This is a genomic window from Rhizobium cerradonense, assembly GCF_030182455.1.
GTDB lineage: Bacteria > Pseudomonadota > Alphaproteobacteria > Rhizobiales > Rhizobiaceae > Rhizobium.
Genome location: NZ_JAQJCK010000003.1, coordinates 169,316 through 624,157, shown reverse-complemented (window position 1 = coordinate 624,157; position 454,842 = coordinate 169,316). Strand labels below are relative to the sequence as shown.

Annotated in this window: 433 protein-coding genes, 6 tRNA genes and 1 pseudogene (2 of these 440 only partly in view); 216 read left to right on the top strand and 224 right to left on the bottom strand. The window is 59.9% G+C overall.

The annotated features are described in order from the left end of the window. A protein-coding gene (locus tag PH547_RS10600) for a LysR family transcriptional regulator (RefSeq protein WP_104822762.1) crosses the window boundary here: on the top strand, positions 1 to 204 show its final stretch. Its footprint begins 693 nt before the window's first position; the window shows 204 of its 897 coding nt (coding positions 694–897); its start codon lies off the left edge, out of view; it ends in the stop codon at positions 202 to 204. A gap of 91 nt (positions 205 to 295) precedes the next feature. On the opposite strand, the gene PH547_RS10595 is transcribed toward PH547_RS10600, so the two are convergent. Further along, positions 296 to 371: transfer RNA gene (locus PH547_RS10595), tRNA-Thr, on the bottom strand. Between the two features lie 166 nt (positions 372 to 537). On the opposite strand from PH547_RS10595, the gene PH547_RS10590 reads away from it, so the two are divergent. Next, positions 538 to 1,311 (top strand): NAD kinase, encoded by a 774-nt coding sequence (locus PH547_RS10590; protein WP_104822743.1) that lies wholly within the window; start codon positions 538 to 540, stop codon positions 1,309 to 1,311. Positions 1,312 to 1,399: 88 nt separating this feature from the next. On the opposite strand, the gene prfB is transcribed toward PH547_RS10590, so the two are convergent. The 3 genes from prfB to PH547_RS10575 all read right to left on the bottom strand — a co-directional run bounded on the left by prfB (position 1,400) and on the right by PH547_RS10575 (position 6,523). Continuing rightward, a protein-coding gene (prfB, locus tag PH547_RS10585; RefSeq protein WP_104822742.1) for a peptide chain release factor 2 occupies positions 1,400 to 2,531 on the bottom strand; the annotation gives its coding sequence in 2 pieces (ribosomal slippage) (positions 1,400 to 2,461 and positions 2,463 to 2,531; 1,131 coding nt in all). A gap of 126 nt (positions 2,532 to 2,657) precedes the next feature. Continuing rightward, positions 2,658 to 5,123 carry a penicillin-binding protein 1A gene (locus tag PH547_RS10580; RefSeq protein ID WP_104822741.1) on the bottom strand — a complete coding sequence of 822 codons (2,466 nt, stop codon included), beginning with the start codon at positions 5,121 to 5,123 and terminating at the stop codon, positions 2,658 to 2,660. 260 nt (positions 5,124 to 5,383) lie between these two features. After that, positions 5,384 to 6,523, bottom strand: a complete 1,140-nt coding sequence (locus PH547_RS10575; RefSeq protein WP_483315538.1) for an N-acetylmuramoyl-L-alanine amidase — start codon at positions 6,521 to 6,523, stop codon at positions 5,384 to 5,386. A 768-nt stretch (positions 6,524 to 7,291) separates the two neighbouring features. On the opposite strand from PH547_RS10575, the gene PH547_RS10570 reads away from it, so the two are divergent. Continuing rightward, the gene (locus PH547_RS10570) at positions 7,292 to 10,180 is read left to right on the top strand and encodes an Rne/Rng family ribonuclease (protein WP_285168195.1); all 2,889 of its coding nucleotides are present in this window, start codon (positions 7,292 to 7,294) and stop codon (positions 10,178 to 10,180) included. Between the two features lie 212 nt (positions 10,181 to 10,392). Here PH547_RS10570 and PH547_RS10565 read toward each other — a convergent pair whose 3' ends face one another. Then, positions 10,393 to 11,550 carry a pyridoxal phosphate-dependent aminotransferase gene (locus PH547_RS10565; protein WP_285168211.1) on the bottom strand — a complete coding sequence of 386 codons (1,158 nt, stop codon included), beginning with the start codon at positions 11,548 to 11,550 and terminating at the stop codon, positions 10,393 to 10,395. Between the two features lie 211 nt (positions 11,551 to 11,761). Between PH547_RS10565 and PH547_RS10560 the strand changes: the two genes are divergently transcribed. The 6 genes from PH547_RS10560 to PH547_RS10535 all read left to right on the top strand — a co-directional run bounded on the left by PH547_RS10560 (position 11,762) and on the right by PH547_RS10535 (position 16,699). After that, positions 11,762 to 12,529 carry a DsbA family protein gene (locus tag PH547_RS10560; protein ID WP_285168194.1) on the top strand — a complete coding sequence of 256 codons (768 nt, stop codon included), beginning with the start codon at positions 11,762 to 11,764 and terminating at the stop codon, positions 12,527 to 12,529. A gap of 226 nt (positions 12,530 to 12,755) precedes the next feature. Beyond that, positions 12,756 to 13,193 (top strand): type II 3-dehydroquinate dehydratase, encoded by a 438-nt coding sequence (gene aroQ, locus PH547_RS10555; protein WP_104822737.1) that lies wholly within the window; start codon positions 12,756 to 12,758, stop codon positions 13,191 to 13,193. Positions 13,194 to 13,216: 23 nt separating this feature from the next. Further along, entirely contained in the window at positions 13,217 to 13,687 is a 471-nt protein-coding gene (gene accB / locus PH547_RS10550) for an acetyl-CoA carboxylase biotin carboxyl carrier protein (RefSeq protein WP_104822736.1), read from the top strand. A 5-nt stretch (positions 13,688 to 13,692) separates the two neighbouring features. Further along, the gene (accC, locus tag PH547_RS10545; protein WP_199773538.1) at positions 13,693 to 15,045 is read left to right on the top strand and encodes an acetyl-CoA carboxylase biotin carboxylase subunit; all 1,353 of its coding nucleotides are present in this window, start codon (positions 13,693 to 13,695) and stop codon (positions 15,043 to 15,045) included. Positions 15,046 to 15,048: 3 nt separating this feature from the next. After that, positions 15,049 to 15,672, top strand: coding sequence for a leucyl/phenylalanyl-tRNA--protein transferase (gene aat, locus PH547_RS10540; RefSeq protein ID WP_104822735.1), 624 nt, complete (start codon positions 15,049 to 15,051; stop codon positions 15,670 to 15,672). A 70-nt stretch (positions 15,673 to 15,742) separates the two neighbouring features. Then, complete coding sequence (locus PH547_RS10535; protein WP_104822734.1) at positions 15,743 to 16,699, top strand: DUF2167 domain-containing protein; 957 nt, start codon at positions 15,743 to 15,745, stop codon at positions 16,697 to 16,699. A 163-nt stretch (positions 16,700 to 16,862) separates the two neighbouring features. Here PH547_RS10535 and PH547_RS10530 read toward each other — a convergent pair whose 3' ends face one another. Next, positions 16,863 to 17,030: a hypothetical protein gene (locus PH547_RS10530; RefSeq protein WP_158704431.1), complete on the bottom strand. Its 168-nt coding sequence runs from the start codon at positions 17,028 to 17,030 to the stop codon at positions 16,863 to 16,865. Between the two features lie 34 nt (positions 17,031 to 17,064). Between PH547_RS10530 and PH547_RS10525 the strand changes: the two genes are divergently transcribed. Then, positions 17,065 to 17,703, top strand: a complete 639-nt coding sequence (locus tag PH547_RS10525) for a DUF1062 domain-containing protein (protein WP_104822733.1) — start codon at positions 17,065 to 17,067, stop codon at positions 17,701 to 17,703. An 81-nt stretch (positions 17,704 to 17,784) separates the two neighbouring features. On the opposite strand, the gene PH547_RS10520 is transcribed toward PH547_RS10525, so the two are convergent. The 3 genes from PH547_RS10520 to PH547_RS10510 form a co-directional block, all read right to left on the bottom strand. Beyond that, entirely contained in the window at positions 17,785 to 18,225 is a 441-nt protein-coding gene (locus tag PH547_RS10520) for a DUF2155 domain-containing protein (RefSeq protein ID WP_104822732.1), read from the bottom strand. Between the two features lie 104 nt (positions 18,226 to 18,329). After that, positions 18,330 to 18,728: an NADH:ubiquinone oxidoreductase subunit NDUFA12 gene (locus PH547_RS10515; RefSeq protein WP_104822731.1), complete on the bottom strand. Its 399-nt coding sequence runs from the start codon at positions 18,726 to 18,728 to the stop codon at positions 18,330 to 18,332. A 105-nt stretch (positions 18,729 to 18,833) separates the two neighbouring features. Next, a complete protein-coding gene (locus PH547_RS10510) occupies positions 18,834 to 19,301 on the bottom strand; it encodes a GNAT family N-acetyltransferase (protein ID WP_104822730.1) in 468 nt (155 codons plus the stop codon). A gap of 53 nt (positions 19,302 to 19,354) precedes the next feature. Between PH547_RS10510 and PH547_RS10505 the strand changes: the two genes are divergently transcribed. Next, positions 19,355 to 20,014 (top strand): hypothetical protein, encoded by a 660-nt coding sequence (locus tag PH547_RS10505; protein ID WP_104822729.1) that lies wholly within the window; start codon positions 19,355 to 19,357, stop codon positions 20,012 to 20,014. Here the strand turns inward: PH547_RS10505 and PH547_RS10500 are convergent. From PH547_RS10500 to PH547_RS10490, 3 genes are all read right to left on the bottom strand, one after another. After that, positions 20,007 to 20,507 carry a GNAT family N-acetyltransferase gene (locus PH547_RS10500; protein ID WP_104822728.1) on the bottom strand — a complete coding sequence of 167 codons (501 nt, stop codon included), beginning with the start codon at positions 20,505 to 20,507 and terminating at the stop codon, positions 20,007 to 20,009. The two genes, PH547_RS10505 and PH547_RS10500, sit on opposite strands and share 8 nt — an antisense overlap. 6 nt (positions 20,508 to 20,513) lie before the next feature. Next, on the bottom strand, positions 20,514 to 22,019 hold the full coding sequence (gene gatB / locus PH547_RS10495; RefSeq protein WP_104822727.1) for an Asp-tRNA(Asn)/Glu-tRNA(Gln) amidotransferase subunit GatB: 1,506 nt from the start codon (positions 22,017 to 22,019) through the stop codon (positions 20,514 to 20,516). Positions 22,020 to 22,096: 77 nt separating this feature from the next. Next, positions 22,097 to 22,606, bottom strand: a complete 510-nt coding sequence (locus PH547_RS10490; protein WP_104822726.1) for a GNAT family N-acetyltransferase — start codon at positions 22,604 to 22,606, stop codon at positions 22,097 to 22,099. 299 nt (positions 22,607 to 22,905) lie between these two features. Here PH547_RS10490 and PH547_RS10485 point away from each other — a divergent pair, with 299 nt between their 5' ends. Then, on the top strand, positions 22,906 to 23,163 hold the full coding sequence (locus PH547_RS10485) for a YjhX family toxin (protein ID WP_104825060.1): 258 nt from the start codon (positions 22,906 to 22,908) through the stop codon (positions 23,161 to 23,163). A gap of 74 nt (positions 23,164 to 23,237) precedes the next feature. On the opposite strand, the gene gatA is transcribed toward PH547_RS10485, so the two are convergent. From gatA to PH547_RS10470, 3 genes are all read right to left on the bottom strand, one after another. Beyond that, positions 23,238 to 24,719, bottom strand: a complete 1,482-nt coding sequence (gene gatA / locus PH547_RS10480; protein WP_104822725.1) for an Asp-tRNA(Asn)/Glu-tRNA(Gln) amidotransferase subunit GatA — start codon at positions 24,717 to 24,719, stop codon at positions 23,238 to 23,240. Between the two features lie 56 nt (positions 24,720 to 24,775). Then, entirely contained in the window at positions 24,776 to 25,063 is a 288-nt protein-coding gene (gatC, locus tag PH547_RS10475) for an Asp-tRNA(Asn)/Glu-tRNA(Gln) amidotransferase subunit GatC (protein WP_104822724.1), read from the bottom strand. Positions 25,064 to 25,151: 88 nt separating this feature from the next. Further along, positions 25,152 to 25,856 (bottom strand): metal-dependent hydrolase, encoded by a 705-nt coding sequence (locus PH547_RS10470; protein WP_104822723.1) that lies wholly within the window; start codon positions 25,854 to 25,856, stop codon positions 25,152 to 25,154. A gap of 118 nt (positions 25,857 to 25,974) precedes the next feature. On the opposite strand from PH547_RS10470, the gene ruvX reads away from it, so the two are divergent. Then, complete coding sequence (ruvX, locus tag PH547_RS10465; RefSeq protein WP_104822722.1) at positions 25,975 to 26,469, top strand: Holliday junction resolvase RuvX; 495 nt, start codon at positions 25,975 to 25,977, stop codon at positions 26,467 to 26,469. Here the strand turns inward: ruvX and PH547_RS10460 are convergent. From PH547_RS10460 to PH547_RS10445, 4 genes are all read right to left on the bottom strand, one after another. Beyond that, complete coding sequence (locus PH547_RS10460) at positions 26,406 to 26,738, bottom strand: DUF6105 family protein (protein ID WP_104822721.1); 333 nt, start codon at positions 26,736 to 26,738, stop codon at positions 26,406 to 26,408. The genes ruvX and PH547_RS10460 overlap by 64 nt on opposite strands. Beyond that, the gene (locus tag PH547_RS10455) at positions 26,735 to 26,908 is read right to left on the bottom strand and encodes a hypothetical protein (protein ID WP_199773537.1); all 174 of its coding nucleotides are present in this window, start codon (positions 26,906 to 26,908) and stop codon (positions 26,735 to 26,737) included. The genes PH547_RS10460 and PH547_RS10455 overlap by 4 nt, the downstream gene beginning before the upstream one ends. A gap of 129 nt (positions 26,909 to 27,037) precedes the next feature. After that, positions 27,038 to 27,697 (bottom strand): TetR/AcrR family transcriptional regulator, encoded by a 660-nt coding sequence (locus PH547_RS10450; RefSeq protein WP_104822720.1) that lies wholly within the window; start codon positions 27,695 to 27,697, stop codon positions 27,038 to 27,040. 103 nt (positions 27,698 to 27,800) lie between these two features. Beyond that, entirely contained in the window at positions 27,801 to 28,418 is a 618-nt protein-coding gene (locus tag PH547_RS10445) for a GNAT family N-acetyltransferase (protein ID WP_104822719.1), read from the bottom strand. An 85-nt stretch (positions 28,419 to 28,503) separates the two neighbouring features. Between PH547_RS10445 and PH547_RS10440 the strand changes: the two genes are divergently transcribed. Continuing rightward, positions 28,504 to 28,704: a type II toxin-antitoxin system VapB family antitoxin gene (locus tag PH547_RS10440; RefSeq protein ID WP_104822718.1), complete on the top strand. Its 201-nt coding sequence runs from the start codon at positions 28,504 to 28,506 to the stop codon at positions 28,702 to 28,704. After that, a complete protein-coding gene (vapC, locus tag PH547_RS10435) occupies positions 28,701 to 29,099 on the top strand; it encodes a type II toxin-antitoxin system VapC family toxin (protein WP_104822717.1) in 399 nt (132 codons plus the stop codon). Before PH547_RS10440 ends, vapC begins: the two co-directional genes overlap by 4 nt. Positions 29,100 to 29,115: 16 nt before the next feature. Here vapC and PH547_RS10430 read toward each other — a convergent pair whose 3' ends face one another. Continuing rightward, positions 29,116 to 30,774 (bottom strand): acyl-CoA dehydrogenase family protein, encoded by a 1,659-nt coding sequence (locus tag PH547_RS10430; RefSeq protein ID WP_104825059.1) that lies wholly within the window; start codon positions 30,772 to 30,774, stop codon positions 29,116 to 29,118. A gap of 185 nt (positions 30,775 to 30,959) precedes the next feature. Between PH547_RS10430 and PH547_RS10425 the strand changes: the two genes are divergently transcribed. The 9 genes from PH547_RS10425 to rpmG all read left to right on the top strand — a co-directional run bounded on the left by PH547_RS10425 (position 30,960) and on the right by rpmG (position 42,547). Further along, positions 30,960 to 31,916, top strand: a complete 957-nt coding sequence (locus tag PH547_RS10425; protein WP_283050024.1) for an aspartate carbamoyltransferase catalytic subunit — start codon at positions 30,960 to 30,962, stop codon at positions 31,914 to 31,916. Beyond that, complete coding sequence (locus PH547_RS10420; protein ID WP_285168192.1) at positions 31,913 to 33,202, top strand: dihydroorotase; 1,290 nt, start codon at positions 31,913 to 31,915, stop codon at positions 33,200 to 33,202. The genes PH547_RS10425 and PH547_RS10420 overlap by 4 nt, the downstream gene beginning before the upstream one ends. Positions 33,203 to 33,234: 32 nt before the next feature. Continuing rightward, positions 33,235 to 33,852, top strand: coding sequence for a glycerol-3-phosphate 1-O-acyltransferase PlsY (gene plsY / locus PH547_RS10415; RefSeq protein WP_483315537.1), 618 nt, complete (start codon positions 33,235 to 33,237; stop codon positions 33,850 to 33,852). After that, positions 33,852 to 35,003 (top strand): DNA-processing protein DprA, encoded by a 1,152-nt coding sequence (gene dprA, locus PH547_RS10410; protein WP_285168190.1) that lies wholly within the window; start codon positions 33,852 to 33,854, stop codon positions 35,001 to 35,003. The genes plsY and dprA overlap by 1 nt, the downstream gene beginning before the upstream one ends. Before the next feature lie 240 nt (positions 35,004 to 35,243). Continuing rightward, the gene (topA, locus tag PH547_RS10405) at positions 35,244 to 37,931 is read left to right on the top strand and encodes a type I DNA topoisomerase (RefSeq protein ID WP_285168189.1); all 2,688 of its coding nucleotides are present in this window, start codon (positions 35,244 to 35,246) and stop codon (positions 37,929 to 37,931) included. After that, a complete protein-coding gene (gene rnr, locus PH547_RS10400) occupies positions 37,928 to 40,306 on the top strand; it encodes a ribonuclease R (RefSeq protein WP_285168188.1) in 2,379 nt (792 codons plus the stop codon). Before topA ends, rnr begins: the two co-directional genes overlap by 4 nt. 30 nt (positions 40,307 to 40,336) lie before the next feature. Continuing rightward, on the top strand, positions 40,337 to 40,792 hold the full coding sequence (locus PH547_RS10395; RefSeq protein WP_104822710.1) for a DUF983 domain-containing protein: 456 nt from the start codon (positions 40,337 to 40,339) through the stop codon (positions 40,790 to 40,792). A gap of 306 nt (positions 40,793 to 41,098) precedes the next feature. Next, the gene (locus PH547_RS10390; RefSeq protein WP_104822708.1) at positions 41,099 to 42,283 is read left to right on the top strand and encodes an MFS transporter; all 1,185 of its coding nucleotides are present in this window, start codon (positions 41,099 to 41,101) and stop codon (positions 42,281 to 42,283) included. Positions 42,284 to 42,379: 96 nt separating this feature from the next. Next, positions 42,380 to 42,547 (top strand): 50S ribosomal protein L33, encoded by a 168-nt coding sequence (rpmG, locus tag PH547_RS10385; RefSeq protein ID WP_003587245.1) that lies wholly within the window; start codon positions 42,380 to 42,382, stop codon positions 42,545 to 42,547. An 812-nt stretch (positions 42,548 to 43,359) separates the two neighbouring features. Here the strand turns inward: rpmG and PH547_RS10380 are convergent. Together PH547_RS10380 and PH547_RS10375 are read right to left on the bottom strand one after the other, a co-directional pair. Continuing rightward, complete coding sequence (locus tag PH547_RS10380; RefSeq protein WP_285168186.1) at positions 43,360 to 44,733, bottom strand: PleD family two-component system response regulator; 1,374 nt, start codon at positions 44,731 to 44,733, stop codon at positions 43,360 to 43,362. A gap of 15 nt (positions 44,734 to 44,748) precedes the next feature. Then, positions 44,749 to 45,120, bottom strand: a complete 372-nt coding sequence (locus PH547_RS10375; protein ID WP_007531841.1) for a response regulator — start codon at positions 45,118 to 45,120, stop codon at positions 44,749 to 44,751. Positions 45,121 to 45,251: 131 nt separating this feature from the next. On the opposite strand from PH547_RS10375, the gene PH547_RS10370 reads away from it, so the two are divergent. Next, entirely contained in the window at positions 45,252 to 45,560 is a 309-nt protein-coding gene (locus tag PH547_RS10370; protein WP_285168184.1) for a DUF3572 domain-containing protein, read from the top strand. 2 nt (positions 45,561 to 45,562) lie between these two features. After that, complete coding sequence (locus tag PH547_RS10365) at positions 45,563 to 46,210, top strand: hypothetical protein (protein ID WP_104822704.1); 648 nt, start codon at positions 45,563 to 45,565, stop codon at positions 46,208 to 46,210. A 17-nt stretch (positions 46,211 to 46,227) separates the two neighbouring features. Here PH547_RS10365 and PH547_RS10360 read toward each other — a convergent pair whose 3' ends face one another. Next, a complete protein-coding gene (locus PH547_RS10360; RefSeq protein WP_104822703.1) occupies positions 46,228 to 46,809 on the bottom strand; it encodes a GNAT family N-acetyltransferase in 582 nt (193 codons plus the stop codon). Between the two features lie 79 nt (positions 46,810 to 46,888). Between PH547_RS10360 and PH547_RS10355 the strand changes: the two genes are divergently transcribed. Further along, positions 46,889 to 48,178, top strand: coding sequence for a DNA polymerase IV (locus PH547_RS10355; RefSeq protein WP_283049995.1), 1,290 nt, complete (start codon positions 46,889 to 46,891; stop codon positions 48,176 to 48,178). Here the strand turns inward: PH547_RS10355 and PH547_RS10350 are convergent. Further along, positions 48,148 to 49,908 carry a GNAT family N-acetyltransferase gene (locus PH547_RS10350; RefSeq protein ID WP_285168183.1) on the bottom strand — a complete coding sequence of 587 codons (1,761 nt, stop codon included), beginning with the start codon at positions 49,906 to 49,908 and terminating at the stop codon, positions 48,148 to 48,150. The two genes, PH547_RS10355 and PH547_RS10350, sit on opposite strands and share 31 nt — an antisense overlap. Before the next feature lie 192 nt (positions 49,909 to 50,100). Here PH547_RS10350 and PH547_RS10345 point away from each other — a divergent pair, with 192 nt between their 5' ends. Continuing rightward, positions 50,101 to 51,366: a L,D-transpeptidase family protein gene (locus tag PH547_RS10345; protein ID WP_104822702.1), complete on the top strand. Its 1,266-nt coding sequence runs from the start codon at positions 50,101 to 50,103 to the stop codon at positions 51,364 to 51,366. Between the two features lie 97 nt (positions 51,367 to 51,463). Here the strand turns inward: PH547_RS10345 and dnaE are convergent, their stop codons facing one another. Beyond that, positions 51,464 to 54,961 (bottom strand): DNA polymerase III subunit alpha, encoded by a 3,498-nt coding sequence (gene dnaE, locus PH547_RS10340; RefSeq protein ID WP_199773567.1) that lies wholly within the window; start codon positions 54,959 to 54,961, stop codon positions 51,464 to 51,466. 356 nt (positions 54,962 to 55,317) lie between these two features. Here dnaE and PH547_RS10335 point away from each other — a divergent pair, with 356 nt between their 5' ends. Together PH547_RS10335 and PH547_RS10330 are read left to right on the top strand one after the other, a co-directional pair. Then, entirely contained in the window at positions 55,318 to 55,905 is a 588-nt protein-coding gene (locus tag PH547_RS10335) for a hypothetical protein (RefSeq protein ID WP_104822701.1), read from the top strand. Between the two features lie 84 nt (positions 55,906 to 55,989). Further along, positions 55,990 to 56,457 carry a DUF5680 domain-containing protein gene (locus PH547_RS10330; protein ID WP_104822700.1) on the top strand — a complete coding sequence of 156 codons (468 nt, stop codon included), beginning with the start codon at positions 55,990 to 55,992 and terminating at the stop codon, positions 56,455 to 56,457. 9 nt (positions 56,458 to 56,466) lie between these two features. Here the strand turns inward: PH547_RS10330 and PH547_RS10325 are convergent, their stop codons facing one another. The 26 genes and pseudogenes from PH547_RS10325 to PH547_RS10200 all read right to left on the bottom strand — a co-directional run bounded on the left by PH547_RS10325 (position 56,467) and on the right by PH547_RS10200 (position 80,692). Then, positions 56,467 to 57,150 (bottom strand): ABC transporter ATP-binding protein, encoded by a 684-nt coding sequence (locus PH547_RS10325; RefSeq protein WP_104825055.1) that lies wholly within the window; start codon positions 57,148 to 57,150, stop codon positions 56,467 to 56,469. A gap of 15 nt (positions 57,151 to 57,165) precedes the next feature. Then, positions 57,166 to 58,476 carry a lipoprotein-releasing ABC transporter permease subunit gene (locus tag PH547_RS10320; RefSeq protein ID WP_104822699.1) on the bottom strand — a complete coding sequence of 437 codons (1,311 nt, stop codon included), beginning with the start codon at positions 58,474 to 58,476 and terminating at the stop codon, positions 57,166 to 57,168. A gap of 22 nt (positions 58,477 to 58,498) precedes the next feature. Beyond that, complete coding sequence (proS, locus tag PH547_RS10315) at positions 58,499 to 59,821, bottom strand: proline--tRNA ligase (RefSeq protein ID WP_104822698.1); 1,323 nt, start codon at positions 59,819 to 59,821, stop codon at positions 58,499 to 58,501. A 639-nt stretch (positions 59,822 to 60,460) separates the two neighbouring features. Further along, the gene (locus tag PH547_RS10310; protein ID WP_104822697.1) at positions 60,461 to 60,739 is read right to left on the bottom strand and encodes a DUF1467 family protein; all 279 of its coding nucleotides are present in this window, start codon (positions 60,737 to 60,739) and stop codon (positions 60,461 to 60,463) included. 131 nt (positions 60,740 to 60,870) lie between these two features. Further along, on the bottom strand, positions 60,871 to 61,284 hold the full coding sequence (gene mce, locus PH547_RS10305) for a methylmalonyl-CoA epimerase (RefSeq protein ID WP_104822696.1): 414 nt from the start codon (positions 61,282 to 61,284) through the stop codon (positions 60,871 to 60,873). 35 nt (positions 61,285 to 61,319) lie between these two features. Continuing rightward, the gene (locus tag PH547_RS10300) at positions 61,320 to 62,993 is read right to left on the bottom strand and encodes a ribonuclease J (RefSeq protein WP_104822695.1); all 1,674 of its coding nucleotides are present in this window, start codon (positions 62,991 to 62,993) and stop codon (positions 61,320 to 61,322) included. 13 nt (positions 62,994 to 63,006) lie between these two features. Then, complete coding sequence (locus PH547_RS10295) at positions 63,007 to 63,774, bottom strand: biotin--[acetyl-CoA-carboxylase] ligase (protein ID WP_104822694.1); 768 nt, start codon at positions 63,772 to 63,774, stop codon at positions 63,007 to 63,009. Further along, positions 63,774 to 65,216: an NADH-quinone oxidoreductase subunit NuoN gene (nuoN, locus tag PH547_RS10290; protein WP_104822693.1), complete on the bottom strand. Its 1,443-nt coding sequence runs from the start codon at positions 65,214 to 65,216 to the stop codon at positions 63,774 to 63,776. The genes PH547_RS10295 and nuoN overlap by 1 nt, the downstream gene beginning before the upstream one ends. Positions 65,217 to 65,234: 18 nt before the next feature. Next, a complete protein-coding gene (locus PH547_RS10285; protein ID WP_260303814.1) occupies positions 65,235 to 66,746 on the bottom strand; it encodes an NADH-quinone oxidoreductase subunit M in 1,512 nt (503 codons plus the stop codon). Continuing rightward, on the bottom strand, positions 66,746 to 68,740 hold the full coding sequence (gene nuoL, locus PH547_RS10280; protein ID WP_104822691.1) for an NADH-quinone oxidoreductase subunit L: 1,995 nt from the start codon (positions 68,738 to 68,740) through the stop codon (positions 66,746 to 66,748). Before nuoL ends, PH547_RS10285 begins: the two co-directional genes overlap by 1 nt. A gap of 7 nt (positions 68,741 to 68,747) precedes the next feature. Continuing rightward, a complete protein-coding gene (nuoK, locus tag PH547_RS10275) occupies positions 68,748 to 69,056 on the bottom strand; it encodes an NADH-quinone oxidoreductase subunit NuoK (protein ID WP_004122490.1) in 309 nt (102 codons plus the stop codon). A 31-nt stretch (positions 69,057 to 69,087) separates the two neighbouring features. Beyond that, positions 69,088 to 69,702 (bottom strand): NADH-quinone oxidoreductase subunit J, encoded by a 615-nt coding sequence (locus PH547_RS10270; protein ID WP_104822690.1) that lies wholly within the window; start codon positions 69,700 to 69,702, stop codon positions 69,088 to 69,090. Between the two features lie 150 nt (positions 69,703 to 69,852). Beyond that, positions 69,853 to 70,344 (bottom strand): NADH-quinone oxidoreductase subunit NuoI, encoded by a 492-nt coding sequence (gene nuoI, locus PH547_RS10265; RefSeq protein ID WP_104822689.1) that lies wholly within the window; start codon positions 70,342 to 70,344, stop codon positions 69,853 to 69,855. Positions 70,345 to 70,384: 40 nt separating this feature from the next. Further along, positions 70,385 to 71,428, bottom strand: a complete 1,044-nt coding sequence (gene nuoH / locus PH547_RS10260; protein WP_104822688.1) for an NADH-quinone oxidoreductase subunit NuoH — start codon at positions 71,426 to 71,428, stop codon at positions 70,385 to 70,387. A 12-nt stretch (positions 71,429 to 71,440) separates the two neighbouring features. Continuing rightward, entirely contained in the window at positions 71,441 to 73,522 is a 2,082-nt protein-coding gene (gene nuoG, locus PH547_RS10255; RefSeq protein WP_104822687.1) for an NADH-quinone oxidoreductase subunit NuoG, read from the bottom strand. Between the two features lie 249 nt (positions 73,523 to 73,771). Continuing rightward, entirely contained in the window at positions 73,772 to 74,518 is a 747-nt protein-coding gene (locus tag PH547_RS10250; protein WP_483315536.1) for a 5' DNA nuclease, read from the bottom strand. Between the two features lie 5 nt (positions 74,519 to 74,523). Next, a complete protein-coding gene (gene nuoF, locus PH547_RS10245; RefSeq protein WP_028754009.1) occupies positions 74,524 to 75,828 on the bottom strand; it encodes an NADH-quinone oxidoreductase subunit NuoF in 1,305 nt (434 codons plus the stop codon). A gap of 55 nt (positions 75,829 to 75,883) precedes the next feature. After that, a pseudogene (nuoE, locus tag PH547_RS10240) lies at positions 75,884 to 76,663 on the bottom strand (NADH-quinone oxidoreductase subunit NuoE); the annotation flags it as partial. Positions 76,664 to 76,678: 15 nt separating this feature from the next. After that, positions 76,679 to 76,996 (bottom strand): hypothetical protein, encoded by a 318-nt coding sequence (locus tag PH547_RS10235; RefSeq protein WP_283049962.1) that lies wholly within the window; start codon positions 76,994 to 76,996, stop codon positions 76,679 to 76,681. Next, positions 76,996 to 78,186 (bottom strand): NADH-quinone oxidoreductase subunit D, encoded by a 1,191-nt coding sequence (locus tag PH547_RS10230; RefSeq protein WP_283049960.1) that lies wholly within the window; start codon positions 78,184 to 78,186, stop codon positions 76,996 to 76,998. Before PH547_RS10230 ends, PH547_RS10235 begins: the two co-directional genes overlap by 1 nt. Before the next feature lie 60 nt (positions 78,187 to 78,246). Continuing rightward, entirely contained in the window at positions 78,247 to 78,642 is a 396-nt protein-coding gene (locus tag PH547_RS10225; RefSeq protein WP_285168210.1) for a four helix bundle protein, read from the bottom strand. A 27-nt stretch (positions 78,643 to 78,669) separates the two neighbouring features. Continuing rightward, positions 78,670 to 79,272: an NADH-quinone oxidoreductase subunit C gene (locus tag PH547_RS10220; RefSeq protein ID WP_285168179.1), complete on the bottom strand. Its 603-nt coding sequence runs from the start codon at positions 79,270 to 79,272 to the stop codon at positions 78,670 to 78,672. Positions 79,273 to 79,290: 18 nt separating this feature from the next. Next, complete coding sequence (locus PH547_RS10215; protein WP_104822680.1) at positions 79,291 to 79,872, bottom strand: NuoB/complex I 20 kDa subunit family protein; 582 nt, start codon at positions 79,870 to 79,872, stop codon at positions 79,291 to 79,293. Then, positions 79,863 to 80,228, bottom strand: coding sequence for an NADH-quinone oxidoreductase subunit A (locus PH547_RS10210; RefSeq protein WP_028754004.1), 366 nt, complete (start codon positions 80,226 to 80,228; stop codon positions 79,863 to 79,865). Before PH547_RS10210 ends, PH547_RS10215 begins: the two co-directional genes overlap by 10 nt. Positions 80,229 to 80,488: 260 nt before the next feature. Further along, positions 80,489 to 80,565, bottom strand: a tRNA-Asp gene (locus PH547_RS10205). Between the two features lie 50 nt (positions 80,566 to 80,615). Then, positions 80,616 to 80,692 (bottom strand) — tRNA-Asp (locus PH547_RS10200). Positions 80,693 to 81,083: 391 nt separating this feature from the next. Between PH547_RS10200 and PH547_RS10195 the strand changes: the two genes are divergently transcribed. Beyond that, positions 81,084 to 81,159 (top strand) — tRNA-Val (locus PH547_RS10195). Between the two features lie 278 nt (positions 81,160 to 81,437). On the opposite strand, the gene PH547_RS10190 is transcribed toward PH547_RS10195, so the two are convergent. The 6 genes from PH547_RS10190 to PH547_RS10165 all read right to left on the bottom strand — a co-directional run bounded on the left by PH547_RS10190 (position 81,438) and on the right by PH547_RS10165 (position 95,759). Then, positions 81,438 to 82,781, bottom strand: a complete 1,344-nt coding sequence (locus PH547_RS10190) for a capsule biosynthesis protein (RefSeq protein ID WP_445944983.1) — start codon at positions 82,779 to 82,781, stop codon at positions 81,438 to 81,440. After that, positions 82,778 to 84,355 (bottom strand): LTA synthase family protein, encoded by a 1,578-nt coding sequence (locus tag PH547_RS10185; protein ID WP_245463942.1) that lies wholly within the window; start codon positions 84,353 to 84,355, stop codon positions 82,778 to 82,780. Before PH547_RS10185 ends, PH547_RS10190 begins: the two co-directional genes overlap by 4 nt. Positions 84,356 to 84,490: 135 nt before the next feature. Beyond that, on the bottom strand, positions 84,491 to 85,342 hold the full coding sequence (locus tag PH547_RS10180; RefSeq protein WP_104822677.1) for an SDR family oxidoreductase: 852 nt from the start codon (positions 85,340 to 85,342) through the stop codon (positions 84,491 to 84,493). 18 nt (positions 85,343 to 85,360) lie between these two features. Next, a complete protein-coding gene (locus PH547_RS10175; RefSeq protein ID WP_104822676.1) occupies positions 85,361 to 86,782 on the bottom strand; it encodes an aminotransferase class I/II-fold pyridoxal phosphate-dependent enzyme in 1,422 nt (473 codons plus the stop codon). Then, positions 86,779 to 94,236, bottom strand: coding sequence for a type I polyketide synthase (locus PH547_RS10170; protein WP_285168178.1), 7,458 nt, complete (start codon positions 94,234 to 94,236; stop codon positions 86,779 to 86,781). Before PH547_RS10170 ends, PH547_RS10175 begins: the two co-directional genes overlap by 4 nt. 344 nt (positions 94,237 to 94,580) lie before the next feature. Then, complete coding sequence (locus tag PH547_RS10165) at positions 94,581 to 95,759, bottom strand: polysaccharide biosynthesis/export family protein (protein WP_285168209.1); 1,179 nt, start codon at positions 95,757 to 95,759, stop codon at positions 94,581 to 94,583. Positions 95,760 to 96,406: 647 nt separating this feature from the next. Between PH547_RS10165 and PH547_RS10160 the strand changes: the two genes are divergently transcribed. The 7 genes from PH547_RS10160 (at position 96,407) to PH547_RS10130 (ending at position 105,089) form a co-directional block, all read left to right on the top strand. After that, positions 96,407 to 97,267 (top strand): class I SAM-dependent methyltransferase, encoded by an 861-nt coding sequence (locus PH547_RS10160; protein ID WP_285168177.1) that lies wholly within the window; start codon positions 96,407 to 96,409, stop codon positions 97,265 to 97,267. Between the two features lie 140 nt (positions 97,268 to 97,407). Continuing rightward, positions 97,408 to 98,493 (top strand): hypothetical protein, encoded by a 1,086-nt coding sequence (locus tag PH547_RS10155; RefSeq protein ID WP_285168176.1) that lies wholly within the window; start codon positions 97,408 to 97,410, stop codon positions 98,491 to 98,493. Beyond that, positions 98,474 to 99,772 (top strand): KpsE/RkpR family capsule polysaccharide export protein, encoded by a 1,299-nt coding sequence (locus tag PH547_RS10150; RefSeq protein WP_285168175.1) that lies wholly within the window; start codon positions 98,474 to 98,476, stop codon positions 99,770 to 99,772. The genes PH547_RS10155 and PH547_RS10150 overlap by 20 nt, the downstream gene beginning before the upstream one ends. Positions 99,773 to 99,782: 10 nt before the next feature. Continuing rightward, positions 99,783 to 100,436 carry an ABC transporter ATP-binding protein gene (locus tag PH547_RS10145; protein WP_104822673.1) on the top strand — a complete coding sequence of 218 codons (654 nt, stop codon included), beginning with the start codon at positions 99,783 to 99,785 and terminating at the stop codon, positions 100,434 to 100,436. Positions 100,437 to 100,465: 29 nt separating this feature from the next. After that, complete coding sequence (locus PH547_RS10140; protein ID WP_285168174.1) at positions 100,466 to 101,731, top strand: KpsE/RkpR family capsule polysaccharide export protein; 1,266 nt, start codon at positions 100,466 to 100,468, stop codon at positions 101,729 to 101,731. Continuing rightward, positions 101,728 to 102,849: a hypothetical protein gene (locus tag PH547_RS10135; protein WP_285168173.1), complete on the top strand. Its 1,122-nt coding sequence runs from the start codon at positions 101,728 to 101,730 to the stop codon at positions 102,847 to 102,849. Before PH547_RS10140 ends, PH547_RS10135 begins: the two co-directional genes overlap by 4 nt. Positions 102,850 to 102,902: 53 nt before the next feature. Further along, positions 102,903 to 105,089, top strand: coding sequence for a glycosyltransferase family 2 protein (locus PH547_RS10130; protein ID WP_285168172.1), 2,187 nt, complete (start codon positions 102,903 to 102,905; stop codon positions 105,087 to 105,089). 41 nt (positions 105,090 to 105,130) lie between these two features. Here the strand turns inward: PH547_RS10130 and PH547_RS10125 are convergent, their stop codons facing one another. The 3 genes from PH547_RS10125 to PH547_RS10115 form a co-directional block, all read right to left on the bottom strand. Beyond that, positions 105,131 to 105,526: a (R)-mandelonitrile lyase gene (locus tag PH547_RS10125; RefSeq protein WP_104822669.1), complete on the bottom strand. Its 396-nt coding sequence runs from the start codon at positions 105,524 to 105,526 to the stop codon at positions 105,131 to 105,133. Between the two features lie 107 nt (positions 105,527 to 105,633). Beyond that, positions 105,634 to 109,095: an ATP-binding protein gene (locus tag PH547_RS10120; protein WP_285168170.1), complete on the bottom strand. Its 3,462-nt coding sequence runs from the start codon at positions 109,093 to 109,095 to the stop codon at positions 105,634 to 105,636. 3 nt (positions 109,096 to 109,098) lie between these two features. After that, positions 109,099 to 110,334, bottom strand: coding sequence for a metallophosphoesterase family protein (locus PH547_RS10115; RefSeq protein ID WP_104822667.1), 1,236 nt, complete (start codon positions 110,332 to 110,334; stop codon positions 109,099 to 109,101). 219 nt (positions 110,335 to 110,553) lie between these two features. Here PH547_RS10115 and PH547_RS10110 point away from each other — a divergent pair, with 219 nt between their 5' ends. Next, positions 110,554 to 111,540 (top strand): aldo/keto reductase, encoded by a 987-nt coding sequence (locus PH547_RS10110; RefSeq protein ID WP_104822666.1) that lies wholly within the window; start codon positions 110,554 to 110,556, stop codon positions 111,538 to 111,540. Between the two features lie 209 nt (positions 111,541 to 111,749). Beyond that, positions 111,750 to 112,097 carry a hypothetical protein gene (locus PH547_RS10105; RefSeq protein WP_104822665.1) on the top strand — a complete coding sequence of 116 codons (348 nt, stop codon included), beginning with the start codon at positions 111,750 to 111,752 and terminating at the stop codon, positions 112,095 to 112,097. Between the two features lie 125 nt (positions 112,098 to 112,222). Here the strand turns inward: PH547_RS10105 and hupB are convergent, their stop codons facing one another. From hupB to clpP, 4 genes are all read right to left on the bottom strand, one after another. Then, the gene (gene hupB, locus PH547_RS10100) at positions 112,223 to 112,498 is read right to left on the bottom strand and encodes a DNA-binding protein HupB (RefSeq protein ID WP_104822664.1); all 276 of its coding nucleotides are present in this window, start codon (positions 112,496 to 112,498) and stop codon (positions 112,223 to 112,225) included. Positions 112,499 to 112,703: 205 nt separating this feature from the next. Then, a complete protein-coding gene (lon, locus tag PH547_RS10095; RefSeq protein WP_104822663.1) occupies positions 112,704 to 115,124 on the bottom strand; it encodes an endopeptidase La in 2,421 nt (806 codons plus the stop codon). 421 nt (positions 115,125 to 115,545) lie between these two features. Further along, a complete protein-coding gene (clpX, locus tag PH547_RS10090) occupies positions 115,546 to 116,823 on the bottom strand; it encodes an ATP-dependent Clp protease ATP-binding subunit ClpX (protein ID WP_028753990.1) in 1,278 nt (425 codons plus the stop codon). 302 nt (positions 116,824 to 117,125) lie between these two features. Beyond that, entirely contained in the window at positions 117,126 to 117,758 is a 633-nt protein-coding gene (gene clpP, locus PH547_RS10085) for an ATP-dependent Clp endopeptidase proteolytic subunit ClpP (RefSeq protein WP_104822662.1), read from the bottom strand. 409 nt (positions 117,759 to 118,167) lie between these two features. Between clpP and PH547_RS10080 the strand changes: the two genes are divergently transcribed. Both PH547_RS10080 and PH547_RS10075 read left to right on the top strand, forming a co-directional pair. Further along, positions 118,168 to 119,421 (top strand): GGDEF domain-containing protein, encoded by a 1,254-nt coding sequence (locus PH547_RS10080; protein WP_285168169.1) that lies wholly within the window; start codon positions 118,168 to 118,170, stop codon positions 119,419 to 119,421. 41 nt (positions 119,422 to 119,462) lie between these two features. Next, complete coding sequence (locus PH547_RS10075) at positions 119,463 to 120,707, top strand: cytochrome P450 (RefSeq protein ID WP_285168168.1); 1,245 nt, start codon at positions 119,463 to 119,465, stop codon at positions 120,705 to 120,707. A 171-nt stretch (positions 120,708 to 120,878) separates the two neighbouring features. Here PH547_RS10075 and pstB read toward each other — a convergent pair whose 3' ends face one another. From pstB to PH547_RS10040, 7 genes are all read right to left on the bottom strand, one after another. Beyond that, positions 120,879 to 121,637, bottom strand: a complete 759-nt coding sequence (gene pstB, locus PH547_RS10070; protein WP_199773566.1) for a phosphate ABC transporter ATP-binding protein PstB — start codon at positions 121,635 to 121,637, stop codon at positions 120,879 to 120,881. A 107-nt stretch (positions 121,638 to 121,744) separates the two neighbouring features. Beyond that, entirely contained in the window at positions 121,745 to 122,596 is an 852-nt protein-coding gene (gene pstA, locus PH547_RS10065; RefSeq protein ID WP_104822658.1) for a phosphate ABC transporter permease PstA, read from the bottom strand. Positions 122,597 to 122,607: 11 nt separating this feature from the next. Continuing rightward, positions 122,608 to 123,579, bottom strand: a complete 972-nt coding sequence (gene pstC, locus PH547_RS10060; protein WP_104822657.1) for a phosphate ABC transporter permease subunit PstC — start codon at positions 123,577 to 123,579, stop codon at positions 122,608 to 122,610. Positions 123,580 to 123,653: 74 nt separating this feature from the next. Further along, positions 123,654 to 124,625 carry a phosphate ABC transporter substrate-binding protein PstS gene (gene pstS, locus PH547_RS10055; protein ID WP_245463973.1) on the bottom strand — a complete coding sequence of 324 codons (972 nt, stop codon included), beginning with the start codon at positions 124,623 to 124,625 and terminating at the stop codon, positions 123,654 to 123,656. A gap of 326 nt (positions 124,626 to 124,951) precedes the next feature. After that, positions 124,952 to 125,296, bottom strand: a complete 345-nt coding sequence (locus tag PH547_RS10050; RefSeq protein WP_285168167.1) for a cupin domain-containing protein — start codon at positions 125,294 to 125,296, stop codon at positions 124,952 to 124,954. Positions 125,297 to 125,330: 34 nt separating this feature from the next. Continuing rightward, entirely contained in the window at positions 125,331 to 126,614 is a 1,284-nt protein-coding gene (locus tag PH547_RS10045) for an O-acetylhomoserine aminocarboxypropyltransferase (protein WP_285168166.1), read from the bottom strand. Between the two features lie 174 nt (positions 126,615 to 126,788). Beyond that, positions 126,789 to 127,217, bottom strand: a complete 429-nt coding sequence (locus tag PH547_RS10040; protein ID WP_028753980.1) for a CoA-binding protein — start codon at positions 127,215 to 127,217, stop codon at positions 126,789 to 126,791. A 111-nt stretch (positions 127,218 to 127,328) separates the two neighbouring features. Between PH547_RS10040 and PH547_RS10035 the strand changes: the two genes are divergently transcribed. The 7 genes from PH547_RS10035 to PH547_RS10005 all read left to right on the top strand — a co-directional run bounded on the left by PH547_RS10035 (position 127,329) and on the right by PH547_RS10005 (position 134,529). Further along, positions 127,329 to 127,658 carry a hypothetical protein gene (locus PH547_RS10035; protein ID WP_104822654.1) on the top strand — a complete coding sequence of 110 codons (330 nt, stop codon included), beginning with the start codon at positions 127,329 to 127,331 and terminating at the stop codon, positions 127,656 to 127,658. A gap of 464 nt (positions 127,659 to 128,122) precedes the next feature. Beyond that, on the top strand, positions 128,123 to 128,959 hold the full coding sequence (locus PH547_RS10030) for an EamA family transporter (protein ID WP_285168165.1): 837 nt from the start codon (positions 128,123 to 128,125) through the stop codon (positions 128,957 to 128,959). A gap of 238 nt (positions 128,960 to 129,197) precedes the next feature. After that, the gene (gene rplM / locus PH547_RS10025; protein WP_104822652.1) at positions 129,198 to 129,662 is read left to right on the top strand and encodes a 50S ribosomal protein L13; all 465 of its coding nucleotides are present in this window, start codon (positions 129,198 to 129,200) and stop codon (positions 129,660 to 129,662) included. A gap of 2 nt (positions 129,663 to 129,664) precedes the next feature. After that, on the top strand, positions 129,665 to 130,132 hold the full coding sequence (rpsI, locus tag PH547_RS10020; protein WP_028753976.1) for a 30S ribosomal protein S9: 468 nt from the start codon (positions 129,665 to 129,667) through the stop codon (positions 130,130 to 130,132). Between the two features lie 570 nt (positions 130,133 to 130,702). Continuing rightward, positions 130,703 to 131,656: an agmatinase gene (gene speB, locus PH547_RS10015; RefSeq protein WP_260303806.1), complete on the top strand. Its 954-nt coding sequence runs from the start codon at positions 130,703 to 130,705 to the stop codon at positions 131,654 to 131,656. An 83-nt stretch (positions 131,657 to 131,739) separates the two neighbouring features. Continuing rightward, entirely contained in the window at positions 131,740 to 132,672 is a 933-nt protein-coding gene (argC, locus tag PH547_RS10010; protein ID WP_260303805.1) for an N-acetyl-gamma-glutamyl-phosphate reductase, read from the top strand. A gap of 450 nt (positions 132,673 to 133,122) precedes the next feature. Beyond that, positions 133,123 to 134,529, top strand: coding sequence for a tlde1 domain-containing protein (locus PH547_RS10005; protein ID WP_260303804.1), 1,407 nt, complete (start codon positions 133,123 to 133,125; stop codon positions 134,527 to 134,529). Positions 134,530 to 134,562: 33 nt separating this feature from the next. On the opposite strand, the gene PH547_RS10000 is transcribed toward PH547_RS10005, so the two are convergent. Next, the gene (locus tag PH547_RS10000; protein ID WP_260303803.1) at positions 134,563 to 135,666 is read right to left on the bottom strand and encodes a COX15/CtaA family protein; all 1,104 of its coding nucleotides are present in this window, start codon (positions 135,664 to 135,666) and stop codon (positions 134,563 to 134,565) included. A gap of 112 nt (positions 135,667 to 135,778) precedes the next feature. Between PH547_RS10000 and PH547_RS09995 the strand changes: the two genes are divergently transcribed. Both PH547_RS09995 and PH547_RS09990 read left to right on the top strand, forming a co-directional pair. Further along, entirely contained in the window at positions 135,779 to 135,988 is a 210-nt protein-coding gene (locus tag PH547_RS09995) for a DUF2842 domain-containing protein (protein ID WP_028755205.1), read from the top strand. A gap of 160 nt (positions 135,989 to 136,148) precedes the next feature. Continuing rightward, on the top strand, positions 136,149 to 137,372 hold the full coding sequence (locus tag PH547_RS09990; RefSeq protein ID WP_445945002.1) for a GNAT family N-acetyltransferase: 1,224 nt from the start codon (positions 136,149 to 136,151) through the stop codon (positions 137,370 to 137,372). Here PH547_RS09990 and PH547_RS09985 read toward each other — a convergent pair whose 3' ends face one another. Beyond that, the gene (locus PH547_RS09985) at positions 137,373 to 139,592 is read right to left on the bottom strand and encodes a GumC family protein (RefSeq protein WP_260303801.1); all 2,220 of its coding nucleotides are present in this window, start codon (positions 139,590 to 139,592) and stop codon (positions 137,373 to 137,375) included. It lies immediately after the preceding gene. A 192-nt stretch (positions 139,593 to 139,784) separates the two neighbouring features. Between PH547_RS09985 and PH547_RS09980 the strand changes: the two genes are divergently transcribed. The 6 genes from PH547_RS09980 to PH547_RS09955 all read left to right on the top strand — a co-directional run bounded on the left by PH547_RS09980 (position 139,785) and on the right by PH547_RS09955 (position 146,003). Next, positions 139,785 to 140,360, top strand: a complete 576-nt coding sequence (locus PH547_RS09980; RefSeq protein WP_104822644.1) for a polysaccharide biosynthesis/export family protein — start codon at positions 139,785 to 139,787, stop codon at positions 140,358 to 140,360. An 11-nt stretch (positions 140,361 to 140,371) separates the two neighbouring features. After that, positions 140,372 to 141,517 (top strand): glycosyltransferase family 4 protein, encoded by a 1,146-nt coding sequence (locus tag PH547_RS09975; RefSeq protein ID WP_104822643.1) that lies wholly within the window; start codon positions 140,372 to 140,374, stop codon positions 141,515 to 141,517. A gap of 76 nt (positions 141,518 to 141,593) precedes the next feature. Then, complete coding sequence (locus PH547_RS09970) at positions 141,594 to 143,156, top strand: undecaprenyl-phosphate glucose phosphotransferase (protein WP_104822642.1); 1,563 nt, start codon at positions 141,594 to 141,596, stop codon at positions 143,154 to 143,156. Next, positions 143,153 to 144,415, top strand: a complete 1,263-nt coding sequence (locus PH547_RS09965; protein ID WP_285168164.1) for an O-antigen ligase family protein — start codon at positions 143,153 to 143,155, stop codon at positions 144,413 to 144,415. Before PH547_RS09970 ends, PH547_RS09965 begins: the two co-directional genes overlap by 4 nt. A gap of 2 nt (positions 144,416 to 144,417) precedes the next feature. After that, a complete protein-coding gene (locus PH547_RS09960) occupies positions 144,418 to 145,617 on the top strand; it encodes a glycosyltransferase (RefSeq protein ID WP_283051214.1) in 1,200 nt (399 codons plus the stop codon). Between the two features lie 95 nt (positions 145,618 to 145,712). Further along, positions 145,713 to 146,003 (top strand): helix-turn-helix domain-containing protein, encoded by a 291-nt coding sequence (locus PH547_RS09955; protein ID WP_283049924.1) that lies wholly within the window; start codon positions 145,713 to 145,715, stop codon positions 146,001 to 146,003. Positions 146,004 to 146,006: 3 nt separating this feature from the next. On the opposite strand, the gene PH547_RS09950 is transcribed toward PH547_RS09955, so the two are convergent. Together PH547_RS09950 and PH547_RS09945 are read right to left on the bottom strand one after the other, a co-directional pair. Continuing rightward, positions 146,007 to 147,026, bottom strand: coding sequence for an extracellular catalytic domain type 1 short-chain-length polyhydroxyalkanoate depolymerase (locus tag PH547_RS09950; RefSeq protein WP_245463939.1), 1,020 nt, complete (start codon positions 147,024 to 147,026; stop codon positions 146,007 to 146,009). 211 nt (positions 147,027 to 147,237) lie between these two features. Continuing rightward, on the bottom strand, positions 147,238 to 147,450 hold the full coding sequence (locus tag PH547_RS09945; protein WP_104822638.1) for a hypothetical protein: 213 nt from the start codon (positions 147,448 to 147,450) through the stop codon (positions 147,238 to 147,240). A 256-nt stretch (positions 147,451 to 147,706) separates the two neighbouring features. On the opposite strand from PH547_RS09945, the gene PH547_RS09940 reads away from it, so the two are divergent. Together PH547_RS09940 and PH547_RS09935 are read left to right on the top strand one after the other, a co-directional pair. Beyond that, a complete protein-coding gene (locus PH547_RS09940) occupies positions 147,707 to 148,099 on the top strand; it encodes a hypothetical protein (RefSeq protein WP_104822637.1) in 393 nt (130 codons plus the stop codon). 93 nt (positions 148,100 to 148,192) lie between these two features. Beyond that, positions 148,193 to 148,867 carry a thermonuclease family protein gene (locus PH547_RS09935; RefSeq protein ID WP_285168162.1) on the top strand — a complete coding sequence of 225 codons (675 nt, stop codon included), beginning with the start codon at positions 148,193 to 148,195 and terminating at the stop codon, positions 148,865 to 148,867. Positions 148,868 to 148,904: 37 nt separating this feature from the next. Here the strand turns inward: PH547_RS09935 and PH547_RS09930 are convergent. Both PH547_RS09930 and PH547_RS09925 read right to left on the bottom strand, forming a co-directional pair. Next, positions 148,905 to 148,981: transfer RNA gene (locus PH547_RS09930), tRNA-Pro, on the bottom strand. Between the two features lie 114 nt (positions 148,982 to 149,095). Continuing rightward, complete coding sequence (locus tag PH547_RS09925) at positions 149,096 to 149,479, bottom strand: BA14K family protein (protein ID WP_285168161.1); 384 nt, start codon at positions 149,477 to 149,479, stop codon at positions 149,096 to 149,098. Positions 149,480 to 149,648: 169 nt separating this feature from the next. Between PH547_RS09925 and PH547_RS09920 the strand changes: the two genes are divergently transcribed. After that, positions 149,649 to 149,909 carry a hypothetical protein gene (locus PH547_RS09920; RefSeq protein WP_104822634.1) on the top strand — a complete coding sequence of 87 codons (261 nt, stop codon included), beginning with the start codon at positions 149,649 to 149,651 and terminating at the stop codon, positions 149,907 to 149,909. 152 nt (positions 149,910 to 150,061) lie between these two features. Here PH547_RS09920 and PH547_RS09915 read toward each other — a convergent pair whose 3' ends face one another. Continuing rightward, the gene (locus PH547_RS09915) at positions 150,062 to 151,162 is read right to left on the bottom strand and encodes a porin (RefSeq protein WP_285168160.1); all 1,101 of its coding nucleotides are present in this window, start codon (positions 151,160 to 151,162) and stop codon (positions 150,062 to 150,064) included. Positions 151,163 to 151,542: 380 nt separating this feature from the next. Here PH547_RS09915 and PH547_RS09910 point away from each other — a divergent pair, with 380 nt between their 5' ends. Then, the gene (locus tag PH547_RS09910; protein ID WP_104822632.1) at positions 151,543 to 151,830 is read left to right on the top strand and encodes a hypothetical protein; all 288 of its coding nucleotides are present in this window, start codon (positions 151,543 to 151,545) and stop codon (positions 151,828 to 151,830) included. Positions 151,831 to 151,896: 66 nt separating this feature from the next. Here PH547_RS09910 and PH547_RS09905 read toward each other — a convergent pair whose 3' ends face one another. From PH547_RS09905 to PH547_RS09880, 6 genes are all read right to left on the bottom strand, one after another. Further along, positions 151,897 to 152,436, bottom strand: a complete 540-nt coding sequence (locus PH547_RS09905; RefSeq protein ID WP_104822631.1) for a MerR family transcriptional regulator — start codon at positions 152,434 to 152,436, stop codon at positions 151,897 to 151,899. Positions 152,437 to 152,663: 227 nt separating this feature from the next. After that, on the bottom strand, positions 152,664 to 153,002 hold the full coding sequence (locus PH547_RS09900) for an integration host factor subunit alpha (protein WP_104822630.1): 339 nt from the start codon (positions 153,000 to 153,002) through the stop codon (positions 152,664 to 152,666). A 107-nt stretch (positions 153,003 to 153,109) separates the two neighbouring features. Then, on the bottom strand, positions 153,110 to 154,081 hold the full coding sequence (locus PH547_RS09895) for a beta-ketoacyl-ACP synthase III (RefSeq protein ID WP_283049920.1): 972 nt from the start codon (positions 154,079 to 154,081) through the stop codon (positions 153,110 to 153,112). A 19-nt stretch (positions 154,082 to 154,100) separates the two neighbouring features. Continuing rightward, a complete protein-coding gene (gene plsX, locus PH547_RS09890) occupies positions 154,101 to 155,147 on the bottom strand; it encodes a phosphate acyltransferase PlsX (protein WP_104822628.1) in 1,047 nt (348 codons plus the stop codon). Between the two features lie 102 nt (positions 155,148 to 155,249). Continuing rightward, positions 155,250 to 155,807, bottom strand: coding sequence for a YceD family protein (locus tag PH547_RS09885; RefSeq protein WP_285168158.1), 558 nt, complete (start codon positions 155,805 to 155,807; stop codon positions 155,250 to 155,252). 9 nt (positions 155,808 to 155,816) lie between these two features. Beyond that, on the bottom strand, positions 155,817 to 156,431 hold the full coding sequence (locus tag PH547_RS09880) for a ubiquinol-cytochrome C chaperone family protein (RefSeq protein WP_199773535.1): 615 nt from the start codon (positions 156,429 to 156,431) through the stop codon (positions 155,817 to 155,819). Positions 156,432 to 156,654: 223 nt separating this feature from the next. Here PH547_RS09880 and PH547_RS09875 point away from each other — a divergent pair, with 223 nt between their 5' ends. Then, entirely contained in the window at positions 156,655 to 157,164 is a 510-nt protein-coding gene (locus PH547_RS09875; protein ID WP_104822625.1) for an outer membrane protein assembly factor BamE, read from the top strand. A gap of 72 nt (positions 157,165 to 157,236) precedes the next feature. Here PH547_RS09875 and PH547_RS09870 read toward each other — a convergent pair whose 3' ends face one another. The 3 genes from PH547_RS09870 to PH547_RS09860 all read right to left on the bottom strand — a co-directional run bounded on the left by PH547_RS09870 (position 157,237) and on the right by PH547_RS09860 (position 160,567). After that, the gene (locus PH547_RS09870) at positions 157,237 to 159,375 is read right to left on the bottom strand and encodes a sodium-translocating pyrophosphatase (protein WP_104822624.1); all 2,139 of its coding nucleotides are present in this window, start codon (positions 159,373 to 159,375) and stop codon (positions 157,237 to 157,239) included. 249 nt (positions 159,376 to 159,624) lie between these two features. Beyond that, positions 159,625 to 160,107 (bottom strand): transcription antitermination factor NusB, encoded by a 483-nt coding sequence (nusB, locus tag PH547_RS09865; RefSeq protein ID WP_104822623.1) that lies wholly within the window; start codon positions 160,105 to 160,107, stop codon positions 159,625 to 159,627. A gap of 4 nt (positions 160,108 to 160,111) precedes the next feature. After that, positions 160,112 to 160,567: a 6,7-dimethyl-8-ribityllumazine synthase gene (locus tag PH547_RS09860; RefSeq protein WP_104822622.1), complete on the bottom strand. Its 456-nt coding sequence runs from the start codon at positions 160,565 to 160,567 to the stop codon at positions 160,112 to 160,114. Positions 160,568 to 160,768: 201 nt separating this feature from the next. Here PH547_RS09860 and PH547_RS09855 point away from each other — a divergent pair, with 201 nt between their 5' ends. Together PH547_RS09855 and PH547_RS09850 are read left to right on the top strand one after the other, a co-directional pair. Continuing rightward, positions 160,769 to 161,272: a cupin domain-containing protein gene (locus PH547_RS09855; protein WP_104822621.1), complete on the top strand. Its 504-nt coding sequence runs from the start codon at positions 160,769 to 160,771 to the stop codon at positions 161,270 to 161,272. Positions 161,273 to 161,324: 52 nt separating this feature from the next. Beyond that, positions 161,325 to 161,846 carry a GNAT family N-acetyltransferase gene (locus PH547_RS09850; protein ID WP_199773565.1) on the top strand — a complete coding sequence of 174 codons (522 nt, stop codon included), beginning with the start codon at positions 161,325 to 161,327 and terminating at the stop codon, positions 161,844 to 161,846. Between the two features lie 44 nt (positions 161,847 to 161,890). On the opposite strand, the gene PH547_RS09845 is transcribed toward PH547_RS09850, so the two are convergent. The 7 genes from PH547_RS09845 to PH547_RS09815 form a co-directional block, all read right to left on the bottom strand. After that, positions 161,891 to 162,511 (bottom strand): riboflavin synthase, encoded by a 621-nt coding sequence (locus tag PH547_RS09845; RefSeq protein ID WP_104822619.1) that lies wholly within the window; start codon positions 162,509 to 162,511, stop codon positions 161,891 to 161,893. Beyond that, positions 162,511 to 163,620, bottom strand: coding sequence for a bifunctional diaminohydroxyphosphoribosylaminopyrimidine deaminase/5-amino-6-(5-phosphoribosylamino)uracil reductase RibD (gene ribD, locus PH547_RS09840; RefSeq protein WP_260303740.1), 1,110 nt, complete (start codon positions 163,618 to 163,620; stop codon positions 162,511 to 162,513). Before ribD ends, PH547_RS09845 begins: the two co-directional genes overlap by 1 nt. Before the next feature lie 2 nt (positions 163,621 to 163,622). Continuing rightward, positions 163,623 to 164,099 carry a transcriptional regulator NrdR gene (nrdR, locus tag PH547_RS09835; protein ID WP_028753312.1) on the bottom strand — a complete coding sequence of 159 codons (477 nt, stop codon included), beginning with the start codon at positions 164,097 to 164,099 and terminating at the stop codon, positions 163,623 to 163,625. A gap of 9 nt (positions 164,100 to 164,108) precedes the next feature. After that, positions 164,109 to 165,407, bottom strand: coding sequence for a serine hydroxymethyltransferase (gene glyA, locus PH547_RS09830; RefSeq protein WP_104822617.1), 1,299 nt, complete (start codon positions 165,405 to 165,407; stop codon positions 164,109 to 164,111). A 177-nt stretch (positions 165,408 to 165,584) separates the two neighbouring features. Then, on the bottom strand, positions 165,585 to 166,895 hold the full coding sequence (locus PH547_RS09825; protein ID WP_285168157.1) for a L,D-transpeptidase family protein: 1,311 nt from the start codon (positions 166,893 to 166,895) through the stop codon (positions 165,585 to 165,587). Between the two features lie 518 nt (positions 166,896 to 167,413). Next, positions 167,414 to 167,929: a transcriptional regulator LdtR gene (gene ldtR, locus PH547_RS09820; RefSeq protein ID WP_028753315.1), complete on the bottom strand. Its 516-nt coding sequence runs from the start codon at positions 167,927 to 167,929 to the stop codon at positions 167,414 to 167,416. Positions 167,930 to 168,060: 131 nt separating this feature from the next. Next, positions 168,061 to 168,498, bottom strand: coding sequence for a DUF6163 family protein (locus PH547_RS09815; protein ID WP_104822615.1), 438 nt, complete (start codon positions 168,496 to 168,498; stop codon positions 168,061 to 168,063). A 145-nt stretch (positions 168,499 to 168,643) separates the two neighbouring features. Here PH547_RS09815 and hemB point away from each other — a divergent pair, with 145 nt between their 5' ends. From hemB to PH547_RS09785, 6 genes are all read left to right on the top strand, one after another. Next, positions 168,644 to 169,657, top strand: coding sequence for a porphobilinogen synthase (hemB, locus tag PH547_RS09810; RefSeq protein ID WP_104822614.1), 1,014 nt, complete (start codon positions 168,644 to 168,646; stop codon positions 169,655 to 169,657). Positions 169,658 to 169,832: 175 nt separating this feature from the next. Then, positions 169,833 to 170,291: an RDD family protein gene (locus PH547_RS09805; protein ID WP_104822613.1), complete on the top strand. Its 459-nt coding sequence runs from the start codon at positions 169,833 to 169,835 to the stop codon at positions 170,289 to 170,291. Positions 170,292 to 170,477: 186 nt separating this feature from the next. Beyond that, positions 170,478 to 171,254, top strand: coding sequence for an arginyltransferase (locus tag PH547_RS09800; protein WP_104822612.1), 777 nt, complete (start codon positions 170,478 to 170,480; stop codon positions 171,252 to 171,254). After that, a complete protein-coding gene (locus PH547_RS09795; protein WP_104822611.1) occupies positions 171,255 to 172,136 on the top strand; it encodes a DMT family transporter in 882 nt (293 codons plus the stop codon). A 62-nt stretch (positions 172,137 to 172,198) separates the two neighbouring features. After that, positions 172,199 to 172,420, top strand: a complete 222-nt coding sequence (locus tag PH547_RS09790; RefSeq protein WP_104822610.1) for an AbrB/MazE/SpoVT family DNA-binding domain-containing protein — start codon at positions 172,199 to 172,201, stop codon at positions 172,418 to 172,420. Then, on the top strand, positions 172,420 to 172,809 hold the full coding sequence (locus tag PH547_RS09785; RefSeq protein WP_104822609.1) for a type II toxin-antitoxin system death-on-curing family toxin: 390 nt from the start codon (positions 172,420 to 172,422) through the stop codon (positions 172,807 to 172,809). Before PH547_RS09790 ends, PH547_RS09785 begins: the two co-directional genes overlap by 1 nt. Positions 172,810 to 172,904: 95 nt before the next feature. Here PH547_RS09785 and parC read toward each other — a convergent pair whose 3' ends face one another. Beyond that, the gene (gene parC, locus PH547_RS09780; RefSeq protein ID WP_104822608.1) at positions 172,905 to 175,160 is read right to left on the bottom strand and encodes a DNA topoisomerase IV subunit A; all 2,256 of its coding nucleotides are present in this window, start codon (positions 175,158 to 175,160) and stop codon (positions 172,905 to 172,907) included. 225 nt (positions 175,161 to 175,385) lie between these two features. Here parC and PH547_RS09775 point away from each other — a divergent pair, with 225 nt between their 5' ends. Then, complete coding sequence (locus PH547_RS09775; protein WP_104822607.1) at positions 175,386 to 176,573, top strand: hypothetical protein; 1,188 nt, start codon at positions 175,386 to 175,388, stop codon at positions 176,571 to 176,573. A gap of 66 nt (positions 176,574 to 176,639) precedes the next feature. Here the strand turns inward: PH547_RS09775 and PH547_RS09770 are convergent, their stop codons facing one another. Beyond that, the gene (locus PH547_RS09770) at positions 176,640 to 177,296 is read right to left on the bottom strand and encodes a TetR/AcrR family transcriptional regulator (protein ID WP_199773534.1); all 657 of its coding nucleotides are present in this window, start codon (positions 177,294 to 177,296) and stop codon (positions 176,640 to 176,642) included. A gap of 66 nt (positions 177,297 to 177,362) precedes the next feature. On the opposite strand from PH547_RS09770, the gene PH547_RS09765 reads away from it, so the two are divergent. Further along, positions 177,363 to 178,529 (top strand): serine hydrolase domain-containing protein, encoded by a 1,167-nt coding sequence (locus PH547_RS09765; RefSeq protein WP_285168155.1) that lies wholly within the window; start codon positions 177,363 to 177,365, stop codon positions 178,527 to 178,529. A 71-nt stretch (positions 178,530 to 178,600) separates the two neighbouring features. Here PH547_RS09765 and aspS read toward each other — a convergent pair whose 3' ends face one another. Continuing rightward, positions 178,601 to 180,391: an aspartate--tRNA ligase gene (aspS, locus tag PH547_RS09760; protein ID WP_285168154.1), complete on the bottom strand. Its 1,791-nt coding sequence runs from the start codon at positions 180,389 to 180,391 to the stop codon at positions 178,601 to 178,603. A 266-nt stretch (positions 180,392 to 180,657) separates the two neighbouring features. Between aspS and PH547_RS09755 the strand changes: the two genes are divergently transcribed. The 4 genes from PH547_RS09755 to PH547_RS09740 all read left to right on the top strand — a co-directional run bounded on the left by PH547_RS09755 (position 180,658) and on the right by PH547_RS09740 (position 186,159). Continuing rightward, on the top strand, positions 180,658 to 182,052 hold the full coding sequence (locus PH547_RS09755) for a multicopper oxidase family protein (RefSeq protein WP_104822604.1): 1,395 nt from the start codon (positions 180,658 to 180,660) through the stop codon (positions 182,050 to 182,052). 168 nt (positions 182,053 to 182,220) lie between these two features. Then, on the top strand, positions 182,221 to 183,366 hold the full coding sequence (gene rnd / locus PH547_RS09750; RefSeq protein WP_104822603.1) for a ribonuclease D: 1,146 nt from the start codon (positions 182,221 to 182,223) through the stop codon (positions 183,364 to 183,366). 206 nt (positions 183,367 to 183,572) lie between these two features. Continuing rightward, entirely contained in the window at positions 183,573 to 184,625 is a 1,053-nt protein-coding gene (locus PH547_RS09745) for an adenylate/guanylate cyclase domain-containing protein (RefSeq protein ID WP_104822602.1), read from the top strand. Positions 184,626 to 184,800: 175 nt separating this feature from the next. Next, positions 184,801 to 186,159: an esterase-like activity of phytase family protein gene (locus tag PH547_RS09740; protein ID WP_260303715.1), complete on the top strand. Its 1,359-nt coding sequence runs from the start codon at positions 184,801 to 184,803 to the stop codon at positions 186,157 to 186,159. A gap of 38 nt (positions 186,160 to 186,197) precedes the next feature. On the opposite strand, the gene ppx is transcribed toward PH547_RS09740, so the two are convergent. From ppx to PH547_RS09720, 4 genes are all read right to left on the bottom strand, one after another. Next, entirely contained in the window at positions 186,198 to 187,718 is a 1,521-nt protein-coding gene (gene ppx, locus PH547_RS09735; RefSeq protein ID WP_104822601.1) for an exopolyphosphatase, read from the bottom strand. Positions 187,719 to 187,728: 10 nt separating this feature from the next. Beyond that, complete coding sequence (locus PH547_RS09730) at positions 187,729 to 189,930, bottom strand: RNA degradosome polyphosphate kinase (protein ID WP_104822600.1); 2,202 nt, start codon at positions 189,928 to 189,930, stop codon at positions 187,729 to 187,731. A 77-nt stretch (positions 189,931 to 190,007) separates the two neighbouring features. Then, positions 190,008 to 190,721 carry a DnaA regulatory inactivator HdaA gene (gene hdaA / locus PH547_RS09725; RefSeq protein WP_104822599.1) on the bottom strand — a complete coding sequence of 238 codons (714 nt, stop codon included), beginning with the start codon at positions 190,719 to 190,721 and terminating at the stop codon, positions 190,008 to 190,010. Between the two features lies 1 nt (position 190,722). Next, entirely contained in the window at positions 190,723 to 191,853 is a 1,131-nt protein-coding gene (locus PH547_RS09720) for an AI-2E family transporter (RefSeq protein ID WP_104822598.1), read from the bottom strand. A 221-nt stretch (positions 191,854 to 192,074) separates the two neighbouring features. Here PH547_RS09720 and purM point away from each other — a divergent pair, with 221 nt between their 5' ends. Both purM and purN read left to right on the top strand, forming a co-directional pair. Then, positions 192,075 to 193,148 carry a phosphoribosylformylglycinamidine cyclo-ligase gene (purM, locus tag PH547_RS09715; RefSeq protein WP_285168153.1) on the top strand — a complete coding sequence of 358 codons (1,074 nt, stop codon included), beginning with the start codon at positions 192,075 to 192,077 and terminating at the stop codon, positions 193,146 to 193,148. Further along, on the top strand, positions 193,145 to 193,822 hold the full coding sequence (gene purN, locus PH547_RS09710; RefSeq protein ID WP_104822597.1) for a phosphoribosylglycinamide formyltransferase: 678 nt from the start codon (positions 193,145 to 193,147) through the stop codon (positions 193,820 to 193,822). Before purM ends, purN begins: the two co-directional genes overlap by 4 nt. An 11-nt stretch (positions 193,823 to 193,833) precedes the next feature. Here the strand turns inward: purN and PH547_RS09705 are convergent, their stop codons facing one another. The 3 genes from PH547_RS09705 to PH547_RS09695 form a co-directional block, all read right to left on the bottom strand. Beyond that, on the bottom strand, positions 193,834 to 195,003 hold the full coding sequence (locus PH547_RS09705) for an alpha-D-ribose 1-methylphosphonate 5-triphosphate diphosphatase (protein WP_104822596.1): 1,170 nt from the start codon (positions 195,001 to 195,003) through the stop codon (positions 193,834 to 193,836). A gap of 161 nt (positions 195,004 to 195,164) precedes the next feature. Continuing rightward, complete coding sequence (locus tag PH547_RS09700) at positions 195,165 to 195,758, bottom strand: NUDIX domain-containing protein (protein ID WP_104822595.1); 594 nt, start codon at positions 195,756 to 195,758, stop codon at positions 195,165 to 195,167. Further along, the gene (locus tag PH547_RS09695) at positions 195,755 to 197,896 is read right to left on the bottom strand and encodes a molybdopterin-containing oxidoreductase family protein (RefSeq protein WP_104822594.1); all 2,142 of its coding nucleotides are present in this window, start codon (positions 197,894 to 197,896) and stop codon (positions 195,755 to 195,757) included. The genes PH547_RS09700 and PH547_RS09695 overlap by 4 nt, the downstream gene beginning before the upstream one ends. 63 nt (positions 197,897 to 197,959) lie before the next feature. Here PH547_RS09695 and PH547_RS09690 point away from each other — a divergent pair, with 63 nt between their 5' ends. Together PH547_RS09690 and PH547_RS09685 are read left to right on the top strand one after the other, a co-directional pair. Next, positions 197,960 to 198,811, top strand: coding sequence for a 23S rRNA (adenine(2030)-N(6))-methyltransferase RlmJ (locus PH547_RS09690; RefSeq protein WP_104822593.1), 852 nt, complete (start codon positions 197,960 to 197,962; stop codon positions 198,809 to 198,811). A gap of 24 nt (positions 198,812 to 198,835) precedes the next feature. Continuing rightward, a complete protein-coding gene (locus tag PH547_RS09685; RefSeq protein WP_104822592.1) occupies positions 198,836 to 199,432 on the top strand; it encodes a glutathione S-transferase in 597 nt (198 codons plus the stop codon). Between the two features lie 11 nt (positions 199,433 to 199,443). Here PH547_RS09685 and PH547_RS09680 read toward each other — a convergent pair whose 3' ends face one another. Beyond that, a complete protein-coding gene (locus PH547_RS09680) occupies positions 199,444 to 200,346 on the bottom strand; it encodes a LysR family transcriptional regulator (RefSeq protein WP_104822591.1) in 903 nt (300 codons plus the stop codon). A gap of 124 nt (positions 200,347 to 200,470) precedes the next feature. Here PH547_RS09680 and PH547_RS09675 point away from each other — a divergent pair, with 124 nt between their 5' ends. After that, positions 200,471 to 201,313, top strand: a complete 843-nt coding sequence (locus PH547_RS09675; RefSeq protein WP_104822590.1) for an oxidoreductase — start codon at positions 200,471 to 200,473, stop codon at positions 201,311 to 201,313. 71 nt (positions 201,314 to 201,384) lie between these two features. Here PH547_RS09675 and PH547_RS09670 read toward each other — a convergent pair whose 3' ends face one another. Further along, positions 201,385 to 202,017 carry an outer membrane protein gene (locus tag PH547_RS09670; protein WP_104822589.1) on the bottom strand — a complete coding sequence of 211 codons (633 nt, stop codon included), beginning with the start codon at positions 202,015 to 202,017 and terminating at the stop codon, positions 201,385 to 201,387. Between the two features lie 360 nt (positions 202,018 to 202,377). On the opposite strand from PH547_RS09670, the gene PH547_RS09665 reads away from it, so the two are divergent. The 5 genes from PH547_RS09665 to PH547_RS09645 all read left to right on the top strand — a co-directional run bounded on the left by PH547_RS09665 (position 202,378) and on the right by PH547_RS09645 (position 206,713). Next, a complete protein-coding gene (locus PH547_RS09665; protein ID WP_104822588.1) occupies positions 202,378 to 203,145 on the top strand; it encodes an SDR family oxidoreductase in 768 nt (255 codons plus the stop codon). Then, entirely contained in the window at positions 203,142 to 205,184 is a 2,043-nt protein-coding gene (gene uvrC, locus PH547_RS09660; RefSeq protein ID WP_285168152.1) for an excinuclease ABC subunit UvrC, read from the top strand. Before PH547_RS09665 ends, uvrC begins: the two co-directional genes overlap by 4 nt. Positions 205,185 to 205,395: 211 nt before the next feature. Then, on the top strand, positions 205,396 to 205,983 hold the full coding sequence (gene pgsA / locus PH547_RS09655; protein ID WP_104822586.1) for a CDP-diacylglycerol--glycerol-3-phosphate 3-phosphatidyltransferase: 588 nt from the start codon (positions 205,396 to 205,398) through the stop codon (positions 205,981 to 205,983). Next, the gene (gene moaD / locus PH547_RS09650; protein WP_104825044.1) at positions 205,983 to 206,237 is read left to right on the top strand and encodes a molybdopterin converting factor subunit 1; all 255 of its coding nucleotides are present in this window, start codon (positions 205,983 to 205,985) and stop codon (positions 206,235 to 206,237) included. Before pgsA ends, moaD begins: the two co-directional genes overlap by 1 nt. 5 nt (positions 206,238 to 206,242) lie before the next feature. Further along, complete coding sequence (locus tag PH547_RS09645) at positions 206,243 to 206,713, top strand: molybdenum cofactor biosynthesis protein MoaE (RefSeq protein ID WP_104822585.1); 471 nt, start codon at positions 206,243 to 206,245, stop codon at positions 206,711 to 206,713. Positions 206,714 to 206,732: 19 nt separating this feature from the next. Here PH547_RS09645 and PH547_RS09640 read toward each other — a convergent pair whose 3' ends face one another. Further along, the gene (locus PH547_RS09640) at positions 206,733 to 207,629 is read right to left on the bottom strand and encodes a branched-chain amino acid ABC transporter permease (RefSeq protein WP_104822584.1); all 897 of its coding nucleotides are present in this window, start codon (positions 207,627 to 207,629) and stop codon (positions 206,733 to 206,735) included. Between the two features lie 64 nt (positions 207,630 to 207,693). Here PH547_RS09640 and PH547_RS09635 point away from each other — a divergent pair, with 64 nt between their 5' ends. Beyond that, complete coding sequence (locus PH547_RS09635) at positions 207,694 to 208,245, top strand: CGNR zinc finger domain-containing protein (RefSeq protein WP_104822583.1); 552 nt, start codon at positions 207,694 to 207,696, stop codon at positions 208,243 to 208,245. Beyond that, a complete protein-coding gene (locus PH547_RS09630) occupies positions 208,242 to 208,751 on the top strand; it encodes a hypothetical protein (protein ID WP_104822582.1) in 510 nt (169 codons plus the stop codon). Before PH547_RS09635 ends, PH547_RS09630 begins: the two co-directional genes overlap by 4 nt. Before the next feature lie 73 nt (positions 208,752 to 208,824). Here PH547_RS09630 and ndk read toward each other — a convergent pair whose 3' ends face one another. Then, positions 208,825 to 209,247, bottom strand: coding sequence for a nucleoside-diphosphate kinase (gene ndk / locus PH547_RS09625; RefSeq protein WP_104822581.1), 423 nt, complete (start codon positions 209,245 to 209,247; stop codon positions 208,825 to 208,827). A 227-nt stretch (positions 209,248 to 209,474) separates the two neighbouring features. On the opposite strand from ndk, the gene PH547_RS09620 reads away from it, so the two are divergent. The 6 genes from PH547_RS09620 (at position 209,475) to PH547_RS09595 (ending at position 217,107) form a co-directional block, all read left to right on the top strand. Continuing rightward, the gene (locus tag PH547_RS09620; protein WP_104822580.1) at positions 209,475 to 209,984 is read left to right on the top strand and encodes a DinB family protein; all 510 of its coding nucleotides are present in this window, start codon (positions 209,475 to 209,477) and stop codon (positions 209,982 to 209,984) included. A gap of 160 nt (positions 209,985 to 210,144) precedes the next feature. Further along, complete coding sequence (locus PH547_RS09615) at positions 210,145 to 210,651, top strand: hypothetical protein (protein WP_260303644.1); 507 nt, start codon at positions 210,145 to 210,147, stop codon at positions 210,649 to 210,651. A 47-nt stretch (positions 210,652 to 210,698) separates the two neighbouring features. Beyond that, positions 210,699 to 212,588, top strand: a complete 1,890-nt coding sequence (locus PH547_RS09610; RefSeq protein ID WP_104822578.1) for an ABC-F family ATP-binding cassette domain-containing protein — start codon at positions 210,699 to 210,701, stop codon at positions 212,586 to 212,588. Positions 212,589 to 212,782: 194 nt separating this feature from the next. Continuing rightward, positions 212,783 to 213,673, top strand: coding sequence for a polysaccharide deacetylase family protein (locus tag PH547_RS09605; protein WP_285168151.1), 891 nt, complete (start codon positions 212,783 to 212,785; stop codon positions 213,671 to 213,673). A 123-nt stretch (positions 213,674 to 213,796) separates the two neighbouring features. Beyond that, positions 213,797 to 215,857: a prolyl oligopeptidase family serine peptidase gene (locus PH547_RS09600; RefSeq protein WP_104825043.1), complete on the top strand. Its 2,061-nt coding sequence runs from the start codon at positions 213,797 to 213,799 to the stop codon at positions 215,855 to 215,857. Between the two features lie 143 nt (positions 215,858 to 216,000). Then, the gene (locus PH547_RS09595) at positions 216,001 to 217,107 is read left to right on the top strand and encodes a TRAP transporter substrate-binding protein (protein ID WP_104822576.1); all 1,107 of its coding nucleotides are present in this window, start codon (positions 216,001 to 216,003) and stop codon (positions 217,105 to 217,107) included. An 80-nt stretch (positions 217,108 to 217,187) separates the two neighbouring features. Here the strand turns inward: PH547_RS09595 and PH547_RS09590 are convergent, their stop codons facing one another. Together PH547_RS09590 and PH547_RS09585 are read right to left on the bottom strand one after the other, a co-directional pair. Further along, the gene (locus tag PH547_RS09590) at positions 217,188 to 218,957 is read right to left on the bottom strand and encodes a TRAP transporter large permease (protein WP_104822575.1); all 1,770 of its coding nucleotides are present in this window, start codon (positions 218,955 to 218,957) and stop codon (positions 217,188 to 217,190) included. Further along, the gene (locus tag PH547_RS09585; protein WP_104825042.1) at positions 218,957 to 219,532 is read right to left on the bottom strand and encodes a TRAP transporter small permease subunit; all 576 of its coding nucleotides are present in this window, start codon (positions 219,530 to 219,532) and stop codon (positions 218,957 to 218,959) included. Before PH547_RS09585 ends, PH547_RS09590 begins: the two co-directional genes overlap by 1 nt. Before the next feature lie 232 nt (positions 219,533 to 219,764). On the opposite strand from PH547_RS09585, the gene PH547_RS09580 reads away from it, so the two are divergent. Both PH547_RS09580 and PH547_RS09575 read left to right on the top strand, forming a co-directional pair. Beyond that, positions 219,765 to 220,688, top strand: coding sequence for a Gfo/Idh/MocA family protein (locus tag PH547_RS09580; protein WP_104822574.1), 924 nt, complete (start codon positions 219,765 to 219,767; stop codon positions 220,686 to 220,688). A gap of 71 nt (positions 220,689 to 220,759) precedes the next feature. Next, a complete protein-coding gene (locus PH547_RS09575; RefSeq protein WP_104822573.1) occupies positions 220,760 to 221,308 on the top strand; it encodes a GrpB family protein in 549 nt (182 codons plus the stop codon). A gap of 29 nt (positions 221,309 to 221,337) precedes the next feature. On the opposite strand, the gene PH547_RS09570 is transcribed toward PH547_RS09575, so the two are convergent. After that, positions 221,338 to 221,787: a DNA polymerase III subunit chi gene (locus tag PH547_RS09570; protein ID WP_285168148.1), complete on the bottom strand. Its 450-nt coding sequence runs from the start codon at positions 221,785 to 221,787 to the stop codon at positions 221,338 to 221,340. A 32-nt stretch (positions 221,788 to 221,819) separates the two neighbouring features. Then, the gene (locus tag PH547_RS09565; protein ID WP_104822571.1) at positions 221,820 to 223,316 is read right to left on the bottom strand and encodes a leucyl aminopeptidase; all 1,497 of its coding nucleotides are present in this window, start codon (positions 223,314 to 223,316) and stop codon (positions 221,820 to 221,822) included. Positions 223,317 to 223,630: 314 nt separating this feature from the next. On the opposite strand from PH547_RS09565, the gene PH547_RS09560 reads away from it, so the two are divergent. The 7 genes from PH547_RS09560 (at position 223,631) to rsmA (ending at position 232,058) form a co-directional block, all read left to right on the top strand. Then, positions 223,631 to 224,308, top strand: coding sequence for a phosphatase PAP2 family protein (locus tag PH547_RS09560; protein ID WP_285168208.1), 678 nt, complete (start codon positions 223,631 to 223,633; stop codon positions 224,306 to 224,308). A gap of 103 nt (positions 224,309 to 224,411) precedes the next feature. Further along, positions 224,412 to 225,587, top strand: a complete 1,176-nt coding sequence (locus PH547_RS09555; RefSeq protein ID WP_104822569.1) for an LptF/LptG family permease — start codon at positions 224,412 to 224,414, stop codon at positions 225,585 to 225,587. Continuing rightward, entirely contained in the window at positions 225,584 to 226,669 is a 1,086-nt protein-coding gene (gene lptG, locus PH547_RS09550; protein WP_104822568.1) for an LPS export ABC transporter permease LptG, read from the top strand. The genes PH547_RS09555 and lptG overlap by 4 nt, the downstream gene beginning before the upstream one ends. Continuing rightward, a complete protein-coding gene (locus tag PH547_RS09545; RefSeq protein WP_285168147.1) occupies positions 226,670 to 229,045 on the top strand; it encodes an LPS-assembly protein LptD in 2,376 nt (791 codons plus the stop codon). Positions 229,046 to 229,306: 261 nt separating this feature from the next. After that, complete coding sequence (locus PH547_RS09540; protein WP_245463971.1) at positions 229,307 to 230,197, top strand: SurA N-terminal domain-containing protein; 891 nt, start codon at positions 229,307 to 229,309, stop codon at positions 230,195 to 230,197. A gap of 8 nt (positions 230,198 to 230,205) precedes the next feature. Next, positions 230,206 to 231,231, top strand: a complete 1,026-nt coding sequence (gene pdxA / locus PH547_RS09535; RefSeq protein ID WP_285168146.1) for a 4-hydroxythreonine-4-phosphate dehydrogenase PdxA — start codon at positions 230,206 to 230,208, stop codon at positions 231,229 to 231,231. Beyond that, the gene (gene rsmA, locus PH547_RS09530) at positions 231,231 to 232,058 is read left to right on the top strand and encodes a 16S rRNA (adenine(1518)-N(6)/adenine(1519)-N(6))-dimethyltransferase RsmA (RefSeq protein ID WP_285168145.1); all 828 of its coding nucleotides are present in this window, start codon (positions 231,231 to 231,233) and stop codon (positions 232,056 to 232,058) included. The genes pdxA and rsmA overlap by 1 nt, the downstream gene beginning before the upstream one ends. Positions 232,059 to 232,065: 7 nt before the next feature. Here rsmA and gmk read toward each other — a convergent pair whose 3' ends face one another. The 7 genes from gmk to fabD form a co-directional block, all read right to left on the bottom strand. Further along, entirely contained in the window at positions 232,066 to 232,728 is a 663-nt protein-coding gene (gene gmk / locus PH547_RS09525; protein WP_104822563.1) for a guanylate kinase, read from the bottom strand. A gap of 3 nt (positions 232,729 to 232,731) precedes the next feature. Next, positions 232,732 to 233,619: a YicC/YloC family endoribonuclease gene (locus tag PH547_RS09520; RefSeq protein ID WP_285168144.1), complete on the bottom strand. Its 888-nt coding sequence runs from the start codon at positions 233,617 to 233,619 to the stop codon at positions 232,732 to 232,734. 102 nt (positions 233,620 to 233,721) lie between these two features. After that, positions 233,722 to 234,945: an endolytic transglycosylase MltG gene (gene mltG, locus PH547_RS09515; protein ID WP_483315535.1), complete on the bottom strand. Its 1,224-nt coding sequence runs from the start codon at positions 234,943 to 234,945 to the stop codon at positions 233,722 to 233,724. A gap of 217 nt (positions 234,946 to 235,162) precedes the next feature. After that, entirely contained in the window at positions 235,163 to 236,425 is a 1,263-nt protein-coding gene (gene fabF, locus PH547_RS09510; RefSeq protein WP_285168143.1) for a beta-ketoacyl-ACP synthase II, read from the bottom strand. Between the two features lie 114 nt (positions 236,426 to 236,539). Beyond that, positions 236,540 to 236,776 (bottom strand): acyl carrier protein, encoded by a 237-nt coding sequence (locus PH547_RS09505; protein WP_003547058.1) that lies wholly within the window; start codon positions 236,774 to 236,776, stop codon positions 236,540 to 236,542. Positions 236,777 to 237,071: 295 nt separating this feature from the next. Further along, the gene (fabG, locus tag PH547_RS09500; protein WP_283049836.1) at positions 237,072 to 237,809 is read right to left on the bottom strand and encodes a 3-oxoacyl-[acyl-carrier-protein] reductase; all 738 of its coding nucleotides are present in this window, start codon (positions 237,807 to 237,809) and stop codon (positions 237,072 to 237,074) included. A gap of 29 nt (positions 237,810 to 237,838) precedes the next feature. Then, on the bottom strand, positions 237,839 to 238,783 hold the full coding sequence (gene fabD / locus PH547_RS09495) for an ACP S-malonyltransferase (protein WP_283049834.1): 945 nt from the start codon (positions 238,781 to 238,783) through the stop codon (positions 237,839 to 237,841). Positions 238,784 to 238,976: 193 nt separating this feature from the next. On the opposite strand from fabD, the gene PH547_RS09490 reads away from it, so the two are divergent. From PH547_RS09490 to rplI, 9 genes are all read left to right on the top strand, one after another. Further along, a complete protein-coding gene (locus PH547_RS09490; protein ID WP_104822558.1) occupies positions 238,977 to 240,020 on the top strand; it encodes an aldo/keto reductase in 1,044 nt (347 codons plus the stop codon). A 251-nt stretch (positions 240,021 to 240,271) separates the two neighbouring features. After that, entirely contained in the window at positions 240,272 to 240,661 is a 390-nt protein-coding gene (locus tag PH547_RS09485) for a nuclear transport factor 2 family protein (RefSeq protein ID WP_285168136.1), read from the top strand. Between the two features lie 54 nt (positions 240,662 to 240,715). Next, positions 240,716 to 241,567, top strand: coding sequence for a helix-turn-helix domain-containing protein (locus PH547_RS09480; protein ID WP_104822556.1), 852 nt, complete (start codon positions 240,716 to 240,718; stop codon positions 241,565 to 241,567). A 202-nt stretch (positions 241,568 to 241,769) separates the two neighbouring features. After that, the gene (locus tag PH547_RS09475; protein ID WP_104822555.1) at positions 241,770 to 242,216 is read left to right on the top strand and encodes an SRPBCC family protein; all 447 of its coding nucleotides are present in this window, start codon (positions 241,770 to 241,772) and stop codon (positions 242,214 to 242,216) included. A gap of 119 nt (positions 242,217 to 242,335) precedes the next feature. After that, complete coding sequence (locus PH547_RS09470; RefSeq protein WP_104822554.1) at positions 242,336 to 243,394, top strand: adenylate/guanylate cyclase domain-containing protein; 1,059 nt, start codon at positions 242,336 to 242,338, stop codon at positions 243,392 to 243,394. 309 nt (positions 243,395 to 243,703) lie between these two features. Further along, the gene (rpsF, locus tag PH547_RS09465; RefSeq protein ID WP_028753379.1) at positions 243,704 to 244,150 is read left to right on the top strand and encodes a 30S ribosomal protein S6; all 447 of its coding nucleotides are present in this window, start codon (positions 243,704 to 243,706) and stop codon (positions 244,148 to 244,150) included. 12 nt (positions 244,151 to 244,162) lie between these two features. Further along, the gene (rpsR, locus tag PH547_RS09460) at positions 244,163 to 244,411 is read left to right on the top strand and encodes a 30S ribosomal protein S18 (protein WP_004122103.1); all 249 of its coding nucleotides are present in this window, start codon (positions 244,163 to 244,165) and stop codon (positions 244,409 to 244,411) included. Between the two features lie 166 nt (positions 244,412 to 244,577). Beyond that, positions 244,578 to 245,558 carry a DUF2232 domain-containing protein gene (locus tag PH547_RS09455; protein WP_104822553.1) on the top strand — a complete coding sequence of 327 codons (981 nt, stop codon included), beginning with the start codon at positions 244,578 to 244,580 and terminating at the stop codon, positions 245,556 to 245,558. A gap of 20 nt (positions 245,559 to 245,578) precedes the next feature. Beyond that, positions 245,579 to 246,157, top strand: coding sequence for a 50S ribosomal protein L9 (rplI, locus tag PH547_RS09450; RefSeq protein ID WP_104822552.1), 579 nt, complete (start codon positions 245,579 to 245,581; stop codon positions 246,155 to 246,157). 96 nt (positions 246,158 to 246,253) lie between these two features. On the opposite strand, the gene PH547_RS09445 is transcribed toward rplI, so the two are convergent. From PH547_RS09445 to PH547_RS09435, 3 genes are read right to left on the bottom strand one after another with little or no spacing between them, the layout of a single operon-like run. Beyond that, on the bottom strand, positions 246,254 to 247,318 hold the full coding sequence (locus PH547_RS09445; RefSeq protein ID WP_285168135.1) for an HlyD family secretion protein: 1,065 nt from the start codon (positions 247,316 to 247,318) through the stop codon (positions 246,254 to 246,256). A gap of 17 nt (positions 247,319 to 247,335) precedes the next feature. Beyond that, a complete protein-coding gene (locus PH547_RS09440; RefSeq protein WP_285168134.1) occupies positions 247,336 to 248,982 on the bottom strand; it encodes an MFS transporter in 1,647 nt (548 codons plus the stop codon). Positions 248,983 to 248,990: 8 nt separating this feature from the next. Then, on the bottom strand, positions 248,991 to 249,434 hold the full coding sequence (locus PH547_RS09435) for a MarR family winged helix-turn-helix transcriptional regulator (protein ID WP_104822549.1): 444 nt from the start codon (positions 249,432 to 249,434) through the stop codon (positions 248,991 to 248,993). A 343-nt stretch (positions 249,435 to 249,777) separates the two neighbouring features. Between PH547_RS09435 and PH547_RS09430 the strand changes: the two genes are divergently transcribed. Then, positions 249,778 to 251,274, top strand: a complete 1,497-nt coding sequence (locus PH547_RS09430; RefSeq protein ID WP_283049783.1) for a replicative DNA helicase — start codon at positions 249,778 to 249,780, stop codon at positions 251,272 to 251,274. Between the two features lie 107 nt (positions 251,275 to 251,381). Next, the gene (gene alr, locus PH547_RS09425) at positions 251,382 to 252,545 is read left to right on the top strand and encodes an alanine racemase (RefSeq protein WP_285168133.1); all 1,164 of its coding nucleotides are present in this window, start codon (positions 251,382 to 251,384) and stop codon (positions 252,543 to 252,545) included. Positions 252,546 to 252,562: 17 nt separating this feature from the next. On the opposite strand, the gene PH547_RS09420 is transcribed toward alr, so the two are convergent. Further along, complete coding sequence (locus PH547_RS09420) at positions 252,563 to 253,198, bottom strand: LysE family translocator (RefSeq protein ID WP_104822546.1); 636 nt, start codon at positions 253,196 to 253,198, stop codon at positions 252,563 to 252,565. A gap of 154 nt (positions 253,199 to 253,352) precedes the next feature. Between PH547_RS09420 and radA the strand changes: the two genes are divergently transcribed. The 11 genes from radA to rarD all read left to right on the top strand — a co-directional run bounded on the left by radA (position 253,353) and on the right by rarD (position 264,754). Continuing rightward, complete coding sequence (gene radA, locus PH547_RS09415) at positions 253,353 to 254,756, top strand: DNA repair protein RadA (RefSeq protein WP_104822545.1); 1,404 nt, start codon at positions 253,353 to 253,355, stop codon at positions 254,754 to 254,756. 94 nt (positions 254,757 to 254,850) lie between these two features. After that, entirely contained in the window at positions 254,851 to 255,465 is a 615-nt protein-coding gene (locus PH547_RS09410) for a CvpA family protein (RefSeq protein WP_104822544.1), read from the top strand. A 165-nt stretch (positions 255,466 to 255,630) separates the two neighbouring features. Further along, positions 255,631 to 257,115 (top strand): amidophosphoribosyltransferase, encoded by a 1,485-nt coding sequence (purF, locus tag PH547_RS09405; protein ID WP_104822543.1) that lies wholly within the window; start codon positions 255,631 to 255,633, stop codon positions 257,113 to 257,115. Between the two features lie 51 nt (positions 257,116 to 257,166). Continuing rightward, entirely contained in the window at positions 257,167 to 257,907 is a 741-nt protein-coding gene (locus tag PH547_RS09400) for an SDR family NAD(P)-dependent oxidoreductase (RefSeq protein ID WP_104822542.1), read from the top strand. Between the two features lie 348 nt (positions 257,908 to 258,255). Beyond that, the gene (cysS, locus tag PH547_RS09395) at positions 258,256 to 259,647 is read left to right on the top strand and encodes a cysteine--tRNA ligase (RefSeq protein WP_104822541.1); all 1,392 of its coding nucleotides are present in this window, start codon (positions 258,256 to 258,258) and stop codon (positions 259,645 to 259,647) included. Next, a complete protein-coding gene (locus PH547_RS09390; RefSeq protein WP_104822540.1) occupies positions 259,644 to 260,123 on the top strand; it encodes a GFA family protein in 480 nt (159 codons plus the stop codon). Before cysS ends, PH547_RS09390 begins: the two co-directional genes overlap by 4 nt. Further along, positions 260,120 to 260,611 (top strand): GFA family protein, encoded by a 492-nt coding sequence (locus PH547_RS09385; RefSeq protein WP_104822539.1) that lies wholly within the window; start codon positions 260,120 to 260,122, stop codon positions 260,609 to 260,611. The genes PH547_RS09390 and PH547_RS09385 overlap by 4 nt, the downstream gene beginning before the upstream one ends. Continuing rightward, positions 260,604 to 261,080: a GFA family protein gene (locus PH547_RS09380; RefSeq protein ID WP_104822538.1), complete on the top strand. Its 477-nt coding sequence runs from the start codon at positions 260,604 to 260,606 to the stop codon at positions 261,078 to 261,080. The genes PH547_RS09385 and PH547_RS09380 overlap by 8 nt, the downstream gene beginning before the upstream one ends. Then, positions 261,077 to 262,036 carry a prolyl aminopeptidase gene (gene pip, locus PH547_RS09375; protein ID WP_104822537.1) on the top strand — a complete coding sequence of 320 codons (960 nt, stop codon included), beginning with the start codon at positions 261,077 to 261,079 and terminating at the stop codon, positions 262,034 to 262,036. Before PH547_RS09380 ends, pip begins: the two co-directional genes overlap by 4 nt. Before the next feature lie 79 nt (positions 262,037 to 262,115). Continuing rightward, a complete protein-coding gene (cimA, locus tag PH547_RS09370) occupies positions 262,116 to 263,732 on the top strand; it encodes a citramalate synthase (RefSeq protein ID WP_104822536.1) in 1,617 nt (538 codons plus the stop codon). A gap of 110 nt (positions 263,733 to 263,842) precedes the next feature. Beyond that, the gene (rarD, locus tag PH547_RS09365) at positions 263,843 to 264,754 is read left to right on the top strand and encodes an EamA family transporter RarD (RefSeq protein ID WP_260303588.1); all 912 of its coding nucleotides are present in this window, start codon (positions 263,843 to 263,845) and stop codon (positions 264,752 to 264,754) included. 38 nt (positions 264,755 to 264,792) lie between these two features. On the opposite strand, the gene PH547_RS09360 is transcribed toward rarD, so the two are convergent. Both PH547_RS09360 and PH547_RS09355 read right to left on the bottom strand, forming a co-directional pair. Further along, on the bottom strand, positions 264,793 to 265,143 hold the full coding sequence (locus PH547_RS09360; protein ID WP_104822534.1) for a hypothetical protein: 351 nt from the start codon (positions 265,141 to 265,143) through the stop codon (positions 264,793 to 264,795). 83 nt (positions 265,144 to 265,226) lie between these two features. Further along, complete coding sequence (locus PH547_RS09355; protein WP_104825040.1) at positions 265,227 to 265,850, bottom strand: LOG family protein; 624 nt, start codon at positions 265,848 to 265,850, stop codon at positions 265,227 to 265,229. Positions 265,851 to 266,005: 155 nt separating this feature from the next. On the opposite strand from PH547_RS09355, the gene PH547_RS09350 reads away from it, so the two are divergent. The 6 genes from PH547_RS09350 to PH547_RS09325 all read left to right on the top strand — a co-directional run bounded on the left by PH547_RS09350 (position 266,006) and on the right by PH547_RS09325 (position 273,342). After that, positions 266,006 to 268,069 (top strand): LysM peptidoglycan-binding domain-containing protein, encoded by a 2,064-nt coding sequence (locus PH547_RS09350; protein WP_104822533.1) that lies wholly within the window; start codon positions 266,006 to 266,008, stop codon positions 268,067 to 268,069. 199 nt (positions 268,070 to 268,268) lie between these two features. Beyond that, a complete protein-coding gene (locus tag PH547_RS09345; protein ID WP_104822532.1) occupies positions 268,269 to 270,155 on the top strand; it encodes an ABCB family ABC transporter ATP-binding protein/permease in 1,887 nt (628 codons plus the stop codon). A 131-nt stretch (positions 270,156 to 270,286) separates the two neighbouring features. After that, the gene (locus PH547_RS09340) at positions 270,287 to 270,985 is read left to right on the top strand and encodes an acid phosphatase (RefSeq protein WP_104822531.1); all 699 of its coding nucleotides are present in this window, start codon (positions 270,287 to 270,289) and stop codon (positions 270,983 to 270,985) included. A 311-nt stretch (positions 270,986 to 271,296) separates the two neighbouring features. Next, entirely contained in the window at positions 271,297 to 271,995 is a 699-nt protein-coding gene (locus PH547_RS09335; RefSeq protein WP_104822530.1) for a phosphatidylserine decarboxylase, read from the top strand. Positions 271,996 to 272,015: 20 nt separating this feature from the next. Continuing rightward, entirely contained in the window at positions 272,016 to 272,876 is an 861-nt protein-coding gene (pssA, locus tag PH547_RS09330) for a CDP-diacylglycerol--serine O-phosphatidyltransferase (protein ID WP_104822529.1), read from the top strand. A gap of 325 nt (positions 272,877 to 273,201) precedes the next feature. After that, complete coding sequence (locus tag PH547_RS09325; RefSeq protein WP_199773532.1) at positions 273,202 to 273,342, top strand: hypothetical protein; 141 nt, start codon at positions 273,202 to 273,204, stop codon at positions 273,340 to 273,342. Positions 273,343 to 273,373: 31 nt separating this feature from the next. On the opposite strand, the gene PH547_RS09320 is transcribed toward PH547_RS09325, so the two are convergent. Both PH547_RS09320 and PH547_RS09315 read right to left on the bottom strand, forming a co-directional pair. Continuing rightward, positions 273,374 to 274,138 carry an SOS response-associated peptidase gene (locus PH547_RS09320; protein ID WP_104822528.1) on the bottom strand — a complete coding sequence of 255 codons (765 nt, stop codon included), beginning with the start codon at positions 274,136 to 274,138 and terminating at the stop codon, positions 273,374 to 273,376. A 43-nt stretch (positions 274,139 to 274,181) separates the two neighbouring features. Continuing rightward, positions 274,182 to 274,502 carry a YnfA family protein gene (locus PH547_RS09315; RefSeq protein ID WP_104822527.1) on the bottom strand — a complete coding sequence of 107 codons (321 nt, stop codon included), beginning with the start codon at positions 274,500 to 274,502 and terminating at the stop codon, positions 274,182 to 274,184. 133 nt (positions 274,503 to 274,635) lie between these two features. Here PH547_RS09315 and PH547_RS09310 point away from each other — a divergent pair, with 133 nt between their 5' ends. The 7 genes from PH547_RS09310 to PH547_RS09280 all read left to right on the top strand — a co-directional run bounded on the left by PH547_RS09310 (position 274,636) and on the right by PH547_RS09280 (position 278,797). Continuing rightward, the gene (locus PH547_RS09310) at positions 274,636 to 275,055 is read left to right on the top strand and encodes an NUDIX hydrolase (RefSeq protein WP_104825039.1); all 420 of its coding nucleotides are present in this window, start codon (positions 274,636 to 274,638) and stop codon (positions 275,053 to 275,055) included. 78 nt (positions 275,056 to 275,133) lie between these two features. Then, positions 275,134 to 275,595: a TIGR02301 family protein gene (locus tag PH547_RS09305; protein ID WP_445944982.1), complete on the top strand. Its 462-nt coding sequence runs from the start codon at positions 275,134 to 275,136 to the stop codon at positions 275,593 to 275,595. Positions 275,596 to 275,699: 104 nt separating this feature from the next. Beyond that, positions 275,700 to 275,957 (top strand): hypothetical protein, encoded by a 258-nt coding sequence (locus tag PH547_RS09300; RefSeq protein ID WP_028753410.1) that lies wholly within the window; start codon positions 275,700 to 275,702, stop codon positions 275,955 to 275,957. Positions 275,958 to 275,972: 15 nt separating this feature from the next. Further along, complete coding sequence (locus tag PH547_RS09295; protein WP_104822525.1) at positions 275,973 to 276,740, top strand: hypothetical protein; 768 nt, start codon at positions 275,973 to 275,975, stop codon at positions 276,738 to 276,740. A gap of 73 nt (positions 276,741 to 276,813) precedes the next feature. Further along, positions 276,814 to 277,653, top strand: coding sequence for a CAF17-like 4Fe-4S cluster assembly/insertion protein YgfZ (gene ygfZ, locus PH547_RS09290; RefSeq protein WP_104822524.1), 840 nt, complete (start codon positions 276,814 to 276,816; stop codon positions 277,651 to 277,653). Then, complete coding sequence (locus PH547_RS09285) at positions 277,650 to 278,267, top strand: YfbR-like 5'-deoxynucleotidase (RefSeq protein ID WP_104822523.1); 618 nt, start codon at positions 277,650 to 277,652, stop codon at positions 278,265 to 278,267. Before ygfZ ends, PH547_RS09285 begins: the two co-directional genes overlap by 4 nt. Next, entirely contained in the window at positions 278,264 to 278,797 is a 534-nt protein-coding gene (locus PH547_RS09280) for a tyrosine phosphatase family protein (RefSeq protein ID WP_104822522.1), read from the top strand. Before PH547_RS09285 ends, PH547_RS09280 begins: the two co-directional genes overlap by 4 nt. A 59-nt stretch (positions 278,798 to 278,856) precedes the next feature. Here PH547_RS09280 and PH547_RS09275 read toward each other — a convergent pair whose 3' ends face one another. The 3 genes from PH547_RS09275 to PH547_RS09265 form a co-directional block, all read right to left on the bottom strand. Further along, positions 278,857 to 279,273, bottom strand: a complete 417-nt coding sequence (locus tag PH547_RS09275) for a hypothetical protein (RefSeq protein WP_245463938.1) — start codon at positions 279,271 to 279,273, stop codon at positions 278,857 to 278,859. A 262-nt stretch (positions 279,274 to 279,535) separates the two neighbouring features. Then, entirely contained in the window at positions 279,536 to 280,042 is a 507-nt protein-coding gene (locus tag PH547_RS09270; RefSeq protein WP_104822520.1) for a superoxide dismutase family protein, read from the bottom strand. A 143-nt stretch (positions 280,043 to 280,185) separates the two neighbouring features. Further along, positions 280,186 to 280,518 carry a hypothetical protein gene (locus PH547_RS09265; protein WP_104822519.1) on the bottom strand — a complete coding sequence of 111 codons (333 nt, stop codon included), beginning with the start codon at positions 280,516 to 280,518 and terminating at the stop codon, positions 280,186 to 280,188. 301 nt (positions 280,519 to 280,819) lie between these two features. Between PH547_RS09265 and PH547_RS09260 the strand changes: the two genes are divergently transcribed. The 5 genes from PH547_RS09260 (at position 280,820) to PH547_RS09240 (ending at position 289,283) form a co-directional block, all read left to right on the top strand. Next, complete coding sequence (locus PH547_RS09260; protein WP_285168130.1) at positions 280,820 to 283,573, top strand: DUF2339 domain-containing protein; 2,754 nt, start codon at positions 280,820 to 280,822, stop codon at positions 283,571 to 283,573. Positions 283,574 to 283,646: 73 nt separating this feature from the next. Next, a complete protein-coding gene (locus tag PH547_RS09255; RefSeq protein ID WP_199773531.1) occupies positions 283,647 to 284,300 on the top strand; it encodes an HD domain-containing protein in 654 nt (217 codons plus the stop codon). A 9-nt stretch (positions 284,301 to 284,309) separates the two neighbouring features. Further along, entirely contained in the window at positions 284,310 to 285,158 is an 849-nt protein-coding gene (locus PH547_RS09250; RefSeq protein WP_104822517.1) for an MOSC domain-containing protein, read from the top strand. A gap of 125 nt (positions 285,159 to 285,283) precedes the next feature. Further along, a complete protein-coding gene (locus PH547_RS09245; RefSeq protein ID WP_104822516.1) occupies positions 285,284 to 288,529 on the top strand; it encodes an adenylate/guanylate cyclase domain-containing protein in 3,246 nt (1,081 codons plus the stop codon). Positions 288,530 to 288,602: 73 nt separating this feature from the next. Further along, positions 288,603 to 289,283 carry a peroxiredoxin-like family protein gene (locus PH547_RS09240; protein ID WP_104822515.1) on the top strand — a complete coding sequence of 227 codons (681 nt, stop codon included), beginning with the start codon at positions 288,603 to 288,605 and terminating at the stop codon, positions 289,281 to 289,283. 55 nt (positions 289,284 to 289,338) lie between these two features. Here the strand turns inward: PH547_RS09240 and recO are convergent, their stop codons facing one another. From recO to rpoZ, 11 genes are all read right to left on the bottom strand, one after another. Beyond that, positions 289,339 to 290,115 (bottom strand): DNA repair protein RecO, encoded by a 777-nt coding sequence (recO, locus tag PH547_RS09235; RefSeq protein ID WP_104822514.1) that lies wholly within the window; start codon positions 290,113 to 290,115, stop codon positions 289,339 to 289,341. Between the two features lie 58 nt (positions 290,116 to 290,173). Then, positions 290,174 to 290,707: a response regulator gene (locus tag PH547_RS09230; protein ID WP_350223732.1), complete on the bottom strand. Its 534-nt coding sequence runs from the start codon at positions 290,705 to 290,707 to the stop codon at positions 290,174 to 290,176. A gap of 200 nt (positions 290,708 to 290,907) precedes the next feature. Further along, positions 290,908 to 291,660 (bottom strand): Crp/Fnr family transcriptional regulator, encoded by a 753-nt coding sequence (locus tag PH547_RS09225; protein ID WP_285168127.1) that lies wholly within the window; start codon positions 291,658 to 291,660, stop codon positions 290,908 to 290,910. A gap of 82 nt (positions 291,661 to 291,742) precedes the next feature. Next, entirely contained in the window at positions 291,743 to 292,684 is a 942-nt protein-coding gene (era, locus tag PH547_RS09220) for a GTPase Era (RefSeq protein ID WP_283049726.1), read from the bottom strand. A 28-nt stretch (positions 292,685 to 292,712) separates the two neighbouring features. Beyond that, on the bottom strand, positions 292,713 to 293,432 hold the full coding sequence (gene rnc, locus PH547_RS09215) for a ribonuclease III (protein ID WP_285168126.1): 720 nt from the start codon (positions 293,430 to 293,432) through the stop codon (positions 292,713 to 292,715). After that, on the bottom strand, positions 293,429 to 294,175 hold the full coding sequence (gene lepB / locus PH547_RS09210) for a signal peptidase I (protein WP_104822510.1): 747 nt from the start codon (positions 294,173 to 294,175) through the stop codon (positions 293,429 to 293,431). Before lepB ends, rnc begins: the two co-directional genes overlap by 4 nt. Positions 294,176 to 294,290: 115 nt before the next feature. Continuing rightward, positions 294,291 to 294,695 (bottom strand): holo-ACP synthase, encoded by a 405-nt coding sequence (gene acpS, locus PH547_RS09205; RefSeq protein ID WP_104822509.1) that lies wholly within the window; start codon positions 294,693 to 294,695, stop codon positions 294,291 to 294,293. Positions 294,696 to 294,735: 40 nt separating this feature from the next. Further along, a complete protein-coding gene (locus PH547_RS09200; RefSeq protein WP_104822508.1) occupies positions 294,736 to 295,323 on the bottom strand; it encodes a DUF2062 domain-containing protein in 588 nt (195 codons plus the stop codon). A gap of 229 nt (positions 295,324 to 295,552) precedes the next feature. Continuing rightward, positions 295,553 to 295,702: a DUF3563 family protein gene (locus PH547_RS09195; RefSeq protein ID WP_104822507.1), complete on the bottom strand. Its 150-nt coding sequence runs from the start codon at positions 295,700 to 295,702 to the stop codon at positions 295,553 to 295,555. Between the two features lie 190 nt (positions 295,703 to 295,892). Continuing rightward, positions 295,893 to 298,118, bottom strand: coding sequence for a RelA/SpoT family protein (locus tag PH547_RS09190; RefSeq protein WP_104822506.1), 2,226 nt, complete (start codon positions 298,116 to 298,118; stop codon positions 295,893 to 295,895). Positions 298,119 to 298,217: 99 nt separating this feature from the next. After that, positions 298,218 to 298,622, bottom strand: coding sequence for a DNA-directed RNA polymerase subunit omega (gene rpoZ / locus PH547_RS09185; protein ID WP_104822505.1), 405 nt, complete (start codon positions 298,620 to 298,622; stop codon positions 298,218 to 298,220). Positions 298,623 to 298,933: 311 nt separating this feature from the next. On the opposite strand from rpoZ, the gene PH547_RS09180 reads away from it, so the two are divergent. Continuing rightward, positions 298,934 to 299,518, top strand: coding sequence for a LabA-like NYN domain-containing protein (locus PH547_RS09180; RefSeq protein ID WP_104822504.1), 585 nt, complete (start codon positions 298,934 to 298,936; stop codon positions 299,516 to 299,518). A gap of 253 nt (positions 299,519 to 299,771) precedes the next feature. Here the strand turns inward: PH547_RS09180 and smpB are convergent, their stop codons facing one another. Beyond that, a complete protein-coding gene (gene smpB / locus PH547_RS09175; RefSeq protein WP_028753433.1) occupies positions 299,772 to 300,251 on the bottom strand; it encodes an SsrA-binding protein SmpB in 480 nt (159 codons plus the stop codon). A 138-nt stretch (positions 300,252 to 300,389) separates the two neighbouring features. After that, complete coding sequence (dapA, locus tag PH547_RS09170; RefSeq protein WP_104822503.1) at positions 300,390 to 301,274, bottom strand: 4-hydroxy-tetrahydrodipicolinate synthase; 885 nt, start codon at positions 301,272 to 301,274, stop codon at positions 300,390 to 300,392. Between the two features lie 218 nt (positions 301,275 to 301,492). Here dapA and PH547_RS09165 point away from each other — a divergent pair, with 218 nt between their 5' ends. Together PH547_RS09165 and PH547_RS09160 are read left to right on the top strand one after the other, a co-directional pair. Further along, a complete protein-coding gene (locus PH547_RS09165; RefSeq protein WP_104822502.1) occupies positions 301,493 to 303,547 on the top strand; it encodes a lytic transglycosylase domain-containing protein in 2,055 nt (684 codons plus the stop codon). A gap of 84 nt (positions 303,548 to 303,631) precedes the next feature. Then, entirely contained in the window at positions 303,632 to 304,522 is an 891-nt protein-coding gene (locus tag PH547_RS09160) for an alpha/beta fold hydrolase (protein ID WP_104822501.1), read from the top strand. A 126-nt stretch (positions 304,523 to 304,648) separates the two neighbouring features. Here the strand turns inward: PH547_RS09160 and PH547_RS09155 are convergent, their stop codons facing one another. The 5 genes from PH547_RS09155 to PH547_RS09135 form a co-directional block, all read right to left on the bottom strand. After that, positions 304,649 to 305,743 (bottom strand): porin, encoded by a 1,095-nt coding sequence (locus PH547_RS09155; RefSeq protein WP_104822500.1) that lies wholly within the window; start codon positions 305,741 to 305,743, stop codon positions 304,649 to 304,651. Between the two features lie 476 nt (positions 305,744 to 306,219). Further along, positions 306,220 to 307,281 carry a porin gene (locus PH547_RS09150; RefSeq protein ID WP_285168124.1) on the bottom strand — a complete coding sequence of 354 codons (1,062 nt, stop codon included), beginning with the start codon at positions 307,279 to 307,281 and terminating at the stop codon, positions 306,220 to 306,222. Positions 307,282 to 307,899: 618 nt separating this feature from the next. Further along, positions 307,900 to 307,990: transfer RNA gene (locus tag PH547_RS09145), tRNA-Ser, on the bottom strand. Positions 307,991 to 308,118: 128 nt separating this feature from the next. Further along, positions 308,119 to 309,336: an NAD(P)/FAD-dependent oxidoreductase gene (locus PH547_RS09140; RefSeq protein ID WP_285168123.1), complete on the bottom strand. Its 1,218-nt coding sequence runs from the start codon at positions 309,334 to 309,336 to the stop codon at positions 308,119 to 308,121. 148 nt (positions 309,337 to 309,484) lie between these two features. Further along, positions 309,485 to 310,603 (bottom strand): Gfo/Idh/MocA family protein, encoded by a 1,119-nt coding sequence (locus PH547_RS09135; protein ID WP_285168122.1) that lies wholly within the window; start codon positions 310,601 to 310,603, stop codon positions 309,485 to 309,487. Positions 310,604 to 310,836: 233 nt separating this feature from the next. On the opposite strand from PH547_RS09135, the gene PH547_RS09130 reads away from it, so the two are divergent. The 5 genes from PH547_RS09130 to iolB all read left to right on the top strand — a co-directional run bounded on the left by PH547_RS09130 (position 310,837) and on the right by iolB (position 317,618). Further along, positions 310,837 to 311,712 carry a MurR/RpiR family transcriptional regulator gene (locus PH547_RS09130; protein ID WP_104822496.1) on the top strand — a complete coding sequence of 292 codons (876 nt, stop codon included), beginning with the start codon at positions 310,837 to 310,839 and terminating at the stop codon, positions 311,710 to 311,712. Between the two features lie 188 nt (positions 311,713 to 311,900). Further along, complete coding sequence (locus PH547_RS09125; protein ID WP_285168121.1) at positions 311,901 to 313,835, top strand: bifunctional 5-dehydro-2-deoxygluconokinase/5-dehydro-2-deoxyphosphogluconate aldolase; 1,935 nt, start codon at positions 311,901 to 311,903, stop codon at positions 313,833 to 313,835. 76 nt (positions 313,836 to 313,911) lie between these two features. Further along, positions 313,912 to 315,762, top strand: coding sequence for a 3D-(3,5/4)-trihydroxycyclohexane-1,2-dione acylhydrolase (decyclizing) (gene iolD / locus PH547_RS09120; protein ID WP_285168120.1), 1,851 nt, complete (start codon positions 313,912 to 313,914; stop codon positions 315,760 to 315,762). A 67-nt stretch (positions 315,763 to 315,829) separates the two neighbouring features. Further along, positions 315,830 to 316,747, top strand: coding sequence for a myo-inosose-2 dehydratase (gene iolE, locus PH547_RS09115; RefSeq protein ID WP_285168119.1), 918 nt, complete (start codon positions 315,830 to 315,832; stop codon positions 316,745 to 316,747). A gap of 73 nt (positions 316,748 to 316,820) precedes the next feature. Continuing rightward, on the top strand, positions 316,821 to 317,618 hold the full coding sequence (gene iolB, locus PH547_RS09110; protein WP_104822492.1) for a 5-deoxy-glucuronate isomerase: 798 nt from the start codon (positions 316,821 to 316,823) through the stop codon (positions 317,616 to 317,618). A 40-nt stretch (positions 317,619 to 317,658) separates the two neighbouring features. Here iolB and PH547_RS09105 read toward each other — a convergent pair whose 3' ends face one another. From PH547_RS09105 to PH547_RS09095, 3 genes are all read right to left on the bottom strand, one after another. Beyond that, positions 317,659 to 319,026, bottom strand: coding sequence for an MATE family efflux transporter (locus PH547_RS09105; protein WP_283049704.1), 1,368 nt, complete (start codon positions 319,024 to 319,026; stop codon positions 317,659 to 317,661). Positions 319,027 to 319,094: 68 nt separating this feature from the next. Beyond that, positions 319,095 to 319,532: a glyoxalase superfamily protein gene (locus tag PH547_RS09100; RefSeq protein WP_104822490.1), complete on the bottom strand. Its 438-nt coding sequence runs from the start codon at positions 319,530 to 319,532 to the stop codon at positions 319,095 to 319,097. A 241-nt stretch (positions 319,533 to 319,773) separates the two neighbouring features. Then, the gene (locus tag PH547_RS09095) at positions 319,774 to 320,220 is read right to left on the bottom strand and encodes a baeRF12 domain-containing protein (RefSeq protein WP_104822489.1); all 447 of its coding nucleotides are present in this window, start codon (positions 320,218 to 320,220) and stop codon (positions 319,774 to 319,776) included. Between the two features lie 228 nt (positions 320,221 to 320,448). On the opposite strand from PH547_RS09095, the gene PH547_RS09090 reads away from it, so the two are divergent. Continuing rightward, a complete protein-coding gene (locus PH547_RS09090) occupies positions 320,449 to 320,847 on the top strand; it encodes a pilus assembly protein PilZ (protein ID WP_104822488.1) in 399 nt (132 codons plus the stop codon). Between the two features lie 91 nt (positions 320,848 to 320,938). Further along, positions 320,939 to 322,051, top strand: coding sequence for a pyridoxal phosphate-dependent aminotransferase (locus PH547_RS09085; RefSeq protein ID WP_285168118.1), 1,113 nt, complete (start codon positions 320,939 to 320,941; stop codon positions 322,049 to 322,051). Between the two features lie 133 nt (positions 322,052 to 322,184). On the opposite strand, the gene PH547_RS09080 is transcribed toward PH547_RS09085, so the two are convergent. Next, the gene (locus PH547_RS09080; RefSeq protein ID WP_104822486.1) at positions 322,185 to 322,448 is read right to left on the bottom strand and encodes an SEL1-like repeat protein; all 264 of its coding nucleotides are present in this window, start codon (positions 322,446 to 322,448) and stop codon (positions 322,185 to 322,187) included. Positions 322,449 to 322,907: 459 nt separating this feature from the next. Between PH547_RS09080 and PH547_RS09075 the strand changes: the two genes are divergently transcribed. From PH547_RS09075 to PH547_RS09060, 4 genes are all read left to right on the top strand, one after another. Beyond that, positions 322,908 to 323,246, top strand: a complete 339-nt coding sequence (locus PH547_RS09075) for a DUF2147 domain-containing protein (protein ID WP_285168117.1) — start codon at positions 322,908 to 322,910, stop codon at positions 323,244 to 323,246. Positions 323,247 to 323,428: 182 nt separating this feature from the next. Next, complete coding sequence (locus PH547_RS09070; protein WP_181316024.1) at positions 323,429 to 323,605, top strand: hypothetical protein; 177 nt, start codon at positions 323,429 to 323,431, stop codon at positions 323,603 to 323,605. 118 nt (positions 323,606 to 323,723) lie between these two features. Further along, positions 323,724 to 325,229 carry an AMP nucleosidase gene (locus tag PH547_RS09065; protein ID WP_104822484.1) on the top strand — a complete coding sequence of 502 codons (1,506 nt, stop codon included), beginning with the start codon at positions 323,724 to 323,726 and terminating at the stop codon, positions 325,227 to 325,229. 51 nt (positions 325,230 to 325,280) lie between these two features. Next, positions 325,281 to 325,598, top strand: coding sequence for a hypothetical protein (locus tag PH547_RS09060; RefSeq protein WP_245463970.1), 318 nt, complete (start codon positions 325,281 to 325,283; stop codon positions 325,596 to 325,598). A 15-nt stretch (positions 325,599 to 325,613) separates the two neighbouring features. On the opposite strand, the gene PH547_RS09055 is transcribed toward PH547_RS09060, so the two are convergent. Then, positions 325,614 to 326,321, bottom strand: coding sequence for a helix-turn-helix transcriptional regulator (locus PH547_RS09055; protein WP_104822482.1), 708 nt, complete (start codon positions 326,319 to 326,321; stop codon positions 325,614 to 325,616). A 74-nt stretch (positions 326,322 to 326,395) separates the two neighbouring features. Between PH547_RS09055 and PH547_RS09050 the strand changes: the two genes are divergently transcribed. Beyond that, a complete protein-coding gene (locus PH547_RS09050; protein ID WP_104822481.1) occupies positions 326,396 to 326,794 on the top strand; it encodes a VOC family protein in 399 nt (132 codons plus the stop codon). A 78-nt stretch (positions 326,795 to 326,872) separates the two neighbouring features. Here the strand turns inward: PH547_RS09050 and PH547_RS09045 are convergent, their stop codons facing one another. After that, on the bottom strand, positions 326,873 to 327,103 hold the full coding sequence (locus tag PH547_RS09045; RefSeq protein WP_104825036.1) for a hypothetical protein: 231 nt from the start codon (positions 327,101 to 327,103) through the stop codon (positions 326,873 to 326,875). A gap of 155 nt (positions 327,104 to 327,258) precedes the next feature. On the opposite strand from PH547_RS09045, the gene PH547_RS09040 reads away from it, so the two are divergent. The 4 genes from PH547_RS09040 to PH547_RS09025 are packed head-to-tail and all read left to right on the top strand — an operon-like array spanning position 327,259 to position 329,646. Continuing rightward, on the top strand, positions 327,259 to 327,618 hold the full coding sequence (locus tag PH547_RS09040; protein WP_285168116.1) for a YciI family protein: 360 nt from the start codon (positions 327,259 to 327,261) through the stop codon (positions 327,616 to 327,618). Between the two features lie 10 nt (positions 327,619 to 327,628). Further along, entirely contained in the window at positions 327,629 to 327,991 is a 363-nt protein-coding gene (locus PH547_RS09035) for a YciI family protein (RefSeq protein ID WP_285168115.1), read from the top strand. Between the two features lie 23 nt (positions 327,992 to 328,014). Beyond that, a complete protein-coding gene (locus tag PH547_RS09030; protein WP_285168114.1) occupies positions 328,015 to 328,377 on the top strand; it encodes a YciI family protein in 363 nt (120 codons plus the stop codon). Between the two features lie 27 nt (positions 328,378 to 328,404). After that, on the top strand, positions 328,405 to 329,646 hold the full coding sequence (locus tag PH547_RS09025; RefSeq protein ID WP_283051206.1) for an RNA polymerase sigma factor: 1,242 nt from the start codon (positions 328,405 to 328,407) through the stop codon (positions 329,644 to 329,646). A 2-nt stretch (positions 329,647 to 329,648) separates the two neighbouring features. Here the strand turns inward: PH547_RS09025 and PH547_RS09020 are convergent, their stop codons facing one another. After that, positions 329,649 to 330,611 (bottom strand): lysylphosphatidylglycerol synthase domain-containing protein, encoded by a 963-nt coding sequence (locus PH547_RS09020; RefSeq protein ID WP_285168113.1) that lies wholly within the window; start codon positions 330,609 to 330,611, stop codon positions 329,649 to 329,651. A gap of 94 nt (positions 330,612 to 330,705) precedes the next feature. Between PH547_RS09020 and PH547_RS09015 the strand changes: the two genes are divergently transcribed. The 3 genes from PH547_RS09015 (at position 330,706) to PH547_RS09005 (ending at position 333,899) form a co-directional block, all read left to right on the top strand. After that, positions 330,706 to 331,725: a glycosyltransferase family 2 protein gene (locus tag PH547_RS09015; RefSeq protein WP_285168112.1), complete on the top strand. Its 1,020-nt coding sequence runs from the start codon at positions 330,706 to 330,708 to the stop codon at positions 331,723 to 331,725. Continuing rightward, complete coding sequence (locus PH547_RS09010) at positions 331,718 to 333,214, top strand: glycosyltransferase family 39 protein (RefSeq protein WP_285168111.1); 1,497 nt, start codon at positions 331,718 to 331,720, stop codon at positions 333,212 to 333,214. Before PH547_RS09015 ends, PH547_RS09010 begins: the two co-directional genes overlap by 8 nt. A 64-nt stretch (positions 333,215 to 333,278) precedes the next feature. Next, complete coding sequence (locus PH547_RS09005; protein ID WP_285168110.1) at positions 333,279 to 333,899, top strand: NUDIX hydrolase; 621 nt, start codon at positions 333,279 to 333,281, stop codon at positions 333,897 to 333,899. 101 nt (positions 333,900 to 334,000) lie between these two features. Here PH547_RS09005 and PH547_RS09000 read toward each other — a convergent pair whose 3' ends face one another. Then, positions 334,001 to 335,368 (bottom strand): aspartate aminotransferase family protein, encoded by a 1,368-nt coding sequence (locus PH547_RS09000; RefSeq protein ID WP_285168109.1) that lies wholly within the window; start codon positions 335,366 to 335,368, stop codon positions 334,001 to 334,003. Positions 335,369 to 335,450: 82 nt separating this feature from the next. On the opposite strand from PH547_RS09000, the gene PH547_RS08995 reads away from it, so the two are divergent. Then, complete coding sequence (locus PH547_RS08995; protein ID WP_285168107.1) at positions 335,451 to 336,791, top strand: glutamine synthetase family protein; 1,341 nt, start codon at positions 335,451 to 335,453, stop codon at positions 336,789 to 336,791. Between the two features lie 6 nt (positions 336,792 to 336,797). On the opposite strand, the gene PH547_RS08990 is transcribed toward PH547_RS08995, so the two are convergent. After that, complete coding sequence (locus PH547_RS08990; protein ID WP_104822472.1) at positions 336,798 to 337,745, bottom strand: diacylglycerol/lipid kinase family protein; 948 nt, start codon at positions 337,743 to 337,745, stop codon at positions 336,798 to 336,800. A 354-nt stretch (positions 337,746 to 338,099) separates the two neighbouring features. Here PH547_RS08990 and PH547_RS08985 point away from each other — a divergent pair, with 354 nt between their 5' ends. Both PH547_RS08985 and mgtE read left to right on the top strand, forming a co-directional pair. Further along, complete coding sequence (locus PH547_RS08985) at positions 338,100 to 339,350, top strand: MFS transporter (RefSeq protein ID WP_483315534.1); 1,251 nt, start codon at positions 338,100 to 338,102, stop codon at positions 339,348 to 339,350. A gap of 364 nt (positions 339,351 to 339,714) precedes the next feature. Beyond that, positions 339,715 to 341,088 carry a magnesium transporter gene (gene mgtE, locus PH547_RS08980; protein WP_104822470.1) on the top strand — a complete coding sequence of 458 codons (1,374 nt, stop codon included), beginning with the start codon at positions 339,715 to 339,717 and terminating at the stop codon, positions 341,086 to 341,088. 50 nt (positions 341,089 to 341,138) lie between these two features. Here mgtE and PH547_RS08975 read toward each other — a convergent pair whose 3' ends face one another. After that, positions 341,139 to 341,612 carry an Lrp/AsnC family transcriptional regulator gene (locus PH547_RS08975; RefSeq protein WP_104822469.1) on the bottom strand — a complete coding sequence of 158 codons (474 nt, stop codon included), beginning with the start codon at positions 341,610 to 341,612 and terminating at the stop codon, positions 341,139 to 341,141. 145 nt (positions 341,613 to 341,757) lie between these two features. Between PH547_RS08975 and PH547_RS08970 the strand changes: the two genes are divergently transcribed. The 3 genes from PH547_RS08970 (at position 341,758) to PH547_RS08960 (ending at position 343,322) form a co-directional block, all read left to right on the top strand. Beyond that, positions 341,758 to 342,660: a DMT family transporter gene (locus PH547_RS08970; RefSeq protein ID WP_104822468.1), complete on the top strand. Its 903-nt coding sequence runs from the start codon at positions 341,758 to 341,760 to the stop codon at positions 342,658 to 342,660. Positions 342,661 to 342,762: 102 nt separating this feature from the next. Continuing rightward, positions 342,763 to 342,960 carry a type II toxin-antitoxin system VapB family antitoxin gene (locus PH547_RS08965; protein ID WP_104822467.1) on the top strand — a complete coding sequence of 66 codons (198 nt, stop codon included), beginning with the start codon at positions 342,763 to 342,765 and terminating at the stop codon, positions 342,958 to 342,960. Continuing rightward, entirely contained in the window at positions 342,957 to 343,322 is a 366-nt protein-coding gene (locus tag PH547_RS08960) for a type II toxin-antitoxin system VapC family toxin (RefSeq protein ID WP_104822466.1), read from the top strand. Before PH547_RS08965 ends, PH547_RS08960 begins: the two co-directional genes overlap by 4 nt. Positions 343,323 to 343,337: 15 nt before the next feature. Here PH547_RS08960 and PH547_RS08955 read toward each other — a convergent pair whose 3' ends face one another. Then, on the bottom strand, positions 343,338 to 343,865 hold the full coding sequence (locus PH547_RS08955) for a GNAT family N-acetyltransferase (RefSeq protein ID WP_285168105.1): 528 nt from the start codon (positions 343,863 to 343,865) through the stop codon (positions 343,338 to 343,340). A 5-nt stretch (positions 343,866 to 343,870) separates the two neighbouring features. Continuing rightward, on the bottom strand, positions 343,871 to 345,535 hold the full coding sequence (locus PH547_RS08950; protein WP_104822465.1) for an electron transfer flavoprotein-ubiquinone oxidoreductase: 1,665 nt from the start codon (positions 345,533 to 345,535) through the stop codon (positions 343,871 to 343,873). A gap of 285 nt (positions 345,536 to 345,820) precedes the next feature. Between PH547_RS08950 and PH547_RS08945 the strand changes: the two genes are divergently transcribed. The 6 genes from PH547_RS08945 to PH547_RS08920 all read left to right on the top strand — a co-directional run bounded on the left by PH547_RS08945 (position 345,821) and on the right by PH547_RS08920 (position 354,211). After that, positions 345,821 to 346,609: an SDR family oxidoreductase gene (locus tag PH547_RS08945; protein ID WP_285168102.1), complete on the top strand. Its 789-nt coding sequence runs from the start codon at positions 345,821 to 345,823 to the stop codon at positions 346,607 to 346,609. Between the two features lie 431 nt (positions 346,610 to 347,040). After that, positions 347,041 to 348,285 carry an efflux RND transporter periplasmic adaptor subunit gene (locus PH547_RS08940; RefSeq protein ID WP_104822464.1) on the top strand — a complete coding sequence of 415 codons (1,245 nt, stop codon included), beginning with the start codon at positions 347,041 to 347,043 and terminating at the stop codon, positions 348,283 to 348,285. Next, on the top strand, positions 348,282 to 351,401 hold the full coding sequence (locus PH547_RS08935) for an efflux RND transporter permease subunit (RefSeq protein ID WP_285168099.1): 3,120 nt from the start codon (positions 348,282 to 348,284) through the stop codon (positions 351,399 to 351,401). Before PH547_RS08940 ends, PH547_RS08935 begins: the two co-directional genes overlap by 4 nt. Positions 351,402 to 351,641: 240 nt before the next feature. After that, positions 351,642 to 352,931 (top strand): Hsp70 family protein, encoded by a 1,290-nt coding sequence (locus PH547_RS08930; protein ID WP_285168097.1) that lies wholly within the window; start codon positions 351,642 to 351,644, stop codon positions 352,929 to 352,931. Between the two features lie 55 nt (positions 352,932 to 352,986). Beyond that, on the top strand, positions 352,987 to 353,877 hold the full coding sequence (locus PH547_RS08925) for a uracil-DNA glycosylase (protein ID WP_285168095.1): 891 nt from the start codon (positions 352,987 to 352,989) through the stop codon (positions 353,875 to 353,877). Positions 353,878 to 354,019: 142 nt separating this feature from the next. Further along, a complete protein-coding gene (locus tag PH547_RS08920) occupies positions 354,020 to 354,211 on the top strand; it encodes a hypothetical protein (RefSeq protein WP_285168093.1) in 192 nt (63 codons plus the stop codon). 396 nt (positions 354,212 to 354,607) lie between these two features. Here PH547_RS08920 and PH547_RS08915 read toward each other — a convergent pair whose 3' ends face one another. Continuing rightward, complete coding sequence (locus PH547_RS08915) at positions 354,608 to 355,483, bottom strand: hypothetical protein (protein WP_285168092.1); 876 nt, start codon at positions 355,481 to 355,483, stop codon at positions 354,608 to 354,610. Positions 355,484 to 355,822: 339 nt separating this feature from the next. On the opposite strand from PH547_RS08915, the gene PH547_RS08910 reads away from it, so the two are divergent. The 4 genes from PH547_RS08910 to PH547_RS08895 all read left to right on the top strand — a co-directional run bounded on the left by PH547_RS08910 (position 355,823) and on the right by PH547_RS08895 (position 363,729). Then, entirely contained in the window at positions 355,823 to 357,061 is a 1,239-nt protein-coding gene (locus tag PH547_RS08910; protein ID WP_285168206.1) for an MFS transporter, read from the top strand. Positions 357,062 to 357,252: 191 nt separating this feature from the next. Next, entirely contained in the window at positions 357,253 to 358,362 is a 1,110-nt protein-coding gene (locus tag PH547_RS08905) for a methyl-accepting chemotaxis protein (RefSeq protein WP_285168085.1), read from the top strand. Between the two features lie 173 nt (positions 358,363 to 358,535). Continuing rightward, complete coding sequence (pepN, locus tag PH547_RS08900) at positions 358,536 to 361,184, top strand: aminopeptidase N (protein WP_285168083.1); 2,649 nt, start codon at positions 358,536 to 358,538, stop codon at positions 361,182 to 361,184. Between the two features lie 229 nt (positions 361,185 to 361,413). After that, positions 361,414 to 363,729 carry a PAS domain-containing sensor histidine kinase gene (locus PH547_RS08895; RefSeq protein WP_104822457.1) on the top strand — a complete coding sequence of 772 codons (2,316 nt, stop codon included), beginning with the start codon at positions 361,414 to 361,416 and terminating at the stop codon, positions 363,727 to 363,729. Between the two features lie 104 nt (positions 363,730 to 363,833). Here PH547_RS08895 and PH547_RS08890 read toward each other — a convergent pair whose 3' ends face one another. The 13 genes from PH547_RS08890 to PH547_RS08830 form a co-directional block, all read right to left on the bottom strand. After that, positions 363,834 to 366,794 carry a bifunctional [glutamine synthetase] adenylyltransferase/[glutamine synthetase]-adenylyl-L-tyrosine phosphorylase gene (locus tag PH547_RS08890; RefSeq protein ID WP_285168081.1) on the bottom strand — a complete coding sequence of 987 codons (2,961 nt, stop codon included), beginning with the start codon at positions 366,792 to 366,794 and terminating at the stop codon, positions 363,834 to 363,836. Positions 366,795 to 366,932: 138 nt separating this feature from the next. Next, positions 366,933 to 368,348 (bottom strand): sensor histidine kinase, encoded by a 1,416-nt coding sequence (locus PH547_RS08885; protein ID WP_104822455.1) that lies wholly within the window; start codon positions 368,346 to 368,348, stop codon positions 366,933 to 366,935. Continuing rightward, entirely contained in the window at positions 368,345 to 369,103 is a 759-nt protein-coding gene (locus PH547_RS08880; RefSeq protein ID WP_104822454.1) for a response regulator transcription factor, read from the bottom strand. Before PH547_RS08880 ends, PH547_RS08885 begins: the two co-directional genes overlap by 4 nt. Before the next feature lie 139 nt (positions 369,104 to 369,242). After that, on the bottom strand, positions 369,243 to 370,796 hold the full coding sequence (locus tag PH547_RS08875) for a Do family serine endopeptidase (protein WP_104822453.1): 1,554 nt from the start codon (positions 370,794 to 370,796) through the stop codon (positions 369,243 to 369,245). A gap of 174 nt (positions 370,797 to 370,970) precedes the next feature. Beyond that, positions 370,971 to 371,417 (bottom strand): cytochrome c-type biogenesis protein, encoded by a 447-nt coding sequence (locus tag PH547_RS08870; RefSeq protein WP_104822452.1) that lies wholly within the window; start codon positions 371,415 to 371,417, stop codon positions 370,971 to 370,973. 53 nt (positions 371,418 to 371,470) lie between these two features. Beyond that, a complete protein-coding gene (locus tag PH547_RS08865; RefSeq protein WP_285168078.1) occupies positions 371,471 to 373,459 on the bottom strand; it encodes a heme lyase CcmF/NrfE family subunit in 1,989 nt (662 codons plus the stop codon). After that, positions 373,456 to 373,905 (bottom strand): cytochrome c maturation protein CcmE, encoded by a 450-nt coding sequence (gene ccmE / locus PH547_RS08860; RefSeq protein ID WP_104822450.1) that lies wholly within the window; start codon positions 373,903 to 373,905, stop codon positions 373,456 to 373,458. The genes PH547_RS08865 and ccmE overlap by 4 nt, the downstream gene beginning before the upstream one ends. Then, a complete protein-coding gene (gene ccmI / locus PH547_RS08855; RefSeq protein ID WP_285168075.1) occupies positions 373,902 to 375,053 on the bottom strand; it encodes a c-type cytochrome biogenesis protein CcmI in 1,152 nt (383 codons plus the stop codon). The genes ccmE and ccmI overlap by 4 nt, the downstream gene beginning before the upstream one ends. A gap of 95 nt (positions 375,054 to 375,148) precedes the next feature. Further along, positions 375,149 to 375,583: a hypothetical protein gene (locus PH547_RS08850; protein WP_285168073.1), complete on the bottom strand. Its 435-nt coding sequence runs from the start codon at positions 375,581 to 375,583 to the stop codon at positions 375,149 to 375,151. A gap of 91 nt (positions 375,584 to 375,674) precedes the next feature. Beyond that, entirely contained in the window at positions 375,675 to 377,072 is a 1,398-nt protein-coding gene (locus PH547_RS08845; protein WP_104822447.1) for a sensor histidine kinase, read from the bottom strand. Further along, complete coding sequence (locus tag PH547_RS08840; RefSeq protein ID WP_104822446.1) at positions 377,062 to 377,733, bottom strand: response regulator transcription factor; 672 nt, start codon at positions 377,731 to 377,733, stop codon at positions 377,062 to 377,064. The genes PH547_RS08845 and PH547_RS08840 overlap by 11 nt, the downstream gene beginning before the upstream one ends. 137 nt (positions 377,734 to 377,870) lie before the next feature. Next, positions 377,871 to 378,119: a hypothetical protein gene (locus PH547_RS08835; protein WP_104822445.1), complete on the bottom strand. Its 249-nt coding sequence runs from the start codon at positions 378,117 to 378,119 to the stop codon at positions 377,871 to 377,873. Positions 378,120 to 378,717: 598 nt separating this feature from the next. Then, complete coding sequence (locus PH547_RS08830) at positions 378,718 to 379,026, bottom strand: Dabb family protein (protein WP_104822444.1); 309 nt, start codon at positions 379,024 to 379,026, stop codon at positions 378,718 to 378,720. A gap of 159 nt (positions 379,027 to 379,185) precedes the next feature. Here PH547_RS08830 and PH547_RS08825 point away from each other — a divergent pair, with 159 nt between their 5' ends. Continuing rightward, on the top strand, positions 379,186 to 379,515 hold the full coding sequence (locus PH547_RS08825) for an MmcQ/YjbR family DNA-binding protein (protein ID WP_285168069.1): 330 nt from the start codon (positions 379,186 to 379,188) through the stop codon (positions 379,513 to 379,515). On the opposite strand, the gene PH547_RS08820 is transcribed toward PH547_RS08825, so the two are convergent. After that, positions 379,493 to 379,978, bottom strand: coding sequence for a YcgN family cysteine cluster protein (locus PH547_RS08820; RefSeq protein WP_104822443.1), 486 nt, complete (start codon positions 379,976 to 379,978; stop codon positions 379,493 to 379,495). The two genes, PH547_RS08825 and PH547_RS08820, sit on opposite strands and share 23 nt — an antisense overlap. 164 nt (positions 379,979 to 380,142) lie before the next feature. Here PH547_RS08820 and PH547_RS08815 point away from each other — a divergent pair, with 164 nt between their 5' ends. From PH547_RS08815 to PH547_RS08805, 3 genes are all read left to right on the top strand, one after another. Further along, a complete protein-coding gene (locus tag PH547_RS08815) occupies positions 380,143 to 382,338 on the top strand; it encodes a transglycosylase domain-containing protein (protein WP_285168067.1) in 2,196 nt (731 codons plus the stop codon). A 161-nt stretch (positions 382,339 to 382,499) separates the two neighbouring features. Continuing rightward, complete coding sequence (locus PH547_RS08810) at positions 382,500 to 383,087, top strand: DUF1214 domain-containing protein (RefSeq protein ID WP_104822441.1); 588 nt, start codon at positions 382,500 to 382,502, stop codon at positions 383,085 to 383,087. Then, entirely contained in the window at positions 383,080 to 383,628 is a 549-nt protein-coding gene (locus tag PH547_RS08805; RefSeq protein WP_260303426.1) for a DUF1254 domain-containing protein, read from the top strand. Before PH547_RS08810 ends, PH547_RS08805 begins: the two co-directional genes overlap by 8 nt. Positions 383,629 to 383,765: 137 nt before the next feature. Here PH547_RS08805 and PH547_RS08800 read toward each other — a convergent pair whose 3' ends face one another. Then, positions 383,766 to 383,933, bottom strand: coding sequence for a hypothetical protein (locus PH547_RS08800; protein ID WP_166656783.1), 168 nt, complete (start codon positions 383,931 to 383,933; stop codon positions 383,766 to 383,768). 537 nt (positions 383,934 to 384,470) lie between these two features. Between PH547_RS08800 and PH547_RS08795 the strand changes: the two genes are divergently transcribed. The 3 genes from PH547_RS08795 to PH547_RS08785 all read left to right on the top strand — a co-directional run bounded on the left by PH547_RS08795 (position 384,471) and on the right by PH547_RS08785 (position 386,739). Continuing rightward, a complete protein-coding gene (locus PH547_RS08795) occupies positions 384,471 to 384,677 on the top strand; it encodes a hypothetical protein (protein ID WP_104822439.1) in 207 nt (68 codons plus the stop codon). A 422-nt stretch (positions 384,678 to 385,099) separates the two neighbouring features. After that, positions 385,100 to 386,131, top strand: a complete 1,032-nt coding sequence (locus PH547_RS08790) for a DUF2336 domain-containing protein (protein WP_199773528.1) — start codon at positions 385,100 to 385,102, stop codon at positions 386,129 to 386,131. A gap of 113 nt (positions 386,132 to 386,244) precedes the next feature. Beyond that, complete coding sequence (locus PH547_RS08785) at positions 386,245 to 386,739, top strand: GFA family protein (RefSeq protein ID WP_260303424.1); 495 nt, start codon at positions 386,245 to 386,247, stop codon at positions 386,737 to 386,739. A gap of 22 nt (positions 386,740 to 386,761) precedes the next feature. On the opposite strand, the gene PH547_RS08780 is transcribed toward PH547_RS08785, so the two are convergent. From PH547_RS08780 to PH547_RS08770, 3 genes are read right to left on the bottom strand one after another with little or no spacing between them, the layout of a single operon-like run. Further along, positions 386,762 to 387,118: a DUF1491 family protein gene (locus PH547_RS08780; RefSeq protein WP_104822436.1), complete on the bottom strand. Its 357-nt coding sequence runs from the start codon at positions 387,116 to 387,118 to the stop codon at positions 386,762 to 386,764. 48 nt (positions 387,119 to 387,166) lie between these two features. Further along, complete coding sequence (locus PH547_RS08775; RefSeq protein ID WP_104822435.1) at positions 387,167 to 388,204, bottom strand: peptidoglycan-binding domain-containing protein; 1,038 nt, start codon at positions 388,202 to 388,204, stop codon at positions 387,167 to 387,169. Beyond that, the gene (locus tag PH547_RS08770) at positions 388,176 to 389,729 is read right to left on the bottom strand and encodes a sensor histidine kinase (RefSeq protein WP_104822434.1); all 1,554 of its coding nucleotides are present in this window, start codon (positions 389,727 to 389,729) and stop codon (positions 388,176 to 388,178) included. The genes PH547_RS08775 and PH547_RS08770 overlap by 29 nt, the downstream gene beginning before the upstream one ends. A 451-nt stretch (positions 389,730 to 390,180) precedes the next feature. On the opposite strand from PH547_RS08770, the gene PH547_RS08765 reads away from it, so the two are divergent. Next, on the top strand, positions 390,181 to 390,657 hold the full coding sequence (locus PH547_RS08765; protein WP_104825029.1) for a DUF5330 domain-containing protein: 477 nt from the start codon (positions 390,181 to 390,183) through the stop codon (positions 390,655 to 390,657). Positions 390,658 to 390,790: 133 nt separating this feature from the next. After that, positions 390,791 to 391,213, top strand: a complete 423-nt coding sequence (locus PH547_RS08760) for a SufE family protein (RefSeq protein WP_104822433.1) — start codon at positions 390,791 to 390,793, stop codon at positions 391,211 to 391,213. A gap of 75 nt (positions 391,214 to 391,288) precedes the next feature. Here the strand turns inward: PH547_RS08760 and PH547_RS08755 are convergent, their stop codons facing one another. The 8 genes from PH547_RS08755 to PH547_RS08720 all read right to left on the bottom strand — a co-directional run bounded on the left by PH547_RS08755 (position 391,289) and on the right by PH547_RS08720 (position 398,181). Then, on the bottom strand, positions 391,289 to 391,720 hold the full coding sequence (locus PH547_RS08755) for a Ros/MucR family transcriptional regulator (RefSeq protein ID WP_104822432.1): 432 nt from the start codon (positions 391,718 to 391,720) through the stop codon (positions 391,289 to 391,291). 525 nt (positions 391,721 to 392,245) lie between these two features. Then, positions 392,246 to 392,608, bottom strand: coding sequence for a monovalent cation/H(+) antiporter subunit G (gene mnhG / locus PH547_RS08750; RefSeq protein WP_104822431.1), 363 nt, complete (start codon positions 392,606 to 392,608; stop codon positions 392,246 to 392,248). Next, positions 392,608 to 392,976 carry a cation:proton antiporter gene (locus tag PH547_RS08745; RefSeq protein ID WP_104822430.1) on the bottom strand — a complete coding sequence of 123 codons (369 nt, stop codon included), beginning with the start codon at positions 392,974 to 392,976 and terminating at the stop codon, positions 392,608 to 392,610. Before PH547_RS08745 ends, mnhG begins: the two co-directional genes overlap by 1 nt. Further along, complete coding sequence (locus tag PH547_RS08740; protein WP_104822429.1) at positions 392,973 to 393,446, bottom strand: Na+/H+ antiporter subunit E; 474 nt, start codon at positions 393,444 to 393,446, stop codon at positions 392,973 to 392,975. Before PH547_RS08740 ends, PH547_RS08745 begins: the two co-directional genes overlap by 4 nt. After that, on the bottom strand, positions 393,443 to 395,008 hold the full coding sequence (locus PH547_RS08735; RefSeq protein ID WP_285168049.1) for a Na+/H+ antiporter subunit D: 1,566 nt from the start codon (positions 395,006 to 395,008) through the stop codon (positions 393,443 to 393,445). Before PH547_RS08735 ends, PH547_RS08740 begins: the two co-directional genes overlap by 4 nt. Before the next feature lie 4 nt (positions 395,009 to 395,012). Beyond that, complete coding sequence (locus tag PH547_RS08730; protein WP_285168047.1) at positions 395,013 to 395,390, bottom strand: Na+/H+ antiporter subunit C; 378 nt, start codon at positions 395,388 to 395,390, stop codon at positions 395,013 to 395,015. Next, positions 395,390 to 395,809, bottom strand: a complete 420-nt coding sequence (locus PH547_RS08725) for a Na(+)/H(+) antiporter subunit B (RefSeq protein WP_285168045.1) — start codon at positions 395,807 to 395,809, stop codon at positions 395,390 to 395,392. Before PH547_RS08725 ends, PH547_RS08730 begins: the two co-directional genes overlap by 1 nt. Then, on the bottom strand, positions 395,806 to 398,181 hold the full coding sequence (locus PH547_RS08720; protein ID WP_285168043.1) for a putative monovalent cation/H+ antiporter subunit A: 2,376 nt from the start codon (positions 398,179 to 398,181) through the stop codon (positions 395,806 to 395,808). The genes PH547_RS08725 and PH547_RS08720 overlap by 4 nt, the downstream gene beginning before the upstream one ends. 226 nt (positions 398,182 to 398,407) lie before the next feature. Between PH547_RS08720 and msrB the strand changes: the two genes are divergently transcribed. Further along, complete coding sequence (msrB, locus tag PH547_RS08715) at positions 398,408 to 398,821, top strand: peptide-methionine (R)-S-oxide reductase MsrB (protein ID WP_285168040.1); 414 nt, start codon at positions 398,408 to 398,410, stop codon at positions 398,819 to 398,821. 10 nt (positions 398,822 to 398,831) lie between these two features. On the opposite strand, the gene PH547_RS08710 is transcribed toward msrB, so the two are convergent. The 3 genes from PH547_RS08710 to PH547_RS08700 form a co-directional block, all read right to left on the bottom strand. Continuing rightward, the gene (locus PH547_RS08710; protein ID WP_285168038.1) at positions 398,832 to 399,914 is read right to left on the bottom strand and encodes an NAD(P)/FAD-dependent oxidoreductase; all 1,083 of its coding nucleotides are present in this window, start codon (positions 399,912 to 399,914) and stop codon (positions 398,832 to 398,834) included. A 136-nt stretch (positions 399,915 to 400,050) separates the two neighbouring features. Then, entirely contained in the window at positions 400,051 to 400,482 is a 432-nt protein-coding gene (locus tag PH547_RS08705) for a YybH family protein (RefSeq protein WP_285168036.1), read from the bottom strand. Positions 400,483 to 400,586: 104 nt separating this feature from the next. Then, a complete protein-coding gene (locus PH547_RS08700; RefSeq protein WP_285168034.1) occupies positions 400,587 to 401,093 on the bottom strand; it encodes a GNAT family N-acetyltransferase in 507 nt (168 codons plus the stop codon). Positions 401,094 to 401,298: 205 nt separating this feature from the next. On the opposite strand from PH547_RS08700, the gene PH547_RS08695 reads away from it, so the two are divergent. After that, on the top strand, positions 401,299 to 401,805 hold the full coding sequence (locus PH547_RS08695; RefSeq protein ID WP_285168032.1) for a hypothetical protein: 507 nt from the start codon (positions 401,299 to 401,301) through the stop codon (positions 401,803 to 401,805). Here the strand turns inward: PH547_RS08695 and trhA are convergent. Continuing rightward, positions 401,788 to 402,456, bottom strand: a complete 669-nt coding sequence (gene trhA / locus PH547_RS08690; RefSeq protein ID WP_104822420.1) for a PAQR family membrane homeostasis protein TrhA — start codon at positions 402,454 to 402,456, stop codon at positions 401,788 to 401,790. The genes PH547_RS08695 and trhA overlap by 18 nt on opposite strands. Positions 402,457 to 402,782: 326 nt before the next feature. Between trhA and PH547_RS08685 the strand changes: the two genes are divergently transcribed. Together PH547_RS08685 and PH547_RS08680 are read left to right on the top strand one after the other, a co-directional pair. Beyond that, positions 402,783 to 403,649: a VOC family protein gene (locus PH547_RS08685; protein WP_285168029.1), complete on the top strand. Its 867-nt coding sequence runs from the start codon at positions 402,783 to 402,785 to the stop codon at positions 403,647 to 403,649. A 103-nt stretch (positions 403,650 to 403,752) separates the two neighbouring features. Then, positions 403,753 to 404,922 carry an AI-2E family transporter gene (locus PH547_RS08680; RefSeq protein WP_104822418.1) on the top strand — a complete coding sequence of 390 codons (1,170 nt, stop codon included), beginning with the start codon at positions 403,753 to 403,755 and terminating at the stop codon, positions 404,920 to 404,922. A 35-nt stretch (positions 404,923 to 404,957) separates the two neighbouring features. On the opposite strand, the gene PH547_RS08675 is transcribed toward PH547_RS08680, so the two are convergent. Next, positions 404,958 to 405,749 carry a polysaccharide deacetylase family protein gene (locus PH547_RS08675; protein ID WP_285168205.1) on the bottom strand — a complete coding sequence of 264 codons (792 nt, stop codon included), beginning with the start codon at positions 405,747 to 405,749 and terminating at the stop codon, positions 404,958 to 404,960. Between the two features lie 272 nt (positions 405,750 to 406,021). On the opposite strand from PH547_RS08675, the gene PH547_RS08670 reads away from it, so the two are divergent. Then, complete coding sequence (locus tag PH547_RS08670; protein WP_104822417.1) at positions 406,022 to 406,933, top strand: DnaJ C-terminal domain-containing protein; 912 nt, start codon at positions 406,022 to 406,024, stop codon at positions 406,931 to 406,933. 3 nt (positions 406,934 to 406,936) lie between these two features. Then, the gene (locus PH547_RS08665; RefSeq protein ID WP_104822416.1) at positions 406,937 to 407,269 is read left to right on the top strand and encodes a chaperone modulator CbpM; all 333 of its coding nucleotides are present in this window, start codon (positions 406,937 to 406,939) and stop codon (positions 407,267 to 407,269) included. A 5-nt stretch (positions 407,270 to 407,274) separates the two neighbouring features. Here the strand turns inward: PH547_RS08665 and PH547_RS08660 are convergent, their stop codons facing one another. Next, on the bottom strand, positions 407,275 to 407,664 hold the full coding sequence (locus PH547_RS08660; protein WP_104825026.1) for a DUF930 domain-containing protein: 390 nt from the start codon (positions 407,662 to 407,664) through the stop codon (positions 407,275 to 407,277). Between the two features lie 282 nt (positions 407,665 to 407,946). On the opposite strand from PH547_RS08660, the gene PH547_RS08655 reads away from it, so the two are divergent. Then, a complete protein-coding gene (locus PH547_RS08655; RefSeq protein ID WP_285168026.1) occupies positions 407,947 to 410,040 on the top strand; it encodes a S9 family peptidase in 2,094 nt (697 codons plus the stop codon). Between the two features lie 19 nt (positions 410,041 to 410,059). Then, a complete protein-coding gene (locus tag PH547_RS08650; RefSeq protein WP_285168024.1) occupies positions 410,060 to 410,578 on the top strand; it encodes a DUF1697 domain-containing protein in 519 nt (172 codons plus the stop codon). Here the strand turns inward: PH547_RS08650 and PH547_RS08645 are convergent. Continuing rightward, the gene (locus PH547_RS08645) at positions 410,575 to 411,192 is read right to left on the bottom strand and encodes a TetR/AcrR family transcriptional regulator (protein ID WP_285168022.1); all 618 of its coding nucleotides are present in this window, start codon (positions 411,190 to 411,192) and stop codon (positions 410,575 to 410,577) included. The two genes, PH547_RS08650 and PH547_RS08645, sit on opposite strands and share 4 nt — an antisense overlap. A gap of 223 nt (positions 411,193 to 411,415) precedes the next feature. On the opposite strand from PH547_RS08645, the gene PH547_RS08640 reads away from it, so the two are divergent. Further along, on the top strand, positions 411,416 to 412,372 hold the full coding sequence (locus PH547_RS08640) for a homocysteine S-methyltransferase family protein (RefSeq protein ID WP_285168020.1): 957 nt from the start codon (positions 411,416 to 411,418) through the stop codon (positions 412,370 to 412,372). Between the two features lie 47 nt (positions 412,373 to 412,419). Here PH547_RS08640 and PH547_RS08635 read toward each other — a convergent pair whose 3' ends face one another. Continuing rightward, positions 412,420 to 412,734 carry a type II toxin-antitoxin system RelE/ParE family toxin gene (locus PH547_RS08635; protein ID WP_285168018.1) on the bottom strand — a complete coding sequence of 105 codons (315 nt, stop codon included), beginning with the start codon at positions 412,732 to 412,734 and terminating at the stop codon, positions 412,420 to 412,422. 3 nt (positions 412,735 to 412,737) lie between these two features. Then, positions 412,738 to 412,998, bottom strand: coding sequence for a ribbon-helix-helix domain-containing protein (locus PH547_RS08630; RefSeq protein ID WP_104822410.1), 261 nt, complete (start codon positions 412,996 to 412,998; stop codon positions 412,738 to 412,740). Positions 412,999 to 413,093: 95 nt separating this feature from the next. Here PH547_RS08630 and PH547_RS08625 point away from each other — a divergent pair, with 95 nt between their 5' ends. Both PH547_RS08625 and PH547_RS08620 read left to right on the top strand, forming a co-directional pair. After that, positions 413,094 to 414,602: a protein adenylyltransferase SelO gene (locus tag PH547_RS08625; RefSeq protein WP_260303419.1), complete on the top strand. Its 1,509-nt coding sequence runs from the start codon at positions 413,094 to 413,096 to the stop codon at positions 414,600 to 414,602. Positions 414,603 to 414,674: 72 nt separating this feature from the next. Further along, a complete protein-coding gene (locus tag PH547_RS08620) occupies positions 414,675 to 415,202 on the top strand; it encodes a hypothetical protein (protein WP_285168014.1) in 528 nt (175 codons plus the stop codon). Between the two features lie 90 nt (positions 415,203 to 415,292). On the opposite strand, the gene bla is transcribed toward PH547_RS08620, so the two are convergent. The 3 genes from bla to dmeR form a co-directional block, all read right to left on the bottom strand. Continuing rightward, positions 415,293 to 416,318: a class A beta-lactamase gene (bla, locus tag PH547_RS08615; RefSeq protein WP_283049595.1), complete on the bottom strand. Its 1,026-nt coding sequence runs from the start codon at positions 416,316 to 416,318 to the stop codon at positions 415,293 to 415,295. An 85-nt stretch (positions 416,319 to 416,403) separates the two neighbouring features. Continuing rightward, a complete protein-coding gene (dmeF, locus tag PH547_RS08610) occupies positions 416,404 to 417,381 on the bottom strand; it encodes a CDF family Co(II)/Ni(II) efflux transporter DmeF (RefSeq protein ID WP_285168008.1) in 978 nt (325 codons plus the stop codon). 37 nt (positions 417,382 to 417,418) lie between these two features. Continuing rightward, positions 417,419 to 417,691, bottom strand: coding sequence for a Ni(II)/Co(II)-sensing transcriptional repressor DmeR (gene dmeR, locus PH547_RS08605; protein WP_104822405.1), 273 nt, complete (start codon positions 417,689 to 417,691; stop codon positions 417,419 to 417,421). A gap of 373 nt (positions 417,692 to 418,064) precedes the next feature. On the opposite strand from dmeR, the gene PH547_RS08600 reads away from it, so the two are divergent. Beyond that, the gene (locus PH547_RS08600) at positions 418,065 to 418,553 is read left to right on the top strand and encodes a GNAT family N-acetyltransferase (RefSeq protein WP_104822404.1); all 489 of its coding nucleotides are present in this window, start codon (positions 418,065 to 418,067) and stop codon (positions 418,551 to 418,553) included. Positions 418,554 to 418,590: 37 nt separating this feature from the next. Here PH547_RS08600 and PH547_RS08595 read toward each other — a convergent pair whose 3' ends face one another. Then, the gene (locus PH547_RS08595; RefSeq protein WP_283051201.1) at positions 418,591 to 419,208 is read right to left on the bottom strand and encodes a C39 family peptidase; all 618 of its coding nucleotides are present in this window, start codon (positions 419,206 to 419,208) and stop codon (positions 418,591 to 418,593) included. 374 nt (positions 419,209 to 419,582) lie between these two features. Between PH547_RS08595 and PH547_RS08590 the strand changes: the two genes are divergently transcribed. Further along, positions 419,583 to 421,046, top strand: coding sequence for an AAA family ATPase (locus tag PH547_RS08590; protein ID WP_260303415.1), 1,464 nt, complete (start codon positions 419,583 to 419,585; stop codon positions 421,044 to 421,046). 50 nt (positions 421,047 to 421,096) lie between these two features. Here PH547_RS08590 and PH547_RS08585 read toward each other — a convergent pair whose 3' ends face one another. The 4 genes from PH547_RS08585 to PH547_RS08570 form a co-directional block, all read right to left on the bottom strand. Continuing rightward, positions 421,097 to 422,011, bottom strand: a complete 915-nt coding sequence (locus tag PH547_RS08585) for a cytochrome c (protein ID WP_285168003.1) — start codon at positions 422,009 to 422,011, stop codon at positions 421,097 to 421,099. Between the two features lie 109 nt (positions 422,012 to 422,120). Then, positions 422,121 to 422,564 carry a c-type cytochrome gene (locus tag PH547_RS08580; protein ID WP_104822401.1) on the bottom strand — a complete coding sequence of 148 codons (444 nt, stop codon included), beginning with the start codon at positions 422,562 to 422,564 and terminating at the stop codon, positions 422,121 to 422,123. A 9-nt stretch (positions 422,565 to 422,573) separates the two neighbouring features. Then, positions 422,574 to 422,726 (bottom strand): hypothetical protein, encoded by a 153-nt coding sequence (locus tag PH547_RS08575; protein ID WP_260303412.1) that lies wholly within the window; start codon positions 422,724 to 422,726, stop codon positions 422,574 to 422,576. Next, the gene (locus PH547_RS08570) at positions 422,723 to 423,358 is read right to left on the bottom strand and encodes a LysE family translocator (protein ID WP_104822400.1); all 636 of its coding nucleotides are present in this window, start codon (positions 423,356 to 423,358) and stop codon (positions 422,723 to 422,725) included. The genes PH547_RS08575 and PH547_RS08570 overlap by 4 nt, the downstream gene beginning before the upstream one ends. Before the next feature lie 127 nt (positions 423,359 to 423,485). Here PH547_RS08570 and PH547_RS08565 point away from each other — a divergent pair, with 127 nt between their 5' ends. Continuing rightward, complete coding sequence (locus tag PH547_RS08565) at positions 423,486 to 424,187, top strand: helix-turn-helix transcriptional regulator (RefSeq protein ID WP_285168000.1); 702 nt, start codon at positions 423,486 to 423,488, stop codon at positions 424,185 to 424,187. Between the two features lie 137 nt (positions 424,188 to 424,324). Here PH547_RS08565 and PH547_RS08560 read toward each other — a convergent pair whose 3' ends face one another. From PH547_RS08560 to PH547_RS08550, 3 genes are all read right to left on the bottom strand, one after another. After that, positions 424,325 to 424,831 (bottom strand): anthrone oxygenase family protein, encoded by a 507-nt coding sequence (locus PH547_RS08560; RefSeq protein WP_285167999.1) that lies wholly within the window; start codon positions 424,829 to 424,831, stop codon positions 424,325 to 424,327. 84 nt (positions 424,832 to 424,915) lie between these two features. Next, complete coding sequence (locus tag PH547_RS08555) at positions 424,916 to 425,770, bottom strand: metallophosphoesterase (RefSeq protein ID WP_285167997.1); 855 nt, start codon at positions 425,768 to 425,770, stop codon at positions 424,916 to 424,918. Positions 425,771 to 425,882: 112 nt separating this feature from the next. Beyond that, positions 425,883 to 426,485 (bottom strand): superoxide dismutase, encoded by a 603-nt coding sequence (locus PH547_RS08550; RefSeq protein WP_104822396.1) that lies wholly within the window; start codon positions 426,483 to 426,485, stop codon positions 425,883 to 425,885. Between the two features lie 163 nt (positions 426,486 to 426,648). On the opposite strand from PH547_RS08550, the gene PH547_RS08545 reads away from it, so the two are divergent. Together PH547_RS08545 and PH547_RS08540 are read left to right on the top strand one after the other, a co-directional pair. Then, positions 426,649 to 427,392 carry an aspartate/glutamate racemase family protein gene (locus PH547_RS08545; protein ID WP_285167996.1) on the top strand — a complete coding sequence of 248 codons (744 nt, stop codon included), beginning with the start codon at positions 426,649 to 426,651 and terminating at the stop codon, positions 427,390 to 427,392. Between the two features lie 166 nt (positions 427,393 to 427,558). Beyond that, positions 427,559 to 428,065, top strand: coding sequence for a hypothetical protein (locus PH547_RS08540; protein WP_285167995.1), 507 nt, complete (start codon positions 427,559 to 427,561; stop codon positions 428,063 to 428,065). 41 nt (positions 428,066 to 428,106) lie between these two features. Here PH547_RS08540 and PH547_RS08535 read toward each other — a convergent pair whose 3' ends face one another. Together PH547_RS08535 and PH547_RS08530 are read right to left on the bottom strand one after the other, a co-directional pair. After that, on the bottom strand, positions 428,107 to 428,451 hold the full coding sequence (locus PH547_RS08535; RefSeq protein WP_104822394.1) for a nuclear transport factor 2 family protein: 345 nt from the start codon (positions 428,449 to 428,451) through the stop codon (positions 428,107 to 428,109). Continuing rightward, positions 428,438 to 428,740, bottom strand: coding sequence for a hypothetical protein (locus PH547_RS08530; RefSeq protein WP_285167994.1), 303 nt, complete (start codon positions 428,738 to 428,740; stop codon positions 428,438 to 428,440). Before PH547_RS08530 ends, PH547_RS08535 begins: the two co-directional genes overlap by 14 nt. A gap of 56 nt (positions 428,741 to 428,796) precedes the next feature. Here PH547_RS08530 and PH547_RS08525 point away from each other — a divergent pair, with 56 nt between their 5' ends. Then, positions 428,797 to 430,038, top strand: a complete 1,242-nt coding sequence (locus tag PH547_RS08525) for an MFS transporter (protein WP_285167993.1) — start codon at positions 428,797 to 428,799, stop codon at positions 430,036 to 430,038. Here the strand turns inward: PH547_RS08525 and PH547_RS08520 are convergent. Both PH547_RS08520 and PH547_RS08515 read right to left on the bottom strand, forming a co-directional pair. Next, positions 430,035 to 430,286 carry a DUF1488 family protein gene (locus PH547_RS08520; RefSeq protein ID WP_104822392.1) on the bottom strand — a complete coding sequence of 84 codons (252 nt, stop codon included), beginning with the start codon at positions 430,284 to 430,286 and terminating at the stop codon, positions 430,035 to 430,037. The genes PH547_RS08525 and PH547_RS08520 overlap by 4 nt on opposite strands. A 362-nt stretch (positions 430,287 to 430,648) precedes the next feature. Continuing rightward, on the bottom strand, positions 430,649 to 431,536 hold the full coding sequence (locus tag PH547_RS08515; protein WP_104825023.1) for a branched-chain amino acid aminotransferase: 888 nt from the start codon (positions 431,534 to 431,536) through the stop codon (positions 430,649 to 430,651). Positions 431,537 to 431,744: 208 nt separating this feature from the next. Here PH547_RS08515 and PH547_RS08510 point away from each other — a divergent pair, with 208 nt between their 5' ends. The 4 genes from PH547_RS08510 (at position 431,745) to zwf (ending at position 436,595) form a co-directional block, all read left to right on the top strand. Next, entirely contained in the window at positions 431,745 to 432,785 is a 1,041-nt protein-coding gene (locus PH547_RS08510; RefSeq protein WP_285167991.1) for a zinc-dependent alcohol dehydrogenase family protein, read from the top strand. A gap of 106 nt (positions 432,786 to 432,891) precedes the next feature. Next, entirely contained in the window at positions 432,892 to 433,956 is a 1,065-nt protein-coding gene (locus PH547_RS08505) for a patatin-like phospholipase family protein (RefSeq protein WP_104822391.1), read from the top strand. 187 nt (positions 433,957 to 434,143) lie between these two features. Beyond that, positions 434,144 to 434,914 (top strand): trans-aconitate 2-methyltransferase, encoded by a 771-nt coding sequence (tam, locus tag PH547_RS08500; RefSeq protein ID WP_104822390.1) that lies wholly within the window; start codon positions 434,144 to 434,146, stop codon positions 434,912 to 434,914. Positions 434,915 to 435,095: 181 nt separating this feature from the next. Then, a complete protein-coding gene (zwf, locus tag PH547_RS08495) occupies positions 435,096 to 436,595 on the top strand; it encodes a glucose-6-phosphate dehydrogenase (protein WP_104822389.1) in 1,500 nt (499 codons plus the stop codon). A 27-nt stretch (positions 436,596 to 436,622) separates the two neighbouring features. Here the strand turns inward: zwf and PH547_RS08490 are convergent, their stop codons facing one another. Both PH547_RS08490 and PH547_RS08485 read right to left on the bottom strand, forming a co-directional pair. After that, positions 436,623 to 437,981 carry a metallophosphoesterase family protein gene (locus PH547_RS08490; protein WP_104822388.1) on the bottom strand — a complete coding sequence of 453 codons (1,359 nt, stop codon included), beginning with the start codon at positions 437,979 to 437,981 and terminating at the stop codon, positions 436,623 to 436,625. Positions 437,982 to 438,064: 83 nt separating this feature from the next. Beyond that, positions 438,065 to 438,457: a hypothetical protein gene (locus PH547_RS08485; protein WP_104822387.1), complete on the bottom strand. Its 393-nt coding sequence runs from the start codon at positions 438,455 to 438,457 to the stop codon at positions 438,065 to 438,067. A 243-nt stretch (positions 438,458 to 438,700) separates the two neighbouring features. Between PH547_RS08485 and PH547_RS08480 the strand changes: the two genes are divergently transcribed. Next, positions 438,701 to 440,230 (top strand): helicase HerA-like C-terminal domain-containing protein, encoded by a 1,530-nt coding sequence (locus tag PH547_RS08480; RefSeq protein ID WP_104822386.1) that lies wholly within the window; start codon positions 438,701 to 438,703, stop codon positions 440,228 to 440,230. A 164-nt stretch (positions 440,231 to 440,394) separates the two neighbouring features. Here PH547_RS08480 and PH547_RS08475 read toward each other — a convergent pair whose 3' ends face one another. After that, the gene (locus PH547_RS08475; protein WP_104822385.1) at positions 440,395 to 441,171 is read right to left on the bottom strand and encodes a VOC family protein; all 777 of its coding nucleotides are present in this window, start codon (positions 441,169 to 441,171) and stop codon (positions 440,395 to 440,397) included. A gap of 381 nt (positions 441,172 to 441,552) precedes the next feature. Then, positions 441,553 to 442,278 (bottom strand): DUF899 domain-containing protein, encoded by a 726-nt coding sequence (locus PH547_RS08470; protein WP_104822384.1) that lies wholly within the window; start codon positions 442,276 to 442,278, stop codon positions 441,553 to 441,555. Positions 442,279 to 442,349: 71 nt separating this feature from the next. Between PH547_RS08470 and PH547_RS08465 the strand changes: the two genes are divergently transcribed. Then, the gene (locus tag PH547_RS08465; protein ID WP_104822383.1) at positions 442,350 to 442,796 is read left to right on the top strand and encodes a MarR family winged helix-turn-helix transcriptional regulator; all 447 of its coding nucleotides are present in this window, start codon (positions 442,350 to 442,352) and stop codon (positions 442,794 to 442,796) included. On the opposite strand, the gene PH547_RS08460 is transcribed toward PH547_RS08465, so the two are convergent. The 3 genes from PH547_RS08460 to PH547_RS08450 form a co-directional block, all read right to left on the bottom strand. Continuing rightward, the gene (locus PH547_RS08460; protein ID WP_104822382.1) at positions 442,793 to 443,551 is read right to left on the bottom strand and encodes an RES family NAD+ phosphorylase; all 759 of its coding nucleotides are present in this window, start codon (positions 443,549 to 443,551) and stop codon (positions 442,793 to 442,795) included. The two genes, PH547_RS08465 and PH547_RS08460, sit on opposite strands and share 4 nt — an antisense overlap. Further along, positions 443,511 to 443,894: an MbcA/ParS/Xre antitoxin family protein gene (locus PH547_RS08455; protein ID WP_104822381.1), complete on the bottom strand. Its 384-nt coding sequence runs from the start codon at positions 443,892 to 443,894 to the stop codon at positions 443,511 to 443,513. The genes PH547_RS08460 and PH547_RS08455 overlap by 41 nt, the downstream gene beginning before the upstream one ends. A gap of 132 nt (positions 443,895 to 444,026) precedes the next feature. Further along, positions 444,027 to 444,449, bottom strand: coding sequence for an organic hydroperoxide resistance protein (locus PH547_RS08450; protein WP_104822380.1), 423 nt, complete (start codon positions 444,447 to 444,449; stop codon positions 444,027 to 444,029). A 132-nt stretch (positions 444,450 to 444,581) separates the two neighbouring features. Between PH547_RS08450 and PH547_RS08445 the strand changes: the two genes are divergently transcribed. Beyond that, positions 444,582 to 445,043 carry a MarR family winged helix-turn-helix transcriptional regulator gene (locus PH547_RS08445; RefSeq protein WP_104822379.1) on the top strand — a complete coding sequence of 154 codons (462 nt, stop codon included), beginning with the start codon at positions 444,582 to 444,584 and terminating at the stop codon, positions 445,041 to 445,043. A gap of 38 nt (positions 445,044 to 445,081) precedes the next feature. Here PH547_RS08445 and PH547_RS08440 read toward each other — a convergent pair whose 3' ends face one another. Next, positions 445,082 to 445,819 (bottom strand): L,D-transpeptidase family protein, encoded by a 738-nt coding sequence (locus PH547_RS08440; RefSeq protein WP_104822378.1) that lies wholly within the window; start codon positions 445,817 to 445,819, stop codon positions 445,082 to 445,084. A 158-nt stretch (positions 445,820 to 445,977) separates the two neighbouring features. After that, a complete protein-coding gene (locus tag PH547_RS08435) occupies positions 445,978 to 446,784 on the bottom strand; it encodes a L,D-transpeptidase (protein WP_199773564.1) in 807 nt (268 codons plus the stop codon). 154 nt (positions 446,785 to 446,938) lie between these two features. Between PH547_RS08435 and PH547_RS08430 the strand changes: the two genes are divergently transcribed. Together PH547_RS08430 and scpA are read left to right on the top strand one after the other, a co-directional pair. Next, positions 446,939 to 448,291, top strand: coding sequence for a methylmalonyl-CoA mutase family protein (locus PH547_RS08430; protein ID WP_285167987.1), 1,353 nt, complete (start codon positions 446,939 to 446,941; stop codon positions 448,289 to 448,291). Between the two features lie 34 nt (positions 448,292 to 448,325). Beyond that, a complete protein-coding gene (gene scpA, locus PH547_RS08425) occupies positions 448,326 to 450,458 on the top strand; it encodes a methylmalonyl-CoA mutase (protein ID WP_104825020.1) in 2,133 nt (710 codons plus the stop codon). A 4-nt stretch (positions 450,459 to 450,462) separates the two neighbouring features. On the opposite strand, the gene PH547_RS08420 is transcribed toward scpA, so the two are convergent. The 4 genes from PH547_RS08420 to PH547_RS08405 form a co-directional block, all read right to left on the bottom strand. Continuing rightward, complete coding sequence (locus tag PH547_RS08420) at positions 450,463 to 451,458, bottom strand: alpha/beta hydrolase family protein (protein ID WP_104822376.1); 996 nt, start codon at positions 451,456 to 451,458, stop codon at positions 450,463 to 450,465. Positions 451,459 to 451,548: 90 nt separating this feature from the next. Then, entirely contained in the window at positions 451,549 to 453,186 is a 1,638-nt protein-coding gene (locus PH547_RS08415; protein WP_104822375.1) for a cisplatin damage response ATP-dependent DNA ligase, read from the bottom strand. Then, complete coding sequence (locus PH547_RS08410; protein WP_104822374.1) at positions 453,186 to 454,196, bottom strand: ligase-associated DNA damage response exonuclease; 1,011 nt, start codon at positions 454,194 to 454,196, stop codon at positions 453,186 to 453,188. The genes PH547_RS08415 and PH547_RS08410 overlap by 1 nt, the downstream gene beginning before the upstream one ends. A gap of 28 nt (positions 454,197 to 454,224) precedes the next feature. After that, positions 454,225 to 454,842, bottom strand: the 3' portion of a protein-coding gene (locus PH547_RS08405) for a carbon-nitrogen hydrolase family protein (RefSeq protein ID WP_245463936.1). Its footprint extends 123 nt past the window's final position; the window shows 618 of its 741 coding nt (coding positions 124–741); the start codon falls outside the window, past its right edge — the gene reads right to left on this strand; the stop codon is at positions 454,225 to 454,227.

Sequence of the window (454,842 nt, the reverse complement as noted above, 5' to 3'; positions counted from 1 at the left end):
GTCGATGCCGCTCTTCGAGGCTATGGCATAGCCTACGTACCGGAAAGCTTCGTCGAGCAGCATCTGGCAGAAGGGCGGCTGCAGCTCGTGCTCGACGACTGGTCACCGAAATTTGCCGGATATTACCTCTACTATCCCAGCAGGCGCCAGAATTTGCCGGCATTTTCTGTGATCGTGGACGCGCTTCGGCAAAGGAGCTGGTAGCCTGTGAGGCATTTTCCAGAAAGTCTCGAGCCGCAAAATAGGTCGCAAATTTCAGAAGATTGGGGAAAGCATAGTGATCTCTGGATCATGATGGTGCCCCCGGCAGGGTTCGAACCCGCGACCCCCTGATTACAAATCAGGTGCTCTACCAACTGAGCTACAAGGGCACATCGGCATGCCAAGTAGCAGATTTTGATTTCCTGTAAAGGGAAAATCGGCAGTTTGGCTTTGATGGAGCGGATCGAAGCGCCTGCCTATTCACCAGTCTTTGCAAAACGTCTTGTCGCGTAGGGGGAATATCATTACCTAGTACGATTATTCAAAGGACATTGCATGTCACGCGCTTTTCAGTCTGTTTGTTTTCTCGCATCGACCGCGCCGGAAGCCCAAAGCGCGCGGGAGGAATTGATTCGTCTTTACGGCCAGACGCCGCAGGAAGATGCGGATATCGTCGTTGCGCTCGGCGGCGATGGCTTCATGCTGCAGACGCTGCACAATACGATGAATTCCGGCAAGCGCGTCTATGGCATGAATCGCGGCTCCATCGGCTTCCTGATGAACGATTATCGTACCGAATGCCTGGCCGAACGCATCGAAGCGGCTGTCGAAAATGCCTTTCATCCGCTGCAGATGAGCACGCGCAACGCAGACGGCAGCACATCCGTCGCGCTTGCCATCAACGAGGTGTCATTGTTTCGCCAGTCCTATCAGGCGGCCAAGCTGAAGGTCGAGATCGACGGCCATGTCCGTCTGCCGGAACTGATCTGCGACGGGCTGATGGTGACGACGCCGGCCGGTTCCACCGCCTATAATCTCTCCGCTCACGGCCCCATCCTGCCGCTCGAGGCACCGCTGCTCGCCATCACCCCAGTCAGCGCTTTCCGCCCTCGCCGCTGGCGCGGCGCCCTCCTGCCCAACAAGGTGACGATCGACATCACCGTGCTGGAGGCAGAAAAACGCCCGGTCAATGCGGTTGCCGACAACACCGAAGTCAAATCGGTCGTGGGCGTCAAGATCGCCCAGACCGAAGACACGACGGCGCGTATTCTCTCCGATCCAGACAGGTCGTGGTCGGAGCGGATATTGGCGGAGCAGTTTTCGGATTAAGAAATACTTGCGCATCGCAAGAGCGGCATTCCAGCCAACAAAAAAGCCCCGTCTCCGGGGCCTTTCTTCGATCCAATAAATCTTGCTCTTAATCCACGTCGTCCACCACCGCGTCGGCCGCGCCGCTGATGCGGTGCGCGAGGGCAGCTTCCATGAACTCGTTGAGATCGCCATCGAGCACGTCATCTGGGGCCGTGCTGGCGACGCCGGTGCGCAAGTCCTTGACGAGCTGATAAGGCTGCAGGACGTAGGAGCGGATCTGGTGGCCCCAGCCGATATCGGTCTTCGAGGCGGCTTCGGCGTTGGCGGCCTCTTCCCGCTTCATCAATTCCGCTTCGTACATGCGGGCGCGCAGCATGTCCCAGGCCTTGGCGCGGTTCTTGTGCTGCGAGCGTTCCTGCTGGCATTGCACGACGATGCCGGTCGGGATGTGCGTGATACGCACCGCCGAGTCGGTCGTGTTGACGTGCTGGCCGCCGGCGCCGGACGAACGATAGGTGTCGATGCGGCAGTCGCCCTCGTTGATCTCGATCTGGATCGAATCGTCGACGACCGGATAGACCCAGATCGACGAGAAGGAGGTGTGACGGCGGGCATTGCTGTCATAGGGCGAGATGCGAACCAGGCGGTGAACGCCCGATTCGGTCTTCAGCCAGCCATAGGCATTGTGGCCCTTGACCAGCAGCGTCGCCGATTTGATGCCGGCTTCTTCGCCGTCATGGACTTCGAGCAATTCCACCTTGAAGCGCTGACGCTCTGCCCAGCGGGTGTACATGCGCAGCAGCATGTTCGCCCAGTCCTGGCTCTCGGTGCCGCCGGCGCCGGAATGGACTTCGAGGTAGGTATCGTTGGAATCGGCCTCGCCCGAAAGCATGGCTTCCACCTGCCGGCGCGCAGCTTCCGTCTTCAAGCTCTTGAGGGCCTCTTCGGCCTCGCGGACGACGTCGGCATCGCCCTCTTCCTCGCCAAGCTCGATCAGTTCGACATTGTCGGCAAGCTGCTGCTCAAGCGCACGCACGCCGTTGATGCCGTCATCAAGCTGCTGGCGCTCGCGCATCAGCTTCTGCGCTTCGGAGGCATCGTTCCAGAGGGTCGGGTCCTCTGCCTTGTTGTTCAACCAGTCCAGTCGTCTTATCGCCTGATCCCAGTCAAAGATGCCTCCTCAGCAGGCTTATGGCCTGCTTGGTTTCGTCGACTACATTCTCGATTTCCGCTCGCATGTTCCTGCTTCTTTATTCGGCCGTTCGCTATGAACGGCTGTTCAATTCAAAGAGTGCTGGTGACATAGATACACATGCCGCGACTGTAAAGCCCCGCCGCATGATCATTGGACAAATCGACCAGGATCAGAAGAGACCGCCCGCACCTGATGTGACTGCCTGGTTCGCCTGCGGCGAGGTCTTCAGAATTTCCTCGGGCGCGACCTGCGCCGACGCATCGCCGCCGCCGATGACCGTATAGGTGGTCGCAGGACCAGTGCCGGGCTTGAAGGCTTCCATGATGGCATCGGGATCGCCGGGCTGCGCGGCCATGCCGGTCGCGCGGTTGACGGCCATCATATTCATGCCCGCCGGAACCTGGAATTTCTCCGGCTGCTCATCCTTGGTGGCGGCCTGCATGAACTCGTTAAAGATCGGCGCGGCGATCGAGCCACCGGTCGCGCCGCGGCCGAGTGTGCTCGGCGTGTCGTAGCCGACATAAAGGCCGGCAACGAGGCTCGGCGTAAAGCCGACGAACCAGGCGTCCTTTTCATCGTTGGTCGTACCGGTCTTGCCGGCGACATCGGTGTTCAGCTTGATCTTGCCGGCGGCCGTGCCGCGGATGACGACGCCCTGCATCATCGAAGTCACCTGATAGGCAGTCATCGGATCGAGCACCTGCTCGCGGTTGTCGGCGATGACTGGCTCATCCTGATTCTGCCAATCGCTGACATTGCAGGCGTCGCAGACGCGCTCTTCGTGCTTGAAGATGGTCGCGCCATAGCGGTCCTGAATGCGGTCGATCAATGTCGGCTTGATCTGCTTGCCGCCATTGGCGATGACCGAATAGGCGGAAACCATGCGCAGCACCGTCGTCTCGCCGGCGCCAAGCGCCATGGCAAGAACCGGGTTCATGCGGTCATAGATGCCGAAGCGGTCGGCATATTCGGCGACCAGCGGCATGCCCATATCCGCAGCGAGACGCACGGTCATCAGGTTGCGCGAATGCTCGATGGCAAAGCGAAGCGTATGGGCGCCGCCGCCCTCGCCTTCGTAGTTTTCCGGCTTCCACACCTGTCCGTTGCTGAGCGTGATCTGGAGCGGATCGTCAAGAATGACCGACGCCGGTGTATAGCCATTGTCCATGGCCGCCGCGTAAACGAAGGGCTTGAAGGACGAGCCGGGCTGGCGTTTAGCCTGGGTAGCGCGGTTGAACTCCGACTGCGCATAGGAGAAACCGCCGACCATGGCGAGCACGCGGCCGGTATGCGGGTCCATCACGACGAGGCCGCCCTGCACTTTCGGAGGCTGGCGCAGGCGATAGGCGCTCGAATCGGCATCGCCGCTCTTCTGGACATAGATCACGTCACCGGGGTTCAACACGCCGGTCGGCGATTTCGCCGTCTTGCTGCCACCCGCCGAGCGGAAAGCCCAACGCATGTCGGCTACGGCGATCGTACCACGCTTGCGATCGTTCGCGACCTTACCCGCGGCGTCGACACTTGGCTGCAGGCCGATATCGACCGTTTGATCGGACACGGAAAGCACGACGGCGAGCTGCCATTCCGGCACATCACTCAAGGCCGGGATCTTGGCGAGTTCCGGACCCCAATCCTGCGATGTCGCGATCTGCTTGATCGGGCCATGGAAGCCGCGGCGCTCGTCGTAGTCGACCAGTCCGTCCTGCAACGCCTTGCGTGCTTCGATCTGGATCTGCGGATCCAGCGAGGTGCGGACCGAAAGCCCGCCCTCGAGGAGGGTTTTCTCGCCATATTGGTCGATCAACTGGCGGCGGACTTCTTCGGCAAAATAATCGGAGGCGAAGAGCGACGGGCCACTCTTTGGCGGCGCAACGCCGAGCGGCTGCTTCTTGGCTTCTTCGCCGTCGCTCTGGCTGACATAGCCATTCTCGACCATGCGGTCGATAACCCAGTTGCGGCGGGTCATCGCAGCGTCGGGGTGGCGGAACGGATTGTAGTTGGACGGGCCCTTGGGCAGCGAAGCGAGATAAGCCGATTCGGCAATCGTCAGCTCGTTGACCGACTTGTCGAAATAGGTCAGCGCCGCACCGGCGATGCCATAGGAATTGAGGCCGAAATAGATCTCGTTCAGATAGAGTTCGAGGATCTTGTCCTTGCTGTAGGCCTGTTCGATGCGGAAGGAGAGGATCGCTTCCTTGATCTTGCGGTCGAAGGTCTGGTCGGCCGAAAGCAGGAAGTTCTTGGCGACCTGCTGGGTGATGGTCGATGCGCCAACGAAACGGCGGCCGGAACCGATATTCTGAAGGTTTACGGCGACGGCGCGCATCAGGCCGCCGACATCGACGCCCGGATGATTGTAGAAGTTCTTGTCTTCTGCCGAGAGGAAAGCGGCCTTGACGCGATCGGGAATGGCCTGGATCGGCAGGAAAAGCCGGTTCTCGCGCGAATATTCCTTCATCAAGGCACCGTTGCCCGCATGAATGCGGGTCGTCACCGGCGGCGCGTATTTGGCGAGCACCTCATAATCCGGCAGATCCTTGGAAACGACGCTCAGATAAATAGCCGCCGCCGCCGCCGCACCCAGGAACAGGAGGCAGCCCAGCCCAAAGAAATATCCAATCAGTCTGACCATATGATGCTACCGGTGCTTCTTCTTCATGCGGCGCATGCGCGAGACCATCGCACATTCACGGGCGTTTTGCACGCTCGGGGCGTGAATGCAAGACGGCAACGGCATAAAGCCGTGCATGCCGACCGCGGCAAACAATACTTTGGTGTAACGGCGGGAATGTGAGCAAAATAGGGCTCACCGCTGGTATTCCTCACTTCATCCCAGCCCATTAGCAACGGCTGTTACATGGAAGACACGAACGGCGCCGCTATTCTACCGTCTCAGCCGCCATTCGCGATGGTCGAAACGCGGTACTGCTGTACCGCATCAGTCAGCCGATCCGCCAATTTCTGCCGCCAATCGGGATCGAGTAAAAGTTTCTCATCATCCTTGTTCGAGAGGAAGCCAAGCTCGAGGAGAATGGAGGGAACATCCGGCGCCTGCAGCACGCGGAAGCCGGCATGGCGATGCGGGTTGTTGATCATCGAGATCTGGCCATTGAACGAGGTGAGCACATCCTGCGCCAGCGAGATGGAAAAAGCCTGCGTCTCACGCCGGGTCAGGTCCATTAGAATATCCGCGACGGCGGCAGGCTGGGCCTGCGTCTCGGCGCCGGCAAGCTGGTCGGAATTGTTTTCGCGGTCGGCGACTTCGCTGGCGAGCTTGTCGGAGGCCTTGTCGGAGATCGTATAGACCGTGGCGCCGCGGATATCCTTCTGCTTCAGCGTGTCGGCATGCAGCGAGATAAACAGTGAGGCGTGATTCTGCCGGGCGATGGTCACGCGCTGCGACAGCGACAGATATTCATCATTGTCGCGCGTCAGGAAAGCCTTGATGCCGGGCTTGGCGTTCAGCTTGTCGGCCAGGAGCTTGGCAAAGGCGAGTGTGATGTCCTTCTCCTGGGTGACGCCATCGCTGGCCGTTGCGCCGGCGTCGATCCCGCCATGACCGGCGTCGACCGCCACGAGGAAGCTGCTCGGATCGGCCCTTTCGATCGGTGCCACCGGACCGACATCCTTTGCGGTGTCATCGTTGGTCCAGCTCTGCTGCTTGATAAGATCCGCAAACTGCCCGGCAGGCAGTATCTCAGCATCGAGCACGAGGCGATGCCCCTTGCCGCTTTCGTCGGGCTGCACCTTGGCCATGACCAGCTTCACCGGCTTGGCCGCCGTCAGCACGATGCGGGCGCTGTCCTCATCCATGGTGCCGTAGCGGATATCCTTGAAGAGGCCGATCGGCTTCAGATCGGCTGCGGGGAAACCGAAGGCGGTTGCCGGAAGGTCGACGATGACGCGTACGGGGTTGTCAAGATAATGGACCGTGAAGGTCGGCTCGCGATCCATATCGATGACGATACGGGTGCGGGCATCGTCGCCGGCGATGCGTGCGCCATAGGCGAGCAATGGATCGGCGGCGGCCATGGCCGTCGCAAGCGGCGAGAGAATCGGAAGAGCCGTCACTGCGAGGGCCACCGCTGCAATTCGCAAAGCCCTCACGCCATTCTCCGTCGCATGCCGCAATCCCTTTAACTATCGCCCACCGCGCCCCATATTGATTTCGACGTTGTTTTTGAAGTCCAAAAATAACGGGAAAACCACGGATGACGCGATAGTACCGATGTGATGGCGTGCCGGGAGAAGAATCGGAAACGCCGTCCCCGCACCTTCATCATCCGACGAATCCATCAATATTATGGCATACTTGGCTTTCCCCTTGCTATTGTGACAGATAAAACATACAACGCATATTAGGGTAGAAGTGTTGACGGGATAGAGTCGCCGCAAAGGCAGCCGCCTCGAGTACTAGGCGCCATAAGCGGCCGTCATCCGCCGTCTACAGTGCTTCTGCTCCCATACTGGATATCTGAATTTCCGGTTTTGCGCGGGAAATTCATCGGTGGAGAGCCACCAAACGCTCTTTAAAGAGAGCACATTCATCGGACCCGTTTGTTGGGTCTAAGGCATTGTCGATCTCGCTTGGTTACGGATGGTACCGCAGCAGCTTTTTCAAGAAGTGAACAGACCCCGGGGAACTGATCTCCCGGCCGCTGTCTGGCTGCTGTCATCGTCATCGCAAAACAACCAATCGCGACTTTCATTATCCGGTGCAGCAATAGTGGAGTGCAACCAGCCTGTCCTAGCGACCGGCCGGCGCCTTTCCGCATGCCGGCGCCGAGGAGCACAGCTTACATGGCAGACAAAATGCTTATCGATGCGTCTCACGAGGAAGAGACGCGTGTTGTTGTCGTTCGCGGGAACCGCATAGAAGAATTTGACTTCGAGTCGCAGCACAAGAAGCAAATCCGCGGCAATATCTATCTCGCCAAGGTGACGAGGGTTGAGCCCTCGCTGCAAGCCGCTTTCGTGGATTACGGCGGCAACCGGCATGGCTTCCTGGCCTTTGCCGAAATCCATCCCGACTACTACCAGATCCCGCTCGCCGACCGGCAGGCGCTCCTGAAGGCGGAAGCCGAAGAGCATCGCCGCGACGACGATGTCGAGCATGTCGAAACGGCGCTCGATCTTTCCCAGCAGGAACAGCCCGACATCGGCATCGTCCAGAAGGACGAGGCGGAAGTCGCGGTGACGGAAGAAGCCCTTGCCCCTGAGGTAGCGGCTGCTCCCGTCGAGGAAGCTCCGGCGAAGAAGGCCAAGCCACGCCGCAGCCGCAAGAAGGTGGTCGCTGAAGCTGCCGCCGAGGAGGCTCCTGCAGCCGAAGCGATCGCAACAGTCGACGCGCCGAGCGAAGATGAAGAAGGCGGCCCGTCCGGCGAGATGGCCGCGATGGTCGAAACCGATTCGATTTCCGAGGATGTCGATGTTTCCAAGCGCCGTCACGACGATGACGACGACGATGATCACGACCAGGAAGAAGAAGTAATCGAATCCGTCGGCGCCGAAGACGCGATGGAAGAGGTTCCGGACCGCACGCAGCGCAAGCCGCGGAAACAGTATCGCATTCAGGAAGTCATCAAGCGTCGGCAGATCCTGCTGGTGCAGGTTGCCAAGGAAGAGCGCGGCAACAAGGGTGCAGCACTTACCACCTATCTTTCGCTCGCAGGCCGCTACTCGGTTCTGATGCCGAACACGGCGCGCGGCGGTGGTATCTCCCGCAAGATCACCAATCCGCAGGACCGCAAGCGCCTGAAGGAAATCGCCAAGATGCTCGAAGTGCCGCAGGGCATGGGCGTCATCCTGCGTACCGCCGGCGCCAACCGCACCAAGGTCGAGGTCAAGCGTGACTTCGAATATCTGATGCGCCTTTGGGAAAACGTCCGTACGCTGACGCTCGCTTCGACAGCGCCTTGCCTCGTCTACGAAGAAGGCAGCCTGATCAAGCGCTCGATCCGCGACCTTTACAACAAGGATATCGGCGAGATCATCGTTGCCGGCGAAGAAGGCTATCGTGAAGCGAAAGACTTCATGAAGATGCTGATGCCGAGCCATGCCAAGGTGGTTCAGCCCTATCGCGACATCCATCCGATCTTCTCGCGCTCCGGCATCGAGGCGCAGCTTGACCGCATGCTGCAGCCGCAGGTGACTTTGCGCTCGGGCGGCTACCTGATCATGAACCAGACGGAAGCGCTGGTTTCGATCGACGTCAACTCCGGCCGCTCGACCCGCGAACACTCGATCGAGGACACGGCGCTCCAGACCAATCTGGAAGCTGCCGAGGAAATTGCCCGCCAGCTTCGCCTGCGCGACCTTGCCGGCCTGATCGTCATCGACTTCATCGACATGGAAGAAAAGCGCAACAACCGCGCCGTCGAGAAGAAGCTGAAGGAATGCCTGAAGAACGACCGCGCCCGCATCCAGGTCGGCCGTATCTCGCATTTCGGCCTTCTGGAAATGTCGCGCCAGCGCATCCGCGCTTCGGTTCTCGAAAGCACGACGCAGATCTGCTCGCATTGCGGCGGCACCGGTCATGTTCGCTCGCAGTCCTCCGTTGCGCTGCATGTTCTGCGCGGCATCGAGGAATACCTGCTGAAGAACACGACGCACGACATCACCGTGCGTACGACGCCGGACATTGCGCTCTATCTGCTCAATCACAAGCGTCAGACGATCGTCGATTACGAAAACCGCTTCGGCGTCGCCATCGTCATCGGCGCGGACAATGCCGTCGGCACGCAGCATTTCGCGATCGACCGCGGCGAGCCGGTGGAAAATCCGGTGAAGATCGAATCCCTATTCAACTTCGCCGCCATTCCGGAGGATGATGACGACGATATCGTCATCGAGGCAGATGAGGACGAAGACGAAGAGCTCGAAGAAAAGGCCGCTAGCGTCGAACAGCAGCCCGCAGCGCGCTCCGAAAATAATGAAGGTGGCCGCAAGCGCAAGCGCCGCCGCCGTCGTCGCGGTCGTGGCGGTGACGCCCAAGTAGCCTCCGAATCGGCCGATGCATCCCGCGAGGAAGGCGATGACGAAGCGGATGAAGGCGACGAGGACGATACCGGCAGCAGCGGCGAAGTCGCGGCCGTGTCCAGCGATGATGGCCAGCAGAAGCGCAAGCGCCGCCGCCGCGGCAAGCGTGGCGGGCGTCGCAATCGCGACGGCGAAGGCAACGAATTGACCGCTGGCGGTGAAGCCGGTTCGGACGAAGGCGCTGACGATGAGGATGACGGCGAAAGCGATGTCGCTGTAACCGTTGCCGATATCGCGGTCGCTGAAGGCGAAGCCGCCGTCGAAAGCCAGCCGGCCATGGCGGCTGTCGAAACCGCGGCCGTCGTCGTTGAAGACGTGAAGCCCGCCAAGAGCCGCAGCCGTCGCAAGCCGAAGGCGGAAGCATCGCCCGTCGAGGCACCGGTCGCCGAAGAGGCACCCGTGGTCGACGCCGAGGCTGAAACAGTTGCCGAAGTTGCCGGCGATCTCGACAAGGCCGCCGAACCGGTCGCCGCTGCGGAGCCCGAAGTGATCGAGGCCGCGGCCAAGCCGGCACGCGCCAACCGCGAGTCGAACGTCTCCTCCTCCGAGCCGGTGGTCAAATCCACCCGCACCAGCGAGGGCGGCGACGGCGATGGCGAGCCGACCAAGCCGAAGAAAGCCGGCTGGTGGCAGCGCCGTGGCTTCTTCTGAACGCTGCTGTTCGGAACGAAATAAACAAATCCGGCCGTGGCAACGCGGCCGGATTTTTGTTTTGGAAGACGGCAAGCAACCGCGGCCGATGATCGGCATTTCCGCGAATTGAGGCACATTTCAGCGGATAGCGTGGAATTGCCGCGGAGGACGGAGTGATCTCCGTTCGGTGCAAATCTTCAAAACTCGCCGTAAACCTCTGATCGAAGAGTCTATTTCAGCCACGCCGCCATGCGTTCTGCCGCTTCCTCGATCTCCGCCTTCGAGCCGGCATAGGAGATGCGCATCGCGCGGTGTCCTTCGATCGGATCGAAATCGAGGCCCGGTGTGGCGGCGACGTTGATTTCGGCCAGCATCTTGCGGGCGAAGGCCATGCTGTCGTTGGTAAAGCGGCTGACATCGACATAGGCGTAGAAGGCGCCGTCCATCGGCGACGCGATGGAGAAGCCGATTTCGGGCAAACGGCGCATCAGGAAATCGCGGTTATGGCGGTAGCTTTCGCGGTAGACGTCCAATTCGGCCCCTGCCCCGAGTGCTGCTGCCGCGGCGATCTGCGAGAGCTCCGGCGCCGAAATGTAAAGGCTCTGAGCAACGCGCTCGATCGGGCGCACCAGGCGCTCCGGCAGCACCATCCAGCCGATGCGCCAGCCGGTCATGCAATAATATTTCGAGAAGGAATTGATGATGATGGCCTGATCGGTCAGTTCCAGCGCGCTCGTCTCTTCGCCGACGAAGGTCAGTCCATGATAGATTTCGTCGGAAATGAAAGCGATCGAACGGTCGGCACAATAATCGGCAAGCGCCTTCAGCGCCGCCCTGCCCGTCACCGTGCCGGTGGGATTGGCGGGGCTTGCAAGCAGTACGCCCTTCAGCCGCTTGCCACTGGCCGCTTGCGCCGCCTCCAGGCTTTCCGGCGTCAACGTGAATTGCGTTTCGGCGGTGACGGGCACTTCGACGACATCGAGCCCGAGAGCAGCAAGAATATTGCGATAGGCTGGATAGCCGGGCCTTGCGATGGCGACGCTGTCGCCAGGATCGAACAGCGTCAGAAAGGCAAGGTTGAAGCCGGCCGACGAACCTGTCGTGATCGCGATCCGCATGGGATCGATGCTCAGCCCATGGCGAACCTGGTAATGACCCGCTAGCGCCTGTTTCAGCGCCAGCGTGCCCAGTGCGTCCGTGTAGCCGATGCGTCCGTGCCCGAGTGCCGTGCGTGCTGCCTCAAGTGCTGCCTTGGGCGTCGGATGCGACGGCTGGCCGACGGCCATCGAAATGACGGCATGCCCCGCCTGACGCCGACGGGTCGCCTCCGCCAGCACATCCATGGCGTGGAAGGGTTCGACATCGCTGCGTTTGGATAGGGAAAACAAGGTCAATTCTTTCTCGGATCGGATTAAAGCCAGACAATTGCCGCAATATTAGCCTGTTCACAATCCCGCGATTGCGGCTTTGTCGTGAAAATTCCTGTTTCTGGAAATAAGCATGCACCGTAAATTGCCGATACAAATTTCGGGATTTTAACCTGGTGGTGATATCCCGAACCGGACGATGAGTCTCAGCACCTACTCAAACGAGGACCCAATGACCCTGTTTCCCAAAACCCTGCTGGCCGCCTCAGCGATCGCCATTGCCGCGTCGCTTGCCATGGTTCAGCCCGCGGCCGCGCTGGATGACCAGCAGAAGAAGGAATTCGGGGAGTTCATCAAGGAATACCTCGTCGAGCACCCGGAAGTGCTGTTGGACGCGCAAGCGGCGCTTGAAAAGAAACAGGACGAGGCGCGCCTCGCTCAGTCGGCCCAGGCTGTTACCCAAAATAAGGATGCCATCTTCAATTCCAAGGATGACGTTACGATTGGCAATCCGAAGGGTGACGTCACCGTGGTCGAGTTCTTCGACTATAATTGCACCTATTGCCGCCATGCGCTCCCCGACATGGACGCGCTGCTCAAGCAAGACCCGAATGTGCGTTTCGTGCTGAAGGAATTCCCGATCCTCGGACCGGATTCGGTTGCCGCGGCACGGGTTTCCGATGCGTTCCGCAAGCTGGCGCCGGAAAAATATGCTGAATTCCACCATGCGCTGCTTGGAAGCGACGGCCGCGCATCGGAAGACAGCGCCATCGAAGCTGCGACCTCGCTCGGCGTCACTGAAGCGGCAATTCGCGCTGAAATGGCCAAGAGCCCGAACAGCGATTCGATCAAGGCCACGTACCAGCTCGCCACCGATCTCAACGTCACCGGCACGCCGGCCTATGTCATCGGTAATGAGGCGATCTCCGGCGCAATCGGCCTCGACGCCATTCAGCAGAAGATCGCCAATGTCCGCAGTTGCGGCAAGACGAGCTGCTGAACCGTGGCAATGTCTGCGCCGCGCATCTTTCAGGATGCATAAAGGACACAGTGGCGCCTCAGAAGATGTATGAGCCTTTCCGAAGTCGAACCGATTTCGGGCTTATGCGTAAAATCGCCAAAATCGGGGCGTTTCCACACCTAGACACGCGCAACCTACGTCCTGGGGGCTTTCCTACGCGCCCTCGGGAGTCTATAGGTTGCGCTGCACTTTGACGGAACCTCTGATGGCGCAAACCATTTTCGTCCTAAACGGACCCAATTTGAATGCCCTCGGCAAGCGCGAGCCGGGCATCTATGGCGGCAAGACGCTCAAGGATATCGAAGCCGACTGCAAATCCGTGGGCGAAAGCCTTGGCTTTGTCGTCGACTTTCGCCAGAGCAACCATGAAGGCGTGCTAGTCGACTGGATGCACGAAGCCGGCGACGTCGCCGCCGGCGTCGCCATCAACCCCGGCGCCTATGGCCACACGTCGATCGCGCTTCATGATGCGATCCGCGCCATTTCCATTCCGGTGGTGGAGGTTCATATCTCCAACATCCACGCACGCGAAGAATTCCGGCACAAATCGATGATCGCGCCCGCCGCCAAGGGCATGATCTGCGGTTTTGGGCCCCACAGCTACATCCTGGCGCTGCATGCGCTGAAATCCATCACGCAATAACAAGAATACAGGGCTAAACATCCATGGCTGACAAGAAATTGGGTATCGACCAGGCGCTGATCCGCGACCTCGCCAATATTCTCAATGAGACCGATCTGACCGAGATCGAAGTCGAGCAGGAAGATCTGCGCATCCGCGTATCGCGCGCCGGCACGACTCAATATGTTCAGGCACCGATCGCAGCACCCGCCTATGCCGCAGCAGCTCCTGCCGCCGCTCCCGTTGCAGCGGCCGCACCTGCCGGCAAGTCGCGCAATCCGGACAACGTCGTCAGCGCGCCGATGGTAGGCACGGTCTACATGGCACCCGCTCCAGGCGCTGCCGCTTTCATCGAGGTCGGCGCCTCCGTCAAGGAAGGCCAGACGCTGCTGATCATCGAAGCAATGAAGACGATGAACCAGATCCCCGCGCCCAAATCCGGTATTGTGACCGAAATCCTCATTCAGGATGGACGCCCGGTCGAATACGGCGAAGCCCTGGTCGTCATCGAGTAGGCCCCATGCCCATGATTTCGAAGATTCTCATAGCCAATCGCGGAGAGATCGCCCTTCGTGTGCTGCGCGCCTGCAAGGAGCTCGGCATTGCGAGCGTCGCCGTGCATTCGACCGCCGACGCCGACGCGATGCATGTGCGCCTGGCGGATGAAAGCGTGTGCATTGGCCCGCCGCCGTCGCGCGAGAGCTATCTCAACATCCACCAGATCGTCGCGGCCTGCGAGATCACCGGTGCCGACGCCGTTCATCCGGGCTATGGGTTCTTGTCGGAGAACGCCAAGTTCGCCGATATTCTCGAAGCACATGGCATCACCTTCATCGGCCCGACGGCGGATCACATCCGCATCATGGGCGATAAGATCACCGCCAAGACGACGGCGCAGCAGCTCGGCATTCCCGTCGTTCCCGGTTCGGACGGCGAAGTGAAGACCGAAGCGGATGCGCTGAGGACCGCGAAGGAAATCGGCTATCCCGTGCTGATCAAGGCGACCGCCGGTGGCGGCGGACGCGGCATGAAGGTGGCGCGCACGGAAGCCGATGTACTCGAAGCCTGGTCGACGGCGCGCACCGAGGCGGCAGCCGCCTTCGGCAATGAATCCGTCTACATGGAAAAATATCTCGGCAAGCCGCGCCATATTGAAATCCAGGTATTCGGCGATGGCGAAGGCAATGCCGTGCATCTCGGAGAGCGCGACTGCTCGCTGCAGCGCCGCCACCAGAAGGTCTGGGAAGAAGCCAATTCACCGGCGCTCAACGTCGAGCAGCGGATGAAGATCGGCCAGATCTGCGCCGACGCCATGAAGAAGCTGAAATATCGCGGCGCCGGCACGATCGAATTCCTCTATGAAAACGGCGAGTTCTATTTCATCGAAATGAACACCCGCCTGCAGGTCGAGCATCCGGTTACCGAAGCGATCACCGGCATCGATCTCGTGCACGAACAGATCCGCGTGGCCTCGGGCGGCGGTCTTTCCGTGACGCAGGAAGACGTGCATTTCCACGGCCACGCCATCGAATGCCGCATCAATGCCGAGGACGCGCGCACCTTCGTGCCCTCGCCCGGCACGATCACGCATTTCCACGCACCGGGCGGCCTTGGCGTTCGCATCGATTCGGGCGCCTACCAGGGCTACAGAATCCCGCCCTATTACGACAGCCTGATCGGCAAGCTGATCGTGCATGGCCGCACCCGCGTCGAATGCATGATGCGCCTGCGCCGCGCGCTCGACGAATTCGTGGTCGATGGCATCAAGACCACGCTGCCTCTGTTCCAGGATCTGGTTTCCAACCAGGATATCGCCAACGGCGATTACGATATCCATTGGCTGGAAGACTATCTGGCGAAAGGTTCGGCTTAACCTATGGCAGGGCCGCGCGGCAGAAATCCTGGCATTACTCCGGAAATTCTGCTGCGCGCCTATTCCATCGGTCTCTTCCCCATGGCGGAATCGGCTGACGATCCGGAAATCTTCTGGGTCGAACCCGAACTGCGGGGCGTGCTGCCGCTCGACACTTTCCACATTTCGAAAAGCCTGACGAAAACGATCCGTCGCAAGCCCTTCGATATTCGTTTCAACACGGATTTCGATGCCGTTATCGCCGCCTGCGCTGAGCATACCAGCGGCCGGCCAAGCACCTGGATCAACAAGACCATCAAGTCGCTCTATTCGACCCTCAACCATATCGGCCATGCGCACTCCGTTGAGGCTTGGGAGGGCAGCAAACTGGTCGGTGGGCTCTATGGCGTATCGCTAGGCTCGGCCTTCTTCGGGGAGAGCATGTTTTCACGCCGCACCGACGCCTCGAAGATCTGTCTTGTCTATCTGGTCGAGCGCCTCAAGCAGCGCGGCTTCACCCTCCTCGATACTCAATTCACCACCGAGCATCTGAGGACATTCGGCGCGATCGACGTGCCAAAGGATCAATATACAAGGATGCTCGAGAAAGCGATGGAATCGCCCAATCTGAGCTTCTCCAACGGTTGAGAACCCACGTACATACGTTGATTTAAACCAGAAATCCGCTACGTTCGGCACAACAGCCGGGGGTAGTATCTTGAAAACATATCTTGCAATCGCCTTTCTCGCCGCACTGGTCGCAACGCAGGCCGAGGCCAAATCCTTTCACGACATGTTCGGCACCGACGCGCCCGAGGGCGGCGCGGGAGCCATACTGAAGACCATCGACTTCCAGCAGGGACCGATCAAATTGCCCGGCGCCAATGCGACGCTGAACGTTTCCGATCAGTTCTACTATCTCAATCCGGCCGATACACGAAAAGTACTGGTTCAGCTTTGGGGCAATCCGGGCAATGCCGCCGAAGGTACGCTCGGCATGATCTTCCCGGCGAAATATGCGCCGACGGATCAGCGTACCTGGGGTGCGGTCGTCGAATATGACAATGGCGGCCATGTCTCCGACGATGACGCCGCGTCGACAGACTACAACGCGTTGCTGAAACAAATCCAGGACGCGATCAAAGGAGACAATCCCGAACGCGAGAAGCAAGGCTACCCTTCGATCACTCTGGTCGGCTGGGCTGAACCACCGCACTATGACAAGGCAACCCATGCACTCCACTGGGCGCGCGACCTGGTCTTCGGCAAGGACCCCAGTGGTCCGCATACGTTGAACTATTCGGTGCGCGTGCTCGGTCGCGAAGGCGTCATGGAGCTCGATTTCGTAGCCGGCCTCAACCAATTGCAGGAAATCAACAATGCCATCCCGAATGTCATCAACACCGTGCAATATGACAGCGGCAAGCGCTATGCCGACTTTGTCAACGGCGACAAGATCGCCGCCTACAGCATGGCGGGAATGATCGCGGCCGGTGCCGGCGTGAAGATTGCAGCAAAACTCGGCTTTCTGGCCGTCGTCCTCGGCTTTTTCAAAAGCTTCGGCGTAGCGCTCCTGGCATTGAAGAAAGGGCTGATCGTCATCATCGCCGGCATTGCCGCCTTGGGGCGCAAGATTCTTGGCCTGTTTCGCCGGGATAAAAGCACCGACGCTTGAGCGCGGTCCGGCCGGCTGGTGTAGAGAAAGGCCGTTGGCCTCCAGTGCGTCACGGCTTCAAATCCGCGTTTTAATCTGCTAACGCTCGTTTGAAGAGCGTTGGTGCATTGAGGTTCTACTTTGCCGTCGTAAATACCGGTCTCATCCAATTTCACCCCGTATGTCAGGGCAGCTTCATCGCCGCCGGATGTATGATCATGTTCATCGGGTGGTGGCCTGAGACCGGTTTGGCATTGTTGAAATGCGCCATGCGCAGCCATTGCTGTCTCAGCTCTTCAGCCGTCCGAAACATCGCCACGCCGCGCCCGTAATGGGCTTGTCTTACCGCCAACTTGGTGAACTTCCGAACGGAAGACCAAGACGGTATGTGCAACAGTCTCAAGGTCCGATGGACCATCAATCCTCGAACTGCCCCTCAACCATGGATCGTCTGCAGCGGATGCGGCTGCCCCAAGCCTTTCAAGTCCAGCGGCAAGACCAGACTCAACGCCAACGGCAAGAAACTCGACGCCTGGCTCGTCTATAAATGCGTGGACTGCGACAAGACATGGAACCGGACGCTCTTCGAGCGCCAGACCATTCGTGATCTTGATCCGCTTGTTCTGGAAGCGCTGCAAGGCAACGATTCCGACTGGATACGAGCCAGAGAATTCGATCTCGATGCGCTGCGGCGCAAGACCCAACGCATCGACGAATTTGCCGATGCAGATGTTGAAAAAGAGATACTGAGCGAACCGGATTGCTGGACAATGCTGGAAATCGATCTGGCGGTTACGCTTCCTTTCAACGTCCGTCTCGATCGCCTGCTTGCCTCTGAACTCAACGTCTCACGCTCCCGGCTTCAGGCTCTGCACGAAGACGCGAAACTTCGGGTGCATACGGATCGCGCCGATGCGATGCGGCGTAGGATCAAGAATGGCTCATGCATCGTCATCGATCTCTCTGACGAGGCCGATCGACATTTGATCTGGAAAGCCGCCGTTTTGGGCAAAGAGATCAGCTGACCGGATGCCGTAGGATTGCTCGCGACGAATTGACCTTCGCGCGCCAATCTTGCGGCATTGCTATGGCTGAAGAGGAATATGTTACTTGGCGCCGGCGCTGTCCGGCGGCGGGATGTCCGACTTCTGCTTGCACTCTTTCAGCCAGACGTCATAGATCGGATGTTCAACGGCGTTGAGGCCCGGGCTGTCGGCGAACATCCAGCCGGTGAAGATGCGGCGGATGCGGCGGTCGAGGGTGATCTCGTCCACCTCGACAAAGCCGTCGACCTTCTGCTGCTCGGTATCGTCACGGGAATAGCAAGCCTTCGGCGTCACCTGCAGCGCGCCGAACTGCACGGTCTCGTTGATGTAGACATCGAACGTGGTGATGCGGCCGGTGATCTTGTCGAGGCCGGAGAAGACGGCGACGGGGTTGGAGATGCGGGCAGCCTCGGCGGACGGCGGCAAAAAGACGCCCGCAGCAAAGGCAAGCGCCACTCCCGATATCGCACGCAAAGAAGCGCTCCGCGTGAAAAACGTCATATCCGCCAATCTCCGCTTGGTCTCGGTCAAAGCGCCGAGCACGAGCCGGCAAGTTCTGCGCCTAAAGGCCAATTGTGGCCAAAGGACGGGCCGGCCCTCTAGGCTCAGTTGCCGGGCGTCCAGGCGTCGTAATCGCCGGTCACGCGCGGACGTTCGCCGGCAACGGACAGCGAGCCGGGCGGACGATAGGCCTGCGGCGAACCCGTCGGATTGGCGCGGTGCGCCTTCTGCCATTCCTTGGCGACGTAATTGTCCTTGGTCGGCGGAACGTCGGTGCGGTGATGCATCCAGCCGTGCCAGCCCGGAGGAATAGCGGACGCCTCGGCATAACCCTTGTAGATCACCCAGCGCTTCGGAAGGCCGTAGGAGGACATGCCGCCCTCGTAGTAGACATTGCCGAATTCATCCTCGCCGACGCGCTTGCCGAACCGCCAGGTCGCAAAGCGGGTGCCCATCGTCTGACCATTCCACCAAGTGAAGGTTTGCACGAGTAAATTCCACATGTCTTTATCCTTGTGCCCGTTGGGAGCAGGCGAAACCAGAATTCGATCGTTTGCTTATGCCGTCTGACAAACGGATTGTCCAGAGATTCGCATGGGAAACGCGCTTCATTTCAAGGCCATCTTGAAGCCGAGATGGCTCGGCTTGAAACCCAATCTCTCATAGAAACGATGGGCATCCTTGCGAAGGGCGTTCGAGGTTAGTTGCACGAGCCGCACGCCGCGGCCTTTTGCCTCGGCAATGCAAAAATTGATCATCATGGCACCGATCCCCTGCCCGCGCAGATCGCTCCGCGTCTGGACGGCCTCGATGATCATCGACGAGGAGCCGCGGCCGGTCAGCGATGTCGTGATCATGGTCTGGAACGTGCCGACGACCTCGCCCGCCAGCTCGGCGACATAGAGCGCCTGATCCGGCGAGGATTGGATGGTCCGGAAGGCGCGGAGGTAATCCTCGTAAGCGGTGGGATCGGTCGTGTCGGCGTGACCGCCGAGAGCATCGGCGGCGAAGAGGGCGATTAAGGAAGGGAGATCGGATTCTTTTGCTTCGCGGATAAGTAGTTCTTGTGAGGGCAATGTGTTGTACCTACGTCTAGCTTAACGGCAACGCTGTTACTCGGAAGGGCCGAATGTCTGCGAGCGAAACTCACTCATTTCAATACTTTATGCCGGAACTCCACCTGAAAACATTCCTGCAAATATCCCTAATGCTGCTGCTTTTGTTTATGATCATAGTGTCAAACGCCGACACTGCATTGAAGCTTCTTTTAATTTTAATTTTGTTGCCGGTATCCTTCTATGTGGTTGTCGCGCTTCGAATAATTACCTCGCAATCCAAGAGTGCCATCGTGACCATCGGGCCGGAAGGCATATTGGACAGCCGATTTGGACTGGGTTTCATTCCGTGGTCCGCAGTAGAACGCATCGATGTGGACGCCCTGAAATTTAAACCGCGGACTCCTAATGAAGAGATCGTCCGTCTAATCTCTCGCGGTATTCCGCGCCTCCTGGCCATGTCTGGAATGTATGGGAAAGTAACAATTCCAAGCGATTTCAGCCTGTTCGAATATAGGGATAGACGTAGTATCAAGCTCTGGCTGCATTCTGGCGTACGCCTGGAGCAAACGACGCCCGCTGCGAGACTTCGGATAAAAGACAACCGAGACGGTACACAGCGAGTTTATATCGCGATGGCAAATCTTTTGGCTTCAAGGAAGGAACTTCTTGATCTCATGGTGGCGTTTCACAAGCAGTGCGCGGACATTGCATCCGCTACTCTAGTTACGTAGCCAGCCGCTTCTCAAACACCAGCGCCGGAATACCCGACTGCCCCGGGGCAGCATTCTCGTTGCGGCCGACCTCGGTGAAGCCGTGGGCTTTGTAGAAGGCGATCGCTTCGGCATTTTCTGGCTCGACGTCGAGGCGCATGACCTCGGCGTCCGGAAAGCAGGTTTCCAGCTCGGCGAAGATGTCGCGGCCGATGCCGTTGCGTTGCAGTGACGGACGGACATAGAGCATGTGCAGGAGAACGGTCTTGGTCATCTGCTCGGACATGACGGCATAACCCATGCCGCCAATATCCTCGCCATTATCGGCGACCAGAAACTCGGATTGCCGCTTCGCCAACCGCGCTTTCAGCTTGGCCGGCGAAAGCAGAAACTCGATCAGTTCATTGACCTTCGCCGCGCCGTAGTGCCGATCATAGGCGGCATGCCAGGTCTCTACGAGAAGGTCACGGACCTTCCCGAGATCCTGTTCGCCGGCCGTGCGGACGAAATACACGGGCGCCTATTCCTCTTCGATGCCGAGCTTGGCCTTGACGAGGGCTTGTACCGCCTGCGGATTGGCCTTGCCGCCGGTCGACTTCATCACCTGGCCGACGAACCAGCCGGCAAGCGTCGGCTTGGCCTTGACCTTGGCGACCTGATCCGGATTGGCGGCGATGATCTCGTCAACCGCCTTCTCGATGGCGCCGGTGTCGGTGACCTGCTTCATACCGCGAGCTTCGACGATCTCCATGGGATCGCCGCCTTCGGTAAGCACGATCTCGAACAGGTCCTTGGCGATCTTGCCAGAGATGGTTTCGGCCTTGATCAGGTCGATGATGGCGCCGAGCTGGGCGGGCGAAACCGGAGTCTCCTCAATGGTTTTGCCGGTTTTGTTCAAGGCGCCCAGCAAGTCGTTGATCACCCAGTTTGCTGCGATCTTGCCATCGCGACCGGCAGCGACGGCCTCGAAATAATCGGCAATCGCCTTTTCCGAGACAAGCACGGAGGCATCGTAGATCGAGAGACCGAGCTCGCGGACGAAACGCTCCTTCTTGTCGTCAGGCAGCTCCGGCAGATCGGCTGCGAGTTCCTCGACGAAAGCGTCGTCGAATTCGAGCGGCAGCAGGTCCGGATCGGGGAAATAACGGTAGTCGTGTGCATCCTCCTTGGAGCGCATGGAGCGGGTTTCACCCTTGTTCGGGTCGAAGAGGCGCGTTTCCTGCTCGATCACCCCACCGTCTTCCAAAATACGGATCTGCCGGACCGCCTCGGCCTCGATCGCCTGTCCAATGAAGCGGATGGAGTTGACGTTCTTGATTTCGCAGCGTGTGCCGAACTCGCCGCCCGGACGACGGACAGAGACATTGACGTCGGCGCGCATGGAACCTTCATCCATATTGCCGTCGCAGGTGCCGAGATAACGTACGATCGAGCGCAGCTTGGTCATATAGGCCTTCGCCTCATCCGACGAGCGCATGTCCGGCTTGGAGACGATTTCCATCAGCGCCACGCCGGAACGGTTGAGGTCGACATAGGACATAGTGGCGTGCTGGTCGTGCATGGACTTGCCGGCGTCCTGCTCCAGATGCAGGCGCTCGATGCCGATCTCGATGTCCTCGAACTGACCCTGGCGATCCGGACCGAGCGAGATGACGATCTTGCCTTCGCCGACGATCGGGTCCTTGTACTGCGAGATCTGATAGCCCTGCGGCAGGTCCGGATAGAAATAGTTCTTGCGGTCGAAGACCGAGCGCTTGTTGATCTGAGCCTTCAGGCCGAGGCCGGTGCGCACGGCCTGCCTGACGCATTCCTCATTGATGACCGGCAGCATGCCGGGCATGGCGGCATCGACCAGCGAGACGTTGGAATTCTGCGGCTTGCCGAACTCGGTCGAAGCACCGGAGAAGAGCTTGGATTTGCTCAGCACCTGGGCATGGACTTCCATTCCGACAATAACTTCCCAATCGCCGGTGGCACCGGGAATGAAGCGCTTCGGATCTGGCGTACGAACGTCGACAATGGTCATGAGAGGCTCTTGAAATGCTGTTCTTCTGAACTTTGTGAGGTAGAGCAATTGGCGGTGCGGCGCAAGACTTTCAGCACCTATAAGCCCGCGCCATACGTCCCGTCGTCGCTATCGAGCAGCGCTTTCGAAAGTCCGACCGTCGGCACGTCGCGATCGAGCTTCGGAGAATAGTCGACGGAAAGCCAATGAATGGCATAGCCGTGTGCCTTGAAGAATTCGATCGCATCGCTGTTTTCGGCGTGGGTCTGCACCGCGATCTTCTCCAACCCCTGCTCCCGAACATCCTTTTCGATCTGCGCCAGCAGCGCCGAACCAAGTCCCTGCCGCAGATGATCGGGATCGATCCAGAAATCGGAGATATTCTCGTCCAAGGCTTCACGGGCTGCCCAACCGGTAACCACTCCGTTCAGCTCCACGACCGTGATCGTCAGCCAGGCGCCGCGGGTGAAGTTCGAGAAGGCTTCGCTGGCACTTTCGAGCAGCGCGTCCGTGCCGCCGATCGACCCCATGGCCGCCTGCCATGAGCGCAGGCCGATATTGGCCAATATCTCCATCTCTCCTTCGTGCGCGTTGCGAATGTGGATCATCAGGCCCCCGCCGTTTTCAGCAGTAAAACACCGGAAAAGGGCTTTTTCCAGCCACCAAATGAGAACGGGCGCTGGATGGCGGCCTATGTTTAACGAGGGTGAAACTTGACCGGCGGGTACAACCTGCTTTAGATATGGCGCATCAATGGAGTCTTGATGTCCACCTTTTCTCAGACCCGGTAAAGGCCCCGCCCGCAAGTCTTCTTGCGCGCTGGGCCCGAAACGAAGCCCCGACTTTCCGCAAGGGAATGTCGGATCGTTTTGTCGCGCCTTACGGCGCTTTCCGGATCTTGAAAACCATGGATATTTCGCGCGCCGAACAGCGCATCCTGCATCTGCTCGCCCAAGGCGGGCGCATTGAAATCAACCGCGCCGAAAACAAGAAGATCGAGACGGTCCGCTGCTTCACACGCGACGGCTGGCTCTATCCCGGCTTCGGCCTCGATCTCTTCCGCAAACTCAAACGCCTAAGAGCCATCAAATCCTCGGGCGGTCATCCTTATCAGATTACCGAACAGGGACTGAGGCTAGTGAGGGCGCAGTTGGATAATAGGTAAAACTGACGAAAGTGGAGCCCTTGTCAGGCTCCACTTTATCCTTTGCCGCTTTGATGTTGGGCGCTAATCGCCGCTTACCACCACTTCGCCGGCGTGAACTTGCCGGCAGCCTGTTCGATGACGTGGGCGGTCTTGAACAGGGTTTCCTCGTCGAATGGCTTGCCGATGAGTTGCAGGCCGAGCGGCAGGCCCTTCGGGTCGAGGCCGGCGGGGACGGCGATGCCGGGGAGACCGGCCATGTTGACCGTCACCGTGAAGATGTCGTTGAGGTACATCTTGACCGGATCGGAAGCCAAGTTTTCGTCGGCGATGCCGAAGGCCGAAGACGGCGTGGCGGGCGTCAGGATGGCGTCGACGCCGGCGTGGAAGGCGAGTTCGAAATCGCGCTTGATCAGCGTGCGGACCTTCTGGGCACGCAGATAATAGGCGTCGTAATAGCCGGCCGAGAGCACGTAAGTGCCGATCATGATGCGGCGCTTGACTTCCTGGCCGAAGCCGGCAGCGCGCGTCTTCTCGTACATGTCGACGATATTCTCGCCGTCGACGCGCAGGCCATAGCGCACGCCGTCGTAACGGGCGAGGTTCGAGGACGCCTCGGCAGGCGCAACGATGTAATAGGCCGGCAGGGCATATTTCGTGTGCGGCAGGGAGATGTTGACGATCTCGGCGCCGGCATCCTTCAGCCAGGCGATGCCCTGCTGCCAAAGAGTCTCGATCTCTTCCGGCATGCCGTCGACACGGTATTCGTTCGGGATGCCGATCTTCATGCCCTTGAGCGATTTACCCAGCGAGGCTTCGTAATCCGGCACGGGCAGATCGACGGAGGTCGTATCTTTGGCATCAACGCTCGCCATCGACTTCAGCAGGATGGCAGCGTCGCGAACATCGCGAGCGATCGGGCCAGCCTGGTCGAGCGACGAGGCGAAGGCGACGATGCCCCAGCGCGAGCAGCGGCCATAGGTCGGCTTGATGCCGACCGTGCCGGTGAAGGCGGCGGGCTGGCGAATGGAGCCGCCGGTGTCAGTAGCGGTGGCGCCCGCGCAGAGATGCGCGGCAACGGCAGCGGCCGAACCGCCCGAGGAGCCCCCGGGAACGAGCTGCTGGTTGGAGCCTGCGGCGCGCCAGGGGTTGATCACGGGGCCGTAATAGGAGGTCTCGTTGGAGGAGCCCATGGCGAACTCATCCATGTTGAGCTTGCCCAGCATGACAGCACCGTCGTTCCAGAGGTTCTGCGTGACAGTCGATTCATAGTGTGGCTCGAAGCCGTCCAGGATGTGGCTGCAGGCCTGCGTATGAATGCCTTCGGTGCCGAACAGGTCCTTGATGCCGAGCGGAATGCCTTCCAGCGCGCCGGCTTTGCCTTCAGCAAGGCGGGCGTCCGAGACCTTGGCCATTGCAAGCGCCTTTTGCGGCGTCACCTTCACATAGGCATTGAACTGAGCATTGGCCGCCTCGATCGCCGAAAGATAGGCCTCGGTCAATTCGGTGGCGGTGATATCCTTGGCGCGCAGTTTGTCGCGAGCTTCGGCGATGGTCAGGCTGGTCAGTTCACTCATCTTGTTTCGCTTCAGATCTAATGAGGGCAATGGGTCGGAACAGGCTCGTGCGGCCGTTATTCAACAACTTTGGGAACGAGGAAGAAATTCTGATCGGTATTCGGCGCATTGGCGACGATGTCGGAGGCCTTGCTGCCATCGGTGACACCATCCGTCCGCTTCTTCATCGCCATCGGCGTGACGGAGGTCATGGCTTCTACACCATCGACATTCACTTCGGAAAGCTGCTCGACGAAGCCCAGAATGCCGTTCAACTCGCCCATCATCCGCTGTGCTTCGTCCTCATTGACGGCGATACGCGCAAGATGGGCGACGCGTTTGACGGTGGCGAGATCGACGGACATGGCATTCTCCGGATAGTTGATTAATCAACAAACAATTGATTTTCACCACGCTATAAAGGCCATGTCCGCCATACGCAACGTACTTTTGTCAGGCGGAAACGCTGCCGCCCGGCTTCGGTGCCGCGACGGCCGTCTTCGAACCTTCCAGGCCGGCGATGAACTTTTCCGGCGTCTGGTCGATGATCGGGAAAGTGCCGTAGTGGCAGGGAATGGCGGTCTTGAAGTTGAAGTAGCGCTGGCAGGCGAGCGCGGCAACCGCGCCGCCCATGGTGAAGCGGTCACCGATCGGCACGATGCCGATATCAGGCTGATGCAGTTCGTTGATCAGGGCCATATCGGAAAAGATGTCCGTATCGCCCATGTGGAACAGCGTCGGCTCGTCGTCGAAATGCAGCATCAGGCCGTTCGCGTTGCCGAGAGAATGCGAAACACCGTCCTCAGTGAGTTGGGCAGAGGAGTGCAGCGCGTTGGTGAAGGTCGCCGAGAAGCTACCCAAAGAGATGGTGCCGCCGGTATTGCCCATTTCCAGCTTCTCGACACCCTTGCTGCCGAGCCAGGCGGCGAGATCGGCATTGGCGAGAACGACGGCGCCGGTGTCCTTGGCGATCTGAATAGTGTCGCCGACGTGATCGCCATGACCATGGGTCAAGAGGATGTGGGTGATGCCCGCGGTGGCGTCCTTCATATCGAGGCCGGCAAAGGACGAATTATAGGTCAGGAACGGATCGATAAGGATTTTGGCCTTGGCCGTTTCGATGCGAAAGGCGGAGTGGCCGAGCCAAGTGATCTTCATGGATTTCTCCTTAATACTTGATTTCTAATGCAAGACTGGTGTCTTAGGACATATCCGAAACCGTCACAAAGAAAAGCGGTGCGGACTTCAATTTGTTTTGACGGGGGACGATAGCCTGATGACGACGCTGACCATCGAAGACCTCGCCGTGATGCTCCTGCCCGGCCAGCCGATCGCCGGGCTCGATCTCGGCACCAAGACCATCGGGCTCGCCATGTCCGATCTCGGCCGGCGGTTTGCCACGCCGCGCCCGGTGATCAAGCGTGTGAAGTTCACCCAGGATGCGCAGGTGCTGCTTTCCTTCGCTGAAAAGGAGAAAGTCGCGGCCTTCGTCATCGGCCTGCCGATGAACATGGATGGTTCGGCAGGGCCGCGCGTGCAGGCGACACGGGCCTTCGTGCGCAGCATGGCTGACAAGACCGACCTGCCCTTCGTCTTCTGGGATGAGCGGCTGTCGACGGTCGCCGCTGAGCGGGCGCTGCTGGAAATGGACGTCTCGCGTGCGAAACGCGCCGAGCGCATCGACTCGGCAGCCGCAAGCTTCATTCTTCAGGGCGCCTTGGACAGGCTTTCGGCACTCGGCAGGCCGGTTTTTCCCGATCTCGAGACCTGACGGCTCTTCCACCATTCCAGGATAACGGCGCGCTTGCGGAAGCCTATGATGGCGAAGACCAGCAGGCTGTCGAAAGCGATGGCGCGGGCGACCAGCGGCGGAATGGTTTCGGGCGGGATGCCGAGGATCTTGCCGTAGATATCAAAAACGAGATCGTGCATCTGCCGCGTGAACATGAAGACGCCGAAACTCATGTCGTAGTAGGAAAGATAGTACCACGCCCCGAGAAACGAGACGGGTGCGGCCCAGCATATCAGCAACCACTTCATGCGGTTTCCCTTCGACGCGGGTATTGCGTCGCTTCAGTCGAAAGGACAAGCCAGTTCGACAGTGCCATGGCGCTCAAAACCAGTGCCGGTACCGCTATGTCGAGTGCCAGTACGGCGAAGAACATCATCGCCGCGACAAGGAACACGATTTTTGCGGGTCTCGACCCCATGGCTGCACGCTCGGTGGTTAACAATTTATCCACCTACAGTGGCCAGTTAACCGTTGCGGCGCAATGTAAACCATTTGTTAAGGTTAACGCCCAGGCGCGGCTGTGGATATCTCCTGCGCGGCTGAAATGTCAGCCGTAAACGCCGCGCACGATCCGCTTCAGGGCGGTAGCGGCCTTCTCCCAGTCCTTCGACGTTTTCAGGGCAAGACCGGCGCATTGGCCGCTGACGGTCGCCGAAAGCACGAGATGCTGGATGGCGGCGAAGATCATGGCATTGACGCCGATCGCATCGATCCCCTTCGGCGGTGTAAGCGAGCCGCGCATGCGCTCTATCCAGCCAGCCAGCGCTTTCGAGCGGGCTTCCGACAGCCGCCGCACCTGCTCGGTATTTTCGGACACCTCCCACGCGACGATGCGGCGCATCAGCGGATCGGCGCGCAATGCATCGAGGAAAAGCAGGGCCAATCGTTCCATCAGGTCGCCATAGGTCAGCAGGAACATGCCGCCGGTATCGTCGGGAATGCGATCCGTCACCCAGCTTCCGAGATCGGTGCCGATCGCCTCCACCAGGCCATCGAGACCGCCATAGTAGCGATAGATCAATTGCTTGTCGCAGCCGGCACCGCGGGCAACCGCGTTGATGCCGAAATTCTGGAAGCCTTCCTCCGCCAGCAGCCGTTTCGCAGCATCCAGGATCGCCTGCTCGGTGGCGGCGCGGTTGCGCACCCGCTTCTCCGGCTCGGCGGGTGTTTCGATCGGTTTTCTCAAAACGGCGTTTGCGCTTGGCATTATCTCGGCCCCAACCTGTCACCAGACGGTGAATAACAAGCCGCACAGAAGGGAACAACGAGCCGATGAACTTCGACAGAGTTAAAGCTGTGCAATCCACAGATTAGAGAGATTGGCCGAACCAGACGGTGGTCTGCGATGTCAATTCTGGCGGCAGTTCCAGCCGGGAAAATCCGCGCGATGCCCAGAAGCGCATGCCATTGTGGTTACCGATATTTGCCCCCAGATGCACGCCCTTGACGCCTTGGGTGCGGGCATTGGAAAGCCATCTGTCGAGAAGCGCGCTACCGATGCCCTGCCCCTGCGTGCGCGGTAAAAGATTCATATGAATATGCGCCGGGAACGGATCGGTAAGAGCCGTGGGCGCTCGCTTCGGATGGTGGATCGTAAAGCTTCTCTGCTGATCCGCATCCCAGGTCGAAGCATCGCCGGATGGCTCCGCATAGCGTTTGCGCAGCGCCGGCCACCACTCACGTTCCAGCCTTTCCTCGAAAGCAACCGTATCGAAGACCCCGGCAATATAGCCGCAGACACCCTCCCCATCTTCGGCGACGAAAACGGTTTCCGGGCTAAGGGTCGCATAGGGCACCGAATAAATATGCCCTATCAGCCGTCCATCACGATGGAGCGCCGTGGCATCCATGCCGGCATCGCCGGTGACCAGGGAGATGATATAGAGCTGATCGATGTCATCGGGTTGGACCGGGCGGAGATTGATCATGGATACCCTCAATGGCTGCTTTCGCGTTTGCGATCCCAGGGATCGATGTGTATAATTCTTTATTGGCATACACACGAGATTGCAAATGCGAACAAATATAGAAATTGATGACGCGCTAATCGCAGAAGCAATGGCTGCGACAGGACAGTCGACAAAAAAAGCGACCGTTGAGGAAGCTCTGCGGAGTGTAGTTCGTTGGCATCGCCAGAGACGAGCGCTCGAGGACCTTGCAGGGCTTGGATGGGAAGGCGATCTGGAAGAGATGCGAAGAGATCGACAACAGTGATCGTCGTTGATAGCTCTGTTTGGATTTCCCTTTTGCGCGACGCAGAGACGGAAGCCGTGCGTCGTCTCCGAAATATGATAGCAGCAGGACCTCCCGATATTTTGGTTGGAGATCTTATACTTCTCGAAGTTCTTCAGGGTGCCCGTGGTGATCGGCATGCGGCTCTAATCGAAAGAAGTCTTCGCCAATTTACGGTTCGACCGATGCTGAACGATGCATTTGCAGTCAAAGCGGCACGCAACTATCGTTTTCTACGAGAGCGTGGAATTACTGTACGAAAAACCATAGACGTCATCATCGGCACGTTCTGCATCGAGGAAGGGCACGTGCTTCTTCACGATGATCGGGATTTCGATCCAATGTCTGAGCATCTCGGTCTACAAATAGCTGGATAAATCCGAGCCGGGGCAATCAAGTCGCCGGCGGATACAACAAATCGACGATGTAGCTCGCATCGAAGCGGGCATCCAGCATGCCGTAGGTGGCGCGCCAGCCGCCCGCAAGGCGGGTTTCTATGAAAGCATCGGCGATCTTGCCTGCGCCCAGGCGATAGAGTTCGGCGGCGCCGGCGGCCAGTGCCATCTGCTCGATCAAGAGGCGGGCTGCTCCTTCGTCCTGTTCGCAAAGCGCCATGGCGGCGCGTAAAACATCGATGGTTTTCTTGCCGGCCGGGCCGAGGTCGCGGGCAAGGCCGGCAAAGACGGTTTCGAACAGATCCCTGCCCCGGTTCAGAACGCGCAGCACGTCGAGCGCCATGACGTTGCCGGAGCCTTCCCAGATCGCATTGACCGGCGCCTCGCGGTAATGCCGGGCGATCGGGCGCTCCTCGATATAGCCGCTGCCGCCGATGCACTCCATCGCCTCGTAGATCAGCGCGGGCGCGATCTTGCAGCACCAATATTTGGCAACCGGCGTCATGACGCGGGCATAGGCGGCATCTTCGCTGCTGCTGCTTGCCTTGTCGAAGGCCTCCGCCAAGCGGAAGGCGAGTGCGGTCGCCGCGGCGACATCGAGCGCCATATCGGCAAGTACGCGCGTCATGATCGGCTGATGGACCAGCATCTTGCCGAAGACGCTGCGGCCGCGGGCATGATGCACAGCTTCAGCGAGCGAGGCACGCATGATGCCGGCGGATGCTAGTGCACAATCGAGGCGCGTCAGCGTCACCATATCGAGAATGGTGCGAATGCCGCCATCCGGCGCGCCGAGCAGGAAGCCGAAGGTATCGCTGAACTCGACTTCGGAGGACGCGTTCGAGCGATTGCCGAGCTTGTCCTTCAACCGCTGGAACTGCAGGCCGTTGGCGGAACCGTCTTCGAGGAGACGCGGCACCAGGAAGCAACCCATGCCATCCTTGGTCTGCGCCAGCATGATGAAGGCGTCACTCATCGGGGCCGACATGAACCATTTGTGGCCCGAAAGCCGATAGATGCCATCGCTGACCTTATCGGCGCTCGTCTTGTTGGCGCGCACGTCCGTGCCGCCCTGCTTTTCCGTCATGCCCATGCCGATGGTGACGGCGCTTTTCTGCATGGCTGGTTTGTTGGACGAATCATATTTGCGCGAGAGAATCTTCGGCGCCCAATCCTTCTGCACGGCCGGAGATGCCATCATTGCCGCGACCGAGGCGCTGGTCATGGTCAGCGGGCAGAGATGGCCGCATTCCAATTGTGCGGTCAGATAGAAGCGCGCGGCGCGGACCTTGTGCGACTGGCCCTTGGCCTCCGGGTCTGCCTGCGGATCCCAGATCGAGGAATGCAGGCCCGACGCCATGGAGCGGCGCATCAGCGCATGCCAGGCCGGATGAAACTCGACCACATCCAGCCGTTCGCCACGCGGGCCGTGGGTGCGCAGTTGCGGCGCGCCCTGGTTCGCCATGCGCGCCAGTTCCTGCGCCTCATGCGAGGTGACATAACGGCCCATCTGCTCCAGATCTTCGCGCGTCGAGCGCGGCAGACCGGACGTCAAATCGACGATCAGCGGATCGGAACGATAGGCATTGATGCCGGACCAGAGGCTCGGCTGGTTCAGTTCGGCAAATGTGTCGTCAGTCCGGGTCGGTTGGGTCATGGATCGCTTGTAGAGCAAGAGGGTTGCAAAAGGAAACTGGAACTTTCGTCTCCCAACAGCATAGCTGCTGTAGCGGGATTCGAGCGAAATTGCATGGGGAACACGCGGGCGTAACGAAAGCCCGCGCTTGCCCCTGAGGCGCTCCCTCTTTATAGACCCCCTGACGAAATCCGGAGGGCAGCGTCATGTTCTTCTTCCCCCACCGCCACCTCATCGGCATCAAGGGCCTCACCGAACAAGATATCACCTATCTTCTCGACAAGGCCGACGAGGCAGTGAAGATCAGCCGGCAGCGCGAAAAGAAGACATCGACGCTTCGCGGGCTGACGCAGATCAATCTCTTTTTCGAAGCCTCGACCCGCACGCAAGCATCCTTCGAACTGGCCGGCAAGCGGCTCGGCGCCGACGTCATGAACATGTCGGTCGGCAATTCCTCCGTAAAGAAGGGCGAAACGCTGATCGACACGGCGATGACACTGAACGCCATGCGTCCCGATGTCCTCGTCATCCGCCACTCCAGCGCCGGTGCTGCCTCGCTGCTGGCGCAAAAGGTCTCCTGCTCCGTCGTCAATGCTGGCGACGGCCAGCATGAGCATCCGACGCAGGCGCTGCTCGACGCACTGACCATTCGCCGCGCCAAGGGCAAGCTTTCGCGCATCATCGTCGCGATCTGCGGCGACGTGCTGCATTCGCGTGTCGCACGCTCCAATATCCTGCTGCTGAATGCCATGGGTGCGCGTATCCGGGTCGTGGCTCCCGCCACGCTGCTGCCCGCCGGGATCGCCGACATGGGCGTCGAGATCTTCCATTCGATGAAGGAAGGACTGAAGGACGCCGATGTGGTGATGATGCTGCGGCTGCAACGCGAGCGCATGTCCGGTGCCTTCGTGCCGTCGGTGCGGGAATACTATCATTTCTATGGGCTCGATGCCGAGACATTGAAGGCGGCCAAGGAGGATGCACTTGTCATGCATCCCGGTCCGATGAACCGCGGTGTCGAGATTGCCTCCGAGGTGGCCGACGGACCGCAAAGCGTCATCGCCGAACAGGTGGAAATGGGTGTCGCGGTGCGCATGGCGGTCATGGAGGCGCTGCTGATCTCGCAAAACCAGGGACCGCGCACCGAGGGAGCTGGCGCATGAGCAACTCTATCGTCCTCCAGAACGTCCGTATCATCGATCCCTCGCGCAATCTCGATGAAGTCGGCATGATCATCGTCGAAAACGGCGTCATCCTCTCTGCCGGCAAGGACGCGCATAGGCATGCCGTGCCGAAGGGCGCCGAGATCCGGGATTGCACTGGCCTCGTCGCCGTGCCCGGCCTTGTCGACGCCCGCGTCCATGTCGGCGAGCCCGGCGGCGAACATCGCGAGACCATCGCTTCGGCGAGCCGTGCGGCGGCAGCCGGCGGCGTGACCTCCTTCATCATGATGCCGGACACTGATCCCGTCATCGACGACATCGCCCTGGTCGAATTTGTTAAGAAGACGGCGCGCGATACGGCCGTCGTCAATGTCTATCCGGCAGCGGCGATTACCAAGGGGCTTGCCGGCGAAGAGATGACGGAAATCGGTCTCCTCAGGGAGGCCGGCGCCGTGGTCTTCACCGATGCGCATTCCGGCGTCTACGACACGCAGGTCCTGCGCCGCATCATGACCTATGCGCGCGAATTCGGCGCGGTCGTCTCCTGCGAGACCCGCGACAAATATCTCGGCGCCAACGGCGTGATGCATGAGGGGCTGCTGGCAAGCTGGCTCGGGCTATCCGGTATTCCGAGGGAAACCGAACTCATCCCGCTGGAACGCGACCTCAGGATCGCGACGCTGACCCGCAGCCACTATCACGCAGCGATGATCTCCGTGCCGGAATCGGCAGAGGCCATCCGTCTTGCACGCTCTCGTGGCGCAAAGGTCACCTGCGGCATCTCGATCAACAATCTGGCGCTCAACGAAAACGACATCGGCGAATACCGCACCTTCTTCAAGCTCTATCCGCCGCTGCGCTCCGAGGATGATCGCACGGCCATGATCGAGGCGCTTGCGGACGGCACCATCGACATCATCGTCTCGTCGCACGACCCGCAGGATGTGGATACCAAGCGCCTGCCTTTCGGAGAGGCTGAGGACGGGGCGATCGGGCTGGAGACGCTGCTTGCCGCCGCACTTCGCCTGCATCACAGCGGCGAAGTCAGCCTCATGCGGCTGATCGACGCCCTTTCAACCCGGCCGGCGCAGATCTTCGGTCTTGATGCCGGCACGCTGAAGCCGGGTGCAAAGGCGGATATCACCTTGATCGATCTCGACGAGCCTTGGCTTGTTGCCAAAGACATGCTTCTGTCGCGCTCGAAGAATACACCGTTCGAAGACGCAAGAATGACCGGCAGGGCGGTCGCGACCTATGTCGCGGGCAAGTTGGTTCACAGTCTCTAGGCAAAGCTGAGGCTTATGGGGAATAGAAAGTGATGGCGGATTTCTGGACATGGCAGTTGACCCTGCCAACGGCGCTGGCGGCTATTGTCATCGGCTACCTGCTCGGCTCTATCCCCTTCGGCCTGGTTCTGACGCGCATGGCCGGCCTCGGCGACGTCCGCAAGATCGGCTCCGGCAATATCGGTGCGACCAATGTGCTGCGCACCGGCAATAAGCCGCTGGCGGCAGCAACGCTGCTACTCGATGCCTTCAAGGGAACGGTCGCAGTGTTGATCGTCTCGCATTTCTTCGGTGAGGATGCGGGCGTGCTCGCCGGCTTTGCCGCCTTCATCGGCCACATCTTTCCGGTCTGGATCGGCTTCAAGGGCGGCAAGGGTGTTGCGACCTACCTGGGTATTCTCCTGGGCCTCGCTCCGTTGATGGCGCTGATCTTCTCCATCATCTGGCTGGTCATCGCCTTTACCACGCGCTACTCCTCCCTCTCCGCATTGGTTGCAACCCTTGTCATTCCGGTTGCATTATGGATATTGGGAGCCGACAAGATCGCCGCAGCCATGGCGCTGATGACCGTCATCGCCTGGTACAAGCACAGAGCCAATATTGCCCGGCTGACCGCCGGCACGGAAACCAAGATCGGAGCGAAGGGGTAATGGGAAGAGGCAGCGCAGGACGAACCGGAATTGCGCTGACGGAAAAACAAAGGATAGCCTGGCTCCGCCTGATCCGCTCCGACAATGTTGGCCCCTCCACCTTTCGCGACCTTATCCGTCACTACGGCTCAGCCGAAGCCGCACTCGCCGCGTTGCCGGAGCTGTCGCAGCGCGGCGGCTCGACGCGGGCGATCCGCATTGCCAGCGAGCAGGATGCACTGCGCGAACTGGAGGCCGCGGATCGTTTCGGCGCGCGCTTCGTCGGTATCGGCGAACCGGATTATCCGCAGGCGCTGAGGGAGATCGATGGTGCGCCGCCGCTGCTTGCTGTCAAAGGCAGCATGCCGACGGCAACTCGCCCGGCGATCGGCATCGTCGGTTCACGCAATGCCTCGATCAGCGGCGCCAAGTTCACAGCGATGATCGCTCGCGCTTGCGGTCAGGCCGGCTATGCCGTGGTCTCGGGCCTTGCCCGCGGCATCGACACGGCAGCTCACCGCGCCAGCCTGGAAACCGGTACTATCGCCGCCATGGCCGGCGGGCTCGACCAGCCTTACCCGCCCGAAAATGTCGGCCTCTTGCATGAAATATGGGACGGCAATGGACTCGCCGTCAGCGAAATGCCGTTCGGCTGGGAACCGCGCGCACGCGATTTCCCACGCCGCAATCGGCTGATAGCAGGCATCTCACTGGGCGTCGTCGTGGTCGAGGCGGCAACGCGCTCCGGCTCGCTGATCACCGCGCGGCTCGCGGGCGAATTCGGCCGGCTGGTATTTGCCGTGCCGGGCTCTCCGCTCGATCCACGCTGCGAGGGCACCAATGGTTTGCTGAAGGATGGCGCGATGATCGTGACCAGTCCGGATGACGTCATCGAGGCGCTGAGGCCTCTCGCCGAGCCCGATCTTTTCCGCCCGCAGCTTGCCGAAGCGCCCGCTGAAAAGAACGACAAACCGCTGTCCTTGCCACCGGACGATACGGAGCGCTGGGAGATCATCGACGCACTCGGGCCGACGCCGGTGGAAATCGACGATATCATCCGGCATACCGGCCAGTCGGTGTCCTCCGTTCATTCCGTGCTTCTCGAACTCGACATGGCCGGCCGGTTGCATCGGCATCCCGGCGGACTGGTGTCGATCTCGATGCTGGATTGAAAGTGTTGCCGGCTGTTCCGATATGATGACCAGAACCTACGGGGAGCGTCCAAAGGCGCTTATTCAGGATTGTAGCATAGATGCCATCTTGCAAGGATCGCATCGCCGCGCTGACCGCAAAAATCGACTTCGCCTCTTGACCGCGGCGAATTCCCTGTCCATGTCGGAAGGCCGGGGAAACGAAATACCCCGTCTCTCCCGCGCCTTTTTCCGGCGCGACCTCGCATTCAGAGATTGATGATGAACGTTGTAGTGGTGGAATCGCCTGCCAAGGCCAAGACAATCAATAAATATCTGGGACCCGGATATAAGGTTCTTGCTTCCTTCGGCCATGTGCGCGACCTGCCTGCCAAGGACGGCTCGGTCCTTCCCGAGCAAGACTTCGAGATGCTCTGGGAAGTCGATGGCGCTTCGCAAAAGCGCATCAAGGACATTGCCGACGCAGTGAAATCCTCCGACGGCTTGATTCTCGCGACCGACCCGGATCGCGAAGGCGAAGCGATTTCCTGGCACGTGCTCGACCTATTAAACAAGAAGCGCGTCATCAACGGCAAGCCCGTAAAGCGCGTCGTCTTCAACGCCATCACTAAGAAGGCCGTGCTCGACGCGATGGCCGAGCCGCGCGATATCGACGTGCCGCTGGTCGACGCCTATCTTGCCCGCCGCGCCCTCGACTATCTCGTCGGCTTCAATCTGTCGCCGGTGCTGTGGCGCAAGCTGCCGGGCGCCCGCTCGGCCGGCCGCGTGCAGTCGGTGGCCTTGCGCCTCGTCTGCGACCGCGAGTCGGAGATCGAACGTTTTATCTCCGAGGAATACTGGAATCTCTCGGCGATCTTGAAGACACCGCGCGGTGACGAATTCGAAGCGCGGCTCGTCGCCGCCAACGGCAAGCGCCTGCAGCCGCGCTCGATCGGCAATGGCGAAGAGGCCGGCACGCTGAAAGCGCTGCTGGAAGGTGCCGCCTATGTTGTTGACACGGTCGAGGCAAAGCCGGTCAAGCGCAATCCGAGCCCGCCATTCACCACGTCCACCCTGCAGCAGGCCGCCTCCTCCAAGCTCGGCTTCTCGGCATCCCGCACGATGCAGATCGCGCAGAAGCTCTATGAGGGTGTCGATATCGGTGGCGAGACCGTCGGTCTCATCACCTATATGCGTACGGACGGCGTGCAGATGGCGCCGGAGGCGATTGACGCAGCACGGCGCTCCATCGCCGATCAGTTCGGCAATCGCTACCTGCCGGAAAAGGCACGCTTCTACTCGACCAAGGCGAAGAATGCCCAGGAAGCGCACGAGGCGATCCGCCCGACCGATTTCGATCGTTCACCGGATCGCGTGCGCAAATTCCTCGATGCCGACCAGATCAGGCTCTACGATCTCATCTGGAAGCGCGGTATCGCGAGCCAGATGGCCTCGGCCGAGATCGAGCGGACCACCGTGGAAATCCTGGCTGACAATGCCGGCCAGAAGGCGGGCTTGCGCGCTGTCGGCTCGGTCATCCGCTTCGACGGCTTCATCGCCGCCTATACCGACCAGAAGGAAGACGGCGAGCAGAGCGACGATGCCGACGACGAGGATGGCCGCCTGCCGGAGATCAATGCGCGCGAAAATCTCGCCAAGCAGAAGATCAATTCGACGCAGCATTTCACAGAGCCGCCGCCCCGCTATTCGGAAGCATCGCTGATCAAGAAGATGGAAGAGCTCGGCATCGGCCGCCCATCGACTTATGCTGCGACGCTGGCGACGCTGCGCGATCGCGACTATGTCACGATCGACAAGCGCAAGCTGGTGCCGCAGGCCAAGGGCCGGCTCGTTACCGCCTTCCTCGAAAGCTTCTTCACGAAATACGTCGAATACGACTTCACCGCCGATCTCGAAGAGAAGCTCGATCGTATCTCCGCCGGCGAATTGAACTGGAAGGACGTGTTGCGCGACTTCTGGCGCGATTTCTTCGCCCAGATCGAGGATACAAAGGAACTGCGCGTCACCAATGTGCTCGACGCGCTGAACGAAGCGCTTGCTCCACTGGTCTTCCCGAAGCGGGAAGATGGCAGCGATCCGCGTATCTGCCAGGTCTGCGGCACGGGCAACCTGTCGCTGAAGCTCGGCAAATACGGCGCCTTCATCGGCTGCTCGAACTATCCGGAATGCAACTACACGCGCCAACTCTCCTCGGAAGCCGGCGCGGAGGCTGAAGCCAGCGGGTTGAACGAACCGAAGGCGCTCGGCACCGATCCGGTCACCGGCGAAGAGCTGACGCTGCGCTCCGGTCGCTTCGGGCCCTATATCCAGCGCGGCGACGGCAAGGAAGCCAAGCGTGCGTCGCTGCCGAGGGGCTGGAAGCCCGAGGATATCGACTATGAAAAGGCCATGGCGCTGATCTCGCTTCCGCGCGATATCGGCAAGCATCCGGAAAGCGGCAAGATGATCTCGTCCGGCATCGGCCGCTACGGGCCGTTTCTGCTGCATGACGGCAGCTACGCCAATCTCGAGTCCGTCGAAGACGTTTTCACCGTCGGCCTCAACCGCGCCGTGACCGTTCTTGCTGAAAAGCAGAGCAAGGCCGGCGGCGGAGGAAGCCGCGGCGGCACGCCAGCGGCGCTGAAGGACCTCGGCGAACATCCCGACGGCGGCTCGATCACCGTTCGCGACGGCAAATACGGACCCTATGTGAACTGGGGCAAAGTCAATGCGACCTTGCCGAAAGGCAAGGATCCGCAGGCAATCACGGTTGAAGAGGCGCTGGAGCTGATCGCGGCGAAAGCCGGTAAATCCGGCGGCGGGAAGTCGGCCAGAGCGCCGGCCAAGGCCAAGACCGCGGCTGCCGCCACCAAGACGACGAAGACTGCCGCCAAACCGAAGGCAAAGGCGGCTGCAAAGGCTCCGGCCAAGGCGAAAACAACCAAGACGACAAAGAAGAGCGCAGAGTGAGCAGAGAACCGCGCGGCAGGAATTCATCGTCGGAGCGACGCCCCGGCAAGACTGGTCGTGCGGCGAAAAACAGCGGCGATGCGGAACCGATGATGGCGATCGTGCACGGCGTTTTGCCGCCGCGCGAAGTCCTCCTGCGCTTCATCGCCGATCACCCGCAACAGGCTTCCAAGCGCGAGCTTGCCAAGGCCTTTGGATTAAAGGGCGAGAGCCGCGTCGAGCTCAAGAACCTCCTGCGCGAGCTTGAAGAAGACGGCATGGTGCAGAAGAGCCGCAAGTCGCTCATCCGCCCGGGAGCGCTGCCGCCGATCGCCGTCCTCGATATCACCACGCGCGACAAGGATGGCGAGCTGATCGGCCGTCCGACCGAATGGCCGGAGGAAAACGGCGTCGCGCCGGCCGTGATGATCAAGCAGTCCTCTTCCCCCGCCGGTCGCAACGGCAAGGGCAAGGCTCCGGTTGCCGGCATGGGCGACCGCATCCTCGCTAAGATATTTCCGGCTGTCGATCGCGGCGGGCCGGCTTATACCGCGCGCATCATCAGGGTTATCGACAAGCGTCTGGCCGCAACCATGGGCGTCTTTCGCGAGACGCCGGGCGGCGGCGGGCGGCTGCTGCCGATCGAGCGGCGCGGCGAGGAAATGGTCATCGATCCGGATTATACCGGCGACGCCAAGGAAGGCGATCTGGTCGAGGTCGAAGTTGCCCGTCTCGGCCGTTTCGGGCTACCTCGCGCCAAGGTGCTGTCGATCGTGGGCTCCGTCGCTTCGGAAAAGGCGATTTCGATGATCGCCATCCATGCGCATGGCATCCCGCATGTCTTCCCGCAGGCCGCCATCGCCGAGGCGGACGCCGCCAAGCCCGCCACCATGTCGCATCGCGAAGATTGGCGCAGCCTGCCGCTGATCACCATTGATCCGGCCGACGCCAAGGACCATGACGATGCGGTCTATGCCGAGCTGGACCCCTCGCCCGACAATCCCGGCGGCGTGATCGTCACTGTCGCCATCGCGGATGTCTCCTGGTATGTCCGCCCCGGCTCCGCGCTGGATCGGGAGGCGCTGAAGCGCGGCAATTCGGTCTATTTTCCTGATCGCGTCGTGCCGATGCTCCCGGAGCGCATCTCCAACGATCTCTGCTCCCTCAAGGAAGGCGTCGACCGCCCTGCGCTTGCCGTGCGGATGATCTTTTCCAAGGAAGGCCGCAAGGCGGGCCACACCTTCCATCGCATCATGATGAAGAGTGCCGCCAAGCTTTCCTACCAACAGGCCCAGGCGGCGATCGACGGCAAGCCGGACGACAAGACCGGACCGATGCTGGAGCCGATCCTGAAGCCGCTCTGGCATGCCTATGAGGTTATGAGGCGCGGCCGCGACCGGCGTCAGCCGCTCGAACTCGACATGCCCGAACGCAAGATCCTGCTGAAGCCGGATGGGACGGTCGATCGGGTCTTCGTACCGCCGCGTCTCGATGCCCACAAACTCATCGAAGAAATGATGATCCAGGCGAATGTCGCCGCTGCCGAAACGCTGGAAAAGAAGCGGCAGGTGCTGATCTATCGCATCCATGACGGCCCGACGCTTGCCAAGCAGGAAGTGCTGCGCGAATTCCTCGCAACGCTCGGCATCTCGCTCGTCAAGGGCGGCAATGTCCGCGCCAACAGCTTCAACGGCATCCTGGCGAAGGCCGAGGGTACGGCGCATCAGACCATGGTCAACGAGATGGTGCTGCGCTCGCAGAGCCAGGCGATCTACAGCCCCGACAATATCGGGCATTTCGGCCTGAACCTGATGAAATACGCGCATTTCACCTCGCCGATCCGCCGCTATGCGGATCTGATCGTGCATCGCGCCCTCGTCGGTTCGCTCAGCTTCGGCGAAGGCGGTATCACGCCGGACGAGGAAGCAACGCTCGACGATATCGCCGCCGAAATTTCTACTTTCGAGCGCCGTGCCATGGCGGCCGAACGCGAGACGGTCGACCGGCTGATCGCGCATCATCTTGTCGGGCGTATCGGCGAGGAATTCGAGGCCCGGGTCGGCGGTGTCACCAAGTCGGGACTTTTTGTCACCCTGCCCGACTATGGCGCTGACGGCTTCATCCCTATATCTACGCTCGGCTCCGACTATTTCATCTATGACGAGGCGCATCAGGCGCTGACGGGTGAAAAGACGGGGCTCGGCTTCCGCCTCGGCGACAGCGTCACGGTGCGCCTTGCGGAAGCGATCCCGCTGGCGGGTGCCCTGCGCTTCGAAATGTTAAGCGACGGTCGCGCCATGCCAACGGCAGTGCGTTCCTTCCACAAGGCGACGCGACGCAACAAGACCCCGGCACGCAAGGCGCCGGGAACGAGACCGCCGCGCGGGCGCCGATAAACGGCGGCTGCCGGCAGGAAGGAAAGGTTCATGACGAGCAGCCCGTCCGATCCAATCATCCGCTTTGGCGGCCCCGACGAGGCTGAACGTCCGCTCGGACGCTCGATTGTCCGCGGCTTACTGAACCGCTGTCCGCATTGCGGCTCGGGAAAGCTCTTCAAGGCGTTCCTGAAACCAGCAGACCGTTGCGCCGTCTGCGAGGAGGAGCTGTTCCACCAGCGTGCCGACGACCTGCCGCCCTACTTGGTCATCCTGGTACTCGGCCATGTGGTGGTCGGCGGCTACATGCTGACGGATATGGCCTTTCATCTGCCGATCTGGGCGCATCTCGCCATCTGGGCGCCGATTACGGTGCTCACCGCCTTGGCGGCAATTCAACCGATCAAGGGCGGCGTCATCGGCCTGCAATGGGCGCTGCGGATGCATGGCTTCGGCGGCCATGACGACAGTCCCGAAGAATGGGATCGGGGAAACGGCCACTCGTGAACCAAACCCTCGAGCTGATATCACCAGCCTTGGCGACCGGCGGGAGCGGGCATGCGCCGTTACTCCCTTCGGACGGAACCAGTATCGATCCGCCCTATATTCATGATTCGCGGGAATTGCTTGATCTCCAATGGCTTGACATCGGCGACATTTCTTGTCTGAACATGCCGGGCGTCGAAAGGATCATTGCGGAGGATATGATCGATCCCATGAAAGCCGACCCGTCACCTGGATTTGGCCGTGCCGTGCCTTTCTATCTCCCGCGTTGCGAACGATTCGTTCGCCACATGCTCTAAGGATCAATTCATGTTTGAACCGACGAACGGCAAGGCCGGCCATGTCGAAGAAATTCATTGGCCTTCGCTCGTCGCCGCCATTTCGTCCGTTTCCGCTGTCGGCATCGCCATCGGCCTCGGCCTTCCGCTTCTCAGCATCATCCTCGAAAAACGCGGCATTCCCTCAAGCCTGATCGGGCTCAACACGGCAATGATGGGGATCGCCGCGATGATAGCGGCGCTGATCACCACGAAGCTCGCCCACCGATTCGGTGTGGTGCAGACGATGATCTGGGCTGTCGTGCTCTCCGCGCTGAGCTCGCTCGGGTTCTATTACGCGGAAAGCCTGCTGCTGTGGTTCCCGCTGCGCCTGATCTTCCATGGGGCGACCACCACCCTCTTCATCCTGTCGGAATTCTGGATCAACGCCGCCTCCCCGCCCTCCAAGCGCGGCTTCGTGCTCGGCCTCTATTCCACGGTTTTCTCGCTCGGCTTTGCAGCCGGCCCCCTGCTTTTCTCGCTGGTCGGCAGCGAAGGGCTGATGCCCTTCGTCATCGGCGCCTGCATTATTCTGGCGGCGACAATCCCGATCTTCATCGCCCGCAACGAGAGCCCGATCGTCGACGAAAAGCCCGAGCTGCACTTTATCCGCTACGTTTTCCTGGTGCCAACGGCGACCGCCGCCGTGTTCGTGTTCGGCGCCGTGACCGTCGGCGGCGGATCATTGTTCACCAGCTATGCGACTCGGCTTGGTTTCAACGAATCACAGGCCGCACTGCTGCTGACCGTGATGGGCGTCGGCAACTTCGTCTTCCAGATTCCCCTGGGCCTGCTTGCCGACCGCTTGCGCGACAAGCGGCCGCTTTTGTCGATCATGGCAGCCATTGGACTGGTCGGTGCGCTTCTATTGCCCTCGCTGGCTTCGAATTGGATACTTCTGGCGGTTATCCTGCTGTTCTGGGGCGGCTGCGTCTCAGGCATGTATACGGTCGGCCTCAGCCACCTCGGAACGCGGCTGACGGGCGCGGACCTTGTCGCCGCCAATGCGGCATTCGTTTTCTGTTACGCAGTCGGCATGGTCCTCGGTCCGCCGACGATCGGAACAGCTATGGATATCGCCAATCCCAGCGGTTTTGCCTGGGCAATCGCCTTTTTCTTTGGACTTTACGTCCTGCTTTCGGCGATACGGCTGCTTTTCATGGGCAGCAGGGGTTGACTTTTCGGGCGCGATTTGTAGTTTCGCGCCAGAATTTGCCGTGGACCTCCGCACTGGCCGTCCACGGCTTTCATTTTTCTTAAAGGCAGGACGACCATGGCCAAGGCTACCACCATCAAGATCAAGCTGCTGTCGACGGCCGACACCGGTTTCTTCTACGTCACGACGAAGAACAGCCGTACGATGACGGACAAGATGACGAAGACGAAGTACGACCCGATTGCTAAGAAGCATGTCGAGTTCAAGGAAACGAAGATCAAGTAAGTTTCCTAAACTTCTGATTACAAAAGGGCGCAACCGTAAGGTTAGCGCCTTTTTTATTTTTGCTGCCTTCTTTTTCTGTGCAAAACCTTATGCAGGCACCGGAAAAACAGAAAAGCCTAAAACTCAACTTTCTGATATTAACAAAGAAAAACGCCGCGCTTCCATTGGAAGGCGGCGTTTCGAATTGGGGGTCGGCTAGCCTGCAAAACGGCACGAGGAACCGCTTAAAATTGCTTGCCAGCCGACCGACCCCACGACCCAGGAGATGCGGCGGACCTGAGCATCATGGGGTATTCCCACGCCCTTGCGGGCCTGTCCTTGTACGGGACTAAATTTGCGCGAAATCGAAAGAAAATCAACAAATTCTTAATGATAAAAAATCCTTGTCTGCCCGAATGGTTAAAATTCCTGCCGTCATTCAGCTTTGTTGACCTGAAAAAATAACAATCGGAAAGCGAGTAGATCTCAAAATTAAAGAGGTAATGATCGTATGCATAGCAGATTCTGGCTACAGATATTTGAGTACATTTGCATACCACAGTGACAAACATGTTATGCATGGAATACTCATAGCTTTTCGCCATTTCAACTTCATTTATGGCAAAAATATCACAACAAATACACGCTATACATCAGTCTTCTACAAAATATAACAAGTATCTTCTGCGAACTTACTGAGGTAGAATAAAGGGGTTATTCTCCTGTGGAAATCTACGATCATTGCTATGGAACAAAGATTACAAATTTTTAATCCTTGTTCAAAACTACCAAAATCCCGTGGATATTAAGGGGAAGTCCGATGGCACCCCTGCTCAAGCAGCCGCTGCGACGACCCTGTTGCGGCCGGCATTCTTGGCCTCATACAGGGCGCGGTCGGCCTGCTTCATCAACTGCTCGGGGGTTTCGACCGTCTCCAAACGGGACGAAATGCCGAAAGAGGCGGTGACATTGAGCACAGTGCCTGTTTCCCGCAGCGTAACCGGAGTGGTTTCCACGGCAGCGCGCAGGCGCTCGGCAACGGCGGCAGCGACCTCGGGGGGCGTATCCGGCATGACCACCACGAATTCCTCACCGCCATAGCGGCAGGCCAGATCGGCGCCGCGTACGGTGGAGCGGATGCGGGCGGCAAACTCCTTCAGCACTTCATCACCGGCGTCGTGGCCATAGGTGTCGTTCACCTGCTTGAAGCGATCGATATCGGTGATCAGCACCGAGAGCGGCCGTCCACGCGTCAAGGAGCGATTGAAGAGAATCTTCAAGTGATTGTCGAGATAACGCCTGTTGTTGAGCCCGGTGAGCGCGTCGGTGACGGCGAGTTCGATCGTATGCTGCACACTGGCGCGCAGACGGTCGTTGTAACGCTTGCGGCGGATCTGCGTCAGGCAGCGCGCTACCAGCTCGTTCGGATCGAGCGGGCGGACGATATAGTCGTTGATACCGAGATCGAGCGCGCGGACGATCATCTCGTCAGCCCCCTGCTCCGTCACCAGCAGCACCGGCAGGAAGCGCGTGCGCTCTAGCGAGCGGAGCTGCGAGCAAAGCCGCAGCGGGTCGTAATTATCGAAATTCGAATTGACGACGACGAGTTCGAACGGCTTTTCCGCAGCTTCGAATAGGGCCGCCTGCGGATCGGATGTTGCGGTCACCTCGGCGATCGGCTTCAGGGCACGGATGATACGCTCCTGCGAATTGGCGCGGCCGTCGACCAGCAACACATGGCCATTGTCGTCGGCGCGGCCTTCGCCGATGCGCAGAAGGTCGTCAATGCCGAAGTTGCGCGCCGTCTCGTTGCGCATGCGCAGCTCGTCGCTGAGTGTCTTCAGGCGCAGCAGGCTTTTGACCCGCGAAATGAGCTGCAGATCGTTTACCGGCTTGGTCAGAAAATCGTCGGCGCCGGCCTTAAGGCCGCGCACGCGGTCGGCGGGCTGATCCAGCGCCGTGACCATGACCACGGGAATATGCGCGGTGCGCGGATCGGACTTCAGCCGCTCGCAGACCTCGAACCCATCCATGCCGGGCATCATGATATCGAGCAAGATGAGATCGACCTGGGTGCTGTCGCAGATCGCCAGCGCCTTCAGGCCGTCCTCTGCTGTCAGCACGTCGAAATACTCGGCCAGCAGTCTTGCTTCGAGCAGCTTTACGTTAGCGGGCACATCGTCAACCACCAGTATGCGCGCGGTCATCAGTCTTCCCCGCGCTCAGGCGTCGCCCAGATAGGTTTTAATGGTCTCGATGAATTTCGGCACGGAGATCGGCTTGGAAACATAGGCTTCGCAGCCGCCCTGACGGATTCGCTCCTCGTCGCCCTTCATCGCAAAGGCGGTCACCGCGATCACCGGAATGACGTGCAGATCGTCATCCTCTTTCAGCCACTTCGTCACCTCAAGGCCCGAAACCTCGGGAAGCTGGATGTCCATCAGGATCAGATCCGGGCGATATTTGCGTGCAAGATCAAGCGCTTCCATGCCATTCCGGGTCTGGATCGTCGTATAGCCGGACGCCTCGATAAGATCGCGAAAGAGCTTCATATTGAGCTCGTTGTCTTCTACAATCATCACCTGCTTAGGCATGGAGAGCTGTCCCTGCATCCGGTATTGCATCCATTCTATGAAAATATAACGTCGCGAGAAATCGATTCCAGAAATACTTGAATCCGACGCTAGCGGCATTTGGTTGAAAAATAGGTAACTCACCGCTCAAAATGCAAAGTAACTTCAAGAACTCGAAGAAGGCCGCCGCCGATCCGCAGGAAACCGCGATCGCCGTACTTGGCTGGCTGGCCAATGAGCCGGACATGTTCGGCCGCTTCCTGGCCTTGACCGGTGTCGAACCGGCACAGGTGCGCAACGCCATCAACGAACCCGCTTTTCTTGCCGGCATGCTGGATTTTTTGATGAACCATGAGCCGACATTGCTTGCATTCTGCCAGGCAAGCGGCATCGCGCCAGAAACGGTTGCCGCCGCATCCGCGCACTTCTCGCCACCCGGCCTTTCCTCAGGGGAATATTGACGATGGATGCCCCGATCGAATTGGACACATCGCATGTCCGCCTTGGCGACCGGCCGCTCATCGTCTGCGACGTCGACGATGTCGTGCTGCACTTCTTTGCGCCCTTCCTGCTCTTTCTCGATGGAGAAGGCCATGAATTCCTGCCGCGGTCCTTCCGGCTGACCGGCAACGTCATTTCGAAGGCAAGCGGCGAGGCGCTGGAAGAAATGGAGGTCCGTCGTCTGATCGACGCGTTTTTCGAGGCGCAGGAACAATGGCAGACACCCTTGGATCGAGTCGTCGACACCCTTGATGGCTTTTCCAAAGACGCCGATGTCGTCTTCCTCACCGCCATGCCGCCGCAGTTCTGGGCGCAGCGCCGCCGTCTTCTCGACAGGCTGGGCCTTTCCCATCCGCTGCTCGCCTCGCTGCAGCCGAAGGGACCGATCGTGCAGGCATTGCACGGCACGCGCACCCTGCCCGTCGCCTTCGTCGACGATATGGCGCACAATCTGCATTCGGTCCGCGACCATCTCGCAAGCTGCCTTCTCATCAACCTGAAGCCGGACTCGATCGTCCATCGCATGGCGCCGGCCGCAGCGGCCGATATCCCCCAGGCAAACGATTGGGCTCAGGCAGCGCCATTGATCCGCGCCCATATCGCCCGCTAAGTTCGCCCGCGCCGGCATTAGAGAACAAGGCGCATCAAGGGACGCCCGTCCTTTCGTTTGGCGACTTCGGAAAAGCCGGCCGCCTCGAATATGCGGAGCGAGCCGACACAGAGGCCGACGGATTTCGATTGCTTCGTCCGTTCGATCGGACACCCCTCGAGAATGCGTGCACCAGAGGCCTTGGCGAAGTTCACCGCCTCGGACAGCATGCGATGGCTGTATCCCTTACCGCGATCGCGCGAATTCATGAAAAAGCAACTGACGGCCCAGACCGAGCTGTCTTCGGCATCCTCCGGATCGAGCGGCCGTGAGACGGTTTTCGGAGAATTCCACTGCGGTAGTTCCGATCGCGGTCCAACCTGCGTCCAGGCAACCGGGCGCTCACCGATATAGCCGAGAAGGCCGGGTGGCGGGCCTGCTGAGACGCGGGCCTGCATGAATTTTTTCTTCGCCCCGCCATCCATCGTTTTGCGCTCGGATGTCGGAACGCGCAAATAGGTGCACCAGCAGCCATAACAGGCGCCGCTTGGCCCGAAGAGTGTTTCGAAATCGCCCCAGCGATCCGCCGTCAAAGGCACCGCTTTCAATTCCTCCAACATCTCCTCCCCGCTCTTTTCCGTCTTGAGACTCACAAGCTTAAAACATAAGGTGGCGATGTTCAATTTTTGTTCTATTTTCATGACCAGCGCGCCCGACAAAGTTTCCGGTTTTTGCCGCGATTGCCTGAGCGAGCAATCGGCAGAACGCGCGCGCTGTCGGGCCTGCGGCAGCCCACGGCTTGTCTATCATCGCGAACTCTATGGCCTGACGCTGGCGCATATTGATTGCGATGCCTTCTATGCCTCGATCGAGAAGCGCGACAATCCGGAACTGGCCGATAAGCCGGTCATCATCGGCGGCGGCAAGCGCGGCGTCGTGTCCACGGCCTGCTATATCGCCCGCATTCACGGCGTCCGATCGGCCATGCCGATGTTCAAGGCGCTGGAGGCCTGCCCGCAGGCGGTCGTCATCCGCCCGAACATGGAGAAATATGTCCGGGTCGGCCGCGAAGTGCGCGGACTCATGCAGGAGCTGACTCCGCTGGTGCAGCCGCTTTCGATCGACGAGGCCTTTCTGGAGCTTGAGGGCACGCAGCGCCTGCACCATGATCCGCCGGCCCGCATCCTGGCGAAATTCGCCAAGCGCATCGAAAGCGAGATCGGCATCACCATTTCGGTCGGCCTTTCCTATTGCAAGTTCCTCGCCAAGGTCGCTTCCGACCTGCAGAAACCACGCGGCTTTTCCGTCATCGGGCGGCAAGAGGCGCTATCGTTTCTGGAGCCGCGCCCTGTGACCACCATCTGGGGCGTCGGCAAGGCCTTTGCGGCGACTTTGGAAAGCGACGGCATCCGCACCATCGGCCAGCTACAGACCATGGAGGAAGGCGATCTGATGCGCCGCTACGGCGTCATCGGCCAGCGGCTCTTCCGCCTGTCGCGCGGCATCGACGATCGCACGGTCCATCCGAACGAAGCGGCAAAAAGCGTGTCATCGGAGACGACCTTCTTCGACGATATTTCTCGGCATGACGATCTGGTGCCGATCCTGCGCGATCTCGCAGAGAAGGTATCGCGCCGCCTGAAACGCAGCGGCATTGCCGGGCAGACTGTCGTGTTGAAGCTGAAAACGGCCGATTTCAAAAGCCGCACCCGCAACCGCCGTCTGGAAGACCCCACCCAGCTTGCCGATCGCATTTTCCGTACCGGCCTGCGATTGCTCGAGCATGAGACCGATGGCACCAAGTTCCGCTTGATCGGCATCGGCGTCACCGATCTCTGCGACGCCGCCCGCGCCGACCCGCCCGATCTGATCGACGAACAGGCAACCCGCCGCGCCGCGGCGGAAGCAGCGATGGACAAGCTCAGGGAAAAATTCGGCAACAAGACGGTCGAAACCGGCTACACATTCGGCGGCAAGCGCGAGAGTTGAATCACGGCCGGCAGCATGTCCGTCTCTTCGTCGAAAAGGGCTGCGCGATTGGCAATCGCCTGCTCGTAACTCGGCCTGATCGCAATCGCCTTTTCATAGCTCGCCAGCGCCTCGTCGGCACGACCCAGGCGGCGCAATGCGTTGCCCTTGTTGTTATAGGCAATCGCATGGCCTGGCTCCAGGGCGATCGCGCGGTCATAGCGGACGACAGCGCCTTCGAAATCCCTAGTCGCGGCGAGGATATTGCCATAGGTGCAATGGGCGGCAGCGGAGTCAGGACGCAGCTCCAACGCCCGTTCAATCTCCGCCTCCGCCTCCCTGGCCTCGCCCCGCAGCAGCAGCAATATGCTCAACCGGTGCACGGCGTCGAAATCTCCCGGGGTTTCGGCAATGGTGGCGCGACATTGCTTTTCCGCCTCGGCGCGGCCGACGACTTCTTGCTCGTCCGAGCCGATATTTGGAGCTTCATCGGGCGAGATCGCCTGCCAGAGGATGCGTGACGCTACGACTTCGCGATAGAGTGCCAGCGCCTCACCATTTGCGGGTTCGATAGCAAGAACCTGTCGGCAGCCGATTTCGGCATCAACCAGATCACCCGCGGCATACAGCTTCCTAATACGGGCAAGCACGAAACGGAGGCAATGCGGGTCCAGCCGGTCACCGAGGTTCCGGCCCGTCCTTGTGTCGATCCGGAAGCGCTCGATGCGCCGGCTGACGGAGCCGAAAATATACTTGTGCTCATAATTGCCGGCACCAAGATCATAGATTCGAAAGCCGTTCTCTATCGCCCAGCGGATCGTATAGGCATGCAGGGTCAAGCCTGGGGACAGATCTCGGATCGAGACATCACGTGCGCTGAGGAAACAGATCAGGCTCTTCCTGGGACGATCCAGAAGGACGGCGGATGCGGCGATCGCTACGCCGTCTTGCCAGAGAACCGGTAGAAGGAGATTGCCGCTGCGAAAGCAATCCGGCAGAACCGATCGCGAATTATCGAGAATGTAACGCATATAGCCGGGATTGCGCCATCCCCATTGTTTCTCCCAAAGACGCAGCAGCGTCGCCAGATCCTCTTCGATGGTTGCGGCGTCGCCATGCGTTATCCGCAGTGCCGCCGACCCCTCCAGCTTGTGCAGGCAATGGCGGATATTGCGGCGCGCACGCCAATGCAGTTTCTCACGAAGGAACGAATCGAAATCCGCAGGCAGCGTCACATGGACGTAAATCTCCGGATCGATCCTTTCGGCCGCATCCGAAATCTGTGCCGGGCGCTTGACCCTGTCGCCGACAAAATCCGCCGGCGGGAAACGCTCGAGGAAGGCCCCGATGCGCGCAGACGATCGATCGATGTCGTCGAGATGCAGGCTGCGCCAATGAAAGGCGCGAATCCGATCGCCAAAGGCTGAGACAGCGGCATTGGCATAGGCCGGATCGCAGAGAATACCCGTATAGGAGGCAAAATAGGAGCCGCCCATGACGACGGTATTGTAGAAACCGTTGCTCCGGTCGAGCCCGGTACCGAGCTGGATCGGGAAGAAAGCCACATAGGCGCCGCCCTCATCTTGCTTTGCCGCCAGCACGAGCCAAGGGAGCGCACGAGAGGCGAACCAGCTCGACATCCAGGTCCAGGATAAAAAACAATGCGCCTCCGGGTCGATCTCATAGATCCGATCCCAGTCGTCTTTCAGCCCCTGCAGATCTTCCAGCTTTTCGATCACGTCCACATGCATGTCGACGCCCGCCCGGCTCCGCATCCTACAATTTAAGATTTACATAAAATACTTCCGGTCGCAATTGCGCCTATCGGACAAGCCTTTGAAGCGGGAAAAAAGCAATTCCGGTGGGCGGCTCCGCTTCAAGTCTTCCTTAAACTTCGAAGTCTAACCTGTGGCCATACGAGTATTGCGTTTTGGTATGTGTATATGAAGTCGCGTTTCTTTTTCGGGCTTGGCCTACTGTCGGCCACAGCCCTTGTTCATCCTGCCTTCGCGGAGGATGCCCGCACATTGCAGATCGTCGTATCGAAGGACCGGCAATCGCTTGCCGTCTATGACGGCGACCAGGTGGTGGCGACATCGAAGGTTTCGACCGGCAAGCGCGGCCATACGACACCGAGCGGCATCTTCTCCATTCTGGAGAAGGAGGTCTATCACGAGTCCAATCTCTATTCGGCGTCGCCGATGCCCTTCATGCAGCGGCTGACCTGGTCTGGTATCGCGCTGCACGAATCCAATTCGGTGCCGAACTATCCCGCCTCGCACGGCTGCGTGCGCATGCCCAAGGCCTTCGCCAAGATGCTCTACCAGATGACCGAACGCGGCGTGCATGTCGTTATCGCCGACCAGCCGCTGGTGCCGCAGCCTTTCCAACATGCCATGTTGTTTCAACCCGAAGTCGCACCCGCCGCCGCTCTGTTCTCCGATCTCGAACTGCGCCCGACGACGACCGGTTTTCTGCCGCAGGCGGAGCCGGTGCAAGTCGCCACGAACGATGTCGCCGCTCTGCCCATACCGGAGGCCGTACGGGCAGTGCCCACCGCCGACCAGGCGCCGCTTGGCATTCTCATCACACGCCGAGGTCTGCGGGAAAATGTCCGCGATCTGCAGGGCATCTTGAACGATATGGGCTTTGTTACCGGCACGCCGGACGGCATGCTTGGACCGGCGACGGTGCAGGCGATCGCGGATTTCAAGAAAGCCCACAACATCACGACATCGGGCGGACTGGTGAGCCCGGCGCTGATGAAGGCGGTCTATGAGGTCGCCGGCAAGGGCGCACCGCCGAACGGCGAAATCATGGTTCGGCAGAATTTCAAACCGCTGTTCGAAGCTCCCGCCATCATCGCCGAGCCACAGGAAGCCCTTGGCACGCATTTCTTCACCGCCCATACGATCGACAAGGTGAACGGCAAGGCGGACTGGTTCGGCGTGACGCTGGAAGACGATCTTTCCAAGGAGGCGAAGAAACGCTTCGGTATCACCAGCGAGGCGCAGGCGGAATCGCTCGACGCCGCCGACCGCGCGCTCGACCGCATCACCATACCCGATGACGTCAGGCGCAAGATCGAGGATCTGCTGACGGCAGGTTCGTCGCTGACGATTTCCGACACCGGCATCGGCCCGGAAACCGGCGACGGGACCGATTTCATCACCATCACCAATCGCGGCGCCCTTGGGAAAAACGGCTAGAGCGGCTAGCGTTTCACGGAATCTCAGAACCGCTCTGTCCTATTGTTCTCTCGCAATTCCGGACGGAAAACCGCTGCGCACTTTTCCTGGAATTGCTTTAGACCAGCTCGACGTCGATCACGCCGGGCGCGGTGCGTAGCGCGGCTGCAATCTCCGGCGTGATGCGGTATTTCTCCGGCAGCGCCACCTCCACCTCGCGCTTGCCCTCCTCCTTGATGACGATGAAGGAGACCAGGCCGTCGCCCTTGGCGTTGAGATGCGCGGCAACCGCTTTCAAAGGACCGGAATCGCGGACATAGACACGCAGCGCCTTCTGCATCTGCAGCGACTTTTCCTCCAGCGACTGCGCCGTCTGTAGGCGCAGACTGATGCCTTCCGGCCGTTCGTCCGCCTGCGCAGTGATGACGAAGGATTTGCCGACTTCCAGCACGTCGCGATACTGATTGAGCACTTCCGAAAACAGCACAGCTTCGAACTGGCCGGAGGCATCGGAGAAGACGAAGATGCCCATCTTGTTGCCGGTGCGCGTCTTGCGCTCCTGCTTGGAAATCACGGTGCCAGCCAAGCGACCGTTGCTGGCCCCCTGCTTCACCGCCGCCGAAAAATCGGCAAAGGTCTGCACGCGCATCTTGTTCAGGACGTTCTTGTAAGTGTCGAGCGGATGGGCCGTGAGGTAGAAGCCGAGCACCTGGAATTCGCGTAGCAGCCGCTCTGAGGCGAGCCAGGGGGTGAAAGGCGGGAATGAGATCTTCTCAGGTCCCGAGGCAGCGCTTCCGAACATATCGGACTGACCACTTCGCTTGTTTTCCTGCGCGACCTGCGCATAGCCCATGACCCGGTCCAGTCCACCGATCAGTTGCGCGCGGTCGATATCGAAGCAATCGAAGGCGCCCGCGGAGATCAGGCTTTCCAGCACCCGGCGATTGATCTGCTTCGGATCGATGCGCAGGCAGAAATCCTCGATGCCGGCAAAAGGCTGGTCGCCGCGCACCTCGACAATATGGTCGACGGCGGATTCGCCAACGCCCTTGATGGCGGCCAGCGCATAGTAGATCCGGTTGTCGCCCGTTTCGAAATGGCGGAACGAGGTCTGGATCGATGGCGCGATGACTTCAATGCCGAGGCGCTTGGCGTCCTGGCGGAAGTCGTTGACCTTTTCGGTGTTCGCCATATCGAGCGTCATCGAGGCCGCGAGGAACTCCACCGGATAATGCGCCTTCATATAGGCGGTCTGGTAGGAGACGATGGCGTAGGCGGCGGCGTGCGACTTGTTGAAGCCGTAGTTCGCGAACTTGGCGAGCAGGTCGAAAATGACGTCCGCCTGTCCCTTCGATACGCCATTCTTGACAGCGCCGTCGACGAAGCGTTCGCGCTGCTGATCCATCTCGGCCTTGATCTTCTTGCCCATGGCGCGGCGCAGAAGATCGGCCTCGCCGAGCGAGTAACCAGACAGGACCTGGGCGATCTGCATCACCTGCTCCTGATAGACGATAACGCCCTGCGTCTCCTTCAGCAGATAATCGATCGTCGGATGGATCGATTCGATCTCTTCCTCGCCGTGTTTGCGGGCATTGTAGACCGGTATGTTTTCCATCGGGCCCGGACGATAGAGGGCGACCAGCGCGATGATGTCCTCGATGCAGTCCGGGCGCATGCCGATCAGCGCCTTGCGCATGCCCGCACTTTCTACCTGGAACACGCCGACCGTCTCACCGCGCGAGAGCATGTCGTAAGTCTTCTTGTCGTCGAGCGGAATGCTGGCGAGATCAAGCGTAATGCCGCGCTTGGCGACGAAATCGACGGCTGTCTTTAGAACCGTCAGCGTCTTCAGGCCGAGGAAGTCGAACTTGACCAGGCCGGCCTGTTCCACCCATTTCATGTTGAACTGGGTGACCGGCATGTCGGAGCGCGGGTCTCGATACATCGGCACCAGCTTCGACAGCGGCCGATCGCCGATGACGATGCCGGCGGCGTGTGTCGAGGCATGGCGATAAAGGCCCTCGATCTTCTGGGCGATATCGAGCAGACGGGCAACGACCGGTTCCTTGTCGGCCTCCTCCTGCAGACGTGGTTCCTCCTCGATCGCCTTGCTGAGCGGGGTCGGATTGGCGGGGTTGTTCGGCACCAGCTTGCAGATCTTGTCGACCTGGCCGTAGGGCATTTCCAGCACGCGCCCAACGTCGCGAAGGGCGGCGCGCGCCTGAAGGGAACCGAAAGTGATGATCTGCGCCACCTGCTCGCGACCATATTTGGCCTGGACATAGCGGATCACCTCTTCGCGACGATCCTGGCAGAAGTCGATGTCGAAGTCCGGCATCGACACGCGCGACGGATTGAGGAAGCGCTCGAACAGCAGCGAGAAACGCAGCGGATCGACGTCGGTAATCGTCAGCGCATAGGCAACCAATGAGCCCGCGCCAGAACCGCGGCCCGGGCCGACCGGAATATCATGCTGTTTGGCCCATTTGATGAAGTCCGCGACGATCAGAAAGTAGCCGGGGAATTTCATGCGCTCGATGACGCTGAGCTCGAACTCCAGCCGCTCGCGATAGTCCTTCTCCGCATAGCCGGCCGCCATGCCGAGCGAGGAGAGACGCCGATCGAGACCTTCGACCGCCTGGGCGCGCAGTTCCGCCGCCTCGGCGCGTTCGGCTTCCTCCGGATCGTCGGTGGCGCCGGTAAAGCGCGGCAGGATCGGTTTGCGTGTCTTCAAGACGAAGGAACAGCGCCGGGCGATCTCGACGGTGTTCTCCAAGGCTTCCGGCAGATTGGCGAACAGCTTCGCCATATCGGCGCGGCTCTTCAAATAGTGATCCGGTGTCAGGCGAAAACGAGTGTCGTCCGAAACAATGGCATTGTGGGCGACCGCCATGAGGGCGTCGTGGGCCTCATAGTCCTCACGCGTCGGGAAGAAGGCCTCGTTGGTCGCGACCAGCGGCAATTCATGCTCATAGGCGAGCGCGATCATCTTCTGTTCGTGGCGACGATCATAGGTGCCGTGACGTTGCAATTCGACATAAAGCCGATCACCGAACAGGTCCTTGAGCGTCAGCAGACGCGACAGCGCCTGCGGCGCGTGGCCTTCCTTCAACGCCATATCGACCGGACCGCCAAGCGAACCGGTCAGCGCAATCATGCCGTCCGTGCCGATTTCCTTCAACCAGGAGGCGGTGATATGGACAGCCTGATTGCCTTCGCCGCCCAGATAGGCGCGGCTCACGAGATCGACCAGCCGCTCATAGCCCCGCTCCGTGGCGGCGAGCAACACGATGGACGGCAGCTTGGCGAGTGCCTGTTGCGGGCCGCGCTTTTCGCCCTCGACACTATCTTCCATGTCGATCGACACCTGGCAGCCGATGATCGGCTGCAGGCCCTCATCCATCGCCTTCTGGGAAAACTCCAGCGCGATGAAAAGGTTGTTGGTATCGGTGATGGCGATGGCCGGCTGATTGTCGCCCGCCGCCTTGGCGAGGATCTTCTTTAGCGGCAATGCGCCTTCGAGCAGAGAATATGCGGAATGGACGCGAAGATGCACGAATTCCGGCGTATCTCCGACCGGCGCACCCGCTGCGCCGCTGCTCATCATATCCGCCATCATATGCCTTTCCGCATGCCCAAATGAATCGGCTGCATTTTCGGCATAGCGGACGATAAAGTCCATAAGTTGACTTCATGATTCACGGGCGCATCGCAACACCCGTGGGGATAAGTTTCACATCGCCATCATGATGAGGGAAAAGCTGGCGACAAACATGACGATGGAGGTGAATGCTGCAACGTCTCGAATGATATCGGTCATTTACGCGCTCCTTACTCGTTATGTTTCTTTTTTGTTCTATTTATGTTCGAGAGTCAATAGCTGCATCAATAATTTTCATCATCAGTATTTTGAAGAGTACCAATGGACCGAAGCACAACCCCTAAGCTATGAAAACGCGAGGGGGGATCACGATGAAACCACTTGCCTGCGCTCTCATTCTGCTTTCGGTTACATCCGCGGCTCACGCTGACGATACCATTGCGCCCGACCGCATCATCGACGCGGCGGTCGGCGATTGGAACAAGGACGGTAAGCCGGACCTTGCTTTGCTGGCGTTGGCCCCGCCAGACGACGAGACCACGATCGGCATCTATATTTATCTCCGCGACAAAGAACATCAGTTGCTCAAGCTGGCGGCCGCCGCACCCGACAAAGTATGGGGCCGAGGCGAGCCGGGCGGTATCTTCGGTCAGGAGCCTTCGATCACGGCGCTGCCCAATGGTTCGATCGCCGTCATGTCCCAGAATGACGCGATCGGGCGCGACCGCTGGCATCAGACGCTCACCCTCGCCTTCCGCAACAACGCCTTCGTCGTCGCCGGCTACACCTTTGATTACCGGGACAATCTCGAAGCCGATAGAAGCTATAGCTGCGACTACAATGTCCTGACGGGCAAGGCGACGAAGAGTGGCAGGGAACTCCAGACTCAAGCCAAAACCATCAAGATCCAGGACTGGAAAGACGATATCGGCCGGAAAGTTTGTGGGGAAAACACGTAGCGGCTTTTCATTTGTTCACCGTATGTTCTTTACTTGCTATCGAGCGCGTGGCATTCTGTGCCCTCACCACGAATGGAGAGGGACATGCCGGATCTTGCCGCGCTGAACGATTTTATTGTTGCCGCGAAGGCGGAGACCTATGTCGGCGATGGCGAGAGGCTGCCGTCCTGCCGGAGCGGCTCGCATGACATCGGCTATGCCAGCGGCCGCTGCCGCTATCTCGATAGCTATTTCGGCGGCACGGATTTCGCCGGACAGGAAGTCGTCTGGTACGATGACGAGCCGGTCTGGGCGATGAATTATTTTGGACGAATCGTCGAGCCCGATCTGATAGATGGCAGGGCTGCAGGGATGGTCATCAAGGCGGCGCTCATGCGGCTCTACCTCGATGAGAAACGCTTTCTCGGCGGTTTCGAATTCACCCATTCATTTGGCCAGTATGTCGATCGCAGTACCGGCGGCTGCGATCATTTTATCGGCCATGAGGTCATCCTCGTAAACGGACGTAAGGCCTATGAGCTGGATTACCGCGGCGGACTGATCGTCCCTTGATGGGCACCGTCAGAATTCGACGACCTTACCGTCATGGATAGTCACGCGGCGGTCCATGCGAGCCGCCAGTTCGTGATTGTGCGTGGCGATCAGCGCGGCAAGCCCGGACTGACGCACCAGCGCCTCCAGCGCGTCGAAGACGTAATGCGCCGTATCAGGATCGAGGTTGCCGGTCGGCTCGTCGGCCAAAAGCACCAGCGGTGCGTTGGCAACGGCGCGGGCAATCGCGACGCGCTGTTGCTCACCGCCGGAAAGCTCGGCCGGGCGGTGATCGGCGCGATGACCAATGCGCATATAGTCGAGGAGCTGGGCAGCGCGAGCGCTTGCCTCTTTCCGGGAGAGACCGGAAATCAACTGCGGCATCATGATGTTTTCTAGCGCGGAAAACTCGGGCAACAGATGGTGGAACTGATAGACGAAGCCAATCTCGCTGCGACGGACGGCCGTGCGCTTTTCATCGGACAGTCCCTCACAGGCCTGGCCATTAATCGTCACCTCGCCGCCATCTGGATGTTCGAGCAGGCCGGCAACGTGCAGAAGCGTCGATTTCCCCGTTCCCGACGGCGCGACCAGGGCAACGATCTCGCCGCTGGTCAAGGCGAAATCGGCGCCCTTCAGGATCGACAGCCGCGTTTCGCCCTGCCCGTAATGACGCTCCACGCCCGTAAGCTGGAGAACGACGTTGCGTTTGATCAAATGTGGAATTCCTTATTCGTACCTTAGCGCCTGCACCGGATCGAGCCGCGAGGCACGCCAGGCCGGAAAGATCGTGGCGAGGAAGGAGAGCGTCAGCGCCATCACGACCACGGAGAGGGTCTCGCCGAGATTCATTTCCGCCGGCAACTTGCTGAGGAAATAGACCTCGGGATTGAAGATCACCGTGCCGGATATCCAGGAGAAGAACTGACGGATCGATTCGATGTTGAGGCAGACGACGACCCCGAGCGCGACGCCGGCGACGGTGCCGACGACGCCGATCGCCGCGCCCGTCATGAAGAAGATGCGCATGATCGCCCCCGACGTCGCGCCCATGGTGCGCAAAATGGCGATGTCGCTTCCCTTGTCCTTCACCAGCATGATCAGACCGGAAATGATGTTGAGCGCCGCGACGATGACAATCAGCGTCAGGATCATGAACATGGTGTTGCGCTCGACCTGCAGCGCCGAGAAGAAGGTCTCGTTCACCTGCCGCCAGTCTGTCAGAAAGACCTGCCGCCCCGCCGCCGCTTCGATCTGCGGCCTCAGTGCGTCGACATCATCCGGGTTGCTGACGAAAAGCTCGATCTTCTCGACGATCCCCTCGGCATTGAAAAAGAGCTGCGCCTCCTCCAGCGGCATGAAGACGACGGAGGAATCGTATTCCGACATGCCGACTTCGAAGATGCCGGAGATCGTATAGGCCTTGACGCGCGGATTGACCCCGAAAGGCGTCACGTCGCCCTCCGGCGCAGTCAGCGTAATCTGGTCGCCGACCGTCAGACCCAGTTGCCGCGCCAGACGCGAACCCACCATGACGCCCTGGCCGGCGGTGAAGCCGACCATGTCGCCATCGACGATGTGGTCCGAAACGGTCTTGAGCTTGGTGAGGTCTTCGGCGCGGATGCCGCGCACGAGCGCACCGGTTCCCGAACCGCCGCGACCGGAGGCAAGCGTCTCGCCTTCGACCAGCGGCAGGGCCATGGTGACACCGGGGACGGCAGCGAGCCTCTGTGCCAGCGCGGCATAATCATTCAGCGGCGAATCCACGGGCTGAACAACGACATGGCCGTTGAAACCAAGAATCTGCTTGAAGAGCTCGGCGCGAAAACCGTTCATGACCGCCATGACGATGATCAATGCCGCAACGCCCAGCATGATACCGACCAGCGAGAAGCCGGCGATGACCGAGATCGACGCCTCCTTGCGCCGGGCGCGCAGATAGCGCCAGGCGACAAGCCGCTCGAAGCCGGAGAACGGACGCGATGACGGGCCGGTTTTGAAGGCCTTCTCCTGCTGCTTCACTGCCTCGCCTACCGCCATTCGCTTCTCATCCTATCGTTTATCAGCCTGCCAGCCGATTGATCGCCGCTTCGACGGTGATCGTTTCGCGGGCGCCGGTCTTGCGATCCTTGACTTCCACTTCGCCGTTCGCGATCGAACGCGGCCCGACGATGATCTGCATGGGCACGCCGATCAGGTCGGCAGTGGCGAACTTCGTTCCGGCACGATCGTCCGTATCGTCAAGCAGAACGTCCTTGCCGGCCTTCGAGAGCGCCGCGTAGATCGTCTCGCAAGCCGCGTCGCAGGACTGATCGCCGGCCTTCATGTTGATCACGACGGCATCAAAGGGCGCGATCGACGCCGGCCAGATGATTCCGTTCTCATCATGCGATGCTTCGATGATGGCGGGAACAAGGCGTGTCGGGCCAATACCGTAAGAACCCATATGGACGGCATGCTCCTTGCCGTCAGGACCCTGCACTTTCGCGCCCATCGGTTCGGAATATTTCGTGCCGAAATAAAAGATATGGCCGACCTCGATGCCACGGGCCGACAGGCGCTCGCCTTCCGGAATGGCGTTGAAGGCCGCCTCGTCATGCATCTCGGAGGTCGCCGCATAGACCGACGTCCATTTGTCGAAGATGGCTTTCAGGCCAGCGACGTCATCAAAATTCGTGTCGTCTGCGGGGATGTCGAAATTGACGAAATCCTTGTGGCAGAAGACCTCCGATTCGCCGGTGTCGGCGAGGATGATGAATTCATGGCTGAGGTCGCCGCCGATGGGGCCGGTGTCGGCGCGCATCGGAATTGCCCTGAGACCCAGTCGATTGAAGGTGCGCAGATAGGCAGCGAACATCTTGTTATAGGAGTGCACCGCACCTTCGAGCGTCAGATCGAAGGAATAGGCATCCTTCATCATGAATTCGCGCGAGCGCATGGTGCCGAAGCGTGGACGGATCTCGTCGCGAAACTTCAGTTGGATATGATAGAGGTTCAACGGCACGTCCTTGTAGGACTTGACGTAGGAGCGGAAGATGTCGGTGACCACCTCCTCATTGGTCGGGCCGTAGAGCATGGGGCGCTCCTGACGATCCTGGATGCGCAGCATCTCCTTGCCATAGGCGTCATAACGGCCGCTTTCCTGCCAGAGCTCGGCCGACTGCAGCGTCGGCATCAGCAGCTCGATGGCGCCGGCACGGTTCTGTTCCTCGCGGATGATATTGTTGACCTTGTCGAGGACGCGCTTGCCCAGCGGCAGCCAGGAGTAAATGCCTTGCGACTGCTGGCGGATCATGCCGGCGCGCAGCATCAGCCGATGGGAAACAATTTCAGCCTCTTTGGGATTTTCCTTCAGAATGGGCATGAAGTAACGAGACAGGCGCATGGGCTGATTCCAGATGGTTTGACGTTCCGCATTTGGCGGAATCGTTAGAAATTTAACTGCTGGAGGAGTTCATAACTGCTTCGGCGCAGGAAAGAAACCCGCATTTAGCGCGAGTAAAGCGGACGAACACCCGCAAATGTTGGGCAACGTCATATATTTTTGGAAATTCGAAAAAATGCACGTTTATAAGGATTTGGGAGAGAAATGTGTCAACAGAAAAATTCTGCGCGACTGTAGCAAAAATGCAAAAAAACAGATGACAACGGCCAATCTTTGAGCTAATTTTAGCTCACAAAAGAGGCAAGAAGGCTAAATTCTTGTCGTTTCGCGGTCAAGTCTTGGGAGGATCAGATCTTAGGCGCGCTCGCTCGCAGCCCCGGCAACGGATAAGGATCACGCGATACTTAAAAACAAGGCTTACAGCCTTGTTTTTTTTTGCTTTTCTGCGGCCCTGATCACGACCTTTTCGAGCCGGCAGGCTTTGGAACCGTTCCCAACCGCAGTCAAGTCAACGCGACGGCATCATCGCCGTTGCGCAGCCTCTTTGCCTCAAACTGATGACAAGGGTATGACGGATTGCTGACTATTCGGTGGCGAAGGATTTCAGCCGCAAATTGCAAAGAATTTCAAGGATAAACGTCAGCCGTCGTAGCGTGGAATGATCGGTGGGATCGAGTTGAAGCCGATGCCCAGATAGTGGGAGCTGATGTACCAGGCGCCGTAGATCAGGCCGGATACCAGCGTCGTGATCAGCACCACTCTTAAACCACGGAATTTCGTCGGCGCACTTTCGACGGTGCCGAGGACCACATGATTGTCTTCGGCTTGGGTGCGCAACCCAAACGGCAGGATGGCGAAGAGCGTGATCCACCAGACAACGAAATAGACAGCGCATGTCGAAAAAATCTGCTGGACCATTATGCTTCCTCAAGACAGGCTTCAAACCGGCCCGCACTCTCCTCGTCCCAACCAGCTTATAGAGCCAAAGCTTCCTTGTTTCAAAGCGCAGTTCAGCGCTCTAATGTCACACTGCTGTGTCGAACGCCGATCTAAGGGGTCGCGCTCTGCTCAAGCTCGATGAGAGTCCCAAAAAAATCCTTGGGGTGCAGGAAGAGCACCGGCTTGCCGTGGGCGCCGATCTTCGGCTCGCCATTGCCGAGCACACGGGCGCCGGCGTCGAGAAGCCGATCACGTGCGGCCAGAAGATCATCCACCTCGTAGCAGATATGGTGCATGCCCCCATCGGGGTTCTTCGCCAGGAAGGCCGATATCGGCGAGGCGTCGCCGAGCGGTTCCAATAGCTCGACCTTGCCGTTCGGCAGATCTATGAAAACGACGGTGACACCGTGTTCCGGCAAGGGCTGCGGCGCCGAGACCTTGGCGCCGAGCGTATCGCGATAGGTGGCGGAAGCGGCGGCGATATCAGGAACGGCAATCGCGATGTGATTGATGCGTCCGAGCATGGCTGCCCCTCCCCCCCGACCAGATAGAAACGCTATTAACCGGGCACGCGCGTGACGAACACCGTCACGACCGGCTTCTTGCCCCAGCCATGGTTGGCAGCGGCGCGTACGGCGCGACGCACAGCTTCCTGCAGCATGTCGATATCCTTGCGGCGGGCGCGCGGGATGCTTTCGATGGCGCTGACGATGGCATCGAAGAGCGTGTCTTCCATATCCTCGCCTTCGTCGTCATAGGCCGGCAAGCCGATCGCGACGAGATCGGGATCGCCGACGATCTCATAACGGGCATCGAGCAGGACATTCACGGCGACATGGCCGACATAGGCGAGCTTCTTGCGCTCGCCTATGCCCATCTCGTCAAAATCGCCGATCAGCGTGCCATCCTTGAAGATGCGGCCATGCGGCGCCTCGCCGATCACCTCGACCGGGCCTGGAGCCAGCCGCAATATGTCGCCGTTGCGAACCCGTGGCACGATGGAAATGCCGGATTGTTCGGCCAATTCCTTATGTGCGGTCAGATGCGTCGCCTCGCCATGCACCGGCACGACGATCTTCGGCCGCGTCCATTCATACATCCTCTGCAGCTCGTTGCGGCGCGGGTGGCCGGAGACGTGGACCAGCGCTTCAGCATCCGTCACCACATGCACGCCCTGCTCGGTGAGCCCGTTCTTGATATCCTGGATGGCCTTCTCATTGCCGGGAATGGCGCGCGAGGAGAAAACGACGATATCGCCGGCGGCGAGCGCGACGTTGCGCATTTCGTCGCGCGAAAGTTTGGCAAGAGCAGCGCGCGGCTCGCCTTGGCTGCCGGTCAGGATGACGACCACCTTGTCGCGCGGGATATAGCCATATTCATCTTCGGCGATGAACGGCTTGATGCCCTCCATGATGCCGATGTCACGGGCAACATCGACAACGCGCTTCAGCGAACTGCCAAGCAGCAAAATCTCGCGGCCTGCGGCCTCGGCGGCCTCGGCAATGGTGCGGATGCGGCCGACATTCGAGGAGAAGGTGGTGATCGCAACCCGGCCCTCGGCATCCTCGATGATCTTGCGCAGGCTTTCGGAAACATCCTTTTCCGAGGGAGATACGCCGTCTCGCAACGCATTGGTGGAATCGCACATCAATGCCAGCACGCCTTCATCACCGAGTTGGCGGAAACGCGCCTCATCGGTCAGCGGTCCAAGCGATGGCTCGTGATCGATCTTCCAGTCGCCGGTGTGAATGACATTGCCAACCGGCGTGCGGATCACCAGCGACATAGGCTCGGGAATGGAGTGATTGACGCCGACGCCTTCGATGCTGAAGGGGCCGACATTGATACGATCGCCGGCCTTGAACGGCGTGATCGGGATTTCGCCCATCGCCTTCTCATAGTCGCGCTTGGCTTCCAGCAGGCCGGCTGTGAAGGCCGACGCATAGACGGGAACGTTCAGGCCCGGCCAGAGATCATTCAATGCGCCATAGTGATCCTCATGCGCATGCGTGATGATGATGCCTTTGAGATTCTTGCGTTCCTTGGCGAGGAAACGGATATCGGGGAGCACGAGATCGACGCCGGGCAGGTCCGGCCCCGGAAAGGTGACGCCGCAATCGACCATGATCCACTGGCGATGCTCCGGCGCGCCATAGCCGTAAAGCGCGAGATTCATGCCAATCTCGCCGACGCCGCCGAGTGGCAAAAACACCAGTTCGTCTTGGTTTGCCATATCTATCTTTTACCTACGATCTGAAAAAAACATCGCCCGCAGCAATCGGCAAAATCTTGCCGCCGCCAGTATCGAGCATCAACAAGCCATTATCATCGATTCCGGCAAAATGGCCGGAAATCGAACGGTCCGGCAGATTCACGGCGATCTTTTCCCCGATGCCGCAGGCAACCTCGCGCCAGCGTGCTGTAACCTCGCGAACACCTTTGCCGCTATTCCAGACCGCCAAGGCTTCGGCCATGGACGCATAGAGATGCGCAAACAGTTCTTCCGGCGATACGGTCGAGCCATGCTCATGCAGGCAGGTGACCGGATAGAGCGGGTTTTCCGGCTTGACGGCAATGTTGATGCCGATGCCGATCACCAGCGCATAGCGTCCATCGGGAAGAGCTTCTCCCTCGATCAGAATGCCGCAAGTTTTCTTGCGGCCGATCAGGATATCGTTCGGCCATTTGACCTCGACCGGTTCCGCGGCCAGAGGCAGCACGCTCCGCACCGCTTGGTGCACGCCAACGGCGACAGCCAGCGGCAGGGAGCCAAGGCGGTCCATCGGAGCCGGATCGATCAGAAGGAGGGAAGCATAAAGATTGCCGGGTTCGGACACCCAGGCGCGTCCGCGGCGTCCACGGCCACCCGTCTGGCGGCCCGCTGTTACCCAGAGATTGCCGGCATCACCTGCCCGCGCCCGCTCCAGGCATTCGCTATTGGTGGATGCAGTCTCTGAAAGGGCAACATGCCGGAAGTCGGCGAGCGACTTCCGGCTGTTCATGTCAGACGCCATCAAAACAACGTCGCGGCAGCGAGATCGGCCGCACCGCCGATAGCACCGCCGAAGAAGACATAGGTGACGACGAAGAGACCGGAAAGGCCGAAGACCAGACGCAGCGAACCGGCCGTACGGGTGAACTCGTCCTTGGCTTCATCGAACCACATCACCTTGATGACGCGGAGATAATAGTAGGCGCCGACGACCGATGCGAGAACGCCGATGATGGCGAGCGCATAGAGATGGGCCTGGATGGCAGCGACGAAGACGAAGTACTTCCCGAAGAAGCCTGCGAGCGGCGGGATACCAGCCAGCGAGAACATCAGCGCCGTCAATACGACAGCCATGAAGGGATTGGTCGTGGAAAGGCCGGCGAGATCGTCGACATTCTCAACCTGACGGCCGTCGTCGCGACGCATCGCCATGATGATGGCGAAGGAGCCGAGCGTCATGGCCATGTAGATGACCATGTAAAGCATGACACCGGAGACGCCGGTCTTGCTGCCGGCGGCAAGACCAACAAGCGCATAGCCCATGTGACCGATGGAGGAATAAGCCATCAGTCGCTTGAAGTTGCGCTGACCGATTGCGGCGAAGGAGCCGAGCAGCATCGAAGCGATCGAGATGAAGACGATGATCTGCTGCCAGTCGGCAAGCACCGGATGAAAAGCGGTGACGACGATACGGGTCAAGATCGCCATGGCCGCAACTTTCGGGGCGCCGGCAAAGAAGGCGGTGACCGGGGTCGGCGCACCTTCATAAACGTCCGGCGTCCACATGTGGAACGGCACGGCGGAGATCTTGAAGGCAAGGCCCGCGAGAACGAAGACCAGACCAAAGACGAGGCCGAGCGAACGGGTCTCGGAGCTGAGCGCCGTGGCGATCGCATCGAAGGTGGTGTGGCCGGTGAAGCCATAGACAAGCGACATGCCGTAGAGCAGCATGCCCGACGACAGTGCGCCGAGCACGAAATACTTCAGACCGGCTTCCGTCGACTTGACGCTATCGCGGTTGATGGCGGCAACGACGTAGAGCGCCAGGGACTGGAGCTCCAGCGATAGATAGAGCGAGATCAGGTCATGCGCCGAGATCATCAGCAGGATGCCGAGGGTCGCCAGCAGCAGCAGCACGGGGAATTCGAAACGATCGAGCTGCTGCTCGCGCGCATGTCCCATGCTCATGAACATGGCGACGATCGAGCCCACGAGGGCGACGATCTTCATGAAGCGCGAAAAGCCATCGGCGAGATAAGCGCCGCCGTAAGCCAGGCCTTCGCCCGGCACGAAGATGATCCAGAGACCGGCCACTGCGAGAACTGCAATGGCAAGGCCGGTGACCGTCGGTCCCGACCGTTCGCCCGCGAAGACGCCGATCATGAGCAGCACAAGCGCACCGACCGCGAGGATAAGCTCCGGGATGGAAAGATGCAGGCTTGCAAGAATTGTGTCAGCAGTCATGTCGAATAAGTCCCGTCATCAATTCATCGACAGCGCAACATTCTGCGCGGCGTGCAGGGCTGCGGTGTAGTTGTTCACAAGCAGATCCACCGAAGCGGCCGTCGCATCGAAGATCGGAGCCGGATAGACACCGAAGAAGATCGTCATCGCGATCAGCGGATAAAGGATGAGCTGTTCGCGCGGCGACAGATCCAGCAGCTTCTTGAGGTTTTCCTTTTCCAGCGCGCCGAAGATAACGCGGCGGTAGAGCCAGAGCGCGTAAGCGGCTGAAAGAATAACGCCGGTCGCGGCGAACAGTGCAACCCAGGTGTTGGCGCGGAAGACGCCGATCAGGGTCAGGAATTCACCGATGAAGCCGGAGGTGCCGGGCAGACCGACATTGGCCATGGTGAAGACCATCATCGCAACGGCATATTTCGGCATGTTGTTGACGAGACCGCCATAGGCCGCAATCTCGCGGGTATGGGTGCGGTCGTAGACCACGCCGACGCAAAGGAAGAGTGCGCCGGAGACGATACCGTGCGACAGCATCTGGAAAATCGCGCCCTGAACACCCTGCTGGTTGGCAGCAAAGATGCCCATGGTGACATAGCCCATGTGCGCGACCGAGGAATAGGCGATCAGCTTCTTGATGTCTTCCTGCATCATCGCCACCAGCGAAGTGTAGATGATGGCGATGACGGACAGAGCGTAGACGAGCGGCGCGAAATATTCCGACGCGTTCGGGAACATGCCGATCGAGAAGCGGATGAGACCATAACCGCCGAGCTTCAGAAGAATGCCGGCCAGAATAACCGAGCCTGCCGTCGGCGCCTGAACGTGCGCGTCGGGCAACCAGGTGTGAACCGGCCACATCGGCATCTTCACCGCGAAGGAGGCGAAGAAAGCCAGCCATAGCCACGTCTGCATCTGCGGCGGGAACTTGTAGGCGAGCAACGCCGGGATATCCGTCGTGCCGGCCTGCCAGTACATCGCCATGATGGCAAGCAGCATCAGCACCGAGCCGAGCAGCGTATAGAGGAAGAATTTGTAGCTGGCATAGACGCGATCCTTGCCGCCCCAGACGCCGATGATCAGGAACATCGGGATGAGACCGGCTTCGAAGAAGACGTAGAACAGCACGATATCCAGCGACGTGAAAACGCCGACCATCATCGTCTCGAGGACGAGGAAGGCGATCATGTAGTCCTTTAGGCGCTTCTCGATCGAGAGCCAGCTCGCCAGCACGCAGAAGGGCATCAGGAAGGTGGTCAGGATGACGAACAGCATGGAGATGCCGTCGACGCCCATGTGATAGCTGATGCCGGAGCTCAGCCAGTCATGCTTCTCGATCATCTGGAAGCCCGGATTGGCATTGTCGAAGCCAATCCAGACGAACAGCGACACGACGAACGTGAAGACCGTGGTCAGCAGCGATACGTTGAGGATGTTGCGGCGGCCGTTGGGTCCGTCATCCCGCATGAACAACAGGAGAAGGACGCCCACCAGCGGCAGGAAGGTGACCGTTGAAAGAATAGGCCAATCGGTCATCAGAGGGAACTCCCGAGCATCATCCAGGTAACGAGGGCCGCAATACCGAGCAGCATCGCGAAGGCATAGTGATAGAGGTAACCGGTCTGCAGGCGAACAACGCGGTTGGTGACATCGACGACGCGGGCGGCGACACCGTTCGGGCCGAACGTGTCGATGACCCCGATATCGCCCTTCTGCCACAGGAAGCGACCAAGCGCCTTGGCAGTGCGAACGAAGAGGAAGTCATAGAGCTCATCGAAGTACCACTTGTTCAGCAGGAATTCGTAGAGCACGCGATGCTGCTGCGCGAGGATGCGCGGCGTCTGCGGCGACCTGATGTACATGTACCAGGCCAGAACGAAGCCGAGCAGCATAGCGATGAACGGGCTGACGCTCACCCAAGCCGGAACATGTTCCATCTCTTCGAAGATGTGGTTGGTCGGCAGTGTGAACAGCGCAGTCTTCCAGAACTCGCCATAGGCCTCGCCAACGAAATCGTTTCTGAAGACCATGCCCGCGGCGGCAGCCCCGAGCCCCAGCAGATAGAGCGGGATCAGCATGACGTTCGGCGATTCATGCACGTGATGCATGACCTCATGCGAAGCGCGTGGCTTGCCGTAGAAGGTCATGAAGATCAGACGCCAGGAATAAAAGCTCGTGAACAGGGCGGCAATAACCAGCAGCGTAAAGGCAAAGCCTGCGGCCGGGCCTTGCGAGGCAAAGGCAGCTTCGATGATCGCGTCCTTCGAAATGAAGCCCGCGAAGCCGAAATGCGTGAAGGGGATGCCGACGCCGGTAATCGCCACCGTGCCGGTGATCATCATCCAGAAAGTGTTCGGAATATGCTTACGCAGACCGCCCATGTGGCGCATGTCCTGCTCGCCGTCGACGGCGTGAATCACCGAACCGGCACCGAGGAAGAGCAGCGCTTTGAAGAAGGCGTGCGTGAACAGGTGGAAGATGGCTGCGCCATAGGCGCCGACGCCGAGAGCGACGAACATGTAGCCGAGCTGCGAACAGGTCGAATAGGCGATGACGCGCTTGATATCGTTCTGCACGAGACCGACGGTTGCCGCAAAGAAGGCCGTAATCGCACCGATGATGGTGACGAAGGTCAGGGCGTCCGGCGACAGTTCGAAGATCGGCGACATGCGAGCGACGAGGAAGACGCCGGCGGTGACCATGGTCGCGGCATGGATGAGCGCCGACACCGGGGTCGGGCCTTCCATGGCGTCCGGCAGCCAGGTGTGCAGCAGGAACTGCGCCGACTTACCCATGGCGCCCATGAAGAGCAGCAGGCAGACGCCGGTCAGTGCATGCGCACGATCAAGATGCATGCCGAAGAGATTGAGCACGATATCGCCCGGCTGACCGCCCTGCCCCGCGGCAAAGCTCTGGGCGTTGCCAAAGATGACGTCGAAATTGATCGAGCCGAAGAGAACGAAGACGCCGGCGATACCGAGCACGAAACCGAAGTCGCCGACGCGGTTGACGATGAAGGCCTTGATCGCGGCCGCAGATGCGGACGGCTTCTTGAACCAGAAACCGATGAGCAGATAGGAGGCCAGACCGACGCCTTCCCAGCCGAAGAACATCTGGGCGAGGTTGTCGGAGGTCACCAGCATCAGCATGGCGAAGGTGAAGAGCGAGAGATAGGCGAAGAAGCGCGGACGATGCGGATCGTGATGCATGTATCCGATCGAATAGATGTGAACGAGGGTCGAAACCGTGTTCACGACGATCAGCATCACCGAGGTCAGCGTATCGATGCGCAGCATCCAGGAGACATCGATGCCGCCGGACTGGATCCAGCGCAGCACTTCCACCTTGATCGGGCCCTCGGCGTGACCAAGCGCGACCGTGAAGAAGACGATCCATGACAGAACCGCGGCGACGATCATCAAGCCGCTGGTAACGTATTCCGAAGCCTTGGCACCGATCCCGCGGCCGAACAGGCCGGCAATGATCGCGCCGATCAGGGGAAGAAAGACGATAGCCTTATATAAAAACATAGCTGTATCAGCCCTTCATCACGTTGACGTCTTCGACCGCGATGGAACCGCGGTTACGGTAGAAGACGACGAGAATTGCAAGACCGATGGCCGCTTCGGCAGCAGCGACGGTCAGAATGAACAGAGCGAAGACCTGGCCGACGATATCGTTGAGGAACGACGAGAAGGCGACCATGTTGATGTTGACCGCAAGCAGGATGAGCTCGATCGACATCAGGATGATGATGACGTTCTTGCGGTTCAGGAAAATGCCGAAAACGCCGAGCACGAAAAGGATGGCGCTGACCGTCAGGTAGTGGGAAAGTCCGATGACCATATTCTTGTTCCTTTGACCCTCGTGCCGCGCCTTAGACGCCCTGCCCCGGCTTGACCTTGACCACCTCGACGGCGGTCGCAGGCGTGCGGGCGACCTGTTGCGGAATGCTCTGGCGTCTGACGTGGGTGCGATGCCGCAGCGTCAGCACGATCGCGCCGATCATCGCGACCAGAAGCACAAGACCGGCGATCTCGAAGAAATAAACGTAGTTGGTATAAAGCACGTCGCCGAGTGCTGCGGTGTTCGTGCGGGTCGTCACCGCCGGGATCGGCATAGCGACCGACTTAGCGACAACAGGTGAAATCACGCTGCCGCCGATGACGACGATCAGCTCGGCGGCGAGAATGATGCCGATCAGCGCGCCGATCGGTGCATATTCCAAAATGCCTGCCCTGAGCTCGGAGAAGTCGATGTCGAGCATCATGACGACGAAGAGGAAGAGGACTGCGACGGCGCCGACATAGACGACCAGCAGGATCATCGCCAGGAATTCCGCCCCCATCAGCAGGAAGAGGCCGGCGGCATTAAAGAATACCAGGATGAGGAACAGGACCGAATGGACCGGATTCCGCGCCGAGATAACCATGAACGCCGACGCCACCGCGACAAAGGCGAAGATATAGAAAAAAAGAGCCTGCAGACCCATGTTGGTGCCTTTTTCGTCTTCCCCCGGGCAGCCGGGAGTGTCCCTGCCCGATGGGACTTGGCTGGACATGCGTCCGGCAAAGCCCCGGTCTCTATTCCACCGCGACGGCGACAATCTCAGCCGCCCGTCACGGCATATTCAAAATTCCGCTTAGCGGTACGGCGAGTCCATCGCGATGTTGCGCGCGATTTCGCGTTCCCAGCGGTCGCCATTTTCGAGAAGCCGCGCCTTGTCGAAATAAAGCTCTTCGCGGGTTTCCGTGGCAAATTCGAAGTTCGGCCCTTCGACGATGGCGTCGACCGGGCAAGCCTCCTGGCAGAAGCCGCAATAGATGCACTTCACCATATCGATGTCGTAGCGCACCGTGCGGCGGGTGCCGTCATTGCGGCGCGGCCCGGCTTCGATGGTGATGGCCTGAGCAGGACAGATGGCTTCGCAGAGCTTGCAGGCGATGCAGCGCTCTTCGCCGTTGGGATAACGGCGCAGCGCATGTTCGCCGCGGAAGCGCGGGCTGACCGGCCCCTTTTCGAAGGGATAATTGATCGTCGCCTTCTGCTTGAAGAAATAACGCATCGACAAAAAGAATGCGCCGACGAATTCCTTGAGGAACAGTGAGCTGACGGCGTTGGAAAGTCCGGCCATCTTCAACCTCCAAATCTGCTTGAAGCGAGGATCGACATCATCATGCCCATCCCGTCAGCTTCAGCACGAATGCAACGATAATGACCATAGCGAGCGACAGCGGCAGGAACACCTTCCAGCCAAGGCGCATGAGCTGGTCGTAGCGGTAGCGCGGCACGAACGCCTTGACCATCGCGAACATGAAGAAGACGAGGCACGACTTCAGCAGGAACCAGATGACGCCGGGGACCCAGTTCAAGATCCAGATATCGACCGGCGGCAGCCAGCCACCGAGGAAGAGGATCGTGGTCAGCGAGCACATCAAAACGACGGCGGCATATTCGCCGAGCATGAACATCATGTACGGCGAAGAGCCATATTCGACCATGAAGCCGGCAACCAGCTCCGATTCCGCTTCCGGAAGATCGAATGGCGGACGGTTCGTTTCAGCGAGCGCCGAAATGAAGAACACGATGAACATCGGGAACAACGACAGCCAATGCCAGTCGAGGAACGACGCCGGCAGGCCGAGCTTGGTACCGAGGCCGGTCTGCTGCGACATGACGATATCGGTCAGGTTCAACGAACCAACGCAGAGCAGCACGGTAACGATGACGAAGCCGATCGAGACTTCGTAGGACACCATCTGCGCGGCGGAACGCAGCGCGCCGAGGAACGGATACTTCGAGTTCGAAGCCCAGCCGCCCATGATGATGCCGTACACTTCCAGCGACGAAATCGCCAGAATGTAGAGGATGCCGACATTGATGTCGGCGATGACCCAGCCATGCGCCAGCGGCACGACGGCCCAGGTGGAGAGCGCCAGGACCACGGAGACGAGCGGCGCCAGCAGGAAGACGGTCTTGTTGGCGCCGGCCGGGATGATCGGCTCCTTGACCATGAACTTCAAAAGGTCGGCGAAGGACTGGAACAGGCCAAAGGGACCGACGACGTTCGGGCCGCGGCGCAACTGAACCGCCGCCCAGATCTTGCGGTCGGCAAGAAGGATATAGGCGATGAAGATCAGCAGGCAGACCAGGAGCAGCAGGGACTGACCGATGATAATCAGCGCCGGCCAAAGATAGGTCGAAACGAATGAATCCATAGTCCTCTGCCCTTACTCTGCCGCAGCCTGGAAATTGTTGCGGGCCAATGCCGAGCACTCGGCCATGACGGCCGAGGCGCGCGCTATCGGGTTCGTCAAATAGAAGTCTTTGATCGGCGAAGCAAATGCGGATTTGCCCATCGCGCCGGCTTTTTTCGCAAGTGCGACAATTTGGGCGCTATCGCCTTCAGCGATCTCGTCGATGCCGGCGAAATGCGGGAACGCAGCATAGAGCTTGGCGCGCAATTCTCTCAGCGAATCAAAGGGAAGCTTCTTGCCGAGCACGTCGGAAAGGGCGCGGATGATGGCCCAGTCCTCGCGAGCGTCGCCCGGTGCGAAACCGGCACGATTGCCCATCTGAACGCGGCCTTCTGTGTTGACCCAGGTGCCCGACTTTTCGGTGTAGGTAGCGGCCGGCAGAATGACGTCCGCATTGTGCGCGCCATTGTCGCCGTGCGAGCCGATGTAGACAGTGAACTTCGCACCCTTGCGGGTGAAGTCGAGCTCGTCAGCGCCCAGCAGGAAGAGGACGTCCATCGACGACAGCATCGCCGCAGCGTTGACGCCCTTTGCACCCGGCACGAAGCCGAGGTCGAGGCCGCCGACGCGGGAAGCTGCGGTATGCAGCACGGCAAAGCCATTCCAGCCGTCCTTCACGACGCCGACAGCGGCAGCGAGCTTGGCGGCATTCGCCAGCACTTCGGCGCCGTCTTCGCGGATGAGCGCGCCCTGACCGATGATGATCATCGGCTTCTGCGCATTCTTCAGAACGTCGGCGAAGCTGTGCGAACCGCCGACGACATCAGCCAGCGTATCCGGACCAGCGCCGAGATAGTCATAGGAGTAACGCAGGTCGGCATGTTCGCCGATCACACCGATCGGGAACTTACCCTTGCGCCAGCGTTTGCGGATGCGCGAGTTCAACACGGCCGCTTCGAAGCGCGGAGTGGCGCCGATGATCAGCAGCGCATCGGCAGCTTCGATGCCCTCGATGGTCGGGTTGAAGATGTAGCTTGCACGGCCAAGCGACGGATCAAGCGCCGTCCCGTCCTGGCGACAGTCGAGATTTTCCGACCCCAGCGACTTCAGCAGTTCGGAGAGCGCGTACATTTCCTCGACGGAAGCAAGATCGCCGGCGATCGCGCCGATCTTGTCGCCGCTGGTGGCGGCAACCGCAGACTTGATGGCGGCGAAGGCATCACCCCAGGTCGAAGCCTGCAGGCGGCCATCCTTGCGGACATAGGGCTTGTCGAGACGCTGCGTCTTCAGACCGTCCCAGATGAAGCGGGTCTTGTCGGAGATCCACTCTTCGTTGATCTGCTCGTTGACGCGCGGCAGCACGCGCATGACTTCGCGGCCACGGGTGTCGACGCGGATGGCCGAGCCGAGCGCGTCCATGACGTCGATCGATTCGGTCTTGTTCAGTTCCCACGGACGAGCCGTGAAGGCGAAGGGCTTCGAGGTCAGCGCGCCGACGGGGCAAAGGTCAACGACATTGCCCTGCAGCTCGGAGGTCATTGCCTGCTCAAGATAGGTGGTGATTTCGGCATCTTCGCCGCGGCCGATCAGGCCAAGTTCGGAAATGCCGGCGACTTCCGTGGTGAAGCGGACGCAGCGCGTGCAGTGGATGCAGCGGTTCATCACGGTCTTGACGAGCGGGCCGATGTACTTGTCCTCAACGGCACGCTTGTCTTCCTGATAGCGCGAACTATCGATACCGAAGGCCATGGCCTGGTCCTGCAGGTCGCATTCGCCGCCCTGGTCGCAGATCGGGCAATCCAGCGGGTGGTTGATCAGCAGGAATTCCATCACGCCTTCGCGGGCCTTCTTGACCATCGGCGTGTTGGTGAAGACTTCCGGAAGCTCGCCGTTCGGGCCGCCGCGGATATCGCGCACACCCATAGCGCAGGAGGCCTGCGGCTTCGGCGGACCGCCCTTCACCTCGACGAGGCACATGCGGCAATTGCCGGCTACCGACAGTCTTTCATGGAAGCAGAAGCGCGGGACTTCGGCGCCGGCTTCCTCGCACGCCTGGATAAGCGTGTAGTGATCCGGAACTTCGATCTCTTTACCGTCAATCTTCAGTTTTGCCATCGTCCACTCAGTCCTATGTCACGTCTGCCGCCGAACCTGGCCGCAGACAATTTCATGATCGCAACACCGTCTCGCCACCGGCGCGGCATTTTGAGCCGCATGGCACCGGTCTTGCTCACAATCACCTTTGCCGAACCTTGCCCCCACAAGATCAGCGTCCCGGCTGAAACATCGCGAGACCCCGCCCGCAACATGCCCACCGCCCTATTCACACTCTTCGGCCGCTTGGGGCATCGCCGAAGAAAACTCTCAACCCCGACCTCTCGGCTGGAGCGCTTTTGCCTGGCCAATCCAATCGTCGCGCCGGATACGGCCGTCGAAACCGAGTTCCGCATCGATCCGCTCGACATCCGCCTCGTTCCAAGCGGCGATATCGGCAAAGCGTAGAACGCCGCGTTCGTTCAGAACCTGCTCCAGCTTCGGACCGATACCCGAAATCCGCTTCAGGTCGTCGGTCTTCACGACGGCCTTGCGGTTGCGCGCTGGCGCCGCTGCAGGCTTTGCCGCAACTGGCTCGGGAGCAACAACCGCAGCCTTGGCGCGGGCTTTGGAGGGCGTCTTTACCGGCGCCGCTTTCGCCGAGACTGGCTTCGGTTCGGCCTTCCTCACCTCAACCGGTGTTGCTTGAACGGGCTTTGCTTCGACCGGCTTGGCAACGGGCGATGCCTTCACGACCTTCGCTTCCCCTGCCCCGTCAGTCTTTGCGCTCGGCTTCTCCTCGACCGCGGTATCGTCCGTCTCGTCAAGCGCGACAGAGAGCTTGTTGGTCGCCTCGACCGCGCCCTGCAGCGCGCCGAAGAATGCGCCGGCCATCTGCGACGAGAAGCCGAGCCCGATCGCGGTCGCGGCGGCAAAGGCTGCCGCCGGATGCGCCATCAAAGGGTGGATCGGCAAAATGGGCGAATTCCGCAGCATATCCGCTGCAATACGGCCGAGATCGGCCGATGCATCGGCTGCCCTGCTGTTCTGCGTGGTATCTGTGCTCTTCGCCATCATCGTCCTTACTCGGCCGCTTCCAGCACCGCTCCGTGGCTCGTTGCATTGGCCGTGTATTGGTCAATGCGCTTTTCGATTTCCGGGCGGAAGTTGCGGATCAGGCCCTGTACCGGCCATGCGGCGGCGTCGCCGAGCGCACAGATGGTATGGCCTTCGATCTGCTTCGTCACCTGGAACAGCATGTCGATTTCGCGCTTCTGCGCATTGCCCCTGGCCATGCGCTCCAGCACGCGCCACATCCAGCCGGTACCTTCACGGCACGGCGTACACTGGCCGCAGCTTTCATGCTTGAAGAAGGCCGAGATGCGAGCAATCGCCTTGATGATGTCGGTCGACTTGTCCATGACGATCGCAGCCGCCGTACCGAAGGACGACTTGACTTCGCGCAGACCGTCAAAATCCATCGGGCAATCGATAATGTCGGCCGCCGGAACGACCGGGCACGATGCGCCGCCGGGGATGACAGCAAGCAAATTGTCCCAGCCGCCACGAATGCCGCCGCCATGCTTCTCGACGAGCTCGCGGAAAGTGATGCCCATCGTTTCTTCGACCGTGCATGGACGATTGACGTGACCGGAAAGCATGAACAGCTTCGTGCCGACATTGTTCGGACGGCCGAAAGACGAGAACCAACCGGCGCCGCGACGCAGGATCGTCGGGGCAACGGCGATCGATTCGACGTTGTTGACGGTCGTCGGGCATCCGTAGAGACCCATGTTAGCCGGGAACGGCGGCTTCAGCCGCGGCTGACCCTTTTTGCCTTCCAGGCTTTCGAGCAGCGCGGTTTCTTCGCCGCAGATGTAGGCGCCGGCACCGTGATGAACGAAAACATCAAAATCCCAGCCGAGCTTATTGTTTTTGCCCAACAATCCGGCGTCATAGCATTCGTCGATCGCAGCCTGCAGGGCTTCGCGTTCGCGCATGTATTCGCCGCGGACATAGATATAAGCCGTGTTCGCACCCATGGCGAAACCGGCGATGACGCAGCCTTCGATCAGCGTATGCGGATCGTGGCGCATGATATCGCGGTCTTTGCAGGTGCCCGGTTCGGACTCGTCGGCATTGACGACGAGATAATGCGGTCGGCCATCGCTTTCCTTCGGCATGAAGGACCACTTGAGGCCGGTCGGGAAGCCAGCGCCGCCGCGGCCGCGCAGACCGGATGCCTTCATCTCGTTGACGATCCAGTCCCGACCCTTTTCGAGGATCTGCTTGGTGCCGTCCCAGTGGCCGCGGCTCATCGCGCCTTTCAGGGACTTGTCCTTGAGACCGTAGATATTGGTAAAGATGCGATCCTGATCCTGTAACATACCTTACCTCTTACTCAGCCTTGTCGCCGACAGCCGTATTGTCTTCTTTGGCCGGAGCAGCCTTCGGATACTCGGCGGGCAGCGCCGTCTTGCCATCAGCCGGGCTCTTCAGCGCCGGATTGGTCTCGGCATCGCTACTAACGGGCTTGGCTGCCTCGGATGGCGGCAGAGCAACCGTTTCGGCGGCAACCTTAGCACCGGCCTTCTTCTTCGTCTTCGTCGCCGGCGAATCCAGAAGCGACGTCAAACCACCTTCCGGTGCGGAGAAAATGCGATCGATCTGCGGACCGGTCGGAACTTCGCTGCCCTTGCCTGCGACGAATGCATCGATGATCTCTTCGAGACGTTCCGGCGTCAGATCCTCATAGGTATCCTTGCCGATCACGACCATCGGTGCGTTGACGCAGGCGCCCTGACATTCGACTTCTTCCCAGGAGAGCGTGCCTTCGGCGTTGCGCTCCAGCGCGTGGGCGGCGATCTTGCTCTTGCAGACCTTCACCAGGCCTTCAGCGCCGCGCAACATGCAGGGCGTCGTGCCGCAGACCTGAATATGAGCGCGGCTGCCGACCGGATGCAGTTGGAACTGCGTGTAGAAGGTGGCGACTTCGAGCGCCCGGATATAGGCCATATCAAGCATATCGGCGATCTTTTCGATGGCCGCCTTGGTGACCCAGCCATCCTGCTCCTGCGCGCGCATCATCAGCGGGATGATCGCGGATTGCTGGCGGCCCTCGGGATATTTCTTGATCGTCTTTTCAGCCCAAGCCGCGTTCTCCTGGTTAAAGGCGAATGCGGCAGGCTGGAATTGATCTTCGGCTAGTCGACGAACGGACATCTTTCACGCCTTATCTCAGTTTAAGGACCCACACCGCGTATCCGTCAGGGACGAAAATTCGCAGGCATAGGCCGACTGGTCTTTCTGCATAAACACAACGAATTTGCCGCCGTTCGGCACGGCGGCCTTTATTTCATAGCCACGTGACACGAGATCGGCCATGGTCGATACCGCGCTCTGCGAAGCCGTATTTCCGCTCTTTGCAACATTCGAGCTTTTCGCATTCGAACCTTGCACGGAGATGCTGGGCAACGCCTGCGCCTTGCCGGCCTGCTGAGCCGAAGCTCCGGAAGCAGCGAGAAGCGCAGTAGCGATGACCGGCCAAAGCTTCATCAGCGATCCACCTCACCGAACACGATGTCGAGCGAACCGAGCACGGCCGCGACGTCGGCAAGCAGATGGCCGCGGCACATGAAATCCATGGCCTGCAGATGCGCATAGCCCGGAGCGCGGATCTTGCAACGATACGGCTTGTTCGAACCGTCGGAGACGAGGTAGACGCCGAACTCGCCCTTCGGCGCTTCGACAGCGGCGTAAACCTCACCGGCCGGCACGTGATAGCCTTCGGTGTAGAGCTTGAAGTGGTGGATCAACGCTTCCATCGAGCGCTTCATCTCACCGCGCTTCGGCGGCACGACCTTGCCGTCCAGCGAGGAGACCGGGCCGGTCTTGGCATCGCCAAGCAGGCGGTTGACGCACTGCTTCATGATGCGGACCGACTGGCGCATTTCGATCATGCGGATCAGGTAACGGTCGTAGCAGTCGCCGTTCTTGCCGATCGGAATGTCGAATTCGAGATCGGAATAGCATTCGTAGGGCTGCGCGCGGCGCAGGTCCCATGCGGCGCCCGAGCCGCGGACCATGACGCCCGAGAAGCCCCAGGCCCAACAGTCTTCCAGCGACACGACGCCGATATCGACGTTGCGCTGCTTGAAGATACGGTTACCGGTGAGCAGCTCGTCAATGTCGTCGAGCGCCTTCAGGAAGGGATCGCACCAGTCGCCGATATCCTGCACCAGCTTTTCCGGCAGATCCTGGTGAACGCCGCCCGGACGGACATAAGCGGCATGCATGCGCGAGCCCGAGGCGCGCTCATAAAACACCATCAGCTTTTCGCGCTCTTCAAAGCCCCAGAGCGGCGGCGTCAGCGCACCAACGTCCATGGCCTGCGTCGTCACGTTCAGCAGATGCGACAGGATGCGGCCGATTTCGGAATAGAGCACGCGGATCAACTGACCGCGGATCGGGATCTCGATGCCGAGCAGCTTTTCGACGGCCAGCGCGTAGGCGTGCTCCTGGTTCATCGGCGCCACGTAATCGAGGCGGTCGAAATAAGGAACGGCCTGCAGGTAGGTCTTCGTCTCGATCAGCTTTTCCGTGCCGCGATGCAGCAGGCCGATATGCGGATCGACGCGTTCCACAATTTCGCCGTCCAATTCGAGGACAAGACGCAAAACGCCGTGCGCAGCCGGGTGCTGCGGACCGAAATTGATGTTGAAGTTGCGAACGTTGTGTTCAGTCATTGCAATGCGCTCCGCTTATTGCAGGCATTAGCCAGTAGGCAATAGGCAATAGTGTAACCGTTAACTCTCATATCCATGTCGTTCGTCCTGCAATCGGCGAATAAGCGATCGCAGCATCTTGCCGATTTCATCACCCAAGGACATCGTCGCCTTAATTCGCTCAAAAGCGACGATCTCTACTCGCGTTGACAATATCAGATGCGTTTCCAATTCCTTCAGCGACCCTTGTGCGATCTTTAGGTGATGAACGTAAGCCCCTGTAGCTTCTCGCCCATAACCTTCCGCGATGTTTGCCGCGATAGATACAGATGCGCGCCGTATCTGTGAAACCAAACCGTAAATCTCTTCCTTCGGAAATTCCTTGGTAAGAGCATAACATTCAACAGCAAGGTCCATCGAGCGCTGCCACACAGTAAGGTCCTGGTAGGAATTAATCGCCGTTTGCCATTCTCCTATTGCCTATTGGCTACTGCCTATTGCCTCTTACTGCTTCGCCTTCTCGTCACCCGGGAGCACGTAGTCTGTGCCCTCCCACGGCGAGAGGAAGTCGAAGTTACGGAATTCCTGCTTCAGTTCGACCGGCTCGTAGACGACACGCTTGGCGGCGTCGTCATAACGAACTTCGACGAAACCGGTGGTCGGGAAATCCTTGCGCAGGGGATGGCCTTCGAAGCCATAGTCGGTCAGAAGGCGGCGCAAATCCGGGTGGCCGGTGAAAAGAACGCCGTACATGTCCCAGGTCTCGCGCTCGAACCAATCGGCGCCGGGATAGACGCTGCAAGCCGACGGCACCGGCTGATCTTCGGCGACCGGAACCTTGATGCGGATGCGCAGGTTCTTCTTCGGCGACAGTAGGTGGTAGACGACGTCGAAACGATCGGGACGCTGCGGCCAGTCGACGCCGCAAATATCCGTCAGGTTGACGAAGCCACACTTGGCATCATCACGCAGGAACGTCAGCAGCGCGACCACGTTTGCGGCCGTCGTCGTCACGTTCAGCTCGCCATACTTGATCGCGGACGACGAAATCAGCGTGCCGCGAACTTCCGTGAGATAGGTGGCGAGTTCGTTCAGGGCTTCACTCATATTGCCTTGTCCCCTGCCTTACCGTTCGATCGTGCCAGTGCGCCGGATTTTCTTCTGCAGCAGAAGCACGCCGTAAAGCAGCGCCTCCGCCGTGGGAGGACAGCCCGGCACATAGATGTCGATCGGCACCACGCGGTCGCAACCGCGCACGACGGAATAGGAATAATGATAGTAGCCGCCGCCGTTGGCGCAGGAGCCCATTGAGATGACGTAGCGCGGTTCCGGCATCTGGTCGTAGACCTTGCGCAGAGCGGGTGCCATCTTGTTGGTCAGCGTGCCGGCGACGATCATGACGTCAGACTGGCGCGGCGAGGCGCGCGGTGCGAAACCGAAGCGCTCGACGTCATAACGCGGCATGGAAACCTGCATCATTTCGACGGCGCAGCAGGCGAGACCGAAGGTCATCCACATCAGCGAGCCGGTACGGGCCCAGTTGATCAGCTCGTCTGTCGAAGTGACCAGAAAGCCCTTGTCGGCGAGTTCATTGTTGATCTCGCCAAAATACGGATCATTGCTGCCAACGGGCTTGCCGGTTGCGGGATCGATGATCCCCTTCGGCTGCGGCGCAACGAGCGTCGTGTTGCTTTGGACTACTCCCATTCGAGCGCCCCCTTCTTCCATTCATAAATAAAGCCGATGGTCAGCACCGCCAGGAATACCATCATCGACCAGAACCCGAACCAGCCGATCGCACCAAAGGATACGGCCCAGGGGAAAAGGAAGGCGACTTCCAGGTCAAAGATGATGAAGAGAATCGACACAAGATAGAAGCGGATGTCGAACTTCATGCGGGCGTCGTCGAATGCGTTGAAGCCGCACTCATAGGCCGACAGCTTTTCCGAATCAGGCGCCTTGAAGGCGACGGCAAACGGCGTGATCAACAACGCCAGGCCGATCACCACGGCAATACCAATGAAAATAGCTATCGGAATATAGGAACTGAGCAGTCCAGTCATCATGTCCATCCCTGCTTGCCATGTGCGCCGGGGCGGCGCCTCTGGGCAAATGCCCAAGCCAAGCGAAAGAGCGTTGCAACAGAGCCGTGGTTAGCGCAGCCGGAGCGCGGGCGCAAGCCTTTTGAATATGTCGTTTCAAGCACTACCGAACCGGACTTACCAACAGGCTGTAACGATATCGCGACAAATCCGCGCAAAGGCAAAACGGCTTTTTCGCAGTCGCAGCAAATTGATGATTGATTGTAATGGCTTGAAACAAATGGCGCGAGTGACGGGGCTCGAACCCGCGACCTCCGGCGTGACAGGCCGGCACTCTAACCGACTGAGCTACACCCGCGCATCGTTTGACCTTTCGGTCATGCGAAATCCGGCAATCATGCTTTAAAATGGCGCGAGTGACGGGGCTCGAACCCGCGACCTCCGGCGTGACAGGCCGGCACTCTAACCGACTGAGCTACACCCGCACTTCATTTCAAGCATTCCGGATGCTTTCGCATCCATCAAAGCGGCCTCGCCGTTCGATGAGCGGCTAACTACGGGGTTCGCGTTTGGGTGTCAAGCAGGTTTAAATACAAATCCATGACAGAGCACGAATTGTTTTCGCGACCGCCGCCGGCACGTTTCGGCTCCGTCGATTTGGCATGGCAGGTTCGCGCCTCACGCATTTCAAAAACGGCTCATAAACCCGCCCCAACCAAGCCGGGCTTCCCCAGCAGTCGCATGTGGCGATATCGTCCACTGATGCCGCGCCATCAAAAAAATCAAAAAATCTTCACAAACACTCTTGCGGTTTTTTGTCGTTCCGCATAGATCACGGCCACCGAACGCGGCGGGCCAGTGACCCGCTTGCTGCAAGGGCGATTAGCTCAGTTGGTAGAGCGCCTCGTTTACACCGAGGATGTCGGGAGTTCGAGTCTCTCATCGCCCACCATTTTCCAAATATAAATCGATTGGTTGAAATAACGGTTTTCAAGCTATTTGACAGCGCTCTTTGCGCACCAGAACGGTGCCAACGCCCCAGCGGCACCCGCTCAATAATTCCCCGTAATCACGATCGTCAGAAGTACCGCTGAAACAACCACAAGAGCTGCGATGATTGCGAGCAGCTCCTTCAGCATAAAACGTTCCATCTTGCCGCCATCCATGACGTTTGCTCCCCGCAAACTGCTTATTCGCGCTTTGTCCCAACATCGAATCGCTGCGTTAGGTTTAACGCGAATCTCCCATAGGCGGAGGGTATGTCAATTTCGGGTCGGGAATATCGATCTTTGTCGGCCTTTGCCGTGGCGGCGGGTCGATATAGGCGGCCGGGAGGTTGACGCTTCGCGATAGGAGCCGCTTAGCGATCTCAGCGGATGCCGCCCGTGCGCCGGCCCGCGAGTAAAAATTCCCGCGCACCTGCACCGATGCGGCAAGCAGTTTCAGAAATGCGCTGCGAAGGCCGGGCAACGGCTTTGCTGGATTGCCCCAGAAGAGGTCCAATGGCTTTTGGTCCGTCAGACGGTCGATATCGTAGATCGCCGCTCCAAGGGCTTTTACCGGTCTCTCAGCCTGCAGGGCGGAAAGTGCGGCGGTGGAATTGACCGTCACCATGCCCTGGCTTGCCGAAATCAATTTTTCGAGATTGCCGCCGTCGATAAAATGGATGCGGGAGGACAGGGCGAGCCTTGCGCCTATGCCGTGGATATAGCCCCTCCAGTCGACAAGCCCATTGTCGAGCGGATGAAGCTTTATAACCAAATGCATGTTTGGCGCTGCGTGCGCGGCAAACGACTGCATGATCTGCTTGATTGCATCCTGCTGTCGATGGAAGGGCGAGTGCGAGCGGAGTTGATAATCCGTCTGAAGCTGCAGGGGATAGACGAAGAATCGCGTCTCAGCGGTGATCAAGCACTCGATGGTCGCCTCCGCTTCCCGTGCACGCCTGCCGCTCGACGGCAGCCGGCGGAGCCAGCCCGCATATTCCACCAGCGGATGATAGAGCGCATGGCGCCGATAGCCGGGATAGAGAAACCACAGAAAAGCGTTGGGAAGATTGTAGAGGAGATCATAGGCCGCTTCGGCCAGGAAACTGTGACTGAAGCGACGGCTCCAGTCCGGCTCGGGAAGGCTCGCCGCGGCCTGGACGAGGTATAGCGGATCGACGGGAAAACGGGAATTGGATGACATTCCGTCACGCTCGAGCGTCACCCAATCCGGCCGCAGATATCCCATCTCGACGACATTGATACTAGCGGCTCGCCGCCTCGCCTCTTCGATGGCGACTTGATGGTACGGGCGCTCTTCCCCGAGAAGAATCAGGTCCGTGACCCTGTCGGCCTCGATTCGGCGGCGAACGTAGCTGCGCCAACCGGCAAAGCCGCCGCGATAATTGAAGGCGCCACGGCGGCGCCAGAATATCCAATCGCCCGGGTTGAGGTTGATGCGTATGCAGCGATGGCCTGCCGCTTCCAGCCCCCCGGCGATTTCAACGAAAAGCGGTGAGGACGGCCCTTGCAGGAAAAGAAAGACACGCGGAGAAGCCGCTGCATCCCCCTGCCCGTCAGCCATCACTCCGGAACCTCGGTGCTGAGGCCGGCGTAGCGCAGCAGCGTGCCGATGAGGTTCCAAGGCGCTTCTTCCTGCGGCGGCATCGGCTTTTGCGAGTGCGACCGCGCACGGCCGAGCGGAACGACGATGTAGTCCGTGCGCGGATCGGGGAAGGGATCGGCGAAGGCCTTCAGCAGCGGCGCGTGATCACCGTAGAATAGCAGCCACACAGGACGGTCGAGCCGATCCAAGTGATGCGCGAGATTGCCCAGCGCATGGTCGGCGCGCATCAGCAGCTCGCTATAGATATCGACCGGATTTGTCAGGTCGCCGCAGCGGCCGGGCTCCCAAGGGCCATGATTCGCCATGGAAGCGACGAAGACGAAATTTTTTCCGGCGCCATCCTCGTCGATCGCCCGAATCACGCTTTTCGTCAGCGACAGGTCGCTGACATAGGGGCCGTCGCGGTCGGGCCGGTGGTCGAATTCGTCCAGCATCATCATCCGGTCGAAACCGAGCTGCGGCATGGCCTTGTGACGCAGGAAAAAAGTTTTGTCGTAGGGGTGGATGAATTGCGTCTTCCAACCGGCCTTCCGCAGCCGTTGCGGCCAGACAACATCCTTATAGTGGCTGGCGCGCAAATAGGGGTAGCTCGCGTCGATATGGACGTTTTCGGGCAACAAGCCGCTCAGCACTGCGAACTCGGTGCGCAGCGTATAGCCGCCCTCGAAAACGCTTGTCATGCGGCCCCATTGGGCGGCCTGCTCCCGTAGCCGGTCAAGATTGGGCAGCTTGACGTTTTCCACGCCGAAATGCCGGAGATCGATGAAGGATTCGGATTGCCATATGACGATCAACGGTTCGTCGTCGCCATGCTCCCATAGTTCATGAAGAGCGGAAATGAAGCGTTCCGATAACTGAGTGACGATAGCCTCGCGCCTGACGCCCACCCAGATGACGAAATGAAAGACGACGGATTCAAAAGTGCCGAATCGGACCGTATCCTTCTTGACGTCGACCTTGCCGAGAACATTCTGTGTGAAACGACAAACGGGGCCGCTGACGATCCGGCTGAATAAGGCGAGCCAGGGGCCGAAGGCGATCGCCAGCATCACGAGAACCCAAAGGAAACCGTTGTGGCTGGGCAGGATCGAGGGCTCGAAATACATATAAAGCGCGCTGACGCCGAATACATAGGAGAGCGCGATGACCCAGAAGACGATGTTCAGAGACGTCGCGTAGAAAATCTCTTTGTATTTGAAAACATCGACCACTAGGGCGATGTCGGAAAAGACCAGGGGTTCGCGGATGAACTCGAATTTTGCGCGCGAAATTCCGGTGAAGATGACGAAGAAACTGATCGCACCCTGCGCACCATAAATCGGACGCCAGGAGATTGCGAAGAAGAAGCCGTAGATGAGAGCGATGACGGGAATTCTTGCCGCCCATTCGAACGCCAGCCGCTTCAAACTTCTCTCTGTATGATTTTGTTTGTTGACTGCGGCAGGCATCGCAAAAGGGTCGGTCAGGAAAATGACCACGCAGGAAAAAGCGAAGCAACCAAGCGTCAACAGCGCCGGAAAATCATGAAGTTTCAAAACTAAACCGTCCAAGATATATAGTCTGCGGCAGCTCGCTCCAAAAACCGGAAAAAGCCGCCAATTCCAAAATTCTATCGTTCTATGTGTCTCACCAGGCGCGCTGGAGCATGACATAAATTATGGAAACTTCGTTCAGCCCCGATCAAAGCCTTTGTCGATCGAGCGGGCAAGGCTTCCATCCCGTCCTTGCTCAATTATTTTTCGAAGCTTGCGAGAATACCACCATATCAACAGCGGCTTTATCAAGGGCCCGAAATAGGCGAGAGCGGTCAGCGACCATCCAAAGTGGATTCGGGCCTTGCCGCGGTCGAGACCGCCGACGATTTTTGCCGCCACGGCTTCGGCGCTCCACGGCTTGACCGTACCCATCAATAGCTCCGCCTCGGCGGGCCGCATCGACATTTCACGGTGATATTGCGGCGTGAGCGTATCCGGCGGAAAGCAGATCGCGACACGCACCCCGGCGATGGCCGCTTCTGCGCTCAAGGCTTCGGCAAAGCCGATCAGCGCCGACTTGGAGGCGCAATAGGCGGTGTAGCCGTAAATGCCGATCAAAGCGGCGCCAGAGGAGATCATCATGATCTTGCCGCTGCGACGGGTCTTCATGCCCTTATAGACAGCGCGCACGATATTCGCCGTTCCCAGGAGATTGGTGGCAATCTGCTCGTCGAAAACTACGGCCGGCATAATATCGAAAGCAGATGGCTCGACGATGCCGGCAGACGCGATCAGGACGTCGCAAGGTCCGAAAGCACGCTCGCAGGCCTCAACGGCTTCCAAAACCTGTTTGGCGGATGCGACATCGACGGAGGCAATCTGGATGCAAGAAAGATCGACGCCTGCCATGGTCGCAATCTCAACACGCGCCTCTTCCAGACGCCCGGGGTGGCGAGCAAGAAGAGACACCCGGTCGCCTCTGATGGCATAGAGCTTGGCGATCGCCAGACCGATCCCGCTTGAGCCTCCGGTGACGATGACATGCATGACCTGATCGCCTTAAGTCTATGGCTTGCCGGCGGCCTGGCGCGCCGGCAACAACTGCATCACCTTGTCCATATCGATGGACGCCAGGCCGAAATTCCGATCCTGTAAATCCTGGAGTTTCCGGGCCGTTACGGCGACTGAACGGCGGATTTGCTCTTCGGTGTGATTGCAGGTGATGAAGAAGCGCAGCCGCGCCATGCCTTCGGGCACGGCCGGGTGAATGATCGGCAGCACATTGATGCCTTCGCCCAGCAAATCATTGGAAAGCTGCACCGCTCGCAGCGAATCGCCGACGATGACGGGAACGACGGAAAAGCCAAGACTCAGACCGGTATCGAGGCCCGCCTCCCTGGCACGCTGCAGGAAGAGGCTGCCATTGCGCCTGAGCCGAGCGGCCCTCTCCGGTGCGGACTCCAGAATTTGTAAGCCGGCGATGGCCGCCGTGGCCAGAACCGGGGCAAGACCGACGCTATAGACGAAGCCGCCTGCCTCCGCCTTCAGGATATCGGCGAGCGCGCTGCTGCCGGCAATATAGCCGCCGCAGCTCGATGTCGTCTTCGAAAGCGTTCCCATCCAGATGTCGACATCGCGCGGATCGAGGCCGAAATGCTCGAAGGTGCCGCGTCCCTTTTCGCCGAGGATGCCGAGCGCATGAGCCTCGTCCACCATCAGCCAGAAGCCGTACCGGGCCTTCAGCTCCAGAAGCGCCGGGAGATCGGCGACATCGCCGTCCATGGAATAGATGCCTTCGACAATGACCAGGATACGGCGAAAGTCGGAAGACAGTGTCTTCAGGATGCTTTCAAGATTTTCTGCGTCATTGTGCTTGAACAGGCGCCGCGCCGCGCCGGAAAGCTTGATACCGGCAAGCGCGCTGTTGTGGATGAACTCATCGTGGATGACGAGGTCCTGCGGCCCCAGCAGACAGCCGATGGTCGCCACATTGGTCAAGTAGCCGCTGACGAAGCAGACAGCAGCATCGACGCCATAGAGCTTGGCGAGCTGCTGCTCCAGCTCGACATGCACCGGCCGCTCTCCGGCGACAAGGCGGCTGGCGGAAGCTGAGATGCCGAAACGGTCGATGGCTTCCTTGGCACGGGTTGCCACGAGAGGGTCGGTATTGGTGGCAAGGTAATCATAGGAGGCGAAATTGACGAATTCTCGTCCGCCCATCTTTGTCGTCGCGCCGGCGGCGGTATCATGCGAGCGGTAGAAAGGATTAGCGATACCGGCCATCTCGCCGGCAATCTTCTGCGTCATGACGCGCTTATATTCCGGCAAATCCTCGAAGCGCTGAGCCTGACGAACCGGCTGCTGCGGCTGCCTGTTCAACCGCTCCGCCCGGTTGCGTCCGGAAGATTCGTTGGCGCGGCGCATCTGCTCCAGCAGGCTGCTTTTCTTGTCGCCGGGCGGAACAACCCCATTGGCATCTTGCGTCATGAGCGTGCGGCCTTCTTCTGAAGGGAGTGGCTTTGGACCAATCGGCTGACCACTTGATCCTCGCTCGCCGCCGAACCCTCGACCTCCCCGCCACCACGATTCATGACCCTGTCACGCAAGCGGCTGACGACGTCGCTGACCGTCGTCCCCTCCCCGATCCCACTCAAGGGAATGTCGAAACCGGTCTTCTGCTGGAAGCTCATGCCGAGTTCCATCGCCATCAGGCTGTCGAGGCCGATATCCTTCAGCACCTTGTCGGGTGTAATCGTATCTTCGGTCACGCGCAGGATCGCAGCAATTTCCGAAGCCACGATCACGTGCAAAGCGGATTGCGCCTCCTCCTCGGATTTACCTTTGATCAATTCGCTGAGATCGATGATGTCGCCATCGTTCAGGGACTGATGATCGCCCGCATGGCGCATCAGCGGTTCGAACAGCGACCGGGCGGCGATCGGCAGCATGCGTGCCGCACTCCAATCAATTTCGGCGATCATAACGGCTGCGGCATCGATCTCGCCGGTATCGGCCAGCATGTAACGTTCGACCTGCTCCAACGCATCGCGCGCCTTCAAGGCGGCCTTGCCGATGCGCTTGGACAAGAGCTCGTTGACCTCGATATTGCGGGCAAGAAATCCTTTGTCCGCAATGGCGCCGAAGCCAACGGCGAGCGCCGGCAGACCGGTGGCGCGGCGCGATCGCGCTAAACCTTCGAGATAGCCGTTCGCTGCGACGTAATTCGCTTGCCCAGGATTGCCGAGCATCGTCGTCGCGGACGAAAACAGCAGGAACAGATCGAGGCTGTCATTCCGGGTCAATCGATGAAGATTGTCGGCACCCCTGACTTTCACCTCGATAACCGGCCGATTGCGCTCTGGTGTCAGGTTGGCGAGAAGTCCATCGTCCAAGACCATGGCGGCATGGATAATGCCCTTCAGCGCACCCTCGGAACGAAGCGAGCCAAGCAGTGCCTCGACAGCAACCTCGTCGGTGATGTCGCAGGCGTGCAGCGTTGCCACGACGCCTTTCTTCTCCCATTCACCAACGGTGTTCAGCGTCTCCTCATCGGCGACGCCCCGGCGCGAGCACAGAGCGATGCGGCGCGCACCCTTGGACACGAGCCAGTTGGCGGCCGCGAGACCGAAACCGCCGATACCCCCAGCCACGAGGAAAATGCCGGCGGGATCGAGCCGCAGCGATTTAGCCGGCGCCGGCAAGACAGGATCGACACCGAGAACAGGCGGGCGAACGACGATCTTGCCGATATGACCGGCATTCTGCATCAGCCGGAAAGCACCGGCGATCTCATCATAGCCGAAGGCACGATAGGGCAGCGGAGTGAGCTTGTGATCGGCAAAGAGCTGACCGATCTCCGCAAAGATCCGCTTCGTTAAGGCGGGAGCGTTGACCAGCAGTTGATCGGCGTCGATGCCGAAATAGCTGATATTGCGGCGGAAGGGGCGCAGACCGATCTTGCGGTCGGAATAATAATCGCGCTTGCCTAATTCCAGGAAGCGGCCGAACGGCTTGACCAGCTCGATGCTTCGCTCCATCGCCTCGGAAAACAGCGAATTCAACACAAGATCGACGCCTTCGCCCCGGGTAATGTGGCGAACGCCCGCAACGAAATCCAGCGAGCGGGAGTCAAGCACGTGGTCGGCGCCGAGCATTTGAAGGAAGCGGCGCTTCTCGACCGTGCCGGCGGTGGCGATCACCTTAGCGCCCTTGAGCTTAGCGACCTGCAACGCGGCAAGGCCGACACCGCCGGCAGCGCCATGGATCAGGATGGTTTCACCCGATTGGATACGCCCCAGCTCGACCATAGCGTAATAGGCGGTCAGGAAGGCGACGGGCACCGTGGCCGCGGCAAGCGTGTCCATCGTCTCCGGCAGCTTGGTGACACCATCGCGGCGCACGCGCACGTGGGTCGAAAACGCAGCGGGACCAATGCCCATGACCTTGTCGCCCGGCTGGAGGTCGCCGACGGCAGAGCCGGTTTGCAGGACGCGACCGGCGAACTCCATGCCGATCGTTGCGCCGGCAAACCCATCCTCCAGCGCTTCTTCTGGCAACAGGCCCATCGCCCACATGACGTCACGGAAATTGAGGCCGGTGGCTTCGACGGCAATGATGACCTCGTCATCCGACGGCGCCGACAAATCCGCCTCTTCCCAAACAACGCTGTCCAACCGGCCACTCGTATGTTGCCGGATCGCCGCCGAGGCTACATCGCGGCGGTTCATCTCGGTCGCCGCAAAAGGCCCGGCCACGGCCCGGATTTCGCGGATCTCGCCGGTTACCCTGTCGAGCATCCACTCCCGGTTATTGGTCTCGGCGAAAAGAAGGGTCTCAACGGCTGCGATCGCCCGCTCATCGTCGGTTTCGGCATCAAGCAGGTGCACGTCGAAGCCATCATATTCATTCTGCAGCACGCGCGCGAAGGCCCACAAGCCGGCATTGGCGCCATCAACCCGCTCTTTGGCAAGCGGCGAACCGCCCGGAGCCGCGATTACAAGGCGCGGTCTGTCACCCTCCGCATATCTCGTCAATGCATCGGCCAGCTCTGCGAACACGTCGAGCCGCATCCGCGACAGATCGGACGCGCCGCGCTCGCCCTCCCGCTCTGCCAGATAGAGAATATGGCGCGGATGGTGGGACGCGAGGACCTCGGCGAGGTTCGAAGACGCTGCTCTGACGTCGACTGCGATCATCCGCATATCGGAAAGGCCGATGCTCGCGCCACGCTCGGACAGAACTAAAAGCGGTGCGTCGGCGCGGGATACAGCAGGCTCGTCTTCGACTTGACCTTCGGATGCAGCCAACGCCGTGATCAGCACCCCTTCGGGGAATACCTGCTCCTCGATCCGAGGCTTGCCGAAACCGAGCGCCGCAAGGATATCCTCGACCTGCTGCAGCGTACCCAACTGGCCTACAGGGAATTCCGGCGACTGACTGTCGGCGAACCATCCCTCCGACAGGCCAAACGCGAAATCGTTGAAGACGCTCGGCGCTCGATCGGCAAACAGGAGTTGCGCGCCACGCGCGGCAGCGCTGCGGATGGCGGCTTTCAGCCCGTCGTCATGGGATAGAAGATGCTGGCTCTGATCACTACACGCAATGATAACGTCGGCGAGTGGCTGATCGGCAAGCTTGCCAGGCTCCGCGACGATGACATGTGCGGCACCCTCGAAGGCGATTTCAAGTGCACGGCGCACCTGCTCTCGCGGCTCGGTTATGATCAGGCTGGCGCCGGCCTTGGCGGCGATCGCGGCCAACCGCTGGCTAAAGGCTGCGGATGTCGACCCCGCTTCCAGAATAAAACCAATATCGCCGGGATTGGTCTCGATGGACACTGCGAGGGCCTCGGCAACAAGCGAAAGCCGCCTGCTGCTCAAGGGCGAGTGAACGAGCACATGCTCCAGCGTCGCTCCGCCAGTCGTATGAACAGTTGCCTCGGCCCGCTTTTGGCCAAGCACATGTCTATGAACGGCGGCCAGACGCTCCAGGGTTTCGCGATAGGCATTGTTGACGAGAATTGCTTCGGCGACCCGGCCGGCATCTTCGCGATAGAGCTCCTGCAGCACTTCGCCCACCGGCGGCAGAGTAAAATCGAGCGGAATATGCCATTTGCCATCATCAGCCGAAGCGATGCCGGCATCCTCCAAAATATAGAGGCAGTTGATCAGGAACGGGTGGAATTCCGGATCGTCCGGAAGGTTTGAAAGCGAAACCGCACCATCCCTGCCCGCGATCGCCAAGGCGATCTCATGGCATGCCCGGTAAATTGCTGCGTCAAGAAGCAGGGTTGCATTATTGAGCGAATGGTTTCCATTGAGACCGCGCAGTGCCGAAGCATCTGGCATAACCATGTCCGATGCGGATCGGCGGCCAAAAATCGCCGATGGCACGGTCTCATAGTGAAAGGAGACGGAATCGAGCGTCATATGCCGGCGCAGATAGGTGCGGCGGAAGCGGCAATCGTCGAAAACGGCAACCTCATCGCCGTCGCCGTCGAACATCCGGAAGCGGGCCTTGATCGAATTCCGGCTGAACCGATCGATCTCAATGACCGCTTTGACAACCGGTCTTCCCTTGCCAGCTACCCGCACAGTGCCGAAACGAACCGGGATATAGGGAGCTCCCGCCTCATCGCCCGACAGTTTATCGAAGAGCGCGACGAGGCCGTGGAACGCCGCATCGATCGACATCGGATTGAGGTTGTAGGTTACGAACGGATGGGCGGGAGCGGCAGCCGGCTTCAGCTCCACTTCAATGACGCTGCGCCCGAAAGCGACAGCCTTCGATAGAAGCTGGAAATGCGGACCATATTGCAGCCCGAAACGCTCGGCCGTTTCATAGGTCTTCTCGGACGTGAGAATGGATTTCTCTTCCTCGAACCGCCATGCGGCTCTGTCTTCGGCATCGCCCTTCCCGATCGGCTTGCGGCCGCGCGCGACCGCATGAACGGTCCAGTCGTCGTTGCTCAGCCTCTCACGCGAGCGGATCTCGATATCGCCCGTCTCCGGGGAAAGGATGGTCGACAGTTCCACCATCCGATCCTGCCGCAGTTCCAAGGGTCTGACGATTTCGAGATTGCCGATCTCAACCGCATCCGTCTGGTAATATCGCTGAGCTGCCGTGACGGCGATCTCGATGAAACCGCTGCCCGGCAAGATCGACTTGCCGTCGACGACATGTTCGGCGAGATCGGCGAAGAGATGCGCATCCAGATGGTTCTTCCAGGTGGAGGCGTTGGGGTCCGTGCGCCAGCCCAGCAGGGTGTAAGGGCTCTTGCCGTCGCGGCCAAAAATGTCGATTTCGTCCGTTGTTGGCTGCGAACGCAGCTCCACCGGTTCGAACGGCAAAGACGGCAGCTTAACGAAGGCATTGCGCGTGGCGCTGCCGCGCGAACGCAGCGCCGACGCGCCATGTGCGACAGCGCGCGCAAAAGCCTGCGAAACCGGATCCCGCCCGGAGAGCGGCGGCTCCCGCAGCAATGTCGGTATGGCAACCGCCTGGACGGACGCCTGCTTGGCGATCTCCGTCATGTAATTCGAAAGGATCGGGCGCGGCGCGATTTCAATGAACAGGTTGCATCCCATCGCCATGGCCGCCTGACAGGCCGTCTTGAAAAGCACGGGATCGCGAACATTGCGCCACCAGTATTGAGCATCGAGCAAACGGCCGTCGCAGGCAGCGCCGGTTACCGTTGAAATGAAGGTGCCGCTGCCGGCATCCGGTGCGACGTCAGGCAGATCGGCCAGAAAGGCGTCCTTTGCCCGATCGATGATCGGATGGTGGAAGGGATAGTTGATGTCGAGGATATGCGCGACGATCTGCGACTTGCGAGCTGCCTCCTTGAATGCTTCGATCTCATGGACCGGGCCAGAAATCGTTATCGAATTCGGCGCGTTGATCGCTGCGATGCAGATGTCGTGGAGACCGTGCAATTTGGCGAAGGCGAGCGCCGCATCCTCGTTGAGAACGACCGCAGCCATCTTGCCTTCTCCGGCGAGAAGATCCTGATGCAGCGAACGCTTGGCGACGATCGCGACCGCTTCGGCTGCCGTCAGCGCTTTGGCCGCATAGGCGGCGGCGATTTCGCCGACGGAGTGGCCAAAGACGGCATCGGGCTTCACACCGAGCGCCGAGAAGCAGTCCGATAGGGAGGCTTGAATTGCAAAAAGCAGAGGCTGCGCGATCTTGGTGTCGGCGAGCCGCATGGATAAATCGGAGGAAACCAGGATATCCGTAAGCTTCTCGGCGAGATAATATTCGAAGAGCGCGCTGAACGACTGAAAACACTGCCGGAAATGGCTGTTTTCCCGATAAGCCTCGACGCCCATGCCCGCCCATTGCGAGCCGTTGCCGGAAAAGACGAAGGCGATCTTGATCGCCTGTCCCGGCACTTCGCCGACCTCACCAACGGAATTTTCACCGTCAAGATGCGCATCGATCGCCGCAAGCACTGCGGCGCTGTCTTTGGCCTTGGCGGCGAAACGGTGGCGCATCGGTTCGCGATTGGCAGCGGCGGCCGCGATGATCTGCCGGGCTTCCTTGGGCTCTGCCCGTTCGAGCCGGCTCCTGTAGTCCTCGAGCAGCTTCGACAGCGCCGAAGCCGTATGAGCGCTCGCAACGAAAATCGTGCCCTCGCCCCGCAATGGTGGTTCGGGCGGAGCGACCGGATCGGGATCGCTGATGACGACATGGGCGTTCGTGCCCCCGAAGCCGAAGGAATTGATGCCGGCAAAGCGCGGCCGTTTGGCCGGAAGGAGCTCGATGGCCGATGTATTGACCCGAACGTTCAATCCTTCGAAATCGATGGTTTCATTCGGCTGCTCGAAATGCAGCGATGCCGGCAGAAAATTGTTCTCCAGCGCGATCATCGCCTTCAGCAGGCCGAAAAGACCGGAGGCGGGCTCGGTATGGCCGATATTGGACTTGATTGAGCCGACCGGCACCGGCGCCCGGCGGTTCCGGCCAATGATATTGCCGATCGCCCAAATCTCGGCGGGATCGCCAACCTTAGTCCCCGTACCATGACCTTCGATGAAGGCTATGCGGTTGACGTCGATGTTCTGCCCTTCATAGATCGAACGCAGCAAAGCGGCTTGTGCATCGCGCGACGGCAACGAAATCCCATTTGTACGGCCGGAAGAATTCACCCCGATCGCATGGAGCCGAGCGTAACTGCGATCCTTCTCACGCAAAGCGCGATCTGTCCTGCGCAGGATGATGGCCGCGCCGCCTTCCGCGCGAACGTAACCGCGGCCATTATCGTCATAGGCGCGGCAAAGCCCTTCCGGCGACAGCATGCGCGCCTGGGAAAAGCCGACGAACGATAGCGGGTGAACCAGAAGGTTGATGCCGCCGACGATCGCAGTATCGATATCGCCGCATTCCAGCGCCCTCACCGCCTGATCGAGCGCCACGAGCGACGACGAGCAGGCCGTATCGATCGTCATACTCGGGCCACGCAGGCCGAAAATATGCGAAATGCGGTTGGAAACGATCGAGAGCGTGTTGCCCGTCATGAAATACGGGCTGCCAGCGGCCGGATCTTCGGCGGTGAGATTGCCGTGGTCAAGCGAGGAAGCGCCGACATAGACGCCCACCCTTTCGCCTTCGAAGCTATCGACGGGCAAATTCGCATCTTCCAAAGCCCGCCAGACGAGGTTCAGAAGGATGCGCTGCTGCGGGTCCATCTGCATCGCCTCACGCTGCGAAAGGCCGAAGACTGCAGGGTCAAAAGAATAGATGTCGGCCATGACACCGGCGGCGTAGCTATAGGTTTTCCCTTGCGTACCGACGACGGGATGCCAAAAACGCGCAAGATCCCAGCGTTCATCGGGGATCCGGTTGACCGTGCAACGTCCCTCCTTGAGGACGAGGTGCAGTTCTTCAATCGAATCCGCGCCCGGGGCAACACTCGCCCGTCCGATAATTTCAACCGTCATAGTATCTCGGCGTCGTCTCTAAAATTGCATAGGATGAAAGTAGCCATATTTGCTTATCACCCGTTCACACCACAATTGTCCGCGGTTGTCACCTGCAAAAACCGAGGGCTGAACACCATATTGACAAACAACACGACCCTGATCCGAAGCGGGACAGGGTCGGCTCACCACAACCCTTCCTAGAAGAACCACCATCGGAATCTCAAAAGGAAGACGCAGCCCGCCGGCTCTCGCAATCCTCTGTTGCTCAATGAAAGCCAGTCTTTCGACGATGCGATATGCTGACGTCGGCATTGAAACTGCGGCTAGGCGCGTTCCGCGCCGCCTCCGCGATCAAGCCAATGTCACTGCCCCAGATTGGCAGCGGTCGCAGCACCCTGCGAGGCAATATTAAGCGGCGCACCGACCAGCGTTAGGAATTTCCGAATGTCGACCGAGGGATGACGCGATACATAGATGACGTCCCGGCTCTTGACGGGGAACGTTTGGCCGACAATGAGACTGTCGGGATGCGACATGTCGAATCTATAGACGATCGGATATCGTCCCTTGGAATCCGGCGCCATTCCCTTACGCACCAGCTCCTGGAAACGAGCGGCACCGAGGAGGTTCTGAACGATTTCCGGTTCTTCGTACCGGAACAGGAAGAACCCTTGCGCATTGGCGGCTTCATCCACCGCGCCATGGCCCAGAGCGACAGCCTCCAGCAGGTTCAAGTCGTTGGCCCCGAACTCAAGGCGGCCGTCACCCTTAACGGCGCCAAGAAGGGTAAAGGTCCTGGGATCACGCACGAGGAAAATCTGATCGCCAGGCTGAACGTAAATATCTTCAGTGGGATGTTCGATGATCGACTTTAGAAGAACCGTTCCGGTCCTGTTGCCCCGAACCAAGGTCACATAGGTCTCATAAGGCTGAGTGACCGGTCCGCCAGCCTTGGCAATGACCTGGGTGATCTTTTCGCCGATCAGATCCAAAGGAACCATCGACGGACGGCCAACCGCGCCGGAGACAGTTACCGTCCGCGATGACGTGCCGGTACTCGTCACGATAACGTCCGGCTCGACCGCCTTGGTAGCCAGCGCCGCCAGGATCGCTTGACGGGCCTGTTCCAACGTCTTGCCCGCAAACTTGACCGTGCCGGCATAAGGGATAGCTGCAGTCCCATCCGGCTGGACGATAATATCCAGGGATACCTGTTTCGACTGGGCCGTCGAGAACAAACCGTCGGCGCCAGCCTCGAAGATCGTCACTTTCAGCGAATCGCCGACGCCGATAACGACCCGTCCGACAGGGCCACCTATCCCGAACCGACGATTGAGTGCGCTGGACACATAGTCCGAGACAAAGCGCGCCGTGCGGCTGTTTATGTCGACGACATCGAAGACGGCCGCATTCTTGCGCCCGAGTTCCGCGCCCGATTGCCCGGCATCCTCATCAATCGCACCGGCCAGCGGCCCTTCGCTCGAGACGGAATTACATCCCGCCAGAATTACGCAAACGACTAACGCCGCCCCTACGCGAATCAATTGAATAACCTCAAAATCAATATCGGCTGCTGTTACCGAGTCGGTCAGGCCAGCGCATTATTCATAAAATCAGTCGGCGTCCTGAAAAGCACAGTGAGCGCCCCTCAACAAGCCGATTTTGCACTAATGCCGTTAAAAAAATTTATGTGCGTTCTTATGAGCATACTTCCGAACTCACGCCATGGCAGCACTACCTATGCGATATAGGCTGAAAACGGAAATAAGGCAATTTCTACCGAAATTCTCCAAGTAATTTAATTAATATTCACTGAATGATAAAGGAATTCCTTAAGTAATGACATCAAGCAAGATTGGAAATCTTGCACGTCCGAAACGGAAAAAACGGATCTGAGAACCTCCTCGTTTTTATGAGGGTACCCTTGCTTATGATAGCCTCGCGCTCTAAACCGTGCCCGATATAGGCAGCCAAATAAGACAACCCAAGATTAGCCGAACGGCAGATTTATTCTTTGCAGATAATAGGGAAAATCGAAGCAAGGTTGGGTAAAGCTTATTCCCGAAAAAAGACCGTGACGTGGATTGTGCCGACCACTCAAGGCGCCGCGGCGATTTGGATCAGAGCGGCGGAAAATCGGCCTCTTACGCCGGCTTAGAGGCGCCTCGAAAACCGGACGAAAATACCGATGGAAATGAAGGTGCAGTCGATGCTCGGTTTTGCAAAGCGATCCAGGAAAAAGGTGGCTGGGAATTCTCTGGAGGCGATATTTGACCAATATGAGCAGGGCAAACCCGATCATCAGAATGCGATCGACGCCCTTCCCGGCTGGAACAGTGCCTTTCCCGTCGCCCTCAATTTGAAAGCCGGAATACATCATCTTTATGCGGACGGCCGAATAGATTGGGCGCTGCGGTCGTTTGGTTCGATTGAGGGAAAGACGATTCTGGAAGTCGGCCCGCTCGAGGGGATGCATACTTATATGCTGCACCGCGAGCGTCCCGCACGAATCGATGCCATCGAAGCAAATCGGCTCTGTTTCCTGCGATGCCTGGTGACAAGGCAAATACTCGATATCAACACCGCTTCGTTTTTGTTGGGCGATATTCAGGCGTGGCTTACCGACCACGATGAGGTTTATGATTTTGCCGTCGCTTCCGGCGTCCTCTATCATATGGCCGATCCCGGAGAGTTTTTGAGACTGTTGGCCCGCCGCGCGAGTGCCGTTTTCATCTGGACGCATTTTTTTCTCGAAGAGGCTATGCCGGCGGGCGATGTGCGTCGCAATCCTTTCAGCGGAAAGGTCGAAACGAGGATGATCGAGGGCGTTCCGGTACGCTACTACGAACGCAGCTATCAGCACGCCAACTCGAACGCGTCCTTCTGCGGTGGTATGAAGGACCGGCATTTTTGGATGCACAGAGACGATATATTAACGCTGTTGGAAAAGCTTGGATTCAGCGACATCCTAATCAAGGATCAGGATTTCGGCCATTCCGGCGGACCGTGCTTTTCTCTCCTGGCACGCAAAGCGCAGGCAGCTCCGTGACGGGCACGCATGCCGACGCTCGACGCCTGAGAGTATTTTGGATAATTTTGACGTGTTTGAAGGCACCTATGACAATCTGACGGCTCTTGAAGGCCAACGCCTCGCTCCTGCCTGCAAGCGCGAGGCGCCGGAGGGCATCCGTGCTGTTTAATCTCGAATATGATCGGGGCGCAGTTCTGGAAGGCTATCTCATTCCGGACGGATTTTCCGATCTGCCGCATATCAGGGTATCGGATGCGGATGGCGAGCTGATGGTCTTGCCCTGCGATCAGATCAAGCAAGCGGTGGTGGATTCGGGTCGACATGAGAATGGGCGGGTCGGCTTCAAGCTAGATGCATCGATCATTCCGGATATTGCCGAGCGAAATACGCTCATGATCCACGATGCCAAGTCCGGGTTGCTGATCTATCGGCGACCGCAGGTGTCGCGACTGGTCCCGTTGAAGATCCTGCGGCTGGAGACCCAACTCCTGCCCATGGCCAAGTTCGACTATCACTGCGGCCGCCATTTCCAATATGAGCTGTCGTCCGTGGAGCGCTTCGGCCATGAAACCGCGCTGCAAGCCTTTCATCTCAATGCCATTCAGTCGATCTACATCAGTGGGCGGCTGCTGCTGCGGAATTATGAGGAGTTTCTCGACAAGGGATTCAAGGCCATCGTTCTGCTTACGGACCCATATTACGAATTGGCCCTGCGCATATTCCTTTTGAAACGAATGGCAAAGACCCAGATCTCCTTCTTCGGCGACCGAGACAGGATCATCCTGGCGCCTGCGGCCGAACACTTCGCCGACGTCAATCTCGAAAGCGAGGCGTCCCTTAAATCGGCGCTCAAGAAAGCATCGCAGAACGTCAGAAACGTTCTGCTGTCCCCCGTTACCCGCCAACTGGTCGCGAAAACCCCGGAGCAACTCGTCACGCGCGGCGATGTCGCCGCGGCGATCGACCTGCTGTCGCGTTTCACCATTGTCGGGCACGATGCCGACAGCCTTCACTTTCAGGACGCGATCGGTGAGCTGCTTGGCATCTCCGTAGGCGATCTTCCACTGCTCTCGCGCCATACCGCCCTGGAGGACGTTGCGACGCGATTGCGCTCATTGCATATTGCCGAACTGATACTCGAGGAAGATTTGATTTTTGATCATTATGTGCGTGAGGCGATGAAACCCACCGCGCCGGAATTGCGGAACACGAATGCAAGCCGACATGCCCAAAATAGCCATTGAAGAGACAATCGATCAGCCATATCCGCGGGTAAAACCGGCACGTCATATCCTGCCGTCATTATTTCGACGCAGGGTGCCGGAACGGCTCAGGCCCAATGATCTGGAAGACATCGAGTATTTGCCGGTACCTGGCACGCACGACCCCGTGCCCCAAGCCGGCGGCAAGCCGCCGCTCCGACTCATCAGCTTCCTGTTGATCGTTATCCTGCCGTTTCTGGCGAGCTTGATCTATTACGTCTTCATTGCTTCGGATCAGTACGTTGCCGAAGCCCGTTTCGCCGTCCGCGCGCTCTCCGGCACCAGTTCGGATGACAAGGGCGACGGCAGCGGCGGATCCGAGAGTGGCGGCGGGGCGTCAGGCCTTCTCAACATGCGCTCCGCCTCACAGGATGCCTATGTCGTCACGAGCTTCATTCACTCCACCGAGATCCTCAGACGGATCGGTGAGAAACTCGACTATCGATCCATGTTCGCGCGGCAGGATGCGGATTTTATATCTCGATTTCGCTCTTCGGAATCCGATGAGGAGTTTCTGACCTATTGGCAAAACCATGTCAGCGCCTACATCGACGTGTCTTCCGGCATCATCACCTTGAAGGTGCGTGCATTCACGCCGGATGATTCCGTAAAGCTCTCCGACGCCATCATTCAGGAGAGCGAATCGCTGATCAACGAGCTCTCGCAACGCGCACGCAACGATATCGTGCAAAGCATGCGGGCGGATGTCGAAAAGAGCGGGAAAGCCTATAGCGATACCCTGGCCGCGCTCAATCAGTTCCAACATCAATCCGGGCTTCTCAGCCCACAGACCCAGGCCAAAGACAGCAGTACACTGCTAACGGGATTGCTTGCGCAGAAGCTCGAATTCGAAACACGCCTGTTCGTGATGAAGCAGTCGCATGCCGAGGGGTCTCCGACCTATCAGCAGCTCAGCCTTGCCTTGCAAAGCCTTGACGCTCAGATCGATAAGAAGAAAGCGGAGCTCACCGGGCCGGAAAATGCGAGCCTTGCCCAAGCGCTGTTGGAATACTCCAAGCTCGACACAGACCGGATGATTGCGGAGAAGCTCTATGAGGCCTCCCAAAGGAATTACGACGCAGTGCTTGCGGAAGCACTGCGCAAGACGCTCTATTTGGCCGTCTTCGTAAAGCCGGCGCTTCCGGACGAAGCCATATTTCCGCACCGCGTCACCACACCGCTGATCATATTGCTTGGTTTGGCGGTTCTCTGGACCACCCTTTCATTGATTTGGGCGTCGGTGGAGGATCATCGGATATGAGAAATACGCGATGATCCGCTTCAAGAACGTGTCGAAACACTTCAAGACGCAGAATAGCAAAAAAGTCATCCTGGATCGTGTGAGCTGCGAATTCATGCCTGGCTATTCCTATGGTCTGCTCGGCGTGAACGGCGCTGGAAAGTCCACGACGATGCGGATGATCGCCGGCACCATGCTGCCAAATTCAGGCAAGATCACCAAGGACGTTCGGGTGTCCTGGCCGCTGGGCCTTGCCAGCGGCTTCAATCCTTATATGACCGGCCGTGCCAATCTTCACTTCGTCGCCCGCGCCTATGGAGAGGATGTCCGGCGAGTTTCCCGGTTTGTCGAAGAGTTCGCCGAACTTGGCGACTACATCAACGCGCCGGTGCGCACCTATTCTTCGGGCATGGGCGCACGATTGGCCTTCGGGCTCTCCATGGCGATCGAATTCGACTGCTATCTTGTCGATGAAGTTCTGGCCGTGGGCGACGCCCGGTTCCAGGAACGCTGTCGCATCGCATTTGAGAGCCGGCGGAAATATTCCGACGTGATCATGATCTCGCACAGCATGAGCATGATCAAACAGCATTGCGACAAGGGAATGGTGCTCGTCGATGGCAGACTTATGGTTTTCGATCAGGTCGAGCAGGCCATCGAAGCGTACTACAGATTGAACAGATAAGATGCGACGGATTGTCAACAAGGTCCCATATGGCTCACGATACCGGAAAGACGTCTGAAACTGTTCAGCTCAGCGCGATCCAGCACAGCCGCGATGTTGCCGCGAAACTGTCGGTGACTGCGCGAAAGTTGCGCTTTTCGACATCGAAGCGAAGCCAGTTTTACAAAGCAGTCGGACTGCGCCCTCGCCCGCTGGAGCAAATTCTTAGCAGGGCGATACTGGCTTCTACGCTATTGCTTCTTGTCATCCCGAACGCCGCTTCGCTCTATTACTTTACGCGTATGGCCTCGGATCAATTTCAGTCCGAAACGCGCTTTACCGTCCGGTCATCGACGCCGGCACTTGGGAAGGACCAACTGGCCAAGGTAACCGGCCTGCCATCGGCACAAATCGTTCAGGATACCCAAATCGTTACCAATTTCATCGCCAGCAAGGACATGGTGACTGCTCTCCAGGCCAAGGTCGACTTCCAAACGCTCTACGGAAACGCGGAAATCGATCCGTTGGCGAGGCTGAAGCAGGATGCGTCATCGGAAAAGATGCTCGACTATTGGAAGGATATGGTGTCCGTCAAAACCGACCCCAACAGCGGTATCGTGACGGTCAAGGTCCGTGCCTTTTCGGCGACCGATGCGCAGAAGCTGTTGCAAGAGGTTGTTGCGGCTTCCGAAGCCGTGGTCAACGATGTCAACAACCGCATCTGGCGTGATGTCATCACCACCGCTCAAACCAATTTGGACAATGCGAAGAATCAACTGCAGACAACGCGGCAGAAGCTTCAGCTCGCCCGCAACCAAACGGGCGTCCTCAGTGTCGAGGGATCATCGGCAATCCTCACGGGCCTGATAACCAGCGTTCAGACGGACAAGGTCAATCTTCAGCAGAAATACGATGCTTTGGTCCGGACGGTATCGCCCAATGCGCCGCAAATGAAGGTTCTGAAGCGCGAAATCGACAGCAAGGAAAAGCAACTGCAAGATCTGAACAGCCAGGTGGCGGGGCAGAATAAGTCCGAGCAGAACCTTGCCGACGTGTCGGTCGAGATGTCTCAGCGGGAGTTAGAACAAAGCCTGGCCGAACAGCAATTCGCCACAGCCATGAAAACGCTGGAGCAAGTGCAGTTTGTCAGCAAGCAACAGCTTCTCTATCTCGACACGTTTCTTGCCCCCGATCTGCCGGACGAAGCGGAATATCCGAAACGAGGGCTTTGGATCGGCGGCATTTTGGCGGCAACCCTGGCCATTTGGGGCATTGTCGTCGGCGTGCTGACCACAGTGCGAAATCGTTTGGGGTGATCACGCTTCAACCACCCATGCAAAGTCTGCGCAGCGCCATCTACGGATTGATACCCAGACCGCAGCCTTCGGCCGCGTCCGGAATTCGCCCGCCGGCAAAACGGCTGCTCATCCTGTCGCGATACCCCAATCCCAGCGTCAGCTATTATCTGGATGAGCGAAGCAAGGCCCTTGCCGATATTCCCGTCATCCTGAAGGGGCTCGACGACGGATTGGGCGACGTCGATTGCGAAGGGCTTTTCGTCATTATCTGCCGCTATATCAAGGCGCCGCAATTGCGCTGGCTGGAGCAGAGGCATGGACGCCTGGCGGGGGTAGCCTATTTCGTTGACGACGATATCCCCGCCGTTATCGCGGGCGACGAAGCCAGTTGGCCCTATAAATTCAGGCTGCTCAATTTCGCCATCCGGCCGCTCCCGCGCCTCAACCGATTGCTGACCCACCTTTGGGCATCCACTGAGCACCTAGCTGGGACGCTCACAAACTCGGACCATAAGGTCGACATTCTCGCACCCATGCCGGCGCAGCCCTCTCAGAAATCACCCGCCATGATCGGTGAAACGGCTGCGTCGCTAAAGATGGTCTATCATGCGACCGGCATTCACCGTCATGAGCACGAGTTCCTGATGCCGATCGTCAGGACTGCCATGAACAAGCATAAGAATTTGCATTTCGAAGTCTTTGCCGATGGCGACCTTGCGCGCCGATGGCGTCGTCAGGGCATTGAACCGGGTCGGATGACGGTAAGCCCGCAGTTACCGTGGTCGTCCTATCTCGCGAGGACCACCAATCATGGTGCCGACATTGCCTTGGCGCCGCTCCTGGCGGGAAGGACCAACGACAGCCGCGCAGACACCAAGCGGATCGATATAAGCCGCATGGGGGCCGCCGCCATATTTTCCCGATGCGCGACATTCGCGCGTTGCGCCGTCGCCGGAGAGATTCACATCGGCAACACAGCCGAGGAATGGCTGACGGCAATCGACCAGCTTGTGGAGGATGGGCATCGGCGAGAGATCGCGTTCAATGCCACACTACAGTCCCTGGAAAAAATGCGACAGAGCGCGACGCTGGCATTTCCAGGCATACGTTTCGATGGGTTCGGTGATACGGCTTGATGGCCGGCCGTTGAGGCGCTATCCGCTGTTGGGATTTGGATATCAAGACATCAATGACACTTAAGATTTTACCCAACGACGATCTTGAACGCGCGATTTCTGCCGGTGCGAATTCCAATCTTTGGAAATCCCTTGGCGACGATCCTGCCTTCGAAATTCGATTCGCACCGGTCCGGAAAAGGCTTGTCGTTATTCATATAGCCAGCACCGATGAAGCCATCGACCCGAAGTTCTACGTCAATCGCGGTCGCGGCTTTCGGGAAAAGGATGCGGTCACGCTGTCGGCGGGGAGACGCTTCATTATTACGGCGGATGTGGGAGCCGTCGGAACCATCTGCTCGCTGCGCGCCGACCCCGCAAGTTTCCCCACCACCTTCAGCTTCGACGTTGCTGCCTTTTCTTCGGCGAAATCGGCCGAGAAGCATATTTCAACTCTGCTCGGCACACATGGGCAGGCAGAGCGGGTCGATCTCGGCAAACTTGCGCAATATTGGACGAAAATGCCGAAGCTGCCCTTCGGCAAGCGTTCGCCGAGCGCGGCGATACAATATGCGGAGGCGAGCTATCGGCTTGCTGCCGATCTTGCAGCATCACCCGTTTCCTCGACGGCGGGAGTGTGGCTCAGCGTTGTCGTTCCGGTCTACAACGCTCCCTCACGCTATCTCGACGATCTCATAAGCTCCTTCGAAGCACAAAGCGAAGCGGGTACGGAACTCATTCTGAGTGACGACGGCTCGACCTCGCCGGAAACGCGGCGATGGTATGAGACGCAAAAATCGAGGAACAACGTCCGTTTCGTTCTGAACGAGAAAAACGGCGGCATAGCGATCGCGACCAATGCCGGGCTTTTGCAGGCGCGCGGCCTGTGGGTCGCTTTGCTGGACCATGACGACGTGATCGCTCCTCACGCCTTCAAAGTCGTGCGGCATACGTTGGAGCAGAACCCCAATGCAAACTTCCTCTATACCGACGAACTGGTTGTCGACGATAGGCTGAAACCCAAGGGCTTGATGTTGAAGCCGGCCTATGACCCCGTTCTTCTGACGGGCGTCAACTACATCAACCATTTCTCCATCTACCGCCGCAGCCGGCTTCACGAGATCGGCTATCTCCGCACCGGATACGACGGTTCGCAGGACTATGATCTCCTGCTGCGCTATCTGGAAGGGCTGCCCGACAATACCGTCCTTCACCTGCCCTACCCCGCCTATTGGTGGCGGCGCAACGGCCACACCTATTCGCGGAAATTCATGGATGCCGCGACCGCCAATGCCAGGAAGGCGATCGTGGAACGATTTGAGCGTCAAAAGCAGCCCATTCATGTCGAGGAGGCCTTGACGAATACCCTGCATCGCGTGGTGTTCGAACGTTCGGAGACTTCATGGCCGAAGATCTCCATCATTATTCCCAGCAAGGATAGTTTCGACCTGATTTCCCGCGTTCTGAAGGATATCTTCGAGCAAACGGACTATGACAATTTCGAAGTGCTGATCATCGACAACGGTTCTTCGGACAAGGCCGTGCTGGACCTTTACGAGCACTACCGCGAAACGCAGCCGACGTTTTCCGCGACGATCACGCCCGAACCCTTCAATTTCTCCCGTTCGATCAATCGCGGTTTGCGCGCCGCCAAAGGCGAGCACTATCTGATCCTCAACAATGACGTCGAGATTATCGAGCCGGGCTGGCTGAAGGAGATGGTGGCCTGTCTCGCTTTCGAAAAGACCGGCATTGTCGGCGCCAAGCTTCTCTATCCGAACGACAAGATCCAGCATGCCGGCGTCCTCGTCGGCTTCGGCGGACTGGCGGGTCATTGGTACATGAACAAGCCCCGGGATTTCGGTGGCCCGATGAACAGGCTGCATGTCCGCAATTCGATGAGCTGTGTGACCGGGGCGGTGATGCTGATTTCCGGCGACTGTGCCGAAGCAATCGGCACGTTCGACGAAGAAAATTTCGCCGTCGCCTACAACGACGTCGACTATTGCCTGCGCGCCCACAAGGCCGGGTTTCGCATCATATGGACGCCATTCGCCTGCCTTTACCACCATGAATCGGTTTCACGGGGATCGGACAAATCGGGAGAACGGAAGAAACGATTTGAACGGGAGAAAGACAATCTGCGCCGGCTGCATGGGACGCAGACGTTTGAAGACCGCGCGATCAATCCAGCCTATAGCCGCGATAAATCAGACCCGAAGATCTTGATGCCAACGAAGCTGCGCATTCCATCGATGTAAGGTCTCGGCTGCTATCCCATCCAAACCACCGCGAGCCGCTTTTATCCGCGATATTGCTCTTCGGTTACATATTCCATCCAGTCGGCGGCCTTGCCGTCCTGCATTTCCTGAATGGCGATATGCGTCAGCGCGGTGTCCGGCCCGGCGCCGTGCCAATGCTTTTCGCCCGGGGCAAACCAGAGCACATCGCCGGCATTGATCTCGCGGATTTCGCCGCCCCAGCTTTGCGCAAGTCCCCTGCCGGAGGTCACCACCAGTGTCTGCCCGAAGGGATGTGTATGCCAGGCTGTGCGGGCGCCCGGGTCGAAGCTGACATTGACCACCTGAACACGGGCCGGTGCCTGCGCCTGCATCAATGGTTCCTGGCGCACGCTGCCGGTGAAATATTCGGCCGGCGCATTGAAGGACGGACGCGATCCATTGGGCTTGATCTCCACGGCGTTTCTCCTGCTTCCACCAGCGCAGCGCCTGCCGCTCCTAGTCTCTGCCGCAAGCTTATGCCATTCGATGACGTCATCCAAGCGACAACGCCGATGTCGGCGCTTTACAGTTGGATCAGATCCAAGTCCTTGCCGATCTCCCGTTTGGCAATCTCGACCAGGCTCATTTCATGGGTGAAGAGAATAGTCTGGAAACGCTCCGCCGTGCCGGCGAGCGCCTTCAGGCCGGCGCTGGCGCGGTCATCGTCGAAGGTCTGGAAGATGTCGTCGACGATCAACGGCGCAGGCTCGTTGCGGGAGGAATAATCTTCGAGGAAGGCGAGCCGCAGCGCCAGATAAAGCTGATCGCCGGTCCCCTCGCTCAAGCCATCCAGCGGCACGCGCTCGCCGCCTGAGCGCTCCGCCAGCAGTTGCAGCGCATCCCTCTCGTCATGTTCCTCGACCAGTCGCGCGAAGCGGTGGCCGGTCAGCAAGGAGAACAAATCCCCTGCCCGCTTGATGACCGGATCGGCCTGCCGCTCGCGATAGGCCTCCATCGAGCTTGCCAGCATCCGTGCCGCGAGTTTCAGCACCACCCATTGCCGCGCAAGGTCCTTGGCCTCCTGCTCGGCGGAGAGCTTCTCGAAGACGGCGTGTTCAGCGCTGACACCGGTTTCCAGCGCACGCTGCTGGCGCTGGTTTTCCGCGTGGCGCGCCACCAGCTCGCCATGGGCGGTGAATTGCCGGAGATCTTCGGCGGTCAGCCGCTCGATTTCCAGCTCCGCGGCGATGCGCTCGAAGCCGGCGAGCTGCGCGCGGCTCTCATCCTCGCTGCCGCCATCGGCCTGCTGGCGGAAACGGTCGCGGCTTTCCAACAGTCTCGTGTTCAGCCGGGCACGTTCGCGCAGGCGCGACAGCAATGCCGGCAGATCCGCATCCTCGGGCAGATCGGCGGTCAGGCGAGCAAGATCGGCCACCACCGTTGCAAGCGCGTCACTGCAGCGGAGGGCCTGTGCCTCGGCGCGCTGACGCTCCTCATCGAGCTGGTCGCGCTTCTTCTGCTCACCGCGCGCCGCATTGGCACGAGCGTGCAGCGCCTCGGCCGCGGCGTCCGGCGGCAGGTGGTCGAGTTCATAGCCGGCAGTTGCGGCAAGTGTTGCGAGCCGGCGCTCGAAATCGGCCATGTCGCGGCGCATGCCGCTGACACGGCGTTGACGGTTGTCATGCTCCGCCAAGACATCCGGCAGTTCCATCCATGCCTTCAAGGCAGCCGCAGCCATCTCCAGCGTCGCATCTGCGGGAAGACCGAACGGGAGGACAGCTTTGCCAAACGCGTCGCGCCAACCGGCCTGCCGCCGCTCGATATCTTGGCTCTGTTCACCAAGACGCGTCAGCCGGTCGCGCGCCGAGGCGATCTCGCCTTCGCGCGTGCGACTTTCATTCCAACGCTCCGAAAGCAGGCGAAGATGTTTTCGCAACCCTTCCGCCATGGCGCCTGACGGTAGCCGGCCGCTCTTATAGCCGGTGGCGTCGGCGATATCTTTTAGCGCCGGAGACACACGCGCTTCGGCACGGGCAGCTTCATCCCGCTCGTCCACCAGATCGCGCAGAGCCCGACGCTCGCGGAACAACCCTTCAACCGCGCGCCGCCATTCCAGCATGGCCGCTGGATCGAGCGCGGCGATACCGCAGGGCTCGAAGAGCGCGGCAAAGGTGGCGAGCGCTTTTGCGGATTTCTCTTCGCACTGTTGCAGTCGCTTTGCGGCCGCCTCACGCTCCTGCTGCAGCCGCGCGCGGCGCAATAGATTATCCGCATGGCGAGAAACACGGTCCGCATCACTCAGCGCCGCATCGGCCAGCCGATCCGCTTCCGCAAGGCTCGTCGTGAACCTGGCGATGGCTTTTCCATCGGGAGCCGGTCCACCATCCGCCAGCCCGTCGCGGATCGATTGCCATAGGCCATCGCGAGCATTGCGTGCGCCGGCGATCTGTTCACGTGTGACGATCGGGCCCGTGCGCTCAGCATCCTCCAGCGCCTGCTCGATCTCAGCCAACTGCTCATCATGGAGGCGCACCTTGTCGGACGCCTCACGCAGGCTGCCGCGGGCAGCATCGATAGCCTCGCGATGCGTGGCGATCTCGGCACTGTCCGGCAGCGGCGCGGAAAATAGCGCCTCGACATCGGCAACAGGAGGACGCAGGCGGGCAGCGGCCTCGCCAAGGTCTGCCTCGGCACGGCGGATATGCGTCTCCAACGCGTCGAGACGGGCAAGAGCGGTTAGATCACCGGTCAGTGACTCCAGTTGGTCGACGTGGGGCCGGGGATCGATCAAACGGCCGGCAAGGCCATCCCTCTCCAGCGCCACGAGCTGCCCGCGCTCGCTGTCCAATTGCTCTGCAATTGCCTGGGCACGGAGCAGCAACCGCCTGCCCTCTTCCACCAGTTCCGAGAGGCGCGCGCGGTCGGCATCGCTCGGTTGCCGTTTTTCCAATTGCGCAACATCTGAAAGGCCGAGGCGGCGGGCAAGCTGTGCGAGCTCCGCATCATAGCTCGCCAACTCCTGATCGACACGCGGCAGGTCATGGCGCTGGCTGCGATAATTGCCGCTATCGGCAAAAAGCTGCGTGATGTCGTTCGATATCCGCAGCAGCGTTTCGTCTATCTCAATCAGCGACAGCTCTTCGCCGGTGCGTGCGGCCAATTGCTGGGCACGGCGCAGCTCGTCCTCGGCGGCGCGCTTGTCGCTCAGGCTTCGCTCCAGTCGATCCGCAAAATTGTCCGGTAAAACCGAGAGATCAGCGAGGCGGTCGAGAGCTGCGATCTCGCCATCGATTTCGGCCAGCAGCGGCTGCAGCGTCTTCAATCTCTGCAGCCGGTCTAGCGCCTGACGCGTCTGGCGACGCAGGTCCTGCAGGCGCTCCAATTCGCCTTCCAATTCGACGGCTTCCGCCAGCAACTTCTTCCAGTCACCGGATTTGAGCTCATTGTCGCGTTCGGCCCTACGGGCCTCGTCATGGCGGTCCAGAGCGCGGTAGAAACTGCGATCCTTCGACCGCCGCTGGGCATAGATGCCGTCCGCTTCACCATCGAGAGACTGCCGCAGCCGCGACAGGCCGGTGAGGCCCGAGGCGGCGGAAAACAACAGGCTGCCGATCTCGCCGCCGCTGCGCAGCATGGCCGTCGCGCCTTGCCGCAATCGGAGAGAATCGAGCCCGAAAGCGCGCTCGAAGACATCGCGGCTCAAATGGCCGAGGAACGGCGCCAAGGCATCTTCCGCAAGTGGCCCCTCCTTGTCGTCGGGAGCGAGCAGAGTGTTCTTGCGCCCGCGGCGGCGGCGGAAAGCCAGCGACGCACCATCCCGCGCGCTGATTGCAGCGCCGACACGAAGGCTCGTCGGCTCATGCAGGAAGCTTTGTTCGGCGGCAACGGGAAAGCCGAAAAGCAGATCCGAAATGGCACTGAGCGCCGAGGATTTCCCCGCCTCGTTCGGCCCATAAATCACATGCAGTTTCGCACCTGCACGAAAATCGAGCGTGCGGTCGGTGAGCGCGCCGTAGCGGAGAATGTCGAGCCGATCGAAGCGCATGGGTCAGCCTGCCCCCTGCCCGCGCGCCAGCAGCAATTGCCGCGCCTCCTCGATCAGCATCTCGATGGTGTCGTCAAGCGGCAACTCCGCTGCGCCGAGGCCGGAGGGCAAGCGCATCGCGATTTCGCCAACGAGCCTTTGCGCTTCCGCGACGATATCCGCATCACCGGCATGTTCGGCCAGCAATTGGCCGAGATCGAGCGTGCCGTTGGCCTCGACAGCGCTTGCGACAGGTGGCTCCAGGCGCAGTTCTAGCTTCTCCAGCCAGATATCCTCATGCACGCGATGGCAGGCGGCCTCGACCTCGTCGCGCCATTGCCGGCGATTGGCGGCAATGGCGCCCTGCAACGGCGTGATGCCCGATAGCCGAACGCGCAGCGCCGTCATGCGTCCCGCCATGTCACCGGCAAGTGGCTGCACCGCCTGCTCGACGCGGCGCAGGATTGCGGCCTGATCGTCCTCGGGATCGACGGCAATATCGGCCTGCGCAAACCGCGCCTCGTCGACGATCAAGCGTTCGTGGCTGACGCAGCCTTCCTCGACCGTGACCAGCACGGCGCCCTTTGCCCCGCGCTCGCGAATGCTGCGGCCCTGCAGGTTGCCCGGAAAAACCACCAGCGGGTCGTTTGCCACCACCTCATAGTCGTGCACGTGGCCAAGCGCCCAATAATCGTAACCGCGCGAACGCAGATCATCGACCGAACACGGCGCGTAAGGCGCGTGCGGCTCGCGGCCGGTGAGCGAGGTATGGAGAATGCCGATATTGAACCAGCCGGACACGGGCGCCGGATAGGCAAGCGCCAGATTATCGTTGGCAGAGCGCTCGGCAAAGCCCTGCCCGTGCAGCGCTACCTGCAACCCATCCAGCCTGACGGAGCCGGGCTTGTTGGTCGGGAATTCATGGACATTGGCTGGCAGGGTAATGGTCTTGGTGATGACGCTCGCCGCGTCGTGATTGCCGCGTAGCAGATAGACCCGGATGCCGGCCCGCTCCAGCCGCGCCATTTCCCGATTGAAGAACAGGCCGATCTTGTTGTCCTTCCAATCGCCGTCATAGACATCGCCAGCGATAAGGAAGAAATCGACCGCTTTCTCGATCGCCAGCCCCACCAGCGTCGAAAAGGCCTTGCGGCTCGCTTCCACGAAGACGGCGGCGATAGCAGCATCTTTCAACGCCAGCCCCTGAAAAGGACTGCCGAGATGCAGATCGGCGGCGTGGATGAAACTGAAAGAGGGCATAAGCTCCGGTCATCGTCAGATATCTGGCACCTTCTTTTTACGGAAATACGGGGCCGATGAACACCATGCGGGAGAGGTCATCCAACGCTTTCATCTATTGCCGGGTCCTGTCATGCTCCTATGTCACGCGATTGCGATCTTGCAATGTCGCCCCAGGCTTGTCCGCACTCTGAGCGGCTGGTAGTGCCTTGGCATTTCATCACGAACGGAGACAATTCCATGAAACACGATGCTTTTGGCCGCACGCCCTTTATCGTTACAAATGTCGGCTTCGGCGCCTGGCAAATCGGCGGCGCCTGGGGTGATGTCAGCGAGGCGGACGGCCGCGCCGCCTTGAATGCTGCGCTCGACGCCGGCATGACCTTCATCGACACGGCCGACGTCTATGGCGACGGCCGCTCAGAAAAGATCATCGCAGACGTGTTGAAGGCGCGCGGCGGCACGCACCCGATGGTCGCGACCAAAGCCGGCCGTCGACTCAACCCGCACGTCGCCGACGGCTATAACAAGGCCAATCTCGAAGGCTTCATCGACCGCAGCCTGAAAAACCTCGGCGTCGACAGCCTGGACCTCGTGCAGTTGCATTGCCCGCCGACAGAGGTGCTCTACCGCCCCGAAGTCTTTGCCGGCCTTGACGAGCTACAGAAGACCGGAAAGATCAAGGGCTACGGCGTCAGCGTCGAGAAAGTCGAGGAGGCGCTGAAGGCGATCGAATATCCGGGCGTGCTCAGCATCCAGATCATCTACAACATCTTCCGCCAACGCCCGGACCACCTGTTCTTCAAGGAAGCCAGGCGCAAGAACGTTGCGGTCATTGCCCGTGTGCCGTTGGCCTCCGGCCTGCTTTCCGGCAAGATCACCCGCGATACCCAGTTCGCCAGCGACGATCATCGCAACTTCAACCGCCACGGCGAGGCCTTCGATGTCGGTGAGACCTTTGCCGGCGTTCCTTTTGAGGTCGGCCTGCAGGCGGTCGAAGAAGTGCGCAAGCTGGTTCCGGCGGGCGCCAGCATGGCAGCGTTCGCACTGCGCTGGATCCTGATGAGCGAAGCAGTCACCGTCGTCATCCCCGGTGCGCGCAATGCCGAGCAGGCCAGAGCCAATGCGGCAGCCGCCAATCTTGCGCCGCTTTCGGCCGATGTCATGGCGGCAACGCGCGAGATCTACGAACGTCTGATCGCCCCGCACGTTCATCACCGCTGGTAACGATAGGAGTTTCTAGGAAAACGCATGGCCGGGTGCAGATCCGGCCGCAGATTTTTTGTCCCAACGCTTCTTTGATCGCCCTCTGGAATTCCGAGCCTCCACTACGCCAGCAATTGAGATTGCCGGGCAGCGAAAGTGGTGCATAAATCACGATCGGACATCAGGAAATGGGGGCTACAAGCACCCTCCAGGCGGGATAGGGAATTGATATGATTGTTCGTTCTTGGCGGGCCGTTGCTGGCTCTGACGAGGTGCTGGCAGCTTATGCGAAGCATCTTGAGACGACCACCTTTGTTGAAATGGCGCTGCTTCCCGGCCATCTTGGGGCGACCCTCGCCCGCAGGGTTCGTGGCGAGAACAATGAGCTGGTGGTTATGAGCTTTTGGGCCGATATGGCCTCTGCCGGTCACTTTGGCAAAGGTGATTTTGACGATGCGGTGGTGAAGGCAAGTACCCAGAAGCTTTTGCGCTCCTTCGATTTGAAGGTCGAGTATTTCGAGACCGTGGTTTCGACCGGGCTCGTCTCCGGTCATGATCGCCCCCGCAGCGGCGAGTAGAGTTGGCGTACCTAGCCGAAAATAGTCATTGGTGGCATTGCTACAAAAAAGGGGGTCCGAAATGCTTCGAACCCCCTATATCCTCCGCCACGGAGCAAAAGCCCCAATAGGCGGGTGAAAACGGATCAGCCGTTGACGGCGTCCTTCAGGCCCTTGCCGGGCGTGAACTTCGGCACGTTACGAGCCGCGATATCAACTTCAGCGCCGGTGGACGGGTTACGGCCCTTCGTAGCTGCACGGTGGGAAACGGTGAAGCTGCCGAAACCTGCGAGACGAATGTCGCCGCCCTTCTTCAGTTCAGACTGGACGGTATCGAAAACAGCGTCAACAGCGGAAGCAGCGTCAGCCTTCGTAATACCGGCCTTCTCGGCCACTGCGGACACGAGCTCATTCTTATTCATGTTTCCACCCCTTTCTACTGGTATGAAACGACTCATCTTGTAAGCGGGGCGCAGAATACGAGTGCTCTAGCCCGCCGCAACCCCCAAAAGCCCTGCAAATCAAGGAAAAGCAAGCGCTGTCAAAAGCTTTTCACAAAAAAGACCGGCATTTTGCCGGTCTTTTCTGGTTTCATGTCAATTCGGCGCAAATGAGGCTCAACCACGCCTAGTGCGCGATGGCAGCACCCACATCGTCGACGCCTTCAACCGTTGCGATCACGGGCGTTTCAACGGTGCCATCCCACTCGATCGGCTCCGGTCTGCGGATCAGCGCATGCTTGATCACCTCGCCCATGCGCGATACCGGAACGATCTCCATGTTGTTCTTCACGTTGTCCGGAATCTCCGCCAGATCCTTGGCGTTTTCCTCCGGAATCAGCACCTTCTTGATGCCGCCGCGAAGTGCAGCAAGCAGCTTTTCCTTCAGGCCGCCGATCGGCAGCACGCGGCCACGCAGCGTGATTTCACCGGTCATGGCGACATCCTTGGAAACGGGGATGCCGGTCATGATCGAGACGATGGCGGTCGCCATGGCGACACCAGCCGAGGGACCATCCTTCGGCGTCGCACCTTCCGGCACGTGCACGTGGATGTCGCTCTTGTCGAAGAGCGGCGGCTGGACGCCGAAATCGACGGCGCGCGAGCGGACATACGAGGCCGCCGCGGAAATCGATTCCTTCATGACTTCCTTCAGGTTGCCGGTGACCGTCATGCGGCCCTTGCCCGGCATCATCACGCCTTCGATCGTCAGCAACTCGCCGCCGACTTCCGTCCAGGCGAGACCGGTGACAACGCCGACCTGATCGTCGCGTTCCGCTTCGCCATGGCGGAAGCGCGGAACGCCGAGATATTCGTCGATATTCGCAGCGGTGACCGCGACGGACTTGGCCTTGCCCTTGATGATCTCGGTGACCGCCTTGCGGGCGAGCTTCATCAATTCGCGCTCGAAGTTACGCACGCCGGCTTCGCGGGTGTACTGCTGGCTGATCGCCATCAGGGCGTCGTCGCTGACCGAAAATTCATTCGGCTGCAGCGCATGTTCCTTGATGGCCTTCGGCAGCAGGTGCCGCTTGGCGATTTCGCGCTTCTCGTCTTCGGTGTAGCCGGCGATACGAATGATTTCCATGCGGTCCATCAGCGGCGCAGGGATGTTCAGCGTGTTCGCCGTCGTGATGAACATCACGTCGGACAGATCGTATTCGACTTCCAGGTAGTGATCCATGAAGGTCGAGTTCTGCGCCGGGTCCAGTACTTCCAGCAGGGCCGAAGACGGATCGCCGCGGAAATCCATGCCCATCTTGTCGATTTCGTCGAGCAGGAAGAGCGGGTTGGACTTCTTGGCCTTCTTCATCGACTGGATGACCTTGCCGGGCATCGAGCCGATATAGGTGCGGCGGTGACCGCGGATTTCGGCTTCGTCACGAACGCCGCCAAGCGCCATGCGGACATACTCACGGCCGGTCGCCTTGGCGATCGACTGCGCGAGCGAGGTCTTGCCGACGCCCGGAGGGCCAACGAGGCAAAGGATCGGGCCTTTGATCTTCGTCGCGCGCGCCTGGACGGCCAGATATTCGACGATGCGCTCCTTGACCTTGTCGAGACCGAAATGATCCGCTTCAAGGATCTTCTCGGCATTGTTCAGATCGGTCTTGATCTTCGACTTCTTGTGCCAGGGGATGCCCAGCAGCCAGTCGAGATAGTTGCGCACGACGGTGGCTTCCGCCGACATCGGGCTCATCTGACGCAGCTTCTTCAGCTCCGCATCGGCCTTTTCCTTGGCTTCCTTGGAGAGCTTCGTCTTGGAGATGCGCTCTTCCAGTTCGGCCATCTCGTCGCGGCCTTCTTCGCCGTCGCCGAGTTCCTTCTGGATCGCCTTCATCTGCTCATTCAGGTAGTATTCGCGCTGGGTCTTCTCCATCTGGCGCTTGACGCGCGAGCGGATACGCTTTTCGACCTGCAGAACCGAAATCTCGCCCTCCATGAAGCCGAGCGCCTTTTCGAGGCGGCCCTTGACGCTGGTGGTTTCCAGCATTTCCTGCTTCTCGGTGATCTTGATCGACAGATGCGAAGCGACGGTATCGGCGAGCTTCGAGTAGTCGTCGATCTGGCTGGCGGCGCCAACCACTTCCGGCGAAATCTTCTTGTTAAGCTTCACGTAGCTTTCGAATTCCGAAACGACCGAGCGGCTCAGCGCTTCCAGTTCGACCGGATCTTCATTCGGCTCATTCAGGACATGGCCGAGGGCCTCGTAAAAATCCTCGCGGCCCGTATAAGTGTCGATCTCTGCGCGTGCCCGGCCCTCGACCAGCACCTTGACGGTGCCGTCTGGGAGCTTCAGGAGCTGCAGCACATTGGCTACCGTGCCGACCCTGTGGATTGCGTCCGGGGCGGGATCATCGTCGCTGGCATTGATCTGGGTGACGAGCATTATCTGCTTGTCGGACCCCATGACCTCTTCCAGCGCGCGGATGGACTTCTCCCGTCCGACGAACAGCGGCACGATCATGTGGGGGAAAACCACGATGTCGCGCAATGGCAATACCGGATAGGCAATGCTCTCATTTGCCGCAGACGTTTTCTTAGTCATGTCATTTCCTTTCCGTCGTCCCGTTCCCGGGCTCTTCTGCCGGCATGGGGGGAATTAGCCGGCTCTCTCACTTGGGTTAGAAGTGGAGCTTCACATCATTCATTTCAAGTCGCGCAAAACGCGCTGCAGGGTGGCGAAACGCGCATGTCACGAGGAGGAACGCAACAACAAATACCGGGCCACGGCTACTCGAACATTGCCGGCAACACGGGCCCCACAAGGACCGAAGCCGGACGCAAAATCATATCCGCCGAGGATTCCCAGAATCACGCCATCATGGCCGCGGCAAGCGCTCTTCACAACCGGTTTCGTCGGCGTTCCAATAAGCTTATCCCGGACTTTATCAGGAAACTGTACGATTTTTCAAATAGAAAGGGGCCCGTCAACGACGAGCCCCTGATTTCAACCGCAAATCCGGCAATTAGGCAGTGGCGTTTGCCTTTTCTTCCTGCCGGTCGGCATAGATGTAGAGCGGGCGGGCGGAGCCGCGAACGACCTCTTCGGAGATGACCACTTCGCGAACACCTTCCAGCGCCGGCAGATCGAACATGGTGTCGAGCAGGATCTTTTCCATGATCGAGCGCAGGCCGCGAGCGCCGGTCTTGCGCACGATCGCCTTGCGGGCGATTTCGCGCAGCGCATCTTCGTGGAAAGTCAACTCGACATCTTCCATCTCGAACAGGCGCTGATACTGCTTGACGAGCGCGTTCTTCGGTTCCGACAGGATCTGGATCAGCGCATCCTCGTCGAGGTCTTCCAGCGTCGCCAGAACCGGCAGACGGCCAATGAACTCCGGGATCAGGCCGAACTTGACCAGGTCTTCCGGCTCCAGTTCGCGCAGCACTTCGCCGACGCGACGGTCATCCGGTGCCTTGACAGCGGCGCTGAAGCCGATCGAGGTCTTTTCGCCGCGGGCGGAGATGATCTTGTCGAGACCGGCAAAAGCGCCGCCGCAGATGAACAGGATGTTCGTGGTGTCGACCTGCAGGAATTCCTGCTGCGGATGCTTGCGGCCACCCTGGGGAGGAACCGAAGCGACCGTGCCTTCCATGATCTTCAGCAGCGCCTGCTGCACGCCTTCGCCCGAAACATCGCGGGTGATCGACGGATTGTCCGACTTGCGCGAGATCTTGTCGACTTCGTCGATGTAGACGATGCCGCGCTGAGCGCGCTCGACATTGTAGTCGGCAGCCTGCAGCAGCTTCAGGATGATGTTTTCGACATCTTCGCCGACGTAACCGGCTTCGGTTAGCGTCGTGGCGTCAGCCATGGTGAACGGCACGTCGATGATACGGGCCAGCGTCTGTGCGAGGTAGGTCTTGCCGCAGCCGGTCGGGCCGACGAGCATGATGTTCGACTTCGCCAGTTCGACATCGCCGTTCTTCGACGCATGCGCGAGACGCTTGTAGTGGTTATGAACTGCCACTGACAGGATCTTCTTCGCCTGCCTCTGGCCGATGACGTATTCGTCGAGAACCTTGATAATATCCTGCGGTGTCGGCACGCCGTCACGGGATTTCACCATCGAGGACTTGTTCTCCTCGCGGATGATATCCATGCAGAGCTCGACGCATTCATCGCAGATGAAGACGGTCGGTCCGGCAATAAGCTTCCGGACTTCATGCTGGCTCTTGCCGCAGAATGAACAATACAGGGTATTCTTGGAGTCGCCGCCGTTGCTGCCGCTGACTTTGCTCATATCATTTTCCTTCCAGCACGCCGCTGATTCCCAGATTGAAATCGCGGTCCACTCAATGCGCCCACCGGACCTGCCCCTCGTTTATCAGCAGATCGCGGCGCTCTTCGGGGTACTGAACGTAGCCCAGACAACATATCCGGGCTGCGGTGGCAACGAATCCCCCTTCGAATGCCGAATGCTATGTCATAAAATCGCTACATAGCATTAATGCTTACTATTACCGTGTTCTACACCACATTAAACCCCTATTCGATCACAAATGGGATAGAACTGTGGCGTAGAAGACACCGCCCGTGGATAACTCAGGCGGGGGTTTCACCTTCCATTTCAGTACGAGACGTCAGCACCTTGTCGATCAGACCCCATTCCTTCGCCTCATCGGAGGACATGAAATGGTCACGATCGAGCGTTTGTTCAACCTCTTCGTAAGTCCGGCCGCAATGCTTGACGTAGACTTCGTTCAGGCGGCGCTTCATCTTGATGATGTCGCGGGCGTGACGCTCGATGTCCGAAGCCTGACCCTGGAAGCCGCCGGAAGGCTGGTGAACCATGATGCGGGAATTCGGCGTGGCGAAACGCATGTCCTTGTCGCCGGCCGCAAGCAGCAGCGAGCCCATCGAGGCGGCCTGGCCGATGCAAAGCGTGGATACGGCGGGCTTGATGAACTGCATGGTGTCATAGATTGCCATGCCGGCGGTGACAACGCCGCCCGGGGAATTGATGTAGAGCGCGATTTCTTTCTTCGGGTTTTCCGCCTCGAGGAAGAGAAGCTGGGCGCAGACCAGCGTCGCCATTTGATCTTCGACCGGGCCCGTCAGGAAGATGATGCGTTCCTTCAGCAGGCGAGAATAGATGTCGTAAGACCGTTCCCCGCGGTTGGTCTGCTCAACAACCATCGGCACCAGAGCCATAGCTGTATCGACTGGATTTCTCATGTGCGTCCTTTACCAAGCTTGCCCCGGCGGCGAAAACGCCGGGAATCGAATAAAATCCCTTACCCTACATAGAGTGTCACTGCCCTGCACTTCAAGACGCGCGAAAGGATAACGTCAAAAAGGCCTAATGGCCCAGGAGATGTTGAGGAAGCGTTTCTAACCGCTGATTTCCTCATGCCAATAGCTCCGATGACGCTCTTCGCGCGGTCCACCGCTTTTCCCAACTGCAGGGTGAAGGAAGGATGAAGCGCAGACGAGCTTGGCACAGCGTAATCCCATGCGCAGGTAAAATTTACCAAGCGACTTAAGGAACTCACCATCTTATTCGGCGATGATGCCTCCATTGCAAGCGTTACCGTGTCCTTTGCGCCGACGAAATCCGCGCCACGGTAAAGGAGAAACGCATATCGTGCTCAATATCACAACGGGCCTCACCATCTGGTGTTCGGAAGCGATTACGCTCGCAACCGTGCTTTTCTTTGCCTGGCGGCATGATCGCCAGACGCCTGCCTATTTGATGTGGTCGCTGGGCTTCACCGTCAGCGCCGTCGGGTTCGCCCTCGTGGCAGCGCGCGGCTTCATTCCGGATTTCCTGTCGATCGAAGTCGGCAACGGCATCGCTCTGCTCGGCGAAAGTGCCTGGATCGCCGGCTTTTGCTGGATGGACAATCGCCGGCTGGACTGGCGGGCGCTGTTCCCGCCGGCCATCTGGTTTGCCGGGGTCGAACTGCCTTGGATTCACGAGAGTTTCGTCAATCGCGTCATCCTCTACGATCTCGCTGGCGCGGTCGGCGCGACGTTGCTCGCCGCTGCGGTCCGCCCGGCGGAAGGCCGGCGCGAAGGGGTGCGCGGTCTGCTCGGCTTCGTTTTCATGGCGCTCGCCTGCCTTTGCTTCGTTTCCGCCATGTCGATGACGCTTCTGCAGCTCAACCTTGAGGAAGCGCAGAGCTATCGCAGCTACTCCGCCCTTGGCAGCGCGTTGCTGATCACCACGGCAATCGCACTCACTGGCAAGCTGATGATGGAGCGGTCCGAACGACGCTGGCGGGCTATATCGGTCACGGATACGCTGACGGGCGTGCTGAACCGACGCGGCCTGCAGGATTATTTCGAACTTGTCGCCGGAAAGACGACCAAAGACTCGCAGAAGATCGCCACGCTGCTGTTCGATCTCGATCACTTCAAGGCGATCAACGACCGTTATGGCCACCAGACGGGCGATATCGTGCTTGCCGAATTCGCTCGCATCGGACGACAGTTCGTGCCTCGCAACGGCGCATTCGGCCGCATGGGTGGCGAGGAATTTACCGCCTTCATCCTCGTAGACGACCAAGCGGAGGCCGAGGCGATCGCCGAGACGATCCGCCTGGACTTCTGCCGTGTGCCGCTGCTTGCCGGCCGCTCGTTAGTGCCAGCGACCGTCAGCATCGGTCTGGCGATCATGCCATGCGAAAACGCCAATTGGGACCGATTGGTTTCCGCCGCAGATCGGGCGCTTTATGCCGCCAAGCGCGGCGGCCGCAATTGCACGATCGTCTTCAGCGAGGCGGAAGCGGCAATGGCCACCGATACCCCGCCCGATTCGAACGGCGGCGAGCTTGTGCCGACACTCGATGATCAGATTCATGCGCTGCGCCGCCTCGGTACGCTGGCACGGATGTAACGGCCTTTTCCCATCCGCTTTATTCCGATAATCCTTTCGTCATGACCACATCCTCCGTTTTCTCCATCGATCCCGTGGCGCGTCGCGTGTCCCTCAATGCGCGCGATCCCGCCTTCTACAACAATCCGAACGCCGTCTATGCCGCCCTGCATGCCGAATGTCCCACCTTCTATTGGGAACAGCAGAAGCAATGGTATTTCACCGGCTATGACCATGTGAACGGCCTGCTGCGCGACCGCCGCTTCGGCCGGCAGATCCTGCATATCGCCAGCCGCGAAGAACTCGGCCTGCCCGCGCCGCAGCCGCATCTCAAAAATTTCGATCTTGCCGAACAACATTCACTGCTCGAAATCGAGCCGCCCGAGCACACGCGGCTGAGAACCCTCATCAACCGCGCCTTCGTCTCCCGTCACGTCGAGAAGATGAAGCCGGAGCTGGCGGAGCTCGCCAACCGGCTGATCGATAATTTCGAAGAAAAAAGCGAAGTCGAACTGCTGTCGGCCTTTGCCGATATCATTCCCGTCACCATGATCGCGCGGATGATCGGCATTCCGGAAGAGATGGGGCCGCAATTGCTGAAGTGGTCGCATGCCTATGTACGCATGTACATATTCGGCCGCACGCCCGAAGACGAGCTTGCCGCCGATCAGGCAGCCAAGGAATTTGCCGACTACGTGAAAACGGTCATTCGCGAGCGCCGCGCCAATCCGCAGGACGATCTCCTCACGCATATGATCACAACCGAGCATAAGGGCCAGTATCTGACCGAGGACGAGCTGGTCTCAACGACGATCGTGCTGCTCAATGCCGGCCACGAGGCGACGGTGCATCAGATCGGCAATTCCGTCCGTGTCATTCTGGAGAACGGCTACGCACCTGCCGCGCTTTTCAAGGATGAGGCGACGACGGAGCGTACTGTCGAGGAAACGCTGCGAATCTGCGCGCCCGTGCATGTCTTCCAGCGCTGGTGCCTGGAGCCGGCAGAAATCGACGGCGTGTCCTTCCAGCGTGGCGATAAGGTGGCGTTGATTCTCGCCGCCGCCAATCTCGACCCCACGAAGTTCTCCGATCCCCTCACCTTCAAGCCCGACCGCAACGAAGCACCCAATCTCTCCTTCGGCGCCGGTATCCATTTCTGCATCGGCGCGCCGCTGGCGCGGCTGGAATTGAACGTGGTGCTGCCGATCCTGTTCGAACGCCTGCCCGGCCTGACGCTCAAGAAGACGCCGGAGGTCAAGGATCTCTATCAATTCCACGGCCTCGACAAGCTGGAACTGAGCTGGTGAGTTAAGTATTGCCTTTGGCCGAGAGCCCGCCAATCCCGATTGCGCGTTACGCCTTGATTGCAGGACTATCCGCTAGGTTCATTGATCGCCTAAAACGCAAAATGGCGCGCCGGGCGGGCGCGCCATTGCAAAACCCTTGGCAGCGGGCGGCATGCGCCCGCCTCTGCCATATCAGCCGTAACGGCCGGTGATGTAGTCTTCCGTGCGCTTGACCTTCGGCGCCTGGAAAATCTGCTCGGTCGCGCCGTATTCGATCAACTCACCTAGATACATGAAGGCGGTGTTGTCGGAGATACGGCTCGCCTGCTGCATGTTGTGCGTCACGATGACGACCGTGAACTCGCCCTTAAGCTGCGAGACCAATTCCTCGACCTTGGCGGTCGAGATAGGATCGAGAGCCGAAGTCGGCTCGTCGAGAAGCAACACGGATGGCTTCACCGCGATGGCGCGGGCGATGCAGAGACGCTGCTGCTGGCCGCCGGAAAGGCCAAGTCCGCTCTGGTGCAGCTTTTCCTTCACTTCGCTCCAAAGCGCAGTTTCAGTCAGCGCCGCTTCGACGCGGGCGTCCATTTCCGCCTTGGAAATCTTCTCATAGAGCCGGATGCCGAAAGCGACGTTTTCATAGATCGACATCGGGAACGGCGTGGGCTTCTGGAACACCATGCCGACCTTGGCACGCAAATCGTTCAGATCGACGTCCTTGGCGAGGATATTGCGGCCATCCAACAGGATCTCGCCGCCAACAGTCTGGCCCGGATAGAGATCATACATCCGGTTGAAGGTGCGCAGCAGCGTGGACTTGCCGCAACCCGAAGGGCCGATGAAGGCGGTGACCGCATTTTTGCGGATGTTCATGTTCACACCCTTCAGAACGCGATGGCCGTTCTGATAGGTGAAATCGAGGTTCTTCACCTCAAGTTTCGCGAGCATGCCGGGACCCGACTGTGAAACGGCGTCCTTCCCCGACTGTGCGTTGACGCTCTGGAAATTGCTGTCGCTCATGTTCATGGTTTCATTCCTATCGTTCGGCGGCTGCGTCACTGGCGGCGCCCACTCAAGACACGGGCAAGGATGTTAAGGGCTAGGATGGCAACGGTGATGATCAGCGCGCCGGCCCAAGCCAGTTGTTTGAGATCCTCACCTGCATCGGCGGCGAGCGTGTTGATGGCAACCGGCAGCGTGGCGATTGGACCGGTCACGCCCGCATTCATAAATTTGCTGTAACCGGCGGTGAAGAGAAGCGGCGCGGTTTCGCCGCTGATACGGGCGACGGCCAGCAGGATGCCGGTGAGGATGCCGGTCCAGGCGGAACGGTAGATCACCATCATCATGGACTTCCAGCGCGGCGCGCCGAGCGCGGCGGTCGCCTCACGAAGCGCATTTGGCACCAGCAACAGCATATCCTGCGTCGTGCGGTTGACGACCGGAAGGGCGATCAGCGCCAGCGCGAGGATGCCGGCGATGGCGGAGTTGCCGTGCATGGGCACGACCACGAGGCCGTAGACGAACACGCCGATGATGATCGAGGGTGCGGACAGCAAGATGTCGTTGATGAACTTGGCGGCCTCGGCAAGCTTGGTGCCGTTGGCATATTCCACCAGATAGGTGCCGGCGAGAATGCCGATCGGCGCGGCGATCAGGATGGCGCAGCCCGTGACCAGCACGGTGCCATAGATCGCGTTGATCAGACCACCGCGCGAGCCCTGCGCCGGGATCGACATCGTGAAGACGTCGAGGCTGAGTGCCGATACGCCGCGATAAAGCAGGGTCACAAGGATCACGCTGAGAAAGAATATGCCGAGGATGGCCGCGAGGAAGCACAAGGCCATCATCACGCGGTTCTTCCCATAGCGCCTCGACACGAGATTCTGACGAATTGCATTTTCCATGGGTGTTTTCCTCAATGCGCGTCGCCGCGGCCGATCATCCATCTCGCCGCTGCTAGCACGCAGAAGGAAAGGACGAACAGGAGCAGGCCGAGCGCGATCAGGCTCGACAATTGTAGACCGTCGGCATCGCCGAAGTTGTTCGCGATCTGGGCGGAAATGGTGGTGGACGGCGAAATGATCGACGATTGCAGACGGCTCACCGAGCCTACAACGAAGGTGACGGCCATGGTTTCGCCGAGCGCGCGGCCGAGGCCGAGCATGATGCCGCCGACGAGGCCGCGACGTGTATAGGGGATCAGGATGTGGCGGGCCACCTCCCATGTGGTCATGCCCATGCCGTAAGCGGATTCACGCAACATCGGCGGCACGGTGCTGAACACGTCGCGGGCAATCGCGGTGATGAACGGCAGGATCATGACAGCCAGCACGAGGCTTGCCGTCAACAGGCCGACGCCCGGGGCCGGCGGCTGGAACAGCAGGCCGATCAACGGCACCTGGCCGATCGTCATCATAAGGAAGGGCAGGATATAGTTCTGCATCAGCGGCACGAGAATGAACAGACCGACGATACCGTAGATAATGGAGGGCACACCGGCCAAAAGCTCGATGGCCGTGCTGATCGGACGCCGCAGGCTGCCGGGGCAAAGTTCCGTGAGGAAGATGGCAATGCCGATGCCGAGGGGAACGGCGATCAGCATGGCGATGAACGAACTCACCAGCGTACCGACCACGGCAGGCACTGCACCGTAGATGTCAACGGGAGCGCTCCACTTTGTGCCAAAGAGGAACGACAAGCCGAAGGTCTGGAAGGTTGGCAAGGCATCGATGACAAGAACCACAAGGATTGCCAGCAGCAGAAGCACGACAAGAGTAGCCGAGCCAAGCGTCATAAAATAGAAAATCCGATCCTGCATCCGGAATTTTCTGGTGCTGGCGGTGGTATCTATAGCCTGGAAGGCAGCCGTCTGAGTCGCGTCAGCCATCGATTTCCCCTTGTCCGTGACGAAAGGCGGACAGGGCTATACCCTGTCCGCCGCAACTTCTCACCCAGCACAAATTACTTCGTGCCGAAGTCCTTCTGCCAGGACTTCTCGACAATCTCGACGACATTGTCCGGGACTGCCAGATAAGACAGGGCGGTCGCGTCCTTCTGACCGTTCTGATAGGACCACTTGAAGAACTTCAGGGCCTCTTCGTTCTTAGCGGCATCGGCCGGCTTCTTGTAGAGCATAACCCAGGTCGAAGCGGCAATCGGCCAGCTCTTTTCGCCCGGCTGATTGGTGATGATCAGGTTGAAGTTCTTGGCATGAGCCCAATCGGCGTTGGAAGCAGCAGCCTTGAATGTATCGAGGCTAGGCTCGACAACCTTGCCGGCAGCATTCTTCATCTTCGCGAAACCGATATGGTTGGCGACGACGTAAGAATATTCAACGTAAGAGATCGAACCAGCCGTCTGGTTGACAGTGGTGGAAACGCCTTCGGAACCCTTGGCGCCAAAGCCGACCGGCCATTCAACTGCCGTGTTCGAACCAACCTTTTCTTTCCACTCCGGCGAAACCTTCGACAGGAAATCGGTGAAGTTGAAGGTCGTGCCCGAGCTGTCGGCGCGATAAACGACGGAGATCGCGGTGGAAGGCAGCTTCACGTCGGGGTTCAGGGCCTTGATGGCTGCATCGTCCCACTTGGCGACCTTGCCGAGGAAGATGTCGGCCAGCGTCTTGCCGTCGAGAACGAGTTCGCCCGGCTTTACGCCTTCAACGTTATAGGAAACGACGATACCGCCGGAGATCATCGGGAACTGGGCAATGCCGTTCTTCTCGAGGTCAGCGTCGCTCATCGGCTTGTCCGAAGCGCCGAATACGATCGTCTTGTCGAGGAGCTGCTTGATGCCGGCGCCCGAACCGACCGACTGGTAGTTGACGACGTTGTTCGTCGCAGCCTTATAGCCTTCAGCCCACTTGGACATAACCGGCGCGATAAAGCTCGAGCCGGCGCCCGTGATGTCGGCAGCCGAGGCCGACACGGACATAGCCGCGATGAAGCCTGCAGTCAGGCAAAGCGAACGAAATTTCTGATTCAACATGATTGAACTCACTTCCTCAAGTGATGAATGGATGGCGAGCAGGATCTGAGCACGGAACGTCCCCATCGGTTCGTAACCCCCACCTCAATCTCCTGGCGACAGTGATGGCTCTAATCTCGCAGTGTTTCAGTTTGATGACAGTTTGGTGAAAGGCCAGTGACACAACTTGCGGCAATGAAAACGGCTATTTGCGCTGGCCGGCTAACAAATGCCTGCGCGCGTCCGAGCGGCGCTGGCCGTCCTGATTTGATTCGACCGGCTTTGCGGCGCCTTCAGAGACGGATCACATAATCCTTTCGGGTGGTTTCAATGACTTCCCACGTCCCCTTAAAGCCGGGTCTCAGAATCATCCGATCGCCGGCACGCAGGTGAAAAGCCTCGCCATTTTCGGCAGTTACCACCGAGTAGCCGGAAAGGATATGGAAATACTCCCACTCGTCATAGACGATTCGCCATTTTCCGGGCGTTGCCTCCCATATGCCCGCGTAGAGGCCGCCATCAGCTTCCTCGACATTCCACGTGCGGAACTTTGGTGCCCCGGAAACGATGCGATCGTCGGCGGGAGCGCCAACCTCCGGCTCGATGCCGTCGGGGTCCAATCGTAAATACGTTGTCATAATTCTTCCGTCCCGATCTGGAAACGCTTCCGTGTCATACCTTTGCCAGCGCCTGCTCAAGGTCGGCGATGATGTCCTTGACGTCCTCGATACCGATCGACAGGCGCACCACGTCGGGACCGGCGCCGGCTGCGATTTTCTGCTCGTCGGTGAGCTGCTTGTGCGTCGTCGAGGCGGGGTGGATGACCAGCGAACGCGTGTCGCCGATATTGGCGAGATGAGAAAAGAGCTCCAGGCCTTCCACCAGTCCCTTGCCCGCCTCATACCCGCCCTTCAACCCGAAAGTGAAGACGGAACCCGCCCCCTTGGGCGAATAGCGCTGTTGCAGCGGATGGTTCGGGTCGTCCTCAAGGCCGGCATAGTTCACCCAGGCCACCTTGTCCTGCCCTTTCAGCCAGCGGGCGACGGCGATCGCATTGTCGGAATGGCGCTGCATGCGCAGCGGCAACGTCTCGATGCCCGTAAGGATCAAGAAGGCGTTGAAGGGGGAGATGGCAGGGCCGAGATCGCGCAGGCCGAGGACGCGACAGGCGATGGCGAAAGCGAAATTGCCGAAGGTCGCGTGCAGCACGATGCCGTTATATTCCGGCCTCGGCGTCGACAGCATCGGATAATTGCCTGACGCGGACCAGTCGAAGGTGCCGCCATCGATGATCATGCCACCCATGGAATTGCCGTGGCCGCCCATGAATTTGGTCAGCGAATGGATGACGATGTCGGCGCCATGCTCCAACGGCCGGATGAGATAGGGGCTGGCCATGGTATTGTCGACGATCAGCGGCAGGCCGTGCCGGCGGGCAACGGCGGCGATCGCCTCGATGTCGACGAAGGTACCGCCGGGATTGGCGAGGCTTTCAATGAAGATGCCGCGGGTGCGGCTGTCGATCTGTGTCTCGAACGTGGCCGGATCGGCGGAGTCGGCCCAGCGCACATGCCAATCGAAATTCTGGAAGGAGTGGCCGAACTGATTGATCGAGCCACCGTAGAGCTGCCTGGCGGCGACGAAATTGTCGCCCGGCTGCATGATGGTGTGAAAGACGAGCATCTGAGCAGCATGACCAGAGGCGACGGCGAGGCCGGCCGTGCCGCCTTCGAGGGCTGCCACCCGTTCCTCGAGTACGGCCTGGGTCGGGTTCATGATACGCGTGTAGATATTGCCGAACTGCTGCAGCCCGAAGAGTGCGGCGGCGTGGTCCGCATCCTGAAAGACGAAGGAGGTCGTCTGATAGATCGGTGTCGCGCGGGCGCCCGTCGTCGGGTCCGGCTGCGCGCCCGCATGAATCGCCAGCGTGTCGAAACCTGGATTGTTGGTCGGCATGCCCTCTCCTTCCGCCCATACTATTATAACGGGAGGATCATAGCGTCTCAGGCCTTAAAGTTAACCGCGAACTTTGCCGAGCTTTTCCGCTCACGAAAAAACCTGCCATCTTTCGGCGATATCGCGCGACAAAATGGTCAGCTTTTCGCAGTAGTCAGGCGCAGGCTGTCGGGGTCAGGCGACCAGGCGCGGATATTCGATGGCCGGGCAGCGATCCATGACGACCTTGACGCCGGCCGCTTCCGCTCTCGCAGCGGCGGCGTCGTCTCTGACGCCGAGCTGGCCCCAAATGACCGGCGGCCTCGGCTCGATCATGATCGTCTCCTCGACCACCGAGCGCAGATATTCCGGTGCACGGAAGACATCAACCATGTCGACCGGCTCGGGAATATCGGCCAGATGACCAAAGACCCATTGTCCGAGGATCTCCTTGCCGGCCTGCCCGGGATTGACGGGAATGACGCGATAGCCTCGCGCCATCAGGTAGGCCATGACGCCGTTGCTAGGCCGCGCGGGATTGGGCGATGCGCCAACAAGCGCAATGGTCCGTACGGATAAAAGGATATCGGCGATATAAGAATCCTCGTAGCGGTCATGGTTCATCACGGAGCCTCCCTTTGGATCACACTTGCGTTTTGCCACAAATCCGGAAACCACGGCCGCGGCTTTCGCGTATATATAGGTATTATAACAATTTCAGGGAGAATTGCTCCGATGAAAAAAATCATCCTGCTGAGCCTGCTGATTGCCTCCGCCGCCAGCCCGGCCTTGGCGATCTCACGGTACAACTCCATGTCCTTCACCTGTGGCCAGGCTAAGGCGATCATAGACCGCGAACGGGCGGTAATCATGCGCTATCCGTCCACCAGGGTGCGCAACATGACGCTCTATGATCGTGTCGTTTCTGACAGCAATGCCTGCGATCCCGGCTACTATGCCTATCAGGACTATATTCCGACCAAGGACAGGCCCAACTGCCCCGTCTACACATGTCGGCCGTCGACCGATTTCGACGACGATGATTTGCTCATCCCGCATCGATAGCAGCAGGGCAAAGCAGGTTGCTAGCCTCTCTCGATCTCGATTTGCGCATGGGATTGTGGTTCAGCCTGCATCGCGTTGATCGCGATGCGGTGCAGTTTTGCCCCGCGGCCGCAATTTGGTTACTCCCCAAAACGTGCCGTTCCTTAATCATGATAGCACGATAACATCCTCATAGCGCTTTGGATGTTATCGGAATAACCCCAGACAATGCGTTCACCCGGCATGCAATTTTTGTTCTCTCTTCATTCCCCTGTAAATTAGAAACACCTCATGGTTGCGCGAATAAATAGAACAAATAGCGAACGCTCAACCGCACTTTTCTATGGATTTATTGAGGAAAGCAACAGCCAGAAGCATGTAAACCCACACATGTTGTTGCTTTTGGAGTATTGAGCGTCAATGGCATCCCGTATACCCACAAATCATCAAACTCTCGCCCGTTGCCGGGTAATTTCGAGGTCTCCGTGTCCGCTGACGTTATCGTTCTCGTCCTCTTCGGCGCCCTGCTGCACGCAACGTGGAATGCAATCATCAAGGCGGGAACGGAGAAGTCCCTGGATGCCGCAATGGTTGCAGCCGGCGGCGCGGTCACTGCCCTGCCCTTTCTGCCGTTTCTGCCGTTGCCGGCTTCGGCCGCCTGGCCCTTCATCGGCGCCTCGGCGATCCTGCAATTTGCTTATTTTCAGTTGGTAGCCGCGGCCTACCGCGCCGGCGACATCGGTCTCGTCTATCCGCTGATGCGCGGGGTGGCGCCACTGATCATCGTTGCGACCAGCGGCTTCATCCTTCGGGAGACGCTGTCCAGCGGCGCTCTGCTCGGTACGATGACGATCTGCGCCGGAATATTGACGCTTGCCTTCGAAGCCCGGAAGGGCGGCCGGCAGGCCATCGTCCTTGCTTTGTCGAACGCGGTGGTCATCGCCACCTATACCTATGTCGATGGTATCGGCGCACGCCTTTCCGGCAATTCCATATCCTATACGCTGTGGATGTCGCTCCTGCCGCCGGTGCTACTGTTTGCCTGGGCAATCTCGCAGCGCGGCTTTTCCGTTGTCGCCGCCCATGTCCGCTACAATTGGTGGCGCGGCCTGATCGGCGGCGGCGGTTCGCTGACGTCCTATGGCCTGGCATTGTGGGCGATGACCAAGGCGCCCGTCGCCATGGTGGCGGCGCTACGCGAGACATCGATCCTATTTGCACTGGTGATTTCGGTGGTCATCCTGAAGGAGCGATCGAGCATCTGGCGTTATGTCGCCGGTGCGATTATTGCAGGCGGCGTGTTGGTTCTAAGGCTGGCCTAAAGATGAGAAATATGGGGTATTGAAATACCGTATATTTAACATATTGATTCTGTTCACGAATTTTTCAGACAGCCAAATCCTGTCTTATTGACCTCAACAGCTATTCCCTTTATAAGCCGCGCCAGATCGCAGCCTTTCCGGGCTGCTTTCTTTTTGGCGCGCGTTTCGCTCGCCAAACCAAGCAACAAGAAACGCCCTGATGCCTTCGGGTCCAGGGTCCCAAAAGAGAGTATTCAACATGGCAACCTTCTCCCAGAAGCCTGCAGAGGTGGAGAAGAAGTGGGTTCTCATCGACGCCGAAGGGCTCGTCGTTGGCCGTCTCGCTTCTCTCATCGCAATGCGTCTGCGTGGCAAGCATAAGGCTACCTTCACGCCGCACGTCGACGACGGCGACAACGTCATCGTCATCAATGCCGACAAGGTCGTCTTCACCGGCAAGAAGTACGAAGACAAGGTTTACTACTGGCACACCGGTTACGCCGGCGGCATCAAGGAGCGCACCGCTCGCCAGATCATCGAAGGCCGCTTCCCGGAGCGCGTTCTCGAGAAGGCTGTCGAACGCATGGTTCCGCGCGGCCCGCTCGGCCGTCGCCAGATGAAGAACCTGCGCGTCTACGCCGGCTCCAACCATCCCCATGAAGCCCAGCAGCCGGTCGTTCTCGACGTGGCCAAGCTGAACAAGAAGAACGTAAGGAGCGCCTGATAATGGCTGATCTCTCTTCCCTGAAGGATCTCGGCACGGCATCGGAAGCTGCTGCTCCGGTTCACGTCCGCAAGGTTGACTCGCTTGGCCGTTCCTACGCGACCGGCAAGCGCAAGGACGCCGTCGCCCGCGTTTGGGTCAAGGCCGGCTCCGGCAAGATCATCGTCAACGGCAAGGACTACACGGCTTATTTCGCCCGTCCGGTTCTGCAGATGATCCTGCGTCAGCCGATCGTCGCAGCTGCCCGTGATGGCCAGTTCGACATCGTTGCAACCGTTGCCGGCGGCGGTCTTTCCGGCCAGGCCGGTGCCGTTCGCCACGGCCTGTCCAAGGCGCTCACCTACTTCGAACCGGGCCTGCGCTCGGTCCTGAAGAAGGGCGGCTTCCTGACCCGCGACAGCCGCGTCGTCGAACGCAAGAAGTACGGCCGTGCCAAGGCACGTCGTTCGTTCCAGTTCTCCAAGCGTTAATCGCTTATCCGAGATCGGATTTTGGAAAGGCCGGGTTCGCCCGGCCTTTTTGTTTATGTGATGTGCCGTCCCGGCTTAGGTCTTCCGGTCGTTCAGCCAGCCCGGCAATGTCAGGATGGGTTAGCGCTTTTTTGCTTCCTGATCGTATGATCGATTATAGAGGAGCGAGACAGGAAACCGTACGGGGGCGGAAATGAGATCTAAAGGGCTAGGCTTGGTCTCTTCGCTGGCGCTTGCAGTGCTCTGCGCAACCGCAGCTTTTTCAGCGGATACCGTAACGACGATCGAGGCGACGCCGGTACCCATGGAAAGCATGCGGGATTTCCTGCAAGCCAATCCGGACTGTCAGCAATTTACCGATCAATGTTCGATCTGTACCGTTGCCAACGGAAAGGCCGAATGCTCCACGCCGCAAATCGCATGCGTGAAAAAGGCGTATCAATGCACTGCACGCGCAAAGCAGTAGCTCGGAAAGCCGCCTGCTTGCAATTAGCGCCGATGTCTCCTAACTCGAGTCAGCCGAAGGCACATCACGACCGCCGGGCCTAGTTTCCACGCAAGGAGAATCCCATGCCGAGCACGTCGATCGATCACGCCTTTTCAGCCACCAGCCTGACGTCGGCGGCCAGCGATCCGACTTTTGCGGGCGCGCTCTCCTTCATGCGCCGGCGTTTCACCAAATCGCTAGAGGGCGTCGACGCCGTCGTCTGGGGCATTCCCTTCGATGCGGCCACATCCAATCGCCCTGGAACACGTTTCGGGCCGCAGGCGATCCGTCGCGCGTCGGCAATCTTCGACAATGATCCGCAATATCCTTTCCATCGCGACCTCTTCGCCGAAATGGCCGTCATCGATTACGGCGATTGCCTGCTCGACTACGGCAACCACCAGGAGACGCCGGCGGAGATCGAGCGGCAAGCGAACGCTATCCTCGATAGCGGCGCATTTTTGCTGACGCTCGGCGGCGACCATTTCGTCACCTGGCCGTTGCTGAAGGCGCATGCGGCCAAACATGGCCCCTTGGCGCTGGTGCAATTCGACGCGCATCAGGACACGTGGTTTGACGACGGCAAACGCATCGACCACGGCTCCTTCGTCGCACGCGCTGCCCGTGACGGCTTGATCGATGCCGACCGGTCCATCCAGATCGGCATCCGCACGCATGCGCCGGAGGATTATGGCATTCGGGTTCTCTACGGCCATGAAGCCGAGGATATGAGCGCGGCCGATATCGCGTCGGCGATCATCTCCCATACCAAAGGCGCGCCCGTCTACTTGACCTTCGATATAGACTGCCTCGATCCGGCCTATGCGCCCGGCACGGGCACACCGGTCGCTGGCGGTCCGTCGAGTGCGAAAATCCTCTCGGTACTGCAGCGCCTGCGTCAGCTCGACATCAGGGGCGCCGATGTCGTCGAAGTCTCCCCTGCCTATGACCATGCCGACATCACTGCCATTGCCGGAGCAACGGTGGCGATGTATATGCTCGGTCTCCACGCCGAAAGGCGTGCGATCAGCCGCTGACCGCGACTGTTATCATTCTGAATCAACTCCATGGCAAACTGAGTCCGGAAACACTCTGAACCTATTGAAAGAGCAGGATTAAAATGGCACCGAAAATCTTCATCGATGGCGAACACGGAACCACGGGCTTGCAGATCCGCACGCGCATGGCCGACCGCCGCGATGTCGAGCTTCTGTCCATTCCGGAAGCCGAGCGGCGCAATGCCGCGATGCGCGAAGACATGCTGAACAGCGCCGATATCGCCATCCTCTGCCTGCCCGACGATGCGTCGAAGGAAGCGGTGAAGATGGTTTCGGCCAACAACAATGTCCGCGTCATCGACACCTCCACCGCCCATCGTGTCAATCCCGGCTGGGCCTACGGCTTTGCCGAAATGGACAAGGATCAGGGCGACAAGATCAAGGCCGCCCGTTTCGTCGCCAACCCCGGCTGCTATCCGACCGGCGCCATCGGCCTCATCCGGCCGCTGCGTGCTGCCGGCATCCTGCCCGACGGCTATCCCGTCACCATCAATGCCGTTTCCGGCTATACCGGCGGCGGCAAGCAGATGATCGCGCAGATGGAAAATGCCGATCATCCCGATGCGATCACCGCACCGCACTTCCTCTATGGCCTGCCGCTGACCCACAAGCATGTGCCGGAGATGACGACGCATGGCCTGCTTGACCGCGCGCCGATCTTCTCGCCGTCGGTCGGCAAGTTCCCGCAGGGCATGATCGTGCAGGTGCCGTTGCATCTCGACGATCTCGCTGAAGGCGCGACGCTGGAAAGCATCTATGCTGCGCTGGCCGCCCATTATGCCGGTCAGGATATCGTGCAGGTCATCTCGCTGGCGGAGAGCCGCGCGTTGCCGCGCGTCAACGCCATCGAACTGGCCGGCCAGGATACGATGAAGCTGTTCGTATTCGGCACGCCAGGCACCACACAGGTCAACCTCGTCGCCCTGCTCGACAACCTCGGCAAGGGTGCTTCGGGAGCTGCGGTCCAGAACATGGACCTGATGCTGAGCGCCTGAACTTCCCACCCTAATCAACATCCAAAATTAAGAGAGCCCCAGCCAATCACCTCATGCAGGTCGATCGGCTGGGCTCGATCTATTCCAGACTGAAGTCACCTTCGGTGCGCCTGCCATTTGGAATCATCCCGGGTCACTGACGGCAACGATTTGCAATGCGCAGCGATGTCGATCCGGCCGATCGTTGGCTTTCTGATATATTTGAAAGAACTTTATTAGCCTCTCGCCACAAATCAGCCCCGATCACCTGTTCGGGCTTTCGCCGCCGCAATAGTCGCGGTCATGGCAACAGACAATTCCAAGATCGGGTCGGCGTAAAGGAATTGGTTACCATAATTCGGCATGCTTTCCGACAGTCGGCAATGTCACGACCGGACGCAGGTTTTGTGTCCCGGCGTAGGCACTTTTGTGAGCCGGCATGGTGCGTATGTAGTTTGGATAACGAGTATCATGGCGTTTGCGACCGAGACGTTCGGTAACTTCAATTCCCGTTCCGGGTATGCTCTGCGCCGGAAAAAATCCCGAGGGATCAGTCCGGGTACGGCCATCACCGGCGTCGCGGTGGTGGTGTTCGCATGGGTGGCCGCCACACTGATGACCACGCAATCGATGGTTCTGTCTCTACCCGGTGCCGATGTTTCATCAGAGACTTCGCTGACGCCGAGAGCATCCGCCTTCATCGTGCCACAGGGGAACATCCCACATGCGGCGCGCCTTGCCAGTCAGACCGTGCCCATGGGCGGAAGAATACGGGTAGGAGGTATGTCCGCCGACGAGAAGCGAGAAGCCATCGCACACTCCAAAGCGATCCTGGCGCGCGCACTGATCAAGCAGCAATTGGCGAGCGCGCTATCGCAGCAGGCCTCAGATCTCGCACGGGCTCAAACCGCGTCGGCCGTTGCCAAGAACGACGCACCGACCTCGCCAGAAACGGTCGCGCATCTGCGCGATGCCGAGGTTGCGCTGGGCAAACCCGCAATCCAGGCCGTAGGGCCAAATACGGCTGCTCTGGGTCATCCGGGCAAGGACGGTCTGCCGGTCGCAGCGCCCGCAAGCGATGCACCGCCCACCGAGATGGCGTCGGCCGCCGGAACGATCGACCGCGCGGTTGCGGAGAGCCTCGCGACGACGGCTTCCAGCGATCTTGCATCGCAGCCTTTCAACATCATCCCGATGCCACGTCCGGACCTGATGCCCGCCACAGATGGCGCATCATCGGACGCCGGAACCATCGATCTTGCGGAAGCGGAAGACATGTCGGCTGTCGAGGACTTACCTTCCGTCGTGCCGCTGCCGCGCCCGGCCCATGTTGTTGCAAGGGCCACCGCTTCGGACGCTGCCGACGAAGCTGACACGTCGCCGACGCAAGAGTTGGCCTATGCCAAGCCGGAAGAAGAGGTGAAGCGGTCGCGGCCGTTCCTCAACCCGTTCGCCGCCCTTACCCCGCGGGGCGGCACCGCCATCTACGATATTTCGGCCGGAACCGTCTACCTGCCGAGCGGCGAACGCCTCGAAGCGCATTCCGGCCTCGGCCACATGCGCGACAATCCTCGCTATGTCGACCGCAAAAACACCGGCCCGACGCCGCCTGAAACGTATAACCTGACCTATAGGGAAAGCCTGTTCCATGGCGTGCAGGCGCTGCGCCTGACGCCCGCAAACGGCGCCCGCGTCTATGGCCGCGTCGGCTTGCTGGCTCACACGTACATGCTCAGAAGCGGCCGTGGCGAATCAAATGGCTGCGTGGTCTTCAAGGATTACAGCCGCTTCCTGGCTGCCTTTAAGCGCGGTGAAATCAAGCGTATACAAGTGGTGGCGCGTCTGTCGTCGGCGTCCAGCAATATTGCGTCGCGCTGAGTTTGCGAAATGGGAGCGAGGCGATTATCCGCCTCAGTTCCTCACAGCGATGACTGTCTGATGCGGATATTCGCCATAGAAACCGCGCCAATTGGCGATGGCAAAGCCGAAGACGATGAGGGCGCCGGCCTGATGAGCCAAAGCCAGGTGTAGCGGCACCTGCAGGAGCAGCGTCGAAATGCCGAGGATCGCCTGGATCAACACTAGAACGAACAGCACGACCGAACGGCGGGCATGCGTCGTCTGCGCCGCAGCACGCAGCGAGATGATCATGTTGATGGCAACCACGGTGAAAAGCGCATAGGCGCCGAGACGGTGGACATATTGCACCATCTTCGGGTTTTCGAAGAAATTGATCCAGCCCGGAGATTGCGCGAACAGCCCGCCCGGCACCACAGCGCCATCCATCAGCGGCCAGGTATTATAGGAGAGACCGGCGTCGAGGCCGGCAACCAGCGCGCCGAGATAGATCTGGAATAGCGCCATGAAGGTGATGAGGCCGGCAAGCTTTGCCGAATAACGCGTCGGCGCCGGGTCGTTGGAATGCGGCGACAGCGCGCGCATGAACCACATGCAGGCGGCAAAGATCAGGCAAGCGGTAACGAGATGAGTGGCGAGGCGATACTGGCTGACGTCGGTGCGCGCTTCGAGGCCGGACGAGACCATCCACCAGCCAATCGCCCCCTGCAGGCCGCCGAGCACGAAAATACCACCGAGCGGCAGCCATAGCTTGCGCTCAACGCGGCCGGTCAGAACGAAGAACAGCAACGGCAGGCCGAAGATGACACCCATGGCGCGGGCGAGCAGCCGATGGGCCCATTCCCACCAGAAGATGCCTTTGAACTCATCGACCGTCATATCCTTGTTCAACTGCTCGAACTGCGGGATGCGTTTATAGAGGTCGAATTCCTCCTGCCATTCCTGCGCATTGAGCGGCGGGATGACACCATGGATCGGCTGCCATTCGGTGATCGACAGGCCAGAATTGGTCAGACGCGTCGCTCCGCCGACGAGCACCAGGGCAAAGAGCGCCAGAAGCACACAGGCAAGCCAGATGCGGATAGCGCGGCGATTGCGGTCCTGCCGGGCCACTTCGTTCAAAACGGCCTGTTCCGACGTGAAATTAGCGACAACCATGGGATCTCCCTTCAATCCGGCTGTTGATTTGCCTGATAGGGGCGTGCAAAACAAGTCCCGAGACTTTGCGGCATGCCGTCGCGGCACGCCGTCGAGAGAGGAGAGACCAACCTTGCCCCTTCGCCTGCGCAAATTCATCGGCATGATCCTGCTCGTTCTGCTGGTCGTCATCTATGCGATCGTGGCGATGATCGTGGCGGTGCGCACGCTTGGCGACCAACCCGGCTGGGTGCATTTCCTCTATTTCCTCTTCAGCGGCATCATCTGGGTGCTGCCGGCGATGGGCATCATCAAATGGATGGCCGGGCCTCGTCCGCAATAGGCGCCGCCTTATTCAAGCGATTTCGGATTTACTTAGGGATAACCGTGATCAACGGGAAACTTGTCTGATCATCTCGCCTTAAACCAAAAATAAGTCGCCTGCGCTGAAGACTGCGTGCAAATGCCGTCCGATTGGAGACGCCCAAATGCAGGCGCAGAAGGTGCAAACGCAGAAGCTCGATATTGCAGCCATGCCTGTTGCGGCTGCGGCAGGCGACGGCATGCGCCTCGACATCTTCGACAGCATGGCACCGCTGGAGGCCGAATGGCGGGCGCTGGAACAAGACGATCTTGCCTCGCTACATCAGAGCTACGATTGGTGCGCCGCCTGGGTCGAGACCTTTCGATATCCGCTGGCAATCATCCGCGGCTCTTTCAACGGCCGCACCGCCTTTATCCTGCCGCTCGAAATTATCCGCAGCCAGGGCATCCGCCGTGCCGAATTCATCGGCGCGCGTCACAGCAACATCAATACCGGCCTGTTCTCCGGCGAATTTCTGGAAACAGCGGAGAATGGCCTGTCGGCAGTGCAGCAGGCAGAGATTGTGCAGGCATTGCGGGGCAAGGCCGACCTGATGGTTCTGCGTAATGTGCCGCTGGAATGGCGAGGTCGCAAAAGCCCCCTCGCCTCGATGCCCGCTGTCGAGAATCAGAATCATGCCTTTCAAATGCCGTTCCTCGGCACCTTCGAAGCGTCGCTGAAGCAGGTGAATGCCAAACGGCGGCGCAAGAAATTCAAACATCAGACCCGCATTCTCAATGAAAAAGGCGGCTACGAATATGTGATCGCGGCTCCTGATGAGCGGGATGCCCTGCTCGATCTGTTCTTTCGACAGAAAGCGGTGCGCTTCGAAGCGGCGGGCCTGCCGGATGTGTTTCAGGATCTGCCGACCCAAACAGTGCTGCACAGGCTGCTGGCGCTTGGCAGCGAGGAGCGATCCTATGCTGCGCTGGAGATGCATGCGCTGCGGCTGAAGGGCGAGCATGAGGGGCATATCCCTGCGGTCGCCGCTCTGTCACGCAAGGGCGATCATGTCATCTGCCAGTTTGCCTCGATCGACGAGACGCTGGTTGCCGAGGCGAGCCCTGGCGAACTGCTGTTCTGGCTGATGATCGAGCGGTTTCACCGCGAAGGTGTCAGCCTCTTCGATTTTGGCATCGGCGACCAGATCTACAAGCGCTCCTGGTGCCCGACGGAAACGACACAGCACGACCTGATCCTGCCGGTTTCGGGGATCGGCCATGCGGCGGCTTTCGCGCAACGGGGAGTGACGCGCGCCAAGGCGGCCATCAAGGCCAATCCGCAGCTCTATGGATTCATCCAGCGGCTGCGAGCGCGGCAAGGCGGCAGAGACGCCCCTGCGGCGGAGGCTGAGAAGGACTGATCAGGCCGCGTGCTGGCGCGCGTCAGGGCCATGTTCCTGACGCCAGCCGGACATCAGGATGATGTGCTCATAGCCGGCCTTCTGGAATTCCGTCATTGCCGTCATGAATTGGTTCTCGTCCGGCTCCGGCATGGAGAGGATGATTTCGGTATCCTTGCTGCGCGTCAGCCGGGCGACGCCCGAGACGTCCGCGGCGCCACACTCGACCAAGACGATATCATAGGCCGAGCCGAGTGCATCGAGGATGAGGGACAGGCGGTCGGCGCCGCGCATGGCCCGCCCGAGATCGCTGGTGCCCTGCGGCACGAGATGGGCATCGGAAAGACGGTCGGGATGAATGGTATCGGCAAAGGCGGCCTCGCCGCAAAGCAGATCGGTTACTCCGGAAAGGCCGGCAGTTTCGGCCATCAGACGCGACGGGCAGCCCGTTCCGGTCATATCGACCAGCACGATGCGGCGTCCGGCATCCGATATGGTGCGGGCCAGCATCACGGTCGCCGTGGATCCGTTGTCGCCAGTCGGTGATATGGCGATGGCGAGGCGGGAGTCGCGTTCGATCAGATAATCGGCAACCGACTGGATGGAAAAATCCTCTTCATCCTCCACCTCGTCGATGGTCTCCTGTGGCCGATGACCAAGATCGACCGCTGCTTCCATCTCCCGCGCCAGTGCCTCGTCGGCAACGACGGAGAGCATGCTGGCGGGCACGTCTCCTCGACGGGATGCGGGAACGACTTTGGCGGGGACGCCGTCGATTACGGTTTCCGCAAGAGCGGCAGGTTCCTTCCGGGCCACGACTTCGGGCTCGACCGGGCCAACCGGACGCAACGCACGGCCGCTGAAGAGTTCGGCCAGCATGATGACGATTGAGGTCAGAATGAAGGTTGCAAGCGTCGCGACGACGACGATCGGACCGATCTTCGGGAAATAGGGATCGACCGGTTCGACGGCCTGGGAGACCACGCGGGCATCCGCCGGGCTCGAATTCTTGTCGACGCGGGAAGCGGCTTCGCGGTAGCGGGCGAGATAGGTTTCCAGCAATTGCCGCTCAGCGGTCGCTTCGCGTTCCAGTGCGTTGAGGCCGACTTCATCTTCCCCTGCCCTGGCGCTATCAGCCTTCAACGTGTTCGACTGGCCGACGAGCTGCTGCTCGCGCAGTTGCGCCACCTTGGCTTCATTCTCGATGCTGGCAAGGATCTTCTTAGTTTCACGGTCGATCTGCTGGCGGATGTCGGCGAGCTGAGCGCGCAGGCTCCTCAGCCGCGGGTGGCCATCCATCAGCGTCGTGGAGAGATCAGAAATCTGCGATTCCAGATTGGACTCTGTCGCCTTCAGCCGCTGGATCGTCTGCGAGCCCGAAACATCGGCGAGCGTATCGGTGGAACGGCCGGTGGCCAGTGCGCTGCGAACGGCCTGGGCCCGTGCCTCGGCATTGGCCCTCTCGCCGCGCACCTGCGCCAGTTGGCCGGAAATGTCGGCAAGCTGCTGCGTCGCGAAGGTATTGTTATCGCTGGTTTGCAAGAGACCGTTGGCGGAGCGATAGTCGGCGACCTTCTTCTCGGCTTCGTTGACCTTGTTGCGCAGATTGGCGATCTCGGGCTCCAGCCAGCGGGTCGCCTCGGTATTGGAATCAAGCTTGGCACCGCTTTGCATCGACAGGTAGACCTGCGCCATAGCGTTCGGAACGCTGGCCGCCAAATCCGGAGCGCGGGAGGTGAAGCTGATACCAATGACGCGCGAGCTGTTGATCTGATAGACCTGAAGCTTACTGGTGAAGGCGTCGAGCATCCGCTCTTCCGGCGCCTTGTCGAGCGGGCTCTTTTTCAGGTGCAACATGACAAGAATGTCGGAAAACGCCGAGCTCTTGGTGGCGGCATCGAACTCCGGGCGCTCGTAGAGCTTCAGGTTGGTAATCACCTGCTTGATGAGATCGGCCGATTGCAAGATCTGCACCTGGCTGGCGATGTTGAGTTCATCGAGCAGCGGACCGGAGCTGGCATCATTGTTCTGCGTCGTGGTCGCAAAGGCCGGCGCACGCTGTTCGATCAGAATGCGCGTTTCGCTGCGATATTCCGGCGAGACGATCTTGGCAACGGCAAATGCCAGACAAGCGCCGACCAGAGTGATGGCGATGACGCGTACCCGGCGCTGCCAAACGGCGCGAAAAAGCTGCGCTAGGTCAATATCGACATCCTGCTGGCTGCTGTTGACGCCGGGCATACACAAGAACTCCGTAATATAAAGCCGATTGAAGTGTAAACGACTATGGTAACCCAAGCGTTAATTGTATTTTTCATGTATTATTTTCGAGTTACCTAATAAAGAATGTAGAATTTTTCTTGCCCTTTACCGACCGTTAACCCTAACGGATCGATAACGGCGCTAGTGATTTTCCTCTCCTGAGAGCGCGAAATGCCCTTCGCAACGCCAAAGATTGTCCTGGCACTCGGCATGGCTGCCGTGAGCGCTGCGCTCAGTGGCTGCAATACCTATCAGCCGGCGCCGAAAGCCTTCAGTGAAGCAACGATTCAGCCTTATACGCTTGACAGCGGCGACCGCCTGCGCGTCACCGTGTTCGACCAGGAAGGCTTGACGAATACCTATACAGTCGATCAGGCCGGTTATATCGCCTTCCCGCTGATCGGCCAGGTCCCTGCCCGCGGCCGTACGCTGCAGCAGCTTTCCGGCCAGATCGCGCAGAAACTTCGCCAGGGCTATATCCGCGATCCCGATGTCACCATCGACATCGATCGCTATCGCTCCGTCTATATCATGGGTGAAGTCGGCCAGCCCGGTCAGTATTCCTACGTGCCCGGCATGACGATACAGAATGCCATCGCTGTTGCCGGCGGCTTTACCAGCCGCGCGAACCAGTCAAATGCCGACGTTACCCGCAAGATCAATGGTCATGTCATGACCGGACGGGTCGGCATCTCCGATCCGGTGCTGGCAGGCGACACGATCTACGTCCGCGAACGGCTATTCTGACCGCCCCGATCATGGCTAGACCGCTCCGCATCCTTCATTGCTTCAGATCTCCGGTCGGCGGGATATTCCGCCATGTCCGCGATCTGGCGGAGGAACAGAGCAAGGCGGGACATGCGGTCGGCATTCTCTGCGACAGCCTTACCGGCGGGGCGCATGAGGACCGGCTGTTCGACGATGTCAGACCTTTCCTGTCGCTCGGCGTGACGCGCCTGCCGATCCGGCGCCAGATTAGCCTGTCGGACGCCACGACGCTCTGGGACAGCTACAACAAAGTCAAAAGTTTGCGGCCGGATGTGCTGCATGGGCATGGCGCCAAGGGCGGCCTGCTTGCGCGCATCATCGGCTCAGCCTTGCGGGTGAACAGGTATCGCGTTGCCCGCCTTTATACTGCGCATGGAGGCAGCTTGCATTTCTCGCGCGCCTCGCCCCAAGGCATGCTGGTGCACAGCTTGGAGCGGATGCTGGAGTTTCTGACCGACGGACTGATCTTCATCTGCGAATTCGAGCGCCGAAGTTACGAAAGCAAGATCGGCAAGCCGCGGACGCGCACCGCAATGATCTACAACGGCATCAGTGGGCGCGATTTCCGGAACATACCCACACGATCTGACTCTGTGCATTTCGTCTATATCGGCATGCTGCGGGACCTGAAGGGTCCCGATCTGTTTGTGGAAGCCTTCGCCAAGACCGAACGGCGGATCGGCCGGCCTTTGTCCGCATTGATGATCGGCGACGGACCGGACAAGGACAAATACCGTACTATGATGATACAGCGTGGCCTTGGTCACCGCATCGGCATGCTGCCCGCCATGCGCGTGCATGAGGCCTTCGCCATGTCGCAGAATGTCGTCGTTCCCTCACGCGCCGAAGCCATGCCCTATATCGTGCTGGAGGCTCTCGCTGCCGAGAAGACGGTGATCGCCTCGCGCGTCGGCGGCATTGCCGAAGCGCTTGGCGAGCAAAGCCCTGCGCTTGCCGAAGCAGGCGATGCCGACGATCTCTCCCGTGTCATGGCGGCGGCAATCAGCGAGCCGCAATGGCGTCAGCACACCATGCCGAAAATCGAGACGATCCGGTCGGCATTTTCGGCGTCCGTCATGGCGAAGGAAACTATAGACCTATATTATGATATACTTGAATTGGGCGGCAAACATTAGAATACAATCAAGTGTTGTAAACGTTTATTAGCTCATATCTGTTAGGCCATCTCCGGTAACGACCGGATGAATTGCCATGAACCATATTGAAGAGTCCTCGCAATTTAACTTGGACAATATTCGCAAGCAGGTCTCGGAAATTCGCACTCGCGGCACTGAGGAACAGAGCGGCGATCATCAGGCCGGCGACATCAACGCCTATGCCCGCCAGATCGCCGAACAATTTCGCGAGAGCAATCAGACGCCGGCCATCATCATCGGGCAATACCGGCTTTTCGAATTCCTGTCGTTGCTTGCCGTGGGGCTGGCGGTTCTCTTCTTCCAGACCACGCCCGGCGCCCATCCCTTCCTGTCGCAGGCGGCGGTGACGATCGCGCTTTGCGGTCTCGCCATCGTCTTCCTGCAGGTGGCCGACGCCTATCAGATCCCGATACTGCGCGCGCCGCATCGTTTCCCGCAGCGTATCCTGGTGTCATGGGTGGCCGCGTTTGCTGTGATGGTTCTTGCCCTCCTGCCCTTCGACGTCAACCATATCTATTCGATCCGCGCTCTCGGGATCTGGCTTGCCGCCGGCACAATCTTCCTCGTCGCCGCACGTGCCGTGTTCGCCTATGGCATCCGCAACTGGGCCCGCAACGGTCTCATGGAGCGGCGCGCCGTCATCGTTGGCGGCGGTGAACCGGCCAAGGAGTTGATCCGCGCGCTGGAGCATCAGTCTGACAACGATATCCGCATCTGCGGCATCTTCGATGATCGCGGCGAGAAACGTTCGCCGGTGATGGTCGCCGGTTACCCGAAACTCGGCACTGTCGCCGAGCTGGTGGAATTCGCCCGGCTAACGCGCATCGACATGCTGATCATCGCGCTGCCGATCAGCGCCGAGGATCGCATTCTGCAGCTTCTCAGGAAGCTTTGGGTGCTGCCCGTCGACATTCGCCTGGCAGCGCATGCCAATAAGTTGCGCTTCCGCCCGCGCTCTTATTCCCATGTCGGCGCGGTGCCGATGCTCGATATCTTCAACAAGCCGATCCGTGATTGGGACGGCGTCGCCAAGCGCATTTTCGATGTCTTCTTCAGCCTGCTCGCGCTCTGCCTGCTCTGGCCGATCATGCTCGGAGCCGCAATTGCCGTGAAGGCGACATCGAAGGGACCGGTCTTCTTCATGCAGAAGCGCCACGGCTTCAACAACGAGATCATCAACGTCTTCAAGTTCCGCTCGATGTACACCAACATGAGCGACCCGACGGCCCGCATTGCCGTGACGAAGAACGATCCCCGGGTGACACCGGTCGGACGTTTCATCCGCAAGACCTCGATCGACGAATTGCCGCAGCTCTTCAACGTGCTGCTCGGCAATCTGTCGCTCGTCGGCCCGCGCCCGCATGCCGTATTGGCGGCGAGCCACAATCGCATTTATGCCGATGTGGTCGAAGGCTATTTCGCCCGCCATCGCGTCAAGCCCGGCGTCACGGGCTGGGCACAGATCAACGGCTGGCGCGGCGAGATCGACAGCGATGACAAGATCAAGTTCCGCACGGCTTACGATCTCTACTATATCGAGAACTGGTCGCTGTATTTCGATCTGAAAATCCTGTGGCTGACTCCCTTCCGCCTCCTCAACACGGAAAACGCCTATTGACCGCGATCGATCTCCCCTATCGGCGCGTCGACCGACCTCAGCTCGCAGCATTGCGGCTGGTCGGCACGGCTTGCGTTGCTTTCGGGGTCTTTCTATCGGGCTTCGTCATCGCCGAACCGGCGCCCTATGAGCTATGGGTCGCCTTTCTCATCGGCACCTGGTTCATCCTTGGGCTGAAGATCTCACGCAATGTCGCGCCGCTTCTGGCGCTGTTCCTGACGTTCAACGTCGGCGGCATGCTGTCGCTGACGCAGATGCGCGACCTCGGGGCAAACTCCCATCTCGACGGACCGATCTATGTGGCCGTTTCCACCTTCCTGGCGCTGAGCTCGGTCTTCTATGCCGCGATTATCGAAGACAGCGAAAAGCGGTTGAAGCTAATCTTCAACACCTGGGTAGTCGCCGCGCTGATTACGGCAAGCCTCGGCATTCTCGGCTATTTCCACGCCTTTCCAGGCGCTGAAATCTTCACCCGCTATGACCGCGCCATGGGCGTATTCCAGGACCCCAATGTCTTCGGTCCCTACCTGGTGACACCGAGCATCTATCTCATGCACGGCATCCTGATCGGCGACCTGAAGAAGGCGCCGATCAAGGCGCTCTGCCTGTTCGTGCTGGCCTTCGGCATCTTTCTCTCCTTCTCTCGCGCCGCATGGGGCTTGTTCTCCTTCGCGTCGGCGATGCTGATCTTTTGCATGCTGCTGCAGCACCGCAGCAATGCCTTCCGGCTGCGCATTCTGGTGATGTCTTTGGCGGCAATCATTTTCATGGTCCTGCTCCTGGTCGTCGCGCTGCAGTTCCATCAGGTGAGCGACCTGTTCTCGACGCGCACCCAGCTCGTGCAGGATTATGATGGCGGTCATCTCGGTCGTTTCGAGCGCCATCGCATCGGATTCATGCTGTCGATGGAAAGGCCGCTCGGCATCGGCCCGCTCGTCTTTTCCACCCTGTTTCGCGAGGACGAGCACAATATCTGGCTGAAGACGCTGACCACCTATGGCTGGCTCGGCTTCTTCTGCTGGGTCAGCATGATCTGCTGGACCATCTATATCGGCTTCCGCAACTTTTTGAAGGACCGGCCCTGGCAGCCCTACTTGACGATCGCCTGGATCGTCATTCTCGGCCATGTCGGCATCGGCAATGTCATCGACACCGATCATTGGCGCCATCTCTACATGCTGATCGGCATCGTCTGGGGCTGCGGGGCACTCGAGCAACAGTATCAGCGTAGCTTGGCCCGAAGGGAAGCAGCATCGTGAACATGAATGTCGGCATCAAACGCCTGTCGCTGCTGCAAGTTCTCGAACCAAGCGGCGGCGGTTCCGGGCGGCACTTCCTCGATCTCTGCCGCGCCATGCAGCGCCGCGGCCATTCGGTGACGGCGATCTATTCGCCTTTGCGCGCCGAAGCAGCTTTCGTCGCCGAATTGGAGGGGATGGGCCTCGACAGCGTCATCTCTCTTGCCATGCGGCGCGCGCCGGGACCTTGGGATATCACCGCTTGGTGGCAAATTCGGAAAATCGTCGCACAGCACGGGCCGTTTCATCTCATTCATGGCCACAGCTCTAAAGCTGGAGCGCTGACGCGGCTGAGATTGCCAGGCCCGCATATTCCGGTGATCTATACGCCGCACGCCTTCCGCACCATGGACCCGACACTCGGAAGCCGAGGCCGGATGATCTATGGCGGCATCGAGAGGCTGCTCGGCAACTGGCTGTCCGACCGCCTGATCTGCGTGTCCCGCGATGAATATAATCATGCGCTGTCGATCGGTATTCCGGAGGGGCGACTGCGGATCGTCGTCAACGGCGTCAGCGCCCCACCATCCGGTCAGCGCGCCGCCATCCGTGCGCATTATGGAATACCGCAGGACGCCCTGCTCTTCGGTTTCGTCGGCCGGCTGACCCCACAGAAAGCGCCGGAGCGATTGGTCGAGGCCTTTGCCCGCGTCGCCAAAGACTTACCACAGGCGCGCCTATTGATGATCGGCATCGGCGAACTGGCCGAGACCGTCGGCAGCATGATCAAGGCTGCCGGCCTCGAAGATCGCGCCCATCTCGATAGCTCTATTCCCGGCGCCACCGCCGTCGACGCCTTCGATGTCGTCGTCATGCCGAGCCGCTACGAGGCCATGTCCTATGTCATGCTGGAAGCTGCCGCCGGCGGTAAGCCCCTGCTGCTGACCGATGTCGGCGGCGCACGCACGGTGATCGAGCCCGGCAAGAATGGCTATATCGTCGCCAACAGCGACGACCCCGCAGAACTGGCCGCGGCGATGATGCGCTTTGCCGATCCGAAATTGCTGCGCAGCTTCACAGCCGAGGCCCGGCGGCGCAAGGACGGCTATACGCTCGCCGGCATGGCGGATGCGACGGAAGAAATCTACTTCGAATTGCTCGGCCATCGCGTCCCTAACTTCCTGAGAACGCCGGAAAAAGTGGCGCTGCGCAGCGCGTCCTGAAGCAAGCGACGGGAATGCAACCACATCTCAAGTTTGCGCATGATCCGATCCGAAAATCGGTTCCGATTTTCAGATTTATGCGCTAAATTTCAGTCATGATCACATCAGCGCAACTACGCGGCGCACGCGCCATGCTCGGACTGACAATAGAAACGCTTGCCGTCGAGAGCAAATTGTCCGTAACGACGATTGAAACGCTGGAAGAGGACGTCAGTTCGGGGGATGCCAAGGCGTTGGTCGCCTTGCGTACCGCCCTCGAAGCCCGCGGCATATCGTTCATCGCCAGCGGGAGCGACGAAGCCGGCGGTGCCGGCATCCGCTTCAAGCATTGGGCGGAAGATGGCGGCATCCGGCCGGAAAACCTGAACGCCACCAACGACGATTGAGGCTTACGCCAGGCCCCAGTTCCGAACCAGTTGCTCTGGCGCGGAGAGAGCAGCGCGCAAGATGAAGCGTTCGGTATCGTTGGCCGGCTCCCTGCCCTCGGCGATGGGACCAATCGGCAAGCCATGGCCGAAATCATTCAAAGTCACCAGTTCCAGCACGATATCGCCATAGTCGTTACGCCATTCGCGTCGCTCGCCGCCTTCGAACAGGCGCAACCGGCCCTTGGTCTGCGGCCGCCCATGCACGGCCAGCCACTGCGCCACCGACGCTTCGGCATTGCCGAACGAAACGACGCCGTCATCGGTCCCATGCCAGATGGAGACCGCCGGAAAACGGGTGGCATCCGGCGAGGCTTCGCGGACGAGTTCGGCCCATTTTTCGGCCGGGCGCGCGGCGGCTCTCTTCATCACATCCAGCGCAGACATGGCATCGCGGGCGGCACCGAAAGGTAAGCCGCCGATGACGGCGCCGGCAGCAAACAGCTCCGGATAGGTGGCGAGCAGCGCCGACGCCATGGCGCCGCCGGCCGACAGGCCCATGACGAAGATCTTGCTGTCGTCGATATCATGCAGCCGGCGGCTGAAATCGATCATCTCGCGGATCGAACCCAGCTCGCCGCGATCGCGCGTCACCAGGCTCGGGCGGAACCAATTGAAACAGAGATTGGCATTGTTGGCCGGCTTCTGCCCGGCATAAAGCACGGCGAAACCGTGCTGGCGCGCCAGGGCCGTCCAGCCGCTGGCGCGATCGAAATCCTCGGCATTCTGGTGACAGCCATGTAAGACGACGACCAGCGGCATCGGACCTTGGACACCTGCCGGCACATATTCCAGCATGCGCAGATCGCCAGGGTTGCGCCCAAACCACAGGACCTCCGTCAGACGCTGCGGCACTAGCTGCGTGGAGACGCGCCGGCGTGCCGGCTGCGATCGCGGCCGCGTCACGGGGAATTTGAGCTGTGGCAGCTCAACGGAATCAACGAGCAAACGGCGAAGCCGGCTCGGAACTTTGAAATTCATCATGGACCTTTCAAATTATCCGCGCCCACCGTAGTTGATTTCATTTGGCGGGCGGGCCGCACATCGACCCCGCGGGGCAACGAGATCGAGTAATCGACTCTCCTTGTGCGATGCAGCAAATATAAGGCAGCGACGCAGGTTCGAGCAGGCACAATGCGTCATTGCTGCTATGTGAAATCGGCTTAAAGCGATCAGATGATTGAAGAAAAAAGCGTCAGAGATAGGCTTTCGCAAGCGCAAGAAGCTTTGCATCTTCTTTCACGCCCTGGCGATAGAGCTGAATCATCAGGGCACCCAGGCGTTCGCCCTCCTGGCTGCGGGGACTAATGCCGCGATCCATGCAGACGGCATCCAACACCTTTTCCAAACGATCCAGATCGTCGGAAAACAGGGGTAGATCCTGCGGGTGAATGGAGGTTTCTAACATGGCGCCGCCTCGTCCGTCGGGCCGCACGCAAATACGGTCGCCGGTGCCCGTTTGTTTAACCGACGATACAGAAAGTGACTATGCGCCCTGCCCGGAGGCTTGGCAAGCAAGGTTTTGTGGGAACGGCTCTTTATCTCGAAGCACTCTGACTCCGAGGAATATGCTCGCAATTCTCACAAGACTACAATTTTAAGTTACGCCATCACCAAGCCTTCACCGATGCCTGACATAAAGGACAAGAAACGGAGGCTTCCTGATGAACAAACGTCTGATCTCGGCGACACTTTGCATGCTTCTGCTCGGCGCCGCGGCGCCGGCCTCTTCGCAGTCCCTTTCGGCGTTGCCGCTGCGCAACCCGCGCCAGGTTCCCGATGGCTATATCTCCGTGCAATCCGGGATATCGCTTTCCGTCCCGATCACGGATGGCAGCGATGAAAAACAGCAGCAGGATGCGATCAAATCCTTCTATCGCATCGCCGCCAGCAACTGCACCGTGCTGCTCGATACTATTGCCGACGATTGCCAGATCAACGCGCTTTCCAGCAACACCGATGTCACCAATATGGACGGTCGCGGGCCGAAGCTGACAGTGCGCGGCCAGATCACCATGGCAGTTAAACTGAAGCCTACAGCCGGCGCCGCGAAGTGAATAAAGGTTCCGCTTAGGCATCCAGCAGCAGGGAAGCCAACGGATCGGTAAGAAATCTTGGCGATAATTTCCTCGCAATTGAGGAATGAAGCCATGGCAAAAACGAAACGACGCACGCGGCGCAAGCCGCAAGCTAAAGCGGGCAATTCGATGTGGCTGTGGGGCACGGTCGGTCTGGCCGCCATAGCAGGCATTTTCGCCTATGAGCATCGCCGGGATATGCCTTCGTTGCAGGCCTATGCCGGCGCCGCCGCCGTTCGGCACGTGGCACAAGACGCGCCGTTGCCGACGGCCAAGCCGAAGCCCAAAATGGTTGCCGTCGTTCCCGAACACCCGACCTCGGCGCTGCCGGTCCCGCCAAACGTTATTCCCGTTGCCGTGCCGGCGGATCGGACGCTGGCCGCTGCCCCACCTGAAGCCGCCGGACGATTCGGCCTGTGCGGCGGCGAAACCGGCATCAACTGCGTCGTCGACGGCAACACCTTCTGGCAGAATGGAATCAAAATCCGCCTGGCGGATATCGATGTCCCTGACATCGAGCCCTCGCATTGCGCCGGCGAGCGGCAAAAAGCCACCGCCGCGAAGCTGCGACTGCAAGCCCTTCTCAACCGCGACACCTTCGTGCTCTCCGCCAGCGGGCGGGGTGACGATCAACAGGGTAGCAAATTCCGCATCGCCATGCGGGCCGGCCGATCCATCGGCGATCAAATGGTTGCGGAAGGACTGGCCCGCCGCTGGACGGGGCAGACAACATCGTGGTGCAGCTAAATCAATGAAAATTTGATTGGGAGTTCAAGGAGATAAATGGTCGGGGCGACTGGACTCGAACCAGCGACCCCTTGACCCCCAGTCAAGTGCGCTACCGGGCTGCGCTACGCCCCGACCTGCCGAAAAGGCTTGATTGCATTAGTCTGTCGGGCATGGCAGCGCAAGAGGTAAAATCGCACGTCGGGATAAAAACGGCATCAAGAGCGAGAAAAGTTCTCGCTCTGCCGATCACCTGCATACGCGCCGAGGCCCGTGGCTAGGTTGGTAGGTGTTGTCCGAGGCGCGGTAGGACGGGTAGCGGTCGGCGCAGGCTTGGGCATGGCTATCGTAGTAGCTTTCCGAGCGCTGCCTGTTGAAAAGCGTGCCGGTCACGAAGGACTTAAACAGCACACCGCTGTCGGAATCATCGTCATAGTAACCGTCGAAACCATGGTGCTTATGGCCGCCGCTCCAATGGTTGTGGCTGTGGCCATGGTCGTGGACCTGGATGATATCGGATTGCTCCGGCACCGAGAGCGTGGGCATGGTGATGGCGCCGGCGGGTACAGCGGCGCTTGCTGCCAATAATAGACCAAAACCCAAGGCCGCTGCCGATCTTTTGATCGTACGCATGTGCAACTCCTTCGAATTCCAGCAGCAGCAAGCTCAACTTCGTGAGAGCCTTGCCGCCGACCACTCCGGCATTAGCTTTATATAGTGGCTTTGAACCAAGCTCACAGATGCCTTGCCGTCTTCCAGGCGGATTTTTCATTGAATAAGAAGTGATTAGAAAGTTACGGCGATGAAGCTCCTGATTGCCTTGCTGCTGTGCGGACCTTTGCTTGCCGCATGCACGACGACCAACCAATCCCTGCAGCCGATTCCCGGCAGCATCACCTATGGCGGCCAGCCGCATTTGAAGCTGACGCTATCGCCTCCGGGCACCCGATTGCCGCACCATTTTGTCAATCAGTGGGGCCAGGATGTGTATGAAACCTACATCATCCAGCCCGATCGCAGCCTGAAGCTTGTTAGTAGGGAAGAGATAACCCGGCCGTTCTAGCAGCGGCGGCACCCATCAACAAAAAACTCCGCCGGCGCAACACCGGCAGAGTTTTCATTTTTCGGCGAGATGATAGCCGTGGTGGTAGTGATTGTCGCTGACCGCAGCGCCGACGAGGATGTCGCCCGCTTTCGGTCGAAGATCGCTTCCGCTTAGAAATTCCGTTCGAAACGGAGGATGCCGGCGACCGTATCATCATTGATGAAGTCATAGTGCATGTAGGTCAGTTCCGGCTCGATGAGCAGATCCTTGACCGGATTGAACTTGACGTTGGTGGTGGCCTCGAAAATCTTCGACTCGGTGTAGGCAAGCTGCAGGTTCCACTTCAGCTTTTCGTTGATGGGCACGCCCACGCCGCCCCATACGGCCCAGTCACCCCAGCCGCACTTTGCCCCGTGAACGACACCATCTGACGTCGTGCAGGCCGATTCATCCTGATAGGAGCCGGCATACTGGTTGAGCTTGTCACCATCCGTATTCCAACCGCCCATCAGGAATGCTTCCACGCCGCCGAACTTGGCATCGATGCGGGCCTTGATGGCACCCTCCTCGACGATTGAGTCATATCCGCCGACGATTTTGAAGCCGAGGTTGCCAGTCGTGTAGCCCAAACCTGCAACAACGTCCGGCAAATAATGATCGGCCTTGGAGGTTACCCAAGCACCGCCATAGCTATCGGAATCCGATGTCGAGTTGCTGTCTTCCAGCGAAATGACGCCGGTGAAGCCGTTGCCGGCGTCATAGTTGTACGTCAACTGGTTGAGCTCATAGGGGCCGTCATAGATCGCATCGTCGTTGATGACGTCGCCGGCGTAACCGGCATAGAGGTTATACTGCGAATCGAGCTTGCCGACGGTGAAGCCGCCAAGGCTGATATTGGCAAACAGCAGCTTCGACGCGGTATCGCCTCCATCGTTCCATTCCCATCGCAGGATAAGATTTGTCTTCAGAGGACCGTATTCCGTGTCCGTCGCCGTATCGACCTTGAGCTCCGCGCGGTCATGCCAGAGCGTGCCGACCCTGCTGTTCGGATTATAGGCATCGTACCATTGGCCTTCCGTACGAACTTTGCCGCCGATCTTGAGGCAGGTTTCCGTGCCTGGAATGAAGAAATAGCCGGCGCCGTAGGCGTCGCAAATGCGCACATATTCCAGCGGCTCGGGTTCTGCCGCGACAACGGCGTCTGCCGCATGGGCACCGCTCACCGATGCCAATGCGGCGGCGGAGCCGAGAAGAAGGCTCTTGATGTTCATGGTGTCTCCATTCGAATATCCACCAGGATGGCTTTGCGGCGGGTGGTATCGGGCCGTGCCATAACCTGATTTAAGTCCCCTCATCTCGAGGGCGAAGCAACGAAGCTTCATCGCCGAAGCTGGACCCGGTATCGGGAGCTTGCAAGTTAATAAGCAGAGCAAACCAATCGTCACATTAATGTCGAATTCCATACGTGACAAAAATAACACTTACATTTGCTCAGTCGTCTGGCAAATGCTCAAGAACTAACCCGGTTCAGCCAGCACGTATTTTAGCTGTATTGAATGACAGCAATAAATAATTACAATCCGCCGGTCGGGATTACCATCGTCTGCTGCAACCGGAACGGTGCAGATGACCAGATCAGCGGGAAAAGCCCATGTTTCTCAGAGTGCTCAGCATATCTCTCCTCACTGTCGGCATGGTCACGACGGCAATGGCAGCGTCAAGCGGTCATGGAGCTGGCGGCGATCGCGGTGGCTGGGGCGACAGTCCGGGCGCGGACGACCCTGGCAATTATCGCAACACCATTGTTGGTGATCGCGACACGAGCGACACGGTGGAAAAGGACCCGAACGCATGCTGGACGCTCCCTCGCTCCGCCGATGGAAAATCCATCGTTGCGCCGAGCCAGGCTAATCCCACTGTTCCACGCAGGTGCAACTGACCTCTTAAAATCATAACAGAAACTCAAACATTGCAGGTTGTCAGCTTTTCCGGCGCGGCCTCTGTCTTACCGCACCTGATCGAGCAACCGCTTGCATTCCAGCAGGTCATAAAGCGTTTCCTGCAGCAGCGCCCGATCTTCCTTGCCGACGCTCGACTTGCCGATGGAAACATCGGGAGCTTCGTCTTCACCGCTGACGAAGTTGAAGAAGCGACGGCTGATCGGCGCCTTGGGGCGGCCGACGATTTGGTCGTCGTCCGGAGAGCCGACGCGCGGCTCGGCCACGACCGGCTCCTGCGCAGTGGCCAGCGCCTCGACGCTCGCAAGATCGCCATGGCCGACGGCGATGACGAATTTGTTGCCATTGGTCTTCAGAAGCTTCTGAACGCCCTTGATCGTATAGCCATGGTCATAGAGCAGATGACGGATGCCGTTCAGCAGATCGACGTCTTCCGGACGATAGTAGCGCCGGCCGCCGCCGCGCTTCATCGGCTTGATCTGCGGGAAACGGGTCTCCCAGAAACGCAGGACATGCTGCGGCAGATCAAGGTCTTCCGCGACTTCGCTGATCGTGCGAAATGCATCCGGGCTCTTGTCCATCGTCATACCCCCACAGCATGGCTCCGGCGCCATTCAGGCCGGATCATGCGAAACCCGATATCCGCACCGCGCCTTATCGCGATACGACTCATCATATTTCAACGGTTTGCCGGGAGAAATTCAAGTCGCCTCTTCAGCTCTTTCACAAGCAAGCCGAAAAATAAGCGCGAACAGCCTGGAAAACTGCGTGCCAGAGCACATGCCCCGGCACAGCCAATATCGGTTTTGATGGATCAGGAAACGGGATTTGCCGGCCGGACTTTCGCCTTGCGGCTGGCATGGGCCTTCAGGATACGCGTCTTGAGGACGTTGGACGCCTTGAACGTCATGACACGGCGCGGAGAGATGGGCACCTCTTCGCCGGTCTTCGGGTTTCGACCAATGCGTTCGTTCTTGTCGCGCACCTGAAACGTCGCGAAGGAGGAGAGTTTTACCGTCTCGCCACGCACGATGGCGTTGCAAATTTCATCAATCACCGTTTCGACCAGTTCCGCCGACTCAGTCCGGGAGAGGCCGACTTTCCGGAATACCGACTCCGCCAAGTCCGCGCGCGTCACTGTCTTGCCCGTCATAGTTCCCCGCCCATATTGCTACGTAATTTTATCTAAGCTGCAAGAGACTATTGCCCTTGCACCAAACGGTCAAGCTCTTGTTAGGAATCGGATTTTAGAGATGCGGCCTACCAGCGCAGAAGAACGGCGCCCCAGGTAAAACCGCCGCCCATGGCTTCCAACATCACCAGATCGCCCTTCTTGATCCGGCCGTCGCCTGCCGCCACGGCAAGCGCGAGCGGGATCGACGCCGCTGACGTATTGCCATGGAGATCCACGGTAACCACAACCTTCTCGGGAGCAATTCCGAGCTTTTTGGCTGAGCCGTCGATGATGCGGCGGTTTGCCTGATGCGGTACCAGCCAGTCAAGATCGTCCGCTGTCACTTCCGCCGCTTCGAAGGTGGCCTGGATGACATCGGTGATCATGCCGACGGCATGTTTGAACACTTCCCGGCCTGCCATATGCAGCACGCCGACCGTTCCTGTCGAGGAAGGGCCGCCATCGACGTAGAGCTTGTCCTTGTGGGCACCGTCTGAACGCAGGCTCGCTGTCAGCACGCCACGATCAGTGCTGGCACCGGTCCCCTCGCCCGCTTCGAGGATCAGCGCGCCGGCACCGTCGCCGAAGAGGACGCAGGTCGTGCGGTCCGTCCAGTCGAGAATGCGGGAGAATGTTTCGGCGCCGATGACGAGCACGCGCTTGGCAACGCCGCCACGAATATAGGCGTCGGCGGTCGTCACCGCATAGACGAAGCCCGAACAGACAGCCTGGACATCGAAGGCGAAGCCATGATGCATGCCGAGGCGGTTCTGGATGTTCACCGCGGTGGCGGGAAAGGTGTTATCCGGCGTCGAGGTGGCGACAATGATCAGGTCGAGATCGTCGGCCGTCAGGCCGGCATTGGCAAGGGCTGCCCGCGCCGCCTGCTCACCGAGCGAGGCGGTGGTTTCGCCTTCGCCGGCAATGTAACGCTGGCGGATGCCGGTGCGCTGGATAATCCAATCATCGCTGGTGTCGACGACTTGCTCCATCTCGCGATTGGTCATGACGCGCTTGGGGAGCGCCGAGCCAAATCCGCGAACAACTGAACGGATCATTCTTGTTATACCCCGTCGCTCATGCCGCTTCCGGTCCGATCGGCGGCTGCCGTTTGGCATGATATTTTTTCAGATCGTTTTCTATCTTTTGAGTGAGGCCATTCTTGGCCATGTCATAGCCGACATCGATGGCCGCCGCAAAAGCCTCGGCATTGGCGCCGCCATGGCTCTTGATGACGATACCGTTGAGGCCGAGGAAGACGCCGCCATTGACCTTGCTCGGATCGAGCTTCTCGCGCAGCAGGTCGAAGGCGCCCTTGGCGAAGATATAGCCGATGCGGGCCAGCAGCGTGCGCGTCATGGCCGCGCGCAGATAAGCGCCGATCTGCTTTGCCGTGCCCTCGGCCGCCTTCAATGCAATATTGCCGGAGAAACCCTCCGTCACCACCACATCGACGGTGCCCTTGCCGATATCGTCGCCCTCGACGAAGCCGAAATATTCGAGCGATTCGAGATTGGCTTCGCGGATTAGGCGGCCGGCTTCCTTGACGTCTTCCTGGCCCTTGATTTCTTCAACGCCGACATTCAGCAGGCCGATGGTCGGTCGCTCGATCTCAAAGAGCGCGCGCGCCATGGCGCCGCCCATCAAGGCGAAATCCAGCAATTGCTGCGAATCGGCGCCGATAGTCGCGCCGACATCGAGCACGATGCTTTCTCCCCGCAGCGTCGGCCAGATTGCGGCGATCGCGGGACGTTCTATGTTGGCCATCGTGCGCAGGCAGAATTTTGCCATGGCCATCAGCGCACCGGTATTGCCGGCGGAAACTACGACATCGGCGTCGCCGACCTTCACTGCCTCGATCGAGCGCCACATGCTGGAAATATAGCGGCCGCGGCGCAGGGCCTGGCTCGGCTTTTCATCCATGCTGATGGCGACATCGCATTCATGAAAGACGGATTTTTCCCGAAGTTTCGGATATTTGCCGAGGACCGCTTCGCAACGATCCTTCTGGCCGTACATGACGAACGTAATGTCGGGATGCCTATCCAGCGCCTTGGCCGCGCCAGGAATGACAACCTCAGGGCCGAAGTCGCCACCCATTAGGTCAAGAGAAATTCTGATCACGCGTCCCTAGTCCTTTTTGTCCGCCGGGCCCGGCGAATTTGGCGTCAAAATACCGGTTTCTCCTCGCGTTACAACTGAATTGTGTTCAATTGCCAGAGGGGTCTATTCCTTTTTCCAGTCTTTCAGGACAGCGAAAGGCGACGGTTTCTTGTCATCTTCACCACTATCCTCGATGTGACCTTCGAACTCGATGCCGGGCTTGCGCGGATAGGGATCAATGGCAAGCGCGGCGAATTCGGCAACGACTGCCCCGGCATCGATCGTATCGCCGATGAAGGTTTCCGGAAGATCCGGACCGTCGGGGTCGAGCACCATTTCGCCTGCATCCATGGACGGCGCCCGCGCGAGCTTCGAATCCTCGGGGATGAAAATATGCTCGAAATCCTCGTCGATCTCCGATTCGACCGGCTCCAGCGTCACCACACAGGCCTGGACGATCTTTGCGCGAACATTGCCCTTGAGGCGGATGCCGTCGCGCTTCCAGCGGGAAATCTTCAGATCTGCCGAGAGGCTCTCCACGGAAAGCACATCCCAAAGCGCAGCCAAGCCAACAAGCTCCCTCTTGTCGGCTTCGAGATGCACGTCCACCGGGTTGGCGGAGATATGGCCGACCTTCACCGGATAGGAAAAGGGCGTTTCGTCGGAGTTGGTTCTTTTCATTTTTGTCTCCTAAGGTGCGTCTTTGCCGATTTCAGGCGGCTGCGGCAGCGTTGCGGAGCCGGTGGCGATCTCGGTTTCTGCGATCCCTGACAGATGCGTCTCGGCGGTCATCATCCAATCCGCAAGAGCAATCATCGAGGGAGCTCCCTCGCCTGCCTTGGGATAGATATTGCGCCGGAGGGCAGCGGCCAGCGCGACACGGTCGTTCCCGTCCATCGCGGCGGCATAGCTCTCCAGCCGCCCGTAAAACATACCGGCCAGTTTCTTCATCCGCTTCGGCACGCTGTTGTCGCCGATTCCGAGTTCGCGGATCGAATAGTCGATATCCTCAAAAAAGGCATCGACGATTTCCTGGGCAAGCTCCTGGCCGCTGGTTTCAGACGAACGTGTACGGCGGAAAAATAGGATCATCACCGCCGACAGCAGCTCGAAACGACCCATCACCGTGTCCGGCACATCATAATCCGTATAGAAAACCGGCAGGCGCGCCATCGCGGTCAGGGTGTCATATTGCCTGACGACGATGAGCTGGTTGTGATTTCTTTTGCGGAAGAGCCCAAAAATCATGAAAATTCCCGGAATTGGCTCATTCAGAGCGCCCCGTTGCGCTCGGCCTTGTTGCATCCACTTGAAAGCTGGTTTACCGAAGCAGGCGCGAATTGCAATGCCGTTTGTGCCCGCTTCAAGGTCCCGCCCCAGCCGTCGTCACTCTCCGTGCATGATTGGTGATGAAGAGTGCCGAACAACATCGTTGAGCCTTCCGCAATCGCGGAATGGCCACAATGATGTGCACAGCAAGGTCATATCGGCCGTTCGGCCATCGGTTTGATTCATTAGGGGAGATGAGATGTCGTTGACGAGACGGTATTTCAAGTCTGACAGAACTTTCATCAGTAGTGCCGCTATCGCTCTGGTGATTGCCACCGCGGGGCTCGCGGGCTGCCAGACCAGCGAGGTCATGAACAACGGCTACATCTTCGACCAGCAAGCGCTCAATCTCGTGCCCGTCGGCTCGAGCCGCGAGCAGGTGCTGCTTTCGCTCGGCACGCCGTCGACGACGGCGACCTTCGATGGCGAAGTCTTCTATTACATCTCCCAGAAACGCACGCGCGCCGTGGCCTTCATGAAGCCGAAGCTGGTCGACCAAAACATTCTGGCGATCTATTTCGACAAGGACGGCGTGGTGAAGCAGGAAGCCAACTACACGCTGAAGGACGGCCGGGTTTTCGACATGATCAGCCGCACGACGCCGACCGGCGGTCGCGACATGACCTTCCTGCAACAGATCCTGCAGGGCGGCGGCAACGGCATCAACGGCGCGAAGAACTTCCTCAACAACCTCAACGCCGGCCAATAAGCTGGCGATACCCCATCAAAAAACCCGCGAAGCGCAGGCTTCGCGGGTTTTTCATTTGTTCAGCCCTCGCTCTTATCCGGCGAGAACGGCAAGCAGCAGCAGCGCGACGATATTGGTGATCTTGATTGCCGGGTTGACGGCGGGACCGGCTGTGTCCTTGTAGGGATCCCCGACAGTGTCGCCCGTGACGGAAGCCTTGTGCGCCTCCGAGCCCTTCAGGTGACGCGCACCATCCTTATCGACGAAACCGTCTTCGAAGCTCTTCTTGGCATTGTCCCAGGCACCGCCGCCCGACGTCATGGAAATGGCGACGAACAGGCCGTTGATGATGACGCCCAGCAGCGAGGCGCCGAGCGCGGCAAATGCCGAAGCTTTCGAGCCGGAGATCAATAGCACGCCGAAATAGACGACGATCGGCGCCAGTACCGGCAGCAGGGACGGAATGATCATCTCGCGAATGGCGGCCTTGGTCAGAAGGTCGACAGCGCGGCCATAATCGGGGCGTTCGGTGCCCTTCATGATGCCCGGCTTTTCACGGAACTGCTTACGCACCTCTTCGACGATTGCGCCGGCCGCACGGCCGACGGCCGTCATGGCGATGCCGCCGAAGAGATAGGGAATCAGGCCGCCAAACAGCAGGCCGGCGACGACATAAGGGTTGGAGAGATCAAAGGATATCGTACCCACATTCGTGAAATAGGGGAACTGATCGCCATGGGCCGCGAAATATTTCAAATCGTTCGAATAGGCGGCAAAGAGCACCAGAGCGCCGAGACCGGCCGAGCCGATGGCATAACCCTTCGTCACCGCCTTGGTGGTGTTACCGACAGCGTCCAGCGCGTCGGTCGATTTGCGCACTTCCGGCGGAAGATGCGACATTTCGGCGATGCCGCCGGCATTGTCGGTGACCGGACCGAAGGCGTCCAGCGCAACAATCATCCCGGCGAGACCGAGCATGGCTGTGACCGCGATACCGGTGCCGAACAGGCCGCCGAGCTGATAGGTGGCAAGGATACCGCCGACGATGACGATTGCCGGCAGTGCCGTCGATTCGAGTGAAACGGCGAGGCCCTGAATCACGTTGGTGCCATGGCCGGTGACCGAGGCCTGGGCGATGGAATTGACCGGGCGCTTGTTGGTGCCGGTATAATATTCAGTGATGACGACGATCAGCGCCGTGACGATCAGGCCGACGATACCGCAAAAGAACAGCCTCGTGCCGGTGACTTCGAAACCTGCGGTAGCGCCGATCGAACCCCAGCCGACGGTCACAGACGTGGCGGCAGCAAGACCAATGATCGACAGAACGCCCGTGGCAATCAGGCCCTTGTAGAGCGCGCCCATGATCGAGCCGTTTACGCCGAGCTTGACGAAGAAAGTGCCGATGATCGAGGTGATGATGCAGGCGCCGCAGACCGCCAGCGGATAGATCATCGCGGAGGCGAGAATTGGCGTGCCGGCGAAGAAGATCGCGGCGAGCACCATGGTCGCCACGACGGAGACCGCATAGGTTTCGAAGAGGTCGGCGGCCATGCCGGCGCAGTCTCCGACGTTGTCGCCAACATTGTCAGCGATGGTGGCGGGATTGCGCGGGTCATCCTCGGGAATGCCGGCTTCCACCTTGCCGACGAGGTCGCCGCCGACATCGGCGCCCTTGGTGAAGATACCGCCGCCGAGACGGGCAAAGATCGAGATCAGCGAGGCGCCGAAGCCGAGCGCCACCAGCGCATCGATGACGTCGCGCGAGCCCGGCTCATGGCCGAGAATACCCGTCAGCACGTAGAAATAGATGGAGACGCCGAGCAGAGCGAGGCCGGCGACCAGCATGCCGGTGATGGCGCCCGACTTGAAGGCGATGTCGAGGCCGGCCGACAGGCTATGCGAGGAGGCCTGTGCGGTGCGGACATTGGCCCGCACGGAGACATGCATGCCGATGAAACCGGCGGCACCCGACAGGATAGCGCCGATCAGGAAACCGATGGCGGCTTCGCCCGACAGGAGCAGCCAGGCCAGGATGAAAACGATGACGCCGACAATGGCAATGGTTCTGTATTGACGCGCCAGATAGGCTTGCGCGCCTTCTCGAATATAGCCTGCAATCTCCTGCATGCGTGCATTGCCCTGGTCGGCTGACAGCACCGACCGGGTTGCCCAGACGGCGTAGATCACCGAGAGCAGTCCGCACGCGATAACACCTAACAGAATCGACATTTCGCTTTTTCCCTCCAAAAAAGCCGGCGGTTCACTCCCCCTCCGGCCGCCCGCGACAATGGCCTGCCCCCTCCTCCCAAGGGGGTCGGCAAATGTGCAAGGGGAGATTGCGTTTGGGAAAACGTCGCGTCAAGACCGCCCGCGGGTAAAACACCCGATGGAAGTTCAAAAGAATGTCGCTTGGTGAAATCAGGCGCGAGCGAAAGAAACGAAACCGGCAGGGATCAAGCGCCGGCCTGACGTCGGGCCTTATTTCTTGGCTTCGCTGCGAACCTGCTTGGCGATTCGGTCGAGCACGGCGTTGACGAGCTTCGGCTCATCCTCTTCAAAAAAGGCGTGAGCGATCTCGACATATTCGGTGACGATGACCGGGACCGGCACGTCCTTGCGGTCGAGAAGCTCGAAGGTGCCGGCACGCAGGATGGCACGCACGGTGCTGTCGAGACGCGATAGCGCCCAATCGTCCTGCAGGGCGGAGCCGATCAGCGGATCGAGCCGGGTCTGCTCGCGCACGACACCGGCGACGATGGAACGGAACCAGGATGCGTCGGCCTTCAGATAGGTCTCGCCGTCCAGCTCCTGTCCGAGACGGTGTGCCTCGTATTCGGCTACCACCTCCAACACGCCGGTACCGCCGATATCCATCTGATAGAGCGCCTGAACGGCGGCAAGGCGTGCTGCCCCCCGCTGGTTCGCGGTCTTTGCCGGTCGCTCGTTATCCTGATTGCTCATGAACTTATGCACCCAACTTTTGTTTCAGCGCGATCATCGTCAGCGCTGCGCGGGCGGCGAAGCCACCCTTGTCCTTGTCCGAGCGGCGCACGCGCACCCAGGCCTGATCGTCGTTTTCGACCGTCAGGATCCCGTTGCCGATCGCCAGAGATTCGCTGACGGCCAGATCCATCAGCGCACGCGAAGATTCGTTGGAGACGATGTCGAAATGATAGGTCTCGCCGCGGATGACCATACCGAGGGCGACATAGCCGTCATATTCGGTGCCCCCGTTGTCGGCGCCGTCAAGTGCCATGGCGATGGCGGCCGGAATCTCCAGGGCGCCGGGCACGGTGACGACGTCATAGGTCGCGCCGGCTTCTTCGAGCGCGGTCTTGGCGCCGTCGAGAAGAGCGTCGGCCATGTCATCGTAGAAGCGGGCTTCAACGATGAGGATGTGGGCATTGGTAGAGCTGGACATACGTCACCTGCTAAATGAGAGGGCGGGCAGCACCTTGATAAGGGCGGGTCAAACCACGGCGGGCCGCGCTTGGCAAGTGTTTTTCGGATGCCTGCGCCAATTCTAATCCGGATTTGAGGAACATTGATCCGTGCCAGAAATTGTATCTTCCGCCAGCTCACTCGCTTCGCTAATAATTTGCTACTGGCAGGGAGGAACCTGATGACAGAAAAAACCAGATGCGCTGTCAACCTCGGCGAGCTACACCTCGATCATTGGCAGCAGGGAGATTTTTTTGCCGGCAGCGATGTCTCCTTCGGCGCACTGCTCGGGCTGAAGGATCTTGGCATCAGCTACAATGAAGTGCCGCCCGGCAAATCCGGCTGTCCATTTCACAATCATCACGTCGAGGAAGAGCTCTTCGTCATTTTAGAGGGCGAAGGCGAATATCGCTTCGGGAGCGAACGTTTCCTGGTTGCGAAAGGCGATGTCCTCGGAGCGCCCGCCGGCGGCCAGGAAACTGCCCATCAGCTCATCAATATCGGCCCGAGCGTGCTGATCTATCTCGTCATCTCAACCAAAGCCAGGACGGAGATCGTCGAATATCCCGACTCCGGCAAGTTCATGGCGAAAACCAATCGCCCCGGCGAGGCGCCGCGACGCTTCAGCTTCATCGGGCGCGAAGACGGCGCCGTGGATTATTGGGACGGCGAGCCGGGAGCATAAACAGATGCACATGAACGCAGAAACGGCAGACAGGAAGGAAGCCGCTCCCGCCATGACCATAATTCCGACGCTGATGACCGAACGCCTCATCCTCCGCTCGCACCGGCTGGAGGATTTCGAAGAATATACCGCCTTCTGGACGCAGGAAGATCTTGTCCGCTACATCGGCGGCGAGACGTCGACGCGCGAACAGGCCTGGTCGCGCCTGCTGCGTTATGCCGGTATGTGGCACCATCTGGGCTTCGGTTTCTTCGCCGTCGAAGAACGTCAGAGCGGCCGCTTCATCGGCGAAGTCGGCTTCCTCGACCTGCATCGCGACATGCACCCGACCACTACGGAGGGGACCTTGGAATCCGGCTGGGGGATCACACCAGCGCTGCAGGGCAGAGGTTATGCAACGGAAGCCGTCAAGGCGGCGATCGCCTGGGCTGACGACACCTTCCCCGGCCGACGCATGACCTGCATCGTCGATCCAGAAAACAGGCCGTCACTGCGGGTCGCCGAAAAGGTAGGATTCCGCCGGATCGGCGAAGTCTTCTATAAGGACAAGCCCAACGTCATGTTCGAGCGGTAGTGGCGGAACCGACCGCGGAGATTGGGGCCGCGAGAAACCTACAATCAGCTTTCCCGCGCCACCGGGAATTCCGCCAGCCTTGCGGCATAGCGGGCCATGGTGTCGACTTCGAAATTGACGAAATCGCCGGCCTTACGTTCGCCCCAGGTGGTGACCTCCAGAGTGTGGCGGATCAGGAGCACGTCGAAATCCGTGCCGTCGACGGCGTTTACCGTGAGCGACGTGCCGTCGAGAGCGATCGAGCCCTTAGGAGCAACGAATTTTGCGAGATGCGCCGGGGCGCGCAGGCGAAAGCGGGTGGCGTCGCCCTCCGCCGTCACCGACAGGATTTCGGCCTTACCGTCGACGTGGCCGGAGACGATGTGGCCGCCGAGCTCATCGCCGATCTTCAGCGAGCGCTCGAGATTGATATGGCTGCCAGCCTGCCAGGTGCCGATGGTGGTCAGCCGCAGGGCCTCTTCCCAGGCCTCCACTTCGAACCAGCGGCCGTTGCTGCCGGCTTCCGGCAGGCCCGTCACCGTCAGGCAGACGCCGGAATGGGAGATCGAGGCACCCATATCGATCGTTGCCGGATCGTAATTGGTGGCGACCCGCAGCTTGATGCCTTCCTTGAGAGGGGAAACGGATTCGATCTTGCCGATATCGGTGACAATTCCGGTAAACATCAAAAACCTCTTTCAAATTCGTCGCAGCGATCATCGCCAAACCGGCTCGCGCGGATATGCCTGAAACTGGGTGGGATATTGGTCTTCGTGATCGGCGATTCAATACCACCCTCGCCGATGGTAGCCGGCCCCTGGAACAGAAGGATGCGGTCGACGAGGTCGGCATCAAGGAAGCGCTGCGCCGTCCTTGCCCCGCCTTCAACCAGCAAAGAAGAGATGCCGCGCGTTCCCAGCGCTTCAAGCAGCTCCCCCAACTCGCCGGAATCGGATTGCAGCACTTCAGCGCCGGCGGCATCCAGCGCGGCGCGGCGGCCCATGAAGGCCTTGTCAGTGTTTTCATCGAATGGCGGCGGATCGCCGGCGACGATCATCAACCCATATTGCTCAGCCGTCTTCACGAGCTTGCTGCCAAGCGGAAGCTGAAGCTGGTCGTCGATGACGATACGCAATGGCGTACGGCTTTCTAGCCCCGGCAGACGGCAGGTCAATTCCGGATCGTCTGCCACCGCCGTGCCGATGCCGACAAGAATCGCGTTGCTTTCGGCGCGCAGGACCTGCACCTGGGCGCGGGCGATATCGCCGGTGATGCGCACCTGCCCCTCGCCGGTTTTGCCAATCATCCCGTCTGCCGAAACAGCAAGTTTGAGAGTCACATACGGCCGTTTTCTCGTCTGGCGCATGAGGTAGCCGGCAAGAGCACGCCTGCCCTCCTCCTCGAGAATACCGGCATCGACCTCGATCCCCGCCTGCCGCAGCAGCGCGATGCCGCGGCCGGAAACACGCTGATCGGGATCGGTGACGCTGATGACGACGCGGGCGACGCCGTAGGCGATGAGCGCCTCGGCACAGGGCGGCGTCTTGCCGTGGTGCGAACAGGGTTCGAGGGTGACGTAGGCCGTGGCGCCCCGCGCCGCTTCGCCGGCCTCGGCCAAAGCTTGCGGCTCGGCATGCGGCCTACCGCCAAGCGCGGTAACGGCGCGGCCGATGACAGCACCATCCTTGACAATCAGACATCCGACGGACGGGTTGGTGGAGGTAAGCCCCAGATGCGTGCGCGACAGACGGATCGCCGCGGCCATGAAACGCTCGTCTTCAGGCCGGAGCGCCATGGTCAGGGATCCAGCGGATCGCGGGCGATCTTGGCGTTGATCTCGGTGATCACCTGCTCGAAATCCTCCGCATGCGAGAAATCACGATAAACGGAAGCATAGCGCACGAAGGCGACATCATCGAGGCTCTTCAAGGCTTCAAGCACCTGCAGGCCGATCTGCTCCGAACTGATTTCCGTCTCGCCGGAGCTTTCCAGGCGGCGGACGATACCGGAGACGGCACGCTCAATGCGATCGCGGTCGACCGGGCGTTTGCGCAGTGCGATTTCGAAGGACCGCACCAGCTTATCCCGGTCAAAAGGCACCTTGCGGCCGGTCTTCTTGATGACCATCAGCTCGCGCAGTTGCACACGCTCGAAGGTGGTGAAGCGGCCGCCGCAATCCGGACAAATACGCCGCCGGCGGATGGACGTATTGTCCTCCGCCGGACGCGAATCCTTGACCTGCGTATCTTCCGAACCGCAATAAGGGCAGCGCATGCGCTCTCCTTAGCCCATGTAGCCGTACATGGGGAAGCGGCCGGTGAGGTTGACCACCTTCTCGCGCACTGCGGCCTCGACGGCGGCATTGCCTTCATCGGAGTTGGCGACCTTCAGGCCATCGAGCACTTCGATGATGAGATTGCCGATTTCGCGGAACTCAGCTTCCTTGAAGCCGCGCGTCGTGCCGGCCGGCGTGCCGAGGCGGACCCCAGAGGTGACGAAAGGCTTTTCCGGGTCGAAGGGGATGCCGTTCTTGTTGCAGGTCACGTAAGCGCGGCCGAGGGCAGCTTCGGCGCGCTTGCCGGTGGCGTTCTTCTTGCGCAGGTCGACCAGCATCAGGTGGTTGTCCGTGCCGCCGGAAACGACGTCGACACCGCCGGAAATCAGCGTTTCGGCAAGAGCCTTGGCGTTCTTGACGATCTGCGCCGTATAGTCCTTGAACTCCGGCTGCAGTGCTTCGCCGAGCGCCACGGCCTTAGCGGCGATGACGTGCATCAGCGGGCCACCCTGGAGACCGGGGAAAACGGCCGAGTTGAACTTCTTCGCCAGATCCTCTTCATTGGTGAGGATCATGCCGCCGCGCGGGCCGCGCAGAGACTTGTGGGTCGTGGTCGTTGCAACGTGGCAATGCGGGAACGGCGACGGATGCTGGCCGCCGGCAACGAGGCCGGCAATATGGGCCATGTCGACCATCAGGTAAGCACCAACGCTATCGGCGATCTCGCGGAAGCGCTTCCAGTCCCAGATGCGGGAATAGGCGGTGCCGCCGGCGATGATCAGCTTCGGCTTGTGCTGCTCGGCCTTGCGCTGCACTTCATCCATGTCGAGAAGGTTGTCGCCTTCGCGCACGCCGTAGGAAACGACGTTGAACCACTTGCCGGACATGTTGACCGGCGAACCATGCGTCAGGTGACCGCCCGAATTGAGGTCGAGGCCCATGAAGGTGTCGCCCGGCTGCAGCAGCGCGAGGAAGACGGCCTGGTTCATCTGGGAACCAGAATTCGGCTGAACGTTGGCGAAGTTGACGCCGAACAGCTTCTTGGCGCGCTCAATGGCGAGCTCTTCGGCGATATCGACGAACTGGCAGCCGCCATAGTAGCGCTTGCCCGGGTAACCTTCAGCGTACTTATTCGTCATGATCGAGCCCTGCGCTTCCAATACGGCGCGCGAGACGATGTTTTCCGAGGCGATCAATTCGATTTCGTGCCGCTGACGACCCAACTCCTTGCCGATCGCGCCAAAGATTTCCGGATCGGTATCGGCGAGCGAGCGATTGAAGAAAGGTTCGGTGGAAGCATTGGTCATCGTGGAAGCTCCTGAACAGGCCGGAACGGCAATGGAGACGGTATTAGCGTCAGGGTAGCCCGAGAGCAATACGATCAGCGACATTTGCTGAGCATTCTACGATGGAGGTCCCCAGCAAAGAAAAAAGCCGCATCCGAGGACGCGGCTTTCTGAGACTGTCGTCGCTATGGCGCCGGATTATTGAACCGGCTGCTCCATGCCCTGTGTCGTATCCAGCGCTAGCTGGGAATTGCCGTCGAGCTGATAGATATCGTCGCGGAACTGAACGATGCCGTTGCCAGCGCCCCATGCGGAGATATAGACGAAATAGACCGGCACTTCCGTCGCCAATGTGATCGGCGTGTTGACGCGGGTCGAAATGACCTGCTCGATATGCTGGCGCGGCCAGCCCGGCGTTTCGGCAAGCAGCCAGTTCGTCAGGTCGCGCACGTTCTGCACGCGCACGCAGCCCGAGCTGTCGAAGCGCATCAGCTTGTTGAACAGGCCCTGTTCGGGGGTGTCGTGCATATATTCGTTGTTGGGGTTGTGGAAGTTGATCTTCGTAGACGCCATGGCGTTGTTCTTGCCCGGATCCTGGCGGAACATCAGGTCCGGCGCCTTGTCCGAATTCCAGTCGATCGTCTCAGGCGCAACTTCCTGGCCCTTGCCGTCGAGCAGGCGGATATTGTTCTTCGTCAGGTAGGTCGGATCCTTGCGCATCAGCGGCACGATGTCCTTGACGACGATCGAGCGCGGCGCCGTCCAGTACGGGTTGAGAATGACCTCGTAGATCTTGGAATTGATGAGGTGCGTCGGGCGTGAGATGCGGCCGACGATCGCCTCGTGACGCAGCGCCACCTGACCGTCCTCAACGGCTTCGATATAGGTCGCCGGAACGTTGACCATGACGTGACGTCGACCGAGGTCGGACGGGAACGTCTGCAGGCGAACGAGGTTGGTGTTCAATTGCTGCAGGCGGACTTCGGCGGGGATGTTCATCGCCTTCAGCGTGAATTCGCCGATCACGCCATCCGGCGGCAGGCCATGGCGGGCCTGGAAGCGCTTGACGGCGCCATCGACGTAGGAATCGAACGCCGAGGACATGCCGGCTTCCTTCGGCAGGTCGCCGGTGACCATCAGGCGCTGGCGGAGCGCCTGTACGGAACCGTCGGTGACGCCGAGCTGAAGCTGCTGCTCGCCAGGATTGATCTGCGGCCAGCCGCCATTGGCAGCGATGCTCTGATACTGGGCGATCGCCTGCTGGATGTTCGGTACGGAATCAGGCCCGAGGATCGGCGTGTTGGAAACAACCGCTGCGGCAGTGCGCGCGGCAGCCTTCGCATCAAACTGATCGTCCCAGTTGCCGCGGGCGCGGTTGTTGATCAGCGCATCGAGAGGCGTCTGGTCCTGTGCGAAAGCCGGGGCTGCCAAAGCGGCCACGCCAAAAGTTGCCGCAGACCGCAGGAAGGAGCGGCGCGAGAAGGGTTCAATTCCGGTTTTCTTCGACATATCCCACCGTTCGACGCTGCGACCCAATTATCCGCAGCCAAGAGAGAAAGCAGTAAATCACTGCAGCTCGCGCCAAGTAACGCAGCTCTGTGTCAATCCGTTGCCTTAGCGCACACTAAAACTTCGCTCCGGACCATCACAATATTGCGAGCCCAAAGCGCTAAGGCATGAAGATCAAGACTTGAAAAGCGCCGTTTGCCGTTCGTTTCCGCTGTCATAGCAATATGGCCAATTCGTGTCGCCCGGCATGAAACTTGCGTTCGCCTGCCGTAGCGGAAGAAACTCCATTTTGCGTTGCTAAAATACCACTAAATGATTGTGGTTCATAGCGCGTGCTAATCCGGCGTCAATGGCGCAGATGCAGCATACATGGTGTGCATCGCAACGTCGCGGCGGGGGCGTGGCAAAAAGCGCACAGCCGATGTGGGATCTTTTGCTCGGAACGAGCACAGCCGGACACGCAGGGAACGTATCCGGTCTGTTTGCTGGAGGTTCCGCGGCAACTCCGCCGCGGTGACTTACAGGCGATACAAAATCTGATCGTTCCAGAAGCGGTCGAGGCGCTGCAGGAGCTTGTTCATCTGGGTGAACTCGTCCGTGCCGATGCCGCCGACCTTGTCGATGGAGGCGATGTGGCGCTCGTAGAGCTTGGCGACGGTTTCGGCGATGTCCTGGCCGGTTTCCGTCAGGCTGATGCGGACCGAGCGGCGGTCGATGCGCGAGCGCTGATGGTTGATGAAGCCGAGGTCGACCAGCTTCTTGACGTTATAGGAAACGTTGGAGCCGAGGTAGAAACCGCGGGAGCGCAGCTCGCCGGCGGTCAGCTCGGAATTGCCGATGTTGAAGAGGAGCAGCGCCTGGACGGCATTGACGTCGTCGCGGCCTTGGCGGTCGAATTCGTCCTTGATAACATCGAGGAGACGGCGGTGGAGACGCTCTACCAGGTGGAGCGATTCCATATACAGACCACGGATATCTTCGATCTGCTGGTCCCGAGCATTCGCAACTGCCTGCGGCTTGATTTTCGTGTTCATCATGACTTGGCCTCACTGTTTTGTTTGGCGGTGTCGTTTTCTTCCCGCCTTGAGTGAGACCCTATCGAATACACATAAAATTCTACTTAAACTGCAGGCTTAACAGCACCTTACCAGGAAGTCTTGGTGTCTCAGGGTAAATCAACCATTACCTGCTGTTCGCGTCGGCGCTTCTCCAGCCAGAGCAAAACACGGAAAATACAGTAGAGCACGGCGACGCCTGCATGCAGGATGACGATCAACGGATTGGAGCCGAAAATCTGTGGCCAGAGGCCATACATCAGCGCCTGACTGCCAGCCGCCAGCACCCAGATAACCGGTCCCCAGGAGACCGTCAGCCATAGGCCGAGGGCGGCGACCGGGAAGACGACGGCCAGCCCGGCGCCCGCCACCTTCCAGGGCAGGTTGAGGAGATCGAAACGCGCCTGGCCGTCCAGCGAATAGCCGACCAGCATCGACCAATATTGCAGGCCAAGCCAGAAACAGGCGATCGCAATCAGCCGCAGGAACAATACGAACAGAATGTCGGTCAGCGTATTCTTGGGTATGGTCGGAGAATCGGGTTCCATGCGCAGACAATAAGTAGAAGGCCAAAGGCTCGCCAGTGCTATAATAGCTGCGGCCTTTCGCCGGGTTTTGTTTCCGGGGGACAGCGTGATAGGTACGCTGCTCACCAATTGAGGCCATAGATAGACTAAAAAGGATGGCGGCACCATGCAGGACAAGACGCATCTTGTTGACGAGATCACCGGGCACCGGCGCATGCGGCGCAACCGCAAGGCCGACTGGACGCGCCGCCTGGTGCAGGAAAACCGCCTGACCGTCGACGACCTGATCTGGCCGATCTTCCTCATCCCCGGCAGCGGCATCGCCGAACCGATCCCCGCCATGCCCGGCGTCTTCAGGCTGACGGTCGACAAGGCCGTAGAAGCGGCAAAGGAAGCAGCCGATCTCGGCATTCCCGCGCTCGCCACCTTTCCGAACATCGAAATGGAGCTGCGCGACGAGACCGGCTCGAACAGCCTGGAAAAAAACAACCTCATCAATCTCGCCACCGCCGCCATCAAGAAAGCCGTGCCGAATATCGGCGTCATCACCGATGTCGCCCTCGACCCCTTCACCAGCCACGGCCATGATGGCATTTTGCGCGGCAACGAAATCGTCAATGACGAGACTGTCGAGCAGGTGGCGCGCGCCGCCGTCTATCAGGCCGATGCCGGCGCTGATATCATTGCGCCATCGGAAATGATGGACGGGCGCATCGGTTTCATCCGCCGCGCGCTCGACGCCGCCGGTCACCAGAGCGTCGGCATCATGAGCTATGCCACCAAGTTCAGCTCCGCATTCTACGGCCCCTATCGCGAGGCGATCTCGACGGGCGGCCTGCTGAAGGGCGATAAGAAAACCTATTATATCGATCCGGCCAACGGCACAGAGGCGGTGCGCGATGCCGCGCTCGACGTCGAAGAGGGCGCAGACATGCTGATGGTCAAGCCCGGCCTGCCCTATCTCGACATCTGTTGGCGGCTGAAAGAGGCTTTCGGCCTGCCGACCTTCGCCTACCAGGTCTCCGGCGAATATTCGATGGTCAAGGCTGCCGCAGCCAGTGGCTGGATCGATGGCGAAAGGGTGATGCTGGAAACGCTGCTTGCCTTCAAGCGGGCGGGCTGTGACGGCATTCTCACTTATTTCGCACCGGAAGTGGCAAGACTGCTGGCAAAGAGGTAATTCCCGGCCACAAAGCTTATTGCATTTGCCGGACCTCACACCATATGTTCGGCAAATGTTTCCCTGCTGCCTGCGCACCCTATCGAACGCGCAAGGAATGCAGTGGGATCTTTAGGCTGCGCATAAGCCTTTTCATCGGAGCGATAGAAAGGGTTATGCGCGAAGGAGAAAGACAATGAGCCTCAATCCAACCCCGCTTTATGCAGCACCGGACGACTGGCGCGCCTATAGTGGTGTGCTGAGCCGGCGCATCTTCGCCTTCATTCTCGACTATGTCATCGTCGGCTTGCTTTGCATCCCGGCAGCGGTGGTATTGTTTTTTGTCTCCATCCTGACGCTTGGGCTGGGCTTCGTGCTCTATCCTGCCCTCTTCCTCATCGTCGCGGGTCTCTATTTCGGCTGGACGCTCGGCGGACCGCATCAGGCCTCGCTCGGTATGCGCGCCATGGGCATCGCCATGGTGCGGATCGATGGCCGGCCGATGGATTTTCTCACCGCGATCGTACACTTGGCGCTGTTCTGGATCCTGAACTCCGTGCTGACACCCCTCATCCTGCTTGCAGGCCTATTCATCGAACGCAGCCGCCTAGTGCATGATCTCCTGCTCGGCACGGTCATCGTCCGAACGGCGTAAACCAAGGTTATTCCACTCAACCTCATACCCAACGGTTTGGTTGTCCCCATCATCATAAGAAAGCCCGCTTGCTTCTGAAGAAGCTGGGAAACTATGGCCTTGGACAAAGGACATAGTTGACGTTTTCTAAACTTGGGCCATGCTTGTGAGGAGTCGAATGCCGAACGGAAGGTTAATCAACGGCAGATGAACACGCAGTCGACGCCATCCCCGCAGTTTTATCTGACGGCACCGGCTGCCTGCCCGTACCTGCCGCGGGAGATGGAGCGCAAGGTCTTCACCCATCTCGTCGGACCGCGCGCGGCGGAGATGAACGACATTCTGACCCAGGGCGGCTTTCGTCGCTCACAGAACATCGCCTACCGCCCCGCTTGCGAATCCTGCCGCGCCTGTATTTCCGTTCGCATTCTCGCTCAAGAATTCGAACCCAGCCGGTCGATGAAGCGCGTCCTGTCGTCGAATAGCGATATCATCGCCACCGAATTCCCGGCGCAGCCGTCCAGCGAGCAATATTCCCTCTTCCGCCGCTATCTCGATTATCGTCATCAGCAGGGCGGCATGTCCGACATGACAGTGCTCGACTACGCGATCATGGTCGAAGACACCCACGTCAACACCCGCATCATCGAATATCGTCGGCGCGAGGAAGGCTCCGGGCTGGAGCAGCGGCCCAAAGGCGAGCTGCTGGCGGCAGCATTGACCGACGTGATGAGCGACGGGCTGTCGATGGTCTATTCCTATTTCAATCCCGATCTCGACCAACGCTCGCTCGGCACCTTCATGATCCTCGATCATATCAAGCGGACCAAGGCGCTCGGGCTGCCGCATGTCTATCTCGGCTATTGGGTCAAGGGCTCCCGCAAGATGGACTACAAGACGCGGTTTCAGCCGCAGGAACATCTGACGCCGCGCGGTTGGGAGCGCTTCAATCCCGCCGACGCCTGCCAAGATCCCCCTCGCTGAATGGTCTCCCATCTCTCAGATCACCGAAAAGGCTTGCTGCTGACCACGATCGGCGGCCTTGCGTTGTCGATGGACATTCCGCTGATCCGGCTTTCGAGCGGCGACGTCTGGTCCGTCCTGTCGGTGCGCAGCATTGCGACGATCATCGTTGCGCTTGCCGCTCTGATCGTCATCCGCCGCGTTACAGGATCGTTGCGCACCACGCTGCCGGGCTGGATCGGGCTTCCCGTCGGCCTTTTCTACGGCCTGACGACCATCACCTTTCTCCTCGCCATCTACTATACGACGGCGGCGAATGTGGTGTTCATCATCGCTCTCAACCCGATGTTCGCTGCGCTCTTTTCCTGGATTTTCCTAAGGGAACGCCCCGCTCTTTCCACCATCGTCGCCATGATCGCGATGATCTTCGGCGTCGGCCTGATCGTGTGGGACGGCATGGAGGGCGGCCATTTCCTCGGTGACGCACTGTCGGTTCTAGCGTCTTTCTTCATCGCCTGCGCCATTACCATCGGCCGCGCCTCGCGAAGGGATATGGGCTTCGCCTCTCTCTTGTCCGCCATCGTCCCTGCCGCAGTCGGACTCTATCATGTCATGCCTTCGGGCATCGCCATCGATCATCCCGGCTGGATCCTGCTCGACGGCGCAGTTCTGATGCCCCTCTCCTTCTGGTGCCTTGCTACCGGCACACGCTTTCTCTCGGCACCGGAGGTGGCGATGTTCTATCTGCTGGAAACGATCCTGGCGCCGATCTGGGTCTGGCTGATCTTTGCCGAAGCGCCAAGCGACATGACGCTTGCGGGTGGGCTGGTGCTGATCGTGGCGCTTGCGGCGCATTCGTTGTGGCAGGCACGGGTGAGAGCGAGAGTGATGGCGGCGGGGTGAGCCGCGTTGCGACCGCGATGGCCCTATGTTATAACAACGTTATTACATAGGGAGCAGACACCATGAACGTCGTGATCCGCAAGATTGGCAATTCCGAAGGGGTGATTATTCCTAGAGAAATTCTTGATCGTATGGGTCTTGAAGCCGGCGACACGCTGGAACTCAGCATGCAAGATGGCGAACTGCGCCTGCAGCCTACGGACGCAGATTTTGCGCGTCAAATGGAACATGCGCAGCGTTTCATGGATCAATACAAAGTGGCGCTGAAAAAATTGGCAGAATAATGCCTATTATTTTCCTGACGCGAACGCTCGTCGAACAGTTGCACAAGATACAAATCAAACGATTTGGAGGCTCGTACGGGTTAAGGGACGAAGGTGCCCTCGAATCCGCATTGGCGCGTCCTATCAACAAAGCTCAGTACGGCAGCGACGATGTTATCGAACTTGCAGCAGCCTATCTGTTTGGCTTGGAGAAAAACCATGCATTCGTTGATGGCAACAAGCGTATCGCCATCGTGGCGGCTGCGATCTTTCTCATGGACAATGGTTACGAGATCCAGACAACGGACGCTAATCTCTACAGCTTTGTTCTTGCCATAGCCGCCGGTGAAATTGATGAAGAAAGCGCTATCCGTTTCTTCAGAGACGTCTGCATTCCCTATGCGGGCTGATGGCTCATGTTCTGCCCCACCCCTTCGCTCAAGCTCAGGGCGTTCGTCCCTCGAAACGCCCCACCGGGCGTTTCGTCGGTTACGCCGACCGCTCCTCACCCCGAAAACTTGCCGCTTCTCGGGAAGCCTTTCGGCACCGTGCGCCCGGCCGAGGCGCGTTCGGCAAGCCATTCTGTCAGTTCGTCCCTGGTCTTGGTGAAGGTGCGGCCGGCGCTGTCTTCCCAGGTCAGGCCATCGGCTATGGCGAAGCACTTGATATCGCCGACGCCGCCGTCCTTGTAGCGTTGCAGGCGCACGCCTTTGCCGCGCGACATTTCCGGGATCTGGGACAGCGGAAACACCACCATCTTGCGGTTCTCGCCGACGACAGCGGCGTGATCGCCCGAGATCGGCACGAGCAGTTTCGTCTCATCCGGCGTCGTCAGGTTCATGATCTGCTTGCCCTTGCGGGTATTGGCGACCAGTTCCACTTCCGGCACGATAAAGCCGTTGCCGGCGGTCGAGACGACCAGTTGCTTGCGCTGCGGATCGTGGACGAAGGCGGTCAGCACGTCCTGGTCGTTTTCCATGTCGACCATGATGCGCAGCGGCTCGCCGTGACCACGGCCGCCGGGCAGCTTGTCGCCGCCAAGCGTATAGGCCTTGCCGCCGGTCGTGACGATCAGGATCTTGTCGGTCGTCTGCGCCGGGAATGCCACCTTCAGCCCGTCGCCCTCTTTGAAGGTGAGCGTCGATGTATCGGAGATGTGGCCCTTCAGCGCGCGAATCCAGCCCTTTTCTGAAACGACGACTGTGATCGGTTCCTTCTCGATCATCGCCTGCTGGATAGCAGCGTCGTCGGCCTCAGGCGCTTCGGCGAACTGCGTGCGGCGGCGGCCGATCTCGGTCGCTTTCGCAAATTTCTTCTTCACCTCGCCAATTTCCCAGGCGACTGTCTGCCACTGCTTGTCGTCGGAGGCGAGCAAGGCCTCGATATCGGCCTTCTCCTTGGTCAGGCCGTCGAATTCCTTGCGGATCTCGAATTCTTCGAGCTTGCGCAGAGAGCGCAGCCGCATGTTGAGGATCGCTTCGACCTGATTGTCCGTTAGGCCGAACCGCTCCATCATCACGGGTTTCGGCTCATCCTCCTCGCGGATGATGGCAATGACCTCATCGATGTTGAGGTAGGCGATCAGGAAGCCGCCGAGGATTTCCAGGCGTTTTTCGATGGCCGCGAGCCGGAAGCGCGAACGGCGCAACAACACTTCACGCCGATGATCCAGCCATTCCTTCAGCACATCGTTCAGCGCCATGACCTTCGGGATGCGGCCCATGGAGAGAACGTTCATGTTCAGCGGAAAGCGGCTTTCCAGCTCCGTCAGCTTGAACATCGATTCCATCAGGATCATCGGGTCGACGGTGCGGCTCTTCGGCGTCAGGACGACGCGGATGTCCTCGGCGGATTCATCGCGCACGTCCTCAAGCAGCGGCAGTTTCCGCGCCAGAAGCAGCTCGGCGATCTTTTCGATCAACCGCGATTTCTGCACCTGGAACGGGATTTCGGTAATGACGATCTGATAGCCGCCGCGGCCGAGATCTTCCGTTTCCCACTTGGCACGGACGCGGAAGCCGCCGCGGCCGGTCCTGTAGCTTTCGATGATGCTGTCGCGATCGTCGATGATGATGCCGCCGGTCGGGAAATCCGGGCCGGGGATGAACTCCACCAGCTTTTCGACGGTCGCGTCGCGATCACGGATCAGATGCAGCGCCGCGTCACAGAGTTCGTGGGCATTGTGCGGCGGGATCGAGGTCGCCATGCCGACAGCGATGCCCGAGGAGCCGTTGGCGAGCAGGTTCGGGAAAGCACCGGGTAGGACGACCGGCTCTGAATTCGACTCGTCGTAGGTGTCACGGAAATCCACGGCATCCTGGTCGATGCCTTCGAGCAGCAGTTCCGAGACTGCCGTCATCTTGGATTCGGTGTAGCGCATCGCGGCGGGGCTATCGCCGTCGATATTGCCGAAATTGCCCTGGCCGTTGACCAGCGTGTAGCGTTGCGAGAAATCCTGGGCCAGGCGGGCCAATGCGTCATAGATCGACTGGTCGCCATGCGGGTGATAGTTACCCATCACTTCGCCGACGATCTTGGCGCATTTGCGGAAGGCGGCGTTGGGACGCAGGCCCATCTCGCTCATCGCATAAACGATACGGCGATGGACTGGCTTCAGGCCGTCGCGAACATCCGGCAGAGCGCGATGCATGATCGTCGACAAGGCATAGGCCAGGTAGCGCTCTTCGAGCGCCGCCTTGAGATCGACCGGAAGGATGCTGTCGTCGTCGCCGCCACCGGGCGGTAAAAGATTTTGTCCCATGGCCCTTGACTACCCGAGAAGCCGATTCCCGGCAAGAAATCAGTGGAAAGCATTTGTGGATGAAGTCTCAGTTCAAGCACGATCTGACGTAAGGTCAGACATAATTCTCGTGCATATATTTGCCATGATCATGGCATTGGAATTTTAGACGAACGCGAATATAAATCGCGCACTACACGCAAAATATGTATACCCGCCTACACCAGCTCAATGAGGAAAAGCCATATGACTTTTTATCGGACAACACGGCTGATGCTGTCCAGCGCCGCCATACTGTCTTTCGCCAGCTCCGCCTTCGCGCTCGACGGTAACGATCTTCTGAAGAAGATCAATGACGTCTACGGGCTGCAGGGCGCTTCGATTGCCGCCACGGGCATCGATATCGACGGTAGCACGGTCACGCTAAAGGGCGCCAGCTTCAAGGCAGCCGGAATGGACGACGGCCTCCCGCTCGGCGACATCACGATGGACGGTGTCGAAGAGAATGACGGCGGTTACACGATTGACGAAATCGCTTTTGCTGATGTCGACCTCAAAAAGGATGGCGCTGCCATTTCCGCCACCGACCTCACGCTGAGCGGCGTCGAAATTCCAGCCGACGCGACCAAGGGCGATCTCAGTTCGCTGCTCTATTACAAGAGCGCTCATGCCGGCGCCGTATCCGTCACCAAGGACGGCACCAAGGTATTTTCGCTCGACGATGCCGACGCCACGATGGATAGGCGCGAAGACAAGTCGGGCATCGACTTCGACGCCAAGATCAACGGAGTCAAAGCCGATCTCAGCAAAGTCGACGACGCGAAGACCAAGGACGCGATCGAGGCGCTCAAGCTGCAGCAGATCAATGGCGCAATCGCCATGAAGGGTAGCTGGGAAATCGGACCCGGCACGATCGACATCACCGAATACTCCTTGAACTTCAATGACATCGGCAAACTGAACCTCGCCTTTAGCATTTCCGGCTACACGCCTGCTTTCGCGAAATCATTGCAGGAAGCGCTCAAGACGGTCCGTTCCAATCCGAACCAGCAGGAAGCTCAGCAGTCGGCTGGCCTCGCCATGCTGGGCCTCCTCCAGCAGCTAACTTTCAACAGCGCCCAGATCCGCTTCGACGACGCTTCGATCACCGCACGTGCGCTCGATTTCGCCGGCAAGCAGCAGGGCGTTTCCGGCAAGCAGCTCGCCGACACGCTGAAGGCAATGACGCCGATCATGATGGCGCAGCTCAACATTCCGGAGCTGCAGAATGCCGTTTCCACTGCCGTCAGCGCCTATCTCGACAATCCGAAAAGCCTGACGGTCAAGGCTACGCCGGACAAGCCGGTGCCGGTGCCGATGATCATCGGCGCTGCCATGGGGGCCCCGCAGTCGATCCCGCAGGTCATCGGCCTCAAGGTTTCCTCGAACGACTAAGCTGTCGTTCTCCAAGCTATTCGAAAACCCGGCGATCTCGGTCGCCGGGTTTTTCTTTGCCGCTGGTCAGATCTCCGGCCGAAGCTGATATTTCTTCAGTTCACTGAGAGCATGAGCCATCAGCGCAAGCAATTCATCCGTCGTTGCACCGTCGCGCGCCTGGACGGACATGCCCTGCACGATTGCGCCCAGAAAGCGCGCAAGCGATCTGGCGTCGGCATCCGGCCGCATGTCGCCCTCGGCGATACCGCGCTCGATCCGTGCCGTGAAAATAGCCAGCGCCTGTAGGCGCATCGATGCGACGTGATGGGCGATCGGCTCGTTTTCCTCTGCGCAGTTCAGCACCGCCGTCGATATCATGCAGCCTTTTGGATGCTCCGGCGCCGTGAAGATCTTGGCGGAATTCGTCAAAAAGCGCTCGAAGGCGGTTACCGTATCCACCTCGTCCGTAAACGGGTTCCCGGGCTCCGGTCGCGGCATGCGCCGATATTGCTCGAGCGTTTCCCGGTAGAGCTCGGCTTTAGAGCCGAAGGCGGCATAGAGGCTTTGCGGCGTGATCCCCATGGCCGCCGTCAGATCGGCGATGGAGGAACCATCATAGCCATGCTTCCAGAACGTGTTGCGCGCGGCGGCAAGAACCGTCTCGCGATCGAAAGCGGGTGGGCGTCCACGCTTCCGAGGCACGGAATTTTCGGCCTCTTCATTATTTTTCACAATGGTCACTCTAGAAATAATCTCCGATCTGGTTTATTCAGGAATGGTCATTGTGATTATAGAAGGTTTTGCCCCATGAGTCTTCCCCTGGAAAATTCCGCATACCGGAGCGGCAGCCTTGCTGAAGGCGTCGATGCTGCGATTGATTCCGCCCTGGCGGATGAGAGGCTGGTCGGCACCGTAGTCCTCATTGCCCGGGACGGAGAACTGATCTACGGCCGCGCTGCCGGCCTGGCGGATCGCGAGAACGAGATGGTGATGCGGCGGGATGCCATCTTCCGTCTGGCCTCCATCACCAAGCCGATCGTCGCTATTGCCGCCATGCGCCTCGTCGAACAGGGTCGCATTGGGCTGGACGATCCGATCACCAAATGGCTGCCGGACTTCCGGCCGCGGCTGCCCGACGGAGGCGAGGCCGTTATCTATATCCGGCACCTTCTTACGCACACATCCGGACTGAGTTACACATTCGCCGAGGAGCAGGACGGCCCGTATCATCGCGCCGGCGTATCCGACGGCCTGGACATACCGGGCCGGTCGCTGGCCGATAACCTCACGCGTCTCGCCAGCGCTCCCCTTCTCTTTCCGCCCGGCGAAGCCTGGCATTATTCGCTGGCAATGGATGTGCTCGGCGGCATCATCGAAAAAGAAACCGGCGGTGCTCTCGGCGATGCCGTTGCGGAATTGGTGATGAAGCCGCTCGGCCTTTCCGACACGGCCTTTTCGGTCCGTGACCGCAGCCGCCTGGCGGCCGCCTATATGAATGGTGCATCGGGGCTGCAGCGGATGCGAGATGAGACGCTCGTTCCGATACTTGACGGCATGATCCGCTTCGCGCCGGACAGAATATTCAATCCCGGCTCCTATCACTCCGGCGGCGCGGGCATGGCCGGAACGGCAAGCGACCTCCTCACTATTCTGGAAACGGTGCGCAAGGGCGGTGCGCCGCTGCTAGCGGCCGACACGGTGAAGATGATGACGACCGATCAGACTGGCGGCCATATGCAGACGCTGCAAGCCGGCTTCGGTTTCGGCTACGGCTGGTCCGTCGTCACCGACCCCGTTGCGGCGCAGGCTCCATTCTCCAAGGGCACAATCAAATGGGGTGGAGTCTACGGCCATAGCTGGTTCGTCGATCCCGAGAAACGGATCACCGTCGTGGCGCTCACCAACACCGCTCTCGAAGGCATGTGGGGCCAATTCACGATCGATCTTCGCGATGCGGTCTATGCCGCTCACTAGGTTCTAACAGAGCACGAAAAACCCGGCGATTTCGGTCGCCGGATTTTGTATTTCATCAAGCTTGAAAAGCCTCAGTCCTTCTTGACTGGCGGTACCGGACGGATTGCCAGTTCGCGCAGTTGCGTCGGCGTTGCGGCCGAGGGAGCGCCCATTAGCAGATCCTGCGCCTGCTGGTTCATCGGGAACAGTGAGATCTCGCGCAGGTTCTTGGCACCGACCAGCAGCATGACGATGCGGTCGATACCGAAGGCAGCGCCGCCGTGCGGAGGCGCGCCGTACTGGAAGGCGCGGTAGAGGCCGCCGAAGCGCTCCTCGACATCCGCCTGGCTGAGGCCGACCTTTTCGAAGGCAGCAACCATGGTTTCCGGCGACTGGTTACGGATCGAGCCCGAGGCGATTTCGAAGCCGTTGCAGACGGCGTCGTACTGGAAGGCCTTGATCGTTAGCGGATCCTGGCTCTGCAGCGCCTCAAGGCCGCCCTGCGGCATGGAGAACGGGTTGTGTGCGAAATCGACCTTCTTCTCTTCCTCGCTCCATTCGAAGAACGGGAAGTCGACAATCCAGCAAAGCTCGAAACGGTCGCGGTCGACCAGGTTCAGCTCCTCGCCGGCCCTGGTGCGGGCCTCGCCGGCAAACTTGTAGAACTTGTCCGGATCGCCGGCGACGAAGAAGCATGCATCGCCATCATCGAGACCGAGCTGGGTGCGGATCGCATCCGTGCGCTCCTCGCCGATGTTCTTGGCAAGCGGGCCGGCGCCTTCGAGCTTCTCGCCTTCCTTGCGCCAGAAGATATAGCCGAGACCCGGCTGGCCCTGGCTCTGCGCCCAGGCGTTCATCCGGTCGCAGAAAGCGCGCGAACCACCGGTCTTGGCCGGGATCGCCCAGACCTGAACCTTCGGGTTCGAGGCGATCATGTTGGCGAAAACCTTGAAACCGGAGCCGGCGAAATGGTCTGTAACCGCTTCCATGACGATCGGGTTGCGCAGGTCCGGCTTGTCCGAGCCGTATTTGCGGATCGCTTCGTCATAGGGAATGCGCGGCCATTCCTTGGTGACGGGCTTGCCTTCGGCAAACTCTTCGAACACCTGGGTCATCAGCGGGCTCATGGTGTTCCAGACGTCTTCCTGCGTGACGAAGCTCATCTCGAGGTCGAGCTGATAGAATTCGCCCGGCAGACGGTCGGCGCGCGGATCTTCGTCGCGGAAACAGGGCGCGATCTGGAAATAGCGGTCGAAGCCGGCAACCATCAGGAGCTGCTTATACTGCTGCGGTGCCTGCGGCAGGGCGTAGAAGGTGCCGGGATGGATGCGGCTCGGCACGAGGAAGTCGCGCGCGCCTTCCGGCGACGAGGCCGTCAGGATCGGCGTGGTATATTCGGTGAAGCCCACTTCGCCCATATGGCGGCGCATGGAGGAGATAACCTGCGTGCGCTTGACGATGTTCCGATGCAGCGTTTCGCGGCGCAGATCGAGGAAGCGATACTTCAGGCGAACGTCTTCCGGATATTCCGGCTCGCCGAAAACCGGCAGCGGCAATTCCTTGGCAGCGGAGAGCACTTCGATCTCCTGCGCATAAAGCTCGATTTCGCCGGTCGGCATGTTCTTGTTGATCGTGTCTTCGGTACGGGCCTTCACCAGGCCGTCGATGCGGATGACCCATTCGCCGCGCACGGTCTCGGCAAGCTTAAAGGCCGGAGAATCCGGATCGGCGACAACCTGGGTGATGCCGTAGTGATCGCGCAGATCGATGAACAACACGCCACCATGATCTCGGACGCGATGAACCCAGCCGGAGATGCGGACGGTCGAACCGACGTCGGACTTGCGCAGGGCGGCGCATGTGTGGCTGCGATAGCGATGCATAGTATATATCCTGGACTTGGCGGACGGCGGCGAATGAGGACAAAAGCCCCTCGCCTGCCGACGAGAAAATCGGGCGGAAAAGCGCATGGTGCGCCTGATTTGTCAAGGCTCGAACGCCAGCGAGTAGGTTTAAAGCTGCTTTCGTGAACTCGCAACATCGACAGCCGGAGGTAGGGATGCGGCAATTCAGCTACCCCAGCCCTATTGCTGAAGACCATAGTCAACTTTAAACAGGCAGGCACATCCCCGCGTCCCCGGAGCCTCGCATGCCTATCCTTACCCGCCGCAATCTTTTGAAAGCCTCGGCCGTTGCCGGTGCCTATGGCGTGGGGCTTGGCATCGCCAGCAGGTTTGGCGGCAGCGCGGTAGCAGCGCCGGAGCCGCAGGTGCTGAAGGCTGCGAAGATCCAAGCCAGTTTGATGGACGTCGGAGCCACCAAGGATGTCCTGACCTATGGCGACGCCGGCATGCCGCCCGTCCTGCGCATGAAAAAGGGCGAGCCCTTCGCCGCACGCCTGATCAACGGCATCGATGACCCGACGACGATCCACTGGCATGGTATCCGCCTCCCGAACAAGATGGACGGGGTGCCCTTCCTGACGCAGCCCTACGTCTACATGGGCGACCATTTCGATTATGCCTTCACGCCGCCCGACGCCGGCACCTTCTGGTATCATCCGCATTGCAACACGCTGATCCAGATGGGACACGGCATGACAGGCGTCATCGTCGTAGAAAATCCGAAGGATCCGGCATTCGATTCGGAAATAGTTCTCAATCTTCGCGACTGGCGGCTCGGCGGCGACGGCCAGTTCATCGCTCCGTTCCGCCCGCGCGATTCCGCCAAGTCCGGCACTTATGGGACGGTGCGGACGGCCAACTGGCAGCAGCAGCCGCAATATGACGCGCCCTCCGGCGGGCTGGTGCGGCTGCGGCTCGCCATCACCGACGTCACGCGCATCTATTCTTTCCGCATGGATGGAGCCGAGGCAACGGTGATCGCCGTCGACGGCAATCCGGTGCCGCAGCGCTTCCCGCTCGATCTGCTGCAGCTCGGACCCGGTCAGCGGCTGGAATTGGCCGTGCGCATGCCCGATAACGAGGGTGCAATCGTCAAGCTCGAGGATATCAAGGGCACCGATCCCAAGGTGCTCGCAACGCTGCGATCAGTCGGCAGCTCGCTGAAGCGCGACGTTCGCGATCTGGCGCCCCTCGAAGGCAATCCGGTCGCAAAAGCCGATATCGGCTCGGCGGAGCACATCCCGCTGATTCTCAGCGCCACGGCGGAAAATACCGCCGACAACAGCATTTGCGGCTCGCTTGGCTACAGCTTCTGGGCCATCAACAAGGTGCCGTGGCCGGGCGATACGCCCGATCCGACCGCACCGCTCGCCGAATTGAAGCTCGGCATGAGCTATGTCATCGACATGGAAAACGTGACGCCGCATTCGCATCCGATTCATCTGCACGGCATGAGCTTCACCGTGCTCTCCTCTTCGACGCGCCAGGTGCAGCCCTTCGTCTCCGACACCTACCTGATCCAGCCCAATGAAAAGGTGCAGCTCGGCGTCGTCGCCGACAATCCCGGTGACTGGGTGTTGCATTGCCACATTATCGAACATCAGAAAACGGGCATGACCAGCTATGTGCGCGTGGCTTAGGCACGATCCCGAAACGTGCTTCATGCTCGCTCAGGACGACCCCAAGTACTTTCCGCAATTCCACTTAAAAGCGGCGGCCGTACCGGGCTTGCCCTTTCGACGTATTGACATCTCCCATCGAAAGGGGAAGGAAGGTTAACGGACTATTTTACCGATGAATGTGTTGATATGATCGAAACTACCGCCCAATTGGAGGCGGCCTGCCAAGAGCTGGCCAAGTCAGAATTCATTACCATCGACACCGAATTCCTGCGCGAGACGACCTTCTGGCCGGAGCTTTGCCTGATCCAGATGGCGAGCCCCACGACCGAAGTGCTGGTTGATCCGCTGGCCAAGGGCCTGGACCTGAAACCCTTTTTTGAGCTGATGGCCAATCCCGCCGTCATGAAGGTGTTCCACGCCGCACGCCAGGACATCGAAATCATCTTCAATCGCGGCAACCTCATACCGCATCCGATCTTCGACACCCAGGTGGCCGCCATGGTCTGCGGCTTCGGCGATTCGGTCTCCTACGATCAGCTCGTCAGCCGCACCAAGAACGTTCACATCGACAAGTCTTCGCGCTTCACCGACTGGAGCCGCCGGCCGCTGTCGGAGAAACAGCTCGACTATGCGCTGGCCGACGTCACTCACCTGCGCGACGTCTATCTTTCGTTGAAAGAGCAGCTCGAACGTGAAGGCCGCGCCTCCTGGCTGCTCGAAGAAATGGCGATCCTCGAAGCGCGCGAGACCTACGATCTGCATCCGGACGATGCCTGGCAGCGGCTGAAGATGCGGCTGCGCAAGCCGCAGGAACTGGCCGTTTTGAAATATGTCGCCGCCTGGCGCGAACGCGAGGCGCGCGCCCGCAATGTGCCGCGCGCCCGTGTGCTGAAGGACGATGCAATTTACGAAATCGCCCAGCAGCAGCCGAAGGACATGGAAGCGCTCGGCCGCCTGCGCACGATCCCGAAAGGTTGGGAGCGATCCGCCTCCGGCACGGCCGTATTGGAGGCAATCAATCAGGCCCTGGCCTTGCCCAAGGCCGAAATGCCGCATGTACCGCGCCACCAGCAAGCGCCGGAAGGCACAGCCGCAGCGGCTGAACTGCTGAAGGTTCTCCTGAAGCTCATCGCTGAAAAACACGGCGTCGCCCCGAAAGTCATCGCCAACAGCGAGGATCTGGACAAGATTGCCGCCGAAGGCGAGAAAGCCGAAGTGGCCGCCCTCACCGGCTGGCGACGCGATCTTTTCGGCGAGACGGCGCTGCAGCTCATCCAGGGCCAGGTGGCCTTACGCTTCGTCGGCAAGCGGGTCGAGACGGTCAGTTTGTAGTCACGTGACCTTTGCCGATCGGTCGGCGATGCCGAACATTTGGCGGTTGCGCGCCATTTAAAAATAGAGATGCTGGTTGCGGACGCGATTGTGCCGCACATCCGCCAGGATGGGCGCTTAGCGCAATCACATAATTGATGGCGCACAGGCCTTTTCCCGAACCAATCCCGGTTTGGAGGCGCGCCGGCTCTTGGCGGATCGGCAGCATGGGAAGATTCCCCTCAGCGCTCAACTGGATTTTGACCGCGGCCGTCGTCGCCGCAAGCGGCGTCCTCTATGGCAAGCTGTTTTTCCATGCGTCACCGCTGTATATCGGCGCAATCTACGCATTGTTCTGCGGCATGCCGGCGCTGGCCTTCGAACGCCGCATGATTCTGCCGCGCTTGAACCATTGGATGCATAGCCTGCCTACGCCGGCCTTCATCCTATCAGCCTTGATTGTCGATTTCGCCTTGATCGCCATCGGTTTTGCAATGGCCGGCGGCCTGATGAAATCGCTGAACCTGATCAACGACACCTGGGCCAACGTCATGCTGCTGCAGGTCGATGTCTATATCTATGCCGTCCTGGTGACCGCGATGATCATTTTCGTCGGGCGCGTGCGGGAGCTGCTTGGCCGCGACGTCTTCCTCAGCCTGTTGACCGGCCGTTATCGCAATCCGATGCAGGAAGAGCGCGTGTTTCTCTTCATCGATCTCGTCGGTTCGACGGCCTTCGCCGAGGAGCATGGCGACCTCAGGACACAGCAATTTCTAGGCTCGGTATTCAGCGCGTTCGCCGAGCCGGTGAGGCGATATAAGGGTGCGATCGACGACTATATCGGCGATGCCGCCATCATCACCTGGCCTCTTCGGCGTGGCGTGAAGAATGCCCGTTGCATTCGCTGTGTCTTCGACATCCTTGCCGATATCGAGGCGAATGCGGAGACATGGCTGAAATCCTACGGCAGGGTGCCGCGGCTGAGGGCCGCCTTGCACGGCGGCAGCATCGTCACTGCCGAAATCGGCATCGACCATCACAAGATCGCCTATTTCGGCGACACGGTGAATACCACCGCGAGGCTGGAATCGCTCTGCAAGACGCTGGAGCGACAGGTGCTGATCTCAGCCGATCTTGCAAGACGGATCGAGCTTCCCGACGATATCGCCAGGGAAGACCTTGGCGACCATGCCGTTCGCGGTCGCGACCAGACACTCGGGGTGATTGCCCTGCATAGGGCGAGGAGGCCAGAGCGGAAGGCGATAGGTGGGAGGTCGTAGGCAGGGAGTTATTATCTTCCTTGCCTATTGCCTATTGCCTATTGCCTAGTCCCCAAGACCCTACACCCTATCGGTTGTCCACAGTCACCAAAGCTTCACCTAAGCGTTAATTCGCCGACATAGCTCGCCTGTTAAGCGGGAGTTGTTTGCCAATCCCCGCCAACAAGGTGACATGATGACCCGAATTCTTTTCGCTTCCACGGCACTTTTTGTTCTGATTGCCGCCTCGGCCCAGGCCGATGAAACGCAGTTTCCCGCAAAGCTGACCTCGCAGGCCATCCTGCCCGCCAACACGATTGTCGCGGCACCGGTCGACGCGCCGGAATTTCTGAAGACCTCCGGCAAGTTCACGACGCCGGATCGCAAGCGCACGGAGGCCCTCGGCACGGTTCCGGGCAAAGACGGCGCCCGCGTGACCGATCTGAAGCTGCCCTTCAATGGCCAGGCGATCCAGGGCTTTTCCGGGATCAAGACCATGCCGGACGGCACCTTCTGGACGCTGACCGACAACGGCTTCGGCTCCAAGCAGAATTCGAGCGACTCCATGCTGTTCCTGCACCAAATCAAATTCGACTGGGACAATGGCAAGGTTGATGTCGTCAAGAACCTGTTCCTGTCCGACCCGAACAAGAAGGCTCCCTTCCCAATCGTCCTCGAAGGCGCCGACAAGCGCTATCTGACCGGCGCCGATTTCGATATCGAATCAATCCAGCCGGTTGCCGACGGCTTCTGGATCGGCGACGAATTCGGTCCCTATCTGCTGAAGTTCGATATGAACGGCGCGCTGACCGACGTTTTCCCGACGACACTCAACGGCAAGCCCGTCATGTCTCCGGACAATCCGCTGCTGCAACTGCCGGCCAACCCGACGCAGAAGATGCCGGCCTTCAACCTGAGACGCTCGGGTGGCTTCGAAGGCCTCGCCATGTCGAAGGACGGCAGCAAGCTCTATGGCCTGCTGGAAGGCGCGATCTATCAAGACGACGGCAAGATGGAAAGCGTCGACGGCCACACCGCGATCCGCGTCATCGAATTCGACGTCGCCTCGAAGAGCTGGACCGGTCGTAGCTGGCTCTACCCCTTCGCAGACAAGGGCACCTCGATCGGCGATTTCAACATGCTGGACGACAGCACCGCTCTGGTGATCGAGCGCGACAACGGCGCCGGCACGAAGGACAAGGCTTGCGCCGATCCGAAGCAACCGAAGCCGGATTGCTTCGAAGCGCCGGCCGAATTGAAGCGCGTCTATAAGATCGAATTCAACGACGCCAATGTCGGCAAGGCCGTCCGCAAGATCGGTTACATCGATCTGCTGCATATCGAAGATCCCGACCACAAGCGTCGCCAGGGCGGCGGCGAAGGCTTCTACGACATGCCCTTCGTCACCATCGAAAACGTCGACCGCGTCGATGCCACCCACATCATCATCGGCAACGACAATAACCTGCCCTTCTCGGCCGGCCGAGCTGTCGACAAGGCAGACGACAACGAGTTCAGCATTCTCGAAGTCGGCGATTTCCTCAACGCTAAGTGAGCGATACCCTACCTTCTCCCCATCGGGGAGAAGGTTTTTTACTCAAACCGGAATGCAAGCCGTCTATTCGTCAGCTTGCCCAGTTGTTGCAGCCGGCCTTCCAGCCGCTCGCCGGCGAAATCGTGGTATTCGGCTGGAACGACGAATTCGAGATCCAGCTCCGGGCTCGGCGAACGTCGAAATGTCAGATTGCGGACGACGCCTGGCATGGAAGCCGAAAAGAGATAGACGACGCGCAATAGGCCGCCGAGCAGTTTGGCGCGTTCGACGAATTGCGGCGTGGCGATCGCTGCCAGCGGTTCGGTGGCGCCGTCATCGTGAAGGCCCTCGAAACGGTAGTAATTGGCGAGAGCGATAAAGGCGCGGCCGGCGTGGGTGATGCCGACGAAGGACGTGTGGGCGATGATGTTCAGCGCCTGCAGGCCGCGATAGTCGGGATGGGCACGCCAACTGATGTCGGCAAGCAAGCAAGCGGCCTGGCGATAGCGGCTCTCCTCCTCCGTCTCGGTAACGCCGAAGAAGGGCATCATGCGACCGGTCCACTCGGCAAGTTCCCGCGCATGCTCCGGCGAACGGGCGCGCAGGATCGCAAGTTCGCCGGCGGCGACCAGCAACGGGTCGCTATGGCGTTCCGCCTCGGTCAGCAGCGAATAGAGGTAGCCTTCACGCACGCCCTGGGCCGAGAAGGATATGACGGAGGGCTTCATTTCCGCCAGCACCTCGCGCATCGCCACCGCGCCGAAGGGCAGCAGCGAACGGCGATGCTTGGAGATGGCCATCAGCGCCGGCTCTTTCGATTCCTTCGCCTCGCTGATCTGATCGAGGAAACGCATCATCTCGTCCAGCGGCACTTCATAGCCCTGCATCATATGCAGCGCATATTTACGCATTTCCATGTGCAGCTTGGCGATGTTTCGCCAGGTGCCGCCGACCGCATAAAAGGTGCGTCCCTCGCCCTTGCTCAGCAGTTTCGCTGTTTTCACATGCTTGCGGGCAAAGCTGCGCGCCCTGGCGAGCGAACCGTTGGCATATTCGGAAAGCCTGAGGCCGCCGAGCGGCAGGGTGATGCCCTTGCCGATCTCCTTGCCCTTGATGTCGATGAGCTCGAGCGAACCGCCACCGAGGTCGCCGGCGATGCCATCCGGGTGGAAAAAGCCGCTGATGATGCCAAGCGCGGAAAAACGCGCCTCTTCCTCGCCTGAAAGCACACGCACCTTGCGCTGCAGGATCGATTCTGCCTGATGGATGAATTCCGGACCGTTGCTTGCCTCGCGGGCAGCCGCCGTCGCCAGAACGTAGATGGTCGATGCGCGCGCCTGGTCGGACAGCGCCTTGAACCGGTGCAGGGATGCGAGCGCGCGCGCGACGCTCTCCTCATCCATCTTTCCGGTCAGCGCTATGCCCCTGCCAAGGCCGCAAAGCACTTTCTCGTTGAAAAGGATGGTCGGCGACCGCGAATGGCCTTCATAGACGACGAGACGAACCGAGTTCGACCCGATATCGACAACGGAGACCGGGGCAATACCGGGAAGGCGCCCCTGGGCTTCTGATTCAACCATGCAGGTCCAGTTATTTCTTGCGGCCCGACAACAGCCCGGCGATCAGTTTCGGCGCACTGGATTTCAGAGCTTCACCACGGCCGGAAAGGCTGGGATTAGTCATGAAATACTGCTGCGCGTTGAATGGCTCTTCCCCCTTGCGCACCTCCATGCGCCGCGAAGTACCGTCCGGCAATATCTCGTAGCTCTGCTGATTGTCAATGATGTTGCCCAGCATGATCTGCGAAAGAACCTGCTCGTGCACGGTCTTGTTGGTCAGCGGAACAAGGGTTTCGACGCGGCGGTCGAGGTTTCTCGGCATCATGTCGGCGGAGCCGATATAGACCAGCGCCTTCTCCGACGGCAGGCCCTGGCCATTGCCGAAGCAGAAGATGCGGCTGTGTTCGAGGAAGCGGCCGACGATGGACTTGACGCGGATATTTTCGGAGAGACCCGGCACCTGCGGACGCAGGCAGCAGATGCCGCGCACGACGAGATCGATCTCCACGCCGGCATTGCTTGCGCGGTAGAGCGCATCGATGATGTCGGGGTCGACCAGCGAATTCATCTTCATCCAGATCGCCGCCGGCTGGCCGTTTTTGGCGTGCTCGATCTCCTCCTCGATATGCTGGAGGATGCGCGAGCGCAGCGTATAGGGCGAAACTGCGATCTTCATGCCGTCTTCCGGCTCACCGTAACCGGTGATGAAGTTGAAAATGTTCGCCATGTCATGGGCGATCTTCGGATCGCAGGTGAAGTAGGAAAGGTCGGTATAGATCTTGGCGGTGATCGGGTGGTAGTTGCCTGTGCCGAGGTGGCAATAAGTGCGCAGCTTGCCGTCCTCACGGCGCACGACCATCGACATCTTCGCATGCGTCTTGAGCTCGATAAAGCCGAAGACGACCTGCACGCCGGCGCGTTCGAGGTCGCGCGCCCAGCGGATATTGGCCTCTTCGTCAAAGCGGGCCTTGAGCTCGACCAGCGCCGTGACCGATTTGCCGGTATCGGCGGCATCGATCAGCGCGCGGACGATCGGGCTGTCGTTGGAGGTACGATAGAGCGTCTGCTTTATCGCCAGAACGTCAGGATCGCGCGCAGCCTGGAGAAGAAACTGGACGACCACGTCGAAGGATTCGTAGGGGTGGTGGACCACCATGTCCTTTTCGCGGATCGCGGCGAAGCAATCGCCGGCATGTTCGCGGACGCGCTCAGGAAATCGGGCATTGTAGGGCTCGAAGCGCAGATCGTCGCGCGGCGCCTTGGCGATTTCGGACAACGTGTTGAGGGCCAAAAGGCCCGGCAGAACGGCGATGCGGTTTTCCGGCACGTTCAGCGATTCCACAACGAACTGGCGCAGCTCGAGCGGCATTTCCGAATCGGTCTCGATGCGGATCACCGAACCGCGGCGGCGGCGCTTCAGCGCCGTTTCGAAGAAGCGCACCAGATCTTCGGCTTCTTCTTCGACTTCAATATCGCTGTCTCGGATGATGCGGAACGTACCCGAACCCTGCACTTCATAGCCCGGATAGAGCCGGTGAATGAAGATGTTCACCACGTCTTCCAGCGTGATGTAGCGGATGACGTTGCTGGCGTCCGGCAGGCGAACGAAGCGGTCGAGCGCCGGCGGCAGGCGCAACAACGCCGTCATCGGCTCGCGGCCGTTCATGCTGTTCAGTTGCAGCGCGATCGAGAAGCCGAGGTTCGGAATGAACGGGAACGGATGCGCCGGATCGATAGAAAGCGGCGTCAGGACCGGGAAGATCGCCTGATCGAATTCATTGGCAAGCCATTGCCGGTCGACCTCGGAAAGGGCCGGCGGGCGCACGATCAGGATGTCTTCCTTGGCGAGATACTGCTGCAGCACGGCAAGCGAGGCCTGCTGTTCCATCTGCAGATTGTCGATCTCGCGCAGGATGTCGTCGAGCTGTTCGGCGGGTGTCTTGCCGTCCGGGGTGCGCATGAGGATCTTCTGGCGGACCTGGCCTTCGAGGCCGGCGACGCGCACCATGAAGAATTCATCGAGGTTGGCGGCGGAAATGGAGAGGAAACGGATGCGCTCCAGCAGCGGATGCGCCGTGTTCAGCGTTTCCTCGAGAACGCGGCGGTTGAACTGTAGCCAGGAAAATTCGCGGTTGATGAAGCGCTCTGGGCTCGTCAGAAGCTCATTGATCGGCGGCGCGGCCTCCGGCGCTTGCTGGTTGGCTTCCTGATGTTCCGTTAGTGCCGAGTCCATGTTCCACCTGCCTCATCTTATAACCTTGCGCCACGTATAGCAGTTTGACGACGGAACTGTGACAGTTCATCGAGCACTCAATCAGCCGGAGCGGAATTACCCAATTCATTCAATACCTCAGCAGCCAGAATGCGTGTGATCCTGGTGCCGCGGCCGAGCGCAAGGCGGTCCAGCCGATCGACGATCAACTGGGCAGCGTTTAGGGACCGTTCCATGCGGTTGACGATATAGAGAACAAGTTTGTCATCGATATAAAGCTGACGGTCCGCAAAGAGCTTTACGATAACTTGCGACAACAATTCCTCGTCCGGCTCGCCGATCTCCACCACCGTCGCCGCCTTCAGCCGAGAGCGCAGATCGGGCAGCGTCACCGGCCAGGACATCGGCCAGAGCCTGCTGGTCATCAGCAGCCCTGTGCCATTTTCCCTGACGCTGTTGATGACATGGAAAAGCTCGGTGTCGTCAAAGCCCAGGCGATCGACATCCTCGAAGATGACCGGGCCGTTCGCCGCCGCCACGGCTGCGCCGGAGCCGGCTTTCGGATGAATAGCGATCGCGCCGCTTCTCTCGCGCCAGATATTGGCAAGGTGCGATTTTCCCGAACCGACCGGCCCAGCGAGAATGACCACGGGCGACGGCCAAGATGGCCATGAATCGACGATCTTCACCGCCGCGCTCAAGGGATGGGCGACCAGCAGGTCGTCGCGGCCGCTCGCGGCGTCGTGCGCAAAAGCCAGGGGTAGCTGTTCGGCGGGCTTGCGCCTCAAATCAGCGTTCTTCGCGTCGGTCATGCTATTTGTTCTCAGGATTGCCGGCCTTGGCTTTGCGCGCCTTGCCGGCTTCCGAGCGTCCATAATAGAGGTCGCTTTGAAGGTAGCGCGAAAGGGCAAAACGGACAAGGACGCCACAGGCGGCTGCGGCCGGAACGGCAACCAGCAGACCGACGAAACCGAAGAGCGCGCCGAAGGCAAAAAGGGCGAACATCAGCCAGACCGGATGCAGGCCGACGCTTTCGCCGACCAGCTTCGGCTGCAGCACATTGCCCTCCAGGAACTGGCCGGTGAAAAAGACGGCGAGCGTGAGGCCGACCCATAGATAATCGGGCCAAAACTGCACCAGGGCGACGCTCAGTGCCATAAACAGGCCGACGAGCGAACCGACATAGGGGATGAAGCTGATCATGCCGGCGAAGAGGCCGATCAACAGGCCGAAGTTCAGCCCCACAAGCGACAGGCCGACGCCGTAATAGACACCGAGGATAATGCAGAGCGAGCCCTGCCCGCGGATGAAGCCGGCGATCGCCTGATCCACTTCCCGGGCGATCTCGCGCACGGTCGAGACGTGATCGCGTGGCACCCAGGCATCGACCTTGGCGATCATGCGATCCCAGTCGAGCAATATATAGAAGGCGACGACCGGCGTGACGACCATCAGCGAGATGATGTTAACCAGCGCCTTGCCGGAGCTCCATATTTGCGCGAACAGGCCGCCGACAAAGCTCAGCCCATCCGACAATATGCTGGAGAAATTATCCTTGATAGCACCGAGCTGATCGCGAATCCAAATCGGCAGCATCGTCGTCTGCGTATGGGCGATGAACTTCTGGAATTGCTGCACATAGCCCGGTATATGTTGAATGAAATCATTGAACTGATTGATGATGATCGGGATGAAGATCGTCAGTGCCAGCGCAAAGACCAGCACGAAGGCAACGAGGATCACCACCGTCGCCATGAAGCGGCTGAGGCCGATCCTTTCCAGCCGGTCTGCGACCGGATCGAGGAAATAGGCGACCGACATGCCGGCGATGAAGGGCAAGAGGATCGAGCTGAAGAGATAGAGAAAGACAATGAAGAGGACGAGCACGATCACCCAGAAGGTGACCTGGCGCTTGAGGCTCGCCCCGCTGACTTGTTGCTCCATCGACTTCCCCATTCTTCGCCGCCCGTTGCCGCCCGCTTAGGACATAGGATGACGCCGCAATTATGGTCAAGCCTGCGGCCGGAAATCGGCCTTGGAGCGCTGTGAAGCGGGGAAAATCGAGGGTTTGCCTGCGCTAGCGCCTTGCATAAAGGTTCCTGTCATGCAATGGCGACCCGATTAAAATTGTTCCAATTGGAACGATGGCCACCGGAGGCGAAAGCATGAGCCAGTCTGGAAAAAACGGTCTGACCTATAGCGACGCGGGCGTCGATATCGATGCCGGCAATCTGCTGGTCGAAAAGATCAAGCCGGCGGTTCGTTCGACCCGCCGCCCCGGCGCCGATGGCGAAATCGGCGGTTTCGGTGGCCTCTTCGACCTGAAGGCTGCGGGCTTCACCGATCCGGTGCTGGTGGCCGCCAATGACGGCGTCGGCACCAAGCTGAAGATCGCGATCGACGCGAACTATCACGACACCGTCGGCATCGACCTCGTCGCCATGTGCGTCAACGATCTTGTGGTCCAAGGCGCCGAGCCGCTGTTCTTCCTCGATTATTTCGCGACCGGCAAGCTCGATCCCTATCAGGGTGCCGCGATCGTCGGCGGTATTGCAGCCGGCTGCCGCGAGGCGGGTTGCGCGCTGATCGGCGGCGAGACGGCGGAAATGCCGGGCATGTATTCCGATGGCGATTACGATCTCGCCGGCTTTGCCGTGGGTGCGGCCGAACGCGGGCAGCTTCTCCCCTCCGGCGATATCGCCGAGGGTGACGTCATTCTCGGTCTTGCCTCCTCCGGCGTTCATTCCAACGGGTTTTCGCTGGTACGCAAGATCGTCGGCATCTCCGGTCTTGGCTGGGACGCGCCGGCTCCCTTTGCCGAGGGCAAGGCGCTCGGCGAAGCCCTGCTGACGCCGACACGCATCTATGTGAAGCCGCTTTTGAAGGTGATCCGCGAGACGCATGCCATCAAGGCGCTCGCCCATATCACCGGCGGCGGTTTCCCGGAGAATATTCCGCGGGTGCTGCCGAAGCATCTTGCTGCCGAGATCGATCTGGCCGCCGTCCAAGTGCCGCCGGTCTTCTCCTGGCTCGCCAAGACAGGCGGCGTCGAGGCCAAGGAAATGCTGCGCACCTTCAATTGCGGCATCGGCATGATCGCTGTCGTGGCGGCCGAGAATGTAGCGGCCGTCAAGGCAGCGCTTGAAGCCGAGGGCGAAAGCATCGTCACGCTCGGCCGTATGATCGCCCGCGACGAAGGCGCTGCCGGCACCGTCTACAAGGGCACGCTGGCAATATGAGTTCGAGCCGCAAACGCGTCGTCGTCTTCATCTCGGGCAGCGGCTCCAATATGATGGCGCTGGTCAAGGCTGCGGCGGCTTCGGATTATCCAGCCGAAATTGTCGGTGTGATCTCCGATAAGGCAGATGCCGGCGGTTTGGCGAAAGCCGCAGCCGAGGGCATTGCTACCTTCGCCTTCGTCCGTAAGGATTTTGCCAGCAAGGAGGCCCATGAGGAGGCAATCCTTGCGCAGCTCGAGGCGCTGTCACCCGATATCATCTGCCTCGCCGGCTATATGCGTCTTCTCTCCGGGCGCTTCATTCAGCGCCACGAAGGCCGGATCATCAATATCCACCCTTCGCTGCTGCCGCTTTTCCCCGGGTTGCACACGCATCAACGCGCCATCGACGCCGGCCAGCGGATCGCCGGCTGCACCGTGCATTTCGTCACCGAGGGCATGGACGAAGGCCCGGCGATCGGCCAGGCAGCCGTGCCGGTGCTGACCGACGACACGGCCGAAACGCTTGCCGCCCGCGTGCTCACGATCGAGCACCAGCTTTATCCGCAGTCGCTTCGGTTGTTGGCTGAGGGCAAGGTGCGCATGGAAGACGGCAAGGCAATTGCTGCCACCAAGACGCCCGTTGCCCGTGCCCCGCAGATTATTTCACTGCTCGGTGACATCGATCAGATCTAGCCGCTTTCCCCTTACGCAGCCATTGCCATCAGGGGATGAAGCGTACCGTCGCTGTAGACGACGCGGCCGTTGCGGAAGGTGGCGCGGATGCGGTGAACAGCACCGTGCTCGACGGCAACCAGATCGGCCTTCTGGCCGACGGCGATCTCGCCGCGATCAGTGAGCCCCGCAGCGCGCGCGGCACCAGCCGTCGCCATGGCCACGGCTGCCGGTAGACCACCACTGGCAACCTCAGCGATCTTGAAAATGGCCGGCACGAAAGCGGCCGGGTGATAATCGGCAGCGATGATGCCGAGAAGGCCAGCGCCGGCCGCATCAAGCGCACTCAGATTCCCGGACATGGATTGGCCGCGCAACGCGTTCGGCGCCCCCATCAGCGTCCAGAGGCCGCGACGACGCGCCTCTTCGGCGGCCGGCAGCGTCACCGGGAATTCGCTGATCGTGACACCGAGATCGAACATTTCGGCCACCTTTTCGGCGCTGTCATCGTCATGCGAGGCGAGCGACAGCTTGTGCTTCAAGGTTAGGCCGATGATATCGCGCAGTTTCAGCTCGATATCCGGATCCTGCCGCAGGGCGATGCGCCGGGCCAGCACTTCCTCGGCCGCTTCACGGGTGATGCCGCGGCGCTCCGACATGCTGAGAAGATAGGCTTCAATATTGTTATATTGCCCCTGCCCTGGCGTATGGTCCGTCAGCGAGACCATATCGACGACACCATCTTCCAGGAGCCGCTCCAACGTGGGCGCCGCGCCGACATTGGTGATCTCGTAGCGAGCATGAACGCGGTGGTCGATCAGCAGGTGATCACGCAGGCTGTTGATGCCCTTGATCACCGCCGAGGTGGTCTCCAGCGAGCGGACATGGCCATAGACACTTTCTGTGGCGAAGGAGACGGCGGCATAGGCGGTGGTGACCCCGGCGGCGGCGAGTTTCTTGTCGAGTTCATGGATACCGAAATCGATCGGCATCGTCGCATTCGGCCGCGGAGCGATTTCGCGCTCGATCATATCGCCATGCAGATCCACAAAGCCCGGCATCAGCAGCCGTCCGCCGCCATCGAATGTCGCAGCTTCCACCGGTTCGGACCGGATCTCGGCGATCACGCCATCTTCGATGCGGATAGCCCCCTGATCGACGACTTCATCGGGAAGAACGAGCGTGAAATTGCTGAGCCACATCGGCTTTCTCCTGAAATAGCGTCAATCGTTTTGAAGGTATGGCTGTGGACCGGACCTTTCCGGCGAGCGCCCCTCGGTAGTCGCGATTCGTGACATCATAATGAAAGCTGCGACGCTGATTTTGGCAGCCATTAAGCACCGCCGAACGGTCTTATTTCAGGCTATTTCAGGCTTGCCTTGTTCAACATCGCCCATTGCAACAGCATGATCGTCTTGGCGTCGTAGATCTCGCCGGCTTCGATCATCGCCATGGTTTCGGCGAGCGGCACTTCGAGCACCTCGATATCCTCATGTTCGTGGGCAAGCCCGCCGCCGTTGCCGATGCGGTCCGTCGTATCGACCACAGCAGCAAAGAAATGAATGATCTCGGTAACAGCGCCCGGCGAGGTGAATGCCTTGAACAGGAAGCGGACATCACGGACGCGGAAGCCGGTTTCCTCCATTGCCTCGCGGCGGATCGCCTCTTCCGGATGATCACCGTCGAGCAAGCCGGCGGGTACCTCGATCATCCAGGCTGGAAAGCCGGTGAGATGGGCCGGCAGGCGGAATTGCCGCACGAGGATGACCGTTTCGCGCTTGGGGTCGTAGAGCAGAATGCAGGCGGCAGGCGTGCGGTGATAGATTTCCCGCTTCACCCGATGCGTCTCGCCCGTCGAATCCGTGTAGTCGATGTCGAAGCTGCTGAGCCGCGTCCATTGGTCCGAAAGCGTCTTCTCACTGACGATCTCGGCCTTCGCCTCGTCGAACTTGTTCATGCTCTATCCTTGCGCAGCCAGACCTTGTTGTCGTGAACAGCCGCGCCGCCATAAGGGGCAACAGGATCGGCGCCGGTCAGAACATTGATCCCTTCGCCGTCCACATGCGCCTTGTTCGGCCATAAGCCTTCGGCGATCAGCACGCCCGGCTTCACCTCGGCCGTGATGCGCGCATGAATGCGGATATCGCCCCTGAGATTGCCCAGCTGAACGAGGTCGCCATGGGCGATGTCCAGCGCTGCGGCATCCGCGGGATTGATCATAACTTCCGGGCGACCTTCCTTCTGGCGAGAGGTCTTCGTTTCCGCGAAGCTCGAGTTCAAGAAATTGCGCGACGGCGATGTGGCAAGCCGGAATGGATGATCGGGATCGGCAACTTCGATGACGTCAACCTGATCCGGAAACTCCGGCAGCGCGACATGAGGGCCGAGCAGGCCGACAGCTTCCGGCGGCCGGTTCGGAGCCGGCTGGTTGATCCAATCGGGACGGAAGCGGAACTTGCCATCGGGATGGGCGAAGCCATTGAGGAAATGCGCATCCTCGAAAGCCGGCTGACGATCGAACCATTTGTGTTCGAGGAAATGATCGTAATCCGGCAGACCGCTTCGCTCCAGAATGCGGTCGATCATCTCGCGGGCCGAAAATCCGAAGCCGGGACGATCGGCGACGCCGAGGCGCTTCGCCAGTTCCTCGATGACGAAGAGATTGCTACGCACCGTCGGTGGCGGCTCGACCAGCTTCGGGCCAAGCAGGATGTGGTTTTGCCCGCCGGCGCGGTAGATGTCGTCGTGCTCGACGAACATGGTGGCCGGGATGACGATATCGGCCATCTCGGCAGTATCGGTCATGAATTGTTCGTGCACGGCGACGAAGAGATCGTCGCGCGCAAAGCCGCGCTTCACCAGCCGCTGTTCCGGCGCGATGTTCACCGGATTGGTGTTTTGGATCAGCATCGCCGTCACGGGGCCGCGATGGCGCAAAGCGACGGCATCGCCGGTCAGTGCCCGGCCGATCTGCGACTGGTCGATCGTGCGGATATCCGGGTCCAGCATCGACCGGCCGGTCAGCTCGCTCGCGTCCATGCGGAAGATATCGCTGTTGGAATGAAAGGCGCCGCCGCCCTCATATTGCCAGGAGCCGAGCACGGTGGCGACGGAAGCTGCCGCGTGCATCGCGACCGCGCCGTTGCGCTGGCGGGTAAAGCCGTAGCCGAGGCGGAAATAGGTCTTCTTCGTCGTGCCGACCAGCTTGGCAAAGGCTTCGATCTCATCGACGGATAAGCCGGTGATCGCAGCCGCCCATTCCGGCGTCTTCGTCTTGAGATGCGCTTCGAGACCTGCCGGTTCGTCGGCAAATTTGGCCATATAGGCATGATCGGCATAGCCGTCGCGGAAGGCGATGTGCATGACGGCGCAGGCGAGCGCGGCATCCGTGCCCGGCTTGACGATGAGCGCTAAGTCGGCCTGTTTCATCGTCGGATTGTCGTAGATATCGATGACGACGATCTTGGCGCCGCGCTCCTTGCGCGACTTCACGGCATGGGTCATCACATTGACCTGGGTCGCGACCGCGTTTGTCCCCCAGATAACCACGCAATCGGTACGGCCCATCTCGCGCGGATCAGGACCACGCAGCGTGCCCGTCGCCATGGTGAAGCCGGTCCAGGCGGGGTTTGTGCAGATCGAGGAAAAGAAACCGGAATAGCGCTTGGCATGGCGCAGCCGATTGATGGAATCGCGCTGCACCCAGCCCATGGTGCCGGCATAGTAATAGGGCCAGATCGCTTCGCTGCCGTCTTTAGCCTCAGCCTTGACGAAAGCATCGGCAATTTCGTCCAGCGCGTCGTCCCAGGAGAGTTCCTGCCACTGGCCCTCTCCCTTCGCCCCGGCGCGGCGCAAGGGCTTCGTCAGCCGGTCCGGATGGTAAAGCCGTTCGGCATAACGGGCGACTTTGGCGCAGATGACGCCTGCGGTATAGGAATGATCGCCCGCGCCACGCACGCGGCCGATCCTGCCGTCCTCCGTCAGATCGATCTCCAACGCACAGGTGGAGGGACAGTCGTGCGGACAGGCCGTGTGGCCGACCGGGGATTTGGCGTGAATGGGGGTCGCAATGTTCATGCCGTTTGTATATTTCATGCCTTGTCCGGCCAAAAGGCATAATCTGGCCCATCGCAACAATTCATGCGGACTTCACCGACAATGAACTATCGGCATATCTACCACGCGGGCAATTTCGCCGATGTGCTGAAGCACGCGGTACTAGCCCGTCTCATCCGCTACATGCAGAACAAGGACAAGGCTTTCCGTGTTCTCGACACCCATGCAGGCATCGGGCTCTACGATCTCTCTTCGGAGGAGGCGCAGAAGACAGGCGAATGGCTGGATGGTATCGGCCGGCTGCTGAAAGCCGAACTTGTGCCGCAAGTGGCCAATCTGCTGGAGCCCTATCTGACCGCCGTCCGCGAGCTCAATCCCGAAGGTGGCCTGCGGTTCTATCCGGGCTCCCCGAAGCTTGCCCGCATGCTGTTCCGCCCACAGGACCGGTTATCGGCGATGGAGCTGCATCCGGAGGATTTCCAGCGGCTGCATCGGTTGTTCGAGGGCGATCACCATGCGCGCATCACCGAGCTCGATGGCTGGCTGGCGCTCGGCGCGCATCTGCCGCCGAAGGAGAAGCGCGGCATCGTGCTGGTCGATCCGCCGTTCGAAGAAGACGGCGAATATGAACGGCTGGCGGACGGACTTGCGAAAGCCTGGCGCCGCTTTCCCGGCGGCACCTATTGCCTATGGTATCCACTCAAGAAGGATGCACCGATCAAGGCTTTTCATGAGGCATTGCAGGCTTTGGAGATTCCGAAGATGCTCTGCGCCGAGCTGACGGTCAAAAGCGATCGCGGCTTCACCGGACTAACCGGCTCCGGCCTCATTATCGTCAATCCGCCATTTACGCTGAAGGACGAGCTGCATGCCTTGCTGCCGGCCCTGAAGGATATGCTGGCGCAAGACCGCTTCGCCTCGCAACGCGCCTTCTGGCTGCGCGGCGAACACTGATATTTCTTTCGCCCAGGTGATCCCATGAAGCTTCTCTGCTCGCCCGCTTCCCCCTTCTCCAGCAAGGTGCGGATGGCAGCCCGCCATCTCGGCATCGAGTTCACCGAAATCCATGTCGACACCAATGCCGGTCCGGCCCTGCTGGTCGACAACAATCCGCTCGGCAAGATTCCGACGCTGCTGACGGAAGACGGCGTGTCGATCTTCGACAGCCGCGCGATCATGCATCATTTCCATCGGCTGAAGGGCAAGACGCTTTATCCTGCCAAGGAGAGCAAACGCATAGACGCCGAGGTGCTGGAAGCGCTTTGCGACGGCACCAATGACTGCCTCCTGTCGATCGTCTACGAGCGGCGCTTGCGCGATCAGGACAAGCAGCATCAGCCATGGATCGACCGGCAGTGGACGAAAGTGAGCCGCGCGCTCGCCCACCTCAACGCCGAACCGCCGAAGATCGGCAAGAAACTGCATGGCGGGCATTTCGCTCTAGCGTCCATGATAGGCTATCTGCAACTGCGCTTCGAGGGACAGTGGGAAGCGGACCATGCTGACCTTATCGATTGGGCAAGCAAGTTCGAAAAACACTTTCCGGACTATCAGGCTATGAAGCCGCGGGCCTGACGGCGCCTCTCTTAGCCCTGGCGCGAACTGTCGATTTTGATGAAATCGACGAAGGCGCGCAAGGCGGTCGGCAACTGCCGGCGGCTTGGATAATAGAGAAAGAAGCCGGGATAATAGGGGCACCAGTCCTCCAGCACACGGATCAGCCGGCCATCCTTCAAAGCCGGCAGCGCGAGATCCTCGAACATGAACGCAAGACCGGAGCCGTTGACGGCGGCTTCGAACATCATGTCGAGGTCGCCGAGCGTCAGCGGCCCCTGTACCTCAATCTCCAGCTCAATGCCGCCGCGTTCGAATTCCCAACGATAGTAGGTGCCGCTCGGGAAACGATAGCGGATGCACGGGTGATCCTTCAGATCATGCGGCGTGACCGGTTTGGCGAAACGCTGAAAATGTTCGGGCGAACCGACGATCGCAGTCCGCTGGCGGGGGCCGATGGCGATGGCGATCATGTCGGCGGCGATGCTTTCGCCGAACCGCACGCCGGCATCGAAGCCGCCGGAAACCGTGTCCACGAGCGCATCGTCCGCCACGATTTCCATTTCGACAGCGGGATAAGCCCTCAGGAAACGGGATACGATCGGCAACAACACCATCTTGGCGGCGGGGCGCGGGGCGTTGATACGCAGCTTGCCATAGGGTTGGCCGCGGAATTTATCGAGATCCTCAAGCGCATCGTCGATATCGAGGAAGGCCGGGCGGATACGCTCGAACAGGCGCTCGCCGGCCTCCGTCAAGCCGACGCCGCGGGTGGTGCGATTGACCAACCGCACGTCCAGCCGTTCCTCGATCGCCCGCAGCGAATGGCTGAGCGCTGAAGCCGTCACGCCGAGTTCGACCGCGGCTTTGCGAAAGCTGCGGTGTTGGGCGATGGCCAGGAAAATTGCCAGATCGGTTGAACGGATGCGCCGCATTGATGAGATTTTCTCAGCACTTCAAGGAGGAGAAGATAGATTACCTCATCAGAGCCATCAAGCTATCTTTCCCCTGCAAGCAAATTCCGCGCACGGAATTGCAACCCCACGAAAGGAGAAAGTCATGCGCGTTTGGTTCATTACGGGTGCATCCCGCGGCTTCGGCGCCCTCATAGCTCAGGAAGCCCTCAAAGCCGGCGACGCCGTTGTCGCCACGGCCCGCAACCCCGCAGGCCTTGCGGAAAAGTTCGGCAATCATCCGAACCTCCTGCCCGTTGCCCTCGACGTTTCGAACGAGGCACAGGCCCATGAAGCGGCTGCAGAAGCCGTCAAGCGCTTCGGCCGGATCGACATTCTTCTCAACAATGCCGGCTACGGCCTGTTGGGTGCAGTTGAAGAGGCTACAGCCGAAGAAATCGAGAAGATCTATGCCACCAACGTCTTCGGCCTGCTGAAGGTCACGCGCGCCATCCTTCCGCACATGCGCCGCCAACGTTCCGGCCATGTGATCAACATGTCGTCGGTCGGTGGCTACCAGAGCTTTGCCGGTTGGGGCGTCTATTGCTCAACGAAATTCGCAGTCGAAGCTCTGTCCGAGGCAATGGCGTCGGAACTGCAGCCGCTGGGGATCAAGGTCACGGTTGTCGAACCCGGCTTCTTCCGGACCGACTTCCTTGACGAAAGCTCGCTCGCCGTCAGCCCGAGCTCGATTGGCGACTACAAGGACACGCCTGCCGGTGCGATGCGCGATTTCGCCGCCGGTCACAACCACGGCCAGCCCGGCGATCCGGCACGGCTTGCAAAGTCGATGATCACGCTTGCACATTCGGCCAACCCGCCGCTGCGCATGCCCTTCGGCTCCGATACGGTCGGCGTGATCGAGACCAAGAATGAATACGTCGTCAAGGAACTAGCCGACTGGCGCGAACTGGCCGTCTCGACGGACTTCCCGAAGGACGCCGCGTAAATATCAGAACCATGAAACGGAAAAAGCCGGGGCGAGAACCCCGGCTTTCGTTAGATTATGCCATCAAATTATCAGAACTTGACGCCGATACCGACCTTGACGCTCTGCTCGTCATAACCGCGCGAGAAGCTGCCGGAGTCGAGGTTGAAATCCTTCTTGCCGTAGTCGGTGTAACGGTACTCAAGACGAGCCGTGATGTTGTTGGTGATGAAGGTTTCAGCACCTGCACCGACCGTGTAGCCAACAGCCGTCTTGCTTTCAGACGAGGTAGCGTCCTCGAGCTTGTTCTGGCCGATTGCCAGACCGGCAGTGCCGTACAGCATGAACGGGTTGAAGTCGTAACCGATACGGCCGCGAACCGAGCCGTTTACGCCGTTCTTGGCGGTAAGGCCATTGCGGGTCGAGTCGGAGTCGGCGTAGCCGAGGTCGCCTTCAACACCATATACGATCTGGCCCTGCTGCCAGTTGTAGCCGGTGAAAGCCTCACCGCCGAAAGCGTAGGAGTTGCCGTTGTGATTGAAGTGGCCGGCATTCCAGTCGCCAGCACCACCGATGTAGAAACCGGCCCAGTTGTTGACAACCGGCGGAGCCTCCTGGGCGACGGGCGGCTGCGGAACCTGCTCCACAGCGTCGGCTGCATGAGCCGCGGTGAAGCCGCCGAGGGCGAAACCAGAGACCATGAGGGTCGTGATGAGAGTACGCATACTTTTCTCCTTTCAGTCCCGTGTTCTTCGTCTACTGATGACCTCGAAGCACCACGAGCAATTACAAGATGTCCCTCCCGGATCGGGACTGAAATTGGAATGCAAATGAGGAATTCGAAGAGCTAAAATATGATATCATTGTGGCGCAGAGGTGGCTGAATTTCGATGTTGCTTGAGCGCAACAGACGAATTGTTAACCCTAATGCTTGGTTAAAGCATGTATACTTATTTTAATCGAAATATAACTGAAGTTTTACATAGGTCGCCGCTGCGGATCTCCGTGCAGAAGCATCTTTTCATATGGTGTATCGACGACCTATATGAGTGCCAGTTGGGTAATGGCGACGAAAAGGCAGCATCTTGAGCCAGGAAAAACTACGCACAGCGCTTATATCAGGTGCATCAAAAAGAATAGGCCGGGCAATCGCAGAGGATTTGTCGGCTAACGGCTTTGCGGTGGCGCTGCATGCCAATCAATCGTTCGCCGAGGCAACCGAAGTCGTGGCGAAATTGCGGCAACAGGGCAGAAAGGCAATTGCGATCAAGGCCGACCTGCAAAATTCGGCGGAAACATCGACGCTGATCGAAAGGGCCGTTTCGGAGCTTGGACCGCTGGATCTCCTGGTCAACAACGCCTCCGTTTTTCAGGGTGATTCCGCCGACAACTTCGACGCCGAAGCCTTCGACGCGCATTTTGCCGTGCATGTCCGCGCGCCCTCCATCCTCGCCGCGGATTTCGTGCGGCAGCTTCCGGAAGGCATCCCGGGGTTGATCGTCAACATTGTCGATCAGCGCGTCTGGGCGCTGAACCCACGCTTCTATTCCTATACCTTGTCGAAGGCCGCCCTGTGGACGGCGACCCAGACGATGGCGCAGACCTTTGCGCCGCGCATCCGCGTCAACGCCATCGGCCCCGGTCCGACGGTGCGCAGCGTCCGACAGACGGAAGAGGACTTCCAAGCGCAGATCGATGGTCTCATATTGAAGGCTGCGCCCGGCCTCGAGGAATTCGGTCGCACCGTCCGCTTTCTTTTTGACACGCCTTCGATCACGGGCCAAATGATAGCGCTCGATGGTGGCCAGCATCTTGCCTGGGAAACGCCCGATGTGTCGGAGAGCATGGAATGAACGGACGAAAGCTGCCCGACGGCGGCATTCTCTATGACGAATCAGAGGACATTGAGGACGACATCGAGGTGGAAGCCGATGCCGGCGCTTCCCCCGTCGTGCCCGTCGACTGGAACGAAGGCGGGAAGAATGAAACCGGCCTTCAGGGCGCGGAACTGATCGCAGAATTCGTCAAGCGCCTGCCGAACAATCCCGGCGTCTATCGCATGTTCAACGAAGCCGGCGACGTGCTCTATGTCGGCAAGGCGCGCAGCCTGAAGAAGCGTGTTGCCAACTACGCGATGGGCCGCGTGCATTCCAACCGCATCGCCCGCATGGTGCGCGAAACCGCCAATATGGAGTTCGTCACCACCCGCACCGAGACCGAAGCGCTGCTGCTGGAAGCGAATCTGATCAAGCGCTTACGGCCGCGCTTCAACGTATTGCTGCGGGACGACAAGTCCTTTCCCTATATTCTCATCACCGGCGATCATCGGGCACCGGCGATCTTCAAGCATCGCGGCGCGCGTGCCCGCAAGGGTGAGTATTTCGGCCCCTTCGCGTCAGCGGGCGCCGTCGGCCGCACCATCAATTCGCTGCAACGCGCCTTCCTGATCCGCACCTGCACCGACAGCGTTTTCGAGACCCGGACCCGACCCTGCCTGCTCTATCAGATCAAGCGCTGCTCAGGGCCTTGCACCCGCGAGATCAGCGATGAGGGCTATGCGGAGCTGGTGCAGGAGGCGAAGGACTTTCTCTCCGGCAAGAGCCAGAACGTGAAAGCCCATATGGCGGAGGCGATGAACGCTGCCGCTGAGGATCTCGATTTCGAGCGCGCCGCCGTCTATCGCGACCGGCTGGCGGCGCTGTCGCATGTGCAAAGCCATCAGGGCATCAATCCCGCCGGCGTCGAAGAAGCCGACGTCTTTGCCATCCATCACGAGGGCGGCATTTCCTGCATCCAGGTCTTCTTCTTCCGCACCGGGCAGAACTGGGGCAACCGCGCCTATTTCCCGAAGGCTGACCCGTCGCTTTCCGGCGCCGAAGTGCTGAATGCGTTTCTGGCGCAATTCTACGACGACAAGCCGGTGCCGAGGCAGATCCTGCTATCGGAGACGGTCGAGGAAATCGAGCTGCTGGCAGCAGCGCTCGGCGAAAAGGCCGGGCACAAGGTCACGATCCTGGTGCCGCAGCGCGGCGAGAAGCGCGACCTCGTCGATCACGTCGTTGCCAATGCCCGCGAAGCGCATGGCCGCAAGCTTGCCGAGACCGCCTCACAATCGCGGCTGCTCGAAGGCTTCAAGGAGACATTCCAGCTTCCCTATGTGCCGCAACGCATCGAGATCTATGACAACTCGCACATCATGGGCACGAATGCGGTTGGCGGTATGGTGGTGGCTGGGCCGGAAGGGTTCGTCAAAGGCCAATACCGCAAGTTCAACATCAAATCGACCGACATCACGCCCGGCGACGATTTCGGCATGATGCGCGAAGTCATGACCCGGCGCTTTTCTCGCCTGCTGAAGGAAGAGGGCAAGCCGGACCGCAGCCCGAATACGGAGAGCGCAGCCGTTGACGCTGCGGATCAGCCCTTCCCCGCTTGGCCGGACGTCATCCTCATCGATGGCGGCCAAGGACAGATGACAGCGGTGCGCGCCATTCTCGAGGAGCTCGGAATTACCGACAGCGTCATCGCCATCGGCGTCGCCAAGGGTGTCGACCGCGATGCCGGACGCGAGCGCTTCTTTGCGCCCGCCCGCGAGAGCTTCACCCTGCCGCCCCGTGATCCCGTGCTCTACTTCATCCAGCGCCTGCGCGACGAGGCCCATCGTTTTGCCATCGGCTCGCATCGAGCACGCAGCAAGAAGGAAATGGTGAAAAACCCGCTGGACGAAATCGGCGGCATCGGCCCTTCGCGCAAGCGGGCGCTGCTGCAGCATTTCGGCACCGCAAAGGCCGTGTCGCGCGCGGCCCTATCCGACCTGATGGCCGTCGAAGGCATATCCGAAGCCGTGGCGCGGCAGGTCTATAACCATTTTCACGAGGACGCCGCGAAATAAGAAAAGCTGGTCGCAAATTCCACGCAATGACGGTGAAAAAACAGAAACAATATTGACGGCAAGCTCCTCAAACCGCCATCTAAGGCATGATCTCAAGAGGTGCGGGACGGTTTTTGGATAAGATCATGCTAAATCAAATAGCTGGAACGAGATGACGCCTTGGGGGAAGGCTATTTTAGTCCGGTGAAACAACTGAAACGAAACGATTTCCATGGCTTCGCGCGCATATAGCATTCCCAATCTGCTCACCTATGGCCGCATTCTCTGCGTGCCGTTGATCGTCCTGTGCTTCTTCGTCGAAGGCAAACTGGAGGGGTCCGATTTCGCGCGCTGGGTGGCGCTGTGGATTTTCATCATCGCCTCGATCACCGATTTTCTGGACGGCTATCTCGCGCGCATCTGGAATCAGACGTCGAATATCGGCCGCATGCTGGACCCGATCGCCGACAAGCTGCTGGTCTCGGCGATCCTGCTGCTGGTCGCTGCCGACGGCACGATCGCCGGCTGGTCGCTCTGGGCTGCCATCATCATCCTTTGCCGCGAAATTCTCGTCTCGGGCCTGCGCGAGTATCTGGCGGCGCTGAAGGTCAGCGTGCCGGTGACGCGCATCGCCAAATGGAAAACGACCGCTCAGCTCGTCGCCATCGCCTTCCTGCTGGCTGGGCCGGCCGGCGACAAGGTGATACCCTATACGACGGAGATGGGCATTGTCCTGCTCTGGGTCGCAGCGCTACTGACCATCTACACCGGCTACGACTATTTCCGCGCCGGCTTGAAGCATGTGGTGGATGAGGAATGATGACGAAGCTCGTCTATTTCGCCTGGGTACGTGAGCGGATTGGCAAGGGAGAAGAAGAGATTTCTCTTCCCGCCGAGGTGATCACCGTTGGCGATCTCTTGAATCATTTGAAGAGCTTGGGCGAGGAATACGAGACGGCGCTTCAATTTCCGGAGGCGATCCGCGTCGCCATCGATATGGAACATGCCGATCATGACGAACCGATTGCCGGGGCGCGCGAGATTGGATTGTTCCCGCCGATGACGGGTGGGTGACGACCATGGCTGCCGGGCCGTTTGTCAGGGTTCAAAGCGACGATTTCGACCTTCAGGCCGAGATCGACCGCCTGACCGAAGGACGGCATGATATCGGCGCTGTCGTGACCTTTTCCGGCCTCTGCCGCGACGAAGGCGGCATGCTCGACGCTCTCGAACTCGAACACTATCCCGGCATGGCGGAGGCGGAAATCACCCGCATCGCGACGCTCGCCATCGAACGCTTCGAGCTTCGCGGCCTGACCGCCATCCATCGCTACGGCAAAATTGCGCCGGGAGAAAACATCGTCCTCGTCATCGCCGCCGCCTCGCATCGGCAAGCTGCCTTTGACGGCGCCAATTTCGTCATGGACTTTTTGAAGACTTCGGCGCCCTTCTGGAAGAAGGAACATGCAAAAGACGGCAGGCAAGGCGATTGGGTTTCGGCCAAGGATGCGGACGATGCCGCGCGGGCCAAATGGGCCGATAAAGAATAGGCTTTAGAGCGCAATTGCTCTACGGGGCCACACGCTCCCGCCGGCTCAACACCAGCAGCAGGACGAGCAACGAGAAGATCACGAAATCGCGCCAGAGGAACGGCCCGTAGGCGCCCCACATGGTCTCGAAAAGGCCGAGCAATGCCGCGCCACCCGCCGATTTCAGCGGATCGGAATAACCGCCGACAGCGGCAATCATCAGCACCTTCAGCCCGAACATCAGCCCGGCGCCGAAATCCATCGTGCCGTAATAGCAAGTCGCCAGCAGGCCGCAGGCGGTTGCGACCAATGCCGAGGCCATATACGCCAGGAGAAAGACGCGGTTGGCACTTGTGCCGCAAAGCTCGGCCGCCAGCGCATCATCCGTCACCGCCCGCCAGATGCGCCCCCATCCGGTATATCTCAGCACATAGGCGCCCCCGAGGATCACCACAACCATTAGCGCCGTATTGATGAGCTGGATCTCGGTCAGCGTCACCCGGAAATTGCCGCTGTCCCAGAAGACGATCATCTCATTGAGGAAAGGCGGTAGCCAAATACCGCGTGTATTGGAGGCCAGTCGCGCAGTCTCCATCAATATGATCATCATTCCGAGGGCTGCGACGATGATCGTATTGGGCGATTTGCGCGACAGCGGCAGCATGACCGAACGGCCGATGAGGAAGCTCGTCCCCAGCGTATAGGCGAGCGCAATGACAGCGCCGAAGGCGAGTGCGGCCGGAAGAATGAGAAACATCCTCGTGTAGCCGACGTCGGTGAACAGGACCAGCATCTGGCCGGCAAAGGCGAACAGCGCGCCATAGGTGATATCGGCCCGCTTCATCACACCGAAAGCAACGGCATAGCCGAAAGCCAGCGCCGCATAGAGTGCGGCAAGCGGAACGGCATTTGCCAATTGCTGCAGGAGATAGGCCATGGAACCTCCGGATATCGACGAATAGTAACTAGTAAAATCCATTTTACTAGTTATAATTTTGAGCATGAGCTTTTCCTGGACCCCACATCGGTTTTCCGGCGGCGCACTGGCGCTGGACGTCGCCAACAGCGTCATAATGCGCCACGACGATGAGCGGCGCACCGATCGTTTCGAGGCGCCGGGGCAGATGGAAAGCTTTCCGAAAGCGGCGATGAATTTCTGCGCCGAGCGGGCCTTGTTCGGCGATATCCTGCCGGTGAGGCAGGAGAATAGATCCGGCTTTCTCGATCTGCGTGAAGCGATCGATCGCTATTTTCGCGCCCGCATCCTCGACCGTGACGCCGACGCGCTGTTGGCCGATCTGCTGGAGGCGCTGTCGAAGGTGCTGCGTCGGGCCACCTCGCCCGATGGGCTCGACGCCGCGACGGTGCATTCGACGCTGCGGCTCATTGCCATGCCTGATCCGGACCGCATGAAAATCTGCCGCAACTGCGGCTGGCTGTTCATCGACCGCAGCAAGAACAAAAGCCGGGCCTGGTGCGACATGGCGGTCTGCGGCAACCGCGCCAAGGCGAACCGGCACTATCGCCGCAAGAAGGAGGAGAGTGCGCCATGAGAACCCAGGCGATCGTCTTGATGGCCGCAATTGCGGGCCTTGCGCTTGCCGGCTGTCAGCGGCAGGCCGACAACGGTCCGACCGAACTCAGCGGCCGGCTCTTCGTCTTCAACTATCGCGTCGCGAGCGCGAGCTACATGATCACGCTGAAGAAGATCGCGCCGATCCCGGAGGGCACGACGGCGGTCGCAGAATTCGAAAACCCGATGGGCGGCGATCCACTGGTGGTGCGGGAGAAGATCTATACGTTCTGGGACAAGATCACGCTCGAAAGCCCGGATCTGCGCTGCGTGCGAAAGGACCGCCCCTATTCCGTCTCGATCAAGCTGGTCGATGCCAGCGACAAGACGATCCAGATCATCAAGACCGAGGTGAAATCCGATCTCGACCAGACCGTGCTGCCGACGAGGCCGCTCGTGGTCGGCCCGAGCTATACAAAGAACCCGGATGTCTTCAAAGCCGATGGCAGCATAGACTATGGCCACGACCAGGCCTGCCCGGCATGAAAAAGCCGGAGCGCAAGACCCCGGCTTTCTTCTATGAATTCAATTGCTTCAGCGCGCAGGCTGAATGACTGATTCAGCCGACGATTTCGGTTTCGGAGAACCAGTAGGCGATTTCGATCGCAGCGGTTTCCGGAGCGTCCGAGCCGTGAACGGAGTTTTCGCCGATCGACAGAGCATGGATCTTGCGGATCGTGCCTTCGGCAGCGTTGGCCGGGTTGGTCGCGCCCATGATTTCGCGGTTCTTCAGGATGGCGCCTTCGCCTTCCAGAACCTGAACGACGGTCGGGCCGGAGGTCATGCCTTCGACGAGCTCGCCGAAGAAGGGACGGTCCTTATGAACGGCGTAGAAGCCTTCGGCTTCGCGCTTGCTCATCCAAACGCGCTTGGAAGCGATGACGCGCAGGCCATTGTCCTCAAAAATCTTGGTGATGGCGCCGGTCAGGTTACGCTTGGTTGCGTCCGGCTTGATCATCGAAAAAGTGCGTTCAATCGCCATGGGTCACGTCCTTGTCGTCAGAGAAAAGTGGGCGGTCTTTACCCGCCCCACAGCCTGAAAACAAGGGGGACGCGCCAATTTCACGCTGCTGTCACACTCAGGATGCCCGATTCGGAGCGAGACTGACGGCCAGTTGACAACCCATCAGCAAATTTCGTGGGCGCCATCAGCCCCATTTACTCCTTTCCATTTTATGCTTGCTTCATTGCTTTTGGAGGAAGGCCGGGATGCTGAGACATTACAGAATGTTCGCCGATTACAACCGCTGGGCCAACGCCCTGCTTTACGATGCCGCCGCTGAGCTCAGCGATGCCGAGTATCGCGAGGACCGAGGCGCCTTTTTCGGCTCGCTGCACGGCACGCTCAATCACATTCTGGTCGGCGATCGCGCCTGGATGCATCGCTTCACCGGCATCGGCGAAATGCCGGCAGCCTTGGACATCATATTGCACGACAATCTTACGGATCTTCGTGCCGCTCGCGAGGCTGAGGACCGGCGCATCATCGATTGGATGGACACGCTCGATGATGAGGCGCTTGCTGCCGACATCACCTACACGCCGATTACCCGGCCAGGTGTCATCACCCATCCGTTGATGCCGGCGCTCACTCATTTCTTCAACCATCAGACCCACCACCGCGGCCAATGCCACATGATACTGACGGCAATGGGCAAACCGTCGCTAAGTCTCGATCTGATTTATTTCGTGCGCACGGACGGAAAGCGCTGGATGTGAAGCAGGGCGCGAGCCAGCATTCCCCAATACAGTTTGGCGTTGTTCGACTGTCTAATTTTATTGCAATATCCCGCCAGTATGACGTTCTGTTCATGTTGCCTTAACCTGCGCACCTGCAATTTGCGAAATATATCAGGTAGCGGATCATCAGAGAGCAGGCATGAAGAGTTCGCAGGCAGGTGTTTCAGCATATCCCATCGGCAATGACGACAGCGAGGCAGCGACCGACCTCGAGATGATCGGCCGCCATATGGCCAAGCTGAAAGTCAAAGCCCTGCCGCGCAATTACCAGCTTTTCCATGAAGCGCTCCACGGTTCGGATCGCAAGATCGCCAGCGAGATCGCAGCGCTTGGCCCCGCCCCCTCGCAAGCCAGCCTCGACGATATCGGCTTGAAACATCGCCTCGTCAGCCATTGCGGCCTGGTCGCGCGGAAATCCGAGGCGGATGCGGCCGAGATGCTGCGCGAAGTCGCCGCGCAACTGGCTGAGGGGCTGATGAAGAAACAGTGCTTTGCCCGCGAGATCGAAACGGCGCCGCATGTCGCCGCCGCCATGGACAGTCTCAACGCGTCACTGAGCAACCTGCTGCTTTACGAAACCGAGCTGACGGAGCGGCTGAGAGACTGCGCCGGCCTGCCGTCGCGAGCGGGCGGCACCCGCGCCTAAGCGCTCCGGCTCTTGCCTTCGGCGCGGAGTTCGGCCAAAACCGCGCCATGATTTCGATTTCCGATCTTTCCGCCCGCATTGCCGGCCGCCTCCTCATCGACCATGCCAGCGTGACGCTTCCGGCGGGCACGAAGGCGGGGCTTGTCGGCAAGAACGGCGCCGGCAAGTCGACATTGTTCCGTGTGATCACCGGCGATCTTGCCGCCGAAAGCGGCTCGGTCTCCATTCCGCGCAATGCCCGCATCGGCCAGGTGGCGCAGGAAGCGCCGGGTACCGAGGAGCCGCTGATCGAGATCGTTCTGAAGGCCGACAAGGAACGCACCGCCCTGCTCACGGAAGCCGAAACGGCGACCGATCCGCATCGCATCGCCGACATCCAGACGCGCCTTGCCGATATCGGCGCCCATTCGGCCGAAGCGCGCGCCGCCAGCATTCTCGCCGGCCTCGGCTTTGACCATGAGGCACAGCACCGACCCGCCTCCTCCTTTTCCGGCGGCTGGCGCATGCGCGTGGCGCTCGCAGCGGTACTTTTCTCCGAGCCGGACCTGCTGCTGCTCGACGAGCCGACCAACTATCTCGACCTCGAAGGCACGCTCTGGCTGGAAGATTACATCCGCCGCTATCCGCACACGGTCATCATCATCTCGCATGACCGCGATCTTCTGAACACGGCCGTCAATTCCATCGTCCATCTCGATCAAAAGAAGCTGACCTTCTATCGCGGCTCCTACGACCAGTTCGAGCGGCAAAAGGCGGAGGCCGACGAGCTGCAGATGAAGGCGAAGGCGAAGAACGAGGCGGCGCGCAAGCACCTGCAGAGTTTCATCGATCGCTTCAAGGCCAAGGCAACCAAGGCCCGGCAGGCGCAATCGCGTGTCAAGGCGCTGGAACGCATGGGCACGGTCGCCGCCGTCATCGAAGATCATGTGATGGGCTTCAGCTTTCCGGAGCCGGAAAAGCAGGCAGCGTCGCCGATCATCGCCGTCACTGGCGGCGCGGTCGGCTACGAGCCCGGCAAGCCGATCCTGAAACGCCTCAACCTGCGCATCGACGCCGACGACCGCATCGCCCTGCTCGGCTCCAACGGCAACGGCAAGTCCACCTTCGCGAAATTCGTCTCCGGCCGCCTCGATGCCGAAAGCGGCGATGTGAAGCTGGCGCCGAACCTGAAGATCGGCTTCTTTGCCCAGCATCAGCTTGACGATCTCGTGCCCAACCAGACCGCCGTCGAGCATGTGCGGCGCCGCATGCCCGACGCGCCGGAAGCGAAGGTGCGCGCCCGCGTCGCCCAGATGGGCCTTGCGACCGAGAAGATGGACACGCAGGTGAAGGATCTCTCCGGCGGCGAGAAAGCGCGGCTGTTGATGGGGCTTGCCGCCTTCGATGCACCGAATCTTCTGATCCTCGACGAACCGACCAACCATCTCGACATCGACAGCCGCAATGCGCTGATTCAGGCGCTGAACGACTATTCCGGCGCGGTCATCCTGATTTCGCACGATCGCCACCTCATCGAGGCCACTGTCGACCAGCTGTGGCTCGTGCGCGACGGCACGGTTGCCACCTTCGACGGCGACCTGGAGGACTATCGCAGCCTCGTCGTCGCCAGTCCCAAGCCGAGGGACGACAAGGGTAAGACCAATGGCGCTGACGATTCCGTCTCCAAGGCGGATCAGCGCAAGCTCAATGCCGACCGCCGCGCCTCGCTGGCACCGCTCAAGAAAAAGATCAACGAAATCGAATCCTTGACCGGCAAGCTGGAGAAACTGATTCAGGCGCTTGATGCGGAACTTGCAGATCCCGCCCTCTATGAGAAGGCACCTGCAAAGGCGGCCGAGAAAGCCAAGCAACGCTCCGACGCGGCGGAAAAGCTTGCAGCCGCGGAAGAGCAATGGCTTGAGCTTTCGTCTGAATATGAAAGCGGGATGGCCGGCTAGAGCATCCCGCATCACCAACAAACGGATGCCTTATATCCAAAATATCGGAGCGGTCTTGCTCGTTCGGAAGGACGCGCAGCCCTCTTCAAATGGTTAATTCCCTCGGCATCCGTGCGTCAATCCTAACCGATCATTAACCATAATCGGAAAAAATACGCCCAACATTCATTGACCTATATTGTTGAGCGATTCCCATGACCTTCCGTCTTCTCTTGGCCGGCCTTGCCGTATCCCTATCCCTTGCCGGCTGCGCCACAAAACCGGGCAACGAGGCGTCACTGAAGACGAGTTTTGCAGCGGAAGAGCTGCGTCATAAGCCGCTGAAGGCCAACGACCCAGTCGAAATGGAGCCGACCAAATGGGCCAGCGCCGAGCTTGAAACCAGGGAGACGGTCGATAACGGCGGTCCGCATCACCTCGCCGGGCGCACGCTGGAAGTTTCTTCGCTGCACGATCTGAAGCTGGACGACAAGGAAGTCATTCTCAGCTTCGACGACGGTCCGGCTCCGGGCAAGACGGAGCGCATCCTCTCCACGCTCGACAAATTCGGCGTCAAGGCGGCCTTCATGATGGTCGGCCAGATGGCGGAGGCGCACCCGGCCACCGCCCGCAAGGTCTTTGCCGACGGAGACACCATCGGCAGCCACACCTTCCGCCATCCCGATCTCGACAAGATGAGCTTCGACATGGCAATGGCCGAGATCACCCGCGGCGAGCACGCCGTTGCCAAGGTCATCGGTACGGATGTTTCCTTCTTCCGCTTCCCCTATCTCGCTGATTCCAAGCGCCTGCGCACCGCCGTCGCCATGCGGGATCTCGTCGTCATGGATGTGGATATCGACAGCAAGGACTATTTCAACTCGACGCCCTCAGCCGTCGTAACCCGCACCATGAACCAACTGTACAAGCGCGGTCGCGGCATCATCCTGATGCACGACATCCACCAGCGCACGGCCACCATGCTGCCAACCCTACTGTCGCGTCTCGAAAGAGAGGGCTACAAGGTCGTGACGCTGAAGTACAAGGGCACCTCCGCACCTGCAACCAACCTGATCGCTCAGGCCAGCGTCACGGTTGTGCGCTGAAGACGGGATAAGCCTCGGAAAACTGTAAGATGAAACACATTCGGGGAAGCACTGTTGCTTCCCCGAATGTATTTTGATTTGATTATATATGACTCACTTCATCAATGGCATATCAGGTCCCTTATGAATCTCCATCTCGAGCATGACGACGATCCACTGACACTGCAATTCGTCGCTGAAAGGGATGCACAGTCTGAACAGGCGCTGATGACGCCTGAGTTCGAGGTGGACCGGGCGGCGATCAAGGCTTTGATCGAGCGTAAGGACCGGCTGATCCAGGTGGTACGCCGCGGCAAGTGGTTGTTCGACTTCCACCGCAGCGCAGATCACCCCCTCGGCATGTGGTTCCGATTGCCTGCCAATCTCGCCCCTTTGCCCGACGCACCCTGGGAGCCGATCTTCGATCTCGACGCTTTCTGCGCATCGGAAAACAAGCTTTGGCTCTGGCGTGGCGCAATCACCTGCCCTTGGGAACCGACGCGGGTATTGCTTTGTCTTTCCGACGGCGGCTCCGATCTTGGACGCCTGCTGGAGTTCGATTGCGAAGCCAAAAGCATTGTCGAAGGCGGATTTGACACGCCGCCGACACGTTGCCACGCCACCTGGCTTAATCGCGACGAGATCGCCTATTTCGGCTCGATTGACCGCCTCTCCTCGACCCGCTCCGGCTGGCCCCGCGTCGGTCGCCGTCTGAAGCGTGGCCAGGCGCCGGCAAAGGCACCCTTGCTTTACGCAACCGCCGATACAGACGTCTATGGCTCCTGCCTGGTCTTCGATCCGGTGCTTGCCGGCATCGCAAAGAAAGGTACGGCCAAGCCGATCCGGCTGTTCATCACCGGCCACGAAATCGGCAATTCCAGCGTTTTCGTCAAAGAGCAGGATTTTTCGCTGCGGCGGATCGATCTGCCGAGGGACATCGACGTCCAGCTCAACTATTCCTATTGCCTCTGGCTCGCCAAGACCGACGAGCGCATCCCGGCCGGCAGCCTGGCGCTGCAACCCTTACCGCGGGAGGCTACCGATGCCGGCGCCGAGGCGATGCGCGTGTTGTTTTCGCCCGGCGAGCGACAGTCGGTGTCTCAGTTCCTGCTGATGCGCGAATGGTGCGTCTTCGTCGTCTCCGACAAACTGCAGCCCCGCCTTTTCGTCTTCGACCTGACCAGGGCCGATGCGGCGATCGAGGAAATCACGCTGCCGGCCGATGTTCAGACTGTAACAGTCTGGCCGCTCTATTCCGACCTCCATCTCGGCGACGACACGCTGCAGGTCTATGGCGAAGGCTTCCTGCAACCGCCCTCCTGCTATCGCCTGGAGCTTGCCGACCGCAGAAAGCCGCTTGAACTCATTCACGCCGCGAGCTCCCCGGCCTATTTCGATACCGACGGCATGACCTCCGAATTGCTCGAGGCCACGTCAGAAGATGGTACGAAAGTGCCGTACCGCCTGGTATTGCCGAAGACATGGACCCACGGTGAACTGCCGGTCTTGATGTATGGCTATGGCGGCTTCGATTTTTCGGTTCGTCCGCAATATTCGGCAGTCATCGGCCGCTGGCTGGAACAGGGCGGTGCCTATGTGCAAGCCTATATCCGCGGCGGCGGCGAGCTCGGTCCGAACTGGCATCGTTCCGCCAAGGGGCATGGCCGCCACAGAGCTTTTGCCGATTTTGTCGCCGTCGCCCGCGATCTCGTGAACCGCGGCTACACCAAACCACAGCGCATAGCCGTCAATGGCGGCAGCAATGGCGGGCTGCTGACCGGCGTGATGCTGACACGCTATCCGCACGACTTCGGCGCGGCCTGGTGTCAGGTGCCGGTGCTCGATATGTCCCGCTTCCACGTCTTCCCGGCCGGCAAGGCCTGGATCGACGAATATGGCAATCCCGACGACCAGGCGGACCGGGACTATCTGCTTTCCTATTCGCCACTGCACAATCTCAAGCCGGCTTCGGAGATCACCTATCCGCCCATCTACATCGAGAGTTCCAGCAATGACGACCGGGTTCATCCCTCCCATGCGCGGCGGTTTGCTGCGCGCATGGAGGAACTCGGCCATCATCCGCTGTTCCACGAATTCCACTCGGGCGGCCATGGCGGCGACGGCGCATCGACGCAGCTCGCGGCGCGTATCGCGCTGGGTTACAGCTTCCTTCGCGAGACGATCGTGAAGCCGCGTGAGAATTGAAATCAGTCCTTTAGACATCAAACGAAAATCGGCAGTTGTAAGATTATTCGACGCGCTTGAAACGCGCTTGACGACATGATTAGTTGCGGCGTGATCACGAAGAGCGGGCCAAACCGCCCGCTCACCTCTGGGGGAGTAGATAGATGGATCGTCGTTCATTTCTGAGGAAAGCCGGTGTTGCCGGCGCAGGCTCGGTTGCTGCCGCAGCCCTGGCGGCTCCGGCCATTGCTCAGAGCAATCCGAAGATCAACTGGCGTTTGACCTCGTCGTTTCCGAAATCGCTCGACACGATCTATGGCGGCGCCGAGGTGCTGTCCAAATTTGTCTCGGAAGCGACCGACGGCAACTTCACCATCCAGGTCTTCGCCGCCGGCGAAATCGTGCCCGGCCTGCAGGCTGCCGACGCAACATCCGCAGGCACGGTCGAGGCCTGCCACACGGTCTCCTACTATTATTGGGGCAAGGATCCGGTTTGGGCGCTGGGCGCGGCCGTTCCTTTCGCGCTCAATGCCCGCGGCATGAACGCCTGGCAGTACCATGGCGGCGGCATCGACATGTTCAACGAATTCCTGGCGACGCAAGGGCTGATTGGTTTTCCGAGCGGCAATACCGGCGTGCAGATGGGTGGCTGGTTCCGTAAGGAAATCAATACCGTAGCCGACCTCAAGGGTCTGAAGATGCGTATCGGCGGCTTTGCCGGCAAAGTGGTGGAGCGCCTCGGCGTTGTGCCGCAGCAGATCGCCGGCGGCGATATCTATCCGGCGCTGGAAAAAGGCACGATCGATGCGGCCGAATGGGTAGGCCCCTATGACGACGAAAAGCTCGGGTTCTACAAGGTCGCTCCCTATTACTACTACCCCGGCTGGTGGGAAGGCGGTCCGACCGTACACGTCATGTTCAACAAGGCCGCCTATGAAGGCCTGCCGAAGGCCTATCAGTCGCTGCTGCGCACCGCCGCCCAGGCAACAGATGCCGACATGCTGCAGAAATACGACTATCTCAATCCGGCAGCCATCAAGCGTGTCGTGGCCGAAGGCGCGAAGCTGCGTCCGTTCAGCACCGACATCCTGAACGCCTGCTTCGACAAGTCGAACGAAGTCTACGCCGAGATGGAAGCATCGAACCCGACCTTCAAAAAGATCTGGGAATCGATCAAGGCGTTCCGCGGCGGCCACTATCTTTACGCGCAGGTCGCCGAATACAGCTACGACGTGTACATGATGACGCAGCAACGCGCCGGAAAGCTCTGATCATTGGATTCGAAACAAGAAACCCCGGAGCGATGCTCCGGGGTTTCTCTTTGGAATGCGGCAGCCGCTTCGTCCCCTGCTCAATTGAATGACGGCGGCTGACTGAGATCATTCGCAGGCGGGTTCTTCTTTTCGCCGCCCTGATCTGCCGGCTTGTTGTCGAGCGGATTGGCACCCGGGAGCTGCAGGCCGCCCGGCAAACCGAGACCGCCGCCATTATCCTGGCCGGGCGCACCAAAGCCGGGCACTTCGATCTTGATGGTATTGGGATCTATCCCGGCGCCCGCTCCCTTGTAGTGTGTGACCATCTGCGGAAACATGATCGTCAGCGCCACCATCAGGATCTGAATGCCGACAAAGGGTACCGCCCCCCAATAGATCTGTCCCGTCGTCACCGGCGCCGTCTTCTTGCCGGTGACCTTGTCGAGGTAAGGCACCTTCGCAGCCACCGAGCGCAAATAGAACAACGCAAAGCCGAAGGGCGGGTGCATGAAACTCGTCTGCATGTTGACGCCGAGCAGGACGCCGAACCAGATCAGGTCGATCCCGAGCTTGTCGGCGGCGGGCGCCAGCAGCGGCACGATGATGAAGGCGAGCTCGAAGAAATCGAGGAAGAAGGCCAGCACGAAAACCAAAAGGTTGACGGCGATCAAGAAACCGACCTGCCCACCCGGCAGCGACACCAGCAAATGCTCCACCCAGACATGACCGTTGACGCCGTAGAAGGTCAGCGAAAATACGCGCGAGCCGATCAGGATGAACAGCACGAAGGAGGAGAGCCGTGTCGTCGATGCGAGTGCCGAGCGAACCACATCCATGTTCAGCCGCCCCTTCGCTGCCGCCATCACCAGCGCGCCGGTTGCCCCCATCGCGCCGCCCTCCGTCGGTGTTGCGATGCCGAGGAAGATGGTGCCGAGTACGAGGAAGATCAGCGCCAAAGGCGGGATCAGCACGATGATCACCTGCTGGGCCAGCCGCGACATCAGGTTGAACTTCAACGTCTTATCGATGACGGCGACGACATAGATGAAAGCGACGCCGACGGTTGCACCAAGAATATCGGCATTCTCACCGTAGATCGGCGTCAGGTAGACATGAGCCGCATAGGCAACGCCGCCGCCGACCAAGAGCGCGATGAAAAGCGAGGTCACCCCGGAGCCGAGCGAGCGCGCCTCCTTCGGCAGCGCCGGCATCGAATTCGGCCGGACGATCGACATGATCAGCACGTAGAGCATGTAAATGCCGGTCAGCACCAGACCGGGGATCAGCGCGCCTGCATACATGTCGCCGACCGAACGGCCGAGCTGGTCAGCCAGCACGATCAGCACAAGCGACGGTGGAATGATCTGCGCAAGCGTTCCAGACGCGGCAATGACACCGGACGCAAGGCTGCGGTCATAGCCGTAACGCAGCATGATCGGCAACGAGATCAGGCCCATGGCGATGACCGAGGCCGCGACGACGCCGGTGGTGGCGGCAAGCAGCGCGCCAACGAAGATCACCGCGTAAGCAAGACCGCCACGAATCGGGCCGAAGAGCTGGCCGACGGTATCGAGCAGGTCCTCCGCCATCCCCGAGCGTTCCAGCACGATGCCCATGAATGTGAAGAACGGGATCGCCAGCAGCGTGTCGTTGGACATCACACCCCAGAACCGATCCGGCAGCGCGTTGAGCAACGGCCAGGAGAGATGGATGGAACCGCCCGAATAAGGCGCCAGCTCGACGCCGATCCAGAAGAACAGCAGTCCGTTGGCGGCGAGCGCAAAGGCGACAGGATATCCGATCAGTAGGAAGATGATTAGCGAAGCGAACATGATCGGGGCCATGTTCACGGCAATGAATTCAATCATCAGCGCGCCTCCCCGGCAGGCGTTTCGGCATCAAGGGGCGCGTGCGTCGGCACGTATGGTGTCGGGTCCTCCATATCGCCGCGCATGACGGCGATCTTCTTGATGATTTCGGAAACACCTTGCACCGCCAATAAAAGGAAGCCTACCAACAATAGCGCCTTGCCCGGCCAGATAATCAGGCCACCAGCACTGGACGAAACCTCGCCCGATAGGAAGGACGTGCGAACATAGGGCACGAGGTCATAGACCATCAGAAGCACGAAGGGCATGAGGAACAGGCAATGACCGAGCAGATCGATCCAGTGCTGAACGCGCCGCGGTAAGGCGCCGTAGACGATATCGATGCGGATGTGCTCGTTCTGCCTGAGCGTATAGGCGGCGGCGAGCATGAAGGCGGCGCCGAACAAATACCATTGCGCTTCCAGCCAGGCGTTGGACGAGGTGTTGAACACCTTGCGGACGATCGCGTTTCCGGCGCTGACAAGCACGGCGACCAGAATGAGCCAAGAAACCGATTTGCCAATGAATTCGGTGACAGCATCCACGAGCCGGCTGAAGCCGAGCAATGCTTTCATCATTTTTCTCCCCCGCAGCGGTCTTCCCCGAGATCTCCTTGCCGCGTACAGGCAGAGTGCCGATTTTACGCTGTGAATCAAGAGTGTAAGCTGGTTTTCCAAATGTGACAGCGCAGCAGCAAGAAATGCCAGGCGTCCACCTGATTGCCAGCAATTGCGCTTGCCGGCCTTGCCCGCCCGCTGCATTCTGATAAAAGATCATGCAAATAATCATACTAATCGAGAGACACCCATGTCCCCCATCAACCTCGCCATCGTCGGCGTCGGCAAGATCGTCCGCGACCAGCACCTTCCTTCCATCGCGAACAATTCGGATTTCAAACTGATCGCCACGGCGAGCCGCCACGGCACCGTCGACGGCATTCCGGCCTTCACCAGCATCGAGGCCATGCTGGACGCCGTTGCCGGGATCGATGCCGTCTCGCTTTGCATGCCGCCGCAATATCGCTATGAGGCTGCCTACAAGGCTCTTCAGGCCGGCAAGCATGTGTTCCTGGAAAAGCCGCCGGGCGCCACGCTGAGCGAAGTTGCCGATCTCGAGGCGCTTGCCAAGGCAAAGGGCGTTTCTCTCTTTGCGAGCTGGCATTCGCGTTATGCGCCTGCTGTCGAGGCCGCGAAGGCTTTTCTCGACGCGACGACGATCAACAGCGTCCATGTCATTTGGAAGGAAGACGTGCGCCACTGGCATCCGAATCAGGAATGGATCTGGCAGGCCGGCGGCCTCGGCGTCTTCGATCCGGGCATCAATGCTCTATCGATCGTCACCCACATCCTGCCGCCGCTATTTCTGACGGGCGCAGTACTGGAATTCCCCGAAAACCGCGATTCGCCGATTGCGGCCGACCTGCAGTTCAAGAGTGGCCAGGGACTTGCCGTCCATGCCGAATTCGACTGGCGCCAGACCGGCAAGCAGAGCTGGGATATCGTCGCTGAAACCGAAGCCGGCCAGATGGTGCTCTCCGAGGGCGGCTCGAAGCTTTCGGTGAACGGCGAATTGAAGTTCACCGCCCCCGAGGCGGAATATCCTTCGCTCTATCGCCGCTTCGCCGAGATCGTCAAAGCCGGCACGTCTGATGTCGACCTGGCGCCGCTTCGCCACGTCGCCGACGCCTTCATGCTCGGCAAGCGCAAGTTCGTCGAGGCTTTCCACGACTAAGCTCCATTGACCGATGAGATGCGCCGCGCAGAATGCTAAAGTGGCGCATCTTCATGGGTGGGGAGATTGCGATGTCGTCCGAAAGCGGGGAAAGCTTCGGGCTGGGCGTAAGACACAAGCTTGTCACGCTGGCCGAGCCGAATGCAAGATGGCGGGAAGCCTATGCTCTGGAAGAGATCGCTATCCGCAAAGCCCTCCGCGATCTCGCACTCGACATCCAGCATTTTGGCAGTACGTCTATACCGGCGATCAAGGCCAAGCCAATCATCGATATCGCCGTTGGTGTTAGGCGTTTCGACGAAGGATTCCGTTGCATCAAGCCAATGGAAAAGATTGGTTATGAGTATGTCGGCAACGACATCGTCCCCGACGATCATATTTTCGGCCGCGGCATCAAAGGCGAAACGCGCACCCATCTCGTTCACATTGTCGAACATGGCGGCGCCCAATGGAACCGGTTTATCCTGTTCCGCGACAGGCTCCGCGCAAATCCCGCTCTCGCCCAAGCCTATGAGGCACTGAAAATCGGGCTAGCCGACGAATATGCCGACAATCGTGCCGCATATACGGAGGCGAAGAAGGTCTTTATTGACAAGATTGTTGCAGCGACTGGTGATTAAGCCTTCTCCCAACGGGAAAAGAAGAATGATCACGCCTTCTTCTCCCAGCGCCCATCCTGGGTCTGCTGCCAGTAGGTGAGGTTATGCCCCTCGCCCTTCAGCTTCTTCCACTGCGCCCTGGCGCCTTCCAACTGCTCTTGGTCGTAGCCATCGAACATGAAAACAACGCGCTGATAATTCTCGATATCCGAGGCTTCGGCGCCATCGACGAAGAAGCGGACCGTGGCGTTGTTCGCATTGTCGGGCGAGACGGTCAGCAACACCGGCTGTTTGTCCGGCATGTCTCCATCATCCGTGCCATGCGGCAGAAAACTGTCCTCGCGATAGGTCCAGAGATGCACGTCAAGAGCATCCCGCCGCGCCGCTTCGCGTGCCTGGATGGCAACCTGCCAACCGCGCTCGACACTTTTGTCGATCAGCGGAGGAAGGGCGTCTTCCAGCTTCGATTCGGTCAGGTGATAGAAGAGAACGTCGATCATGCCGTTCCTTCTATCTCAAACACCTTCGAAGGTCACGATTCGTAATTCTGGCGGACCAGCTCGTCGAGCAGGCGCACGCCGAAACCCGAGCCCCAGGACTGGTTGATTTCGTCCTGGATCGAGCCCATGGCCGTGCCGGCAATATCGAGATGTGCCCAAGGCGTTTCCTGGACGAAACGCTTGAGGAACTGCGCGGCGGTGATCGAACCGGCATGGCGGCCGCCGGTATTTTTCATGTCGGCGAACTTGCTGTCGATCATCTTGTCGTAGTCCTTGCCGAGCGGCATGCGCCACAGGCGCTCGTTGGTGGCAAGGCCGGCGGCGGTCAGTTCGTTCGCCAACTTGTCGTCATTGCAGAACAGGCCGGCATGCAGATTGCCGAGCGCGATGAGAATGGCGCCGGTCAGCGTCGCGAGGTTGATCATGAACTGCGGCTTGAAGCGGTCGTTGGTATACCAGAGCGCATCGCAGAGCACGAGCCGACCTTCCGCATCCGTATTGATCACCTCGATCGTCTGGCCCGACATGGAGGTGACGATATCGCCGGGACGCTGGGCATTGCCGTCCGGCATGTTTTCGACCAAGCCGATGACGCCGATGGCGTTGACCTTGGCGCCGCGCGCCGCGAGCGCGTGCATCAAGCCGGTGACAGCGGCAGCCCCACCCATATCGCCTTTCATGTCCTCCATGCCGGCAGCCGGCTTGATGGAAATGCCGCCGGTGTCGAACACCACGCCCTTGCCGATGAAGGCAATCGGCTTGTCTTTCGGTTTGCCGCCCTTCCACTGCATGATCACCAGGCGTGGCGGACGCACGGAACCCTGCGCCACGCCAAGCAGCGCCCCCATGCCGAGCCGGCGCATTTCACGCTCCGTCAGGATCTCCACCTCGACACCAAGCTTTTCCAACCCCTTGGCTTTGGCGGCAAACTCGACCGGGCCGAGAGCGTTCGGCGGCTCGTTGACGAGATCGCGGGCCAGAATCACGCCGTCGGCGATCGCTTCCGATGCCGCGAGGAGCTTCTTCGCCGCAGCGGCATTCGAGGTAACGATCGTCACCTTGACGGACTTCGGCGTGCCGTTCTTGTCCTCGTCGTCGTTCTTCTTCGTCTTGTAGGTATCGAAGCTATAGGCGCGCAACAGCATGCCGAGGGCGAAATCGGCCGCTGCCGTGGCCTCGGTCTCACCGTCATGTGCATCGATGAAGATCGCAGCCTTTTCCACATTGCGGATTTTCGCGGCCGCGCCGCCGCCGAGCTTCAGCCAATCATGCGCATTCAGCTCCTTCGCCTTGCCGGTGCCGATAACGATGATACGGTCGACCGGCGAGCCTTCGGGCGCGACGATATCGAGGCTGCTCAAGCCTTTGGCGGTGAACCGGGCAATCCGTGCGGCCTTGGCGAAAACATTTGCCGGATCGGCACTTTCTGCCCCTGCCGGCAACTCGCTGTCCGTGTCTTTCAGGAGAATGGCCAGACCGCCAGTCAGCCGAACCGATTTGGCAAAGGAAATCTCGAATTTCACAGACATTTCTGCTCCGATAATACGTGTCGTGCAAAATAGAATTACACACTCCGGATCATTCAAGGTTTCCATATCAAATACAAGCTTTTGGCGAGGCATTCCGCGAAGAAACACCTTGAGACATTCAAATCCCTGTCATCTACCGCCGCTAGTTTGCCGGAGCATCTATTGGGTCTCGCCGCCTGCGCGACGCGATCATCTATCGGAACGCCGCCTTGATCATAGACTCCGCCAGCTTCGATCATCGGGATCGTTTCCCCGAAATCCTGCGGCCGCGCACGGCGGGCGATGCCTTCGTCGTTCTCTTTTGTCTTTGGTGGATGCTGCTCGGGCTGTTTTCGATTCTTCCACAGATCGATCTTGCTGTGGCCAATATGTTCTTCCTGCAGGAACAATGCGCCATTCCCGTCAGGCCCGGCCAGATCTGCGGCATTTTCCCTTATAATGACGATGCGCACATGCGTCTGCTCAGGGAAGTTTTCTTTCAGGTTCCCTATATCGTCGCGATTGCTCTCTGTTGGATGCTGGTCGAGTGCTGGCAGCAACACGGCGCAACCTTCCGGACGCTGCGGGCCCGCAATTTGAAAATCGCGCTCGGTTCGTTGTTTCTCGGCCCCGTGCTGATCGTCAATCTCTGGCTCAAATCCTTCTCGGGCCGTCCTCGGCCACGGCAGACCGATCTCTTCGGCGGCATGCTCGATTTCGTTCATGCCGGCTCTTTTGCCGGGAAATGTGTGAGCAACTGTTCCTTCATTTCCGGAGAATCCGCCGCTGCCGGCTGGCTGTTTTGCCTGATCTTCATCATCCCGCAGCCGGCGCGGACGGCCCTCGCCCTGCCGATCGCAGCCGTGTCTATTCTCATTCCAGCCCTCCGAGTAGCCTTCGGCGGTCACTACCTCTCGGATGCCGTTTTGGGTTGGCTTTCCTCGCTTGTCATATTCACCGCTCTCATGGCGTTATCCCAAACGACACACAGCAGAAAAAATTCAGAAAATTAACGAATTTTTTGCGAGTGGGCTGTCGCCAAAAAAACGCAAACGGCGTAGAGGAGGATGAATCTCTGCCGGCTCGCACGGCGGAGTGTTGCGTTTAAGGGCCGGCATGAAGTTATTCGAAACATATATCGTACGGCGTGTCGGCATGATGTTCCTGGTAGCGCTGCTGCCGGTGCTCGCCATCATCTGGACGACCCAGGTGCTGCAGCGCATCAACCTCGTGACCGACAGCGGCCAGTCGATCGGCTCGTTTGCTAAGCTTGCGACTCTCATCCTGCCGACGATCATTCCCGTGGTTCTGCCTTTCGCTCTGGTGATCGGCATCACGCAGACGCTGACGGCGATGAACAGCGATTCGGAACTGACGGTTATGGAGGCGGCGGGTGCGCGGCGCAGCATCATCGTCCGCCCGATCATGATTCTCGCGATAGCTATCAGCGTTTTCTCATTTGTGGTCGACAATATGGTCGAGCCGAAAGCGCGTGTAGCCGCCCGCGAGATGGTCGCAGAAGCCTATGCCGACCTTCTCTCGACCGTCATCGAAGAGAAGAATTTCCGCCGTATCGAAGACGGGCTTTATGTGCAGATCACCCAGCGCCTGTCGGGACGAATCCTGAAGGGCCTGTTCGTGGTGGATTCGCGCGATCCCACTTTCGATCTCATCTATTATGCCAAGGAAGGCGCCGTCGATGCGAGCGGCACGTCGCTTTTGATGAAGGATGGCGAAGTTCACCGCAAAACGCCTGACGGCAACGTCTCCGTCATCAATTTCGACTCCTATTCCTTCGATCTTTCCGACATGACGCAGAGCCGCGGCCAGGCAACGCTGCGCGCCGGCGACCGCGGTCTTGGCTTCCTGCTGAACCCGGATCCGAACGATCCAGATTATAAAGCAAAACCAGGCGGCTACCGCGCGGAGCTACATCGGCGTCTCACCGACTGGGCGTTGCCGGCAATCTTTGCCCTGATATCCCTGGTGATAGCCGGCGATGCGCGATCCCATCGCGAAGCACGGCTGCATCCGATGGTGTCGGCGCTTACCATTGCTTTTGCCTTGCGCTGGGCGGATTTTTATGCGGCAAACCAGATCGAGAATGCTCCCTATTTCATCGGCGTTCTCTATGCGGCCAACATCTGCGCAGCTTTGATTGCGATCGCCCTGCTGTTCAGGAACCGGAAGATGTCGGTGCCCAGGTCCATCCGCAACCGCTTCGCCAATCTGCGGCAGAAGATCCAGGATCGCATGCCGGCGCCCGGCGGCTCGAATGGGGGCGGCGCATGATCTTCAATACGCTCGGCCGCTACTTCTTCATGCGCTACGTCGTGACAACCTTCTGGTTTTTCCTCGGCGTTGTCTCGATCGTCTATCTCGTCGACTTCAGCGAGACCGCCGGCCGGCTTGCCGGCCTTCCCGGGTACACGGTCAGCCTCGGCTTGCTGATGACGGCCGTCAGGCTGCCGTTCATCCTGCAGCAGACGGTGCCGTTCATCGCCCTGTTCGTCGGCATGACGGTGCTGATCGCGCTCAATCGGCGTCGTGAGCTCGTGATTGCGCGTGCGGCCGGCATCTCCGTCTGGCAGTTCATGACGCCGTTCGTGATCGGCGCATTCTTTGTCGGCCTGCTGACCATGTTTGCCCTCAATCCTGTTGCGGCGTGGGGACAACGGCAGGCGGAAACGATGGAAGCCGACCTACGCGGCGATCCATCCTATCACAACAAGCTCTCGATTCCGTGGCTGCGCCAGTCGAACGGCAAAGACGACGTCATCATTGGCGCCAAGGCCGTTCTCGACAACGGAACGACGCTGATGAACGTCGTGTTTATCCACTTCGATTCACAAGGGAATATCGTTCTCAGGCAGGACGCGCAGTCGGCAAAGTTGCAAGATGGTTACTGGCTTCTTAACAGTGTCGTCGAGCGCAGACCGGGCGAAATTCCGGATCATAAGAGTACGGTACAGGTTCGTACGAATCTGAAACAGGATTTCGTCTCAGAGCGCCTGGCACAGCCGGAAACCATTGCTTTTTATGATCTTTCTAATCGAATAAAGATTGCAAAGTCCTTTGGCATCTCAACCAAAGCTCTTGAGACCCAATTTCACTCGCTGCTGTCGCAGCCATTCCTTCTGGTGGCAATGACGCTGATCGCCGCCACCGTCTCGTTAAAATTCAGTAGATTCAACCAATCGCGCTCCGTGATTCTGGGTGGAATCCTCTCAGGCTTCGTGCTTTATGTTGTCACCGTGCTGGTAAAGGCATTCGGGAGCAGCGGAGTGGTTCCTCCTTTCGTGGCGACATGGATACCCGTGATCGTCGCTTTGGCATTCGGAGCAACGATCCTGCTTCATCAGGAGGACGGCTAAGTGGCGGCAGGCAACCGCAAGAGTATCAAGGAATTTGTCGCTGCCCTCGTCATGGGCGCGGCTGCGTATGCATTTGTCATGAGCCCGGTCGTAGCTTACGCCCAGGACAACAATAATAACGGCGGCGCTGGCGCTGCGACCTCTCCCGTTAAGGTCAAAGTGCCGGAAGGCTCCAAGCTGATCCTTTCGTCAAACGAACTGGTCTATAACAAGGATACTCAAATCGTTACCGCCAGCGGTGCGGTTCAGATCAACTATGGCGGCTACAAGATGGTCGCGCAAAAGGTTGAATATAATCAAAAAAGCGGACGGATGACGGCGATTGGCAATGTGGAGCTGATCAGCCCGGACGGCAACCGGATGTACGGTGACAAAATGGATGTCACCGACAGCTTCTCCGACGGTTTCGTCAACGCTCTGCGTATCGAAATGCCAGACAATACCCGCATGGCCGCCGAAAAGGGCGAACGTGTGGGCGGCAACCAATTGATTCTGACGAAGGGCGTCTATACCGCCTGTTTGCCGTGCTCCGAGCAGGGCCGCGCGCCGCTATGGCAGGTCAAGGCTCAGCGCGTGGTGCAGAACGGCGTGACGCATACCGTCCGTCTCGAGCATGCCCGCTTCGAACTGTTCGGCCAGCCGATCGCTTATGTTCCCTGGATCGAAGTTCCCGACAATACGGTGAAGCGCAAATCAGGCTTCCTGTTTCCGTCGATGAGCTATTCGGAGAACCTCGGCTTTGGCGTGAAGGTTCCCTACTATTACGTCATCTCGCCGAGCATGGACGCGACGATCAGCGCCACCGGCTATACAAGCCAGGGCTTGCTGCTCGAAGGCGAATTCCGGCAACGCTTTGAAAACGGTACGCATATTCTGCGCGTCGCCGGTATCAATCAGATGAGCCCGGACCAGTTCACCGCCAATACCAGTGACGCCGAGCACAAAACCCGCGGCGTGATCTCGTCGAAGGCCGATTTCAGAATCAATCCTCGCTGGACGTTTGGCTGGGATGTCATGGCGCAAAGCGACAATAACTTTTCGCGCACCTATGGCTTGCAAGGTCTCAGCCAGAGCACCCACACGAACGACATCTATTTGACGGGTCTCGGCAAGCGCAATTATTTCGATATGCGCGCCTTCTACTATGACATTCAGGACGCTGACGACAACAGCACCGCCGAAAAGCAGCAGGCGGTCGTCTATCCGAGCGTCGACTATCATTATGTCGATCCGAACTCGGTCTATGGCGGCGAATTGTCCGCGACGATGAACTTCACGCATTTGTCGCGTGACAAGGCGTCGGTGCTCGACAACGTTAACAATCTCGGCGACGCCAGCCTGAACGACCGCTTCCTCGGTCTTTCCGGCAGCTATACGCGTCTTACCACCGAGCTACAGTGGCAGCGCACCTTCACGACTGATCAGGGTCTGGTCTTGACGCCGCTTGCCGCAGCCCGCGGCGACATCTATGGCCTCGGTATGGATGCGCCTAACGGCGACTATTCCGGCAACTATGACACCAGCGACTACGCGACGCGCGGTATGGTGACGGCAGGCCTTGAAGCCAAGTACCCGTTCCTCATCACTACCAGCAACAGCACGCATGTGTTCGAGCCGATCGCGCAAGTCTATGTGCGTCCTGACGAGCAACTTGCAGGACGGCTGCCGAATGAAGACGCCCAGAGCTTTGTTTTCGATGCGACCAATCTGTTCGATCGCGACAAATTCTCCGGCTTCGACCGTGTAGAAGGCGGCACGCGCGCCAACGTGGGTTGGCGCTATACGGGCAGCTTCGATAGCGGCTACAAGTTGCAGCACATCTTCGGCCAATCGTACCAGCTTGCTGGACGAAACTCGTTCGCAACCGACGATCTGGTAGGTGCCGGTTCGGATTCCGGGCTTGAAACCACCCGCTCCGACTATGTGACCATGTTCGGCCTCACGACGCCGCAGGGCATCTCGCTTTCGCAGTCCTACCGCTTCGACGAAAAGGACTTCGCGTTCCGTCGCGGCGATACGCAGGTCGGCTTTGCAAACGACGACTTCCAGACCTCGGTGACCTACACCCATATCGCCGCTCAGCCGCAATATGGCTTCACCTCGGACCAGGACGAAATCCAAACCCGCGCCCAGATCAAATTCAAGAATTATTGGTCTGTCTTCGGCACGGTCAGCTATGATCTCAACGACAGCGAGATCACGCGCCAGGGCATCGGTCTTTCCTATGAGGACGAATGCACGATCTTCAGCGTCTCCTTCCTCGACAAGAAGGATTCGACGAACCAGTCGGGAAGCGACTGGTCGATCGGCGCCCGCATAACGTTCCGTACGCTCGGCGACGTCAATCTGGGCAATGTCCAGGACGCGACGTTCTGATCACTCAAATCCAAAAGGGCCGGCTCCAAAGCCGGCCCTTTTGCTTTGAAGCGATCGCCATGTCTCTCCGCGTCATTCTTTCGCCGCAAGGATTTTGCAATTCGTCGTGCTTGTTGTAGATATTGGCGCGAATTTGCCGTATTGCGCCAATGGCGTTCCAATGTGACGCAGTGCAGACAAGGACCTTTGGGAAGGGGTTAGTTGATGTTCTCTGGAAAGACACCGATGCGCGCTGTGCTATTCGGCGCCGTAGCGTTGGTTATGGCTTCTTTTGCCGTGCCAAGCAGCGATGTTGCCTTCGCGGCAAGTGAGGTGAAGGTCGTCGTCAACAATACGGTGATCACATCAGGCGATGTCGCCAAGCGCATCAACTTCCTGAAATTGCAGCACGCGAAAGGCGACCTCAACAAGCTGGCGCAACAGCAGCTCGTCGATGAGACCCTGAAGCGCTCGGAAATCTCCCGCGTGCGCATGTCGGTATCGACGACGGACGTCGACAACGCATTTGCCCGCTTCGCCGCCAGCAACAAAATGTCGCCGCAGCAGCTTGGACAGATCCTGGACAAGATGGGCGTCACCGTCGACCATTTCAAATCCTATATCGCCATTTCCATGAGCTGGCCGCGCGTCGTCAATGCCCGCTTCGGCTCGAGCGGCGGCCGCATGTCGAATGATGCCCTCGTGACGCGCATGACGGAAAACAAGACAAAGCCGGTCACGACGGAATATTTCCTGAAGCAGATGGTCTTCGTCGTCCCGTCTGCCAAGCGCAACGCAATTCTCGGTAAACGCAAGGCCGAAGCGGAAGCCTCGCGGGCCAAGTTCCCCGGTTGCGACCAGGCGAAAGTCTTTGCCGCGACGATGCACGACGTTTCCGTCCAGGATCTTGGCCGTGTGCTTGCTCCCGATCTTCCTGAAGCCTGGAAGCCGCTGCTGGAGAAGGCAAAGGGCAACACGACCGATGCGATCGTGACCGATCGTGGTGTTGAATATGTTGCCATCTGCTCGCAGCGCCAGGTGAACGACGACATCGCCGCCGCGGCCGTTTTCCGCGCCGAAGATCTCGGCAAGGCGAATGCCCAGGGTGTCAGCGCCAACGACAAGAAGTATATGGATGAACTGCGCTCCAAGGCGCAGATCCTCTATCGCTGATCGTTCCGATGCCCTCCCGCCCTTCCCGCCCCCTTGCCCTCACGCAAGGGGACCCAGCAGGTATCGGACCTGACATCACGCTCGCCGCCTGGCTTCGCCGCGGCGAGCTTGGTTTGTCTCCCTTCCTGTTTCTCGGCGACCCGAACGTTCTTTCGGCGCGAGCGCGCCAGTTGAACCTGACCGTGCCACTTCAGGAAGCCGACGCATCGACGGCCTCCGACATCTTTGCTGATGCCTTGCCGGTGCTGCCGATTGCCGCCGGCATGGATGTGGTTGCAGGCGAACCGCATGTCGTGACGGCGAAAGCCACGATTGCGGCTATCGAGATGGCGGTCTCGCTCAGCATGAAGGGAGATACCTGCGCGGTCGTGACCAACCCAATCGCCAAGTCAGTCCTTTACGACGCCGGCTTCGGCTTTCCCGGCCATACCGAATTCCTCGCCGATCTTGCGACACGCGCGACAGGCAAGCCGGTAATGCCGGTAATGCTGCTCGCCGGACCGAAGCTGCGGGCGATTCCCGTCACCATCCATATTCCGCTGAAGGATGTGCCGCAGGCGCTGACCTCGGATTTGATTGTCGAGACCTGCCGGATCACCGACCACGACCTCAGGACTCGTTTCGGCATCGCAAAACCGCGGCTGGCCGTTGCCGGCCTCAATCCGCATGCCGGCGAGAACGGCGCGATCGGCACGGAAGATGAGGCCATCATCCGTCCGGCGATCGAGGCACTGCGCAATGAAGGCATCGATGCCTTTGGCCCCCTCCCCGCCGACACGATGTTCCACGACGATGCGCGCCGTCACTACGATGTCGCCGTCTGCATGTATCACGATCAGGCTTTGATTCCGGCCAAGGCGCTCGGCTTCGACGATTCCGTCAATGTCACACTCGGCCTCCCCTTTGTCCGCACCTCGCCGGACCACGGCACCGCCTTCGGCATCGCCGGCAAGGGTATCGCCAAAGAGGACAGCCTCGTGGCGGCGCTCAAGCTGGCGAGCGAGCTCAGCCGCGCGACGGGAAGCAATCGCTGATGGCCGCACTCGACGGTCTGCCGCCGCTTCGCGACGTAATCCAGCGCCACGGCCTCGACGCGCGCAAGGCGCTCGGCCAAAACTTTCTGCTGGATCTTAATCTGACCCAAAAGGTTGCCCGCACCGCCGGATCGCTGGAGGGCGCCACCGTCTTCGAAGTCGGCCCGGGGCCAGGGGGGCTGACGCGCGCCATCCTTGCGCTTGGCGCCGCCAAGGTCATCGCCGTTGAGCGCGACGCGCGCTGCCTGCCGGCGCTCGCCGAGATCGCCAATCACTATCCCGGCCGGCTGGAGGTCATCGAAGGCGATGCGCTGAAGACGGATTTCGCGGCGCTGGCGCCAGAGGGACCGGTCAAGATCATCGCCAATCTGCCCTATAATGTCGGTACGCAATTGCTGGTGAACTGGCTGCTGCCGGGCCATTGGCCGCCCTTCTGGCAGTCCCTGACGCTGATGTTCCAGAAAGAAGTTGGCCAGCGGATTGTCGCCGACGAGGACGACGATCATTACGGCCGCCTCGGCGTCCTCTGCGGCTGGCGCACCAATGCGCATATGGCCTTCGATGTGCCACCACAGGCCTTCACGCCGCCGCCGAAGGTGACCTCGACGGTCGTGCATCTGACGCCCAAGGAAAACCCGATCCCCTGCTCCGTCGACAATCTGGAAAAGGTGACGCAGGCCGCCTTTGGTCAGCGGCGCAAGATGCTGCGCCAAAGTCTGAAATCGCTTGGCGGCGAAGCACTGTTGCGGAAAGCCGACATCGACCCTCAGCGACGCGCCGAAACGCTCTCCGTCGAAGAGTTCTGCCGGTTGGCAAACTCGCTTTGATCGCGATTTACAGCTTCGGCGTTTCTTCCAGCAGACCACGAACGAAGTCGAACATGCCGTGGCGGCGGTCGCGGCGCAGGCGTTCGGCCTTGACGATCGACTGAACCGCGTCGAAAGCGGCGTTCAGATCATCGTTGATGATGACATAGTCATACTCGCGCCAATGGGCGATCTCGGCTCTGGAATTGGCAAGCCGCGTGGCAATCACCTCTTCGGAATCTTCGGCGCGGCGGTGCAGGCGCGATTGCAGCTCCGTCATGGTGGGCGGCAGCACGAAGATCGATACGACGTCGGCCGGCATCTTCTCCTGCAGTTGCTGCGCCCCCTGCCAGTCGATATCGAAGAGCATATCGCGGCCCTCGGCCATCGCCGTCTCTACCGGCTCGCGCGGCGTGCCGTAGAAATTGCCGTGTACCTCCGCCCATTCGAGCAGAGAGTCGGAATCGCGCAGCCGCTCAAATTCCCGCAACGAGACAAAATGATAATGCACGCCGGCAATCTCGCTCGGCCGCCGTTGCCGCGTCGTAACGCTGACGGAAAGACCGATCTGCTTATCGGTCTCCAGCAAGGTGCGCGCTATTGTCGATTTGCCCGCACCGGATGGCGAGGAAATGGCAAGCATCAGCCCCCGGCGCGCAATCGGAATGGATGTGGATATCGCCGGCTTCATGGCTTACTCCAAATTCTGGACCTGTTCGCGGAACTGGTCGATGACCACTTTCAACTCGATGCCGGCGGCGGTGACCGCTGCGGCATTCGACTTCGAACAGATAGTATTTGATTCCCGGTTAAATTCCTGTGCAAGGAAATCGAGTTTGCGTCCGACCGGTCCACCCTTGGCGATAAGGTCGCGAGCTGCCACCACATGCGCCTTCAGCCGGTCGATCTCCTCGCGCAGATCCGCTCTGGTGGCGATGAGAGCGGCCTCGGCATGCAGCCGGTCACGATCCAGGCCGGAGGTTCCGTCCAGAAGCATGGCAATCTGCGTCGCAAGCCTCGCGGCAATCTCCTGCGGCGAGCGGGACGGATCGCTCTCAACCGTTGTCGTCAGCGTCTCGATGACGCCGACATGGCCGAGCAGGATTTGACCGAGCGCCTGCCCTTCCCGACGGCGCATATCGCTGAGATCGGCGAGCGCGGCTTCGAGACCCGCCATGATGTCGGCGTCGCGTGCGGCAAGCGCATCGTCGCTCTCTTCAGCTTCCTTGAACTCTACGATGCCGCGGATTGCGAGCAGCGTGTCCAGCCGCAGCGGCGCAGGATCGATGACGCCTGAGAGCTGACCGCGTAAGGCCAGCACTGTCGCCAGCGCGTCCTGATTGACGACCGCCTCGACGCGGCTTTCATCGACGGACAATGAAAGACCGACCTGCAGGTTGCCGCGCGCAAACCTGTCGGTGATGAGCTTGCGTATATCGGTTTCCAGCCGCTCCAGCCCCTGCGGCAGGCGCAGGCGGAAATCGAGACCCTTGCCATTGACCGATCGCAATTCCCATGCCCAACGAGAGCGCCCACTCGTTCCCTCACGCCGGGCGAAACCGGTCATGGACTGCAATACCATGCAAGCCTCCGATAATTCTCGTCCACAATCGCTCAACAATCATGGACCAATGCAAGGTGAGACTACGCCGTCCGTTCGATCGAAAGCACAGCGCAGCAGAGATCAGTTCGTCTTCTTTTTTTGCTGTGTGCCGGAAGGGGCCGTACCGGCTGCGGCACCGCTATCGTCCGGCTGACCGTCAACGGCGATCGCGCTGGGATCCTCGCCCTTTTCGGCGACGAGCTTGCGCCAGCGCTTGACGTTGGCATTGTGATCTTCCAGCGTCGCGGCGAAGACGTGGCCGCCCGAGCCATCCGCAACGAAATAGAGGTCCTGCGTCTTCCAGGGGTTGGCAACGGCATCGAGCGCGTCCTTGCCCGGATTGGCGATCGGCGTCGGCGGCAGGCCCTTGATCATGTAGGTATTGTAAGCCGTTTCTTTTTTGAGATCCGACTGGAAGATCGGGCGATCGGCCGGCTTGCCGTCGCCACCGAAGAGCCCATAGATCACCGTCGGGTCGGATTGCAGACGCATGCCCTTGCCGAGACGGTTGAGGAAGACCGACGCCACATGAGCGCGCTCATCCGCAAGCCCGGTTTCCTTTTCAACGATCGACGCCAGAGTGACCAGATCCTGTTTATTGGTCAGCGGCATCGACGGATCGCGCTTGTCCCATATCTGGTCGACGAGCTTTTCCTGCGCTGCCTTCATCTGATCGATGATTTCCGTACGCTTGGCGCCACGCGTGAATTTATAGGTATTGGGCTCCAGGCTACCCTCCGGCGGCAGCGCCGATGGCAGTTCGCCTTCCAGCACCGGATCGGCCTGCAGCTTGTTGAAGATCTGCCGCACGGTCAGGCCTTCCGGCAAGGTAACCGAATAGAGGATCGATTTGCCGGATTTCAACAGCTCCATGATGTCCTTCATGGAGGCGCCGGCCTTGATCTCATATTCGCCGGACCGCAGCGTCTCGCCATTGTGTAGATAGGTGGCCGTCAGGTAGCGGAAGATGCGGGCATCGGAGATGATGTTGTTGGCTTCGAGCCGACCCGAAATCTCGGCAAGTCCCCAGCCGTTGCGCACGATGAAATTGGTGTTGGTCGCCAGCGGTCCGGGGCTCTGGTAGGCGGAGATGGCGTAATAGGTGCCGACGATCGCGAGAACGATCACGAAGACGACCAGCGTCATCAGAAAGTTCAGGAAAATCACCATCTGGCTGCGGGCTTTGCGGGAGCGCTTCGGCGGATCCGGAACACGCTCCGGACGCAGAGCTTCGTTGGCCGATTTCGGGATAATCGGCCCCTTCTGCCCGTTCGGAGTTCCGCTGTTCTGGTTCGTATCGCTCACCGGCAATCCCTTCATTTGTCATTGCCTGCTCTTTGACCAAGCAATGCGGCAAAAAACAGGTTCAGAAGATAAAGCGGAGCCTGGTGAAGATCCGCTTTCGACCGATCAGACATTGCTGCGGCGCATCCATGGGACACGCAAGAAACACAGCAACATTCAAGGATCGCGCATAGTTTTGCCGAAAAACGCTACCGCTTTCCGGAGTTATGCGCTGTTATTATGCCTCATAGCGACGCAGGACAAGTGATGCGTTCGTACCGCCGAATCCGAAGGAGTTCGACAGCGCGACATTGATGTCCCGCTTACGGGCCTTATGCGGCACGAGATCGATGGCCGTCTCCCGCTCCGGATTGTCGAGGTTCAGCGTCGGCGGCGCGATATTGTCGCGAATGGCAAGCGTCGAGAAGATCGCCTCGATCGCACCGGCCGCCCCCAGGAGATGGCCGGTCGCCGACTTGGTCGACGACATCGAAATCTTGGAGGCTGCATTGCCAACCAGCCGCTCGACAGCGCCGAGCTCGATCGTATCAGCCATGGTCGAGGTGCCATGGGCATTGATGTAGTCCACATCAGCCGGCGTCAAGCCGGCACGCTTCAGGGCCGACGTCATGCAGCGGAACGCACCCTCGCCATCCTCGGACGGGGCAGTAATGTGATGGGCGTCGCCGGAAAGGCCGTAGCCGACCACCTCCGCGTAAATCTTCGCGCCGCGTGCCTTGGCATGTTCCAACTCTTCGAGAACAACGATGCCGGCGCCCTCGCCCATGACGAAGCCGTCACGGTCACGATCGTAAGGGCGCGAAGCCTTCTGCGGATTGTCGTTATAATCGGTCGACAGAGCCTTGCAGGCGGCAAAGCCGGCGAGCGAGATACGGCAAACCGGAGCTTCGGCGCCGCCGGCGACCATGACGTCGGCATCGCCGAGCATGATCAGACGGGCCGCATCGCCGATCGCATGCGCGCCGGTGGAGCAAGCCGTGACGACGGCATGGTTCGGGCCGCGCAGCTTGTGGCGGATCGAGACCTGGCCGGAAACGAGATTGATGAGACGGCCCGGAATGAAGAAGGGCGAGATGCGGCGCGGACCCTTGTCGCGCAGCGTATATCCTGCCTCGACAATGCCCTCCAGGCCGCCGATGCCGGAGCCGACCATGACGCCAGTTGCGATCTGGTCTTCGTCGGAGGTCGGATGCCAGCCAGCATCGTTCAGCGCCATATCGGCCGCTGCCATGCCGTAGATGATGAAAGGATCGACCTTTCGCTGTTCCTTCGGCTCCATCCAGTCGTCGGCATTGAACGTGCCGTCGCCGCCATCACCGACCGGAACGCGGCAAGCGATCTTTGCGGCGAGATCTTCGACCTCGAATTCCGTGACAAGACGCGCGCCGTTGTGCCCAGCAATCAAACGCGACCAGGACACCTCAGTGCCACAGCCCAAAGGTGATACCATGCCGGTACCCGTGATAACGACACGTCTCATCGCCCGCAGACCCCCGTCTTTTTATCATGCCATGCGTATGAATATGATCCGTCCGACCTCGCCGGACGAAATAGGGCGGACTCAGAGAGCCCGCCCGTGACAAAGCGCAAAAGATTAGGCCTGGGCCTTTTCAATGAACTTTACCGCATCGCCGACCGTCAGGATCGAGTCGGCAGCGTCATCAGGAATTTCAACGCCGAATTCTTCTTCGAAGGCCATGACCAGTTCGACGGTGTCGAGCGAGTCCGCGCCCAGGTCGTCGATGAAGCTTGCGCTTTCAACAACCTTGTCGGCGTCGACGCCAAGATGATCAATAACAATTTTCTTTACGCGTTCTGCGATATCGCTCATGTCGGTTTCCTCGACCTTATTTATGTCCTGATCAGAATGCCGTGTGACATCCCTACCCTGTTCAAGCCTGCAGCACTTGCATGGCGCCGCTGGCAAACCCGTTCAACCCGGCCTTCACATCCGGTCCCGGCCGCCGTACACGCGGCCCGGTCCATCTGCATTTTCGGGACGACTGATCACAGTCATGGCCCGCTTAACACGGTTTAAGTCTGTCGCAAAGCCAGAAAATCGCCGCTTCCAGGTTGCTCAACATGCTATTGGAGGGGAAAGCTCCCCCCAACAGACTTTTCCTTTTTCAGATCATTGCCATGCCACCGTTGACGTGGATCGTCTGACCGGTGACGTAGCTTGCTTCGGAGGAAGCGAGATAGGCGACAGCGGATGCGACTTCGGCACCGCTACCCATGCGCTTCATGGGAATGGCGCCCATGATCGCCTCTTTCTGCTTGTCGTTCAGCTTGCCGGTCATGGCGCTCTCGATGAAACCGGGAGCGACGCAGTTGACCGTGACGTTGCGCGTTGCGATCTCCTGTGCCAGCGACTTGGTGAAGCCGATCATGCCGGCTTTGGAGGCGCAGTAGTTGGCTTGGCCGGGATTGCCGGTGACGCCGACTACGGAGGTGATGTTGATGATGCGGCCATAGCGGCGGCGCATCATCGGATGCGTCAGCTCGCGCGTCAGGCGGAAGACGGCCGTCAGGTTCACTTCCAGTACGGCGTCCCAGTCCTCGTCGCTCATGCGCACGAACAGGCCGTCCTTGGTGATGCCGGCATTGTTGACGAGGATGTCGACGCCACCGAGTTCGTCTTCAGCCTTGGCGCCGAGCGCCTTTACCTCGTCGCGATCGGAAAGGTTGGCCGGAAAGATCTTGACGCGGTCGCCAAGTTCGGCAGCCAGTGCCTCGAGCTTCTCGACGCGCGTGCCGTGCAGGCCGACGATAGCGCCCTGCTTATGCAGCAGCCTTGCGATTTCTTCGCCGATACCACCGGAAGAACCGGTTACAAGGGCCTTGCGGCCGGTCAAATCGAGCATGTGGTGTCCCTCGTTCGTTAATTTATGTATCAGCCAAGCAGGCCTGCGAGAGCTGCGTCGATGTCGGCCGCCGTGTTGACGGCGATGCCGTTCACCGATTTGTCGATGCGCCGGGCAAGACCCGTCAGCACCTTGCCAGCGCCGATTTCATACAATGTTGTCACATTGTTGGCGGCGAACCATTCCACCGTCTCGCGCCAGCGCACTTGCCCCGTAACCTGCGCAACCAGCAGATCGGCGATCTCGCCGGCGCCCTGCACCGGAGCGGCGCGGACATTGGCTACGACCGGCACGATGGGATCGGATTTTGCCACTTCCGCCAAAGCGGCGCGCATCGCCTCGGCGGCGGGCGCCATCAGCGACGAATGGAAGGGTGCGGATACCGGCAGCAGAATGGCGCGCTTGGCGCCCTTTTCAGCCGCAAGCTCGGCAGCCTTTTCGACCGGAGCCTTCTCACCGGAGATAACGATCTGACCGCCGCCATTGTCATTGGCGATCTGACAGGCGCCGATGGCCGAAGCCTCCGTGCAAACCGCGACGACGTCGGCATGTTCCAGGCCGATGATCGCCGCCATGGCGCCGACGCCGACCGGAACCGCCGCCTGCATGGCATTGCCGCGGATGCGTAGCAGCCGCGCCGTATCGGCGAGCGAAAAGGTGCCGGCGGCACAAAGCGCCGAATATTCGCCAAGCGAATGACCGGCAACATAAGCAACCTTGCTCTTCAGATCGAGGCCGCGCGCCTGCAGAACGCGCATGACAGCGATCGACACAGCCATCAGCGCGGGCTGCGCATTTGCCGTCAGCGTCAGCCTATCATCCGGGCCATTGAAGATGATGTCGGAAAGCTTTTCACCGAGCGCTTCATCGACTTCCTCGAAGACGGCGCGCGCTTCGGCGAAATTATCAGCAAGATCCTTGCCCATGCCGACGGTCTGGCTACCCTGGCCGGGAAATGTGAAAGCAACAGTCATTATATCGGGCTTCCTTAGGGGTCGTTTCGCTTCCCAATGACATTGTTTGCGGTGGAGTCAATAGCGCAGCCCCTGCAGTCACTGCCTTTTGCGTTTGCGAGGAGTTTCTATTTTCTTCTTGCGCTTGCTCATTTCCCACCTAGATTTACGCGATCTTTCCCCAGACTTTTTCCGCAAGCATCAAGGTTTTCCCATGAACTATAAGAATTTAGGCCGCACCGATATTTCGGTTTCGCAGATTTGCCTGGGCACGATGACCTGGGGCACACAGAACAGCGAGGCAGAGGCGCACGAGCAGATGGACTATGCCCTTCACAAGGGCGTCAATTTCTTCGACACGGCTGAGATGTATCCGACGACGCCGGTCGGCGCGGAGACCCAAGGCCGCACCGAGGAATATATCGGCACGTGGTTCGAAAAGACCGGCAAGCGCAGGGATATCGTTCTTGCCACCAAGGTCGCCGGCCCTGGCCGCGACTATCTGCGCGGCGGCCAGGGCGCCGATGCCGCCAATATCCGCGCGGCCATCGACAGCAGCCTGAAGCGGCTGAAAACCGATTATATCGATCTCTATCAGGTGCATTGGCCGAACCGCGGCCATTTCCACTTCCGCCAGAACTGGCGCTACAACCCCTTCACCCAGGATCGCGAAAAGGTTGTCGGTAACATTACAGATATCCTGGAAACGATGGGCGAATTGGTGAAGGCCGGCAAGATCCGCGCCATCGGCCTCTCCAACGAGACGACCTGGGGCATCCAGAAATATCTGACGATCGCAGAGCAGAAGAGCCTGCCGCGCATTGCCACCACGCAGAACGAATACAATCTGCTTTACCGCCACTTCGACCTCGACCTCGCCGAGTTGTCGCACCATGAAGATGTCGGCCTGCTCGCCTATTCGCCGCTCGCCGGCGGCATTCTCAGCGGCAAATATGTCGGCGGCGCACGCCCGGCCGGTTCGCGCGGCTCGATCAATACCGACATCGGCGGCCGTCTGCAGCCGTTGCAGGAGCCGCCGGTCAAGGCCTATCTGGAGATCGCCGCCAAATATCATCTCGATCCGGCCAAGCTGGCGCTCGCCTACTGCCTGACCAAGCCCTTCATGACCTCCGTCATCATCGGCGCGACCTCGATGGCCCAGCTCGAAACCGACATTGCCTCAGCCTATGTGACGCTGCCCGAAGAGGCGATTGCCGAGATCGAAAAAGTACACCGGCAGTATCCGATGCCGATGTGATCAGTGGAAGCGCCTTGCCGCGGTGGCAAGGCGCAACCTGGCAATCGGCACAATGACGGCCAAACAAGCCGCGAAAATATGACCCCTGACGTAATTGAGGCGCGTCATACCCACGCGTAATTTTGGGACATCTCCACAAGAGATAGGCACCGAACCGGTGCCGCTAAGAGACCATACCTCAAGCGCCGGCGGCTTCGCTCCGGCAGCTCCGGTCTCTTCGTGCCCCAAGCAAATACGTCAGGAGACATACTATGAATAAGATGATTTTCACGAAGCGCGAAACACCGGACTGGCTGTTGGCCTTCTGGAGGGAAATTGACGACAAGACCTTCGGCTCCGGCTTCGACTGCTTCGCAGAAGACGCCACCGCCAATTTGGGTATTGCCGAATGGAAGGGCCGCGAGATTATCCGCGAAAGTCTGCGCGCTTTCATCGACACCGGATTTACCGCCCTTCATGATGTGACCGAATATTGGGACGGCGGGTTCCTCAAGGTCTTCCGCGGCTTCGTCACGATGACCCCGGACGATCCGAACCATCCTGTCGTCAGGCCCGTCATGACGCACTTCTTCTACATGGACGAGGCTGATCACACTAAGGTGCACCACTGGTTCGGTTCCGTCGGGCCGGTGCAATTCTGATCTTGCCGAACCAGGCATAAGATGCCGCAGGCATAGCCCACAAAGAGGCCCTCCATGACGAACAGCAACACAGCGATATCGGTCTCGAAACAGCTTGGACCGTTGCTGCGCCACTGGCGGGAGGTGCGCGGCAAGAGCCAGCTCGACCTTTCGATGGAGACGGGCGTTTCGCAGCGTCACATCAGCTTCGTTGAAAGCGGCCGCAGCGTTCCCAGCCGCCAGAGGCTGCTGACCGTTGCCGAGGCACTCGATGTGCCATTCCGTGAACGCAACACGCTGCTGCTCGCCGCAGGCTACGCGCCGATCTATTCGGACGATTCCTGGGACGCACCGGAAATGCAACCCGTCGCGGATGCTCTGCGGCGGATGTTGCGTCAGCATGAACCTTTCCCCGCGGTTGTCATGGACCGCTATTGGAACGTTCTGCTGTCCAATACCGCCGTGCCCCGCTTCTTCAATTGCTTCGTCGATATGGCGGCGCGCAAATCGCCACGCAACCTGCTGCATCTGATGTTCGATCCTGTCGGGATGCGCCCCTTCATTCGCGACTGGCCGGAGACATCGAGAAGCTTGCTGGCGCGCGTCCATCGGGAGTCCATCGGTCGGGTGGTCGACGATAAGACCCGGGAGCTGCTGAAAGCGCTGCTTGCCTATCCGGATGTCGATGTCGACTGGAAAGCACTCACCGCGCCCAGCAGCACACCCGTCATTCCTCTGGTCTTTGTGAAGGACGGCAAGAACCTTGGCTTCTTCTCACTGATAACGACAGTCGGCACTCCGATGACCATTGCATCGCAGGAACTGAGGCTCGAATGCATGTTCCCGACGGATCAGCAGACCGAACGGCTTTACGCCGAAATGATGGAGGATGCGCCGATGCCGATATTTCCCGCGGATCATTATTAGAATTGCCCAGGATAGTGTCGCTTTCCGCCCGTTGCGAACATTGAAGATCGAGCGCACAGCGCGGCAACACCATCGAAGACAACGCTCTTGTTGAGGGCGAGCCTGCCCCAAAATGCTGTCGCGTAAGGACGTTCCGCGATAGGATGCGCCTGTCCATTCTCCGCCTCCGGTGAGGCAGGCCATGCAACCCAAGGAGAGACCGATGCCAGAGCCCCTTGTCGTCCGCCAAGAAAAGCGCATCCCGGCGCCACCAGCCGCGGTGTTCGCCCTCCTGACCGATCCGGAGAAGATATTGCGCTGGATGGGAACGGAGGCACAGGTCGAGCCTCAGCCCGAGGGGCTCTATCTCATCAACGTCACCGGCGCTCGCTTCGCTCGCGGTTCCTTTCGCGAGGTGGTACCAGTACACCGCCTGGCCTATAGCTTCGGCTGGGATGGCAGCGAGGTGGTTCCACCGGGATCGAGCCTGGTCGAAATCGACCTGATCGAGCAGCCGGACGGAACGCTGCTGCGCCTGACCCACACCGGCCTGCCCAATGCCGAACAATGCGCCGGTCACGCTGAAGGCTGGGCTCACTATCTCGGACGGCTGGCCGAAGCTGCAGCCGGGCGTGACCCGGGTCCGGACCCCATGGCTGGCAGGAAATGACCGCTTTCCGTTCCCGAACTCACTAGTCCCGAGCGGCAGTTTCGTGGACCAGCATCACACGCAGGAGCACCACCGCAACGGCGGATGACAGCCTGCGGCTGCCGTGGCATGATCGACAGATGGATCTGCCCACCCCTCTTGCCTGGCTGGTTGATGAGGCCGATGCCTCTCCCGGCCCTGAACGGTTTCTGGCCGAGCTCGGCGGCCGGCTGTTGGCTGACGGGCTGCCGCTTGCCGGAGGAGCCCTGACGCTCGCCGTGCCGCATCCGATCATCGCCCGGCGCATCTGGCTATGGCGGGCGGAAACCGGGGCCGTGATCGAGGCGTTGGGCTTCGCAGGAGGTCCATCCAGCCAAGCCGGACACGAGTGGCTGGCCGGGCTTGGCCCCGTGCATGAAGATACGGTCGGTACGGCTGCGGATAGTCCGGTGCTCGGCTGGGCCGGGCTCCGGCCATTCGATCCTGCCGAGGCTGACCGTCTGCGGCAAGCCGCGCGCTTCGCCGCAGCACCCTTGAGCGCCCTCGCCGCGCGGGCGGCGCTGGCAGCGCTGCTCGAGGCCTATCTCGGCCGGCGCAGCGCTGCGCGGGTACAGGCCGGCGCGCTGCAGCGCGGCACCGGCGAAACCATCCGGGCCGCTTTGCTCTGCGCCGATCTGCGCGATTTCACCGCTTTGTCCGAGGCGACGGAACCAGCGGCGATGATTGCTTCTCTCGACGCCTGGTTCGACCGCGTTGCAGGAGCGGTGCACGCCTTCGGAGGCGAGGTGCTGAAATTCATCGGCGACGGCGCGCTGGCAATTTTCCCGGTCACCGGCACGCCAGGCGATGCCTGCGAGGCGGCGCTGCGCGCAGTCGTCGCCGCTCGCGCCGGCATGGCTCATCTCGATGCCGTGCGGCAAGCGCAAGGGCTGCCGCCGCTGCCCTTTGGTGCCGCATTGCATTTCGGCGAGATGCTCTGGGGCAATATCGGCGCGGCCGACCGGCTGGATTTCACCGCCATAGGCCCGGCGGTAAACCTGGTGAGCCGGCTCGAAGGCCTGTGCAAGCCTCTTGGCCGCAGTGTACTCGTCTCGGGCGCGGTTGCGGCAGAGACGAAAACCGACTTGATCCCCTTGGGCGAATATTCCTTGCGGGGCATCGCCGACCCCTGCGCCGTCTTCACCTTGCCGGACGATTGAAGCCGCCTACCTCGGCCTGGGCAAGGGCGTCCGCTGTCGGACGGCGCAATTTCGCCCCTTGCCTTTCCCGCAAAAATCCGTATAAGCCGCCCTGTTCGCAACCCGGTCTTCTGGCTGGTGGCTGAACGGAGGGCCGGTTTTCTTCGCTGAAAATCGTTCGGAACGGAAGTGTTCCAGCCTCCCGTGTCTCCGCTCTCGACCGTCTCGGAAACGCTTTTCTTGCTTGGGGTCTTCCCTCTCAGGAGCAGTCGTTGAGGCTTAGCCGCCGAATATCGGGTTCAGACCAACGCAAGAAAGGCAAAGCTATCCATGGCTCTTTACGAACATGTATTCCTTGCCCGGCAGGATATTTCCGCTCAGCAGGTCGACGCCCTCGTAGAACAGTACAAGGGTGTTATCGAAGCTAACGGCGGTAAAGTCGGGCGTATCGAAAACTGGGGCCTCAAGTCCCTCACCTACCGCATCAAGAAGAACCGCAAGGCTCACTACGCCCTGATGGACATCGATGCACCGGCCGCTGCGATCCAGGAAATGGAACGCCAGATGCGCATCAGCGAAGACGTCCTGCGCTACATGACGATCGCTGTCGAGAAGCACGAAGAAGGCCCGTCGGCCATGATGCAGAAGCGCGACCGTGACGACCGTCCGCGCCGCGATGGTGACCGTCCGGAGCGCAGCTTCGGCGATCGTGGTCCGCGCCCGGATCGTGGTGACCGCGAAGACCGTCCGCGCCGTCCGCGCGAAGACCGCGTTTAAGGAGATTTGAGAATGTCTGAAGTTTCCTCCGCACCGGTCCGTCGTCCGTTCCATCGCCGCCGCAAGACCTGCCCGTTCTCGGGCGCCAATGCGCCGCGCATCGACTACAAGGACGTCCGTCTCCTGCAGCGCTACATTTCCGAGCGTGGCAAGATCGTTCCGTCCCGCATCACGGCCGTTTCCCAGAAGAAGCAGCGCGAACTCGCCCAGGCGATCAAGCGCGCCCGTTTCCTCGGCCTGCTGCCCTACGTCGTCGCTTAATCGCGCCGGCGCTGCACGAATGAATTGAGGGAAGGCAGCGATGCCTTCCCTTCTCCCTTTCGCGATGGGCGCGGATCGGAACCTTAAAACCCCATGTTGGGGACGGCTTTCAGACCGGAGTGTCGGAAGCATCCTCTAACTGCTCGATGCGAAGCAGGACAGCGACGTGCAACAGATGAACCCGAAAGTGCTGGCCATCGGCGCCCTCGCCGGTCTTACCGCCGCCCTACTTGTGTATGGCGCGACGGCTCAGCCATTGCTGTTCATTCTCTTCGGCGCTCTTTCCGCGCTCCCGATCCTGATTGTCGGTCTTGGCTGGGGTAACGCGGCCGTCATCACCGCCGTTGTGGTGGCGAGTGTCATCGGCGCCATCTGGCAGTCGGTATATTTCGGCATATTTACGCTCGTCATGACGCTGATACCGGCCTGGCTCAGCCATCTCGCCAATTTGGCGCGTCCGGCTTCCGAACTCGGCGGCCCAGACCACCTGATGGCTTGGTATCCGCTCTCCGACATCATGCTGCATCTCTGCGGCCTCACGGCGGCGACCGTCGTCATCGTCGGCGCGATCATGGGCTACAATGCCGATCTGGTCGGCCAGGTTGTCGACGCCTATGTCGGCGCGGTGAACCAACAGTCCCCCGATCTTCAGCTCGATCCGATTGCGATCGCAAAGATGAAGTCGCTGATGCTTTACACGATCCCGATCGCGTGGGGCATGATCTGGGTCATGATGCTACTTGCCGCCTATTATGTGGCGATCCGCATCGTTGCAGCTTCAAAGCATAATCTGCGCCCGCGGGAGGATATCCCCTCATCATTGCGCATGAATCGCAACGCGATCTTTGTCTTTCTCGTAGCGATCGTCGCGATATTCTTCGGCGGCGTGATTGGCCTGATCGCCGCCGCCATCCTCGGTGCTTTCGGTGCTGGCTTCCTCATTTCCGGCTTCTCATCGTTGCATTTTCGCACGCGCGGCAAGGACTGGCGCATACCCGTGCTCTTCCTCTGCTATCTGGCGTCATTCCTGCTGACGCTACCGCTCTTCATCATCCTTGTTCTCGGCCTCTACGATACTCGCAAGGCGATATCGCTGACCCCGAACAAGAATGCCGATACATCCAAACCAACAAACACGAAAATCTGACATCAGAAAGGAACAACAAAATGGAAGTCATTCTCCTCGAGCGCATCTCCAAGCTCGGCCAGATGGGCGAAGTGGTCAAGGTTCGCGACGGCTTTGCCCGTAACTACCTGCTGCCGCTCGGCAAGGCGCTGCGCGCCAACCCCGCCAATAAGGCTCGCTTCGAAGCCGAACGCGCAACCCTGGAAGCCCGCAACTTGGAGCGCCGCAGCGAAGCCCAGAAGGTTGCCGACGTTCTCGGCGGCAAGTCCTTCATCGTAGTTCGCTCGGCTGGCGAAACCGGCCAGCTGTACGGTTCGGTCGCCGCTCGTGACGTCGTTGAAATCCTGGCCGCCGAAGGCTTCAACATCGGTCGCAACCAGGTTCACCTGAACACGCCGATCAAGGCTATCGGTCTGCACAATGTTGCCATCGCGCTTCACGCCGAAGTCGAAATCACCGTCGAGTTCAACGTTGCCCGTTCCGCTGAAGAAGCCGAGCGTCAGGCCAAGGGCGAAACCCTCACCTCCGCTGATGCCATCTACGGCGTCGACGAAGATGCCCTGCGTCCGGAAGACTTCTTCGATCCGGAAGCTGACGGCAACGCCGAAGACGAAGCTTGATTCAAGCTGTCGCATCGACTGCGAACATGAGAAAGCCTGGGTCTCGCGACCCAGGCTTTTTATTTGACCACAAGGCTTAGCGACGCATCTGCCGTCTCAATTCGCTGCAGTATCCTGCAACGGTGCCGAATCCTTGTCGACGGAGACGACCACCGACATGCCGGGCGCAAGATCTTGCGCCTCCGGCTGATTTTCGTCGATCTTGACGCGTACGCCGACGCGCTGCGCCACTTTGGTGAAATTGCCCGTGGCATTGTCGGGTCTGATGACGGCGAATTCCGAGCCCGCCGCCGGCGAGAAGCGCTGGATATGACCCTTGAGCTCGCGGTGACCGAGCGCGTCGACGGAGATCGTCACGGGCTGGCCGACCTTCATGCCGTCGAGCTGCGTTTCCTTGAAATTGGCGATGACCCAGACGTCCTTGGGGACCAGACCCATGAGCTGGGTTCCGGGCGTCACATATTGGCCGAGGCGAACGCCGACTTCCCCGATACGGCCATCGCGCGGCGCGGTGATCGTTGCATTTTCCAGATCGATATCGGCAAGCTGCACGGCCGCTTCCGCGCCGCTGACGCCGGCCTCCAGCGAGGCCCGGTTGACGATGATCGTCGTCAGGTTTTGCTGCGATACGTCGAGGCCGGCCTTCGCCTGATTGACCGCAGCCTTCGCCTGTTCCAACGTCGCCTGCGCCTGCTCGGAATCGCTGGCGGTCGATACGCCCTTGGCGACCAGTGTCGCCACACGATCCCAGGCAAGCTGGGCGCGCTTCAGCGCAGCGTTGGCGCTGTCGATCTGCGCTTCGCTAGAGGCGATGCCGGCACGGGCCGCCTGTTCCTGCTGTCGCGAATTGGCAAGTGCTGCCTTTTGACCGTCCAGCGTCGCCCGCGCCTGCGCCACCTTCTGCTGATAGATGCGATCGTCGATCTTGGTCAGCACGTCGCCTTGCTTAACGAGCTTATAGTCCCTGACCGGCACGTCGGTAATGTAGCCGCTGACCTGTGGGCTGATGGTCGTGACATAGCCTCTGACATAGGCATCGTCCGTCGTCTCGACAGAGCTTTGGAAAGGCGGCAGGTGCCAGGCATAGAGCACGAGCATGACGCCGCCGACACCGGCGAGGACGGCGATAACTTCGATGGGGGAGCGAACGAGCCTCGACATGGAGCTATTTCATATCCTCACGGGTTGGAAGTCATGGTTTGCGGCCGATCCTCGGCGAGCCGTGCCTTGATGAAACGGTAGAATACATGCAGCGAAAGTCCAGCAAGCGACACGACCGCGATGACACCGGCGACGAAGAAGGCATCGCTATAGGCGAGCGTATTGGCCTCGCGGGTGACCTGTGCGCCAAGTAGCGCCAACCCCTCGCCCTTCAAAAGCGTGCTGTCGCCAATCACCCTGCCGTAAGATGAAGAGAGCTGGCTGACGCGATGGGCGACATCGGGGTTGGTCAGCAGCACATGTTCCGTCAGGACGGCGGAATGGAATTTTTCACGGATGGTGATCAGCGTGCTGTAGAAGGCAGAGCCGATCAGGCCGCCGATGCTTTGGGTGAAGGTGAAGACGACGAAGAAGGTCACCAGATAGGGGGCGCCCTTGGAAAAGGCGGCCTTGAACCCCTGGGACATGGACGGCGGCAGGAAAAGAGCGGCGCCGGCCGCCACCAGCGCCTGGCTGAGATACATCTGTTCCGGCCGGGTCAGCGTGGTGACCTGCGAATCCATGAAGGAACCCGCCCCCATCATGACGAGGGCGACAAACTGGATCTGCCAACTCAGGCCATAGCTCATCAGTACCGTGCAGATGAGGCCGCCGATGACCGAAAAAGCCAAGATGATCCAATAGAGCATCGCAAGCTGATCGTAGAGCAGGCCGACGGCATTCTGATAGAAGGTCATGATGACCGAGGTCTGCTCCGCAGCAATCATGCGGAAGACCAGGAGAATGCCGGTCAGGTGCAATATCTCCGGGCAAAGTAGCCAGCGAACATCGATCAGAGGCGTCGGCCTGCGCAATTCGATGACGATGGCGAGCGTCAATGTGGCGATGCTGACGGCCAGCAATACGCCGAGCCAAGGCACTTCCAGCCACCAATAAAGCCGCCCGACGGAAAGAACGATGGCCAGTGAGCCAAAGGCGACCGCAACCAGCAGATAACTGATGATGTCCCCAAAGACGATCACTTTCATCCGCGGCGGCGGCGTCAGCGGCAGCAGATAGATGATCGGCATCACCAGCAGCGCCAGTGCCATTTCCAGCGTGTAGAGCCCGCGCCATTCGCCGTAATCGAGGAGCGACGGCGAGACGAGACGAGTGATGGGTGCTGCCAGAAGCGTATTCGTCATCGCCAGGCTGACGCCGATCGTCAGCTTCTTGGCCGGTTCGAAAGCCTCCAGCATATAGAGAAAGCCGAGCGTCGAGAGCGGCGCGCCGGCAATGCCGCTCAGGAAGCGGACGACGATGGCCGAATGCAGGTCGGAGACGAAGAGATTGAGCAGCGAGGCGACGACGAAGCCGAGAATGCTGACCTCGGCGAAATTGCGCACGCCGTATTGCAGACGGATCTTCACCAACGCGATGGCGAGGCTGACATTCGGCGCCATATAGGCAGCCGACAGCCACGCGGATTCGGTGGTCGTGGCGGCGATGGTGCCCTGGATCTGCGTGAGATTGGCGAAGGCGAGATTAAGACCGAGGCCCTGCGTCAGGAAGAACATGACGGAAGCGCCGATATAAAGCGGCACCTTCCAGCGCGGCACGGGCGGTGGGGCAGCAGGCGCGGCGGTGTTGGCTTCCGCATTGATCGGGCCTGGGTCACCGCTCATACACTACCTCATGACTTACCCACATTCTGCAGATTGGCGGTCATGGCGCGGATGACCTTGAGGGCCATGCCGACATCATCGTCCGAAATCCCCTGAAGGATATCCGCACGTACGCTGGTGGCAAGAGCCTCAACTTCGGCCGCCACCACTTTTCCGGATTCGGTCATGAATATCTGCTTGGCGCGGCGGTCCGACTGCACCGCACGGCGCTCGATGAAGCTCTGCGCCTCCATGGCGTCGAGGATACGCACCAAGGTTGGGGTCTCAAGCTCCAGCTCATCGGCGAGTTCGCGCTGATTGATGCCATCGCGCTTGGAAAGCTTATGGAAAACCCGGGCGCGGGCCAATGTCATCCCGTGCTCGCGCACCAGGCTGTCGAACGCCGCCCTCAGCTTTCGATTGAAAGCAGAAAGCTCGTCGAATAGTTCTCGGCGTGATGGCGCACCAGACATTATTGCTACTTTATACTATTAGTATCCTACCCTATTTCAACGAAATAGCGGGGTTCTCACAGCTTTTCAAGCACGATTGCCGCCTGCCGGATGTCAGCCGGGACAGATCAGGCTAAAATCACCCATGAACGTTTTGTATGTGATTCGCGTGTCGGACATTGCGTTGCAAAGCGGCGACAACGGGTTTTTTTAGTGCGGAGCGTTTGTCCCTGTGGATGAGTGGAACAACGTGAATAGCTCGGACGAACCAGCGCCCCGCGACATGTCACTACCCTTCCGCAATTGACCGTGACGCCGGATCGTCGCAAACCAGTCGGCACTCAAGAATACGAAGAGACGGAAAATGAACGAAGCCGCGCGCAAGATCGCCGCCATTGCTCCTGCCGAACCGCATTACCGCGAAGCGCCCAACAATATCGAGGCGGAACAGGCGCTGCTCGGCGCGATCCTCGTCAACAATGACGCCTATTACCGTGTCTCCGACTTCCTGAAACCCATTCATCTCTACGAGCCGCTGCACCGGAAGATCTTCGAGGTGGCGGGCGACATCATTCGCATGGGCAAGACCGCCAATCCGGTGACGATCAAGACCTTCCTTCCGGCCGAAGAGAAGGTCGGCGACATGACGGTGGCGCAATATCTCGCCCGTCTCGCGACCGAAGCCGTCTCGATCATCAATGCCGAGGACTATGGCCGCGCCATCTACGATCTGGCGCTGCGCCGCGCGCTGATCACTATCGGCGAGGATATGGTCAACATCGCCTTTGACGCCCCGCTCGATATGCCGCCGCAGACGCAGATCGAGGATACGGAGCGCCGGCTGTTCGAACTTGCGGAAAACGGCCGCTACGACGGCGGCTTCCAGGCCTTCAACGATGCCGTTGCGCTGGCGATCGACATGGCGGCCGTCGCCAAGGAGCGCGACGGGGGTCTATCCGGCATTTCCACCGGCATTCACTCGCTCGACAGCAAGATGGGCGGCCTGCAGCGTTCGGACTTGATCATCCTCGCCGGCCGTCCCGGCATGGGCAAGACCTCGCTCGCCACCAATATCGCCTATAATATCGCCGCCGCCTATGAAGGCGAAGTGCAGTCGGATGGCTCCACCAAGGCGAAGAACGGCGGCGTCGTCGGCTTTTATTCGCTGGAAATGTCGTCCGAACAGCTCGCCACCCGTATCATTTCCGAGCAGACGGAAGTCTCCTCATCGAAGATCCGTCGCGGCGACATCAACGATGCCGATTTCGAAAAGCTGGTTGCCTGCTCGATGATGATGCAGAAGGTGCCGCTCTATATCGACCAGACCGGCGGCATCTCCATTGCTCAGCTTTCCGCGCGTGCACGGCGCCTGAAGCGCCAGCGCGGCCTCGACGTTCTGGTGGTGGACTACGTTCAGCTCATGACCGGCTCCGGCAAATCGAACGAGAACCGCGTCCAGGAAATCACCCAGATCACCACCGGCCTGAAGGCGCTCGGCAAGGAGCTGAACGTTCCGATCATCGCGCTCTCCCAGCTCTCGCGTGCCGTCGAAAGCCGTGACGATAAGCGTCCGCAGCTCTCGGACCTGCGCGAATCCGGTTCGATCGAGCAGGACGCCGACGTGGTGCTCTTCGTGTTCCGTGAGGAATATTACGTCAAGAACTCCGAACCGCGCGATCCGGCCGACCCGAAATATGCGGAATGGGAAGCCCTGTTCGACAAGGTGAAAGGTACGGCCGACGTCATCATCGCCAAGCAGCGTCACGGACCGACCGGCACCGTGAAGCTCGCCTTCCAGTCGGAGTTCACGCGCTTCGCCGATCTCGCGGACTCGTCCTTCCTGCAATATGAAGAGCACTGATGAAGGCTGCCTGCGGCGCATATGTGCACTGCAGCACTTTCTCTTTCCATCGATGATCACTATTCTGGCCGGAGCAGCATCCCTCCGGCCCTTTTTTAGGCGGCTCCATGACAGATAATTTCGAAGACATCGACGCTTTCGCCTCCGCCGGCCTTCGGCTGACGGTCGATTTGGGCGCCCTCGTCGAGAACTGGCGTGACATGGCCCGCCGTTCCGGCAGGGCCCGCACCGGTGCCGCGGTGAAGGCCGACGCTTATGGTCTGGGGATCGAAGATGTCGGCGAGGCACTTTATCTCGCCGGCGCCCGTGATTTCTTCGTCGCCACCGCCGAGGAAGGCGCCACACTCCGGCTCTACGCCCCGGATGCCCGGATTTTCGTGCTCAGCGGTATCTGGCCGGGGACAGAGCGGCAGTTTTTCGAAAACGATCTAGTGCCCGTCATTGCTTCCGAAGAGCAATTGACCTTCTGGATGTCGGTGCTGGCCGACCATGGCGATCACCCTTGCGCGCTGCAGGTCGATACCGGCTTCAACCGGCTGGGACTGCAGGTAGAGGATGCGATCGCGCTCGCCAACGACGTCTCTCGCCCGGCGAGTTTTGCGCCTGTTCTGGTGATGAGCCACCTCGCCTGCGGCGACGACCCGGCACACGCTATGAACAGGCAGCAGCTCGAAGCGTTCCGCAAGGTCAGCGCCGCCTTCGAAGGCATCGAGGCGAGCCTCGCCAATTCCGCCGGTATCTTCCTCGGCTCCGAATATCATTTCGACCTTACCCGTCCCGGCATTGCCATCTATGGCGGCCAGGCGGTCGGCAATATGGCCAATCCGATGCGACCGGTCGCCACGGCAGAGGCGAGAATCATCCAGACCCGCTCCGCCAAAGCCGGCGAGACCGTCAGCTACGGCGGGGCGTTGAAGCTGACGCGCGACAGCCGCCTCGCCATTGTTTCGGCCGGCTATGCCGATGGTTACATGCGCAGCCAGTCGAATGACGGCGTGCCGCTGCGCCAGACCGGAATTGCCGGCGGCAACGGATTCATCGCCGGCTACGAGGTGCCCGTTGCCGGCCGCATCACCATGGATCTGACAATCTTCGACGTGACCGACGTCCCCGAAAAACTGGTCCGCGCCGGTGACTATATCGAGCTCTTCGGCAAGAATATCCCCGTTGACGACGCTGCCCGCGCGGCCGGGACGATCAGCTACGAGATGCTGACCGGCTTGGGGTTGCGACATGAGCGGCGCTACATCTTTGACGAGGCCGACGAGTAGGAGCGCATCACCGCCGCCTAACGCGCGCTGACTGCCAAGCGGACACCCAGGGCTACAAACAATGTTCCAAGCCCCCGGTCCAGCCACAGGCCCGCGTTTCGATTGCGCCGTAGTGCCTCGGCAAGGCGACCTCCGAGAAGAATGAGCGGCGGTTCGATGAAGGCGGCGACTACTATGATGAGGCTGCCGTGGAGCAAGAGCTGCGCCCAGACCGGGCCTGCCCCTTCAACGACGAACTGCGGCAGGAAAGCGAGAAAGAAGATGGCCACCTTCGGATTGAGCAGCGACACCAGGATGCCTTGCCGATAGATGCGGCTCCAGGGCACTGCCCTTCCGGCCTCCTTGATCCAGGCGCCTTCGCCCTTCGAGCGCAGCGCCTGTATCCCAAGCCAGATGAGATAGGCCGCGCCGGCCCATTTTACCGCCGAAAACGCGATGGCCGAGGCCGCCAATATCGCCGATAGCCCGGCTGCGGCCATCAGAACATGGACGCAGGCGCCGCTCCATATGCCGAACAGCGCGGCAAAGCCGGAGCGTATGCCGCTTCTGATCGTGTGACCGAGAATGAAGGCAATATCCGGTCCCGGCGACAGATTGAGCAGAACGGCGGCCGAAAGAAACGCGACCCAATGTGCAAGCGTATAATCGAACATCCGTCACCATCGATCGAAAACCCAGCATAAAGGCTGACACAATCGCCGTTGATGCGGAAATCATTAGTTTTGATCTGACGCGAAAGACATTATCTGACAGCCAGCCGCGATTCGCTTCGCACTGCGAAGCACAGGACATTGAGAACAGCATCTGATGGCAAAAGCCCGTACACAATTCATCTGCCAGAACTGCGGCACGGTCCATAACCGCTGGGCAGGCAAATGCGATGGTTGTGGCGAATGGAACACCATCGTCGAGGAAGACCCGATGGGCGGCATCGGCGGTGGTCCCGCCAAGGTGCCGAAGAAGGGGCGTCCAGTAACGCTGACGGCGCTGTCGGGCGAGATCGAGGAAGCACCGCGCATTCACACCGGCATCTCCGAACTCGATCGGGCGACCGGCGGCGGTTTCGTGCGCGGCTCGGCAGTGCTCGTCGGCGGCGATCCCGGCATCGGCAAGTCGACGCTCTTGATGCAGGCGGCCGCTGCCCTTTCCCGAAGAGGCCACAAGATCGTCTACGTCTCCGGCGAAGAGGCGGTGGCGCAGGTTCGGCTTCGCGCCCAGCGGCTGAGCGCTGCCAATACGGATGTGATGCTCGCCGCCGAAACCAATGTCGAGGACATCCTCGCAACGCTCGCCGAAGGCAAGCGGCCGGACCTCGTCATCATCGATTCCATCCAGACGCTATGGAGCGAGCTTGCCGAATCGGCGCCCGGGACGGTGACGCAGGTGCGCACCGGCGTGCAGGCGATGATCCGCTTCGCCAAGCAGACGGGCGCGGCAATGGTGCTGGTCGGCCACGTCACCAAGGACGGCCAGATCGCCGGCCCGCGCGTCGTCGAACATATGGTCGACGCCGTTCTCTATTTCGAGGGAGATCGCGGCCATCACTACCGCATCCTGCGCACGGTGAAGAATCGCTTTGGCCCGACCGACGAGATCGGCGTCTTCGAAATGTCCGACAAGGGCCTGCGGGAAGTGGCCAATCCGTCCGAACTCTTCCTCGGCGAGCGCAATTCCAAATCGCCGGGCGCGGCCGTCTTTGCCGGCATGGAAGGCACCCGGCCTGTGCTGGTCGAAGTGCAGGCGCTCGTTGCCCCGACATCGCTCGGCACGCCGCGTCGCGCTGTGGTCGGCTGGGATTCGGCGAGGCTGTCGATGATTCTCGCGGTTCTGGAAGCGCATTGCGGTGTTCGGCTCGGTCAGCACGACGTTTATCTCAATATTGCCGGCGGTTATCGCATTTCCGAGCCGGCTGCGGACCTTGCGGTCGCCTCTGCACTGGTTTCATCCCTGGCTGGTCTTGCCCTTCCGGCAGATTGCGTCTATTTCGGCGAAGTCAGCCTGTCGGGCGCCGTCCGGCCGGTTGCGCACACCGCTCAGCGCCTCAAGGAAGCCGAGAAGCTGGGATTTTCTGCAGCGCTTCTCCCCACCGCCTCCTCCGACCTGCCGAAAGGCAATGGCGGGCGCTGGAACGAGATCGAAAGCCTGCCGGATCTGGTGGTGCGCATAGCCGGATCGAGGGGCGCGCTCAAGCGTGCAGAAGACGAAGACTGAGCCTTCCTTAAACCGTTCTTGACGGGGAGAGAGGCACATATTTGAGGCCGATGGCAGCCATGCTTGGCATGGCAAGTCTTGGAGTGGATTATACATGCCCATTACGATTTTTGACGGTATTGTTATCGGCGTTATTTTGTTCTCCGCCGTTCTGGCCATGGTCCGCGGCTTTTCCCGCGAAATTCTCTCGATCGTCAGTTGGGGCGGCTCGGCCGTCGCCGCCTATTATCTCTATTCGCTGCTGGTGCCCTATGCGCTGCACTATACGGCGGACACCCGCATCGCGACCGTTGCGTCTGCTGCCGTCATCTTCCTGATCGCACTGATCATCATTTCCTTCATCACCATCAGGATCGCCGACTTCATCATCGACAGCCGCATCGGCGCGCTGGATCGTACGCTCGGCTTTCTCTTCGGCGCCGCCCGCGGCCTGCTGCTGATGGTCGTCGTCGTGGCCTTCTGGAACTGGTTGGTTGCGCCGGCCGCACGTCCGGATTGGGTCAACAACGCCAAGTCGAAGCCTTTCCTCGATTCGATGGTCGAAAAGCTCAAATCGGCGCTTCCGGAAAACATTCAGGCGATGCTTCCCGCCGAGATCATCAACAAGATCGCGCCGAACCAGCAGCAGCAACAATCGCAGCCGCAGGATGGCTCAACGAACGATACCGCGCCCTCCGATGACGCGCCTGCGCCGCAGACGAACAATTAACAGTGCGTTTACAGGCTTGACCCGCAGAGCGATAATCGCCATGTGAGCGGCACGAAATCCGAAAATCCGGCCGGATATTCTTTCCGGCCGGATTTTCAGTTATTTTTGCATTCAGTCGCGACGCCGCCCTGACCCGTCCCATGTTGAGAGCAAAGGCCTGCAGCCATGAACCATTCCCTTTCCATCGAGGATGATATCGACGGCGACACCCTGCATGAGGAGTGCGGTGTATTCGGCATTCTCGGCCATCCCGACGCCGCGACGCTGACGGCGCTCGGCCTGCATGCCTTGCAGCATCGCGGCCAGGAAGCGGCCGGTATCGTCTCCTTCGATGGCCAGCGCTTTCATTCCGAGCGGCGCATGGGCCTTGTCGGCGACCATTATACCGATCCCGCCACCCTCGCCCGCCTGCCCGGCGACCGTTCGATCGGACATGTGCGTTATTCGACGACGGGCGAGACGATCCTGCGCAACGTGCAGCCGCTGTTTGCCGAACTGGAAGTCGGCGGCATCGCCATCGCTCACAACGGCAATTTCACCAACGGCCTGACGATGCGCCGTCAGTTGATCGCCGACGGCGCCATCTGTCAGTCGACGTCCGACACGGAAGTCGTTCTCCATCTCATCGCCCGCTCCAAGCATCCCTCCTCCTCCGATCGCTTCATCGACGCGATCCGCCAGATGGAAGGCGGCTATTCGATGCTCGCCATGACGCGCACCAAGCTGATTGCGGCGCGCGACCCGATCGGCATCCGGCCGCTGGTGATGGGCGAACTCGACGGCAAGCCGATCTTCTGCTCCGAAACCTGCGCGCTCGATATTATCGGCGCCAAATACGTTCGCGACGTGGAAAATGGCGAAGTCATCATCTGCGAGATCCAGTCGGACGGATCGATCACCATCGATGCCCGCAAGCCCGACGTTTCCCAGCCTGAACGCCTCTGCCTGTTCGAATATGTCTATTTCGCCCGTCCCGATTCCGTGGTTGGCGGCCGCAACGTTTACGTCGCCCGCAAGAATATGGGCATCAATCTTGCCAAGGAAGCGCCCATCGAGGCCGATGTCGTCGTGCCGGTGCCGGATGGCGGCACGCCGGCGGCGATCGGCTATGCACAGGCAAGTGGCATTCCCTTCGAACTCGGCATCATCCGCAACCACTATGTTGGCCGCACCTTCATCGAGCCGACGCAGCAGATTCGTGCCTTCGGCGTCAAGCTGAAGCACTCCGCCAATCGGGCCATCATCGAAGGCAAGCGCGTCGTGCTGGTGGATGACTCCATCGTGCGCGGCACAACATCGGTCAAGATCGTGCAGATGATCCGCGATGCCGGCGCTCGCGAAGTGCATATCCGCGTCGCCAGCCCGATGATCTACCATCCGGATTTCTACGGCATCGACACGCCGGACGCCGACAAGCTGCTCGCTAACCAGTACGGCAGCCTGAAGGCGATGTGCGATTTCATCGGTGCCGATTCGCTGGAATTCCTGTCGATCGACGGTCTCTACCGCGCCGTCGGCGGCGCGCCGCGCGACAATGCGCAGCCGCAGTTCACCGACCACTATTTCACCGGCGATTATCCGACACGCCTGCTCGACAAGGAAAGCACCAGCAATGTGCGCAAGCTTTCCGTGCTCGCCAGCAACGGCTGACACGGGGCTTTTCACCGCTCTCCTTCTCCAGCGCATTCGGACCAAGACAGCATGAGCATAGACCTCAAGGACAAAATCGCCCTGGTGACCGGCGCGTCACGCGGTATTGGTTATTTCACCGCGCTGGAGCTGGCCAAGGCCGGCGCGCATGTGATCGCCTGCGCCCGCACGGTCGGCGGACTTGAGGAGCTGGACGACGCCATCAAGGCTGCCGGCGGTTCGGCAACGCTGGTGCCCTTCGATCTTGCCGACATGAACGCGATCGATGCGCTCGGCGGCTCCATCTTCGAGCGCTGGGGCAAGCTCGATATCCTCGTCGCCAATGCCGGCGTACTCGGCGTCATCTCGCCGATCGGCCACGTCGAGGCGAAGGTGTTCGAAAAGGTGATGACCATCAACGTCACCGCGACCTGGCGGCTGATCCGCTCGGTCGAACCGCTGCTGATGCGCGCCGACGCGGGCCGCGCCATCATCCTCTCATCGGCCGCAGCCCATCGCTGCCGGCCCTTCTGGGGTCCCTACTCGGCATCCAAGGCGGCTGTCGAGGCACTTGCCCGTACCTGGGCCGGAGAAACCCAAAGCACGGCGCTACGGATCACCAGCGTCGATCCCGGCGCCACCCGCACCGCGATGCGCGCCCAGGCAATGCCCGGCGAAGATCCGGACACGCTGCCGCATCCGCGCGACGTCGCGCAAGCCATCCTGCCGCTCGCGGGTCCGGATGTCACCGAAACCGGCAAACTCTTTGTCGTGCGCGAAAACAAGCTCGTCGACTACCGGATGCCGGAATAATACGATCTTCGGCCCGCCGGGGGAGAAGGTCGCGCGCAGCGCGGGTTGAAGGCGTGATACACCGCCGGGAACCTTTCGCTTGCCGCTTTTCTTTGCTCCTCGCGCCCTCCTCATCCGCCCCTTCGAGCCACCTTCTGCCCACGCGGAGAAGGCGACATCCCCCCTTGACCAAATCCCCTACTCGCGCGATAAAGCCGCCCATGAAAACGGTTATCTGCATTATCTGCCGGAAGATTATTCGCTAGCGTTTCGCTGGCCTGGCCGTTTTCGTCTCCCAAAATTCAAGATGATAAACGTCCGGCCTGCCGGTGACGATATTTTTCGGATTTATGCCTTTGGGAGAGTGAAATGGGCACCGAGCCGCACCTTAAATTTTACAACACGCTGACGCGCGAAAAGGTCGACTTCCAGCCGATCGACCGCGAGAACGTCCGCCTGTATGTCTGCGGCCCGACGGTTTATGACTTCGCCCATATCGGCAATGCCCGGCCTGCGATCGTCTTCGACGTGCTCTTCCGACTGTTGCGGGAGGTCTATGGCGAAAATCATGTCACCTATGCGCGCAACATCACCGACGTCGACGACAAGATCAACGCGCGGGCACTGCGTGACCATCCTGGACTGCCGCTGAACGACGCGATCCGCCTGGTCACCGAAAAGACCGAGACGCAGTACCGCCAGGACGCAATTGCGCTCGGCTGCCTTGAGCCGACGATGCAACCGCGGGCGACGGAAAACATCGCGCAGATGATCGAGATCATCGAGAAGCTGATCGCCAAAGGCCATGCCTATCAGGCGGCTGGAGAAGTGCTGTTCGACACCAAATCCATGGCGGATTACGGCCAGCTCTCAAAACGCAATCTCGAGGAGCAGCAGGCCGGCGCTCGCGTTGCTGTCGACGCGCATAAGAAAAGCCCGGGTGACTTCGTGCTCTGGAAGCTCTCGGACGAGAGCGAGCCCGGCTGGGAAAGCCCCTGGGGCCGCGGCCGTCCTGGCTGGCATATCGAATGCTCCGCCATGAGCGGGCGCTATCTCGGCGACGTCTTTGACATTCATGGCGGCGGACTGGACCTGATCTTCCCGCACCATGAAAACGAGATCGCCCAATCGCGTTGCGCCCATGGTACCGAGGTGATGGCAAATGTCTGGATGCATAACGGCTTCCTGCAGGTCGAAGGCCGCAAGATGTCGAAATCCGAGGGCAATTTCGTCACCATCTACGAACTGCTGCACACCGAAAAACTCGGCGGGCGGGTATGGCCAGGCGCGGTGCTTCGGCTTGCCATGCTGATGACACACTACCGCGAGCCGATCGACTTTTCCGTGAAGCGGCTGGAAGAGGCTGAACGGCTTCTGGCGAAATGGCCGGCGGCGGATGTCGGCGATGCCGCGCCGGATGCTGCCATCGTGGCGGCCCTGGCCGACGACCTCAACACCGTTGCCGCCATCCAGGCGCTGCATGCTCTGGCGCAAGCCGCCAATGCCGATGCGAGCGTCCTGCCCACCTTCGCCGCAAGCGCGGCACTTCTCGGCCTGTTGCCCGAGAAGGTGGAGATGGACGACGCCGTTGTTGCGGAAATCAACAGGCGCGTGCGGGAGCGGCTGGAATTGCTAAAGGCGAAGAACTTTGCCGAAGCTGACAAGATCCGCGAGGTGCTTTTGGCTGAAGGCATTCAGTTGAAGGACGGCAAGGACCCAGCGACTGGTGAGCGTAAGACGACCTGGGAGGTGAAGAGATGACTGAAACCTTCACCGGCGGCTGTCAATGCGGCGCGGTTCGCTTCCGTATACGAGGCGAGCTCAAGGATGCGTCGATCTGTCATTGCCGTATGTGCCAGAAAGCCTTTGGTGCCTATTATGCGCCGCTCGTCTCTGCCCGCGGCGCCGAGCTCGTCTGGACGCGGGGGGAGCGCAAAAAGTTCCGGTCGTCGAATTTCGTCGAGCGTGGCTTTTGCGGTGATTGCGGTACGCCGTTGACCTATGAGGCGCCCGATGGCGTGGCGGTCGCGGCTGGCGCATTCGATGATCCGTCGCTATTGCCGCCGGTGGTGCAGTTCGGCGTGGAAGGCAAGATAGACTTCGTCGACAGGCTGCATCTGCTGCCGGGGCATCGGACGGAAGAGGATGCGGAGCAGGCACCCTTCGTGTTGGAGATCGTGTCTTACCAGCATCCGGACCACGACACGGCAACATGGCCACCGGAAACAGGCAAATGACGATGGCGATGAGATATAGCGGCGGTTGCCAGTGCGGCGCGGTCCGGTATCGCGCGGCCGGCGCGATCGGCTATCCCCATCTCTGCCATTGCCGCATGTGCCAAAAGGCTTCGGGCAATTACGCTCTGCCGCTCGGCAGCGCCCAACGCTCCGATTTCGAGCTGACGCGCGGCGAGCCCTCGTGGTTTCATTCGTCCGATCTCGTACGCCGCGGCTTTTGCAGCGCCTGCGGTACGCCGTTGTTCTACGACATTCCGGGTACGGATTTCATCAATCTAACGCTCGGTTCCCTCGACGAGCCGATGGCGGTGCAGCCGGTCGCCCAATCGAATCTTGCGGGAAAAATGCCATGGTTCCATGCGCTCGATGCGCTGCCAGTGGAACCGGATGGCGATGGTTCGGATCGTGATCTGGCGATCCGGTCATCCAACCACCAGCACCCCGATCACGATACCCAAACCTGGCCACAGGAGAAGAGCCATGACTGAAACCATCAGAAGCGGAGGATGCCAATGCGGTGCCGTGCGGTTTCGCATCCACGGTGAGCTCGGCCGCCCCTCGATCTGCCATTGCCGCATGTGTCAGAAGCAGTTCGGCAACTTCTTCTCCGCCCTGGTCACGGCGCCGGATGATGGCCTCGAATGGACGCGGGGCGAGCCCACCTATTTCCAGTCTTCCGTCAACATCGACCGCGGCTTCTGCAAGAATTGCGGCACGCCGCTGACCTACCGCCATCCCGGCGGGCTGGAGATCGCCATCGGCGCCTTCGACGAGCGCGACGATTTGGCGCCGCAGATCCAGGTGAACTACGCCTCGCGCCTGCCCTGGGTCGACACCATATTTGAGCAGCCGGTCCATCAGGATCCGGATTTTTACGCACGGCAGGAGCAGATCATCTCCTTCCAGCACCCTGATCACGATACCGACGTCTGGCCCGCCGAGGGATTGAAAATATGACGGAAATACCGCGTACGCTTTATCCGGAAATCGAGCCCTACGCCTCCGGCCATCTCGATGTCGGTGACGGCCATGTCGTCTATTGGGAGCGCGTCGGCACGCCTGGGGCCAAGCCTGCCGTTTTCCTGCATGGCGGCCCGGGCGGCGGCATCTCGCCGACGCATCGCCGCCAATTCGATCCGGCGCTTTATGACGTCACGCTGTTCGATCAGCGCGGCTGCGGCAAGTCGACGCCGCACGCGGGGCTGAACGCCAATACGACCTGGCATCTGGTCGCCGATATCGAGCGCTTGCGCGAAATGGCCGGTGTGGACAAGTGGCTGGTATTCGGCGGCTCCTGGGGCTCGACGCTGGCGCTTGCCTATGCGGAAAAGCATCCCGAACGGGTTTCCGAACTGGTCGTGCGCGGCATCTACACGCTGACCAGGGCCGAGCTTGACTGGTATTATCAATTCGGCGTCTCGGAAATGTTCCCGGACAAGTGGGAGCGCTTCATCGCGCCGATCCCACTGGAAGAGCGTCACGAGATGATGCTTGCCTATCACCGCCGGCTGACCCACGAGGACAAGGCCATGCGCCTGAAGGCCGCCAAGGCCTGGGCGATCTGGGAGGGTGAGACGATTACCCTGTTGCCGGATCCTTCGACCAGCGGAAAGTTCGAGGAAGCCGAATATGCGCATGCCTTCGCGCGCATCGAAAACCACTTCTTCGTCAATGCCGGCTGGATGGAGGAAGGCCAGCTCCTGCGCGATGCCCACAGACTGAAGGACATTCCCGGGGTCATCGTCCACGGCCGCTACGACATGCCCTGCCCGGCGAAATACGCCTGGGCTTTGCACAAGGCATGGCCAAAGGCGGAATTCCATCTGATCGAAGGGGCCGGCCACGCTTTTTCCGAACCGGGCATTCTCGATCAGCTCATCCGCGCGACGGATAAGTTCGCAGGGAAAATTTGAACCCTTCCCCGCTTCGCTAGGCCGAGGCGGGAGAGGAAGCGACTAGATAAGAGGAAACCGGTTCGCCGGAGGAAACCGAATGACACGCGAAAAAATCTATCTCTTCGACACGACCTTGCGCGACGGGCAGCAGACGCCCGGCATCGACTTTTCGGTCGAGGACAAGATTTCCATCGCCAACATGCTGGACGAATTCGGCCTCGATTATGTCGAGGGTGGCTATCCCGGCGCCAATCCGACCGACACCGCCTTCTTCAATGAAAAGCGGACGCAGACTGCCTCCTTCGTCGCCTTCGGCATGACCAAGCGCGCCGGCGTTTCCGCCTCCAACGATCCCGGTCTTGCCAGCCTCCTGCAGGCAAAGTCCGATGCTATCTGTTTCGTCGCCAAGAGCTGGGACTATCACGTCAAGGTCGCTCTCGGCTGCACCAATGAGGAAAATCTCGAATGCATCGCCGAAAGCGTCAAAGCGGCCATCGGAGCCGGCAAAGAAGCGCTTGTTGACTGCGAGCATTTCTTCGACGGCTACAAGGCCAATCCGACCTATGCGCTCGCCTGCGCCAAGACGGCCTATGAAGCCGGCGCGCGTTGGGTCGTGCTATGCGACACCAATGGCGGCACGCAGCCGCCGGAAGTCCGCGCCATCGTTGAAGCCGTGATCGCCGAGGGCGTCCCCGGCGACTGTCTTGGCATCCATGCCCATAACGACACGGGCCAGGCGGTCGCCAATTCGCTCGCTGCCGTCGAAGCCGGGGTGCGGCAGATCCAGGGCACGTTGAACGGCGTCGGCGAACGCTGCGGCAATGCCAACCTAATCACGCTGATCCCGACGCTGGCGCTGAAAAGGGCCTATAGCGAGCGCTTCGAAACGGCGATCGACGGCGAACGGCTCTTGGGCCTGACCGGCCTGTCGCATGCTTTCGACGAGCTGCTGAATCGCTCGCCCGATCATCAGGCGCCCTATGTCGGCGCCTCGGCCTTCGCGACCAAGGCCGGTATCCATGCGTCTGCATTGCTGAAGGACCCGCGCACCTACGAGCATGTGCCGCCGGAAAGCGTCGGCAATTTCCGTAAGGTCATGGTATCAGACCAGGGCGGCAAGTCGAACTTCATCAACGCGCTGAAGCGGCGCGGCATCGAGGTCGGCAAGGACGACCCGAAGCTCGATCGGCTGATCCAGATCGTCAAGGAGCGCGAAGCGTCCGGTTACGCTTACGAGGGCGCCGATGCCAGCTTCGAGCTTCTGGCGCGCCGCACCCTTGGTACCATTCCGGAATTCTTTGCGATCGACGGTTTCCGCGTGATGGTCGAGCGCCGGTTCGATTCTCACGGCCGGGTAAAGATCGTCTCGGAAGCGGTGGTCAAGATGATCATCGACGGCCAGACTATCATGTCGGTTGCCGAAGGCGATGGCCCGGTCAACGCGCTCGACCTGGCACTGCGCAAGGACTTCGGCAAATACCAGCATGAGATCGACGATCTGGTGCTCGCTGACTTCAAAGTGCGCATCCTCAACGGCGGCACGGAGGCCATAACCCGGGTCCTGATCGAATCCACCGACAGCAGCGGCGTGCGCTGGTGGACGGTCGGGGTTTCGGAAAACATCATCGACGCCTCTTTCCAGGCGCTGATGGATTCCGTCATCTACAAGCTGATGAAAAACCGGCACATGGCGGGCAAGATCGCGGCGGAGTGATCCGCCGCCTATCAAAAACCTTGACGATGCCGTCAAGGAAATGAATTGGCCCCACAAGGCGCATTGGAGTAAGCCCGTCGTAAAAGAAAATATTACGGCGGGAAATACCAATGGCTACCGATACGGTCGCACCTGATATCAAGAACGAGGAAAGCCCACGCGGGTTCGGTTTCGTGCTGACGGCCTATCTGATCTGGGGCGTCCTGCCGCTCTACATGAAGGCCTTGGCACATATTCCGGCGACAGAGGTCATTGCCCACCGCATCCTATGGTCCGTTCCGGTCGCCGGCGCCGTGCTTCTGGCGCTCGGCCGCACGGGCGATGTGAAGGCGGCGCTGACGAACCCGCGCACGCTCGCCATGGCGTCGCTGACGGCGGTGTTGATTACCATCAACTGGGGCACCTATGTCTGGGCCATCGGCGCAGGACATTCGCTCGATGCAGCCCTCGGCTATTTCGTCAATCCGCTGTTCAGCATCGCGCTTGGCGCCTTGCTGCTGAAGGAGAGGCTTGCGCCGGCACAGATCGTTGCGATCGGCCTGGCGGCCGCAGCGGTCGTCATCCTGACTGTCCAAGCCGGCACCCTGCCCTGGGTGGCGTTGTCGCTGACCTTCTCCTGGGGCTTCTACGCCTTTTTCCGCAAGACGCTGCCGGTCGGGCCGAATCAAGGTTTCTTTATCGAGGTGTTGCTGCTCTGCATCCCCGCGCTGCTTTACATCATCTATCTGGAGGCGCGCGGCGAAGGCCATCTTTATCGCACGGGCGTCACGGATATGGCGCTTCTGCTCGGTTGCGGGTTTGTGACCGCCCTGCCGCTGATGATCTTTGCCAATGGAGCGAAACTGCTGAAGCTCTCCACCATAGGCATCATGCAGTATATCGTGCCGACCATGGTCTTCCTGATCGCCGTCTTCCTGTTCAAGGAGCCTTTCGGCACGACCCAATTGATCGCCTTCTCGCTGATTTGGGCGGGGCTGGCGCTTTATAGCTGGTCTATGCTGCGTCAGAGCCGGGGGCGCTGAGACTCAGCGTGGCTGCTGAGCCACACGTCAACCATGCATTAAGCAGTTTCGCCAACATTCGGAGTCGGAGCGTAAGAGGCTTTCCCGCCTATTTCGCGATACTGCCGCGCGAATTCGATGCATTCGTTCAAGCTGTCGCGGATCCTGATGGCCGTCTCAATATCGAAGTTGATATAGTTTTTGACGTCACCTTCAGGACCTGCGTAGCTATCAGGGCGCATCTTGACGCCTATTAGGACATCGGACTTGTCGAGTAATTCTTTGACGCGCCATTCGAAAAACGAAAATCGGGATGTTCCGCTTTCCCATGCCGTCGCAAAGATGACATCGCCAGCCATCACGTTGAATGGTTTAATACCCGACAATAATGCCTTGAAAACCGACCACATATTTACTCGCCCATGTCCAATCAAGACTGAGCCGCACAATATCCTATTGCCACAATCCGACAAGCTGTCAGGTGGATCCAAAATTACAGCTTCGAGATAACGGCCTCTTCGCCACCGCGGTCGCCATGCGCCTCGGCCGCATGCTTGCGAATTGCGGGAATGATGTCGGCGACCTTGTCGATGACCAGCGGCTGCACACGATGAGCGGTGTGGACGAAGCCCTCCTCCGTCATATGGCGGATCAGCTCCATCATCGGGTCCCAGAAACCGTTGATATTGGCGAAGACCATCGGCTTTTCATGGCGGCCGAGCTGGCCCCAGGTCATGATCTCGACGATCTCCTCCAGCGTACCGATGCCGCCCGGCAGCGCTACGAAAGCGTCGGCGCGCTCGAACATGGTGTGTTTGCGCGTATGCATGTCCGGGGTTATGATCAGTTCGTCCAATTGACCGAGCGAATGGCGCGTCGCTTCCATATCGACGAGGAACTCCGGAATGATGCCGGTGACCTGACCCCCATGCGACAGGACGCCGCTCGCGACAGCGCCCATGATGCCTTTCGTGCCGCCGCCATAGACTAGGCGCAACCCGCTCTCGGCGATGCTCTTGCCCAGCTCGCGGCCCGCAGCCATGTGGGAAGGATCGCGACCCGGCCTGGAGCCGCAATAGACGCAGATGGATCGAATTGGCACAGAATCGTCAGTCATGAATGCAAACAACTATGCTGCAAGTGCTCAGTCAAGAATTTTCAAAAGAAAACTTGTGCCAGAGCACGCTGAAATGACTGAGAAAGCTTGTAAAAGCAGGCGAAATCGTTAGCAATTTCAAGAGTGGAGATGACTCCGCCGCTTGGAGAGAAATGATGATGAAGAACCGTGCCGGCTTGCTGGCTCTGTTGGTACTGGTAGTTGCGACCGTCCTGATGGTCTTCTTTGTGATGCCGCGCATCAACGGCGATAAGAAGTCAATCGGTGACGCCATCAATCAGGCGAGCGACGCGGTGAAGAACACCATCACGGAAAATGGCCAAAAAACAGGCGACGCCGTGAAAAAGGCCGGTGAAGCAACGCAGGGTGCCGCCACGACCGCAATTAACGCCGCCGATGTCACCAAGAAGCTCACCGATCTCAGCGGCACGGCCGTCACCTCTCTTGCCGATCTCAAAGTGCTCTTCAAGGACGGCAAGGGGCCGACCGAGGACGTCTTCACCACAGCCAAGACGAAGACGGTCACTGGGCTGCAGGCGATCGTCGATTTTACCGCTCCCCAAGGGACGGATGCCACGACGACCGCCCTGGTCAACAAGGCACATGACGGCGCCGGCAAGGCACTTGCCATCATCCAGTCTCTTCCAGAGAACATCGCCGATGCCGCCGCCGCGATCGACAAGGCGCGGGCAGCACTCACTGGCGAGGCCGCGCCGCAAACGCAAGCGGCGGGACCGGTAACCCCGTCCTTCGACGTGCTGCGCGTCGAGCCGGATGGTTCCACCGTCATCGCGGGCTCGGCCGAGCCCAATTCCAAGCTGGAAATCGTCGACGGCGACAAGGTGGTGACGACGACCGAGGTCGGGCCGAGCGGCGATTTCGCCGCCGTGCTCGACAACCCGCTGCCGCCCGGCGATCATGAACTGGTGCTGCGCGCAACGGGCAAGGACGGCAAGGCCGTCACTTCAGAGGAAGTTGCTACCGTATCGGTTCCGAAGGACGATAAGAGCCAGCTTCTCGCCATGGTTTCCAAACCCGGCACGGCAAGCCGCATCATCACCGCGCCGTCAGCCAAGCAAGGGCGCGTCGCAACCGACCAGCAAGCGTCGGCAGCCGATACAGCCGCGAATGGTGCAGGCGGGGCGACCGCCAATGACAGTACCGGCACCAAGCCACAGGACAACACCGCCGCTGCCTCCGCCACCGGCAACGGCGACTCGGCAACCGCGCCTGCAGCGACGACCGCTAGCGCACCTGAAGTTATGGTCAATGCAGTCGAGATCGAAAACAACCATATCTTCGTTGCTGGCACGACGAAGCCGAACGCCAAGGTTCGCGCCTATGCCGACGACAAGCTGATCGGCGAGATCGTGGCAGGAGCCGACGGGCATTTCGTCGTCGACGGCACGATGCCGCTGACGGTCGGCGACCACAAGATCCGTGTCGACGTCCTCGACGGCTCCGGCAAGGTCACGGTGCGCACCAGCGTCAATTTCACTCGCCCCGAGGGCAACCAGGTGACGGTCGCGGCGCAAACACCGGCGGCTTCCGGCAGCAACGGCAATGCTGCCGCCACCACCATGGTGCCACTCGACGAAGGTGAGCTTGGCAAGCTGAGGGGGGACGCCGGCAAGGCTTTCATCCTGCTGAAGGACCTTTTTGCGGATGGTAAGCAGCCGAATGCGGAACAGCTCGCCGCTGCCCGCTCGGGCACGGAAATTGCGCTGAAGTCGCTTTCGGAATTCCGTCCGGCGATCGATGCCAGTGCGACGCTGAAACAGGCCGCCACCGATGCCGCAAACGCGGCTGGCCGGGCGCTGACCGTGCTGCAGGCTCTACCGAAGGATCCGAAGTCGGTCGGCGATGCCCTGCCCAAGCTCGGAGAGATGATGGCCGCCGTTACCAAGCCCGAGAATGCAGCCCCTGCGCCGACGAGCGTCGAAACCTCCTCCAACGGCGGCGGCCCCAAGACCCTCCAGCAAGCACCGCTCTCGCAGGATACCAATGCCGTCATCATCCGCCGCGGCGATACGCTCTGGCAGATTTCCCGTCGCACCTACGGCGCTGGCGTGCGCTATACAACGATCTATCTCGCCAATGAGGACAAGATCAACAATCCGGACCGTATCCTGCCCGGCCAGGTCTTCGGCCTGCCGAAGGATGCGCTGCCCAATTCTGAAGAGCTGCACCGCAAGCGGCTTTCAGGTGGGCATCTATAGGGCATAGCCCCTCACAATAAGACCGATGCAATATGGCCAGGCGCAATCAACGCCTGGCCGCTGCTTTTACCCGACATAAAAATAGTATAATCGTGCCGCCGACCCCCATTGCCCCGCTCATTACCTGACGGGGCCCTCCAGCCAGGCTGCGCAACTACGCCATTGCCCCGGCTGGCTCAGATATTCGCCGGAGACGGACATGGCAGACCGCAAGAAGACCATATCGGCGGATTCCAGCAATCCATTGAATACGATCGTCAATCTCTGGCCCTACATGTGGCCGGCAGGACGGATGGACCTGAAGATGCGGGTCGTCTGGGCGACCGTCTATCTGTTGATCTCGAAATTCTTCCTGCTGCTGGTTCCCTATTTCTTCAAATGGTCCGTCGATGCCCTGAACGGCAAGCTGGACATGCAGGGCATCCTGCCGGCCTTCATGGTGGGCGCCATCGCACTGATCGTCGCCACCAATGTTACGCGCCTCATTCAGCTCGGCCTCAACCAGTTGCGCGACTCGCTCTTTGCCAGCGTCGGCCAATATGCCGTGCGCCAGCTCGCCTACCGGACTTTCGTCCACATGCACGAGCTGTCGTTGCGCTTCCATCTCGAGCGCAAGACCGGCGGCCTGTCGCGCATCATCGAACGCGGCACCAAGGGCATCGAGACGATCGTCCGCTTCACCATTCTCAACACCGTTCCGACCTTTGTCGAATTCCTGCTGACTGCGGTTATCTTCTGGCGTGGCTACGGTTTTTCCTATCTTGCCATCACGGCGATCACGGTCTGGCTCTACATCTGGTTCACCGTCCGCGCGAGCGACTGGCGCATCTCCATCCGCCGCTCGATGAACGAGAGCGATACCGACGCCAATACCAAGGCGATCGATTCGCTTCTGAACTTCGAAACGGTCAAATATTTCGGCAATGAGGAAATGGAGGCCCGACGCTTCGACCAGTCGATGTCGCGCTATGAGAAGGCCGCCACCGATGTTTGGACATCGCTCGGCTGGCTGAACTTCGGCCAAGGCTTGATCTTTGGCCTCGGTACCACGGTCATGCTGATATTCTCCGGCTGGGCCGTTCTTAACGGGCATCAAACGGTCGGCGATTTCGTCTTCATCAACTCCATGCTGCTGCAGCTTTCGGTGCCGTTGAACTTCATCGGCTTCGTCTATCGCGAAATCCGCCAGGGCCTGACCGACATCGAGGAGATGTTTGATCTGCTCGAAGTCAAGCCGGAGGTGACGGACTCTCCCGACGCCAAGGAGCTGGTCATCGGCCACGGCGCCATCTCCTTCAAGGATGTGCATTTCGCCTATGAGTCTGCGCGGCCGATCCTGAAGGGTATTTCCTTCGAAGTGCCAGCCGGCAAAACGGTCGCGGTTGTCGGCCCCTCGGGCGCCGGCAAATCGACCCTGTCACGGCTTCTCTACCGCTTTTACGACGTACAGAGCGGCACGATCACCATCGATGGCCAGGATCTGCGCAAGGTGACGCAGAAGAGCCTGCGCAAGGTGATCGGCATGGTCCCCCAGGACACGGTGCTCTTCAACGATACTATCGCCTACAATATCCGCTATGGTCGACCGGGTGCGAGCGAGAACGAGGTGACGGCCGCTGCGGAGATCGCTCAGATCAGTGACTTCATCCGTCATTTGCCAGAGGGCTTCGACACCAAGGTCGGCGAGCGCGGCCTGAAACTGTCCGGCGGCGAAAAGCAGCGCGTCGCCATTGCCCGTACCATCCTCAAGGCGCCGCCCGTGCTGATCCTCGACGAGGCCACCTCGGCGCTGGATACGACGACCGAACGGGAAATTCAGGCAGCACTGGACGTCGTCTCCAAGAACCGCACGACGCTGGTCATCGCTCACCGGCTCTCAACCGTCATTGGTGCCGATGAGATCATCGTGTTGAAAAGCGGCGAAATCGCCGAACGCGGCACGCATGCCGCCCTCTTGGAGCAGAACGGCCTCTATGCGTCGATGTGGAACCGCCAGCGCGAGGCTACTCAGGCGGAAGAACATCTGAAGCAGGTGCGCGAGAGCGACGATCTCGGCGTGGTCAACCGGCTGGCGCCTGCAAGCTGAAGAATGGCGTCGCCGCGACGTTGCGCGATCGTTGTGGGCAAGTGCGGCGCAGCGATGTTGCGGACTTCGCTTGTCACGTAGTTGAGATAACAGCTTGATAGGTACGGGTCTCACATCAAGGGAGCCCCCAAATGCGTAATTTTGCCAAGGCCTTGACGCTGTTGCTCGTCGTCGGCGTCGCTTCGCCGGTTTTTGCCGAAGATGCCAAGCCGTTTGCGGATGCCAGGGAGATCAACCTCCTCAACCTGCTGCCGCCGCCGCCGGCTAATGATTCGGCGCAGATGAAGGCCGAACTCGGCGAAATCCTGACAATCCAGGTTACCCGCACGCCAGAAATGGCGGCTCGTGCCGTTGCCGATGCGGAAGAGAACGTCTGGCGCTTCTCCGATGTCATCGACAACCCGAAATTCACCAAGGAAAATCTGCCGAAGTTCTCGGCATTCTTCGATCGTGTGGTCGAGACCGAAGGCGCCGTCGTCGATCCGGCGAAGGATGTCTGGAAGCGCCCGCGTCCGCATCTCTACAGCGATCTCGTAAAGCCGATCGTACCGCTCTCCAAGTCCGGCTCCTATCCATCCGGCCACGCCACGGTCGGCACGCTGATGGGCATTGTGCTCGCGAATATGGTGCCGGAGAAGCGCGCCGCCATCATGGCCCGGGCCTGGGAATACGGCCATAACCGCGTCGTCGGCGGCATTCATTACGCCTCCGACATCGAAGCCGCCCACATCGCAGGCACCGTCATCGCCGAAACCATCATGACGCATGACGACTACAAGAGCGAATATGAAGGCGCCAAGGCCGAGTTGCGCGCCGCTCTCGGCCTCTAAATTCCGTCCTGTCATCACAGGTCATGAAAGGCCGTCGCTTCCCGTCGGCGGCCTTTCATGACGCCCGGTGTCGAGTTTCCACAGGCAACGCTTTTCAACGCTACGGATCGTTGGCATCTTGGCCCCGCGCGGATTGCGCTGGGGGCGAGCGTGCGAAAGCATTGCCCATGACAGAGTTTGCCTGTAGTCACGCTCAACTAGTAATCAGAGCAAGACCGCGTATCTTGCTTTCATTCTTTTGACTGGCATGATCTCGTCCGACAACCGGACCCCGGTTTTCGGTGAGGGTGCCCTAACGGAGTAGGCCGTAGATGAGCTTGTTGAACAGTGTACGCAACGTCATCGTCCCGGTGCATAAGGAAGGCTATCCCTTTGTCGCGGGTTTCTTTGTTGCGTCGCTGGTTCTCGGCTGGATCTTCAAGCCGCTCTTTTGGATCGGCTTGATCTTTACGCTCTGGTGCGCCTATTTCTTCCGCGATCCCGAGCGCATGACGCCGCAGGACGACGATCTCGTCGTATCGCCCGCCGATGGTAGGGTTTCCGGCGTGCAGATGGTGACGCCGCCGGCCGAGCTCAACCTCGGCCACGAGCCGATGCTGCGCGTTTCGATTTTCATGAACGTCTTCGATTGCCATGTGAACCGTTCGCCGATGCGCGGCCGCATCACTACTATCGCCTATCGTCAGGGCAGCTTCCTCAATGCGGAGCTGGACAAGGCCAGCGAGCAGAACGAGCGCAACGGCCTCGTCATCGAGACGAAGCATGGCGAGATCGGCGTCGTGCAGATTGCCGGCCTCGTCGCCCGCCGCATTCTCTGCTTCGTCAATGAGAACGAGCCGGTCGACGCTGGCGAGCGCATCGGCCTCATTCGCTTCGGCTCGCGCCTCGATGTCTTCCTGCCGGCAGAAGCGGCGGCGCGCGTCGCAGTCGGCCAAAGGGCAATCGCCGGTGAAACCGTGATTGCCGAATTCGGCTCGTTGAAGGGCCCCATCCTTAGCCGCCGTAGCTGAGCCCGGAGAAAACGAGCGAGATGAAGACGCCTTTTCCGCCCTTCGAGCCGCATGGTCCCAACGACGAGGCGCGCGGGCCGCGCCTGCGGGAAATCCCGCTACGGCTGATGGTGCCGAACATGATCACCGTGCTGGCGATCTGCGCGGGCCTGACCGGCATCCGTCTCGCCTTCGAAAATCGTTACGAGCTCGCGGTCGTGGCCGTGCTTGTCGCCGCTTTCCTCGATGGCATCGACGGACGCGTGGCACGGCTGATGAAAGCCACCTCCAAGTTCGGCGCGCAGATGGATTCGCTTGCCGACATTGTCAACTTCGGTGTCGCGCCGGCGCTCGTGGTCTACGTATTCCTGCTCGATCAGGCCCGCTCGCTCGGCTGGATCGCGGCGCTGATCTACACCATCGCGGCCGGCCTGCGCCTTGCACGCTTCAACGTCATGGCGGAACGGGAGAACAAGGCATCCTGGCAGTCTGAATATTTTGTCGGCGTACCGGCGCCGGCCGGGGCGATGCTGGTATTGCTGCCGGTCTATCTCGGTTTTCTAGGGCTGGCACCCACCAGGACCTTTGCCTATTGGGGCGCCGCCTACACCGTGTTGATTGGCTTCCTGCTGGTCAGCCGCCTGCCCGTCTGGTCCGGAAAAACGGAAGGCAGCCGCATTCGCCGCGATCTCGTGCTGCCGATCATGCTTGCCCTCGTCGTCTATGTGGCGCTGCTGATGAGCTATACCTGGCATGTCATGGTGGTCACCGTCGTTGCCTATCTCCTGTCGTTGCCCTTGGGCGCCCGTTCCTGGACACGCAAATACGGCACCTTCACCATCAACGGCCCCGCCGATCCTGATGTGGATGATTCAAACGACGATATCGGCCGGCATATCTAGCGCCTAAAACCAGGCCCGATTTGACGTCGGCAATCGGGTTGTAGTTGTGGTGCAGCAGGAATTGGGAGGGCCAATCGTGATAAAATCGCGGTCGCCAATCACTCTCTCCGGCCAAATTCCGTTGTGGTTAACGCAACTCATTAACGAAAAATAAACAACTAAATTAGATATGTTTTGCGTTAAATTTCGCGCCACCCTCGCGAAATATGGTCGGTGTTTACAAAAGCTGATTGGCGAATGCCTTTGATTTGTCATGATTTATGACAAAACAACATCGCACGGCAGAATCAAAAAACACCCTGGGAACACGTTGAGGAGGTAACACATGACCACGAAAAAAGACGAATCAGCACAACCGCAAGTTAAGATCGATCCTACTCTGCTCTATCGCCCGCTTGGCCTCAAGGCTGTCCTGGCAGCACATCTGATGCTGAAGACCCAGCCGCTGAAGAAGAAGATCGCTTAAAGCCTGCCGCATCCGATCGAATGCAAGCCGTTCAGAGAAGGCTCAACTGGCCATCGCCGGGATCAAGCTTCTTCGACGGCTTGGCAGGAGGTTCGATCGCAACGGGTACCTGCAGCTCCGGTCCCATATTGGCGACCTTGTTGACGCGATCCGAAACCGGAATCGCCTCGAAAAAATCCTCCTGAACCGGCCCCATCAGATCGAGGACCTCACGCGGCTCCTGCGTCTTGCAATCGAGCCAGCGCGTGAAATCTTCCGGCTTGACGACAACAGGCATCCGGTCGTGAATCGGACGCATCGTTCGGTTCGCTGATGTCGTCAGGATCGCACCGGTATCGACCTCGGAACCATCGGCTGACGACCAGGTCTCCATCAGTCCGGCAAAGGCGATGACGCCACCGTGGCGTGGACGGATCCAATAGGCCTGCGATTTCTCGCCGCTCTCCTTCGACGGACGATGCCATTCGTAAAAGCCCGATGCCGGGATCAGGATGCGCCGATGGCGCATGGCGGCGCGGAACGATGCCTTGCCGATCGCGGTTTCTGCGCGGGCATTGATCAGCAACGGAAATTCCTTGGGATCCTTCACCCAGGCCGGCGTGAAACCCCAGCGCACCAGCAGCGCGCGGCGATCCGGCAAATTGCTGCCCCGCTCCGGCCGATCGCCTGAAACGACGACCAGAATCGGTTGTGTAGGGGCAATGTTGAAGCGCGCGGGAAAGTCTTCATGCTCGAGATAACCGAGCAATTCCCGTACCTTCTTCTCCGTTTCGGTCAACGCAAATCGTCCGCACATGCAGCTTGTTTTGCACCCGCAAGGCGCCCGGTCAAGAACAAGGTCAGTTGCGAGGACCAAAGAGAATGATGGTCGCGCCCGCAAGGCAAACGGCAGCGCCGGAGAGATCCCAGCGATCCGGCGAACGCCCCTCGACAAGCCAGAGCCAGAGTAGGGAAGCAACGATATAGACGCCGCCATAGGCGGCAAAGGTGCGCCCCGCCACATCGCTCGGCACCAACGTCAGCAACCAGGCAAACAGCGCCAGCGACACCAGGCCGGGCGCAAGCCACCAGATCGGCTTTGCCAGCCGCAACCACGCCCAGAAGGCGAAACAGCCGGCAATTTCGGCCAGCGCCGCGAGCGCGTAAAGTCCATAGGTCATCATGATTTTCGGCAGTCTGGCTGGCGAATCCGAATCGCCGCCATTCTCATTCGTAATTAAAAGAGCTTTTATCTCGGACGACAAGCGCCGTATCCTTTGCCTCCGATATCTTCATCAGAACCCGAATCGATCCATGACCTCCATCCCTCGCCCCGCTTCCTCCGCCATCCTTGAACGTGACGGCCGGTTCCTGCTGGTGCTGCGGCGCAATCCGCCATCCGCCGATATGTATGCCTTTCCCGGCGGGCGGGCCGAGGATGGCGAAACGCCCGCGGAAACGGCATTGCGGGAGTTCAGGGAAGAGACCGGAATATCAGCCCGAAACCCCCGCCTCTACGAGACCTACGATCTCAGGAGCCATGCAGCAGACGGGAGGCTCGTCAGCCATTTCGTTCTGTCGGTCTTTCTGGTCGATGCCGACGAGGATGCGATTGCCGAAGCTGCCGACGATGCCGCGGCGATTGGCTGGTATTCACTGGAAGAGATCCGCGCCCTGCCCGTTCCGGCGAGCGTGCTCGAATGCGCCGAACGGCTGACGGCTGCTCGGGTCTAACAAGATATTCGAAGCCCCAGCGTTAACGATGCGTAACAATAACGGCGTGGAAAGTGAGGCTTTCGCCTTGCTCCGGTCATGCTTGGCATATCAACTGTGTGTATGAATCACCGTCGCCTCATCAACCTGTTCCCGGTCTGCGCCGCGTTTGTGGCCGCATTTCCGGCCTTTGCGCAGCCTCCGGCGAGCGTTCCGGAGGCGCAGGTGCCGGGCAACACCGATAATGCTGAGCGGCCGACGCCCTATGACGATCAGTTGTCACGGCTCGCCGAAATTCTCGGCTCGATCCACTATCTGCGCAATCTCTGCAACACCGGAAAAGAAGATTCCTGGCGGGCCGATATGCAGCGATTGCTGGACGCAGAGACGAAAGACGAGCCGAAACGCAAGGAAAAACTGACTGCCTCGTTCAACCGAGGATATAGATCCTTTGCATCGGTTTACACGGATTGCACGCCGCAGGCTATCGTGGCTGAGGAGCGCTACCGTAACGAAGGTGCAACACTTGCCACAGAAATAACCGCTCGCTTTGGAAATTGACGATTTATTAACCCCTTTTCATGCCGAGCCGTGTCGTTTTAGGAAAAGGCTGATAAAGTCGTTAATCAAGCGGTAAGGACATGGACGTCTCGAGGAACGAAACAATGGAACCAAGCCTGAACGACATCGACGACATGATTGTCCACGAAAAAAGGCAGGCAGCGCTGGAATACCAGAACGAGGCCTGGGCTGACGGGATGGCTGACGGCATCGAGCCGGAAATCATCGCCGACGCTGCAATTGCCCATGCCATCCGCGAGACTATTCGCATTCAGGGAGAACAGGGCGCAGAAGCCTTGCTCGAATCACTTAGGGACCGCATGCTTGCTGGTGAATTCTCTCCGAACCGCACCCTGCAATAACAGCCAGAGATCCCTATGCACACCGTACCGGGCAATGAGTTTCGACGTTCCATTGCCTCGCTTGCCGTAGCGACCATGTTTTTCGGCAGCCTCGCCCTACCTTTGCCGGCCTTTGCCTTCTCCCAGCTCAATCCGCCCGCCGCCCAGCCGGGCGTTGCCGGGAAATCAGCGCAGCAGCGCAATGACAAGCCGGTCGAAGAGGCGCTGGAGGCACCCTCAAAAACAATTCCCGCACCCGATCCGCTGGTTAACAACCAGGCCGGACAGAGCAGTGGTGCCGCATCGAGCAGTGCACCGAATGGCGGCAAGCAGGCGGAGATTCTCTTCGATATCAGCAAGGCGCCTGAGCCGGTGCGCAAGCTGCGGGAAGCGATCGTCGAGGCGGCCGCCTCCGGTGATCTAGAGCGTCTGCGTCCGCTGATGAACGTCGGCGGCGGCCTCAAGCAGACGCAGGTGACGGCGGACGATCCGACCGAAGACCCGATCAAGACGCTGCATGATCTTTCCGGCGACCCCGACGGCATCGAGATCCTCTCCATTCTCCTTGACATCATGTCGTCCGGCTTTGCGCATGTCGGCCAAGGCACACCGGATGAAATGTATGTCTGGCCCTATTTCGCGGAGAAGGACATCAAGTCCCTGACTGCGCCGGAAAAGGTCGATTTGATGCGCATCGTTACCGCCGGCGATTTCTCCGACATGCTGGAATTCGGCGGCTATAATTTCTACCGCGTCGGCATCACACCCGATGGCAAGTGGAAATTCTTCACGTCGGGCGAATGATCCCTGCTCAGAACTTGCGGTTCCCGACCGGAGGCCTTACCTCTGAGCGATAGGCCAAATTAGCGGGTCCACAATGCCAGCCGTATTCCTCAGAGATCGCTCCTTTCTTCGCGTCACCGGCGCGGAGGCGGAAGCCTTCCTGCACAATCTCATCACCACCGATCTTGCCTCGCTCGGCACGGACGAGGCCCGTCCCGGCGCGCTGCTCACACCGCAAGGCAAGATCCTGTTCGATTTCATGATCTGGCGGGATGGCCCCGGCTTTCTGTTGGAGACCGATGCAGCGCAGAGAGAAGGGCTTCTGAAGCGGCTCACCATGTACCGCCTGCGCGCACCGGTCGATTTTGCTGTAATAGAGACGGAAGGCGTCACGGTCGCCTGGCGCGAGAATGCGGCTGAAAGCCGGAAGGACAGCCGTTTCGCCAAGGCAGGGATCACGCTTACGCGCACGCCCGGCCAGCACGGCGACGATGCGGAGGCGCTCTACCAGACGCTCCGCATCTCCAATGGCATTGCAGTTTCCGGCCAGGATTTCGCCCTGCAGGATGCTTTTCCGCATGACGTGCTGATGGATCTGAACGGCGGCCTCGGCTTCCGCAAGGGCTGCTATGTCGGCCAGGAAGTGGTGTCCCGCATGCAGCATCGCGGCACGGCGCGCCGACGGGTCGTCATCGTCAGCGGCAGCACCGATCTGCCCGCCACCGGTACCGAGTTGACTGCTGACGGCAAGCCGATCGGCACGCTTGGTTCGACTGATGGCGCCAAGGGCCTTGCCATCGTCCGCATCGACCGCGCCGGCGAAGCCATCGCCGCCGGCACGCCGATCCTTGCGGCAGATCGCGAAGTTTTGCTCGCGCTGCCCGCCTGGTCCGGCCTCTCCTTCCCCACGCAGAGCGATGAGGCTTCGGCATGACAGCGGGTAATATCCCGCGCGCCTGGCAGCGCATGTTGTCCGGCCGCAGGCTGGATCTGCTGGACCCTTCGCCGCTCGACGTCGAGATCGGCGATATAGCCCACGGGCTTGCCCGCGTGGCGCGCTGGAACGGCCAGACCTCCGGGGATCACGCTTTCTCGGTGGCGCAACACAGTCTCGTGGTGGAGACGATCTTCCGGCATCTCAACCAGCCGACGCCGGACGAGCAGTTAGCGGCGCTGCTGCACGATGCGCCCGAATATGTCATCGGCGACATGATCTCGCCGTTCAAATCCGTGGTCGGCGGCGACTACAAGGTGGTGGAGAAGCGCCTGGAAGCCGCGATCTACCGACGCTTTACCCTGCCGCCGCATTGCGGGCCGGCATTGAAGGAAAAGATCAAGAAGGCCGATACGGTCTCTGCCTATTTCGAGGCGACGCTGCTTGCCGGTTTCACGCCGCAGGAAGCGCGCAAGTTCTTCGGCCAGCCTCGCGGCATTACGCAGGAGATGTTGCCGATGGAACCGATGCCGGCGATCGAAGCGCAACGCCTCTTCCTGGCGCGCTTCGCAGCGATCGAGGCCGAACGCGCCACCGTGAGAACTGACGCATGACCGCCATCGTCGTATCGCCGCTGGCACGCATCGCCGAGATGGCCGTTCGTCACGGCGCATCCGAAATGATCAGCTTGATGGCCAGGGAACAGACGTTTCACCGGCCGGCGGTGATCAAGGCAGAACGGCACCTGCTGCTTGGCATGAACGACATCAGCTTTCCCGGCACCGGCGACCTCGTGGCACCGCAGGAGACACATGTCCGCGATATCATCGATTTTGCCAGAAACTGGGATCGCACGGCACCGCTGCTGATCCATTGCTGGATGGGCGTGTCGCGCTCCCCCGCTGCCGCGCTGATCGCAGCGCTTGCCGTCCATCCCGAGCAGGACGATCTGGCGCTTGCCCATCGGCTGCGCACCGCCTCGCCCTATGCGACGCCGAATGCACGGCTGATCATGATCGGTGACCAGATGCTTGACCGCAAAGGCCGGCTCGTCGACGCCGTCAAGGCGATCGGCCGCGGCGCGGATGCGGACGGCAACGCGCCCTTTGTCCTATCGCTACAAGCGGAAATCGGCGTCATATAAAAACGGAGACTGCGCTTGCGCAATCTCCGTCCATTTTCAGCTTTTACGAGAACGGCCGATCAGGCGGCAACGCTATCCGACTGATCGGGATCGTATTGACCGTAGGTATTCTGATAGACATTCATCGAGGCCTCCATCTCTTTGATGAAGACTTCCAACGCATTCTGGCTGGTATTGTCACTGGTGGCCGTGCCGCCGCTACTGCTGCTGGACGTCTTTTCCACGGATGAGGTGTCGGTGGCAGACGAATCAGTGCTGGTCTCGCCACTGCCGCTGCTCTGCTGCATCTGCAGCAGCATAGACGCCAGATTGCCCGAGAAAGCGCCCGTGGCGCTCTGATCGCTGCTGTCGTCACTGTCCTCGTCGGCAAGAACGCTTGCAGACAGGAGGCCGGATTGTGCTGCTTCCTGCAGCTCCTGGGCGTCCACAACGCCATCGTGATTCTTATCAAGGGGATTGTACGAGGCAGCGCTCATGCTGCTTCCAACTGAAGAAATACCACTCATCCAAATCTCCTGAAGTAAACGCTGTCAGGCGTTTTCGGTGGGACGCAGTACGCTCGTTGAAATGCCGATTGGCATAGGCCGATTTTCGGAGGCGGTCAAAGATAGGTGTTAATTGATCATTAACCCCAATTGACAGGCAGCGAATCATATTGGCGGTGGGCCTCTACGAGCGAGAGACAACCGCTGCTTGGCGCAGATCACGACAATCGAGCGAATCACCCTTGGCGCAGGGCTATTCGATAACGGCGCAAGCCAGCCGTTTACCGGCGCCGCCGACAGGTTGGCTGCGGTAGTCATCCGACTCCGCATGGATCATCAGCGTTCGGCCGCGAATGCCGTTTTTGCCGTCCAGCAAGACCATGCCGTTGAAGACCTGCGCCCTGAGCTTGCCGTCCTGGTCGACATATTGATTGGGCATGTCGCCGGCATGCGGGCCATTGGCCGCAAGCAGGCCGTGTTCGGCATTTGCGGGATTGAAATGGCCGCCGGCGGATTCGAAGCCGTGCGTATGGTCGCAATGATTGTTCTCATGGATATGGAAGGCGACCCATCGATTGGCGGGCAGGCCGGACACGTCGAGTTCGATCAGCACGCCCGTCTTCGCTTCGGTCAGGACCGCCCGTCCCGCCTGTTTGCCGTCGACACCGATAAAATTGGCAATTGCCGTCTGCTTGTCCTGCGCAGTCGCGGGCAGAGCTGCCGCCAAGGCCAGGGCCGCAGCAATAATGATCGTCCTCATGGAACATTCTCCCGTTTGAGTCGTGAAGGCAACGCATCACAGGGTCGGGTGTTCCCGCGAGAAGAGAAATGGGCAGGTCTTGGACGCAAAAAGGCCCGCCACTGTCCGGCGGGCCTTTATGATGGCATGGCCAAGGCGACCGCTCAGGCCGCCATGCTGCTGTCCACGTCGTATTGGCCGTAAGTGCTGTTGTAAGCATCCATCGGCGTCAACAGATCGAGGTCGTAAGCATTACTGGCCGCGGACATTTTGCCCGTCGTCGCGCTACCGGTGGACATTTGCATCAGCTTTGCCATCAGGCTGCCCAATGCGCCATTCGCGCTACCGTTATCGACCGCATCGGTCTCGAGAATGCCCGGTCGCTCGTCGGCTTCGCGCTCTTCACGACTCAAAACACCGTCGTCATTCGCATCGAGCCGCGAAAGCGTACCGCGATAAGGATAGGTACTATTGGATGTGGAAGATACATGGGACATACAAACCTCCTTGGGTGAGGAGCCGCCTCATGCGACGTCGTTTGTACGCAATACGTTCTGGTTAACTATGAGTGTTGATAGGCTGATTTGCCGCCCGGGTAAAGACGAATTGTTAATGAGTATTAACAATAGTTTTCAAGTTATAAATCGCTATTTCCTAATAAGTCTATGATGGCCGACCGCGCAGTGCGTCCCGCTCCCTATCTGGTAATTCCCTGTAATCATAGGGAAAATCGGCCGACTGGCCCTTCCTGTCCTGGTCTTTTCGTATAATGTAACGATGGAAGCCCATGGAGTGGATATGACCGAACTGCTGCTGATCGTGATTGTGGTCGTGGGTATTTTGATACTGCGCAGCTACAACCAACGGCTACAACGGCTGGAAAGCCGCGTTTCAGAGCTGCAAAATGCGCTTGCTGGCCATGTGTTGTCGGTCGATTCGAGCGAATCAGCCGCGGCGGCAGAGTCTGTTGAAGAGGTAATCGAAGCGTCCGAAACCGCGGCGCAGCCGTTGACCGAAGCCGCCGCAGAGACAACGTCAGACATGGAGGAAGCCGCCTTTTCCGATGGCGGCACGCCAGAGCAACAAGAGGACATGGTCGCGGCCGCCCTTCAGCAGAAAGACGAAAGTCTGGAGAGCACGATTGGCGCCCGCTGGGCCGTCTGGGTGGGCGGTATTGCGCTGGCGCTCGGCGGCATCTTCCTGGTCAAATATTCGATCGAAAGCGGCCTGCTCAGTCCTGCCGTGCGGCTGGTGCTTGCCGCCATCTTCGGCTTGGTCCTTATCGCTGCTGGCGAAGTCATCCGGCGCCGGTCCGAGCCTATGCTGGCCAATACCTTCCAGAACGCGATGATCCCCGGCGTGCTGACGGCGGCGGGTGTCGTCGCGCTGTTCGGCTCGACCTATGCTGCCCATGGCATTTACGGCTTCATCGGACCGGCGGCCGCCTTCGTCCTTCTGGGGCTGATTTCGCTCGCCACGCTTGGCCTGTCGCTGCTGCATGGCCAGGCGCTTGCGGGGCTTGGGCTCCTGGCTTCCATGATCACCCCGGTGCTCATTGCCTCGACGGCGCCAAGACCGTGGACGCTGTTCGGCTATCTCGTCTTCACGTGGCTCGCCACCATTGCGGCATCGCGCCTGCGCCGTTGGCACACTGTACCGTCCTTCGCCAATGCCCTCCTCAGCATCTGGCCGCTGCTTTACATCTTCAATAGCGATGTCGTTGACCTGACCCCGGTTACTCTGGCCATGCTGGCGATGATCGCCGGCACGATTTTTATTTGGCCCGGACGCTATGGAGCAGCCGCAACGATCGAGAAAGATATAGATTCGGTCAAAACCGAGGGGTTATCGGTCGCACCACCGGCCAGCCATTGGGCCGCGTTCCTGGCGCGCGCACCGCTTGGAATGACGCTGACGGCATCGATCGGCAGCACTGCGGTCGCCCTGGCCTTCCTCGCTTACAGTCTTCTGTACGGATACCCGCTCCCGGACGCATCGCTGCTCTTCGCTGTGATCGTCGCAACCGTTGCGGTCTTCGGAGCCAGCCGCGTGTATGCGGCCTGGGCGGCAATCCTGTCGGCGATAGCGGCCGGCTTTGGCATGTTCATCGCCCTGATGCAGCCGGAGATCGGTGCGGAGCTGAACATAGCGCAGATCGTTCCGGCACTTTCCCATCTTGTCGTCTATGACGGTCTCGGCCTTGGCGCGATCTTTGTCATCGCCGGCTTCTTCTTTCTCAAGCGTTTTGGCGAAAGCGAGAAGCCCTTTGCCGCGCTATGGAGCGCGATCATGGTCGCCACGCCGCTGACGATCGCCGTGATCAGCTATGTCACCTTCGGCAACTGGATGCGCGACTGGCTGCATGGGCTTTATGGCATCGTGCTTGCTGCGGTCCTGATGGCGCTCGCCGAATTGCAGCACCGCCGTTGCCCGGAAGCCAACGGGGCCTTGCCGACCAATATCCTCGCGGCAGGCTCCTTCGCTGCCCTGGTCTTCGCTCTTCATACGCTGACCCATAACGCCACCCCGACGATACTGCTGCCGGTGCTTGGCATGGCATTTCTGCTCGCCGGGCGCGCCCGCTCCTGGCCGGCCCTGCCATGGACGATGGTTGCGGCGCTGCTCATCACCCTCGGGCGCATTGCCTGGCAGCCGACCATCGTCGACCCGGATGAACTCGGCACGACGCCGATCTTCAACATGCTGCTTGCTGGTTACGGCATCCCCGCGGCCCTCGCCGTCTGGGCCGCCTTCGAGCTCAGGCATTCGCAGGACCTCCGGCTGCGCAACACGCTGCAGGCGCTTGCGAGCTTCCTGGTGCTGCTGACCATCGCAATCCTGGTGCGCCATGCGATGAACGGCGGCGTCTTGAATGCAAACATTCCGACGCTCAGCGAACAATCGATCTACACATTGCTGGCGATCGGCGCCTCGGCGACGCTGATGGCGCTTGATCTCAGCGCATCGAGCCCCGTCTTCCGTTATGGCGGAATGGCGCTCGGTGTCCTCTCCGTCATCCTGATCCTGTCGTTGCATTTGCTCGGGCTCAACCCCTTCATGACAGGCGAAAGCACCGGCGGGATTCCTTTCTTCAACCTGTTGCTGCTCGGCTATCTGCTGCCGGCGATCGCCTATGGCGGCTTGGCGCTCTATGCGCGGGGCAGACGGCCACGGCCTTATGTGACGATGTTGGCCGTCGCCGGCGCGGTCATGGCCTTTGCCTGGGCGACGCTGTCGGTGCGCCGTTTCTGGCAGGGCGAATACATCCCGTTCTGGAATGACTTCATCCAGGGGGAAGTCTATTCCTATTCCGTCGTCTGGCTGCTGATCGGCATCGCCCTTCTTTGGCTTGGGGCGCGTTTCGATGCTCGCAGCCTGCGTATCGCGTCGGCTGCGCTGGTGTTCGTCGCTGTCGTGAAAGTGTTTCTGATCGACATGGCAAATCTCGAAGGCTTCCTGCGGGCACTATCGTTCATCGGCCTCGGCGCGGTGCTGATCGGCATCGGCCTGTTCTATCAGAAGGTCCTGACGGGGAGGAAAACGACGGAATGATTGCGGCGAATCTCTGCGCCCGGTAGGAACGCACGAGATCATTCCGACAGATCACTCCGACATGGGGCCGAAGATGGATACCAACAGGATGGCGCGGGCCTTTGCCCCGTTCGAGACGCTCGCCGCGCAGCTTATTCCACATGCGGCCGATGGCGACGACGGCTCGCACGACGTCGCCCACATCCTGCGCGTCTTCAAGAGCGCCATGTCGATCCAGGCCGAAGAAGGCGGCGATGCCCGCATCCTCGCCGCCGCCGTATTGCTGCATGATTGCGTCTCGGTGGAGAAAAATTCGCCGCATCGCGCCCAGGCATCGCGGCTGGCAGCCGAGAAGGCCTCGGGCATCCTGAGGGAGCTTGGATGGGCTGGCGAGGATATCGCCGCCGTATCGCACGCGATCACCACGCACAGCTTTTCCGCCAATATTCCGCCGGAAACGCCGGAGGCGAAAATGCTGCAGGATGCCGACCGGCTGGATGCGATCGGCATGGTCGGCGCTGCCCGTTGTTTCTATATCGCGGGGCGCCTGGGCTCGGGCCTCTACGATCCGTTCGACCCGCTCGCGACAGAGCGGCCGCTGGACGACAAGCGCTTCGCCATTGACCATTTCGAGACAAAGCTGTTCAAACTAGCGGATGGGTTTAAAACCGAAACCGGCCGCAGGTTTGCCGGCGAGCGGCACGAGCGGTTGAAGACGGTGCTGGCAATGTTCATCGACGAAATCTGAGGGCTATTCATGCGGATCAGCGATCTCTTCATCTATCCGCTCAAGAGTGCGCGCGGCATTGCCATTCCATCCGCCTCCGTCGACGCTTTCGGCCTGGTCGGCGATCGTCGCGCCATGCTGGTCGAACCATCAGGCCAATTCATCACGCAACGCGAATTGCAGGATCTTGCCCGCATCGACATCCAGCCTGGCCCCTCCTATCTGCGTCTGAAAATGGAGGGCAAGGCCGACATCATCGTGCCTCCGCCGCACCCGGACAACCGCATGGATGTCGTCGTCTGGAAATCGGATGTCAGCGCTTCTGTTGCCGACGAGGAAACCAACAAGGCCCTGTCGGCGTGGCTCTGTCGCGACGTCAAAATGGTCTTCTTCGACAGGCTCGCCAAGCGCGTCGCCAATCCGGAATGGGCCGGCGGCGACGCGCCGGTTACCTTCGTCGACGGATACCAGATCCTGATCACCACCACCGGCTCGCTGAAGGCGCTAAATGCCGATCTTGCCACCCATAGCGAGGGTTCGGTCGGCATGGAGCGTTTTCGCCCCAACATCGTCATCGACTGCGATGAGGAGTGGCCCGAGGACCGCTGGGCGGCGATCGAGATCGGCGGCATTCGGCTCGATCTCGTCAAGCCATGCGCCCGCTGCATCATGACGACGCAGGACCAGAAAACCGGCTCGCGCGACGTTCCGAACCCGATGCCCGCCATGGGCCGCGTCCGCATGTCTGCCGACCGCCGCGTCCCCGGTCCGCTCTTCGGCTGGAATGCCGCACCGCGCGGCGAAGGCACGGTAAAGATCGGCGATACGGTGACCGTGATCGAGGGGCGGCCCGAGGGCTGGTCATTCAAACGGCGATAGTGGTTCTACCACTTGTTTAGTGCTTGCGGGCATGAGGCAGCAGGTTCATGTTTATCGCCATATTGAAGACCGTTGGTTGCGGCTGAAGGAGCCGTGGCGCACCGGGCTTTTTCGAGGTGCGTCCGATGGAATGTGCGGGCTGCGGTTTCGATATTCAGAGCGGCTTTGCTTTCTGTCCGCGATGCGGCGCAAAGCAACCTATCTCCTGCGCTGCGTGCGGCTTTCCCTGCCAGCCTGATTTTGCCTTCTGCCCCCGATGCGGCGCCGCGATTTCCGACAAAGCCCCATCCGCAGCCAAGCAGATCATCGAGGCTCCGCCAGCAAAATCCGGGGACGATGCCGACCGGCGACCGGTAACCGTGCTTTTTGCCGATCTCTGTGGCTTCACGACATTGAGCGAGCAGATCGACCCGGAAGTGATGCGGGTGCTGCAGAACGAATTGTTCGAAGAGATGACCCAGGCAGTCGAGGCCTATGGCGGCTTTGTCGACAAGTTCGTCGGCGATGCGCTGCTGGCTCTGTTCGGCGCGCCGGTTGCCCATGAGGACGATCCGATGCGGGCACTGAATGCTGCGCTCAACATGATCGATCGGGCAACACAGGTCGGCGAGCGCTGGCAGCCTCGGGCCGGCGTGCCGCTGCGTCTGCATATCGGCATCAACAGCGGCCCGGTCGTCACCGGCGGCTTCGGCGCCGTTAGCACAAAATCCTATTCCGTCACCGGCGACACGGTGAATACCGCCCAACGCCTGCAATCCATGGCCGGCGAAAACGATATCCTCGTCGGGCCGCTGACCTATCGTCTCACCCGCCATGCCTTCGCTTTCGACAGCCTCGGCGCCCAAGCCTTGCGCGGCAAAAGCGGCAACGTGCTTGTCCATCGGCTGACAGGACCTTTGGAGGCACCGCATACGGCGCGCGGGCTAGAGAGTTTCGGCCTGCGGGCCCCGATGATCGGACGGGATACCGAATTGTCGCGGCTATTGACCTGTCTCGACCTTGCCTGCGGCGGTGCGGCGCAACTTGTCCGCCTCATCGGCGAAGCCGGCATCGGCAAGTCGCGGCTGGTCAATGAATTCATCGGGATCGCCGGCAATGCAGCCCGCTTTCAGGGCCTAGCCATCCGCAAGGCGACCTGCTCCCCTCTCGGCGAACAGTCCTATGGCACGCTTGCCGCGGTCGTGCGCAGTGCTTACGGCATCGGCGAGCGGGACAATCTCGACAGGACGCGACAATTGCTGGCGACGGGTTTCCGCGCGCTGGATCTCACGCAGGAGGATGTTGAGGGACTTTCGCCGCTCTTTCTGCATGTCCTCGGCCTCGGTGACCCCAGTGGAGCGCTGCGGCACATCGAGCCGGAACAGTTGCGGCGGCAGATCTTCTATGCGGTCCGCACGGTGTTCGAGCGGCGGCTGGCGCAAGGTCCCCTACTGCTTGTCATCGAGGATCTGCATTGGGCGGACGCGGCCTCGCTGGAAGTGCTTCGCTTCATGCTGGATCGGCTGGAGCGCAGCCGGCTGATGCTGCTTGCGATCTACCGGCCGACATCGCAGATCGACCCGCTGGACTCCAATCGCGTCAGCGTTACCGTCCAACGTCTTGGCCCACTCAACGCAACCGACGGGCAGAAGCTGCTCGCCGCGTTTTTCGGCGAGAGCCATAGCAAGCTGCCGGTCGCGATGCGCAAGCGCATCCTTGATCGCGCCGGCGGCAATCCGCTCTTCATCGAAGAGATCCTGCGGGGATTGATCGATATGGGCAGGCTGCACAATGACGGTCAACGCTGGCAAGTTGCGGCGGAAGAGACGGATGTCGATATTCCAGTCAATCTGCAGGCTCTCTTGCTTGCCCGCGTCGATCGTCTGCCGCAGGAGATTAGACGGTTGGCGCAGGAGGCGGCGGTGGTCGGCCCGAAGTTCGACACTGCCCTGCTCCGCTCCGTCGCCACCGACCCGACTGCCATCGATGCTGCGTTGGACTATCTCTGCGATGCAAATATCATCGAGGAATTGCGCGGGCCTGATGCCGGTGTTTCTCCCGCCTATCGCTTCAGCCAATCCCTGCTGCATGACGTCATCTACCATAATCTCCTGCTGCAACGGCGCATGGAGCTTCATCACCGGATCGGACGGGTTCTGGAGCGCCAATATGGCTCAGCGCCCGACCGGCCGGAGCATCTGTCACAGCTCGGTCATCATTTCAGCCTGACCACCGAGAAGGCAAAGGGGGCCAGCTACCTGATGGCTGCCGGCGATCTGGCGCGCAAGACCTACGCCAATGACGACGCGATGCGCCTCTACCGCCAAGCGCTTGCCGCCTTTGCAAACGAGCCGGAGGTGGCCCCGGAACAATTGGCGCTCCTGGAGCGTCTCGCCGATCTCTGCGGCCCTGCCGGTCGCCGCGACGCCGCCTTTAATCACTATCAGCAAGCGCTTGCGATCCATCGCACCGGAGACGATCGGATCGCTGCGGCGAGGATATTGCGTAAGATCGGCCGGCTGCACCTCGAGGCGGGCCGCCGCGATCAAGCGGAAGCACATTGCGCCGAGGCCGAAGCCATGATCGCGACGATCGATGCGCCGATCGAACATGCGCATCTCCTGCAGGAACGCGGTCATCTGGCGTTCCGCATGGGCGATCAGGCCGCTGCCGCTGAATGGGCTACGCAGGCCCTGCAGCGGCTGCAAACGCTACCGATCGACGGAACGACCGAGGCCGGACGGGAGGCAGCGCGAGCGATGGCGGAGGCGCTGAACACCAAGGGCGCGGCACTGGCGCGGCTCGGTCGTCGCCGCGATGCCGTACAGGAAGTAGAGCGCAGCCTTACCGTTGCCGAAAAGGCCGATCTGCAAAGTGCCGCGTGCCGCGCTTATTCCAATCTCGGCGTACTCTACACGATTGTCGATCCGGCCAACGCCATCAAAGTTTGCCGGCGCGGGCTGGAGGTCGCAACCCGGATCGGCGATCTCGGCTTCCAGGCACGCCTTCTCGCCAACCTCGCCGTTTCCTGCTGCACCTTCACGGATCGTTGCGCCGCCGAAGGTGTGCCGGCGGCGGAGAAGGCAGTGGAGATCGATCGCGCACTCGATCAGCGTGACCATCTCTCCGTACCGCTGATCGTCCTCGGGCAGATCCATCAATGCCATGGGCAGCCGAAGCTAGCTCGTAAGTATTACGAGGAAGCCCTTGAGGTCGCGAAGGAAATTGACGAACCGCAACTGCTTTTTCCGTGCTATGATGGCCTGGCGACACTGAGCCTTGAGCATGACGACATGGATGAGGCGGAACGGTATTTCTCGCTGGCACAGGATGTGTGCATCCGCCACAACCTCGATCCAGGCACACTCGTCGTATTGCCGTTTCTCGACTGATTGTCCTCGTCATGATGGTCGTCGGAGATCCATTGGGAGAATCGATTCAAGCACTTAAAGGGAGGAACGAACCATGCAGGAGAACCACGCCGGAAGACCATTGCAGCCTGGAGATCGCGCACCGAACGTCGTGCTGGATGCGATCACGCGGCAGGGCAAGGTCGCCATCGACGATTTTCGCGGCCAGAAGCCGGTGTTTGTCGGATTGTTCCGCGGGCTGCATTGCCCCTTCTGTCGCCGGCAGATCGCCGCCATGGCCGAGCTCACCGATGCATTGCAGGAAAAAGGCATAGACAGCCTGACCGTCGTCAACACGCCGATCGAGCGCGCCCGCCTCTACTTCCGCTACCATCCGCTTCCCAATCTGCTGGCGGCCTCAGACCCGGAACGGGTATCGCACAAGGCCTTCGGCCTGCCGAATCTTCAGTTTACCGAGGCTGAGAATGACTGGCCGCACAAGGTCAGCATGGATGCGGTGATGTCGATGCGCATCGATCTGCCGGGCGAGCTTCCAGAGCCCATGAACCCGATGGCAGCGATGGAATTCCTCGACAAGGCGGACGGCTATGAAGTCAACGAGGATGACAAGCGGATGATCGCCACCGGCGAAGGCCAGCTTGTCGGCGAATTCCTGCTCGATCGGGATGGTGTCATCCGCTGGTCGTTCACGGAGGTCGAAGAGGCTGGCCGCCATATGTTTGGCATTCCCGCCCCACGGGAAGTCATGTCGGCAGCATCGAATATGGCTGTTTGAAGCGCTTTTTCAGCTCTGAATTACGCCTTAGAGCATGATCCTTTCGGATTATGCTCTATCTTTTTGCGGCAATGCTCGGCCGCTCCTGTGCTTCTAAGGACGCCGCATTTAGCGCTTTCAACGCCGCCTGGACGAAGCCGTCGCGCGCTGCGGCGATCTCTATGCCACGCGGTTCGTAGACATGGCGATGCAGGAAAAAGCCGGTCAGGCGGAAGGCGGCAGCGAGACTGCCGGCATCCGCTGCTTCGACGGCGCCAGCGGCGAGGAAAGGCGGCAACACCAGCATCTTGTCGGCCCAAGGCAGGCCTGCGGCACGGCAGACGGCTCGCCCGGTCTTCGGCGAAACAAAGGCAAGATCGTCGTGCGTACCCGTCGCCGCGCACTCCGTCAGATCGAGGCCGAAACCCAGGTCATTGAGGACCGCCAGCTCGAAGCGGACGAAAAGTTCGCCGGCATCCATGGGGTTCTGCAGGTTTTCGAGAATCACATTCAGCGCATCATAGAGATGCGGATGCGGGTCACGCTCTGGCAGCAGGCGCAGCAGAGCGCCCATGGCCTGCACGCCATAGACGGCGGTCGCCGTCTCCATCAGCCTCGCCGCCCGCAATCGCACCGGCTCCATGCGGAACTCGCCGAGATGCTCATGCAGCCGTGCCCGCCAGGTCACTTCGACCAGATTGCCAGCCTGCAGCACCGGCTGCATGGCGCGGGACCGGCCGGAGCGCACCAATCCCATGTGCCGACCGCGATCACGCGTCATCACCTCGGCGACGACACTCGTCTCGCCAAGGCGTTTGACGCCCAAGATGATCGCCTGATCCTGCCACTGCATCGGCCGGTTCGTCCTATAGAATGTCGTGATTCGAGTTTAGGACAAACGGCGGGCGCTGTCACATGTCAGACGATCCGCTTGGTAGCGGGTTGCTTGATGGGTCTGCCGGCGCCAGCCTGTCGACGAATGCCCACATGGCGGCCTCATCGAAAGGCTTGTTGAGCAACGGCACATGCCGCAAATCGGGTGGAAAATCGAGCGTATCGGGATAGCCGCTGACGAAGCCGAAGGCGACGCCGCGCTCCCTCAGCAACCGGGCAAAGCCGAAACTCATCGACTCCCCCAGATTGACGTCGAGCACCGCAAAATCATAACTCTCGGTGTGAATGGCGTTGACCGCCTGTTCCAGGTTCGAGGCGATTTCCACCTCCTTGACCCCGATGAGACGAAGGATTTCCTCCGCCTCCATGGCAATGATCAGATTGTCTTCCAAAATGAGAACGCGCTGAACCGTCATATCAGCGCCGCCCCCGCATCCCCGCGCCAAGCGGCGCCGTTCCCCGTAAACATTCCCACATCTATCCCTCCGGCGCCAATCATCGGCCCGTGTTGAATGGATGGCATTCCCCCATCCGTATTGGCTAGATCTCATGTGACATGACCTTGCCCTGACCCGCTTCGCACTTTTTGTCCCGCCGGACTATGGGCTCGTCATCATGCTCCAAACGCATTTGCCGCCGCGGTTAGTAAAAGGTGAAACTGGTCGAAAAGTGACGAAAATGTAGTCTATGCTGATACACTCGTCATGAACATTTAAAAAAGACATGTGGCGGCCACATCATTGCCACCACGTCAGATGAACGGTCGCACGCCCGCATCCAGCCCGCCCCACTCGGCGAGCGCGGCGAGTCCTTGCCCATTCAACACGTCGCAGCCGCGTTCATGCCAGCGAATCAAGCCGCGTTCCGACAGCTTTTTCAATGTCTTGTTTGTATGAACGATGGAGAGACCGAGGGTGTCGGCGATGTGCTGCTGTGTGATAGGAATGACCTTGCTGCCGTCGAAGAGATGCAGGGCTTTAGCCCGTTGATGCAGGTAGGCGAGCAGATAGGCAGCTCTTTCCAGCGCGGACCTGCGACCGATGCTTAAGAGGTGTTCGTCCAAAATGCGTTCTTCGCGCGCGGCAATCCACGTGAGATCGAAGGCGAGCGACGGATGCTTGTTGTAGAGCGCCATCAGTTCCGCACGCTCGAAAACACAGAGCGAGACCGGCGATAAAGCCTCGGTCGAATGCTGCATCTCGCCCATGATCGAGCCTTGCAGGCCGATGAGGTCGCCGGGCATCACATAGTTGAGGATCTGCCTGCGTCCGTCTTCGAGGGTTTTATAGCGAAAGCCCCAGCCGGAAAGGATCGTGAAGAGGTGGGCGCTGTGGGCACCCTCCAGGAAGATCGTCGCACCCGCGTCGACAACAAGCTCGCCCTTCTTGAAATCCGAGACGAAACTCAGCTCATCGCGACTGAATTCGCGAAAATGCGGCAATCGCCGCAGCGGACAGAGCTGGCACGGCGTTTTTTTCCTGTGCATCGTCGTGGTCTTGACCATTCACGCCTCTTAGATCGCTTCGGTTGAAGCGATCTGTCCGACGGCAGTCGTGAGGTAAGACACTCAACGGGGAATTGTTCCGTCAGCGCGGAAACTCTAGTCCCATTTCGCGGAAGCGTTCCGGATCGTCGCCCCAATTCTCACGCACCTTGACGAAGAGGAAAAGGTGCACCGGCTGTTCGAGAATTTCGGACAGTTCCTTGCGTGAGGCCGTCGAGATCGCCTTGATCGTCTCGCCTGATTTGCCCAGCGCGATCTTCTTCTGGCTTTCGCGCTCGACATAGATCACTTGCTCGATCCGGACCGAACCGTCCTTGCGCTCTTCCCATTTTTCCGTCTCGACATGCGAGGAATAGGGAAGCTCCTGGTGCAGGCGCAGGAACAGCTTTTCGCGGGTTATTTCGGCGGCGAGCTGACGCATCGGTAGGTCTGAGATCTGATCTTCGGGATAATACCAAGGACCCTCCGGCAGGGTCTTTGCCAGATAGTCCATAACATCGTCGCAGCCCGAACCGTTTTCAGCCGAAATCATGAAGGTCTGCTCGAAGGCGATCTTCTCGTTGGCGGCGGCGGCGAGCGCCAGCAGGTCCTCGCGACGGACGCGGTCGATCTTGTTCAAAACAAGGATCTTTGGCTGGGAAACTTCCTTCAATCCTTCGAGAATGGCTTCGGCATCGCCGCGTATTCCGCGCTCGCTGTCGATCAGGAGCATGATGAGATCTGCATCCTTGGCGCCGCCCCAGGCTGATGTCACCATGGCGCGATCGAGGCGCCGGCGCGGCTTGAAGATGCCGGGCGTATCCATGAAGACGATCTGCGCATTGTTGTGGATGGCGATGCCACGCACGATGGCGCGCGTCGTCTGCACCTTATGGCTGACGATCGATACTTTGGCGCCGACGAGCCGGTTGACGAGCGTCGACTTGCCCGCATTGGTCGGGCCGATGAGGGCCACGAAACCCGAATGCGTAGGGCCGATATTTTCAGCCGCACCTTCGCCGGCCAGGTCTTCCTGATTGGTCATTTTTTCCGTCATTTCTAGGCAGTCATTGTCATTTTTGAAGAGACTGGGGCTGCCATACACCTTCGCGCTCCAAAATCCGTGTCGCAGCCACCTGCTCGGCGGCGCGCTTGGAGCGTTCTATCCCGGTCTCGGGCGCCGTTCCCGCCACTTCCACCGTTACCGTGAAGCGGGGATCATGATCCGGTCCGCTGCGGTCATCAACCCTGTAAACGGGCGTGACGCCGAATTTCGCATGCGCCCATTCCTGCAATTCCGTCTTGGCATCGCGCCTGGCACCGTCCGCACGGACAGCGCGGCGCTCCCAGTAGCGCAGGATGAATTTGCGCGCCACTTCGAGGCCACCATCGAGATAGAGCGCCGCAATAAGGCTTTCCACCACATCGGCGCGCACGTTCAGCATGCGCTTGCCGGTCAACTTCTTCACATCGGCGCCGGTGCGGATGAAGAGATGCAGTTGCATCTCATCGGCGACTTCGGCGCAGGTCTCGGCGCTGACAAGCTGGTTGAGGCGCACCGAGAGCTCGCCCTCGGTCGCCGTGCCAAAGGTCTGAAAAAGGAGCTCGGCGATGCATAGGCCAAGAACCCGGTCGCCGAGAAATTCCAGCCGCTCATAGTTGCCGGCCTTATGCGTTCGGGCGCTGGCATGCGTCAGAGCCCAGTCGAGGCGCCCCTTCTCAGCGAATTCGTGGCCTATGACGGCTTCAAGCCTGACACGATCCGCCTGCGGGAGCGTCTGGGTCTTCGTCATTCGACAACCTTGAAGATGCGGTCCCAACGCATGTTGGTCGGCCATTTCCAGATTTCGCGGAACGAGGTGTCGTGGCCGAGCGAGAAGAAAATAACGCTGGCACGGCCGATCAGATTCTCAGCCGGCACATAACCGACGTCGAAACGGCTGTCGTCGGAATTGTCGCGGTTGTCGCCCATCATGAAATAGTTGCCCGGCGGCACGACATATTCCTGGGTGTTGTCACCACGCGACGTCTGCGACAGATCGAGCGTGTCGTAGACCTTGCCGGTATCCGGCAGGCGCTCGCTGTAAACGGGGATGTCGTCGCCCGGCTCCTGGCTGTAATCCGAGGCGAAGGTTCCGTGCGGCTCACGCGGGACAGCCTGTCCGTTGATGTAGAGGATATCGTTCTTCACCTGAATACGGTCACCCGGCAGGCCGATGACGCGCTTGATGTAATCGACATCCGGATTCGGCGGGAAGCGGAAGACCACGACATCGCCGCGCTTGGGTTCGCTGCCCAAGATGCGGCCGCTGAACAGATCCGGCGAGAAGGGCAGAGAATATTTCGAATAACCGTAAGCGAACTTATTGACGAAGATATAGTCGCCAACAAGAAGCGTAGGCATCATCGAGCCGGACGGAATGGTGAAGGGTTGAAATAGTACCGTGCGGATGATCATGGCCAGGACTAGAGCCTGTACGATGACCTTGATGTTTTCCCACAGGACATTCTGCTGTTTTTCGGCTTTCTCGGACACGCAGTCTTATTCCTTTTTCGCACCCCACCGGCGCACTTCACTTTCAGGCACTCTCTATCCGCTTCATACCACGGCGGCAATGGCGCAGGTATTAAAAGCGACACACGGTCGTCATTCAGCCCGCAATCGGCAGTGCTTCGATGATCACAAAGGCCTGAGCGAGAGGGAAATCATCGGTTATCGTCAAATGAATGGCGGCGCGATGATTTTCCGGCAGCATCGCCGCCAGCCTTTTGGCCGCACCGCCCGTCAACTGCATGGTCGGCTTGCCGCTCGGCAGGTTGACGACGCCCATGTCGCGCCAGAAAACGCCCTGCGCCAGACCTGTACCAAGTGCCTTGGAGCAGGCTTCCTTGGCAGCGAAGCGCTTGGCGTATGACGCAGCCTTGTTCTTGCGCCCTTCGGATTTGGCGCGCTCGATATCGGTGAAGCAGCGTTCGGTGAACCGCGAGCCGAAGCGTTCGATCGACTTTTCCACGCGGCGGATGTCGATAAGGTCGCTGCCTATCCCGATGATCATGAGAAGGCCCTCCAGCCAGCCGCTACGGCGCCGCGTTCCGTCAGACGCTCGATGCGTTCTCGGCAAGGGCCAGGCGTTCGCGCGCCCGCTCCATCAGCCGGGCCTTGCGGCGGCTCTTGAAGCTCTTCACGCCATAATAGGTCAACGCATAGACGACGACGCCCGTGACGATTGCCGGCGGAATGCCGCCGATCAGCATCGGCTTCAGGATCGGGTCCCAAATCTGCAGCAGATCGCCCTTATGCCACAGCGCCGGCAGATCGACGCCACCGCCCTGACCGCCGCTATCGCGCGCCAGGATCAGATGGCCGATTTCCCAGGTGAGGCCCCAGATGAAAGGATAGGTGATGGGATTGCCGGCCGCCAGACAGCCGAGCGCGGCCGCGATCACGTTACCGCCGACGACATAGGCGATAATAATCGCCATGATGAAGTGCACGCCGATGAACGGTGTCCAGGACACGACAATGCCGGCGGCAAAGCCAGCGGCCACCGAATGTGGCGACGCGGCAAGGCGCACAAGGCGTTTCCCAAAATATTGGAACGAGCGAATGAAACCCTTGCGGGGCCAAAGATGCTCCCGCAGTTTTTCACTCAACGTCAGTGGTTTTCGGCGGCGAAATAACATGCGGCTTATCTAGTGCAGGGAGGGCCGTCATGACAAGAGCGGCAAAGCGTATCTTGCGTCGATTATCCGGCCGCAGCGCCTGTACTCTTCAGAGCGCCACATGTTCAAGGAACATCAACGGGCCACTCCAGCTTTGTTTGAGGCGGAACATCCTGTCTGCTTTCGGCGGGATGCCCCAAGGGCGCAACAACAGGTACGCCCCTTCCCATTTTGCAAGTATTGTCAGCGATTAACGCTGGCGGAAGATACCGCGATCGACCTGACGCTGACGATATTCAAGGTCAAAACGGTCGTGCGAGCCATTCAGATAGGCCATTTCACGTTCTTCAGCACTCGGAACGCGCAGGGCGCGGGCGAATTTCTTGATAGGACCAAACATTGTCTTACTCATCTCTGTTTCGTTTCTTCGATGACCAGAAGATAGGCGTGACAAAAGTTAATTACCACAGCTCGAAAATAGAAGCAGCCATGCGTCAGGCGCATGCCTTAGGCCGAACTTAGGCAAATATGATCATTAAATGATCACAAACTATGCAATCGGCTTTCAATCGAGCCATCGCGAAAGATAATTATTCGTAAAGCCGCTTCACCGTGGCAATGCAATCCAGCTCCTTGAGCTGCACCAGGAGCTGATTGAGCTGGCGCAGATCCCAGACTTCGACATCCAGCGCCATCTCGGTAAAGTCGGCGGCAACGCGCACCGTGTTGAGAAGGCGGATGTTAACGTCGATGTCGGCGACCGTCTGCGCGACCTTGGCTAGTGTTCCCGGCTCGTTCAGCGCATTGATCAGAATGCGCGCGGTGAAGCGGGACTTGTTGGCCTCATCCAGATCCCAGCGTACGTCGATCCATCGCTCCGGCTGGTCGTCGAAACGCTGCAGGACCGGTGACTGGATAGGATAGATGGTGATGCCCTTGCCCTTTTCCATGATGCCGACGATACGGTCACCGGGAACGGCACCGGTCGGAGCGAAATGCACGTCGACATCCGCTGCCAGGCCGCGGATCGGCAGGGCATCCACGCCTTCGACGCTGGCGGCGAGATCGGCCTTGGTCTTGCCGGGGATCTTGAAGATCATGCCGGAGGCGCTGCGGACATTGAACCAGCCTTCGTCGCCGGCGGGCTTGATCGTGACGCGCTCATCCTGATGATCCGGATAGACGGCCCGCAACACATCGAGCGATGACATCTCCCCTCGCCCGACAGCAGCAATCGCGTCCTCGACATCCTTCTGGCCGAGGCGGTGTAGCGCCGGCTTCAGAGCTTCACGCGAAAAGACCTTGCCGGCGCGCTCGAAGGTGCGCTCCAGAATGCGGTGGCCGAGGCCGGCATATTGCTTGCGGATGGCAAGGCGCGTTGCGCGGCGAATGGCGGCGCGCGCCTTGCCGGTCACGACGATCTCTTCCCAGGCAGCCGGCGGCACCTGCACGCCAGAGCGGATGATCTCAACTTCATCGCCATTGGAGAGGCGCGTCACCAGCGGCATGATCCGGCCGTTGATCTTGGCGCCAACGGTGGTGTCGCCGATATTGGTGTGGACGGCATAGGCAAAATCGATCGGCGTCGCGCCGCGCGGCAGGGCGATCAACTTGCCCTTCGGCGTGAAGCAGAAAACCTGATCCTGGAACAGTTCCAGCTTGGTATGCTCCAGGAATTCTTCGGGGCTGTCGCCTTCGGCCAACGCCTCGATGGTGTGGCGCAGCCAGGAATAGGCATTGCTTTCGCGCGATAGCAGTTCACCATCGCCATTATTGTTGGTGCCGTCCTTATAGAGCGTATGGGCAGCGATGCCGAATTCGGCGATCTCATGCATGCGCTTGGTGCGAATCTGCAGCTCGATGCGCTGGCTGGACGGGCCGACGATAGTCGTGTGCAGCGAACGGTAGTCGTTCTGCTTCGGCGTGGAGATATAATCTTTGAACCGCCCGGGCACGACGCGCCAGCGCGTATGCACGATGCCGAGCGCGCGATAGCAGGAGGGAACATCATCGACGAGCAGGCGGAAGCCATAGACATCGGAGAGCTGCTCGAAGGAAAGCGATTTCGACTGCATCTTGCGGAAGACCGAATAGGGCTTCTTCTGCCGGCCCTTGACCATGGCGTTGGCGAGGCCGTTGGCGACCAGCAAGTCGCGCAGTTCCGTCTCGATCTTTTTCACCAAGCCTTCGTTGCGCCGCGACAGCTCCTCCAGGCGCTTGGTGACCGTGTCGTGCGCCTCCGGATTGATATGGCGGAACGAAAGCTCCTCCAACTCTTCGCGCATATCCTGCATACCCATGCGGCCGGCAAGCGGCGCATAGATATCCATCGTCTCTTCGGAAATGCGGGCACGCTTTTCCGGCGACATGTGGTCGAGCGTGCGCATATTGTGCAGGCGGTCGGCCAGTTTTACCAGGAGCACGCGGACATCGTCGGAAATTGCGAGCAGCAGCTTACGCAGATTCTCGGCCTGCTTCGCCTTCTTGGTGACGAGATCAAGCTTCTTGATCTTGGTTAGCCCTTCGACAAGACGGCCAATATCCTCACCGAACAGTTCGTCGATTTCGGCACGCGTCGCGGTCGTATCCTCGATCGTATCATGCAGGAGCGCGACGGCGATGGTCGATTCATCCAGACGCATGTCGGTCAGGATGGCGGCAACTTCGAGGGGATGGGAAATATAGGGGTCGCCGCTGGCACGCTTCTGCTGCCCGTGCTTCTGCATCGCATAAACATAGGCCTTATTGAGAAGCGCTTCATTGGCATCGGGCTTGTATTTCTGCACACGCTCGACAAGCTCGTATTGCCGCATCATTCCCAAGCTACTCCCGCAAAATAAAAGCGCGCCAGTCATAAGACCGGCGCACGCATTACTTCATCATATCGCTCTTGGTTAGAGCATCAAGCTCGACGATCAGTAATCGTCGCTTTTTTCTGGCGGAACAAGGCCTTCGATACCGGCAAGAAGCTCTTCTTCCGACATCTGATCGAAAGTAACGGCTTCCGGCTGATCTTCTTCCTCATCGCCCGAAGCAGAAGCGACAGCGCCAGCGGCCAGGAGGCTTGCCGGATCGGGCTCTGGCTCGTCGACTTCAACGTGCTTCTGCAGCGAGTGGATCAGGTCTTCCTTCAGGTCATCAGGAGACAGCGTCTCGTCGGCGATTTCGCGCAGTGCGACGACCGGGTTCTTGTCATTGTCGCGGTCGATGGTGATCGAGGAACCCTGCGAAATCAGGCGAGCGCGATGGCTGGCAAGCAGCACGAGCTCGAACCGGTTTTCTACTTTATCAATGCAATCTTCTACTGTGACACGGGCCATTGCCTGTCCTTTGCGGTCGTGATGTCGTCATCATGTCTCGGAGTAGCACGCCCGATACAAGCAAACGATGGCAAATTCAAGTTTTTCCTGCTTCGGGGCTGCCAATCCCTCCACATTGGGCTAAAATTCATTAGACAAATCGCGCATTCAACCTACAGTTGCTTGGAATATCATAAATCGTGCCCTAAATCTCGGATATATGAATAATTCATAAAGTAATACGAATTATTCTTGGGCGTCATACAAGACATTGTTTTGACTGCATTTTGGGTAAAAGTAATTGCGTTTTGGTAACAATGGATATGTAAGCGATGTTCGACCCACGCGAAAAAATTGCACTTTTTATAGACGGCGCCAATCTTTACGCTGCGTCGAAAAGCCTTGGTTTTGATATCGACTATCGTAAGCTGCTGAAGGCCTTCCAGAAGCGCGGATATCTGCTTCGCGCTTATTACTATACGGCACTTATCGAAGACCAAGAATATTCCTCGATCCGCCCGCTCATCGATTGGCTGGACTATAACGGCTACAAGGTCATTACCAAGCCGGCGAAGGAATTCACCGACTCCATGGGCCGCCGCAAGATCAAGGGCAACATGGATATCGAGCTGGCAATCGACGCCATGGAGCAGTCGGAAACCGTCGATCACCTGGTCATCTTTTCCGGTGACGGGGATTTCACCACCTTGGTGGAAGCATTGCAGCGCCGTGGCCGCAAGGTGTCCGTGATCTCCACGATGTCCACCCAGCCGCCGATGATCGCCGACGACCTGCGCCGCCAGGCCGATCACTTCATCGATCTTGTATCGCTGAAGGCCGAAATCGGCCGCGACCCCTCCGAGCGTCCGCAGCGCCCGGTCGAACCGGCGCCTGCTGCGGCAGAGGCCGAAGATTAATCCGGGATCGGCGGGAGCGTCTGTGTCTGCCGCCGCAGCCGGCCCTTCGCTTTGGCTCAGGGCGTTCGTCTCAGTGTGTTCGTCGCTGCGATCGATTGACTGCTGGCTTTGATTGTCGGCGAGGAATTTCATAGACGGTGGAGCTTTCCGCGTTTGCCGCGGCGGCCGGCCCTTCGCTTTGGCTCAGGGCGTTCGTCGCTGCAATCGATTCACTGGATCGATTGCTCGGGCTTTGCCCGACCGCTCCTCACCCTCACCCATTATCCTTGAGAAGCCGGTTCTTCTGCCGGTTCCAGTCGCGTTCCTTCTCGGATTCGCGTTTGTCGTGGATCTTCTTGCCCTTGGCGAGCGCCAGCTCCAGCTTGGCACGACCGCTATCGTTGAAATAAATCTTCAGCGGGATCAGCGTCATGCCTTCGCGATTGACAGCGGAGCGCAGCCGGCCGATCTCACGGCCGGAAAGCAAGAGTTTGCGGCGGCGCCGCGGCTCGTGATTGAAGCGGTTCGCCTGCAGATATTCCGGCAGATAGGAATTGATCAACCAGATCTCGCCATCCTCATCGGAGGCATAGGATTCCGCGATATTGGCCTTGCCTTCGCGCAACGACTTGACCTCGGTGCCTTTCAGCACGAGCCCCGCCTCATAGGTGTCGATGATCTCGTAGTTGAAGCGCGCCTTGCGGTTTTCCGCGACAATCTTCTTCACCACGCGTTGGCTGCCTTTGGGTGCCATGGTTCTTCTTCTTTTTCGTGCGTCAATTCCGGCAGCGGCCACCGGCGCGCCAAGGTTTCACCCCTTAAATAAGCGAGACCGCCCTCCTTGTGAAGAGAGCGGTCTTGCTAGAGGATTTCGTGAGAGCGTTGGTACCCGTCAGTTCAGGAGACCAGCGTGGCGCATGGCGGCATCGATGGCCGCTTCCGTGCCGGGCTCCAGTGTCGAGAGCAGTGGCGAGCGCACATTGCGGCTCATCCGGCCAAGGCGGGAAAGGCCGTATTTCGCGCCACAGAGCCCCGGCTCCAGGAAAATCGCCTTATGCAGCGGCATCAATCGATCCTGATAGTCCAGCGCCTTGGCATAATCGCCGGCAAGCGTCGCCGCCTGGAATTCGGCACAGAGGCGCGGCGCGACATTAGCCGTCACCGAGATACAACCGACACCGCCATGGGCGTTGAAGCCAAGCGCCGTCGCATCTTCGCCGGAAAGCTGGCGGAAGTCGTGGCCGCAGGTGATGCGCTGTTCGGAGACGCGCTCAATCTTGCCGGTCGCATCCTTGACGCCGACGATGTTGCCATGCGCCTTGACAAGCGCGCCCATCGTCTCCGGCGTCATGTCGACCACCGAGCGGCCGGGAATATTGTAGATATAGATCGGCAGCTTCACCGCTTCGGCAATGGCCGAAAAATGGGCGTAGAGCCCCTTCTGCGTCGGCTTATTATAGTAAGGCGTCACGACCAGAACTGCGTTCGCGCCAACCTTCTCGGCGTGCTGGGCAAGCTCGATTGCCTCGCGGGTATTGTTGGAGCCGGCGCCGGCCATGACCGGGACGCGCTTGCCAGCCACCTCGATGCAAAGCTCGACGACGCGCTTGTGCTCATCATGTGACAGGGTCGGCGATTCACCCGTCGTGCCGACGGGAACGAGCCCGCTGCTGCCCTCTTTGATCTGCCAATCGACATGGGAAGCGAAGGATGCTTCATCCACCTTACCGGCGTCAGTGAAGGGCGTAACGAGTGCGGGAATGGACCCCTGGAACATGCAAGTCTCCTCGCGGCGCCGCTTTCATGCTTCAGCCGCAATCCATGGTTATGAATCCGCGCACCATAGAGCGCTGCCTTGACGGCGACAAGCGCGCTTTCGATGGTAAAGGGCAGTTTCCGATATCATAATTGATTGAAATTCGGGCCAACGCTAAGGTTTCGTTAATATAAACTTCGGCAAATGGAGGGGGCCTGTTTTTTGTCGTGAGTAGCCGGATGAAAAGACCTGTGATGATCTTGACCGCTATGGGCGTGGCGGTCGCATGGAGCACTTTTGCCTCACAGCTTCCCGGCGAGCAGACATCGGCCCCCGAGACGACCGATGTGGCGATGACCATGCCGGATCCGTTGAATACCGGATCAATCCCGCGCGGCTCTGCAATAGCACCCGTCAGCGGCGACCTGAAAGCCGGTCTCGATGCCCTCTCCAGCAAGAACCCGATGCAGGCGCTCGCCATCCGCAACAGCATGAGCCAGGGTACGCTCGACCGTCACATTCTGACCTGGGCGATCGCTACCTCGGGCCAGCCCGGCGTTCCCTCCGGCGAAATCGCCGCGGCGGCGCGTGAGCTTACCGGTTGGCCGGGTCTCGCCAGCCTGCGTGGCAATTCCGAACGCGCGCTTTACGCTGAAAACCCGCCGGCCGACCAAGTGCTTGCCGCCTTTGGCAATTCGCAGCCGGAAACACCGGAAGGCGCTGTCATCCTGTCGCGCGCGCTGGTTTCGCGCGGTGCGTCAGCGCAAGCGGCCAAACTCATCCGCAAGATCTGGCGCAATGAGGGGCTCGATAAGTCCTTCGAAGACAAGATCCTTGCCGAATTCTCGAGCCTCCTGTCGCCGGCCGATCATAAGGCGCGCATGGACTATTTGCTTTATCGCGGCCGCACCGCTCAGGCCAAGCGTTTCGGCGATCTCGGCAGGGCGCAATCGCTCTACAAGACCTGGGCGGCAATCAACAATCGTTCCGCCAATGCCGGAACTTTGCTCGCCACTATCGATCCGCAATGGCGCAAGGACCCCGCCTATCTCTTCATGCAGGTCGAGAACCTGCGTCGCCAGGACAAATATGACGATGCCGCCAATCTGCTGATGCAGATGCCGCGTGACCGCAGCGTACTCGTCAATACCAGCCAATGGTGGGATGAGCAGCGCATCGTCAGCCGCGGCCTGGTGGATCAAGGTAAATTCAAAACCGCCTATCGCATCGTCGACGCCAGCGTCGCGGAGAGTGCGCAGGATGTCGGCGAGGCGGAATTCCATGCCGGCTGGTATGCGCTGCGCGGATTGCAGGACGGCGCGACGGCCGCAACGCATTTCCGCAAAATTCTGCAGATATCGAACGGTCCGATCTCGCTGTCGCGCGCCTGGTATTGGCTCGGCCGCTCCGCCGAAGCCGGCGGTCCGGGCAAGGCGGCGGATTTCTATGCCAAGGCCGCCTCTTATCCCAGCACATTCTATGGCCAGCTCGCGGCCGAAAAATTGGGCCGCCGGACGCTGAACGTCACCTACCCCTCGCCGACGACCGAGGACCGGGAGCGCTTCCAATCCCGCGAAGCCGTTCAGGCCATCGCGCATCTTGAAGCGGCAGGTCACGGCTGGCGGGCTGATGCCCTTTACCGGGCGCTGGCGAAACAATTGCAGAGCCCCGGCGAGATCGCCATGCTGGCGGCACGGGCCGAGCGCTCCGGCAATCATCAGCTTTCCTTGCAGGTCGGCAAGATCGCCTATGGCCGCGGCGTCGACGTCGCCGCGCTCGCCTTCCCGATCGGCGTCATTCCGGACAATGCCAATATTTCCGGTTCCGGCAAGGCGCTCGCCTATGCCATCGCCCGGCAGGAGAGTGCCTTCAACCCGGCAGCAGTCTCCTCCGCCAATGCGCGCGGTCTGCTGCAGCTTCTGCCGAAGACGGCCAAGGCCGTCGCCGGCCGTCACGGCATAGCCTATTCCGCGGACAAGCTGACGCAGGATGCCGGCTACAACGCGACGCTTGGGGCCCATTATCTCGGCGAGCAGATCGACACCTTCGGCGGCTCCTACATCCTGACTTTCATTGCCTACAATGCCGGGCCAAACAAGGTTCCCGAGTGGATCAGCCGCTACGGCGATCCGCGCGGCAAATCGATCGACGATGTCGTCGACTGGATCGAGCGCATCCCCTTCCCCGAAACGCGCAACTATGTCCAGCGCGTCATGGAGAATTATCAGGTCTACAAGGCCCGCCTTGGACAGAAAACCGATATCGAGCACGATCTGATCTACGGACGCGGCTAAACTCCGCGACGGCGCCAGCATCATTGTTCAAGACGACAAAATCGCGTTACATCCCTCGTGAAACGCCATCCACGAGGGCTATCGATGCGTAATGACGATGAGAGCGGCTTTGTTATCAAAACAATCACTGCACCGGACGGGCTGAGGCTTTCCGCACGCGATTACAGCGGCGATTCGCCGGCCTTAAACCTGGCCCCGATCGTCTGTTTGCCGGGTCTGACCCGCAACTCCCGGGATTTCCACGAGTTGGCGCTGCTTTTGTCGCGGGATCCGGTGGCACCGCGCAGGGTGATTACGCTCGATGCCCGTGGACGCGGTTTATCGGCCTGGGACGACGACAAGAGCCACTATAATCTCGTGGTCGAGGCCCAGGACGTGCTCACAACCTGCGCCGCGCTGAATATACCAAAGGCCGTCTTCATCGGCACCTCGCGCGGCGGTCTTGTCCTGCATCTGCTGGCGGCAGGCCATCCCGATATCCTGAGGGCCGTCATTCTCAACGACATCGGTCCCGTTCTTGAAAAGGAAGGGCTTGTCGATATCCGCGACTATCTGAACCGCAACAGGAAGCCAGCCAATTGGGACGATGCTGTCGAGATTCTGCGGGAGAATCACGGTCGCGCTTTCACGGCACTTACAGATGACGATTGGCGCGACATGGCTCGGGCGATCTATACGCTCAAGGATGGTAACGTCGTAGCGGATTTCGATCCCGCTATTGCCGTCCAGATGAAGTCGCTCGATTTCGAAACGCCGCTACCGGATCTCTGGCCACAGTTCGAGGCGTTTCAGAACATCCCCTTGATGGTGATTCGCGGGGAAAACTCCAAGCTGCTGACGACAGCCAGCCTAGAGGAGATGGCACGGCGCCATCCCGGCATGACGGCAAAGATTGCTATCGGGCAAGGACATGCTCCGATTCTGCACCTCGGAGATATTCCGGCCGCGATTCGGCGTTTTCTGGCAACGATCTGAGCTTGCGCACAGCACCATCGCCACGCGCCGCAGAATAGAAAAGGCCCGGTTGGGAAAACCGGGCCAATCCTCTTCTGATCGGAGGTCAGATCAGAGTGTATGCTAATTCGGTTTTTGATAACCGAATTAGAAGCTGCGCTGGAAGCGGAGGATACCAGCCCACTGATCCTGGTTTACAGAATCGAAGTTGGTGTAGGTAACTTCCGGCTCGATGAGCAGGTTCTTAACCGGGTTGAACTTGAGGTTCGTCGTGGCTTCGAAGATCTTCGAGTCGGTGTAAGCGAGCTGCACGTTCCACTTCAGCTTGTCGCTGATCTTATAGCCAACGCCACCCCAAACAGCCCAGTCACCCCAGCCGCAGAGGTCGCCACGGCCAACCGGGCAAGCAGATGCGTTCAGGTTCGAACCGGCATACTGGTTCAGCTTGTCGCCGTCGGTGTTCCAGCCGCCCATCAAGAAGGCCGTAAACGCGCCGAAGTCGGCGTCGATACGAGCCTTGATAGCGCCTTCTTCGACGATCGAGTCATAGCCACCGACAACCTTGAAGCCGAAGTTGCCAGCCTTGTAGCCAACGCCGGCAACGACGTTCGGGGCATAGTGGTCAGCCTTGGACTGAACCCAAGCGCCGCCGTAGGAAGACGTATCCGAACCGGAGTTGGAGTCTTCAAGCGAGACGACAGCCTTGAAGCCGTTGCCTGCATCGTAGTTGTAGGTGATCTGGTTCAGTTCGTACGGGCCGTCATAGACCACGTCGTCGTTGATGACGTCGCCGGCATAACCTGCGAACAGGTTGTACTGCGAGTCCTGCTTACCAACCAGGAAACCGCCGAGGCTGATGTTAGCCCAGAGCAGCTTGGTGGTCGTAGCGTTGCCGTCGTTCCAGTCGAAACGATAAACGGTGTTGGTCTTCAGCGGACCGTATTCGGTGTCCGTTGCGGTGTCGACGCTGAGCTGAGCGCGGGTGTGCCAGTAGGTGCCGCGATCGCCGCCCGGACCCGGGTTGTAGGCGTTGTACCAGCCGCCTTCGGTACGGACCATGCCGCCGATCTTGAGGCAGGTTTCGGTACCCGGGATGAAGAAGTAGCCAGCGCCATAAGCGTCGCAGATGCGAACGTATTCAAGCGGCTCCGGCTCGGCAGCAACGACGGCATCGGCTGCATGAGCACCGGAAACTGCTGCCAGCGCAGCAGCGGAGCCGAGAAGAAGGCTCTTGATGTTCATAATAACTCCAGTTCTAAATATCGATTAGGTATGAGAATTCGCGCCGAGAAATCGACGGGCCCTACCCCACCCCTGTGTTCAAAGTTGACCCCTGATCTGGGAGAACCAAGACGCTAAGTCTTGCTTCCGAGTTGGACCCTACAGATCGAATTTTTCAGAGCAATATCAGAGACAAACTATAATCATATGTGACGTTCGTTTCGAATTTCGCGTTGCACAAAAATCACGTCGCAAAACTGTCACATAGTTTCCATGTTCAGAAATTGAACTCTACTAGGCAATACTCTCCGAGAACACTCAAGTTATAAAATCTATACTTAGTTAGTATATTATAAATCAATAAAATACTGAAGCACCGCTTCTCCGGTATCCAAAGCAGCGAAGATCGGACTGTCCGAAATACAAAAAGCCCGGCTCAAAAGCCGGGCTTTTCGTCACCAATGTGACAATCAGATTATGACCGAGGTCAAACCAGATTAGAAGGTACGCTCGAAGCGGAGGATACCAGCCCACTGATCTTCGTTGATCGAATCCCAGTTGGTGTAGGAAACTTCCGGCTCGATGAGCAGGTTCTTAACCGGGTTCCACTTGATGTTCGTCGTAGCGGCGAAGATCTTGGAGTCGGTGTAAGCGAGCTGCAGGTTCCACTTCAGCTTTTCGTTGATCGGAACGCCAACGCCGCCCCAAACTGCCCAATCGCCCCAGCCGATGTCAGCAGCGTCGCCGCCACCGTTCGAGCCAGCGTACTTGTTCAGCTTGTCGCCGTCCGTGTTCCAGCCGCCCATGATGAAGGCAGAGAGAACGCCGAAGTCAGCGTCGATACGAGCCTTGATGGCACCTTCTTCGACGATGGAGTCATAACCACCGACGACCTTGAAGGACCATGCGCCAGCCTTGTAGCCAGCACCGGCAACGACGTCCGGAGCGTAGTGATCCGAGCTGTCTTCGCCGTTAGAGCCATGTGCGCCAACGCCAGAGTTGCTGTCTTCCAACGAGATCACAGCCGTGAAGCCGTTGCCGGCGTCGTAGTTGTAGGTGATCTGGTTGAGTTCGTACGGGCCGTCATAGACCACGTCGTCGTTGATGACGTCGCCGGCGTAACCGGTGAACTGGTTGAACCAGGAGTCCGTCTTACCAACAGTGAAGCCGCCGAGGCTGATGTATGCCCACAGCAGGTTGGTGCTGGTGGAGTTACCTTCCTGCCAATCCCAACGCAGGATGGTGTTCGTCTTCAGCGGACCGTATTCGGTGTCGGTCGCGGTGTCGATGTTGAGCTCGGCGCGGGTGTGCCAGAGCGTGCCACGAACGTTGTTCGGGTTGTAAGCGTCGTACCATTCACCTTCGGTACGAACCTTGCCGCCGATCTTGAGGCAGGTTTCGGTGCCCGGAATGAAGAAGTAGCCAGCGCCGTATGCGTCGCAGATGCGAACGTATTCGAGCGGCTCCGGCTCAGCGGCAACAACAGCGTCAGCCGCGTGAGCACCGGAAACTGCTACGAGCGCAGCAGCGGAGCCGAGAAGAAGGCTCTTGATGTTCATTATTGACCTCCAGTCAAAGTTTCAATCGAGAATGAGAACTACCCGAAGGCATTCCCTGCCCCATCCTCGTGTTTCAAGAAGTGGACGATCAATCGCCCTCGCTTCCGAGATTGAAAATACAAGACGCGAACTGTCACGCAATCTACATCTTACCGGAAAGGGGGATTTGCGTGAGCCTTCCGTAATTCCTGTTGCCGAAAGGACACAAGTCCGCCACACGGGCCTTGGATTTGTTTATAGTTTGTTAAGAAAGCCCTTACGGTACCAGCACTTACAGGCCGCTTTTAAATGAGGACGTGGGCGCGGGGCCGGCCGTCACAATGGCCGATCCAAGGCAAAACCATGGCTGCCGCGACGTCGTGTTCGCTGTTTTCGACATTTGCCGGGATAGTCATCAACAGTACGAAGCAAGCAAAATCACCTTCGCCATCTCAGCATAGCATCGAGAGCCAGTGATTCTGCCACGACCGATTCGATCGAGAATCGGTTTTATCGATCATGTGCCAGCAAGATTGCAGCGAAATGACAAAAAGAGAATCGGCAACGACTGACGTGAGAGGTCGTTTGATATCAACGGTGAAGGGGGAAAATAGCTGTCCTGCAAGGTGCAAAGCAGGATGGCGGAGAAGATGGGATTCGAACCCACGATACGCTTTTGACGTATACTCCCTTAGCAGGGGAGCGCCTTCGACCACTCGGCCACCTCTCCGGTGCGGCCCTGATACGGCCAATCATTTATCGACGCAAGCGCTTTTTCGCCTCCCTGCACGTTCTCCCTGCATTCGGCGGTGCGCGCATCCTGCAGGGAGAACTAGATAGCCGGCGTGCGGGTCCCTCTTAACGCAGCAACTCCTTAAGGTCCGCGGCCGAATCGGCCAAAACAGCCTTTGCCGGGTTGACGCCGCTTTCCAGTAGCTTCTTGCCAGTCACATAGGCCTTTGCGTCGTTGATAGCGTCGACGGCGATGAAGCGGCCCTCCTTGAAATACCAGACCGAAGCCGATCCTTCTCGAGCGCCGGCGCGCAAAAGGGTTTCGTCATAGCCGACGTTGAAGCCAGCGATCTGCAATTTTACGTCATATTGATCCGACCAGAACCATGGCTTCGGATCGTAGGGCTCGTTGCCGCCTGCAATGATTCCGGCTGCGGCTTCGGCCTGGTCGACGGCATTCTGTACCGATTCGAGACGGATGCGGCCGCCGTTCCAAGGCAGTTCCGCGCAATCGCCCACAGCGAAGATCGCGGGGTCGGAGGTGCGGGCAAACGAATCGACGATGATACCGTTGCCGACTTCCAGCCCCGCTTCCTTGGCCAGCCGGTCGTTCGGGGCAACGCCGATGCCGACGATGACGAAATCGACATCTATGGTGGACCCGTCCGACAGCTCGGCGGCGACGACATGGCCGTTCTTGCCAACCAGTTGCTTCAGGCCCGTCTTTTCGCGGATGATGACGTCGTGTCCACGGTGAATAGTCCGCATGATGTCGGCCGTCTCCTTGGCGGCGACGCGCTGCAGGATCCTGTCTGCCATTTCTATAAGCGTGACTTCGAGGCCGCGATGGCGGGCAACCGCCGCCGCTTCGAGGCCGATATAACCGCCGCCGATGATGAGAACACGGCGGCCCGCGCGCATTTCGGCGGCGAGCTGATCGGCATCGCGTTTATCGCGGGCGAGATAGACGCCTTCAAGCGCACCCCCGACGGAGGGCGGCAACTCGCGCGGCGTTGCGCCGGTCGCCAGCGCCAGCGTGTCATAGCCCAGCGCCGAACCGTCCTGCATGACCACCTGTTTTGCCGCGCGATCAATCTGCTCGACCCAGGTGGACAAACGGATCTCGACATTGTTGTCGGCATACCAATGCTCAGGGCGGAACAAGAGCCGGTCGAAGGCCATCTCGCCGAGAAGATATTTTTTTGTCAGCGGCGGTCGCTGATAGGGAAGGTTTTCCTCCGCGCCGATGATAGTGATCGGCCTCGAATCTCCAAGCGCCCGCAATTTGGCGGCAAGCGCGAAACCGGCCTGCCCGGCCCCGACAATGACCAATCTGCCCGTCACGATCCTTACTCCATTATATATGGTTATGGCGGCTCGTTACCTTGATATAGGCGTCGCCCTCGCGGTTTTCAGGGGTAACGCCTACCCTTGCAAGCGTCAATCATAGCTGACCTTGCGCCGGAGATCGGGGGAAAATTGGGGCAGGACTTCAGGCCGGTATCTCGACCCAGCGGCGCTCATGGAATGATCGGGCCATGGCGTGCACCGACTTTTCGATGCGCAAACCGTCCAAGAAGCTTACGACGGACGCCGCGTCGCCGGAAATGGCGCGGATCAGCTCCCGGCATTCGATGATCTTCAGATCATTGAAACCGAGTCCGTGGCCAGGCGCAGGGATGAACCGGTCATAGGGTCGGTGCGCCGGCGCCGCAAGAACTCTGCGGAAGCCCTGTTCGGTTTGCCTGCCGTCCGCCTGATAAAGCTCGAATTCGTTCATGCGCTCCTGGTCGTAGACGATCGAGCCTTTCGAGCCGTAGATCTGCAGCGCAATGCGGCCCTTGCGCCCCCAGGCGGAGCGATTCGCCATCAGCACCGCAGAAATACCGCCCCCGAGCCGCATCAGCACATTGGCGAGATCGTGATTCTCAACGGCGCGGCGCCCGCCGTCCTTCAACGGCCGTTCGGCATAGGGCTTCACCATATCGGTGATGACAGCTTCGACATGGCCGAACAGAAACCAGAGCAGCGACAGCGGATGCACTGCGAAATCGTCAAGCGCGCCATAGCCGCCGGCAAGCTCGCTCTTCCAATAGAAGAGGCCCTCCGGATCGGCCATGAAGTCTTCATCCATTTCGACACGGACGTGATTGACCTCGCCGATCGCGCCTTCGCCGATCAGCGCCTTGATATGCCGCATCACGGGATTCTGAATATAGTTGTAGCCGAGGACGGCGACCTTGCCCGAGGCCTTGGCGGCGCTCAGCATGCGTTCGGCGTCGGTATAGGCCGGCGCCATCGGCTTTTCGCACCAGACATGCTTGCCGGCTTCCAGCGCCGCGATCGCCATTTCCGGATGGAATTGATTGGGCGTGGTGACGGAGACGACATCGACCTCGGGATCGGCGATCAGCTCACGCCAATCGGCGGTCGCCTTTTCGAAGCCGAATTCATCGCCACGCATTTTTGCCAGGTCGGGATTGGCTTCGGCAAGATGCACGAGACGCGGTCGCTCAACATCGCCGAAGACGGTCTTGACCGCATTCCACGCCAGCGCATGGCATTTGCCCATATAGCCGGTTCCGATCAATCCGACGCCAAGCGACTTCATATCCATTTCCTCCACCGGCTTCCTCCTGAAGCCCGCGGCGATTTTTGGAATATTTGGACCGTTTTGACAAGCCGGCGCATCGGCCAATTGCGCCACATCGTCAGCGGAATGGAATTTATTGAAGTAAATTCACACACTTAAAAATAATCGTGCCGAGTTATCCAAAATCCGTTATCGTGCAAAATATGGAATATTTGTTTCATTGACGGGTATGACGTCGAGAAGGGTGAGGCATGGACAACGAAATCGAAACGCGAACCAAGGTGCCGCGGGATTTTGAAAGCCTTCGCAGCATCATCATCGAGCGTAAGAATTCCATGCCGAAACGTCTGGCGCAGGTCGCGGCTTTCGCACTCGGCAATCCGGATGAAATCGCGTTCGGTACCACGGCAAGCATTGCCACCGCCGCGGATGTCCAGCCTTCGACGCTGGTGCGTCTTGCCCATCATCTCGGTTACGGCGGCTTCTCCGACCTGCAGAGCATTTTCCGCGAGCGGCTGCGCGACCGGACGCTGAGCTACGAAGAGCGGCTGATCACACTCGAACAATCCGGCATCGAGGATGAAGAGGCCGGGATTCTCTCAGGCTTTCTCTCTGCCGCCAGCCAGTCGGTCAACAAGCTTGCCGCCACGATCGAGACGGATACGTTTGCCAAGGCGGTGGATGTGCTCGCCGCTGCCGAGACGATCTATCTTATCGCCAAGCGCCGTTCCTATCCGCTGACGGCGCATATGACCTACGCCTTTTCCAAACTGAACATCCGCCATCAGATCGTCGCTTCGCCGAACGGCATCGACGGCGAGCTCGCCCGCTTTGCCACGGAAAGGGACGCGGCGATTGCCGCAAGCTTCTCTCCCTACGCTGCCGACAGCCTCGCCCAGGCGCAGGACCTCGCCGCACGCAACGTGCCGGTCATCGCTATTACCGATTCGGCCTTTTCACCGCTTACCGGCTGCGCCACTCACTGGTTCGAGGTGGCGGAGGCCGATTTTGCCGGCTTCCGCTCGCTGTCGGCATCCATGGCGCTGATCATGGCCTTCCCTGTCGCCATCGCCGAACGGCGGAGGAAAGAAGCGGTTGCAAAATTCCACAAAACCAAAATGGAATAAACATTCCGAATTGACAAAATTACGGAACCAATGTTTCATTACATCCATGAACGCGGCTGCGGGAGATGGCCGCAAAATAGACCAGAGCCCGGACGAAAACGAAGACGGACGGACCGGCACATTCAATAATGCGTGACCCCAAAGAAAACTGAAGAGTTATCGGGATCATGCCTGGACGGGAGGACATTATGGCACACGACAATCCTGGCGCCCAGCCGGAGCCGACACTCGACGTGATCACCATCGGCCGCTCCTCCGTCGATCTTTATGGGCAGCAGATCGGCTCGCGGCTTGAGGATATTGCATCTTTTGCGAAATCCGTTGGCGGCTGCCCGGCCAATATCGCTATCGGCACGGCTCGCCTTGGCTTGAAATCCGGCTTGATCACCCGCGTTGGTGACGAGCAGATGGGCCGCTTTATCCGTGAACAGACGGCACGCGAAGGCGTCGCGACAGAAGGGATCGCCACCGACAAGGAGCGGCTGACGGCACTGGTGTTGCTTGCGGTCGAGGCCGAGGGCGTGTCGCCGATGATCTTTTATCGTTCCGACTGCGCCGACATGGCGCTCGACGAGGATGATATCGATGAGAATTTCATTCAATCCTCTCGCGCCGTCCTCGTCTCCGGCACGCATTTTTCCAAGCCGAACACGGAGGCCGCGCAACGCAAGGCGATTCGCATCGCCAAGGCGAACGGCCGCAAGGTGATCTTCGACATCGACTACCGGCCGAATCTCTGGGGCCTCGCCGGCCACGCCGAGGGCTTCGAACGTTATGTGAAGTCGGATCGCGTGTCGTCGAAGATGAAAGAGACGCTGCCGGATTGCGACCTGATCATCGGGACCGAAGAGGAGATCATGATTGCCTCGGGCGCAGATGATGTGCTCGGCGCTCTCAAGGAAATCCGCCGCCTTTCCTCGGCAACCATCGTGCTGAAGCGCGGCGCCATGGGCTGCATCGTTTATGATGGCCCTATCTCGGATGACCTCGAAGACGGCATTGTCGGCCAGGGCTTTCCGATCGAGGTGTTCAACGTTCTCGGCGCCGGCGATGCCTTCATGTCCGGATTCTTGCGCGGCTTCCTGCGCGACGAACCGCTGAAGACCTGCGCCACCTGGGCCAATGCCTGTGGTGCCTTTGCGGTCTCCCGCCTGCTCTGCTCGCCGGAATATCCGACCTGGGCCGAGCTCGATTTCTTCCTGAAGACGGGCAGCAAACACCGGGCCCTGCGTAAGGACGAGGCGATCAACCATCTTCATTGGGCGACGACCCGACGCGGCGAGATCCCACTGCTGATGGCGCTTGCCATCGATCATCGCTCGCAACTCGTCAGCGTCGCCGACGAGCTGGGCATCGGCCATGACAGGATCGTTGCCTTCAAGCGGCTTGCGGTCGAGGCGGCGGCGCGCGTTTCGGGCGGTCGGTCCGGCTATGGCATGCTCATCGACGAGCGCTTCGGCCGCGATGCCTTCTTCGACGCCGCCGCGAAGAATTTCTCCTGGATCGGTCGTCCCGTTGAATTGCCGGGCTCGAAGCCGCTGAAATTCGAGTTCAGCCAGGATATCGGTTCGCAGCTCACCGAATGGCCCCTCAATCATTGCATCAAATGCCTCTGCTTCTATCATCCCGACGATCCCGCGGAGTTGAAGGCGGAGCAGCAGGAGAAGCTACGCACCCTGTTCGAAGCAGCGCGTAAGGTCGGCCGCGAGCTGTTGGTCGAGATCATTGCCGGCAAGAACGGGCCGCTGACTGACGATACGATCCCAACGGCGATGGAAGAGCTCTATGCGCTCGGCATCAAGCCGGACTGGTGGAAGCTGGAACCGCAGGAATCGACCGCGGCCTGGAAAAAAATCGATGCCGTAATCGCCAAAAATGATCCATTGTGCAGGGGTATCGTGCTGCTTGGCCTGGAAGCGCCGGCAGAAGAATTGATCCGCAGCTTCGAGGCGACGCTGGCCGCGCCCTCGGTCAAGGGTTTTGCCGTCGGACGGACGATCTTTTCCGATGCGGCGCGCGCCTGGATGTCGGGCGGCATGAACGACGAGGAAGCGATCGCCGACATGGCTGGCCGCTTCCAACAATTGACCCAGGCGTGGCTGAAAACCCGCGGCCTGGAATAGAAGGCGCATTGCTCCGAAAAGTTTCGGGGAAAGCGATGCGCAAACAATGGACTAAAATGCATTTGGGAGGCGCCCCATGGGCAATACGATCCGATTGACGATGGCGCAGGCTGTCGTGCATTTCCTCAAAAACCAGATGACTGTGATCGATGGCCAGAAGCAGCCGATCTTCGGCGGCGTCTGGGCGATCTTCGGCCATGGCAACGTCGCCGGCATGGGGGAAGCGCTCTATCAGGTGCGCGACGAGTTGCCGACCTTCCGTGCCCACAATGAGCAGGGCATGGCGCATGCCGCCATCGCCTATGCGAAGGCCGGTTTCCGTCAGCGCTTCATGGCCTGCACGACATCGATCGGTCCCGGCGCGCTGAACATGGTGACCGCCGCGGGCGTCGCGCATGTCAACCGCATCCCCGTGCTGTTCCTGCCCGGCGATGTCTTCGCCAACCGAGCGCCCGATCCGGTGCTGCAGCAGATCGAGGATTTTGGCGATGGCACGGTGTCAGCCAACGATGCCTTCCGTCCGGTTTCGCGCTACTTCGACCGCATCACCCGGCCCGAGCAGATCATCACGGCGCTGAAGCGCGCCATGCAAGTGCTGACCGACCCGCTCGATTGCGGTCCAGTGACATTGTCGCTTTGCCAGGATGTGCAGGCGGAAGCCTTCGACTATCCGGAGAGCTTCTTCGAGGAACATGTCTGGACGCAGCGCCGTCCGCAGCCGGATGCGGACGAACTGGCAAACGCCATCGCGCTGATCCGCAAATCCGAAAAGCCCGTGATCGTCGCCGGCGGCGGCGTGCTCTATTCACAGGCAACGAAGGAGCTTGCCGCTTTCGCGGAAGCGCACGGCATTCCGGTCGTCGTGACACAGGCGGGCAAATCGGCGATCGATGAGACCCACCCGTTGGCACTTGGCTCGGTCGGCGTTACCGGCACATCGGCTGCCAACGCGATTGCCGAGGAAACCGATCTGGTGATCGCGGTGGGCACCCGCTGCCAGGATTTCACCACCGGTTCCTGGGCGCTCTTCAAGAACGAAAAGCTGACGATGATCGGCCTCAACATCGCGGCCTATGATGCGTTCAAGCACAATGGTCACCCCTTGGTGACGGATGCGCGCGAAGGACTAAAGGCCCTGTTCGCCGGCCTTTCCGGCTGGAAAGCTCCGGCAGTGCTTGTCGAGAAGGCTACACAGGAAAAGAAGATCTGGATCGAGGCTGCCGCCAAGGCCATGGCGACGACGAATAGCGCCCTGCCCTCCGACGCCCAGGTGATCGGCGCCGTCACTCGCACGATCGGCGACGAGAAAAGCATCCTCCTGTGCGCGGCCGGCGGCCTGCCCGGCGAATTGCACAAGCTCTGGCCGGCGACCGCGCCCGGCAGCTACCATATGGAATACGGCTTCTCCTGCATGGGCTATGAGATTGCCGGCGGCCTTGGCGCGAAGATGGCGCGGCCGGACAAGGAAGTCATCGTCATGGTCGGCGACGGCTCCTACATGATGCTGAATTCGGAGCTGGCGACCTCGGTCATGCTCGGCCTGAAACTCACGATCGTCCTTCTCGACAACAGGGGCTACGGCTGCATCAACCGGCTGCAGATGGCGACGGGTGGCGCCAACTTCAACAATCTGCTCAAGGACTCGCGCCACGAGATCATGCCGGAGATCGATTTCCGGGCGCATGCCGAGAGCATGGGGGCCGTTGCGGTCAAGGTCGCTTCCATCGCCGAGCTGGAACAGGCGCTCGAAGCATCGAAAAAGAACGACCGCACCTCGGTCATCGTCATCGACACCGACCCGCTGATCACCACAGACGAAGGCGGCCACTGGTGGGATGTCGCCGTTCCTGAGGTCAGCCCGCGCGCCGAGGTCAACAAGGCCCGCGCCGCCTACGAGCAAGCTCGCGCCTCCCAGCGTATCGGCTGATCGATTTCCGTCCTATTTCTGGAGGAGCGTTTCAGCTCCTCCAGCATTATTTTCAAGGAGACCATTGATGAAGGCCAAACTCGGCATGTCGCCCATCGCCTGGTGGAACGACGATCTTCCTGAGCTCAGCGACGACGTATCCCTTGAGGAATGCCTGCGGCAATCGCGCAGTGCGGGCTTCACCGGCATGGAACAGGGCCGGCGCTTCCCCAGCAATCCGGATGAAATGCTGCCCATCCTGCGCGCCGCCGATGTGACGCTCTGCGGCGGCTGGTTCTCCGGCACGCTTGTCAATGAGGAGCTGGCCGCCAACAAGGACCGCATCGCGCCGATGATCGCGCTGTTCAAGGCCGTCAATGCGCCCTGCATCGTCTATGGCGAAGTCGGCCGTTCCATACAGGGCGACCGCTCCAAGCCGCTCGCCACCAAGCCGCGCCTTTCCGATGACGAGATGAAGGCCTATGCCCGCCGCGTCACCGAATTCGGCGAATGGTGCGCCGAGCAGGGCATGCCGCTCTCCTACCATCATCACATGGCCGCAGTCGTCGAAACCGAACCGGAACTCGACGCCTTCATGCGCAATTCCGGCGCAGGCATTCCGCTTCTGCTCGATGCCGGTCACCTAGCCTTTGCCGGCGGCGACGTTCTGCGTGCCATCGACAACCACCACGCCCGCATCAACCACGTTCACGTCAAGGATATCCGCAAGCCCGTTGTGGATGGTCTGGATCGCAGCCGCCAATCCTTCCTCGACGCAGTGGCGCTCGGTGCGTTCACGGTGCCGGGCGACGGCTCGCTTGATTTCGGCGCCATCGTCCAGCGTCTGGCCGATTACGGCTATGAAGGCTGGTTCGTGGTCGAGGCCGAACAGGACCCGCGCAAGGCGCCGCCGCAGAAGATGGCCGAGATCGGTCATGCCGAGCTGATGCGCGTCATGACAGCGGCGGGCTATACGGTGGCAACCGAAGGCTTTCCCAAGGGGTAAAGACGAGCGCCCCTCCTCGCCCGCTATCCAGGGGTTGGCGAGGAGGCTCCCAAGCAATAGAGGACGAACACCCATGCCAAATCTCAAGGTCAAACCTGATGGCTCCCATGGTCGTGTCAGCCATGTCACGCCCGAAAGCGCCGGCTGGACGTATGTCGGCTTCGACCTTTACCGGCTGAAACCCGGCGAGACCGCCTCCGCCGAGACGGGCAATCGCGAGGTCTGCCTGGTCTGGGTCAGCGGCAAGGCGAGCGCCAAGGCTGGCGCGAAGGATTTCGGCTCGCTTGGCGGACGCATGAGCCCCTTCGAAGGCGCGCCGCATGCGCTTTATATTCCGGCCGGCTCCAACTGGTCCGTCGTCGCCGAGACCGACCTCGAACTGGCCGTCTGCTCCGCTCCTGGCGGCGGCTCGTATGAAGCCCGCGCCATTCCGCCCGGCACGCATCCGGCGGTAACGCGCGGCAAGGGCACCAATGTCCGCTATGTCAACAACATCATGCCGGAGGATGACGGCGCGGCGCATTCGCTGCTCGTGGTCGAAGTCATCACGCCGGGCGGTCACACCTCCTCCTATCCGCCGCACAAGCATGATCAGGACAATCTGCCGAACGAAAGCTTCCTCGAGGAGACCTATTATCACCGCCTGAACCCGCCTCAGGGGTTCGGCTTCCAGCGGGTTTATACCGACGATCGTTCACTGGACGAGGTCATGGCGCTGGAGGACGGCGATGTGACGCTTGTGCCCAAGGGATATCACCCATGCGCGGCCTGCCATGGCTACGACCTTTATTATCTCAACGTCATGGCCGGCCCGAAACGCGTCTGGAAGTTCCACAACGCGCCGGAACATGAGTGGCTCCTCAAGGCCTGAATGCCGCTAAAGGCCGCGCCTCAAGGACGCGGCCTTTTGCTCATACCGGTAGCAGACCGTATCGCCAGCCGCGGTCCCTGGCGTTGCGCGACAGTACCAACCACGTAAGCAGAAGCATTCCCGTTTCGGCGAAGACCGGCACCATCCAGATTCCGGTTTCGCCGAAGGCGAAAGGCAGCAGGAATGTCAGGGGCAGCGTAAAGAGATAGGGTCGCGCCAGGCCGAAGATCGCCGCTCGCTTCGCATCGCCGATCGACTGGAAATAGGACGACAGCACGATCATCTGCCCGAAGAGGAAATAGGCGCCGACCGTCCAGGGCAAAATCCGTCCCACCTCCGCAACGATGACGGCATCGCCGACAAAGACGCCACCAAGCCTGCCCGCCAGCATTTCGACGGCCAATTCCACCGCGCTGCAATAAATCAGCGCCGACACCATCGCGATCTGCAGGCTCCGGCCGACGCGGGCGGGAAGCGCGGCGCCGTGGTTGTGACCGGATATCGTCTGCAGGGCGATGCTGAGGCCGAGGAGCGGCAGATAGGCGAAGGTCATCACGCGGGTGATGATTCCGTATGCCCCGACCGTCGCGACATAATCCCCCTGGTGCCAGATCGCCAGATTGAAGAGGATTGCTGCGGAACTCAGGGATATGCCGATGAAACCGAGGCTCATCGGCGCGCCGAAGGCTATGATCCCGCGCCATTCGGCAACCGGAAACGATATCGAGGGCCTCAGTGCGCCTGGCTGCCGCCAGCGGTAGAGCAGGATGATCGCCAGGCATATGAATTGCGCCGCGATCGACCCTGCGGCTGAGCCGATGACGCCCCAATGCAGTATCGCCATCAGCAGCCAGTTGGCGAGGATATTGAGCAGGGTGGAGGCAAGCGTCACCAGCGTCATGAAGCCAATCTTGCCTTCGCAACGCAGAGCGTCGACATGCACCGACAACAGGAAGCTCACCGGAGCAAAGCCGATCATGATGCCCATGAACGCGCCGGCATTGGCGGCGATAGCGGCATTATCAGCCGCAGCCGTCACGATGATCTGCCGCCCGATCGTCCAATAGAGCGCATTGACAAGGATCACCACAGCCAAGGCCAGGCCATGGGCGGCGCTGAAAGCCTGCCTCGCCCCAGGGCGATCTCCTGCCCCCAGGCGGCGCGCCAGGATGCTCGCCATGCCGTTGGAGACCAGCGATTGTAGCGCGATCAGCAGCATCAGTGCCGGAAAAATGAGGCTGACCGCCGAAAGGGCATCGGCACCCACATAGGCACCGAGGAAATAAGCATCGACGACGGCAAACAGGCCGTTGACGGTCGTGATCATGATGATCGGCGCAGCCGTGCGGGCAAAGACGCCCGGCAGCCAGCCGCTCAGGAACATGTTGCGTTCGGAATGATTCGTCATAGAAAAAATCCAGGCAGCATCGCGCGTCGACAAATGCCGGCCGCGATCGAATGATGAAGAGGTGAATACTAGATGTCCAAAACCAGATGCGGCACGCCGTCGGAGGTCTTGCGCGGCGAAATGCCGTTGACGTCGATCTGGGCGTTGATGCGCTGGCGGAAGGCCGAGAAGCTCTCGAAGGTCACGACATCCACCGGAGCGTCGAAATGGATGGTGATCCTGTAAAGCCCGCCGGACTGCTCCGAGAGCGTTAGGACCTTGCCGGTGAAGGGCTGGTTCAGGTAGCGGCCGCGAACTGCGGTCCCGACGGCAACCGGTGCGCTCGGCGGCGTATTCGGTTTTGCGGCAAGCGCCGAAAGCGTGTTCCAGTCACGCAGCCCGTATTGCTTGGCGACCAATTCAAGGGCCGCGCTATGGGCCACGTCGCCACCGCGCTCGGCCATGGCTTGGCGTAAACGTTTGGCCTGCGCTTTCAATTCATCGATGGACGGATAGATCGTCGTCACGGAGTCAGCCTCTTAAAAGGCATGCATTTACGACTGCAGATCGGAGCTCGCATTACCGCCAGTCAGCATGCGCCAGATGGCTGTGACCAAATTCGCGAGGCTTCACCATGGATTTTCATCCGCGAGCGGCCGGTGCCTCGAACCGGATTTTCCGTATGATCGAAGCTAATGCCGCTGTCAAGATGAGGCTATGCAGGCGCATTCACCGAAACAGGGCGATATTTCGCCCCTTTCCAACTTCTCAGGCGACAAGATGACGCTCGATCTGATCGACGGGAAAATTCGTCAGGTCCTTGCCGACTTCTGCCACGATAACCGCCTGCGAATGCGCCCCGAGATGGGGCCTCAGGACGCCGAGTGCGCGCGGGGGCGCCACGAGGATGAGGCGGTTGATACCTTTCTGCTGCACGAGCGCATCGACCTTTGCCGCGACATTTTTCAAAAATTCCGCCGCCGCCTGCTCGTGCCATTCCGTTTCTTCCACGGCGCTGCCTGCAAACCCGTCGGCCTGGTGCGTGCGTCCCGGTTTGTCCGCGCCGAGTTCCCGATCCGGTTCATGCGGCTGCTCCATGGTTTCGCAGGTTTTTAAATCTGGATGGGGGCCGCCATTCGAACTCTTCAGGATCAGCGCCTTGGCACCGTCGCAAACGACAACCCATGTTCCTCGGGAAATTTTGATATCGACCATCGTTCCTGTCCTTGCGCTTTGTGATACGGCCAAAAAACCGTCGATAAAAAAAGAACGTCTCGTAACGCGAAGGGTTCAAAAACTGCCTGTGGAGGATGCGATATCGCCCAACCGGCTGAAAAACCGCCGATTCGTTAAAATTCGATTGGCCCTGTTGACGCTTACGCAAAATCTCCGTGCAAGGTTCATGCTATAAACCGAGATGAATTCGGTGGCCTCCAACGGGGAATGACAATGCTTCGCGCAACGCATCTGGCGAAAGTCAAATCCGAAGTCTACGAGCACAGGTGGGAACGGTTCTTCGTTCAACGCCCGGCGCGTATCATTGCCGTGCGCCCATGCCTGACAGGCATTTCGGTGCGCAGCGCCGAGATCATCGACATCTCGCAGGGCGGCGCCAGCTTCATCGTCGGCACGACCGTAGGCCTGCCAAGACATTATTATCTGAACATCCTTGGCCTTGCCTATCGCATCGGTTGCGCCGAAATCAGCCGGATAGACAATCGGGTCAACGTTCGCTTCATCAACCTGATCGAACCGGAAACATTGAGACGCGTCGTGCGCGCCGATTTCATGATCGGCAACACGGAAGCGCTAGCTGCCCGAGGCCAACGCCAGCGGCAATAGCCGTCGGCACCAGGCTTTTCCGCCCTTGCAACGGCTCGCCAAGCGCCTATTGTGCTGCGCCTTGCAACAGAATTCGGGAAGATAAGCCAGAATGTCCGCCTTTTCGCGCTTCACCCCGCTGATCAGCGCCCTCCCCTCCACCGTGCCCTTCGTTGGCCCGGAAGCATTGGAACGTCAGCGCGGCCTGACCGTCCAGGCGCGTATCGGCGCCAATGAAAACGGCTTCGGCCCTGCCCCTTCCGTCATCGAGACCATGCGCGAGCAGGCAGGCGATATCTGGAAATACAACGATCCGGAAAATTTCGCATTGAAGGCAGCGCTCGCCGCGCATCTCGGCATCACGTCCGCGAACATCGCCATCGGCGAAGGCATCGACAGCCTGCTCGGTCTCATCGTGCGCATGGTGGTCGAGCCGGGAGCACCCGTCGTCACGTCGCTCGGTGGCTATCCGACCTTCAATTTCCATGTCGCCGGTTTCGGCGGCCGGCTGGTAACGGTGCCCTATGTCAACGATCGCGAGGATCTCGATGGGCTGCTGGAGGCGGTGAAGCGCGAAAACGCGCCGCTCGTCTATTTCGCCAACCCCGACAATCCGATGGGAAGCTGGTGGGACGCCGACAAGATCGTCGACTTTGCCCGCGCCTTGCCGGAAAGCTGCATGTTCATCCTCGACGAGGCCTATAGCGAAACCGGCCCCGCCGGCTCCTTGCCCGATATTTCCGCGCTGATCGATCTGCCGAACGTGCTGCGCACCCGCACCTTCTCCAAGGCTTATGGCCTTGCGGGCGCGCGTGTCGGCTATGCCATTGGCGTGCCGGAGACAGTGTTGGCTTTCGACAAGATCCGCAATCACTTCGGCATGAACCGGCTGGCGACCGCAGCCGCGCTCGCGGCGCTGAAGGATCAGGCCTATCTCGCCGAAGTCGTCGGCAAAATCCACGCCGCGCGGGAACATATCGGCGTGATCGCCCGCAACAACGGGCTTTCGCCGCTTGCCTCCGCCACCAATTTCGTTGCTGTCGATTGCGGCCGCGAGGGTGCCTATGCGCGCGCCATCGTCGATGGGCTGATCCAACATGGCGTCTTCATCCGCATGCCCGGCGTGGCGCCCCTCAATCGCTGCATTCGCATCAGCGTCGGCCCGAAGCACGATCTCGACCTTCTGGCCGAAGCACTGCCGAAGGTGTTGAAGGCGATCGGCTGACACCGAAAATATCAAAAAACCGCGCCGGCCTTGTTTCCTGCCGGTCGCGGTTTTCCTGATTGTGGCAGCGCGCCTCTCCGCCCGCTGCCGGTCCCCTCTTTCGAGGCTATTGTCGTATTCTTTGTGGCGCGCTTCAGTGCGTGGTCATCCACTCGCGGGCGGCGCGGAGCGCTGCGGCGAGCTGCATCTTGGTCAACGTTGCTGCGACGTCGGCGCGGAGCTCGGCGGCGCGGTCGCTGCCCTTGATGGCGGCGATGTTCAACCATTTATGGGCGGCAACGAGGTCTGCCTGGCAGCCCCTGCCGGTCGCATAGATTATGCCCAGCTCGCAAAGGGCCTCAGCGCTGTTGCCACCCATCATGGCCATTTCGGATGTCGGTATTTCGAAGCGTGCCATCGGTTCAATCCCTGTTTCAGTTTATTCGTTATCGACCCTGTTTTTCCTTCCAGACCTTGCCGTCTATCACGGCTTGATGATCCTTCCGGTCGGCGGGTTTGCCCCGCTCGTTTGATGACTTCACTATCGCAGACGGCTTTCAAAAAACGGCTAAAATGCATGCTTAATTCGATGCAAACAAAGTACAAATGCTTGGTAAACTTGGGATTTTGTTAAACATCGCTTCCCTTGCAAATTAAGGATTGTTGGGCGAGCTTTACACCTCGTTAAGATTTGGATCTAAACCCTTCGTTCACCACGAAAACAGCCGCTGAAACAAGGTGCGTTATTTTTTCGATGTGACAGGGCGGCTGATCTGCGGCGAAAATCGCGCCGGAAAGTGTATTTGCCTTTGCGTTCGTATTGGATAACGTCACCACGTCCGGGCTGGGGCCGAAGGACATTCGGGGAGGAAAGATTATGATCCGTGCCACCATTCTCACCGCCGCGCTGCTCTTCAGCGCAGGCGTGGCCTTGGCCGACGAGCCGATCGTCGGCAACTGGAAGACCAAGGAGGGTGATACCGCCGCCATCACACCCTGCGCCGACAGCTACTGCGTAACGCTGAAGACCGGCAAATATGCCGGCCGCCAGATCGGCAAGATGCAGGGCAAGGACGGAACCTACACGGGCGAACTTACAGATCCCGAGGACAACAAGACCTATAGCGGCTCCGGCACTGTCAGCGGTAAAACCGTGAAGATGCAGGGCTGCGTGCTCAAGATCTTCTGCAAGTCGCAAACCTGGACGAGGCTTTAGAGAATACGTCGCCCGAGCGAAGGCGGGGCCGATCAATACGTGCTTCGCTCAGGAAAGACCTTTGGTCCAAGGTTATGCACCTGCTAATATTTCTGAACACTGGATGAACCAGTGTCTCAGCACCTGTTCAGCCTGACCATGGCAAAACAGTGTCCAGGATAGGGCACGGGTAGGCCAGGACAATGAACACGATCATCATGGCGCGGCGTTTCGGCATCATCATGCTGTTTGCCGCCATCTTTGCGATTACATTTTCGGTGGCGGTGGAGCATACCGGCCGCAGCGGTGCGCAATCGCATTTCGGCGCAAGCTTCACTTGCCTGCAGACAGGCAGCCCCTATTGCACGACGGTACAATAGAGCAAGTCACCGATTTCGAGAATCGGACGCCGAAGCGGCATTAAAAATAGCTGCGAAAATCGGAGATCGCGCGTTGCAACGTCGTTTGCTTGTTAAAAACGACTCTCTATAATAGCGCATGAGCAACCGAATCTCTCCTTTTTCACCCCTCGATATTTCTTCACCCAGCCCGTTTCAGCCGCAGAGCTTCGACGATCCAGCCAAGGCCGTCGATGCTCTGACTGAGCTTTACGAGCGCAACACCGCGTTTCTGATCGACAGCTTCACGAAGCTGGCCAAGGGTGCGCCGATCACGGCGCGCTACCGCGCCTTCTATCCACAGGTCAGCATCGAGACGACAAGCTTCGGCCATGTCGACTCGCGTCTTTCCTATGGCCACGTCACCGCACCCGGCGTCTACACGACCACCATCACCCGTCCGCAGCTATTCCGCCATTATCTGAAAGAACAACTAGCCCTGTTGATGCGCAGCCATAATGTGCCGGTCGTGGTGTCGGAATCGACGACGCCGATCCCGCTGCATTTCGCCTTCGGCGAAGGCGCGCACGTCGAAGCTTCGGCCGCCGCTTTCGACGATATTCCGCTGCGCGATATCTTCGATACGCCGGACCTGAACACCACCGACGACGAGATCGCCAATGGCGAATATATTCCGCCACCCGGCGAACCCTCACCCCTTGCGCCGTTTACCGCGCAACGCATCGACTATTCGCTCGCCCGCCTCGCCCACTACACCGCGACCAGCGCGACCCATTTCCAGAACTTCGTGCTCTTTACGAACTATCAGTTCTATATCGACGAATTCTGCCACTGGGCGCGCGATCTGATGGCCAAGGGCGGCGGCGACGGCTACACCGCCTTCGTCGAGCCGGGCAATATCATCACGCTGGCTGGCGCCAGCCAACCGGAGGGCACCACGACCGCGCCACGGTTGCCGCAGATGCCGGCCTACCATCTGAAAAAGAAGGGCCATGCCGGCATCACCATGATCAATATCGGCGTCGGCCCGTCCAACGCCAAGACGATCACCGACCATGTCGCGGTGCTCCGTCCGCATGCTTGGCTGATGCTCGGCCACTGCGCCGGCCTGCGCAACAGCCAGCGGCTCGGCGACTATGTGTTGGCGCATGCCTATATGCGCGAGGATCACGTTCTCGACGACGACCTGCCGGTGTGGGTGCCGATCCCGGCGCTTGCCGAAGTGCAGGTGGCGCTGGAAGCAGCCGTGGCAGAAATCACCGGCTACGAAGGCTTCGAGCTGAAGCGCATCATGCGCACGGGCACGGTCGGCACGATCGACAATCGCAACTGGGAACTGCGCGATCAGGCAGGGCCGGTGAAACGCCTGTCGCAGGCCCGCGCCGTGGCGCTGGACATGGAATCGGCAACGATCGCCGCCAACGGTTTCCGTTTCCGCGTTCCCTACGGCACGCTGCTCTGCGTCTCCGACAAGCCGCTGCACGGTGAGCTGAAACTGCCGGGTATGGCGACCGCCTTCTACCGCACGCAGGTGAACCAGCATCTGCAGATCGGCATCCGCGCCATCCAGAAGCTGGCGGCGATGCCACCGGAAGCGCTGCATTCACGCAAGCTGCGCAGCTTCTTCGAAACGGCGTTTCAGTGACCCATCGACAAGGCGGCAATCGCAGTTGACAGAGGAAATGTAGTGCCGTGGATGAGCTTTGATGGTGGTTCGACGGTCGGCCGTCAGGGTTCAGAAGGTGGCGTTATTGTTTTGGACGAAGAACATAGCGCCGGCGCGCGCATCACACTTGAGAGGTGTGATCGCGTGCCATTTGCCATTACCTGCGGCCTCTACGGCAATATGGTCCACACCGTTTTTATCGGCAGTGAGCAAGAAGGGCTGGACACCTTCCATGTGATCAAGACGAATCTTGAAGAACTAATCGCGATCTGGCCGGAAAACGATGCGCCGGCCGATCAAGTGTCCAGATTTTATGTTGCCATCTCGGATTTTGTGCAGCGCTTTTAACGCAGCTCTTACTTCCTAAGTGCGGTTCTGGAGTAGCTTGAATTGTTCCGCTCTCCATTGTTGCCACTTGCGGCGAAGTTCGCCGGCGCGCAGGCCAATGATTTCATCGCACAGAATTGCCGTGGTGATCCTGTCGCAGCGGAAGTGCCTGAAATCCTGGCGTAATTCGCACCAGGCCACCAGCATACGATGGCTCTCCGCGTAGCCGAGGATAACCGGCCACACAATACGGTCCGTTATCTCGCCGTTCTCTGCCCGATAGCACAACGCCAATTTACGCCTCTGACGGATCGCTTCCCGGATGTCGGCAATGTCAATGATTTCCGTTGGTGGGCGCGAGCCTGGCTTCACACCCATGCTTGGCTCGGCGATAAACGGCCGCAAGTTTTCAGGAACGGCGGCCGCAATTTTGACGATGACATCGCGGGCGGCGTTGGCGATGAGAGTGTCGGAATGGCCAGCGACCCATTGCGCACCCAGTATCACAGCCTCGATCTCATCTGGCGTAAGCATAAGCGGCGGCATGTCGTAGGCGGAATCGAGCAAATAGCCGAAGCCGGCTTCACCTGAAATCGGCACCCTCTGACCAATTAGATCGCCAATGTCGCGGTAAACGGTACGTTTCGAGACCTCAAGTTCTTCCGCAATGTTAGCGGCAGTCACCGGCCGGGTATTCCGACGCAGAATTTGAATGATCTGAAACAGGCGATCTGCTCGACGCATGTGCTGACTCCTGCTGCCATAATGGTGGCAACAGGGCTGTGCGACAAGCTCCATCATGTCAAAAGGAGCCCACAATGAAATTTGCATCGACACGCATCATCACCGCGGACATCAAGCAACTGGTCGCTTTCTACGAGATGATCGCCAACGTGAAAGCGCAGTGGCTAGCGCCGGTCTTTGCCGAAATAGTCTTGCCCGGCGCTGTACTAGCGATTGGTTCATCGGAAACGGTTGCGCTCTGGAAGGAAGGCAGCGCTGAACCTTGCGCCAATCGCAGTCTCATCCTGGAGTTTCAGGTCGACGATATCGACGCCGAATATGCTCGTCTCAAAGACAAAGTGCCCCTCGTGCATGAACTCAAGACAATGCCCTGGGGCAACACAACGTTTCAGTTTCGGGACCCTGATGGAAATGCCGTTTCGCTTTATATGCCGAGTACCGACGAAGCAAAGAAGCGATTTGCCACCAGATAAAGTGACAGCCGCGATCGCAAAAAGTCGGAGTTTTGCGGCACATATCCCGCACTTCAGTTAGGGCGGGCATCTCGCCCTTTATTCTTTCGCCGCCGGCATCAGCCTTATTTGATCGACGGTCGCGACCTGCGGCCGGTCGATCGTCGGCGTTGCCATCCAATTGAGGCAGAGGATCAGAACCGCAAAGGCTGCAAAGCCGGCCATGGTGCGGAGAACAACCTTGCCGAGATCGGGCGTCTCCATCAGATCCTTCTCCGACAACGTCTTTCTGGTCCAGTAATTCACCAACGCCGTTTCCAAGGTGTGCATGTCCGTCTCTCCTTTGGTGATGACGGAACTTGTCGAGTGGCCTCGGGCGTTTTCGACAGCGAAGAAATTTTTTGTCATGCTGCCAGCCGGGATGTCGATTTGCTTGCGGACCACTCGTCTATGGCTGTCAGCAAATGGAAAGAGGAGACGCTGCAATGAAATATCTTTGCCAGGTCTGGTTCGACGGCACGAAGCTCGATGCCATGACGCAGGAGGAAAAGCACGGGCTCGATTCGGATTCGCTCGGCTATGACCGCGATCTGATGGCGAGCGGCCACATGATCCACGCCGAGGCGCTGCAATCGCCAAGTTCGGCGGTGACAGTACGGGTCCGCAACGGCGAGACATCCGTCACGGATGGCCCCTTCATCGAGACCAAGGAATATCTCGGCGGCTTCATCCTGATCGATGCCAAGGACCTGAACGACGCGATCCGCGTCGCGGCGGGAATTCCGCTGGCAAAGCTCGGCAGCATCGAGGTGCGGCCGATCTATTCCTTCGGTCCTGAGGTTTGAGGAGGCGACGATGAAATTTCTCTGCCAGGTTTGGTTCGAAACCGCCGAGATCATGTCCCTCACCGAGCAAGAAGGCCGGCGGCTGACGCAGGAATCCATCGACAACGACAACAGGCTGCGCGACAGCGGCCATATCGTCGTGGCAAACGCATTGCGCGCGCCTGAGACCGCGAGAACGGTGCGGGTACGCAAGGGCGAGAGCACCGTCACTGACGGCCCCTTTGCCGAAATAAAGGAGCATCTTGGCGGCTTCGTATTGATCGAGGCGAAGGATATGGAGGAGGCAACCCGCATCGCCGCCACCTTCCCCGTCGCCCGCTATGGCATGATCGAGGTCCGCGCGGCCTATGACATCAGGTTTCCGAATGAATAGGCATAAGGTGGGAGGACATGGATATGCGGTTTCTATGCTTGATCTACACGTCCGCCGACGTGAACGGCACGTTGACCTCCAGCGAGGTCGACAGCTTGATCGCCGAGCACTTTGCCTATGACGAGAGCCTGCGGAAGAAGGGCACGCTGATCCTCTCGGATGCTCTGGCTACGCCCGACAAGGCCATCGTCATCCGCCCACGCGGATCGGCACTTTCTACAACGGATGGCCCTTTCGTCGAGACGAAGGAGCATCTGGCCGGCTTCTATCTCGTCGAGGCTGCCAATATGGTCGACGCAACGGAGATTGCCCGACGCATCCCCTCCGGCCGCCACGGCGCCATCGAAATCCGCCCGATCCGGATACTCACCCTTCCCGGCACCTGACAGGAGAGCAAGAGACCGCCCGTGTCGCTGAACGAAACCATCGACGAGATCTACCGCAGCCAATCGCGCCGCGTGTTTGCGACGCTGATCCGTCTGCTCGGCGATTTCGACCGGGCGGAAGAGGCCCTTCACGATGCCTTTGCGGCAGCGGCACAACAATGGACGGAAGAGACGTTGCCGGCCAATCCCTATGCCTGGCTGGTTTCGACCGGCCGCTTTCGAGCGATCGACCACATCCGGCGGCGAGCGCGCTTCGATGCCTCACAGGCCGACATCGTCGACAGCCTGTATCCGGAGGGCGAAATGCTCGAGATGGCCGAAAGCGAAGAAATCGAAGACGATATGCTCAGGCTGATTTTCACCTGCTGCCATCCGCTCATCCCGGCGGAGGCGCAGATGGCGATGGCGCTGCGCGAAGTCTGCGGCCTGACGACGGAAGAGATCGCCCACGCTTTCCTCATTTCCGCGCCGACGATTGCCCAGCGTATCGTTCGCGCCAAGAACCGCATTCGCACAGCCCGAATTCCCTATGAAGTTCCGGCAAAGACGGAGCTGCCGGAGCGGTTGGCGCAGGTGTTGCATGTCATCTATCTCGTCTTCAATGAAGGCTATTCCGCCTCGTCTGGCACAACAATCATCCGCGCCGACCTTGCCGCCGAGGCCATCCGTCTCGGTCGCCTGCTCCTAAAGCTCCTGCCAGATCCGGAGGTTGCCGGACTTCTGGCGATGATGCTCCTGCAGGATTCGCGGCGTCTCGCACGGGCGAGCGCTTCCGGCGATCTCATCCTGCTGGCGGATCAGGATCGCAGGCTCTGGGACCACAGGAGAATCCGAGAGGGACTGGCCTTTGCGGCCGAGGCGATGGCGGGCGAAAGCGTCGGCAGCTATGCGCTGCAGGCGGCAATCGCCGCCGAGCATGCACGCGCGGCAACCACGGAGCGGACGGACTGGCGGCGGATCGTGGCGCTTTACGATCTGCTGCTGGTAGCACATCCCTCGCCGGTGATCGAACTCAACCGGGCAGTCGCGGTTTCAATGTGCGATGGGCCGGCGGCCGCGCTTGATATCGTCAATGGCCTGCTGAGCGAAGACCGGTTGGCCCGATATCATCTGGCTCATGCGGCGAAGGCCGATTTTCTGCGCCAACTCAACCGCAAAGACGAAGCGCGACGGTCCTACGAGATGGCGCTTTCGTTTTGCCATCAGGCGCCCGAACAGGCGTTCCTGCGCAAGCGGCTGGCGGAGCTTGGCGACAGAACCGAACGATAGGCCTATCCGTGGCGCTTCCTTGAGATCAGCAAGGCGAGTGCCGTTCCCGTCAGAGCCGAAACGACGATCAGGAGATGCGCGCTGATGCTTGCCTGGGCCAGATTGTCGAGCGCGGCCTTTTGTCCGGGAGCGCCGAAAGCGATGGCACCGGCGGTGATGCCGGCCGGATAGGTGCCGACGCCTCCGGGCGCATGCACCGGCAGCACAGAGGAAAGCTCGCCCCCTACGGCACCACCGAAACTCGCCGACAGCGGTGTGACATTCATCAGGCGGAGCGCCCAGGCGAGCACCACGACCTTCACCAGCCAATTGACGACCGTTGTCAGCCAGGCGCGGGCAAAGGCAGTGCCATTGGCCGGCAGGCCGCGTTCCAGTTCATGCACCAGCCCCTGTGCCTTCTTCGGCAATGCCTTGCCGGCAAATTTGATCAGCGGGCGGCGCAGGACAAAAACGGCGACCGGTACAAGCAGGAAAGCAAGCCATAGAACCCAGGCAAGAGCACGATAGGGCGAGGCGAGCGCCAGGCCGACACCCGCCGCGGCAAGCAACGCATGCAGGTCGAGGAGCCGCATGACGAGCAGCGCCGAGGTGCCGCGCGCCAGCGGAATGCCAAATTCGGAGCGCATCAACACCGGAAAGCTGGTTTCGCCGGTGCGGAAGGGCATCATGATGTTGAGGAGATTATGGACCTGCGTCACGCGGAAGAGCGCGGTAAAATGACCGCCGGTCTCCTTCGGGAAATAATCGTAGATGCGCCAGGTGCGAAGGAAGTAGGTGCTGGTCAGGAGCGCCATTGCCAGAAGAATGGGCAGGGCACCCACATTGCCCCATTGCGCCAGGATCGAACTCCAGCCCCAGAACCACTCGATGAAGGCGGCATAGGCGAGGACGACGGCCAATGTCAGCAGCGTCATGCGGTTGCGAATAAACCAGTTCTGTCGGCTGGCAACCATCGGAGTCTTCATGTAGTTAAGGCACCCAATGCGAGCGGAGGCTGACGCCGGACATGTCGCTCGTTCCGTCCGGCCGGTTCTGCCGGTCTTTTAGGAGAAAGAAGAGTTGCAGACAACGGCAGAGTCGATCCGCCCCCTGACCGACACGGTAAGTGCCATTGAGCTTTCGCTGGTCGTGCCCGTCTTTAACGAGGAAGAAAGCGTCGGACCGCTGATCGAGCGGATCTGTTCCGCCATGGCGGGCTTCACCAAGCCCTGGGAACTGATCCTGATCGACGACGGCAGCACCGATGCAACGCTTGCCAATGCACGCCGCTCGATCGGACGCGAGGGACTGACGCTGCGCATCGTCGAGCTTCAGCGCAATTTCGGCCAGACTGCCGCAATGCAGGCCGGCATCGACACCGCCACCGGCCGGCTGATCGCCACCATGGACGGCGACCTGCAGAACGATCCGAAGGACATCCCCGCGATGGTCGAGGAATTGGAGCGGCGGCAGCTCGACCTGCTCGTCGGCTGGCGCAAGAACCGCCAGGACGGGCTTTTGCTGCGCAAGATTCCCTCCTGGTGCGCCAACTACCTCATCGGCCGCATCACCGGCGTCAAATTGCACGACTATGGCTGCAGCCTGAAAATCTACCGCGCCTCGATCATCAAGCAAGTGAAGCTGATGGGTGAGATGCACCGCTTCATCCCGGCCTGGGTCGCGGGTGTGGTGCCGAGCTCGCGTATCGGCGAAATGGTCGTTACTCATCATGCCCGCCAGCACGGCACATCGAAATACGGGATTTCGCGCACCTTCCGCGTTATCCTCGACCTGCTGTCCGTGATGTTCTTCATGCGCTACAAGGCGCGGCCGGGGCATTTCTTCGGCTCTCTCGGCCTTGGCCTCGGGGCACTCGCTGGCCTGATCCTGCTGTGGCTCTTCATCGCCAAGTTCATCTTCGGCGACGATATCGGCAACAGGCCGCTGTTGCTGGTCGGCGTCGTGCTCCTGCTGTCGTCGGTGCAGATGATCACCACGGGCATCCTGGCCGAGATGATCGCGCGCATCTATTATCGCGACGACCTGTCGCCGAACTACATCGTTCGCAAGATATTCGATCGGGATAGTCAGGATGCATAGGCTTCTGGTCCGCCGACCGGATACCATCATCCTTCTGCTTGCCGGTTACTTCGCTCTGGAATTTCTGGTGCGGCTCGCCATGCCGCATGGCATGCGCTACGACGAGTCTCAGCAGGCGCTGTTCTCACAATGGCTGACACTCGGCTACGATTCCCAGCCGCCGCTCTATAATTGGGTGCAGGCGCTGGTGGTGTCCGTCTTCGGACTGTCGCTGGCGGCGATTTCCATCGTCAAGAACATCGTGCTGTTTCTGGTCTTCTTCAGCTACTACAAGCTGGCGAAGCTGGTGTTGTCCGATAAGGTTTTCGCGGCGATCGCCACACTATCGTTGCTGACGATCCCGCAGCTCTTCTGGGAGGCGCAGCGCGACCTGACGCATACGGTCGCCCAGCTCCTGACCATCAATCTCTTCCTCCATGGTGCAATCCGCACGCTGAAGGCGCCGAGCCTGGGCTCCTATGTGTTCACCGGCGTCGCGCTCGGTCTCGGCATGCTGTCGAAATATAATTTCGCCCTGCTTGCCGCCGCCGCAGTCATTGCCGTCCTGATGCATCCGCAGGGGCGCGCGCGCCTCTTCGATAAGCGATTTCTGCTGACCCTGCTGATCTCCCTAATGATCTTCCTGCCGCACGGGCTCTGGCTGATCCACAATCTCGACCTTGCTTCGGGACGGACCCTGGGGATCATGGAGCAGGATGCGCCGGAAAGCGCCTTTGCCAAACTGGTGAAGGGGCCGCTGGAATTCGTGAAATTGGTCGTCGTCATCTGCGCGCCGACGCTCGTCATCTATTCATTGGTCTTTGGCAAGAGCCTCTTCAAAAATCTGGGGCGGTCGAACGAATGGACCCGCTTTTTCGAGATTCTGTTTGCTGCCATCGCCGTGCTGGTGCTGATCCTGATCGTCGGCATCGGCATGACGGCGCTGCGGGACCGCTGGCTGCTGCCCTTCCTGTTCCTGCTGCCGATCTATCTGTGCCTGAAAATGGAAGTGGCTGGCATCAAGGCGTCGGATTTCGGCAAGCGCTTCTTCTATATACCGCTGGCGATGATGCTGATCATCCCGGCGCTGTTGCTGATCCGCGTGATCTTCCCGACGCTCTTCGGCTCCTATGATCACTACAACACGCCCTACCCCGCCTTCGTGAGCCAAGCCGTAGCGACGGAGGGAAAAAAGCCGGGACTGGTACTGACAGACAATTGGCTGCCGGCCGGCAATCTGCATTTGCAACTGCCCGATGTGCCGGCCATGTCGCTGTTCTTCGGAAATCTGAAGACGGACTATCAATGGAATGCCGACAAACCAATCCTCGTCGTCTGGCGACCGGGAAAGAACGATGCCGGCGTGCCGGCACCCTTGGCAAACTGGCTGCACGATACGCTTGGCGCCCAATATGCGACGCCGGACATCAAGCTCGCGGACGTGCAGTACATCCACGGCAAACCCGGCGACCTGGCGTCTTTCGCCTATTCCTGGATCTATCCGAAATAAGGGCCGATCACCCGATCTGCGGGGATCACCGCCCATCTTTTGATTTTCAATGCGGGAGCCGCTTATGGACCAGACCGATACGCGCACGAGCATCTTGCCCGATCCCGATGATCTTCCGCCGTGGCAAGTCAAAAGCTCCACCCATCTGCTTCACGACCGATGGCTGAAAGTCAGAGCCGACGCCTGTGTCACCGCGGAGGGCGTGGAGATTGCGCCCTATTACGTGTTGGAATATCCCGATTGGGTCGAGGTGGTGGCGCTCGATGCGGAGGATAATATCTACCTGCTCCAACAGTATCGGCATGCTCTAGGCGTCGTCTCATTGGAAGTGCCGGGAGGTGCAATGGATGCCAGCGATGCCAACCCGATCGAGGCGGCTGCGCGCGAATTGCGGGAAGAAACCGGCCTCTCTGCTTCCGAATGGGAGTATGTCGGCGCCCTTGCACCCAATCCGGCCACACACTCGAACCTTTCCCATATCGTGCTCGCCCGCAATGTCGAAATCGCCACGAAACCCGCGGACGATCCGACGGAACGCACGCGGCTTATCCGCATGCCGATCCGGCAAGCCATCGGACTGGCCCTGGAGGGCAAGATGATCCAGAGCATTCACGTCGCGGGGCTAACGCTAGCCTTGCACAAGGCGGGCAAATGGGATCCGCCGTCCCTAGCGGATAAGAGCTGACTAGAGCGGTTCAGCATTTCACGGAATCGCTTTCCCGCTCTATCTCTTTGTTTTTACGCATTCCGGACGGAAAACCGCTGCGCACTTTTCCTGGAATTGCTCTACGGCTTCATTTCCGACCACACCGCGTCGAGCGCCAGCCGCGTGATACGCACCATTGCATCCACTTCCTCATGGCTGATGATCAGCGGCGGCGAGGCCAGCATTCGGTCGGCTGTCGCGCGCAGCACGAGACCGTTGGTCAGAGCATGGTTGCGCACCGCGGAGCCGATCGCATCCGGCTTCTCGAAGCGACGGCGCGTGGATTTGTCGGCGGCAAGTTGCAGCGCGCCCATCAGCCCGATGCTGACGGCTTCGCCGACCATATCGTGATCCGCCAGACTGCCCCACGCCTTGGCGAAATAGGGCCCGATGTCGTCGCGAACGCGCTCGACCAGCCCCTCCTTCTCGATGATCCTTAGATTTTCCAGCGCAGCGGCGGCGCAGACTGGATGGCCGGAATAGGTGAAGCCGTGGTTGAACTCGCCGACCTGGTTGATCAAGACATCGGCGATGGGATCGCTGACCAGCACGCCGCCGATCGGCAGGTAGCCGGAAGACAGGCCCTTGGCGATCGGCGCGAGATCGGGCTCGACGCCGAAATGCTGATAACCGAACCATGAACCGAGCCTTCCGAAGCCGCAGATCACCTCGTCGCAGACGAGCAGGATATTCCTCGCCTTGCAGATGCGGGCGATCTCCGGCCAATAGGTCGAGGGTGGAATGATGACGCCGCCTGCCCCTTGGACCGGCTCGGCGATGAAGGCGGCGACATTGTCCTCGCCCAGCTCATCGATCTTTTCTTCCAGCTCGCGAGCGGCCTTGAGGCCGAACACCTCTGGAGAGAGGTCGCCGCCCTCGACATACCAATAGGGCTGGCCGATATGGACGACGCCGGGGATCGGCAGGTCGCCCTGCTCATGCATGTATTTCATGCCACCCATGCTGGCGCCGGCAACGGTGGAACCGTGATAGCCATTGCGGCGGGCGATAACGGTCTTCTTTGTCGGCTTGCCCACCGCACTCCAATAGACACGCGCCATGCGGAACCAAGTGTCATTGGCTTCGGAGCCGGAATTGGTGAAGAAGACATGATTGAAATGCGGCCCGGCATAGGCGCAGACCTTCTCGGACAGAAGCGTGGCCGGCGTGGTCGTGGTGCCGAAGAAGGTGTTGTAATAGGGCAGCTCGTTCATCTGGCGGATGGCGGCATCGGCGATTTCCGTTCGTCCATAGCCGATATTGACGCACCAGAGGCCGGCAAAACCGTCGAGATATTTATTGCCGTTGCTGTCGAAGATGTAGACGCCCTCGCCGCGCTGGATGATCCGGGCACCGTCGGCATTCAACTTCTTCATGTCCGCAAAGGGATGGAGATGATGAGCGGCATCGACAGCGGCGAGATTGGAACGGCTGGAAGTGTCGGACATGGTTTGTAGAATCCCTGTCGGATTGAAAGGCTGACCTCGATCGTTTACGACCATGCCGTGAGCATTGGGGATTTACAAGAGCATGGCGGCCGACAACGCAACCGAAGGTAACGCGCGCATCGAGGTGCTGATCTCGGACATGAACGGCCGGCTGCGCGGCAAGCAGATCCCGATGGCGGCCGAAAAGAAGGTCTGGTCCGGTGCGGTACGCCTGCCAACCTCGACACAATCCCTGGACATCTGGGGCGACGACAATGACGACCTCACCGGGCTGTCGCTGACGATCGGCGATCCCGATGGCACCTGCGTCGCCGATACGCGCACTCTTGCAGATATGCCCTGGGCGCCGCCGGGATCGAAGCAGGTGCTGGCCACGATGCATGAACTCGACGGCAGCCCGAGCTTTCAGGACCCGCGCGCCATTCTTACCGCCGTTGTCGACCGCTATAAGGCACTCGGCCTGACGCCGGTCGTTGCGACCGAACTGGAATTCTATCTTCTCGCCGGCGACTGGCGCGAGCGCGGCGTCCCCTCGCCGCCGCCGGCACTGTTGTATCGTGGCGAGCCGAACGGCTATCAGCTTTACGATATGGATGCCGTCGATCTGCTCGGCGATTATCTCGAAACTCTGCGCGCCTATGCGAAAGCGCAGGGCCTGCCGGCAGACGCGACGACGGCGGAATTCGGCCCCGGCCAGTTCGAGGTCAATCTGCTGCATCGCCCCGACGCACTCGCCGCCGCCGATGATTGCGTCGCCTTGAAACGACTGGCTGAGCAGGCGGCGCGCAAACATGGCCTCAAATCGACCTGCATGGCGAAACCCCATACCGATCACGCGGGCTCGGGGCTGCATGTGCACGCCAGCATCGTCGACGAAGACGGCCGCAATATTCTCGACGCGGCCGGCGGCGAGCCATTGCGGCTAAAATCGATCTGCGCCGGTCTGCTGCAGACCCTGCAGGATGCGCAACTAGTCTTTGCGCCCTATGCCAATTCCTATCGCCGCTTCCAGCCGGGCTCGTTCGCGCCCGTGGACCTCACCTGGGGCTACGGTCATCGTGGAACTGCGGTCCGCATCCCCGAAAAGGACGGGCCGGGTGCCCGCGTCGAGCACCGCGTCGCCGGCGCCGATGCCAATCCATATCTCATGCTGGCGGCAATCCTCGGGGGCATGTTGCTTGGATTGCAGAACGAACTCGACCCCGGCGAAGAGACAACGCCAAGCCATGTGCCGGCCAATGCCCCGCGCCTGACGCATGATTTTCTGACCGCCGTCGAGCGCTTTCGCGCATCCCCCTTCATCGCCGATATTTTCGGGGAGCGATACCAGAAGCTCTACGGCGATACAAAGCACAAGGAAGCGGTCCGCTACCTGCGCACCGTATCCGATTTCGACTACCGAACGTATCTGCCGCGCCTTTGACGGATTTCAGACGACCGCACGGCTGATCGAGTCTTCGTCGGCAACCCGCGCGGCCGTGCCCTGCTTGACCATCACCTTCAGCTCGCCGGCATGAAGTTTGAGCGCGATGTCGCGTTCCAGCGGCCGCAGCTCGCCATCCAAGACGCAATTCGCCCGGTTGCGCAGCTTCGGGAAATGCAGGTGCACTTCGCGCGCATGCATGACCATGACGTCGGCGTTCTCGCGAAACCTGCCCCGCAGCATATCGATGGCGAGCCGTGCAACGCCGAGCGGCCGCAATGGCCGCGCCGTATAAAAGCCCAGTTCGCCGCCGCGCAGGTCGTCGGCATACAGCAGCGTGTTTGGGCCAAAAGGGTTGTTGGACACCGAAATCGCCGACACGTGCCGGCGCTCGCGAACGCCCTCGGCTTCGAAATCGACATCGAATTCCGGCGGGTTGAAGACGACACCCAAGGCGGCGCGAATGCTGGCCGTCATCTTGCCGAAACGCGAACGATAGGTATAGGCGTTGCGATAACGCACCATGCGCGCATGCATTCCGGCGGAAAACTGGTGAATGAAGGGTCGGCTGTTGGCGCTGCCGATATCCACTTGATCGACCTCGCCTGTCGCCAGCACGTCCAATACCTGCCAGATATCGAGTGGCAGTCGGAGCGAGCGCGCAAAGAGGTTCATGGTGCCGGCGGGAATGACACCGAGGGCGACGCCGTTTTTCCAAGCGACGGCGGCGGCCGCGGAAATCGTGCCGTCACCCCCGCCGGCGACGATGCCGTCGATATCGTCGCGACGCGCCGCGCGCTCCATGGCCGCAACAACTTCGCTGCCCGACACGACCAGGCCTTCGAAATCGTGGCCGGCATCCCGGAAAACCTGCTCCGCCTTCATTTCGTAGGCATCCATGTCCGTCGTCTTGAACGTACCGCCGTCGCGATTGAAAAAGCCGATCAGTTTCATCGAGGCTCCCGGTTTTCTCGTTGAATCTGTCTCAAGAAAAATCTGCTCCCTGCACCTGTTAGTCCAGAAATGGTTTCGGCCAAGGCGATTTCAAGCATTTTGAAGCCGGCTACCGCAGTCAATGCGGATTACAGATCGCGCGATAACCGCATCAGAACTTATGCGCAGGGCGATATGCTGCGCTGCAAAAAATGCACGCGACAGCGGTATCGCGCTGATTCATAGTATTAATTGAGGCATGTTCGTGTCTTTCCCGTCTTTTCATTCCGCATCGTGTGTCCGAGGCCGAACCCCGGTTTTCCCTGCCCATTGCCCGCTTCGCGGCACTTTCTGCATCGCCGCCAAGGAGTTTTCGTGAGCGATATCGCCGTCGACCTCATCGATTCCCCATCCAGCCTCGAAGCCCCGTCGCGCACGGCGATCGCCCTTGTGACGCTGGCGCTTGCGGTCGGAAGCTTCGGCATCGGCACGGGCGAATTCGTCATCATGGGCCTGCTGCCCGAGGTCGCCGATACCTTTGGCGTCACGACTCCGGAAGCAGGCCACGTCATCAGCGCCTATGCGCTCGGCGTCGTTGTCGGCGCGCCGATCATCGCCGTCCTTGCCGCCAAGATGGCGCGGCGCACGCTGCTTCTGCTGATGATGGCGATCTTCGCGGCCGGCAACATTTCCAGCGCCCTGGCGCCGACCTTCGCAAGCTTCGCGGCTCTGCGTTTCATCACCGGCCTGCCGCATGGCGCCTATTTCGGCGTTGCGGCGCTTGTGGCCGCCTCGATGGTACCGGTTCATCGCCGCGTACGTGCCGTCGGTCAGGTCATGCTCGGGCTCACCATCGCCACCCTGATCGGCACGCCGATCGCCACCTTCCTCGGCCAGCTTCTGAACTGGCGGGCAGCCTTCATGATGGTCGGCGGCGTCGGCCTCGTGACCATGCTGCTCATTGCCCTGTTCCTGCCCAAGGACAAGGTCGAGGAGGGCGCGAGCATCGCCCGCGAGCTGGGTGCTCTTCGCCGCATCCAGGTGTGGCTGACGCTCGGTATCGCCGCAGTCGGTTTTGGCGGCATGTTCTCGATCTTCAGCTATGTCGCGACGACGACGACGCAGGTTGCCGGCTTGGGAACGGGCATGGTGCCGGTCGTGCTGGCGCTCTTCGGCATCGGCATGAATGTCGGCAATGTCGTCGGCTCGCGCTTGGGCGACCTGTCGCTCAAGGGCACGATCGGCGGCATGATGGTCTTCAACGTCGTCATCATGACACTGTTTTCGCTGACGGCTGCAAATCCGGTGATGCTCTGCCTCTGCGTCTTCCTAATCGGCTGCGGTTTTGCCGCCTGCCCAGCGGTGCAGACACGTCTTATGGATGTCGCGGCCGATGCGCAGACGCTGGCCGCCGCCTCCAACCATTCGGCCTTCAACATCGCCAATGCGCTCGGCGCCTGGCTTGGCGGCCTGGTGATCTCCTGGGGCTTCACCGCAGCGTCGACAGGCTATGTCGGCGCGGTGCTTTCTGTCTTCGGTCTGATCGTTTTCGGAATATCAGTCGCTTTGGAGCGCAACGGCCGTAACGCCTACGACAGGCGACATGGAAAGCAAGGGTCGTTCTGACCGGCTTCTGAACCCACTCATTCCCATCGATCGGCCGGGTGCACACCACCCGGCCGTCTACTTTTTTGACATTTTTGCAATAGCGATTGCTGCAACGCACAAGCCTTTAGCCGCCAAACGAAAAATTGCATGCGACATTATGGCATTAGCCGTCGGCGCCCCTTGACTTTTCGGCTCTTCGGAGCGACTTCTCCCGTGTGGGGAACCCGTGTTTTCCATACCGATTAACCGGAGCCATCTTACGATGCCTAGCGACAGTAGTAGTCGATTGCCTTTGCCGTCAGTGGCATTCGTGCTGTAACCGACTCCTGTCGGCTCGCCACGATCTGCCACGACGGCGGATCGACCGGAAAGGCGAGCTATAATGAATATCAACAGCTTCCCCATGCGGGCTGGCAATGCCGCTCGTGCATTTATTAATAATAATCGCGCCCTTACCATTGCAGAACGCGTTGAGTCGCTGAACGCGCTCGAGGCCAGCGAAGCCGCACGCATTCTGGTCAAGATGCCGGAGGAGCGGGCCGTTCGCATTCTCGATCGGCCGGAACTGCGCAACGCCGCTGCCATTCTCGAGGTCATGACCAATGCGGATGCCGCACGGCTGCTGCACGGCATGTCCAATGACCGCGTGGCCGACATTCTTCTCGAACTGGACGGCGACGCGCGCGCCCGGCTGTTTGCCACTCTTGACGAGCCGGTTCGTGTCGCAATCCAGGGCTTGATGGGTTATCCGCCGCGCACAGCCGGCGGCATCATGACGACGGAATTCGTTAGCGTGTTCGCCACCTGGACGGTTGCGCAGACGCTCGACCACGTGCGCCAGGTCGAGCGCTCCCGCGAAACGGTCTATGCGATCTATGTGCTCGACGACGACACCCACGTGCTGCTGCATGTCGTGACGCTGCGCCGTCTCATCACCGGCCAGCCCGATGCCTGCATTCTGACCGTGGCACAGAAGGGTACGCCGGTCACCGCGCCTGCGCTGATGAAGCAGGAGGATGTCGCCCGGCTGATCCGCCGACACGACCTGCTCGCTCTGCCGGTCGTCGACGAAAACGGCCTGATGCTCGGCATTGTGACGGTCGACGATGTCATCGATACGATGATCGCCGATACGACCGAAGCCGCACAGAAATTCGGCGGTATGGAAGCCCTCGGTCAGCCCTATATGAAGATCAGCTTCGCGGGCATGATCCGCAAGCGTGCCGGCTGGCTGGCCGCCCTCTTCCTCGGCGAAATGCTGACGGCCAGCGCCATGCAGCATTTCGAAGGCGAGTTGGAGAAGGCTGTCGTGCTGACGCTGTTCATCCCGCTGATCATGAGCTCGGGCGGCAATTCCGGCTCGCAGGCGACCTCGCTGATCATCCGGGCATTGGCGCTCGGCGAACTCAAGCTGTCCGATTGGTGGCGTGTCGCCTTACGCGAACTGCCGACCGGCATCGTGCTTGGCTCCATTCTGGGCCTCGTCGGCTTCGCCCGCATCGTGCTTTGGCAGACCATCGGTCTTTTCGACTATGGCCCGCACTGGCAGTTGGTCGGCGTTACCGTGTTCGCCGCCTTGATCGGCATCGTCATGTTCGGTTCGCTGGCCGGCTCCATGTTGCCCTTCGCGCTACAGAAGCTGCGCCTCGACCCGGCCAGTGCATCGGCGCCATTCGTCGCAACGCTGGTCGACGTCACCGGGCTGGTGATCTATTTCTCGGTCGCACTGCTGATCCTCAGTGGCACGATGCTTTGAGGACAATAAAATCTTGACTACGAAAGGGCCGGCGACGGCCCTTTTCATTTTCAATCCGGCTGCGGCAGCTTGAGGGCGCCGTTGGTCTTGATGCTGCGGATCGCGAAATTCGAGCGCAGGTCGGAGACGCCGGGGAGCGTCAGAAGCTTTTCCGACATCACCTTCTCATAGGCGGCCAGATCCGCGACGACAACTTCCGCCAGAAAATCCGCTGCTCCCGAAATCAAGTGGCAGGAGACGATTTCGGGAATAGCGAGCAGCGCTGCCTGCTGCGCCTCCGAATTTTCCTTGGAGTGATGCCCAACCTTGAGCTCGACGAAAACCGTCAGCCCGAGGCCAGCCTCCTTGCGGTCGATATCGGCGCGATAGCCGCGCAGCAGCCCCGATTTTTCCAGATTGCGAATGCGCCTCAAACAGGGTGATGGCGAGAGATTCACGCGCTCGGCAATCTCGACATTGGTGGCGCGCGCATCCTCCTGCAGGCAGTTGAGGATGGCAATATCAAATTTATCCAGTTTTGGCATTTTTGCGAAGCTTTATATTCCAGATTGGCAGATTATTGCTCATAGCATGTTCTACGAGCCATAACTAGCAAGGACGTGCCTCGGCTTTCGGCGCTATCTTTTCTTCAACCGGATGATGATCCGGACGGTTCGAAAGGATACGTCGATGACTGCTTTGACACTCTCCTCCCGCAAAACGATGCCTGCCACAATCGGTTATGCAGGCGCCATCGTTACGGTCTTGATCTGGGCCAACTGGATTCTTGCCACCCGCCACACCGCGGAAACGCAGATGGGCACGATCGACCTCGGCCTGATCCGCTATGGTATTCCGGCATTGGTGCTTTCTCCCGTCTGGCTGCGGACCGGGCTGCTGCCCAAGGGCGTGTCGCTGAAGCTATTGGCACTGATGGTCTGCGGCGCCGGCGCGCTCTTCTTCCAGTTGACGACCTTCGCAATCCACTCCACGCCCGCCGCTTCGGCCGGTATTCTGCTTGGCGGCTCCATGCCGCTGGCGGCTGCGCTTATTGGCGTGTTGCTGTTTCGCGAGCGGCCCGACATCACCCGCTGGCTCGGCCTCGGCGGTATTGTCGCCGGCGTCGTCATCCTCCTGGCGCGCAGTCTTTCCGGCGTGGAGATGTCCTGGATCAGCTTCACACTTCTGCCGCTCGGCGCTTTGCTCTGGGCCGGCTACACCCACGCGTTCCGCCGCTCCGGCCTGAACGCCATCCAGGCAAGCGCCATCATCGCCATCTGGTCGTTCCTTATTCATGTCGGCCTGGCTCTGATCTTCGGCAGCTCGCTCGCCTCTATCCCGCTGCCGGAAATCGGCCTGCAGGTCGTCAGCCAAGGCCTGCTTTCCGGCCTCGCCGCCACGCTCGCCTACGGTCTCGCCGTCCAGGCTCTTGGCGGCACACAAGCTGCAGCCTTCACCGCCATCACCCCGGTTCTCGCCACCTTCGGCGGCGGGCTGCTGCTTGGCGAACCGATCGGTGCTGCTGAAATTGCAGCGGCGGTTGTCACGGGTATGGGCGTCGCGCTTTCGACGGGAGTTTTGTCGAGGAAGTGAATACGGCGATCAGGACGATGAATTGAAGGCTGCCCTCGGGCAGCCTTCCGCGTTGATAGCGGCATCATCTGATGCTAATTTTGATGACAAAGGAGCATGTTAATGCGGACCACAGTAACCATTGATGACAAATTGCTCGCGGATGCGCGCGAAGTCACGGAATTGGCTGAGACCTCAGCGATCGTGCGCGAGGCGTTGAAAGCGCTTATCGAGCGAGAAGCTGCCAGAACGCTTATACGCCTTGGCGGCACGGAACCAGATATTGCGGCCCCTCCTCGTCGTCGGTTTGGTGTCGAATGATCTTGGTCGATACGTCGATTTGGATCGATCATTTTCATTCGCTGGACGCTAAACTTCAGTCTTTATTGGAGCAGAAACAGGTTCTCATCCATCCCTTCGTGATCGGTGAGATCAGCCTCGGAAACCTGAGGCAATATGATCTTGTTATGAGAAGTCTGAGCCGGTTGTATCAGATTTCAAAGGCGCCAGATGATGACGTTCTTTATTTTATCCGGAGCAATAGATTACAAGGTATGGGCATTGGCTATGTCGATGCTCACCTGGCGGCGGCGGCAATATTGACACCTGGCACCTATCTCTGGACGCGCGACAAGCGGCTACAGCGCGTTGCCGAAAATCTCAGGATTGCCGCGTTGTTGTAGCCGGAAAAGCCCTGCTCAGAACCACAGCGCCATGGCGACCCGCCTTTCGGGATCGCCGCCATGGTCGATCTCGAATTTTAGAATCTCAAAAAGCCCCGCTGGCATCTCAGGCTCATCCAGCACTCGAAATCCAAGCGAGGTGTAAAACGGCGCGTTGAACGGCACATAACGATCTGTCGTCAGTGTGACACCTGATGCGCCCCGCATCCGCGCCGCCTCGATCATGCCCAGCATCAGGCGCCGCCCGACGCCCTTTCGCTGCCAACGCTGCATGACGTCGATCTCCATGACATAGACTGTGTCATCAAGCTCGGCCCCGGCGGCGAAGGCGAAGGGTTGGTCCAGATGGTCCACCGCCACGAACAGCAGCTTCGCATCGAGCGACGTCTCCAGCTTCTGGCGCGGCACGGTCCTGCCATCATCCTCCCTGCCGAGCGCACGCCCGAGGGTTGCGAAGGCATCGATCTCGATTTCCGCCATACACTCCAGGTCAGCAGAGCGGGCGAGGCGGATTGCGTATGCGTCTCGCCCGATCTCTCCCATGGTCATCACATATTCGGATAGACTGGCCCCTCGCCGCCCTGCGGCGGCACCCAGTTGATGTTCTGGTTGGGGTCCTTGATGTCGCAGGTCTTGCAGTGCACGCAGTTCTGGGCGTTGATGACGAAGATGTCCTTGCCGTCCTTTTCCACCCATTCATAGACGCCGGCCGGACAGTAGCGCGTCGACGGGCCGGCATAGATGTCGTGCTCCGAGCGCTTCTGCAGGTCCATGTCCTTGACCTTGAGATGCACCGGCTGGTCTTCCTCATGATTGGTGTTCGACAGGAACACCGACGAGAGACGATCGAAGGTCAGAACGCCATCCGGCTTTGGATAGGCGATCGGCTTGTGCTGGGCGGCCGGCTCCAGTGACTGCGCATCGGTCTTGCCGTGTTTCAGCGTGCCGAAGAAGGAAAAGCCGAACAGCGTGTTCGTCCACATGTCGAGACCGCCAAGCGCCACGCCTATCGCCGTGCCGAACTTCGACCACAGCGGCTTGACGTTGCGGACCTTCTTCAGGTCGCGGCCGATATCCGTCTGGCGCCATTCGTTCTCGATCTCGATCACCTCGTCATTGGCGCGGCCGGCGGCAATTGCTGCGGCGATCTTGTCGGCCGCCAGCATGCCCGACAGCACCGCATTGTGGCTGCCCTTGATGCGCGGCACGTTGACGAAACCGGCCGAACAGCCGATCAGCGCCCCGCCGGGGAAGGAAAGCTTCGGCACCGACTGGTAACCGCCTTCGGTGATGGCGCGCGCCCCATAGGAGAGGCGTTTGCCGCCCTCGAAGGTGGAGCGGATCGCCGGGTGCGTCTTGAAGCGCTGGAATTCCTCGAAGGGATAGAGATAGGGGTTCTTGTAATTGAGGTGCACGACGAAGCCGACGGCGACGAGATTGTCTTCGAGGTGATAGAGGAACGAGCCGCCGCCGGTCTTCATGCCCAAAGGCCAGCCGAAGGAGTGCTGCACCAGGCCCTGTTTGTGGTGCTCGGGCTTAACCTGCCAGAGTTCCTTGAGGCCGATGCCGAACTTCGGTACGTCACGTCCCTCATCGAGCTTGAACCTGGCAATGAGCTGCTTGGCAAGCGAACCGCGCACGCCTTCGCCGATCAGCACGTATTTGCCGAGCAGCGCCATGCCGCGGGTATAGTTCGGGCCGGGCTCGCCGTTCTTTTCGATACCCATGTCGCCAGTGGCAACACCGATGACGGCACCTTCGTCATTGTAAAGCACTTCGGTGGCGGCAAAGCCGGGATAGATCTCGACACCGAGGGCCTCCGCCTTTTCGGCGAGCCAGCGACAGACGTTGCCGAGCGAGACGATATAATTGCCGTGGTTGTTCATCAGCGGCGGCATCAGCGCGTTCGGCAGGCGGACGGAGCCGGCCGGTCCGAGCACCAGGAAATGATCGTCCGTCACCTTGGTCTTGAAAGGATGGCCGTCTTCTTGGCGCCAGCCGGGCAGCAGCCGGTCGATGCCGATGGGATCGACAACGGCACCCGACAGGATATGGGCGCCGACTTCCGCGCCCTTCTCGAGCACGACGACGGTCAGATCGGGATTGACCTGCTTCAGACGGATCGCCGCCGCAAGACCAGCCGGCCCCGCTCCGACGATCACCACGTCGAATTCCATGCTTTCGCGTTCTGGCAGCTCGCTAGCGTCGGTCATTCACTCTGTCTCCCATTGGCCAGGCTCCGATTGGTGGCGCGCGGCCTTGTCCCTTTTTGGACGTCTTCCCGTTTCGGCTATCTCTTGTCAAAACGGGAGAGGATTGTCGAGCCGGGAAGCGACAGCCGATCCTCCAATTCGCACAACCGGCCCGGAAATTATATTCCCCTTACGTCAACGTCAATATCTAGCTGCTTTCGCTTGCCGTTTATCGGCTTTCAAAAAGCGTTCCCGGCATTCTATAAAACCCATGGAAATATTCGGTCAGCGTAAAGGATGAACAAGATGGATCTCGGCATCAAAGGAAAGCGGGCACTGGTTCTGGCTTCGTCCAAGGGGCTTGGCCACGGCATTGCCATGGCGCTGGCACGCGAGGGGGCGAATGTCCTGCTTTGCGGCCGTAGCGGCGAGAGGCTGGAGAGCAATTGCAAGGCCATCAACGCCGAAGGGAAAGGTCGGGCCGATTGGATCTGGGCCGATCTCAACGACGAGATGTTCGTCGAGACCGTCAGCAAGGCCGTGACCGACAAGCTCGGCGGCCTCGACATCCTCGTCAACAATACCGGCGGGCCAACCCCGGGAACGTCGGAAGATATGACCGCCGACCGGCTGGAAACCTATTTCCTATCGATGGTGGCGCGGGTCATCACACTGACCAATGCGCTGCTTCCCGGCATGAAGGCACAAGGTTGGGGACGCATCCTGACCGTTGCCTCCTCCGGCATCATCGAACCGATCCCTAATCTGGCACTTTCCAATACGCTGCGTCCCGCGCTTGCCGGTTGGAGCAAGACATTGGCGGCAGAGGTAGCGGCGCATGGCATTACCGTGAATATGCTGTTGCCGGGCAGCATCGCCACCGACCGGCTGGCCGACCTTGACAGCGCAGCGGCCAAACGTACCGGCAAAAACCTGGAGGACATCCAAGCCGAGCGGCAACAACGCATTCCCGCCGGCCGCTACGGCTCGATCGAAGAATTCGCGGCGACGGCCGCCTTTCTTTGCAGCGAACCTGCAAGCTATGTCACGGGTTCGATGATCCGCTGCGACGGCGGCGCGGCGCGCTCGCTCTGAGGACAAAAGCGGCGAACGAGGGACTTCGCCTTTGGAGGCGCGGTCCGCCCGAACACAATTACGTGAGAAACAGATAGGCTAATATTGGGCTTCAACCCTCCCGTTTCCGGGTGGGTAAGGGCAAAAGATCAGCATTGCCGCGCTTTTATTACAGAACGGCAATCAAAAAATAGTCATTTCGGCCATTTATTGCACTGCAAACGAAAGCATACCGGCAAAGCTTTCCAACTGTTAATTTTTCACCCTGTCGAACAGGTGGTAGGTTACTGCGAACTAGCGTTCATCAATACACGTTATAGGGACAGAATACCGAACGTTAGCGGTAACGGCGATGTGATGGGTGATGGCAGAACGCGTCTTTTGTGCGTTGCAACAAACCCGCCTCGAGGTCACCGCATTTTCCTGCAACTCGCCTCGACCGGTTTTTAAATATGAAGAAATTTTGGCTCTCTCTCGGCCTTCTCGTTGTCGCAGCTCTTGCAGTCTGGAGCTACCGTGACCGTATCCCCTTTATGTCCGCTTTGGTCGACAAAGCATCCGCCAAGACCGAGGATAGCAGCAAGGCAGCGGATGCCGGCGGCCACGGCAAGCGTCAGATCGCGCCCCAGGTGGTCAAGACCGTGGCAGTCACGAAAACGACGCTCCCCAACGACGTAACCGCCACCGGCTGGGCTGATGCGCAGGACACGACGACGATTGCCGCGCAGGAATCCGGTATCATCACCTCGATTGAAGCTCAGGATGGCGCCATGATCAAGGCCGGCGACCTGATCGCAAAGCTCGATCCGCGCACGGCCCAGGCCTCCGTCGATAAGGACCAGGCAAACCTTATCAAGGACCAGGCGACGCTCACGGAAACCGAAGCGGCCCTGACGCGGGCCAAGACCCTTCTCAACGGAGCCGGCACGCAGCAGACGGTAGACCAGGCCGTCGCGGCGCGCGACACGGCCGCCGCAACGGTCAATGGCGACAAGGCACAGCTCGCATCCGATCAGGTGCTGCTCGAACACACCGAAATCCGCGCGCCCTATGATGGCCGTCTCGGCGATGTCACCCTCAGCGTCGGTGCTTATGTGAGCCCCGGCACGGCCATCGTATCGATCGCCCAATACGATCCGATCTACGTCAAGTTCCACCTGCAGGAGAGCCATTTGCGCGAACTGGAGGAAGCGATGAAGGCCGGGACCGTTCCCGTCAGCACCGTGCCCCGGTCGGCTGAGGGCAAGTCGCGCCAAGGCGCCATGAGCTTCTATGACAACCAGGTCGATGCCGCATCCGGCACGATCCTCGCCAAGGCGAAGTTCAACAATGCCAACGGCGCCATCTGGCCCGGCCAGTCGGTCAACATCGTCGTACACTTCAACGACAACCAGCCTGTTCTCGTCACGCCGACGGTTGCGATCAGCCCCGGCCCCGATGGCTTCTTTGCCTTTGTCGTCAAGGACAACAAGGTGCACATGACGCCGGTCACCGTCGCGCGCCAGAACGGCGGGTACACTGCGATCGCCAAGGGCCTTTCGGAGGGCGACCATGTCGTGACCGAGGGACAGGTGCAGTTGAACGATGGCCAGAGCGTGAACGAGCAATTCAGCGATGCCACGCCGCAGAAAGTCGCCTCGGCTGACGATCAGTCGGGTCAGAAAACCGAAACGATCTCTGTCGGAGCGCAGCAATGATCCCCAGCTTCTGCATCAGCCGGCCGGTCGCGACGACGCTTCTGGCCTTGGGGGTGGTCATGGCAGGCTGGGCGGGCTATCGCCTCGTGCCCGTTGCCGCCTTGCCGCAGGTCGACTTTCCGACCATCAACGTCACTGCGCAGCTAACAGGTGCTTCGCCGCAGACCATGGCGACTTCGGTTTCGACGCCGCTGATCAAGCAGTTCGAGACCATCCCGGGCATCAGCGAAATCTCCTCGACGAACTCGCTCGGCAACACCAGCATCGTGCTGCAATTCGACCTGAACCGCGATATCGACGCGGCTGCGGCTGACGTTCAGGCGGCAATCTCGCACGCGACTCGGCAATTGCCCGATAACCTGACCGTGCCGCCGAGCTATCGCAAGACCAACCCGGCCGATGCGCCGGTCATGCTGCTGGCGGTGCAGAGCGATACGATGCCGCGCAGCAAGCTTGATGAAATCGCCGAAGACATCATCTCGCCGTCGCTGTCCACTCTTCCCGGCGTGGCGGAAGTGACGGTGTTCGGCGCCCAAACCTATGCCGTGCGCGTCGAAGTCGATCCCGCCAAGCTGCAGGACCGCAGCATCGGCATCGATACTGTCAACAATGCGCTGGTCAACGCCAACAGCCAGGTTCCGGTGGGCACTCTGCAGAACAATTCGCAGAGCATGACCATCAACTCCGATACGCAGCGCACCAATGCTGCGGAGTTCCGTTCGCTTGTCATCGCCAACCCGAACGGCGCGCCGATCCATCTCAGCGATGTCGCGGACGTTCAGGACAGCGTGGAAAATACCAATGCCGGCTCCTGGTATGACGGCAAGCGGGCGATCATTCTTGCCATCCAGCGCCAGCCGGATGCCAATACGGTCGATGTGGTCGACGCCATCAACGCCAAACTGCCGCAACTACACGCGGAAATCCCGGCCTCGGTGAAGACGACCGTTATGAACGATTCGGCTCAGCCGATCCGCGACGCGATTTCAGACGTCAAATTCACGCTGATGCTGACGATCGGCCTCGTCGTGCTGGTCATCTATCTCTTCACCGGTCACGTTACGGCAACGATCATACCCGGCCTCGCCGTGCCGCTGTCGCTGATCGCGACCTTCGGCATGATGTATATTCTCGGATACAGCATCGATAATATCTCGCTGCTCGGATTGACACTCGCGGTCGGTCTCGTGGTGGACGACGCCATCGTCATGCTCGAGAACATATTGCGACATGTCGAAGAGGGCATGCCGGTGCTGCAGGCGGCGCTCAAGGGCTCGGCGGAAGTCAGCTACACGATCATATCGATGTCGATTTCGCTAATCGCCGTGTTCATTCCGATCCTGCTGATGGGCGGCGTCGTCGGCCGTATCTTCAACGAGTTCGGCATGGTCGTCGCCATCGCCATCGTGTCTTCCGCGATCGTATCGCTCACCGTCACCCCCATGCTCAGTTCGCGCCTGTCGGCGGGCCATGGAGAGCCCCCCTATCCGGTGCGTCTCTTCAACGCCGGCTTCGAATGGACCCAGCGCGGCTACGACAAAGGCGTCGCCTGGTGTCTTCGCCACCGCGGCACGGTGCTCCTGAGCTTCCTCGGCTCGGTTGCCCTCTCGGCATACCTCTTCATGGTCCTGCCGGCGAGCTTCTTCCCGACGGAAGATATCGGCCGCCTGACGATCTCGACGCAGGCCCGCCAGGATATTTCCTATCCGGCGATGCAGGACCTGCAGAACCAGGCTGCAGCACTCGTAAAACAGAATCCGGCCGTCGCTCACGTCATGTCGATCGTCGGCGGCAATGCGCGTCAGCCGCTTAATAACGGCACGATGTATGTGGAACTCAAGGCAAAGGATCAGCGGGAGCCGCTGGACAATACCCTACGGGAGCTGCGCGCCAGCATCAGCAAGATTGCCGGCCTGAAGGCCTATATCACGCCCCAGCAAAGCCTCCGCTTCGGTGGCCGTCAGACCGCCAGCCAGTATCAGCTCGTCGTCCAGGCGCTCAGCGCCGACCAGACCAATCTCTGGGCCAATAAGATCGAGGATGCGATGCGCCGCGACCCGCGCTTCACGGACGTCGCCTCGGACGAGCAGAACAATGCATTGCAGGCCAATATCGTCGTCGATACCGAAAAGGCAGCGCAATACGGGATCAACAACAATCAGTTGCGCACGTCGCTGGAAGAAGGCTTCGGCGGTTATACCGCGGCACAGATCCAGTCGACCGGCGACAGCTATGACGTGATTGTCGAGTTCGATACCAGCAAGCCCTGGGACGACCAGAAGCTACAGGAAATCCAGATTGCTTCCGCAAGCGGAGCCCTGGTGCCCCTATCGAACTTCGCCCATGTCCAGCGCACGACCGGCCCCGTCACCATCAACCAGACCGGCCAGCTCGTTTCGACCACTGTTTCCTTCAACCTGCCAGCCGGCGAAGCACTCGGCGACGCAACGGCGCAGATCGAGCAGATCAAGAAGGATCTCAACATGCCGGCGGACGTCTTCACGTCCTACGGCGGTACCGCCCAGATCTTCCAGCAGTCGCAGGGCAGCACGCCTTACCTGATCCTTGCCGCCGTGCTGACGATCTATGTGGTTCTCGGCGTTCTCTACGAGAGCTTCATCCATCCGCTGACCATTCTTTCCGGCCTGCCGGCCGCCGCTCTCGGCGCCCTGCTTGCCCTGAAAGTTTTCGGCTTCGACCTGTCGATCATCGCGCTCATCGGCTTGCTGATGCTGATCGGTATCGTCAAGAAAAACGCGATCATGATGATCGACGTGGCGCTGGAAACGCTTCGATCGACCCCCGGCATATCGCCGGCGGAAGCGATCCATGAAGCCTGCGTGCGCCGTTTCCGTCCGATCATGATGACGACCTTCTGCGCCCTGCTCGGCGCGCTGCCGATCGCCGTCGGTGGCGGCGCCAGCTCGGAACTGCGCCAACCGCTCGGTATTGCCGTCGTCGGCGGCCTTGTCGTCTCGCAGATCCTGACGCTGTTCATCACGCCGGTCATCTTCCTCGAAATGAACCGTCTGAACGACTTCGTCGGTCGTCTTGGCAAGCGCAAGGAAAAGCATCAGCACGAAGAAGAAACGCCGACCGCAATCGCGGCCGAATGATACCAGACGGGCGCCTCGCGGCGCCCGTTTTACTTTGGCGTGATCCAAAACCCGAGACCGCGCAGCGAAAACTGCGAAGCGATTTTCGGATAAGGTCATTGCGAAACAAATGCTCTCTCACGTCTTGCGCTTACAATTCAGCCATGCCATGACGCGCCCTCTTTACGACAAGGGCGCGTCTCGCGTTCCATAAGGGGCGTTGCCCCATTCCAAAAAATTTCAGCAGAAGGGAGTGCGGGCATGGCTCGAGCGCTTGGTTTCGACTTCGGCACAACGAACACGGTTTTGGCGCTCGCCGATGGCCCGGCGACACAATCGGTCGCCTTCACCAGTGTCGCCGGCACCGCCGACAGCATGCGCACGGCCCTGTCCTTCATGAAGGATCCGGGACTGGGTGCTGCGGCGCTGAAGGTCGAGGCTGGGCATGCTGCCATCCGGCAGTTCATCGACAATCCCGGCGATTGCCGCTTTCTGCAATCCATCAAAACCTTTGCGGCCAGTGCGCTTTTCCAGGGCACGCTGGTCTTTGCCAAGCGCCACACCTTCGAGGATCTGATGGAGATCTTCGTGCGCCGGCTGCGCGCCTATGCCGGCGATGCTTGGCCGACGGATGTCGGCCGCATCGTCACAGGACGGCCGGTGCATTTTGCTGGCGCCAACCCGGATGCATCCCTCGCCACTGCCCGATATAACGCGGCACTGGCGCGCTTCGGCTTTCCTGAAATCCATTACGTCTACGAACCTGTGGCCGCGGCTTTCTATTTCGCCCAGCATCTGAAAACGGATGCGACCGTGCTGGTGGCCGATTTCGGCGGCGGCACTACCGACTATTCGCTGATCCGCTTCGAGACCCATGGCGGAAAGCTAACGGCGACCCCGATCGGCCATTCCGGCGTCGGCATTGCCGGCGATCACTTCGACTTCCGGATGATCGACAACATCGTTTCGCCGGCGATCGGCAAGGGCAGCCTCTTCAAAAGCTTCGACAAGCTGCTGGAAGTGCCCACCTCCTACTATGCCAATTTCGGCCGCTGGAACCAGCTATCGATCTTCAAGACCTCGCGCGAATATGCCGATCTGAAGACGCTGGTGCGCAGCAGCCTGGAGCCGGAAAAGCTCGAAACCTTTATCGAGCTCGTCGAACACGATGAGGGCTATCCGCTCTATCAGGCCGTGTCGGCGACGAAGATGGCGCTTTCGGCGGAAGAGGAAGCGGAATTCAACTTCCCGCCGCTCGGTAAGGCCGGCCGCAGGACCGTGCGCCGCAGCGATTTCGAAAGCTGGATCGCCGACGATCTCGCCCGCATCGAATGCGCATTGGATGACGTGCTGGCGACCACCAACACGTTGCCGGGGAGCATCGACAAGGTGTTCCTCACCGGCGGCACCTCTTTCGTGCCCGCGGTGCGCCGCATCTTTACCGAACGCTTCGGTCAGGAACGGATCGAAACCGGCGGCGAGCTGCTGTCGATCGCCCACGGCCTTGCCTTGATCGGCGAGCGCGATGACATCAGCCAGTGGACGGCGTGAGGGTAGAGAACACCCTCCCCTTTCGTTCTTCCGCCGCTTTGGTTAGAGTTCGTCCATGATCTCCGCCAACGACCTCACTCCGGCTGAACTTGCCGCCCTTCTGCATTTTCATGCGGATGCCGGCGTCGAATGGCTGCTCGAAGAGGAGGCCGTTGATCGCTTTGCCGAATTCGCGGCGATGAAGGCCGCTCGCCAAGGCACCCGGCCAGCAGCCCAGCCGCGTGCCGAGACACCCCCGCCTGCGACACGACCCGCGGCGCAGCCGGAACGTCGCCAGGCCCCGCAACCGGCCGCCGTGCCGATGTCACCGCGAAGCGCACCCGCCATCCCTGACGAGCAGGCCGTCGAACAAGCCCGGTTCGCTGCCGAAAGCGCCCGGTCATTGAACGAACTCAAGACCGCGCTGGAAGCGTTCAATAGCTGCAATCTAAAAAACAGCGCACGCTCGACCATCTTCGCCAGCGGCAGCGCCGAAGGCCGCATCATGGTGATCGGCCCGATGCCCAGCGCCGACGACGACCGCGAAGGCCTGCCCTTTGCCGGACGAACCGGACAATTGCTTGACAAGATGCTGGGCGCCATCGGTCTGCAGCGCGACGGCATCCTGCTCACCAATGTCATTCCGTGGCGGCCGCCAGGCAACCGTGCGCCGTCGGCGCCGGAAGTCGAGATATGCCGCCCCTTCATCGAGCGGCAGATCGCGCTCGCGGAGCCAAAAGCCCTGCTGCTGCTCGGCAATTTCACCGCCCGTCATTTCTTCGAAAGCAACGAAACTATTCACGGCCTGCGCGGACAATGGCGGGAAGTGACGATAGCCGGCCGGACGATACCGGCAATCGCCAGCCTCCACCCCCAGGAACTGTTGACTGCGCCAATCAATAAGCGCTTGGCTTGGAACGATCTTTTGACCTTCAAAAGTCGGATCGACGCCGGAGATTCGGACTAATTTTTCACCAATATTAACGGAAGATGAAACTTGTTATGCATTCTTTGCATGGCAGTCTTCCAGTCGTGTGCATTGCGGAATCAATGCTGCATTGCAATATATCCGGTGTGTCTTGGGAGGAAATTTGAAAGGAACCAAGGCCATGACTGCTCGTTTCCGTCCTATCCATAGCGGGTTTGATACCCTGCGCCGCGTCATCGTACCCGTGCGCGCCACCAAAGGTCATCGCAGCCTCGGCATTGCCGCCAATGAGCAGATGACTGCTCGCGGTACCGGCATCTCCGCTCGCGTTGCTCGTCCGACCGCTATATTCGCCGATTTCCGCGAGTGCTAACCAATGAAAAGCTGAGGCAAATCAAGGCTTCGCATTGTAGTTTGCAGATGCTTGATATTCCGAAGCGAGTATGAAGTTCCGCGAAATTCGCGACAGCATCGTGTATGATTTTGTTTCAGGGGTGACATCGTGTCTTTAGGTTTGCGTTCTTTTTTCACTCTTCTCGATTCCGTGGGACATATCGGCTCCGCGGTGCGCGCAGCAGAGGAATTCGAGCGCTCCCGCAGCCTGCGCAAGGCCGATCAGCGCGAGCTGAGCCCCGCACGTACAGTGGCTGCAAGCATCCCCCTATAGGTTTGGAAAGAGCGAGGTCGATGATCCCGCTCTTTTTTCGGATTTTCATAATAGATTTTCATGAAGAGCAGCGCCGGGCCTAGCCCGGCGTTTTTTTGCGGTTCATTGTTCCGAAACCGCCTGCGCCGCCATCGATTGCGCCCACGCAAAAGCTTCATCCACGGCAGCCAGTTTCACTGCCTGCCAGCGGCAATATTCGTCCAGGAAGTCGCGAGACATCCAAAGGCGCGTCTTTTTCGGTTCGTCATACCAGCCCAGACTGCCGCCATCGGCAGCCTTGCGCAAAAGGCGCTGCAAATGGGTGCGCGACATCATGAACTGCGCAGCGATTGCCCGCGTATCGATGCGGCCGAGATTGACGCGTCCGTCTACTTCCGTACCCAGGTCCACCCGAGAGACGAGATGGTCCATCACCAGCCCCCCTGCTTCCGTCCAGAGAAACAAGCCGACACGCTCCGGCGGCTCGCGCCAGGCGGTCGTCTCCAGACAGCGGCGCGCCATGCGCGGCTGCGCCACGTCGACCAGTACCGGATGGGCGGCAAGCGTCGCGGCGCGGTTCCCATTGTCGAGTAGGTCAAGCGCGGCGAGATTGGCGAGATACCAGCTGATCATTGCGGTGTGGCTGACCTCGGCCGGCGCATAGCGGCGGGGACGCCGGACAACGCCAGGGGCGGGCATGAGGAAGCGATAGGTCAGCAGTTCCTCGATATAGCTCAGCACGGTGTTGCGGCTTGCGACGCGGTATTGCGTGATGACATCGCGAAGCTTGACGACGGTCAGACCAGAGCCGGGTATGGCCGGATCATATTCGAGATGAAGAGCATAGGCCGTCTGGGTCAAAAGCCAGCGCTGATGCGAGGCCAACAGGCGTGCGATCCGCGGGCCGCTGTCGTAGCGATCCCGCAAAGCCTGGGCCAGGAAACGCAGGGAGGGGACGAATTCGGGATGGCAAGCAAGTTGCTCGACGGAAAAGCTCAATCGGGCCTCCTTATGGCGCCCTTCTAAAATACAAAACGGAAGGAATAGTTCTCATATTTTTTGATTAAACCTGCCGTCACAGATCGAAGCCCCAGATATCCGATAGCATGCTATAGTTATCTGAAAACACTGATATCGCAAGAAGTTAAACAAATAATTTAAGTTTAAAACCATTCTTTCGCCATCATCTTTTTCAATGACCATTCAAGACGAGGGGCCACAGATCAACCACCCGCGTCATGTGCCGTCGCGATTGATCGCGCATCATTGCTGGGATAGAGCAAGATGCGTTTTTGCGATGCGCATCTGCTTCAACCAATCGACCGGAATCCCGCTCCAATGCTGGCCAGCCTCGTCTCGATCGCCAGTCTGATGTTGTCAACGCTGTTGATGATGGTCGGCTATGGCTTGATGAACTTCGTCGTGCCGATCCGCTCCGTGGCGGAAGGCTGGTCGACCTTCACCATTTCGGTGATCGCCACCGGCTACACTTTCGGCTTCACCATATCCTGCATCATCACACCGCGTTTCGTGCAGCGGGTCGGACATGTGCGCGTATTCGGCGCCTTGATCTCGCTGCTCAGTATCGGCATTCTGCTGTGCGCATTGATGGTCGATTGGCGCGCCTGGCTGGCCTTCCGCTGCATCAGCGGCTTCGGCATCGCCGGCGCCTATCTCATCATCGAAAGCTGGTTGAACGAGCGGGTCACCAACGATAACCGCGCGACCATCTTCTCGGTCTATATGATCACCTGCCTGGTCGGCTCGATCGGCGGACAATATCTGGTACCGCTCGGCGATCCCAGCAATACCTCCCTCTTCATCCTGTGCGGCGTCATCTTCGCGCTCGCAATGTTGCCGACGGCGCTATCGACCGCGAAATCGCCGACGCCGATCCATCAGGCCAAGTTCGACCTGCCGAAACTTTACCGGCTGTCGCCGATCGCCTTCGTCGGCTCGCTGCTGTCGGGCGCCCTCTCCGGCACCTGGAGCAGCCTTGGCGGCGTCTATACCCAGAATGTCGGCATGAACACGGCCGAGGGCGCGACGTTGCTCGCCTGCGTGCTCGCCGGCGGTGCCGTGTCGCAAATGCCGATCGGCCGCATATCAGACCAGATGGACCGCCGCTACGTAATGATCGTCTGCGGTGTTATCGGCATCCTTGCCTGCGTCACCATGACGTTGTTCAACGCGCATGGGCAATTGACGCTCTATGTCGCCGGCTTCTTCATCGGCACCGTGCTCTATCCGATCTACGCACTCAATGTCGCTCATGCCAACGACCGCGCGGCGCCGGATGAATATGTCACCATTTCCAGCGGTATCATGCTGCTCTACGGACTGGGCACGGTCTCCGGACCGCTGGTCGGCGGCGCGATGATGCAACTCGCCGGCCCATCCGGCCTTCTCTGGTTCCTGGCCCTCGCCTTTGCGCTATATGCCGGCTATGCGGGGTGGCGCATCGCCATGCGCAAGCCGAACGAAGGACGCATCGAAAAGACGGACTTCCAGTCCATACCCCTGCCCGTCCGGGGCGGCGAACCGACGGGGCGCCGGATGCAGTCTACAGCCGACTGACCGCGTTGAAGCTGCCCGTCGGGACCTTTTTTGGGCCAAAAACGGTATAGTTTCCGAACTGACGGCCGCATTAACCTTTTAAAAACCATAAGCACTTCAATTTAATTTCACCGCGGTCAATAATGCCTGCGGCGCGGCATGTATTTTCAAACGCCTACTTCAGTCTTTACTATTTCCGAGGTTTTCATTCGATGACAGCGGCCCAATCGATGGAGCGGCGTCCTGAGCAGCGTGCGGTAACACCGCGCTCGATGCGGGTCGTCACCGAAGGCATCGGCAAGGATCTGGAGCGATTCAGTAGCGACAACACCAATGTCGTCAAGCAGATCAAGCTTCTCGCGATCAACGCGCTCATCGAGGCGGCCCGCGCCGGCGAAACCGGCAAGGGCTTCGCGGTGGTCGCCAACGAGGTTCAGCGCCTGGCGCAGATCGCAACCGACATCGCGAGTAAATTTGAAGATAACGTTCTCGGCCGTATCGGCGTCACCCGCGGCATGGCCGAAGCGCTGGTCGGGGAGATGGAAGGCGTTCGGCTGACCGATCTTGCCCAGACGCTGGTGCAGCTCATCGTCCGCAATCTCTTCGAGCGCACCGCCGACGTCCGCTGGTGGGCGACCGACACTGCGCTGTGGGAGGCGCTTCAGGACCCGCAGCCGCAACGCCTGGCCTTCGCCGCCGAACGTCTGGGTGTCATCAACCGCTTCTATACGGTCTATCTCGATCTGGTCGTGACCGACATGAAGGGACATGTCATCGCCTCGGCCAATCCCGCCTACCAGCGCAAGCTCGCGGGCGCCAATCTCGCCGCGGATCCCTGGTTCAGGGCAGCCGTCGCCTGCCGGTCGGGTGACGACTATATCGTCGATGAGGTCAAACCCAGCGAGTTGCACGACCGGCGCAATGTGCTCGTCTACGCTACCGGCATTCGGGAAGGCGGACGAACAGATGGCCGACAGATCGGCACGCTGGGCGTCTATTTCGACTGGCAGAACCAGGGACAGGCGATTGTCGACAAGGAGGCCAATCTATCGCCACAGGTCGCCGAAAAGACCGTGGTGATGCTGCTCGACGGCAAGAAACGCGTCATCGCCTGCAGCGATCCGAAATTGATGTTCTCGCATTTCGCGCTCGCCAATCCCGAGGGCATGACGCGGGGCAGCTATTACGACAATAACGGCGCCATCGTCGCTTACGCAAAGACACTCGGCTATGAAGACTATGATGGACTTGGATGGTATGGTGTCGTCGTGCAGCAAACGGAAGCCGACGATGCGATCAAGGCGGCCTTCAATCTGAAATGAGATGTGGCCTTCCTGATCAAATACTTCCCTCGCCATCACAAATCGTAGTGGCGCGGTGATATGACTTTAACTTTGGTTCAGATTTCGATGTAATGATGCGCGCGGATTTGCCTCCGAAGCGCTGCTTCGGATCAACGCCGCCCGCCGCAGTATGAGCCTGATCAGGATAGACCATGCGAACAGACACCGGCCAGATCGTCCATCTGGCAGATTACCGTCCCACCGACTTCGTTCTGGAACGCGTGGACCTCACCTTCGATCTGCACCCGACCGAAACCAAGGTCGAAGCGCGGCTGATCTTTCATCGCCGCGAAGGCACCGACACCAAGGCGCCGTTAGTGCTCGACGGCGACGAGCTCACCCTTTCGGGACTGCTGCTCGACCAGATCGAAGTTCCGGCCGGGCAATTCGAGGCGACAGCGGAAAGCCTGACCGTCCGCGACCTGCCGGAAAGCGTGCCTTTCGAGCTGACGATCACGACGGTCATCAACCCCGAAGCCAACACGCAGTTGATGGGACTTTACCGCACAGGCGGCATCTATTGCACCCAATGCGAGGCCGAGGGCTTCCGCCGCATCACCTATTTCCCGGATCGCCCCGACGTACTTGCTCCCTATACGGTCAACATCATCGCGGATAAAGCGGCCAATCCGCTGCTGTTGTCGAACGGCAATTTTCTCGGCGGGGCCGGTTATGGCGAAGGCAAGCATTTCGCCGCCTGGTTTGATCCGCATCCGAAGCCCAGCTATCTCTTCGCACTTGTCGCCGGCGATCTCGGCGTAGTCGAGGATACGTTCGTCACGATGTCCGGCCGTGAAGTGGCGCTGAAGATCTATGTCGAGCATGGCAAAGAGCCCCGCGCAGCCTATGCCATGGATGCGCTGAAGCGCTCGATGAAATGGGATGAGGAGCGGTTCGGTCGCGAATACGATCTCGACATTTTCATGATCGTCGCCGTCTCCGATTTCAACATGGGGGCGATGGAGAACAAGGGCCTCAACGTCTTCAACGACAAATACGTGCTGGCCGATCCGGAAATCGCCACCGATGCCGACTATGCCAATATCGAGGCGATCATCGCGCATGAATATTTCCACAATTGGACCGGCAATCGCATCACCTGCCGCGACTGGTTCCAGCTCTGCCTCAAGGAAGGCCTGACGGTCTATCGCGATCACGAATATTCCGCCGATCAGCGCTCGCGGCCGGTCAAGCGCATCGCCGAAGTCCGTCATCTGAAATCGGAGCAGTTTCCGGAGGACGGCGGCCCGCTTGCCCATCCGGTCCGCCCGACCAAATATCGTGAGATCAACAACTTCTACACGACGACAGTGTACGAGAAGGGCAGCGAAGTCACCCGCATGATCGCCACCCTCCTCGGCCGCGATCTGTTCAAGAAGGGCATGGACCTCTATTTCGACCGTCACGACGGCCAAGCGGTGACGATCGAGGATTTCATCAAATGTTTCGAAGATGCGAGTGGCCGCGACCTGACGCAGTTCTCGCTCTGGTACCATCAGGCCGGCACGCCGCTGGTAACCGCCTCCGGCACCTACGACGCCGGCGCCAAGACCTTCGCGCTGTCGCTTGAACAGATGGTGCCGGCCACTCCCGGCCAGCCGAACAAGGAACCCATGCATATCCCGCTGCGCACGGCGCTTTTCGCCGCGGATGGGACGTTGTTGACGCCGACATCGGTGACCGGAGCGGAACTGACCGACGACGTCCTGCACCTGACTACGCGGGCGCAGACGGCAGTCTTCCACGGCATTCCCTCGCGGCCGGTGCTGTCGTTGAACCGCAGCTTCTCGACACCGATCAATCTGCAATTCAGCCAGAGCGCCAAGGACTTGGCGCTGATCGCTCATTATGAAACCGACCATTTCGCACGCTGGCAGGCGCTGATCGACCTTGGCCTGCCGAACCTGCTGCAGGCCGCCCGCGACGCGCGCCAGGGCATCCCTGTCACTTGTGACGCCGCATTCATCGATGCGCTTCTGGCGGCGGCAAGCGACGAGAGCCTGGAGCCAGCCTTCCGCGCCCAGGCGCTGGCTTTGCCGAGCGAAGCCGACATTGCCCGCGAACTTGGCGGCAATAACGATCCGGACGCAATCCATGCCGGCCGTCAGGCGATCCTCGCGCTGGTCGCCGAAGCCGGAAAAGAGATCTTCGCTTCACTCTATGACAACATGCAGACACCCGGACCCTTCAGCCCGGATGCCGCAAGCGCCGGACGCAGAGCATTGCGGAATGCCGCGCTCACCTATCTGTCGCAGTCGGACAATGCGCCGGCTCGCGCCAAAGCGGCCTTTGATGCGGCGAACAACATGACCGATCTCAGTGCCGCCCTGACGATCCTCGCCCACCGGTTTCCGGAGACGGCGGAGGCCAAGGCGGCGCTCGAGACCTTCCATGATCGCTTCACCGGAAACGCGCTGGTCATCGACAAATGGTTCGCCATCCAGGCGGCTATTCCGGGCGCGGCGACCTTGGAGCGCATCCAGGGCCTGATGGAAACGCCGCTTTTCAAGCGCACCAACCCCAACCGCATGCGCGCGCTCGTCGGCACCTTCGCCTTTGCCAATCCGACCGGCTTCGGTCGTGCGGATGGAGCCGGCTATCGCTTCCTCGCAGAGCAAATCCTCGACATCGACCAGCGCAACCCGCAGTTGGCGGCACGCATTCTGACCTCCATGCGTTCCTGGCGCTTGCTGGAACCCGTTCGTGCCGATCACGCCCGCTCCGCTCTGATGCAAATCGAACGCGCCGCCAACCTTTCGACGGATGTTCGCGATATTGTGGATCGCATCCTCAAGGAGTGAATTTCACTTGCTTGTCCGAGATCAAAGCGGGTGATTTGAGCCCGCTTTTTTCAGCCGGAACGAGTCCCGCGCGCCGTCGCCTTACCATTGCGAGTGCAAAAAGCCTCGAAATCGCATATGGTTAAGAAAGTTTTACCCTCCCCTCTGGACAAGGCGAATCACGAGTGATTCATTAAGGCAGATTCGGGCGAGCGGCGCAGCGAATCACACGAGGGACAAGGCTAGAGCGATGGTGGACGTGCGGCGGGCAACCGCGGCCGATGGGCGGCTGCGTGTTAATTTCGACGGTCTGAAATCCTGGCATAGCGGTGTTACCGATCGAGCGGGCGTACGGGCGGAAACGGTTTCGCGCCGTTTTCCGAAGGCCGAACATATCCTGAAACGGGTAATTCCCGTCCTCATCGTCTCCTTTCTGATGGTGGTCGCCGCGTCGCATTTCTTCGGCATGATGATGGAGCATGGGCGGATGACCGCGGCTGCGCGCCGGGCGACATCGCTTTCCATCGCCGCCGCTTCGGCGGCCTTTTCCAACGATGCCAGCCTGTTCCAGATCGGCGACCGAAGCGGCGCGGAAAAGAAACTTGCGACTTACCTTCCGCAGGACCGGCTCGACACCGGCGCATTCGTCCTTCTCGTGCAGGCGAGCGGCCGTGTCTTCGGGTCGTCTGCCGCCGGCTCCGCCTATATCGGCTTGACCATCTCCGATTTCTTCCCCGAAGTGTCAGCCATCCGAAGTTTCGGCGACCATGCCGGCGTGATCGAGACGATGATCGACGGAGCGCCCTTCTACGCGGCGATTTCCTTGATCGGAGACAAGGGCGATTTCGTCCTGTCGGCCGCCTCGATGGAGCAGATCGACAAGCTCTGGCGCGATGAGCTGACGCTGAATGTCACGCTTTTTGCCGGCATTTCCTCGATCCTGCTCGTCATCCTCTATGCCTATTACACCCAGGTGAAACGGGCACGCGATGCCGACGAGATCTTCCTCGAGTCCAATCTGCGCGTCGAGACCGCGCTGTCACGCGGGCGCTGCGGTCTCTGGGATTTTGATTTCGCCAGCCGCGAATTCTTCTGGTCGCGATCGATGTACGACATGCTCGGCCTGCCGGCCGCCGACCGGCCGCTCTCCTTCACCGACGCGGCCCGGATGATGCACCCCGATGATAACAGCCTGCATGTGCTGGCCCGATCGGTCACCCGCGGCACTGCCGGCCAGGTGGATCAGATCCTGCGCATTCGTCATGCCAAAGGACATTATGTCTGGATGCGTGCCCGCGCCCAGGTCATCCGCACCAATTCCGGTCATGTCCACATGATCGGCATCGCCATGGACGTCACCGAACAACATCGGCTGGCGCAGCGCTATGCCGAGGCCGACCAACGTCTGGCCGATGCGATCGAATGCACTTCGGAAGCTTTCGTGCTTTGGGACAAGAACGACCGCCTAGTCATGTGCAACGCCCATTTCCAGCAAGCTTACGGTCTTCCGGACAATGTGCTGGTGCCGGGCACCGAACGCGCCGTGGTCAACGCAGCCGCGGCCCGCCCGGTCATCGAGCGGCGCATTGTCGATCCCGGCCGCTCCAGCCACTCGCAAACGACGGAAGTGCAGCTTGCCGACGAGCGCTGGCTGCAGATCAACGAACGCCGCACCCGCGACGGCGGCCTCGTTTCCGTCGGCACCGACATCACCCAGTTGAAGCGCAACCAGGAGCGCCTGCGCGATTCCGAACGCCGGTTGATGGCGACGATCAACGATCTTTCCGCCTCGCGACAGATCCTCGAGCGGCAAAAGGCGGAGCTTTCGACCGCCAACACCAATTACCTCGCAGAAAAGGAACGCGCCGAAGCCGCCAATAAGGCCAAATCGGAATTCCTCGCGAACATGTCGCACGAACTGCGCACGCCGCTCAACGCCATTCTCGGCTTCTCCGAAATCCTGCAGGATCAGATGTTCGGTCCGCTGGGCTCGGCGAAATACAATGAATATGCCAAGGATATCCACGACAGCGGCAAGCATCTGCTGAACGTCATCAACGACATTCTCGACATGTCGAAGATCGAGGCGGGGCACCTCAAGCTCTCCTGCGAGCGGATCGATCTTGCGCCGTTGATCGAGGAGTGCCTGCGCTTCACCTCCATTCCGGCTGCCTACAAAAACATCCTTGTCGAACAGCGTATCTCCTCCGGCATCAAGCTGACGGCAGATCGCCGCGCCATGAAGCAAATCCTGCTCAATCTTCTTTCCAATGCCGTCAAGTTCACCAATGACGGCGGCCGCATCGCGGTGCGCACGCGCAAGGTCGGGGACGCGGTGATGTTAACGATCGCCGACACCGGCATCGGCATCCCGAAGTCGGCGCTGAGCAAGATCGGTCAGCCGTTCGAGCAAGTGCAGAACCAATATGCCAAGAGCAAGGGAGGCTCGGGCCTTGGCCTCGCCATTTCCCGGTCGCTGACGACACTGCATCACGGCCGCATGCGCATCCGCTCACGCGAAGGCATCGGCACCTTGATTGCCATTCGCATTCCCGATCACGGCTGAGCTAAAGCGCATCGCGATCTCTGGGATTCACTCCTTGCGCTTTAAGCCTTGATTTTGCGCATGTCGTTAGCGCAAAACCGCTGCGCGCTTTTGCGCGACATGCTTTAGGCTCTCACTACCGACTGGAAGACTTTCCGCACCGCTTTCGAAAGTCGCTTCAGTTCCGCTTCCAGCGTCTTGATGTCGGGGCAATCGCCAGCGCGGCAAACCAGCTCGATCAGGCCGGAAGGCGCCTTGTCCGGATCGAACGGTCCATCGACACAAAGCCGGATCAACTGCGACAATTCAGTATAAAGATGCAACGCCTCCAGGCAGAGGTCGAGATCGTTGCGGTCCATCAGGCTGCCGCCCAGCAGCTTTAGCGCCTCGCCGGTGCTGAGGCCATTGGCGTCGATCCCGACGCCCCGGGCGGGTGCGATCAGCCGCAGATATTGCGCGATGAATTCGATATCGATCAGGCCGCCGGGTATGAGCTTCAGGTGCCAGATGCTCACGGGCGGCTTTTCCTGTTCGATCAGCCCCCGCATCTCGGCGACATCCTTGGCGATCTTGGGAACATCGCGCCTTGCCGAAAGCACCTCGCCGATGATCCGCTCCGCATTCAGCACGAGATCCGCGTCGCCGCAGATCAGGCGCGCACGGGAGAGCGCCATATGCTCCCAGGTCCAGGCCTCTCCGCGCTGATATTTCTCGAAGGAATTGATGCGCGTCGCGACCGGGCCCTTGTTGCCGGACGGACGCAGGCGCATGTCGACTTCATAGAGCACGCCCTCCGCCGTCGGCGCGGAGAGCGCAGCCATCAGCCGTTGGGTGATGCGGGTGAAATAGCGCGTCGCATCGAGCGGCTTCGGCCCGGTGGATTCGCCGGCTTCATCGTCATAGTCGTAAAGCAGGATGATATCGATGTCTGAACCCGCGGTGAGCTCGAAACTGCCGAGCTTGCCCATGCCGACGATGGCAACGCGACCGCCTGGATAATCGCCATGGGCCGCCTGGATTTCCTTCATCACCGCGTTCAATGCCGCTTCCACGATCAGATCGGCAAGATAGGTGAAGGCACGGGCGGCCATGGTGCCAGCGATCGCGCCTGTCAGGAGACGGATGCCAATCAGGAAGCGCTGCTCCGAGGCGAAGATGCGCAGCCGGTCCAGCACCTCCTCGTAGTGTACCGCAGGCGCCAGAAAGCTTTTGATCCGCTCGGCCAGATAGTCGCGCGTCGGCAGCTCCGCCATCAGGCCGGGGTCCAACATGCCATCGAAGACATGCGGCTTGGCGGCGATGATTTCGGCAAGCCGCGGCGCCGACGACATGATATTGACGATGAGCGAAAGCAGCGCCGGATTTGTGCTGAGCAGCGAGAAAAGCTGGATGCCTGCCGGCAGGCCGGAGATGAAACTGTCGAAACGCAGCAGCGCCTCATCTGCCCGCTTGCTCTCACCGAACACGCGCAGCAATTCCGGCGTCAATTCAGTCAATCGCTCGCGCGCCTCGACCGATTGCGTGGCGCGATAGCGGCCATAGTGCCATGTCCGGATGACATGGGAGATATCGGAGGAGCGCTCGAAGCCGAGGCGGCGCAACGTCTTCAGCGTATCGGGATCGTCGCCCTGACCGGTGAACACGAGGTTGCCGGTTTCGGTCGAAAGCTTGGTCTCCTGCTCGAATAGACGGGCATAGCGCCGCTCCACCGTCTTTAGCGTGGCAACCAGCGCCTCGGAAAAGCCGGACAGATCGGAAAAGCCCATCATGAAGGCGATACGCTTCAACTCGACATCCGTTTCGGGAAGCAGATGCGTCTGCTCGTCGCGCACCATCTGGATGCGATGCTCGACATCGCGCAGAAACCAATAGGCTTCCGTCAGTTCGTCGCGCGTTTCCGCATCTATCCATTTCGCCCTGGTCAGTTCCCCCAATGTTTCCTCGGTGGCGCGGCAGCGCAGTGCCGGCATGCGGCCGCCGGCGATCAACTGCTGCGTCTGCACGAAGAACTCGATCTCGCGGATGCCGCCGCGGCCAAGCTTGACATTGTGACCCTTGACGGCAATCGCCCCATGACCCTTGTGCGCATGGATCTGCCGCTTGATGGAGTGGATGTCCGATATCGCCGCGTAATCGAGATATTTGCGGAAGACGAAGGGCACGAGGTCGTGGATGAAGGCCTGGCCGGCGGCAATGTCGCCGCCGACGGCACGCGCCTTGATGAAGGCGGCGCGCTCCCAGTTCTGTCCCCTGCCCTCGTAGTAGATCATCGCCGCATCGACGGGAATGGCAAGCGGCGTAGACCCCGGATCGGGACGCAGGCGGAGATCGGTGCGAAAGACGTAGCCGTCGGCAGTGCGCTCCTGCAGGATACGCACCAGGCGGCGCATCAGCCGCGGGAAAATGTCGATCGCATCGTCGGGATTGGCAACGACACCCGCCATTTCGTCGAAGAAAATAACGAGGTCTATATCGGAGGAATAATTCAGCTCTTCGGCGCCGAGCTTGCCCATGCCGAGCACGATGAGGCCGGAGCCACGGCTCGGCGTGGAAGGATCGCGAACCGCGATCTTGCCGGCCTCGTGCGACGATAAGAGCAAATGATCGATCGCTGCCGAAATCGAGGCCTCGGCAAGGGCGCTCAGCCAGCGCGTCGTCGTTCTTCCGTCGAAAATGCGGGCGAGATCGGCGAGCGCGATCAGGAATGAGGCGCGGCGTTTGGCGATGCGCAGGCGGCTCATGACCTCGGATTCCGAAGGCGACGGTGCGCCATCTTGCGCCGGCAGCCAGGCGCGGCGAGCCTCGGCTACCAGGACCTCGATCTGCGGCGACAACGGCTTGCTGATGGCTGCGACGAGGAGCGCCGGGTCGAGATTGGCCATTTCGCGGAGATGGGGCGAGAGCGTCAACGCGGCGAAGATGAAGTCGCGCAACGGGCTGTCACTCCCGAGAAGAGCGGCGATGGCAGGTTCCGATGTGGCGATATCTTTGAGGTCGGCGAGCGTCGCTTTCAGCTCCGTCTGGTTGAGCGGGCGAAGCCGCCCGGGCGGAACATCCTGCAGAAAATCGCTTTCCGTCATCGTCATGCAGCTCTCCTCCTACTGCGCCGCGCGTCCGAGCGGACGTGCTAGGCACGCAGTAACATCTTGAATCCTGCGTGATCTCCAGGATCGGAAGCCGATATGGAGACCCTGTATGAAGCAATCCGGTAGGGCAGGATTAATCTATTGTTCCTGCGTGGGGAAGATCATGGTTACCGTCAGACCGCGCGCGTTTGCACTGGCCGGGTCGGTATCGGAAAGTTCGAGCCGTCCACCATGCAGCTCCATCACCGCTTCCACCAGAGCAAGACCAAGGCCGGTGCCAGGCTTGGAGCGGCTCTCGTCCAGACGGAAGAAGCGTTTGACCACATCCGCCCGCTGATGGGCAGGAATGCCCGGACCATGATCCGCGACGGCGAGGTTTACGGCACCCGGCGTACGCGAGAGTTTCAACACGACCGTCTGTTTGCCCGGACAGCCCGAGGCATATTTGACGGCGTTGTCGATCAGATTGAAAATCGCCTGGCCGATCAGCTCGCGATTGCCCTGCACCTCGACATCGGGCTCGATCTCGGTCGTCAGCGCCAGACCCGCTTCTTCGGCTACCGGCTCATAAAGCTCGGCCGTGTCCGCAACGATGGAGGAAAGGTCGATGCCGGTCATCTCGGCGGCCACGGAACCGGCCTCGACGCGAGAGATCATCAGCAGCGCATTGAAGGTGCGGATCAATTGGTCGGACTCGCCGATAATGCCCTCAAGCGCGACACGGCGCCCTTCGCTGTCGGCATTGTCGAGCGCGCCCGCGGCCTTGTTGCGCAGCCGTGTCAGCGGCGTCTTCAAATCATGGGCGATGTTGTCGGAGACCTGCCGCAAGCCTTCGTTCAGTTTCTCGATGCGCTCCAGCATGGCGTTCAGCGATGCCGACATGCGGTCGAATTCATCGCCGGAGCCGCCGACCGGCAGCCGCTGTGAGAGATCGCCGGCCATGATCTTGCGGCTGGCATCGGTCATGCGGTCGATGCGCTTCAGCGCGTTGCGGCCGATACCGAACCAGATGACCAGCGCGCCGAGGCCCATGATCGCCAGCGCCAGCATCAAGGCTTGCCGCACCAGCACCCGGAACCGCTCCGGTTCACCAAGGTCGCGACCGATCAGAATGCGCAGGCCGTTGTCGAGAAGGAAGATATTGGCGATCGCCAGGTGCCGTCGTTCAGGGTCGGTGCCGGTGTCGGTATAGCGCTCATAGATGAAGGGCAATTCCGTCCAGCCGGCTTCGCCGAGGACGCCTGGCTGCACCGAGGCGACATTGCCGGCCAGGATATCGCCGGAGGGGCTGGCGATGACATAGAGATTGGCGCCCGGCTGGCGCGCGCGACGCTCCATCGTGCGCAGCAACAGGTTCAGCCCGCCGACATCGTAGGCGCGCTTGACCTGATTGACCTCCTGCTGCACGGCATCGCGGATTTGCCCGGTCAGCAACCGCTCCGACATGGCCGTTACGTAGAAGACGAGCGTGGCGGCGCAGAGCGCAAAAAGAAGGATGTAAAGGGCGGACAGGCGGACTGCGGTAGACTTGAAGAGAACGCGAAAGCGGCTCATCCCTCGTCCTTGATCATGTAGCCGGCGCCGCGGATCGTCTTCAGCAGCGGCTGGCTGAAGTCCTTTTCGATCTTCGAACGCAGGCGCGAGACGTGTACGTCGATCACGTTCGTCTGGGGATCGAAATGGTAATCCCAGACGTTTTCGAGAAGCATGGTGCGCGTCACCACCTGGCCGGCATTTTTCATCAGATATTCAAGCAGGCGGAATTCGCGCGGCTGGAGAAGGATCTCCTTGCCGCCGCGGCGAACTTCATGCGACAGCCGGTCGAGCTCCAGATCGCCGACACGGTAAAGAACATCCTGTTCCGGCGTGCCCTTGCGGCGGCCGAGTACTTCGACGCGGGCGAGCAATTCGCTGAAGGCGTATGGCTTCGGCAGGTAGTCGTCGCCGCCGGCACGAAGGCCGGTTACGCGGTCGTCGACCTGGCCGAGAGCGGAGAGAATGAGAACAGGTGTATGCACGCCTTTGCGACGCAGCTCGCTGATGACGGAAAGACCGTCGCGGCGGGGCAGCATGCGATCGATGATGGCGACATCGTAAGCGTTCTCCGTGCCCATGAACAGGCCGCTCTCACCGTCGCTCGCATGGTCGGCGACAATGCCGGCCTCGCGAAACGCCTTGGTGAGATAGGCGGCAGCCTCGAGATCGTCTTCGATAATCAAAATCTTCATGTGGGCAACATTACCCGCCGGCGATGCCTCAGCACAACCGGAATCGGAAAAGTTCACAGTATGTTGGCCAGCGGTTGTCATCTTCTACCTGCCCTGAAAGCCGTTCGTCGATAAGCCATGGTCCTGCACGATCGCGCATGTTGGAAACCATGCCCTGGAAACAAAGGAGCCGCGCAAGCCGTGGCCTGCGCGGCTCCCAATGCATTCAATTGGCCGAAAATCAGCCCGCAGTGATCGGCAGAGCGACGAAGCGGCTGCCGTCGTTGGACTGGATCTGGAACAGCGCGCGGGTGCGGCCGTCCTTCTTCGCCTGATCGATGACCTTGGCAATGTCTCCGGCATTGGAGACCTGCTGGTTGTTGACCGAGGTGATCTTCTCGCCTTCCTTCACGCCCTTGTCGGCGGCGTCGGAGTCCGGATCGACGCCGGTGATCGCGACACCCTTACCGTCATCGGACGGACCGACGGTGAGGCCGAGATCGGCAAGCGCCTTTTCCGAGGACGGCTGCTGCGGCTGGGGCTGCTGCGAATTGTCGTCGTTCGAAGCCTGGTTCTGGTCGGCCGGCAGCGTGCCGAGTTCGACGGTGACCGACTGAGCCTTGCCGTTACGCCATAGCGAAACATCGACCTTGGAGCCCGGCTGCATCGCGCCGATACGGCGGGCGAGATCGCGCGGGTCCTTGACCGGGTCGCCGTTAACGGCCGTCACGACGTCGCCGTTCTTGATGCCTGCCTTCTGGCCCGGAGAGCCATCCTGCGGGGATACGACGAGCGCGCCGTTCGGCTCGGACAGGCCGAGGGATTCGGCGATATCCTTGGTTACCGGCTGGATCTGCACGCCAAGCCAGCCACGCGATACGGTACCGCTCTTGATCAAATCGGTGACAACGTTCTTTGCGGTATCGGCGGGGATTGCGAAGGCGATGCCGACACTGCCGCCCGACGGCGAGAAGATGGCGGTGTTGATACCGACGACCTGGCCGTTGAGGTTGAAGGTCGGGCCGCCCGAGTTGCCGCGGTTTACGGCTGCGTCGACCTGGATGAAGTCATCATAGGGACCGGAGCCGATATCGCGGCCGCGGGCCGAGACGATGCCGGCTGTGACCGTGCCGCCAAGACCGAAGGGGTTGCCGACGGCAACGACCCAATCGCCGACGCGAACCTTGTTGTCATCGGCCCAGTTGACATAGGTAAACTTCTTGCCCTTGCCATCGACCTTCAGCACCGCGAGGTCGGTGCGCGGGTCCTTGCCGATCAGCTTGGCGTCGAGTTCGGTGCCGTCATTGAGGACGACGACGAAAGCCGCGCCATCGGAAACAACGTGGTTGTTGGTGACGAGATATCCGTCTTCGGAAATGAAGAAGCCGGAGCCCTGGGCAACCGGGCGCAGGCGGCCCTTATTGTCCGGCTGGCCTTTCTGCTGGCCCTGTTGCTGGTTATGCCCCTGCTGCTGTTCGAACTGCTTGAAGAACTTCTTCAGCGGATGATCATCCGGCAGTTCGTCGAAGCCACGGCCGAGGCCGAAGGAATCGTCTTCATCAGCGACCGGATTGACGCGGGATTCGACGCGAACGGACACGACTGCCGGAGATACGGCGTCGACGACATTGGCGAAGCTCGGGACCTGCGGGGCCTGGACATTGACGGCATCGGCATAGGAGCGGCTGATTTCAGCGGGAACGCCAGTGGCGAGAGCAGCGACAGCGAGGCCGGCGACGACGGAAGCTTTCATAGCCGTGCTACGGGACAAAGCGTCCTTGATATTCCTGAACATATGCGAGTTACCTTTTCTTCTCTCGTCCGATTTCTCTTTGCCGATGGAACCGGCGGTGATGGGTCATGGGCAAGATATAGGCCTTCCGACCTTACAGCGAACTGTCCGACCAATGAAAAATTCGTAATGTAGCGAAATGTTTTCGATGCGGTAAAGACAACTTGTCGTGCAATGTCACTTGCCGAGAATGTCGTTCAGACGCGCTTCTTCTTCTGCCGTTAGCTGGGTGCCCGTCGGCTTACCTACGCGGCGCCAGGCATAGATGACAAGAGCGAGGCCACCGAGAACGAACAGAGCGGCCGGCGCACCCCAGAGCAACAACGTCTTTTCGCTGAGGCGCGGCTTCAGCAGCACGAACTCACCATAGCGGGAAACGACATAGTCCAGCACCTGCTTGTCGCTATCGCCGGCGACGAGGCGCTTGCGCACCAGGAGGCGCAGGTCACGGGCAAGATCGGCATTGGAATCGTCGATCGACTGGTTCTGGCAGACCATGCAGCGCAATTCGGCCGAAATCGTCCGCGCCCGGGCCTCAAGGGCCGGATCGGGAAGAACTTCGTCGGGATTGACTGCGAAGGCGGCGGTGGGAGCAAGAAGTAGAACAATAAGGAGCAGACGCATAAGCGCTTTTACCTTCTCCCCCACGGGGAGAAGCGGAATTAGCCGCACGCGCCTCATTCCGCCGGCTCCATCGCCGGACGGACCGGCTTTGCCTTGCGGCTCGGCGCGCCGACGCGCAGGCGGCGGTCGCTTAGGGAAACGAAGCCGCCGAGCGCCATGACGATGGCGCCGCCCCAGATGCAGATGATGAAGGGCTTCCACCAGATGCGCACGACCATGCCACCATCATTGGTCGGATCACCGAGCGAGACATAAAGCTGGCTGAGGCCAAGCGTCAGAATGCCGGCCTCGGTCGTGGCGGTGCGGCCGGCGGTGAAAAGTCGTTTGGAGGACGAGATGTTGGCGACGGCGACGCCGCCGCGGCTGACCGTAAACCGGGCGCGATCCTCGGTGTAGTTCGGGCCGACGCCGGGCTGGATGCCTTCGAAGTGCAGCGTATAGCCGCCAAGCTCGGCCGCGCCGCCCGGCTTCATCTCGGTGATGTTTTCGGACTGGAATGTCGTCACCGCGACGATGCCAAGCACGGTGATGCCGAGCCCGGCATGAGCGAGCGCCGTTCCGAAAGCCGAACGCGGCAAACCGACCAAACGCCGCCACGCGATATTCCCCGCCATCTTGCCGATACCGGCGCGGTACCAGAGATCAGCCACTGCGCCGAAAACCAGAAAAAAACCGGCGGCCAGGCCGAAAACGGCAAGCACCGGTCCGCCATGGCGGACGTAGAACAGGGCGAGACCCGCGATCAGGGCAAGGCCTGCGGCGACATAGAGCCGCTGCAGCACGCCGAGCAGATCACCGCGTTTCCAGGCAAGCAGCGGCCCGAAAGGAACCGCGATCAGGATCGGCGTCATCAGCAGGCCGAAGGTCATGTTGAAGAAGGGCGGGCCGACTGAAATCTTGTCGCCTGTGAGCGTTTCCAGCGCCAGCGGATAAAGCGTACCCGTCAGCACCGTGCCGCAGGCAACCGTCAGAATGAGGTTGTTCAACACCAGCGACCCCTCGCGCGAGATCGGCGCGAACAGGCCGCCGGCGGCAAGCTTCGGGGCGCGCAGGGCGAAAAGCGACAACGCCCCGCCGATGAAGATCAAAAGGATGCACAGAATGAAGATGCCGCGCGTCGGATCGCTGGCGAAGGAATGCACCGAGGTCAGCACGCCGGAGCGCACCAGGAAGGTGCCGAGCAGCGACAGCGAGAATGTCAGGATCGCCAGGAGTATCGTCCAGATCTTCAGCGCATCGCGCTTCTCCATGACGAGCGCGGAATGCAGGAGCGCGGTGCCGGCGAGCCAGGGCATGAAGGAGGCGTTCTCCACCGGGTCCCAGAACCACCAGCCGCCCCAGCCAAGCTCGTAATAGGCCCAATAGGAGCCCATGGCGATGCCGAGCGTCAGAAAGGTCCAGGCAGCCAGCGTCCAGGGGCGAACCCAGCGCGCCCATGCGGCGTCGATGCGGCCTTCGAGCAGAGCGGCGACGGCGAAGGAGAAACAGACGGAGAAGCCGACATAGCCAAGATAAAGCAGCGGCGGATGAACGGCCAGGCCGATATCCTGCAGCACCGGATTGAGGTCCTTGCCCTCGGCCGGGGCCGGATTGAGACGGAGAAACGGGTTGGAGGTCAAAAGGATGAAGATCAAAAAGGCGGCCGAGATCCAGGACTGCACGGCAAGCACATTGGCGCGCAGCGTGTCCGGCAGGTTGCGCCCGAACAGCGCCACCAGGGCGCTGAACAGTGCCAGGATCAGCAACCAGAGCATCATCGATCCTTCGTGATTGCCCCAGACGCCGGAGATCTTGAAGATCAGCGGCATCAGCGAATGGGAATTTTCCCAGACGTTCAGTACCGAAAAATCGGAGGCGACATAGGCATAAGTCAAAACGCCGAAGGAAAAGGCGACCAGTGCGAACAAGACGACGGCGCCGACCGGCGCAATGTCCATCATCGACAAGTCGCCTCGCCGTGCGCCGATGACCGGGATGATCGAGAGGATGATCGCGGTCGCAAGCGCCAACACCAGCGCATAGTGTCCGAGCTCAATGATCATTGGCTGGCTTCCTCGCCCTTCCAGACGCCGTCCGCCTTCAGCTTGTCGGCGACTTCTTTCGGCATATAGCGCTCATCATGCTTGGCAAGCACGCTGTCGGCAACGAAGATGTCGCTGCCCGGCTCGAACCTGCCTTCCGTGACCACACCCTGCCCTTCGCGGAAGAGATCCGGCAGGATACCATTATATTTGACCTTGATCGCATCCGTACCGTCAGTGACGGAAAACTGAACCTGCGTTCCGTCGCCGCGCACCACGCTGCCCTGGCCGACGAGACCGCCGAGGCGGATCAGCGTACCGGCGTTGACCGGATTCTTGGCGAGGTCGGCCGGCATATAGAAATAGGCGACCGACTGGCTGAAGGCGAAGAGAACGAGCAGCACTGCGGCGGCGATGAAGCCCATGCCGCCGGCAATGACAGCCAGACGTTTCTGCTTGCGGGTCATTGCTGCGTCACCTCCGTCGGCAGTCCGAGCTCCTTCGCCAATGCCAGAAGCTGCTTGCCTTCGCCGCCGTCGGCCGGGAAAGTCTTCAGGCTCCGCTTCAGCGCATCCACCGCGCGGTCCTTGTCCTTCAGCACGGCATAGGAGCGGATCAGCCGCATCCAGCCTTCGAAATTCCTGGGATCATCCTTGAGCTTGGCGTCGAGGCTCTCGACCATGCCGCGGATCATCTGCTGACGGTCGCCGCTGTTCATCGCATCTGCGGCGGCAACCTGCTCGCTGGTCGGATTTCCGGGCGCATTGGCATTTGCCGAATCTGCCGTGGCGGTATCGGCCGCGCCGCCATTCTTGACGATATGGTCGTCGACGGCAGCCATCCAGGGCGCGCCGGGCGGCGATTGTTTCGCCAGCGCCTCGAAGGCCGTCTTTGCTTGCTCCGCCTTGCCATCCTGCTCCAGCGCCAAAGCGAGATAGAAGAGCGCTCGGGGATTGTCGGCATCAAGCGCAAGGGATTGCTGCAACGAGCTGCGCGCCTCCGCCGTCACGATGCCATCGGCCTTCATGATCAGAACTTCGCCCAGATTGCCAAGCCGCTCGGCATTGGGACCGAGCAGACGGATGACATTGCGATAGGCGAGTTCCGCGTCGCCGATGCGGCCGGTCTTGAGGTAGATCGGCGCCAGCACTTCCCAACCCTTGCCGTCATCCGGCTGCTGCGCCAGATGCTGCTCGACCTTGACGATCGAGATGGCGAGATCGTTGCCGGGATGTTCGAGGCGCGCTTGCAGCGGCTGCGACGGCAGGCCGGGATTGCCCTTCACAAGATAGAGACAGAGGCAGACGACCGGCAGCAGGATGATGATGAATGCCTGGGAAAGGTAATGGCCGCGGGCTGGCACCTTCGCGGCACTCGGTCCGGCGCCTGAAACGGCAAGTAGACGGCGGCCGATTTCAGCGCGGGCATAGCCGGCCTCTTCCTGCGAAATCAGGCCGCCCGCAAGATCGCGGTCCAGCTCGCGAAGTTGATCGCGATAAACGGCAGCCTCGCCGGCACGACCGTCATCAGCCACCTTTGCTCCACGCAAAAGGGGGGAGAGCAGGATGGCACCGACAACAGCCGTCAGAACGGCCACGAGAATCCAGAACAGCATAGACGCCCAATACTTTAACAGGCCGCTTATTCCAACCGTCAAAGCCGCATTGACGAAGATTTGAGGCGTTTAGCCGCGATTTTCAGGCGGGGGATCTAATTCAGCGGCGTCCACGTACCGTCGTCGTTGCGGCAGGCAGCTCCCCTCGCCTGGGTCGGCTTGTCGTCGACCGTGATCGTATGGGTGTATTGGCGGCAATTTTGCGAGCCGACCTGATAGGGAGCGGCGGCCACGACCTCGCCACGGACGTTCTTGCCCGTCCAGGCGACAGGCTGACCGAGCGGCGCGGTTTCCAGCGCCCGATATTCCGCTTCCAGCGCCCGTTGCTTGTCATTGTCGCTGAGCTTGATGCCCGTGCGGCCGACGATGCCGCCCTCCAAGGCCGAGATATAGCGCGCCGAGGAGGCTGGTTTAGCGGAGGAAGATAGAAAGCCCGTCACGCCGCCTTTGCCGCTCGTGGTCGAGCAGCCGGAAAGGGCGACAAGGGCAAGAAGGGACGGGGCAATCAGAAAAAAAGTGCGAAGCTTCATACAACCGAACCAGTATCAACGAGCAAAACTAGAGGTACTGCGATGCGGCATCACTATGGCGCACCGCGTCTTTCTGGCATCATGCCGCGCGTCACGCAACATCCTTTGTTACCCCCGGTAGAATTAGGCTGGCGCGAAGTCCGCCCCAGGAACCACGGGACAGCTCGAACCGCCCCTGATATTCGTTGGTGATCTCGCTGACGATCGACAGGCCGAGACCGGTGCCGGGCTTGCTTTCATCCAGCCGGCGGCCACGCTTCATCGCCTCGCGGATCTGATCCGGCTCCAGGCCCGGCCCATCGTCCTCGACCACCAGCTCTACCCAGTGCCGTCGCGCCGGATCGATGCCCTTTACCTCGGCTGGCGCTTCGTTGGCGGCGACGCGCACCTTGCGTTCGGCAAAACGCGCGGCATTTTCCAGGAGATTGCCGACCGTCTCCTCCAGATCCTGCTGCTCCATGGCAAGCGACAGGTGCGGCGAAACGGAAAGCTCGAATTCCTTATCGGCATTGAGCCGCCGCATGACGCGCACCAGCCGCTCCAGCGCCGGCTCCGCGTCGGTGCGGGCCAGCACGGATTCGCGCTGGGCGGCGATGCGGGCACGGTTGAGGTAGGATTGCACCTGCCCCTGCATGACCTCGGCCTGGTTCTTGACGAGATCGCCGTGCGAGCGTTCCAGCACGCGGGACTCGTTCAACAAAACCGCGATCGGCGTCTTCAGCGAATGGGCGAGGTTGCCGACCTGCATGCGCGCTCGCTCCACAATGCGGCGGTTGCTGTCGATGAGGGCATTGACCTCGTTGGCGAGCGGCAGGATCTCACGCGGGAAATCCCCATGCAATCGCTCGCTCTCGCCGGCGCGGATGCGCTCCAGCGCCCCGCGCGCCTTATCGAGCGGCATCAGGCCATAGAGAATGGCGAGAGCGTTGACGACGAGACTGCCGACGCCGAAGCCGACGAGTGCGAAATAGAGGCTATGGGAAAAATTGCGGACATCGTCCTCCACCACCGCGACATTGCCGGTGACGCGAAAGCGCGCGGCGCGTCCGTCGGTATCGAGCACGACTTCGGTCTCGGCAACCTGTACCTGGTTTCCAAAGGCGTCGGTGACGATGTAGTAGCGCTCATAATTCTTATCGAAAGGCGCTTCCAGAACCGAGAGAACGGGCAAGCTCGACGCGCCGAGGGAGGGCGAAACCAATGGCGTCGCCGTATAGGTGCCGAGCGGTTCGACCATCCAGTACCAGCCTGTCTTCGGCTGAGCGAAACGCAGGTCGCCGAGCTGCGGGCTGCCCGACAACGCCCCTTGGTCACCGATCGTCACGGAGTTGATGACGTTATAGAGCTGCGCTCTCAGCAGGTCCTGAAAACCGCGTTCGGCGCTCTTGCGATAGATATTGGAAATGACGAGGCCGATCACCACCAGCGCCACGGCGGACCAGAGTGTGGTCAACAGCAGAACGCGGGCGGTGAGTGACTTAATTCGCATTGGTCGGCGCTTGGATACGATAGCCGAGACCCCGCACTGTTTCGATCAGGTCGACACCCATCTTCTTGCGCAGACGGCCGACGAAAACTTCGATCGTATTGGAATCGCGGTCGAAATCCTGGTCGTACATATGCTCGACCAGCTCCGTGCGCGAGACGACTTCGCCCTTGTGATGCATGAGATAGGCAAGCAGCCTGTACTCGTGCGAGGTGAGCTTCAGCGGCTTACCGTCGACTGTGGCCTTCGAGCTCTTGGTGTCGAGCCGCACCGGGCCGCAGATGATTTCCGATGACGAATGGCCGGCGGCGCGGCGGATCAGCGCCCGGATTCGGGCCAGTACCTCTTCTACGTGAAAAGGCTTGGCGACATAATCGTCGGCGCCCGCATCGATGCCGGCGACCTTGTCGCTCCAGCGATCGCGGGCCGTCAGGATCAATACGGGCGTCCCCCGCCCCGCACCGCGCCACTTCTCCAGTACCGTGATCCCGTCCATTTCCGGCAGGCCGATATCGAGGATGATGGCGTCGTAGGGCTCGGTCTCACCCAGGAAATGCCCCTCCTCGCCGTCGAAGGCGGTATCGACCACATAGCCCGCCTCTTTCAAGGCTTCGGCAAGCTGCCGATTCAAGTTGATATCATCTTCGACTATAAGAATGCGCATCTTCCGACCCAATTTCCCTGGTTTGAGAAATAGTACTGCAAATGAGGCTCGCGTGGAATCACTCGGCCATTAAAGATTTTGCGTGAGATTCAAAGCGTTAGAGAGTCCTTTGCGCGGCGGCGTGAAAGTGTTTCCACCTACATCGGCACCTTCATGGTTACCTTGCGCGGCCGCTGGCCATTACCCTGGACGAGAACGGTGATGACACAGCTATCGCCTGACGGCTGTGCGGAAAGGAGCTGTCCCCCCGTCTTTGCAACCACCTCGGCGGCCGCCTCGCTGCAGTCGCTGTTCGCACGCGCCACCAGGGTCGGCGTCGGCGTCGGCAGAACAGCCGAGCCGGCCATGATGGCGGCCGCTGCTGCTATGCTCAGAAATGATGCCATGCTCCAGACTTCCCACGGGGACATTAACTTGAGCAAATATTTACCCAAACGCGTCTGAATGGCAAATGAATGGGGCGTAATTTTCCACGCGCAGAACGTGCGGTCGGACGTCCCATCCCATCTAAGATCTTGCGCTAATTCGACCCGACAGTGGCGATATCAACGATGGGAAGGCGGCGGCCCACCAAACGCTCCAAATCTCAACCGCAGCCCCCTATCGATGATGCACACGGCAAATTGCGCGTGCAGCATATCGGCATCGCAATTGCTCACGGCACCGGTTTCCGCCGTAAACTGCAAAAGTCAGTCATTTTTAATCTATCTTGATTATCATCAACGCATAAGCACGCCCGTGATCGGCGGTGCCGAGGTGGCCGATACGACCGGCCTTGAAGTGTTTTACCCACGTAAAACACTTGGGTTTCCTTGAGTCTTTTGAATCGCTTCGCGCCATGTTTTCGAGCATTGCTTCCAAGGCGTGAGAAGTTGAGTCCAAAGCTTCGCGCGATGCATGCGAATGCGGTGAACTTGATTCCGCGAGACTATCCAGGCTTTTGAAAAGATTGGCGAATAGCTGCCCCTTCAGCGAAGGACCATACTAAACCGGCTTCCGCACCGCCGTCGTGCTCTCATAGTCCGCCGCGATCCGCATTTCGCGCAGCGGGCGGACGCGTTCGATGGAAAGCTGATAGTTCGGATGCGCCTTGTAGGCTGCCAAAGCCGCTTCGTCGTCGAATTCGCCATAGACCACAAGATCGACATCGGTGCCGAGCTGATCGGTCTTCACATTGGTGCCGATCTCCAGCAAGCGCGCATGCGGTATAGCCGTCAGGATCGACAGGCCGGACCGTACGGCTTCGAGATTGGCGCGATCGGGAACGGTGAAGAAGACGATATGACGGATCACGCGGAGGCTCCCTATGCATTTGCGAAGGCACCGCGCGATATCATGCGTATCCGGTTATTTCAACGAGGAGCCGGCCTCATTGGGCGGCCGTTTCGTCGCACGAGGAGGAGAAAGGCGGATAGCTGCGGTGCACTCGGCTTCCATGCTAATCTTCCGCTCATGACCGACGACGACCTCATTTCCTTTGCGCATGGCCTACCGGAAACGGTGGAGAGCTCGCATTTTGGGAATCGGGATTTTCGCGTTCGCGGGAAAATTTATCTGACGCTTCCGCACCCTGAATTCTGTGTTGTCAAGCTGACGCCGGACCAGCAGCAGATGGTGCTGGCAACCGTCTCGGAACATATCCTCGCCGTGCCGGGCGCCTGGGGGCTCAAGGGCTGGACGCGACTTTTCCATCATGTCCTAGACGACGACACGATACACGCGCTCGTGCGGCAGGCATGGCGCAATGTGGCGCCGAAATCTATGGCCTTGCCGGAGGACTAGCCTCCATGTCGTCTTCCACCGTCAACGGCCAATCGACGATGTAGTCTTCGAAATCGTCGAGATCGACATCGCTTTCGCTGACCGTGCGACCGCGGGCGGAGACGCCGGCTATGTGAACCGTTTCCGGATCGCCCGATATCAGCGGATGCCACCAGTAGAGGTCACGCCCCTCGTTGACGAGGCGATAGGCGCAGGTGGGCGGCAACCATTCCAGCTCCGGAACTTTTTCCGGCGTCAGTTGCACGCAATCGGGCACGAAATCCCAGCGGTTCGGGTAGCTGGTGCAGCGACAGCTTTCGCCGTCCATCAACTTGCAGCGGATCGAGGTGAAATAGACGTCGCCCGTATCCCACTCCTCGATCTTGTTGAGACAACAGAGGCCGCAGCCGTCACACAGGCTTTCCCATTCGGGTGTGCTCATCTCCGTCAGCGTCTTGCTCTTCCAAAAAGGTATGTCGTCCATCGTCGTCTTCCTCGCCGCTCGCGAGGGAAATGCGGGCTGCGGCATGCATGTCTCTTGTTCTTTTCCCTAAATCAACCAATTATTCAATTCACCGGTCTATGAGAGGTAGGCTTTGCGTGCCCCAAGGGAATACGCACTGAGGCATAGCGGTCGGGAAGTAGAGCGTGGAAGACCCATCCAACCCAGAAAACGGGCCTGAGACCAAGCCCGATGCACAGCCGGAGGGCCAAGCGGAGCAGCGGCCACGCCGGAAGCGGCATTTTTTCCTGCGCATCGATTCATGGATCGACTCTACCCTGTGGAATGCCGGATTCCGCCTCGCCGAACTCTGGGAAGATATTACCATTTTCTTCCGCCGTTTTCGCGCCCGCGGCTGGAAACGCATCCTGTTCGAACTGCTTGGCGAAGGGCTGACGCTCGGCACCGCCGGTTCCATCGTCATGCTGATGCTCGCCATGCCGGCCTTCGAAGCCACGCAAGGAGACTGGCGCAACCGCGGCAACTTCGCCGTCACCTTCCTCGATCGTTACGGCAGCGTCATCGGTCATCGCGGCATCATTCATGAGAATTCCGTGCCGGTGGACCAGTTGCCGGACTATTTCATCAAGGCGGTATTGGCGACGGAGGATCGTCGCTTCTTCGACCATTTCGGCATTGATGTCTTCGGCCTGTTCCGGGCGCTGACCGTCAATGCGCAGGCTGGCGGCGTCGTCCAAGGCGGCTCGACGCTGACGCAACAGCTTGCCAAGAATATCTTCCTCAGCAACGAGCGCTCGATCGACCGTAAGATCAAGGAAGCCTTCCTGGCGATCTGGCTGGAGGCCAATCTTTCCAAGAAGGAGATCCTGAGCCTCTATCTCGACCGCACCTATATGGGCGGCGGAACCTTCGGTGCCGCTGCGGCCGCGCAATTCTATTTCGGCAAGAGCATCAGTGACGTCAACCTGGCCGAAGCGGCGATGCTTGCGGGTCTCTTCAAGGCGCCAGCGAAATATGCGCCGCATGTAAACCTGCCGGCAGCACGCGCCCGAGCCAACGATGTCCTTACCAACCTTGTGCAAAGCGGTCTGATGACCGAGGGGCAAGTCATTGCCGCCAGGCGCAATCCCGCCTCGGTCGTCGATCGCGCCCAGATCGAATCACCGGATTTCTTCCTCGATTGGGCCTTCGACGAGGTGCAGCGACTGGCCGTCCACTTCCCCGAGCGTTCGCTGATCGTCCGCACGACGATCGACATGGGCCTGCAGAAGGCAGCGGAGGATTCCATCGAGTCCAGCCTGATGGAATATGGCGAACGCTATCACGCCTCGCAGGGTGCGAGCGTCATGATCGAAAACGGCGGGGCGGTACGTGCGATGGTGGGCGGCCGGGATTATGGCGAAAGCCAGTTCAACCGCGCCACCAAAGCCCTGCGTCAGCCAGGCTCGTCCTTTAAGATCTACACTTATTCCGTTGCCATGGAGAACGGCATGACGCCGACGTCGACCATCGTCGACGCGCCGATCAGTTGGGGCAATTGGAGCCCGCACAATTATGAAAACCGCTATGAAGGCAAGGTGACACTGACGCAGGCGATCGCGCAGTCCATCAACACCATTCCAGTTCGTCTCGCCAAGGAGAAATTCGGCATCCAGCCGATCCGCGACATGGCCAAGGCCTTGGGTGTGGAGACGCCGATCCGCAACGACAAGACCATTCCGATCGGCACGTCGGAAGTGACCGTACTCGACCAGGCGACGGCCTATTCGGTTTTCCCGGCGGACGGCATGCAGTCACGCCGGCACGGCATTGCGCAAATCATGGGCTATGACGGCAAGGTGCTCTACGATTTCGCGCGTGACGAGCCGCCGGCCAAACGCGTGCTTTCCGAAAAAGCCAATTCCTACATGAACCAGATGCTGACCCAGATCCCGATCATCGGCACCGGGCGCAAGGCAGCGCTCGACCACGGCATCCTCGTCGGCGGCAAGACGGGTACGACGCAGGCCTATCGCGATGCCTGGTTCATCGGCTTCACCGGCAACTACACCTGCGCCGTCTGGTTCGGCAACGACGACTACACCTCGACCAACAACATGACGGGCGGCACGCTGCCGGCCATGACCTTCAAGAAGATCATGGACTATGCCCACCAGGGCATCGTGCTGAAGCCAATCCCCGGCATCGACAATCCCTTCCCGGTGCAAAAGCCGCAGACCGTGGCTGCCAAGAAAGCCCAGGCGCCCGATGACAACGCCCTGCCCCCGCTCGTTCGGCCGCGCTCGCTGTCGGTGGATTCCACGAAAATCCTGCGCGATATCGGCGAGAAGCTGAAGGCGGCAGCGCCACTCGCCGCACAGAAAATGGCAGCGGCGGAGTAAAATCAGGCTGCCCGCGGCTTCATGCTTGCCAACCCCGAACCGACCTGTTGCCGCCGCTTCTTTTGGTGAGGCAAGATCGGCAAGCAGCTGCCCGCACTTCCCCCACCCCTTCGAATCAGGGATAAATCAGGCCTCTAGTTGGTCACGAGGACGATCTTAGAGTGTTCCGGGTTCCCCTTCTTGTTGCGCTTTCGCTGATAATCGCCTTTGGCGGGGGGATTCTATTCACGCTTTTTGCGCTGGATGCGACCTCCGGTTTCGGCGCAATCAAGCTCGGCACCTGGCAGGCATTTCCGGAAATGCACACGGTCGACGCCGATCCTTACGCGAAATCGCATCGCGCCCGTGCGGGACGATTGCTCTATGGCACGGCGGAGGGGCTGACGTTCACCGCCTCCGATGACGATACCGGCGCGCGGCTGACGGCGGGCTGCAGCTATCGCATCAGCGGCCAGACGCCGCCGGCGCGGCTATGGACGCTGTTCATCGCGGGCAATGACGGCGAGCCGCTTGGCGGATCTCCTGGCCGGCCGTCTGCGCTCAATTCCTGGATTATACTGCGCAATCCGGATTCGAGCTTCACCATTACCGTTTCGCCGGACGCACAGGCGGGCAATTGGCTGGCGCTGCCCGCTTCCGGCAACTTCCGCCTGGTGTGGACGCTGCTGGATTCGCCTGCGGCAGGCAATTCCGGCCTTATCGATCTGTCCATGCCGAAGCTCGAGAAAATCAGGTGCGGTCATGTTTAGGGTCGTCTTCGCCATTCTGACTGGCCTGCTTGGCGCCACGCTCCTGCATGTCATCATCATCCTCTCCCTGCCGCATTTTTCCGATCGCGACGCCTATACCCGTGTCGAGGATGAGGGCGATGAAAACCACTTCTATACGCTGGACGACAAGGATGACGATTCAGGGCTTTCCAATAGCGACCCCTACATTCGTACGGCCGTTTGTGCCTTCGACATCGGAACTCAGCCAATCCGGCTGACGGCCAAGGGAAAGGTGCCGTTCTGGTCGCTGTCCGTTTATGACGCCGCATCGAACGAGGTCTTCAGCATGAGCGACCGCACTTCGGTCGGCGGCGTGCTGGATTTGCTGCTTGCCTCGCCGATCCAGCTCACGGGGATCCGCAAGGCATTGCCGCCGTCGCTCGCACAATCGATCCTGGTCGAAGCGCCGCGCGCGCAGGGCTATGTCGTGCTGCGCACAATGGCGCCACAAGCAAGCTTTGACGCCGCCGCACGGAACTTCCTCTCGGAAGCCGGCTGCGACGTGTTTGATGGACGGTAAGATCTAATCGCGAAGCTGGATGCCGTTTCAGTTAAGAACCGGCGAGTGGATTGCATCCGTATCGTGGCTCACGGGCCACGATATCGAAGTCGCCCCGAAGGGGTCGTGCCGGCGCATCTCGCCGGCATAGTGCCGAACTACTTGCCCTTCGCCCGCTTTGGTCCCGTTCCGGGACGATGGGAGCTGACGTCGAGGCGCTCGTAGCGGACGCCGGTGAACAGAAGAATCTTCGCCTCCACCGGCTCCTTCTGAGCCCGCAGCGGCAACCGCGATCTTCGATCCAAAAGGGATATGATCTCTGCCATTCTCGTCTCCATTTACGGCCCGAGACGGATGAACTTGCGATTAATTTCATCCTGCCCGCTATTCCCAAGCGGGCTGGCGCTCCCCAAAATCTTCGCCGCCTCCTGCGGCTCTGACAACAGGGCATTCACGCCATTCTCACGGCATTCCCCAGACACCGTGACATGGACGCCCAACTGTGGCGGCCATGCGAATAATCATGCGACTAAACTCTGCAAATCGCCGTTATCACCCGAATTGAGACATACTGTAGTTAACAGAATGCTAATCATTGCCGCGGCTTGCTTTGGCACTCCCTCGGCTTTCGCGGCGCCGTGATCTTCTAACGCTGGGAGGGCGGATTTGGTTTCATATGCGATGTAAAAATCTCTAGAATCATTTGAGCAGTAAAATATTGTGAAATCATGCTCTTAGGTAAAAAATATCTTTTATTCGCGGTAGCCGGTCAGATGCGAGCGTTGCAGAAAAGTGTCATGCAAATATTATTTGCGGCAACGAAAATTTGACGTATTGTAAAGGGGGCAACCTGAGGGCGGGCAATGTCAGCGACGACCAATTCGTTCTTCTCCCCGGAGGACATTATCGTGCTGCGCGGCGCGTTGGATAAATGGTGCCTGGAGAAGCGGATAGATATCAAAAGCGCCGAGGCCCAGTTCGCGGCAACGGCGGCGCTCGGCCTGTTTCAATCCGGCTATAATACCTCCGAAAGACTACTGGCCGCCTTGCGGGAGCATAAGACGCTCTGAGCCCTTGATGCTGCGAGCTTCTCCCGGGCAACTTTCCCAAGCGGGCAGGTTAATCCCCGAAACCCTTATAAGTTGAACACGCTAGTCAGTGCGTCACGGCGAGATAGCTTTCGTAAAGGTTGAGCGCCCGCTGACGCAGCCGATCAGGCCAAAATTCGACTTCCATCCCCACGCAAGCTTAACGCGCAATTTTTATTTGGATTTTAATAAAGTTTTCACGAACCATTAACCCTGCGCCCCTTACTCTTCCGAAAAAGCCAGATCAGGACGACCGTGTCCACGCCCGTTTCGATAGCCATCGCCGATAGCGCCCGCAAAAACCAAAGCGCGATCCGGCTCGGCCAGAGAAAAACACAGCGGCGCGCAGGTTTGCCGATCCGGCTCCCGTCTTTTTTGTTTTGCGTATCAGTATGGGTGTTGGCGTGCGTGACCGGTTTCGAGACCTCGAAGAGCCTGCGACAGTCCGCAAGAAAGATGTGGTCCTGATGGCGACGGTGACCAGTTTCGAAGGTTTGAATCATCCATCGAAATCGGAGCTTCGCCAGTTTGCCGAGCTCTTTACTCCCCTCTTCCAGGCCTCATCCGACGAAGCGAAACGCCAGGCCGTCGCCGCACTCTCCCAATGCCCAACCGTGCCGCCGGCCGTCTCCCTTTTCATCGGCTGTCAGCCGATCGCCATCGCCGCCCCTTTTCTGGCGAGTTCGCAAGCGATCGACGACGATACGCTGATCACCATCGCCCGCACGCAGGGCGCCGCGCATGCGAAAGCGATCGTCCGCCGACCCTCACTATCGCCGAAAGTCATCGACGCCCTTGTCAGCCTGCATCAGGCCGAGCCGGAACGCGGCATGACAATATCGGCGACCCCGCCGGCCGCTCCTGCTCCGGCCTTAGTGCCGGAACCGAGCGCTGCGGGCATTGAGGCCGAGCGCCTTGCCCGTGAGGAAGCCCTGCGGCAGAAGATCAAGCAGGTCGCCCGCCATCTCGGCCGTGACGATAGGGATCGTCTGGGCCTGCGCAGCCTTTCCGATGTGCAGGAAGCATTGCTGGTGCGTTTCGCCCGCGAGCGCGAGGCGCAGCAATTTGCCGCCACGCTTGCCGACGCACTTTCCTCGAGCCGTTGGCTTGCCGAGCGCATCATGATCGACACGTCCGGCCAGCAACTGGCAGTGACGCTGACGAGCCTCGGCATGGGCTTTGCCGACGCCGTCTATGCGCTGGAGCGCTTCTATCCGCATCTGGCCGAACAGCATGGCAGCGTCAGCCGCGCCTGGCTGGTGCTCGACAGCATCGATGCAGAGGAAAGTCAGGCCCGTGTAGAAGCTTGGCGCCGCGCCGACCGGTACACTTATCTGCCGCCCGAACAGAAGCCTGCGGTCCGCCCGGGCACGCCGCTTTTCGGCCCTAAGGCGAGTCCGATCCGCGAATTGCGTGTCGTCAGCCGCTCGCGTTGATTTAGCCCGTAAGTTCTTCGCGTGTCGCCTCCAGCTATTGCATGGTAGGATCGCGGGCCTGCCGACCTCCACACGCGGACAGCGACATGAACCATGATGCGACTGCCCATCCGTTGACCGGTGGCTGCCAATGCGGCGCCATTCGCTTTGCCTGCGACCTGCCTCCTCAAAACGTGCATGTGTGCCATTGCCGAATGTGCCAGAAAGCGGTCGGCGGGCCGTTTGCGGTCATCTGCCCTGTCATGAAGAGCGCGTTTCGAGTGACGCGGGGCGCGTTTTCCTGGTTTCAGAGTTCTGCCCTGGCGCGACGCGGTTTTTGCAAGGATTGCGGCACGCCGATGATTTTTGAATATCCGAAGTTCGAAGACATAGGCATTCTTGCGGGAACCTTCGACCAGCCCGATCAGGTGCCGCCGGTTGTTCAATACGGCAATGAAAGCAGGGTTTCCTGGTATGGCAGCCTGCATGAGCTCCCGGGAAATCATCCGACCTATGCGGTTGATCCGAACGGATACCTGCCCCGCATCATCGCGTCGAACCGGCAGCACCCCGACCATGACACCAGCCGGTGGCCACCGGAAGTAGACTCAGAAGACTGCCTGCCCTGATGCCGATAGAGCTATTTCTCTGTCACAGAGGATTGCTGCGTTGCTCGACCAACGGCACGATATCGGCAATATCGTCGGTCTCCAGCTCGATGATCCAGAGATCGGGGTCGAATTTCAGCTCACGATCAAGCGTCTGCCTGACATCTTCGGGTTCCCTGCGATCCAAACGGATTTCGAACAGGCGCGTCCCGCTTTCCTCTTCATCGAAGAAGCTTTGCGGAGCTGGAGCATAAAGCGTTTCCAGTCCATCGCGAAAACGCTGGCGGATGAAGATCGCTCCCGCCTCCTCCGCCCCCTTATGTTCCACAGCGGCAAAATCGCCGCGGGCAAAAAGACGGCGGGTCAGGGCGGATACGAAGATGTCGCTGCGCAATCTCATGGCTGAGCTATACCGGCCGGTTGGGCGCGAAGCAATCAAGGGGGAAGATTAAAGCGCGCCGATGTCCTGCAGTTTCTTCAAGACCGCCATGTCGGGCTCGCCGGTTTCCGGCAGCCGGTAGTGCTTCTGAAACCGGCGGATGGCGGCCTTGGTCTGTTCGCCGGCTACGCCGTCGACGCTGACATTGGTATAGGCGATGTTGCTCAGGCCCTTCTGGATCTGCATCACCATGTTGACGGTGTTGACGACGTCGCTTGGCCCGCTCCGGGGGGCGGCGCTCGTCTTGATATCCTTCTCCGCGCTCTGAATGGCGGCGGCGATGGGATCGATGGTGGAAGCGTTGGCCGAGACATTGATGGGCCGCTCCGACGGGACGGCCGCAACGCTCGTCTTGGAGCTGGCGTGGGTGCCGGGATCATTGGCCTTCAGCGCGGCCAGCAGTTCCGGAGTTGCGACCCCAGTCTGCGCCAGGCCGGACGCTTCCTGGAAGAACAGGATAGCGGCTGTCGTGCGCGAGCCGATGACACCGTCTGCGGTGCCGTCATAGAGGCCGCGGTGGATCAGTTCGCTCTGCACGTCGGCAACCAGCTTCGATGGTGTCGTGGTCGCCGCTGCCGGCGTTTGCGTCGCCGGCAGGCTGGCGGTCCGAACCTGTGGGGAAGGTGCTGCGGCATTCGCCATTGTGTCCTGCCGCTCGATGCGGAACGTGGTGACGTTGCCGGTATCGGTCTGCTGCGCATGCAGGAAGGGCTTGCGGCCGGGGATCTGATAGGGAGAGTTGGGATCCCGCGTGCGCAGCAGTGGCGACGGGTGTGCGCCCGACTGATACCAGAGCGCATTGGCCGTCACGAAACCAAAGACCGCGAAGAAGATTGCGACTCCGGCGGCGGCGGCCGGATGCCGGCCGACAACGCCGCCGCATAAAGCGGCCAAGGCACCGACGCCACGCACACCGAGGCCGCCCAGCGCGCCGGCACCGCGCAGGCCGAGGCTGCCGACGGCAACCGCCCCCCGGGAAGCAAAGCCGGGCTGCTTTCGCCTGGCCCTGCCCTTTCCCTTAGGCGATTTTCGCTTTTGCGGGGCCATTCACCTCTTCCTCTTTTCGCTTCTCGTTCATCTCCAGACTATGTTTCAGACGTGGCGGAAAATCGACCGTGCGACCGACATCCACAGCCGGCTGCACCGCTACAGCGCCGGAACCGTCAAACGGGATAAGGATCGTGATGACCGTGCCCTCACCTGGCGCACTGGCAATGGCGAAGCTGCCACCATGCAGCGCCACCAGGCCCTTGACCAGCGACAGGCCCAGCCCGGTGCCGGCATAGCGGCGGGTATAATCATTCTGGATCTGCACGAAAGGCTGGCCCAGCGAAGCGAGACGCTCGCTGGCGATGCCGATGCCGGTGTCGCTTACCGACAACTTCAGCATTCCGTCGGTCATGGCCGCATCGATGGTGACGGCGCCGCCCGCATCGGTGAACTTGATGGCATTGCCGACGAGATTGATGAGTATCTGCTGGATGGCGCGCTGGTCGGCGACGATATCGCCGAGGCCCCGCTGCACCCGGCTCGTCAATGTCAGCCCCTTCTCCTTGGCCTGCAGAGCCAGCATGGCCTCGCAAGCACCGATGGAGGCTTCGATGGGGAAAGGCTCGAGCAGAAGTTCGTAGCGGCCCGCCTCGATCTTGCTCATGTCGAGCATGGTGTTGACGACGGAGAGCAGATGCGCGCCGGACTGGCGGATCAGGCCGACATATTCGCGCTGGCGGTTGTTCTCGAGCTTGCCGAAATATTCGCCGCTGAGGATATCGGAAAAGCCGAGGATGGCGTTGAGCGGCGTGCGCAGCTCGTGGCTGACCGCGGCGAGGAAGCGCGACTTGGCGTCATTGGCGGATTCCGCCTCCGCCGCCTTGCGTGCGGCCTGGTCGCGAAGCTGCTGATCGTAGGAAATATCACGCGACTGGCTGACGATCCCGGTCAACCGGCCCTCGCCGTCGCGTCGCGCAGTCATTTCCATGCGGATATAGACGAACTGGTCGTTGCCCTCGACAACGGCCGAACGTTCCAGGCGCAAATCGACGCCGAGGGCTTCACGGCCCTGGCGAAGCCTGTCGACCGCCTGCAGAAAGAGGATGCGGTCGGAGACATGCACCTGTTCGACAAAGCCGCGACCGGAGGGGTCGCGCATCCAGTTCAGGAATTCGGCGCGATCGCGGCCGCCGACAGCGGTAACGCTGCCCTGCGGATCGAACAGGAGAACAAGACCGCTAGCCGCTTCCAGCATCAGATCGCGATGCTCGACGACGACGGCTTCGACCGGCCCGGAGGCGGGACGCTGGCGCGACAGAGCAATACTGCCGACGGCGGAAAACAGAAAACCGGCGCAGACGGTGGCAACGCCGACCGGGAGCGCCACGGCGGGACTGGTGATGAAGGAGAGCACTGTGGGAACGACGAAAAGAGCTGCAGAGGAGGCGAGCGCGAGCCGGCGCAGGATCGCCAGTTCCTGTTCACGGACTTCACCATTCCCGCTTGTCCGGGAGAGCCAGCTTCCGCCTGCCCGGTCCACGAGGGCTCCAGCCCTGCCAGCAATGTTACTCAATACGCGCACACCAAAACCCGCACAAACGGTCAGTTATTCAACCGCACAATAGGCCTTCGCGACTTAAGGAAAGAATAAAGAACGGGCGCGTGGATCGGTCGAAAAAGCTCGAAAATCTCGTTTTGGCGCACATGGCGAGACCTTTGGTTTTTGTGGTTAACAGCGGGTAAGCAGCGGATTTTATTTAGATTTCCGTCACACGTTAACCTTTGCGCCGACGTCGACGCCCGCAAGCCCCGGGATATCAGGCAGATCGGCCGAGACATACTTAACAGCAATCGCTACAATTCGACACAAATGAGCTTGAAATGCCAATTGCTACAATTTGAATCAAATTTGCCGAAAATGCATCCAAGTTTTGAAAAGGGGTGTTGTCCTCTGTCGGATAGGGTCTGAGCAACATCAGATAAACGACTTCGATCGGCGATAAGACCGAACGAAATAAAGGATGGGCAAGGCAATGTGGTTTCTCATTAGAGCGGGGTTCTGGTTTTCACTGGTTCTCATGTTCCTGCCGATCTTCGCCAAGCCTGACGGCGCTCCGCGGTCGGCCGACGAACCGAAGGTACAGGTTTCCGATGCGCTGTCGGCCGCGAGTGGCGTCATGCAATATGTCGGCGCCATGTGCGCGGAAAAACCCGATGTCTGCCAGAAAGGCGGCGAGACGCTGACCGCGCTCGGCTATCAGGCCCGTGACGGTGCCCGCGTCGCTTACGATCTTCTGGGTCAGCACTTCAAGGACGATAAGTCCGGCGAGCAGGCGGCCGCCAACCAGGCTGTGACTGCCCCCGTCGTCAACCGTGAGCTGGTCGCCGCCGAGGCACAGCCGATGCCCGCCAAGCGCCCGATCAACGTCGAGACGGCCGACGCGGTCGTTACCGGCACTGTCAAGCTGCCCTCTTATATTCCGGTGCCGCTGCCGAAGCCGCGAACCTGATCTCCGTTTCCATCGATGCCTCCCCCTTATGCGCCGTGAGCTTGCCATCGCTCGCGGCGTTCTTTTTTGTCATGGGTTCAAATCATCGACCTTTTCACCTATATCCAAGCAAGTGGATAATTGGACCGGCTTGATGGCGACGCTTGAACAGATCATAGAGGATTTCACCTTCCTGGACGACTGGGAGGACCGTTATCGCTATGTGATCGAGCTCGGCAAAGCGCTGCCGGATTTGCCGGAAGAGAAGCGGACGCTGGAAAACAAGGTGCAGGGCTGCGCCAGCCAGGTCTGGCTGGTAACGCACACAGCGGGCGATCTGGAAAATCCGGTCCTGACCTTCGAAGGTGATTCGGATGCGCATATCGTGCGCGGGCTGGTGGCGATCGTGCTCGCCACTTATTCCGGTAAACCGGCCTCCGAGATCGCCGCGCTCGATGCTCTCGACGTCTTCGGCAAGATCGGCCTGGTCGAACACCTTTCCTCGCAGCGCGCCAACGGATTGCGCTCGATGATCAAGCGTATCCGCGAAGAGGCGATAGTACGCGCCGCCGCATAGAATCTGCCACGCTGGTGAAACGACAAAACCCGGCTCGAAAGCCGGGTTTTTTGATGGTGTCGTCGATTTGGGAATTTAGCGGCTACCGCGCTTGCGGCGCTGGCCAAGGCCCATCTCCTTCGCGAGACGCGAACGAGCTTCGGCATAGGCGGGCGCAACCATCGGGTAGTCGGCCGCCAAATCCCACTTCTCACGATATTCTTCAGGCGAAAGACTGTGATGGGTCATCAGGTGGCGCTTCAACGACTTGAAGCTGCCGCCGCATTCCAGGCAGGTGATCTGATCGTCCTGTACCGATTTACGAACGGATACGGCCGGCTTCTGCTTTTCAACCACGGTAACGGCGGGGGCCGGAGCCGAGGTGTTGCTCAAGGCGGAATGTACGTCGGAAATCAGATTCGGAAGGTCGCTGACCGGGACTACATGATTGCTGACATACGCCGCCACGATGTCGGCGGTTAGCTCAACCAGCAAATCCTGGCCATTGCCAAGGGCCGTATCTGTCATTTTGTTCTCCTGTTCATCGGCTTGCCTACTGCGCTACGCCTCCAACGGAACACGTAAAACACAGCATTACTTTAGACGTTGCGCATAATCATTTCGATTTTCGAAATGTATGAGCTGGACATACCGCGAACGGCATTGCCCGTATTCGTAGCAGCAATCAGCAAAAAAACGGGGCATTTCATGCCAAATTGCCCGCAATACGAAATCCACCCCTAGACTTCGTGCAACGAAACCCGTTTTTATACCGCCTGACGATAGAATCAGTGATGACGGAGGTAGGTCCGTCAATCCTTAACCGGAAGAAAGTTTTGCCCGCCGTTGTTTGAAAGAAAGATCAAAGCATCGGGCACTTAAAGCCGGTTGAGACTAACTCAACATCAGAACTCTACTTGAATCTGGATTACCACTCTTTCTCCAAATGTCCAGTTTTTAATTCTATCATTTCTTTGCAAATTTCTCATCTATTAAAAATAGGTAACTAACGACGAGAATTTGTATTCACTTTTCTGGCAATCCAAGCGTTTGTTAGCTTTTCATTTTGTAAGAACGCCCCTCTACTCGGCCTTTCGAAAGATCATCGCGCACCGACGGTGGCATCAGCCGGTGGCCCGCCTTGTGAGCGGCACGGGCGAGAAGATGGGCAGAAATCGGCGCAGTCAAGATGAAGAACACGAAACCGGCCAGTGCCCGCGCCAATATCGGCAGATCCTGCGAGTGAAAACCCACTGCAAGTAGCAACAGGCCGGAACCAACCGTGCCAGCCTTCGAAGCGGCGTGCATACGGCTATAGAGATCCGGCAGGCGGACGATACCGATCGACGCGACCAGCGAAAACAATGCGCCCGCCAGGAGCAGGAAGGCGACAACGATGGCGGCGACCAATTCCATTACCGCTTTCCCTTCTTGCGACGGCCATTCTTGCGAACCGGCTTCCTCGCGGCCGCAATCGGCGCCAATGGTTGCCGTTCGGCTTGCGTCGATGCACTGTGGGTCAGGATGAACCGGGCAAAGGCGACGGTAGCGAGGAAGCCGACAAGTCCGAGAGAGATGGCGATGTCGATATAGAGTGTGAAGCCCGTCTTGATGGCGATGACGGCAATGAAGCCGATGGCGACGGCCACCAGCATATCGAGCGCCAGCACCCGATCGGGCAAAGTCGGACCGATTACCACGCGAAAGACGGTGAACAGGAAGGCCAGGCTGAGAATAACAAGCGACACCATGGCGGCGGCGGACACGATGGAAGCTGCGATCATCGGAAAGCCTCCATGATTCGGCGCTCGAAGCCATCGGCTATGCCGCGCTTCAACATTTCGGGGTCGGAGCAGTCGAGCGCATGCACATAGAGAGTCTTGCGGTCGTCGGAAACGTCGACGGAGAGCGTACCGGGCGTCAACGTGATGAGATTAGCGAGCAGGGTGATCTCGAAATCGCGGTCGACAGTCAGCGGAAAAGCGAAGATGCCGGGCTTCACATCCATTTTGGGGCTCATGACGGTTACCGCAACGGCCCATGCGGATTTGGCGAGTTCACGCAGGAACAGCAGCAACAGCGCCAGAATCCGCCTGAGGCGCTCGAGATAGAGGACGCCGCCATGGGATTCCCGAATCATTGCCAGGGCGAGTGCCGAGAGGACAAAACCAAGGACAAGATTGAGGAAGGAGGCGCTGCCGGTGATGGCGACCCAGACAATGGCGAGCAGCAGGTTGAAGACGAGCAGGATCATTGTGCGCCTCCAGCCCCCGCAAAGACGGAGTGCAGATAGGCGGAAGGATCTTCGAGACCGCCGGCGGCAAGCTGCGTCAGATGCAGCAACCGCTCGGGAAACAGACCAAACCCTATGACCAAGGCTGCGAGGGCGACCAGCGGCAAGCCGGCCTGCCAGGCGATCGGCTGCGGCACAGCAGCATCCTGCGCCGATCTTGGACGCCAATAGGCGAGGAGAAAGACGCGGCCGAAGACGATGGTGGTGAGAAAGCCCGTCAACAGGATCGCTGCCGCGATCCACCAGGCGCCCGCATCGAGCGCCGCCTTCACCAAGACGACCTTGGGCCAGAAGCCCGAAAATGGCGGCAGGCCGCAAGCGGCGAAAAACAGCACCAGTGACAGACCTGCGAACCAGCCGCTTTGCCGGTAAAGCCCGCCGAGGGTAGCAAGCGAAAAGCTGCCGCCGAGCCGGGCCGCTTGGCCTGCCAGCAGATAGAGCGCCGTCATCAGCACCATCGAATGCAGTGCATAGAAGATCGCCCCGCTGAGGCCGCTGGCGCTGCCAATCGCGACGCCGGCCAGCATCGTGCCGATGCCGGAAATGACGACATAGCCGAACAGGCGGCGGATATCGCTTTCGCCGAGCGCGCCGAGTACGCCGGTCAGCATCGTCGCAATGGCAATGACCGTGGTGACCGGGCCGAGCCCAGCGCGTTCGACCGGCAGCAGCATGACCAGCACCCTGATCAGCGCATAGATGCCGACCTTGGTGAGCAGGCCGGCGAAAAGCGCCGAGACGGTGATGCGTGGCGTATGATAGGACGCGGGCAGCCAGAAATTGACCGGGAAGGCCGCGGCCTTCATGCCGAAAGCGAGGAGAAAGAGGCCGGCGAGCGTCATCAGCGGCGCCTCGTTGCCGGGCGCCCTCGCCTTCATCGCGATATCGGCCATGTTGAGCGTGCCGAAGATGGCGTAGACATAGCCGACGGACACGAGAAACAGCGTGGTGGCGATGAGGTTCAGCACCGCATATTTCAAAGCGCCATCGATCTGCTCACGCTCCGAGCCGAGAATCAGCAGGCCGAAAGAGGAAATCAGCAGCACTTCGAACCAGACGTAGAGATTGAAGACGTCGCCGGTCAGAAATGCCCCACTCACGCCCGCAAGCAGCAGCATGAGGAACGGAAAGAAGCCGTAGCGGCGGCCGCTGACCGTAATCTCACCAAGCGCATAAAGGCTCGCTGCAAGCACCACGACCGCCGCCGCCAGCGCCATCACCGCGGCGAGAAGATCGACGCTGAAGGCAATGCCGAAAGGCGGCAGCCAGCGGCCCATGACCATGGTCACTGGCCCTTCGTTAGCGACCCTATAAAGCAGAGCCGCGTCGATCAGCACCAGCAGTACCAGGCCGGGAATGGCGATCCAGCCGTGCATGGCAGTGCGGTCGCGCAACATCATCAAAATCGCGCCGAGGCCAATACACAGGGCCACCGGCAGGATCACCAGCCAATGACCGGCCTGCACTGGCACCGACACCAGCGCAGCGGAAAAATCGACAGCGGTGTTGGTCGGCGCCGCCATGCTGTTAATACCCCAGGGGCGGCAGCGGCCGCTTTTTCGGTTCTGACACACGCATCTCGCCGGTATTGTCGGTCTTCAGGTCCTGATAGGCCCGATAGGTCAGCACCAGCAGGAAGGCGAGGAAAGAGAACGATATGACGATTGCCGTCAGGATCAGGGCCTGCGGCAGCGGGTTGGCGGCATCCGCATTGAGCGTGTCAGCGCCCGACGGGATGATCGGCGGCACTTCGCGCGTCACCCGGCCAGCCGTGAAAAGCAGCAGGTTGACGGCGTTTCCGAGGATGGCGATGCCGAGCATGATGCGGATCGAAAACTTCGACAGCATCAGATAGATCGCAGCGGCGAAGAACAGGCCGACGAGCATTGCGAAGACCACCTCCATCACTCCGCCTCCCGCTCTTCGAGCGCCAGCGCGATCGAGGTGATGGCGCCGACGACGACCAGATAGACGCCGGCATCGAACAGCATGACGCTCGAGAGCGGCACCTCGACGCCAAAGAGATGCGGATAGATCCAGAGCCCGGTCATGAAGGGCACGCGAGAGAAGACCGATAGCAACCCGGCAACCGTCGAGGCCAGCAGGCCGAAACCGGCAATCGTCAACGGATGGAAGATAATGGCCCGGCGCACCGCCGTCACACCGCAGGCAATGCCATAAATCGCCAGCGCGGAGGCCGCGATCAATCCGCCGATGAAGCCTCCGCCGGGCTCATTGTGGCCGCGCAGCAGCACGAAGACGGAGAAGAGCAGCATCAAAGCGGTCAGGAAAGGCGCGGCGGTACGGAAGATGACGGTGTTCATGGACGCTCGGCCTCCATTACCTCTTCCACGTCGGGGTCGTTGGCCGCAAGCTTGCGCTCACCGCCGGCGCGGATGCGGATCAGCGCCAGGATGGCGAGGCCGGTGATGATGACGACGGCGATTTCGCCGAGCGTATCGGTGCCGCGGAAATCGACGATGATCACGTTGACGACATTGGCACCATGGGCGATCAGCTTTGAATAATGATTGAAAAACGCCGTCAGCGTCAGGTCGAAAGGCGTTTGCGTGGCCTTCAAGAGCAGCAATCCGAAACCGAGGCCACAGGCGATGGCAAGCGCCGCATGCAAGAGCCTCTGCAACGGCGGACGGCGATCGGCGGGCGACAGGCGCAGTCGCGTCATTACCAGCGCCAGGATGACGACGGAGAGCGTCTCGACCATGAACTGCGTGAAAGACAGATCCGGCGCGCCGAAGAGCAGGAAGATGACGGCGACGGCAAAGCCCTGAATGCCGAGCGAAACAATTGCCGTCAGCCGGTCGCGCGCCGAGACGACGGCCGCAAGACCAATGACGGCGATGAGGAAAATCGCCGCCTCATGCCACTGCATATCGGGCCATGAGGGGACGACCGGCAACTCGCCATGGAGCACCGGCGGCACCAGCAGCATTGCGGCAAGGCAAAGGAAGGTGACGGTGACGTAGATCTCCAGCCGGCCCGGCTGCAGAAAATGGGAGACGGCGTGCGACAGGCGCACCAGCCCCGAGATGAGGGCATCGAAGCCGCGATCGGGTCCTGGCCCGAGCCGGCGCAGCACCATCGCCATCAGGAAACGGGCGCGATCGAGCTTCCAATAGATGAAGGCACCGATCAGCACGGTCAGAGCGGACAGAGCCAAGGGTGCACCAAGATGCGGAGCGAGCGAGACCGATATCTCCATTGCCTTGCCACCGACGGCACTTGCCATCGGCGAGGAGATGTAGACGTGCCAAAAGCCGGAGACCATGGCTGCGGCTAGTCCGAGAACGGCAAGGACAAACGGGCCAAGCAGGAGCAGCGGCGGCGCCTCGTGCGGATGTTTCGGCGTTTCGACCCGCGCGCCGATAAACGGCTTCAGCGCCACGGCGAAGGCGATAGAGAACATTAGCGCGTTACCGACAATCGCAACGACTGCCAGAAGGATCGGCCAGGGGAAAACTTGGGCCAACGCGGCATAGATCTCCTCCTTAGCTAGAAAGCCGAAGGCGGGCGGCAGGCCGCCCATGGAAAATGCAGCCGCCAGCGCCATAGCAAAGGTCAACGGCATGGCGTTGCGCAAACCGCCGAGATGGGTAATGTCGCGCGTGCCCGTCTCGTGATCGACGATGCCGGCGACCATGAAGAGCGCGCCTTTAAACAGCGAATGCGCCACCAGATAGAGCGCGGCGGCCTCGACGGCATAATCGGAACCGAAGCCGGTGAGCAATACCAGCAAGCCGAGAGAAGAGACCGTCGTGTAGGCGAGCTTCAGCTTCAAATCGGTCTGGCGGATGGCGAGCAGCGTTCCCACCAGCAGGGTCATGCCGCCGAAAACCGGCAGGATCGTCTCCCAGGCTGTTGTGTCACCCATTACGGGGTTGAGTCGCATCACGAGGTAGACACCGGCCTTCACCATCGTTGCCGAATGCAGATAGGCAGACACCGGCGTCGGCGCCTCCATGGCGTTCGGCAGCCAGAAATGGAAGGGGAATTGCGCGGATTTCGTAAAGGCGCCGCCGAGTACTAAGATCAGCGCCGCAAGATAAAGCGGGCTTTCGCGCAGCATCCCACCGGTCTTCAACAGGCCGGACATGTCCGCTGCACCGGTGATCTGCCAGATCAACAACAGGCCCGCGAGCAGCAGAAGCCCTCCCCCGCCGGTGACCACCAGCGCCTGCAAGGCAGCCCGCCGCGCAGCCTCGCGCTGATGATCGAAGCCGATCAGCAGGAAGGAGGTGATCGAGGTCAGCTCCCAGAAAACGAACAGCGTCAGGAAACTGTCCGACACGACGAGGCCAAGCATCGAACCCATGAACAGGAAGATAAAGGAGAAGAAGCGGCCTTGATCTTCGTGTCCTTTCAGGTAGCCGCCGGCATAAAGCACGATCAGCGTGCCGATGCCGGTGATCAGCAGCGCGAATGTCAGCGAAAGGCCGTCGAGCAGCCAGGAAAAGCGCAAGCCGAGGCTCGGCACCCACTCGAAACCGCCCTGGGCATTATGGGCGGCGGCAACATCGGGAAGAAAACCCGCGAAATGCAGAAAGGCGAGTGCGGGGAAAAGCGCCAGCGGCCAGGCCGCGTTGTGGCCGAGATAACGGACGGCAGCAGGCGCAATGATCGCACCGAGAAAGGGCAGACACAAAGCCAGGAATGTCAGGCCGGTGACACTGGCCATGTCTTCTCCCTGCTGAACGATCACGGAGTCCGGCAAAGCCGAAAGTCTTCATTGGGATAGGCTAAAGGCTGGATTGCCTCAAGCCCCGCGCGAGAAAAACCGAGGGGTAAACCACTGGAATCGGCTTTGGCATCATGGCTGAATAGTTGAAGACGGGACGGGCTGCACCACATTGCGACAACGGGGCTCGCCTAATAGATTGGGTGATGGGAAAGGGATGACACTCATGTCTGCTACGATGACAGGGCCTAAAATCGAGAAGACCGATACCGAATGGCGGGAACAACTGACGCCGGAGCAATATCGCATCACCCGGCAGCATGGCACCGAGCGCGCCTTTACCGGACCCTACTGGGACTCATTCGAAACCGGCCTCTACCGCTGCGTCTGCTGCAACGCGCCACTTTTCCGCTCGGACACGAAATTCGATGCCGGCTGCGGCTGGCCGAGCTATTTCGAAACGGTTTCGCCGGAGGCGGTGAAGGAATATCGCGACGAGTCCTATGGCATGGTGCGCACGGAAATCCGCTGCGGCGCCTGCGAAGCCCATCTCGGGCATGTCTTCCCCGACGGCCCGCCGCCGACCGGACTGCGCTATTGCATCAACGGTCACGCCATGGTGTTCGAGGCGGAGACGTAAGCCGCCAGAATTAGCTGGCGGGAAAAGCTGCCACGTTAAACCCGGGCACCAGCGCCGACCGTTGTCCCTCCATGATCTCCTCCATCGTCAACCGGCCGAGCAAGGGTGCTAAAATGACGCCGGGATGGGCGACGGCGACATAGGCGCCATCGACGCCGGGCAAGAAGCCAAGCCTCGGAAACCCATCGGCGAAGACCGGGCGGTAGCCAACGGCTGCCTGCCGCAGTTCGACACCATCGGGCAGAGCGAGCTTTCGTCTCATCACGTCGAGCACCCGATGTCCGATCGCCCGCGGCGCCTCCTCTTCGGCGGCGCTCCTGCAGCTTGCGGCGGAGACCAGCGAATGGTCAGGCCGCTGACGAATTTCCAAACCCGGCCCGCGAAGAATACGATTGAGGAAGGGCCGGTCAGCGGAAAATTGCATCAGCACGGCGGGCGAGCTTTCGACGCCGATCGCCAGTCCCAAGGGCGAAATCAGCGCATCGACCGATGTGCCGGCAGCCAGCACGACGACATCCGCCGAAACGACCTGCCCTGCCGTCCGAACACCGGTGATCCGGCTGTCAGATGTTTCGAGCGCGACGATCTTCTGATCGAAATCCGCCTTAGCGCCGAAAGCGATCGCGGCGTCTACAAATGTCCGCGCGAGCTGTGCCGGATCCAGCGCGAGATCGTCGGGAGAAAAGGCGGCGCATTCCGGCACTTCGCGAAGCTCCGGCTCCCACCAGGCGATCGTCTTGGCATCCACCAGTTCGACCGTTGCACCCGCAGCCTGATGCTCCCGTACCAACGCCTCCGTCTCCGCCGCCGTCCGATGCCACATCAGAGAACCCGTCCGCGCATGCTGCAGGGCCTTCGGAAGGGCGGCCTTCAAACGTTGATATTCAGTGATCGCCTCGCGCCAGATGCGATAATTCGCGTAATTTGCCGTCGGGTCGCCATTGATGAGGTTGACCCAGCCGAAGGCCTTGCCGGTGACGCCCGCGGCTGGTGCCGGGCCCTCGTCAAACAAATGCACTCGCGCCCCGCGGCGTGCCAGGTGATAGGCTATGGATGCCCCAACAATCCCTGCGCCGACGACGGCTATCTGCATTTTCGGAGGATGCAACGAAGGATACCCGCGATGAAAATCACGATTCAGATCTGCCGTTGCTTGGATAGCGTCAAGCTATGACGCGGGAATGACTGCGCGCTAGGCGTGGCCGTCCCAGCCGGGTCCGGCAACCCTTTTACTCTCTAACTAGGGACGCCGGCGGGCGGGCTGAGGTTATCGGATCGGCGTGACGAAGGACGATCCTCCACGCGCCTTCTTCCCGCCGGAATATGGTGGTGACCCGAAGCGCGATCGGCACCAGTTTGTCGCCGCCACCGACCTTGGACCGGAACCGCTCGACCTCAATGATGTACCCCAAGTCCGCCGTCGCGTACTCGGAGATGCGCTCAAAGCCGGTGGCCTCGCCGTCCCGGTAATTGGTTGCAGCCCGTTCCATGGTCGCGGCGGCCCTTTCCCACCCCTTCGCCGGCGGCCCGAACGGATTAGCGATAATGACGTCATCCCGTCGCGAGTAGAGATCTTTCAAAGGTTCAGGATCGCCCTTCACGAAAGCATCTAAAGCCAGATGATCCTGCTCGATAAAATTCGTTAAGTCAGAGGCCAACATCTTAGCGCCCTCAGATGATCGGAAAGAGAACTTTATCCGAAAAGTCGGCCCTCCGCTCGCGCTGTCTCACTTCCCGGTCTGCCAGCCGTTAATGAGTTCACGCCCTAGACCATTATGCGCAGCTCCATGCAGGTCAGATCCAGCCAGCGGCCGAACTTGGTGCCGACTTCGGAAAACTGACCGACGATGCGGAAGCCGAGTTTTTCATGCAGGCGGATGGAGGTGGCATTGCCGGTTTCGATGGCGGCGATCATGACGTGGATATTGCCTTCGGCGGCACGGGCGACGAGTTCGCGCAACAAACCCTCGCCGATACCGAGGCCGCGATGATCCTTGTCGACATAAACGGAATTTTCGACCGTATGCCGGTAACCGTCGAAGGCACGCCAATCGCCGTAGGAGGCATAGCCGGCGACGTTCCCGTCCTTCTCGGCGACAATGACCGGAAAGCCCCTCGCCTTGCGCGCTTTGAGCCATTCAATACGGTTATCGACGTCGACCAACGTGTCGTTCCAGATCGCGGTCGTGTGCAGAACCGCGTGGTTGTAGATCTCGCAAATCGCGGGCAGATCAGCCTCGGTGGCGTCACGAAGCAGCACGGCTTGGTCCATAGTCGAATTGTCCAATCGTTTAAGGCATCGATGGCGGCATACTCCGCGATATTGACGAAGTAAATCCGCCATTCCTGCATGGCTCGCAATGAAACCGTAACGAATTGAAGCTATTTTCTGATCATTCTTAGAATCACTATGGAATTTCTGCTGAAAAATGCGCTATTCATAGCTGGTTTGCAGATCCCGCCTCCCGGAAACCGCAATGCTCGCGCGCCTGACCGCCCTCCTTTTCTTTTCTGCTGTGCCGGCACTGGCTGCCGACTGGTGGTCCTATGACAATGCGCGGTTTGGCTATGAAATCGAACTACCCTCGGAATTCCGCCTTTCGACCCGTTCGGACAATGGCGACGGACTGACCTTGACGCCGACCGATCAGTCGGCACGGCTGCTTGTTTTCGGCACCAATATCCTCGATGGCGACTTTTCGGCGGAAGCGAATGTCCGCGTCGCAATCGCCAAGGACGAAGGCTGGCAGATTTCCTATTCGAAATCGACCTCGCGCGGCATCAGCTTCTCGGGCACGAGGCAGGGCCGCATCGTCTATGTGCGCGGCGTAGCACTCTGCAATGGCGGCGCCGCCTTCTTCCAGATGGATTATCCGAAGACGGACATGCAGCGCTTCGACGCCATCGTCATGCGCCTGGTGCGCAGCCTGCAGCCGACGAGGAAATGCACGCCGACGACGCAGATCTCAAGAGTTTTCCGGTGACAGGCTGAAACAGGTCAGCACCGCCGAATAATGCACTGCGGTGGCAGCGAGCACGAAGCCGTGCCAGATGGCGTTCTGAAAGCGCAACTTCTCCCAGACATGGAAAATTACGCCTAGCGAATAGATGACGCCGCCGATGACGATCAGCAGCATCGACGCGTACGGTATATGCATGGAAACGGACCTTGCCACCAGCACACCGCTCCAGCCCATGGCAAGATAAAGCAGGATCGCCAATCGGTCATACCGCCCCGGGAAAACGCATTTCAGCGCGATGCCGAAGCCGGCAAAAATCCAGATGGCAATCAGCATGGCAAACAACAGCGGATCCTCGGCGCCGCGCTCCAGGAACGGCGTATAGGTGGCGGCGATCAAGACGAAGATGGCCGAGTGATCGAAACGCCGCAGGACCCACTTCGTCTGCGACACCGGCCACAGATTGTAGGTAAAGGACATGGCCAACGTCAGAACGAGGCCGACGCCATAGATCCAAGCGGCAGCGATCTCGCGATAGGAGCTCCACACCGTCGCATAGAAGATCAACACGGTCGCGCCGATCAAAGCAAAGACGACGCCAATCCCGTTGACGATGCTGTCAACGATCACTTCATATCGGTCATAGGCCCAACGAATGCCTTTGATTTCGGGCATGCATGCGTGTTCCAATTGCTCGACGTCGCCTTTGATCGTTGCACCTCAAGGGGTTGGAGACAAGCGGGTGAAACGGACATATAAGTAAATCTTGGTAAATGGCGGGTGAGCTGATCGCGCGGCTGTCAACAACCAGCGAACGCTCAATCTGTAATTTCGGGCCTTCTGTGAACAATCGGAATCGGCCATATCTAGGTCAAGTACAGCGGGCTTGAATTCTGAAGAGGCACATCAACCGGCGAAAGCTTTCCAAGCCCCGCTATTGGCGACGTCTTCTCCGCCGCGCCGGTTGCTCTCTTGCAGAATATTGAGGTTGGAACACTCGCATGACCGAAACTGCCCTTTCCTATGCGCTTACGCGTCCCGCCTATGTCGGACAGTCGCACCTGATCGTCACCGATCTGGCGGTGGTGTCGCGCTTCTACCAGCAGATGCTAGGCCTGAGGGTCATTGAAAAGACGGCCAGCGGCGAGGTGTTGGGCGTTGCCGGCCAGCCGCTTTTGGTTCTGACAACGGATCGTGCGGCCAAACGAGCGCCGCAAACCGCCGCGGGCTTGTTCCACACCGCCTTTCTGATGCCCGATCGCATCGAGCTTGCTCGCTGGCTACGGCACGCCGCACATAATGGCGTAGGTCTCGAAGGCGCGTCCGACCACATCGTCAGCGAGGCGATCTATCTTTCCGACCCCGAGGGCAACGGCATCGAGATCTATGCGGACCGGCCGCACGAACAGTGGAAATTCCACAGCGATGGCACGGTCGAGATGGCGACGCTCAGGCTCGATTTGCAGAAGCTTTACGAAAGCGCGCCGCAGGATCGCTGGGATGGCATGGCCGAGGGTTCGGCGATCGGCCATATCCATTTGCAGGTCGGCGACGTTGCGGAGGCGAATGCCTTTTACCGCGATGTGCTGGGCATGAACGTCATGGCGGCGCGCTATCCCGGCGCGACCTTCCTCGCAACCGGCGGCTATCACCACCATCTCGGCGCCAACACCTGGAACAGCCGCGGCGCCGGCGTCCGGTCCAAGGATATGACCGGCCTTTCGGATTACACCCTGCGTTTCAACGACAAGGACGCGCTCGACAAGGCGGTCGCCGCGCTCGATGTGCATGAGATCAAGACGGAAAAACGCGACAGCGGGATTTCGCTGCGCGATCCCTGGGGCATCGGGCTCAATCTAATCGCCTGATCGCGAATCCGCTGACCCATGATGTCAAAGGCCCGCCCCGGAACCAGGGCGGGCCTTTCGCGTTTGCATACCGAAGCAATGGGGTTTCGGGGACATGTCCGGAATGGATATCGCCAACGGCATACGCAAACAGGCGCGCAGATTGGGAGCCACGAGCGAAAGGCGTTCCAGCGCCTGGGTGGATGCGTTACGAGCGGACACCGAGCAGTTGGACAATGGCTCGTCAGCACCCGTCGAGAAGGACGCGCTGGATATTGCCTCCGCCTGGGCTCTCATCGGCATCTTCCTTGTGCTGGCGTTGGCAGGCGTCTACATGATGTCGATCATCCTCATCCCTGTAACCCTGGCCGTCGTCGTCGGCATGATCCTCGGGCTGGCTGCGGAAAAGCTCAGCAAGCTTGGCGTACCGCGCGTCCTCAACGCCGTTCTGTTGTCATCGGCGGTGGCGCTGGTCATCTTCCTGATCATCAATTCACTCGCCGGGCCGATGGCGACGCTCGCCCAGGAAGGGCCTAACGTTTTCCAGCGTACCGTCGATCGGCTGATGCCCTATCTCGAACAGATCAAATGGTTGCACATCACACCGCAAACCTTTGAAAGCGGACCGATGTCCATCAATGTGCTGCTCGAAAACACCGGCAATGTGCTGCATCTTCTCGCCGCCAGCCTCACGCCCGCCATCGTCCAGGGCCTGCTCTTTTTTGCGGCGCTGCTGTTGTTCCTTGCCGGCCGCATCAGCCTGCGCAAGACGATCATCATGACCTTCTCCACCCGGGCATCACGGCTAACGGCGATCCGCATCATCAATGCGGTGGAGCAGGTGCTCGGCTTCTACTTTGCGACGGCGTCGCTGATCTATGTGGGCCTCGGCGTCGTGATGACGGTCATCGCCTATATCGGCGGCATGGGCACGCCGATCCTCTGGGGCATATTCGCCTTTCTTTCCAGCTTCGTCCCGTTCGTCGGCATCACGACGATAACGACCGCGCTGGCGATCGCCGGCATCATCACCCATGACGATATCATCTTCGGTCTCCTCCCCGCCGCCGCGTTCTTCTCCGTCCATCTCACCGTGGAAAATCTGGTTTTTCCGGCGGTGATGGGCCGACAATGGGAACTCAATCCCTTCATCGTCTTCCTTGCCATCATCTTCTGGACGTGGATGTGGGGCGCCGTCGGCGCGATGCTCGCCCTGCCGCTGTCGCTGATCGTCATGACCGTAGTCAACGAGCTGTTCTTCGAGGAAAAGGTGCAGCCGCAATTACCGCAATGAAGGCGCCAGCTATCGGGCGCCGACGCCGAACCGCCTCAGTTCGTCGTATCGTCATCCCCCTGCTCGGGGATATCCTGCAGGCGGACGAACTGCACGCCCTTAGCCTTCAGCGCCAGGATGCTCGCGACAACGCCTTCGCCGGCGGCATGGGTCGGCTGGTTGATGTGCGAGATGATGACGTCGCCATCCTTGGCGGAGGCATATTGTTTTTCCACCATCTTGGCCGGCAGCAGCGAGCCGCTGTCGCCGTTGACGGAATAGCCGGCGATGCGATAGCCCATGCCGCGAATCTGAGCGATAGCCGAGAGGCTATATTTCGCCGTCGCGCCCCGGAACCAATGCGGCTGAGGAATGCCAGCGGCCATCATGGCATCAGCGCCGCCTTTGACCTCCTGCGCGACCGCCTGCGGCGAGCCGGCAGCGGGAATGCCATAGACCGTCGTTGGGATATCGACCGCGGGAATATGGTTCTGACCGTGATCCTCAAGCTCGAAAATATCGGGATGAGCGAGGAAGACGGCAAGCGCTTCGGGATTGCTGCGCAGCCATCGAGCGGTGACGAAGATCGTCGCCGGGATATGCTGATCGACTAGTGTGCTGAGGATGCGCGGATCGGTCTTGCCCATGCAGGCATCGAAGGTCAGGGCGATGCGCGGCGCGCCCTTGCCTGCGCGGTTGACGTGTAGATGGGGCTCGACCAACTTGACGTTCGACACCGCCGCCTTCGGCGGGAGCTGCGGCCAGACAACGGGCTTTTCCGAAGGCTCGGCGGCAAAGGCGGCCGAAGCGGCGAGCACGAATGCGGACGTCAGCACAAAACGGTTCATCAGGCAGCCACCGGTTGGATCGAATGAAATGAAGTCTGTCGGAAAAGGCGCATAATTGCCATAGACTCCTTTGCCGCTGCGCCCGCCATCGTCCGGCAAGGCGACGGAAATATGGCGGCTTGCCCGCAAAGCCGCCTGTTCCCCATCACAAATGCGCCAATGGTTCATTCTGCCGGGTCGCGGCTAGAGGCGCTATCATTTATGATACGATTGATACCACGCCTGCCGATCACTATCTGCGTCTTTTCCTATGCTCCCAAAGGGAAACATCCATGAGCCGTGATCCCTATGATATTCTGGGCGTAAAACGGGACGCCCCGCAAAAAGACATTCAAAGCGCCTATCGCAAGCTTGCGAAAAAGCTACATCCCGATCTGAACCCCGGCGATAAGCAAGCCGAGGATAAATTCAAGGAAGTCTCCGCGGCTTACGGCATCCTCGGCGACGAGGACAAGCGCGCGCGCTTTGACCGCGGCGAGATCGACAATACCGGCGCGGAGCAGCCGCCACGTAGCTATTATCGCGATTACGCGACGAGCGAGGGCCAGCGCGGCCCCTATCGCAACACGGGTGGTTTCGCCGATTTCGGCGATGCCGACGATATACTTTCCAGTTTCTTCTCACGTCGCAGCCGAGGCCAATCGGGAATGCAAGGTCAGGATCGCCACTACTCCATGGAGGTCGACTTTCTCGACGCCATCAACGGCGCGAAAAAGCAGATCAGCCTGCCGGACGGACCGGCGCTCGACGTGCAGATACCGCCGGGAACCCGCGACGGGCAGACACTGCGCCTGCGCGGCAAGGGCGATCCCGGTTTTGGCGGCGGCGCCTCCGGGGATGCGCTGATCGAGGTGCATGTACGCCCGCATCGTTTCTTCGTTCGCGACGGCAACGATATCAGACTTGAATTGCCGATTTCGCTTGCGGAGGCGGTGCTTGGCGGCAAAATCCGTGTGCCCACGCCTTCCGGGCCGGTCACGGTGACCCTTCAGCCGAACTCCAACACGGGCAAGGTTCTGCGGCTGAAAGGCAAAGGTGCGCCGGTGCCTGGCAAGGAAAACGGCGACGCCTATGTTTCGTTGAAGATCGTCCTGCCGGATGCGCCGGATGCGGACCTTGCGGCCTTTGTTTCCGAATGGCAGGCCGGCAAGACGCATGATCCCAGAAAGACCATGGGAGGCTGAGCCATGAACGAGAGCGAGTTTCGTTTGCGCCTCGAGATCGACAATGCGGTGCTGGACGTTTGGATCGAACAGGGCTGGCTCATTCCCGAAACGACCGGGGAAGGCCGGCATTTCCGCGAAGCCGACCTGGCGCGCGGGCAGTTGATCCTCGACCTCATCAACGCGATGGGCGTCAACGAGCCTGGAGTCGATCTGGTCATGGATCTGGTAGATCAGCTTCATGCGCTGAGAGGAACGCTACGCGATCTGACGGACGCCGTCTGTCATCAGGATGCCGATGTGCAGGAGCATGTTCTCTCCGAACTCTACCGGCTAGAGCGCCAAAGACGGCGCTGAAGGCATCAATCGTAGAGATAATATTTTTGCCAGCTATCGCGCGGCACCTTCTCGCCGATTGCGTAGTTCATATCCCGAACATGAATATGCTGCGGGCCGGTCGTGCACTGATAGGAGAGATGATACCAATCCCCCTTGCTGCGAAAGACCGCGCCGGGAGCATTCATCGAGTCCGGGGCCATAGCAGGGTCGCTGAAGGTGTAGGCGATGACCTTGTCGGGCTTGAAGCCGGTCTGCTCGGTGCCGATCCGTTTCATGGCCTCAGCATCGCAGGTCTGCTCCATCCGCTCGGAGGGATCGAGCTTCTCCAGTTCCTTCTTCATGGTCGCGTCCACGGCAAAAGCGGACGTCGCAATGGCGGCCAACGGCATGAGAATGGCGATGAATTTCAGCATGAAGACCGATCCCTTGCTTGACTGCGGGCTGGGAAGCGTCTCTTCGACCAGGCGGTTCAAGCCGCCTTATTATCGACGCAACATAAGCGGACTTCGTTAAAGAATGTGGTCACATCAAGGCAGCTCTGAACGAGTTCTTTTGCCGCCGTCAGCTAGATTTAAAGCCTGTTATCATCCCCTTACGTGAGGCTTAAGCAGGCAAATGCCGCTTGAACCTCACGCAAGCGCCCTCTATCTCTTCCTCACCTCATATCCGACATTGATCCCGGAGAAAGCCTGCCCGTGTCTTCATTCAAGAGCCTCCCCACCCCGCCCGCCGCCGCGAAAAAACCGGTCACGGACACGCGCCACGGCATCAGCCGCAGCGACGATTATGCCTGGCTGCGCGCCGACAATTGGCAGGCGATGTTTAAGGACACGTCTATCCTCGATCCGGAAATCCGGGCGCATCTGGAGGCCGAGAACGCCTATATGAACGCCGCCATGGCAGATACGAAAGAGCTGCAGAAGGCGCTGTTTGCCGAAATGAAAGGCCGTATCAAGGAGGATGACAGCTCCGTACCGGTCAAGGACGGGCCTTATGCCTATGGCACGCTCTACGTCACCGGCGGCGAACAGCCGCACTATTTCCGCGAGGCGCGCAATGGCGGCGAGCGCAAGCTCCTTCTCAACGGCGACAAGGAAAACGAAGGAAAGTCCTATTTCCGCCTCTCGGGCATCGATCATTCCACCGATCATAGCCATGGCATCTGGGGTTATGACGACAAGGGCTCGGAATATTTCACGCTGAAGGTCCGCAATCTGGAAACCGGCGAAGACCTTGCCGACGTGGTCGAAAACACCGGCGGCGGCGGTGTCTGGGCGCCTGACGGCAAGAGCTTCTTCTATACGCTGCAGGACGAGAACCATCGTCCCTCGAAGATCTTCCACCACATTGTCGGCACACCGCAATCGGACGACCGGCTGGTCTATGAAGAGGAGGATTCCGGCTTCTTCATGGGCGTCGGCGGTTCATTGCTGGATGACTACATCTTCATCGACATCCACGATCACGAGACCAGCGAATACCGCATCATCCCGACCTCCGATCTTACGGCCGAACCGAGACTGGTGGCCGCGCGCGACACCGGCATCGAGTATGAAATGGCGGAAGGCGGCGATGTCTTCTACATCCTCACCAATGACGGCGATGCCAAGGATTTCAAGATCATGGAAACGCCGGTCGACAAACCGGCCAAGGAAAACTGGCGCGATGTCGTGGCTCACAAGCCGGGCACGCTGATCCTCAATCACATGGCCTATGCCCGCCATCTCATCTGGCTGGAGCGCAAGGACGGCCTGCCGCGGATCATCGTCCGTGACCGGCGCAGCGGCGAAGAACATGCCATTGCCTTCGACGAGGAGGCCTATTCGCTCGGCCTGCAGGGCGCAGCCGAATACGACACCGACGTCATCCGCTTCTCCTACTCCTCGATGACGACGCCGAGCCAGCTTTATGACTACAACATGGTGACGCGCGAGCGCACTTTGCTGAAGACGCAGGAGGTTCCCTCAGGCCACAATCCGGACGACTACGTCACGCGTCGCGTCTTCGCCCCTGCCTGGGACGGCGAACGGGTGCCGGTGACCCTGCTCTATCGTAAGGATACGCCGCTCGACGGATCCGCGCCCTGCCTCCTTTACGGCTATGGCGCCTACGGCATCACCATCCCCGCCGGCTTCAACACCAATTGCCTGTCGCTTGCCGACCGTGGCTTCGTCTATGCCATCGCCCATATCCGGGGCGGCAAGGACAAGGGCTTCGCCTGGTACGAAGACGGCAAGATGGACAAGAAGACCAATACCTTCAAGGACTTCATTGCTGCGGCCGACTATTTGAATGAGCAGAAATTCACCTCCTACGCGAAGATCATCGCCGAGGGCGGCTCGGCCGGCGGCATGCTGATGGGCGCCATCGCCAACATGGCGCCGGAGAAATTCGCCGGCATCATCGCTGCCGTACCCTTCGTCGATGTGCTTAACACCATGCTGGACGACACGCTGCCGCTGACACCGCCGGAATGGCCGGAATGGGGCAATCCGATCGACAGCAAGGAAGAATACGAGCAGATCGCAGCCTACAGCCCCTATGACAATGTCGGTGAGAAGCCTTACCCGCCAATTCTGGCGCTCGGCGGCCTGACCGATCCGCGCGTCACCTATTGGGAACCGGCGAAATGGGTAGCCAAGCTGCGTGAAAAGACCACCGGAGACGCGCCGATCCTCTTGAAGACAAACATGGATGCCGGCCATGGCGGCGCTTCGGGCCGTTTCCAGCGCCTGGAAGAGATCGCCTTCGAATACGGCTTTGCCATCAAGGTCGCCGGGAAGATCTAGCAAATCTCGGGAGGAGCCCATGCCGGTCTATGTCGCCTTGCTGCGTGCCGTCAATGTCGGCGGCACCGGCGCTCTGCCGATGGCGGATTTGAAAGCGCTCTGCGAGGAGATCGGCTTTACCGACGTGAAGACCTATATCCAGAGCGGCAATGTGCTTTTCCACTCTGACAAGGCCGAGGCGACAGTCCAGAAGGATCTGGAAGAGGCGCTGGGGCTGAAAATGGGCAAATCGCCGGGCGTACTGCTGCGCAGCCGCCAGGAATTGGAGGCCGCAGCGGAAGGCTCACCCTTTCCGCACGCCAAACCGAACTACCTGCTCGTCAACTTCCTTCCGGAACCCGCACCTGACGATGCCCTGGACAAGCTGGTGGCACCCGACGGCGAAGAAGTGCATATCGCCGGCAGGGAAATCTATGTCCACTATCCCGATGGCTCCGGTCGCTCGAAACTGAAGTTGCCGGCGCTGAAGGCGGGCACGTCGCGGAACCTCAATACGGTGAGGAAACTGGCGGAGATGGCGCGGGAGATGGAAAACTAGCTGAAACGCGGCCGGAACAGCATCTTGATGAAGCTGCGGAAGACCAGGATCTGGTCCGCCAGGCTGTTCGGCTCTTTCAATGCCTTGGATAGCACGATGCCGCCTTCGAGCACGGTCGACACCATATCGGCGAGCTGATCGACATCCAGCGGCTCGCGGGGCTCGTAGACCACCATGATCTCCTCGAACATGCGGCGAAATCTCCGCCGCCATGTCAGGGCCGCCTCGCGGTTGATCTCCTGAACCTCGCGATCAAATAGCCGTTCGTAGTAGCAGAAGCCTGCCACCAGGCATCCTGGATGACCATTCGGCAGATCGGACAACAATTCCGACACCAATTTCAGGCCAAGCAGGAAAGATTGCAGCGGATCGTCCATCAGCTCACGGGCACGCCCGAAAATCTCGTCGTAAATCCGGTTGTCGTTTTCGATGTAGCGCTGGATAAGGGCCTTGGCGAGTTCGTTCTTATCGCGGAAGTGATAGAAGAAGCCGCTCTTGGTAATGCCGGTTTCGGCGATCAATTCATCGATGGAGGTGCCGCCGAAACCCTTCGCCAGCACCGCGGCTTCGGCAACCTCCAGCAGCCGGCTGCGCGTTTCCTCACCCTTTCGCATGATCCCCTCCTGTACCGACGGTACAGTATTGTTGCACAAACGCCGCCCCGCGCCTCCGGATCAATGCGGGGCCGAGGCCGTAAGCCTTTGAATAGAAAATGAAATGCTTGCTCGCGTCGATAGTATACCGCAAATCGCCTATTTTAGCAGACGGCAATAAGAGAAAATCGCCACCATTGCGATGCCAACGAACGGCTGGGGATATCAACGGGTGGAGATCACAATGGCCAAATATCGAAACGATCTGCCGCAACAGAAAGGCGGTATATTCCTGACAGATGGCGGCATGGAAACGGTGTTGATCTTTCATGAGGGCGTCGAGCTGCCGCAATTCGCTTCCTTTGTCCTTCTGGCAACACCGGAGGGACGGGAGAAAATCAAGGATTACTATCGACGCTATCTCGACATCGCCAGTCGTCGCGGCACCGGCTTCGTGCTTGAAACCGCCACATGGCGGGCCAACGCCGATTGGGGCGAGAAGCTCGGCTATGATGCCCAAGCGTTGAAAGCGGTGAATGAGGATGCGGTGACGCTGCTTTGCGAGCTGCGTGCGGAGTATGAGCGTCCTGCGGCCCCAATCACTATTAGCGGAAACATCGGCCCTCGCGGCGACGGCTACAAGGCGGGCAGGATGAATGCGGCGGAAGCCGAGGATTATCACACGCCGCAGATCGCGAGCTTCGCCGGCACGGAGGCCGACATGGTGACCGCACTCACGATCAATACCATCAATGAGGCGATCGGTATTGCTCGCGCCGCGAAGGCGCAAGGCATGCCATGCGCTATCTCGTTCACGGTCGAGACTGACGGCAGGCTTGCGACCGGAAGAACGATACAAGAAGCGATCGAAAGTACCGATGCTGCAACCGGCTGCGCACCCGCCTACTACATGATCAATTGCGCCCATCCGAGCCATTTTGAAAACACGCTTGACGAGGATAGCGCTTGGGTCAAACGCATCTGGGGGCTACGCGCCAACGCCTCGATGATGAGCCATGCCGAACTCGACGAGAGCGAGACGCTGGATGACGGCGACCCTGCCGATCTCGGCCGTCGCTATCGGCAGCTTACCCGCCGCATGCCGCAGTTGCGTGTGCTCGGCGGCTGCTGCGGTACTGACCATCGCCACGTTGCGGCAATCTGCGAAGCCTGCCTGCCGCGAACGGCAGCGAGCGCTTGAGGTGACGGAGAAAAGAAGCAGCGTGGCGAGACTGCAAAATCGCGAATCTACTGTTGTGATCGCAACAGAGTTTCGTAGTCCTGCCCACCGGCAATTATGTTCGTGATACGCACTCGATCGCCCTCGACGATATAGAGAATCACGACGCTTCGTTCAAAAACGGCCATGCGAATGCCAGGTCCCAGATCGTCTCGCGCGACCCCGCCGAAGGGAGCATCGCCAATCTTTTCGCAGCGCCTGTAGATGCGATTGAGGTATCCTTCGCTCGTCTTGATATTCTGGCTTTGCTCCAACACGTAAGCGGCGATGTCGAGAAGGTTTTCAACAGCTTCCGGACGGTATTCGACCGTAAATCGCTCCATAGGTTAGCGGCGTTTGTCAAAAAAGGCATCAAGACGCTGCTTGACTTCGTGTCCACTCAAATTCGATCTCGGATCATCCAAGGATGCCTCGACCCTGTGGCGGATCGCCGCGATCCGTTGCTGATATTCCTCCTCTTCCCGCAACCACACCCGAACAGCAGCACGCAGCACCTCGCTCGTTGAGGCGTAAACTCCGGCGTCGACACGGCTTTTTATGGCGGCAACCATCTCACTGGGAAGCGAGATGCTCAATTTCTCGTTCATAGCGAACTCCTCACGTTCAGTGGGATAAAGTAGGATAATCTCCTACTTTGGGCAAGCGCCTTGCACCGCACCCTCCCCAGCCCTACCTTAGATGCATGAGCTCATCTCTTCACGACAATGCAGTGCTCGAAGCGCGGCCGATACCGTTCGACAATAGCTATGCGCGTCTCCCGCCGCAGTTTTTTGCGAACCAGGCGCCGACGCCGGTGGCGGCGCCGCGGCTGGTCAAGTTCAATAGGGCATTGGCCGGCGATCTCGGGTTGGACGCCGATGTACTGGAACGGGATGGGGCGGCGATCTTTTCCGGGAATAAGCTCCTGCCGGGTTCCGAGCCGATTGCGATGGCCTATGCCGGCCACCAGTTCGGCGGCTTCGTGCCGCAGCTCGGGGATGGCCGGGCAATCCTGCTTGGCGAAGTCATCAATCGTAGCGGCAGACGCCGCGATATCCAGCTCAAGGGCGCCGGACCCACGCTCTTTTCGCGGCGTGGTGACGGCCGGGCAGCGGTCGGGCCGGTCTTGCGCGAATATATCGTCAGCGAAGCCATGCATGCGCTTGGCATTCCGACGACACGGGCGCTGGCGGCGGTTACCACCGGCGAGCGCGTCTATCGTGAGAAAGTACTGCCCGGTGCGATTTTCACCCGTGTTGCGGCAAGCCATATCCGTGTCGGCACATTCCAGTTTTTCGCCGCCCGCGGCGATACGGACAGCCTGCGTATCCTCGCCGATTATGTCATTGACCGACATTATCCGGAGATCAAGGACAGAGAAAATCGCTATCTGGCGCTATTGGAGGCCGTTTCCGAACGACAGGCGGCCTTGATCGCGCGCTGGCTGCATGTCGGCTTCATCCATGGTGTGATGAATACCGACAATATGACCATTTCCGGTGAGACGATCGATTATGGTCCCTGCGCCTTCATGGACAGTTATAATTCGGCAATGGTCTTTTCTTCGATCGATCACCAGGGCCGTTATGCCTATGCCAACCAGCCCGCGATCGGCCAATGGAATATCGCTCGGCTCGGTGAAACCCTACTGTCGTTGATCGATCCGTCGCTGGACGCAGCCGTCGACCTGGCAAATGCAGTGCTCAAAGCCTACGGCGAACGCTTCCAGGCCCCTTGGCTTGCCGGCATGCGCGCCAAGATCGGCCTTGCAGCCGAGGAAGACGACGATCTCGATCTGATCCAGGCGCTGCTAACGCTGATGCAACAGCAGGAAGCGGATTTCACGTTGACGTTCCGCCGACTTGGCGCGCTGGCCGATAGCGCGGACAACGAAACGGCCTTTGCCGCCGGTTTCAAGGATCCGGAAGCTACCAAGCCGTGGCTGACGCGCTGGCGCGAACGGTTGAGCCGCGATCCGCAAGCGCCGGCCGAGCGAGCACGGGCGATGCGGAGCGTGAACCCGGCATTCATTCCACGCAACCATCGAATCGAACAGGCGATCGAAGCCGCGGTCGAGGATGAGGATTTTTCATTGTTCGAAGCGCTGCTGACGGTGCTTGCAAAGCCCTATGAGGACCAGCCGGCCTTCGCGCCCTATGCCGAACCGCCGCAGCCGGCGGAGCGGGTGCTGCAGACTTTCTGCGGAACGTAAGGGAGCCTTAGCACACAAGCCCCGGACATGTTTGCGGAGGCATCGTCGCGTCAACCACAGGGAGACATGACGATGAAAGTTCATCATAGCACCCAGAGCATTTTCAGCAGCCCCATCAAGAGCCAGCAGGACACGGATTCTGACGACCGCACGCCATTCGTGCTGCCCGACGACAGCGACCAGCAGCAGACGCAGGCGCCTTCGATCACGTCCAGCGGCGTCCCCTCTTCCATCTCCTCCGGCTTCTGGCTCGGCCAGACTGGACAGACGGCCCCATCGACATCAGATGCCGACGCCGATCAGAGCAACAGCGCGGCTCCCAGCATCAATGGTTCGGATTCGTCGAGCGATACGTCCAGCCAGGATATTCTGGACGAATTTACCAAGTGGGCGCACATGACCCCTGCGGAAAAAATCCGCGCCCAATATCTGGAAAAACACAATCTGACGGAAGATTCTCTCAAGCAACTGCCACCCGATGAGCAGAAGGCAATCAACGATCAGATCGCCGCTGAAATCAAAAAGCAGCTCGGCGGCGATAATCAGGCCGACGACAGCGATGAAACGGATAGCGCCGCCGCTGCCTTATCCGTCGCTTGAGCTTCCTCGAAACGACATCAAGGCGATACGATCCTGATTCACATCGAGATCGTATCGCCTTGATTTTATTGCCCACATTTCAAGACGCTACTATTTTAGCCCTACCATGCCCGCGATGATCTTTCCGACTTCGGCGAAGACGGCCTCGATGTCCTTTGCGGGGGCGGTTGCCTCGCCGACATAGGTGGTGACGAGGATGGGGCCGCGGTCGGTCGGCCAGATCACGGCGACGTCGGCGTAGGAGCCGTTCTGACCTGTACCGGTCTTGTCGCCCACCTTCCATTCCTTCGGCAAGCCGGCGCGCAGGCGGGCATTGCCGGTGGTGTTGTTGGCCAGCCAGTTTGTCAATTGATCGCGCGAAGTTTCGGACAGTGTATTGCCGAGCGTCAGGAGGCCGATCGTATCCAGCATGGAATCAGGCGTCGTCGTGTCGCGCGGATCGTCCTTGATCGCCTGGTTGACGTCGGGCTCCTTGCGGTCGAGCCGGGTTTCGGTATCGCCGGTGGTGCGCAGCCATGCGGTCAGCGCCGCCGGACCACCGAAGCTGTCCAGCAGCAGATTGCCGGCGGTGTTGTCGCTCAACGTGATCGCCGCGCCGCAGAGTTCGGCGATCGTCATGCCATCGGTGCCGGCGTGCTTTTCTGTCTCCGGCGAATAGGTAACGACAACATCCTTGCCATAAGTGACACGACGATCGAGCTTCTCTACGCCCTGATCGACGCGCGCGAGCACGAAACCGACCGCAAGCGCCTTATAGGTGCTGCACAATGCAAACCGCTCGGCTTCGCGATAGCCGAGCGAAATATTGGTTTCCGTATCCAGCACGGAAACACCAAGACGACCGCCCGTCTTCTTTTCCAGATCCGCCAACTGCTTGTCGGCATCATCCGTGAACTGAGAATTATCGGGACCCTGGTCGTCTTCCATGTCCTGACCGCTGTCGGGTGCCGCGGAATTCTCCTGAGTATCGGATGCATCGGGCGCGGGAGCTGTCGCGTCGGGGCTCTTGTTGGCGCTGGCATTCTGCGCAAAGAGGGTTTCGGGGCCAAATGTCAGGGCGGGGAAAAGCAGCGCCGAGCCTGCCAAAAGGCGGCGGCGGGTAAGCGGTGTGGACATGCGGAAGCCTCCAGCGGAATCAGCCGAATTCTGAGCTAAGCGAGGAATATGGCAACCCTCTGACAGGGCCAGTTTCCCTCAGGGCTTATGCTGCTTTTTTGACCACGACTTCAACGGTGACATGCGACAGTTCGTGAATATCGGCCAGCCGTGCCTTGTAGAAGGCAGGATCGCGCGGCTCCGGCGTTACAACAGCGACGATCGCCGCATGGTGGCCGGGTCCGACCTGCCAGACATGCAGATCGGTAATGCGGTCATCGCCCGTTTCAATGAGCACCCGGATCTCATCCGGCAGGGTCTCACCCTGCGGAATGAAGTCGAGCAGAATTGAACCCGAGGCACGCGCTAGGCTCAAGGACCACTGCAGGATCACCAGGCCGCCGACGATGCCCATCAGGGGATCGAGAAAGGTCCAGCCGAAACGGCTGCCGAGCAGAAGGGCGATGATGGCCAAAACCGAGGTCATGGCGTCGGCAATGACGTGGACATAGGCCGAGCGCAGATTGTTGTCCTTGCCGTGATTATGACCGTGATGATGGTCATGATCATGGTGGTGATGATGATGATGATCATGTCCATGCGCATGGGAGTGCCCATGATGGTGGTCGTGGTCGTCGCGCAGCAGCCAGGCGCTGACGAGATTGACGAGGAGGCCGACAACGGCAATGGCGATCGCCTCGCGAAAATTGATCGCCACTGGATTCTGCAGTCGCAGCAGGCTTTCCCAAGCCATCAACAGCGCGATCATCGCGAGGATGATGGCGCTGGCGAAGCCGGCGAGATCGCCGAGCTTTCCGGTGCCGAAGGTGAAGCGAGAATTATGGGCATGGCGACGGGCATAGAGATAGGCCAGTGCCGAAATCAGCATGGCGCTGGCATGCGTCGACATGTGCCAGCCATCGGCAACCAGCGCCATCGAGCCGTACAACGTCCCGGCGGCGATTTCGACCACCATCATCACTGTCGTCAGCGCAATGACCAGCCAGACGCGGCGCTCGTTGCGACGGTGAGCGGAGCCCAGAAACACATGGCTATGCGTCAACGCATCCGAAGAAGTACTCATGACATCAGTCTCCCGTTGGATATCCCAAAGACTCTGATCAGCGCAGATAGGTCTTCAGCACATCGGATATTTCATCGACCGCCTGACGGCGGGCCGGCTCGCTTTCGGCTTCGAGCACATGCTCCCGCAGATGATCTTCCAATATCTCGCCGGTCAGTCCTGTCAGGGCGCCGCGGATGGACGCGAGAAGCTGCAAGACCTCCCCGCAGGGCCGCTCAGCCTCCAACGCCCGCTCCACCGCCTCCATCTGCCCCTTGAGGCGGCGGACGCGGGAAAGAAGCTTGGCTTGCTCACGGACGGTATGGGACATGTCGGCCTCATCTATAATATAGGGGGGTATACTATAATTCCCCCTGGAAGAAAACCCACCCTTAGCGACGCGCGGGGTGCGATAGACTGACGCGTACGATCTTGATGCCAACGAGCCGAAGACCCGAAGCGTTGCCGCCGCGCCTTGTCCGATCGTGCCTGCGGGAAGGAGCTGACTCTCCCCATTGACAAATCCGCCATTCCAGATCATCTATGCGCCCATGATCACGCACGCGCTCCACAATCGCTCGTATTTTTGGCTGTACCTGTAAGGGGCGGCCGGGACAGATCATATTGTCAACAAGCCGCCGTCAGGCGGCTTTGTTGTATCGGCAGCGTCCTGACGGCATATTCGAAAAAGGACGCAAGACCTCATGCTGGACGATAGCGAAATTTCACTTCTCCGCCCGCCTGTCATCACCATCCGCAGCGCGCATCCGCGCGATTTGCCAGAATTGAACGACATGATCCGGCTGCTCGCCGCCCATCACGGCGATCCCTCCGCCGCGACGCCGGAACAGCTCGAACGAGATCTCTTCGGCCCCGTGCCGTGGATCACCGCGCTGGTGGCGGAAGGTGAAACCGGGCTGATCGGCTACGCCATCCTCGTGCCGCTCTACCGGGCGCAAGAAGGCCAGCGCGGCATGGACCTGCACCATCTCTTCGTGCGTGACGGCCATCGCGGCCATGGCATCGGTCAGCATCTCGTCGACCGCGCTCGCGAGATCGCCCGCAAGGCCGGCTGCGGCTACCTCTCCGTCAGTGCCTCGACCGGCAATGTCCAGGCACACCGCTTCTATGAACAAATGGATTTCAAGCCGCGCCCGGTCACCGGCATGCGCTATCTGCAGGCGCTTGCATGAGACAAACTATGCCGGGATCGCCAGAGATCTTCCGTCTTTAGAGATCGATGACGATCCCTCGTCCGGCGAAGAACCGGTCGAATATCGCCAGGGGCAATTCGACATTTTCACGCGTTGCGGACTCATGCCCGGAGGGATTGTGAAAGCGGATCGTGTCTGAGTTGACCGCCGTCACAAGGACAAGGTGTCCGCCCTTCGACGGCGGCTCGGTGTCCGGCCAGCGAATGGAGTGGTGGACGGAGGCGATGAAGAATTCGGATTGGGTCAGAATATCGCCGATATCTGCGACGGGAATTCCGGTGACGACCCTCGTGTTCAGGCCAAACCGATCTTTGACGAAGGGCACGAACGGCGCATAGATCAGCCCTTTGATCTTGCCATCCGGTTCTTCGACATAGCCGCCATAGTCCCGGCATCCCATGGCCAGATCCACGGTCGGCATGATTTCGCCCGTACGCGCGGCAAGAATCATTTTCAGGCAGGCCATGCCACACAGATTGCCGGCCCAGCGGGCATAATCCTCGACATCCCGCGCCCCCGAACCTGCCCAAAGCGGGTCCTTTAGCAGCGCGGCTCGCGCTCCTTCCGCTAGCACCGCCGTGGTCATATCAGGCGTCTCCCACTGGCTGAAATAAGGAATTCTGCGCTCTGCCATTCCGCCCATGATGACCCGCCTCTGCTCTGCAACCGAAATTGGTTGCGCTATAAACTTCAACCAAAATGTGCTAGAAAAAAGACCTGCCCTCTGGATCTCAGCCGAGGATACGTCTTGGAACAGCGGTTCACTTTTGACGGGGTGGGCTTCCCCTCGCGTTCCGTCGCGAGGCCCTCTGAGATCGTTGTGCGCATAACTGCGAAGGATAAGAAATTGAATCCCGACATCAGATAAAAATTGCAATATCAGGGGTAAGCTATTGACGCAGCACGTCCAATGCTCAAATTTACAACTACCACACTGCTATAAAAGTAATTTCAAACCTGTATTTGCACATCATCTCACATGGTCATCTGAACATCATGAACTCTGCAATGGATGCGTTAGCGGCTTGGAACGAACTTACCCGCACAATTAACCAGTTTAGGCTTGAGACACCGGCACTGGCGCAAGATACCAACTTGCAAGACTTCGATAAGTCAATGCAGCTTTCTGCACTCGCATTTTTGCTATTAATTTGCTCTGCGGAAAAATACACTATAAGCGACGCCGAAACGGCAATAATTAATACAATTCTTGGCGAAACTTATTCAAGTACACACTACAACAACCTCTTATATAACGCGAAAAGCCGAGATTTTCTACATAACTCGGCCATTTCGATCTTCACCTGCATGATGCAGATCGCTGCAAATTGGCAGCTTAGCCAAACCGGCGATTATATTGCAGCCAACGATCTCGTCATTCCGACGGTGGAAAAGATGGCATACGCGCTTTTCCTTGCAGACAACGCGATAAAACAGCAAGAGCTCGATGAGCTTTCCAAGCTTACTGGGCCGCTTCGGAATGTCGCTCAAGACTTGGATGCCGAACTAAAAGCCAAGAGAGCCGCTTTAGAGGCAAAGCCCGACGTTAATACCCACGCGGCTTCAAATGTGTCCGCAAACGGCACCGCGAATAAATCGATTGGAACCAGCGCTGCGGACAATTTGGAAGGATGCCTGCAAGAGCTAAATGCCCTCGTAGGCCTCCAAAACGTCAAGCTCGAAATCGAAAGCCTCGTCAATCTGGCAAAGATAATATCGCTTCGCCGGGAGAAAAATCTGCCAGTGCCAAATGTCATGTTCCACTTGGTATTCACCGGCAATCCAGGAACCGGGAAAACAACCGTTGCACGCTTGATTTCGCAAATCTATCGGCATCTTGGGCTGGTATCCAAGGGTCATCTAGTCGAAGTTGACCGGTCCGGGCTCGTTGCCGGTTTTGTTGGCCAAACCGCAGCGAGAGCGCGCAACGTTGTCGATAACGCGACGGGTGGGATTCTGTTCATTGATGAAGCCTATGCCCTTAAGAGTCGCTCCGAAAATGATTATGGGCAGGAAGCTATCGAGACGATCTTAAAATTGATGGAGGACAGACGCGATGATCTTGTTGTGATTGTCGCGGGATACACCGACAAGATGGCCGAGTTTTTGGATGCAAATCCGGGTCTCAGATCACGGTTTCCAAGAGTTATCGAGTTTTCCGACTATACTGCCGAGGAAATGCTCGAAATATTTCTGCGCGCGGCCCGAAAAGATCACTACGAAATCAGCGCCGATGCTAAAGCGCTGATACTTGAGGCATTTCAGGCTCGCAGCAATTCAAAGCCTGCTTCATTCGCAAACGGTCGCGAAGCTAGAAATCTGTTCGAGCGGGTGATCATGATGCAGGCCAACAGGATTGCCACTTCAATACAGATCACGGAAATAGAACTTATCACGGTTGACCGCCGTGACGTCGAACTGGCACTTACCTCACCAGCAAAGGAATTGAACGCGTTTGCAGATGCGGGCTGATTGGCAGCGTCTACACTACTCTCCCGTCTCTTCAGTTCGGACGGCAAGTCTCACCGCGCCGGCACCGCCTTCAGATAGGCGGCGATCGCCTCGCGGTCCGAGGCCGGCAGGCGGGCGATGTTTTGCTGGACTTCGGCCATCGAGCCGCCGACACTATCGAAATCGGGGGTGAAGCCGGTCTCCAGGTAGTTGGCGATATCGCCGGCGCTCCAGCCGCCCATGGATTTCGAACCGGGGGTGATGTCGGGGATGCGGCCCTTGCCTTCCGGGTTCGGGGCGCCGGCGAGCCACTGGTCCCTCAGAAAGCCGCCAAGCCCATCGCGCGGTGTGTGGCACTCGCCACAATGGCCGGAGCCTTCTACCAGATATTGGCCGCGCTTGATCTTGTCGTCGGCATTGGCGATGACAACGCGGGGCTGATCGTTGAAATAGAGGAACTTCCAGCCACCAAGCGCCAGCCTGATGTTGAAGGCGAACGGCAGTTCATGCGGCGGCGCGACGTTGTTGCTCTTCGGTAGTGTCTTCAAGAAACCCCAGAGGTCGTTGATGTCCTTGTCGCTCATACGCGTATAGGAGCCGTAGGGGAAAGCCGGATAGAGATGTTCGCCGTTTTTCCCGACGCCGCGCTTCATGGCGTTGCCGAACTCCGCAAGCGTCCAACTGCCAAGGCCGGCCTTTTCATCCGGTGAGATATTGGGGACATGAAACGTGCCGAAGGGACTCTTCAGCGCCAGCCCACCCGACAGAAGCAGTTTGGCATCGCCCTGCGCACCCGGCGCGGCATGACAGCTCGTACAGCCGCCTGCCCAGAACACCTGTTCGCCATTCTTGATATCGGGATCGCCCAAATTCGCCCAATGGCTGGCCGGCAAGGGCGACGGCGCGGTGACGACATAGAAAGCGCCGAAGCCGAAGATGACAACGCCGATCAGACAGAGCAGCCACCGGACAAATCGCGCAACCATGCCTCGCACTCCCCCGCATTCAGCGTGCACCGAAAAATACTAAAATCCGCATCGGCAGCAAAGCCGATGCGGATGCTTGAATTGATTTCGGGCTATGCCGACCTACCGCTCAGTCCTTCTTGATGCGGTAGGCCTGATGACAGGCGCCGCAATCGCCGCCCAAGGTCTTCAGCGTGGCACCGACGCCAGCCTGATCGGCCGGGAGCTGGGCAAGCGCGGTCTCGGCGTTGCTGGAGAGCTTGTTAGCCTTGGCCTTGAAGTCACTGAAGTTATCCCAGATCTTCGGATTGACCTCGGCATCGGTCTTGTCGCTGTTCGGGCCAAAATGGTCAGGGAAAGCCTTGGCGTTCTCGGCGATCGTCATCAGCGCGGCCTTGACGACCTCGGCGTCGTAGGGCTTGTCGCCCTTGGCGATGGCGCCGAGAGCGCCGGCAGCACCGCCGACCTTCTTCATCACGGCTATACGGGAATCATGCGTGCCATCGGCCGCAACGACGGAACCAAAGGCGACGCCGGCTAAAACCGTCGCAGCCACAATTGCTTTCCATTTCATACATCTCTCCTACGTGATCAGGACCGCAAATGCGGCCGGCGCGTTGTCACGGCCCACATGTTTGCCGGTTTCCGCACCGGCAATGAAGTCACAAAGTGGTGAGAGCTGAGCAAAATCAGCGTCATATTTCAGACATATACCAGATTTCGCGCCGGAAATCACGTCGCCCTCCATCCCTCCCAGACGGTGAAGACGGAAACTGCGAAAAGGAGCAGGCCGGCGACGCGGCCGGCAAAGGCGGTCGCCTGGGGATTGGCGACCAGCAGATCACGGCTGCGTCCGGCAGTGACCGCGAGCCCGCCATAGACGGCAAACTGCGTGACAATGGTCATCAGCCCCATGATGGTCGCTTGTACCCAGATCGGGCCGTAATCCGGTTTCAGAAACTGCGGATAGACGGCGAACACGAAGAGGTAGGCCTTGGGATTCATCATGCAGGTCACCGCTCCCTGACGAAAGGCCCGCCAGGTGGAGCGGCTGCCGGCTGGTCCGTCGTGGCCGACCGTGATCGAGCTGCGCATCAACGTGATGCCGATAAAGGCCATGTAGGCGGCGCCGGCAACGAGCAGCGGATTGAAGAGGATCGGTACGAAATGCATCAGTAGGCCGACGCCAAGCGCGCCGTTCAGCGAATGCACTACGCCGCCGAGCATGATGCCGCCGGTGGCGGCCAATCCTCTGTTGCGGCCGCCGGTCAGCGCATTGGCGAGTACGAAGAGCATATCCATGCCCGGCACGATGATGATGCCGAAGAGGAGGAGAAAGAAGAGCCAGAGATTTTCACTGTAATCCATGTCAGTTGCCCATTGTTTCCTGCGAGTGCGCCGCAGAGGAACCTGTTGATTTTCAAGCTAATAGGAAGTTTTATAGATCAACCCAACTGACAGGGTGTTGTCAGGAGCCTTCAATCGCGAGGGTGAAATGCGCAAGGCGTCGCGCCTGTTCGAGATCATCCAGATCCTGCGGCTGGCGAAAAAGCCAGTGACGGCGGCTGTCATTGCCGAGCGGCTGGAGGTGACGGTGCGCTCCGTCTATCGCGATATCGTGGCGCTGCAGGCTATGCGCGTTCCAATCGAGGGCGGGCGCGGCATCGGCTATATCTTGCGCCCCGGCTTCGACCTGCCGCCGCTGATGTTTTCGATCGAGGAGATGGAGGCGATCGTGCTGTCGCTGGCGCTCTTGGAGCGCACCGGAGACAATGAGCTCAAGCTCGCGGCCAAGCGCGTCAGCGCCAAGATCGCAGGCGCGGTGCCGCCGCCGCTGCGTCAGACACTCGATGCCAATGCGTTGCATGCCTGGGGCTTTGCTGCCCCCTCGGCCGCTGCCATCGACCTCGCGCTGGTGCGCCGCGCCATTCGCGACGAGGAAAAACTCGATCTCTCCTACCGCGACGAATTGGGCCGCGCCACCGAGCGCACCATCCGTCCCATCGCCCTCATCTATTATTCCGAAACCGCCAATATCGTCGCCTGGTGCGAGCTGCGCCAGGCCATCCGCAATTTCCGCAGCGACCGGATCGAAGGCTGCGAGGCGACCGGACTGTGGTTTAAGGGCGAAGGCGATGGATTGCGACAGACCTGGGTGAATGGGTGGCAGATCAACACCTCAACCGCAGCCGGCTGAGGTGTTCAGAGATGCTGAGGTGCGGTCGGGTCTTAGACGACCATGCCGCCAGAAACTTCGATGCGCTGGCGACGGCGCCCTTCATTATCGCATATGCTACGGCGGAGATGCGGATGGCAGCGGAATAGGGACAGGCGCTAGAGGGCAACCGCGGTCACCAACAGAATAAAAGCGAGCAATCCCAAGGCAGCGCGCGCGGCATGCGACCATTCCCAGCGGTCGCGCAGCATGGTCCAGTCCGGTTTGGTGGTCGTTTCGAGCCGATGGCCGCCAAATGGATCGTGGGAGAAGAAACCGGCCCCCAGCCCTTTCAGCTCGGTATCCTTGAGCCAGAAATTGTTGACCGGCTGCGTCAGCAACCAAAAGACGACGTGCATGACGACCATCGCGGCAAAGGCGGCGGCGAACAGCCAGAAGGCCAACGTGTTGGCTGGCGTCAGGAACAGGAGAAGCAGAAGCAAAAGAGCACCGATCGGCTCGGTAACACCGCCGATCGTAAAGCCCGGATAATAAATGCGCTGAACCGTCAGATAGTCTTCCTTGGACAGCCGCATCTTGCCCGGCAATTCCAGCAAATGCGCCAATGCCAGCGCCATGGCGACTGCGACGACTAAGATTGTCAGAATTTGCAATGTCGGAAACATCGGCTCCGCCTCAAAGCAGCTTCGGTTCCTAAACTTCTATCGGTGCGGATCGTTCCCTACAGGTTCAAAGGTGCCGAAGGTCATTTAGGCGCCCTGTAGTGCCAACACCCTGTTCTCCTCACGTCCGAATCCTTCAATTTCCAGCCGGTCCTCGTAAACCGAGACGATCGCATAGGCATTACTGTCCTCGGTATCGACCATGCCTTTGAAATTGATGAAATAGGTGCCGTCGACAAAGCCGAAATTGCCTTCATGATTATGGCCGCTGAGGTAGGCGACGACATGATCATGTTCGGCGAGCAGCGCCAGCATACGGTCGCTGTCGAGCGCGTTATGCGAATTTTCCGGGAGAATCGGGTAGTGGTTCATGATGACCACCTTCTCGCCTGCGGCTTTCGCCTTGAGTAGTTTGGCGGCGAGCCAGGCATGTTGTGTATCGCTGATGGCGGCATTCCAGCGCTGCGAATTCGGCGCGCCGGCCTCATGCAATGCCTTCATCAGGCCCTTAGCCTCCGCCCGGCGTGGATCGCCCTCCGGCGAGGCGAAAAGGCTGATTTCATTGCCATCAAGCACGATAAAACGATAACCGCCGTGAGCGAAGTCATAATAGGCAGACGGCATGCCGACACGGGCTGCGACTTCCGTCAAATGCTCCGGCGCGACGGCAAAGTCATGATTGCCGAGCAGAAAATGCCGCGCGTGCCGCAAGGTCTGGTAGACGGGCAAAACCGCGTCGAAACTCTCCCAGCGGCCGTCGATGATATCACCGAGAGTGACGACGAAGGCGAGATCATGCCGGTTGAATTCCGCAATCGCCTCTTTCAGCTTGGCGAGGCTCTTCGCCGGGTAGCGATCAAGTGCAAGGTTGGGCTCTAAGGCGGCATATTGCGGATCGGCAACGACACCGAAACGAAAGAGCGGAGCGGTGGGAGACGGCATGCGGCCTCGCTGAGAAAGTAGCCGACAGTAACGAGACGCTTGTCAGCGGCAGATACGAAAACACCCGACGCTATGCAGCGCCGGGTGTGAAAGCAAGCCGAGACGGCAAAGCTTATTTCGTGGCGGCTTCGTAGCGTTCCAGGACGTAGTCCCAGTTGATCAGGCTATCGATGAAGGCCTCGAGGTATTTCGGACGCAGATTGCGGTAGTCGATGTAGTAGGAGTGTTCCCATACGTCGACGCCGAGGATCGGCGTGGCGCCATGAACGAGCGGGTTTTCGCCGTTCGGGGTCTTGGAGATTTCGAGCTTGCCGTTCTTGACGGAAACCCAGGCCCAGCCGGAGCCGAACTGGGTGGCGCCGGCAGCGGCGAAATCGGCCTTGAACTTGTCGTAGCCACCGAGATCGGAAGCGAAGGCTGCTTCGAGCTTGCCCGGAAGCTTGTTGCCGCCGCCGCCCTTCTTCATCCACTTCCAGAAATGGATGTGGTTGTAGTGCTGAGCAGCATTGTTGAAGAGACCGGCATTGGTGCCGAAGGACTTCTTCACGACCTCTTCGAGAGAGAGATCGGAAAGACCCGCTTCAGCCGCCAGCTTGTTGCCATTGTCGACATAGGCCTTGTGGTGTTTGTCGTGGTGAAACTCGAGGGTTTCACGCGACATGAAGGGGGAAAGCGCTTCGTAATCATAGGGAAGTTCAGGCAATTCGAAAGCCATGGTCTTATCTCCTCTTGGCAAAAAATTGCGTCGGCAGGTGATCGGGAACATAGGAGGGGACGGTGTGAAGGGCAACCGGCGACATGCCAAAAAATCATGAGGTCGAGGAAAATTTACCCTTGTTTGCGCTGCTATTTTTGCCGCTCCTGGCATGGAGACGCCGATGGCGAAAAAAGCGATCAAATCAAGCCATGGTGAAGCGCAAGCGGAGCCGTTAGGATTTCCCGCCATATCACTCGATTTTCAAAGATTGCCCATGCTCATCGCCTGCCTGCACACCGCCGAAAGCAACATCGCCATCTACGACGAGGCGGCAAAGGAACTTGGCCTACCGGCCGGCGCTCTTCGACACCATGTCCGCGCCGATCTTCTCTTTGCCGCCGAACGGGCGGGCGGACTGACGCCGGAGATCGAGGCGGAAACGGCTGCGGTCCTGCAGCAGCTTGCACAGGACGCTGATGCCGTCGTGCTCAACTGCTCTACCCTCGGCCCTGCGGCCCTGCTAGCGGCAAACACGTCGACGGTGCCCATTGTCAGAGCCGATGGCGCGCTCGCGGAAAATGCGGTGAAAGCCGGCGGCAAAGTCGCGGTCCTCTGCACCACCGAGACGACCATCGCTCCAACCACCCGCCTCTTCGAAGAGGCAGCGAGAACGACAGGCGCTGAGATTGATCTCCGCCTGATCAAGGGCGCATGGGCGCTATTCCGGGCCGGTGAACAGGACGCTTATCTGACAGGGATCGCCGATGCAGCGGCCGCGGCCTATCGTGAAGGGGCGAAGACGGTGGTCTTCGCGCAGGCATCTATGACCGGTGCGGCGGCACTGTTGGGTAACGAATATGCGCGGCCTATGACCGGTCCGACCGTAGCACTGGAGGCGGCTATGACGGGAATTGCCGTAAGCTAAACATGACAGCGTCCGAACTTGCGGTTCAACATCGGGTGAACAGCCATTGACAGCCTACCAACTAGTAGGTTAAGCATTCGGTCATCTGAGGGCGAAGCTTATAAAAGCGTCCGTAGCTTGCCCCTAAAAACTACCTACTAGTCGATATATAAAAAGGAAATCCACCATGCCCGCTCCTCTTTCCTTGCTCGGCGAACTTCATACCGTCATCAGCTTCGTACCGATCGTTGCAGGGCTCTACAGCTTTGCCAAGCATGGCGACATCAAGCCTGAGATGCGGTCGGGACAGATCTATCTCGGTGGATTGGCGCTGTCGGTGGTGACCTCCTTCGGACTCTCATCTACAGGCGGGTTCAATCCGGGGCACGCGCTCGGCATCGTGGCTCTGCTGGTGGCATCAGTGGCAATTTTGGTGGGAAGAGTGAGCTTTCTCGGCCGGTTGCGGGCCTATCTGAAGGCGTTCGGCCTGTCCTTCACCTATTTCCTGCTCTGGGTTCCCGGCATCAACGAAACACTCTCGCGGCTGCCGCCGTCGCATCCGATCGGCAACGGTCCGGATTCGCCGTCAGTGCAGATGGCTTTGCTCATCTGGCTGATCCTGTTTGCCGCCGGCAGCCTCCTGCAAGCCTGGACGATCCATCGCGGTCATGCGCTATCTCGGGCGAGAGCGTAAGCTGAGTGAAGGGCCGGCTTTTTGGGCTGGCCCGCTATTTCCTAGACATCGCGTCCAAAGTAGACGTTCACCTCTGCGATCCTGTCGCCGGTAAAGCGGATCATCTCCACATTGCGAAAGCTGCCTCCGTCCATCTTTTCGGCGCGATAACCGACGATCACCTCGTCGCGGTCCGGCACGAGATGTTCGATATGAATGGCGCGGAAGACCTTCTCCTTCGGCCAGCAATGTTTAAAATATTGGTCGCGGTCGATGTGATCGTCGCGCGGGCTGGAAAAGGTAAAATCGCTCGTCAGCATCGGGCGGACGACATCGGGATGTTGGGCGACATAGGCGGCATAGAGCCGCCGCACCGTGTCGCAACGGGCATTATCAAGAGTGCTCATGGCGCATCTCCTCTCTCTCCGGCGACGTTTCGGATATCGATTGGCCGCCAGCAATCCGATTGCAAAATGCAATCAGTTTTATATCATGAGATGACAGAACCGACAAGGCGCTTTGCGGACTTGGCATCGCCAATGGCGTGGTCCAGACTATCGTCATAATCGACATCAACAGGAAGCCGTCGCCATGTCGGAGGCTCGTCAAATATTGGAAAAATTGCTCCGCCTTGCGGAGAAATACCGGCTCGGTCGTTCCGATCTCTTCAGCCGCGGCGACCTGCTTGCCGGGCATATCCTCGCTGCCGGCCGCCGGGAATTATTTTATGCGTTGAATGCAAAGGCCAAGAAATGACTGCTGAGACACGATGGGAAGCGGCCGCGCCGGCCGAACCGGAAACTGCCTATTGGATGCGGAATCTGATCATCTGCCTCATCGGCTCCTTCACCACCATCGTGGCGATGACGCTGCTGCTTCCCTTCCTGCCGCTCTATGTCGAGGAGCTTGGCGTCACCGACAAGGCGGCGATCGTGCAATGGTCCGGCATCGCCTATGGCGCCACATTCTTTGCCGCCGCCTTCGTCGCGCCTCTCTGGGGTCGGCTCGGCGATATCTATGGCCGCAAGCTGATGCTGGTGCGCGCGAGCCTCGGCATGACGGTGGCGATCTCGCTGATGGGAATGGCGGGCAGCGTCTGGCAGTTGGTGGCGCTGCGCCTGTTTACCGGGCTTGCCGGCGGCTACGCCTCCGGATCGATGGTGCTGGTGGCAACGCAAACGCCGAAACATCGCTCGGCCTGGGCGCTCGGCGTATTGTCTTCCGGGATCATGGCCGGCAATCTGGTCGGACCGCTGATCGGCGGCGCCCTGCCACCCATCATCGGCATTCGCGGCACCTTCCTGCTGGCGGGCGGCGTGATCTTTTTCACCTTTCTCGCGACCACCTTCCTGATCCGGGAAGAGAAATCGCCAGCGCGAAAGAAGGCAGCGAAGGCAAGTGGCGGCTGGGCTTCCATATCAGACAAACGGCCAGCCATCGCCATGTTGTCGATCGGCCTGCTGCTGATGCTCGCCAATATGTCGATCGAGCCGATCATTACCGTCTATGTCGCCCAGTTCGTCGAGGGCGCTCACGTCACGATGATTTCGGGCGTGGTCATGGCTGCGGCCGCACTTGGCAGTATCCTGTCCGCCTCATGGCTCGGCAAGCTTGCAGATCGCATCGGCCATTGGACTGTGATCATGGCAGCTCTCGCGGTCGCGGCACTGCTGTTGATCCCGCAGGCTTTCGTAACTGCGGCTTGGCAATTGATTGCGCTGCGCTTTCTGATGGGCATCGCGCTCGGCGGACTGCTGCCCTGCATCACCGCCGTCATCCGCCACAATGTTCCGGACGCGGCGGCCGGCAGCATTCTTGGCCTCTCGATCTCCTCACAATATGTCGGTCAGGTGGTCGGCCCTGTTTTGGGCGGCTTTATTGGCGGCCATATCGGCATGCGCGCCGTGTTTCTCGGCACCTGCGTGCTGCTGGCGATCGGCGCGATCTATTGCTGGTGGGTCAGCCCGAAGAAAGAGCCAAAAGAAATTCGTTAGCGGAAATCATTCGCGGTCAGGATGTATAGGCGTCGGCTGCCATAGCCATAGGCCCTTTTGGCGACCTTCTGGATCGCGTCGCGTTCGGCGTCGAAGGCGGCAAGATAGCCTGCTTCGGTATTGGCGTCCGGAAAGACATCCGCTTCGACGAGAAACGGGACCTCAAACATGCCGTCGTATCCGCTAAACCGGATACGACGCGCCGAGGCATCATAACTGCGGCTGCGGTTCGGAAAGCTTAGACTCATCGCCGACCTCCTCTGAAACAAAGCGTCCCCGACGGTCCCGCAGGAACCGGCGGCTTCAATCGCTCCCGACGTCACCAAGTAAACCCGAACAACATTGAATAGATGACGAACCCGGTCGCCGCGATAACACAGAGCTGCAAAAACAGCCTGTAATAGTCGAAGAGATAGACAGAAGGGGGAAGAGATATTTTCATGGCGGCCTCCTCAATAGCTTTGCCGGCCCACCTCATTTTACCACAAATGCTATCTTCACACCGCCCAATTTAACTATGTCCGACCGCAGATGAAATCGACACCGGAGCGCGCGAGGGCTTCCAGCGTTTCGCGCGGCACATTACCCTTCCCGATCTAGGAGAAGGGTTTCACTCTTCGCTGGCGCTGCGCCCGTAAGCCCAGTCCATGTAAAGTTCCAGCGCCTTGCGGGCGATCGGACCCTGCTGGAATTCGCGGTCGTCGAGACGGTTGACCGAAACCACCTTGGAATAGTTGCCGGTGGTAAAGATCTCGTCGGCTGCCATGAATTGCTCAACCGAGAGCGTCTCCTCCCGCACGTCAAACCCTGCCTGGCGCAACAGGCCCATGACGCGGGCGCGGGTGATGCCAGCGAGGAAGGTGCGGTTGGCGACCGGCGTGTAGATGATGCCGTCCTTGACCATGAAAACGTTGGACGAGGCAGTCTCGACGACATTACCGTTCATGTCGCGCACCAGCGCATTGTCGAAGCCGCGCTTCTTCGCTTCCACGATCATGCGGCCGCTGTTCGGATAAAGCGAGCCGGCCTTGGCGTCGGTCATGGCGGTTTCCGGCGACGGGCGGCGGAAGGGCGAGACAGTCAACGTCACGCCGCCATGGCCGCCCAGCGGCGCTTCAAACAGGCAAAGCGCGAAACAGGTCGATTCTGCATCGACGGCGACGACACTTCCCGCCGAGCCGTGTTCACCCCAATACATCGGCTTGATGTAGATCGGCGTCTTGCCGTCGAACTTCTCCACGCCTTCCCAGGCGAGCGCTTCGATTTCCTCAGCGGACTTGAGCGGCTTCAGGCCCATGGCGAGCGCGGAGCGGTTGACGCGCTGGCAGTGGAGGTCGAGATCGGGCGCGATACCGTCGAACCAGCGGGCGCCGTCGAACACGGTCGAGCCCAGCCACATGGCGTGCGATGTCGGGCCGATCAGCGGCGGGTTACCGGTGAGCCATTCTCCATCGACATAGGTCCAGGTTGTGGTGCGGGGGGATGTATCGACGGCCATGATGATTTCCTCCTGAAAGCCGCAAGAAGGAAAAACCCGCACAACCTGGGGGTCAAGCGGAAACTTCCGCTTGAAATCCATTCGCAACAAAGCGCCGGAAGCCGCATTCCCGGCGCAATTTTCATGCGCCGAAACAATAGCTTGACGAATGGATGAATCAGGAAAAATGATGGACGATACCAACTGCGGCAGAATGCGTGAGAGTCCCATGAAAGCGATGTATTACGAGGCCTTCGAGGCCACACCCGATATTCGTACCCTTCCCGACCCCACGCCCAGCGAGGACGGCGTCGTGATCGCCATCGGCGCCACGGGGCTTTGCCGCAGCGATTGGCATGGCTGGATGGGCCATGATCCCGATATCAAGCTGCCGCATGTGCCCGGCCATGAACTTGCCGGCAAGGTGGTAGCGACCGGTCGGGGCGTCGTTCGCTTCAAGGTCGGCGACCGCGTCACCGTACCCTTCGTTTCCGGCTGCGGCCATTGCGCCGAATGCCATTCCGGCAATCAGCAGGTCTGCCCAAACCAATTCCAGCCCGGCTTCACCCATTGGGGGTCCTTCGCCGAATATGTGGCGATTGATTATGCCGACACTAATCTCGTCCACCTACCGGAGACGATCGACGACGCGACGGCGGCGAGCCTCGGCTGCCGTTTCGCCACGTCTTTCCGCGCCGTCGCCGACCAAGCCAGGACGCGTCCGGGCGAATGGATCGCGGTGCATGGCTGCGGCGGCGTCGGCCTGTCCGCCATCATGATCGCAAGCGCGCTCGGCGCGAATGCCATTGCCATCGATATTTCCGACGAGAAGCTGGCTTTCGCCCGCGAATGCGGCGCGGTAGCGACGATCAATGCGGCTGGCGTGGCCGATGTCACGGAGGCTGTGCGGGAGATCACCAAGGGCGGCGCGCATGTGTCTATCGATGCGCTCGGCCATCCCGTCACCTGCTTCAATTCCATCAAGAATCTCCGCCGCCGCGGCCGGCATGTGCAGGTCGGCCTGATGCTGGGCGAACATGCGGCGCCGCAAATCCCGATGGCGCAGGTGATCGGCCATGAGCTGGAAATCTACGGCAGCCACGGCATGCAGGCTTGGCGTTACGACGCCATGCTGGACATGCTCGCCGCTGGCAAGATCGCCCCACAAAAGCTGATCGGCCGCAAAATCAGCCTGGAAGAGGCCGTGCCGGCGCTGATGGCGCTGGACAAGGCGGAAGGTACGGGCATCAGCGTGATTACACGTTTTTAGGCATTCTCTCCCCTCCACAAGAGGTAGGCGAGAACGCTCCGCTTTCATTGATCGATGCAATGCCGCTGCTATCTTTGCCGACGGGCAGATATAGGAGGGGAATTCCATGACAATGCGGTTCATCCTATCCATCGACGGCGGCGGTATTCGCGGGCTCATTCCGGCGCTCATCGTGGCCGAACTCGCGAAGCGGCTGAACGGCTTGCCGATGTACAAAGCCTTCGATCTGATCGCCGGCACGTCGACCGGCGGGATCATCGCAGCCGGGCTCACCTGCCCGCACCCTTCCGGCAACGGCGATGCCGCCTGCACGCCGGATGATCTCGTCAAGCTCTATGCCAAAGAGGGGCAGGATATTTTCGGCACGACACTGGTGTCGAAAATCATCAATCTCGGCGGACTGGCGGAGGAGCGTTACGATGCAGCGCCATTGGAAGCGAAGCTGCAGGTCCGGCTGGGAACCGCCGAGATTGCCGCCGGGCTGACCAAGGTGCTGATCACGGCTTACGACATCAAGGCACGCCAGGCGCTGATCATGTCCAATTCCGACGATGAAAACAGCCATTTCCGCTATTGGGAGGCTTGCCGCGCCACCTCCGCCGCGCCGAGCTATTTCGAGCCGGCGCTGATCGAAAATTTCGCCAAACCCGTCGATGATCCGAACCGCTCCGTCCCCTTGATCGACGGCGGCGTCTTCGCCAACGATCCTATCCTCGCCGCCTATGTCGAAGCCCGTAAGATGGGCTGGGAGAAAGGCGGCAACTCTGTCGTGGTTCTGTCGCTCGGCACCGGCCAGCAGAACCGTCCTATTCCCTATCAACAGGCAAAAAGCTGGGGCGCACTCGGCTGGATCAACCCCGCCAACGGTACGCCGCTGATTTCAATCCTGATGCAAGGCCAGGTATCGACAGCCTCCTACGAGGCCAATTCGCTGCTCAACCCTGCCAAGACGAAGATGGTTGACGGGTCGACGCAGGTCACACCGGCCAATGTGGGCAAGCTTGCCTATTTTCGCATCGACGGCGCGCTCGTCGGCGCCAACGACGAACTGGATGATGCCTCTGACGGCAACATCGACGCGCTGACGAACGTCGCGCAACAACTCATCGCCCGCAATACGGCAGCGCTGGATGAGGTGGCAAAGCGCATCCTGGCGGTGAAGGGAAAATAGAAGGCGTCGCACAATAGCTCTCGGCACCTATCCCCGATCAGCGATCTCCTGGGCCATTTGCCGCACGAGGGTCGAAATTTCACCCCTGGCGATCTCGCCCATGAAATGATCAAACTCCACAGGCCCAATATCGACAAGGTCCGGGTCCACTCGTATCGGGCATACAAGCTGATGAAGAGGATAAGTCATGGCATGGTCTGCCGGCCAATATGTGAAGTTCGAGGATGAACGCACGCGCCCGGCGCGTGACCTACTCGCGCAGGTGCCGTTGGAGCGCGTAGATCGCGCTATCGATCTCGGCTGCGGGCCTGGCAACTCGACGGAGCTGATCGTCGAACGCTACGGTGCCGCCGGCGTTTCCGGGCTCGACAGCGACGAGAACATGCTGGAGGCGGCCCGCAAGCGCATGCCCGGCACGGAGTTTCTCAGGGCCGATCTTGCCACTTGGCAGCCGGAAGAACCTGTCGATCTGCTTTTTGCCAACGCCGTTTTCCAATGGCTGCCTGATCACATCGACATTTTCGAACGGCTGATGGACGGGTTGAGGCCAGGCGGCGTGCTCGCCATCCAGATGCCAGACAATCTGACCGAACTCAGCCATTTGATGATGGAGGAGACAGGAAAAGACGGCCCCTGGAGTGAGGCCTTTGCCAGAAAGAGCGTGCGTCGCAATCCCCTTCCCTCGCCCTCGGCCTATTACAACCGGCTGATCGGCAAGTCCGCCCGCATCGACCTCTGGCACACCAACTACAATCATCCGCTGGAAAATGCCGCCGCCATCGTCGAATGGGTCAAGGGCACGGGCCTGCGCCCCTATCTCGATCATGCCGCGCCTGAGCATCGCGATGCTTTTGCGGCCGACTATCTCGCGCGCATCGAAAAGGCCTATCCGCCATTGGTGGACGGCAAAGTCCTGCTGCGGTTTCCGCGGCTGTTTATGGTGGCGGTAAAGAAGTAGGCGCCATGTAGCATTTATACTGTGGCGACGTGCCTCGGAGCGCAACCCTTTCGAAAAGCGATTCCGGTTTTCTCGATCTTGGGTTAGAACATCCTCGCCCAAGCATCAGCACAACCGGCTGAAGGAGAAGATTCATGTCGTCCAGAAACCTGATCTCCCTATTCCCGACGGAGGTGCGTTCGTGACCGGCTTTACCGTTCCCCCCGCTCCGCCGCTGACGCTCGTCATCTTCGGTGCAACCGGCGACCTGACGCGCCGGTTGCTGATGCCGACGCTGATCAACATGACTAAGGCCGGCATGTTGGGCGACGATCTGCGTGTGCTCGGCGTCAGCATCGAACCTGGTGGCGACGAGTTCCTGGTCGAGCGTCTTGACACCTTCCTCGCCACAAACGGAATGGAGCAAGCGCAGCAGAGCGACGCCTGGCAGAGGTTGAAGACGCGCATCTCATATATTTCCGGAGACTTCACGCAGGGCGCAATCTATCAGGAAATCACCGATCGGCTGCAGCATGCGCCGAGCGCCAATGCCGCTTTCTATTTTGCCGTGCAGCCGCGCTTTTTCGGCGACATCACCAGCCGCTTAGCCGAGCATGGGCTTCTTGACGAAACCGCCGGCGTCTTCCGGCGCATCGCCATCGAGAAGCCGTTCGGTCATGACCTCGCTTCGGCGCAGATGTTGAACGCGACGCTTCTGCACAGCGCGGACGAGAGCCAAATCTATCGCATCGACCATTTCCTCGGCAAGGAAACGGTGCAGAACATCATGACGACGCGCTTTGCCAACATGATGATCGAAGCCCTGTGGAACAACAACTACGTCGACCATGTGCAGATCACTGCCGCGGAATTGGTGGACGTCGGTACGCGCGGCAAGTTCTACGACGCGACAGGCGCTTTGCGCGATATGGTGCCGAACCATCTGTTCCAGCTTCTTGCCATGGTGGCCATGGAACCGCCGAACAGCTTCGACGCAGAATCCGTCCGAAACGAAAAGGGTAAGGTGCTAAAGGCGCTGCGCCACTATTCGCGAGACGAAGCGGCGAAAAACGCCGTGCGCGGCGCCTACACCGCCGGACCACTCGACGGCAAAGATCTGCCGGCCTACACAGAGACGCCGGATATCGCGCCAGACAGCAATACCGAAACCTACGTGGCGCTGAAACTTTTCGTCGACACCTGGCGCTGGGCAGGCGTGCCCTTCTATCTGCGCACGGGCAAGGCCTTGAGGGCCCGTGACACTGAAGTCGTCATCACCTTCCGGCAAGTACCTTTCGCGCAATTTCCCCGCGCGGCCGCGCGACCGGACCTGCCACCGAACAAGCTGATCATTCAGGTGCAGCCGAACGAAGGGCTGCAGATGGGAATCTCCATCAAATCGCCGGGGCTGGTCCTAAAGACCTCGCCGATCGAGCTCGACTTCCGTTATGCCGACCACTTCGACATCGGTCATCAGACGGGCTATGAATCGCTGCTCTACGAACTCTTCGTCGGCGACCAGACTCTGTTCCAGCGTGCCGACAGCATCGAAGCCGGCTGGGCGGCCGTGCAGCCTTTCCTTGATCTCTGGGCCGACGGCAGCAAACCCGATCCTTACGCGCCAGGCAGCATGGGACCGGCCTGCGCAGACGAACTCATCGGACGCGACGGCCGCGTCTGGCATCGGATTGGAGACGATTGAGGCGTAAAGGGGAAGGCCGCGCAGCGCCTATCCCACTGCAAACGCTACCTCCAACCCCTCGCCCATGAAGGCGCGGTCTTCAGTGCCGCGCTGACCATGGCCAACGCTCCATTGCGCCGGCCAGACCAAGCGTTCAAGGCCGGTGGCGGAAGCTCCGTCGAATGAAGTCCATCTGTCATCGCCATGCATGCGATAAAGCATGCCGCCTGGCCCCATGCCGGCATGCAGAGCGATATCGACATCGAAGGACTGACCGGCTGCGAGATCAGGCCCGAACCAGTAATGCGGGCTGCGGCCGGGATCGCGACCAAGAATCAAGGTCAGCGTTTGCCTCGGACCACGCAAGCCGAGCCAGAACGGCGCGATGGCATCGGCGTTGAAGGCAGAGAAGAGTGTTTGGGCTGGCGGATGTGCCGCCTTCGGCATGCGGCCCCTTATCCGCAATTCGATGATGCGATCATTGTTCATCGAGCCGGTAAAGCTGGCTCGATGCATCCCGGGTGACAGGGTTTGCCAGCTCTCGGGATCGGCCGGCTTGAAAGGCCATTGCAATCGTTCGCGAACGATGCCGTCCGTATCCAGCACCTGATAGCGAAGACCGTCCGCATCGAGTGCCGCCTGGATGCAATGAAGATATTCCACGCCCTCCGGCATTCTATGCGCAGTGCCTGCGCCGGAGGTGCAAAGCTGCAGGACGCCGCGGTGAACCTGGACGTCGAAGGCGAGGATATGGCTGCAGACATAGGCCAGAACGTCCGCTTCCACCAGAATATCCCAAAATCGCTTGGTGTAATCCGGGCCGACCTCGCGCTGATAGGATCCGGAAAAACCGTTGATGGGGAAAACCGGGTGATGGCCGAGGACGATCTTATGGCGTGCATCTCCATGCTGTTTCAGCGTTGCCTCCAGCCACTCTGTCTCGACATGACCCTCGCCACCGAGACCGGTCCACAGCGTATGGACGAAAACAAGGAGGAGATCGCCGCGGCGCACCCAGTAAGACAGGCCTTCCTGGCCTGGCGGACCGTTTTGTGGAAGCTGCAGGACCTCGCGAAAGACCTGCTCGCTCATTTCATCATAGGTGGTGTGATTGCCGGTCGTGTGCCAAAGCGGCGTTTTCCGTCGGTCGAGCCAGCCCATTTCATGCTCGAACCAATGCCGCCATTGCGCCCTCAAGGCTTCCGGATCGGCGGTCAGGCCAATGATCTCGTCGCCCGGAAACAGGATGAATTCCGGCGGCGGATCAAGCCGGCGCAGGACGGCGTTGACGGCGACGAAGGTCTCTTCGTGCAGCGCGCCTGGAACTCCGGAACAAGAATCGCCATAGAGCACGAACCGATGGCCAGGCCCGTTCGGTAACAGCGATGGAATGGAATTGGCGGCCATGGGACAATTTGCAACCTGCTGAATGATCAAACAAAAAAGCCCCGCGATCAGACCGCGGGGCCTTCGTCACAAATGACAGCATATTACAGGAACTGGCTCAACCCCGGCACGGAATTGACGACCTCATCGACCACCTCATCGCCGGCATGTTCGCGGGCGGTCGCGATGGTTTCCTTGGCGAGCGAGGAAATTTCGCCCATGTTGAGACCGCTGCTCATCAACGACTGGCCGAGCGCCATGAGACCGCCGCCACCGCCAACGGCGCTCAGAAGGCCGCCGAGCAGACCGCCGGACGTTTCCTCCCCGTTATATTGCGCCACCAGATCGGACGCACCGGGGATGGACTCGATCATCTTGGTGACCGGGCCATCCGGGGCTTCGCGCTGTAGGAAGCCCAGCATCATGCCAACGGCCTTCTCTGCAATATCGGGTGAAATGCCGGCTCTCGTTGCGATCTGATCAATAATCTCGTTCATTCTGGCCTCCTGCCTGTTACTTATGACGTGAACGTCAACGTAATTGAATGCGCCGACCGACTCAAGTCTGTCCGGGTTGTGTGCGACACTACCGGAAGCATCACCATGAAGCGAACGGTTGTCCCCATTCAAGTCTCTTCTTATAACAGCGTCAGGACAAAACAATGAATGGGCCTCTGGCACCTCTCGCCCCTAAAACTTCTCGGGGTTGCAGTGCCGCCGTCCAAAGGGAGACGACGCCTGATGCCGCAACAGGATGAACAGATTTTCGTCGGCGCCAGCCGCAATCCGGACGACAGCATCAATAAGGACGAATATCTGACGCTGAAATTCGGCAATCGCCACGGCCTCGTCACCGGCGCGACAGGCACCGGCAAGACGGTGACCCTGCAGGTGCTGGCGGAGGGTTTTTCCAAAGCCGGCGTGCCCGTCTTCTGCGCCGATATCAAGGGCGATCTCTCCGGTATCGCCGCCAAGGGCGAGCCGAAGGATTTCCTTTTGAAACGGGCCGAGGAAATTGGTCTGAAGCCCTACGAATTCGAACAATTCCCGGCGATCTTCTGGGATCTCTACGGCGAAAAAGGCCATCGCGTGCGCACCACCATCGCCGAGATGGGGCCGCTGCTGCTGGCACGGCTAATGAACGCATCGGAGGCGCAGGAGGGCGTGCTCAACATCGCATTCAAGATTGCCGATGACAATGGGCTGGCGCTGCTCGACCTCAAGGATTTCCAGGCCTTGCTCAACTATATGGGCGACCATGCGAGCGAGCTTTCCAGCCAGTTCGGCCTGATCTCGAAGTCATCCGTCGGCTCGATCCAGCGTGCTTTGCTGGTGCTGGAGCAGCAGGGGGCGGAAAACTTCTTCGGCGAGCCGGCGCTGAAGATTTCCGACATCATGCGCGTCAGCAATGATGGCTATGGGCAGATCTCGGTGCTTGCCGCCGACAAGCTGATGATGAACCCAAGGCTTTACGCCACCTTCCTGCTGTGGCTGCTGTCCGAGCTCTTCGAGGAACTGCCGGAAGTCGGCGATCCTGAAAAGCCGAAGCTGGTCTTCTTCTTCGACGAGGCGCACCTGCTCTTCAACGATGCGCCGAAGGTGCTGATCGAGCGCGTCGAACAGGTGGTGCGCTTGATCCGCTCCAAGGGTGTCGGCGTCTATTTCGTCACGCAGAACCCGCTCGACGTGCCAGAAACCGTGCTCGCCCAGCTTGGCAACCGCGTTCAGCATGCGCTGCGCGCCTATTCGCCGCGCGAACAGAAGGCAGTCCAGACGGCCGCCGAAACCTTCCGGCCTAACCCGGCCTTCAACTGCGCCGAAGTCATCACCACGCTCGGCACCGGCGAAGCGCTGATCTCCATGCTTGAAGGCAAGGGCGCGCCCTCGATCGTCGAACGCACCTTGATCCGCCCGCCGTCGGGTCGCATCGGCCCGGTGACCGATACCGAGCGCCAGGCCGTCATCAACGACAGCCCGGTCGCCGGCCTCTACGACGAGACGGTCGATCGCGAATCCGCCTTCGAAATCCTCGCCGCCCGCGCCGGCAAGGCGGCCGAGCAGGATGCCGCCAAACAGGACGACGGAAGCGCCGGCGGCCGCTGGACGCTCCCCGGCTTCGGGGATGACGATGACAAACCGGCAAGCCGCGGCCGTTCCGGCTACCAGCGCGAAACGATTTTGGAAGCAGCGATGAAGAGCGCCGCACGTACGATCGCGACGCAGGTTGGACGGGCGCTGGTGAGAGGGATTCTGGGTAGCTTGAAGCGGTAGCGGACCCCTTCTCCCCTCGGGGAGCAAGTGCCCGAAGGGCGGATGAGAGAACGAGGAGCACAGCGACGAATATCGTAAGCCGTGCTCCAAAGCCTGCTCCCCAGTAACGCCCCCTCAACCCGCGCTGCGCGCGACCTTCTCCCCCGAGGGGAGAAGGCAAAAGCTTATTTCACTGGCGCAACGAGCGAGAAGAACGCGCCTTGCGGGTCGGTGCACTGGACGATCCAGCTACCGCCGGGGACTTCCATCGGGCCGTTGACGACCTTTCCGCCGGCCTCGTTGACGCGGCCGATAGCGGCATCAATTGCCGGGACATTGAAATAGAAGTTCCAGGCGGCCATCGGCATTTCCGCCGGCTTCGTCATGATGCCGCCGAAGTCGCGGTCGCCGATCTTGAAGATCTTGTAGGTGCCCATCGGACCCATGTCGAAATCGGAACTCGATTCCCAGCCGAACATATCGCGGTAGAAATCAAAGGCTTTCGGGCCGTCGTTGGAATAGAGCTCGTGCCAGCCGATATAGCCGGGAGCATTGGGTTCCGGCGGCTGCCAGTCCTGGCCCGGCAACGGCGTGAAAATGCAGAAGGCGGCGCCATAGGGATCGGAGACGACGGCGAAGCGGCCGACACCCGGAATGTCCCCAGGCTCTCGATAGACCCTGCCGCCCTTTGCGGCGATCGTCTTGGCAGCCTCATCGACATTGGGCACGCTGATATAGCCGGTCCAGCAGGGTGGCGTCCCCATGGCCTTGGCCTCTTCCGGCAGGATCATCATGCCGGCGATCGGGCCGGCGCCGGCGCTGAACAGAGTATAGGCCATTTCGATTTCCGGCATCCCGGCATCCTTGGCGTCCCAGCCGACAACCTTGCGGTAGAAGGCCTCTCCCGCGGCCATGTCGGTGGTCATCAGTTCGTACCAGACAAAATATCCCTTCGCAGCCATTGTAGATCTCCCTATTGCTTGCGGCGGTAATTGGCGATCATGAATTCCTTCCAGCTTCAGTCCGGCTGGCACGAGGAAAAGATGCGTTCATTGTCGTCGATGAGTGTGATGGCTTCACGATAGCTGGCCGGACTGCAGAATGCGTGCTCTTCCGTCAGTTTCGCCTTCATCGCGTCCCTCCTTTGCGATTGGCCGAGCCCTATACCCCGTAGCGCATCGCGATCTTTCAGATCCGCTCCTTGCGCTTTAGGTCCTGATTTTGCGCATGTCGTTATCGCAAAACCGCTGCACACTTTTGCGCGACATGCTTTAAACACGGCACTTCGGATATTTGTTCCCGCGCGACCTTCGACGGAAAATCGCGCGGCTTGGGCTGATGCTTCAGTGACAGGAGGATTGCGCCTTCGGGGCTTCGTCATATTCATCGTGGCGACGCACGAAATCCATGGTGCTGCCTTCGTTGCGTCCCTTCGGCGCATTGTCGAGGATCATCAGCGTGCCGATCATCTCTTCGCCGCCGCGGGCATAGCTGGAATAGGTGTGGAAAATATTGCCGGCCTCATCCTTGTAGAACGCGCTGAGCCCGGGAAGTTCGTCGTGGCCGTTCTTCGCGTCCATGGCAGAGAAATTGTAGAACACCTTTTCGCCGGCGAGCTGCTCTGCCGTAAAGGAGACGTGATAGTCGAAATTGAAGTCGTTGGCGAAAGACGACACCCAGGGGAACTTCCAGCCCATGCGCTTTTTGTAAGCCTCTATCTTCTCGATCGGCGCACGGGCAACGGCAACGAGGGTGACGTCGTGATGATTGAGATGTGGCAGGGCGCCGTCGAAATGATCGACGAGGAACGAACAACCGGGGCATCCGGCCTCCCATTGCGGACCGAGCATGAAGTGATAGACGATGAGCTGACTGCGGCCGTCGAAGAGATCGGCCAGCGATTTCTTCCCCGTGGGCGTGTCGAAAACATAGTCCTTGTCGACCTTGACCCAGGGCAGCGCCAAGCGCTCCTCATTGATACGGTCACGCAAATGCGTCGCTTCTTTCTCCTTGGCAAGCAGTTCGCGGCGAGCCTCCAGCCACACCTCGCGTGAAACGATTTGGTTCATTGTCGCGCCCTCCTCCGGCGTCCACTTCTCACCAAACTTGACAAATGCATTGATATCAATATTAGTAAACCATGTCAAACATGATTGAAATTCCTTTCGAGACAACACTACTCGTGCGCGATACCTGCCTTTGCCTGCATGTGCAGCGCGCCGCTCGGGCCCTGGCGCGCCGTTTCGACGAAGCGCTGAGGCCGCTCGGGCTCACCAATGGCCAGTTTTCCCTGATGATGTCGCTGAACAGGCCAGAGCCTGCGGCCATGGGGCCGGTGGCGACGCTGCTCGCAATAGATCAGACGACGCTGACGGCGGCCTTAAAACCGCTGGAGCGGCGGGGCTGGATAAGCATTCTTCCCAATCCCAGGGATCGCCGTGCCCGGCTACTCAGCCTGACCCCGTCAGGCAAAGCGGTGCTTGCAGCCGCCGTGCCGATCTGGAAAGTGACGCATGCCGAGGTGGAAGCGCGGCTGCCCGACGGCAATGCGGACCGGCTGCGGCGGGATTTGCTCACGTTGGCTTAAGCGCTGTTTCGCATGCGCGGATCAGCGCCGAAATCGCTGCGTGCGAAACCGATGCGACTTTTCGGAAAATCGCAGAGTGCCTGCACACCGGCCGGCGACAGCCGGATGCGCCAGGTCTGCCGTTCGACCGGTTCGCGGGCGGCAAAGGCATGGGCCGTCAGAAGGGCAATATTCTTCCCGCCTTGGGAATCCCTGACGGAGCGGTAGAGGATCGCCTGAATGCCCCCTGCACGCGCCGCGTCGGCGAGCGACTGGCAAGCTTCGTAGCTGACGGGATCGGTCCATGCTTCGCGATCTCGATCCAACGGCGAGCGGGTAAGATCAATCGCCTCTTTGGTGCTGATCGCGGCGGCGAAGGCGGTGTATTCCGCCGCATTGGCAGGCAACGGCGTCTCCGGAGAATCGCTGAAGAAAAGCAGCCGGTAAAAACTCATTTCGGCCAGCGCCGTTTCGACCCGTTCGGAAGCGTAGAAGACGCCGAGGGTGCGTCCCGCACGCCTGAAGCGTGAGCCGTGAGGGTAGATCGCTCCGTAGCGGAAGGGAGTGGCCAACAGATAGTCCAGACCAGCGCATTCCGGCGGCAGCGCCGGCTTGCTCTCCTCCAGCAGATGCTCGAGAAGCGCCTGCTCTTCCAGCGTGTCGACCAGCTTCAAGGTCGAGACCTGATGCTGCGCCTCCACCAGTCGCCAATAGCGGCCTGAAATCGGCCGAGCCTCAGACGATAGCGCGGCGGGCGTCCAGATAGGCAAGGACATCGGTCAATCCGGAAATGGAGGTGATCTTTTCGAGCGGCGTTGCACCGAAGGCGAGATTGACATTGCGCAGCCATTGCCGCGCCACGGCCTCATCGCCGCCGACAATGGCATCGAGCGAGCGAAACAGACGTACGAAAAGAACGGCGAGTTCAAATGGCTTGCTGTGCCGCTCCAGAAGATGATCTTGCCGCTTCATGCGCGACACCGTCGCTTCCGAAACGCCGATGACAGCAGCGAGCATGCGGGCGTTCAAGCCCAGCCGCTCCGCGGCATTAACGACCGCCTTGGTGATGACTAGGGCCTCGCCCGGATTTGCGTGACCGATCGCTTGAGCAGATATCATGGCTATATCCTTTCTCAAGAAAACATATAGCAACTTTCTTGCAAAAGAAAAAGAGCGACATGCACCGAAATGCATATCGCTCCTCTTTTATGTCATCCGTTCCGTCAGTTCGGAAGATGAGAAAGCCCGTTCTCAGGCAACCGTGACCGGCACTTCCGTCGAGGTGCGCATGGCGTGGCTATAGGGGCAGACGATGTGAGCGGCAGCGGCGAGCTTTTCAGCTTCGGCCTTTTCCATGCCGGGAATGTGAACCGACAGCGAGACTTCGATGCCGAAGCCGGTGCCATCCGCGCGCGGGCCGATGCCAACCGTTGCCGTCACCTTGGCGTCTTCCGGAATCTTGACCTTCTGCTGGCCTGCAACAAATTTCAGGGCGCCAAGGAAGCAGGCGGAATAGCCTGCAGCGAAGAGCTGTTCCGGATTGGTGCCGGTAGCGCCGTCGCCGCCGAGTTCCTTCGGCACGGTCAGGGTGACGTCAAGAACGCCATTTTCGGAAACGGCGTGGCCTGCACGGCCGCCGGTAGCGGAAGCCTTGGTGGTGTAGAGGATAGGCATGTCAGATCTCCTTTGCGAGTTGGATGAAGTTTGTATATAACGCGATTTAATCGTGCGCAATATATTTTTGTAATTTGATTTTGAAAAATGAACCTGTGACAATGACGTCAACAAGAAACTGGCGGAGCAGCGATGACGGACAAGGTGCAGGAGCGGGCAATCCCGGATGAGGAAAAGCGGCTGGAACGGCAGCTCTGTTTTGCCGTCTACGCGACCGCGCATGCCTTCAATCGCGCCTACAAGCCGATCCTCGATCGCGTCGGGCTGACCTATCCGCAATATCTGGTGATGCTGGTGCTCTGGGAGAAAGGCTGTTTGTCGGTCAAGACCATCGGTGAGCAGCTTGATCTCGATTCGGGCACGCTGTCGCCGCTGTTGAAACGCCTCGAGCAAGCCGGCCTGATCGGGCGCGTACGAGACCCGAAGGACGAACGCCAGGTAATCGTTTCGTTGACGGAAAAGGGCGCCGGCATGAAATGCCAGGTCAGTATGATCATGGCAGCCATCGGCCAAGCCGTCGGCTGCGATATGAATGAAATGGCCAGTCTGCGCGACCGGCTGCAGCGGCTAAGAGCGAATTTAACGGCCGAATAACAGCCGTTAAATTCCACTCGTCAAAAACATGTCCAAGCTTACGCCTGCGTCACCAAGATTGGCGCGCGTTGCGGCACGCGGTCGTAGAGATCGATGACGTCCTGATTCAGCAGGCGAACGCAGCCCGAGGAAACGGCCTTGCCGATGGAGCGCCAGTCGGGATTGCCGTGCAGACGGTAGAGCGAATCCTGCTTATCCTCGAAAATATAAAGCGCGCGCGCGCCGAGCGGATTCTTCAAGCCAGGCTCCATGCCGCCGTTGGCGATGGAATATTTGACGAGTTCCGGCTGACGGGCGACCATTTCGTCCGGCGGGTTCCAGCGCGGCCATTTCTTGCGCCACTGGATGACACCACGGCCCTGCCAGGCGAAGCCTTCGCGACCGACGCCGATACCATAGCGCATCGCCGTGCCGCCCGGTTCGGTGACATAGAGGAAGCGCTCGCGCGTATTGACGACGACGGTGCCTGGCGGCTCACCCGTCGGATCGACAACGCGCTGACGATAATATCGCGGATCGATCTGCTCATAGGGTATTGCCGGAAGATGAAAGCCGCCATCATCCATAGCTGCATAGATCACAGCCGGGTCCGGCTGCTCGCCATTATAGCTGGAGAGCCAACTGCCTAAGGGGCGATAGGTGGAACCGTTATACTGCACGGGGCTGACAATCGGATTGCTCTCCACCGTGGAAGCGCAGCCGGCGAGCGTCGAAACGGCGCCAATGCCCGCAAGGGCGAGGAAATTTCGTCGGGAAAGAGAAGAAGGCAGGCTCATGTCGACAGCATCATTCCTGTTGGAAGGGAAGCGGGAACTCGAAACGATCCGATTCGGTTCCCCGCAAGATTCGCAGAGACAGGAATAAAACTAAAGAGGGCAGCGAAGCCCGGCTATCGCACTTATGCAACATCACGAAAATTTGTTGCAATCTGCCGTTACAGAACCACGACTTCGGCCCTTGCCGACACACGATTGTAGAGATCGATCACATCTTGGTTCAGCATGCGCACACAGCCGGATGACGCTGCCTTGCCGATCGACTGCCAATCCGGCGTGCCGTGAATGCGATAGAGCGTGTCCTTGCCATTCTGGAAGATATAGAGGGCGCGAGCGCCGAGCGGATTGGTCGGCCCCGGATTCATGCCGCCGCGTTCGGCTGAAACCGGCCTGATCTGCGGTTCGCGGGCCACCATTTCGCTCGGCGGCGTCCAGCGCGGCCATTTCTGCTTCCACTGGATGATGCCCCTGCCATGCCAGGCATAACCTGCCGCGCCGAGGCCGACGCCATAACGCATCGCCCTGCCGCCCGGCTCGACGAAATAGAGATAGTGGCCCCTCGTATCGACGACGATCGTGCCGGGCCTTTCATCGGTCTGATAGTCCACTTCCTGGCGCAAGAAGCGCTGATCTATGCGCTTATAGGGGATGGCCGGCAGGGTGAAATCGTCTTCGCTCTTCTGCGCATACATGGCCTGATGCACCGGATTGGAGGTCGGCAGGCCGTAGGTCTGATTGAATTGCGTGCGGAAGAGATCGCGCGCTTGCGGCACCGGCTGGACCGGCAGGCGTTTTACCTTTTGTGGATCGATACCTTCGGGCTGGTAAAAGACAGGCGCTGTTTCCTGTACGAACCGGTCGGGATCGGTCGCTCCGGTATCGGGAATGATGCTGCAGGCGGACAGCGCGGCAAAAGCGGCTACAGCAAGCAAGCGACGGGAAACAGGCAGGAGATCGGCCATCATCGGGAACCAGTTGAATATGGATCGGTCAGCCACATGATGACCGGCGCGGCTGGCGCGAGGCTGGCGTCGCATGCGAAGATATTGCTCCAATAGGCCAAACTTCTGTTTTCCCTTGCCCTGGCTTGGGTTAGACCATTGGAAGACGGAGGATAGCATGAATATCGACAGTCTGGACCCGAACGTTTTTGCTCCGGTAAGCCGCGAGGCATGGCTCAAGCTGGTGGACCGGGCACTGAAGGGCGCGGATTACCAGGAGGCGCTGGTATCGCGAACGGATGACGGCATCGCGATCGAGCCGCTCTATGCCCGCCGCTCCGATGCCGCGCCATTCACCCGCCGGCAAACCGACAGACCTTGGGTCGTCAGCCAGCGGATGGATGATCCGGATATCGAACGCGCTTTCCTTCAGCTCGGCGAGGATCTCGCCAACGGGAGCAACGGCGTCAGCCTGATCTCGAAAAGCAGCCCCTCGGCCTTTGGTATCGGCCTCAACAACGAGACGGGGGTGCTTGCGGCAAGATTGGCGGCTGCTGTTTCCGGCAATTCCATTTCGCTGCGCTTGGACGGCCTCTCACCGGCCTTTGCCGCGGCATTGGCGGCGGCGCTCGAGAAGAACCAACATCGCCCGACCGTGCATTTCAGCCTCGACGTTTTCGCCTCCAGCACGACGCGGGAGATGACGGGCAGCTTCAAACGTCTCCATGACGCGGGATTTGCCGGAACCGTTTTCAATGCCGATGGCCGCGCCGTGCACAATGCCGGCGGAACGGAGGCGCAGGAACTGGCCGTCATGGCGGCGGCTCTCGTCGCTCATCTGAAACTATTGGATGACGCAGGCGTCGCGCCGGAAGTGACCCTCAATATAGCAAGTCTCTGTCTGTCTGCCGATCAGAACCAATTCGTCACCATGGCGAAAGCTCGCGCCGCACGCATGATCTTTGCCCGCATCGCAGAGGTTTGCGGCATTTCCGACCCGCCGGTCGCCCATCTCTACATGGAAACGAGCTACCGCATGCTGACGCGGCTCGACCCGGAAACCAATATCCTGCGCAACACGATAGCCGTCTTTTCTGCCGGCACCGGAGGCGCCGACGAGATTTCCGTGCTGCCGCACAGCTTGACCCATGGCATTCCCGATCCGCTGGCGCGGCGCCTGGCGCGCAATATGCAGACCGTCCTGATTGCCGAAAGCCATCTCGACCATGTCGTCGACCCGGCCGCCGGAGCTGGCGGCATCGAGGCGCTGACCGAAGCTTTGGCGGAAAAGGCCTGGGAGATTTTTGCGGGCATCGAGCGGGATGGCGGGCTTGCGAAGTTTATCGCCAGTGGCCGATTAGCGGCGATGGTGCAGGAAGCGCGGGCAAATCGTGTGGCAAAGCCGATTGTGGGGACGACATTGTTTGCGATGAAGGCGGAGCGACCGGTTCCGGTTTTGGGGGAGTTGAGTCCGGTCGCAGGCGGGATGGGACTGATGCCGGTGCGATTGGATGAGGGAGCTGGGGCATGAAGGCGGCATTGGAATTCGCGGAGGTATCGGCTCGGTGACCACTATCCCCGACTTCAGCAAAATCGACTGGAAGAGACCGAAAGCGGTTACTTCAAAAACCGACGCCCCGGCCTGGCAAACTCCGGAGGGCATCGCCGTCAAGCGCGTCTATGACGCTGCTGACCTTGCCGGGTTGAACTTCCTCGACACCTATCCTGGCGCAGCTCCCTTCGTCCGCGGCCCCTATCCGACCATGTATGTCCAGCAGCCCTGGACCATCCGCCAATATGCGGGTTTTTCCACCGCCGAGGAATCGAACGCCTTCTACCGCCGCAATCTCGCGGCCGGGCAGAAAGGCCTCTCCGTCGCCTTCGATCTTGCCACCCATCGCGGCTATGACAGCGACCATCCGCGCGTTGCAGGCGATGTCGGCATGGCGGGCGTGGCGATCGATTCCATTCTCGACATGCGCCAGCTCTTCGACGGCATCCCGCTCGGAGAAATGAGCGTATCGATGACCATGAACGGCGCTGTGTTGCCGGTGATGGCGCTTTATATCGTCGCCGCCGAAGAACAGGGCGTTTCCGAGGATAAGCTCTCCGGCACCATCCAGAACGACATCCTCAAGGAGTTCATGGTCCGCAACACCTATATCTACCCGCCGCAGCCCTCGATGCGGATCGTTTCGGACATTTTCAGCTATACCAGCCAGCGCATGCCGAAATTCAATTCGATCTCGATTTCCGGCTACCATATGCAGGAGGCCGGTGCGACGGCGGATCTGGAGCTCGCCTATACGATCGCCGACGGCATCGAATACGCCCGTGCCGGGGTGGCTGCCGGGCTCGATATCGACAGCTTCGCGCCACGCCTCTCCTTCTTCTGGGCGGTCGGCATGAATTTCTTCATGGAAGTCGCCAAGATGCGCGCGGCGCGGCTGATCTGGGCCGCACTGATGCAGAAGAACTTTGCGCCGAAGGACGAGAAGTCGCTGGCGCTGCGCACCCACAGCCAGACGTCCGGATGGTCGCTGACGGCGCAGGATCCGATGAACAACATCATCCGCACCATGGTCGAAGCCATGGCGGCAACGCAGGGCCACACACAGTCCCTGCACACCAATTCCTTCGACGAAGCGCTTGCTCTGCCGACGGATCATTCGGCCCGCATCGCCCGCAATACACAGATCCTGCTGCAGAAGGAATCCGGCACGACCGGTATCATCGATCCCTGGGGCGGCTCGGCCTACGTCGAGCGGCTGACGCATGATCTGGCAGCCCGCGCGCTCACCCATATCGAAGAGGTCGAAGCACTCGGCGGCATGGCAAAAGCCATCGAAAAGGGCATTCCGAAGCTCCGGATCGAAGAGGCGGCCGCCCGCACGCAGGCGCGCATCGACAGCGGCCACCAGACCGTCGTCGGCGTCAACTTCTCGCGACCGGAACGGGATATCGAAGTCGACGTGCTGAAGGTGGACAATTCCGAAGTCCGCGCCCGCCAGCTCTCGAAACTGCAGCAATTGAAGGGCACGCGCGAGACAACGGCGGTTGAGACCGCTCTGGAGGCTCTGACCGATGCCGCGCGCAACGGCACCGGCAATCTCTTGGATTTCGCCGTCAAAGCGGCGCGCGCACGTGCGACGGTCGGCGAAATCTCGCTGGCGCTGGAAAAGGCCTATGGCCGGCACGTTGCGGAAATCAGAACCATATCCGGCGTCTATCGCAAGGAAGTCGGCACCGCCGATCCTCTGTTCAACAAGGCGGTTGCCAAGGTGGAAACTTTCCGCAAGGCAAAGGGCGAGAAGCCCCGCATCCTCGTCGCCAAGATGGGGCAGGACGGACATGACCGCGGGCAAAAGGTCATTGCCACGGCTTTCGCCGATCTCGGTTTCGATGTCGTCGTCGGCGCCATGTTCCAGACGCCGGAGGAAGTGGCCGATCTCGCGGTTCGGGAAGGCGCCGACATCATCGGCGCTTCGTCGCTTGCCGCCGGCCATTTGACGCTGGTGCCGGAACTCAAGGAAGCGCTCAACCGCCGCCACGCCGGTCGTATCCTCATCGCGGTCGGCGGCGTCATTCCGCCTCAGGATTTCGCTGCATTGGAAACCGCCGGCGCAGACGCGATCTTTCCGCCGGGAACGGTGATTGCAGAAGCCGCGGCGGCGCTGGTGGACCGGTTGATGGGCTGACCGTTTAGGCCGCCACACTCCGGAAAAACTGGATGCTCTGTTCGATCGCACCCGGCAGCGCCGAGTTGTGATTGCCCTGAACCGTCGCCAATTCCATTTTTACACCGCCGGCAAGAGCACGCTTCGAAAGCAGCGCCGCCCGGGCCTGCAAATTGGTCTCTTCACTGGCGTGCATGACCTTCAAGGGGCATTTGAAGCTGTGGGCGTAGCAGACGGGCGAGCGCATCTGGAATTCGCGCGGATTTTTCGCGTTGAAGCGGATATCCTCCGGATAACGATGGAAGAAGGCGAAGGCATCCGGATTGCCTGAAATGGGTGTGGCCGCGCGGAAGCGTTTGGCCGACATTGCCGCCAGCATCGCCAGCGTACCACCGACGCTGTGGCCCGCGAGGAACAGACGATGCGGGTCGACGCCCGGCAGGTGGCGCAGACGATCGGATGCAGCGAGAACGTCGGCAACCTCGTCATAGAAACCCGAGAAATTGCCCTTTTGGCCGTTTTCGCCGCGCATCGACGGGATCATGACGACATAGCCGGCATCGACGTAAGGCTTCATTAACAGCCAATGGCCCTGACCGATGGCGTTGCCCCCATGGAGGAAGAGCACAGCCGGTTTGGGCTTCGGCGTGCGCTCATAGCGCGATACCCAGGCAACGAGCTCCAGCTCGCCGCCGAGACCGCTGCGATAAAAAATCTGATCGGCGTCCGATGGTGTGACCAGCGGTTCATATTTGTCGGGTGCCGGGCCTTTGTTCAGAAGGTCGGTGCGGAACTTGTGACGCTCCTTGGCATAATCGCCGGCCAAAAGCGGCGGATCGACCGACGCCTCCGCGGCTTTCGCGGCGATCTTGGGATCGGCAGCCTTGGTCTCGACCGTCTTTGTTTCGAGAACCTTTGTTTCGGCAGCCTTAGCGATGTTGGGAGCAAAAAGTGTTACGGCAAGACCGGCAAGAACGGTGCGGCGACCGGGGCGAAATGCGTTGTCTTCAGACGTTGTCATATGCTCTGTCCAAATATGCCCGGCAGTATCGAAATCTGCACGGGTTGAAAGCCGGGGCCAACTCACATTGTGGTGAGGAATCGACCTGACTTATTCATCAACGGCAGGAGCCTTGGCGTCAATTAGTGCCACCAAATTTTCCAGCCGATCCGCCTCATAGGGCGGCTTGTCGGGTCTCAGACGAGCAATGCGCGGAAAGCGCATGGCGACACCGGATTTATGTCGCGTCGAACGGTTGATCCCTTCGAAGGCGACTTCGAGAACGAAGCCAAAATCGCGATCGGCCCGCACCGCCCTTACCGGGCCGAAACGATCGATCGTATTGTTGCGCACGAACTTGTCGAGCACTTCCAGTTCTGCATCCGTGAAGCCGAAATAGGCCTTGCCTACCGGCACCAGTTGTTCGCCCTCCGGCGTCATCGACCAGACGCCGAAGGTGAAATCGGAATAATAGCTGGAACGTTTGCCATGGCCGCGCTGGGCATACATCAGCACGGCATCGACATTGTAGGGATTGCGTTTCCATTTGAACCACGGCCCCTTGGCACGGCCGGCGAGATAGGCGCTGTCGCGGCGCTTGATCATGACGCCTTCGATAACCGGATCGGGCGGAGACGAACGCAATTGGTCCAACTCCTCCCAGGAGGTAAATTCGACCAGCGGCGAGAGGTCGAAGCGATCGTGGGGTGCTGCCTCGATAATTTCCGTCAGCCGCTCACGCCGATCGAGGAAGCCGCGGGCACGCACGTCCTCTTCGCCATCGAACAGCAGATCATAGGCACGGATGAAGGCCGGATATTCCTCCAGCATCTTCGCCGTCACCGTCTTGCGGTTCAACCGCTGCTGCAGGTCGGAGAAGGTACGCGTCGGGCTGTTGGAGCGCGCCGTGCCGCCGATCAGCAATTCGCCATCGACGACGCCCTCGAAGCTGACGGCATCGACGATGTCCGGAAAGGCGCTGGAGATATCGTCGCCGGAGCGGGAATAGAGCTTGCACGTCATTCCCGCCCGCGAAAGCTGGACGCGGATGCCATCCCATTTCCATTCGGCGGCATAATCCAGGGGATCGAGCCCAGTGAGATCGCCAGGCTCGACGGGATTGGCGAGCATGACGGAATGAAAGATCGCAGGCGTCGCCAGCACCGGCTTGTCGCCCTTGCCCTCCAGCCATTGGAACAGGCTTTCATAGGGCGGCTGCAACCCGTGCCACAGTGTTTCGATCTCGGTCACGTCCTTGCCGCTCAGCTCCGCCAAAGCCTGCTTGGCAAGTCGCGCCGACACACCGATGCGCAGCGCGCCGGTGGCGAGCTTCAGGAAGGCAAAACGGCCTGACGTGTCCAGCCGGTCGAGCAGGTCACGAACGAAGCTGCGCACCTCGGTACGCCCCAGCGCATTCATCCGGCGCACCACCTCGCCGAGCTTCGGCTGTTCGCCCGCCGGGCGGACGATATCGCTTTCCTTGTCCCAGACCAGCGAGATGGTCTCGGCGAGGTCTCCGACATAGTCATAAGAGTAACGAAACAGCACTTCGTCCATGCGTTCCAGCACGAGCTCGCGCAGCATGGCCGGCTTGACGTTGCGCACCTCCAGCGTGCCGGCGATCGCGGCGAGACCGTAGCCGCGATCCGGGTCAGGCGTCTCGCGGAAATAGTCGGTGAGCAGCTTCAGCTTGCCATTGCGGCTCGGCGTCAACACCAGGCGATCGAGGAGGTCGGCAAAGGCTTTCATCAGTCGCCCTCGTCTTCATAGCCGATCAGATGCAATGGCTTGGCCGGGATGCCCTGCAATTCGCACCAACGCACGAGGGCTTCTTCCCGTCCATGGGTGACCCAGACTTCGCCCGGCTTCAGCTCAGCGATGGTCTCGGTCAGCTCCGGCCAGTCGCAATGATCCGAAATGACCAGTGGCAGCTCGACGCCGAGCTGCTTGGCGCGCTGGCGCACCATCATCCAGCCCGACGCGAAGGCAGGGAGAGGCTCATGGAACCGCCTCGCCCAGCGGTCTTGGAAAGCCGAGGGTGGGCCGACGACGACAGCGCCCTTGAAGATCGATTGATCCCTGCTTTCGATCGTTGCCGGCAACAGCTCGCCGAGGACTATGCCCTGCCCGGCATAATAGCCGCACAATGTCTCCAGCGCGCCGTGAATATAGATAGGCTTGTCGTAACCTGCATCGCGCAGCAGCCGGATGACGCGCTGCGCCTTACCGAGCGCATAGGCGCCGATGAGATGGGTGCGCTCCGGAAATTGCCGGAGCGAAGCCAGCAGCTTCGCCGTCTCGTCCAGCGGATCGGGATGATGGAACACCGGCAGTCCGAAGGTCGCCTCGGTAATGAAGACGTCGCAGGCAACGGGCACGTAGGCGGCGCAGGTCGGGTCCGGCCGTCGCTTGTAATCGCCGGAAACGACGATGCGCAGCCCATCCTTCTCCACCGCGATCTGTGCAGACCCAAGCACGTGCCCGGCCGGATGAAACCGCACCCGAACGCCATTGATGATCAGCTCCTCGCCGAAACCGACCGCCTGCTCGGATCCGGAAAAGCCATCGCCATAGCGTATCCGCATGATGTCCAGCGTCTGGCGCGTGGCGAGCACTTGGGCATGTCCGGAGCGGGCGTGGTCGGAATGTCCATGCGTTATCAACGCCCGTTCGACTGGCCGCACCGGATCGACATAGAAGCCACCGATCGGACAGAACAGCCCCTCAGGGGCGGGATACAGCAATTGATCCGGTCTCATAGGGGAGAGGATAGCGTGATTTGTGCAATTATGTAGCGATCATTGGCGCTTTTTGATCGAATCCGCATTCGGGTTGTCGATCAGGCAGGTCGAAGACGAGGACGTCCTCGCTATACGGCTTCGCCTTCGCAACGACGACACCGTTCGGATCGACGATCGCGGTGCTGCCGTAACTTAGCCAGCCATCGTCATTGCCGCCGACAACATCAGCCGACATGACCCAGCATCCCGTATGTTTGGCGCATGTCTGTAGGCCCGATAAGCAGGGCTTATGCCACTTCTCCGCCTTGTGAGGCCGCAGCATCAGGTTGACGGGATTGCAGATGAGGCCGGCTCCCCTTCTGGCGAGCCGAGCCGCCGTGTAGGGATATCGGAGATCGGAACAGATATTGATGCCGAAGCGCCAATCGCGGAGCGTCCAGACCGGAAAATCCGTTCCGGGCACGCAGCCGCTTTCCAGCGGATGCGCCTTGGCATAGACCCCGCATATCTGCCCTGCCTTTACGACAACAGCGCTATTGCAGATCGCCTCCCCGCGCCGCTCGAAAAGGCCGATGATCGCAGTCGTCTTCCCCGATGCACAGCGGTTGATCAGAGACTTCAGAGCGGGATCATCGAGAGACAACGCACGTCGTCTGGCAATTTC

What these genes read in the sequence shown, in the direction of transcription:
- PH547_RS10590 (WP_104822743.1), top strand. Translation starts at nt 538, where the DNA reads ATGTCACGCGCTTTTCAGTCTGTTTGTTTTCTCGCATCGACCGCGCCG.
- PH547_RS10580 (WP_104822741.1), bottom strand. Translation starts at nt 5,123, where the DNA reads ATGGTCAGACTGATTGGATATTTCTTTGGGCTGGGCTGCCTCCTGTTC.
- PH547_RS10575 (WP_483315538.1), bottom strand. Translation starts at nt 6,523, where the DNA reads ATGGCCGCCGCCGATCCATTGCTCGCCTATGGCGCACGCATCGCCGGC.
- PH547_RS10570 (WP_285168195.1), top strand. Translation starts at nt 7,292, where the DNA reads ATGGCAGACAAAATGCTTATCGATGCGTCTCACGAGGAAGAGACGCGT.
- PH547_RS10560 (WP_285168194.1), top strand. Translation starts at nt 11,762, where the DNA reads ATGACCCTGTTTCCCAAAACCCTGCTGGCCGCCTCAGCGATCGCCATT.
- aroQ (WP_104822737.1), top strand. Translation starts at nt 12,756, where the DNA reads ATGGCGCAAACCATTTTCGTCCTAAACGGACCCAATTTGAATGCCCTC.
- accB (WP_104822736.1), top strand. Translation starts at nt 13,217, where the DNA reads ATGGCTGACAAGAAATTGGGTATCGACCAGGCGCTGATCCGCGACCTC.
- accC (WP_199773538.1), top strand. Translation starts at nt 13,693, where the DNA reads ATGCCCATGATTTCGAAGATTCTCATAGCCAATCGCGGAGAGATCGCC.
- aat (WP_104822735.1), top strand. Translation starts at nt 15,049, where the DNA reads ATGGCAGGGCCGCGCGGCAGAAATCCTGGCATTACTCCGGAAATTCTG.
- PH547_RS10525 (WP_104822733.1), top strand. Translation starts at nt 17,065, where the DNA reads ATGTGCAACAGTCTCAAGGTCCGATGGACCATCAATCCTCGAACTGCC.
- PH547_RS10520 (WP_104822732.1), bottom strand. Translation starts at nt 18,225, where the DNA reads ATGACGTTTTTCACGCGGAGCGCTTCTTTGCGTGCGATATCGGGAGTG.
- PH547_RS10515 (WP_104822731.1), bottom strand. Translation starts at nt 18,728, where the DNA reads ATGTGGAATTTACTCGTGCAAACCTTCACTTGGTGGAATGGTCAGACG.
- PH547_RS10505 (WP_104822729.1), top strand. Translation starts at nt 19,355, where the DNA reads ATGTCTGCGAGCGAAACTCACTCATTTCAATACTTTATGCCGGAACTC.
- gatB (WP_104822727.1), bottom strand. Translation starts at nt 22,019, where the DNA reads ATGACCATTGTCGACGTTCGTACGCCAGATCCGAAGCGCTTCATTCCC.
- PH547_RS10490 (WP_104822726.1), bottom strand. Translation starts at nt 22,606, where the DNA reads ATGATCCACATTCGCAACGCGCACGAAGGAGAGATGGAGATATTGGCC.
- PH547_RS10485 (WP_104825060.1), top strand. Translation starts at nt 22,906, where the DNA reads ATGGATATTTCGCGCGCCGAACAGCGCATCCTGCATCTGCTCGCCCAA.
- gatA (WP_104822725.1), bottom strand. Translation starts at nt 24,719, where the DNA reads ATGAGTGAACTGACCAGCCTGACCATCGCCGAAGCTCGCGACAAACTG.
- gatC (WP_104822724.1), bottom strand. Translation starts at nt 25,063, where the DNA reads ATGTCCGTCGATCTCGCCACCGTCAAACGCGTCGCCCATCTTGCGCGT.
- PH547_RS10470 (WP_104822723.1), bottom strand. Translation starts at nt 25,856, where the DNA reads ATGAAGATCACTTGGCTCGGCCACTCCGCCTTTCGCATCGAAACGGCC.
- ruvX (WP_104822722.1), top strand. Translation starts at nt 25,975, where the DNA reads ATGACGACGCTGACCATCGAAGACCTCGCCGTGATGCTCCTGCCCGGC.
- PH547_RS10460 (WP_104822721.1), bottom strand. Translation starts at nt 26,738, where the DNA reads ATGAAGTGGTTGCTGATATGCTGGGCCGCACCCGTCTCGTTTCTCGGG.
- PH547_RS10455 (WP_199773537.1), bottom strand. Translation starts at nt 26,908, where the DNA reads ATGGGGTCGAGACCCGCAAAAATCGTGTTCCTTGTCGCGGCGATGATG.
- PH547_RS10450 (WP_104822720.1), bottom strand. Translation starts at nt 27,697, where the DNA reads ATGCCAAGCGCAAACGCCGTTTTGAGAAAACCGATCGAAACACCCGCC.
- PH547_RS10445 (WP_104822719.1), bottom strand. Translation starts at nt 28,418, where the DNA reads ATGATCAATCTCCGCCCGGTCCAACCCGATGACATCGATCAGCTCTAT.
- PH547_RS10440 (WP_104822718.1), top strand. Translation starts at nt 28,504, where the DNA reads ATGCGAACAAATATAGAAATTGATGACGCGCTAATCGCAGAAGCAATG.
- PH547_RS10430 (WP_104825059.1), bottom strand. Translation starts at nt 30,774, where the DNA reads ATGACCCAACCGACCCGGACTGACGACACATTTGCCGAACTGAACCAG.
- PH547_RS10425 (WP_283050024.1), top strand. Translation starts at nt 30,960, where the DNA reads ATGTTCTTCTTCCCCCACCGCCACCTCATCGGCATCAAGGGCCTCACC.
- PH547_RS10420 (WP_285168192.1), top strand. Translation starts at nt 31,913, where the DNA reads ATGAGCAACTCTATCGTCCTCCAGAACGTCCGTATCATCGATCCCTCG.
- plsY (WP_483315537.1), top strand. Translation starts at nt 33,235, where the DNA reads ATGGCGGATTTCTGGACATGGCAGTTGACCCTGCCAACGGCGCTGGCG.
- dprA (WP_285168190.1), top strand. Translation starts at nt 33,852, where the DNA reads ATGGGAAGAGGCAGCGCAGGACGAACCGGAATTGCGCTGACGGAAAAA.
- topA (WP_285168189.1), top strand. Translation starts at nt 35,244, where the DNA reads ATGAACGTTGTAGTGGTGGAATCGCCTGCCAAGGCCAAGACAATCAAT.
- PH547_RS10395 (WP_104822710.1), top strand. Translation starts at nt 40,337, where the DNA reads ATGACGAGCAGCCCGTCCGATCCAATCATCCGCTTTGGCGGCCCCGAC.
- PH547_RS10390 (WP_104822708.1), top strand. Translation starts at nt 41,099, where the DNA reads ATGTTTGAACCGACGAACGGCAAGGCCGGCCATGTCGAAGAAATTCAT.
- rpmG (WP_003587245.1), top strand. Translation starts at nt 42,380, where the DNA reads ATGGCCAAGGCTACCACCATCAAGATCAAGCTGCTGTCGACGGCCGAC.
- PH547_RS10380 (WP_285168186.1), bottom strand. Translation starts at nt 44,733, where the DNA reads ATGACCGCGCGCATACTGGTGGTTGACGATGTGCCCGCTAACGTAAAG.
- PH547_RS10375 (WP_007531841.1), bottom strand. Translation starts at nt 45,120, where the DNA reads ATGCCTAAGCAGGTGATGATTGTAGAAGACAACGAGCTCAATATGAAG.
- PH547_RS10370 (WP_285168184.1), top strand. Translation starts at nt 45,252, where the DNA reads ATGCAAAGTAACTTCAAGAACTCGAAGAAGGCCGCCGCCGATCCGCAG.
- PH547_RS10365 (WP_104822704.1), top strand. Translation starts at nt 45,563, where the DNA reads ATGGATGCCCCGATCGAATTGGACACATCGCATGTCCGCCTTGGCGAC.
- PH547_RS10360 (WP_104822703.1), bottom strand. Translation starts at nt 46,809, where the DNA reads ATGTTGGAGGAATTGAAAGCGGTGCCTTTGACGGCGGATCGCTGGGGC.
- PH547_RS10355 (WP_283049995.1), top strand. Translation starts at nt 46,889, where the DNA reads ATGACCAGCGCGCCCGACAAAGTTTCCGGTTTTTGCCGCGATTGCCTG.
- PH547_RS10350 (WP_285168183.1), bottom strand. Translation starts at nt 49,908, where the DNA reads ATGCATGTGGACGTGATCGAAAAGCTGGAAGATCTGCAGGGGCTGAAA.
- PH547_RS10345 (WP_104822702.1), top strand. Translation starts at nt 50,101, where the DNA reads ATGAAGTCGCGTTTCTTTTTCGGGCTTGGCCTACTGTCGGCCACAGCC.
- dnaE (WP_199773567.1), bottom strand. Translation starts at nt 54,961, where the DNA reads ATGGCGGATATGATGAGCAGCGGCGCAGCGGGTGCGCCGGTCGGAGAT.
- PH547_RS10335 (WP_104822701.1), top strand. Translation starts at nt 55,318, where the DNA reads ATGAAACCACTTGCCTGCGCTCTCATTCTGCTTTCGGTTACATCCGCG.
- PH547_RS10330 (WP_104822700.1), top strand. Translation starts at nt 55,990, where the DNA reads ATGCCGGATCTTGCCGCGCTGAACGATTTTATTGTTGCCGCGAAGGCG.
- PH547_RS10320 (WP_104822699.1), bottom strand. Translation starts at nt 58,476, where the DNA reads ATGGCGGTAGGCGAGGCAGTGAAGCAGCAGGAGAAGGCCTTCAAAACC.
- proS (WP_104822698.1), bottom strand. Translation starts at nt 59,821, where the DNA reads ATGCGCCTGTCTCGTTACTTCATGCCCATTCTGAAGGAAAATCCCAAA.
- PH547_RS10310 (WP_104822697.1), bottom strand. Translation starts at nt 60,739, where the DNA reads ATGGTCCAGCAGATTTTTTCGACATGCGCTGTCTATTTCGTTGTCTGG.
- mce (WP_104822696.1), bottom strand. Translation starts at nt 61,284, where the DNA reads ATGCTCGGACGCATCAATCACATCGCGATTGCCGTTCCTGATATCGCC.
- PH547_RS10300 (WP_104822695.1), bottom strand. Translation starts at nt 62,993, where the DNA reads ATGGCAAACCAAGACGAACTGGTGTTTTTGCCACTCGGCGGCGTCGGC.
- PH547_RS10295 (WP_104822694.1), bottom strand. Translation starts at nt 63,774, where the DNA reads ATGGCGTCTGACATGAACAGCCGGAAGTCGCTCGCCGACTTCCGGCAT.
- nuoN (WP_104822693.1), bottom strand. Translation starts at nt 65,216, where the DNA reads ATGACTGCTGACACAATTCTTGCAAGCCTGCATCTTTCCATCCCGGAG.
- PH547_RS10285 (WP_260303814.1), bottom strand. Translation starts at nt 66,746, where the DNA reads ATGACCGATTGGCCTATTCTTTCAACGGTCACCTTCCTGCCGCTGGTG.
- nuoL (WP_104822691.1), bottom strand. Translation starts at nt 68,740, where the DNA reads ATGTTTTTATATAAGGCTATCGTCTTTCTTCCCCTGATCGGCGCGATC.
- nuoK (WP_004122490.1), bottom strand. Translation starts at nt 69,056, where the DNA reads ATGGTCATCGGACTTTCCCACTACCTGACGGTCAGCGCCATCCTTTTC.
- PH547_RS10270 (WP_104822690.1), bottom strand. Translation starts at nt 69,702, where the DNA reads ATGGGTCTGCAGGCTCTTTTTTTCTATATCTTCGCCTTTGTCGCGGTG.
- nuoI (WP_104822689.1), bottom strand. Translation starts at nt 70,344, where the DNA reads ATGGCCGGACTTTCCAACGCCGTCAGCTCACTGTTCCTCAAGGAATTC.
- nuoH (WP_104822688.1), bottom strand. Translation starts at nt 71,428, where the DNA reads ATGGATTCATTCGTTTCGACCTATCTTTGGCCGGCGCTGATTATCATC.
- nuoG (WP_104822687.1), bottom strand. Translation starts at nt 73,522, where the DNA reads ATGGCAAAACTGAAGATTGACGGTAAAGAGATCGAAGTTCCGGATCAC.
- PH547_RS10250 (WP_483315536.1), bottom strand. Translation starts at nt 74,518, where the DNA reads ATGATGGCGAAGAGCACAGATACCACGCAGAACAGCAGGGCAGCCGAT.
- nuoF (WP_028754009.1), bottom strand. Translation starts at nt 75,828, where the DNA reads ATGTTACAGGATCAGGATCGCATCTTTACCAATATCTACGGTCTCAAG.
- PH547_RS10235 (WP_283049962.1), bottom strand. Translation starts at nt 76,996, where the DNA reads ATGAAGCTTTGGCCGGTCATCGCTACTGCGCTTCTCGCTGCTTCCGGA.
- PH547_RS10230 (WP_283049960.1), bottom strand. Translation starts at nt 78,186, where the DNA reads ATGACTGAACACAACGTTCGCAACTTCAACATCAATTTCGGTCCGCAG.
- PH547_RS10220 (WP_285168179.1), bottom strand. Translation starts at nt 79,272, where the DNA reads ATGAGTGAAGCCCTGAACGAACTCGCCACCTATCTCACGGAAGTTCGC.
- PH547_RS10215 (WP_104822680.1), bottom strand. Translation starts at nt 79,872, where the DNA reads ATGGGAGTAGTCCAAAGCAACACGACGCTCGTTGCGCCGCAGCCGAAG.
- PH547_RS10210 (WP_028754004.1), bottom strand. Translation starts at nt 80,228, where the DNA reads ATGACTGGACTGCTCAGTTCCTATATTCCGATAGCTATTTTCATTGGT.
- PH547_RS10180 (WP_104822677.1), bottom strand. Translation starts at nt 85,342, where the DNA reads ATGCATGTCATCGTCACCGGAGGCTCAAGCGGGATCGGTCTGGCGATC.
- PH547_RS10175 (WP_104822676.1), bottom strand. Translation starts at nt 86,782, where the DNA reads ATGACGCAAGATGCCAATGGGGTTGTTCCGCCCGGCGACAAGAAAAGC.
- PH547_RS10170 (WP_285168178.1), bottom strand. Translation starts at nt 94,236, where the DNA reads ATGACGGTTGAAATTATCGGACGGGCGAGTGTTGCCCCGGGCGCGGAT.
- PH547_RS10160 (WP_285168177.1), top strand. Translation starts at nt 96,407, where the DNA reads ATGGAAATGAAGGTGCAGTCGATGCTCGGTTTTGCAAAGCGATCCAGG.
- PH547_RS10150 (WP_285168175.1), top strand. Translation starts at nt 98,474, where the DNA reads ATGCCCAAAATAGCCATTGAAGAGACAATCGATCAGCCATATCCGCGG.
- PH547_RS10145 (WP_104822673.1), top strand. Translation starts at nt 99,783, where the DNA reads ATGATCCGCTTCAAGAACGTGTCGAAACACTTCAAGACGCAGAATAGC.
- PH547_RS10140 (WP_285168174.1), top strand. Translation starts at nt 100,466, where the DNA reads ATGGCTCACGATACCGGAAAGACGTCTGAAACTGTTCAGCTCAGCGCG.
- PH547_RS10130 (WP_285168172.1), top strand. Translation starts at nt 102,903, where the DNA reads ATGACACTTAAGATTTTACCCAACGACGATCTTGAACGCGCGATTTCT.
- PH547_RS10120 (WP_285168170.1), bottom strand. Translation starts at nt 109,095, where the DNA reads ATGCGCTTCGATCGGCTCGACATTCTCCGCTACGGCGCGCTCACCGAC.
- PH547_RS10115 (WP_104822667.1), bottom strand. Translation starts at nt 110,334, where the DNA reads ATGCCCTCTTTCAGTTTCATCCACGCCGCCGATCTGCATCTCGGCAGT.
- PH547_RS10110 (WP_104822666.1), top strand. Translation starts at nt 110,554, where the DNA reads ATGAAACACGATGCTTTTGGCCGCACGCCCTTTATCGTTACAAATGTC.
- PH547_RS10105 (WP_104822665.1), top strand. Translation starts at nt 111,750, where the DNA reads ATGATTGTTCGTTCTTGGCGGGCCGTTGCTGGCTCTGACGAGGTGCTG.
- hupB (WP_104822664.1), bottom strand. Translation starts at nt 112,498, where the DNA reads ATGAATAAGAATGAGCTCGTGTCCGCAGTGGCCGAGAAGGCCGGTATT.
- lon (WP_104822663.1), bottom strand. Translation starts at nt 115,124, where the DNA reads ATGACTAAGAAAACGTCTGCGGCAAATGAGAGCATTGCCTATCCGGTA.
- clpX (WP_028753990.1), bottom strand. Translation starts at nt 116,823, where the DNA reads ATGAGCAAAGTCAGCGGCAGCAACGGCGGCGACTCCAAGAATACCCTG.
- clpP (WP_104822662.1), bottom strand. Translation starts at nt 117,758, where the DNA reads ATGAGAAATCCAGTCGATACAGCTATGGCTCTGGTGCCGATGGTTGTT.
- PH547_RS10075 (WP_285168168.1), top strand. Translation starts at nt 119,463, where the DNA reads ATGACCACATCCTCCGTTTTCTCCATCGATCCCGTGGCGCGTCGCGTG.
- pstB (WP_199773566.1), bottom strand. Translation starts at nt 121,637, where the DNA reads ATGCTCGCGAAACTTGAGGTGAAGAACCTCGATTTCACCTATCAGAAC.
- pstA (WP_104822658.1), bottom strand. Translation starts at nt 122,596, where the DNA reads ATGGAAAATGCAATTCGTCAGAATCTCGTGTCGAGGCGCTATGGGAAG.
- pstC (WP_104822657.1), bottom strand. Translation starts at nt 123,579, where the DNA reads ATGGCTGACGCGACTCAGACGGCTGCCTTCCAGGCTATAGATACCACC.
- pstS (WP_245463973.1), bottom strand. Translation starts at nt 124,625, where the DNA reads ATGTCCGTGTCGGCCTCGGCTGCCGACATCACGGGCGCCGGCTCGAGC.
- PH547_RS10050 (WP_285168167.1), bottom strand. Translation starts at nt 125,296, where the DNA reads ATGACAACGTATTTACGATTGGACCCCGACGGCATCGAGCCGGAGGTT.
- PH547_RS10045 (WP_285168166.1), bottom strand. Translation starts at nt 126,614, where the DNA reads ATGCCGACCAACAATCCAGGTTTCGACACGCTGGCGATTCATGCGGGC.
- PH547_RS10040 (WP_028753980.1), bottom strand. Translation starts at nt 127,217, where the DNA reads ATGAACCATGACCGCTACGAGGATTCTTATATCGCCGATATCCTTTTA.
- PH547_RS10035 (WP_104822654.1), top strand. Translation starts at nt 127,329, where the DNA reads ATGAAAAAAATCATCCTGCTGAGCCTGCTGATTGCCTCCGCCGCCAGC.
- rplM (WP_104822652.1), top strand. Translation starts at nt 129,198, where the DNA reads ATGGCAACCTTCTCCCAGAAGCCTGCAGAGGTGGAGAAGAAGTGGGTT.
- rpsI (WP_028753976.1), top strand. Translation starts at nt 129,665, where the DNA reads ATGGCTGATCTCTCTTCCCTGAAGGATCTCGGCACGGCATCGGAAGCT.
- speB (WP_260303806.1), top strand. Translation starts at nt 130,703, where the DNA reads ATGCCGAGCACGTCGATCGATCACGCCTTTTCAGCCACCAGCCTGACG.
- argC (WP_260303805.1), top strand. Translation starts at nt 131,740, where the DNA reads ATGGCACCGAAAATCTTCATCGATGGCGAACACGGAACCACGGGCTTG.
- PH547_RS10005 (WP_260303804.1), top strand. Translation starts at nt 133,123, where the DNA reads ATGGCGTTTGCGACCGAGACGTTCGGTAACTTCAATTCCCGTTCCGGG.
- PH547_RS10000 (WP_260303803.1), bottom strand. Translation starts at nt 135,666, where the DNA reads ATGGTTGTCGCTAATTTCACGTCGGAACAGGCCGTTTTGAACGAAGTG.
- PH547_RS09985 (WP_260303801.1), bottom strand. Translation starts at nt 139,592, where the DNA reads ATGCCCGGCGTCAACAGCAGCCAGCAGGATGTCGATATTGACCTAGCG.
- PH547_RS09980 (WP_104822644.1), top strand. Translation starts at nt 139,785, where the DNA reads ATGCCCTTCGCAACGCCAAAGATTGTCCTGGCACTCGGCATGGCTGCC.
- PH547_RS09975 (WP_104822643.1), top strand. Translation starts at nt 140,372, where the DNA reads ATGGCTAGACCGCTCCGCATCCTTCATTGCTTCAGATCTCCGGTCGGC.
- PH547_RS09970 (WP_104822642.1), top strand. Translation starts at nt 141,594, where the DNA reads ATGAACCATATTGAAGAGTCCTCGCAATTTAACTTGGACAATATTCGC.
- PH547_RS09960 (WP_283051214.1), top strand. Translation starts at nt 144,418, where the DNA reads ATGAATGTCGGCATCAAACGCCTGTCGCTGCTGCAAGTTCTCGAACCA.
- PH547_RS09955 (WP_283049924.1), top strand. Translation starts at nt 145,713, where the DNA reads ATGATCACATCAGCGCAACTACGCGGCGCACGCGCCATGCTCGGACTG.
- PH547_RS09950 (WP_245463939.1), bottom strand. Translation starts at nt 147,026, where the DNA reads ATGATGAATTTCAAAGTTCCGAGCCGGCTTCGCCGTTTGCTCGTTGAT.
- PH547_RS09945 (WP_104822638.1), bottom strand. Translation starts at nt 147,450, where the DNA reads ATGTTAGAAACCTCCATTCACCCGCAGGATCTACCCCTGTTTTCCGAC.
- PH547_RS09940 (WP_104822637.1), top strand. Translation starts at nt 147,707, where the DNA reads ATGAACAAACGTCTGATCTCGGCGACACTTTGCATGCTTCTGCTCGGC.
- PH547_RS09935 (WP_285168162.1), top strand. Translation starts at nt 148,193, where the DNA reads ATGGCAAAAACGAAACGACGCACGCGGCGCAAGCCGCAAGCTAAAGCG.
- PH547_RS09925 (WP_285168161.1), bottom strand. Translation starts at nt 149,479, where the DNA reads ATGCGTACGATCAAAAGATCGGCAGCGGCCTTGGGTTTTGGTCTATTA.
- PH547_RS09920 (WP_104822634.1), top strand. Translation starts at nt 149,649, where the DNA reads ATGAAGCTCCTGATTGCCTTGCTGCTGTGCGGACCTTTGCTTGCCGCA.
- PH547_RS09915 (WP_285168160.1), bottom strand. Translation starts at nt 151,162, where the DNA reads ATGAACATCAAGAGCCTTCTTCTCGGCTCCGCCGCCGCATTGGCATCG.
- PH547_RS09910 (WP_104822632.1), top strand. Translation starts at nt 151,543, where the DNA reads ATGTTTCTCAGAGTGCTCAGCATATCTCTCCTCACTGTCGGCATGGTC.
- PH547_RS09905 (WP_104822631.1), bottom strand. Translation starts at nt 152,436, where the DNA reads ATGACGATGGACAAGAGCCCGGATGCATTTCGCACGATCAGCGAAGTC.
- PH547_RS09900 (WP_104822630.1), bottom strand. Translation starts at nt 153,002, where the DNA reads ATGACGGGCAAGACAGTGACGCGCGCGGACTTGGCGGAGTCGGTATTC.
- PH547_RS09895 (WP_283049920.1), bottom strand. Translation starts at nt 154,081, where the DNA reads ATGATCCGTTCAGTTGTTCGCGGATTTGGCTCGGCGCTCCCCAAGCGC.
- PH547_RS09885 (WP_285168158.1), bottom strand. Translation starts at nt 155,807, where the DNA reads ATGAAAAGAACCAACTCCGACGAAACGCCCTTTTCCTATCCGGTGAAG.
- PH547_RS09880 (WP_199773535.1), bottom strand. Translation starts at nt 156,431, where the DNA reads ATGCAACAAGGCCGAGCGCAACGGGGCGCTCTGAATGAGCCAATTCCG.
- PH547_RS09875 (WP_104822625.1), top strand. Translation starts at nt 156,655, where the DNA reads ATGTCGTTGACGAGACGGTATTTCAAGTCTGACAGAACTTTCATCAGT.
- PH547_RS09870 (WP_104822624.1), bottom strand. Translation starts at nt 159,375, where the DNA reads ATGTCGATTCTGTTAGGTGTTATCGCGTGCGGACTGCTCTCGGTGATC.
- nusB (WP_104822623.1), bottom strand. Translation starts at nt 160,107, where the DNA reads ATGAGCAATCAGGATAACGAGCGACCGGCAAAGACCGCGAACCAGCGG.
- PH547_RS09860 (WP_104822622.1), bottom strand. Translation starts at nt 160,567, where the DNA reads ATGTCCAGCTCTACCAATGCCCACATCCTCATCGTTGAAGCCCGCTTC.
- PH547_RS09855 (WP_104822621.1), top strand. Translation starts at nt 160,769, where the DNA reads ATGACAGAAAAAACCAGATGCGCTGTCAACCTCGGCGAGCTACACCTC.
- PH547_RS09850 (WP_199773565.1), top strand. Translation starts at nt 161,325, where the DNA reads ATGACCATAATTCCGACGCTGATGACCGAACGCCTCATCCTCCGCTCG.
- PH547_RS09845 (WP_104822619.1), bottom strand. Translation starts at nt 162,511, where the DNA reads ATGTTTACCGGAATTGTCACCGATATCGGCAAGATCGAATCCGTTTCC.
- ribD (WP_260303740.1), bottom strand. Translation starts at nt 163,620, where the DNA reads ATGGCGCTCCGGCCTGAAGACGAGCGTTTCATGGCCGCGGCGATCCGT.
- nrdR (WP_028753312.1), bottom strand. Translation starts at nt 164,099, where the DNA reads ATGCGCTGCCCTTATTGCGGTTCGGAAGATACGCAGGTCAAGGATTCG.
- glyA (WP_104822617.1), bottom strand. Translation starts at nt 165,407, where the DNA reads ATGACCAATGCTTCCACCGAACCTTTCTTCAATCGCTCGCTCGCCGAT.
- PH547_RS09825 (WP_285168157.1), bottom strand. Translation starts at nt 166,895, where the DNA reads ATGTCGAAGAAAACCGGAATTGAACCCTTCTCGCGCCGCTCCTTCCTG.
- ldtR (WP_028753315.1), bottom strand. Translation starts at nt 167,929, where the DNA reads ATGAACACGAAAATCAAGCCGCAGGCAGTTGCGAATGCTCGGGACCAG.
- PH547_RS09815 (WP_104822615.1), bottom strand. Translation starts at nt 168,498, where the DNA reads ATGGAACCCGATTCTCCGACCATACCCAAGAATACGCTGACCGACATT.
- hemB (WP_104822614.1), top strand. Translation starts at nt 168,644, where the DNA reads ATGCAGGACAAGACGCATCTTGTTGACGAGATCACCGGGCACCGGCGC.
- PH547_RS09805 (WP_104822613.1), top strand. Translation starts at nt 169,833, where the DNA reads ATGAGCCTCAATCCAACCCCGCTTTATGCAGCACCGGACGACTGGCGC.
- PH547_RS09800 (WP_104822612.1), top strand. Translation starts at nt 170,478, where the DNA reads ATGAACACGCAGTCGACGCCATCCCCGCAGTTTTATCTGACGGCACCG.
- PH547_RS09795 (WP_104822611.1), top strand. Translation starts at nt 171,255, where the DNA reads ATGGTCTCCCATCTCTCAGATCACCGAAAAGGCTTGCTGCTGACCACG.
- PH547_RS09790 (WP_104822610.1), top strand. Translation starts at nt 172,199, where the DNA reads ATGAACGTCGTGATCCGCAAGATTGGCAATTCCGAAGGGGTGATTATT.
- PH547_RS09785 (WP_104822609.1), top strand. Translation starts at nt 172,420, where the DNA reads ATGCCTATTATTTTCCTGACGCGAACGCTCGTCGAACAGTTGCACAAG.
- parC (WP_104822608.1), bottom strand. Translation starts at nt 175,160, where the DNA reads ATGGGACAAAATCTTTTACCGCCCGGTGGCGGCGACGACGACAGCATC.
- PH547_RS09775 (WP_104822607.1), top strand. Translation starts at nt 175,386, where the DNA reads ATGACTTTTTATCGGACAACACGGCTGATGCTGTCCAGCGCCGCCATA.
- PH547_RS09765 (WP_285168155.1), top strand. Translation starts at nt 177,363, where the DNA reads ATGAGTCTTCCCCTGGAAAATTCCGCATACCGGAGCGGCAGCCTTGCT.
- aspS (WP_285168154.1), bottom strand. Translation starts at nt 180,391, where the DNA reads ATGCATCGCTATCGCAGCCACACATGCGCCGCCCTGCGCAAGTCCGAC.
- PH547_RS09755 (WP_104822604.1), top strand. Translation starts at nt 180,658, where the DNA reads ATGCCTATCCTTACCCGCCGCAATCTTTTGAAAGCCTCGGCCGTTGCC.
- rnd (WP_104822603.1), top strand. Translation starts at nt 182,221, where the DNA reads ATGATCGAAACTACCGCCCAATTGGAGGCGGCCTGCCAAGAGCTGGCC.
- PH547_RS09745 (WP_104822602.1), top strand. Translation starts at nt 183,573, where the DNA reads ATGGGAAGATTCCCCTCAGCGCTCAACTGGATTTTGACCGCGGCCGTC.
- PH547_RS09740 (WP_260303715.1), top strand. Translation starts at nt 184,801, where the DNA reads ATGACCCGAATTCTTTTCGCTTCCACGGCACTTTTTGTTCTGATTGCC.
- ppx (WP_104822601.1), bottom strand. Translation starts at nt 187,718, where the DNA reads ATGGTTGAATCAGAAGCCCAGGGGCGCCTTCCCGGTATTGCCCCGGTC.
- PH547_RS09730 (WP_104822600.1), bottom strand. Translation starts at nt 189,930, where the DNA reads ATGGACTCGGCACTAACGGAACATCAGGAAGCCAACCAGCAAGCGCCG.
- hdaA (WP_104822599.1), bottom strand. Translation starts at nt 190,721, where the DNA reads ATGACCGACGCGAAGAACGCTGATTTGAGGCGCAAGCCCGCCGAACAG.
- PH547_RS09720 (WP_104822598.1), bottom strand. Translation starts at nt 191,853, where the DNA reads ATGGAGCAACAAGTCAGCGGGGCGAGCCTCAAGCGCCAGGTCACCTTC.
- purM (WP_285168153.1), top strand. Translation starts at nt 192,075, where the DNA reads ATGAGCCAGTCTGGAAAAAACGGTCTGACCTATAGCGACGCGGGCGTC.
- purN (WP_104822597.1), top strand. Translation starts at nt 193,145, where the DNA reads ATGAGTTCGAGCCGCAAACGCGTCGTCGTCTTCATCTCGGGCAGCGGC.
- PH547_RS09705 (WP_104822596.1), bottom strand. Translation starts at nt 195,003, where the DNA reads ATGTGGCTCAGCAATTTCACGCTCGTTCTTCCCGATGAAGTCGTCGAT.
- PH547_RS09700 (WP_104822595.1), bottom strand. Translation starts at nt 195,758, where the DNA reads ATGAACAAGTTCGACGAGGCGAAGGCCGAGATCGTCAGTGAGAAGACG.
- PH547_RS09695 (WP_104822594.1), bottom strand. Translation starts at nt 197,896, where the DNA reads ATGAAATATACAAACGGCATGAACATTGCGACCCCCATTCACGCCAAA.
- PH547_RS09690 (WP_104822593.1), top strand. Translation starts at nt 197,960, where the DNA reads ATGAACTATCGGCATATCTACCACGCGGGCAATTTCGCCGATGTGCTG.
- PH547_RS09685 (WP_104822592.1), top strand. Translation starts at nt 198,836, where the DNA reads ATGAAGCTTCTCTGCTCGCCCGCTTCCCCCTTCTCCAGCAAGGTGCGG.
- PH547_RS09680 (WP_104822591.1), bottom strand. Translation starts at nt 200,346, where the DNA reads ATGCGGCGCATCCGTTCAACCGATCTGGCAATTTTCCTGGCCATCGCC.
- PH547_RS09675 (WP_104822590.1), top strand. Translation starts at nt 200,471, where the DNA reads ATGCGCGTTTGGTTCATTACGGGTGCATCCCGCGGCTTCGGCGCCCTC.
- PH547_RS09670 (WP_104822589.1), bottom strand. Translation starts at nt 202,017, where the DNA reads ATGCGTACTCTCATCACGACCCTCATGGTCTCTGGTTTCGCCCTCGGC.
- uvrC (WP_285168152.1), top strand. Translation starts at nt 203,142, where the DNA reads ATGAACGGACGAAAGCTGCCCGACGGCGGCATTCTCTATGACGAATCA.
- pgsA (WP_104822586.1), top strand. Translation starts at nt 205,396, where the DNA reads ATGGCTTCGCGCGCATATAGCATTCCCAATCTGCTCACCTATGGCCGC.
- moaD (WP_104825044.1), top strand. Translation starts at nt 205,983, where the DNA reads ATGACGAAGCTCGTCTATTTCGCCTGGGTACGTGAGCGGATTGGCAAG.
- PH547_RS09645 (WP_104822585.1), top strand. Translation starts at nt 206,243, where the DNA reads ATGGCTGCCGGGCCGTTTGTCAGGGTTCAAAGCGACGATTTCGACCTT.
- PH547_RS09640 (WP_104822584.1), bottom strand. Translation starts at nt 207,629, where the DNA reads ATGGCCTATCTCCTGCAGCAATTGGCAAATGCCGTTCCGCTTGCCGCA.
- PH547_RS09635 (WP_104822583.1), top strand. Translation starts at nt 207,694, where the DNA reads ATGAGCTTTTCCTGGACCCCACATCGGTTTTCCGGCGGCGCACTGGCG.
- PH547_RS09630 (WP_104822582.1), top strand. Translation starts at nt 208,242, where the DNA reads ATGAGAACCCAGGCGATCGTCTTGATGGCCGCAATTGCGGGCCTTGCG.
- ndk (WP_104822581.1), bottom strand. Translation starts at nt 209,247, where the DNA reads ATGGCGATTGAACGCACTTTTTCGATGATCAAGCCGGACGCAACCAAG.
- PH547_RS09620 (WP_104822580.1), top strand. Translation starts at nt 209,475, where the DNA reads ATGCTGAGACATTACAGAATGTTCGCCGATTACAACCGCTGGGCCAAC.
- PH547_RS09615 (WP_260303644.1), top strand. Translation starts at nt 210,145, where the DNA reads ATGAAGAGTTCGCAGGCAGGTGTTTCAGCATATCCCATCGGCAATGAC.
- PH547_RS09610 (WP_104822578.1), top strand. Translation starts at nt 210,699, where the DNA reads ATGATTTCGATTTCCGATCTTTCCGCCCGCATTGCCGGCCGCCTCCTC.
- PH547_RS09605 (WP_285168151.1), top strand. Translation starts at nt 212,783, where the DNA reads ATGACCTTCCGTCTTCTCTTGGCCGGCCTTGCCGTATCCCTATCCCTT.
- PH547_RS09600 (WP_104825043.1), top strand. Translation starts at nt 213,797, where the DNA reads ATGAATCTCCATCTCGAGCATGACGACGATCCACTGACACTGCAATTC.
- PH547_RS09595 (WP_104822576.1), top strand. Translation starts at nt 216,001, where the DNA reads ATGGATCGTCGTTCATTTCTGAGGAAAGCCGGTGTTGCCGGCGCAGGC.
- PH547_RS09590 (WP_104822575.1), bottom strand. Translation starts at nt 218,957, where the DNA reads ATGATTGAATTCATTGCCGTGAACATGGCCCCGATCATGTTCGCTTCG.
- PH547_RS09585 (WP_104825042.1), bottom strand. Translation starts at nt 219,532, where the DNA reads ATGAAAGCATTGCTCGGCTTCAGCCGGCTCGTGGATGCTGTCACCGAA.
- PH547_RS09580 (WP_104822574.1), top strand. Translation starts at nt 219,765, where the DNA reads ATGTCCCCCATCAACCTCGCCATCGTCGGCGTCGGCAAGATCGTCCGC.
- PH547_RS09575 (WP_104822573.1), top strand. Translation starts at nt 220,760, where the DNA reads ATGTCGTCCGAAAGCGGGGAAAGCTTCGGGCTGGGCGTAAGACACAAG.
- PH547_RS09570 (WP_285168148.1), bottom strand. Translation starts at nt 221,787, where the DNA reads ATGATCGACGTTCTCTTCTATCACCTGACCGAATCGAAGCTGGAAGAC.
- PH547_RS09565 (WP_104822571.1), bottom strand. Translation starts at nt 223,316, where the DNA reads ATGTCTGTGAAATTCGAGATTTCCTTTGCCAAATCGGTTCGGCTGACT.
- PH547_RS09560 (WP_285168208.1), top strand. Translation starts at nt 223,631, where the DNA reads ATGCTGCTCGGGCTGTTTTCGATTCTTCCACAGATCGATCTTGCTGTG.
- PH547_RS09555 (WP_104822569.1), top strand. Translation starts at nt 224,412, where the DNA reads ATGAAGTTATTCGAAACATATATCGTACGGCGTGTCGGCATGATGTTC.
- lptG (WP_104822568.1), top strand. Translation starts at nt 225,584, where the DNA reads ATGATCTTCAATACGCTCGGCCGCTACTTCTTCATGCGCTACGTCGTG.
- PH547_RS09540 (WP_245463971.1), top strand. Translation starts at nt 229,307, where the DNA reads ATGGCTTCTTTTGCCGTGCCAAGCAGCGATGTTGCCTTCGCGGCAAGT.
- pdxA (WP_285168146.1), top strand. Translation starts at nt 230,206, where the DNA reads ATGCCCTCCCGCCCTTCCCGCCCCCTTGCCCTCACGCAAGGGGACCCA.
- rsmA (WP_285168145.1), top strand. Translation starts at nt 231,231, where the DNA reads ATGGCCGCACTCGACGGTCTGCCGCCGCTTCGCGACGTAATCCAGCGC.
- gmk (WP_104822563.1), bottom strand. Translation starts at nt 232,728, where the DNA reads ATGAAGCCGGCGATATCCACATCCATTCCGATTGCGCGCCGGGGGCTG.
- PH547_RS09520 (WP_285168144.1), bottom strand. Translation starts at nt 233,619, where the DNA reads ATGGTATTGCAGTCCATGACCGGTTTCGCCCGGCGTGAGGGAACGAGT.
- fabF (WP_285168143.1), bottom strand. Translation starts at nt 236,425, where the DNA reads ATGAGACGTGTCGTTATCACGGGTACCGGCATGGTATCACCTTTGGGC.
- PH547_RS09505 (WP_003547058.1), bottom strand. Translation starts at nt 236,776, where the DNA reads ATGAGCGATATCGCAGAACGCGTAAAGAAAATTGTTATTGATCATCTT.
- fabG (WP_283049836.1), bottom strand. Translation starts at nt 237,809, where the DNA reads ATGCTCGATTTGACCGGCCGCAAGGCCCTTGTAACCGGTTCTTCCGGT.
- fabD (WP_283049834.1), bottom strand. Translation starts at nt 238,783, where the DNA reads ATGACTGTTGCTTTCACATTTCCCGGCCAGGGTAGCCAGACCGTCGGC.
- PH547_RS09490 (WP_104822558.1), top strand. Translation starts at nt 238,977, where the DNA reads ATGAACTATAAGAATTTAGGCCGCACCGATATTTCGGTTTCGCAGATT.
- PH547_RS09485 (WP_285168136.1), top strand. Translation starts at nt 240,272, where the DNA reads ATGAATAAGATGATTTTCACGAAGCGCGAAACACCGGACTGGCTGTTG.
- PH547_RS09480 (WP_104822556.1), top strand. Translation starts at nt 240,716, where the DNA reads ATGACGAACAGCAACACAGCGATATCGGTCTCGAAACAGCTTGGACCG.
- PH547_RS09475 (WP_104822555.1), top strand. Translation starts at nt 241,770, where the DNA reads ATGCCAGAGCCCCTTGTCGTCCGCCAAGAAAAGCGCATCCCGGCGCCA.
- PH547_RS09470 (WP_104822554.1), top strand. Translation starts at nt 242,336, where the DNA reads ATGGATCTGCCCACCCCTCTTGCCTGGCTGGTTGATGAGGCCGATGCC.
- rpsF (WP_028753379.1), top strand. Translation starts at nt 243,704, where the DNA reads ATGGCTCTTTACGAACATGTATTCCTTGCCCGGCAGGATATTTCCGCT.
- rpsR (WP_004122103.1), top strand. Translation starts at nt 244,163, where the DNA reads ATGTCTGAAGTTTCCTCCGCACCGGTCCGTCGTCCGTTCCATCGCCGC.
- rplI (WP_104822552.1), top strand. Translation starts at nt 245,579, where the DNA reads ATGGAAGTCATTCTCCTCGAGCGCATCTCCAAGCTCGGCCAGATGGGC.
- PH547_RS09445 (WP_285168135.1), bottom strand. Translation starts at nt 247,318, where the DNA reads ATGTCGAGGCTCGTTCGCTCCCCCATCGAAGTTATCGCCGTCCTCGCC.
- PH547_RS09440 (WP_285168134.1), bottom strand. Translation starts at nt 248,982, where the DNA reads ATGAGCGGTGACCCAGGCCCGATCAATGCGGAAGCCAACACCGCCGCG.
- PH547_RS09435 (WP_104822549.1), bottom strand. Translation starts at nt 249,434, where the DNA reads ATGTCTGGTGCGCCATCACGCCGAGAACTATTCGACGAGCTTTCTGCT.
- PH547_RS09430 (WP_283049783.1), top strand. Translation starts at nt 249,778, where the DNA reads ATGAACGAAGCCGCGCGCAAGATCGCCGCCATTGCTCCTGCCGAACCG.
- alr (WP_285168133.1), top strand. Translation starts at nt 251,382, where the DNA reads ATGACAGATAATTTCGAAGACATCGACGCTTTCGCCTCCGCCGGCCTT.
- PH547_RS09420 (WP_104822546.1), bottom strand. Translation starts at nt 253,198, where the DNA reads ATGTTCGATTATACGCTTGCACATTGGGTCGCGTTTCTTTCGGCCGCC.
- radA (WP_104822545.1), top strand. Translation starts at nt 253,353, where the DNA reads ATGGCAAAAGCCCGTACACAATTCATCTGCCAGAACTGCGGCACGGTC.
- PH547_RS09410 (WP_104822544.1), top strand. Translation starts at nt 254,851, where the DNA reads ATGCCCATTACGATTTTTGACGGTATTGTTATCGGCGTTATTTTGTTC.
- purF (WP_104822543.1), top strand. Translation starts at nt 255,631, where the DNA reads ATGAACCATTCCCTTTCCATCGAGGATGATATCGACGGCGACACCCTG.
- PH547_RS09400 (WP_104822542.1), top strand. Translation starts at nt 257,167, where the DNA reads ATGAGCATAGACCTCAAGGACAAAATCGCCCTGGTGACCGGCGCGTCA.
- cysS (WP_104822541.1), top strand. Translation starts at nt 258,256, where the DNA reads ATGGGCACCGAGCCGCACCTTAAATTTTACAACACGCTGACGCGCGAA.
- PH547_RS09390 (WP_104822540.1), top strand. Translation starts at nt 259,644, where the DNA reads ATGACTGAAACCTTCACCGGCGGCTGTCAATGCGGCGCGGTTCGCTTC.
- PH547_RS09385 (WP_104822539.1), top strand. Translation starts at nt 260,120, where the DNA reads ATGACGATGGCGATGAGATATAGCGGCGGTTGCCAGTGCGGCGCGGTC.
- PH547_RS09380 (WP_104822538.1), top strand. Translation starts at nt 260,604, where the DNA reads ATGACTGAAACCATCAGAAGCGGAGGATGCCAATGCGGTGCCGTGCGG.
- pip (WP_104822537.1), top strand. Translation starts at nt 261,077, where the DNA reads ATGACGGAAATACCGCGTACGCTTTATCCGGAAATCGAGCCCTACGCC.
- cimA (WP_104822536.1), top strand. Translation starts at nt 262,116, where the DNA reads ATGACACGCGAAAAAATCTATCTCTTCGACACGACCTTGCGCGACGGG.
- rarD (WP_260303588.1), top strand. Translation starts at nt 263,843, where the DNA reads ATGGCTACCGATACGGTCGCACCTGATATCAAGAACGAGGAAAGCCCA.
- PH547_RS09360 (WP_104822534.1), bottom strand. Translation starts at nt 265,143, where the DNA reads ATGTGGTCGGTTTTCAAGGCATTATTGTCGGGTATTAAACCATTCAAC.
- PH547_RS09355 (WP_104825040.1), bottom strand. Translation starts at nt 265,850, where the DNA reads ATGACTGACGATTCTGTGCCAATTCGATCCATCTGCGTCTATTGCGGC.
- PH547_RS09350 (WP_104822533.1), top strand. Translation starts at nt 266,006, where the DNA reads ATGATGAAGAACCGTGCCGGCTTGCTGGCTCTGTTGGTACTGGTAGTT.
- PH547_RS09345 (WP_104822532.1), top strand. Translation starts at nt 268,269, where the DNA reads ATGGCAGACCGCAAGAAGACCATATCGGCGGATTCCAGCAATCCATTG.
- PH547_RS09340 (WP_104822531.1), top strand. Translation starts at nt 270,287, where the DNA reads ATGCGTAATTTTGCCAAGGCCTTGACGCTGTTGCTCGTCGTCGGCGTC.
- PH547_RS09335 (WP_104822530.1), top strand. Translation starts at nt 271,297, where the DNA reads ATGAGCTTGTTGAACAGTGTACGCAACGTCATCGTCCCGGTGCATAAG.
- pssA (WP_104822529.1), top strand. Translation starts at nt 272,016, where the DNA reads ATGAAGACGCCTTTTCCGCCCTTCGAGCCGCATGGTCCCAACGACGAG.
- PH547_RS09325 (WP_199773532.1), top strand. Translation starts at nt 273,202, where the DNA reads ATGACCACGAAAAAAGACGAATCAGCACAACCGCAAGTTAAGATCGAT.
- PH547_RS09320 (WP_104822528.1), bottom strand. Translation starts at nt 274,138, where the DNA reads ATGTGCGGACGATTTGCGTTGACCGAAACGGAGAAGAAGGTACGGGAA.
- PH547_RS09315 (WP_104822527.1), bottom strand. Translation starts at nt 274,502, where the DNA reads ATGACCTATGGACTTTACGCGCTCGCGGCGCTGGCCGAAATTGCCGGC.
- PH547_RS09310 (WP_104825039.1), top strand. Translation starts at nt 274,636, where the DNA reads ATGACCTCCATCCCTCGCCCCGCTTCCTCCGCCATCCTTGAACGTGAC.
- PH547_RS09305 (WP_445944982.1), top strand. Translation starts at nt 275,134, where the DNA reads ATGCTTGGCATATCAACTGTGTGTATGAATCACCGTCGCCTCATCAAC.
- PH547_RS09300 (WP_028753410.1), top strand. Translation starts at nt 275,700, where the DNA reads ATGGAACCAAGCCTGAACGACATCGACGACATGATTGTCCACGAAAAA.
- PH547_RS09295 (WP_104822525.1), top strand. Translation starts at nt 275,973, where the DNA reads ATGCACACCGTACCGGGCAATGAGTTTCGACGTTCCATTGCCTCGCTT.
- ygfZ (WP_104822524.1), top strand. Translation starts at nt 276,814, where the DNA reads ATGCCAGCCGTATTCCTCAGAGATCGCTCCTTTCTTCGCGTCACCGGC.
- PH547_RS09285 (WP_104822523.1), top strand. Translation starts at nt 277,650, where the DNA reads ATGACAGCGGGTAATATCCCGCGCGCCTGGCAGCGCATGTTGTCCGGC.
- PH547_RS09280 (WP_104822522.1), top strand. Translation starts at nt 278,264, where the DNA reads ATGACCGCCATCGTCGTATCGCCGCTGGCACGCATCGCCGAGATGGCC.
- PH547_RS09275 (WP_245463938.1), bottom strand. Translation starts at nt 279,273, where the DNA reads ATGAGCGCTGCCTCGTACAATCCCCTTGATAAGAATCACGATGGCGTT.
- PH547_RS09270 (WP_104822520.1), bottom strand. Translation starts at nt 280,042, where the DNA reads ATGAGGACGATCATTATTGCTGCGGCCCTGGCCTTGGCGGCAGCTCTG.
- PH547_RS09265 (WP_104822519.1), bottom strand. Translation starts at nt 280,518, where the DNA reads ATGTCCCATGTATCTTCCACATCCAATAGTACCTATCCTTATCGCGGT.
- PH547_RS09260 (WP_285168130.1), top strand. Translation starts at nt 280,820, where the DNA reads ATGACCGAACTGCTGCTGATCGTGATTGTGGTCGTGGGTATTTTGATA.
- PH547_RS09255 (WP_199773531.1), top strand. Translation starts at nt 283,647, where the DNA reads ATGGATACCAACAGGATGGCGCGGGCCTTTGCCCCGTTCGAGACGCTC.
- PH547_RS09250 (WP_104822517.1), top strand. Translation starts at nt 284,310, where the DNA reads ATGCGGATCAGCGATCTCTTCATCTATCCGCTCAAGAGTGCGCGCGGC.
- PH547_RS09245 (WP_104822516.1), top strand. Translation starts at nt 285,284, where the DNA reads ATGGAATGTGCGGGCTGCGGTTTCGATATTCAGAGCGGCTTTGCTTTC.
- PH547_RS09240 (WP_104822515.1), top strand. Translation starts at nt 288,603, where the DNA reads ATGCAGGAGAACCACGCCGGAAGACCATTGCAGCCTGGAGATCGCGCA.
- recO (WP_104822514.1), bottom strand. Translation starts at nt 290,115, where the DNA reads ATGCAGTGGCAGGATCAGGCGATCATCTTGGGCGTCAAACGCCTTGGC.
- PH547_RS09230 (WP_350223732.1), bottom strand. Translation starts at nt 290,707, where the DNA reads ATGAGATCTAGCCAATACGGATGGGGGAATGCCATCCATTCAACACGG.
- PH547_RS09225 (WP_285168127.1), bottom strand. Translation starts at nt 291,660, where the DNA reads ATGGTCAAGACCACGACGATGCACAGGAAAAAAACGCCGTGCCAGCTC.
- era (WP_283049726.1), bottom strand. Translation starts at nt 292,684, where the DNA reads ATGACCAATCAGGAAGACCTGGCCGGCGAAGGTGCGGCTGAAAATATC.
- rnc (WP_285168126.1), bottom strand. Translation starts at nt 293,432, where the DNA reads ATGACGAAGACCCAGACGCTCCCGCAGGCGGATCGTGTCAGGCTTGAA.
- acpS (WP_104822509.1), bottom strand. Translation starts at nt 294,695, where the DNA reads ATGATCATCGGGATAGGCAGCGACCTTATCGACATCCGCCGCGTGGAA.
- PH547_RS09200 (WP_104822508.1), bottom strand. Translation starts at nt 295,323, where the DNA reads ATGTTATTTCGCCGCCGAAAACCACTGACGTTGAGTGAAAAACTGCGG.
- PH547_RS09195 (WP_104822507.1), bottom strand. Translation starts at nt 295,702, where the DNA reads ATGTTTGGTCCTATCAAGAAATTCGCCCGCGCCCTGCGCGTTCCGAGT.
- PH547_RS09190 (WP_104822506.1), bottom strand. Translation starts at nt 298,118, where the DNA reads ATGATGCGGCAATACGAGCTTGTCGAGCGTGTGCAGAAATACAAGCCC.
- rpoZ (WP_104822505.1), bottom strand. Translation starts at nt 298,622, where the DNA reads ATGGCCCGTGTCACAGTAGAAGATTGCATTGATAAAGTAGAAAACCGG.
- PH547_RS09180 (WP_104822504.1), top strand. Translation starts at nt 298,934, where the DNA reads ATGTTCGACCCACGCGAAAAAATTGCACTTTTTATAGACGGCGCCAAT.
- smpB (WP_028753433.1), bottom strand. Translation starts at nt 300,251, where the DNA reads ATGGCACCCAAAGGCAGCCAACGCGTGGTGAAGAAGATTGTCGCGGAA.
- dapA (WP_104822503.1), bottom strand. Translation starts at nt 301,274, where the DNA reads ATGTTCCAGGGGTCCATTCCCGCACTCGTTACGCCCTTCACTGACGCC.
- PH547_RS09165 (WP_104822502.1), top strand. Translation starts at nt 301,493, where the DNA reads ATGAAAAGACCTGTGATGATCTTGACCGCTATGGGCGTGGCGGTCGCA.
- PH547_RS09160 (WP_104822501.1), top strand. Translation starts at nt 303,632, where the DNA reads ATGCGTAATGACGATGAGAGCGGCTTTGTTATCAAAACAATCACTGCA.
- PH547_RS09155 (WP_104822500.1), bottom strand. Translation starts at nt 305,743, where the DNA reads ATGAACATCAAGAGCCTTCTTCTCGGCTCCGCTGCTGCGCTGGCAGCA.
- PH547_RS09150 (WP_285168124.1), bottom strand. Translation starts at nt 307,281, where the DNA reads ATGAACATCAAGAGCCTTCTTCTCGGCTCCGCTGCTGCGCTCGTAGCA.
- PH547_RS09135 (WP_285168122.1), bottom strand. Translation starts at nt 310,603, where the DNA reads ATGAAGTCGCTTGGCGTCGGATTGATCGGAACCGGCTATATGGGCAAA.
- PH547_RS09130 (WP_104822496.1), top strand. Translation starts at nt 310,837, where the DNA reads ATGGACAACGAAATCGAAACGCGAACCAAGGTGCCGCGGGATTTTGAA.
- PH547_RS09125 (WP_285168121.1), top strand. Translation starts at nt 311,901, where the DNA reads ATGGCACACGACAATCCTGGCGCCCAGCCGGAGCCGACACTCGACGTG.
- iolD (WP_285168120.1), top strand. Translation starts at nt 313,912, where the DNA reads ATGGGCAATACGATCCGATTGACGATGGCGCAGGCTGTCGTGCATTTC.
- iolE (WP_285168119.1), top strand. Translation starts at nt 315,830, where the DNA reads ATGAAGGCCAAACTCGGCATGTCGCCCATCGCCTGGTGGAACGACGAT.
- iolB (WP_104822492.1), top strand. Translation starts at nt 316,821, where the DNA reads ATGCCAAATCTCAAGGTCAAACCTGATGGCTCCCATGGTCGTGTCAGC.
- PH547_RS09105 (WP_283049704.1), bottom strand. Translation starts at nt 319,026, where the DNA reads ATGACGAATCATTCCGAACGCAACATGTTCCTGAGCGGCTGGCTGCCG.
- PH547_RS09095 (WP_104822489.1), bottom strand. Translation starts at nt 320,220, where the DNA reads ATGGTCGATATCAAAATTTCCCGAGGAACATGGGTTGTCGTTTGCGAC.
- PH547_RS09090 (WP_104822488.1), top strand. Translation starts at nt 320,449, where the DNA reads ATGACAATGCTTCGCGCAACGCATCTGGCGAAAGTCAAATCCGAAGTC.
- PH547_RS09085 (WP_285168118.1), top strand. Translation starts at nt 320,939, where the DNA reads ATGTCCGCCTTTTCGCGCTTCACCCCGCTGATCAGCGCCCTCCCCTCC.
- PH547_RS09080 (WP_104822486.1), bottom strand. Translation starts at nt 322,448, where the DNA reads ATGGCACGCTTCGAAATACCGACATCCGAAATGGCCATGATGGGTGGC.
- PH547_RS09075 (WP_285168117.1), top strand. Translation starts at nt 322,908, where the DNA reads ATGATCCGTGCCACCATTCTCACCGCCGCGCTGCTCTTCAGCGCAGGC.
- PH547_RS09070 (WP_181316024.1), top strand. Translation starts at nt 323,429, where the DNA reads ATGAACACGATCATCATGGCGCGGCGTTTCGGCATCATCATGCTGTTT.
- PH547_RS09065 (WP_104822484.1), top strand. Translation starts at nt 323,724, where the DNA reads ATGAGCAACCGAATCTCTCCTTTTTCACCCCTCGATATTTCTTCACCC.
- PH547_RS09060 (WP_245463970.1), top strand. Translation starts at nt 325,281, where the DNA reads ATGAGCTTTGATGGTGGTTCGACGGTCGGCCGTCAGGGTTCAGAAGGT.
- PH547_RS09055 (WP_104822482.1), bottom strand. Translation starts at nt 326,321, where the DNA reads ATGCGTCGAGCAGATCGCCTGTTTCAGATCATTCAAATTCTGCGTCGG.
- PH547_RS09050 (WP_104822481.1), top strand. Translation starts at nt 326,396, where the DNA reads ATGAAATTTGCATCGACACGCATCATCACCGCGGACATCAAGCAACTG.
- PH547_RS09045 (WP_104825036.1), bottom strand. Translation starts at nt 327,103, where the DNA reads ATGCACACCTTGGAAACGGCGTTGGTGAATTACTGGACCAGAAAGACG.
- PH547_RS09040 (WP_285168116.1), top strand. Translation starts at nt 327,259, where the DNA reads ATGAAATATCTTTGCCAGGTCTGGTTCGACGGCACGAAGCTCGATGCC.
- PH547_RS09035 (WP_285168115.1), top strand. Translation starts at nt 327,629, where the DNA reads ATGAAATTTCTCTGCCAGGTTTGGTTCGAAACCGCCGAGATCATGTCC.
- PH547_RS09030 (WP_285168114.1), top strand. Translation starts at nt 328,015, where the DNA reads ATGCGGTTTCTATGCTTGATCTACACGTCCGCCGACGTGAACGGCACG.
- PH547_RS09020 (WP_285168113.1), bottom strand. Translation starts at nt 330,611, where the DNA reads ATGAAGACTCCGATGGTTGCCAGCCGACAGAACTGGTTTATTCGCAAC.
- PH547_RS09010 (WP_285168111.1), top strand. Translation starts at nt 331,718, where the DNA reads ATGCATAGGCTTCTGGTCCGCCGACCGGATACCATCATCCTTCTGCTT.
- PH547_RS09005 (WP_285168110.1), top strand. Translation starts at nt 333,279, where the DNA reads ATGGACCAGACCGATACGCGCACGAGCATCTTGCCCGATCCCGATGAT.
- PH547_RS09000 (WP_285168109.1), bottom strand. Translation starts at nt 335,368, where the DNA reads ATGTCCGACACTTCCAGCCGTTCCAATCTCGCCGCTGTCGATGCCGCT.
- PH547_RS08995 (WP_285168107.1), top strand. Translation starts at nt 335,451, where the DNA reads ATGGCGGCCGACAACGCAACCGAAGGTAACGCGCGCATCGAGGTGCTG.
- PH547_RS08990 (WP_104822472.1), bottom strand. Translation starts at nt 337,745, where the DNA reads ATGAAACTGATCGGCTTTTTCAATCGCGACGGCGGTACGTTCAAGACG.
- mgtE (WP_104822470.1), top strand. Translation starts at nt 339,715, where the DNA reads ATGAATATCAACAGCTTCCCCATGCGGGCTGGCAATGCCGCTCGTGCA.
- PH547_RS08975 (WP_104822469.1), bottom strand. Translation starts at nt 341,612, where the DNA reads ATGCCAAAACTGGATAAATTTGATATTGCCATCCTCAACTGCCTGCAG.
- PH547_RS08970 (WP_104822468.1), top strand. Translation starts at nt 341,758, where the DNA reads ATGACTGCTTTGACACTCTCCTCCCGCAAAACGATGCCTGCCACAATC.
- PH547_RS08965 (WP_104822467.1), top strand. Translation starts at nt 342,763, where the DNA reads ATGCGGACCACAGTAACCATTGATGACAAATTGCTCGCGGATGCGCGC.
- PH547_RS08960 (WP_104822466.1), top strand. Translation starts at nt 342,957, where the DNA reads ATGATCTTGGTCGATACGTCGATTTGGATCGATCATTTTCATTCGCTG.
- PH547_RS08955 (WP_285168105.1), bottom strand. Translation starts at nt 343,865, where the DNA reads ATGGGAGAGATCGGGCGAGACGCATACGCAATCCGCCTCGCCCGCTCT.
- PH547_RS08950 (WP_104822465.1), bottom strand. Translation starts at nt 345,535, where the DNA reads ATGACCGACGCTAGCGAGCTGCCAGAACGCGAAAGCATGGAATTCGAC.
- PH547_RS08945 (WP_285168102.1), top strand. Translation starts at nt 345,821, where the DNA reads ATGGATCTCGGCATCAAAGGAAAGCGGGCACTGGTTCTGGCTTCGTCC.
- PH547_RS08940 (WP_104822464.1), top strand. Translation starts at nt 347,041, where the DNA reads ATGAAGAAATTTTGGCTCTCTCTCGGCCTTCTCGTTGTCGCAGCTCTT.
- PH547_RS08935 (WP_285168099.1), top strand. Translation starts at nt 348,282, where the DNA reads ATGATCCCCAGCTTCTGCATCAGCCGGCCGGTCGCGACGACGCTTCTG.
- PH547_RS08930 (WP_285168097.1), top strand. Translation starts at nt 351,642, where the DNA reads ATGGCTCGAGCGCTTGGTTTCGACTTCGGCACAACGAACACGGTTTTG.
- PH547_RS08925 (WP_285168095.1), top strand. Translation starts at nt 352,987, where the DNA reads ATGATCTCCGCCAACGACCTCACTCCGGCTGAACTTGCCGCCCTTCTG.
- PH547_RS08920 (WP_285168093.1), top strand. Translation starts at nt 354,020, where the DNA reads ATGACTGCTCGTTTCCGTCCTATCCATAGCGGGTTTGATACCCTGCGC.
- PH547_RS08910 (WP_285168206.1), top strand. Translation starts at nt 355,823, where the DNA reads ATGCTGGCCAGCCTCGTCTCGATCGCCAGTCTGATGTTGTCAACGCTG.
- PH547_RS08905 (WP_285168085.1), top strand. Translation starts at nt 357,253, where the DNA reads ATGACAGCGGCCCAATCGATGGAGCGGCGTCCTGAGCAGCGTGCGGTA.
- pepN (WP_285168083.1), top strand. Translation starts at nt 358,536, where the DNA reads ATGCGAACAGACACCGGCCAGATCGTCCATCTGGCAGATTACCGTCCC.
- PH547_RS08895 (WP_104822457.1), top strand. Translation starts at nt 361,414, where the DNA reads ATGGTGGACGTGCGGCGGGCAACCGCGGCCGATGGGCGGCTGCGTGTT.
- PH547_RS08890 (WP_285168081.1), bottom strand. Translation starts at nt 366,794, where the DNA reads ATGACGATGACGGAAAGCGATTTTCTGCAGGATGTTCCGCCCGGGCGG.
- PH547_RS08885 (WP_104822455.1), bottom strand. Translation starts at nt 368,348, where the DNA reads ATGAGCCGCTTTCGCGTTCTCTTCAAGTCTACCGCAGTCCGCCTGTCC.
- PH547_RS08880 (WP_104822454.1), bottom strand. Translation starts at nt 369,103, where the DNA reads ATGACAACCGCTGGCCAACATACTGTGAACTTTTCCGATTCCGGTTGT.
- PH547_RS08875 (WP_104822453.1), bottom strand. Translation starts at nt 370,796, where the DNA reads ATGTTCAGGAATATCAAGGACGCTTTGTCCCGTAGCACGGCTATGAAA.
- PH547_RS08870 (WP_104822452.1), bottom strand. Translation starts at nt 371,417, where the DNA reads ATGCGTCTGCTCCTTATTGTTCTACTTCTTGCTCCCACCGCCGCCTTC.
- PH547_RS08865 (WP_285168078.1), bottom strand. Translation starts at nt 373,459, where the DNA reads ATGATCATTGAGCTCGGACACTATGCGCTGGTGTTGGCGCTTGCGACC.
- ccmE (WP_104822450.1), bottom strand. Translation starts at nt 373,905, where the DNA reads ATGACCCGCAAGCAGAAACGTCTGGCTGTCATTGCCGGCGGCATGGGC.
- ccmI (WP_285168075.1), bottom strand. Translation starts at nt 375,053, where the DNA reads ATGCTGTTCTGGATTCTCGTGGCCGTTCTGACGGCTGTTGTCGGTGCC.
- PH547_RS08850 (WP_285168073.1), bottom strand. Translation starts at nt 375,583, where the DNA reads ATGAAGCTTCGCACTTTTTTTCTGATTGCCCCGTCCCTTCTTGCCCTT.
- PH547_RS08845 (WP_104822447.1), bottom strand. Translation starts at nt 377,072, where the DNA reads ATGCGAATTAAGTCACTCACCGCCCGCGTTCTGCTGTTGACCACACTC.
- PH547_RS08840 (WP_104822446.1), bottom strand. Translation starts at nt 377,733, where the DNA reads ATGCGCATTCTTATAGTCGAAGATGATATCAACTTGAATCGGCAGCTT.
- PH547_RS08835 (WP_104822445.1), bottom strand. Translation starts at nt 378,119, where the DNA reads ATGGCATCATTTCTGAGCATAGCAGCAGCGGCCGCCATCATGGCCGGC.
- PH547_RS08825 (WP_285168069.1), top strand. Translation starts at nt 379,186, where the DNA reads ATGACCGACGACGACCTCATTTCCTTTGCGCATGGCCTACCGGAAACG.
- PH547_RS08820 (WP_104822443.1), bottom strand. Translation starts at nt 379,978, where the DNA reads ATGGACGACATACCTTTTTGGAAGAGCAAGACGCTGACGGAGATGAGC.
- PH547_RS08805 (WP_260303426.1), top strand. Translation starts at nt 383,080, where the DNA reads ATGTTTAGGGTCGTCTTCGCCATTCTGACTGGCCTGCTTGGCGCCACG.
- PH547_RS08800 (WP_166656783.1), bottom strand. Translation starts at nt 383,933, where the DNA reads ATGGCAGAGATCATATCCCTTTTGGATCGAAGATCGCGGTTGCCGCTG.
- PH547_RS08795 (WP_104822439.1), top strand. Translation starts at nt 384,471, where the DNA reads ATGTCAGCGACGACCAATTCGTTCTTCTCCCCGGAGGACATTATCGTG.
- PH547_RS08780 (WP_104822436.1), bottom strand. Translation starts at nt 387,118, where the DNA reads ATGAGATTGCGCAGCGACATCTTCGTATCCGCCCTGACCCGCCGTCTT.
- PH547_RS08775 (WP_104822435.1), bottom strand. Translation starts at nt 388,204, where the DNA reads ATGGCCCCGCAAAAGCGAAAATCGCCTAAGGGAAAGGGCAGGGCCAGG.
- PH547_RS08765 (WP_104825029.1), top strand. Translation starts at nt 390,181, where the DNA reads ATGTGGTTTCTCATTAGAGCGGGGTTCTGGTTTTCACTGGTTCTCATG.
- PH547_RS08760 (WP_104822433.1), top strand. Translation starts at nt 390,791, where the DNA reads ATGGCGACGCTTGAACAGATCATAGAGGATTTCACCTTCCTGGACGAC.
- PH547_RS08755 (WP_104822432.1), bottom strand. Translation starts at nt 391,720, where the DNA reads ATGACAGATACGGCCCTTGGCAATGGCCAGGATTTGCTGGTTGAGCTA.
- mnhG (WP_104822431.1), bottom strand. Translation starts at nt 392,608, where the DNA reads ATGGAATTGGTCGCCGCCATCGTTGTCGCCTTCCTGCTCCTGGCGGGC.
- PH547_RS08745 (WP_104822430.1), bottom strand. Translation starts at nt 392,976, where the DNA reads ATGATCGCAGCTTCCATCGTGTCCGCCGCCGCCATGGTGTCGCTTGTT.
- PH547_RS08740 (WP_104822429.1), bottom strand. Translation starts at nt 393,446, where the DNA reads ATGATCCTGCTCGTCTTCAACCTGCTGCTCGCCATTGTCTGGGTCGCC.
- PH547_RS08735 (WP_285168049.1), bottom strand. Translation starts at nt 395,008, where the DNA reads ATGGCGGCGCCGACCAACACCGCTGTCGATTTTTCCGCTGCGCTGGTG.
- PH547_RS08730 (WP_285168047.1), bottom strand. Translation starts at nt 395,390, where the DNA reads ATGGAGGTGGTCTTCGCAATGCTCGTCGGCCTGTTCTTCGCCGCTGCG.
- PH547_RS08725 (WP_285168045.1), bottom strand. Translation starts at nt 395,809, where the DNA reads ATGAACACCGTCATCTTCCGTACCGCCGCGCCTTTCCTGACCGCTTTG.
- PH547_RS08720 (WP_285168043.1), bottom strand. Translation starts at nt 398,181, where the DNA reads ATGGCCAGTGTCACCGGCCTGACATTCCTGGCTTTGTGTCTGCCCTTT.
- msrB (WP_285168040.1), top strand. Translation starts at nt 398,408, where the DNA reads ATGTCTGCTACGATGACAGGGCCTAAAATCGAGAAGACCGATACCGAA.
- PH547_RS08710 (WP_285168038.1), bottom strand. Translation starts at nt 399,914, where the DNA reads ATGCAGATAGCCGTCGTCGGCGCAGGGATTGTTGGGGCATCCATAGCC.
- PH547_RS08705 (WP_285168036.1), bottom strand. Translation starts at nt 400,482, where the DNA reads ATGTTGGCCTCTGACTTAACGAATTTTATCGAGCAGGATCATCTGGCT.
- PH547_RS08700 (WP_285168034.1), bottom strand. Translation starts at nt 401,093, where the DNA reads ATGGACCAAGCCGTGCTGCTTCGTGACGCCACCGAGGCTGATCTGCCC.
- PH547_RS08695 (WP_285168032.1), top strand. Translation starts at nt 401,299, where the DNA reads ATGCTCGCGCGCCTGACCGCCCTCCTTTTCTTTTCTGCTGTGCCGGCA.
- trhA (WP_104822420.1), bottom strand. Translation starts at nt 402,456, where the DNA reads ATGCCCGAAATCAAAGGCATTCGTTGGGCCTATGACCGATATGAAGTG.
- PH547_RS08685 (WP_285168029.1), top strand. Translation starts at nt 402,783, where the DNA reads ATGACCGAAACTGCCCTTTCCTATGCGCTTACGCGTCCCGCCTATGTC.
- PH547_RS08680 (WP_104822418.1), top strand. Translation starts at nt 403,753, where the DNA reads ATGGATATCGCCAACGGCATACGCAAACAGGCGCGCAGATTGGGAGCC.
- PH547_RS08675 (WP_285168205.1), bottom strand. Translation starts at nt 405,749, where the DNA reads ATGAACCGTTTTGTGCTGACGTCCGCATTCGTGCTCGCCGCTTCGGCC.
- PH547_RS08670 (WP_104822417.1), top strand. Translation starts at nt 406,022, where the DNA reads ATGAGCCGTGATCCCTATGATATTCTGGGCGTAAAACGGGACGCCCCG.
- PH547_RS08665 (WP_104822416.1), top strand. Translation starts at nt 406,937, where the DNA reads ATGAACGAGAGCGAGTTTCGTTTGCGCCTCGAGATCGACAATGCGGTG.
- PH547_RS08660 (WP_104825026.1), bottom strand. Translation starts at nt 407,664, where the DNA reads ATGCTGAAATTCATCGCCATTCTCATGCCGTTGGCCGCCATTGCGACG.
- PH547_RS08650 (WP_285168024.1), top strand. Translation starts at nt 410,060, where the DNA reads ATGCCGGTCTATGTCGCCTTGCTGCGTGCCGTCAATGTCGGCGGCACC.
- PH547_RS08645 (WP_285168022.1), bottom strand. Translation starts at nt 411,192, where the DNA reads ATGCGAAAGGGTGAGGAAACGCGCAGCCGGCTGCTGGAGGTTGCCGAA.
- PH547_RS08640 (WP_285168020.1), top strand. Translation starts at nt 411,416, where the DNA reads ATGGCCAAATATCGAAACGATCTGCCGCAACAGAAAGGCGGTATATTC.
- PH547_RS08635 (WP_285168018.1), bottom strand. Translation starts at nt 412,734, where the DNA reads ATGGAGCGATTTACGGTCGAATACCGTCCGGAAGCTGTTGAAAACCTT.
- PH547_RS08630 (WP_104822410.1), bottom strand. Translation starts at nt 412,998, where the DNA reads ATGAACGAGAAATTGAGCATCTCGCTTCCCAGTGAGATGGTTGCCGCC.
- PH547_RS08625 (WP_260303419.1), top strand. Translation starts at nt 413,094, where the DNA reads ATGAGCTCATCTCTTCACGACAATGCAGTGCTCGAAGCGCGGCCGATA.
- PH547_RS08620 (WP_285168014.1), top strand. Translation starts at nt 414,675, where the DNA reads ATGAAAGTTCATCATAGCACCCAGAGCATTTTCAGCAGCCCCATCAAG.
- bla (WP_283049595.1), bottom strand. Translation starts at nt 416,318, where the DNA reads ATGTCCACACCGCTTACCCGCCGCCGCCTTTTGGCAGGCTCGGCGCTG.
- dmeF (WP_285168008.1), bottom strand. Translation starts at nt 417,381, where the DNA reads ATGAGTACTTCTTCGGATGCGTTGACGCATAGCCATGTGTTTCTGGGC.
- dmeR (WP_104822405.1), bottom strand. Translation starts at nt 417,691, where the DNA reads ATGTCCCATACCGTCCGTGAGCAAGCCAAGCTTCTTTCCCGCGTCCGC.
- PH547_RS08600 (WP_104822404.1), top strand. Translation starts at nt 418,065, where the DNA reads ATGCTGGACGATAGCGAAATTTCACTTCTCCGCCCGCCTGTCATCACC.
- PH547_RS08595 (WP_283051201.1), bottom strand. Translation starts at nt 419,208, where the DNA reads ATGGCAGAGCGCAGAATTCCTTATTTCAGCCAGTGGGAGACGCCTGAT.
- PH547_RS08590 (WP_260303415.1), top strand. Translation starts at nt 419,583, where the DNA reads ATGGATGCGTTAGCGGCTTGGAACGAACTTACCCGCACAATTAACCAG.
- PH547_RS08585 (WP_285168003.1), bottom strand. Translation starts at nt 422,011, where the DNA reads ATGGTTGCGCGATTTGTCCGGTGGCTGCTCTGTCTGATCGGCGTTGTC.
- PH547_RS08580 (WP_104822401.1), bottom strand. Translation starts at nt 422,564, where the DNA reads ATGAAATGGAAAGCAATTGTGGCTGCGACGGTTTTAGCCGGCGTCGCC.
- PH547_RS08570 (WP_104822400.1), bottom strand. Translation starts at nt 423,358, where the DNA reads ATGGATTACAGTGAAAATCTCTGGCTCTTCTTTCTCCTCCTCTTCGGC.
- PH547_RS08565 (WP_285168000.1), top strand. Translation starts at nt 423,486, where the DNA reads ATGCGCAAGGCGTCGCGCCTGTTCGAGATCATCCAGATCCTGCGGCTG.
- PH547_RS08560 (WP_285167999.1), bottom strand. Translation starts at nt 424,831, where the DNA reads ATGTTTCCGACATTGCAAATTCTGACAATCTTAGTCGTCGCAGTCGCC.
- PH547_RS08555 (WP_285167997.1), bottom strand. Translation starts at nt 425,770, where the DNA reads ATGCCGTCTCCCACCGCTCCGCTCTTTCGTTTCGGTGTCGTTGCCGAT.
- PH547_RS08550 (WP_104822396.1), bottom strand. Translation starts at nt 426,485, where the DNA reads ATGGCTTTCGAATTGCCTGAACTTCCCTATGATTACGAAGCGCTTTCC.
- PH547_RS08545 (WP_285167996.1), top strand. Translation starts at nt 426,649, where the DNA reads ATGGCGAAAAAAGCGATCAAATCAAGCCATGGTGAAGCGCAAGCGGAG.
- PH547_RS08540 (WP_285167995.1), top strand. Translation starts at nt 427,559, where the DNA reads ATGCCCGCTCCTCTTTCCTTGCTCGGCGAACTTCATACCGTCATCAGC.
- PH547_RS08535 (WP_104822394.1), bottom strand. Translation starts at nt 428,451, where the DNA reads ATGAGCACTCTTGATAATGCCCGTTGCGACACGGTGCGGCGGCTCTAT.
- PH547_RS08530 (WP_285167994.1), bottom strand. Translation starts at nt 428,740, where the DNA reads ATGCCCGGCAAGCAGGTCGCCGCGGCTGAAGAGATCGGAACGACCGAG.
- PH547_RS08525 (WP_285167993.1), top strand. Translation starts at nt 428,797, where the DNA reads ATGACTGCTGAGACACGATGGGAAGCGGCCGCGCCGGCCGAACCGGAA.
- PH547_RS08520 (WP_104822392.1), bottom strand. Translation starts at nt 430,286, where the DNA reads ATGAGTCTAAGCTTTCCGAACCGCAGCCGCAGTTATGATGCCTCGGCG.
- PH547_RS08515 (WP_104825023.1), bottom strand. Translation starts at nt 431,536, where the DNA reads ATGGCCGTCGATACATCCCCCCGCACCACAACCTGGACCTATGTCGAT.
- PH547_RS08510 (WP_285167991.1), top strand. Translation starts at nt 431,745, where the DNA reads ATGAAAGCGATGTATTACGAGGCCTTCGAGGCCACACCCGATATTCGT.
- PH547_RS08505 (WP_104822391.1), top strand. Translation starts at nt 432,892, where the DNA reads ATGACAATGCGGTTCATCCTATCCATCGACGGCGGCGGTATTCGCGGG.
- tam (WP_104822390.1), top strand. Translation starts at nt 434,144, where the DNA reads ATGGCATGGTCTGCCGGCCAATATGTGAAGTTCGAGGATGAACGCACG.
- PH547_RS08490 (WP_104822388.1), bottom strand. Translation starts at nt 437,981, where the DNA reads ATGGCCGCCAATTCCATTCCATCGCTGTTACCGAACGGGCCTGGCCAT.
- PH547_RS08485 (WP_104822387.1), bottom strand. Translation starts at nt 438,457, where the DNA reads ATGAACGAGATTATTGATCAGATCGCAACGAGAGCCGGCATTTCACCC.
- PH547_RS08480 (WP_104822386.1), top strand. Translation starts at nt 438,701, where the DNA reads ATGCCGCAACAGGATGAACAGATTTTCGTCGGCGCCAGCCGCAATCCG.
- PH547_RS08475 (WP_104822385.1), bottom strand. Translation starts at nt 441,171, where the DNA reads ATGGCTGCGAAGGGATATTTTGTCTGGTACGAACTGATGACCACCGAC.
- PH547_RS08470 (WP_104822384.1), bottom strand. Translation starts at nt 442,278, where the DNA reads ATGAACCAAATCGTTTCACGCGAGGTGTGGCTGGAGGCTCGCCGCGAA.
- PH547_RS08465 (WP_104822383.1), top strand. Translation starts at nt 442,350, where the DNA reads ATGTCAAACATGATTGAAATTCCTTTCGAGACAACACTACTCGTGCGC.
- PH547_RS08460 (WP_104822382.1), bottom strand. Translation starts at nt 443,551, where the DNA reads ATGTCCTTGCCTATCTGGACGCCCGCCGCGCTATCGTCTGAGGCTCGG.
- PH547_RS08455 (WP_104822381.1), bottom strand. Translation starts at nt 443,894, where the DNA reads ATGATATCTGCTCAAGCGATCGGTCACGCAAATCCGGGCGAGGCCCTA.
- PH547_RS08450 (WP_104822380.1), bottom strand. Translation starts at nt 444,449, where the DNA reads ATGCCTATCCTCTACACCACCAAGGCTTCCGCTACCGGCGGCCGTGCA.
- PH547_RS08445 (WP_104822379.1), top strand. Translation starts at nt 444,582, where the DNA reads ATGACGGACAAGGTGCAGGAGCGGGCAATCCCGGATGAGGAAAAGCGG.
- PH547_RS08440 (WP_104822378.1), bottom strand. Translation starts at nt 445,819, where the DNA reads ATGAGCCTGCCTTCTTCTCTTTCCCGACGAAATTTCCTCGCCCTTGCG.
- PH547_RS08435 (WP_199773564.1), bottom strand. Translation starts at nt 446,784, where the DNA reads ATGATGGCCGATCTCCTGCCTGTTTCCCGTCGCTTGCTTGCTGTAGCC.
- PH547_RS08430 (WP_285167987.1), top strand. Translation starts at nt 446,939, where the DNA reads ATGAATATCGACAGTCTGGACCCGAACGTTTTTGCTCCGGTAAGCCGC.
- PH547_RS08420 (WP_104822376.1), bottom strand. Translation starts at nt 451,458, where the DNA reads ATGACAACGTCTGAAGACAACGCATTTCGCCCCGGTCGCCGCACCGTT.
- PH547_RS08415 (WP_104822375.1), bottom strand. Translation starts at nt 453,186, where the DNA reads ATGAAAGCCTTTGCCGACCTCCTCGATCGCCTGGTGTTGACGCCGAGC.
- PH547_RS08410 (WP_104822374.1), bottom strand. Translation starts at nt 454,196, where the DNA reads ATGAGACCGGATCAATTGCTGTATCCCGCCCCTGAGGGGCTGTTCTGT.